Origin of the sequence: Granulicella cerasi, assembly GCF_025685575.1 — a bacterium.
Lineage (GTDB): Bacteria > Acidobacteriota > Terriglobia > Terriglobales > Acidobacteriaceae > Granulicella > Granulicella cerasi.
Genome location: NZ_JAGSYD010000002.1, coordinates 1 through 459,368, shown reverse-complemented (window position 1 = coordinate 459,368; position 459,368 = coordinate 1). Strand labels below are relative to the sequence as shown.

Genomic DNA, 459,368 nt, shown 5'->3' with positions numbered 1-459,368 from the left:
GAAGACTCGATGAGAAAACGAAGCTCTCCCGGAGTGCGCTTGTTCGTAGAGCAAGCGGTCATGGCGAGCAAGCAAAGCGATGCAAGTGTCACGCGCAACGAACTACGCATACGTCACCTTGCCCAGCACAACCTCTCGCGCTGCGCCGGTCGCTGTGCGCACGTTGCCCGGCATCTTGTGCCATGTCAGCCATCCCAGCAACGCAAACGCCGCGGCTTCCTTGGCTTCAATGGGCAAGCCCACATCTTCCGTTGTCTTCACGCGAACGCCGAAGAAAGCGAAGCGATCCGCGAGCATCTGCATCAGCGTCGCATTGCGTGCGCCGCCTCCTGCCACCAGCAGCTCAGTGCTCTTCGCGAGCGGTGCGCTCTGTCCAAGATGCGGCCACACGAACTTCACATAGGCATCGACGATCGTCTGTGCCGTAAACGCCGTCGCGGTCGCCACGCAGTCTGCATGGGATGCATCGGGCAACTCGCACGCCTTACGGAAACGCTCGACGAACTCGACACCAAACTGCTCGCGGCCGCAGGACTTTGGAGGTGCGGCGTCGAAGTACGGCATCGCGAGTAAGGGCTTCAACACCTGCTCCAGAACCTTGCCCCTGCGTGCCGTCGTGCCGTTCCGATCAAACGCCTTGCCTGTGAACTGCGCCATCAACGCATCGATCACCATGTTCGCCGGCCCCGTGTCGAACGCCATCACGTCGTCGAGTTGCGCCGCCGCAGGAATCGCCGTTACGTTCGCGATTCCCCCGAGATTCAACAACACGCGGTTGCGTGTGGCGTGGCGAAACATCACGTAATCCAGCATCGGTACGAGCGGCGCACCTTGTCCGCCTGCGGCAAGATCCGCCGGACGGAAATCTGAAAGCACCGGCAGGCGCAGCCGCTCCGCAACCACGCTTGGCTCGCCCATCTGCCAGGTCGAACGCGTCGGTGCTCCGAGAAATTTCGTCGCTGTAGATTGGTGATAGATCGTCTGACCATGAATCGCGACGAGGTCTGCGTTCAAAGCTGCATCCTGCAGCGTCGCTTCTACCGCATCGGCATACAGCGCGCCGAGTCGCCAGCTCAACTGCGACAACTCCGCTACCGAAACGCTCGCCGCATTCATTGCAGCGAGAACGCTCTTCCGCACCGCCGCCGAATAGGGAAACGCACGATGCGCGAGCAGCTTCAACTTCGGCAGCTGCGTCTTCGCGTCAAAGCTCACGCGGCAAACCGCCACGTCGATGCCGTCCGCGCTTGTGCCACTCATCACACCAGCGACGACCATGCTCTTCGGCTTCACTGCCTGCTTCATGCGCCGCCCTTCAGTTCGCTTTGCAACTCGGCGAGCAGCGTCAACGCTTCACGCGGCGTCAGGTTGTCAATGTCCGTCAGCTCGATGCGATCGACAATGCGCTGCGAGAGCGGCGTGAACATCGTCATCTGCATCTGCGGCGCCGCGTCCTTCGTCGGCAACGCATCGCGCACTTGTTGGGACTCTGCCTTCTCATGCAGCTTCAAGACCTCACGCGCGCGCTGCACCACCGCAGGCGGCAAGCCTGCGAGCCGAGCAACCTCGATACCGTAACTCTTGTTCGCAGCACCTGCTTCTACCGTGTGCAGGAAAACGATGCCGCCCGAAGATTCACGCACCGTCACGCGCACGTTGCGCAAATGATGCAGCCGATCGGCGAGCAGCGTGAGCTCGTGATAATGCGTCGCGAAGAGCGTGCGCGCTCCAATGCGATCATGCAGATGCTCGACTGCGGCCCACGCGAGCGAGAGGCCGTCGTATGTTGCGGTACCGCGTCCCATTTCATCGAGCAGCACGAGGGAGCGTGAGGTCGCAGTGTTGAGGATCGCGGCGGTCTCGGTCATCTCCACCATGAAGGTGGATCGGCCGCGCGCTACGTTATCGCTCGCGCCGATACGCGTGAAAACTCGGTCGGCGAGGCCAAGCTTCATGCTCTCCGCCGGCACAAACGAGCCGCAGTGCGCCAAGATCGTGAGCAGCGCAGCCGTGCGTAGATATGTTGACTTACCGCCCATGTTCGGGCCGGTGATGAGCAGCAGCGAAGGGTCTTTGCCTGCGTCATCCGAAGAGCAGAGGTGCAGGGAGTTCGGCACGAAGCGGCCGCTGCCGGTCTCTTCCATGCGGCGTTCGATCACTGGATGCCGCGCGTTCACCAACTCAAGGATGCCGCTATGGTTGACCTCTGGCTTGGCCCAGCCGCGCAGTGCGGCAACGTGCGCAAAGCAACCGAGCAGATCGATCTCTGCGACGTGGCGCGCCGCTTCACGAATGCGATGCGCGGACTCGAGTACCTGCCGACGAAGCTCGCCGAAGATGCGCCGTTCAATTTCAGTCGAGCGTTCCTGCGCGGTGAGGATCTTGGTCTCCAGCTCTTTCAGCTCAGGCGTCGTAAAGCGCTCGGCGTTCACAAGCGTCTGCTTGCGCTCGTAGTCCGCAGGCACTGCTTTTGCGTTCGCCTTTGTCACTTCGAGGTAGTAACCGAAGACCGAGTTGAAGCGAACCTTCAAGGAGCTGATACCCGTGCGCTCGCGCTCGCGCTCTTCGATGGCCGCGATGCGTTCACGGCCAGAGGTCGAAAGTCCGCGCAGCTCATCCAGCTCGGCATCAACGCCAATGCGGATGTAGTTGCCGTCGAAGAGCGCGACCGGCGGCTCGTCGACCAGCGTGCGTGTAATCATCTCGTATAGGTCGCTGAGCGGATCGAGCGCCGCTGTGAGCGCAGCCCAACGATTGCCGTTATCCCCGAGATCTGCCGCAGCCACACGCACACCGGGCAGTCGCGCGAGCGTTGCGCCGAGCGCTACAAGATCACGCGGCCCTGCAGAGTCTAATGCCACGCGCCCCAGCAGGCGTTCCATGTCGAGGACGCCATCGAGAGAGCGCCGCACCTCTTCGCGCCGACGAATATCCGCAGCGGCAAGGCCGACCGCATCAAGTCGCGCTTGAATCGCGTCGAGCGATTGCATTGGCCTCAGCAACTGCGCCCGCAGCAGGCGCTTGCCCATGGGTGTCATGCAGGCGTCGAGCGTGTAGAAGAGCGTCGTCTGCGGGCCTTCGGAGGAGAAGAGCGGTTCGACAAGCTCGAGGTTCCGCACGCTCACCGCGTCGAGTTCGAGGCAATCGCGCTGCTCGTAGTAGCGAATCGTGTCGAGGTGCTCGAGCGCGCCTTGCTTCGTCGCGCGCAGGTAATGCACGATAGCGCCTGCAGCCGTTGCCGCAGCCGCGTGGTTGCCTAACCCCATGCCATCCAGCGAGTGCACGCGAAGCTGCTGTTGCAACAACGGGATCGCGTACTCGTCGTGGAAGACCCACTCTTCGAGCTCCGATTTCGAACCCGCGATGAGCGTGGTTCCGGCGGAGCCTTCTTCCCTGCGTTCAGCCTCGAAGCTCGCCTGCGCCGCGTCCACCGCCAGCCCGCGTGCGGAGAGCACTTCAGCCGGGTTCATGCGCGAGAGTTCATCGAGCGCCATCGGCCACGCCTGCGCGCCGGTAAACTCCGTTGCGCGGAAGTCGCCGGTCGACAAATCCATCGATGCCACGCCGATGCAGACATTGGTGCCGGAGCCGATTGTCGCCAGCGAAGCCAACCACTGCGACTCGCTCGCTGCGAGCGTTGCGTCGAGCGCTGTGCCCGGCGTCATCACGCGCGTTACTTCGCGGCGCACCACGCCCTTCGCCTGCTTAGGGTCTTCCATCTGCTCGCAGATGGCGACGCGAAAGCCGAGCCGCAGCAATCGTTGCAGATACGTTCCGGCTGAGTGATACGGCACGCCGCACATCGGCACGGAGCGCGCCTTGTCGCGTGCGGTAAGGGTCAACTGCAGCTCGCGCGAGGCCACGACCGCGTCTTCGTAGAAGAGCTCATAGAAGTCGCCCATGCGGAAGAAGAGCAACGCATCAGGGTGCGCGTCCTTCGCCGCGCGGTACTGCCGCATGGCGGGCGAGAGCGTTTCCGGTGGTGGCGCGGCGATTGTGCTCATGCGCACTCAGGATATCGCCGCGCGCGGTGTGGATAGCTGGTCCGAAACTGCTCGACCGTGATCCACTACAGCTCAACCGCCAGGGTACGACGCTCGCGACTGGAGGCCAACGCCAGCTCCAACAGTCGTGCGACGCGGAAAGCGTCCTCTGCCGGGATCGCGAGCGGGGCCTCGCCTCGCACCGCATCACGCACGCTTGCGTAAAAGCGGCGGTAGTCGCCGGTCTCCGTGCGCAGCGGCGCGGTCTTCAGCGAGGCCGGATCGCCTGTCTCGTCGGAGACCGTCAGCCGCCCCCAGGCGGACTCCGGCTCATCCAGCCAAGGCTCTGCAGACTCGGTCGGCGGCACTTGCGCCCCTCCGACCAGCGCCGGTTCCTGCGGGTCAACCCCGTGCTTGACGTAGCTTCCGCGCGTACCCTGCACGACGAAGCGCGGCTGCGGCTCGGCAGAGAGCAGCGTGGCCTCGCAGGTATAGCGCAACGCGGGCTGGTCGTACTCGAGCACCACGGTAAAGGCGTCATCGATCGCAGTTTGGTCGCGCTCGCGGCGGACCGAAGCGGAGACGCGGGCGGGAGTGCCGAAGAGGGCGAGCGCCTGATCGACAACATGCGGCCCGAGATCAAAGAGCAGGCCGGTATCGTCGCCGCTCGCTTCTTTCCAGCTGCCTGCGCGGGGTTCAGGACGGAAACGCTCGAAACGCGAGAAGATTTGCGCCACGCGGCCCAGAGCTCCCTCCGCCAGCAGTTTCTTCACGGTAAGAAAATCACCGTCAAAGCGACGGTTGTGGAAGGGCGCGAGCACCTTGCCTTGCACCTTGGAGAGGTCGATGAGTTCGCGCACCTGCGCTGAGGTTCCGCACATCGGTTTGTCGACCACGACGTGCTTTCCCGCTTCCAGAGCGGCCTTCGCCAGCGGGAAGTGTGTCTCGTTCGGCGTAGTGACCGCGACGAGATCGATCGACGGATCGGCGAGCATCTCTTCAGAGGAGCGAAAAATCGTGGCCGAGGGGTACGCTTCTGCGGCGGAGTCGCCACGGCGCTGCACGATTCCGGCCAGCTCCAGCCCCGGAACTGCGCTGACAAAAGGGCAATGAAAGACCCGGCCACCAAGGCCAAATCCCACGACGGCGACGCGAATCGGCAGGGAATTGCTCATGTCGCCCAGTCTACCGCTCTGTCCTCCGGGAGCCCCGGCCGCAAGATCTGAGGAAATCTTCACTTACTTTTTGCATACCTTTGCCTCCTTTCAGCATCTTCTAAGGGACGGCCCTATTTCTCACGGTTCAACCTGCCCGTTCCGGGCGATTGGGCGAACCAGTGGGCAGGCCACCATTTACGATGAACGATATGTCTGAAAATATTCACCGAGTGACCGCGAGGCCCAACGCCCGTCTGTGCGCCGTGACGCTTGCCGTCATGGCTGCTCTGAGTGCGTCTGCCGCCGCGCAGACAGGCGGCCCGGGTTCTTCGCAGGGATCAGGTGCCAGCTCCGGCAGCGCCATCCAGCAGGTCCAGGGCATCCAGCAGCAGCTTTCGCAGCCCGGCCCGTCGGTCACGCCGACGCAGGGATCGAACGACCCGAGCTACAAAGGGTCGATCGTCCGCGATAAGGCGACGCAGGACGTCCTCGCCCTGACGATCGATGACGCGATCCAGCGCGGCCTGAAGAACAACCTCGGCCTGGTGCTGCAGAGCTCTTCGCAAAAGCAGGCCAGTGGCGAGCGCCTGCAGCAGCTCCAGCAGTTGCTGCCGACCGTGACCGCCGCCGCCACCTATACGGTGGAGCAGGTGAATCTCGCGGCTTACGGCCTGAAGTTCCCCGGCATCAACCCGATCATCGGACCCTTCCAGGTCTTCGACTTCCGCGCCTATCTGACGCAGAACCTCATCAATGTGCAGTCGATCAACAACTACGTTGCCGCCAAGCACAACTTTGAGGCTGCCAAGCTGACCGCGCAGGATGCTCGCGACCTCGTGGTGCTCTCCGTGGGCAACGCCTATCTGCTCTGCATCGCCGATCAGGCCCGCATCAACGCCGTTCAGGCTGAGTTGCAGACCGCTGAACTCTCGGCCAAGCAGGCACGCGACAACCACGCAGCCGGCACCGCGCCGCGCATCGATGTGCTTCGTACGCAGGTGGACGTGCAGACGCAGCAGCAGCAGTTGATCTCGACGACGAACTCGCTCGAGAAGGACAAGCTGGCTCTGGCGCGCGTGATTGGTCTGCCGCTTGACCAGAAGTTCACGCTATCGGACTCGGCTCCTTATAAGACATTGGAGACCCCTGACCCGAACGCGGCTTTCCAGTCTGCGCTCGCGGCTCGCAAGGATCTCGCTGCTTCAGCGGAAAAGCTGAAGGCTGCGGAGTCGGCCAAGAAGGCTGCGGTGACCGAACAGCTTCCGGCGCTCAGCTTCTCCGGCGACTACGGTGACCTCGGAACGACGCCGGCTCACTCGCACGGCACCTTCACCGCGCAGGGCACCCTCAGCACCCCGGTGCTGCAGATCGCCAAGATGCACGGTGACCAGGATGTTGCACAGGCCCAGTTGGACCAGGCGAAGGCCTCGTACTCGGACCAGGTGCAGCAGGTGAACGCGGATGTTCGCGACGCCATTCTGGATATTCAAAGCTCGGCCAAGCTGGTGGATGCAGCGCAGAGCAATGTGGAACTGGCTCGTGAAGCCCTCAGCGAAGCGCAGCAGCGCTTCCATGTGGGTGTCGCGGACTCGCTCCCCGTTTCGCAGGCGCAGACGCAGTTCCAGCAGGCCAACGATCAGTACATTAGCGCGCTCTACCAGCACAACATCGCGAAGCTTGCATTGGCTCGTGCGCTGGGTGTAGCGGCAACGAATTCGCAGGATTATCTCGGAGGAAAGTAAGCGTGGCGGATAATAACGATCAGCATCAACAACAGCCGGAAGGTGCGCAGACCGCGCAGATCTCAGGCACCGTCCAGATCCAGCCGCAGGGTGGAAACGCCCAGCAGGGCCAGCCGCAGGACGGCAAGAAGGATCAGCAGCCTGAGGAGACACCGGAGAAGAGCTCCAAGCGCAAGGCGATCATCTTGATCGTCGTCGTGCTGCTCGTGCTCGGCGCGGGCTTCTTCTACTGGCGCTCGACCTTCACCGAAGACACCGATGACGCACAGGTAGACGGCGACCTCTTCCAGGTCAGTGCCCGTGTGGCCGGACAGGTCATCCACGTGGACGTGACCGATCAGCAGATGGTGAAGGCTGGCGATCCGATCGCCGAGCTCGACCCCAAGGATCTGCAGGTTGCCCTCGAGCAGGCTGAAGCCAGCCTTGCAACGGCGCAGGCGCAGTACATACAGGAGTCGGTCAACGTGCCGATCACCGGCGTGAACGTCCGCACCGATGTGCAGACCTCGAACACCGGCGTGGCGAACAACGTGGCCACCGTGCAGCAGGCCCAGGCGAATGCCGAGGCCGCTCGCTCGCGCATCGCGCAGGCTAAGGCCAACGCGCTCAAGGCGAAGATCGACGTCGATCGTTACACGCCGCTCGTTGCCAAGGACGTGATCTCCAAGCAGCAGTTCGATCAGGCTGTGGCGACGGCGACCGCAACGCAGGCTCAGTTGGACGAGGCAGAACGCTCGGCAGCCGCTTCGCAGCAGCAGGTCACTGCAGCTGAGGCCCAGCTCGCTCGCGCTCAGGCGCAGGACGTACAGTCCCGTCAGAACGCTCCGCAGCAGGTGAAGGTGCAGCAGGCGAAGGCCAACGCAGCTCTCGCATCGGTGCAGCAGGCTCAGGCGAAGGTCGATCAGGCTAAGCTGAACCTCTCGTACGCGAAGATCGTGGCTCCCATCGACGGCATCGTTTCGAAGAAGAACGTAGATGTCGGCGAGAACCTTGGCGTGGGTCAGGACCTCCTGACGATCGTGCCGCTCAGGAACCTCTGGGTGACCGCGAACTTCAAGGAAACGCAGCTTGCCAAGATGCAGAAGGACCAGAAGGTCGACATCGAAGTGGATGCCCTCGGCGGCCGTCACTTTGAGGGCAAGATCACGCAGGTGGGCGGTGCTACGGGTTCGCGCCTCAGCCTCTTCCCGCCGGAGAACGCTACCGGCAACTATGTGAAGGTGGTGCAGCGTATCCCCGTTCGCATCGACTTCACGAACCTGGATAAGGAGAACGGCGACAACGCACTTCGCCCCGGCATGAGCGTGGTCCCCAGCGTTCACATCAAGTAAATCCAGCAGGAACACGGAAACGCGAGAGCTTCGGCTCTCGCGTTTTTCTTGTGCAAACTTCGCCGCAGGATTTCGCATCCTAGCTTGGAGAGGAGATTTAAACCATGGCAGTCGCACTTAAGAAGGTTGAAGGCAAGAAAGATTTTGTCACCGAGAACTGGCACCAGAAGGCCCGCGAAATTCAGAAGTGGGGCGACGTGGTGCAGGATCTCCCGCATCGTTTGGACGCGAAGGTTCGCGCCGACATGTGTAAGAAACTCAACCAGCTCCTCGCTGACTCCATCCAGCTTCGCGACATGTACAAGAAGCACCACTGGCAGGTCGCAGGGCCGACCTTCATGCAGCTCCATCTGCTCTTCGACAAGCATTTCGAGCAGCAGGTAGAGATGGTGGATACGATCGCAGAGCGCATCCAGCTGCTTGGCGGCGTCTCGATCGCGATGGGCGGCGACGTGGCTGAAGTCACGAAGATCCCCGCTCCGCCGCGCGGACGCGAAGAAGTGCCGGTGCAGATTGCTCGTCTGCTCGAGGCACACAAGACGATCATGCAGGACTGCCACGATATCGCAGAAGCTGCAGATGAAGCGGGCGACGACGGCACCAACGATATGGTCGTCTCTGACATTCTGCGCGGCAATGAGCTGCAGAGCTGGTTCATCGGTCAGCATCTCGTAGACATGCCGCTCACCTACGCGGAGTAGTCGAAAGCGACTGGAATTGGCAAAACGAGACACAACGCAACGGCCGCCGAGGATATTCCTCAGGCGGCCATTGCTTTTGCGTTGGCGTGAGCCGACAATTCCGATAGGTGTCGCATCCTGTTCACACGTGGTGCATCTACACCCATAGAGGGAATTGCAAATGAGTTGGGCCATGCGGCTGTTCTTGCATCATGCTTACTCGGTCATCTTTGGCTGGGTGCTGATCGAACAGGCCGGTGTGCCGATTCCGTCGTTCCCGATCATGATCGCCGCGGGCACCATGTCTGCCGCGCACAAACTGCATGTTTCGTATTCGATCCTGCTGATCCTCCTCGCCTGCCTCGTTTCAGACTCGCTTTGGTACATGCTCGGCAAACGTTTCGGGACGCGGTTTCTGCAGCTTCTTTGCAAGTTCTCGCTCGAAGCCGACAACTGCGTTACGAACGCGCAAACCCGCGTCACCAAGCGTGGACCGGTCGTCCTGCTCTTCAGCAAATGGGTGCCCGGCCTGAACACGATGGCCGCACCCATCGCTGGTCAGGCACGCATTCCTTACGGCGAATTCCTCACCTATGACTTGGCGGGCACTTTGCTGTGGGCCTCAGCGTGGCTCTTCGCGGGCCGCTTCATCGGCGACCTTGTGCGCCGTTCGCATGAGTTGCTCGGTATGGGCGTGCGCCATGGCGCACCCATTATTTTGTTGCTCGTCGTCGCCGTGTTCACCTATCGCTTTGTGCGGTGGCGCCTGTTCCTCAACGAACTCCGCGGTCTACGCCTTGAGCCCGGCCAGCTGATGGCGATGATTGGCGACGCCGATCGCATCGGCAAGCAGCGCCCCTTCATCGTCGATCTCCGCCATCCGATCGATGTTCGTGATGACCCGCAGACGCTTCCCGGCGCTCTGCACATCCCGCCAGAAGAACTCGTTAAGTCCCGTGCGCTCATCCCGCAGGAGCGTGACATCGTGCTCTTTTGCACCTGCCCCAGCGAAGAGACCAGCGCTCGCATCGCGCTGCAACTTCGCAAACTCGGTGTGCGTAAGGTGCGTCCTCTGCGCGGCGGGCTGCAGGGCTGGCGTGACGCCGGCTTCCCGGTCGACGCCATCACACGCCCTGCAGCACCCCCAGCGACGCAGATCGTGGCGCTTCCCATCACTCCCGCAAACGGAAATTGATCTCGAAGGTCGCCTCGACCTCGGTCGGCTTGCCATTCAGCATGTACGGCCGGTATCGCGCGGTCCGCACGCCATCTACGGCTGCGGCCTGAAGCATTACCGGCCCGCTGACTGCGCGCGCATTCTCAACGCGCCCTGCAGCCGAGATCGTCGCGACCACACGCACTGTTCCGCTCTGTCCTGCGGCTTTTGCGATCGCCGGGTACACCGGCTGAATCGGCGCAAGCAGCAGCCCCGCAGAGACTCCGCTTGAAATCGCCGCATGGCTCACGGCCGACCCACCTCCGCCCGACGCCGGAACGACTGAGACGCCTCGCGGCCCGGTACCCACAGCACCTCCACGCATCACCGCGTTCAGCGCGTCGGTCGAGCCGTCCGCGCTCCCGAACGCCAGCGTCGGACTCGTCTGCGGCGGCAGATCGGACAACGGCGCAGGCGTCACACGGCCGATGACCGCATGGTTCAGCGTCTCCACCACCGGCCCTGCAGGGCCGTCAGCCATCCCGGTCATCACACGCACCCTCGGCATCTCTGGCGGATGCGGTGCAGGCGGCTGCGGCAACGGTGGAAGCTCCAGCGTCATCAGCTTGGGCAGCGTATTCAGCGTGGCCGGATGCAGCAACGGCACCGTCACAAGCGCCACCGCAATCATGGCTTGCAAACCGACCGACACGACCGCGGGCCAACGATTTTTCGGCCCTGTGGCAACGGCAGACTCCATCAACGAACTCTCAAACATGGCGCACCTCCGCGAATGAATCATCGAGGCGCATCTAGCGAGTGATGCGGATCTGCACGCTTAGACACCGCACCGTGTAACGTTGTTCCACACCGCAAGATCGGAGAAGATCAAAGAGTGAGCCTTGCCGCACAACACGAAGCGACCGAGCAGGTCGAGCAGCACATCAAGGGCCCGCGTCGCGTGCTCTCCGTCGACATGCTGCGCGGTATCACCATCGCGCTGATGATCCTGGTCAACGATCCCGGCGACTGGGGGCACGTCTTCCGCCAACTCGACCACTCCAAGTGGAACGGCTGCACGCTCACCGATCTCGTCTTTCCGTGCTTCCTCTTTGTTGTCGGTATCTCATCGGTCTTCTCGCTCGCCTCGCGTGCGGAAAAAGCAGGGAACCGCGGCAAGCTCGCGCACCACGTCGTCAGCCGCGCTGCACGTCTCTGGCTGCTGGCCTTCGTGCTGTCGTTCTTCCCACGCATGAACTGGACGGGCTTCCGCTTCTTCGGCGTGCTGCCGCGCATCGCCATCTGTTATCTGCTCGCGAGCCTGTTGTTGCTCTTCACGCGGAACCTGCGTGTGCTCGGCGGCATCGTGATCGCGCTGCTGGTGGGCTACTGGGCGATGCTGCGCTTCATCCCTGTGCCACACGTCGGTGCACCGGGCGACTGGATCGGCTTCCTCGACCCCGTCGATAACATCGCGGCCTACGTCGATCGAGCAGTCGTCACCTTCACGCAGCACTGGTTCTACACCGGCACGCTGTACCTGCGCACCAGCGACCCCGAAGGCGTGCTGAGCACGCTGGGATCGCTTGCGACAACGCTGCTCGGTGCCATGTGCGGCCTTATGATGCGCCGCCTCTCTTTCGAGCGCATGCGGCTGATGCTTATCAGCTTCGGCGTGCCGCTCGTGCTCGCTGGCCTTGCCTGGTCGCACTGGTACCCGCTGAACAAGAACCTCTGGACCGGCAGCTACGTGCTCTTCACCGCGGGCCTGTTCATGCTGACGCTCGCGTTCTGTTCCGTCCTGGTGGACGGTCGCACCGAGCGCTGGCCCATGTGGCTGCGTGTGAGTACGTGGCCGTGGTTCGTCTTCGGTTCCAACGCCATCTTCGCCTTTGCGTTCTCGAACGCGATCGTGAAGATCCTGCTCGCCGTTCGCTACTACGACGCCAACGGCGAAGCGCATAGCCTCTGGTCGAGCATTTATACGCACGGCTTCTCGCACCATCACTCCAACGAGTGGACCTCGCTGGCCTTCGGCATCGCGTTCGTCTGCTTCTGCTTTCTCCCCAACTGGGCGCTGTGGCATAAGCGCATCTTCCTGAAGATCTGAGGTAACTGCATTGCCGTTTGAATCTCTTCGTGACTGGATCGACGCGCTGGACCGCGCGGGTGAACTGAAGCGCATCAAAGCCGAGGTTTCGCCTGTGCTTGAGATGGGCGAGATCGCCGACCGCGCCGCCAAATCGGGCAAGGGAACCGCTCGCCCCGGCGGGCCCGCGTTGTTGTTTGAAAACGTGAAGGGCTACAAAGGCGCGCGCGTACTCATGAACCAGTACGGTTCCGAACGCCGCATGAAACTGGCGCTCGAAACCAACGACTTCGACGCTATCGCCGATCGCATTGACACGCTCCTGCACCCCGTTCCGCCCACCTCGCTGGTGGACAAGCTGAAGCTCCTGCCGAAGCTCGCCGAGATCGGTTCGTTCTTCCCCAAGGTCGTCTCCGCGAAGAACGCTCCGTGCAAACAGGTGATCCTGCATGGCGAAGATGTCGACCTGTTGAAGTTCCCGATCCTCACCACGTGGCCGGGCGACGGCGGCCCGTTCATCACGCTGCCCTGCGTGCACACCAAGGACCCCAGGACCGGCAAGCGCAACGTTGGCATGTACCGCATGCATGTCTACGACGGCAAGACCACCGGCATGCACTGGCAGCGCCAGAAGGTCGCCGCGGAACACTTCCGCGATCATCTCCGCAACGCCACCGATGACGTTCTCGGCGCGATCGACCTCATGGCCCACACCGCTGGTGGTACTACAGCCGCGCTCGATCCTGCGGCGACGCCGCAGCATGTCGTCACGAAGATCCGCGGCTCACGCATGGAGGTCGCCGTAGCCATCGGCACCGACCCCACACTGACCTTTGCCGCCGTTGTTCCCGCGCCGCCCGAGGTGGAGGAGTACCTCATCGCAGGCTTCCTGCGCGGCAAGCCCGTCGAGCTCGTGAAGTGCGAAACCGTGGACCTCGAAGTCCCCGCGCACGCCGAGATCATCCTCGAAGGCTATGTCGAACTCGGCGAGCTCCGCACGGAAGGCCCCTTCGGCGACCATACCGGCTTCTACACCATGGAGGACGAGTATCCGGTCTTCCACATTACCTGCATCACGCACCGCAAGGACCCCATCTACGCCGCCACCATCGTCGGCAAGCCGCCTATGGAAGACGCTTGGATTGCGAAGGCGATTGAGCGCATTTTCCTTCCGCTCATGAAGCTCACACTGCCTGAAATCGTCGACGTGAACCTGCCGTTTGAAGGCGTCGCGCACAACCTCATGCTCGTCTCCATCAAGAAGAGCTACGCGGGCCAGGCGCGCAAGGTGATGAACGGCATCTGGGCGATGGGGCAGGCGATGTTTACCAAGTGCATCGTCGTGGTGGACGAAGACTGCGACGTGCAGGACGTCGCGGAAGTCGTACTCCGCGTGGCGAACAACATCGACCCCGAGCGCGACATTCAGTTCACGCTCGGCCCGGTCGACACACTCGACCATGCCTCACGCCTGCCGAACTTCGGCAGCAAAATGGGCATTGACGCCACGCGCAAGTGGCCCGCCGAAGGCTTCACCCGCCGCTGGCCCCAGATGGTCGCGATGCCCGAAGCCGTCAAGCAGCGCGTCGCGAAGATCTGCAACGATCTCGGACTCTAAACGTATACTTACAGAGGCGCATCAGCGCAGGAGATTTGCAGTTGGCACAGGCAGAAATCGGCATCATTGGCGGCAGCGGCCTCTACGGCATGGCAGGACTCACCGACGTTCACGAAGAGAAGATCAGCACCCCCTTCGGCGACCCTAGCGACCCGCTCGTCTTCGGCACGCTCGAAGGCCGCAAGGTTGTCTTCCTCGCGCGTCACGGCAAGGGCCATCGCATCCTGCCCAGCGAACTCAACTTCCGCGCCAACATCTACGCGATGAAGGCCGCAGGCGTGAAGTCGATCCTCTCGATCTCCGCCGTTGGCTCGCTCAAGGAAGAGCACAAGCCCACCGACTTCGTCGTTCCCGACCAGTTCATCGACCGCACCTTCGCGCGCAATGCTACCTTCTTCGGCGAAGGCGTCGTGGGCCACGTCGCGTTTGGCGACCCGGTCTGCCACATCGTCGTGGACACCTTCGTGAAGGCTTGCGAAGAAGTTGGCCTCGTTGTGAAGCGCGGCGGCACCTACGTTTGCATGGAAGGCCCGCAGTTCTCCACGCGCGCCGAGTCGAACCTCTATCGCTCGTGGGGCGCGGACATTATCGGCATGACCAACCTGCAGGAAGCCAAGCTCGCCCGCGAAGCTGAGATCAGCTACGCCACGCTCGCGATGGTTACCGACTATGACTGCTGGTACGAAGGTCACGATGACGTGACGGTCGAGCAGGTGATCGCTGTAGCTCATCAGAACGCCGCGAACGCGCAGAACGTCGTGAAGGCCGCAGTTCGCCTGATGCCGACCGACCTCAGCGCATCGCCCGCACAAAGCGCCGCGAAGTTCGCCATCATGACCGACAAGAGCACTATCCCCGCCGAGACGAAGAAGAAGCTCGACGTGCTGTTCGGAAAGTACTTCTAAGCAGCTCACGCTCCTTACCTCGCTGTGAACCGCGCACGAGGTAAGGAGCGAAAGGGCACGATTTCAGTCGTGCCGTAATGCATCGGCGACGCCTGGGCTTTCGCTCCTGAGGTACGTCTGGTCAATCTCATCTAAGGATTCGCATGTCCATTCTCGTTGTAGGTTCAGTCGCGTTCGACTCGCTCGAAACGCCCAGCGGCAAGCGCGAGCGCGTACTCGGCGGCGCCGCCACTCACTTCTCGCTCGCTGCCAGCTTCTTCACTGACGTCCGCGTCGTCGGCGTCGTCGGCGAAGACTTCTCCGAAGCCAACGAAAAGGTGATGCTCGACAAGGGCATCGACACGCGTGGCATCGAGCGCGCCGAAGGCAAGAGCTTCCATTGGACCGGCTCCTACCTGAAGGACCTCAACGCCGCCGACACCCTCGCGACCGATCTCAACGTCTTCGCCGAGTTCGCGCCGAAGATCCCCACGGAGTACAACGACTCCGAGTTCCTCTTCCTCGCCAACATTGACCCTGTTCTTCAACTCGACGTTCGCAAGAAGATGGCGGGTGTGAAGATGGTCGCCGGCGACACGATGAACTACTGGATCGGCGCGCATCGCGAGAAGCTGCTCCCCGTCCTCAAGGAACTCGACGTACTGCTCATCAACGACGGGGAAGCCCGCCTGCTCACGGGTGAGTCGAACACGCTCCGCGCTGCCGAGAAGGTGCTCGAGCTTGGCCCCAAGACGGTCATCATCAAGTTCGGCGAGTACGGCTCGGCCGCGTTCTTCTCTGAGCGCAGCTTCGGCGACGGCATCAAGCGTGCGCCCTTCCGCGTACACACGCTGCTGCTCGACGAAGTCGTCGACCCGACGGGCGCAGGCGATTCCTTCGCCGGAGGCTTCTACGGCTACATCGCGTCGCAGGGCAAGCTCACGCCGGAGGTCTTCAAGACCGCCATGTTCTACGGCTCAGTCATGGGTTCGTTCGCCGTCGAGAAGTTCGGCACCGAGCGCCTCGAGAACACCACGAAGGCCGACATCGAAGCCCGCTTCCAGCAGCTCCGCGACCTCTCACATCTCTCGTAATTCAGCCAGAAATCGGGTGCCCCATGTCTCGATTCTGAGGCATGGGGTTGCAGGATCATTAGGACGCCGAAACCGCTGCGCCGGTCACTTTGTTCGTCATCCCCGCAAGGGGATATGCGTTTGAGCCACCAGTAATCTCTCAGGAACGGACGACTCTCACCATGCCGAAACGCCAGCGCAGACTTCGCCCCGGACGTCCGCTCCCCACGACGATGGAGGAACGCTTCACCTGGGACCCCGAGGCCGTTACCCCCGCTGACAAGCGCGAGATCTATCCGTTCTTCGCGCTCGGCGTCATCCTTGCCTTCGTTGCGCTCATCGTCTGCTACCGCAAGCAGTACATGCTGCTCTATGGCGATGCCGTCGCTCACCTCGGCATTGCGCGCCGCATCGTGGACGCGCATTACCCTGGCCTCGCGCAGCTCGGCGGAGTGTGGCTCCCGCTGCCTCATCTGTTGATGTTGCCGTTCATCAAAAGCATGGCGATGTGGCAGACCGGCTTCGCAGCGCTGCCAATGTCCATCGCGTCCTACGCTCTGTCAGTCACGGGCGTGTGGCGGCTCGCTCGCAGCCTAGTGCGTCCGCGCTGGGCGTTCGTGGCCACGGCGTTCTATGCGCTCAATCCGAACCTCCTCTATCTCTCCACCACTGCGATGACCGAGACGCTCTTCCTCGCGCTCTTCATCTGGACCGTCGTGGTGACGATGGAAGCCATCGCCGCCATGCGCGCAGGGAAGCCCTCCACCGCAAACGCGCGCATGATCGTCGCAGGCCTGCTCATCGTTGGTCAGGTCTTCACGCGTTACGACGGCTGGATTATCGGTGCAGTCGTCTGGCTTGTGCTCGCCATCGCATGGTGGCGCTCACCGCAACGCGCGAAGATGCAGACGAGCTTCATCGTCTTCACGCTACTCTGCGTCGCGGGCCCGCTCGTGTGGTTCTGGTACAACGCGCACTTCGAGCATGATTGGCTCGACTTCATGCGTGGCCCGTACTCGGCCAAGGCGATCGAGCGCAAGACTGCGCCTCCGGGCCAACACTATCGCGGATGGCACAACCCCGCCTGGGCGCTCCTCTTCTACCTCCGCACCGCGCAGGTGGACGCCGCCGCCTGGGAGACCGGCTTCGGCCTGCTGATCGCCTCGCTCTACGGCCTGTATGTTTCTGCCAGGCGCCGCGCAGTGCAAGCCGTCAGCCTTCGCGGTGAAACCGCAGCCGCGCTGCTGTGGGTTCCGCTGCCGTTCTACATCTACTCGATAGCCTACGGCTCGGTGCCGATCTTCATCCCGCAGCTCTGGCCGCACTCGTACTACAACGCACGTTACGGCATGGAACTCCTTCCCGCGCTCGCGATCTACGCCGCACTCGCCGGGGAAAGCTTCGAGCTGTGGTTCCGTGCTCCCGGCACTACGGTGCGCATACTGGCGGCGCGCTTCATTCAGCCCATCGCGCTGGTGCTCTGCGCGGGCAACTGCCTCTGGATGATGTACAAGATCCCCTCCGTACTGAAGGAAGGCATCGTCAACGCCAGCACTCGCGTGCCCTTCGAGCGTTCGTTGGCATCCGTTCTTATCGGCTTCGGCCCGGACGTGCCGGTGATGATGTCCACCTCGGCACACATCGGCGCTGTGCAGACCGCAGGTCGCAACCTCACCTCGATGGTGAGCGAAAACGACGAAGTGAGCTGGGAGAAGGGCCTCGCGGACCCCGCACACAACGCACAGTTTGTGATCGCGATGAAGGGGGACCCGGTCGAAGCTGCAGTGAAGGCGCACCCTGAAGGCTTGAAGGAACTCGAGGTGATCTGCACCTCGGGCCAGCCCTGCGCCACGGTCTATCAGAGCGAGCTCTACGCCGCGCCCACGCGGTAGAAGACGCGCGCACATCCGCACCCGCCGGTAGTATCCTCAACCTTGATGCAAACCGGCGTCCATCTCACGCTCACGCAACACCTTGTCCTCTCGGAAGAGTCGATCAAGCGGCTGTTGCTCGCCTGCCTTCTCGGCGGAGCGGTAGGCGTGGAGCGCGAACTCCGCCACAAGATGAGCGGCCTCCGTACGAACCTGCTCGTTTGCATGGCGGCTGCGCTCTTCACGGTCCTCAGCCCCATCATCGCGGGTGACGGCTCTACGAATAAAGGCCAGATCGCCTCGAACATCGTGCAGGGTGTCGGCTTCCTCGGCGCAGGGTTGATCCTGCATTATCGTTCGCGCATCCACGGCCTCACCAGTGCCGCCACGGTCTTTGTCGTCGCGGCGATAGGCATGGCCTGCGGCGGCGGCATGTACATGGAAGCTTGCATTGCGACCGTCCTTGTACTCTGCGCGCTGCAACTGGTTGGCGCGTTTGAAGGCAAGCTCGGCTGGCAGCGATATTCGATGATCTACGAGGTCCGCGCGGACGTTGCAGGCGCGCTTGCGGCTAATACGAGCGAGCATCGCGAAGATGAGCTTACCGCCGCCAGCGAAGCCGCGCGTCGCCGCATGATCGCAGCGGTCATGCATGTGCTCGACAGCGAAGGTATCCACCTCATCATCGACCAGCACGAGAATATTCCCGGTCTGCCGCGCATCTCGTTTCCGGTCATCGCGACGCGCAGCGTCCACCAGCGCTTGATCAACGATCTTCGCGCCAGCAATGCCACAGACACGGTCGTGACCTTCCGCGACCTGGAGGATGAATAAGTTTTGCGTACCATTCCGTTTGTAAAAGCCCACGCTCGCGGCAACGATTTTCTCGTCATCGACGAGGTGCATGCGAAAGGTCAACACGTCGCACTCGCGCAGAAGCTCTGCTCGCGCAACACCGGTATTGGTGCCGACGGCATTGAGTTCTTCGAGCGCCGCGACGACGGCACCATCTTCCTGCGTCTCATCAACGCCGACGGTAGCGAAGCCGAACTCAGCGGCAATGGAACGCGCTGCGTCGCCGCGTGGCTTGCGCAAAGCGAAGGCCTCGGCCACATCACTTTCGGCACGCATGGCGGCGATCGCGTCTGCAAACTCATCGAGCGCAAGGGCGATGAGTGGTGGATCGAGTCCGCGATGGGCGTGCCGCGCGTGATGCCGCGCACCATCGAGATCGAAGGCGTCGATGGCCCGATCGAAGGCGCGATGATCAACGTCGGCAACCCGCACTTCGTGCTCTTTCCACAGAACGAAGACTTCAGCTCGCATGGCATGACGTGGCAGCAACTCGGCTCGAAAATTGCGGTCGATCCGCTCTTCCGCTTCGGCACGAACGTGGAGTTCGTGCGCGTTCTCGGTCCGGACACCATCGAGTTCCGCATCTTCGAGCGCGGCTGCGGCCCCACGACGAGCAGCGGCACCGGCACCTGCGCTTCCTCCACTGCAGCGATTTCGCTGAAGGGCGTCGAGCGTTCGCTAACGGCTATCGCGCAAGGCGGCCCACAAACCGTCGTCTGGCCCGACAACGCCGCGCAGATGATGCTCACCGGCCCCGCCGAAATCATCTGCCAGGGCACGGTGGAGTTCTAGCCGCGATTGTGTGCCGCGTATCTCGATTTTTGAGATGCGAGTTTGCAGGATCTATCAGGAAGCCAACACTACTCAGGACGCAAATCATGTCACTTCGACAAGGAAGCCGCATCGCCATCATCTCGCCTGCATCTGCGGCGAATGAAGAGCGCATCGATGCAGGCATCGCCGCGCTTGCTGCGTGGGGCTACGAGCCGGTGCTGATGCCTGCAGCGAAGGCTCGCGGGCCGCTGTATTACGCTGGCCCACTGCGCGCCCGCCTAGACGATCTGCACGCCGCCTTCGCCGACCCAAGCATCGACGCCATCCTCTGCACACGCGGCGGATGGGGTTCCGCAGAGCTGCTCGAGCATCTCGACCTCGCGCTCATCGCGGCCAATCGCAAACCCTTCATCGGCTACAGCGACCAGACCTCGCTGCAGGCGTACCTCTGGAGTGCGTTGAAGCTGCCCACCGTCTACGGCCCCATGTGCGCCGCAGACTGGTCGCTCAGCCGAGGCGCGGACGAGACCACGTGGCGCGCTGTGCTCGAACGCACATGCCCGTGGCAGGTCAACAAGCATGACGGCATTCGTATGTTGCGCAGCGGTAGCGCACAAGGTCGCTTGCTCGGCGGCTGCCTCAGCATCCTCGAAGCAGGGCTTGGCACGCGCTATGCGCTCAAGCTCGACGAGCCGACCATCCTCTTCCTCGAAGACATCGGCACCAAGCCCTATCAGTGGGACCGTATGCTCCTCCACCTGCGCTACGCAGGCATGTTCGAGCGCGTCACCGGCATCGTCTTTGGCGACATGAGCGCCAACGTCGAGCCGAACGAAATGCCGCTGCTCGAAAACGCTCTGCTGCATGCGCTCTCGTGGTTCGACGGCCCTATCACCATCGGCCTTCGCTGCGGCCACGTAACCGGCGGCAACCGCAGCCTGCTACTTGGCGACTACGTCGCACTCGAAAACGACACCCTCAGGAGCGTCCTGTAAATGCAATCGAAGCACGTTCATCTCATCGGCATCTGCGGTACGGCCATGGCCTCACTCGCCGGCATGTTGCGCGAGCAGGGCCACAAGGTCACCGGCTCGGACACCGCCGCGTATCCACCCATGAGCGACCAGCTCCGCGCGATGGGCATTCCCATCATGGAGCCGTACGCCGCCGCGAACCTTGAGCCGCGCCCGGACCTCGTCGTCGTCGGCAACGCCATCTCCCGCGGCAACGCCGAGCTCGAAGTCGTCCTCGACCAGCGCATCCCGATGACCTCGATGGCGCAGCTCATCCACGATGAGTTCCTCGTCAACCGCGATCGCTTCGTCGTGTGCGGCACGCACGGTAAGACCACGACAACCTCGATGCTCTCGTGGATCTTCGAGGTGGCCGCGCGCAAGGACGCGAACTTCGCGCCGTCGTTCCTCATCGGCGGCGTCGCTGAAAACTTCGGCACCAGCTTTCGTGTGCGTCAGGAGACCAAACCCTTCATCCTCGAGGGCGACGAATACGACACCGCCTTCTTCGACAAGGGGCCGAAGTTCCTGCACTACTTTCCGGATGCTGCGATTCTCACCCACGTCGAGTTCGATCACGCCGATATCTACGCCGACCTCAACGCTGTGAAGACCGCGTTCAAGCGCATGGTGAACCTTATCCCCAAGCGTGGTCGCCTTATCGCGTACGACGCCAGCGAGAATGTCACCGAGTGCGCCGCCAAGGCCTTTTGCAAGGTCGAGCGCTATGGCTTCGCTGCCGAATCCAAGTGGCGCCTCAAGGAACTCCGCCACATCAACGGTGGCAGCGAGTGGGCACTCCACTGCGACGGTGAACTCTTCGCGAACCTCACGCTGCCGATGGCCGGTGAACATAACGCGCTGAACGCTACGGCCGCCGCCGCGCTTGCCGCAGGGCAGGGCATCGCGGTGGAGAGCATCATCGAAGCGCTTGCCACCTTCAAGAGCGTCAAGCGTCGGCTTGAAGTGCGCGCCGAGATCGACGGCATCACCATCATCGACGACTTCGCGCACCACCCCACGGCGATCCGCGAAACGCTGCGAGCTCTGCGTGCAAGCTACGCTGGGCGTCGCCTCGTTGCCGTGCTCGAGCCGCGCTCGAACACGCTTCGCCGCAACGTCTTCGAGAAGGAACTCATCGAAAGCCTCGCTGCTGCCGACGAAGTCGTTGTCGCCGGAGTCTTCAATATCGGCGCGATCCCCGAGCACGAACGCCTCGAGCCCGGCCACGTCGTCGAAGCGCTGAACAAGCGCGGCACGAACGCTTCACTCCACGCGGACGCCGATGAAATCGTTGCGTCCATCACTCCCACGCTGCGCTCCGGTGATGTCGTCGCCATCCTCTCCAACGGTGGCTTCGGCGGCATCTACGAGAAGCTTCCCGCAGCCCTTCGCGCCCGGACGTCGGCGGTATCCTAATTCGGTCATGTTTCGTACGTTGCTCATGGTCTCTGTCTTCATCGTTCTCGGCGTTCCCGCCGCGATCGTTGGCATCCCTTATTCGCTGATTGTCGGCAACACCCACCGGATGTACATCTGGGGCACCGCGATTGTGCGCCTTGGCCTGCGCGCTGCGGGCGTTCGTGTGCGCATCGTCGGCCTCGAGCATGTACCGCAAGGCCGCGGTGTCATCTATCTCTCGAACCACGTCTCGAACCTCGATCCGCCGATCAACATCGCGAACGTTCCCGGCGAGACTTCGTTCTTCCTGAAGAAGTCGCTGATGAACATCCCGTTGCTCGGCACCGCGATGAAGATGGGCAAGTTCATTCCCGTCGCGCGCGCGAGATCCATCGAGGACGCGAAACGAGCCACCGAGCTTGCAGGGGAGGCGCTGCGCAGCGGACACCACATCAGCATCTATCCCGAAGGCACACGCTCGCGCGACGGCAAGTTGCTGCCCTTCAAGAAGGGCGCGTTTTATCTGTCGGAAGCCACCGGCGCGCCGCTCGTGCCGATCATCATGCGTGGCACGCAGGAGCTGTGGCCGAAGGGCCAAACGTGGCTGAAGCCCGGTAACGTCACGATGGAATTCCTGCCCGCGATCTACCCCGAGCAGTTCGCCACGCGTGATGAACTGATGTCCGCCGCGCGCAGCATCATGGAAGCCGCCCTCTAGCTTCAGCCGCTAACACGAGGATCACCAGGCAAAGCAAAAGGCACGGCCGAAGCCGCGCCTTTTGCTTTGGACCAAATTCTCTACTTCACAATCGCGTTATATCCATCGGCCAGCAGGCGCTGCCGCATCGCATCCGCATCGTGCTTGCTGCCGAAGGGCCCCACCTGCACGCGCGTCAGGTTGTCGGTCGGCTCCGTGCGAGCGTAGACAGAGTACCCACGGCCGCGCAGCGCATTGACGAGCATGTCCGCGTCACCGCGATGCGACACCGCTGCGACCTGCACGATAAAGCTTCCACCAGGCGTTGCTGCAGGCATCGCCGCAGCGGGAGCAGGGCGTGCCGGAGCATTCGCTGTTCCCAGGTGCACAGGCGTCGGCTTCGGCTCTGCCGGAGCAGCCTCGGCCACACGCGGCGTCTCCGCCACAGGAGCATCATTCTGCGCGACGGGCGCGGGCTTGGGTGCGGCTACAGGAGCAGGCGTGCTCGTGGCCAGCGGCGTGCTGTTCTTCGCGGCCACTGCCGAGGAGCCGGAAGGCGATCCCGCCGAGGGCTTGAAGTTGTTGAACTGCGCGCCCGATCCGCTGTTGTCATCCCCGCTCGCCGTAAACTGCGGAACGGTCGCCTTCTTGCCGAGGTTGTAGCCAAAAGCGAAGAAGAGGCCACACACCAGCACGAGGCCAAAGAAGATCGCAAGGATCGTGCCGGTCGAGAGCGTGAGTTCGCGCTCGCGACCGGGCATCAGGTCGTCATCGTCATCCAGCAGATGGTGATGGCTGTTCATGGTTAGAAGCGGACGTAGATGTTGAAGTTCGGCTCGATCGACGACGTGCGCTTGTTGATCGTCAGGTAGTTCAGCAGGAAGTCGGGGGCCTTGTAGAACGCCTGGCGGAAGGCCACACGCGCGCCAAAGTGGCTATCGCCGAACTCCTTCTGCACGCCGATGTTGTAGTAGTACGTCGCGCGCCACTGCGTCGGCGAACTGTTACCGCCGCCCTTGGTGGGCTTGAAGCGCGTCGAACCCGCACCGACGCTGATCACCGGCTGCAGGCCGTAGATCTGCTGGCGCGGCGTCACGACATAGCCGAAGGTCTGCTCTGTGACGCCCGTCTGAATCTGCAGCGGATTCACGTTGAAGGTCTCGGTGTAACGCGCGTACGTTGCGTTGTACTCGATGCCGAAGTACGGCTTCGCGGTATAGCGCAACGTTGCGAGCAGGCCGGCAGTGTTACCGGCGGACTCGCTCACGGTCGCAGCCGGAAGCTCCGGCGCCTGGCGTGGACCAGAGACTGTGCTGTTGAACAGCGCCATACCGCCCAAGCTGAAGTCCATGCGCTCAAGGTACTTGGAGTACTTCGACGGCTGGGTATTGTCCTGCGCAAAGGCAGCGGGGGCAAACGATCCGGCGAGTACACCGGCAGCGAGCATGATACGGGCAAGGCGGTTCAACGTAGTGTGGCTCCAGCGCCAAATGTGCGCTCGTTTCAGTCTATCGCGTCCGAGGCCGCTGCTCTAGCGCAAAGCTTTGTTTCGTCGCGCCCGGGCGGTGATCTCGGCCAGCAGGGACGTCGCCACGGCAAGCACCGCCGCGCACAGAATCGCTACCCAGCGTGGCCCGATGGCGAGGAAAGCCCCGACCCAGAGCGCCGCCGCTATGCCGAAGAGCCAGCGCTTTGGCCAGCGAAAGCTCGCCAGCATCGCCGCAAACGCGGCTATCAGGCCGCTTACGTGCTCGGCGGCATCCTGCGACCGCATCACCGACGCCAGCGCGATCAGCACCGCGATCAGGCCGATCCCGCCCGGCAGCATCGATCCGGGATGGTTCGCTTCCCACGCGAGCAGAAGTCCGCCCACGGTGATCAGCAGCAGCGTCAACGCAGGAGCGAAGGGGAGGGGCAGCATCGGTTTATTGTGCGGGCTTCTGCAGGCTCATGCGCAATGCAATCGCCTGGGGGTTGTGCGGCTCGAGAGCGGTGGCATGGTTCACTGCCTCCACGGCCGCGGGCACGTTCTTCGCGGCGATCTCCAGGCGGGCGAGCACGAGATACGCCGGCACGTTCGGCTTCAGGCGAATCGAAGCCTGCGCTTCGTTGCGCGCCTCATCCTTCTGTCCGCTACGTTCGCGAATCTCGGCCAAACCCGCATGGGCTGCCGCGTTGGAGCCATCCGCCTCAAGCGCAGCGTTGTACTGCTGTTCCGCCTGCGGCAGCAGTCCCTGCTGCATGTAGCCTTGCGCGATCGAGTTGTGTTCGTTCGCTCGCTGCGCAGGCGGCAGCATCGCGAGACGCATGTCCTGCAGCTGGCTCAACTGGAACGCCGCCTGGCGGAAGCTTGCTTCCGAGTACGAGCGACGTACGCGCTCCGCCGGAGCGAAGGTCGGATCATTCGCGGGCAGCTTTGTGCCAGCGGGCACTGCAGCGATGCGCGAGCGCAGCGTGACGATGTCGCCGTCGGTGTTCTTCAGTTTCAGCGCGGCGTCGGCTTCGCGCAGCGCATCGGCCGTATCGCCGCGGCGGAAGAGTGAAACCGCGAGGTTGTAGCGGAAGTCCACGTCATTCGGATCGGCCTTCACCGCGCGGTCGAAGTACGCAGAGCCATCCTTGCCCTGGCGGGCCAGCGCCACACCGTGGTTGTTGAGCACCTCCGGCAGCGGCAGGCGGCTCTCGACGAAATCAAACGCCGTCGCAGCGCCGGTGTAATTGTTGTTGTTGATGCGCGCAAGGCCGAGGTAGAAGCCAGCCTCCAGCGACAGCGGATCGTCCTGCGGAACCTTCGCGAGCGTCGTCGCGGCTGCGGCGAAATCCTTGGCCGCATACTGCTCCTTACCCAGAGCCAGCAGGGCTGCCGCATAGTTCGGGCTGATGCTGACGGCTTCCTTCAGGCGCGCCAGACGATCATTCGGCGTCGGCGCGTTCGTGCCGCGGATGTAGTTTTCAAAAGCGGGCAAGGGAACTGCGCCCGGAGCGGCGAGAAAGGTCTGCTCGGCCACGTTCATCTTCGGGTCCATCGCGCGCGCGATCTTCCAGGCCACCGCGTTTTCCGCGTCGAAAAGCCGGTTCAGCTCAGCGGAGTCTTCTACCGCGGCTGAAAGCTTCAACGCGTTCACGGTGAGCACCTGCGACTGAATGCGGATCTGCTGGCCGACGACGTTGAAGCTGCCGATCACCACGTAGTTTGCGTCGAGCTGCTGCGCGATCTTGATCGTCGTCGCGCGCGAAGGACGGAAGTCCTTGGGCAGGCCAAGGTGATCGAGCGCGTAGCGGCGATCATCCTGCGAAATCGTAAGGAAACCCGAGGAGTTGAGGCGCTTGTCCAGCGTGTCCGGGAAGCTGTCGCCTACCCAGTTCAGCGAAGCGTTGCCGGAGCGGTTCTCAAACGGCAGCACCAGCACCACACGGCCTTCGGGCGCAGCCTGCGCGTACGCAGCCATGCCTGAGGCTATCCCCACAGAAACCAAAACTACCGATGCAAGTCGACGAACCATCCCGGCTAGTGTAGCTCTTTGCGGCGAGGGTTTAGGGGGAGCGAATAGGGTTTCGCAAGACTGCACCCTCGAGGGGCATCGATGCTACCCCGTGACGTTGTACCTAAGGCTCCATCTTGACCTTGAAGCTCGTGGAAGCCTACACGCTATCTCTGAAACGTCAGCCCGTTTTATCCGCGCTGGCCGCGAGCAATCGCAGAGCGCGCTTCCTTGTCGGCCTCGCGCTTGCGCTCGGTTTCCCGCTTGTCCCAGTCCTGCTTGCCCTTGGCGAGTGCCATTTCGCACTTCACGCGGCCGTTCTTGAAGTAGAAACGCACCGGCACCAGCGTGTAGCCCTTGCCCTGCAGCGCCGCCTTCAGCTTTTCGATCTCTTTCTTATGCAGCAGCAGCTTACGGGTGCGGGTCTCTTCGTGGTTGTAGATATTGCCGTGCGAAAAGTGGCCGATATGCGCGTTCAGCAGGAAAGCTTCGCCATCCTTCACGAGGCCGTAGGCGTCCTTCAGGTTGGCCTTGCCCTCGCGGATGCTCTTTACCTCGGTGCCGCGCAGGGCAACGCCCGCCTCGAAACGGTCTTCGAGGAAGTAATTGAAGCTGGCCGAGCGGTTGAACGCGGCATCGCGCTTGCCCGCAGCAACGGGGTCGCGGTCCTTTTCCTTCACGGCAGGCTTGGCGTTCGACGACGGCTGAATCTGTACTGTGTTCTGGCGAGGCATAAGGGGTCCGAAAGCTGCCACTCTTTCAGGCGGCAGAAGCTTTTTGATGCTAGCACCTTCGCTTTGGCTTCACCTGCGGCAGGCGCCCGGGGCGGGTTGCAGAATTTCTCCCACGCTCCGCAAACCTCTTCCGTTTCCGTGCGTCCAACCGACACTAACCCCGATCGTGAACCTCGTGAAAATACGCGGGGAATCGTTAGGCAAATCAACCTTCGGAAGGCTTCGTACGTGCATCGGATGGTACTATCGACACAGCCCGGCACCCCGTCAGGAACTCAGCGGCAACCCGTTCGTCAGCGCGTTTTTCGAGCTGCCAGCCGGTGCCTCCACGTCCTTGGCGGCCCCAGTATCCAGGGCCATCTTGAGCGGACGGAACGCATGCAGCCTCTGCAGCAACCGGGTAACGGTCGTCAATACATGAATTTGTTCTCTACGCGCAGCGCCAGTGCCTTTGCGCTTGGTATCGCACTCCTCGCAGCCGTTCACCCGGCGCACGCTCAGTCCGCCCACACCTGGGACAAGCGCGGTCAGGCCGCAGAAGCCAAGGAAAATTATGACGAGGCTTACGAAGACTTTCGCCAGGCCTGGCTGAAGAAGCCCTCGGACCTCGCCTACAAGACTCGCTACGAGCGCCTGAAGTTCCAGGCCGCCAACCAGCATCTTGACCGTGGCCGCGTGCTTCGCCAGTCCGGCGATCTCGCCGCGGCGCTGCTGGAGTATCAGCGCGCCATCCAGATCGACCCCAGCAACGAAGCGGCCGCGCAGGAAATTCAGATCATCGCACGCCCCACGATGGGTCCGATCGGCGGCACGATGGCTGTACCCGCCGGCGGCCCCGGAGCCACGAACAATGGCGGCCCGCTCGGTACGCCCGGCACTCCCCTGCTGCCTGGCATGGCCGAGCAGACACCGCACCAACTTCAGGTGCAGCGCGACATCGCCTCCATGGCCGCGCCGATCGCGCTCCGGACCGTTTCCGATGATCCGATCACGCTGCACATGGTCGAGGACACCAAGATCATCTATCAGGCCATCGGCAAAGCCGCTGGCCTGAACGTTATCTTTGACCCCGAATACACCTCGAAGCGCATTCCCGTGGACCTGACCGGCGTCTCGCTCTTCGACGCGCTCCGCATCGTCGGCACGCTCGGCGGCACCTTCTGGAAGCCCGTCACATCGAACACGATCTTCGTGGCGCAGAACAACCGCGCCAAGCGCACGGATCTGGACGATATGGCCGTCCAGACCTTCTACCTCACCAACGTTTCGCAGCAGAACGACGCCAACGAAGTCCTCGTCGCCCTGCGTAACGTGCTTGACCCGAGCATCAAGATCTACCTCGTCGCCAGCCAGAACGCGATCGTCATGCGCGCGACGCCGGACCAACTCGTGCTGGCCGAAAAGCTCATCAACGATCTCGACCGCACCCGCGCAGAAGTCATTATCGACGTCGCCGTGCTGGAAGTGAATCGTTCGAAGGAACGCGATCTCGGCATCACGCTGCCGCAGAGCCTGACGATGACGCCGCAGTACTCCAACGCGAATACCAGCAGCTCCTCCTCGTCCAGCAGTTCGTCGTCGTCGACCACCACCTCGACCTCAGGCATTACGCTGAACACGCTGGGCAACCTGAACGCGACGAACTTCGCGGTCACGCTCGGCGGCGGCACGGTGAACGCACTGCTCACGGACTCCGACACGCGCATTCTGCAGAATCCGCGCATCCGCGCTACGGACGGTCAGCGTTCGACCATCAAGATCGGTTCCAAGATCCCCGTGGCGACCGGCAGCTACAGCTCGACGCTTTCCACCTCGAGCGCCTACGGTGTGCAGACGCAGTTCACTTACCTCGACGTCGGTGTCAACCTCGACATCACGCCGACCGTGCACTACGACCGCGAAATCTCGCTCAAGCTGAAGGTGGAAATCTCCTCGCAGAGCGGCTCGGTCACGATCTCGGACGTCACCGAACCGATCATCTCGCAGCGCGTCGCAGAGCAGGTGATTCAGCTCAAGGATGGCGAGCCCTCGCTGCTCGCTGGCCTCTTCGAACAGGAAGACCAGAAGGCTGTAAGCGGTACGCCGGGTCTCGGCGAAATCCCGCTGCTCAAGTACTTCTTCTCCTCTACGGATCGCACTCGTTCGTCTGACGAAATCGTCTTCCTGCTCATCCCGCACATTGTGCGTGAGAGCGTGCTGACGGAAGAGAACACCCGCGCGATCTACAGCGGCACCGGCCAGTCGGTCGAACTCATTCGCCGCGACCCGTCCGAAGTGCTCGCCGCGATGTCGGCCGCACAGGCTGCGCGTATCGCTGCTCTCACGCAGACCACGCCGCCGCCGACCAGCACGACCACCGCGCGTGCAGCTTCGGCCATGCTGGATCAGATCGCGCAGCAGGCGCAGCCGATGAAGCCGGGAACGATCGTTCCTTCGGCAGCAGCGAACGCTGCTGCGGCCACCGTGCAATCCGCGCCCGGTGCGGTCGGTGTACCGGTAACGGTCAGCGTCGTACCGCCGGTGGCGAACCAGGCTGTCGGCGCCACCTTCCAGGTAGCGCTGCTCGCAGCCAACGCCAACGATCTCTACAGCATGCCGCTGCAGGTGCAGTTTGATGCGAAGGTGCTGCAGCTGGTGAATGTCGATGCAGGCGATCTGCTCGGTCGTGACGGTCAGGCTGTCGCGATGGTGCATCGTGACGAAGGCAACGGCGCTGTCACCGTGACGGCCTCGCGTCCCCCGGGAACGCTCGGCATCAGCGGGCAGGGAACGCTGGCTACGTTGACCTTCCGCGCTATCGGCAAGGGCAACTCCAACGTCAGCCTCGTGCGACTCGCCGCGAAGAACTCGCAGGGTAAGGATGTCCCGGCAGTCAGCTCGCAGGGCGTGGTCCACGTCCAGTAAACAGGGAAGAGCCCGTAGGCAGGTAAGAGGTAGATGAGCGTAACCGCCCTCAATGCGATCGCACCCGCCCGGAAGCCGCAACTGCGGTCTTCCGAGGCGGGCGTCACACTCATCGAACTCATCATCGTTGTGGCGATGATCTCGATCCTTGCGTCAGCAGCCATCCCGCTGGTGCGCCTGCAGATCAAGCGCTCGAAGGAGCGCGAACTACGCCACGATCTGTGGGAGATGCGCGCTGCGATCGACGCCTACAAGGACGCCGCAGATAAAGGCGGCATCCAAACCAAAGCGGACAGCAATAACTATCCGCCCGATCTGCAGACGCTGGTGGATGGTGTGGACATCCAGGACCACAAGGTGCGCTTTCTGCGCCGCATCCCTGTCGATCCCATGACGAAATCGACCGACTGGGGCGAGCGCTCCAACCAGGACGACACGGACTCCTCCAGTTGGGGCGGCCAGAACGTTTTTGACGTCTACACCAAGAGCGACGGCACCGGCCTCGACGGAACGAAGTACAGCACATGGTAAGCAGCCTCCCAATTCGCTCTCTCCGCACGCGCCGTCGGCGCGAAGAAGGCTTCACGCTGGTGGAGTTGATGATCGTTATGGCGATCATCAGTCTGCTGGCGGCCATCGCCGTGCCTGCGTACCTGAACAACGTGCGTCGCGCCAAGGAAGCTGTGCTCCGCGAAGACCTGCACACCATGCGCCAGGCCATCGACAGCTACACCGTGGACAAGGAAAAGGCCCCGCAGTCGCTCGACGATCTGGTGCAGGGAGGCTACCTGAAGTCGATTCCCATCGACCCGATCACGAACCGCACCGATACCTGGATCACCTCGCAGTCGGACACGCTGATGAGCATCACCGAGACTCAGGGCGGCATCGACGACGTGAAATCCGGCGCGCAGTCCCTTGCCTCCGACGGCACCAGTTACAACACCTGGTAGCCGCATCCTGCAAGAACTTCCCGCAGTTTCTGCCATCCAGCATTTACAATGGAAACGATCGACGGCTTAGCTTGGGCTGATTTCTCCCCGACGAATTTTCGCCGTCTATTTGGAGCTCGTTTGTCTCAGATGTTTGTAGCCTCCGACCGCCGCGCCAGCTTCTCGAGCGCCAAGGCCTCTGCGTACGCCGCTGCGAGTTTCGCAGCCATCCTGCTTGCAGGTTGCGGTAACACCTATCGCCCCGTCGTTGCGGGTAGCGGCCCTACGGGCCCTGCAGGTCAGCCCACCAAGTATGCGGTCGTGCTCAGCAATACGGGCGCTTCTGCCAGCGGTCTGGCTACGTTCGTCGACTTCTCGGGCGACGAAGTGATCACCTCGCCTTCTGTGCAGACGGCGCCGAATTACCTCGCGCTGAACTCGGGTGGCAGCCAGGCGTATGTCATCAATGCCGCGGGCTCGCTGGATACTTTCGCGTCGTCCAGCCCGAATACGCTGCTGACCAGCGACGTGCAGCAGGTGACGCTCCCTTCGACAACGCTGCCGACCAACGTCTCGGTGATGACGATCAAGAACGCCTCGGCTTCGGTCTTCGTGCCAGAGACGGGCGCCAGCAAGGTGGCCGCGCTGAACTCCTCCGGCCAGCTGCTGCAGGAGATCACGACACCTGCCTTGCCGCAATACGTGGTCGGCGTAGACGCTGCTACCCGCCTGTACATTCTGAACGCGAACGGCACGGCTTCAGGTGTTGAAGCTTCGAGCACCGCCGGCCTCACCACGACCGCGACGCTCACGGTGGGCGCGAACCCCGTCTACGGCGTGATGACGAGCGATGGCTATCGCGCTTTCGTCCTGAACAAGGGCTCGCAGAGCATCAGCGTCATCAACGTGACGAACAATGCGCTCGACAGCACGACGCCGACGATCTCGATTCCTACCGTGAACGACTCGAACGGCAATAACATCGCGTCGAATCCGGTGTGGGCCGACATCAACCCGTATACCAATGAACTCGTTGTGCTTTCGCAGGGCGATGGCACGCACGGCGGCATGGTCAGCATCTACAACATTCCGCTCTGCTCGGCTGCTGCGCAGTCCGGCAACAGCACTTGCAACACGTCGAACCCCACCGACGCAGCCAACTTCGGTACGCTCATCGCCACGGTACCCGTGGGCGTGAACCCCACGCAGGTGCAGGTTCTCCGTGACACTCTCTCGCCGCGCGCGTATGTGACGAACTCGGGCAACAGCAGCACCAACGGTTCGGTGAGCGTGGTCAACCTGACCTCGGGTACGGTCACCGCGACCATTCCGGTCGCGGCAGATCCGACCATCGGTGACACGACGGCGCTCGGTCAGCCGTATATCTACGGTGTGCATCCTTCGACGCTCGCCGTCACCACCGGCACGCCCACGGGCAAGGTCTACATCACCTCCACGGACAGCAAGTACCTGACGATTCTCTACACAGAGACGGACGTCGTTACGTATCACGCTCCGCTCTACGGCACCGGTGTTCGCGTCGTCATCACCTCGCCCTAGTCCCTTGGAGGTTGAGGAATATTCAAAGCCCGGTCGCTCTGACCGGGCCTTGTCTTGCCCGTTACAATCACCTTGATGCTCCTCGATGACGAACTCCTGATGCGCCTCGCAATCGACGAAGCGCTCGCCGCTCAGGCCGAGGGCGAGGTGCCAGTAGGTGCGGTCGTGCTTTCAGCAGAAGGCGAAATCCTCGGTCGCGGCAATAATCAGGTCATCCGGCTCAGTGATCCTACCGCTCATGCGGAAATCGTGGCCATGCGCGCGGCCGCGGCTGCGCTGGGCAACTATCGCCTCACCGGCTGCACGTTGGTCTGCACGCTGGAGCCCTGCGCCATGTGCGCCGGGGCTATGGTGCACGCGCGCGTGGGCCGTCTTCTCTACGCCGCCGCCGACCCCAAGGCGGGCGCAGATGGCTCCGTCATGCAGGTGCTCAACCACGGATCCCTCAATCATCGCGTGGAAGTCACCGCAGGCGTGCTCGCTGAGGAGTGCAGCACTATGCTGACAAGTTTCTTTCGCGCGCGCCGTGCCACCACGAAATCCTCGTAAGCTGCATCTCACTTGCGTGAGGTGCCATGATGGCGACGAAGAAAGCAGCGAAGCGCGCGTCTGGGACGAAGACCACTGCGACGAAGACCACCGCGAAGAAGAGTACTGCGAAGAAGAGCACGACTCCGCCTTCCAAGCGTTGGTCCGCAAAGGTCACGACCGATTCCACCAAGCCCGGCCCCGGCCTCTTCAAGAAATCTGCCAAGGCGATTTCGGAGGGTTTAGCGAAGAAGTCTGTCTCGCCAAAGGGTCCTGGGCAGGCCATGCAGATGCTTTCCTTCTACGAGAACCGTGCAGGCAAGAACCTGCCCGCGGAGCGCAAGCAGACGCTCGAGCGAGCCAAGAAGCTTCTCGCCCGGAAGGAAGACAAGCCAGCTCTCAAGAAGGCTGCCAAGAAGACGGCAAAGAAAGCCGCCCGGAAGAGCGCGAAGAAGGCTGTGAAGCGAACGGCGAAGAAGGCCGCGAAGAAGGGAACTCGTTAGTATGCGTGGACGTCTCGAAGGAAAAGTGGCTATCGTCACAGGTTCAGGTTCTGGCATTGGTAAAGCGATCGCAGTGCGTCTCGCGGCAGAGGGCGCCAAGATCGTCGTGGACTACCGCGGACATAAGGACGAGGCCGAGGATACTGCCCAGCGCATCACAGCTGCGGGCAGCGAGTCGATCCTCGTTGCCGCGGACGTGTCCAAAACCGCAGACACAACGCGCCTCGTTGATGAAGCCTGGCAGCACTTCGGCAACTGCGACGTTCTCGTCAACAACGCGGGCATTGAGATTGGCGCAGACTTCTGGGACGTCACCGAAGAGGACTACGACAAGGTGCTCGACGTGAACCTCAAGGGAGCGTTCTTCCTCGCGCAGGCCTTTGTTCGTAAGCTGCGCACTGCAGGCAAGCCCGGCACGATCATCAATATCTCGTCGGTGCACGAAGACATGGTCTTCCCACATTTCGCCACGTACTGCGCCGCCAAAGGCGGTATGCGCATGCTCATGCGCGACCTCGCTGTGGAGCTCGGTCCACTTGGCATTACGGTGAACAACATCGCTCCCGGCGCTATCTCCACACCGATCAACCAGAAGATGATGAGCGACCCGGCGAAGCTTGATCCGCTTCTTCGCAATATCCCGCTTGGCCGCCTCGGCAAACCTGAGGAGGTTGCAGGCGTCGCGGCCTTCCTCGCCAGCGATGAAGCCGCTTACGTGACGGGCTCTACGTACTTCATCGACGGCGGCCTTATCCGCAACTACCACGAGCAGTGATGCTCTTCACCCCGCAAGCTGAGACAATAGCGCTATGGAACTTCTTGTTTACTCCGCAGACTGGTGCCGCGATTGCCGTGAAGCCAAACGCTTCCTCGCCATCCACGACATTCCGTACAAAGAGATCGACATCGAGCGCACGCCCGGCGCGGCTGACGAGGTCATCGCCGCCACAGGCAAACGCGCCATTCCGCAGTTCGTCATCGACGGCAAGTGGGTGCAACCATATCGCCCAGGGCAGGGCTTCCTGCATGAAGAGATGGCAGAGCTCTTCGGCGTTGCCGAAAAGTAAGCCTCCACAAACGCATCCGCAAGAAAGAACGGCGAGCCTTAGTGGCTCGCCGTTTCGTCTTCGTCCCGCGTGGGAGACATGTTCGGTGGAACCTCGGTGACCGCATCGGCTACCGTCTGTGGCGCGGCGCCGAACGGCCAGCGGAGTCGCAGCACACGCCGGCGCGAGTTTTCGCGCTGGTCCTGTTGAGTGCGGCCCTTCAGTAGGTCTTCGATCGTCAGCACGCCCAGCAGCTTGCCATCGCTCGCCACCACGGGGTAGCTGGTCAACTGATAGGTCGCCATGGACGCTGCCGCAGCCTTGAGAGTGTGGAACGGCGAGATCGTCCGCGCATCGGCCACCGCAAAGTCGGCCAGCGGACTTTCCGAGTCACCGTTCTGCGCGGCGGCCACCATGCGTCCGCGTGTCAGCATCCCGGTCAGCTTGCCCTCGGCATCCACCAGCGGGAAAATCCGCTGCCAGTGCGACCAGGAGATGGCGCCGCGTTCTTCCATCGAGCGCAGCCAGACCTTGGCTTCCTCCACGCGCGCATCGCTGTTCAGTGCGAAGACGCTCGTGTGCATCGCCTGCGAGACCAGCATCGTCTCCAGAGGATCGACGCTGAACTCGCGGCTGAGGTGGAGTCCCTTCGCGCTCAGCGCTTCGGTCAACATCGAGCGCCGCTGCACGAGCACGCTCACGCCGTAAGAGGCCATGCAGGCGAGCAACACGGGCAGCATGATGCCTGCGTTACGAGTCAGTTCCAGGGCCAGCATCGCCGATGTCAGCGGGCAGCCGATGGCACCCGTGAGCGTCGAGGTCATACCCACGACCACCCAGCTACCGGCGGTCATCTGCGGCATGGCGCGACCGAGCATCGCTCCCATCGCTCCGCCTAGCAGGAGCAACGGAGCGAGAATACCGCCCGCCGTCTCCGACCCTAGCGCGAAGACCCAAATCAGCGACTTCACCACCAGGATGCCCACCAGGATTTTCACCTCGGTGTGCCTGCCGTTCAGGATCATCAGCTGCAGCGTGCTGTAGCCCACGCCCAGCGCGCGCGGGAAGAAAAGTCCACCGATGCCGACGCCGAGGCCGCCAATCGCGGGCCACCACATCCAGTGGAAGGGGAGCTTGTGGAACATCTTCTCGCTGAGGCGGATCGCCTTGCTGAGAAGCAGAGAGAAGAACGCTGCCGCGACGCCGATGATCAGCGCGCCGAGCATCTGCTGGTGATAGACCGGCTGCGTCTGCGGCTTCATTACAAACAAGGCCGCCGGCCCCAGCAGCAGGCGGCGCACTGCACCTGCGGTTACGCAAGCCATCGCGACAGGGACCACCGAGCGCGGCTTCCACTCGAAAAGCAGGATCTCCACGGCCAGCAGAATGGCTGCCATAGGGCAGTTGAAGGTTGCCGCCATGCCTGCGGAGGCACCCGCCACCATCAGCACAGTGCGCTCGCTGTCAGACATCGTCAGCAACTGGCCGAGCACCGAGCCAATCGCGCCACCGGTGACGATCACCGGGCCTTCTGCGCCGAACGGTCCACCGGAACCGATCGCAATCGCTGTGGCAATCGGCTTCAGCACCGCTACGCGGGGCTGCACACGACCGCCGCCGAAGACGATCGTCTCCACGGCTTCGGGCATACCGTGCCCACGGACTCGCGGCGAAAGGAAGCGAGCGATCATGCCGACGATCAGACCGCCAACGACGGGAATGAAGACGCTCCACCAACGCAGGTTGGCTTCCCACGGATCGCGCTCAAGGAAGCTCCACTGATGAAAGTAGAAAAGGTTCGTCGCCAATGCGATGAGCATCAGCAGGCACCATGCCGCGACAGCGGCTACGGCTCCCAGTGCAGACGCCAGGCCGCTCACGTAAAGCAGCCGGCTGTCGGCGGTGTAATCCCGTAATCGAGAGACCCCTACCTGGCTCACTATTTCACTGCTTCCATCACGTGCTGCAGGGAGTTGAGAAGCTCGCTGCCGTAACGCTTCAGCTCTTCCGTGTGCTCCTTCACTAACGTGCGCAGGATCTGCGATCCCTTGGGCGTCAGCACAACGAGCGAGCGACGGAGGTCGCGCGCATCATTGCGGCGCTCCACCAGGCCGGCGCGCTCAGCACGATCGACAAGCTCCACCGTCGAGTTATGGCGCAGCACCATACGCTCCGACAGATAGCTGATCGACGTATGTTGTTCCGGCGGAATGGAGGCGATTACCTGCATCAACTGATACTGCTGTGCCTGAATGCCCGCACGCTCGGACGCTACCTCGCTGAACGCGAGAAATTTACGCAGCGTGTAACGAAAAGACGCAAGATCATTCAGGTATTCCGGAAACTGTTCCGAAGGAGTGGTCGTCGATGGATCGAGAGTCATGGTGTCCTCAAAATAATTATATCGCAACCCGACAGGATTGGGAGCGATACTGCCTAAACCTTTGCCACTCAGTGAATAAGCTCTGGAAGAGGGCTCTGGAAAAGTCTCGCAATTTACACTAGCAGCAAAGTGCATCGTTACGCGCTATAGATTTTGACGAAAACCCCGGAGTACACATGATTTCTCGCTACACCCGTCCTGCCATGGCCGACCTGTGGTCCGAGCAGGCCAAGTTCTCGCGCTGGCTTCAGGTTGAACTGGCCGCTACCGATGCGCTCGCCGCTGCGGGCATGGTTCCCGCCGAGGCTGCCAAGGAGCTCCGCCAGCACGCCGGGTTCACCGTCGATCGCATCAACGAAATCGAAAAGACCACGCGCCACGATGTGCTGGCGTTCACGACATCCGTGGCCGAGACCGTGCAGGCTGCAGGTTCGGACTCCGCGCGCTGGCTGCACTTTGGCCTTACCTCTACGGACGTCGTCGATACCGCGCAGGCGCTCGCTATCGTCGAGGCCTCCAAGCTCATCCGCGAAGGCATCCTTCGCCTGCGTGAGGCGCTGAAGACGCGCGCCATCGAGTTCCAGCACACGCCGACCATCGGCCGCACCCACGGTGTGCACGCCGAGCCGACTACCTTCGGCATGAAGATGCTGCTCTGGTACTCCGAGATGGGTCGCAACCTCAAGCGCTTCGACCTCGCCGCAGAAGATCTCCGCGTCGGCAAGCTTTCTGGCGCCGTTGGCAGCTTCGGCCATCTGAAGCCCGAGCACGAAGCCGCGATCCTCGAGAACCTCAACCTCGAGCCCGCGCTGGTTTCCACGCAGGTCCTCTCGCGCGATCGCCATGCACACTTCCTCGCCACGCTTGCGACCATCACCTCGACGCTCGACAAGATCGCGACGGAGATTCGCCATCTGCAGCGCACGGAAGTCCGCGAAGCCGAGGAGTTCTTCTCCAAGGGGCAGAAGGGCAGCTCGGCGATGCCGCATAAGCGCAACCCGATCACCTGTGAGCAGATCAGCGGGCTCGCTCGTACCGTGCGCGCTAACGCGCAGGTCGGCTTTGAGAACGTGGCTCTGTGGCACGAGCGCGACATCTCGCACTCTTCGGCAGAGCGCGTTGTGCTGCCCGACTCGACTACCGTCACCGACTACCTGCTGCAGAAGACCGCAACGCTGATCGAGAACCTGCTCGTCTACCCCGAGCGCATGATGAAGAACCTCGAACTCACCGGCGGCCTCGTCTTCAGCGGTCAACTGCTGCTCGAGCTTGCGCAGGCCGGCCTCAGCCGCGAGGACGCCTACAAGACCGTTCAGACGCATGCGATGGATGCCTGGGAGAATGGGAAGAACTTCCGCGAACTCATCACCGCCGACCCGGTGATCAACTCCAAGCTGAGCAAAGAAACGATCGATCACGCGTTCGATTACACCCGACAGCTCGGCAACATCGACAAGGTGTTTGCTCGCGTACTCGCTGCGGGCTGATCCTCCTCAAGCGCTCTCGATACCGGCCCCGCTGAGTCCCGTGACTCGCGGGGCCTTCGTGTCAGGGACGATGCGTATCGTCATTGGATCTCGGGGCTGGACAGTTCGCTCGCGATAGGCGTATGTTTCCGTCGCTCATTCAAGCGGTTGAATTGAATCAGCGAAAGTATTGCCAAAAGGGAGCATCACGTCTCATGAAGCCTTTCGTTGTCCTGCTCAGCACACTCGCCGTGGCGGCGGTTAGCGTTACCGGCCGCGCACAAACTACGGCCACCGTCAGCATTACGCCCACCGCGCCGACCACCACCGTCGCGCCGTCGTTCCTCGGCCTCTCGCTCGTGACCAGCGAGACCGACTACGTGGTCGGCACCAAGACTACGGCGAACCCATACTTTCTGAAGCTCACGAAGAACCTCACGAATTACTCGAACAACTACCTCGAGGTTCGCGAGCTCAGCGATAAGGCCACGAGTATTCAGCTTACGAACGCTCTCACCTCGCTGAAGAACTACTACAACACGATGGCATCGCAGAGCACGTACGGCGTGCGCTATTTCATCGGCGTGGACTTCGCCGACGACGTCGCTTCTGATGGCACAAGCAACGGCACAGCGGCGGCGCAGGCGACCACCATCTACAACGGCCTGCCTCCGGGATCCATCCTCGCGTGGGAGCTCGGCAACGAGCCCGACTACTACGAAAACGTCTCTCCAGCGCGCCGCACCGGCACCTGGAACTACGCCACCTACAAGCAGCAGTATGAGAACACTGTGCAGTCGATCCTGAATCTCGGCTATGGGATCACCATGGACGCGCCTGTGTTCTCCGGCTCCAGCGCAGGCTCCTCGCCGATCGGCACGACCGCCAACACGCAGGATTTCATCACCTCGGAAGCCTCGCACCTCGGTCTCTTCGACCTGCATTACTACGGCGGCAACGCCTGTAACGGCAACACCGAAGCAGCGGACTTCCTCATGACCGAGGCGGCGATCAATAAGTCCACGATGATCTCGCGTCCGAACAACATCGGCACGTTGCTCAGCACGCTTCACACCGCAGGCCGCAATAACGCGCGCATCGGCGAGATGAACTCCATCGCATGCCTCGGCCAGGCGGGTGTCTCGGATACCTTCCAGTCCGCGCTCTGGTTCCTCGACGAGGCGATGAGCTACGCGCAAGCTGGCGTCAGCGGCATCAACCTCTTCAGCGTTGCCACTACGAGCTACTACAGCCCCTTCACCTTCGGCCACAGCGGCACTACGCCGAGCTTCACCTACTCGCTCGGCAAGATCAACCCGATCTATTACGGCATGTTGGCCGAGTCGATGATGCTGCAGTCGAACGCCGCTCTGTTGCCTGTCACGCTGAGCACTTCGAAGAACATCAAGGCCTACGCGACCAAGGACTCGGCAAACAACGTGCGTCTGCTGCTCATCAACAAGGAAGAGACCGCGAGCGGTGACGGCAGTGTAACGCTGACGATGAGCGGCGGCGGCAACGCCTCGTTGTGGAAGCTGCTCGTTACGGGCAACAACTACGCTGCCAGCGACTACACCGCGCTCACCACCGGCGGCGACACCATCACGCTAGGTGGACAGACCTTCAAGGGCTCGACCGATGGCTCGATTCAAGGCACGCAGTCGTTGCCGACGGTCGTTCCTTCTGGCAGCAACTACACGATCCCGCTGCCGCATACCTCGGCGGTCATCGTGAAGATCCCACTGAGCTAGCAGCCCACCAACACAAAGAGGCCCATCGCGGAATCGATGGGCCTCTTTCCGTTGTGGGCGACTTACTCGTTTCCGGGCGTCTCAGGCACATTCGCCGCGGCCTGGGGCAGCGAGTGGAACTTCTCGAGCGATACCGCTTGGATACCCGCCGCAGTGCGAACGTAGACCTCGTTTGTCGTATGCGCGCGCAGGGTGCACGTCGCAAACTTGGAAGGATCATCGTAGTTGTGCAGCAGGATCGTCAACTCCTGATCAGGCACCGACCACTTGCCACGATAGAAGCGACCATCAGGGTTCTCGTGCACGCGTACTGGGCAGCGAACGGACATATCCGCTGCATGGGGCACACCGTTCGCGTCATAAACATTGCCTTGCGCGCTGCCGCTATAGAGATACGCAGAGCGTTCGCCGAGTTCCAGATGCAGCAGGCTCACCTTCACGGTGTAGTGAGCGTAGTCTGTATCGGCGGGTGTCATCGCTGCGGACGCCTCAGCGGCGCGCTGCTGACGGTTTGCCCACTGCTCCTGAGTCAGCGTCTCGATCGAGCCATCGTGCACACGATAGACGTACGGTTTCATCGCCACCTGCAACGTGCACTTGCTGACGTGTGAGCTGCCAATCTCTCCCATCAACATTTCGAGCTCAACACCCGGCTTCTTCCAACGCGCGGGGTAGAACTCATCGGCTTCATTGCTTGTCGGATGTCCCTCGCAGCGGAACTGATACTCCATCGCGTTCACGCGCGCACCGTCGAAGAGGTTCGCCTTCCCACGTCCGTGTGAGTAGAAGTACATGCCGTCGTAATAGTGGTTGCTGGCGTGGTCCTTCATCACGACGATCCGCAGCGGATAGTCCGCAGGATTGGGCGCCGCGAAAGCCGCGGGACAGGCAGGGAGAAGCAGGGTCAGGGATGCGAGAACGCGTGCCACGAAGCGCATAGGAGCCACCAGAAAGAAAGAGTTACAGAGTAGAGCCATCCTACGCCGGAGACCTCGAACGGGAAAGGAAATTTCACCCAAAGGCGAGCATTTCGCTAATCGCGCAGACCCGGCTGATATCGGCCAAACGTCATTCCTGCGGCGTATCATCATTGGCGGGGAGTCGACGGTCGCTCTGCGCCGCTGCTCAACGAAATAGACTCGGGAGATTTTCGAGAATGAGCCGTAAGAAAGTTACTGTTATCGGTGCTGGCAACGTAGGCGCCACCGCCGCCCACTGGATCGCCGCCAAGGAACTGGCCGACGTCGTGCTGATCGACGTCATCGAAGGCGTACCGCAGGGCAAGGCACTCGACCTGCTGCAGGCCATGCCCGTAGAGAAGCGCGACGTCGCGATCACCGGCACGAACGACTACGCCGACACAGCGAACTCCGACATCGTCGTCATCACGGCCGGCATCGCGCGCAAGCCCGGCATGAGCCGTGACGACCTGCTCAACACGAACTTCAAGATCATGTCCGACGTTGCGGAGAAGGCGCTCGCCGCTTCGCCCAACGCGATCTTCATCATCGTCTCGAACCCGCTCGACGCCATGGCGCAGACTGCGTTCAAGAAGCTCGGCCTGCCGCGTGAGCGCGTACTCGGCATGGCTGGCGTGCTCGACTCCGCCCGCTTCCGCACCTTCATCGCTGAGGAGCTGCAGGTCTCGGTGGAGAACGTCACGGCCTTCGTGCTCGGCGGCCACGGCGACACCATGGTGCCGCTCTCGCGTTACTCCACGATGGCTGGCATTCCCATTACCGAGCTGATTCCCGCTGATCGCTTGAAGGAGCTCGAGACCCGCACCGCCAACGGTGGCGCAGAGATCGTGAAGCACCTCAAGACCGGCTCGGCTTATTACGCTCCCTCGGCTTCGGCTGTGGAGATGGTGGAAGCGATCCTGAAGGACAAGAAGAAGATCCTTCCGTGCGCAGCGTACCTGCAGGGCGAGTACGGCATCAGCGGCCTGTATGTTGGCGTGCCGTGCAAGCTCGGCGCCGCTGGCCTCGAGAAGATCATCGAGATCAAGCTGACCGAAGAAGAGCAGGCTGCTCTGAACAAGTCCGCCGACGCGGTGAAGGAACTCTGCACCGTCATCGGCGTTGCATAAGCGATATCCAACGCAGGAGAAAGGCCGCCGACAGGGCGGCCTTTCTCTATTCGCTAGCGCTGTTCATCTGGTTAAGCGCTACCCGGTGCCGAACTCTGCCGCTACGATCGGTGTCGCCATCTTCGCCTTGCTGTTCCCTGGCAAATAGCGTCGAAGCTGTGGCTGTGTACGCAGTTCGCCATCAGCTTCTATGCGCTTCACCACGTCGCACAGACGCTGTACCGTGGCGACTCCCGCCTCAGCGTAGCGGGTTACCTCGCCACGTGTCACCGATCCGCCACCCGCAAAGCCTTCACCCACGGTGCTGCGGCACTTTGCCACCGCGCCGTATAAGAACCAGCTTTACTTCTACGACGCGCTCAACAGGGGAGACACCAGCTATGTTGCGTTCCCCACAGGCGTCCTGCTGCACGCACACTCGGCAACGCCAGCGCCCACGGATATCCTGCCGCCGTTCTGACGCGTGTACTGCGCTGAACACGTAGAAAGGCCCACTCCGTGAAGTGGGCCTTCTGCATGTTTCAGCGAAAACTAGTCGCGCTCGATCGTGACCGACTCCAGCACAACCGGCTTGAGCGGCTTGTCCATCGGGTTGCGCGGCACGCCCGAGATCGCCTCGACGATGTCGTAGCCTTCCACGACTTCGCCGAAGATGGTGTGGCGGCCGGTCAGCCAGCTCGTGTCCGTCACGGTGATGAAGAACTGCGAGCCGTTGGTGTTCGGACCAGCGTTCGCCATGGCCAGCTTGCCGGGCTTCTTGAAGTCGTGCGGCGAACCCTTGGTCTCATCGCCGAACTTGTAGCCGGGGCCGCCCATTCCCGAGCCTTCCGGGTCGCCGCCCTGGATCATGAACTGCGGGATCACGCGGTGGAAGATCGTGCCGTCATAGAGCTTGTCGCCCTTCTTCGAAGGCGACTTCCACTCCTTCGTGCCCTCTGCGAGGCCGATGAAGTTCGCCACGGTCTCCGGTGCTTCCGTCTCGAAAAGCTTTGCCTTGATCGTGCCCATCGACGTCTTGAATACAGCGTAAGTTGCCATTGTTTCTCTCTTTCTCTTTGCTACAAATCTCGACTACGAAATCATAAGTGATACGGAGGTTTGGATGCAGCCTCGCTGCGTTACGGGTGTGCCTGCGCCGGAGGATGAGTCTGCGGCGTCGCGCCCTCCGGGATGATGTTCTGCGGGCCGGGTTGCACCGGCGGAGGAGTCTGACCCTCCGGCACAATGTACACCTTGTTGATGATCACCGGGGTCGTAGGCTTGTCCTCCGCGTTGCGCTCCACGCGAGCGATCGTTGCCGCCAGCATTACCGTGTGGTCATCGCACTGCCCGAAGATCGTGTACGAGCCGTTGAGCTCGGGGTGGGCCGCTTCGGTGATGAAGAACTGCGTGCCATTCGTGTTGGGACCGGCGTTCGCCATGGCGAGACGTCCCGGGCGATCAAAACGCAGCGACGGCACGACTTCGTTGTCGATGAAGAAGCCCGCATCGCCGGCGCCAGTACCCAGGCGATCGCCGCCCTGGATCATGAAACCTGGAATCACGCGGTGAAACGTCACGCCGTCGTAGAACGGCTTGCCCGAAACCTTCTTCCCCGTTACGGGATCGGTCCAGTCCTTCCTCCCTGTAGCCAGGCCGATGAAGTTCTCGACGGTGACCGGCGTTTCCTTTTGGAAGAACTGGCAAGTCAGGCGACCCATCGTTGTGTCGAAGACCACCATCGGTCCGTTCGGCACAGCGGGTGGAAGCTCATGCACCGTTGCGCTGGGCGCATCGGGTAGCTGCGTCTGCGCTGCCGCTACGCCACCTACCGCAAAGGCCGAAGCCAGAGAGAGCTGAAAAATTACTCTACGAATCATCATTCCACCCACAAGGCTACTCTTTCGCGCGGTGTGGCTCAACCTTCGCGCTCGCTTTCTGCTTCTACGGCGCGCATCACGCGTAGCAGGTTTTCGCCGAGCACCTTGCGCACCTGTTCGACGGTGTAGCCCCGCTCCATCAGGCCGCGCGTAATCTCCGGCAACTGCGCGGCTGTTTCCATGCCTGCAGGCGTCAGCGCGAAACCATCGAAGTCTGAGCCGATGCCAACGTGGTCAATGCCCGCGACCTTGATCACATGATCGAAGTGATCGAGCAGAATCTCCACCGAGGGCCGCTCTTGCTGCTGCGAGAACACCTCGCGGAAGAATCTGCGATCCACCTCAAGATGCGCCGCGTAGGGAACCGGTGCGCCTTGCGCGCGATACAGCTTCTCGGCCTCGGCATAGAGCGCCTCTCGCGTGGCTGAAGTCGCAGCCCACGCCTCGCGCCACGCGTCGTCAATGAAGTTCGGATAGAAGTTCACCATCACGATGCCGTTGTTTGTAGCAATCGCGCCGAGCTGTTCATCGGTGAGGTTGCGCAGCGAGTTCGTCAACGCACGCGCGCTCGAATGCGACGCGATGATCGGCGAGCGTGTCGTCCGCAACACGTCCCAGAACGTCTCGTCCGACACATGGCTCACATCGACCATCATGCCGAGCTTGTTCATCTCGCGCACGACGTCTCGGCCAAACTCAGTGAGGCCTCCGTGATGCTTTACGGTAGCGTCATCGAGATCGCCAGATGAGTCTGCCCACTCATTCGTGTTCGACCACGTGAGCGTCATGTAGCGCACGCCGAGGTCGTAGTAAATGCGCAGCAACGCCAGCGAGTTCTCGATCGAATGGCCGCCCTCGATGCCCATCAGTGCGCAGAACTTGCCGTGCTCATAAGCCAGCTCTATATCGTGCGCTGTGGTGCCGAGCGCCATCGTATCGCTGTGTTTTTCGATCTGCCGCAGAAGGCCGTCGATGAGCTCTAACGTCCGGTGCGCGAATCGTCCGCGCCACTCTGTTGGCTCTGCCCAGATGGCGAAAAACTGCGCGCCCAATCCGCCTTCCCCGGCGGCCGCAAGATTCAACATGCCACCGTTGAGCGGATCAGAAAAACTCCATCCTTCGTCGACAAATCGTTGAGGCGTATCGACATGCCCGTCGATGACCAGGGAAGTGAAATGGACGTCGTGCCAGGAAGCTTGTTCGTTCAATCAAAACTCCTCACTACACCATTGAGCATAACGCTGGTGCGGACAACTCCGCACGGCGCGCTCTCGTCCTACGAAGTGCGAGGTGATTTGCAATGAGCTTTAACGAAGCGACCAACGACATTCACGTAGGCCAGAAGCCTGCGGCGCGTAAGAGCAACGAAGCCGGCGAGGACGTGCACGACAACGCCAAGGCGACGCTCAATAACGAGGCGATGGACTCCGCGCAGAAGGCGCAGGAGCGCATCCACCATAACGAGAACAGCAACTCGGGCAATTCGCTTTTCACGAAGTAATCGAGTCCGAGATAGAGGGCCCGTCAGCATTCGCTGGCGGGCCTTTCTTGTTCTCGTTGACCACAGTGACGCAGGACTAGAACGCCGTAGCCCCAGCTTCCGCAATCTCCACGTCCTGTGCGGTAGACTTCGCCCCGGCCACACCCATCGCGCCGATCGCGAGATTGTCCTGCAACAGCGGAACGCCACCCATCATCAACACCACGCGAGCATCGCTCTCCACGCCATAGAACTCTCCACCCGGCTGTGCAAGCTTAGCGAGATCTTTGGTTGCGAGGTTGAAGGCCTTCGCCGTCCAAGCTTTCTTCATCGCAAGATCAACGGACGCGAGCGGCGCACCCTCCATTCGCTCAAACGCCAGCAGATAGCCATCCGCACCCACGACCGCGATCGACACTGGCCGCTTCAACTCCTCAGCCTTCTTCACGGCCGCTTCCACAACGCGCTTGGCGTCTACTAATTGCACGGTCTTATACGCAACGCTCATAGATTTCTAGGATGCGTCCCTAAGAGGATTTGTCATCCTGAGCGGGTGATTGAGATTCTAAAAATTGCTCAATTTGCGTGGTTTAAGAAGGCTATTTTTCGCTGTGTAGAAGTTGTGCAGACGATTTGTGCATTTTTCGTCTGAATGACAGTTCTTAAGATACTGGCCACGGACGTTGAACGGGCAGTTTTCGCTTGCGGTGCGCCGCATAGTAAAGGGGCAGGTCCCGGAGGAGGAACTTGAGTCCGGGCGCGAAGCCGGCGAGCGAAGGCCGGAGTCCAGCGGATGAGGGGGCGGGGAGAAACCTGCAAGGGTTCTTCCCGCGCGCTCTTGAAAAGCAGGGCGGCAGAATTCGCCGCCCCAAGGAAGAGCGATCTAACCGAGAATGCACTTATCCGTGAAAACCTCCACAAAACTCTGCGCGGCAAGGTTCCTGTCCCACAGCTTGGCGAAGCTCTCGTGCTGTTCGTGCAGTTGAGGGTGGAAGTAGTAATTGCCGTCCCGAATGAAACGGCTCCATTGCTCGATGCCTACGCGGTCATTTCTCCAATAGAACGGATTCAGGTGTGCGCCTCCCGCCAAGCCAAGCTCGAAGCACATCTCCGGGTCGCGCATGGCATCGCCGTTCTGTTTGCCATAGTGAGCAACGGAGATGGCCGGAAGTCCGCAGGGGCCGGACTCATCCATCGCCTCGATGACAAGCTCCATATACGGCGGGTTGTCGATCTTGAGGTACAGGCCGGGATGCCATCCCCCGGCCTTCCTGATAAGCTCCAGAATGGTTTTCATGCGGCCACCTCCGCAAGTTCTGCGTCGATGGCGGGTTCGTCATCTTCATCCGCTAAGGGCGGCTCTAAGGCGGCAAGGATGACGGCTGCGGTCTGCTGAATCACCTCCAAGCTTTCGGCCAGCAACGATGCGTTGCCGTGGTAAAGCTGGATGTAATCGGCGGATGCGGAACCTGTCACCAGCCCAACAGCTTTGGCGACAACAAACGCGACGGCCTCGGCCTCGGTTTCACGTACCGTCTTCGTGGTTGCCGTGCGGCGTTCTGCCTTATGCAAGAGCTCGTGCGCCGTCTCGTGTACCAGCGTTGAAAACTCTTCGGCTTTCGATTGCCCCGGCAGTATAGCAATGCGTCCGCCGTAGCTCATACCAAGGGCTGGCGCGATGCTCGGGTTGTAGGCAAGCTGAATGCCTTTGCCTTTTACGAACGCCGCCAGACGCTCCAAGTTCTCACCGGGGTCGCCGGAGATTTCGCGCATCTCGGGCAGGTCTACGCCTTCCGTCTGCGACACATCGAAGACATAGGCATTTCGGAAGCCAAGCAACACCCGCTCGTTCTGCTTGGTGATGTCCTTCTGTGCTTCCTCGTCCTTCTTGCGGCGAACGCCGACGATGGGAGCAAGGATGCGAATGCCTTTCTGTCCGGCCTTCACATTGCGGCCTAAGTTCTTCCACGTCCAGAACCCGGCAACGCGGGTTGCGGTCGGCATCTGCCGCGCAATCTCCAGCACGTTTCCGAAGCTGTAGTTATGGAAGCGGCTCATGGCGGTCAGGTAGTTGGTGAGGTTTTCAGAATGCCCGGCTTCCAACTGCTCAATCAAAAGCTTGATGTTGGCGGCAATGAGTTCCTGTTTGGTGTTGGGCTTCTTGCTGTCGATGGTGGCGATGGTCTTCATGGTGTTTGCTCCCTTCGTTTTGGCTTTTGCACGTCCGCGTTGAACGCGGCATGTACATGCCGAACGCCACCTGGCGAAGGCGGGGGTAGCAAACGGAAAGGTCTTCGAGCGAAGTTTTTTGGGGGGACCGCTTGCGGGGGAGCCAAAACCCGCAGGGCGAACGGCCTTGCAGAGCGCGGGGGGCAGAGCGCCCCTAGGGAAGGCTTGGTTTCCTTATCCAGTGCGCATCAGCGCACAAGATTTGAAGGGAGGGCGTTGCGGGAAGGAACGGCCCGCAGAGGTGGAAGCGGAAAACGCGAAGCGGTTGCAGCGCGGAGGACACCTCCTCCGGAAAAGCACACAGGATCACGATGATGAAGCTGAAGCCCTGATCCCCTGTAAGATTTCAAGGTCGCCTTGCACAATAACTCTTGACTCTCAGCTTTATATCTGCAACACTCGCCGCATATATGGAGATGTTCTCCACACGGCAAGCAGCAAAGATGCTCGGAATCAACGCAAGCACGCTGTCTCGTTATGTGACCGCAGGCAAAATCCCCGGTCCGAAGTCGGCTCAACTCGGAGGGATGTCAATGCACCTCTGGACAGAGCGGGAGATCGAACGGGTACGCAAGCTGCTCCCGAACATCGAAGACGGAAGAACGACACGTCATCAGAAGCAAGCGAGGAAGAGTACGAAGTCGACCTCATAACCCAGAGCGGGACGCCCCGGTGCTACTAACACCGAAACGCCCCTAACCACTCGTCGCCCTTAGGAGGCAACGCATGGCTACTGAACACGTTACACCACGCCGCACGCAAGCACAGCCCTACCCCAAACCTGCGCTCTATGAAGCGATTGCCAACGTGAACCGAGATTTAGGTCTGCTCATCGCAGATTTTGATCGACTTCGGGAATTTCGTTTCAAGCGTCAGGACATCGACGCCTTTATTGCAAAGACGGAACATCTACGGTCTCGTGTCAATGGCGAACTACTCGAACATCAACTCGCCAGAGAGTTAAAGGACGAGCATCACTTCTGGTTGCTCGACAAGAAGTTCGAAGACCGGTATGAAGATCCCAACGATGTCCTGATCGGGGCAAAGCGTCGGCTGGAAGAGATGGCTTCTGAAGAGCGCCATGCGCTTCAGGAAGCCAATCGTATTCGCGAACGCCGCAAGCGCGAAGAACAAGAAATCCAGGAGATCATTGGAACGTCTGCTGCATCTGAGTCCGCTGTATCCGACGTATCGATGGACTTAGACAGCTAGTCCAAACGTTCCCGCCGGTGCCCCACTTGAATAGGCCGCGAGTTACTTGCGGCCTATTTCATACATCCCTGGCATTCTGCCGTTTGACCGGCCATAACAACATGAGGGCCCTTTTGAGACAGGACAAGGCTAGAGACCAAGTCCAAAGCCGTGGTGTGGTTCCTGCTTTTGCTCAATTCCTTGGTGAAGTTCGCTGGACAGTGCGACCTTTGGCTCATGGGCACTCTGCTGCGAGACATCGCGCCCGAGTGCTTGCCACAGCTTGCTACGGTCATTCGTGAAAAGCTGCGCATCTTCTGCTCCGCGCGAGACAGCTACATAGGCCATGCGGTTATTGAGCAGGTCTTTGGCGGCAAGCTCGGTATCGACATGCACCAGCACACGGTCTGCCGTCTGCCCTTGGCTGGAATGGCTCGTCACTGCGTAGCCATGATCGAGATGCGGGTGCTTCGGGGCATCAATCTGGACATTCCGCCCATCGTCCATGCGCAGACTCATCCGGCCATCCTCGATGTGCTCGACTACAGCCAGCTCACGGTTGGCGATCTTCAATTCATTCGCGGGAGCCGTGAACTGTACGCGGTCTCCCACGGAAAATGCACGCTCTTCTTCCCGATAGACAGAGACGCCCGATTGACGGCGCGGATCATAGCTTCGCTCAATTCCGTCCTTAGTCTCCACAGTCACACGGTTACTACGCGCGTCCACGTCGGTCACGCGAGCATACTCGCCTTTGCCGATGCCGGTTTCTTTCGACGTACGGCTGTAGCGGACGACATCACCGACTTCATAGTTCTCCGCCCAGGTGCGGGCCGCACCGGTCAGCTCCTGTCGTGGCACAAGCGTTCGGACGGTGTGCTCGTCGTGGCTCACAACACCGCGTACCTGCAACTCTGCATGAATGACCTGATTGATCTCCATGCGCGAGCGATTGTCCGGAGAAACCACCAAGGTGTTTTCAGGGCTCTTGGCGTACTCCTTCGCAATGGCTTCGATCCGCTCTTCCCGGCCTTTGAACTCATGGACGCGACCCTGTTGCTCTAATCTCTGAATCGCTCCGCCGACATCACCCTGGGCAAGCTGTTCGACCACCTTCTTCAACTCTGGGTCTCTCTGGCGCACGATCTGGTTGAGCGAAACCGTCTTCATGCCTGCCTGCTGCAACTGCGCAAACGGTCTACCTGCTTCGACAGCCTCGTGCTGTCGCTTGTCGCCCACCAGCAACACGCGGTCATTCGGGTGCAGGCGAGTCAGGAACTCATGCATCTGTTTGGTGGAAGCAAGGGAGGATTCATCCAAAACGTACAGGCGTCTCTCGCCGGTATCCGGCTTCTGGCCACGCGCAAGGTGCATCTGGAGCGTGGAGGTTTCGATCCCGGCTTCGCCCAGCTTCTGCGCCGCGCGGGATGTAGGAGCAAAGCCTTGTACTGTGTAACCCTCTCGCTCTGCGCCTTCGCGAACTACAGCCAATGTCGTTGTCTTACCAGCTCCGGCCACACCATCCATTCCGACAATCTTCTCCCGCGAAGCGAAGAGCTGCTGCACCGCTTGCCGTTGCGAGGCGTTCAGCTCAGCGTGCCGCTCCACAGTATCAAAGCGCTCCCGACCTTCGAGCAACATGGGATGGTGATAGCCGCGCTGATTGCCACTTTCGAGGATACCGACGATCTCGCGTTCCGTGCTGACCATCTCGGCGGTGGTGATCTGTGGGCCACGCACAGAGGACGGAGCCTGCTGGAACTCACCCGAATCAAAGCGTCGATTCACCTCCTGTCGCACCTGCCCATAGGTCACTTCCCCCATGCCGCGCTGCAAAGCGATGTCGTATAGAGCACGGCGGTCGTGTACGGCAGACTTCTCAAAGAGATGATCGCGCGCATAGGTGACGGCCTGCCGTGCAGCCACTTCTGGTTTTCGTTCCTGCTGATGTTGCTGGCTACGCTCTCGAGCCGCTGCTACAACATGGTCCGCCTGATGCCCGAACGTCGCCGCCAATTCGCAGTGCTGCCGCTGGACTTCCTCCGGCGGCAGCAATTCTTTCTTGTCGCGGGTGGAGCGGGCCGCGATCTGGGCGGCTCCGGCTCCATCCAATCCCTGCTCTCGAAGAAGGTCTTTGATCTGCTCCCGGCGAAGGCTGGAGGCTTCCAGGTACTCGCGCGAGTAGCCTTTGATCTCCGGCTGGCCGTACTTGCCGCGCTCGATCTCGTAGCCCAACTCCTGCAAGCGTGTTGCCAACTCCGCACGGTAAATGGCCGTAGCGAAATGCTGCGAAGCATACAGCTCGCGCGGTTGCAGAGAACGAGTCCGTCCATTGTCGCGTTCGGTCACGTTGAAGATTACCGAGTGCGTATGCAACTGGGGTGCGGCATAACCTTCGACGGGACGCGCAGTATCATGCTCGAACGTCGCTACGGCGAATTTGCCTGTTGTCTCGGGAGCGTGGACATTACCGATGCGGGCCTGTGTGTAATGTTCCAGTTCGCCCAAAGCCACACGCACACTCTCGCGGTGCGCCAGTCGCACGCGCTCGTCACCACCTACCAAGGCCGTCAGCGAAACCGACTTCGGCGCAGAGAACGTCGCATCCCATCCCGCACGGTGCTCCATGCTCGTGACTTCTTTACCGCCCTTGCCTTCATAGGTGCGTGCGACCTGGTGCTTCACCATCTGCGCTTGCGTGAAGGGATGCTGGCCTTCGGTCAGCCGCGCAAAGTGTTCGTCGCCCACTGAACCGGACAAGCCCCACTCTTTCGCAAGCTGACCCTGCCACTCGCTGTAGCCTTGCTGGTCGCGGCTCCAATAGTTCTGCCGCTCTGACGCAAACTCCCGCTCATGGTACATACGTACCTGACCCGCTGACAACGGCTTGGACAGCGTCAGCATACAGAGATTCTATGCCTGGAAGCTGGACATACGCGGACTTCGCGCTCCCAATCGGCTTCAACGAGTGCATTTCGCTCCAATCCGGTATTGGCCTTTGATTGCGGCGATTTGGGAAGATAATTCCTTAAATGTCACTCTCCACCGAAACTCGCCGCAAAGATGCTCTGGCACTCCTCAGTTTGCTTTATGTAAAACTTGGCGATTCTCCTATCGACTGCACAGCATTTGATTGCGCAGATGTGGCCTATGCAGCGATTCAAAAAACTTCTTGGGAAGAGCTGGTGTCAGAGGGGCTGCTCGCTAAACGCGGAAATTCCCTCTATTTCTTCACGGCAAAGGGATGGAGTGAGGCGCTCTTCCGCTGCGGAAATCCGAGCGGCCCAGAACTTAATGAGCGCCTCGGCAAGCTATCCAAAGTTCTCAAGGACAGCGTCAAAGGACGAGGCGATTCTGTCTTGGTTAGGCTCGACCAAGTGACAATTGATTCCGGACTCTCTCCCGGTTGGGTCTTTAATGCCATTGACGCCCGCCTGATATGCATTTTCGGAAGGAATGATGCAGGGTGGGTTGAGGGAGCGCGTGGTCGCTTGATTGAGGTTCCGAGAGACTTCGGTCTAATGGAGATTGATATCTTCGCCGACCTTCGAGCAGAAAACCTGAAGCTCGCTGAAACGGTCGAGCGGATGGAAGAACTGTATGCTGACTATCGTTGTAGCTTCTGTTCTTCTCCTCTTATATCTCGCACGCCGTGGGAACACGAGTACGGGACCGAGGAATTTTCGGAATACGCATGCGGCATGACAATTGGTGCGCCGCATGGTGATGCGCCATGCACTAAAGACCCGAAGTTCCCGAAGTTTGTTGACTATGTCCTGGATGCGGGGATAGATGGAGATGTATGGCGTTGCTATGCAACTGCTGCGAGAGCTCAATCGCCAGCAAGCCTTGTCCAACTCTATCCGACCTACGGTCAGACAGAGGATGAAGCGAGAGAATCAATGCGTAAACGATGTGCTGATCGAGCCAAGCACTGATCTCATTAGCTCGATGCAGACTCGTTGGCAACGAGGATATGCACTCATTGAGCACTCGCTTGGGAGGCGGAAACGCTCTCATCTTCAGTCAATATTGCTGATGAGAGCCGACTTCAGGTGACGAATCTTTTCAACGGTCAAATTGACGGGTTGGCATAGAACACGCGAAAGACCAGTTCAACCGCGAGCCGGGCATCTCCTTCGAGTCTCGTACGCTCGGACCATTGTTGATCGACTGTGATTGCTGGACTGGCAGAGTCCGAATGAATGAGGGCGTTGCGGCGTTTTCTCAGATCATGCAATAGGGGATCAGCACCGGCTTCGTCGATAACTCGTTTAGAACTCCCAGTGAAACCTTCCGCATCGTGCAGATGCGCGTCGATGGCTGCGGCAGCCAAGACGATAACCGCGATCCAAGCACCCGCACAAAAGGCGCACTGCAAATCAGCGACCATCGCGCAGGCATGTTCGCTCAACAGGTATCCGCCGTCGTCTGATGGTTCCGCTTTCTGCTCAAACCAGTTCCGGCGTTCTTCCCATATTTCGTTTGAAGGATGCTCCAGATGGATCATGCGGTAACTCGTCAGGTTTATCCCTGAGTCTATCTAAAACAGGTTTTGCTGAGTGATATGAGGAGGATGGAAGGTGCCGATGATGACGAAGGGATTTCGTGCCTTACGAACGTGCCATTCGTAGGTCGTTCCGAGGAACAGGTGCAGATCTTTGGTTTTGACAAAGTCGTCCATATACTTCTGTCGTACCTTTCGAACTGCTTCATCCTTGCTATAACGTTTCTCGCAGTTCCAGTACAACTGGCCAATTTCCCAATCCTCGATCATCAATTTGCTCTCGACCCCCGCGTCATCTTTGAATCGGTACGAGAATTTGTACGGAAGCTTCGGCATGATCCTAAAATCTTCGAGTCTCTGGTCCTCGAAAAGATGTCCTTGCTTCATGCTGTCAAGAATCCCGTTGATCTTGTTCTGAGGCCACACAGGCTCAGCAGCCTCGGCGACGAAGTCCAAGATTTCAGTTGGCTTGAACACAACAAGCGAGATCCTATTTTCGTGCGCCAGATCGATGATCTCTCTCAGGTTCGTATATATCTTTTGGTTTCCCAGGACAAACTTGCGGCGATCCGCCCATTCACGGTCGGTACTGACTTCTTCAAGTAGTTTGATCTCACTCGTGCCAAGGATACGATGGCTTTCGGGGCGTGAATCTTTCGTGTTTCGGACGACGTCTGCCTCGATCCATTGGTACTTCCTGTATTGCTGTTCCTCATCGAGCAACCGGAAAGGAATTGGGTAAAGGCGAATCCATGAGCCATCCTCACGAAACCCAGCGGTACAGGCCAGCTCCTTGTATTTCTCAGAGATGGTCGGGTAGGTTTTGACGGTGATCAGGACTTTCTCTCTTGCCATTCTCTTGAACGAGCTCAGATGTGACGGATGTCGTATTTCCAGTCTGGGAGTGCGGACATCGCTTTCGCGACCCGTCCCCGGTGGCACATGCAGACACTTGCTTCAAAACAGGTGATCGCAACACGCTTGTCTTTCAGAAAGAGATCGAACAGGTCTTGAAGCGCCTTACTGTTCTGCTTCAGTTCCTGTTTCTCGTACGAATTGAACAGACGGTCGTAATCGGCCTGAGTATTCAACTCTTGGCGTCTGTCCGACGCTATACCGAGTTCCGGGATATGTACGTAACCGATACCAAGCTTTCTGACAGTATCGGAGAGCGTCTTTTTGGAGAACCCATACTTGCGGCTAAGGGGGTTACGCCGCACGTCTACGAGAGTCTTCACGTTGTTCCTAATGAGGCGATTTAGGTAGCCTTCAAGAGACGACCCCTCATATCCGATGGTAAAAAAACATGCGGCAGAGACAGCAGGACGTGCAGCAGCAATCGCGCTAAGTTCCTGATCATTCATGATCTTCGCGGCGCGCTCGCTCTTAGTGGCGTAATAAGGATACCGGCGGTAGACATCCTGCAAAAGCTTCGTGCCGTGCAGGTGTGAGTATTTCTCATAGCAACGGCTGTACGCCGCTTCATCAAACAATCCAGCGGTGGCAAACCCTTCTTTCAACTGCCAATCCTCAGCATCGGCTAAAGCCCCGATATCAACGAGACGCTGCTTGTCGGCGTAGGACTGGAACGAGAAGCCGCCAAACCTATATGGCACGAATTCGAAAGATGGCTCTTGCTGGAACTCTTGGGTATACAAGAATAGATACTTCTGGAAATCCGTATTAGCCAAATGGCCGCCAAAGGCACTGAGCAGTCCAAGAAGCGTTTTTTGACGGTAATTCATCATTAGAGTTCGTCCTGCCACACGATTTCCATAGTACAGCTTAGCTGCAGAAGCATTCGCAAAGAGTGAATTACCTAGAAGCCGCACCTTCCTAATCACTCGATGTGGCCTGAGACTCCAAAACTCCAGTTTGTTGAGACCACGCGAGATGCAAGAGACATGCCGATAATCGCCTTCAGAGTCATTCGATGCCCTTACTCTCGTCCCACCTGAAGCCCTCACGCTTGGCGGCAGAAGTTTCCTCCAAAGGCAGAACGCCCTGAACAGGCTTTTTGGTTTCAGGAGCCTTCGTGGGCGTCAAGGTCTCCACCCTATCCGCTTTGCGCGGCGACGGCTCGTCTCTCATTCGCTCCAAGAACTCCGACTGCTTACTCTCTTTCTTTGCTAACCGGAACTTTGCGGGAAGAACGTGGTTCTCAAGCTTGATAAAGCCGGTAAGCGGGGCGAGCCCGGCGATCTCGGACGCCATGATGAGCGGTTTCGTGGCGATCTCCATCGCAAAGCTCTTCTTAGACCGCAGCAGCCCCATGCTGCGGGATTCTTTCAGGCGCTCAACCTCGATCTCGCCGATACTTTCGGAGATCCACTTGGCAGCTCGCGGCTCGGAGGTCTTCAGAAAGATCTTCGTCGCTGGCTGGGAGAGCATGGCCTCCGCATCCTGGCCGTAGCGCTTCTCCATCTGGCTACGCCCCTGAATCCCCATGACGACAGGATTACCGTACTTGCGATTTTCGGTAATGGCGGTATGAAGCTGGGGCAGTTTGTTCAGGCTCGCCAACTCATCCAGCACAAACCAGACCGGCTTTACCGCAGGGTCTTCGCAGTAGCCCATCATGCGCAGGATGAATAAATCGAGCCATGCCGAGTGCAGCGGCAGCACCTTCTCGCGGTAGGCAGCAGAAGAGGTCAAGAAGACCCAGCGATTGCGCTCGGTATACCACTCGGCAGTCGCAAACGTCTTGCGCGTATGCTCCCACTCGGGCAGCAACTCCAGGCTATCGGCGACCATGTTCAGGCTGGAGAGAACTCCCGCACGCTGCGCGGGAGCGCCGGGATCGAGTAGAGCAGCAAGTGGAGTTCCTCTGACCGCCGCCTCAATGTATGAAGGGTCGGCCATCATCCGCAGGATGTCTCTGGGCTGGGGCTTGTTCCTCAGCAGATGAGCCAGCACCCGGCGCGGCGCATCGGTGAAGAATGCTTTCTCGTACTCCTTCTCCGGCAACATCGCTGCGGCTATGGTGGTGGCTGTTTCCGGTCGGTCAATCTCGCCTCCAAGGCCCCAGTACGGACAGCGCTGATCGAGCGGGTTCAGGATCAGGTCGCCCCTTTTCGGATCGTAGAACTCGCCCAAGAAGTCCATCGCCGGGTCATAGACGATGGCACTTTCACCCCGGTCCTGAACCTGACGGAGAATCTGCCGGATGGCCGAAGACTTCCCCGATCCGGTGTCGCCCATCAGCAGAATATGACTGGATTCCAGCCGCTTCGGAATGGAAAAGCTCGGTCCCGGAATCACCCTGCCGAGCAGGCCGTCCCGCTCCATCCGGAACCGGATTCCGTCCTCACCGGAGCGACGGAAAACGTTGAAGGCGGGCACCAGTTCCGGCCCTTTGGTACGCCGCCCGTGCCGCTGCTCATGCTTTCGGCTGATGCGAACTTTATGACCAAACAACAGCCACAGGGTGTACGGGAAAAGCACTGCTGCCGTCAGGTAGAGGACGGGCCGCAGGAAGATCAACCACGCACTGTCACCGTCATAGATTGTGTCCTGGAGATATGCTTTCAGTTCTGCTGCGCGAACTTTGCCGGGTGGCAGGACCGTAATCCCGCGCCAGCCCTCCGCGATGGCCTTGGGGCTTAATGCGAATCGTTGTTTCGGGTCGGACCTCTTGACTGCATCCTCCGGCAAGAGCGGCTCCGGCTTCCGTCCCGGAGCCGTCTTCTCGACATACCGGACAGTGGTCAGAGCGGCGGGATAAGGACTCAGCGTTGAGCACGCGGCATAGGTTCCGAGGTAGAAGTTCTGGACCGGATTCATCGTCCAGCCGAGCCAGAGCGTCCCCGGAACGATGACCAGAAACGGCCCCAGCACGAAAAGCAAAATCAGCCACAGAAGCCATCGGCCTCGGCTAGGAAACCGCATCGGACCGGTGCTCATTTTTCGCCTCCGGTTCCACCCTCCCCGGCCTGAAAATCGGAGAGCAATTTCCGGGCGTCGGCCAGCTTCCGGGCATTCGACTGGTCACGGATTTTGAGCACTGACTCCGCCAGCAGATGTTTGCTTTCGGCATTCGCCTGGGCGGTCGCATGGAAGAGATTCAGGAGCATGTAACGGAGCGCCGCCACCTCGGAAAGCACCAGTTCGGTCGGGTCGGCAGGACGCTCCCGCGCCGCCTTCAACGACAGTTCACGGAGCCATTCTGCGAGTGTTTTGCCGCTCCGTTCGGCGGCTGCATCGACCTCTCGAAGCTCCTCCGGAGTAACCCTTGTCGCGATGGTTTTAGTGCGGAAGCCGGGCTTTTCCTGCGCGCTTTCGGAAACGCTGAATGCAGTCGGATTGGTCGTGCGGGATGTGCTCATGAGGAAGCCCGCCTTGTTCCAAGATGCTCCCACGGCGAAATCCGCGTCAAGTACGCTCTAAGGCTGATTCCAGCTAAGTGCATTCGAATTCAGCGCGTTTACGCATTTTGGCCGTTTCAGGGATTCTCTGGAATCCCTGCGTTTACATTGTGGAAGCCGCGCTTCACAAGATGCTGTTTCTAAACATGTTCACCCACGTAAACACAAGTGCACCTGTGCAGTTCCCAGTTGGGGGTGACGTGTCAACACTCAATCCGCTGCCGCAGGCAGCGCTCTCCTCGGGCCAGATAACGATGGGCGCCCGAGCAGCTGCTTTTGAGTTCAGAGCACGGCTATCAGTTCAATTCTCGACGTGGCATTATGACTTACCACCTTCAACATAGGCGAACACCCAACTTGCGAGAAGGTCAAGGAAGGTGTGCTCCGGACCGCTGGGTCGGAGCTGAACGCAGAACTTAGGAAAGTGTTCAAGCGGGCTAAAAAGTAGTGCCCGGGAAGTGCTTATAACGGATTTTGGAACCATCATGCTCGGATGGTTGGGGCCAAGCTCCAGTCGTACTAAAGGGACATTTGCATCCCCTGACTCGCTAGAGGTTACCCTAGTTCTGACTGGCAATCCGCCAGCCCGCAGTGCTGAGTCCTGTGGAGCCATCGCGAGGCCACTGGGCCCTCTCGACGTCGATCAACGATTGGGCGTACGATGTCTTCCTACTGGCGTGTCTTGGGACGCGCTATTTGTACTCGTCAAAGCTGTGGGTTGAGAAAAGCAGGTGCCTTGTGTCGGCCCCTCTCCGCGTTGCTCAATACGTACGTATGTCGACGGAGCATCAGCAGTATTCGACTGAGAACCAGTCTCAGGCGATCCTGGAATACGCCCGTGTGCACGGCATGGAGATCGTCACAACCTACGCCGATCATGGAAAGAGTGGATTGAACTTGGCAGGTCGCCCGGGCCTGCAAAGGCTTCTGCAAGATGTCCAGCGAGGCGAACAGGGCTTTGAGGCCTTGCTGGTCTATGACGTAAGCCGCTGGGGCAGGTTCCAGGATGCAGATGAGAGTGCGTATTACGAGTACGTACTGAAGCAGGCTGGCATAAAGATCCATTACTGCGCGGAGCAATTTCAGAACGACGGCACCATGCCATCGGCACTGATCAAGACACTCAAGAGAACAATGGCCGGCGAGTACAGCCGTGAGCTTTCTGTAAAGGTGTTCGCGGGCCAGTGCCGCCTTATTGAGCTGGGCTTTCGCCAAGGAGGCCCAGCTGGGTTCGGACTGCGGCGCCATCTCGTTGATCAGGAAAGAAACTTTAAACAGGTCCTTGAGGATGGGGAAAGAAAGAGCCTTCAAACGGATCGCGTAGTGCTCGCGGCTGGCCCGGCTTGGGAAGTAGAGATCGTCAAACATATGTTCCAGAGCTTCACCGAAGCCGGTGATTCGGAATGTGAGATCGCGACGAGGCTTAATCAAGAGGGCGTGCTAAGCGATCAAGGCCGTCCTTGGACCCGGGCTGCGGTTCACCAGATCCTGACGAATCCAAAGTACGTCGGCAGCAATGTTTATAACCGGCGTTCGTTCAAGCTGAAACGAAAGAGGGTCAGAAACCCGCCCGAGATGTGGGTCATGAAGCCCGATGCATTCGAGCCGATCGTCTCCAACGAGGTGTTCCAGCGAGCGCTTGCAATCATCGAGGAAAGGCACCGGCAGTATTCAGACGATGACATGCTCGCTCGTTTGCGAGACCTCTTATCGCGAGTGGGAAGGCTTTCCGGCTTCATCATTGACGAAGCGGATGACATGCCTTCGAGTTCCGCCTATGCGCACCGGTTCGGCAGTCTGCCAAGGGCTTATGCTCTAATCGGCTGGAGCCCGGGACGCGACTATAGTTACCTGGAAATCAATCGGAAGATTCGTGCGCAGCACACTCCTCTTGTGCACGAGATCGTGGAACAGCTTAGAGCCAGCCAAGCCGATGTCGTGCAAGATGTGCGAACAGACCTGCTGACGATCAACTCCGAATACACAGCATCTCTGATCTTGGCTCGTTGCCAGAAAACGCAGACAGGCCGTGAGCGCTGGATCGTTCGCTTCGACGCGGCTCTAAATCCCGACATCACCATCGCGGCCCGATTACAGCCGGGAAATGATGGGGTACTGGATTACTACTTGCTACCGAAAATTGCTGGCTTCGGAACCTTTGTGCGGTTCGCCGAGCATAACCCTCTATGTTTAGAGGTTTTTCGGTTTGAGAATCTCTCGTACTTAACGGCGATCGCCCGTCGTGTACCGGTTGAGGAGGCAGCATGAACATGGAAAGCGCCGAAGATATCCCGGTAGACCGGATCTTAGTCGTGAACCCAAGAACTCGCAATCGAGTGAAGTGGCTGGAGATCGTGGCCAGCATCAAAGCGGTGGGTTTAAAGAGGCCGATCACTGTCTGTCCAAGGAAGGAGCCGGATGACGCTGGTCATACCTATGACCTAGTGTGCGGACAGGGCAGATTGGAAGCGCATATCGAGCTGGGGCAGCCCACAATCAAAGCTGTTCTCATCGAGGCTTCAGAGGCTGATCGATATCTGATGAGCTTAGTAGAGAACATCGCCAGGCGCCCGTCTTCATACAAGGCAATCTATTTCGAAGTCCGGAATCTTCTGGAACGTGGCTATGACGGATCCACCATCGCTCAGAAACTGGGGATCGACCGCTCTTACGTGCACGGTCTCGTGCGTCTGGTCGAGCGGGGAGAGGCCAAGTTGATCGAGCAGGTTGAGCTTGGCAGAATACCCATTAGCGTCGCCGTGCAAATTGCGAGTGGTGACGATGATGAGCTGCAAAAGGCATTGGCGGAAGGGTACGAATCAGGCGAGCTGAGGGGTTCCAAGCTCCAAGCTGTACGCAAGCTCATCAAAGATCGGAGGGCACACCGGGAAGGAAAGGTTAAGCCCACGAAGAAACCTCTTACCGGGGCTGCACTAGCCAACCTCTATAAAGTGCGTGTGCGTGAGCAACAACGCCTTGTCGCAAAAGCAGATCAGGCACGAGAGAAGCTCCTGATCGTGGCCACCGTGATGCGAACACTCTTGGCCGATGAGGATTTGATCACAATGCTCCGCGCCGAAAATCTTTTCGACATGCCCGAGCAGCTCGCGCTCAGGGTCCGATAGGAGGGATCATGGCCGCCCTGCCGAAGGCCTTCCAGGAATACTTGGTCTCAATCCCGCTGATCCAGATTGAGCCGCAGATTGTCGTCACTAAGGAGATGAGAAGCAGCGATACGTTCCGTCAGATCAGCGCTTCTGTGAAAGAGATTGGACTCATTGAGCCGCTAGCCGTGTTTCCCAGACCCGGGAAGAGCTACCTTCTCTTGGATGGACATCTTCGGTATGAAGTTCTGAAACATAACGGCCGCAAAGAGGCTAAGTGCCTTCTGGCGACAGATGACGAGGCTTACACCTACAACCGGCGGGTCAATACCATTCCTCCGATCGCACAGCACCTCATGTTGCTGGAGGCTCTTCGCAACGGGGTCACCGAGGAACGGATCGCCAAGTCGCTGAACGTAGATGTTTCCGTGATCCGCCAAAAACGAAACATGCTGAATGGCGTTTGCAGCGAGGCGGTGGAGCTGCTGCGGAACTATAAGCTGAGCGCCAAAGTCTTTTCAGTGCTGCGCAAGATGAAGCCGTTGCGTCAGGTCGAAGTAGCCGAGCATATGATCGCAAACTCTTCTTTCAGCTACACCTTCGTGGCGGCACTGCTGTACGGCACGAAGGCGGATGCCTTGATAGAGGACAGGGTGAAGCACCGGGTTTCGAAGCCAGCGAATGATGGCGGGGCAGAACGTCTAGCAAAAGAGAGCGACGATCTTCTTTTGAATCTGAAGGGACTAGAAGACTCATTCGGAAAAGATGCTTTGGCTCTGACGGTGTGCCAAGGTTACGTAGAACGGCTGCTTAAGAACGCCAAGGTTCGGCGCTACCTGGAACGAAGACATGGCGATTCGCTTGGAGCCTTGCAGCTTTGGCTGGAAAAACGGCAGTTGATCAGCTAGCCTGCGCTGCCGTTCCACAACCTGAGAGCCACAACACGCGAGGGACAGGTTTGGCGAGCTGAGGCCCCTCGTACAGGTAATAATCTGCTCTACCTTTTGGGCCAGCATTTGCCCCTCAGTTGCTGTAGCTTCAACGGCAAGTAGGCTTATAGCCTCGACAACAAGTAAGCCGTCGTCGTAGGCGACTTCATGCATTTTATGTTCTGAGGAAATGATTGGATTGGAGTTTCCGCCATTCACTCTGACGCTTGCAGCAAGATTGAACATCAGAAACTCTTCTCCAATGCGTAGGAGTAAGGCATGAACCTTCTAGTTGGCAAGCTGGGTGTCCTGAGCGACGAGCTCGGCAAGTTTGGCCGCGACCTCCTCCATCGTGTTCTCTCCAGTATCCAGGCCACTCCGTGAAGCGAGCATAGGGCTCACGTCCCGAAGCGCTTCGTAGGTCGTGCCGTGGACAATTGGAATCAGTCGATTGCCTGCGAGCAGTGTGGATAGCTCTTTATCGGCGATACTTTCTTTCGGTAGACGCCGCAACAATGCGGGCGTTACCAATACAATGCCAATCCGTGACTTGGACAGGCCCTTATCTATTTCTCGGAGCAAGGGTGTACCAAGAGGAACGTCCTTCTCGCTGAACCAAACCGAAGCACCGCGCGCTTCAAGCAGATCATGAAGTTCTTTAGCGCTTTCCGCTCGGTCGTCCCATGCGTGGCACAGAAAATAATCTCGCCGTTCAGGAGCGACAGCTAGCTTCTCGACCGTCTCGCGAATCGGCGTGAGTGCGACCACTTCAGTCGGCGTGTAGAGGACAGATGATCCAACCCGCCCCCATTTCGGTCGGACACTGCCCCGGCTTCTACCACTGCGGCTGCTTCCATTGCTTCCCGGGGTCGAGTAAGAGGAAGACGGGTAAGATCCATAGTTGCTGCTGTAGCTACTGCCATAACCGCCGCCATAGCGACCATAACGGCTACCGCATGCAGGACAATCGGCTGCCGCGGCTGCGGTCCGATGACCTCTGACTGGTGCTGTGCATTGAGCCATTGCCATTAACCTCCTATCTGTTGTGATTGCGCCGGAAGTCTGACAGAGAGTTGCTTCCTGAGCGCTCCAGAAGGGTGCTCAAGTGCATGTCTCCCCTTACGCCTGGAGCAAAGTTCTCCCCGTATGTGTCGCGCAATGTGTCTACGCGCGTATTTCCATGCTTCTCGCTGATGCGGCCGTCTTGATCACGGTGACGGCCGTCGAGCCCGATAGACTTCGCCATTGGTTTCCTTTCTGCAGAATTGACGGGAGTGGCAAAGCCACTCCCGTCGGCCGCTACTGCGCCCTACTTGCGACCAGATTGCGGATACGAAGCTGCCAATCCCCGGAATGGATGACGCGGATGTAGTCTTCGCCTTCCGAACCATTTGTGAGCAGATCCGTTTTAGTCCGTTGGCTCTGGGTTTCCCAGTCCCCGAACAGGATGTACGTGCCGTTGCCCGGGTGGAGATTTTCAAACACCACCAACGCGTCGTTGATGAGTGCTCCGATGTACCCTCCCATGCCACCCGTTCCGCGAACAATGTTGCGAGGAGAGAGGCTTTCAAGGAAGTCGTAGCGTTCATTGGCCCTGCGCTCCAGGTCCTCCAGCGAGTCTTGCGAGGTGGGCCTCATGGAAGACAAAATCTTCCGAATGTTGCTCTCGCGTTCGCCAGCAGGAAGGATTTCCCATTTCACCTGGATGGTGTCGAGGTATTCCTCAACCGTGGCCTCAGGCGGGAAAACATTAATTCCACCAACGGCTTCTTGCAAGAGGTTGAGGGCGAGTAGGAGTTCACGGTCGATGTCCACGTTGAGCGCCGACAGAGCGGTGGTGATGTTGAAGCGAACGATGCAGGACTCGTCGCCAGCGAGCAAAACGACGGCCTCGATCAGGTGCCTGGGTCCATCGAAGTGCTCGCGTTGCCATACCATCCGGAACTGGGTCACGTCGCACGGAGGCGGGTTACCAAACGGGCGGGGATTGACGTAACAGATTTTCTTTTCGATCTTTGGGAGATCGCGCCGGACGACGGTTTGACCTTCGATGTTGCGCTTGGCGTAGCGTCCAAAGTCAACGCCAAGCAGCAACGGCCCAGCAGTTCCAATTGAGCCGTTCTGATGGGTAAGGCCAACGTGGGCGTAATCGCCTGCCTTAATCCGTTCAATATTGATTCGTTGAACGACGGCAACTCGAAAATCGTTACCTAGTGATCCAAGCCTCGTTTCAATGAAGAGAGGCACTTTGCGCATTCCGCGCTTTTTTGCAGCCATGACAGTTCCTTTCGTGATGCGTGAATACATGCAACCGATAAGGGACCTGTTGACTCCTAGATGATAGAGCGCTAGACTGAGCCAGTTGGCTAAGAAAAGCGTTCGGCCAGCAGATGTCACGTGGTCCGGTTTTGGGTTTGTGACGAGTAGGCCCTAGGCTCCTAATTCCAAGAAGCCCACTCATCCGATCTATTGAACGACAATCCCCTTTCCTAAAAATGTGACTCAAAACGGTTCTACGTTGGCGCGTAGGCCGTTTTTTGCCATCTTTACATCTAAAATCGCTCCACCTCGAAAAGTCAAGGTTTTTTGCTTATAACACTGGCATTCTTCGGCATTTGAAGGCTCAGGCGCTAAGCAGTTCATATCTCCTACGCTTGAAGGTGTCTATCCTGTACTGGGCAGCTTCCTGTGAAGTCCCGAAGGTCGTAGTTACGCAGCGAACCAGCGACAAAGCCTGACCGAAAACTTTGATCGGGTTCTCTTCAAGATGAGCGATACCGGCGGCTGGCATCAGTGCTGCCGCTGTAAACGAGTCGGTTTGCCATTCTGTGTCCAGGTAAAAGGGGTGAGGGACGGGAGTTCCCTTGTACAAAGCGGCCTTTCTGGCGAGTTCCATTTTTGCCAGCCGTTGAAGAAGGCGTCCGTGTAGAGCAACATGGGCATATTCATGCACCATGACCCAAGTTCCGTGAGGATTTCCACTCTCCAGCAAGTCGTACGTCTCAGGCGTAAGTAGCAACTGGTATCGTCCACGTTCTGCATTGAACGACGCCTCAGCCTCCACTCCGTTCAAGTGATCTACGCTGCACTCCACTTTGTATGGCACACCGTTGACAACGGTGTCCGGCAGGTTGTCATAAAGTTCGAGTCCGGCCAAACGTGTTGTCGGTTCGAGCCCCAAGTGCTTCCGAAATCCAGAAGCGAGTCGCTCAAGTTTGCTGTAGCTGAACGACTCGTCAGCTTTAATGCCTCTAGGTTCCCGTCCCATCTAGATCCTCTTTTTTTAGGATTTCGAGCATTTGTTGGTAGATTTCATCTCGTTGCCGACCCTTGGCTAGGCCGGAAAGCAGTTCAAGTGCGACAGGGGGATAGTCCCTTACATCAAGATCAAAGGTCCCTCTCGACTCGGCAGCTGCCCGGAGCAAAGAATCGGGTGATGCGTTCAGAAATTTGCTAGCTTGCAGGATTTTGGTCAGGCTGAGCGGGCTACGTCGATCTCTCTCGATGTCGCTCACGTAAACAACGGATAGATCGAGATGTCGAGCGAGTTCGCCAAGACTGCGTTTCGCCTGAGTACGCATGGACCTCAACACCTCTCCAAAAGTCACAATCACACCTCCCTTAGCATTACGCATTTAGCTTACAGCTAATTAGACGCAGGTGAAAGAAAAAAGTTTCGGGATCTGGGGAGCTCTGCAACAGCACATGACAGTGCGCTGCATCAGGAGCGAGGATGAGTTCAGTGAAACCTGCTAACGGAATCTTCCTGACTTAAGAGGCACACTTAAATCCTCTCCGACCCCTGGTCTCCATGATCGATGCTGTGAGGAGGCGAGGTCGAGCGTATTGAATATACAGCGAGGGGCCGAGTACTACTGTTCTCGATCTGAGAGCAGAGACAGCTCTAAGGGTGATCTTCTTTTTGATCCGACGCGAGGGCTGACGTGGTCTCTCTGAGGCCCGCGATTGCCGGGTCATATACAAAACGTGTGATGGACCCATCAGAAATTCTCTGCACAGCTTCATCAATGGCCGTCAGCGGAACCACGAACCACTCCTGTGGCTGAACGGTGCGGCCGGGTGTACCGGGTAGCGACACCTGCAGCTGCGCCGCCGCAAAGACCCGATGAATTGTTGCTTCTAAGCGAGTTCGGTTCACATTTGCTAGTTTCCACGTAGCGACCACTTCGACGGGAGCATACAGGTATGTGGCATCGGCTTTCGCGTTTGCAATGCGGTCTTCTACGCGCCCTCCTGTAACGCCAATTTTGTGCAGAGAGTCACCCAGCGCAGCCACCTCCGTCTGCTGCGATAGGCTGCGCAGAACATAGATGGTGCCCGTCTCCACATCGTCGGCTTCCAGGGTGCTGCCAAAAAGCGGCCCGAGTTCTGCAGTAGTGAGGCGGCGACCGTTCTCGTCTTTATAGAGAGCGCGTTGCAGGGACCAAAGCAGGAGATTGCTTTCTGTGCCATTGCCGTAAATCGTACGCAGGCGCGCATTCGTTCCGCCGTTCGGAGCCTTGAACGGATCGCCGACAGAGGCCACGTACACCATTTGCCCGTTCACGATGAAGAAGTCCCCAGCTTCGATACTGCCGTCCTTGGCGAAGGGTTTCGTCACACGCCTTCCTGCCGCTAGATCGGCCTGTGCCGCCTCGAACAGTGGCTTATATAAATCAAAATCTAGGCATTTCACGCGCTCCGCGACGTAATCGGGCGATTCTCTTTTAGCCTCGGGCGGTTGCACATGGATCAACGTTCCGATGTCGTCAGTCGCACCCTCGGACAACGCTGCTAGCAGTTCGTCATCGCTTAACGCCTCCACACGTTCACCAGTCTCTGCGGGTACAGCCAGCAGGCTAAAGCGATCATGTGGTCGTAACAACGCGAGGTCGTCTTCTGGCAGCTTGCGAATCTGGTCGAGCCGCACGGCATACATCCGCTCGAAGATGCCCAGATGCGGCCCATGTTGCGGCGCATGACCGTGCGTCTCGCGAAACCGCACAATGTCCTCAAAGCCAGCGAGGATGCGCTCCTGACGCGGCGTATACCCACCAGACTCTGGCTCTTCGACTTCTATACCGAGAGCATCGAGAAGGTCATCGCCTTCAAGTTCCTGTGCCTTCTTCATGCGGGCTCTCCTACGGCTGCAGCCTTCGCCTTCTTTCGAGCCGTGTAGTTCCGGTACGCTGCTACACCTTCAGCCAACCTGCGCTCCCAAGCGTCGGCAGAGGTGATCTGAACCGGGCGGCCCTTCTCGCGCTGCCACTCAAGTGCGCGACGGGCCAATGAAAGCGCCTCCTCTTCTGGTATGAAAACCTTCTTGGCCGCGATTTTCTCCTTCATCTGTTCCAGGACATTTGCGTTTAGAGTGCGGCCTAACACGGCGTACGCTTCGCCGAAGGGGTTAATCGCGTCGATCAGGTCCACGCTCAACTCCCGTACGTGTAGAACGAAGCGCCTAACTCCTTCCAGCAAACCGAGATTCGCGTTGATCTTCTCCTCAGTCTTCACACTGGTCTGTACCAGCGTCAGTGCGGCAACGGCGCGTTGACGAATCGCTTCCACGTCATCTTCTGGAAGTTCCGGATAGCGATCACGGATGATCTTGGGAATCCGCAGCTGTGTCGTCTCCTGCGGGACACTGTTCTCCGCGTTAAAGAGACCTTGGCTCAGCGTCTCCTTGTCTTGCACGACGGCGGCGATCACGTCGTTCAAGTCTTCGCGGCAGATGCGCGCGGCCTCCGGGCTCATCTCCTTCAGCCCTTTGATCTCAATGTGAACGCTTCCAGTCTCCTCGTTCACGCCGACATTCGTCTTGCCGTCCTGGTAGCCCTCCGCTCCGTAGTCGTATCCCGACCTCGGACCGGAGTCTTTTGGCGTGAAATCGAAGCGCGGTGCAATGACCTGCTCCATCAGGAGACTTGCGGCGATAGCTTTTAGGGTGTCGTTCACCGCTTCTACAACATCGCTCTGGTCGGCCAACGGCTCGGAGATGAGGTTGGTGAACTTGGCGCGCGTTTTGCCCGGAGCGTCGCGCGTTACGCGGCCAATGATCTGCACTATCTCTGTCAGACTGCTGCGATAGCCGACCGTCAGAGCATGCTCGCACCAAATCCAATCAAAGCCTTCCTTTGCCATGCCAAGCGCGATGATCACATCCACGTGGTCACGGTCGTTGCGGTGCGCGGGATCACGCAGCGCAGCCAGAACCTTACTGCGACGGTTGCTGTCAGAATCGTCCACCAAGTCGGCCACCTTGAGCACCCGGCCTGTGTCAGGTTCGCGAACAAGATGGAAATCCGTCGCCTCGTCGCGGCCCTGCCACTCGCCCAAAACGCCCATGATCTCGCTGACCTCGGCGTATTTATCCGTGGAGCTGGCGCTGGAATTCACGTTCGGAATATGCACGATCGTCTTCAGCTTCGGGTCTAGCACCTCACCGATCGCCTCCAGGTAGCTGCCTGAATAGAACCAGTAGCCTAGGTCCAGCGCTTTCAGGTACTCATAGCCGTTCAGCTGCTCGTAGTAGGTGTAGGTCACAGTGGCGAAGCGCGCCTCGTCCTCCGGACTTAGCACCGCCGCTGTGTCGCCTCGGAAGTAGCTGCCAGTCATGGCGAGGACATGCACCTTCGCACGGTTCAGGAGCTCTTTGAGCTGTCCGCCCAGCACGTTGGCCTCGTTCACGCTTACATGGTGGAACTCGTCAATGGCTATCAGGCAAGCGTCGAAGGCCTCGATGCCCATCGCATCCACGGCGAAGCGGAAGGTGGCATGCGTGCAGACCAGCGCCTTATCCTCGCTCGTCAGGAACTCGCCCACGGCCTTGACCTTGCCGGTGGCCGCAGAGCGGTTTTCTTCACCGCCAGGCATGGCGCAAAGATTCCACTTCGGGCGCACGGTCCAATCGGCCCAGAAGCCATGCGCTGCCAAAGGTTCGTCACTGAAGCTGGCGCCGATGGAGCGCTCCGGCACCACGATCAGCGCCTGTTTCAGGCCCTGATTCGCCAGCTTGTCGAGCGCGATGTACATCAGCGCGCGGCTCTTGCCGCTGGCCGGTGGAGACTTGATCAGCAGAAACTGCTCGCCCCGATACTTGTACGCCTCGGCCTGCATGGCGCGCATGCCCAGCTCATTGGTGCTTTTAGAGCGGCCGGTGTGGCCTACCGCGATGGAGACGGAAGGGATGCTGGCGGCGCTCATGGCTGTACCTCTTTCTTCTTGCGTCCGCGCGGCTTGCTGTCCGCACCCTTGGTTGCAGCACCTGCGCTTTCTGTCATCTTCGCGTACATAGCAAATAGCGTCTCCAGCCGTTCAGTGTCGTTCTTGAAGCGGCGACCGATATAGATGCGTTCCAGCGTCTCGTCATTGCGATCATGCGCCGCGCGCAGGTTATCGGGCATCGCCTCAGGGTCGTAGAGGTCGGCAATGGTCGCAGGAAAATGCGCCTCGCGCGCCAGAAGTATGTCTTCTGCGCAGTGTGTCAGGTCAGCCTTGTCCTGCTCGGTGAGGTCGGGTACGGGGAAGGTGTTCCAGCCGAGGGTATTGGAGTAGGAAAAATCCGTGCGCATGCGAACGCAGACTGTGCCAATCCAGACCCAATGCAGACGCGATGCAATCAGCGCCATATTCCAGAGCGGAGCATCGTAAAGGGCAAACATCTTATTGGTTACGACTGACACAGGATCGAGGAGACCACATGGCAGTACATCCCGATTTTCGGACGAGATGGCGGAGACGACGATTGTCTGACGCTTCGCGGTGTTCGTTTCCCGCATCCGATGCGGATAAGCCGCCATCTGTCTAGCACTCTTGTCCGGACTTGCGTAGCGCATGTTTGCTACTCCGAGCAAGCGGCTGCGTAGCTCGGGTGCGCGCAAACATTCGCCGATGTCACTATCTTCGATCCAGAGGCAATACTTATGAAGACTCTTTACAAATTCTGATGAACCAAAAATCCTGCGTACGATTCGTTTTTCGACGTCTGCGCGCAATTGCAGCCCCTCGATTTCCGAACGACGGAGCAGGAGATAACCTCCATCGTACGGCATGTTGCCTCGAACCATCGTTGGTCTTCCTGGTGGAGGAGAAATAGATTGCTCGATGAAAATTTCTGGGCCAGATAAGAGATATGAGTTAATACTCGTTACGTTTCGCTCAACGACACTTTCATCCCCCTCAGAGTCGAACAGTCGCCTAACCCCACTGGATCTGCGGTCTATTCCGACTATCACTACCGTCACACCGGCTTTGTGAGAAGCGAGATTTGACCACTTGAAGGACGTATTAGCAAAGCGTATCTGCGCGCCGCGTTTCTTGATTAGCGGCCAAAGAATCGGCACCTGCTGTCCTTGACAGATAGAGTTCGTTGAAACGAAAGCTGCAGCTCCTTGGGAAGCGGCGAGGTAGTCTGCCGCCTTCATAAACCAGCCGCTTACATAATCTAGTGAGCGCCACTTGCCGGTACGCTCATCGAACAAATCACTAAGATCTGCTTTTTGACTCTCATTTTGCCAAGTAGCTCCCTTATATGGCGGATTGCCGCAGAGGTAGGTTTCACCACCCTCATTCTCGAAATCCATCGCGGCCTGCTCCAGAGGGGTCTGAAAAAGATCGTCCTCAACCAGCTTCACACCCGTGCCTTCGGGCGAGCACACCCTCAACCAATTCAGCCGCAGTGCATTGCCGCAGGTGATCCAGTTCTTCTGCGCTAGTGGAAGGAAAACGATGTTCGCCTGTTCCTGGCCGAGGTAAAGAACGTTGCTCTGGTACTCCGCGATGACCAGAGCGAGCCGTGCGATCTCCACGGCGAAGTCGCGAATCTCGATACCGCGAAAGTTGCTGAGCGGAATAACGCTGCCCTTGGGCGTCTCGCCCAGGGCGTGATCGATGCCAGCCTCGATCTCACGCATCTGCTTGTAGGCGATCACCAGAAAGTTGCCGGAGCCGCAGGCGGGATCGAACACGCGGATACGCCGCAGCCGATCCTTGAGCTTGCGCAGGGCTCGGGTGTTTGTGCCTGCTGCTGCCAGTTGTGCGCGCAGGTCATCCAGCAACAGCGGGTTCAGCACCTTGAGGATGTTCGGCACGCTGGTGTAGTGCATACCCAGCGCCCCACGCTCACCTTCGTCAGCCACGGCCTGAATCATGGAGCCGAAGATGTCCGGGTTGATGTGCTGCCAGTCGAGCGAGCCCGCCTGCAGCAGATAACTACGCGCAATGCGGGTGAAGCGAGGCGTCTCTGCCGAGTCGCAGAACAGACCGCCGTTCACATAGGGAAAGCGCACGGCCCACCCCGGCAGGTGTTCGTGGTCCCGCTTGTCCGGGTGGATATCCATTACGCGGAACAGCGTCTCCAGCACCTGGTGCGTGTTGCTGCCGTCAGACTCGGTGAACTGCTCGATGGTTGAGGTAAAGAGACCGCGATCTCCAGGAAAGATATTGGTGTCTTCCGCGAAGAAGCAAAAGATGAGCCGCGCCATGAAGTGATTCATATCGTGGCGGCGCGCTTCGGTACCCCACTCCGGGTTCTGGCGCAGCAGTTCCACATAAAGTTTGTTGAGTCGCCCAGTGGCGCGAACATCGATCGGGTTGTCCTTGATTTCGCGAACGGTGGAGATGCCAGCGAGAGGCAGGAAGAAGCCGATGTGCTCTGCAAGCTTCGGGAACTCCGACGCAATGGCTTCGCCAGTGGAAAGCTCCTCGGCCTCCAGGGTCTGGCCGTCAGTGGCGAGGATGAATTTGGCTTTGGCCTTAGCCGTTTGCGGACTGGACTTCAGGCGCTCCAGCGTACCGTGTGTCTCACCCGCCGTGCACACGGCAAGGTGGATGTTCGATTGCAACAGCACGCCCCCCGGCACGTCCGAGCGATTTGTATCGCCCTTGCGCAGCCGCTTAAGCTGCGTCTCTTTCTTGTCGAAAGCCGCTAAAAATTGGAACGGGAACTCGGCAGCCTCAAACGGCTGCGCTGCAAGGTCGACAACGGCATCTGCGATTTCAACTGCGTTCATAAAGGAAGAGCCTGCTAATCAAGGGTAATTCAATGAAGGCGGTTGATTCTTCGTCGCATCCTTGCCGCAAGGCGATCGGGTACTCGGAACTATATACAGCCAGAGAGGCCTTAATAGCTGACAATCACCTTATTGACAGCCGCGCCTGCCTCGTCGCTCAGGCGTTCATAAACAACACCGGCAAGCGCGCTCGGGCCGTGCGAATTTGCTAGACATCATTTGCTTCCAGCACGTAGGTTTCCGACATGCCAACCTCCAAGAAAACTGCCTCTCAAGCGGGAAAGGACCTTCGGAATCCGAATACACCTAAGCAAGATAAGGGGCCAATCGCCTCTTCTCTGTCCCAAGCCAAAACGAAGAAGAAGTAACAGGCTGAGCGGCTCCTTGCGAGCCGCCAGCTTCCAAGGACTCATGAGAGTTTTTGTCAGTTCACTCATCACGGGTATGGAATCGTTCCGGGCCGCGGCGCGGGAAGCGATTATCACATTACGGCACGAGCCGATCATGGCTGAGGATTTTGGTGCTAGTCCTGAGTCACCGCAAGTAGCTTGCCTAACAGGTCTTCGTCAGTCTGACATGGTCGTGCTGATCATTGGAGAGCACTACGGTGCGATCCAGCCATCCGGCCGCTCTGCTACCCATGAGGAATATGACGAAGCCAGGGGTACCAAAACAATTCTGGCTTTTGTTCAGGAAGGGGTCGAGCGCGAACCCAGGGAAGAAGAATTCGCTCGCGAGGTGCAAGCTTGGGCCTCCGGCCTTTTCCGCAGTGGCTTCCGCACTGTATACGAACTGAGGCAGGCTATCACCCGGGCGCTCTATGACCACGCCCTGGCGAATGCCACTGGGCCTGTCGATCAGGAGGAGATGACGCAGCGTGCGGTCGCTCTTCTACCAGCTGAACGGCGCAACTACGCTTCATCAGGTGCCATGCTCAACCTGTCCATTGCTGGCGGACCACGTCAGTCGATCCTGCGGCCTGTAGAGATTGAGCGACCCGCCTTGGCTGAGGCGCTCATGCAGCAAGGCATGTTCGGCTCAAATCGTCTATTCGAGACGACACGAGGCGTACAACCAACGATGCAAGATGCCTCGCTGATGTTGACTCAGGAGGGAGGCGCGCAGGTCCTGCTGACTGAGGAGGGTTCGGTTGTCATCTCCCTGCCCGCCCGGAGAACGGGACAGATGGGCATGGAACTGGTCGAAGAAGCCGTGCAAACACAGTTTGCAGCGGCGTTGGCCTTTGCCTCTTGGACTTTCGATCATGTCGATCCAACACAACGCCTGACCCACGTTGCAATTGCCGCGAGCATTTCCGGCGGCGACTACATGGCATGGCGGACTCAGCGGGAGAGCGAGGCCAGCCCGAACCGCATCAGCTTGGGCACGGGAAACAACGCACATACTCCGGTATATGTCTGCCAAGCTCGCCCTGCCTTACGGCTAAATTCTGCGCATATCGTCGAAGACTTGCTCGTGCCGTTACGTCGTCAGAGACGCTAGCCAGTCTCTTGGCGTTACACACGGTGATCCGGTAGCACCATCTCGAATCGGCTTCGCTTCCGGGCCGCTATAGGAAAACTTCCTTGGACATGTCGCTAGCTTGATTGCGTTATTTGGCCCTTGTTAAAGATGGCTAAGAAGAACTTTATAGTTGAAACCTTCCAGACTACCCGTGCGCCGATGGAAGCGACAGGCGCTTCGACATCGGAATTGAGGTATTTGGGCGAGAAAGTCGGCGCGCACACAAACGTCGCCACCGGCGACACGTGTGCAAGATTTGCCGCGAAGAGCGCCCCGGCGGGGCGGCGGCAAATCTAAAACCCATATCCGTAGAGGTCATTGGTATCGAACTCCCTACGCCCGCCTCCGCCACGGCTCCGGCGAAAGACGGCTTCGGGAATTCACGGTCAGCCTGTCCTGCGGTGCTGACCGCGTTTGAGTTTATCGTGCGTCTCCGCCGCCTTCGATGCCTTAGCCTTAGTAACGTCCACTTCAGGATGCGGAGCCTCCCATCCTGTCATCCCCTGTAGCACGCGGTCCGCGTGCTTGATCGTATTCACATGTCCATAGTGCTGCTCGATCATCTGCACGGACGTTCCCATTTGCTCAGCAAGGAAGTAAACATCAACTCCCTCTTGAAGGCGAAGCGTGGCATAGGTGTGCCGGAAACAATAAGTTGATCTCGGTACGCCCTGCGTGCCTTCGCGCAGGTTGGCTTTGCCTAGGAGGTCAGCAATCAAAGAGACGTAGAGACTCTTGGCAGGCTTGCCGTTCACCGTCGTAAAGACCCGGTCTTCCAGCCCTGTTGCTTTGGAGATAGAGCGGATGCGTTCAAGATAATCCCCGACGCTCTTGGGCGCAACGAGCTTACGCGACTTGCCTTTACCCTGCACGAACAGCACAACAATCTCGCGTCCCTCGCGGTCTTTCGCGGGCATGATGTCACGCCAACGTAGGTTCTTCATCTCCGCTGGCCTCATGCCGGTATTGCAGGCGATCAAAATCATGTTGTACGTGACCGTGCGATACCAGGTACTCGAAGGCTTGTCTGCTTCCGCGATCCATTTTCTGCCAATCGTATGAAGTTTGCGGTACTCCTCCAGAGTGAACTCATCTCGCCGCATCGTCTTGAGTTTGGGACGTTCGTCGTAACGCTGGCTGGCAGGAACATACCGCTTCTTGATCGCGAAGTTCATCACAGCGCCAAAGATCGACATCTCAAAGCGAATCGTGGAATCGCTGATGAAGGGCACCGTCCGCTCCTCGGACGGTGCCAGCTTAATAGGTTTTAAGACTCGAATGCCAAGAGCATTCTGCACTTTGGTGCGGCGCTCAGCTTCCTTGTCCGCAAACTCCTGTGCCATTTCATCGCTGACCTCGCGGACGCCGTTCCGCCTCAAGCGTCCCGCGCCGTTCACTCTTCGCCACGCCGGATAACCACCCCATAGCTCATCGCCGATCAGATGCACTTGAGTGGAACCGACGTACCTCTCCAAGGCTCCATCAATGACGGCGCGGATCTTTTTGGGCCGCGCCGCACTGATTTCACCGCGCTGCGCACGCGCTTCCTGGGTCAGCAGATACTCTCGGCCAACCTCCCGGAAGGGATGGTTGAACACAGGGACGTCATGCTTCAGGCGGAACCGGATGTCCGCATCCTGGTCGAAGGCGCGTTCCCGAGCGAGTTCAACGTCGGTCGTCTTGAGGGAGATGGTCTTGTAGCGGTCTGCCTTGGGAATCTTCATGCGGCAGTACCACATGCGATGCTCAACATCGCCGCGTCGGAAGATTACCAATCCCGGTTTGAGTTCGGCTTTGTCGGTGACGAATGCCATACTCGTCTCCACTGATTCAGACGCGTTCTGTGCAGATTCTGTGCAGGTTTTTCCTGCAAGTCGTTGAATCCTAGTTTCTGTGTAGGACTCGTATAGAGAATAGCAAAATACTAAGATTTTTATTTACATTTCATTACGCTATATCTGTCATCCTGAGCAAAGCGAAAGGTCTACTTGTCGAGCACTGCGATGAGATTCTGTGCGAGCTACAGGAATAGTGCGGATCGCCGCAGAGCCAGTTCGCCGCGCTGCTAGGGCACCAGCAGGAGCGCATTCTCAGGGAACTTGATGTCGCCAGAAGTATAGAGCTGCTTGGACGTGTGTTTCCTGGTCAACTTCGGTGTTCCTTCGACGAAGACATACTCGTCAATCTCGTAGTGAGTCTCACACGCATTGCATCCCCCTTCATGCATGTTCGTCCACACACGAGCGCGACTCGCATTGGTACGTTTGAATTCAAAGACCCCGGCGCTAATCGTCGGAAGAGCTGAAATCACGTACCGTTCTCCTATCCGCGTCACTGTCATCAGCAGTTCAGGACTCGTTATGTCACCAGACCAATGAAACGAGACCGCTGCAAACTCGGATGAGTTTGTGCATGCCTTCAACGATGCCATTGCCCGGTAAGAGTCGGATAAGCTGTCGTCCGGGTCTGTCGAGTGCGTTTGAAATTCGGGAAGCTCTGCGATGTTCTTCTCGGCGAGCACCGTTGATCCGCGCACAATACGAATTCCGCGCTCCATGTGACCACCAAACGGCGAGCCATCATGGACGCCGAGAACTTCAAGCATTACACCGTTGTTCAGAGGAGTCTTGTACAGCACGAACTCGTGCTTGCTTAAGAGCGCTTGTGTCTTGACATCTTTGGTTCCTTCTAACGGAATGGGCTCAATGCGCGTGACGCATTGAGCCCATGTGGATACCGAAGCTGTCGTCAGCAGTGTAGCCAACACCCAGCGCTTCATCGTTGTTACCGGCGGAAGAAGTCCTTCACCTGCTGCACGAACACATCGCGGCCCATGTCCGAAATTGCTTCGGTGAGCGGCAGACCCTTCGGGCAGGCCTGAACGCAGTTCTGGGCGAAGCCGCACTCTTGCACGCCGCCGTCGCCGGCCAGAGCGCGCAGACGATCTTCCTTCAGCACCGAACCACCTGGATCCAGGTTGAACAACTTCGCCTGTGCGATCGACGCTGCACCAACGAAGCCCGTCGCGTCGTTGAACTGCGGGCAGACTTCCATGCAGATCGTGCAGGAGATGCAGTTCGACAGCGGATAGCGCTGCTCCTGAATCTGCGGAGCCTGCTTAGGGCCTGCGCCGAGGTCGTAGGAGCCATCGATCGGCACCCACGCCTTCACCTTTTTCAGGTTCTCGAAGAGCACAGAACGGTCGACCGCGAGATCGCGCACGACAGGGAACTTCGACAGCGGCGCGAGCGTGATCGTCTTGTTCTCATCGCCGCCCTGCAGCTTGTCCACCAGCGCCGAGCACGCCATCATCGCCTTGCCGTTGATCAGCATGGCGCACGAGCCGCAAATTTCTTCGAGGCAGTTCGAGTCATACGTGACCGGCGTCGAAGGCTTGCCTTCGCATGTCACCGGATTCATCGCGACCTCGCCCAGCAACGACGTAATGTTCATACCGGGGCGATAGGGAATCTCAAACTTCTCCGTCACCGGCGCCGCGTCGGGCGTATTCTGCCGCTTGATTTCGACTTTAATCGTCCGTGCCATCTCGTTACTCCCGTACATCTTTTGCGGCCTTCTCTTGCGCCGCCTTGCCGTCTACCCAACGGCTATAAATCTTGAAGATACCGATGCAAACCACCGCGCCTGCTACCAGCGCCAGCGATAACGCAGTCGAACTAAGGTGATGAGTCCCCATTAGTTCGACGTGTACACACGCGGACGCGGCACGATGTACTGCGTGTCCACATCCTGGTAAGTGATCTCTGGCTCGCCGTCCTTGAACATCGCCATCGTCGTCTTCAGGAAGTTCTCGTCGTCGCGCTTTTCAAAGTCCGGCTTGTAGTGAGCGCCGCGGCTTTCGTCGCGCATACGAGCGCCCTTCACGATCACGCGGGCAAGCTGCAGCATGTTCCACAGGTTGCGCGTGAACGCGAAGCTCGTGTTCGCCCACTGCGTCTTATCGCTGAGATTCACGTTCTTGTAGCGCTCGATCAGTTCGACCAGCTTCGTGTCTGCTTCATCGAGACCCTTGTTGTAGCGCACGATCGTCGCATGCTGCGTCATCGTGTTGCCCAGCTCGCGCCAGATCTTGAACGGGTTCTCGTTGCCCTGGTTGGTGAGCAGCAGGTTGTTGAAGTCCGTCTGGCGCTTCAGCTCGCTGGCCGCGCCGCCGTCGCCTTCAACTGCCTTCAGGCCCTTGGCATACTCCATCGCCTTCGGCCCTGCGACGAAGCCGCCGTAGATGCAGCTCAGCAGGGAATTCGCGCCGAGGCGGTTCGCGCCATGGATCGAGTAATCCGCTTCACCCGCAGCGAAGACGCCAGGGATGTTCGTCTGCTGCTCGAAGTCCACCCACAGGCCGCCCATCGTGTAGTGCATGCCGGGGAAGATCTTCATCGGCACCTTGCGCGGATCATCGCCAACGAACTTCTCGTAGATTTCGAGGATGCCTTCGAGCTTGTGCTTGCGCTCTTCCGGCAGGTGCGAGACATCGAGGTACACCATCGGCTGTCCGTCGATGCCCATGTCGTTCTCGTACACAACCTTGAAAATCTCGCGAGTCGCAATGTCACGCGGCACCAGGTTGCCGTACTTCGGATACTTCTCTTCGAGGAAGTACCAGCGGTCGCTGTCGGGAATCGACTGCGCTGCGCGCTTGTCATGCTTATCACGCGGCACCCAAACACGGCCACCTTCGCCACGAGCCGACTCCGACATCAGGCGCAGCTTGTCTTCGCCGGGGATCGCCGTCGGATGCACCTGAATGAACTCGCCGTTCGCGTAGGCCGCGCCCTGCTGATACAGCGCAGACTGCGCCGAACCCGTGCACACGACCGAGTTCGTCGACTTGCCAAAGATGGCGCCGTTGCCGCCGGTCGCGATGATCACGGCGTCGCAAGGGAAGGTCTTCACTTCCATCGTGCGCAGGTCCATCGCGCAGATGCCGCGTGCCACACCGTTGTTGTCGAGCACGGCGGAGAGGAACTCCCAGCCTTCGTACTTGGTGACGCGGTTCTCGCTCTCGAAGCGGCGAACCTGTTCATCCAAAGCGTACAAAAGCTGCTGGCCTGTAGTAGCGCCTGCAAACGCGGTGCGGTGATACAGCGTGCCACCAAAGCGGCGGAAGTCCAGCAGGCCCTCAGGCGTGCGGTTGAACGGTACACCCATGCGGTCGAGCAGATCGATGATCGCCGGGCCCATCGCGGTCATTGCCTTCACCGGCGTCTGATTGGCGAGGAAGTCGCCGCCATAGATCGTGTCGTCGAAGTGCTTGAGGACGTCGTCGCCTTCGCCCTTCAGGTTCTTCGCCGCATTGATGCCGCCCTGCGCGCAGACAGAGTGGGAACGCTTCACCGGCACGATCGAAAACAGGTCAACCTTGCCGCCCGCTTCGGCGATCTTGATGACGGCCGAGAGACCCGCAAGGCCTCCGCCGACGACGATGATTCTGGGTGTTGCTGCTGCCATCAGAAACTTCCTCGAAAATAATTTCCTAAAACACTAGCCCCAAGCATCATTGCGAATCCCGTTGCCATCAGTTGATAGCCGCGCCGTAAGCGTAATGAGGGAATAGCATCACTCCAAGCAGTCGCTCGATACTCGCTGATCACGTGTGTCGAACCTGCGCCGATGACATTCCACCACTGTCGCTTTCGCAACTTCTTATACTTTGCGTCGAGCCGCTTCGACATCTGAATCACAGCTCGATTAGCTACTACTGCACCTGCAATGACGATGAGGATTCCAACGACCATCAGCGCCACGGCAAGGCGAAACATTCTTACCGAACCTCACCCGGCTGATTAGGATTCGTCACTCCAGGCGCATTCACACTCGGCGCAGGCAACGCAATCCCCGCAGGCTGTTCCGGCATCACATCCGCCGGAGCATTCGCATACTTCGGGTTGATGAACGCATACATCCCCACCAGGCCAAGAATGCAAAGCCCGGTACCGAATGCCGCACATACATAGCCAAAGTTCTTGCGCGCCTTATTGCCCGGCGTGATGCCCCACTTCGCGGCGAAGAGCCAGATGCCATAAGCAAAGTGCCAGCAGGTGGCGATCATCGCGATCACATAAATCGCCAGCATCCACGGGTTGTGCAGCTCCACCTGAACCTTATGGAACGCCGCGCCCGGGTGCTCCGGCAACTGCACGCCAGCGAAGCGCTGACGCCACACGTGCTGCACGATGTAGAGCAGTGCAATGATGCCCGTTACGCGCTGCATCAGATAGCCGAAGTTGCCGGCCCACGGATAGACGTTGACGTTCGAGCGGCCGCGGAATGCGATGAACACGCCGTAGAGTGCGTGGAAGGCCAGCGGAATAAAGATGAACGCCCACTCGAGCACACGCACGAGCGGAAGCGAGTTCAGGAACTTCACCTGCTGCGCATAAGCCAGCGGGCCGTTGGTGGCCTCGAAGTTCGAGACAATGTGCTCGATCAGGAACGCGCCGATGGGCACGATGCCGGAGAGCGAGTGCAGCTTGCGCCAGAGAAAGCTATGGCCTTCGCCCGCGCGGAGCGGCTGAACGCCCTTCAGGGGCGGTGTGGCGGGCGGTGCAGGCGTTGCGGCAGCGGCCATGAATAAAACTCCTCGCCTCTCATCAGGACTCGCGGGCTTATGAGGCGGAGACACACACCGAAGCATTCGCGGAGAGGCACACCGATTCTCACACCCGCGAAAATGCGAGGTCAACCCATGGATTGGTGGAGGTCACGGTAATCGCACCTCTGTGCGATATCGGCCCTGAGTGGTCGCAGTTCTTATGCGGCCATCAACAGAGCAAATCGAGGTTTGTTATCCGATGGACTGCAGCAGTTCGCGGAACGCGCGGCCGCGATGGCTCACCGTCCACTTTTCCTGCTGCGACATCTCGGCCATCGTCTTGCCGGTTTCGGGCATGAAGAAGAGCGGGTTGTAGCCGAAGCCGCCTTCGCCGCGATACTCGCTGATGATCTGGCCCTCGCAGGTGCCGTAGGCGCTCCACAAGACTTCGCCGTCGCGCGCAATGACCAGCGCGGCGACGAAGCGTGCGGCACTCAGCACCTCGCCCCGCGTGCCAGCGGCGTGCAGGCGTTCGAGTAGATACGCGTTGTTGCGCTCGTCTTTGGTGCCGCTGCCAGTGAAGCCGCCGTCGTCGGCAAAGCGGGCGGAGCGAATGCCCGGGGCGCCCTCCAGCGCATCGACTTCCAGGCCGGAGTCATCAGCCATGACGAGCTTGCCCGGCGCGAGCAGCGAGTAGGCCACGGCCTTAATCTCGGCGTTCCCCATGTAGGTCGCGGCGTCTTCCACGGGCTCGGGCATCTGCTTGATGCCCGGCAGCGCGAGCACCTCCACGTCCGCACCCTGCGCCGAAGCTACGAACTCGGCGAGCTTTCCTGCGTTACCCGTCGCTGCGTAAATCGTCGTCATCGTTCTCTCTGCCATGTCTTCACTACTTTATGATCTGTTGTCCTGAGCACCGCGAAGAATCTGCTAGTCTTCGACCTTTCATCCCCACCACAACTACCGTGGCGTAACCTTCGCGTCCTTCGCGCTCTTCGCGTCGAAGCTCTTCCTCGCCTCGCCCACTGCCGCATCTCGCAGAATACCCACGCGCCCATCCGGCCCCACGACGAATGGCAAACTCAAAGCATTCCAATCGCGATCGGCTCCAGCCTGATCCATCGCTCCCGGCCGCAAAGCCTGCCAATTCCGCCCATCATCAAACGAAACATCCGTCCCATTAGGCCCGACGGTGATCCAAGTCTTGAGCTTCTCGTCATAGGCTACGGAGCTTCGGTAGCCATGCGGTGCCGAAGCAACAGCCAGCCAATGCAATCCATCATCCCTCGTGTATGCAGCGTTGTGTTCCGCATCCTCTGGCTGCTTGTAGTCTCCTCCGACCGCGATGAGATGAGTTGTGTGATCACTTGTTCTTTTCGCCAGAGAGAAAATCCCTGCAGAATCTCCGATGCCAAACATTGGCATCGGAGAGGATTTCCAAATAGGAGCGTTCCCTGAGGTGGATTTTTCCATTCGAAAAATGCGAGCGCCATCCTTCCCGCCTGTTGCGAAAAATGCAGTGGTTCGATGGCTCGACCAAATCACGGATGAATTGCTCGCTGCGAAGACGCCCTCGCCTTCCGCTGCGTTGGCAGGCGCTCCACTCATACATTCTTCAACGTGCGTGTCGTCATCTATCCGGCAGAAGACCTTGAATGCGCCATCAACAGGATCACCCAAGAGAAGTATGTCTTCCGTATCACCAGTTCTGGATGCAGTCATCGCATCAAAGAACCCATCCTTATCCGGATTCGTAAACACGAGCTTCCACGTCGCACAGCCATCCGTGGTCTTATACAGCCGCGATAGATCACCCTTGCCGCTCGACATGACGATCGCTGTGTTCGCATCGAACGCCTGCACGCCGCGGAAGTCGAGTTTCTCCGCACCCGGCGGCACGGCGCACTTCTGCCACAGGTAGCCCATGTCTTCGGTGCGAAGCACGGTGCCGTTCGTGCCCGAAGCCCACGCCACGCCGTTGCCCACGTAATGAATGCCGCGCAGCGACTCGTGCATGAGCGAGTCCTGCATCTCCCACTGCGCCTGCGCGGTGCAGCTTGCCATGAAGATCGCCGCGATGAAGAAGCTTCGCATACGCGAGAGTCTATCGCAGGAGAGGTCAGTTGCTCGTCGCGGCTTGAGTGGAGGTCGCCGCGACATGCGGCTTCGTAAGGAAGACGATATCGACGCGGCGGTTCGCAGCGCGGCCTTCGGGGGTGGCGTTCGATGCCACCGGGCGGTACTCCGCATAGCCCGCCACCGAAACGTGCGAGGCCTGCAGCGTCGAGTGCAGCAGCAGGAAGTGGGCGATCGCTGCTGCGCGCGCGCTTGAAAGCTCCCAGTTCGACGCATAGATCGCAGAGTGAATCGGCAGGTTGTCCGTATGTCCTTCGACGCGAATCTCCGCATCCGGTATCTGTTCCGCGATCCGTTGCAGGGCCGATGTAGCCTCGGGGCGCAACTCCGCGGAGCCGGAAGGGAAGAAGCCTCCCTCATGCAGACTCAACGCAACGCCTTCCTGCACCGAGCGCACGCTGAGTTCGCCGACCTTCACGCCTGCACCGTTTGCATCCTGCTCATGCACGATGCGCGTGATCTTCTTCTCTACCTCTTGGCCGCTCGTCGCCAGCGGTAACTCGATCGGCTTTGGCGTAGCCTGCGGGTTTGCTCCGCTTCCAGGATTCATCGCCGGCGAACTCGAGTGGGAGTCGAATAGCGCCATCTGTGCAAACGCCTGCTGGAAGGCGCTGGCGAATTTCTGCTGCTTCTTCTTATCCGCTTGTCCGCTCGCAAAGAGCACGACGAAGAACGCGAAGAGCAGCGTGATGAAGTCCGCATAGCTCACGAGCCAACGCTCATGGTTTACGTGCTCGGGATGCTTCTTCTTGCTCACGCTGTTGCCTCCGCAGGCTTGGAGTCCATCAGGAAGGTGCGGAGCTTCGTCTCCATCATGCGCGGGTTCATGCCCTCCATGATCGAGATCACGCCTTCGAGCATCATCTCTTTCACCATCATCTCTTCGCGATGACGAATCTTCAGCTTGCCCGCAGCAGGCAACGCAATCAGGTTGGCAACGGCCACACCGTAGATGGTTGCGACGAAGGCAGTGGCAATGCCTCGACCCACTTCGTCGATGTTGTCGAGGTTCTTCATCACCTGGATGAGACCGAGTACCGCGCCGATGATGCCGACGGTCGGAGCGTATCCACCGGCAGCTTCAAACACTGCAGGGATCTTCTCTTCGATCTCGCCTTTGTTCTCCATCTCAAGCGTCATGATCTTGCGCACGTCGCTTGGCTCGGTGCCATCGACGGCGAGCATCAACGCTTGTTTGAGAAAAGGGTCCTTCACCGCCGCAAGGTCCGCATCGAGCGAGACGATACCGCTCTTGCGAGCTTTGTTCGCGAATTCAACGAGCTGCTTGAGCGTGGCTTCGTTGTCATGCGATCCCGCGAAGAAGACCTTTGCTGCTTGCTTGATTGCCGCGAGGAAGATGCTCATCGGAAACTGCAGCATCACCGCTCCCGCAGTTCCACCACCGACAATCATGGCTGCCGTGGGTTGTGTGATCTGCGCGATATTGCCGCCTTCGATCATCATCCCTGCGAGGATGCCGATGACCGCCAAAAGTATTCCGCCAATGCTAGCGATATCCATGATGCGTTGACTCCGTAGTGTTGGCTTAGTGTTTTGTCGGTTCGTTGTGTTGAGCGTCGAAGTGTGTGCGCGCTGCAAGTGCTATATCCGCAGAGGGCCATGCGGTTTGCATGAGAGACACGCGGTAGTGAAAGGTGCGAGCTACGACGACGTCGATCGGTTCTCGCACGATCAGCTTTTCGCCGGTCACGAGTGTGAGCGTCGTATCGGGTGTGGCTTCCGCGTAGCGAATGAGGTCGCAGTTGATCGTGATGCTGTTGCCGTTGAGTCGAGTGAGTTCAATCATGCGTGAGGCTCCAGGCTCTTTATCGGAGCTGGAACGGATTGCATGAGCCGAAAGATTTTTCTCAAGCGATTGGCGTGTGCGCCGATGAAGTGAGGGAACCCGGCGAAGACTCAGCAGCACGGAGCCAGCGCCACACGGCTCACACACTTCAAGCAGCACACTTCACGCAACACACTTCAAGCAACACAGGAGATCCGCATGTCCCTCGGTGTCCTCAATAACATCGCAGCAATGTATGCGCAGAACAATTTGAACCAGACGCAGTCGAACCTGAGCAAGACCTTGAATCAGCTCTCGTCTGGATCGCGAATCAACTCGGGCTCGGACGATGCGGCGGGTCTTGCCGTCGCCAACGGCCTGCAGGCGAATACCGCTGCACTTACGCAGTCCTCGCAGAACGCAACTGACGGCGTTGGTATGCTGCAGACCGCGGACGGTGCTCTCGCACAGGTCACGAACCTGCTCAACCGCGCGGTGACGCTCGCAACCGAAGCAGCCAACGGCACGTTGAACTCGTCGCAGGTGAGCGCGGCCAACCAGGAGTACCAGAACATCCTCACGGAAATCGGCAACATCGGTTCCACGACGAACTTCAACGGCAACCAGGTCTTCACGTCGACGGGCACTTCCATCGTGGTTTCGGACGGCACCTCGAGCGGAACCACCACCTTCAGCGAGAAGACCGGCGTGCTCAGCACGGCTTCGGTTGGCACGACATCTGGCGGTGGCGGCGTCGATTTCGCCTCCACCGCGATCAGCACACTCACGGCCTCCACGGCGACGACGGTACTGACCTCGCTCACGTCAGCGATCCAGGATGTGGCGTATCAACGCGGCACGATTGGCGCGGAAGTAAACCAGCTCGACGCAGCAAGCAATGTCGCAAGCGCAGAGTCGGAGAACCTTACGTCAGCGGAGTCGGACATCATGTCGACCAACTACGGCCAGGCCACGAGCGACATGGCGAAGTATCAGGTGCTCTCGCAGACGGGTATCAGCGCGCTCTCGCAGGCCAACAGCGTGGCGCAGGAAGTGCTGAAGCTGCTGCAGTAGACCGCAGCGCAGTCGGGCCCAGAGACGCGAGCGCTCTTACATCGAGCGCTCGCGTCTTTGTTTAGCGAATCCTCATATTGGAACTAACGTTTTTCTCAGCATCTGCCGATGGAGATGGCAGAGCGAATGCATCTATCCGCCACACGCTCACTCTGCGGAGATTGTCTCTATGGCCACAATCGGACTGTCATTCGGATCTGCCACCAGCGGCGCAGGCTTTGATGTTGCGTCGACTGTGTCGCAAATTATTGCGATCCAGCAGGCGGTAGAGACGCCGTGGAAGACGCAGCTTACGAATCTGAAATCGCAGGACACGGAGTTGTCGACGCTCGGGACCGAACTTGCGACTGTCGCCACAGACCTGCAATCGCTCACGGACTTTGAAGGCGTGATGGCGCAGAAGAACGGCTCGAGCTCGGACACAAGCATCGTGTCCTTGAGTTCGGCGTCTTCCTCTGCTGTCGCGGGATCGCATGAGATTGTCGTGAGCCAGCTTGCACAGACCTCCTCGGTTTACACGCAGTCTTTGGCGAGCGGAACAACCATTGCAGGAAGTATCACGATTCAGGTGGGGAGCGGTACCGCGCAGACGATTGATGTCAGCGATTCGCAGAACACGTTGAGCGGTCTGGCCGCTGCGATCAACAGTGTTGGCATGGGCGTTACCGCGAGCGTGATCTCAGATACGAACGGCCAGCGCCTTTCGATCGTGAGCGCGACCAGTGGCAGTGCTGGTCAATTGACCATAGCGTCCAACCTGACGAACGCCACTTCTGGCAGCAGTATTGCGACGCAGGTGGGCCACAACGGGCAGGATGCGCAGCTCACGGTGGATGGCATTTCGATGACGAGCGCATCGAACACGGTCACGAGCGCGATCCCCGGGGTGACGTTCCAGATCCTGTCGACGTCGACGAGCGCCGTGCAGGTGGAGATCACGAACGACACCGCTTCCATCGCAACGGCGATCAATACTTTCGTGACGGATTACAACAAGCTGGCGACGGAGATCAACACGCAGAGCGGCAAAGACTCAAGCGGCAATGAAGAGCCTTTGGCGGGCAGTCGCACCTTGGCGCTGTTGCAGGAGCAGTTGACCGGCGCACTGGTTGCGGGTGGGGGACAGGGAGCGGTTACCTCGCTTTCGCAGCTCGGCATTGCTGTGAACCAGGACGGCACGTTGAGCTTCACGCAGAGCACAGCGCTTTCCGCGCTGAATGAGAATTTCGCGGATGCCGTTGCGTTCTTCCAGAACTCGGGCAGCTTCGGCGTGAACCTCACCTCGACGTTGACGGGACTGAGCTCGACCGCGACTACAGGTGCGATCTATCTGGCGTTGAAGGAAAACTCCTCGCAAGAAAGCACGCTGAACGACGACATTGACGACCAGGAAGACCGGATCGCGTCGCAGAAAACGCGGCTGACGACAGAGCTGAATAACGCCAACGAGATCCTGCAATCGATCCCGTCACAGCTCAGCGAAATCGATCAGATGTACGCAGCGATCACCGGATACAACGAGAAAGGGTAACGAGAATGATGGATGAGCAGCAGTTGATGGATAGTTATCGTGAGCAGACCTTGAGCGGTGCCACGGGCATTGAGCTTGTCATTGCGCTCTACGATGGAGCGATTCGTTTCCTTTACCGTGCCGTGATGGCGGTGGAGGAAGAGGATGCGCGGGGCCGTCGAATCGCGGTGAAGAAGGCCCTCGACATTCTGATGTACCTGCAAGCGCGACTGAGGCCGGATGTCGGCGGCAAAACTGCGCAGGCCCTGGGAGATTTCTATGCAGCGATGTTCCAGTTGACGCTGGAGGCTTCGCATCGCGCGTCGGCAGAGGAGCTGCAGGAGATCATTCTCTGCATCCGCAATGTGCGTGATGCATGGATGGTCGTCGCTCGTGATCCTGAGGCGAACAAGATTCTTCCGCGAGAGCTTCGCACGCGAGAAGAGAAGTTCACCGCTGTACCGACACACGCTGTAGCGCAGGAGTTCGCTGCGGAGAGCACTTCTCGTGGCTGGGCTGCGTAGCTTGGCTGCTTAGTTGTCTGGTTAGCTTTACACGGCCTCGAGCTCTTGCTCGAGGCTTTGCTTTTCCGCCAGTTCTGCGTAGTAACCGCCACGTGCGAGCAGCTCGTCATGCGTGCCAAGCTCTGCAACGCGACCGTCTACGAGCACCGCGATGCGGTCTGCGCTGCGAGCGGTCGAGACACGATGCGCGATCAGGATGGATGTGCGTCCCTGCATCACCGTGCGCAGGCCGTTGAGGATCTGCTCTTCGGTGTAGGTGTCAACCGAGGCGAGCGCATCGTCGAGAATGAGAATGCGCGGATCGCGGAGGATGGCGCGCGCGATCGCGGTGCGTTGCTTCTGTCCGCCGGAAAGAGTCACGCCTCGTTCGCCTACGATCGTGTCGAAGCCGTGAGGAAACTCGAGAATTTCATCCGCAATGTGAGCGACACGGGCCGCCTCGACGACCTCGTCACGCGTGGCACCGGGGACGCCGAAGCTCACGTTGTCATGGATCGTCGCGGAGAAGAGGAACGTCTCCTGCGGCACGGTGCCGATGGCTCCGCGAAGCGTCGCAAGCGGATAGCTCGCGATGGGGCGACCATCGATCAGCACCATGCCCGCGTCAGCATCCTGCAAACGCGGAATCAACGCGGTGAGCGTACTCTTGCCTGCACCTGTGGGTCCGACGATCGCCAAGCTTGAGCCTGCAGGGACGTGGAGCGAAATGTCGTGCAGCACCTCGGGTCCAGTGGCGTAAGTGAACCGCAGGTGATCGAAGGTGATGTCGCCCTGGATCGCAACATCCTTCAGCGAAGCATCTGCGTTAGAGTCGTCGATTGCGGGTTTCTCGATCATGAGTGCGTGGATGCGGGTAACGCTTGCCGTGCCGCGCTGCACGAGATTCACAACCCAGCCGATCGCGATCATCGGCCACGTGAGCTGCACCATGTAGACGTTGTAGCTGGTGAACTGTCCGACCGTGATGTGATGCAGTACGACTTCACGACCGCCGACCAGCAATGTGATCATGAGCGATAGGCCGAGCACGAGTTCGAGCGTCGGCCAAAGCATGGCCATCAGGCGCGCGAGCAGCAGTGAGCGACGGATGTACTCACGGTTCGATTCTTCAAAGGCCGCGATCTGCGCTTCTTCCTGCGCGAAGGCGCGGATGAGGCGTGCGCCGGTGAAATTCTCTTCGGCCTGCGCGGAAATGTCAGAGAACATCGCCTGAATGCGTTCGAAGCGCGTATGAATCTTCGCGCCGAAGTACTGCACCAGGATGGAAGCGAAGGGCAGCGGAAGGAAGGCAACCAGCGTAAGGTGCGGGCTGATGCGCATCATGAACGGCAGCGCGGCCGCGGTGAAGACGATGGTGTTCGCCGCGTACATGATCGCCGGGCCGAGCAGTTGGCGGACAGCGCTTAGATCATTCGTCGAGCGCGCCATGATGTCGCCGGTACGATGGCGCTGGAAGAACGATGGTGGCTGCAGTTCGAGGTTCGCAAAGAGATCGTTGCGGAGGTCGAATTCGATCTCGCGCGAAGCGCCGATGATGATCTGGCGCATGAGATAGAGGAAGGTTCCTGAGACTACCGCGAGGCCCAGCAGGAGCGACGCGTAGAGCGCGACATGTCGCGCGGAGAGATCGTGTCGAAGGCCGTCCACTGCGCGCCCGATGATGAGCGGCAGCACGGCCTTTGTACAGTTGTAGATGACAAGCGCCAAACAGCCCCAGGCGAAGCTGCGCCAGTAGCGACGGAGATACGGGAAGAGTGGGCGTAGGCGATTGAACATCTGTCTGCAGTGTATTGGATGAACGAGAAACGGCCGCGGCTCAAAAAGCCGCGACCGTTTTCAGTAGCGTGGATTTACTTGGTTTCGGGCTTTGCCGTGGGGGCAGCACCATTGGTCGCCGGAGTTGCGGGCTTCTCTTCCATCTTCGGTGCCGGAGCGGCCTTCGGCTTGGGCTGGTCGTCGCTCTGTGCCACGAGTTCCACGTCAAAGATCAGCTCTGCCTTTGCGGGGATGACGGGCGGGTGGCCCTGGTCGCCGTACGCCAGCGGGTAGGGCACGAAGAGGCGACGCTTGCCGCCGACGTGCATGCCTTCAAAGCCGGTGTCCCAGCCCTGGATGACGCGGTGCTGGCCGTAGGGGAACGAGATGGGCTCGCCGCGGTCCACAGAGGAGTCGAACTTGGTGCCGTCGGGAAGGTAGCCGGTGTAGTGCACGGTGTACCACTTGTTCGGTAGCGCGAGTTCGCCGGTACCGATCTTCGTGTCGATGTAAACGAGCGAGATCGTGATCGGCTTCACATCGAGAGCCTCGCGCAGCGCGGGGCTCAGCATTGGCGACGCGTAATCGAGCGAAATGTCGGAGCGCTTCGTGATGGTGTAGAGCGGCTTCGCGCAGGGGCTGCCTGCCGGGAGCGCTGGAATCTTTTCAGATAGCTTGGGCAGGGTGACGCAACCGCCAAGAGCGGATTCGCTGCTCACCGCCTTGTGCGCGGTCGCGGCGCGATGAGGCGCGGCAGCGGGCTTGGCGGTCTGCGCGGCGATGCTCAGGGCAGAGCCGGTGAGGACGAGGACGGAGAGGGAAGCGATCGAGGATTTCATCTCGCATCCAGTGTAAGCAAAAACGCGCTTACGTGGGCGTTCTCAGCAGCAGATAGCCGCCAGCGCAGGCGAAGAGGATATCCGGCGACCAGGCGGCTAATACCGCAGGCAGTGAGTTTACGTTGCCGAGATTTTCGGTAATGCCCGCGATGACCCAATAAGCGATCGCCAGTCCCACGGCCGCGCTCATGCCCGCGATGGAGCCGCGCTTGCCCGCCTGTAGTGAAAAAGGAATCGCGATCAACGCCATGACGAGGGTGACCAGCGGGTAGGCCAGTTTCCGATTGAGCTGCACGCGCAGACGCATCGTGTCGAAACCGCTCTGGCTCAGGTCGTGGATATACGTGCGCAGCTCCGTGAAACTCATCTGCTGCGACTGGCGATCTTCTTTCTTGAAGTACGAAGGGCGTTCGCGAATCTCAGGGAAGGTGGCGTGGGCGAAGGTCTGGTAGTCCGAGACGGAGTCGTCGCCGAAGGAACGCTGCCACCCATTCTCGAAGATCCAGGTGTGCTCGTTCTCATCCCAGCGCGTGCTCGTGGCGAAGATGCGGCGTGTCAGGCGGAAGGTTCCGGGCTCAAACTCGAAGACCGTCAGGTTTGCGAAGACGTTCGTGTCTGGACCGAAGAACTGGTAGTAGAAGATGCGCGTCGGCTGCGTCGACCCGCCGGATTGCCCGGACATCCACTTGCGATCAGGACGCAAAAACGTCTGAGCAGGCTTGCCCTTGATGGTGGAGAGTAGCGCTTCCTGCTTGCGGTTGGCATCGGGCAGATAGAACTCATCGAACGCGAACAGCGCGGCAGAGATCAAGGTCGCAATCAGCAGGACGGGCGTCACCATGCGGTAAAGGCTTGTTCCCGTGGCCTTCATCGCGGTCAGTTCGCTGGTGCGGTTGAGCGTGCCAAAGGTGATGAGCACGGCGACGAGCGAGCAGACAGGTGTGACGTTATAGAGGATGAACGGAATGAGGTTCATCAGGTACTCGCCCACGGTCACGAGCGGCGTGCGGTACTTGATGATGTCGCCGATCAGCTCGAAGAACGTGAAGATGAGAAACAGCACGGTAAGGCTGAGCAGAACGAGGATGAAGTTCCGCACGAAGTTGCCCATCACATACTCGTCGAGGATGAGGGGGAAGCGCACATGGAGCGCGCGACGGAGGCGTTGTGTCCATTGATTGCTGAGCGTATTCGTACGCAGCTCGCTGGCCGGAGTTTTCTGCTTCTTCGAGAAGATGCCGGCGATCGTCGATCCGAGCTGAGAGAGCAGGCCCAGCGAGAGCGCGCTGCGGGACATCTGCTGAATGAGCACTCCGCCAGCGAGCGCGAAGAGCACGTTGGCTCCCCATACGCCGACGCCTGCAGAGACCTTGCCCTGGCGCGCCATTGCAATGCCCATCGACGACGCGAAGTAGTAGAGGAAGACGAGCAGCAGCGTAACGACGAAGCCCGTGCCTTTACCGCCTCGTTTGGAAGAAAGTCCCAAGGGCACGCCGACCAGCATGAGCACCAGGCAGGCGGCCGGGAAAGAAAAGCGACGGTGCAGCTCGATGCGGTATGAGCGGCTATCGCCGGGGCGATGCATCAGCGTCCAAAGCTCGCTCGTCGGCGTTGCCTGCAGCGGCGTATCGCGGCGACTCAAGTGAGAGTCTTCGCCTTGCTGCCCGACCTGTACGGGCAGGTCCGCGGTGTTGAAGGTGGAGATATCGTACCGGTTGGGATCGTCGCGCGAAAGATCATGCCGCGAACCATCTTCCATCTGCAGATGAAGTGTCTGCGCGTCGCTGCTGAGGACGTACGTGCGCTCGGCGGAGATGATGCGCGGTTGTGAAGGCTTCGTCAGATCGGCGAGGAAGACGTGCTTCCAAAGGGCGGTCCCATTCGCGCCGGGCTGGACTTCCTGCACGTACAGCACGTAGTTCTTGAAGTCTTCGTAGAAAACGCGCGCCTGCACTTCGACTGTGGCCTGACTGGTCTTGGCCTGCTCCTCATACTGAAGCAACGCCCGGGCCGCGCGGGGTGCGAGCCATAGCGAGTTCGCCAGGCCGAGGCCCCACATGACCACGGCAAGCAGGCCGACGATGCGGATGAAAGACATCACCCCGAGTCCGCTGGCGCGCATAGCGGTGATCTCGCTGTCCGCGGCAAGACGGCTCAGGCCAAGCAGAATGCCGATCAGCACCGCCATCGGAATGGTGAGCGTGAGGAAGTTCGGCAGCAGATAGCCGATGAGCAGGAGAATGTCGCCCGGACCGGCCACGCCGCGCACGGCGAGTTCCAGCAACGGCAACAGATAGCGCATAAACAAGATGAACGTGAAGAGCACGCCGCCGAGTGCAGCATAGCCAATCACTTCGCGAAGGATGTAACGCGTGAAAATGCGCACTGAGAGTTGAACCGTCCTGTTGGGAGCAGTTTATCGCGCGGCGCGGAGGCGAAGCGAGTTCGCCAGCACGGAGAGCGAGCTGAGAGCCATCGCCAGGCTCGCAAAAACAGGGCTGAGCGTGAGTCCGAAGTGCGGATACAGCGCTCCGGCGGCCAACGGCAGCATGATGACGTTGTAGCCCAACGCCCAGAAAATGTTTTGCCGCATCACGCGCTGCGCCTGACGGCCGAGACGAAAGGCGGTTGGCACCAGGCGAAGGTCCGGGCGCAGCAGCAGAATGTCGCCAGCCTCGCGGGCAAGGTCCGTGCCACCTGCCATGGCGATACCGAGGTCCGATGTGGCAAGAGCAGCGGCGTCGTTGATGCCGTCACCCACCATCGCTACGCGATGGTGTCGCGACTGCAGCTCCGCGATAGCCTCGGTCTTTCCGGCGGGGGTGCAGCTTGCGCGAATCTCTTCGATGCCGACTTGCTGCCCAATGGCTTCAGCAGAGGCGCGGACGTCGCCAGTGAGCATGAGCGGCTGGATGCCGATCGTCTTCAACGCGCGAACGACGTCGATCGCTTCCGGCCGCGGTTGATCCTCCGCAAGCATGGTGGCCGCGTGCACGCCGTCCACGACGATGTACAGCGGGGTCGCCGAGCCATGTTCGGCGGTGGACGTCACTGGCAGCAGAGCGCTATTGCCCACAGCCACTACGTGCGCATCGACGGTCGCGACGACGCCTTCACCGGGGCGCACGATCGCCTCCGTGGCAGCGAGTCCCGCGAGCCCCAGCGTCTGCGCGTAGTCGAGCACAGCTTGCGCGAGCGGGTGCGTGCTGTTCTTCTCAACGGCTGCGGCCCAGGCTATCAAATCATGGGGAGAGAACGCATCATAGTGTTGCTCAAAGCCGACGATGGCGGGTGTGCCATGGGTCAGGGTGCCGGTCTTGTCCAGAGCGATGCGCTGGATGTCAGCAAGTCGCTCAAGCACATCGCCACCTTTGATCAGTAGCCCAAGCTGCGCAGCGCGACCGATCGCTACCGTCACCGCTGCAGGTACCGCGATGCCCATCGCGCAGGGGCACGCAACGATCAGCACAGCGATGGCCATGGACGACGCGCGCACCGGACCCACATGGCCCACCATCAGCCAGAGCGCAAAGGTCAGCAGCGCCAACACCAGCACGCAGGGCACGAAGATCGCGCTGATGCGATCTCCCCATCGCTGCAGCGGCGCGCGCTTTCCCTGCGCCTGTTCGAGCAGTTGAGCAACCTGTGCGACGGCGGCATCAGCTCCGACGGCCGTGGCTTGCAGCACCAGGACTCCGTCGAGGTTCAAGGTTCCGCTCGATACGCGATCGCCCGCATGACGCACGACCGGCAGCGGTTCGCCGGTCAGCATCGACTCGTTCACGGAGCTCTTGCCGTCGAGGATGATGCCGTCGACCGGAATGCGGTCGCCGGGAAGAACGCGGACGATGTCTCCTGCCACGAGCGCGTCGACCGGAAGAGATGTCTCCTGCAGCTCATTCCAACTCGCGGGGATTGCCTCTTCCGCTCCGAGCAGGAAGCGAGCTGAGGATGCCTGCATTTTGCCGAACGCCGCGAGCGCTTCGCCTGCACGGCGTCGCGCGCGCGACTCAAGCCAGCGGCCCACGAGCAGGAATGCGAGGATCAACGCTACGGCCTCGTAGTACAAATCCGCCGAGCCTGCGTGGGCGAGCATCCACTGCGGCGCAACCGTGGAGGCGAACGACGCCGCGAATGCTGCGAGGGTCCCGACAGCGATGAGCGTGTTCATGTTGCTCGCCGCGTGCCGTGCCGCGCTCCAGGCTGCACGATACACTTCGCCCGCCAGAACCATGCTCGTGCCCGCGATAGCGCAGAGCGTCCAACGCAAGATCGCGGGGGATATCTGCATGGACCACTGCGGCATCATTCGTGCGCAAAGCCCGCATGTGCCCGGGTGCATCATCAGCGGCATCGAGAGCAGCATCGCCACCGCACCCAGCAGCACCGATCCCAGCACGCGCGTACTCTGCGCGTCGGAGTCCTGCGCTTCCGTGGCTCCAGCAGCTTTGCTGCCGGGAAGGGACGCTCGATAGCCAGCTCGCTGCACGGCGGTGATGAGGCTATCGGCAGACACAGCCGTGCGTACTGCTACGGTGGCCGTGTTCGTCATCAGATTGACGTTGGCGGAGTCTACGCCAGAAACACCCGCAAGCGCGCGCTCCACATGGGCCTGGCACGCCGCACAGGTCATGCCTTCCACCTGAAGACGAACGCTGGCCTGCTCAGACAACTTAGGCCCCCGCGACAACGCGCGTGGGATAGCCGGCCGTCGTCAACGCGTCGATGACTTGCTGTGACGGCAAATTTGTCTCAGCTTCCGCACCGCCGATATGAACTTCGGTGGCGCGCGTGCCGTCGAGCGCGTTCAGCGTTTTCATCACGCTGCGAACGCATCCGCCACAGCTCATCTTTTCGATCTCGAGAGTTAGCTTTGCCATCTTTACTTCCAATGCTTCCGGTTACGAGAGTCGTCTAGGCAGAGAACTCCGGTGCGAAGCGATAGCCCACTCCGCGAACCGTGATCAGGAAGCGAGGATTCGCCGGATCGGGTTCGAGGTAGCGACGCAAGCGCACGATGAAGTTGTCGATGGCACGCGTGTCGGTATCTTCGTGCACGTGCCACACGTTTTCCAGCAGGTCTTTGCGGGCGATCACTTTATTGGGTCGCTCAAGCAGATAACGCAGCAGGTCGGCTTCCATTACAGTCATGTGCACAACCTGCTCGCCGCCCCGGATTTCCAGGCCTGCGAGGTCGATCTCACGCTCACCGAGACGTACTGGTTGTTCGTCGATGGCTGCGTCTGTCTGCGGATGTAGCGGTGTTCGTTGCCACTGCACGCGGCGCATCAGCGCGTGCAGTCGCGCGAGTAGAACATTCAGGTCGAAGGGCTTGGGCAGATAATCATCCGCACCTGCTGCGAAGCCTTGCACGATGTCCTCCGTGCGTCCGCGCGCAGTCAGCATGAGCACAGGCACATACCATCCTGCATCGCGTAGAGCGCGTGCGATGGAGAAGCCATCCATCCCCGGCAGCATCACGTCAAGCACCACAGCCGAAAGCTCGCTCGCGTGTTCCAGCAACCACGCGAGCGCAGCATCGCCGTCAGCTTCATGATGGACGCGGTAGCCTTCTGCTTCGAGGTTGAACAGGAGGCCCTGCGCGATATGTTCTTCGTCTTCAACGACGGCGATCAGCGGCGTCGTGTTGGAATCACTCATACGTTCTCCGACACAGCGGCTACGCCGTTCGCGATAGCCAGGGGAAGCCTCAACAACATGGTAGCTCCATGCCCAAGCCCTTCGCTCTGCGCGCGGATGCTGCCGCCATGCTGTTTCGCGATGGTCTTCACCAGAAAGAGTCCGAGACCCGTTCCCTTGATCTTCACGCGGTCCGTGGAGAACGACCGATAGAAGCGTTTGAAGATGCGCTTAAGCTCGCGCGGATCGATGCCGAGTCCCTGATCTTCAATGGTGATCAACGCCCAGGTGTATTGGTCGATCGAAACGCGGCAGCGCACATTTACACCGTTCGGCGAATACTTCACCGCGTTGTCCAGCAGATTGATGACCGCAGTGCGGAGGTCTTCAGGATTGCCCATCACGTAGAGGCGGACGCCGCCCGAAGGTTCAGCGAGCGTGATGGCGCTCGGTGAGAGTTGATGCCGCTGCAGGGCGACCGCTACGGAGTCAGCCATCAGCGCATGAAGATCGATGCGCTCGAAGCGGCCTTGATTGGCTCGTTGCCCGAGCTCGCCGGCTTTGAGCACTTGTTCCACGGTGGCGAGCAGGCGGTCGGTGTCAGATCGCATGACCGTGTAGAACTTGTGCCGCTGTGCCTCGTCGAGCGTTCTGCGCTCGAGCGTGTCGAGATAAAGGCGGATGCTCGCGATCGGCGTCTTTAACTCGTGAGTGACGGCGTTGAGGAAGGAGTCCTGGCGCTCGTTGCGGCGGATCTCGCGGACGAGGAAGACGGTGTTGATGACGACGCCTGCGATGAGGATCGCAAAGAGGATGATGCCCAGCAGATCGAGCGCGAGGCGGCGGCCGTTATTGTGAACCCAGGAGATGTTCAGCACCACGGCAAGCACCGTCAGGCAGACGCCGAGTGTGATGAAAAACGCGATCGCTCCTCGGCGCCGGGTGAGGTTCATAGATGAGGGAAGTATAGATGAGGGAAGCGGCGCCAAAAGCAGAAGGCCGCTCTCTTGTGAGAGCGGCCTTTCGCTTTTGCGGATCGACTAGACGCCAGCGGGCTTCGGGTTTTCCGGATCCCACTTCGCGATCTGGACCTTCTTCGCGAGGCCGAGCTTCTCCATGAGCCAGATGCCGTAGTAGTTGATGTCGAACTCATACCAGACCAGGCCGTGACGAGCGCTGACCGGATGCGCGTGATGGTTGTTGTGCCAGCCTTCGCCACCGGTGAAGATCGCAACCCACCAGCTGTTACGCGAGTCATCGCGCGTTTCGAAGCGGCGCTTGCCCCAGAGGTGAGCAGCCGAGTTCGTCAGCCAGGTAGCGTGCAGGCCGAGGCAGACGCGGAGGAAGGTCGCCCAGAACATCATGCCGAGGCCGCCAGCGAGGCGGTGGCCAGCAGGGGCGAGTGCAGCACCGATGCCGATCTGGAGGAAGCCTGCGATCGTCAGCGGGAGCCAGTGGTACTTCGACAGCCAGACGTGCACGCGATCGCGCGTAAGGTCGGGAGCGTAGCGGCCGAGAAGAGCGGTTTCCGAGTGCAGCGCGCGGCCGGTAAGAATCCAGCCAGCGTGCGCCCACCAGGTGCCGTCATGCGGCGAGTGCGGATCGCCTTCCTGGTCTGAATTCTGGTGATGCACGCGGTGCGTGGCCACCCAGAAAATCGGTCCGCCTTCAAGTGCGAGCGTGCCGCAGATGGTCAGCACGTACTCCCAGAACTTCGAGGTGCGATAGCCGCGGTGCGTCAGCAGGCGGTGATAGCACATGCCGATGCCCACGTTGATCGCGAGGAAGTACATGACAACAGCGGCAGCCACGTTCTTCCACGAGAAGAAGAAGAACGCACCGATCGCAAGCACGTGGAAGGCGGTCATCGCGATGGCGGTGACCCAGTTGATGCGGCCATCGTCAAACTTGCGGCCGAGGCGGATCTCTTCGCGCAGCTTGCGGCGCTTCTCCTCTGCCACTGTGACGGAGCCGTAAAGGTCTGTAACGGTTTCTTGCGAATCGATAGTCGGAGTCATGCGTTTGCTTCCTTGGTGGTGAATGAAACTTGAGTGATCGGGGACTCTACATTTCCAACCATAGTGCGAATGCTGACAGAGTGGTGTAACAGTTGTGTACTTGTTGCCGGACATTTCATACGCGCAAGGAAAGAGGCCCCGAACAGTGTCGGGGCCTTCTTTGAAATGCTGCTGGATCGCTATGCGAGAGCTACTTCGCGTTCCGGCTCGTGCTCGTAAGCGTGCTCTACTGTCGGCTCGTGCACACGTTCAAGACCTGTGCCGAAGAGCCCGATTGAAACCAGCAGAATGAGCAGCGGTTCGATCGGCTGACGATAGTCCATGGAGCTGTGCGTCAGGTAATACGGCAGGGGGAAGATCACGATCGCCACGATGTACGGCATCAGCGTGTTCATGCGTTGACGGCTCCAGCGCCTGACGCCGCGAGCAGTCGCCCAGAGAAGGAAGAGGCAGAAGGGAACGTTCGGCAGATCGAACGGCTCGTAGCGCAGATACTGCGGTGCAAACGACCAGTAGCCCGTCCAGAAGCGCACAACGCGTCGTGCCGTGGCGATCAGGAAGAAGTCCGGATGCTCCTTCACGAAGGTGATGGAAAGTTCGCGCTTATGCTTCAGGTAATCAAGCTCGCCCATTTGCACGTACTTCTGCAATTCGACGTTGCTGGAAGCCGGATGCGTGGAGGCGGAGTTCGACTCATGTGCATCGCCGCTGTTGCCGGCGTAGAACTCTTCCCAGAATCCATCGCGGACGAAGAACGTCGCGTGCATCACCTTCATGTTGCGGATCGTCCACGGGGTGCAGGCGGCCGCGAAGGCCAGCGAGGCGATGATGATGCGGCCGGAGGCGAGCCATGTGCGCTGACCACGCGTTCCGTGCGAACGGCGCCAGACCTTCGCCGCCGCGATCAGCAGCAGGAAAGGAAGCATCGTCGCAATCGACGGGTTCGTCATCACGGTAATGCCGTAGAGCAGGCCGAAGAGGCACCACATCCACGCGCCGCGGCGGTGGAGCGTCTGCGCTACCAGGATGCAGCTGGTGAAAAGCAAGGAAGTGAGTGCGTAGTCCCAAATTCGCGTTGCAGAGAAGTAGATTGCGAACGGATAGAGCGCCCAGGAGATGGCGGCGATGCGACCTGCGCGCTTCGAAAGCGCGTTGCGTGCCACGAAGTAGAGCACGACCGCAGTCAGCGAAGAGCACACGCTATTGAAGGTGAGAATCGCGACGGCGGAGTGGATCGTGTTCAGTCCAAAGAGGAAGAACGAACCGGCTACCAGATAGGTATAGACCGGTGGAACCAGCGCCGTGGGGCCGGTAAATGCCAGATAGGGCGAGCTGAAGCCCATGCCCATGAAGATCGAGCGGGCCGTCCAGCCCACTTCCCAGCTTTCCCAACCCAGATCGTTGTAGCTGATCGTGTGCGAAGGAAGCTGATGCACCAAAACGAACAGGACTATAAGACGGATAGCGAGCGCGAAGCAGAAAACAGAGCCCAGAAACACCGGAATCGAATGGAAACGATCAAGCCACGACTGCCGCGATGAACCTGCGTGCGACACAGTGGAGGTGCGGGTCTGTTTGTTGGTCTCAGTGAAAATAAGAACGCTTCCTTCGTTGGCTAATGTTCCAACTATTCTATGCGAACGGCGGGGGACCCGCTATCGATTTCGCCAGGGCTTGGGATTTGGTTCAGTGCTGTGAACCGTTATGGGTCACCTTGTTGGACGGAATGAACGTCCTAACGAGTGCACGATATCATGCAGCAAGGAGATCTTTTGTTGACAGAAAGTGGTACACAAGCGACGCGCATTGTGCCTCGGACGTTCTGGGTTTGTGCGGTCATCGCCATCGTGGTCTGGGCCCTCGTCCCCAATTATGTCGTTGGTTGGGACTTGAACGTTTACAAGGCCGCCCTGATTTCACTGCGGCACCACCACGATCCCTACGCTGACGCAATTGCCGTGCAGCGTGCGTTTCACGCAGAGGGGCCTCATCCTCCGGGCACTCCCGTCCCTTTCTGCTATGTTTACTCTCCGATTACTCTGCCGATCGTAGGGCTGGCCGCACGCCTCCCGCTGGTCTTCGATGCCATCGTCTACTGGACGATTTATGTCGCTGCCACCATTGCAGCCATCTGGTTCGGAACGAAGTTCTTCATCGATGAGCGCGAGCGTCGCGTCTTCCGGTTTGTGCTGCCCGCCATCGTGTTCTTTCCGGCCCTGCTGCAGAACGACGTCTTCTTCGCGGGCAATATCGCTTACATCCTCTATGCCGCGCTGCTGCTTTGCACCTGGTATGCGTTGCGCAAGGGAGCTTGGCTGCCGTTCTATCTCGTGCTCGTCGCGGTGAGCTGCGTCAAGGCGCCGTTGATGTATCTTGTGGTCATTCCGCTGATGCTGGCGAAGAAGCAGTGGCTTCCTGCTGCGATTGCGGTCGCTGCGGGTGTGGCGCTCTTCCTCATCCAGCCGCACATCTGGCCGGACCTCTACCGCAACTACATGACGGGCGTGGAGCTGCAGTTCTCGTTCAACCACGACTTCAGCTCGTCGCCCTCGGGTCTCACGGCGGATGCATTGTTCGACGTGTTGCCGTATAAGCCGGTCTGGGGCGGCTTCTGGCTCTTCTGCTCCTGCCTCTTCGGCGGCATTCTGCTATGGCTCCGCAAGCAATACTTCGCGGGCCGTATCTCGCTGCAGCAGTGGGTCCCCGTCATGCTGTTGGGCGTGGCTTTGCTGAACCCTCGCATCATGGAGTATGACCTCGCTCCGATCACGGTCTTCTTCGCTTTGATCCTGTGGCGTTTCTCGGGCAGCATCACGAACTCCTTCGGCGCTCAGATCGGTGTGGCGCTCGGGGCGTTCGGCCTGGCCAACGGTCTGGCCGCTCACACGTGGCGTCCTACCGCTTGCATGACGCTTGTGCTGCTCTTCTTCTTCGGTTCTTATGATCTGTTCCGTCGGGTAAAGCGCGGCGAGCCTGCACTGGGCTCAACGCTCTATCCGGCCCGCGCGTAACTGCACCGTTCAAAAGGAAAGAGGCATGGCTCTAAGCCATGCCTCTTTTTCCTGCTGTGGCGAATGTCTTAGTACGCTTCGTCCACCATGTTGATCTCGGTCATGCGCGCCGGCTTCTTCTGCCAGGTGAAGAGGTTCGAGATGGAGTAGTTCCACACCGAGCTCAGCACGATGCCGGCGAGGCTGGCGAAGTACCAGGACATCCCTTCGTTCAGCAGGGCGCGCGCGAAGATCACGTTGGCCCATGCACCGAACGAGCAGGCGATCCAGAACGAAAGCAGACCTGTAACGAGACGGAGTCCGCGCAACGAGCGATCACGCCAGGTGATCAGGTTGTTCAGGAAGAAGTTCTCCGTCATCGCAATGTAGGTCGCTGCGATCTGGGCCTTCACAAAGCTCACGTGGAAGAGATGAAGCATCACCCACACGCAGAGCAGATGCGTTGCCGCACCGGCCGCGCCCACCAGCGAGAACGCTGCGAAGCGGGCAGGGATCAGGCGGTGCGTCGCTTTATCGATGATCAGGAAGAAGTATTCGACTGCGGTATTCACGTCGAGCTTCGACTTGCCATGCCTGCGGGTGCGGAAGGTATAACCCACCTCCGCAAATCGCACCGGGCGCGAAGAAGACGCGAGCATATCGACGAGGATCTTGAAGCCGCCACCGTGCAGCGAGCGGACGACGCTGCGGAAGAAGCGGCGATCGACGAGGAAGAATCCGCTCATCGGGTCAGAGATGTCGCAACGGCAGATGCTGTTGGACACTCGCTGCCCCAGGCGCGAGATCCGCACGCGGCCCTTGGAGAACTCACCCATCGAGCCGCCCTCTGCGTTTCGCGTGCCGACGACGATATCGAAACCGCCATCGCGCATCTTGGTGAGCATCTGCGGCACGATCGCCTCATCATGCTGCATGTCGCCGTCCATGATGACGACGTAGCGGGAACTCGTGGCCAGAATGCCTTCAATGCAGGCTGAGGACAAGCCGCGGCGACCGATGCGGTGCACCAGACGTACACGCGGGTTGCGCGCCGATTGCTTGCGCACGATGTCTGCCGTGCCGTCAGGGGAGTCGTCATCGACGAAGATCACTTCCCAATGCAGGCCTGCGAGCACCTTTTCCAGGCGCTGGATAAGTTCCAGAACGTTCGCGCTCTCGTTGTACGTAGGAACAACGACCGCCAGATCAAGCGGGGTCGTCTCAGAAGGCGCTTCGTGAAGTGGTCCCCATGAAGATGAGGAAGGGCCGGTCATTGCGCTTGGAAGTCCTTCAGACAGAATGGGCATGCGTTAGTAAACCTCGCTCAAGAACGTAGACGACACCCATTCTTGGCGGGAGTACCGAGCAGGATGTCCAATTTTAGCCCACAAGCACAGCAGCGCGTCCCCGAAGACGGGAAACGCGCTGTGTACGCTGCTTTTGCGCCGGGACTAGCGCAGAAATGCACTGAGTTCCATGGCCGCAGCACGCAGCGGAGGAAGGAAGCGGGTCTGCATCTCCAGCATCGGCATGCGCGGTGCATGGCCGCTCAGGTTCACGCACGCCACGACGCGGCCGTTCGGTGCCTGCACCGGTACGGCGATCGAACGCAGACCAACCTCGAACTCCTGATCGCAGAGCGCATAACCGTTGCGGCGCACGTTGCGCAGCGCGAGGCGCAACTTCTCCGGCGAGTTGATCGTCTTCGGGGTGTACTGCTGCATGTGCACGCGTGCGAAGTAGGCTTCGAGCTGGTCCTGCGGAAGGTAGGCGAGCAACACGCGACCCATGCTGGTGCAGAACGCCGGAAGGCGTGAGCCGATGTGCAGATCGACGCTCATGACACGCGAAACGCTCGAGCGCGCGATGTAGACGATGTCGTCACCATCCAGCGTGGCCACGGAGAAGCTTTCACCGTGCGCGGCGGACATGCGCTCAAGAATCGGCTGTGCGGCGTTCGCCAGCGTGCTCGACGCGGTGTAGGTGTTGGCGAGCGTCAGCATCTTCGGTCGCAGCGAGTAACGCTGAGCTTCGTCGGCGCCGGCAAAGCCGAGCTTCACCAGCGTGTAAAGACATCGACGCACGGCAGCGCGCGAGAGGCCGGTGCGCAGGCTGAGCTGCGATATGGTCATCTGCGGCATCTGCGGCGTGAACGCCTGAATGACGACGAGGCCTCGCGCAAGGGAAGCCATGAAGTTGGGATCGCCGGTGTACACCTCAAGCGCGGCAGCGGGGAGAAGCTTCTGCTTGGCGAGCGCTACGGAGGCAGCGTCTTGCAGGGGAGAAGCGGAAAGCGGCGCAGAAACGGTGGGCATGGGCAGAGATCCTCTCTGGGCGCTACCAGGAATCGGCCACGCCATTGTCTTCACGATAAACGCACGGCGTGTCCGATTACAAGTATTTCGCACAGGCCATGCGATAAACGAACGAAGACGGTAGGCAAAGTAAAAGGGCGCGACTCTCGCCGCGCCCTACTTTGCTCCTCTTCATCGAGTGATGTCGAGAGTTACTTGGTTGCCTTGTACTTTTCGAGCAGGTTGTTGGTGGAGGAGTCGTGCTTGAGCTCGACCGGCTCCGCAATTTCCTTGATGATGCGCGATGCCAGCACCTTGCCGAGTTCCACACCCCACTGGTCAAAGCTGTCGATGTTCCAGACCACGCCCTGCGTGAACACGGCGTGTTCGTAGAGCGCGATCAGCGAGCCAAGCAGACGCGGCGTGAGCTTCTCTGCGAGGATCGTGTTCGACGGACGATTGCCCTCGAAGACCTTGTGCGGCACCAGTGCTTCAGCAACGCCTTCAGCCTTTACCTCTTCTGCGGTCTTGCCAAAGGCAAGCGCTTCGGTCTGTGCGAAGACGTTGGCCATCAGCAGATCGTGGTGGTTGCCGAGCGGGTTCAGCGTCTTGATGAAGCCGATGAAGTCGCAGGGGATCAGGCGCGTGCCCTGGTGGATCAACTGGTAGAACGAGTGCTGGCCATTGGTGCCGGGCTCGCCCCAGTAGATCGGGCCGGTCTGGTAGTCGACATGCTTGCCGTCGAGTGTGACGTGCTTGCCGTTCGACTCCATCGTGAGCTGCTGCAGGTAGGCAGGGAAGCGCTTCAGGTACTGGTCATACGGCAGGATCGCGACGGTCTGCGCGTCGAAGAACTCGGTGTACCAGACGCTCAGCAGGCCGAGCAGTGCAGGCAGGTTCTTCTCGATCGGTGTCGTGCGGAAGTGCACGTCCATATCGTGGAAGCCAGCGAGCATTTCGCGGAAGTTCTCCGGGCCGATCGCGATCATCGTCGAAAGGCCGATTGCGGAATCCATCGAGTAGCGACCGCCGACCCAGTCCCAGAAGCCGAACATGTTTTCGGTGTCGATACCGAACTTCGCGACTTCCTTCGCGTTCGTCGAGATGGCGACGAAGTGCTTCGCAATCGCGGCTTCGCCCGCGCCAGACTTGAGGAACCAATCACGTGCACTGTGCGCGTTGGTCATGGTCTCGAGCGTGGTGAAGGTCTTCGAGGCGATGAGGAAGAGCGTCTCTTCGGGGTCGAGATCGATCACGGCTTCTGCGAAGTCGGTGCCGTCCACGTTCGAAACGAAGCGGAAGACAAGGTTGCGCTGCGAGTAGAACTTCAGCGCTTCGTACGCCATCACGGGGCCGAGATCTGAGCCGCCGATACCGATGTTCACAACGTTCTTGATGCGCTTGCCGGTGTGGCCGAGCCATGAGCCCGAACGGATCTTTTCCGCAAAGCCGCTCATCTTGTCGAGCACCGCGTGCACTTCAGGAACCACGTTCTCGCCGTCCACGTTGATGACGGCATCCTTGGGCGCACGCAGTGCGGTGTGCAACACAGCGCGACCTTCAGTGATATTGATCTTTTCACCCTTGAACATCGCTTCGGCGCGCTCAGCCACGCCAGTTTCCTGGGCGAGCTTCACGAGCAGGTCGAGCGTTTCAGCGGTAATGCGGTTCTTCGAATAGTCGAGGAACAGACCAGCAGCTTCGACGGTGAAGGTCGTGCCGCGCTTGGGGTCTTCTGCAAAGAGCTCACGCAGATGCTTCGGCTTCAGCGTGGCGGCGTGGGCTGCAAGGGCCTTCCATGCGGGAAGGGAGGTAAGGTCTTGGCTCAAAACAATGCTCCTCGAATCGCTAGTCGCGTCGAGACCATTATTTCACCCATGCACGGAACGCACACGGGCCGCTGTTGAACGAGCTATGAATGTTGCGCGATCAGCGCATCCAGCGCGGCCAGCACATCGTGCGGTTCGGGGCGCACGCGGTGGTCGGCATGGACTTCGCTGTAGGCCACGCGACCGTTCTGCGCGATCACGAACGTCGACGCCAACGGCAGCCGCCAGGTGTTGTCGCCATTCATGAACGGCACATTCACCATGATCGAGCGGTAGTACTGCTGCATGTCGTCGGGCAAAGCGTATGCGATACCGTACTGCTCGGCGAGCTCGCAGCCTTTGTCGGTGAGCAGGGGAAACGTGATGCCGTGCTGGCTGGCGGTAAAGTCGTTCTGCCGAGGCAGCTGCGGCGAGACCGCCACGAGCAAAGCTCCGCGCGAGCGGACCTCCGCAAATGCCTGTTGCCAGACCTCGAGCTCGGTCATGTCGTAGGGATCCCACCGTCCGCGGAAGAACTTCAGCACCAGCGGCCCGAGAGCCAGCAGATCCGCCGCACGCACAGTTCGACCCGTGGTCGCATCCGGCAGGGCAAACATCGGAGCGGATGCGTCCACCGTCAGCGCACGATCTTCGATCCCGGTAGAGAAGAGTTCGGCGATCCAGCGGTCCGCGATCGCGAGCCGATCAGCCTGCACCAGCGCGCGTGTCTGCTCCGTGATTTCGTCCAGCCGGGCTTGCAGTGAGTACGTGGAAAGCATCGGGGAATCGCTCGAAAACGTCATCTGCTCCAGTGTAGTGCCCCGGCTGGCACGCGGGTGTGACGCAGGGCACCCTGAGTGCCGAATCGGGACAATTTCCGACGGAGAACGACACGTGTCACCGAAGATGGGGATACCCAGTCACCCCTTTGGGGGCGCAGAATGTATCTGACAGAAATTAGAGGGTGAACCCCTCCGTTGAGGCTGATCTGTGTGGACGTTATCCCATTATCTTGATGTGCCGGAACTGCTCGTGTTCCTGTTACTCGCTGGCGTCCTGCAGAGTCTGCGCCGTGGTGAGGATCAAAAATCACGTCTGTGGATGGTGGCGATCGGCCTGATCGCGCTCGAAGGCATCGCGCGTATCGTTTACCTGGTGCCGCTATCGAATCAGGCGCATCGTCTCTCACACGTTGTCGCGCTCGACGCCTACGTGATCGCGGCGTTCGTCTTCCTCTACGCAGCCATCTGTCCGGTCAAAGACCTGCGCCGCCCTGTCGCACTGCTCACGATCTGCGCACTTCCTCCGCTCGCGATGTTGGCGATGTATGCAGAGTGGGTGACTTCGCCGCTGGCATTCGTCTCCGTGGGGGTGAGCGGATTCGTACTGAGCCTTGCTGCGGTGGTGACGCTGCGCTACCCGTTCATCTGGTCGGCTGCGCTCACGCTCGCCTGGGCGCCGATCATCCTGATCTTTGGCATCGGCGAACTGCGAGCAGGCGCGTACACCACGCTGGCGATTCTCTTCGCGTTCGCGGGCATCGCCTTCGCGCGCGCGTTTGATCGCGGGCATCGCGGCAAGTATGTTGTTGTGGCTGGGTTCCTGCTGTGGGCGCTCTGCTTCGTGCTGCATCCGTTCGTGGCCGAGCATGCTCAGAACTGGGGCCCGATGCTCAACCAGGTCTGGGACCTTGAGAAGTTCGTTGTGATGTTCGGCCTGTTGATGGTGACGCTGGAAGAGCACAGCGCGCGCAGCGAGTACCAATCGTTACATGACGAACTCACCGGTCTTGCGAACCGCCGTCTCGTCAACGATCGTCTGCAGCAGGCGTTGGCGCGTGCGCAGCGCGACCATTCGCGGCTCGTCGTCTTCAACATGGACCTCAACCGCTTCAAGCAGGTGAACGATTCCTACGGGCACGGTGCGGGTGATGAGTTGCTGCGTGTTGTCGCGGAGCGTCTGTCGTCGATCACACGTGCTTGCGATACGCTGGCGCGTGTCGGTGGCGATGAGTTCCTGCTGGTCTCCTCAGACTTCAATATCTCTGAAGCAAATCGTCGCCTTGATCCGGATGTAGCGCTGCGCCAGCAAGGCGAAGCCTGGGCCAACGCGCTGCGTGCTGCGGTAGAAAAGCCTGCGGCCTTGAGCAACGGCGATATCTGCATCACGCCGTCGATCAGCATCGGCTTCGCGATCTATCCGAACAGCGCCGAGGATCTCGAATCGCTCTTCGCGCTCGCCGACAACGATATGTACTCCAACAAGCGCCGCTACTCTGCCGCAGAGCGGACGCGCTCCGCTGGTTCTGCGCTTGCGGGTGCAGCCGTCGCCGACGCGATGGTGCTCTAGCCGCGCCCTACGTTTTCCACGAAACATCTCACTCTGCTTCGGGTCAATTCCTCGCAGCACTTCACGTTGTGGTGCGAAGCTCTGAATTTTCATTGCTTCGCGCAGACAACGTTGATAGTGTGGGGCGATTCCTACAGCAGGTGCGAGGTATCGCAGGAGACGAGGTTCGATATGCGTGGACGAACAGTTACAGGATTAGCGTTGGCGCTCGTGCTGGCCAGCGGTGTTTCCGCAGTGAAGATGCAGGCCCAGGGCTACGGCCCTCCCCCGGGTGGGCAGTACGGTCCTCCGCAAGGCCCTCCGCCACCGCCGCCGGGACAGGGTGGCAACACGCTGCGCGTGAACCAGAGCCTCTACCGCGGGCAGTCGCTCGTCTCCACCAACGGCATGTATCGTCTGGACTTCCAGGGCGACGGCAACGTGGTGCTGAAGCACATGCGCAGCGGTCGTGTGATGTGGGACATGGGCACGGCTGGTTCGCCGGCGTTCCGCCTCACCATGCAGGATGACGGCAACGTCGTGCTTTACATGCGCAACGGTCGCCCGATCTGGAACACAGGCATCACCGGACCGCAGATGCGTCATGGGCAGGTGTTCATCCTGCAGGATGACGGCAACCTCGTCGTCTACTCGCGCGGACAGGTCTACTGGTCCAGCCAGACCGAGCGTCGTCACGGCCCGGTGAACTGGCGTTAGGCAATTTCGAAGTCGAGTTAGCCCCCCCCGTGCTTTTGAGTCCAAACGTCTCCTCCAAATGAGGAGATAAGTCTGGATCGACTCTGCACGGGGGGAACTCTCTTTTGGATGTCTTGCTTGACCCGCGCCTGTCCTACAGGTGTAATAGTGGGAACGTTTCCAAGCGATTCGATGACGGGCCCTGAACGATCTCTCGCAGTCAAGCTGCGGGTTTGAGGCTACGCCTGTCTGCGTACGCGGAAGACGCTCCTGCACCTCAGGGCAGGCATCCTGCAATTCAAGAAAGTACCTACAGAGTGAAGAGCTTCAAACTCATAGCAGTCGCAGCATCCTTGTTTGTTTTTTCTGGCCTCACGGCCTTTGCACAGGCTCGTACGGCGGAAGTCGCCGTCGGTGGCGGATACTCCTACCTCGATACCGGCCGTCAGGGCGAAGAGGGCTACAAGAACCACGGCACCTTCGACGTGTCGGCGTCGTACAACATCGTGCGCAAGATCTCCGTGGGTTTTGAATACACCCTGACCCCGCTGCACTCGCAGACGGAAAGCGGCGTCACGGCCAGCGTGGACCTGCACAACTACGGCGGCGTTGCACGTTTCGGCCTGTTCTCGGCGAAGGCGATGATGCCCTATGTTTCGGTGGTGGGCGGCGGCCTGAAGCTGAAGGGCAAGGCCACGGACGGCACCACGACGGTCTCGCAGACCTTGTCGGGCGGCTACCTGGGTGCGGGTCTCGGCGTGAACGCGTACCTGCCTGCAGGCTTCGGCATCCGCCCGGAGGTCCGCTACGAGCGCCAGCAGCTTTCGCACTCGGCGCAGCAGTACGACGTCTTCGCGGGCAACGGCCGCAACGAAATCACCCTGACCGGCACGCTCTTCTACACCTTCGGCGGCCGCCACAAGCGGTAACCCGACCCACGCAAGGGCCGCTGCCGGAATCGGTGGCGGCCTTTTGTGTTTCAGTCGATGCCGAGGTCGTGTGCCATGTGTGCGTCTGGAAGGATCTCATCCAGAGGCAGGTTCTGTTGATCGACGAAGATGGCGACGAGGCCGATCCAGACGGTTTGGGGCGTCCATGGCAGGAGTTCTGCGGGTGGTGGGAGCGGCTTGCGGGTGTGGAGGAAGAGGAAGCCCTTCCCGCGCTCGCTGATGGTGGGGAGATGCTTGGGCGGCACGAGGTTTTGCTCGGGCGTGAGCGAGAGCGTGCGGCAGATCAGTTCGTAAAGCTCCCGCACCGTGCTGGTTTGCGCGAGGTCTTCGTCGGCGAGGGTGACTCCGAAGAACCCTTCGCAGCGGAGTGCGATTTCGACACTGTCCAGACCCATGGGGAAGGGTATCGCAGGTGTAGGGCCTGTCGATTAAGAGTCGAATGTTCTGGTGGAGATTGGTGGCTGGGTGGAGGAAGGCAATTTGGTCGTTGCGCTTTGCTTCACGACGGCCTGCGGCAGCAAGGAAGGGTTTTGTGCGGTGGGTGGATGTCACGGCTGAAGCCGTGACCCTTCGTTTTTGTTTTGTGTGGGATTTGGGGAGGGATGAGGTGAGGTGTTGTCCTCCGGCTTCCAGCACCCGCCTCAGTTGTTCCTATTTCACTATTTGCAGGGACAGTGATGGAACGCGAGCTGAAATGACCAAACGGCCATGTAAAGCCAGCCAATAAAAAAGATTCGAGGAAGCATGCGGCCGTAGGTTCGGTAGCTACCGTCGTATCGCCTTTTGCCAAGACCATCCGCATCATGGATGCGATGGAATATTTGGTATTCGCGTGGGATTTTTAAATCATTCTCGACGTCTTTGAGGCGTTTCCAGTAATAGCTGATGTACTCGTTCAAGCGCTCATTGTTCAAAACCCAAAGGACGGTAAACAGAATTGCTCCGACTGAGAGAAATCCTGAAGTAAACCAATGCTTTTCGTCGAAGACCTTCCATATTCCTGCGGCCAAGGCGAGTTCGAATACGACGTAGTAGCTTGATCGCGTCCAGTATTGCTCAACCTGAAATTTCCAGGTGTCTACGGCGACTTGATAGGACGTGTTCACCAAAATAGTGTTTGGCGGCGAAGGCTCTGACATGCTCTGGTTGACTCCGATTTTGCCGTAGGATAGCAGCTTCGTGGCTGGCGAAAGAAAGCAATTCGGTCGTTGCGCGCTAGGGCGCTTCACGACGGCCTTCGGCAGAGCGGAGGCGCTCCAGCGCGGGTGGTTGGTGGCGCGGCTCAAGCCGTGCCCTACCGTTCTTGGCTCATGGGGCATTTGGTGGGATGAAGGTTCGTGGCGGGGCTGGCGGTTGTGGTCTCCCACGCGTCCGCAGCAGCGTGTACGGATGGGGCACCCAAATTCTTGCTTAGACGACAGGTGGGCTACCCGCCATGGAGCAACGCGTCACTGTGAGTCGGAGGAGTGCATATCGCCAACCTCTAAGATTACAATAATGGTATTCCACTCTTGAGGTCGCGGATTGAGTTTTCATGCGATTGCTGTTCTCTCTGGAAATCGTCAAAAGACGATCCCTAATAAGACGGAAAGTCAGATACTAACGGATGTTGTCATCCCATTCGTAAACAGCGGCGTTATCACCGCAAAGTGGGGATCCGAACGCCGAAGTTATCAAGTGCTCGAACTGCGTATCTACGAAACCAGTTCCGTTTGGGATAAGCGTCAATCGACTCTGGCCGAGCATATCAAAAGAAAAAGAAATATCTTCAGCCGCTTCGAGAATCGAGCAAATGACATTCTCGCGGTTAAGAAGCCCCGCGTCTTTGTTGTAACCCCAATTCAAGGGGACAAGATGGGGGATCAGGACCAACAGCGTGTGCATCGCGAGTATGATGAGCGCTTTGAAACCATCGAGCGCGTGATTTCCGATGCTGGCGGGGTTGCCATTCGTATTGATAAAGAGCATGCCATCGAAGACTTAGTTGGACGCATTAAGAAAGAAATTCGAGGGGCAATTTTTATCGTTGCCGATATGACCGATGAGCGCCCATCTTGCTATTTTGAAGTTGGTTATGCGGAAGGGATAGGAAAGCCTATCGTCTATATCGCCAGCAAGCAGAGTGTGCTGCATCCGGGGACGGCGACGAAAATCCATTTCGACATTCATCAGAATGTGCTTTTCTTCTCCAATCTCGCAGAATTGGACGAGAAGCTAGCGAACTCCATTGAGAAGAATAGGAGAAAACTTTTCGATACCGATGCGATCCAGCTCTCTGGAGAGTCTGATTAATTTCCTGTAGTTTGGGTAATCTTTGGCCAGATATCGGCAATAGTGTCACATGCCGCATCGATATCTGATTTGAGCCTCTTATTGAGCTTAGCGCCGGTGTAGTGGCGATTGCGTGCGATATCAAGATAAATAACATCACGTGGATGTACGTTGATGCCGCATGAGGTAACCGCCTCATGCATCACTTTGAGCACGATATTAATGTGATCTTGATCTGGCTCGGTTCGGCTGAAATGCAACTTGACGATCTTGGGTGTTCCCTGGTCGTCGACATAGAGATCCGGCGTCGCCGTCACGTCAACAGTCCCATGTGTATACACAGGTTTAGGGCTATCAATGATCTGAAATTTTGAATTGCCGAAGTGAGTAGCATATGACTCAATTGCGCGAATATTATCCCGTAGCCTTGAGCTATCCCTGTCCGGCTCTGCTGCTTCCTTCTTCTGGAGCTTTACTGCGGCGCTGATTAAAAGCCCCATATCGTTGCCTGATTCGTGAAATTTCTTTATGGCTGCACGAGCCTCACTATATCGGACGATCTGTGGCCGCTTATGGCCGTTCGCATCGAACTGGAACTTATAGTTCCTAAGCATCGCACGCTGACGCGACGCTCCAGCCTTCATGAATTCGGCAAGTCCATTAACGGAGATACGAATATTTGCCATGGATAACCCCAACGTGAATCCGTAAGATACGGGCAATTCTACATGGATATAGGAACTATTACCGCCCGAAGCCACCGCCGCCGCGCATGCCGCCCATTTGGGACATGAGACGTTGTTGCATCTTGCCGGCGCCGCCGGGGGTGCCCATCGTCTTGAACATCTTGCTCATCTGGGCGTGCTGCTTCAGGAGGTTGTTCACCTCGCTGACCTGAACGCCTGCGCCCAAGGCGATGCGCTTGCGGCGGCTGCCGTTGATGATCGAGCTGTTCTGGCGCTCCTTCTTCGTCATCGAGTTGATGATCGCCTCGACGCGGTCGAACTGCTTCTGGTCCACGTTTTGTGCGGCCTGCTGCATGCCCTGGAAGGGGCCGACCGAGGGGAGCATCTTCAGGATGCTTTGCATGGAGCCGAGCTTCTTGATCTGGCGGAGCTGGTCGCGGAAGTCTTCGAGCGAGAAGCCGTCGCCGGAGAGTGCCTTCTTGGCAAACGCCGTGGCCTTGTCCTTGTCGAGTTTTTCTTCAGCGCGCTCGAGCAGCGTGGCGATGTCGCCCATGCCGAGGATGCGCGAGACGATGCGGTCGGGGTGGAAGGGCTCGAAGGCGTCGGGCTTTTCGCCGGTGCCGAGGAACTTGATGGGCTGACCGGTGATCTTGCGGATGGAGAGCGCTGCGCCGCCGCGGGAGTCGCCGTCCATCTTGGTGAGCACGGCGCCGGTGATCTGCAACAGGTCGTTGAAGGCCTTGGCGGAGTTGACGGCGTCCTGGCCGGTCATGGCGTCGGCGACGAAGAGGATTTCGCTGGGGTTCAGCTCTTTCTTGAGCTGCGCCATCTCGTCCATGAGCGCCTGGTCGATGCCGAGGCGGCCTGCGGTGTCGACGATGAGGACGTCGTTGGCGAAGTTGCGGGCCTCGCGAAAGGCTTCCTTGGCGAGGCGGAGCACGTCGGCGGTGCCGGTGGTCTCCGAGAGCTTGCCTTCGTAGATCTGCACGCCGACGGTGCTCGCGACGACCTTGAGCTGCTCGCGCGCGGCGGGGCGGTAGACGTCCACGGAGACGAGCAGGGGACGGTGGCCACCCTTCTTCAGCCACGCGGCGAGCTTGCCGGTGGTGGTCGTCTTGCCGGAGCCCTGCAGACCGGCCATGAGGATGACGGTCGGGGGCTGCGAGGCGAATTTGAAGCGCGCGGTGTCTTTGCCGAGGACCTCCATGAGCTCGTCGCGGACGATCTTGACGATCTGTTCCGCCGGGCTCAGGGCTGTCGCGACTGTAGAACCGAGGGCCTTGGCGCGGATGTGCTCGATGATGTCGCGAGCGACGTCGAGGTTGACGTCGGACTCGAGCAGGGCGACGCGGATTTCGCGCAGGGCATCATTGATGTTCTCGTCGGTGAGAGTGCCTTGGCCGCGGAGGTTTTTGAACGAGCGTTGGAGCTTATCGGAAAGTGCTTCAAACATGGCGTTTTCAGTTTACAGGGATATGGATTCGATGCTGTGGAAGCGGAGTGTGCACGGAAGTTTGCAAAAAAGGGGTACGAGGCTGCTATGCTGTAGAGGATCGAACGATCGGTCTGGTCTTTTTGCGTGTTCCTGCTGTACCGACTCGCCATCTGTTCCAAATGTTCGTCGGTACATCTAGTTTCAAAAGGAAGAAATACTATGGAGCAGGGCACTGTAAAGTGGTTCAACGACGCTAAGGGTTTTGGTTTCATCAGCCGTGCAAACGGTGGTGGTGACGTATTCGTTCACCACACCGCGATTCAGACGCAGGGCTTCCGCTCGCTGGCCGAAGGCCAGGCAGTGGAGTTCAGCGTTGTGACGGGTCCGAAGGGCCTGCAGGCTGAGAACGTTCGCGGTCTCTAAATCGCGGAACGAGCAGTTTGACGAAAGGGCGGCGATCAAAGCCGCCCTTTTGCTTTATCCAGGTCTTTCCCTCTTACCAAGGAGCAACGGAATGAGCACACCCCAAGCCGTATCGGCAGCATTTCAACTGAAGTGGCTGCATGAGGAAATCGACCTATACGACCGTAAGCTGGCACACTTTGACAAGTACAGCGCTGCAGGCTCGGCCGCAGAGCGTAAGAAGATGGTGACCAAGCGCAGCACCTTGGAGAAGACCGCTCGTCAGATGGTTTCTGACGGAGTGGAGTTCCAGGCAAAGGACCTGCCGCGTTCTTTCCGCGCAGAGGATCCTACTGCAGAACCGCAGACCGCGGAGCAGTCAGCCGCTTAGCTGCCGCTAGCTCACACGATCCAGATGAACCCGCTACACCTGCAAAGCTCTAGGGCTTTGGGGTGTCAGCGGGTTTCGTTGTTTCCGGGGATGCGGGAGCCGACGCGTCCGCAGGTTTGTCGGCAGGTTTGTCCTCAGGCTTGGTTTCAGCCGGAGGCGGAGCCGGCTGCGTGCCTTTGGCCGGAATGGCGAAGGGGTCGAGCAGCGATGGGCTTTGCCATGTCATCAGCTCGGCGCCGTTTTCGGTGATGAGCATGTCATCTTCCAGGCGGATGCCGAACTGGTTGGGCAGGTAGATGCCCGGCTCGTTGGAGAAGAACATGCCTGGCATCAGCTTCTGCGCGTTGCCGCCGACCAGGTACGGCCACTCATGCATGGCGAGGCCAATGCCGTGACCGAGACGATGCTGGAAGTGCGAGTAGCCGCTACCGTACGGAGACTTGTCGATGACGGCGCGAGCCGCAGCGTCGATGGCGCGCATCTCCACGCCAGGACGCGCGGCAGCCAGCGCGGCGGACTGCGCGTTGTGCACAATCTCGAAGACCATGCGCTGGTCGTCGGTCGGCGTGCCGTAGACGAAACTGCGTGTGATGTCTGAGGTGTAGCCCTCGACGGTACAGCCGTCGTCAAGCACGACCATCTCATGCTCGTGGATGAGTTGCTCCTTGCTCGAGCCGTGCGGCGTAGCGGTTGCGACGCCGACGTTGCAGGAGGCCTCGCCACGCACGCCGCAGCGCTTGTACGCTTCGGCGATCAGGGCTTCGACCTTGTGATTCGTGTCGCCGGGACCGCAGGAGAGATAGACCGCCTTATAGACGTCGAAGGTGATCTGGTTGGCGAGGCGCAGGAGCGCGATCTCTGCGGGAGACTTGAGCGAGCGCTGGCCGGCGGTGACGGGCGTAGCGCTGGCGATGGTGAGCGCCGGTGCGGCCTTGGCGATCATGTTCGCCATGCCGAAGGGCACCATTTCCTCGATGCCGAGCGTGCCCGCGGTGACGTTGGCTTCGGCGAGCGCGCGACGCAGGATGATGAACGGGTCTTCATTCTCCTGCCAGAGGTAGGTGATGGTGGACTCGCGCTCGGGAAAGTTGAGGAGCACTTCGGCGAGACGGTCGCGCTCGAAGAACGGGCAGATGATGAAGGGCGCGGCTGCCTGCGGGATCACGTACGCGAAAAGGCGTTCGGACTGTCCCCAGTTCGTTCCGGTGTAGTAGCGCAGCGAGGGGCCGGTGGTGATGAGCACGGCGTCGAGCTTGTACTGCTTCATCAACTCGCGAGCGAGGTCGGTGCGTTGGTCGCGCTCAAAGCCTGTGATGGGGACGATGTCCTTGCGGCGATCGGTGAGGGCGAGGATCGCTTCGGGAAGCTTCGGGGCGTCGCAAACCGCAGGAGCGGGCGGGGCGGCGGCTTTCTCCTGCGCGTGCAGCGCGAAAGCGGGTGCGGTGGCGGCTGCGGATACGAGGAAGCGGCGGCGAGACAACATGAAGAGATTGTAGGGCGTCGGCTTGTGTGCCGACGCCCGGAGTTGCGGTTAGTGGCCTGCGGCGGTAGTCGATTGGCCCTGCGCAGAGGCGGAGACCTCTTCCCACGCATCCCACTCGGCGAGGCGCCTGGCATAGACCTGATGCGCATGAGGAACGCCTTCACTGCCGAGAATGAGGCGCAGCGGCGGCTGCTCTGCGTCCACAAGCTTGAGCACGGCGTCGGCGGTGGCTGCGGGTTCGGCGCGCTGCATGGTGCGCATCATCCCGAAGACGTGCTCGCGGACGGGCGCGTATTCGGGCATGGCTGTGCCATGCTTGCCGGACTGCGGGCCGCCGAAATCGGTGGCGTAGGCGCCGGGCTCGATGATCGAGACCTTCAGGCCGAAGGGAGCGACCTCGAGCGCAAGGCTTTCGTGGATGGCTTCGAACGCCCACTTGGAGGAGGCGTAGAAGCCGATGAGCGGCATGGACTGCAGCGCGAGCGTGCTGGATACGCCGATGATGTGGCCGTGTCCCTGCTTGCGGAGGATCGGAAGCACCGCGCGAATGACGCGCACGGTGCCGAGAATGTTCGTGTCGTACAGCGCGCGGATTTCATCATCCGAAGCTTCTTCGATCGTGGCAACGAGAGGGTATCCCGCGTTGTTGATGACGATATCGAGCTGGCCGAAGTGCTGGTGCGCCTGCGCAACGCCAGCGGCGACTTGCTCGGGGTGGCTGACGTCCATGGCGAGAGGGAGAATCTTATCGCCGAAGCGCGCGGAGAGTTCTTTGAAGTCGGTGGTGGTTCGAGCGATCGCGGCGACATTGTCTCCGCGCAGCAGGGCAGCTTCGGCCCACACGCGACCCATGCCGCGCGAGGCTCCGGTGATTAGCCAGGTTTTCATCTTCAACATCCCTATACTTGGAGTGTTGAGTGCACTCGAGTCTTAGAGTAGCGTTGCATTTGAACGCTGTCTAGATAAATCTGAACGGTGTGCAGATCTTCCTTTCACGATGGCAAAAAAGCGAGCGACGTATCATCACGGCGATCTGAAGACGGCGCTGATCCACGCGGCGGACGAGATCATTGCGGAGAGCGGGATAGAGGGCTTCTCCCTCCGCGCCGCGGCACAGCGAGCGGGTGTTTCGCCGGGTGCGCCGGCGCATCACTTCGGCTCGGCGAAGGGCCTGCTGACCGAGGTGGCACTGCTGGCGTTTGCGAAAGCGGACGAGATGATGAAGGCTGTCGAGCGCGCGGACAATGCTGCTGCGAACATGCGCGCGATCTCGTATGCGTTCGTGCAGTTCGCGTATGAGCATCCCGGGCATTTTCGGCTGATGTTTCGCCACGACCTTATCGATCGCAAAGACCCGCGCTACAAAGAGGCGACGGAGGTTCCGGGCAAGCGATTGGGTGCGGCGCTGGAGGCGTATCACGGCAAGGCGGAGAAGAAGATCTCCGCGTTCGAGCACGCGTCGGACGAGTTCGCGGGACTGGCGCTGCTGCATGGCATGGCAGACATGGTGATCGCGGAGAAGATCCAGCACATGTTTCCACGAGCGAACGCCGGCGAGTTCGTTGAAAAAGATCTGCCAAAGGTGTTGAAGCTGATCTATCCCGATCGATAGCGGCTGCGATGGCGACAGCAGCGGAATTGATTGACGCGAAGATTGCGGAGTCGGGTGACTGGCTTGGAGCAATGCTGGCGCGGGTGAGGGCGTCATCGTGGCTGTCGCTGGCATCATGATGAAGCGCAGTGGCGCCGCGTGCCGGTGTGTTCCTGCAACGGGATCCTTTGCCCGGGCAAGACGTACAAGGCCGCGGTGAAGCTCGCCTTTGCGAAGGGTGCGTCGTTAGCGGACCCGCACTGAAGGTCAAGCGCAAGAAGGCTTAGGCATTGTGGCGATCAGAAGTTCCGATGAATCGCCTGCGAGACGCCCTACATCCATAGAGATGCAGCGAGCGAAGCTCGCAGGAGAGGCGATCTTGAGGGAAATCATGAAGCGGGTTGTTGTGGGTGTGGTGGGTGTTCTCGCGCTCGCGAGTACCGGTTCGTCTGCGCAGACGAAGGCGGTGCCGGTGACGGTGGTGAGCCATGTGGACATCAAGCCGGATGCGTATTTGCCGCAGGCGGTGGAGACGGCCGAGAAGCTGCTGCAGGCGGAGACCGTTGCGACGCACAAGGATGCGGGGCTGGTGGCCTATGGCGTGTATCAGGAGGTTGGGTCGAGCAATCACTTCACGATCGTCGAGACCTGGAACGACCGCACGGCGTATGAGAGGCACGTAGGTTCCCCGCACACGGTGAGTTTCCGCGAGAAGGTTCAGCCGCTGCTGGGTGGGCCGTTTGATACGCGTTTGCATACGCCGCTTCAGTAGCGCGAAGGGATCCCTGAGATGCGAAAGTTGTGGGTAGTAGCGTTGCTGGCGGCGATGTGCGGTGGGGTAGCTGTAGCTCAAGATGAGCCCTCGTATGGGCCGGAGTTGCAGGGTTACGAGTATCCCTACCCGGTGCAGCGGTTTGAGTTTGCGTCGCAGAAGCAGTCGTTGCAGATGGCTTACATGGATGTGAAACCTGCAGTGGCGAATGGTCGCACGGTGGTGCTGTTGCATGGCAAGAACTTCTGCGCGGCGACGTGGAAGGGCTCGATCGATGTGCTGTCGCAGGCGGGGTATCGTGTGATTGCAGTGGATCAAATCGGGTTCTGCAAGTCGTCAAAGCCACAGAGTTATCAGTTCACGTTTCAGCAGTTGGCGCGAAATACTCATGCGTTGCTGGAGTCGCTGGGTGTGACGAAGGCGACGATCATGGGGCACTCCACTGGCGGGATGCTGGCGGTGCGCTATGCGCTGATGTATCCCGAGGCCACCGAGCAGTTGGTGCTCGTTGATCCGATCGGGCTGGAGGACTGGAAGGCGAAGGGCGTGCCTTCGATTTCGGTCGACCAGTGGTACGCGCGCGAGCTTGGCAATAGCGCGGAGAAGATTCGCAAGTATGAGCAGGCGACCTACTACGCGAGCACGTGGAGCCCGGCGTACGAGCCGTGGGTGCAGATGCTGGCGGGGATGTATCGCGGGCCGGGCAAGGACGCTGTGGCGTGGGATTCTGCGCTGCTGTACGACATGATCTACACGCAGCCAGTGGTGCATGAGCTGGAGAAGATTGCGGTGCCCACGTTGCTGATGGTGGGCGACAAGGACAATACGGCGATCGGCAAGGACCTGGCTGCGCCGGAGATACGTGCAAAGCTCGGTAATTATCCGGTGCTGGCCAAGGAGGCTGCGGCGCGCATTCCTCATGCGAAGCTCGTAGAGTTTCCAGCGCTTGGGCATTCGCCGCAGATTCAAGATCCGGCGGCGTTTCATCGCGAGTTGCTGAAGGGTTTGGCGCGATAGTTGGCTGCGGTATGTGGCGGTTGATAGCATCGGCCTGCGAAGATAGATAGAGGAGAGCTGATGAACGCGAAAGAGTTTGCTGCAGCGGCGGGTTTGGGTGAGGTGATCGGTGCGATCGCCGAGGCGAGTGCGGAGATTGCGACGAAGATTCGTTTGGCGGGGCTGAGCGACATCTACGGCGCGGCTGGCGCGGTGAATGTGCAGGGCGAAGCGCAGCAGAAGCTCGATGTGTTTGCGAACGATGTGATGATCGCCAAGCTGGGCGCGGTCGCGGAGTGTGCGGCGATTGTGAGCGAAGAGGATGATGAGCCGGTCGTGTTCGATCATCCGGGCGCGAAGTTTGTTGCGATCTTCGACCCGCTCGATGGCTCTTCAAACATTGACGTGAATGTGAATGTTGGCACGATTGTGTCGATTCAAGCGGTGAAGGGTGATGCGACTGCGACGGCGTTGCAGCCCGGAACAGCGCAGGTCGCAGCGTTGTATGTGGTCTACGGGCCTTCGACGGTGATGGTCGTTGCCCTTGCGGAGAAAGAGGGCGTGGCGTTCTTCACGCTCGATGACAAGGGCGAGTTTGTGTTGACGGCCGAGGGCGTGAAGATGCCCGAGCAAGGGCCTTACTACTCGACCAACGAAGCGAATGCGGCGAGCTGGCCGGCGGTGTATCGCGAGTACGTGGCGACGCTGGTGAAGGGCGAGTTGGGCGGCAAGGCCTATGGCGCGCGCTACATTGGCTCGTTGGTGGCGGACTTCCATCGCACGATTCTCAAGGGCGGCGTGTTCCTCTATCCGCCGACGGAGAAGGCCCCGAAGGGCAAGCTGCGACTGTTGTATGAGGCGAACCCGCTCGCGCTGATTGCGGAGAAGGCTGATGGCGCAGCGGTGAATGGCCGGACGCGGATTCTTGAGGTGGTGGCCGAGCAGGTGCATGAGCGCACGCCGCTGATTGTGGGCTCGAAGCGCGAGGTTGAGGCGCTGCAGCAGATGGTTCTGAAGGCGGGCAAGTAAGTGGCGGCTGAGCGACTTTATTACACCTCGGCGGTGTTGGACTTCGACACGACGATTGCGGACATTCGGCTGACGAAGACCGATGAGCTAGGGCAGCTTTGGCAGGTGGCGCTGGCCGAGACGGCGTTCTATCCGACGGGCGGTGGACAGCCTTCGGACCGCGGAATGCTGATCGCGTATGCGCCGAGCGGTGCTTCGCTGGAGGTGCCGATTGAAGCTGTCGAAGAAGACGAAGACGGCGAGGTTTGGCACTATGTGCGCAAGCCACTGATTGAAGGCACGGAGGTGCAGGGGCGTGTGCTGGCGTCGCGCCGCATGGACCACGAGCAGCAGCACTCGGGGCAGCATCTGTTGAGCGCGGTCTTTCTGCGTGAGCTGACGTTGACGACGGTGTCGTTTCATCTTGGCGCGGAGTCGTCGACGATCGACCTCGACACGAAGGAGCGTCCGACCGAAGAGCAGCTTCACCAGGTGGAGGAAGCTGCGAATCGTGTCGTGGCGGAGTCGCGCCCGATCTGGTCGCGCTTTGTGGAGCGCGAGTACGCCGAGGACATGCTGCGGCGCGGCGATCTGCGCAAGCTGCCCGAGCGCGAAGGGCCGATGCGCGTCGTGCAGATTCAGGGCATCGAGTTCAACGCCTGCGGCGGCACGCATGTGGAGAATACAGGCGCAATCGGCGCGATCTCGATCCGTCGGCTGGAGAAGGTGAAGCAGGGCTGGCGTGTAGAGTTCTGCTGCGGCCAGCGTGTGGTGCGCGCGGCGCGTAAGGACTACATCGCGCTGGATGCAGTGGCGCGCACGCTGAGTGTGGGCGCGGCCGACGTGCAGGCGCGTGTGGAGGCGCTACTGGAAGAGAAGAAAGCGCAGGCCAAGGAGCTGAAGAAGCTGAAGGCGCTGCTGCCTCCTTCGGCTTAGAGCTCTACGAGTGTAGAGATGTGATCAAGCGGCCCCTTGGGTGAGTACGTTTCACTCGGGGGCCGTTTTGGGTTTGTCGGGTTCGCCGACGAGGTGGTTGATCTCGAGCGTCTCGGCGCCGGTGCGTCGGCATGAACCTTCGCGTTGCCAGATGCAGGCGTCGTCATCGTTGTAGAGCGCGTGCGCGAAGCATTGTGTGCGATGGTATGCGGGAGGCAGTGGCGCATCGGGATGCTGGGTCGTGAGGATGACGTTGAAGGCGTCCTGATGCTGCCACAGAGATTGCGCGGGGTTGTCGGTGCGGTCCGTGGGATAGAGCGGCACATCGCGATGCAGATAGGTGTAGCCGCCGGCGTTGGTCCACCACTGTTTGAACATGGCGACGCCGCAGGTTCTCGGATCGTGGCTGATCGCGGCGAAGGCTTCGTTGCCGGCAACGGCGCGTCCCCAGTCTTCGGTCTGCGTGGGCATGGCGACGCTGGTGAACGCTGCAAGCAGCCAGCAGGCGATGACCCAGCGCGTGTAGCGAAGGTGCTCCTGCTGTTGCAGCCACTCCACGGTGCCGATAGCCGCGAGCAGCAGGATAGTGATCATCGCGAGGTGGATGTAGCGGAACTCCTTATGCGCGATGAAGCTGTGCATGGCAATCAGGACGACGATCATCGCGCGGAGTTCCGGGAAGCGGCGGGAGCCGATCCACGCGAGCCAGAAGAGCGGGATCGTCCAGATGACCCACGTAGCGAAGAACTGCACAAGGTAGAAGAGCGGCCCCTCGGACCCATAGGCCACTGCGTGGTGCGCGACGAGGTTCATGTGGATGTTCTTCGAGACCCAGACGAAGGGCGCGTCGGCGAGAAGGATGTCGGGAACGGTGCTGAGCGCGGTAGCGGCGAGGATACCGAGCCCGGTCCAGAGCCAGTCGCGCCAGCGGAAGGCAAGGCTGACGAGCAGCATGGCGGCAAGAGCGGGGAGATACTGCACGCGGATGGCGCACGCCAGTGCAAGCAACGCGCCTGCAGCGACAAGCTTCCAGCGTGCGGAGCTGCGCAGTAGAACGGCGGCGCCAAGCGCGAAGGGGACGGCGATCGAGTCGGTGAGCGCCTGGCCGGAGAAGAGGAGGAAGTCGGGCCAGAGTGCCGCGACGGTGGCCGCGGCGAGGGCGTGAGCTCGCGAGAGACGCAGACCGAGAGCATACGCGGCCAGGATGCTGCCGAGTGAAAGGATGCAGAGGCAGATGCGCGGCAGAAGAAGGTAGGCGGCGGTGCCTGGCAGCAGGACGCTGCCGAGCTTCATGGGGCCTGAGAGCGCGAAAGGCACAAGCCAGCTACGGATGCCGTAGCGATACTCCCATGGGACTACGCCGTAGCCGAAGACAAGACGGTGCGCTTGCTCGAGATACTGAAACGTTTCGTCGGCTTGAAAGCTGCGCGGCGTGTGGAGAAGAGCGAGTCGCAGCAGGAACCCGATGAGGAGAAGGAACAGTAAGACCTTGGTGGGACTCTGCTGTGTGACGGTCTGGCCCGATTTCAGGGAGCGCTCCATTCTGCCTTTAGCGGCGGTTGGTTTCAGCTCAGACATTACGCCATCATATCGAACCTGAGCGTCGACCTCGTGGCGTTGCATGCCGTACTTGAGGTGGGAGTTGCCTTCACATCGCGCGTAGATAGGATGGCGATCTTCTGAGCGTTGAGCGCTCTGTCGATGCAGGTGGCGCTGCCTCGACCCACAAGGGCGAAGACTAAACTGAGAGCGTGAGTCAGTTTTGCGATGTCGCGTTGCCGGTCCCGATGGACCAGAGCTTTACCTATGCGCTGCGAGGGGCGGAGGTGGAGGTGGGCGCGCGTGTGCTTGTGCCGTTTGGTGGGCAGAAGCTGATGGGCGTTGTCGTGGCGGTGCATGAGAACGCGCCGGGCGAGGGCATTGACGTCAAGCCGGTGGAGCGCGTGATGGATGAAGAGGCGCTGCTCTCGGATGAGTTGATGGACCTGGGCCGTTGGGTTGCGGGCTACTACTGCGCGCCGTTGGGCGAGGTGCTGCGCGGCATGATGCCGTTGATGGCCGAGGTGCGGCGACAGTTTACGTATCGCATCGGCGAGCAGGGGCGGAAGGTTTTGTACGAGGCCGCGCGTGGGTCGTCGCGTCGTTCGCGGCTCAGTGTTGAGGAGCAGAACCAGGAGTACGCGGTGCTGAACTACCTTGAGGCCGGCGATGCGGTGAAGCTGGCGACGGTGCGTTCAGCGACAGGCGCTCGCAAGGCGCTGCTTGATGCGATGGCGCGTAAGAAGTGGCTCGTGCGCGAGGCCGTTGCCGAGGTGCGTGATGCGCGACGGCTGGAGAAGATCGCGGTGCTGGTTGGTGATACGAGTGCTGAGTCGCGAGTTGTGGGTGATGAGTTGGACCCGGAACTGGCTGCGGGCGAGAGGGCCCATCCAGTGATTCAGCAAGACAGTGTGTCAGAGATTCAGGACGGCGAAAGTCAGCGTCCAGCAGCCGGTGCTTCAGCTTCGAGACGGTTGCCGAAGCTGAATGAAAATCAGCTTGCGGTGATGGCGGAGTTGGCTGGAGCGGGTGGGCGTGTGGTGTTGCGCGATCTGCGCGAACGGCTCGTGCGGAATGGGATTTCCGAGTCGTCGCTGCAGTCACTCGTGAAGCGTGGGCTGGTGGTGATCGAGGAGCAGGCTGAGGCTTTTCATCTTTCGGGGCTGGGTGCGTTTGGCAAGAAGTTTGCGCATGAACACTCGCTGAATGAAGCGCAGACCGAGGCTCTTGCGTCGATCATGGCGGCAATGGCGAAGGGCTTTCATCCGATGCTGTTGTACGGCGTTACGGGCTCGGGTAAGACCGCGGTGTATGTCGCCGCGATGCAGCGCGCGTTGGCGATGGGCAAGAGTGTGTTGCTGCTGGTGCCAGAGATTGGGCTGACGCCTGCGATGGCTTCGACGATGGTGGCGGCGTTCGGCAGCGAGGTTGCGCTGTTGCACTCGCAGCTGACGCCGGATGAGCGCGCGGAGCAGTGGCATCGCATTCGTCGCGGCGAGGCGCGTGTAGTGGTCGGTACCCGATCGGCGGTCTATGCGCCTATGCCGGAGCTGGGGTTGATCCTCGTGGATGAGGAGCATGACTCGAGCTACAAGCAGGAGGAGACGCCGCGGTATCACGGTCGCGATGTGGCAGTGATGCGTGCGAAGCTGCGCGGCATCCCTGTGGTGCTGGGTTCTGCGACGCCTTCGCTGGAGTCCTGGAACAACGCCGAGCGTGGGCGGTATGAGCGCGTGGAGATGCGTCAGCGCGTGGGCGGCAGGCCGTTGCCGACGGTCGAGATGATCGACATGCGCGAGGAGTTTCGCGAGACGGGCAAGGAGCAGATGTTTTCGCAGAAGCTCATCGCGGAGACGCAGAAGACGCTGGATCGCGGCGAGCAGGTGATCATCCTGCTGAACCGGCGCGGGTACTCGTTCGTCGTGATGTGTCGCAAGTGCGGCGAGAAGATCGAGTGCGAGAACTGCGCGATCTCGATGACGTATCACAAGCACGGCGACGAAGACTCCAACGGTGGCGAGGCGCGCGTGGGCGAGCGTTTGGAGTGTCACTACTGCGGCTTCAAGCGCGGTGTGCCGTCGCATTGCCCGAAGTGCGAAAGCGACCACCTGTACTACATGGGTGCAGGCTCGCAGCAAGGCGAAGAGAAGCTGCAGGAGCTGTTTCCGGGGGCGCGCATCGGGCGCATGGACCGCGATACGGTGCGGACGCGCGGCGACATGGAGCGGCTGCTGTCGCGGCTGCATTCGGGCGAAATCAACCTGCTCGTCGGCACGCAGATGATCGCCAAGGGGCATGACATCCACGGCGTCACACTGGTAGGCGTCGTCGGTGCGGACTTCGCTTTAGGCTTGCCGGATTTTCGTGCAGCGGAGCGGGTCTTTCAGTTGCTCGCGCAGGTGAGCGGGCGAGCGGGGCGTGGCGAACTGAAGGGGCGCGTGCTCGTGCAGACGTATCAGCCGGACCACTATGTGAACGAGTTTGCGCGCGAGCACGACTACACAGGCTTTGCGGCGCGGGAGATGTACTTCCGTCGGCAGATGAAGTATCCGCCGCTGGCTGCGTTGGCGAACGTGGTGATCCAGAGCGAGCAGTTGGAAGAGGCGTTGGACATTGCGGCGCGACTCGGCAAGTTTCTGCTGCCTGCAAAGCAGGAGGGCGTGCGTGTGCTCGGTCCTGCCGCGGCGCCGTTATCACGCGTGAAACGGATCTACCGCTTCCACCTGGTGCTGAAGTCGGAGCGACGCGACACGCTACAGCGTGTGCTGAAGCAGATGCTGGCGTGGATGGATCGTGAAGGCATTGCACGTCGTAGCGTCGTGGTCGACGTTGACGCGTTGCACTTGATGTAGCCGCTAGTGGCGCAGGCCGCGCAGGAGATCGAAGAGGGTTTCGTGCGCGATGGGCCGCGGCGTGATGCTGAGTGCGAGTACCAGAAAGCACAGCGGTGCGAGGAGCCGGAGCGGAGTCGAAATCTCAGAGTGATCACGGACGCGCGGGTGTCGCATGGCGGGTGTGAGCAGGAAGATTGCCCAGACGATCCAGCCGACCCAGCTGGCAGCGGCCAGCAGGAAGAGGGCGACCACCGACGCGGTACTGGCGACGCGGTGGATGCGCGGCGAGAGCGCGTAAAGGACGTGACCGCCGTCGAGGATGCCTGCGGGGATGAGGTTCAGCGAGGTGATGAGCAGTCCCATCCAGCTCGCGACGAGGATGGGGTGCCAGAGTACAGGGCCGTTGAAGCTGATTTTTCCGGCGGCGGTGAGCGCGCGTTGGACAGCGACGAAAAGCAGCGGCGAGTTGAGCTCGGCAAGGCGCTCCGGCTGGCCGATGGCGACGACCGAGTGCAGCAAGCCGAGCGTTACGGTGATGATGGCGACGCAGAATCCGGCGATGGGGCCAGCGGCCCCGATGCTGAGGAGCGCGGCGCGGGTTTTCACGCGCTGGCGCAGGCGAATGACAGCTCCGGCGGTTCCGCTGAGCGTAGGCGCTGGAAGTACGAAGGGCAGCGTGGCGCTGATGCCATTGCGGCGGCAGGCGAAGTAGTGGCCGAACTCATGTGCGAGCAGGATGCCGAGCAGGCTCAGCGAAAAGGGCAGGCCGGTGCGCCAGTCGGCGAGATGCGCCAGCACCCAGCGGAAGGGGAAGATGTCGGCTTCGGTCGCGAGCGGGAAGCGCCCGTGGCGGAAGTTGTCCATGTACCTCATGCCGATGGCGGTGGTGGTCAGCAGGGTACAAAGCATCAGCGCGGCCTGGGTCGCAAGCTGGCGTGGGGTCGAGCGTTCGATTGTCGGGGAAGTTGGGCGCGGGCCTGGCGCGGTCTCAGGTAGGGCCATGCAGGATGGTTTGCGTCCGTGGGATGGGGATAGAGGCGAGCACGAGTGCCCGCCTGCTGGGAGAGAAATTAGTCGAGCAGGTGCAGTTCCTTGCCGGGCTTGAAGCGCACGGCTTTGCCCGGAGCGATCGATACTTCTGCGCCGGTGCGAGGGTTGCGTCCTACGCCAGTCTTGCGAGGTTTCACGGTGAACACGCCGAAGCCACGTAGCTCGATGCGTTCGCCGCCGGTAAGGGCTTTCTTCATAGCCTCGAAGATGGCATCCACCGATGCTTCCGCCTTGATGCGCGGTAGCCCGGTGCGTTCCACGACGCGCTGTACAAGATCCTGCTTAATCAATGGGTCGTCTTCCTTTCCATAACAGACGCCGTAACTTGCATGGCGTTAGCTGTCGAGGGGGAGCGATACACGCCCGATGGGTTGATGGTAGGGTCGGTGTTTTCGATTGTCAATGTAAAGCCACAGCAGTTTGCGGTACTCTGCACAAAAGCCCTCTGAGGAAATTGCAAGCGGAATCGTCTGCGGCAAGATGCGGGCGACGCGAAGGAAGATTTATGGCGATCAAGAGCGATAAGTGGATTCGTACGCAGGCGTTGGAAAACGGGATGATCTCGCCCTTCAGCGAGAAGCAGGTACGCGAAGGCGTGATCAGCTACGGCCTTTCGAGCTACGGCTATGATCTGCGCGTTTCCGATGAGTTCAAGATTTTCACGAACGTGAACTCGGCGATCATCGATCCGAAGAACTTCGATGAGCGCTCCTTTGTGACCGTTCAGGCGGACAGCGTCATCGTTCCGCCGAATTCGTTTGCGCTCGCGAAGTCGATCGAATACTTCAAGATTCCGCGCGATGTGCTGACGGTTTGCGTGGGGAAGAGCACGTATGCGCGCTGCGGCATCATCGTGAACGTCACGCCATTTGAGCCTGAGTGGGAAGGCTATGTGACGCTCGAAATCTCCAACACCACGCCGCTTCCGGCGAAGGTGTATGCGAACGAAGGCCTGTGCCAGATCCTGTTCTTCCAGAGCGACGAACAGTGCGAAGTGAGCTATGGCGATCGCAACGGGAAGTACCAGAAGCAGCAGGGAATCGTGCTGCCGAAACTGTAATCGGGCCCAAGGCTGTACATGCGGCGTGAGAACGCTGCAAGGTTGAACGCTCAGGACGGATGTAGATCCTAAGAGGACGATGCAGGCAGACATGAATCAGCGGATCGGCATTCTTGCCTCTGATCCGCTCCGGTCAATTGGGCTGGAATCCATACTGAACGAGATCGATGGTCTCGAGGCGGTAATCCTTTCTCCTGCGCATCTGTGGAAGCAGCTCGCGACGCTGTCGGCGTTGGTGCTGGACACGCGCATGTCGAACGGCCAGTTGCCGGAGATGCTGAGCCGCATCCGTCGTGAAAGCCCCCAGTCGAAGGTCGTCGTCGTTGGCGCGTCCGTGGAGCCGCTGCATGTGCAAGCGGTGATCGGTGCCGGTGCGAAGGGGTATCTGGCCGAGACGGCAAGCGAGAGCGAGTTCCGCATGGCCATGGAGGTCGTGCTCGATGGCTCGGTCTGGGCGCCGCGCAAGGTGCTGGCGCGACTGTTGGAAGAAGGTGGCACGTCTTCTTCCAAGACCGCGACCGGATTATCTGTGGCTTCGAAGATGACGCCGCGCGAGCATGAGGTGCTTCGCCTGTTGAAGGACGGCAAATCGAACCGCGATATCGCGCAGGCTTTAGGCATTGACGAGACCACCGTGAAGGCGCACCTGGGCCGCATGTTGCGCAAGACCGGTACCGCAAACCGCGTAGAACTCACGCTGCGCGCCATGGAAGAAGAAGAGCGCGCTTAGGCGGCTGGCGCCCCCTTTTCGAGCGCACGTTACTGTTTCGGAACAATGGACGAGGTCTACAGCCCTTCGTACCGTTGTGGGAATTTGGTAACCGTCGCATGATTACTTCAGTACAGACCTGGGAGAAATGGGGTGGAGTGGCGACGCTGGCAAGAGCGTGGCTCCCACCCCTCTTTTTTGGTTTGGTGAGGTCAACTTGTGAACATTTTTGACGTTGACACAACCACAGCCCCTGGTATTCCATCTCACTCGAAATACGGCGCTGGTGCGCGCGTAAGGAGATTAGCGATGAAGAAGATGGTGAGTGCTGTACTGGGTCTGGCAATGGGTCTGGGTGCAGTAGCAGCCCATGCGCAGGATGACAAGAACGCGGAGCGTCTGAACAATTCAGCGAATGTGCTGCAGGAGATCATGGCGACGCCTGACAAGGGCATTCCGCAGTCGATCCTTTCGGGCGCGTACTGCGTCGTTGTGATCCCGGCTTACAAGAAGGGCGCTTTCATCGTGGGCGCACAGTACGGCAAGGGCGCAGCGACCTGCCGCACGCCGACGGGCTGGTCTGCTCCGGTGATGGTGAAGCTCGCTGGTGGCAGCTTCGGCTGGCAGATTGGCGGTCAGTCGACTGACCTCGTCCTGGTGGCTATGAACGAGCACGGCCTGCAGCACATGCTGGGCGCGAAGTTCAAGCTCGGTGCGGATGCAGCAGCTTCGGCAGGCCCGGTGGGTCGTAATGCGCAGGCTGGCACCGACTGGAAGCTCAACTCGGAGTTCCTGACCTACTCGCGTTCGAAGGGTCTCTTCGCCGGCATCAACCTTGACGGTACCGTGCTGGATGCGGATGACGACGATATGCGTGCGGAGTATGGCGCGAACCTGCCGTTCAAGCAGGTGCTTGCTGGCAAGACACCGGTTCCGGCCAATGCACAGCGCTTCGTTCGCACGACCGCGAAGTACTTCGTGATCTCGAAGATCAACCACTAAACACCAGCGTTTCGGGTGAGTGAGAGGCGGCCGGATCTCCGGCCGCCTTTTGCTGCTTCCAACGCGATGAATTGCGTACACTGAGAGCGTTTGAACGCGATGGATTCCAAGCAGACACAGCCTCCCCGCAAGAAGGGTGGCGGCGCCTTCCGGCAAGCGGCGGAGTATTGGGCGCTGCGTTCGCTGGTGGGTGCGGTGGGTGCGTTGCCAAGGCCCGCGGCTCGTGCGCTCGGAGCGGGCATTGGGGCTTTCGCATACGCGGCCGTTGGGCGTCTGCGACGCGTCGGTATGCGGAACCTCGAGATCGCGTTTCCGGAAAAGACAGAGGCAGAACGCGAGCAATTACTGCGCGGAGAGTTTCGCTCGCTCGGTTGGCAGATGGCCGAATTCTGCAAGATGAGCGGCTACACGCGTGAGTCGGCGTCGAAGTTTGTGCGCTACGACGAGGCTGGGCTGGAGCGGTTCCTCGCGGCTGAGGCTCGTGGCAAAGGGGTGCTGGTGTTGACGGCGCATCTTGGTGCCTGGGAACTTTCCAGCTTCTACCACTCGCTCATGGGGCATCCGATGTCGATGGTGATTCGTCGCCTGGACAATCCGCGCGTGGATGCGTTCGTCGACCGCGTGCGCTCGCTGCATGGCAACCGCGCGCTGCACAAGGATGACTTTGCGCGCGGGCTACTGGTTGCGATGAGGCAGGGCCAGACCGTCGGCATTCTGATGGACACGAACATGACGCCGCCGCAGGGGGTGTTTGTGCCGTTCTTTGGCGTTGAGGCCTGCACGGCCTCGGGGCTCGCGCGTGTGGCGATGCACTCAGGCGCCGCCGTGCTGCCGGGATACCTCGCTTGGCATGAAGATGAGCGCAAATACGTTCTGCACTTTGGCGAGGAGATCGTCGTGCGGAAAACTGGTGACGCCGAGGCGGACATCGTGGCGAACACAGCGCGGTTTACAGCAGCGCTGGAGGCTGCGATCCGAGAGTTCCCGGACCAGTGGTTGTGGTTGCATCGTCGCTGGAAGACGCGCCCCGCGGGCGAGCCGCCGGTGTACTAGAGGAGAGCGATGAAGCTGGAAGAGCTGCACGAAAAGATGACACATGTCGCCTCCGCAGAGAACGCGAAGGCGGATGCAGTGGTGTTTGCGGAGTCGGCGGAGTCGTTGGCCGCAGCACTCGCGTCCCGGGCCGGAGCCGTACTGACGACCTCGGAGTTGGCTGGGGAATCCGCTGACGAGCGCATTGTCGTCGTGACGAATCCGCGTCTTGAGTTCGCGAAGTTTGCCCAGAAGATTGCGCCGCAGCGTGAGGCGTTCGTGCATCCTTCGGCGTCAGTCGATGCAATGGCGAAGATCGGCGCGCGCGTGTACGTGGCTGCCGGAGCGGTCGTCGAAGCGAATGCTGTTCTAGGCGACGATGTGACGCTGGGCGCGGGAGCGAAGGTGCTGGCTGGCGTGGTGCTGGGGAACCGCGTGTTGGTGCAGGCGGGCGCGGTGCTGGGCGGGCTGGGATTCGGTTATGTGCGCGATGCCGCGACGGGCGAGTACACGCTGTTTCCGCAGCAGGGCGAGTTGGTGATCGAGGACGATGTAGAGATCGGCGCAAACTCGACGATTGACCGCGGCGCGCTGGGCGAAACGCGCATTGGCAAAGGAACGAAGATCGACAACCTCGTGCACATTGGCCACAATGTGCGCGTCGGCAGGAATGTGGTCATCGCCGCGCAGGTCGGAATTTCGGGTTCGTGTGTGATAGAGGACGGTGCCGTGCTGGCCGGGCAAGTGGGCATTTCCGACCACTGCCACATCGGCCCGGGCGTAATTCTCGGCGGGCAGGCAGGCGTATTCCGTGGAGCGACGGTAAAGGGACCTGGGCAGATGTTTGCAGGTACACCAGCTGAGCCCATCAAAGACATGCTGAAGTCGTTGGCGCGTTTGCGGCGTCTGAAGTAACAGGGGTGCAGCGATGCTGGTAGTCGTCGGCGGTCACACGCGAAATATCGGCAAGACGGGCGTGATGGCTGGTGTCATCGGCGCGTTTCGCGAGCGCGAGTGGGTGGCGGTGAAGATCACCCAGTACGGGCATGGCGTCTGCTCGGCGAACGGCGAGCCGTGCGACTGTGCAACGGCGGATCACACGATCGCGATCAGCGAGGAGCGCTCGGCGACGAGCGGCAAGGACACGTCGCGATATCTGGCCGCGGGAGCGCGGCGGTCGATCTGGGTGCGCACGCAACAGGGAGAACTGGCCTCCGCGATGCCGCGGGTGCGGAAGCTGATCGCGGAGAACGAGAATGTGATCGTGGAATCAAACAGTGTGCTGCGCTTTGTACGGCCGGACCTGGCGCTGTTCGTAACCGACGCCGCGGTGGAGGACTTCAAGCCCTCGGCGCTGCGCTATTTGGATCGTGTGGACGCGTTCATTGGCGAGCAGCGAGGTTCCTGGGCGGGCGTCGCGCCGTCGCTGCTGAAGAAACCGTGGTTCGCGGTGGAGGCGGATTTTTCTAGTGCGCCGCTGCGGGAGTTTGTGCAGGGGAAGCTTGCGAACGCGCCAGGCCGAACAGCATCTTGCGAACTTCGGTGACCTCCGCCGTGAGTAGCTCATGCGTCGCGGTAGTGAAGTAGCCAAGATCGCGTGACAGCAGAATCAGGTATTCGAGATCATTCGTGAGCGCAGCGGCCTTCTTGGTCTCCGCGCTCATCAGGGATATGTCATGTCCGGCAGCAAGTGCGATGCGTTGCGGGATGGCAGTGGCGGCGCGCCGCAGTTGGATCGTCATGCCAAAGGCTTCGTCCTGGGGGAGGCCTCGGGTGAGTTCATAGATGTTCAGCGCGATTGCGTGTGCCTTCTGCCAGGAGCTCAGCTTGCGGAAGTCGACCATAGTCACAACAGAATGCCAGAGTCCGGGAACCGAGAGTGCCAGTTTTTTACTGGATCACTGGATATCTGGATTCTGGAAGTCTGTTGTGATTCCGACAGCGAGTAAACTTACAGAGGACCGATGGCTTCTGAGACCCCTAGCAAGTACTACCTGACGACGCCGATCTACTACGTGAACGCGCGGCCGCATATTGGCCATGCGTACACGACGATCGTTGCGGATGTGATCGCGCGCGAGCATCGCTTGCGCGGCGAGGATACGTTTTTCCTGACCGGCACTGATGAGCATGGGCAAAAGATCGAGCGCTCGGCTGCGGCAGCGGGTGTGCCTCCGCAGCAGTTTACGGACGAGGTGTCGATCAAGTTCCGCTCGCTGTGGGACCGCATGGGCCTCACCTATGACCGCTACATCCGCACGACGGATGAGTGCCACAAACTCGGCGTGCAGAAGCTCTTTGCAGAGCTGTACGAGCGCGGCAAGATCTATCTGAGCACGTACACCGGCGCGTACTGCGTGAGCGATGAAGCGTTTGTGGACCTGCCCGTGGGCACGCCTTGCCCGGACTGCGGCAAGCTGCTCGAGCAGGTGACGGAGGAGAACTTTTTCTTCAAGCTGAGCGAGTATCAGCGGTCGTTGATTGATGCGATTGAGTCGGGCGAGTTGGTGATCGAACCCGCGACCGCAAGAAATGAGGTATTGAGCTTTTTGCGTGGCAACGTGAATGCGGACGGTGCCACGGCTGAAGCTGCTGCGAGTGGCATCACGTATGTCCCCGGAGCATTGAAGGATCTCAGCATCTCGCGCTCGAGTTTCACGTGGGGCGTGCCTGTGCCGGAGGCGATCCAGAAGGCCGCAGGCGCAACGCAGAAGCACATCGTCTACGTGTGGCTCGATGCGCTCTCGAACTACATGACCGCAATCGGTTATGGCTCGGACAAGCCTGAAGATGCCGCGTCGTTTGCGAAGTACTGGCCTGCGGATTTGCACCTTGTGGGCAAGGAGATTACGCGCTTCCACTGCGTGTACTGGCCGGCGTTTTTGATGGCGGCGGGCTTGCCGTTGCCGAAGAAGATTACGGCGAACGGTTGGCTGCTTTTCGACAACGCGAAGATGTCGAAGTCGCGCGGCAACGTGGTGCGCAGTGAGACGATTCTCGACGCGTTTGGTGAGAACGTCTTCGCCACGCAGTTTCCTGAGTCGACGAAACAGGAGCGCGATCTGTTCGGTGCAGACGTGCTGCGCTACTTCCTGCTGCGCGAGATTCCGTTCGGGCAGGATGGCAGCTTCTCGTTCGACGCCATGGTGACGCGCTATAACGCGGACCTCGCGAATGGCTACGGCAACCTCGTGAGCCGCACGCTGTCGATGATCGAGAAGTACTTCGAGGGTGCGATTCCAGCACCGAAGTTCGAAGACAGCGAAGACGGCGTCGCTCCCGATGGCTTTGACGCCGCGATATTGTCGCGCGCGGGCGAAGCGTTGAAGCACGAGCTTGCTGCGCTGGGTGAGACGGATTTCGCGACGCGCTTGAGTAAGATTGCTGGCTTCATCACCGTGGTCGATGGCTTCATCACGGCGAATGCGCCTTGGAAGCTTGCGAAGGATGAAGCGATGCGCGGGCGCCTTGCGACGGTGCTCTATGTCACGGCGGAGGCCGTGCGTTGGGCGACGGCGCATCTGCACACGGTGTGTCCGTTCATTACAACGCGCGTGTGGGAACAGCTTGGGCTGGGCTCGATAGAGCACTCGTGGCGGAACGGCGAACTCGCGAATATGCATTGGGGCGGCCTTGGCCCCGGAACGAAACTTAGCGTGCTGGGACCGTTGGTGCCGCGCGCAGATAAGAATTTAGCGGAAGTGATGATCGAGATGGAAAACACGAATACGACTGCAGCTCCGACGACGGGAGCTGCTGCTGAAACGACTCCTGTAGCTGCTGTTGAAACGCCTGCGGCGGAAGCTGCCGCAGAAGTGGCTGCGCCTGCGAAGCCTGCGGATTCCTCACCGGAGATCGGCATTGATGACTTCGTGAAGATTGAGCTTCGCGTTGCGCAGGTACTCGTTGCTGAACGCATTCCGAAGGCCGATAAGCTGCTGCGTTTGGAAGTCGACCTCGGCTTTGAGAAGCGTCAGATTCTATCGGGCATCGCGGAGTTCTACACGCCGGAAGAGTTGATCGGCCGCCGCATCATCGTGATCACGAACCTGGCTCCGCGCAAGATGCGTGGGCTTGAGTCGCATGGCATGTTGCTTGCCGCGAGCGAGGAAGGCGGCAAGCCTTTCCTCGCCACGGTGCCGGAAGGCGTGCCGGTGGGTACGCGTTTGAAGTAGGCCATGATGCTGATTGATTCTCACTGCCATCTCGACGACTACACGGACCTGCCAGCGATCCTCGCGAACGCGAAGGCTGCGGGCGTGGAGGAAGTGCTCGCCATTGGCATCGGCAACGGGCCGTCGGAGATGCACGTTGCCGTGGACATCGCGCATCACTACGCCAATGTGTGGGCGTCGGTGGGCGTGCATCCGCAGGAAGCGCATCAGGTGAATCCGGAATCGCTGGCGATGCTGGCCACGCTGGCTTCCGACTCGCGCGTGATCGCGGTGGGCGAAATCGGCCTCGACTACTATCACGCGGAGAACCCTGATGTGGAGGTGCAGCAGCGTGCGTTTGTCGACCAGATGGCGATCGCCGCGCGGGTGCGGAAGCCGATCACGATTCATGTGCGAACGAGCGAACTCGCTCAGCCAGCGGCGAAGGCGCGCTTTGAGCAGCATGGCAACCCTGATGCTGCGTGGGATGACCTGCTGCGCCTGCTGAATGAGCATTGGAAGCCGACAGGGTTGCCGGGCATCATGCATTGCTTCAGCGGCAACATGACGCAGGCGAAGGCAGCGGTGGAGCTTGGGTTTTACTTGAGCTTCGCGGGCAACGTTACGTACGCAAAGTCGGCGGTGATTCAAGAGGTCGCGAAGTGGGTGCCGGGGGATCGCATGTTGGTGGAGACCGATGCGCCATTTCTGACGCCGGTGCCATTGCGCGGCAAGGTTTCGCAGAACGAGCCGGCGAATACGCTGCATACGGCGAGGTTTCTGGCGGAGTTGCGGAGTGAGTCGTTTGAGGACATCGCCGCGCAGACTACGGTGAACTTCCGTGTGCTGTTTCCGACGACGGCGTGAGAGAGGCGTTGCACGTTTTACGTTGTAAGTTGTGAAGGGTCGCGGGCGCCTTTGAAGGCCTGGAACTTAGAACGTACAACGTAGAACTCTCCGGTTTTGCCTTTCCTCTGCTAAGGCGCGGATAATAGAAGGCGTAGAAGGACGAGGGTGGATATGGCCGCAGATCAGAGCTTTGACGTTGTCAGCAAGGTAGAAGTACAGGAAGTGAAGAACGCGATCGACCAGGCGCAGAAGGAGATCACGACGCGCTTCGATCTGAAGAACACGAAGTCGACGATCGCCTTTGAGGGCGAGGACATCGTGCAGCTTGCATCGCAGGATGAGTACACGCTGAAGGCTGTGATCGACATTCTGCAGGCAAAGTTTGTGAAGCGCGGCGTCAGTCTGAAGAACCTCGAGTACGAGAAGATCGAGCCCGCGTCGGGTGCATCGGTCCGCCAGAAGATCAAGCTGAAGCAGGGCATCGCTTCGGATGTGGCAAAGAAGATCGTGGCGCTGATCAAGGACTCCAAGAAGAAGGCGCAGGCGTCGATTCAGGGCGATACGGTGCGCGTTTCGTCGAAGGACCGCGACACGTTGCAGGAGATCATGGGCCTGCTGCGCGGCAAGGACATGGGCGTTGAACTGCAGTTCACCAACTTCCGCTCGAACTAAGCGAGTAGACTAGGCAAAGCGTGAGTTCCTTTTCCATTGCGACCTCGGGCGAAGTGCTCGAACTGCTGCGTGACGACCTTGCTGCTGTAGAGCAGGAGTTCACGGTGCAGTCGCAGTCGCCCGTGCGCGTGGTGACGGACATCGCCGAGTATCTGATTGCTGGTGGTGGCAAGCGGATTCGTCCGCTGCTCTTACTGTTGGCGGCGAAGGCGCTGGGTTGCAAGGACGAGGCGCGCATCCGCCTGGGTGCTGTCGTCGAGATGCTGCATACGGCGACGCTGGTGCATGACGACATCATCGATGAAGCGTCGACGCGCCGCGGTAAGCCGAGCTCGAACACAACATGGGGCAACTCGAAGTGCGTGCTCGCGGGCGATTGGCTTTATATGCAGAGCTTTCGCACGGCGCTCGAAGAGCGCAACTTCCGTATGCTCGATCTGCTGATCTCGCTGACGCAGGAGATGGTGGAAGGCGAGTTGCTGCAGATGGAGAAGCTTGGCCATCTGATCAACGAGGAAGAGTACTTCGACCTGATCTATCGCAAGACCGCATCGCTGTTCAAGGTATCGATGCAGTTGGGTGCGGTGGTGGCGTATCCGCCGTCTGAGGGGATGCTGCCGTACGAAGAGGCGCTGGGTGAGTACGGACGCAACCTGGGGCTTGCGTTCCAGATTGTGGACGATGTTCTCGACCTGACCGCGCAGGATGTGATTCTCGGCAAGCCTGCGGCTTCGGATCTTCGTGAAGGCAAGGCGACGCTGGCGGTGATTCATGCGCTGGAGCGTGGCACGGGAGCCGATCGCGAGGCGATTCGCACGGTGATGGAAGATCGTGGTTTCGATCGCATTCGACACTCGCACATCCTTGAGATTCTGCGTCGTCACGGGTCGCTCGCCTATGCGATGGACACGGCGCAGGCATATGCAGAGGCTGCGCGTCAGTCGATTGCAGAGTTGCCGGAGACGGAGTTCAAGCGCGCGTTGATGTGGGTTCCAGGGTTTGTGACCAGCCGCGATCGTTAGGCGTCACGCACGTTGCTTCGAGCAGCGCAGATGTCCTTCGAGGATGACCAAGAAAAAGTGATCGCTTATGCGCGTTGATACTGACGCGGTGGGAAGCCCATGACGCGTTTGAAAGCTTTGCCGAAGGCGCTGGCGGATTCGTAGCCGAGAGAGGCGGCGATCTCGGCGAGTGATTCGCGTGAGCGTTGAAGCTTGTCGGCGGCTAGTTGCATGCGCCACTCCGTCAGGTACTCCATGGGCGAAAGGCCGACGGTTTGCTTGAAGCGCTGCGCGAAGACTGAGCGCGACATGCCGATTTCAGATGCGAGTGATTCGAGCGTCCAGCAGTGGTGTGGGCGTTCGTGCATCGCTGCGATGGCCGCGCCCATCTGCGGGTCGGCGAGCGCGGCAAGCCAGCCTTTCACAGGGCGTGTGTCGTCGGCGAAGTGCAGGCGCAGCGCCTCAATGAGCATGATGAACGCAAGCTGCTGTGTGATGAGCGCGCTGCCGGGGTCTTGCTGCTGCGCTTCGTTCCGCATGCGCTCGAGCGACCAGCGCATTGCGGCTTTGCCGTCTTCGTTGCGAATGTGGATGACTGGTGGCAGCGAACCAAGCAGGAGTTCTGCGTGCTTGCCTTGCAGTGCGAAGTGGCCGCCGAGCATGTAGGTGCTGCAGTTCTGTGGGACGAGTGTTTCGGCGGCGCGGCATTGTTCGCGCAGCGTCATGAAGTCAACGCGCGGCAGCGAGAGGTCCGTGGCGATGCAGAAGGGCGGGCCGGGCGGAAGGATGAAGCAGTCGCCTGCGGCCATGGGGATCGGCTCGGGGTGGCCCTCAAGCTCGAGCCAGGCGCTGCCGCTGGCGATGGCGTAGCACTTGATGCCGCCGTGGTACGGCCACTGGATGGCCACGCCTTCCGCAATGCCGTAGGCGCCTGCGGCGAGGCTGTGGACCTTCAGCAAGGCGAGGACTTCAGAGAGCGGATCCACGGTAAAACTCCTTCGGGACGAACGGGCCAATCTTGCGGACGAACGGAACGGAACGCGGAGGCGGTTGCCGCCATCTTTCTCAGTACAGGGCGCGCGAGCGTCTTAGCTTACGAGAGATAGGGTACAGGCTATGCGAGTTTTTCTTACGGGTGCGACGGGATTCATCGGAACGTATCTCATTCCCGAGCTGTTGGGCGCGGGACATCAGGTGATTGGACTCTCGCGTTCGGACGAGGGTGCGGCGAAGTTGCAGGCAGCGGGTGTCGAGGTGCTGCGTGGCACGCTCGAAGAGCCGCAGTCGCTGGTGCCGGGCGTGGAGAAGGCGGATGCGGTGATCCATTGTGCGTTTGACCATAACTTTGCGACCTTCGCGGCGAATGGCGAGAAGGACAAGAAGGCGATTCTGACGATGGGCGAGGCGCTGCTGGGATCGGATCGTCCGATGCTGATCACGTCGGGCGTAGCGCTGGGCAATCGTGGCGACGGCAAGCCAGCGACGGAAGACTACACGGACACGATTCATCAGAGCCCGCGTCAGTCGGAGTACGCAGGCCTTGAGCTGCTGGAGAAGGGCGTGAACCTGGGCGTCGTTCGTCTGCCACAGGTGCATGACACGGAGAAGTCGGGCTTGATTCCTTACTTTGCGGCAATCGCGAAGGAGAAGGGCGTATCAGGCTATCTGACCTCGGGTGCTACGGCGTGGTCGGCGGCGCATGTGACGGACGTCGCGCGACTGTACAAGCTGGCGATCGAGCGCGGCGAGAAGGGCGCGATCTATAACGCAGTGGACGAGAGCGGTGTGTCGTTCAAAGAGATCGCAGAGGTCATCGGCGCGAACCTGAAGGTGCCGGTGAAGGCGATTGAAGGCGAGGAGATTGCGTCGTTCTTCGGCTGGATGGCGGTGTTTGCGAAGATGGACTTCCGCGCGACGAGCGAGATTACGCAGAAGAAGCTGGGCTGGACGCCGACCGGGCCGGATCTGCTGTCGGACCTGAAGCAGACGAAGTTCTAGTTTGCCACCGAGCATGACAAAGGCCACTGCGTTTCAGCAGTGGCCTTTGCTTTGCGTGTGACTATTCTTCGTCGTCGGCGTATTCGTCTTCTTCGTCGCCTTCGCCTTCTTCCACAGCCATGGCGATGTCTTCAGTGCGGACTTCGCTGCTGGTTTCAGGTTCGACGAGGCGTTGGAGGCGTGCCTCGGCGTTGGCGAGTACGCTCTTGCAGGAGCGCGAGAGTTCAATGCCGCGCTCGAAGAGGGCGACGGACTCTTCGAGCGGAAGGTCGCCACGCTCGAGTTGGTCGACCACCTTTTCGAGCTCGCCGAGATCGTTTTCAAATGATGCCATGGTGCGGCTCCTTTTGCGGGTTAGATGGCGTCGAGAACTTCGACGGCTGCGGGGTATTTGCCGAACGGCGCGGAGACCTGCACGCCCTGCACGTCGTTGCGGACGGCGGCGAGCATCTCCTGTGCGATCTTGATGCCTTCTGCGAGTCCTTCTTCCTTGCTGGTGGTGGCAGCCATGCGTTGGAAGATCTCTTCGGGCATGGCGACCTTCAGGTCGTTCTTCATGAACTCCGCGTTCTTATAGCTCGTGAGCGGCCAGATGCCGGCGATCACCGGGATGCGGAACTGCTCGATGCGGCGCAGGAAGTCTTCCAGCAGGCGGAGGTCAAACACCGGCTGCGTAATCGCATACTCCGCACCAGCTTCCACCTTGGCGGCAAAGCGGCGGACCTCGTGCTCCATGTCAGGCAGGCCGGGGTTCGCGGCGACGCAGATGCTGAAGCCGGCGGAGGCGAAGATCGGGTTGCCGCCGATGTCGATGCCGCGGTTCAGGTTGCCGACGATGCGCGTGAGGCCGATGGCATCCACGTCGAAGACGGCGGTGGCGTCGGGATAGGCGCCCATCTTTGGCGGATCGCCGGTGAGGCAGAGGATGTTCTTGAGACCGATCGCTGCAGCCCCGAGCAGGTCGCTCTGGATGGCGAGCACGTTGCGGTCGCGGCAGGTGTAGTGGATGACCGTTTCAATGCCGACCTGCTGCTGCACCTGAGTGCAGAGGCTCATGGCGCTCATGCGCGCCGACGCGCGCGGTGAGTCGGGGATGTTGATCGCGTCGACGCCGTGGTCCTTCAGCAGGCGCGCGCCAGCGATCTCTTTGCTGGCGTCGAATCCTTTGGGCGGCACGATCTCAACAAGCGTGGCGAATTTGCCTTCGGCAATCTTGCGGCTGAGCGTCGAACGCTCGGCGAAGGGGATTGCGGCCACCGCTTTGGACTCATCGATGATGGTGGCGATGGGTGTGTCGCCCGCTTCGCCTGCGGCCTGGGCGTCCATGGCGCGGATGGCGGAGCGCATAGCGCGGACGTGCGCGGGCGTGGTGCCGCAGCAGCCTCCCACCCACGAGGCCCCGGCGCGAATAGCCTTGCGCGCGAAGCTGCCCATGTACTCCGGCGAGGTGAGATAGATGTTGCGGCCCTCGATCTCGCGGGGCAGACCGGCGTTCGGCATCGCGGCGATAGGAATCTCGACGGCGGCACGCATCTGCTGCACGGCTTCGAGTACGACCTGCGGGCCGGAGGAGCAGTTGGCTCCGACGGCAGCGGCACCGGCCGCGGCGAAGGCGCGAGCAGCGTCGGCGACGGTGGTGCCGTCGAGCAGCTTCACCTGGTCGTTGACGGTGATGAGCACAATAACCGGCAGTTGCGGCGCGACTTCGCGCGCGGCTGCGAGCGCTTCCAGTGCTTCAGCCTGCGACATCATGGTTTCGACGATCAGCAGATCAACGCCGCCCTCCGCGAGCGCGGCGATCTGTTCGGCGAAAGCTGCGCGAGCGTCAGCCGGGGAGACGTCCCCCTCGGGCGCGAGTTTGATGCCCAGCGAACCGATGGCTCCGGCGACGAAGGCCTGAGTGTTGTGCTTCTCGCGCGCGGCTTCAATGCACTGGCGGGCGAGCTGCGCCCCGGCCAGGTTGAAGGCGCGGACTTTCTCCTGCAGGTCGAAGTGCTTGAGACGGAAGCGGTTAGCGCCGAAGGTGTTGGTCTCGATGACCTGTGCGCCGGCCTGCAGATACTGCTGGTGGACGGAGCGGACGGTCTCCGGCTGGGATACATTCAGCTCGTCATAGCAGCGGTTGATGAACACGCCGCAGCCGTAGAGCATGGTGCCCATCGCGCCGTCGCAAAGCACGGTCTGGCCGTTGAAAAGTTTTTGGCGGACGTCTGCCATGGTTCTTCGCTTCCTACAGCCGTTGTGGCTAAACAACCATGGTATATCGCTCCGCTGGGCGAGCGGGTGGTTTGCTATACTCAGCCTATAAAGTTCGCGGCTGGTGCGGTGTTCGCGTTCGGTTTGGAGTGGTTCACGTTGAAGAAGAAAAGCGTCTTTGCCCGCCTGTTTGCCGGGCTTCTTCTGGTCACAGCCGTGTTGTCGATGTCCGGTTGCTCGACCGTTTTGTACTATCACCCCGGTTACACGTATTCGGGCCGTCCTACTCCTCCGAGCGGTCTGTATCAGCGCGTGCTGGTGACGTACACGACGAACGGCTCCAGCGGTGGCGCTGTGATGCTCGACGGTCTTCGTGACCTGCGCGGCAACATTCAGAATACCGTCACAAGCTTCCCGATTGCGGGTTTCTCGTCGGCGTATCCGAGCAAGATTCTGAACTTCCCCGAACAGACGCGTGGCTATGTTTATGGTTTGACCGATGGTGCACTCACCACGATCAACTACTCGACGGAAGCGGGGACGGGAACAGCGGCGAGTTTCGGCGCGTACTCGCCTTCGGTGGCGATGGAGCCCAATGCGACACGCTTCATGGGCGCTGTGTACTCGCAGGGCGTGCTGGAAGTGGCGCTGAGCGGCGGATCGTATGTGTCGCTGAACCTGCCGGGTGTGAACAAGGTCGTGATGAACGCGGGCAACTCGATTCTGCTCGCGATGGTGAATAACTCGAACACGGTGTATCGCGTCATCAAGCTGCCGCAGACGACTTCGCCGGTGTTGCCTCCGGGCTACATCGATTGCGAGCCGCTGACGAACCCGGTTTACTGCGTGGTTCCGGTGAAGGGCACCTTCGACCACCCCGTGGATGCTGCGTTTTCGACGGACGGCAGCGCGGTGTACGTTGTGAACTGCGGTCCTGAGTGCAGTGGAACGACGGCCAGCATTTCGGTCCTGCAGCCCGGCACGATCCAGGTGGACCAGATCCCCACGGTGGATCCGGCTTCGTCCGCAGCGCCGACCTCCATGCAGACGTTGCCGGTGGCGAACCCGATCCCGACCCCTGGCGGCGCGACCGTCGCTCTGAGCAACGGCACAAACCTCTACGTGGCCGGCCAACAGAAGGCGACGACAGGAAGCTACGCCGGCCTGTGGGCGGGGAATCTCAGCACGATCAACCTTTCGACCTACACGGTGACCTCGAAGGTTTCGATCTCCGACGGCAACCATACAAAGCTGCTCTTTGCCGACAACAGCACGCTGTGGGTGGGCGCGAATACCTGCGCGACGGGCGTGCGTGCGGCGACGGCGACGGCGGAACTGGCTGCTACGGGAACAACCGATGCCGCGGGCAACTACAACTGCCTGACGAGTGTTTCGCTGGCCGGTACAACGCCGGTAGCGACCATCGTGCCGACGGTGGTGCAGTCGAGCACGAACCCCACGACCGTGCCGTATCCGAACACCGATAACAACCAGTACTACTACGGCAACCTGACCGGTCTGTGCTGGGTGCAGAACTACAACAAGGTCTACACCGCCTACGGTGGGCAGATCCATGCGTTCAAGACGAGTGACAACTCGGAGATCGACAACTACTACCTCACGATCCAGGGCACAGCTTTGGACGTGGCGTACATGGACGCTCTGACGAACTCTTCCAACTAAATGGCTGACCTGCTCAAGGCGACATCGATCGACCCCGCATCCGAAGCTCGGAGCGGGGTCGATGTGCTTGCGATCGCAGCGCATCGCGATGACGTGGAGCAGACCTGCGGTGGCACCTTGCTGGTGCAGCAGTCGGCGGGATGGCGTACGGGGATCCTCGACCTGACGCGTGGCGAAGGCGGCACGCGAGGCTCTGCTGCAGAGCGTGAAGCCGAGGCGAACGCGGCGGCAAAGATTTTGCGGGTGTCGCATCGTGAAGCGCTCGACCTTCCGGACTCCAACGTGCAGAACACGCTGGAGAATCGTCTGAAGGTTGCGGCCGTCATTCGGCGCCTGCGTCCTCGGGTGGTGATTCTGCCGTACTGGCAGGGAAGGCATCCGGACCACTACACTTCGGCGACGCTGGGCTACGAGGCTTGCTTCCTTGCGGGACTCTCGCGGTTGGAGCTGGATCCTTCGCATGGCAAGCCGCATCGCCCATACAAGATTCTCTACGCTTCGTTGTATGCGGATGTGCGTCCGACGTTTGTCGTGGACATCACGCCGCACATCGAGACGCGGCTGGAGTCGCTGCTGGCCTACCGTTCGCAGTATGGTGCGCAGCGTGATGGCACGGGTCTATTCGTACCGGAAGAAGATATTCGCGAGCGCATGTATGCGACGGCGCGACATTACGGTCTGCTGGCGGGCGTTCGCTACGCGGAGCCCTTCGTGCAGAAGGAAGTCGCTCTCGTCCATGACCTTGTGACGTTGACTGTTGCCAGCGTGTGAAAGTTCATCGCACTTCCCGTTCGTCCCGTAGCACGAAAAGAAAAATACCTCTCCTCCAATCCAACTGATTCGACACGCCGTATCTCTCACGTGGAGTACAGCAATTCTTTTCGCGCTCGCGAGAGCGTGAGTCCCGTCGACATGACGTCGCGGTGATGACACGTGTGTCTGCAGCACCGTGCTTTCGCCTCTTCGCCCTAATCCCGAAGTACTCAGGAGAAGCACCGTGGATCCCATGACAGGCACATTGCAACGCCTTGTCGAGAAAGCGCGCAGTCGGCGTTCCTTTCTCGCAGGAGCAGGATCGGTAGCGGCGGCAGCGGCACTCGCTGGTTGCAGCGATGACGGCACAATCATTGCACCGAAGATCGCCTCCTACAGCGATGCGGACATTCTTACGTTCGCGCTGAACCTGGAGTATCTGGAGGCAGAGTTCTATCTGCGCGCGGCGACGGGTGCAGGCCTGGCTTCGACGGACACCGGGTCCTCGGCAGGCGCCGTGACCGTCCCGACGACGACCAAGCTTAGCGGCCTGACGAACTTTCAGCAGAACCTGCTGAACGAGTTGGCTTACACCGAACAGCAGCATGTGAAGGCGCTGCGCGCGGCGCTGACCGCCGCAGGTGCCACACCGGTGAGCCGTCCGGCCATCGACTTTGTGACGCCGTTCAACACGCTTGCTTCGCTTGCAGGTATCGGTTCGTCGCTCAACGCGTTCACGAACTTCGATACGTTCATCACCGCAGCAGCGCTGTTTGAAGATGTCGGCGTAACGGCGTACGCAGGAGCTGCAACGGCGATCAGCGCGGCCGGTGTGAAGAGCGGCATTCTTGCTGCGGCTGCGGGCATCATGGCGACCGAGGCCTATCACGGCGCAACGCTGCGCGGCTATCTCACCTCGCAGGCGTACACGCTGGGCACCACCGCGTATCCGTACTACACCTACTTCAACCAGTTGCAGACGGTGATCTCGACGCTCTCGACCAACTACGGTACGGTAGCGCTTGCTGGTCCTACGGCGGCCCCGCAGACTACGGTTCCTTCGACGGTCATCGCTTCGACGATCGTTCCTGCGGACGCGAACGGCCTGGCTCTGCCGCGTTCGACGGATCAGGTACTGCACATCGTTTACGGCACGCTCTCCAACACCTCCGGCTCGACGACCTCGGCTGCAGGCGTGACCAAGGGCGGCTTCTTTCCGGCGGGACTCAACGGCAACATCTCTACGACGCAGTCGTAACAGAGGAGCGAACATGGCGAACCAGGAAACACAGCAACTCGACAACATTATTGCCAGCCGTCGCACTCTTCTGATGGGTGGCGGAGCAGCGGCGCTGGCAGCAGCGTTTCTGCCGAAGCAGGCGAACGCGCAGTTGACCCCGTCAATCATCGGCGACACGGACATCCTCAACTTTGCGTTGAACCTTGAGTACCTCGAGGCCAACTTCTACTACCTTGCGGCGTACGGTACGACGATCTACGGCGCAGCCAGCCCGATCGCCATCACCGGCACAGGCACGCAGGGCACCGTGACCACGGTGGCGTCGCCGAAGGTGACGTTCACTTCACCCGCGCTTGCAGCGTACGCGCTGGAAACGGCTATTGAAGAAGGTCGTCACGTCAACTTCCTACGCAGTGCTCTGAGCACGGCTGCGGTGGCGATGCCGGCGATCGATCTCAGCTCGAACTCCAGCGGTACGGGTGCGTTCGATAAGCTTGCGACCGCTGCAGGCATCGCGGCAACGTTCAATCCCTTTGCGAACCAGGCGAACTTCCTGATCGCTGCGTATGTATTCGAGGACGTAGGCGTCACGGCATACTCAGGCGCGGCGCCGTTGCTGAGCACAGCCACGCAGCCCAGCGGCAACCTGAAGGCTGCCGCGAGCATTCTGGCGGTGGAGGCTTATCACGCGGGCCTGATTCGCTCGACGCTGAACTCGCTCGATCCGACGGGTTCGCTGGGCTACATCGGTTTGACGCAGAAGGTGTCCACGCTGCGCCAGACGTTGTCGAAGGCAGCGAACTCCTCCGTGACTACGGACGATGTCCCGCTGACTACCGCCACGACGGTAACGCTCGCCGGCACGGCAGGCTATCCGGCGACGACGATTGCAGACGCTGACAGCACCAACGAGATCGCGTTCTCACGCACGACGAGCTCGGTGCTGAACATCGTGACCGGTGGTGGTTTGAACGCCTCGGGAACGAAGTCTACGGGAGTCTTTTATCCTGCGGGCATGAACGGCACGATCGCATAACTTTTCACCCTCAGGAAAGGCAAAGGGCGCGCTCGCAAGTGAGCGCGCCCTTTGTCGTGGATGGTACGGAAGCTACGGCGCGGTGATGGGCATTTCCGGGCTGCGCGGTGCGCCGAGGCGCGGCACGAGCAGTTGGAAGATGCCGAGCGCGATCAGGTAGCTGACCGACGCGATGCCGAATACAAGCAGCGGATGCAGCGAGAGAGTGTGCTTCACCATGTAGGTGAAGATCGCGCCGCCGATAGCGCCGGCCGCGCCACCGATGCCGACAACGGTGGAGACTGCGGTGGCAGGGAACATGTCGGACGGCGTGGAGAAGATGTTCGCCGACCAGCCTTGATGTGCTGCTGCGGCCACGGCGATCACAATCGTTGCGGGCCAGGAGTTTGCGGGGAAAAGCTCGCCGAGATGCGGCACGATCACCATCGGAACGACCAGCACTGCCATACAGAGCATCGCGATCTTACGACCGAAGTTGATGGTGTGGCCGCGCTTCATGATGGTGCCGGAAAGCGCTCCGCCGAAGATGGATCCGACCGAACTGACGACATACACCGTCACAATGTAGCGATATGCATGGTCGAGGTCGAGGCCGTACGTGCGGTTGAGGAACTGCGGCAGATAGAAGAGATAGAACCACCAGACGCCGTCGGTGAGGCCTTTGCCGATGGCGAAGGCGTAGGTGCCGGGGTTGGAGAAGATGCTTGCGAGCGGGTGCGACTGCTGTACGACGGGCTCAAGATTCGCCTGCGTCATGGTGCCTGTACGGCGCAGCTTGTTGTACGGGAAGGCGAGCCAGAGTACGAGCCACACGGCGCCCATGCTGCCGGTGGCGAGGAAGGCGTAGCGCCATCCCCAGCGCGTGGTGACGGCCGTGATGATGAGCGGCGCGAGGAAGAAGCTGACGTTTGAGCCAGAGTTGAAGAGGCCGATGGCCTTGCCGCGTTCTTCGGCGGGGAACCACTCGGTGATGGCCTTGATGGCGGCGGGGAAGTTGCCCGCTTCGCCGAGGCCGAGCACGATGCGCGCGATGCAGAAGCCCGCTACGCCGGTGACGAGCGAGTGCGACATCGATGCGATTCCCCAGATAGCGATCGCGACCGCGTAGCCCGCCTTGGCTCCCAGCTTGTCGATGACGCGGCCGGCGGTGAGCAGGCCAACACCGTAGGCGATCTGGAAGCAGATGACGACGTTGCCGAAGTTGTTGTCGAAGGCCGGTTGGTGCAGCTTGTCGGCGGCGTGGTCCCAACCCATGAAGGAGACGTTGTGCAGCAGCGGCTCGATGAACGAGAAGACGCTGCGGTCCATGTAGTTGATGGTCGTCGCAAGGAAGACGAGGAAACAGACGTACCAGCGTAGGTTGGAGCGCGAGGAGTCTTCGGCGGTGAATTCAGTCATGCGTTCGGGCAGCTTCCTTCGGTCTTGGCAACGAGTGTCTTGGATTGTAGACACGGGTGTCAACCTGTAAGGCAGCTATCTTTCGCCGCGCGGCTTAATGTCCTGTCACGCCCATGGCCAGGTAGGGGCAGATCAGGAAGAAAAGCACGAGGAAGAGCATCAGGACATCGGCGTAAATGCACATGAGCACGCCTGCGTGATACCAGTCCCAGCGGGCTTTCATATTGCGGGTGGTGTCGAGTGTGCCCAGAAGGATGATGCCCAGCGGCACGACGAGCACCGGCGCAGGCTGCAGATGCGGGAAGTGCGCCAGCGGGACGGAGACCAAGAATCCGCCGAAGGAGATCGTGTTCGCCCGGGCCAGCGATTTCCTGCGCCAATCTAGAAAGCGAAACGTCATCCCTACTGACAGGGTACGCCTTTGCGCGAGGGTGCGTAGGAAGGCGATGTCGCGATGTGCGACAACGCCCTAGACGATCAGGGTTTCGCAGCCGTGGGCGCTGTCGCGGGTGGGTCCCCGGAAGGGAGCTTGGGAGCGTCGGGCGGGGGCGCGAGTTTCGCCACCGAGGCGACCGGGATTTCGACCACGCCAAAGCGGGCGGCGGAGACGTCTTCCACGCCGATGCGGAGGAACATTTCGCCGCCGCCTTTGGCCGGGACGCTGATCGCAAAGCGGCCGCGCACGACCTTGCGGAAGGCCTCGTAGTTTTCCGGCGTCAGGTTCAGGTGGATCGTTTCGCCGCTGGTGTTCAGCAGACGCCCATCGCGGTCGTAGAGGAAGACCGAGAAGGCGATACCGCCCTGGAAGCGCCCTTGCGGGGACTTGGTGAGGCTGAAGGCGCTGCCGGGGATCGCGTAGTCCACAAGGAAGTCGCGGAACGGCGGCTTGATGGGATGGATGGGGTCGGGGGCGTTGTTGGGGGCAAACTTGTCGGAGGTGCTTGTGGAGGCGGGCAGCACGCGCACCTTGAAGAGGATGTCCTGCGGCGTGGGCGCGCCGTGCGCCATGGCGGTGCGCTCGTAGGCGGCGGCCTGCGTCGCGCTGGTGAGCTTGTCCTCGGTGGTGACGGGAGTGTTGGGCGTGGCTTCCGGTCGCTTCTTCGGCGTCGGCGCGTTGGGGTCAAACGCGTAGTAACCGTGGCGATAGGAGAGCTGGTAGCCCGAACCCGCGAGCGCAGGCGCGAGTTCGACGCGAATGTTGCGGTAGCTGCCGTCCCACTTCTTATTGCTCGGTGAGTACGCCAGCGTGTAGTAGTTCGAGCCGGAGTCGATGGCCTTTGAGACAGCGCTGGTAAGGTCGTTGGTGTTGTAGAAGGCGCGGCCGCCGGTGTCGTCGGCGAGCTGATTCATGGTGATGTGCTCATCGGCCTGCGACTGATTGAACTGGGCGATCTTGTTCCCGAAGGCCTGAGGGTTGCGCGAGAAGCTGCGGCCGCTTTGCGCAGCGGAGAAGGTCGGGTCGACCATGAGGCCGCGCGCGTCCACGGGATAAACCGCGACCTGCGACCGGGCGAGCAGATTGGTCGTTTCGCGGAACTCGTCTTCGTTCAGGTTCATCACGGAGAACGGGTTGTCGAGCGTGGCATCCGGCATGATGTTGATGGGGAACGAGCCCGAGAACCAGATGAGGTTTTTGCGGCCGGGGAAGTTCTGCAGATAGTGCGCGAGCGTGTTGAAGGCGTCGAGCGTGTATTGCACGCGGAACTGCGTCATCTGTGCGTTCATCTGCGTCTGGAACTGCTGCAGCGAGGAGGCTGCGAGCGAGCCGCTGATGTCGCTGGCGGGAGTGAGGTCGTCGAGGCTGTCGACGGCCTCGCTGGAGCCAGCGGCGCCGTCAAGCATGGTGGACTGGCGCGCTGTGAGCTTCTTCTGCAGGGAATCCTTGAGTGTCTGCGGGTCCGACGAGAATCCCTGCAGCATATACAGGCGATTGGAGAGGCCAAAGATAGCGATGCGCTGGCCGGCGGGCGCCTTCTTGATGAAGTCGAGCAGCTGCTGACGTACGAAGACCTGGTCCTGGATCGGCGTGTTGAGGCTATCGAGCAGAAGAATGTTGAGCGCGCCGCCTTCGGGGGTGGGCGTGTAGTTGGTAAAGGTGCCGGCAGGCATGGGCGGCAGCTCGGGCCCAGGCTTTGCGGTCGCGGCAGAGTGCTCTTCGAAGTGGCGCACGCCTTGCGGGTGCTTATCCTCCGAAAGAACGAAGCTGTCTTTGCTAAGGCCGTGGATGGGGTTGCCTTTTTTGTCCTGCACGGTGACGTCGACGAGCACGATCTGTGTGCTGGCGTGGATGGTCGGCATCGTGGGTTCCTGCTCCTGCTGCGCGGGCAGCGTGGCGGAAGCGAGGGCAAGCAGGGCGACTGCGAAAACTCGACGCATCAAAGGCCTCTGAAAGAGAATCGTTTGCAGTATAGACAGAAGCCGTGCGCAGATAGTTGCGCACGGCTTCGGGATTCGCGGTTTTGCCCTCGGAGATCGCGCGACTTGCCGAGATGGCGAGCGGCAGATTCTCTTCGGGAATGGGAAACAAAAACTACTTCGTCTGCTTGGACATTGCTGCGATGGACTCTTCAAACGGTGCGCGCAGCACGCCGCGCTCGGTGATGATCGCGGTGATGTACTTGGCGGGCGTGACGTCGAAGGCCGGGTTCGCGATGCCGACACCGTCGGGCGTTACCTGCACGCCGTTCACGTGGGTGACTTCCTTCGCGGCGCGCTCTTCGATGGGGATGTCCTTGCCGTTGAGCGTTTCGATGTCGATGGTGTTGAAGGGCGCGGCAACGTAGAACGGGATGCCGTGCTCTTTGCAGAGGATGGCGACAGAGTAGGTGCCGATCTTGTTAGCGGTGTCACCGTTGGCGGCGATGCGGTCTGCGCCGACGATGGCGGCCTTGATGCGGCCCTGGCCCATAAAGTAGCCGGCCATGTTGTCGCAGATGAGCGTGGTGGGGATGTTGTCCTTCGTGAGCTCCCACGCGGTGAGGCGTGTGCCCTGGTTGAAGGGGCGCGTCTCGTCGGCGAAGACGTCGATCTTATAGCCGCGCTCTACAGCGGCGCGGATGACGCCGAGCGCTGAGCCGTAGCCGCAGGCAGCAAGGGCTCCAGCATTGCAGTGGGTGAGGATCGTGCCTTCCTTCGGCAGCAGGTCTGCGCCGTACGCGCCGAGGACCTTGAGGTTGGCGATGTCTTCGTCGTAGAGCGTCTGCGCGAGTGCGACGACCTGCGATTTGATCTCGTCGATGGCGACGTTCTCAGCCGCGAGCTTGTTGTACAGGTCGCGGATCTGCGCGATGCCCCAGAAGAGATTGACGGCCGTGGGGCGCGTCTTTGCGAGCGTATCGCAGATGACCTCAACTTCGGCGTTCAGGTCCGGAAGGGTGACGGCGGTGGACTGCTGGATGCCGAGGGCCACGCCCATTGCGCCAGAGACGCCGATGGCCATCGCGCCGCGCACGACCATGTTGCGAATGACGTCGGCGACTTCGTTGTAGTTGCGGGCGAGAACGTAGGTCTCGACTTGCGGGAGCTTGGTCTGATCGAGGAAGCTGACGCCTTCAGACGTCCATTGCAGGGTGGGAATCATCGTGTATCCAGTTTATCGCTTGCGGGTTTAGTTGAGCTTGTCGAGGTGTTGGAAGCCGCCGGTGGCGAAGGCCATCTCGCAGAAGAGGAGCATGTCGTAGGCGGCATGAACGATGACGGCTGCGGCTACAGAGTGCGTGCGGATGCGCACAATGCTGAAGAGCACCGAGACGACGAAGAGCACTGAAACGACTCCCCAGGCGTGATGCAGTTGCGGTGCGTGCAGCAACGCGAAGACGAGGCTGGAGAGCAGCGTGGCAAAGGTCCAAGCCGTCATGGTGTGGTTCGCGGTGGTGTCCCATCGACGCAGGCCGGCGGGCGTGCGATCGAGTGTGAGCCAGTCATACGCGGTGGCCAGTGAGGGCAGCAGGAAACCGCGGAATGCGATCTCCTCCATGAGCGCAGGAAGCGTGCCGCCTATGATCAGGGTGAGCCAGGAGGAAAGCTGCGTCTTGAAGAGGCCGACGACGTCGGACTCACTCGTGGGCCCGGTGAGATGGTTGATGGCCAACTGCGCCAGCACGCTCAGCGTGATGCCCAGGAGGAGCAGCTTCCACCAGTGAAGCTTTGCCGGGCGCGTGTTCCAGTGGATGCCGTCGGGAAAGCTGCGTTCCCAGAGGAGCGGGAAGATGAAGAAGGAGATGGCGAGAGCGAGCAGATAGCTGATGGCTTGTGCTGCGCCGAGGATCAGCGGGTGCTTGATGGCTTCGCCCGGTGCGCCTGCATGAGCAACGCCGAGCGCGACCGCGCTGCAGAGCAGCATGCAGAAGCCCGTGAGCGAGAAGAAGACCGCAGTGTGTCCGAGGTGGGGGATGCGGCGTGCGGGGGGGACTTCTTTCGCCGGATCGGTGTCGTGCTGAATGTCGAGCGGCTCGGCGGCGTCGAAGGTGACCAACTCGGCGGGCGTGAGCGCGGGGTCAGGAAGCTCGGCGAGGTCTGCGTTCGGGTTCTTGCGTTCGTTCGGCATCTGCTTCGAGCTTCTTGCTTTCCGGCTGGTGCTCGCTGATCGTTTCGTCCGACCCGTCAGCGAGCGAGGATGTCAGTTTGTGAGAAGGGAGCGCTACTTCGCGCTCTTCTTCGCGGCCTTCTTGGCAGACTTTTTCGCTGCGGGTTTGGTAGCGCCTTCTTCTGGCTTTTTCTTGGAGGCTGTCGGCACACCGGTTTTGCGTTCGGGTGCGATGAACTTCGGTTTCGGCGCTTTCTTCTCGAGATCGGGCAGCTCGATCGGCGGCAGCGACGAGGGTGCGATGAGGCCGGAGGTCTCGTCGTAGTACCGGCGCAGAAAGTGGCCGGTGTGCGAGGCTTCGACATGTGCGACGAGCTCGGGTGGGCCTTGCGCGACGATCGTGCCGCCGCCTTCGCCGCCCTCGGGCCCCATGTCGATGAGGTAGTCGGCGTTGCGGATCATGTCGAAGTTGTGCTCGATGATAATGACCGTGTTGCCGAGGTCGGCGAGGCGATGCAGGACTTCGAGCAGCTTGCGCACGTCGTCGAAGTGCAGGCCGGTGGTGGGCTCGTCGAGCAGGTAGAGCGTCTTGCCAGTCTGGCGCTTGGAGAGCTCGCGCGCGAGCTTCATGCGCTGGGCTTCGCCGCCGGAGAGCGTCGTCGCGGACTGACCGAGATGGATGTAGCCGAGGCCGACGTCGACGAGCGTTTGAAGCTTATTGTGGATCGTCGGAATGTCCTTGAGGACGTTCACGGCTTCTTCGATGGGCAGGTCGAGGATGTCGGCGATGGAGTGATTGTTGAACTTTACCTGCAGCGTTTCGTGGTTGTAGCGTCGGCCGTTGCAGACCTCGCAGAGCACGTAGACGTCGGGCAGGAAGTTCATCTCGATGCGGCGCTGGCCTTCGCCGGTGCAGGCTTCGCAGCGTCCGCCTTGCACGTTGAAGCTGAAGCGGCCGGGCTTGTAGCCGCGCTCGCGCGACTCCGGCAGCATGGCGAAGAGATCGCGGATGGCGGTGAAGACGCCGGTGTAGGTCGCGGGGTTGGAGCGCGGGGTGCGGCCGATGGGCGACTGGTCGATCTGAATGACCTTGTCGAGTTCGCCAGCGCCGTGGATGGCTTTGTGCGCGCCGGGTTCTTCGCGCGAGCCGTAGAGTTCCTTCGCCAGCGAGCGGTAGAGGATGTCATTGACGAGCGTCGATTTACCCGAGCCGCTGACGCCGGTGACGACCGTCATGACGCCGAGCGGGAAGTGCGCGGTAACGTTGCGAAGGTTGTGCGAGGTGGCGTTCTGGATGGAGAGCCAACGGCCCGTGAGCGGGCGTGGAGCCTTGTCCGGAGTGGGGCGCGTGACGATATCGATCTTGCCCGAGAGGTACTGGCCGGTGACGGAGTTCGGGTCAGCCATCACCTGCGCGGGCGTGCCCTCGGCCATGATGAAGCCGCCGTTCTTGCCGGCGCCTGGGCCGAGGTCGATGAGGTAGTCGGCCTTGCGCATGGTGTCTTCGTCGTGCTCGACGACGAGGACGGTGTTGCCGATGTCGCGCAGGTTTTCGAGCGCGGAGATGAGGCGCTGGTTATCGCGCTGATGCAGGCCGATGCTCGGCTCATCGAGTACATAGAGCACGCCGCGGAGCTTGGAGCCGATCTGCGTGGCGAGGCGAATGCGCTGGCCTTCGCCGCCGCTGAGCGTGGCCGCCGAGCGCGAGAGCGAGAGGTAGCCGAGGCCGACGGCGTTGAGGAACTCGAGGCGTTCGATCACTTCGCGCTGCAGGCGGTCGGCGATGAGCGCTTCGCGGCCGGAGAACTTCATGCTGCGTGCGCCGACGAGAGCGCGCTCGAGCGAGAGGCCGGTGAAGTCGGCGATGGAGAAGTCTTTGGTGGCGCGCGGCGACTTGATCGCCTCGGCGTCGTAGCTCTCGGAATCGAGGCCGGGGGCACCTGAATCCTTCAGCGGAATGGTGACGGCGAGCGACTCCGGACGCAGGCGTGCGCCGTGGCAGCGCGGGCAGTCGTTCGCGCTCATGTACTGCATCATGTACTCGCGATAGCCGTCAGACTTGGTCTCTTCAAGCGAGTCGCGCAGGTAAGGGATGATGCCGTGGAAGCCGGTGCGTGCAGCTTCGGCGCGCGGCGGGCCGTAGAGGAAGAGGTCCTGCTGCTCCTTCGGCAACGCTTCGAAAGGCTGCTTGAGGTTGATCTTGTTCTTGTCGGCGAAGAGCTTGATCAGGCGCAGAAGATACTGCGCCGAGCCGCCTGGGCCCATGGCGCCGTCGAGCAGCGGCTTGGACCAGTCGCTGATGGTCTTGGCGGGGTCGAAGTCGAAGATGCTGCCGAGGCCGTTGCACTCGGGGCAGGCGCCGTAGGTGGAGTTGAACGAGAACGAACGCGGCTCGAGCTTGGGCACGTTGATGCCGCAGTCGGGGCAGGCCATCGAGGTGGAGTACAGCGTTTCGTGATACTCGCCACCCGGCGATTGCAGGCCGATGAGAACGAGCCCACCGGCGAGTGTAAGCGAGGTCGTGATGGCCGTCTGCAGCCGGCGGGTGTCGTAAGTCTCTTCGCCGGGTGCGAGCTTCAGAATGATGCGATCGACGATGGCTTCGACGGTGTGGTTCTTGCGCTTTTCAAGACGCATGCCTTCTTCGATCTCGGTGATCTCGCCGTCGATGCGAACGCGGTAGCCCTTCTTATCGAGCGCTTCGAGCTCTTCGCGGAACTCGCCCTTGCGGCCGCGCACGATGGGCGCGAGAACCGTGATGCGTTCGCCAATGGCGTCGGTGCGTTCGACGATCTGCGCGATGATCTGCTCCGCGCTCTGGCGCGAGATGGGGCGGTGGCAGTTGGGGCAGTGCGGCTGGCCGACAGAGGCCCATAGCAGACGCAGGTAGTCGTAGATCTCCGTGATCGTGCCGACGGTCGAACGCGGCGAGCGCGACGTCGTCTTCTGCTCGATGGAGATGGCGGGCGAAAGGCCTTCGATGGAGTCGACGTCAGGTCGCTCCATCTGGTCGAGGAACTGCCGCGCGTAGGCCGAGAGGGTCTCGACGTAGCGACGCTGGCCCTCGGCGTAGATGGTGTCAAAAGCGAGCGAAGATTTGCCCGAGCCAGAGAGACCGGTGACCACCGTCAGCGTGTTGCGAGGGATCGAAACGGAGACATCGCGCAGGTTGTGTTGCCGTGCGCCGCGAACGTTGATGTGCGTGATGCTCATAGTGTCAGACGGCCCACCTGCGACCAGTCTTCTAGTTTATCGCGAAGGCGAAGAGGAAGCGACAAGGCGAGGAACGGTGCCGGTCTGGGATGGGAGAAGAGAAATTCTCAGGATGTACACGACGAGGCAATAGGCAACCGCCTCTGCGTAGGCCAGACTTAAGAACGCATCAGGCATCTGTTGTAGTGCTGTTGTACTTTTTGGAGGGTTCTGTGGAGACGATCATGCTGGTTTGTGCGGTGGCGGCGTCGCTGACGCTGGGAGTGCTGGTTTCGTACGGCATCTGCCAGGCGATGTTCCGTGTGTTCCGTGTGCATTCGATCGCCGCGGCGAGCAAGCGCGCTACGACGGCGAACGTTGTGACTGCGTAAGCATCAGAAATTTTGCGGTAACGGAAAAGGCCCTCCTGTCGGGAGGGCCTTTCTGCGTCTGGAGGCTACTACTGCGGGGAGGCCGCTGCCTTGGCCTTTTGCATGTCGAGCAGCTTCTGATAGATCTGCTCCGGCGTCAGCGTGCTGGAGCCGCTGCTGTCGGTGGTTGTTCCTGGAGCGCTCGCGGCCCCTGTGGTGGGGTTCGTGGTCGTGTTGTCCGTCGTCGCGGTGCCGGGGTTGGTGTCGGTCGGCGTGGCGGGGTTCGAGGTCGTATTGCCGTTCGGGTTCGTCGTCGTTCCTGCAGGCGCAGGGTTCGGCGAATCGACGATGCCGGGGTCTGACGACGTGGTCGTTGTGGGAGTCGGCAGGGAGTCGATCGGCACAGAGTTCGTCGTAGGCATCGTGGAGGCTGTGGGGGAACTGTTCACGCTGGAGCCCAGGACGTTGTTCGCCGGCTGCGAGAGAGGCTGCGGCGAAGAGATGGGCGAAGCCTTCGGATCGGGCACGGGCGTTGTGCCGTTCGACGTCACCGGCGCGGGGACCGGGGTGGTGCCATCGTTGTTACGCGGCGCACGGTTCGCGTTGAAGCCGACTGCGCCCGTGCGTGGCATCGGCGCGGCCACCGGGGCTGCGACAGGCTCTGCGGTGGCTTCGTTGTCGTACTGAGGCGCGGTGGGACTGGGCGGCGTCGGGCCACCGGTCCGTGGTGTCAGGACGAGTTCGCGCGGGGCGTTCGTTTCGTCACCCAGCACGAGGACATTGACGCCGGTGCCGCCGAGGAGCGTGGCGAGCACGGTTCCGGGGTCGGCCGGGCCGTAGTTGCCGAAGACGCGCTCGTCGTTCACGCCGCCGGTGATTTTCATGCCGGTAACGCGGGCGACGTCGCGCAGGATGACGTTCAGCGAAGAGTTATCGGCGCGCACGTTCAACATGCCGTCGTCAAAGGTGACGAAGGCGCGTCGGCCAGGCGTGATGGTCGGCTGTGCGGCGATGGGGGCCGGCTGCGCGGTGGGCGCAGTCGCGGGTAGAGTGGAGACCTGGGCGAAGCCCGTCGCGACGGCGACCGGTGCGGCAAGAGCGACGAGAGTGAGCTTCACGGTGAGCATGGGTCTTCTTTAGTAGGACGTGCGAGCGCGCGGGAAGGTAGTCTCCGCGAGCCGTGGGCGACACAGATATTTGTGGTTGCCGTTCTCAGCATACCGTTCTGCGGCTGTGGTCGGGTAGGATGACGTGGAGATGGTGAGTGGATTGAGGAAGGGAAAACGACTTTCCCTGATGGCGACGATGGCGTTCTGGAGCGCATCGCATTCGGCCACGGCGCAGAACTGCACGACGCAGAGCAAGTTGCTCTCCGGTACGCGAGAGACGCTGGCGCAGGTGGCGCTGAGCGCAGCGACCGGTGTACGTAACGGCGATCTGGGCGCGGTGGCGTCTACACTCGCGCCTGAGCTTCGCAACAATCCCAACCTGCTCTATCTGCTGCGGATGACGGGCGAGAAGATCGCGAACGACTCGCTTGCGGTAACGCAACTGTATGAGCTGGACGCGAACGCGGTCGTGCCGGGCAGCGACTCCACCACGGAGTTCAACTGCAAGCTGGTGGGCGTGAACGCTGCGACGATCTTTACCGTGAACGGCCTGCAACGCGGCCTGTACGCGTTTGCGATGGTGGAGGCCTCGGGCGATCGGCCCTACGTGATTTCGATGTTGCTGCGTCAGCAGGCGGGTGCGTGGAAGCTGGCGGGGTTCTATCCCCATGACCGGGCGGCGCGTGGGCATGACGGACTTTGGCACTGGAAGGATGCTCGCGAACGCGTGGTCGCGGCGCGGCCGAACGCAAGCTGGCTGGGGTGGGTGGAGTATGGGCTGGCGGAGACGTTGCTGCGGCCTGCGGCGTTTGTAACGACGACCCACCTTGAGAAGCTGCGCGGCGAGCGTGCCGAAGTGCAGCCTGCGGAGCTGCGCGACAGCTTGTCCAACGATGTGCTCTTTCTGCTGCGCGGACGCGATAACGCCGGATACGCGATCACGCAGATGGATGCGGTGGGGACAGAGGACGGCAAGCGGCTTTACCTGAGCGTGCACTATCGCGTGGGGCCGATTGGCGACCCGGACAAGGCGCGGCAGCGCAACGTGGCTCTGGTCAAGGCATTGATGGACGCTCATGCGGATCTGAAGGGCGCCTTCGATGGGGTGATGGTTTTCGCAGACCCGCCGGATGGCGCTGACCCGTTTGCGACCGAGGTCACCGGCGAAGATGCTTCCGCGAGAACGCTTGCGCCGTAAGCTGCATCGCATACACTGAGAACCTGACGATGAATGCACCGCAATCCGGCGAAGGATTGCAGCGCGTATTGCCTGCCTGCAAGGGCTGGCTGAAGACTTTCGCGGAGTAGACACGGACAACGATGGCAACGACGCAAAAAACGCTGGCGCAGGCGATTCGCGAACGACGCGCAACGCCGAGCTTTGACGGCGAGCCGATAGAGGCCTCGGACCTACGGCAGATTCTGGATGCGGGATTGATGTCTCCCAGTAGCTATAACCTGCAGCCCTGGCGCTTTGTGGTGGTGCAGAATCCCGAACAGCTGCGGAAGCTGCGCGGGGCCTGCTACAACCAGGCGAAGGTGGAAGAAGCTTCGGCGGTGATCGTCGCGTGTGGTGACCGCGATGGCTGGCGCAAAGACATTGATGAGGTGATTCGCGTAGGCCGCGAGGCCGGGATGCCGGAGAGTTACGCCGCGCAGATGGCAGGCAATGTGCCGCCGTATCTGGCGAACTTCAACGAGTGGCAGATGGCAGGCTGGCTGAACAAGCAGGTGATGATCGCCGTAACCTCGATGATGTGGATGGCCGAGACGTTGGGCTATGACACTGCGCCGATGGAAGGCTTTGAGCAGCAGGGGATCTGCGAAACGCTGAAGCTGCCGATGAGCTACTGGGTTGTGTCGCTGCTGGCGATCGGCCACCTGCGTGGACCGCAGAAGTTCGACGGCGGACGCTTTGACATTTCGCATACAGTGTTTGGCGAGGAATACGGCAAGCCGCTGAAGTAAGCAGTGAGAAGAGGACGGAGAAGCGCATGAAGATGTTGGGTCGTCTGGTGGCGTTGGTGGTGTTGTTGCTCGCGGTGGCAGGGTTGCTGCTGTGGCGAGCGCCGCTGTGGACGAGCCGACAGGTGACGCACTTCGGGCTGTTCCTTTCTCGCGTGCAGAGCAACTACGTGATGACGCCTGAGGGCCGCGTGCACTACTACGAGGCCGAGGCGAGTACACCTGGCGGCGGCATTCCGCTGGTGCTGGTGCATGGCCTTGCAGACCGTAGCGAGAGCTGGGCTCCAATGCTGCGCAAACTGAAGCGCGCGGGCTTCCATGTATATGCTCCGGATCTGCTGGGTGCGGGACGTTCGCCGATGCCGGAAGGCGCGGATTATTCGATCGCCGCTGAAGAGAAGTTTGTCGGCGACTTCATCGATTCGCTGGGTCTGCAGCATACGTCGCTCGGCGGTTGGTCAATGGGCGGCTTCATCGCGATGAAGCTGGCGAACGAACACCCGGAGAAGATCGATCGCGTGGTGATCTACGACGCTGCGGGGCTGGCCGAGGGAATGCCTGAGCCTCCTGCGAATGTCTTTGAGCCGAAGTCCGCTGACGATGTGTATCAGCTGTTTGCGCTGATGGAGCCCCATGCAAAGCGCCTGCCGGAGCGTGTGGCTGACGGTGTCGTGGATGCCATGCAGGAGCACCAGGCGGTGATCCATGCGCAACTGGCCGACATGAAGACCCGCAAGGATGCGCTGGACGACAAGCTCGGCAATTTCTCCAAGCCGCTGCTGATTGTGTGGGGCAAGGATGACCGCTTGGTCCCGCTGGCAGTGGGGCAAAAGTTCCACACGCTGGTGCCGAACTCGGAGCTGGATATCGTTGAGGGCTGTGGGCATCTTGCGCCGTTGTATTGCGCGGGACGCGTGGCAGCGGCGACGGCCGACTATCTCAAGGCGAATCCTGCGCCGGCAGGGCAAGTACGCACCCTGACCGCGATGGGCCGCTAACCCTTCCAGATATAAGCGCCAGACTGCGGCAGGGCGATGTGCGCGAGCACGCGGTCGACGTAGTTCTGCGCCATGTCCTCAAGCGTTTGCGGGTGGTTGTAGAAGGTGGGTGCGACGGGGAAGATGGTCGCGCCCGCTTCTGTCGCCGCCGTCATGTTGCGCAGGTGAATGAGGCTCAACGGGGTCTCGCGTACGCAGAGAACGAGGCGTCGACGTTCCTTGAGGCAGACATCGGCGGCGCGCTCGATGAGGTTGCCGGCAGAGCCGTTCGCAATGCCCGCGAGCGTTCCCATGGAGCAGGGCAGCACGACCATCGCATGGAGCGGATAGCTGCCTGAAGCGATGGGTGCGCCGACGTCCTGGTGCGTGTAGGCGACGGTCTTCTTCGCCGGCGAGTCAAGTAGCTTCTCAGCGAGATCGTTGCGGCCAGAGAGGCTCATCTCTTCTGCGATCACGCGCAGCGCGGCATCAGAGGCTGTGAGATGAACGCGTGCAACGCGCGTGTCCGCTTCGAGCGCACGGAGCATTCGTTGCGCGAGCATTGCACCGCTGGCGCCGGTCAGCGCAAGGGCGATCTCCACGGGGGCGTTTGAAGACATCATCATTTTCATTATCTCTTGAAGGTGAGCATTGCAGGCATGGGCAACACATTCGCGCGCATTTGCGCTCTAATGGTACTGTGCCCTCGCCTAAAGGATTTTCATCAACGCCGTTCTCCGAAAAGGAGAAGCGCGGCGTAGAGGCATTGGTTAAGCCGCGCGCGACGCGCTTGGCCACCGCTCTCAAGCGTGCTGCAACAGCAGCGGCTTTCGCGGCGTTGAGCTTGCTTCCAACGCGCGCATCGGCGTCAGTTTCGCTTCTCCTGGAGATGCCCTACGGCGACATGGGGTTTATCAATCCCACGGGGCACATGGCGGTTTATCTCGACCACATTTGCGCTGAAGGCCCGCTTCGGCTGCGGCCTTGTCGCCCCGGTGAGATGGGCGTGGTGATTTCGCGCTATGACGGTATCGAGCATTACGACTGGGTCGCGGTGCCTTTGGTGCCGTATCTGTACTCGGTAGATGCGGTGGCCGAGATCCCGACGTGGGCGGACCGTTCGCTGGAGCATGAGTTGCGCGATCGCTATCGCCGCGAACATCTGGAGGCAATTGCGCCGGATGGTCCCGATGGCAAGGTTCCGGGTGGCAACTGGTATGAGGTGGTTGGCTCGGCGTATGACCGCACGATCTATGGCTTTCAGGTGAACTCCACGCCGGAGCAGGATGCGGACCTGATCGCGGTCTTCAATGGCTTGCCGAACACGGAGCATTACAACGGAGCGTTTCGCAACTGCGCCGACTTTGCGCGCACGCTGGTGAACCGGCTTTATCCGCACGCGGTGCGTCGCAACTTCATCTCAGATCTCGGCATGACGACGCCGAAGTCTGTTGCGCGTGCGATGGTGCATTACTCGAAGAAACATCCGGAAACCGGGCTCACGATCTTTCGCATTCCGCAGGTGCCGGGGACGATCCCGCGCTCGCATGATGTGAAGGGCGTCGCCGAGAGCCTCGTAAAGCTTTACGGCATTCCGCTGACGCTGCTTTCGCCACCGACGGCGATCATCACGCTGGTCGCGTACATCGGCGGAGGGCGTTTCCACCTGCCGAAGGACGCTCCGCTGCTGGAGGTACACGACGAGTGGATGAACGGCGTGCCGACGCCGCAGGAAGCGATCGCAGCACAGGTCGTGCCGGGGGCGAAGGAGACAGGGGTGCCCTTGAAGGACGGAACGGAGCCGCGCGAGGGAACTCCGAGTACTCCGGTGGATACGGCCGCTCCGAAAGAGCCTCAGCTCGAGTTCTAAGCGTGACGAAAACCAAAAGGAAAGGCCGGGCTGCATGCCCGGCCTTCTTGTTTCCACGAGACGACTACCAGACGCGGCAGGCGTCGGCCGGAGCCATGGGCGTGCCGGCCTTGCAGCCGAAGGCCTTGCGGAACTCCTGCTGGTTCACGACGACGCCGTTGGCGCGGAAGTGGCTGGGAGAATGCGGATCGGTCTGCACCTGCTGGCGGATCGTCTCGGGGCGTGAGTTCTCGCACCAGTTCTGGGCGAAGGCGATCCAGTAACGCTGCGGGCCGTTGAAGCCGTCGACCTTAGCGTTCACGTCCACGCCCGCCGCCTTGGCGGCGTCGAGGTAAGCCATGAAAGCGAGCGTCGCACCGCCATTGTCCGCGGTGTTTTCGCCAAGCGTCAGCTTGCCGTTGACCTTCACATCGTCCACGGCGGTGAAGCCGCCATATTCGGTGGCGAGGCAGCCGGTGCGCTCCTCAAACTTCTTCTTGTCATCGGCGCTCCACCAGTCCTTGAGGTTGCCCTGGCCGTCGAACTGCGCGCCCTGATCATCGAAGCCATGCGTGAGTTCGTGGCCGATGACCGCGCCCATGTGGCCGTAGTTTGCGGCGAGATCATTCGAGCTTGCGTCGTAGAACGCAGGCTGCAGGATGCCGGCGGGGAAGTTGATGTTGTTCATCGACGGATCGTAGTAAGCGTTGACGGTCGGCGGCGTCATGCTCCACTCGCCGCGATCGACGGGCTGGCCGATCTTGTCCAGCACGCGATCGTTCTCAAACGCCTTGGCGCGGCGATCGTTGCCGAACGCGTCCGACGGCGAGATCTCGAGCTTCGAGTAGTCGCGCCACTTGTCGGGGTAGCCGATCTTGTTGGTGATGAGGTTGAGCTTGGCCTTGGCTTTGACCTTCGTCTCCGGGCTCATCCAGTCGAGGGTGTTGATGTCGCGGTCCATCGAGGTCTCGATGTCATGCACCATCGCGAGCACCTTGGCCTTGGAGTCGCCAGCGAAGTAGCGGTCCACGTAGGCTTCACCGAGAGCTTCGCCGAGCGAGCCGTCGACCATGTTCGAGCAGCGCTTCCAGCGCGCGCGCTGCACAGGCTGACCGTTCAGCACCGTACCGTAGAAGCGGAAGTTTTCGGCATCAATGCGTTGCGGAAGATCATGCGCGTAGGTGGTGACGAGCTGATAGCGCAGATAAGCCCGCAGGGTATCGATAGGCGTGGAGTGAATAGCTGCGACGAGCTTCGGGAAGTAATCGGGGTTCGCGTTGTTGAGCGTGTCGAACTTCGGAGCATGGATGGCCTCGAAGAACGGCGCGAAGGGCACCCGTACCAGCTCGTTGAACTGCGCGAGCGTCTCCGGGTGATAGATCTTCATCGGGTCACGGCGTTCGGTGACGGTCATCTGTGCTTCGGCAAGCTTGGTCTCGAAAGCCAGAATGTTCTTCGCCTCGAAGAGAGCGCGCTGCGGCGGGTAGCCGATGAAGGAGAGCATCTTGGTGATGTGCTCGACGTACTGATCGCGGAGCTTCTTGTCGGCGTCGCCGGTGCGCGTGTAGTAGTCGCGCTCGGGCAGGCCAAGCCCACCCTGATCGATGAACGCGATCTGCTTGGTCGAGTCCTTGAAATCTTGCAACTCGCCGAAGCTGAAGAAGGCGTTGACACCGATGCGCTGCAACTCGCCGGCGAGATAGGTGAGGCCCGAAAGCGAGACGCGGTCGATCTCGCCGAGCAGCGGTTCGATCGGCTTCAGGTCAAGCTGTTCGATGCGCGTGGTGTCCATACATGCGGCGTAATCATCGCCGACCTTCTGCTCCATGGCGGTGCGCCTGGTGCCGGGCTTGCTGAGGTCGCTGAGGATGGCGTTCAGGCGCGCGGTGTTCACGTTGAAGAGCAGATAGAACTGATCGACCGAGGCCTGGTCGTTAGGGATCGGATGAAGCTTGGCGAAGTTGCCGCAGGAGAACTTGTAGAAGTCGGTGCAGGGATCGGCGGTGCGGTCCATCGCGGCGGCGTCGAAAAGCGGAGAGGGCTTGGGGATCTCGGTGGGTGCGGCGGTGCTGGGAGCCTGCGCCTGGAGCGCGAGAGGTGAAAGCAGCAGGGCCGCGGTACTGGCGAGAACACTAAATTTGAGGCGCAAGGATGGGGCTCGCTTTCCGGGGTGTTAAGTTTCGTGGAACGAACGGAAACGGCTGTGCTCGTTTGAGCATGTCGCCCCGTCTGTGCCAGAGTAAAAGATATCTGAGGTTCAAGATGCGGCGAGCGTGGCAAAAGGCGTGCGCAATGTTTTCGGCTGCGGGCCTGGCTGGCTCGCTGGTCTGTGGTGCCAGTGCGCCGAAAAAGAGCAAGGCTCCGGAGCCGGTAGCGCGCATCAAGCTGTCGGATTTCGGCGCTCCGGCCGTGGGCGGACGCCTGCTTGATGTGGGCGCGTCGATGTTCACGGTGGACTTCGTCGACAGCGAGCATCTGCTGGTGACGTACTCCTCGCGCACGCTGGTCAAGCGGTCGGACCTGCAGGAGCGCGACAGCGATGCACGCAATGTGACCGCGGCGATTCTGACTTTGCCGAGCGGCAGCGTGGTCGCCACTACCGAGTGGCTACTGCACGACCATGCGCGTTATCTCTGGGCGCTGGGGGATGGCCGCTTCGTCGTGCGCATGGGCAAGCTCTTCAGCATCATGGACGTGCGCGCGCAGATGGGCGGCAAGGATCCCTTCCTGCGCAAGGCGTTTGAGCATTGGCCGGGAGAGCCGATCAGCATCATTCCTTCGCCGGACAGCCAGATCTTCGCCGCGATTCGCCAGCTTCCACCGAAGGAGCAGCATGGGCCTGTGGTGAAGCTCGGGGAAACCTCCGACAACCAGCCGAAGGCCGAATACCTGATGAGCTATTTCCGCGTCCGCGAAGACGGCGAGACGCATCCGGCGGGAGCGGTGAAGGCTGCGATTCCGATTGCGCTGCCGATGAACGCGGATGGATATCTGTGGACTGAAGAAAAGAACCGCAATGTGTGGGCCTTCAGCTTCAACCCCTTTGGCGGGGCGAAGCCGGTGGCTATGGGGGAGATGCCGTCGGCTTGTCCGCCGCGAGCGCGTCTTCTGTCGCACTCGCAGTTCGCGGTGATTTCCTGCCAGGGCATCAGTCAGGACCCTCGCGTGCAGGTGCTGGGCTTCGACGGGCATGAAGTTTGGGAAGAGGATTTCCCCGCATTTCCGGAGACTCCGAGCTTCATCACCGCACCTGCGGCGGGCCGCTTTGCGATGAGCTTTCGCCGCGCCGCGGTCGGCTCTCCGGCGCCGGGAACGATGCAGCCCGATCCCAGCGCGCGCCCTGCGTTCGACCAGGAAGTGCGTGTGTATCAGTCGGAGAGCGGTGACCTGTTGCTGAAGCTCGCGCTCTCGCCGGTGATGGAGACGGCCGAGAACTTTGACCTCACCGCCGATGGCCGCGAGCTTGTGGTGCTGGAGGGCGATGAGTTGCAGTTGTACGACCTGCCAGCGCCGTCGAAGAAGGACCTCGCGGAGCTTGCCGAGGTGAACAAATTCGCTCCGCCGACCGTGGGTGATGCGAAGGTGTCGTTGTCGCGCCTGGCGGAGGCCCCGCCGGAGGTGGCTGCGAGCTTGCAGACGCCGATCGCCTCAAGCACCGAGGCAGGGCAGGGCGCAGTCGCTGCAGCATCCGGCGCAGAGCCGGGAACGCTGGGAGACGCGACCGGTCCCCGCAAGCGCCCGACGCTGCTGAACCCCGGCGAGAAGGCGGAATATCAGGACAAGTTGCCGCCGCGGAATTAGCTACTTACAGGTGATGGGGATAGGGATCGACTGAGTAAAGCCGGAGTCGGTGATGGTGGCGGTTACGGTGGCATTAGCCTGCGTGGTTCCCTTGCAGGTCGCCAGACCATAAGACGTTCCGTTGCTATCGGTCGTGTTGGTGATGCTGACGTTGGTTGGGTCCGATGTCGTCCATTGGGCTGGCACGACATGAAGAAGCATCGATGTGACGCAATTCGGGCCGTACGTCGCGCCTTTCGCCGCCTCGAATTCGATCTGATTGCCGGGGGCCGGAAGAGTGTGGTCCGGCATCTGTTCCGGAAGAACGACGGGCTTCGCATCCATAAGGAAGCCCTGCGGCACGCATGAGGTGGAGTTCGGTGAGGCACCACAGCCTGTAAGGAAAGCGCAGCAAAAGGAAAGCACAAGGGCGCGGTTCAATGAATGTCTCCTGATGCGATACATTTTGCCGGAGCCGGAACGTGACGCACAAGTGAAAACGGCCAGCCCGAAGGCTGACCGTTTCGAAATGCTTTGGAACTGAGCTTATGCCTTGACGACAGCAGCCTTGACGCGTGCGTTCAGGCGGCTCTTGTAGCGGCTTGCGGTGTTCTTGTGCAGGACACCCTTCTGCACGCTCTTGTCGAGGATCGACACGGTAACGCGGTACTGAGCCACGATGGCTTCCTTGTTGCCAGCGGTGATTGCTTCGCGGATGAGGCGGAGCGTGCCACGGAGCTTGGACTTGTTGGCGCGGTTAACGGCGGTCTTCTTCTCGGTTTGACGAGCGCGCTTCAGGGACGATACGTGATTTGCCATGGGTAGGGTTTCCTACACTTTCTTTTTGCCCGGTTGTCGGGAAAATGGGATGCAGACTGGTGGCCGATGACGGACTCCGCGAGAGCGGAATCAACGACAGTGCAAGCCGCGCCTCTGCAGGTTTGATTCTATGGGGTTTTGCGGGAAATGTCACGCTCTTGGGCTCTGGCGGCACGTATGCCGTATACGATCAGCGCGATGATGAGCCAAACGATGCTAATGGCTGCGCAAAGCAGCGTCGCGAAGAAGAGAACCACTCCACTGATCCCTACAAAATCGCTCGTGGGGAAGAGCTTCGCCATGATGCCGCCAGTGAGCCCGCAAATTCCGGGCGTGCCGAAGAAGGGCGTCAACAGAACGAGCGCGCCAACGCAGGTGGCCAAGCTCTTGAGTGCCATCTTCGGGTCGAAATTAACTCGAGGCACGGAGACCTCTCTTTTGAACGCGGACGCCGAGAACCAGAACTAGCCAAAATGCGCTGAGGAAGATGAGTGGAAGTGGCAGTATCGCAACGATGAATGTTGCGCCAAACCCAATGACACTCGCCACCGCATCGCCGAACCTTCCGGTGAATCCGCAAGAGCCAGGGAGTCCGATCAGAAGCCATGCAGCAGGGAGAGAAACCGACCACGCTATGAGCGAGATCAATGGAGGTCGCAAACTTGATATCCAACGAGGCATGGTTGTGGCCAAGTATGTCACAAGATTTCGAGGCTTATTTGTAAGAGTTTTGCGTGACTTAGCGCCTTTTCATCGCCGCTGCCATCGATTAGCAGTATTCAGCTCGGTTGACGGGTTGATCTCTGGCTTCTTCAGGTTTCTGCCGGTATTTACACAGCTTTCTCTTGACGAGTTAGGTACTGGGGGTTATTGTTTCGGCAAGATCGCTCCTCCATTGGCAACCTACGCCAACTCGGTGACGGTACTGCAGAACGCGAAACTCTTCGCGTGGCCGGTCTGCGGTGCGGGCATCCGATCTCATTCACGCACATCCAATATTGAGCAGTCCTCTGACGGAGGTCAGGTACGCCTTTGGTGAAAAAGTCACTTCCCCTTACGCCCGGTATTGAGCCGCTGTATGGCACGCGCGACGAGAACCTTCGCCTGATGGAAGATGGTTTGCATGTGCAGATCGACCTGCGTTCTGAGTCGATTCAGATCATGGGCGCTGCGGAAGATGTGGCGCGTGTGGAAGGCATCTTCAACGACTTTGAGACGCTCCGAAAGTCGGGCGTTCACCCGCACAACGGCGAGCTGCATGGCTTGCTGAAGATGGTTGTGGCCGATCCTACGGCGACGCTGCGTGGACTGATCGATAGCGGCAAGCAGCGCTCGGCGGGAACGAAGAAGCTCGTGAGCCCGCGCACGGCGAACCAGGGCAAGTATGTCGAAGCCATTGAGGCGAACGACATGGTCTTTGGCCTTGGGCCGGCGGGTACGGGCAAGACGTATCTTGCGGTGGCGATGGCGGTGAGCGCGCTGCTGGCGAAGAAGGTTTCGCGCATCATCCTGGTGCGTCCGGCGGTGGAAGCGGGCGAGCGTCTCGGCTTCCTGCCGGGTTCGCTGCAGGAGAAGGTCGACCCATACATGCGTCCGCTGTATGACGCGCTCTATGATCTGCTCGACCCGGTGAAGGTCGACAAGATGCTGGAGACGAATGTCATCGAGATAGCGCCGCTGGCGTTCATGCGTGGTCGTACGTTGAACGATGCGTTCATCATCATGGACGAAGCGCAGAACACGACCAATGAGCAGATGAAAATGTTCCTCACGCGTCTCGGCAATGGCTCGAAGACAGTGATCACAGGCGATCTTTCGCAGATCGATCTGCCTGTTGCGTCGAAGAGCGGACTGTATGAAGCGCTGCATGTGCTCGACGGCGTGGAAGGCATTCGCTTCTGTCACTTCGAAGCGGTGGATGTGGTGCGTCATGCGCTGGTGCAGCGGATTGTCCGCGCTTACGACACCTACAAGGCTGCCGAACAGTTGCCGCTGGGTATCGAAGCCGCGGGGCCGGTGTCGAAGCGTGAACCGACGAAGCCGGGCGCATTTACCAAGCACTAGAATCCACTGCGGACGCCCCATTCGTGACAGCTTCATCGTCGCGAGTGGGGCGTTTGCGTTTGGCACAGTTCAACGTGCCGGAGTAGAGATGGCGAGTTTAGATCGACCGCCTGCGAGTGATCGTCGAAGCGGTCCTGATGCTCCTTACAGACTGTCAGCGAGTCGCTGACTCAGAATGTCAGTAGGGCGGCGGCTCGATGCGATAGCATCGAAGGCAACCATGATTACGTTGGAACCCCCACGCAGCGTTGCTGAAGCAAGCGATCCGTGGCGGGAGCTCGGGCTGTCGAAGGCCGGACTCTCGCGATTTGTTCGCGCAGCGCAAACGCAGGTCGGCTTGCGCGGTGAGATCGCTGTGCTGCTTGCCGACGACCGCATGTTGCGGCGGTTGAACCGCGAGTATCGCGGCAAAAACAAAGCCACCGATGTGTTGAGCTTTCCTGCGATGGAAGAGCTCGCCGAGGTTACTGCGGGCGATCTTGCGGTTTCGCTCGAGACTGCGCAGAAGCAGGCCGACGAACATGGGCATGATCTGGCGACGGAGCTGCGCGTGCTGCTGTTGCATGGCATGTTGCATCTCAACGGTATGGACCACGAGGTGGACAGCGGCGAGATGGCAGCGCGCGAAGCGGAACTTCGCAAGAAGCTGCGTCTACCCAACGGTTTGATCGCGCGCGTGGAAGCGCCGAAGACGCAGGCTATGAAAGACGCTGCGAAGAAGGCGGCACGCCGATGAATGCGACCTTCGGCATCGTCTTTCTCGTGCTGTTGTGCCTGCTGGCGCTGACCGCCTACATCGATCGCATTTACTTCGAGATGGGTAAATTCCTCTCGCGCGAGTACACGGAGAACATCGACGTGTGGGAGCGGCGCGTGGAGCCGAAGCTGAAGCTGGCGCCGGAGTCTGCGGCGTTGTCGGCGTCGGTGTTGCGTCAGTTGCTGTTGCTGGCGATCGCGTTCCTGCTGGCGATTCGTTTACGTGTCGTGGAGGCGCGTTCCACGAGCACGATCGCGACGGCTGTTTTCGAACTGCTGCTGGTGCTGGTGATCTTCGATCGTCTGATCCCGCAGATCTTCTTCACGCGCACGCGTGGCGAATGGGTTATCCGTATTCGCTGGGTCGTGCAGGCGCTCTTCTATCTGGCGTTGCCGATCACGCTGACGCTGAGCCTCGTGCTCTCGATCGCGGCACTCGCAGAGGAAGAGGAAGAAGAGGACGAGCATCCGAGCGAAGCGGTGGATGCGTTACTCGAGGCGGGCGAAGAAGAGGGTGTGCTGGACGAAGAGGACCGCGAGTTGGTGCGCCTCGTCGTGGAGTTTGGCGACAAGATCGTGCGCGAAGTGATGACGCCGCGGCCGGAGATCTTCGCGGTGCCGAGCCGCATGTCGCTTGAGGAATTTACAACGGCGGTGAATGAGCACGGCTTCTCGCGCGTGCCGGTATATGTCGAGTCGCTGGACAAGATTTCGGGCGTGGCTTTTGCGCGCGATCTGCTGAAGGTGCAGGACGAAGATGCGAAGCGTCGTACGGTGGCGAGCCTGCAGAAGCCTGTGGCGTTTGTGCCGGAGACGAAGAAGGTCAATGAGCTGCTGCGCGAGATGCAGAGTAAGAAGCAGCACCTTGGCATCGTGATCGATGAGTATGGCGGCGTGGCCGGTCTGGTGACGATTGAGGACTTGCTGGAGGCGATCGTCGGCAACATTGAGGACGAGCACGACACGGCCGAAGATGATGCTCCGGTGAAGGAAGAGGACGGAAGCTGGGTGCTGCCGGGGTCCTTTGATGTGAGCCGCCTGCGCGAGCTCTTCATGGAAGAGAAGGAAACGGAAGATGATGGCGAGTACGGCGACGACGAGGACGGTGCGGATATGGCGCCCGAGGCGGAGATTGCCGAGCAGAGCCTGACGCCGCTGCTGGCAGAGTATGATGCGACGACGGTGGGCGGCCTGGTGAGTGAGATGGCTGGGCATATTCCGCTGCCGGGCGAGGTGGTGGAGGACGGTCCGCTGCGCATCGAGGTGATGGAGTCGACTGATCGCCTGATCGAGAAAGTGCGCGTGAAGCTCACTCGCGGTGAAGTTGAGTAAGATCGCGGCAACGTATCGCCATACAATAGACCTCTATGGCTCTTCGCTCCGGATTTGTTTCTATTGTGGGTCGCCCGAACGCGGGCAAATCGACGCTGCTGAACGCGCTGCTTGGGCAGAAGCTGGCGATCGTCACGCATAAACCGCAGACGACGCGTACGCGCATCCAAGGCGTGCTGGAACTGCCGCTGCGCAAGAAGACCAGCTCCGACGCTGGACGCTCGATGGCGCAGGTCGTGATGGTCGACACGCCGGGCGTGCACAAGCCGGACACGCAGCTCGACAAGCGCATGATGCAGGAAGTTCACGACGCGCTGGAGTCGCGCGATGTCGTGCTGTTCATCGTGGACGCGACGCATCGCATCCACGGCGATGAGGTCTTCGAGCAGGATGAGAAGAAACCCGGCGTGCAGCGACGCCGCAAGTCGAAGGCAGAGGACGACTTCGCACTGCAGCTCGTGCAGAAGCTAGATTGTCCGGTGATCCTCGTGCTGAACAAGATTGATTCTGTGCCGCGCGCTGACCTGCTGCCGATCATTCAACATTGGTCGACGCTGCACAAGTTTGCGGACGTGATTCCGATTTCGGCGCGCAAGAAAGACGGTCTGGAGCTGCTGCTGGACAAGGTGGTGGAGAAGCTGCCCGAGGGCCAGCGCTACTTCCCGAAGGACCAGTTGACCGATCAGCCAGAGCGCTTCCTGGTGGCGGAGTTGATCCGCGAGAAGATTCTGATGCTGACGGGCGAAGAGGTGCCGTACGCGGCGGCGGTGGTGATCGAGAAGTACGAAGAGCCGGCGTCGATGCGCAAAGGCAAGGATGGCAAGCTGCCGGTGACGAAGATCGCCGCGGCGATCTACTGCGAGCGTGCGGGACAGAAGGCGATCCTGATCGGCAAGCAGGGCACGATGCTGAAACAGATTGGCTCGGCGGCGCGTAAGGACATCGAGTCGCTGCTGGGAACGCGTGTCTTCCTCGAACTGTTTGTGAAGGTCGAAGAGGATTGGCGCACGAAGCGTGTGTTCGTCGACGATCTGGATTGGCGTCGACAGCTCGAGCAGCTCGCGGAGAAGCAGGGTCGCTCGATGTCGCTGGCCGAAAGTGCGGAAGCGGTGGACTTCCCGGACTTCGGTGAAGAGGACGGGGCTGAAGAAAAATAGGCGGCTCAGGATCGCCATCCACCGGGCAGCAATGATGCAAGCGAAGGAGAACTCCGCAATGAAGCATGTGCGTTTCTGGGCAATGGGGTTGGCGATGACGGTGGGCGCGGCTGCGTTCGCGCAGACGCCGGTGCCGCCGAAGCAGAAGGTCGGCTTCGACTCGATCACCGTGGACGAGTTGAAGAAGGACCTCTACTACGTCGCGTCGGATGAGATGGAAGGGCGTCTCTCGTTGCAGCCTGGTGACGAAAAGGCGATCCACTGGGTGGAAGAGCAGTTTCGCGCGGCTGGGTTGAAGCCGGCAGCCACGGACGCTGCGGGGAAGCCAAGTTATCTGCAGGCGGTGCCGCTGATCGAGTTTGCGCCGGACCGCGCATCCGTTCGCGTGAGTCTGCAGCGTGGCGGCAAGGAAACGGCTTGGGCGCTGCCGAAGGCTGGTGTGGGTTTCAAACATGCGGTAGACATTACCGCGCCGGTGGTCTTCGCGGGCTTCGGCATCACCGCTCCGGAGTTCGGCTATGACGATTACGCGGGGCTCGATGTGAAGGGCAAGATCGTGCTGATCTTCGACCACGAGCCGCAGGAAGATGACGCTCACTCGCGCTTCAACGGCACGGGCAATACGCGCTATGCGACCTCACGCGTGAAGGTGTTGAACGCGCAGCGGCATGGCGCGTTGGCGGTGTTGATTGTGGCCGAGCCGAACCGCAAGCATCTGACGAACGCGGAGCGCTATGCGCGCATCGGCGGATCGGCTGCCCGCGTAAAGCCGCTGCCAGTCCAGATGATCGCCGACGATGAAGTGAAGATCCCTTTGGGCATGGTTCTGGACGATGTGGCGAAGACATTGTTTGAAGGCTCCGGCACAACGCCAGGCGAAGCGCAGACTGCAATCGATCGCGACCTGAAGCCGCAGTCGCGCGCGCTGGTGGATGCAGTGCTGACGCTGCACTCGAAGAACCTCTACGAGCACGAAGGCACAACGTATAACGTGGTGGCGCTGCTGCCGGGCAGCGATGCGAAGCTGGCGCAGGAGACGGTCATCATCTCCGCGCACCATGACCATGACGGCATTTCGCCGTGTGCGGATGAGAAGCATCCTCCAGTGCAGGTGCCTGCGGACCCGCATCCTTGCCCGCAGATCTGGCACGGTGCCGACGACAACGGTTCTGGCACGGTGGGCGTGGTGGCTCTGGCGCGTGCCTTCGCGGCGAACCCTGCGAAGCCGAAGCGTTCGATCCTGTTCAGCGTGTTTGCGAGCGAAGAGCGCGGGCTGCTGGGTGCGTACTGGATGGCTGCACATCCGCTGCGTCCTCTGGCCGGAACGAAGGCGCAGATCAACTTCGACATGATCGGTCGCGATGAGACGGCGAGCCCGCAGACGGATGGTCTGATCGAGATCCCGAAGGATACGACGAACCGCTTGAACCTTGTGGGAGCGCTGTACTCTCCGGAGTACGACCGCGAAGTGAAGGAAGCGAACAAGTCTGTGGGCCTGGTGTTGGACGATCGCTTCGATCACGAGTCGGCGCTGAATGTGCTCTTCCGCTCCGACCAATTTCCGTTCCTCCTGCATGATATTCCCGCGCTGTGGTGGTTCACGGGCTTCCATCCCGACTACCACCACACTACGGACACCGCCGACAAGATCGACTACGTGAAGATGCGGAAGATTCTGGAACTCGCGTATCTGAGCACGTGGAAGTTCGGCACGGAAGCGAAGACGCCGGAGTTCAAGGCGACCTTGATGCCGGTGAGGTAAACCGCAACGACAGACGCACAAAGGCCTCGCAATCCATGCGAGGCCTTTGTGCTTGGGGTCGCTTACTTGGGGTTGCTGCGGCGCACGAGGTTCGTGACCGCGCTGGACCATGTGGGGTAGACGAAGTCGTAGCCCTCGTTGAGCAGCAGCGTAGGTACGGCACGGCGGCTCTTCAGCACAAGCTCGCTCTCGGTGCGCATGAGGAAGGTGCCGATCTCAACCATCCACTTCGTTGCGGGAAGGCCGATGCGCGCGCCCCAACCCTGGCGAAGAATCTGCATGAACTCGCGGTTGGGCAGCGGATTAGGTGCGGTCATATTGACGATGCCGTTGGTGGCGTCGGCGAGCTCGGGATGCTCCAGCAGGAGGTCGGTGATGCGGCAGAAGTCGATGTCGTGGATCCACGAAACGTATTGCTTCCCTGAGCCGACACTGCCACCGAGTCCGAGCCGCACGAGGCGCGAGAGCACTGAGAAAACGCCACCGGCATCGGGGCTCATCACCATCGAAGACCGCAGGCGAATCTTGCGCGTCTGCGGCGTGGGGATGGCCGCGAAGGCTGCCTCCCACTGGTGCGCGACGTCGATGGAGAAGCTCCAGGTTTCAGGCTGGTCCGCAGGCTCGCGTGTGCCGCGCTCGGAGGGCAGATCGCCGAGTTCGCCGGTGAACTCATCCTGCGGGCGGTCGTATGCGTTGCGGTAGAAGGTGCTGGTGCTGGCGTTCATCCAGATGCGCGGCGGTGTCGGCGAGGCGGCGATGAGTTCGCCGAGCAGCAGCGTTGGCTTGATGCGCGAGTCAAAGATCTCGCGGCGGTTCTCTGCGTTGTAGCGGCAGTTTACGGAGCGCCCGGAGAGGTTGATCACTGCATCGCTGCGGTGCAGCTCCTCGACCCACGGGCCGGGCGTGAGGCCGTCCCAGGCGAGTGTTTTCCAAGGCTGTGAGGAGGGCGTACGCGAGAGCACGGTGACGGTGTGGCCGACGTGCGTAAGGTGTCGCGCGAGGATGGTGCCGACCTGGCCGGAGCCGCCGGGGATGAGGATGCGCATGAGTTATTCGCCTACGTTGATGCTGAGAGTTTTCATCTTGCGGTAGAGGTGCGAGCGTTCGAGGCCGAGTGATTCGGCGGCGCGGGTGACGTTGCCATTGTGGCGGTCGAGCTCTTTGAGGATGTAGTCGCGCTCGTAGGCTTCGCGCGCGGCCGAGAGCGAGGAAAACTCCTCGCGCGGCGCGTTGGCGGAGCGGCCATCGGTGCGCTGCACGAGCATCGGCAGATGCTTGGCGTCGATGCGTTGCGCTTTGGGATTGAGGATGAGGACGCGCTCGATGATGTTACGCAGCTCGCGCACGTTGCCGGGCCAGTTGTACTGCTTCAGCGAGGTGAGCGCGCTGTCCGAGATGTCGACGCGCGGGCGGCCGTACTGCTGCCCGAACTCGGCGAGGAATTCACGCGTGAGGGCTGGGATGTCTTCTTTGCGATCACGCAGCGGCGGGACGAAGAACGGGATGACATTGAGGCGATAGAAGAGGTCTTCGCGGAAGTTGCCGCGGGCGATCTCTTCCTCGAGGTCCTTGTTCGTAGCAGCGATGACGCGCGTGTCGATGTAGACGGGCGTCGAGGAGCCGACAGGGTAGAAGCGCTGTTCGTCGAGCGCGCGAAGAACCTTGGCTTGCGTCTTCAGACTCATGTCGCCGACTTCGTCGAGGAAGAGCGTGCCACCATCGGCGCGCTCGAAGGTGCCGCGCTGCTCGTGGGGATGGTTCGGTCCGCGCGTGCCGTAGTTGGGGCCTGCACCGTGGCGGAAGCCGAAGAGTTCGGCCTCGATGAAGTCTTCGGGGATGGCCGCGCAGTTGAGCTCGACGAAGGGGCGATCGGCGCGCTGAGACTCCGAGTGAATCGTGCGCGCGATGAGTTCTTTCCCTGCGCCGGACTCGCCGAAGATGAGCACGCGGCCATTGGTCGGGGCCATCAGCTTGATCTGCTGGCGCAGCGCTTTCATTGGCACGGAGTCGCCCGTGAGCGACTGTTGCGTGGTGAGCTGGCGTGCGAACTCCTGGTTGTCCTCGCGGAGGCGATGTGCGTCGACGGCGTTGCGCAGCACGAGCAGTGTGCGGTCGAGCGAGAGCGGCTTCTCGAGGAAGTCGTAGGCGCCAAGCTTGGTGGCGCGCACGGCGGCTTCGATCGTGCCGTGGCCGGAGATCATGATGACTTCGGGCGGATTGCTGCGATTCGAGGTCACCTCGCGCATGCGCTCGAGCACGTCGAGGCCGTCGCCGTCGGGCAGCCAGATGTCGAGCAGCACGGCCTGAAAATCAACGTCGCGCACGAGCTCGATGGCCTCGGCGGCGGTGCCAGCGGTGGTGATCGAGTACTCCTCTTCACGCAGGATGGCTTCGAGGGACTCGCGGATGTCGGCTTCGTCGTCAACGATGAGAACGTGGGTCATAAAAAGCGTCCGAGATATAAGGTTCGAGATGCGAGGACTAAAAATCTGAGATGAGCGGCCGTTGTTCCGGGAGTTCCTGTGTCTCGTTGGCGGGGCGCAGCTCGATGATGAAGCGTGCGCCGGAGGGCACATTCTTTTCGGCCCGGATGTTGCCTTGATGTTCCTGGATGATCTTCGCTGCGATGGAGAGGCCCAGGCCGGTGCCACGCTGCTTGGTGGAGAAATAAGGCAGGAAGAGGCGCGAGCGGAGTTCGTCGGTGAGCCCCGAGCCAGTGTCGGCAACGCAGAGTTCAACCATGCCGCTTTCGAGCGGGCGAGTGGAAAGCGTGAGCTCGCGAAGCAGAGAATTCTGCATGGCTTCGGCGGCGTTGTCGATGAGGTTCGAGAGCGCACGCTGCAGGGCGTTGGGGTCGGCGAGGACGAGCGGAAGCTCACGCGCAAGCTGCTTGTGGACGCGGATGTTGCCAAGGCGTCCGGCGAAGAGCGCAAGCGAATTTTCGACGATGGAGTTGATGTCCGCAGGACGCGGGCGCGCGGTGGGAAACTCAGCGAGCGCGGAGAACTGGTCGACGAGCTGACGCATCGTTTCGACCGAGGAGGAGATGACCTCGGTGGAGCGCTGGATGACCGCGGGCGAGCGCGTGTCGATGCTGGCCTCGGTGATGAGCGGCTCGAGGCGATCGATGTGGCGGCGAATCAGTTCAGCGTTGAGCGCGATGGGCGTCAGCGGGTTCTTGATCTCGTGTGCGACGCGACGGGCGACCTCTTTCCACGCGGATTGCTTCTGCGCGCGGAGGAGTTCAGTCGCATCTTCAAGCACGAGCACGTAGCCGCGCACGTCGTGTTGCGGGCCGTCGTCGATGACGGCGATGGTGGCAGAGAGTTGCTTGGTGCCAGCGGTGGTGGCGACTTCAAGCTCGGCTGCGGCCGAGCCCATGCGATGTGATCGGCGCAAGAGGCGATCGAGCGTTTCGACGACTTCGGCAGGGAAGATGGCGTCGAGTGTGAGCGCGACGAAGCTGCGCTGGCCGCCGGGGTCGAGCAGTTCATAGAAGGCGCGGTTCGCGAGCACGACGTTACGTTCTGCAGAGAGCGTGACGAGGCCGCTGGGAATGGTTTCGATGATGGTTTCGAGTTCGCGACGACGCGCAAGCAGCGCGATGTTCAACTCCGAAAGCTGCTGCGTCGATTGCTCTGCGATGAGTCGCGCATTGTCGAGGTCGGATGCCATCGCGTTGAAGCTGGCGGAGAGTTCACCGAGTTCTTCGGTGGCGGTCTGGTCAACGCGATGCGCGTAATCTCCGCTGGCGATGGCTTCCATCGCGTCAGCGAGTGTTTCGATGGGTTTGGTCACCTGCTTGGCCAAGGTGAGCGCGAGCCAGCAGCAGGCAAAGAGCGCAAGCACCGTGATGAGCAGCAGGAGAAACATGTAGAGGTTACGCACGACGCGGCGCTCGCGGAAGAGCGTCCAGTAGGCGTCGGCGGCGGAGCGCAGGCGAAGGCTCGTCGCGGAAATGCCGTTCGGGATGGGCAGTCCGACGACGAGGATATTGCCGTTCTTCAGGCCCGCAGTGGCGAGCGTGTAGTCGGTGCCCGCCACGTTGTAGAACGGCTCATCGTTGCGGCGCGCGGCGATGAGGATCGCTTCGGGCGCGGGCGCGTTCAGCGTGGTGGAGATGACCGGCGGAAGGTGCGTGGGGTCTTCGTCGGTGGCTTCGTCGGGCGGCTGTAGCGCATGGATCTGCGCGGAGCTTCCGGTCGGCAGATGCAGTGACGCGATGGGATGATTGTCGTGATAAATGACGGCGAATCCGCCCTGCAGCGTGAGGTCATGGTGCGCGAAGACGTCGTTGATGGCCGCAGTGTTGTCCGTGCGCGCGGCGGAAATCTCGACGCCGATGGAGTCTGCTTCCGAGCGGGCATTGGCCGCGGCGTAGCGGAAAAGTTCAACGGCGAGGCGATTGGCGTCGTCGCGCATCTGGGTGACGGGCTGCGAGAACCAGCGGTCGAGCGCGCGGTTCATCAGCAGGTAGCTGAACGCGAACATGAAGACGAGCGGGATGACCGAAACAAGCACGGCTCCCCACAACATGCGGGTGCGTAGGCGTGTGCCAAGCACGCGACTGCGCTGGTCTGCGTAGAGCTTGAGGATATTGCGAACGAGCGCGAAGAGGACCGCGAGGAAGAGGATGAACGCGACGGTCGAAAGCGCGATGAAGACGAGGGTCTGGCTCGCCGACGCGGGGTTCAGGAAGTTGAGGTTGAAGGCGTTGAGCGTCGCGAGGCCGAGGAAGAGGAGGAGCAAACAGACGCCAAGCGTGATGATGGCGATGCGTCGGCGAGTCGCGTTCGTGCCCATGCGGATGAGTGTATCCGTTTTGCCACAGTATTGTGGTGAATAAGCGAAGGTTTGGACGCGGCTTCACGGATTCGCTCGAATGGCTTCGGGAAAAGAGAAACGCCCCCTCATGGCGAGGGGGCGTTCGTATGGCGAGCGTGGTTAGCCGAGCAGCGACGCGACCGGCGTGTACTCCACGCCCTGCGCGTCGGCGACGGCCTTGTAGGTGAGCTTGCCGTTGTAGGTGTTCACGCCTTCGGCGAATCCCGCGTCGGAGTTCAACGCCGCGATCGCTCCCTGGTTGGCGAGCTTCAGTACGTAAGGGAAGGTGGCGTTCGTCAGCGCGAGGGTCGAGGTGTTCGGCACGGCTGCGGGCATGTTGGTGACGCAGTAGTGGACGACGCCGTCGACGGTGTAGCTGGGGTCGGAGTGCGTGGTGGGGCGAGCGGTTTCGATGCAGCCGCCCTGGTCGATCGCCACGTCGACGATGACCGCGCCCTTCTTCATCTTGCTCACCATCGCGGCAGTGACGATCTTCGGTGCGGCCGCGCCCGGGATCAGCACGCCGCCGATCAGGAGATCGGCTTCGGCCGCTGCCTTCTCGATGTTGTAGCTGTTGGAGGCGAGCGTCTTCATACGGCCGTTGAAGATGTCGTCGATTTCGCGCAGGCGGTTCAGGCTGAGGTCCACGATGGTGACGCTGGCGCCCAGGCCGAGTGCCATCTTCGCGGCGTTGGTGCCGACGATGCCGCCGCCGATGATGGTGACGTTGCCAGGCAGCGTGCCGGGGACGCCGCCGAGCAGCAGGCCGCGCCCGCCGTGCTCCTTCTGCAAATACGTTGCGCCGACCTGGACGCTGAGGCGGCCAGCGACTTCGCTCATGGGGGTGAGCAGCGGCAGCGTGTTCGCGCGGTCCTTCACGGTCTCATAGGCGATGCCGAGCACCTTCTTGGAGAGCAGCTTTTCGGTAAGGTCCTTGAGCGGCGCGAGGTGCAGGTAGGTGAAAAGCGTGAGGCCTTCGCGGAAGTGCCAGTACTCCTGCTCGACCGGTTCCTTCACCTTGACGACCATGTCGGCGTTGCCCCAGACATTGGCGGCTGCGCCGACGATCTCGGCTCCGACGGCCTGGTATTCGTCGTCGGGGAAGGAGGAGAGCGCGCCAGCGTTCTGCTCGATGAGCACCTTGTGGCCGGCTTCGACGAGCGCCTTGGCGCCTGCGGGGGTAATGCCTACGCGGCTTTCGTGGTCTTTTACTTCCTTCGGGACGCCGATGATCATGCTGGAGAGCTCCTGTGGTTCGATAACTGCGGTGGGGTCTTGTATAGACCTCTTCGCATCAGAGTACCAAGTCTCGAAGGAAGGAGTACTGTTTGTTCATTAGGCAATGGCGAAGCGGGTGACCGTATTCGCCTTGGTTCCCTTTGACCTTTACAATCGAGTATGACTCCCCGGGGGAAGAACGACCGGGACTCCAGGAAAAGCTAGTCCATGTCTTCGAATTTCTCATCGCGCAGTGGGCGCGGCAACATGCGGTCGATTTTTTCCCTGTTTTCGAGCGATCTGGCGATCGATCTCGGAACGGCGAACACGCTGGTCTACGCACACGGCAAGGGCATCATCGTGAATGAGCCCTCGATCATCGCTGTGAACCGTGTGACGAACGAGGTGGAAGCTGTTGGTAAGGAAGCGAAGGAGATGCTGGGCCGTACGCCGGGCAATATCATCGCGATCAAGCCGATGAAGGATGGCGTGATCGCCGACTTCAAGCAAACCGAGAAGATGCTGAACTACTTCATCCAGAAGGCACATAACCGCAAGATGATGGTGCATCCGCGCATCGTGATCGGCGTGCCTTCGGAGATTACGCAGGTAGAAAAGCGCGCTGTGATGGACTCGGCTTATCGCGCCAAGGCGAGCGAAGTGCATCTCGTCGAGCAGGCGATGGTGGCCGCAATTGGCGCGGGTTTGCCGATCACCGAGCCGGGCGGCAACATGGTCGTCGACATCGGTGGTGGAACGACGGACATCGCTGTGATTTCGCTGGCGGGCATCGTGTACTCGCGCTCGGTCCGCATGGCCGGCAATCAGATGGACGAGGCGATCATCACGTACATCAAGCGCAAGTACAACCTGCTGATCGGCGAGCGCACGGCGGAGCAGATCAAAATTGAGCTGGGTTCGGCGTATCCGCTGGACAAGCCCGAGCAGCGCACGTACACGGGCCGCAACCTGATCGAAGGCGTGCCGAAGACGATCACCATCGATGACTCCGAGATTCGTGAAGCGCTCGGTGAGTGCATTGCGACGATCATGAACGCGATTCGTGTCGCACTGGAACGCACCCCGCCGGAGCTTTCGGCGGACATCTCCGACCGCGGCATCGTGCTGACGGGCGGTGGCGCGCTGATCAAGAACCTCGACAAGCGCATTCGCGAAGAAACGGGCCTGCCCGTTGCCGTGGCGGATGATCCGCTGGCCTCGGTGGTGCTGGGCACGGGCAAGATGCTCAGCGATTTCCGCCTGCTGCGTAAGATTTCGATCGACTAAGCACTTAATAACCATGAGGGCCGCTTCGAGAGAGGCGGCCTTTGTCGTTGGTGCCTGGCTGGGGTAAGCTGGAGGTAATCCAGAAGGCGATGGGGTTCCGCCTCTAACCGCTCCGAGTGTTTGCGAAGAAGACTCGGACGCTGATGACTCCTACGAATTTCTACTCGTAGGAGGAAGTGTGTCTCAAGATCAAACAACTCAGGTGAAGCCTTCGCAGTTTGCACTGGCGTGGGAGCTTTTTCGTTGGACGCCCGTAGCGATCGCCGTGGGCTTGATGGCTGGCGCGGCCTCTGCGCTGTTGCTGTGGTCGCTGAACGTGGCGACAGCGATCCGCGAAGCGCATCGCTGGATGATCTGGCTGCTGGCACCGGTGGGGCTGTGCGTGGGGTTGCTGTACAAGCACTTCGGCAAAGACGTTGAAGCTGGGAACAACCTCATCATCGACGAGGTGCATGATCCGAAGCGCACGATCAAGCTGCGCATGACGCCGTTCATTTTGATCGGCACGTTCCTGACGCATCTCTTTGGCGGCTCTGCCGGTCGCGAAGGCACGGCGATCCAGACCGGCGCGTCGTTGGCTGATCAGCTTGCACGACCGCTGGGCTTGAATGCAGCGGGGCGTCGCGTGTTGCTGATGGCGGGCATTTCCGCGGGTTTTGCGTCAGTGTTTGGAACGCCGCTAGCGGGCGCGATCTTCGGTCTGGAAGTGCTGGCGGTTGGCGCGGTGTCCTATGACGCGATTGCTCCATGTTTCCTCGCGGCCTTCGTCGGCGACCTTACAACGCATCACTTGCTGCAGCTCGTGCACATGGGTCACACGATCTACAAAGTGGACGAGGTACCTGCGCTGGCGGCGAGCAATCTGCTGATGGCGATGGCTGCAGGCGCTGTGTTCGGGTTGATGGCAATGTTCTTCGCGCGCACGACACACGCGATCTCGGCGTTTGCGAAGAAGCACATCACGCGTCCCGAGCTGCGACCGTTCCTCGGCGGAGCCATTGTGAGCTGCGCCGTGTTCGCGTTGGGAACGACGCGCTACATCGGCCTCGGCGTGCCGGTCATTCAGGAGTCTTTCTTGCACCAGGTGCATCCGTGGGACTTCATGGCGAAGTCGCTGTTCACCTCGCTGACGCTCGGTACGGGCTTCAAAGGCGGAGAAGTGACACCGCTGTTTTACATTGGCGCGACGTTGGGCAACGCGCTCTCGCATGTGCTGCCGCTTCCTGTATCTCTGCTGGCAGGCATGGGCTTTGTCGCCGTATTTGCGGGCGCGGCGAACACGCCGATCGCCTCGGCGTTGATGGCTGTGGAGTTGTTCGGTGCTGACGCTGGAGCGTTCGCGGCGATCGCTTGCGTGGGCGCGTATCTCTTCTCCGGACGTGCAGGCATCTACCACGCGCAGCGTGCTGGCGTGGGCAAGCAGTTGCCGGAGGCGCTTGCTGCGAAGGCCGAAGAATAAAGCCGGTAGACTAGAGATGTATGCCTCCCATTCTCAGCGCCCAGAGTGTAAGTAAGAAGTTCGGGGCCACGCCCCTGTTTTCCGATGTTTCGTTCACCGTTTCGGATGGCGATCGCATTGGCCTGATCGGCCCGAACGGTGCCGGAAAGTCGACGCTGCTGGCTGTGCTCGGCGGTGAGATGGAGCCGGACAGCGGTGATGTGTCGCGCCGCAAGCGTGCGCGTGTCGCGTACGTTCGCCAGATCTCGGAGTATGCCGCAGGCAAGAGTGTTCGCCAGGTGGTTGAGCGCGCGCTGGCCGAAGCCGATGTGCCCAGCGAAGAGCGCGAGCAGCGTTTGCGCGAGACGCTGGGCCGTGCGGGTTTTGACGAGTTCACCGCAGAGGCGGCGACGCTGAGCGGTGGCTGGCGCAAGCGTCTTGCGATCGTAGAAGCGATGGCTGTTGCGCCTGACGTGATGCTGCTCGACGAGCCGACGAACCATCTTGACCTTGAAGGCATCGAGTGGCTTGAAGGCGTGTTGAAGACGAGCAACATGGCCGTCGTCGTGATTTCGCACGATCGCTACTTTCTCGAGAACGTGGCAAAGGACATCATCGAGTTGAGCCGCGTGTACGCCGAGGGGCTGCTGCGCGTGCGTGGCGGATACTCGAAGTTTCTCGAAGGCCGCGAGCAGTACATGGAAGCGCAGTCGAAGATGCAGGAAGGCTTGCGCAACCGCGTCAAGACGGAGATCGAGTGGCTCCGTCGCGGACCGAAGGCGCGTGCGACAAAAGCCAAGGCGCGCATCGACAACGCACATGAGTTGATCGGCAAACTCGCAGAGGTGGACTCGCGCACGCGCACATCGAGCGCAGGCATTGCGTTCGATGCCACGGATCGCCAGACGAAGCGACTCGTTGAGTTCGAGGGCGTGAACATCACGCTGGGTGACAAGAAGATTGTCGAAGGACTGACGTTTGGCTTGTCCAACGGCATGAAGCTTGGGCTGGTCGGGCCGAATGGCTCGGGGAAGACGACGATCTTGCGCGCGATGACCGGCGAGCTTGCCGTAAACGCTGGCACGGTGAAGCGTGCGGCGAATCTGCGCGTAGTGTACTTCTCGCAGCGCCGCGAGATTGACGAGTCGTTGACGTTGCGTCGTGCGCTCGCACCGGATTCCGATGGTGTGGTGTATCAGGGCGCGGTGGTGCATGTTGCGAGCTATGCGGCGAAGTTTTTGTTCACCGGCGAGCAGTTGAACCAGCCTGTGGCGCGCTTGAGCGGTGGCGAGCGTGCGCGCGTGTTGCTGGCGAAGTTGATGCTCGAGCTTGCGGATGTGCTGGTGCTTGATGAACCGACGAACGACCTTGATATCCCGACGCTCGAGATTCTCGAAGAGGCGTTGCTGGAGTTTAAGGGCGCGCTCGTATTGGTGACGCATGATCGCTATCTGCTCGATCGCGTCTCGAACACGGTGCTGGGTCTGGATGGTAAGGGCAAGGCGCAGGTCTTTGCGGACTACATGCAGTGGGAAGAGTGGAAGGAACGCAGCGGCGAGTTGACCGGCACGCAGAGCGGCGATCTGCCGAAGGAAGCCTCGGCAAAGCCTGCGGCAAGCAGCTCGAAGAAGAAGCTCTCGTACATGGAGCAACGCGAGTTCGATGGCATTGAAGCGAAGGTGGAAGCGGCCGATGAGCGCCTGGACAAGGCGCGCGGCGCGGTGGAAGATCCCGCGGTGGCGACCGACGCGGCGAAGCTGACGACTGCGTTGGCGGAGCTGGAAGCCGCGCAGGCCGAGCACGATGCGATCTACGAACGTTGGGCAGAGCTGAGCGAAAAGGCTGGCGTTTAGGCTCAACCCTTTCTTTGCGGCACGCTGACGTTGTGTGATCCATTCAGGCTGTCAGCGTGCCTGTAAGTCAGAATGTCAGTTATTTATCGCGGATGACGTCGCCGTTCTTCATTACGAAGGTGGGTGTGGTGAGGACGTGGATGTTCGTGAGCGGATCGCCGGGGACGGCGATGATGTCGGCGTAGAAGCCCGGCTTGAGTTGGCCGATGCTGTCGGCCCAGCCGAGGAGCTTGGCGCCATTGATGAGGCCCGCGTGCAGCACCTGCGCGTTTGTCATGCCGTACTCGGCCATCAGTTCGTACTCGCGCGCCTGCGTGCCGTGCGGGAAGGGGCCAACATCGGAGCCGACCGCAAAGGGAACACCTGCGGCGAGTTGCTTCTTGAACTGCTCGCGGTGATAGGCGTCCATCGCCTTGAGACGCGCGGCGGAGGCGGGCTTCTCGGCGTGCGCGGCGAAGTATTCGACAACCGCGAAGGTGGGCACGGCGAAGATGTTCTTCTCACGCATAAGCTTCATGGTCTCGGGCGAAAGCTGGTCGGCGTGGTCGATGGACGCGACGCCTGCTCTGGCGGCGTAGAGCGCGCCGGGGTCGCTGGTGCAGTGCACGCCGACGGTCGTGCCCATGCGATGCGCTTCGGCAACAGCGGCGGCGAGCTCTGCTTCGGTGTACTGATACGGCGAGTGGAACTCATCGCCGACGAGAGAGTCCTTGCCGGTCTCGTAGAGCTTGAAGAAGTCGGAGCCTTCTTTGTGCTGCTCGCGCATAAGCGGGATGAGCTCGGCTTCGTTGTTGGCGAAGTCGGCGTTCGAGAGCACATGCTGTTCGGGGTTGAAGCCGATGGCGTCTTCGTGGCCGCCGAGGATGTCGATGGCGTTGCACGAGACTCGCATGCGTGGGCCGGGGATCTCGCCGTGATTGATGGCATTGCGCACGGCCACGTCGGCGCACTTCGCGCCTTCGGTGCCCATGTCGCGCTCCGCGGTGAAGCCCGCGAGGAGGTCAGCTTTCGCAGCAGCGGCCGCAGTGAGTGTGCGCTGCGGGATCGACTCTTCGACTGTCTGTAGGCCTTCGTTACCGGGATGCAGGAAGAGGTGCGTATGTGCGTCGATGAGGCCGGGCATCAGCGTGCTGTTGCCGAGGTCGATCGTCCTGGCATTCGCAGGATGCGTGACGTGCGCGCCTGCTTCCTTGATGCGTTCGCCTTCGACGAGCACTTCGCCGGGAGTGAGGAGTTTGCCGTCGGCGACGTCGAGCAGATGCGCAGCGTGCAGCACGATGGGCTGTTGCGCGAAGGCTGAAGAGGAGGCAACGACGAGTGCGAGCGTGAGGGCGCGGCGAAGAGTCATCTTGTTTGCAGCATATCGCAGGTAAAGAACAAGGCCGTCGCTCCGAAGAGGACGGCCTTGGTGGTGCGCTGAGATGTGTGGAGCTAGATGCCGGTGACGTTGAAGCCGCAATCGACGAAGGTGATTTCGCCGGTGATGCCGCTGGCGAGATCGCTTGAGAGGAAGAGCGCCGTGTTGGCGACCTCTGCCTGCTCGACGTTGCGGTGCAGCGGTGCGCGCTTGGTGACTTCATCGAGGATCGTGGTGAAGTCGCCGATGCCGCGTGCGGCGAGCGTCTTGATGGGGCCAGCGGAGATGCCGTTGACGCGGATGTTCTTGGTGCCAAGCGATGCCGCGAGGTAACGCACTGAAGCTTCGAGGCCAGCCTTCGCGACGCCCATCACGTTGTAGTTTGGGAAGACCTTGTCTGCACCGTAGTAGGTGAGCGTGAGCAGCGAGCCGCCTTCGGTCATCAGCGGAGCCACAGCGCGTGCGAGCGCGATGAAGGAGTAGACGCTGATGTCGTGGGCGATCTTGAAGTCTTCGCGCTTGGTCAGCAGGAAGTCGTTCTTGATGGCGTCAGCCGGAGCGAAACCAATGGAGTGCACGAGCGTGTGGACGACGGGGAAGCGCGCTGCGATTTGTTCGAAGGCTGCGTCAATCTGCGCGTCGTCGGCGACATCGCACTGCACGAGCAGGCCCTTCTCCGCCTGGCCGAGCGAGGCGAGGAGCTCTTCGGAGTCCTTACGTAGGCGCTCGGACTGATAGCTGATGACGAGCGTCGCGCCTGCGGTAGCGAGCTTCTCGCAAATGGAGTAAGCGATGGAGCGCTTGTTGGCGACGCCGAACACAACGGCGACTTTGCCTTCGAGATTGATCATGGTGCGGTAAAACTCCTCGGGACTTGCTGTCGTTAGAGAGGATATCAAGTTCGGCTAGTAAATTGCCGCGCCGTTCCAGTCGGTAGTCATGGTGTTGTACAGAATCGTGACGCTGGCTTGATCGGAGATGTTCATGCCAAGCTCGCGGTTCGCGGTCATGGAGGCGTTCGAGTAGTTGATCGAACCGAGGTAGACGGTCTGCGTGGGCAGCCCGTAGTCGGCTACGACAGCCTTAGCGTGGACGTAGAAGCCTGAGCTGGAGGTGTACTGACGCGGGGCACACCCGCCGCTCTTGAGCGCGGTCATCTGCGTGTCGTAAGCGTGGCTCACGTTCTCGACGATGATCTTGACGGTGACTCCGCGCGAGCACGCCGAGGTTACGGCGCTGGTGATGTAACTGGCGGAGTTCGTGAGCTCTTCCGCTTCAATGACCAGCGTCGTGGTGGCGTTGTTGATGATGTCGAGCATCTTCTGCTTCGCGGTGGTCGGGCTCCAGATGAGGTCGGTGCCCGCACCGGGGGAGTAGCTGAAGTCGCTGGCTCCCGCGACGCCAGAAGACGGCGTTCCTGCGGCGTAGTCCATGTTGAAGGTGGCCTCTACGGCGGCGATATCGGCGGGGTCGTTGTAGACCATCGCGAAGTCACGCGTCGTGCTGTAGTAGGCCGACTGCAGGTTGAGGCTCATGAGCGCCATCTTGGAGTTGTCGACGACCAGGCTCTTCTCATGGGTCACACTGAAGGCCTTGTTTGCCCAGACGGCAGCGCAGTTGGTCGTTGAGTTCAGCGTGCTGTAGGAGGTTGCGTTTTGCGACTTTTCGCTGTTCTGGTCAAGCACCGCGCGCACCTTCACACCACGACCGCAGGCGGAGACGAGCTTTGAAAGCGTGGTCGCGTCGTTCAGGGCGTACATCGTCATGTCGAGCGTTGACTGCGCGTTGTCGATGAGGCCGTAAACAGCGGTGAGCAGGCCAGCGCCAGGCTGGCCGGTGCCGGGATCTGGCAGCTCATAGAGGTTGTACGTCACCGCCGCGTTGGTGCCAGAGCCGGTGATGGAGACCGTGAGTGGCGAGTTCGTGGCGTTGGAGCTCGTGATGGTGATCGTACCCGTGTCCGTCGAGGTGGACGTGGGAGTGTAGGCGACGGAGAGGGTGCAGGATGCGCCGCCTGCGAGCGTGGTGCCGCAGGTGGTGGACTTCACGTAGTTCGAACTGCCTGCAAGCGTGATGCTGGAGAGATTCGCCGTGGCCGCACCGGTGTTGGAGAGCGTGGTGCTCAGCGTGGCCGTCGTGCCGATCTTCGTGGAGGTGAAGTTCAGGGCGTTTGACGACAGTGCGAGCGTTGCAGCGGCGCCGGTTGCATTCAGCGTAGCGGTCTGCGGCGAGTTCGTCGCGGTGTCGGTGACGGTGACGTAGGCGAGGAAGGTGCCTGCGATCGTCGGGCTGAAGGTAACGCTGATGGTGCAGGACGCATTGGCCGCAAGCGTGGTGCCGCAGGTATTGGTCTGCGAGAAGGAGCTTGCTGTAGCGCCACCGGTGACGGCAATGCTGCTGATGTTGACCGATGCTGTCGAGCTGGTGTTCGTCAGCGTCAGCGTTTGTGGCGTCGAGCTGGAGCCGACGTTGGTCGCCGGGAAGGTGAGCGAAGAGGGCGTCAATGTGAGGACCGCGCCCGTAGCCGTTGTGCCCTTGCCGCCGAGAGAAAGCGTCTGCGTTGCCCCGGTGACGTTGCCTGCGTTGTCGGTGATGACGACGCTGCCCGTGTAGCTCGTGCCTGAGGTAGTCGGCGTAAAGGTGATGGAGAGCGTGCAGCTTGCTCCGGCTGCGAGCGTAGCGCCGCAGGTGTTGGTCACCGTGAAGTTCGCCGTGTTGGTGCTCGCAATGTTCGAGATGGTGAGCGGGCCGTTGCCGCTGTTGGTGAGCGTGGCGGTGAGCGGCGAGGAGGTCACGCCAGCGTCGGTATCGGGGAAGGTAAGTGCGGTGGGACTCAGAGTGGCCTGTGGAACGATTGCGGCAGTGCCCGCGCCGTTGAGCGCCACCGTCTGCGTTGAGCCGGTGATGTTGTAGCTGTTGTCGGTGATCGTGATGGTCGCGGTGTAGGTGCCGGTGGAGGACGGCTTGAAGTTCGCCGTGATCTGACAGTTTGCGCCGGCCGCGAGTGTAGCGCCGCAAGCGTTGGTCCATGTGAAGTTCGTCGTATCGCTGAGGACGATGCTTGCGATGTTCAGCGTGGCGTTTCCGGTGTTGGAGAGCGTGAACGACTGCGCTGTGCCGGTGGACCCCGCAGAGACGGAACCGAAGTCGAGCGGTGTGGTCGCGCTCAGTTCGGCGACCGGGGCGGTGGATGTGGTGCTGCCACCGATGCCGGTAAGCGTGATGGTCTGCGTCGAGCCGGACACGTTGTTGCTGTTGTCGGTGATGACGATGGTCGAGGAGAACGTGGCTGCGGTTGACGGCTTGAAGTTAGCTGCTATCTGGCAGCTCGCGCCAGCGGCGAGCGAGGCTCCGCAGCTGTTGGCCATGCTGAAGTTTGTCGTGTCGTTGAGCACCACGCCGGAGATGACCAGCGTCGCCTTGCCGGAGTTCGTCAGCGTGATCGACTGGGCGGTTCCCGTTTGCCCCACGGCAACCGTGCCGAAAGAGATCTGCGACGAGGTGTTCAACGTCGCGATGGGCACGTCAGTGGCCGTGCCGCTGGAGGGGACCACTCCACTACCGCATCCTGCGAGGAGAGTAGAGGTGATGAACGCGAAGAGGGCTACGGCAAAACGGCTGTGACGAAACATCGTGTTTGAAGCCTGCTTTATCAGGAGAGATGGAAGCTGATGAGAAACGCACCTGGAGCGGCTTTCTGCCGCTTACTGCTCTGCTCGTCTGGCCTAGTTTTTCAGGGTGATTTCAGCGTTCAGAATATCACGCACAGGCCCGATCCTCGGCGCGGAATAGCCAGCGAGTATGCAGGGTTTTAGCGCACAATAGAGGACGTCCTATGAACTCCAGCGCACGCAAAATCCTGTGGCTCTATCCTCTGTTTTTCGTGACAGGGATTGCGACTGTGTTGCAGGGCGTGTTGCTGCCGGCGCTGGCGCGGGGACATGAGCTGCATCTGGCAAACACCGCGACGGGGCTGGCCGTGCAGTTTGGCGGGCAGCTCGTAGGGCCGATGATTCCGTGGCGGCGTCCGATGCGCGGACTGGCCTGGGGTGGCTTGATTACGGCGATTGCCGCCGCGCTGCTGAGTTTCGGCGGTGCGTGGATGCTCGCATGGCTGGCGGTCTATGGCCTCGGGCTCGGCATCGCGATGACGATGGCGAATGTGCTCGTGGGGCAAGGGTGCGAGGAGCATGAGCGCGCTTCGCGGCTGGAGCTGCTGAACATCTTCTGGCCGATCGGCGCAGCGTGCACCGGATGGTGGACCGCGCACATCTCGCAGGCCCGGTTGGCGATCCTGCCTTGGCAATGTCTGGCCGCCGCGCTTGCGATCGCGGCGATGTACGCCTTTGCGCAAGGCGGAGGAGCGGAGCAGGCGGCGAGTGAAGACGTGCGGGAGGCCGTGGCGAGGCCGCGTCTGCTCGCGGGGCTGGCGTTCCTCGCGCTGCTGGCCGTAGGCATCGAGACGGGGCTGGCCAACTGGCTGCCCAGCTACGCGGCGCGGTATCAGAGCTCGTGGTGGCTTGGCGTGCTTCCGCTTGGAAGCGTCTTTTGGACGGGCATTTTGCTCGGGCGCGTAGTCGCTGCGAAGGTCCTGCATGATCGCAAGCCGCATTGGCTGCTACTGCCGTTGACGATGGCGATGTGTGCGCTGAGCACATGGGCGCTGGTCGTGGTGCAGAGCGGTATGTTGATGGTGCTTGCGGCAGGCGTCGCGGCGATGGGCGTGTCGGCGATCTATCCGGCTGTGCTGGCGGAGGCGATGACGCTGCGCGGACGCGGCGTGGTTTTTGTCTCAGCAGGAATCGGGAGCGCGCTGTTGCCGTGGATCATCGGGCGCATCGCGTTGCGTACGGAGTCGCTGCGGACGGCGTTTGGATCGATGGCCGTGGCGGGCGTCGTGCTGGCGCTGGGGCTGGTGGCCGCGCAGCGCCGTGAGGATGTGCGCTAGTCCGACGCGCTTTGTGCGAGCGAGTCTTTCGCAATGCGGCGGAGTTCCGGCAGCACTTCGCCGAGCGCGACGGCGGGCGCATCGGCTGAGCCGAGACCGAAGTACACCTTGCGATAGAGCTGATACAAGCGCTCGTAGATCGCAACCGCCTCAGGCTGCGGCATGTACGTACGGAAGGGCAGGCAGAGCTTTTCCTGCGCAGCTTCGATCGACGGATAAACACCCGCCGCAGTGAGCGCGACGATGCCCGATCCGAGGCTGGTGGGGATGCCGTCGGGAACGAGTACGGGCTTGTTCAGCACGTTGGCGTAGATGTGGTTGAGTGTGAGGTTGTTCTGCGGGATGCCGCCACCGTTGATGACGCGCTCGACGGGCACGCCGTACTCGGCCATGCGTTCAAGGATGATGCGTGTGTGGAAGGCGGTGCCTTCGATCGCTGCGTGAAGCTCGTCCTGCGCCGTGTGGATCATGTTCCAGCCGAGCGTGACGCCGCCGAGCTCCGGGTTCACGAGCACGGTGCGGTCGCCGTTGTCCCAGCTCAGGCGGAGGAGGCCTGTTTGTCCGGCGCGGTAATCTTCCAGCCCCTTGGCGAGGTCTTTCACCGTCGTATTGGCGCGCTTGGCGATGGCTTCAAAGATGTCGCCAACGGCCGAGAGCCCAGCTTCGATACCCGTGAGTTGCGGGTGCACGCTGCCGGGCACGACACCGCAGACTCCGGGGACGAGTTCGGTCTTCTGCGCCATTGCGATGATGCAGGTGGAGGTGCCGACGACGTTGACGACATCGCCTTCCTTGCAGCCTGCACCGAGCGCATCCCAATGTGCGTCGAAGGCGCCGACGGGGACGATGGTTCCGGGCTTGAGGCCCATCTTTGTGGCCCATTCTTCGCTGATGCCGCCATAGAGGTGATCGGAGGTGAGGTATTCGCCGCCGATCTTTTCGCGAACGCCCGCGAGCAGGGGATCGAGCTGCGTGAGGAACTCTTCGCTGGGCAGTCCGTCCCACTTCGGATTCCACATCCATTTGTGGCCCATCGCGCAGACGGAGCGCTTCAGGTCTGCGGGCCTCTGCACTCCGGTGAGCGTGGCCGCGACCATGTCGCAGTGCTCGAGCGCAGTGCCGAAGTTTGCGCGCTCTTCAGGTGCAGCGTTGCGCAGCCAATGCAACAGCTTCGCCCAGCCCCACTCATGCGAATAGACGCCGCCGCACCACTCGATGGCTTCGAGGTTGGTCTCGTGCGCGAGCCTGGTGATCTGGCGCGCTTCCTTGTGTGCCCGATGGTCGCACCACAGGTAGTACTCGCCGAGCGGCTGCATGGCTTCGTCGACGATGAGCACGCTGGAGCCGGTGGTATCGAGCGCGAAGGCGACAATCTCCTGGCCGTTGACGCCGGTGTCTGCGATGACTTGCCTGGTTGCCGCGACGAGCGCATTCATCTGGTCATCGTGAGACTGCGTAGCGTAGTCAGGGTCTTCGCGGCGGCGATGCAGCGGATACGGCGCGGTGGCGGTGCCGAGGCGGCCGCGTTCTGAGTCAAGCAGCGTTACTCGAACGCTGAGGGTGCCGAAATCTGCTCCTGCTGCAATGGCCATGGTGCGTGTGTTCCTTAGAGAGCGGTGGTGATACGAAACGCAGGTCTTCTGCGCGGATCGATAAGGGGGGGCTACTTCTGCCCGTAGGTGGCGTTGGCGCCGTGCTTGCGGAAGTAATGGCGATCGAGCAGGGCCTGCGAAACGCCTGCCTTTTCGTTGAGCATCACGGTCATGAAAGCCATCTTGGCGACGGCTTCGAGCACGACCGCGTTATGCGCTGCGTCCATGGCGTTCTTGCCCCAGGCAAAGGGCGCATGACCTGCGACGATGACGCCGGGAACAGCGAGTGGGTCGATCTCTTGAAAGCGCTCGATGATGGCGAGACCGGTATTCAGGACGTACTCGCCGTTGATCTCATCATCGGTGAGCTCGCGCGTGCAGGGAATGGGGCCGTGGAAGTAGTCCGCATGCGTGGTGCCGAGTGCGGGGATGTCGCGGCCGGACTGCGCCCATGCGGTAGCATTTTCGGAGTGCGTGTGCACGACTCCACCGATACCTTCGAAGGCCTTGTAGAGCGCAACGTGGGTCATCAGATCGCTCGAAGGGCGGTGCGTGCCTTCGACGACCTTACCCTCGAGGTCGGTGACGACCATCTGCTCAGGGCGAAGCGAGTCATAGTCAACGCCGCTCGGCTTGATGACGACCAGACCCTGCTCGCGATCGATGCCGCTGGCGTTGCCCCATGTGTAGAGCACGAGTCCGCGGCGGACGAGGTCAAGGTTGGCTTCGAGCGTTTCTTCTTTCAGCTTTTCAAGCATGTGCAGAGATAATCCTTCGCGCAAACATACTGGTTCCGCAGGACGGTTGGCAAATATCTTTCGCGCCGGAAAATATGGTGGCACGTCCTTGCTCGGGGCATGTAATCTCGTGAGCGTTATGACTACCGCCGTTGCCTCGTCCCGCTCTCGTGAAGTTTGGTTTGTAACCGGAAGCCAGCACCTGTATGGTCCCGGTCCTTTGGCAACTGTGGCCGAGCACGCGCAGGAAATTGCCGCGGCGCTCGACAAGAGTTCGCACATTCCGGTGAAAGTTGTGGCAAAGCCGGTGATGGTCTCTGCGGAGAGCATCACGAAGCTCTGCATCGAGGCCAACAGCAATGAGAATTGCATCGGCCTGGTGCTGTGGATGCACACGTTTTCGCCAGCGAAGATGTGGATCAGCGGGCTTTCACAGTTGCGCAAGCCGTTCCTGCATCTGCACACGCAGTACAACCGCGAGCTGCCTTACTCCACCATCGACATGGACTTCATGAACCTGAACCAGGCCGCGCACGGCGACCGCGAGTTCGGTTTCATCACGGCGCGTCTGCGCCTGGCGCGCAAGGTGGTGGTGGGCTTCTATCAGGACGACGAAACGCTTGCCGAGATCGGTGCATGGACGCGTGCGGCTGCGGGCTGGCATGAGTCGCAGCACTTGAAGGTGGCGCGATTCGGCGACAACATGCGCAACGTCGCCGTGACCGACGGCGACAAGGTCGAAGCGCAGCGGGTCTTCGGCTATGAGGTGCATGGCTACGGCATTGGCGATCTCACTGACCGCATGGCGGAGTTCACCGATGCGGACGTGGCGAAGCTTGTTGAGGAGTATCGCGACAGCTACACGATCAAGCCCGAGCATGATCGTCCGGACTCGCTCGCTGTCGCGGCGCGCATCGAACTTGGTCTGCGAGCGTTTCTTGTCGATGGCGGCTTCGGTGCTTTCAGCGATACGTTTGAAGACCTGCACGGCATGGGACAGTTGCCGGGCATCGCGTCACAGCGTTTGATGGCCGATGGGTTCGGCTTTGCCGGTGAAGGCGACTGGAAGACGGCCGCGCTGGTGCGCGTGATGAAGGTGATGGCCGAGGGCATGGATGGCGGCACGTCGTTCATGGAGGATTACACCTATGACTTCGGTGGCACGCCGAAGATTCTTGGCTCGCACATGCTGGAGATTTGTCCGACGATCGGTGTCGGCAAGCCGACGCTGGAAGTGCATCCGCTGGGCATCGGCGGCAAGGCTGATCCGGTGCGTCTGGTGTTCACCTCGGGTCCGGGCGCAGGTGTGGTCGCGACGGTGGTGGACATGGGCAATCGCTTCCGGATGATCGCCAACGACATCGACGTGGTGGCTGTGGAGCAGGACTTGCCGAAGCTGCCTGTGGCGCGTACCTTGTGGGTGCCGAAGCCGAACCTGAAAATTGCGGCCTCTGCGTGGATTTACGCAGGCGGCGCGCACCATACGGGCTTCAGCCAGGCGCTGCGCATGGAGCATCTGGCGGACTTCGCCGAGATTGCGGGCATCGAGTTTGTGCGCATCGACAGCGAGACGCAGATTCATCGTCTGCGGCAGGAGCTTCACTGGAGCGATGCGGCCTACAAGCTGCGCTAAGTCCGGCACGGGAACGAGGAGATGCAGAGAATGAAGCAGGCAGTATCGATGGCGATGGCAGCGGGTCTTGTGCTGACGAGTGCGATGGCGCAGGGCGAGGTCAAGAAGGACAGCTGGGGCAAGTCCGCCGACGGGCAGCCGCTGTTTCTCTACACGCTGCACGACGCGCAGCTCACCGTGAAGCTGACGAACTTCGGCGCACATGTGGTGAGCATCGACGCGCCGGACAAGAACGGCAACGTTGCGGATGTGGTGCTCGGCTTCAAGGATGTTGCCGGGTACGAGAACCCGAAGAACACCTCTTACATGGGCGCGATCGTGGGCCGTTATGGCAACCGTATCGCGAACGGCAGGTTCTCGCTCGACGGCAAGTCGTATGAGATTCCGACGAACAACAATGGCAACGCGCTGCACGGTGGCAAGGTGGGATTCGACCAGAAGGTTTGGCAGGGTAAGGAACTGCCGAACGGTGTGGAGTTCACGCTGGTCAGCCCGGACGGCGATATGGGCTTCCCGGGTAAGCTGACCGCGCACGTGAAGTACACGCTGGTCGGGTCGAGCCTGCACATTGACTACACCGCCACGACCGACAAGGACACCGTGGTCAACCTGACCAACCACTCCTACTTCAACCTCGCCGGCGAGGGAAGTGGAACAGTGCTCGATGAACAGATGATGATCGCTGCCGACGCCACCACGCCGGTGAACGCGACGCTGATTCCGACCGGCAAGCTGGCACCGGTTGCCGGAACGCCGTTTGACTTCAACAAGCCGCACACAATCGGCGAGCGCATCCATGCAGCTGATCAGCAGTTGAAGACCGCTGGTGGGTACGATCACAACTTTGTCCTGAGCGCGAAGACGAACACGCTGCACCTGGTGGCGAAGGCGGTCGATCCAAAGTCGGGCCGCACGCTGACCGTGACCAGCACGGAGCCGGGTGTGCAGTTCTACTCCGGCAACTTCCTCGACGGCACGCTCACCGGCATCAGCGGCAAGGCCTACGTGAAGAACGGTGGCTTCTGCCTGGAGACGCAGCACTTCCCGGATTCGCCGAACCAGCCGTCGTTCCCTTCGACGGAGCTGAAGCCGGGCGAGACAATGCACTCGAGCACGGTTTTCACGTTCAGCGTTACGAAGTAGCAGCCAACACGGCAACGGATGCGCCTCATCGAACCTCGGTGAGGCGCATCTGTTTTCCGCGGCGGTTTCTGCACCGGAACTTTTTCGGTGAATGAGCGTCTGAAGTAGCAGATGGCGCAGCGGCAAACGCGCGCCTGAAAGTTGGAGGCTTACGTCCATGACTCGTTTACGGTCCGGAGTATTGGTGGGGACCCTGATGGTTGCCGCAGTGGCAGGTGCGCAGAGCAAGACTGCCGTGCCCGATGCGCAGGTGGAAGCCAATGTATTGAAGGCGCTGGCGGATGCGCCGGAGTTGGCCTCGCAGAACATCCAGAGCTCGACGACTTATGGTGTCGTCACGCTTTCGGGCAATGTGCATGATGAAGCGCTGCGCTCGAAGGCAGAGAACATTGTGGCCCGCGTGTCGGGCGTGAAGAAGGTCGTCGATCAGCTCGCGCTGGGCGACACCCCGCCGCCGACCGACGGAACCCAGACCGCAGACGCTGCGGCTCCGGGGCAGCCCGCTCCAGATGGCCCTCCGGTAGACGCACAAGGACAGCCGCTCGTGCCGCAGCAGGATGGCAGCTACGCTCCGGGAGCACCTTCGACCTCCTCGGAGACCGGCATGGCTGAAAACATGCCTGCGGACGGTTCGGCTCCTCCGCCTCCGCCGCCCTCGGGTCGTCGCCCGCTTTACAACGGCAACGGTGGCAACGGTTACTACGCTAACGCGCCCCAAGGTGGTCAGGTTGGCGGCCAGCCGGTGACGGTTCCGGCAGGGCAGTTGATTTCGGTGCGCATCAACCGCGGGATCGATTCGAACCACATCGCTCCGGGCACGCCGTTTACCGGCATCCTGATGAATGATGTGCTCGGTCCGAATGTGGTCGCGATTCCTCGCGGTGCACAAGTGAACGGCGTGGTCGTCGATGCGGAGAAGGCGAAGGCGCTTTCGGGCAAGGGGCAGCTCGCACTACAAATCAACAGCGTGATTCTCGGCGGGCAGGTGTATCCGATCCAGTCAAGCATCTGGATGCGTCAGGGACGGGATAAGACCGGCCACACGGTGGGGAACGCGGTCGGCCTTGGAGCATTCGGCGCGCTTCTCGGTGCAGCGGTTGGCGGCGGGGCAGGTGCCGTCGTCGGTGGAGCGGTGGGCGCCGGCGCAGGCGTTGCGGCTTCGGCGGGCGGCCCTGGCGGACGCGTGCTGGTCGCACCGGAAGCCGTGCTGAGCTTTACGCTGGCCGCTCCGGCGGAGGTTCGGACCGTATCGCAGGCGGAGATGCAGCGTTTGGCGTATGGCGCGGGCCCGGGACCGCAGCAGCCGCCTCCGCCGGCGTACTATCGTCGCGGATACTACTCGCCGTACCCGTACTAAGCTTCGGCGAAAAGAAAATGCAGGCCGCACCCGGGAAATGGGTGCGGCCTTCGTATTTTGGCGTGACGCTCGGCAACATTCCCGCAAACGCCTGATTTATACTCTGGTGTGAGCCTCTTGCGGACATAGCGACCGGTCGTTTGTACTTGATCGCGTTCGTTTGTTCGCTCCCAAAATCCCATGAGGCCGGCGTACCCGCTCGCGACGCGGCGTATGTGCGCCCTACTGAAGGTTGTTAGCCCAGCATGATTCGCACTCTGCAGAAGGACAACGGTGTCACCAAAGCAATTTGGTGGCTCATTATCGGCGCTGCCATCGTCACGATGGTCATTACGCTCGTTCCCGGCATCTTTGATAACAACGCAGCGAACGACGCCACGGTGTTTGCGACGGTTCGTGCTCCGGGACTGTGGGGCCGCCTGACCGGCGAAGCCGTGCCGATCCGCATGGCGGACGTCGACCGCGAAGTGCAGCAGCAGATGCGCCGCCAGAACCTGCCGAGCTTCTACGCGTCGTTCCTGATGTCGCGTGTGGGCCAGCAGCAGGTGGAGCGTGCTGTGCTGCTCCGCGAAGCTGACCGCCTCGGCCTGCAAGTTTCCGACGACGATCTTCGTCGCGAGCTGCAGAAGGGCGTTTTCGCGCAGTACCTCTTCCCGAGCGGACAGTTCATCGGCGACCAGAAGTACATGGACTTCGTCCAGACGTACTTCGGTATCTCGGTGGCCGACTTCGAGAAGGAAGTGAAGTCGGACCTCGAGATTCAGCGCCTGCAGGCCCTCGTCAGCGGCGGTGTTTCGGTAGCGGACGCTGCCGTGCGTACGGAGTACCTGAAGACCGGTACGAAGATCAAGTTTGACTACGCGACGATCTCGGCTGACGACATCAAGAAGACCATCAACCCGAGCGACTCGGAGCTCGAAGCGTTCTTCAAGCAGAGCGCATCGCGTTACGCGACGGCGATCCCCGAGCAGCGCAAGATCAAGCTCTTTGCGTTCTCGAACTCGGATGTACCGAATGCTGCTGCAAAGCCGACGGACGCAGAGATTGCGGCGTACTACAACGGCCACCTGGACCAGTACAAGGTTCCGGAGCAGGTGCAGACGCGCCACATCCTCATCACTGCGCCCAAGGGTGCTGATGCCAAGACCGACGCTGACGCGAAGGCAAAGGCTGCGGATGTGCTGAAGCAGCTCAAGGCCGGCGGCAACTTCGCGGAGCTCGCCAAGAAGTACTCGGCTGACCCCGGCTCGAAGGACAAGGGCGGCGAACTGCCGATGATCCCGACGAGCTCGCTGGATCCGGCGTACGCAAAGGCTGCGATGGCGTTGAACCCCGGTCAGACCTCTGATCTGGTTCGCTCGCAGTTCGGTTACCACATCATCCAGACGATCGCGAAGGACAACGCTCATGCAAAGCCGCTAAGCGAAGTGCATGACACGATCGCCGCACAGCTTGCCGCGCAGAAGTCCGCGACCGCAGCTCAGGCTTACGCTACGCAGCTCGCTGCCGAAGCGAAGTCCAAGGGCCTCGACGCCACCGCTGCTGCGCACAATCTGCACGTTGAAACCACCGACTACATCGGTGCGGACGGCGTGATCGGTGTGCTCGCCGATTCGACGAGCGTGTTGAAGGCCGCGTTTGCCGCGACCAAGGGTGCAGCTCCGCAGGCCGCTTCCACCGGTGAAGGTTTCGCAATCTTCCAGGTGGAAGATGTGAAGGCAGCCCACGCACCGGCGTTCGCTGACTGGAAGTCGCATGTTCTGGACGACTACAAGGAGCAGAAGGCTCCTGAGTTGCTGAACCAGCAGGTGAAGAAGCTGGCGGACGCAGCGAAGGCTTCGGGCGACTTGAAGAAGGCCGCTGCTGAAATGCACCTCGACGTGAAGAGCTCCGACCTTGTTGGCCGCGATGGCCAGGTACAGGGCATTGGCGCGATGAACGGCGCAGCTGCTGTCGCATTCGACCTGAACAAGGGCCAGGTTTCCGGTCCGATCAATTCGGGTGCAAGCGCGGCAGTGCTGCAGATCACCGACAAGCAGCAGCCCACCGATGATGACATCGCGAAGAACTTCGCGGCGACCAAGGACAAGCTGTTGCAGCAGAAGCAGCAGGAAGTCTTCGGCATCTTCGCGGGCGACCTGATGCAGAAGTACGAAAAGGGTGGCGCTATCGTCTACTCGAAGAAGCAAATGCCGGGTGGACCGTTCGGCAACTAACCTCTTCGCAAGAAGACAACGAACGCGACGCTTCGGCGTCGCGTTTTTGCGTCTGGGTGCGCATGATGCCGGCCAACCCCTGTCTCAGAATCGAGACAGGGAGCACCCGTTCGTTTCGGTGCGGTGAAAAGCTCCATTGCTGCGAAAGATACGTCAGAGAATTCATCCATCCTGTGAGGTATGTCTTACGTCCTATGCTGAGAGCAGCGCGCCCGGAGCGCGCGGGAGCAGACGTTGACGAGCGAACGAATTTCAGGTGTCCTGTGCCACATTACGAGCCTTCCGTCCTATGGTGGCGTGGGCGACTTCGGCCCTGCGGCATATGACTTCGCCGACTTCCTCGTCTCAGCGAAACAGCGACTCTGGCAGGTGCTTCCGCTCTCGCCCACGGGCTACGGTTCTTCGCCGTACTCCGCGCTCTCAGCGTTCGCGGGCAACTATCAGCTGATTTCGCTCGAGTTCCTGGTGCGCGACGGCTTTCTCACGCAGGAGCGCATCGCCGGCCTTGCTGGGCATGACGGCAACTGCGACTTCGGCCGCGTCTTCAACGAGAAGCTGCCGCTGGTCGAAGAAGCTGCGGCGAACTTTCTCGACAACGCGAGTCCCGAGCAGAAGCAGCGCTTTCAGCGGTTCAAGCAGGACAACATTGCCTGGCTGACGGACTACGCGCTCTTCAACGTGCTGCGTCGCAAGTTCGAATATAAGAGCTGGAATGAGTGGCCCGAGGAGTTCTGTCTTCGCAAGGCCGATGCGATGACGCAGTTCATGAATGAGGCTTCGCGCGAGATCGCGACCGAAGAGGTGGTGCAGTTCTTCTTCGACCAGCAGTGGGGTGACCTGCGTCGCTACTGCGAGGCGAAGGACATCAAGATTCTCGGCGATGTTGCGATCTTTGTGTCGTACGATTCCGCCGATGTGTGGACGCATCCTGAGATCTTTGAACTCGACGAGAAGCGCATGCCCATCCGGGTTTCAGGCGTGCCGCCGGATTACTTCTCGGTGACCGGCCAGCGTTGGGGCAATCCGCTTTACAAGTGGTCGCTTCTCGAAGAGCGTGGCTTCGACTGGTGGGTTGCGCGTATTCGTCGTGCTTTGGCGCTTTACGACGCGATTCGCCTCGATCACTTCCGTGGCTTCGAGGCGTACTGGTCGATCCCCGCGGAGGAAGAGACCGCGCTGAACGGCCAATGGATCAAGGCCCCCGGTCATGCGTTGTTCAATCGCCTGCGAGAGATCTTCGGCGAGCTTCCGTTCCTTGCGGAAGACCTCGGTCTCATCACACCGGAGGTTGACGAGCTGCGCGAGTTCTTCAACATGCCGGGCATGCGCATCCTGCAGTTTGGATTCGGCGATCGCGGCGGTCATCTCTACCTGCCGCACCGCATGGTGCCGAACACCGTCGTTTACACCGGCACGCATGACAACAATACGACGCTGGGCTGGTGGCGCGATGACGTGAACGAGATCGAGCGCGCGAATGTGCAGACGTATCTGCATCCCATCGAGCACGACGGGCAGATCGTGTGGGCGATGATCAAGTGCGCGGCTTCATCGGTCGCCAATACCTGCATCTTCCCGTTGCAGGACATCCTGCACCTCGGCTCGGATGGCCGCATGAACACGCCGTCGCTGCCGGAGGGGAACTGGTCATGGCGTTATCATCGTGACGCGCTGCACCCGGATTTCGCGGCGCAGATGGCGGCGATCATGGAGATGACGGACCGCGATGGCTACCAGAAGCCGATCGAGGGCGACACGGCAGGGCAGCCCACGGACCAGGCCGCACTGCGGGTGGAAGAGGGCGCGACGAAGTAGCTTTCATTGCGCGTCCTGTGCAGAACTCCGCGCGGATGAAGGAGTAGACTGGCGGTATCTTGTTCCAGGAGAACCAACCGCGTGCCTCTTTCCGGTGAAGCAATCCGCACCATGAATTACGTTGACGATATGGCTGTCACTCTGCGTCGCATTCTGACGACGATCCAGGTGCTGACTCCTGAAGAGAAGGCGCGCGTGAGCGAGTACATCAAGAACTCGGACCCGAGCGTGAACTCGGTACTCGAAGCGCTGAAGTAGCTCCATGCCCGTACAGAAGGTTGCGGTGATCGGCGCCGGCGTGGCCGGACGCGCGTTCGCTTTGCGTTGCGCGCAGTCGGGCTTCGACGTTGTGCTCGAAGACGTGATGCCCTCCAAGCTTCGCCGCGCGGAAGACGAGTACGCCGAAGCTGGCGTGAGCGGTGTGCGTTTCGCATTGACGGTGGAAGAAGCTGTCGCCGATGCGGACGTGGCGATCGACTTTGTGCCGGATGATCTTGAGTCCAAGCTGGAGATCTTCTCGCTGCTCGACCGCATGGCCCCTCCGCGTACAGTGCTCGTAACTCCCACACAGACGCTGAGCATTACGGACCTCGCAAGCTGCACCTATCGCCAAGGGAAATGCGTTGGCTTGCGTGCGGAGAGCGGCGACCTGCTGCAGGGGGAAGTGCTCGTGATGCGCTCGCGCTTTGTGGAGCAGGCTGTGCTGGAGGACGTGATCGTTCTCGCGCAGCAGATGAGGCTCACGGCGACTCTTTCCCCCGATGTGGAACAGCCGCAGTTGATGAAGAACGTGCTGCGGCCGGAACTTTAGTCGAGAGCGGACTTCATGCTATGTTGGATCATTCTTCCAGCTGAGAGAGGTTCCATCGATGAAGCCTGCTGTGGCTCTCGCATTCCTGTTTTCTGCCGTTGCTACTGCGCAGTTCAGTGCCACTCCCGGGATCCCGCCTGAAGCGCAGGCTTCTATGGCCATGATGGCCGCGCAGCAACAGGCGATGACGATTCAAAACTCTGCGCAGTTGATGGCCATGGCGATGAACCAGATGATTGGTATGAACATGCAGGCGTCGATGGTGTTCATGTCGCAGATGTCCTCGCTGCATTTGGCCAATCAGCAGAACATGATTTTCATCACGCAGATGAGCAACATCCAGCATGAGCGTGCGATGCTCAACGCGCTGGTGCGCGCGAGGAACCTCTCGATCACGGATGCGTCGAAGGTGCAGGGTGTGATGCAGATGGCTTCGCTCTCATCGAGCCCTGCGGCGCTGAAGCGGATGAACGGACTCTACCGCACAGCGGCGCTCGCCTCAGGAGGTCAGGAAGCTGCGCAGAAGAACTCGACGTCCTCCGCGGAGGTCTCAGCGGCGACTGTAGCGAGTGAGCCGCCTCCGATGATGATTCGGCCAACCTTCGGTAATGCGCTCGGCGTGGAAAAGCCGACGTTCTCCGCAGAGCCGGGAACGGTAAACAAGGGTACGAAGATCAAGTTGAAGAGCGATACGCACTACGCGACGCTGTATTACACGACGAACGGCTGGACCCCTACGACGCACTCTGCAAGGTATCGCGGGCCGATCACGATCAATAACACGACGCATCTGCAAGTCATGGCGATTGGTCCGAACTACATGCGGAGCTCGGTCGAGATCGCAGACTACGAGGTGAACGGCACGAAGTCTGAGCCGATGGAGACGACGACGCAGGTGCCGACGGACGGCATTTTGCGAGCGGGAACGCCGTTACGTGTGTCCTTCAGCAAGGAGCTCAGCAGCAAAGAAGCGGCCGTGGGAGATGACCCTGCGATTGTGCTGGATGATGACTTGAAGTTCGGCGGTAAGGTGATCGCGCCGAAGGGCTCAAAGGTTGTCGCAGAATTGACGAACGCCGATCAGGGGCACGGACTGAGCACGCCCGGAGACCTCGTTTTCGAGGTGCATGGTGTGCAGGTTGGCGAGAAAGTCGTGCCGCTCTTTGGCGGAGAAACGATGGAAGCGAAGGGCGGAAAGAACGCCATCATCAAGCAGGGGATGACAGCGCTGGCGTTTGTAGCGGCGGATACGGATGTGAAGTGACTACTCGTCGTTGGCGATCTTGTAAGGCTTCTGCGAGTAGGCGCGGGCCTCGTTGATGGCGCCTTGTGTGTTGTCGTTCGTCTGGATGGCCTGACGATACTCGTTCACAGCGCGCTCGCGCTGGCCGGTAATGTCGAAGATCTTGCCGAGGTTGACGTGGCTCCAGACCTCGACCCAGCGCGGATCTCCGTCACCGCGTAGAGCGTCGCGGAAGCTGTTCGCGGCTGTCTGGTAGTTGTGCTGCTGCATGAAGACTTCAGCGAGGCGATAGTTTGCGAGCGAAGAGCCGCGGTTATTCTGCAGAGCTTTTTGATACTCCGCGATCGCGCCCGCCTGATCGCCTTGTGCGAGGTCCTGCTGGCCGCGCAGGATGGCGATCTTCACCGCGAGATCAGGCGAGCTCTTGAGCAGCCAATTCTCCGGGTCGAGGATGATGCGGCGCGGTCTGCCAAAGGTTTCGATGGAGTACTTTGCATCGGTGCCGGAGAGGTCCACGCGGCGGTCTTCGCTCTTACCCTCGGTTTCGACGCGCAGTTGCACGGGCATGGAGAAGAGATCAAGGTCCTGCGTGACAGAGCCGACGGTGCGGAAGCCCTTGCCTTTGCCAAGACGGAAGACCGAGTAGTTATTGGTGAACTCCGGCGCACCTGTGCCGTCCAGCCACTGCGAGAAGAAGGCCGTGAGCGGCAACTCGGTGAAATCTTCGGCGACGCGCTGCACCTGCGAGGTACGGATGGGCTTGTCGGTGAACTGTGTGAGCATGCCCCGCACGAACTTCAGGAACGCGTCATCGCCGAGTTCCCGGCGGAGCATGTGGAAGACCATCGCTCCCTTGTCGTAGGTGGCGTCCTGGAACTGCGGCGAGAAGGGATCAACGCGCGCGAGTGTGGTCAGCGGGTCGGTATCGTACGCCAGCGCAGCGGCGGAGGTGTCGGTGATTGCTGCCTGCAGCGCGGACTTGCCGTTCTGATCTTCAAGGAAGAGTAGCTCCGAGTAGCGGCAGAGGCCGTTGGTGATCCACGCGTCGTTCAGCGTTTGGGGCGAGATCATGGAGCCGAACCACTGGTGCGCGACGATGTTGGTGGTGAGGCGCTGACTGGCGGTGGGGCGCAGCGCGACGACCTCAGGACCCCAGTTCGCGCTGACGGAGTCAGTCGGCAGCTCGACCACTTCGAGTTTGCCGGACTCAGCGGGGCCGAAGGCGTTCGAGAGGAACTCGAAGGCCTTCACGGTGTTCATGCCGAGGTCCTGCGCGCGATCTTTGCTGGCCTCGGTGGTGTAGACGCGGACATTCGGAATGCCCGTAGGCGTGACAGGCGCGAGGAATTTACCAGCGACAATCGTTCCGGGCATTCCGGGCTTGGTCCAGTTGAAGGTGTACTCGGTGCGACCGTTGCCTGCGTCTTTGCGATCGACGAAGCCGGAGCCAACGACGCGCTCGTCCTTGGGGACGGTAATGTGCGTCTCTGCGGTGAAGCGGTCGGTATAGAGGCCGGGCATAGCGATGGGGAACCAGCGGCCAGGGTAAAGCAGCACGCTGATCGGGTCTTTGACCGAGACGAAGTTGATGCCGGTGATAGGGCTGGTGTCGGCGTTGGGCGCGCCCGCGTAGGTGAAGGTCCACGTGGTCGAGGAACCTTTCGCCATGGGCGTCGTGAGTGCGATGGCGACGGTGGAGTCGGCGGCGTTGCGCTGCGGCGTGAGTGCGGCGTTCGTGGCGTCGGTGACTGAGGCGACCTGCAGGCCGTTGTTCAGGCCGAAGAGGACGGAGTTCAGATCATCGAGCGCGGTAAAGGTGACGGCGACGGTGGCCTTCAGTTGGCCGCTGGCGGGGTCGAGGTCGGCGTGAATGACGTATCCGGTAACGTCGACCTGCGCGCGCGTCGGCACGGCCGCGTGCAGGCTTGTGAACGAACCAAGGGTGAGCGTGCAAAGGAGGGTGAGTCGCTTGATCATGAATCCTCGGAGCAAGTTCCTGAGCCTGGACTGCCGACTTCTAGGTTAGACGCTACTTTGTCGCACACGGCTTACTTGGTGCGCAAGCGGGGCCGAAAGATAGGGCTTAGGCACTCAGCAGACGCGCAACAGCGTCTGCGACGCGTTCGGTGGCCGTCGGGCCGGTGGTGGTGAGGCTTTCCCGCACGGCGGTAAGTCCCTCGATCTGGCGATCGCGTGCCGGGCCGTCCGGAAGGATCTGCGAAAGCTCGAGCGCTACGTTTTGCGCCGTGAAGCGCCCCTGCAACAACTCGGGTACGAGACGGCGCTCGGCGATGAGGTTCGCCATCGCCACAGGCAGGTTGCCTGCGGCGTCGAGCGGCGTGCGCATCTCCTGCGGGTACTCCACGAGCTTCTTCGCGAGCGCGAAGGTGAGCGACGAGACTCGGTAGACAACCACGAATGGGTTGCCGACGAGCGCGGCAAGCACTGTGGCGGTGCCGCTGGCGACCACGGAGGCGCGCGCATGCGTCATCGCCTCGCGGGCGTCCGGCACGAGCGTCAGACGCATCGTTGCGGCTTCGGGGCCGAAGTACTTCAGGTGCTCGCGGTTGAGTTCCGCGATGTAGGCGCGCAGATCGTCAGGCTTGATGGTCGTGGCGTAGGGCAGCAGGAACTCGAAGCTCGTGTAGGCGGCGGGGTTTTCGGGCGTTTCAACGCCGTTCCAGCCGAGCGTGGTGTGCGCGGCGGTGCTGGCGATGAGGTCGCTCATGGCGAGCTCATGCAACGCAGGCAGGTTCGCCCGAATCTCCTTCCAGCGCGAACCGGGGAGCAGCGCAATCCACGTCTTTGCGGGGTCCAGGCCGAAGCGCTCGGCGTACTCCTCGCGCGTGCTGGTGATCGGCGGCAACTCCGTCAGCGGGTGGCCGACGAACTCAGCCTGCACGCCGCGCTTGGCGTAGAAGGTCTGCTCGAAGGGGAAGATCACCATCATCTTCGCGACGCGCTGCTGCACCCAGCGCAGGCGACTGCGCTTCCATGCCCAGAGCTGAGGGCTGACGAACCAGATGACCGGCACGCCCGCCCGCTTCAGGTGCTTGGCGAGCCGGAAGTTCACGTCGGGGAAGTCGATGAGGATCGCGACATCGGGCCGCTGGCGCTTGATCGATGCGACGAGGCGGCGGTAGCTCGCGTAGATGCGCGGGATGTGGCGCAGGATTTCGGTGACGCCCATGACGGCGACGTCTTCGGCGCGCACGACGCGCTGCTGGCCGGCGGACTCCATCTGCACGCCGCCGAGGCCGGTGAAGCTGGCGCCGGGCAGGCGGCTGGCGAGTTCGCGGATGATCGCCGCGCCGTAGGCGTCGCCAGAGGCTTCTCCGGCGGAGAGAAAGATGCGCGGTTGTTGGGGCGAGGACATTCCTTGTCGAGGGTAGCAGGAAGCCGTTTATCCTAGAAGAGATGGACACACGCGCGCTTTTCGGATTGAACCTGGCTGAACTCACGGAACTCTTCTCCACGATGGGGGAGAAGCCGTATCGCGCGCGCCAGATGTTCGAGGCGCTCTACAAGCAGCGCGTGGCGTCGGTGGAAGACATCACCACGCTTTCGCAGTCGCTGCGAGATCGGCTGATCCACGACGAGCAGACGATTGGCCTGCCGGAGATCGTGCAGACGGCGAAGTCCGTGGATGGCACCGAGCGCTACCTGATGCGCATGGCAGATGGCGAGACCGTAGAGACCGTGTGGATGCCCGACGGTGATGGCGGCGAACGCGGCGATGGCTCCGAGGCTGCTGAAGAAGAGCAGGGCGAAGATGTATCTGCCGAAGAGGCTGTCACTGCGGAGGAGTCGAAGGGTTTCTGGGATCGCCGTATGACTGCGGGACGGCCGCGGTCGAGCTTCGGCACGCTGGCGGCGAATGGATTCCGCCGTGCAACGATCTGCATTTCGTCGCAGGTAGGCTGCGCGGTGAACTGCCAGTTCTGCCTGACGGCGAAGCTCGGCATCAAGCGCAACTTGACCGCTGGCGAGATCGCCGGGCAGGTGGCGGCGGTGCTGAATCGTCACGGCATTCAGATGGGCAAGGACCGCATCAACCTCGTGTTCATGGGCATGGGCGAGCCGTTCCTCAACTACGACCACTTCATCAAGAGCGTGCGTTTGCTGGTCGAGGGCATCGGTATTCCGGAGTCGCGCATGACGGTGTCGACCTCGGGCATTCTGCCGGGCATCGAACGTTTCGCCGCTGAGGAAGTGCGCCCGAAGCTGGCGCTTTCGTTGAACGCGTCGAACGATATGGTGCGTGAAGAGGTCATGCCGATCACGCGCAAGTGGAACATCGCGCAGTTGCTCGAAGCGGTGCTGAAGATTCCGCTGAAGACGCGCGAGTGGGTGACGTTTGAGTACGTGCTGCTCGGCGGCGTGAACGATCAGCCGGTACACGCGCGTGAGGTACTGGCGCTGCTCGCGGGCATACGCGCGAAGGTGAACCTGATCGTGTGGAACCCGGGCCCGGGCATCGCATACACGCAGCCCAAGCCTGAGGATGTCGCGGTCTTCCAGAAGATGCTGATCGACGGCGGCATCGCGACGTACATTCGCCGTCCGCGTGGACGCGACATCTACGCGGCGTGCGGACAGTTGAAGCGCACGGTGGCGGAAGAGCAGCCGCAGCTGGTGTCGATTAGCTAGAGCATCATTTACGCTGGACGCATGAATTCCTTGCTTGTACGTTGTGGCCTGGCGTTAGCCGTTGTGTGTCTGCCTGCGTTTGCGCAGAAGGAAGCTCCCTCTGTCATCACGGTGGATGAAGCGCAGCCCACGGCGCGCATCACGGATGTTGTGTACTCGAAGAAGCATCCGGAGCACATGCTGCTGGGTCCTGCACAGATGCGGGCGTTCTATCACTTCAACGGCGTGCGCAATATGGGCGAAGGGCAGACGATTGCGATCATCGGCGCGCATCACAATCCTGTGATCGAGCATGACCTGATGGTCTTTTCGTCGCGATTCGGTTTGCCGCAGTGCAGCTTCAAGAACAAGTGCCTTACGCAGGTGGCGGTGCAGAGCGGCGATCCAAGCCACTGGAAGCCGACGCTCGGTGCGACGCCGAATGACGACGGCAAGCCGCATAGCTACGGCGAAGAAGAGATGGACATGGAGTGGGCCCATGCGATGGCTCCTGCGGCGCACCTGATGCTTGTAGAAGGCATGACGGGCTCGTGGTCCGATTACAACCTGTGCGTGAAAGCAGCGCTCGAGCATGGAGCGACGGTGGTGTCGTTGTCGCTCGCCGAACCCGAACGTGCCGACCACAAGCAGCTTTATCTCGACAACGAGAAATTCTACAGCGACAACCGCGCAGTGTACGTAGCTGCAGGTGGCGACCACGCGCATACGGCGCGCTGGCCTGCGTCGCTGCCGGAGGTCGTTGGTGTCGGCGGAACCACGATCACCACGAATGAAATGGGCGAGCGTCTCGGCGAAGTGGCGTGGACGAAGAAGTCCGACAAGGAGCATGCAACCGGCACGGGGGGCGGCACGTCGCTTGCGGTGAAGGAGCCACAGGCGCAGTTGGCATACGGCTTACCCGGCGATGAGCTGCATATGCGCGGCACGCCGGATGTGGCCCTCTATGCGACCGGCAAGATCGGCATCGCGGTCTACAACTCCAACGTGAACCCTGAGGGCGGAGAGGCTCCGCTGTGGCACCAGAGCGGTGGCACGAGCGCTGGCGCGCCCATGTGGGCGGGCATTCTCGCGACGGCAAACTCCATGCGCGTGCAGCAGGGCAAGAAGCCGCTCTCGCAGTTTGAGAGCAAGGAGTTTGGCTCGGGCACACTGGCCGCGTTGTACAGCGTAGGGAAGTCGACGCCAAGTGCGTTCATGGACATCACCGAAGGCACGAACGGCGACTGCGGAGATGAGTGCAAGGCCGGACCGGGGTATGACTACCTGACGGGCCTGGGTGTGCCGAACGGCAAGGTGATGCTGGAAGCGTTGGCGGCTCTGCCGTAACCGAAGGAGACTCGTTGTGTCGCAGCCGACTGCGTGGTTTGAGAGGAAGTTTGCGTTCCCGTTGTCGATTGAGGTGTATCCCTCGGTCGTCGAGAGATTGTCCAGCGCCGCGGATCGACTGGCGGAAGAGGTGAGCTCCGTAGGCACATCGCTGATGAAGAAGCCTCAAGGGCGATGGTCGATCAAGGAGCATGTCGGGCATCTGGGTGACATCGAGCCCCTTTGGCTCGCACGCGTTGAAGACTATGTGCAGGGGCGTCAGCAGTTGACGCCCACCGATCTGCAGAACAAGCAGACGGATGAAGCGAACCACAACGCGAGCGAGATCACCGATCTTCTCGAGCGGTTCCGCGCACGTCGTATGCTGCTCCTGCATCGATTGGAAACGTTGCATCCAAGGCAGATCACCGCGATGGTGGAGCATCCACGGATGAAGCTGCCGATGGGCATCGTGGATCATCTGTACTTCGTCGCGGAGCATGAAGATCATCACCTCGCGGTGATTCGTGCGATGCGGGCCTCCCCAAAGTAAAACGCGGAGCCAGGATGAACTGTCTCCGCGTTTATCGTGAGGCGAATTGCGCTACGGGAGCGGCGCTGCGAGGCGGCGTTCGAGGCCGCTTTTCACTTCAGGCCACTCGCTCTTCAGAATCGAGAACCACGCCGTATCGCGGAAGCTGCCGTCGGGCATGAGCATGTGGTCGCGGAAGGTGCCTTCATACTTTGCGCCGAGCGCTTTGATGGCGGCGTGGGAGCGGAGATTGCTGCCGTGGGCTTTGAATGCCACGCGGCGGCAACCGAAGGTTTCGAAGGCGAACTTCAACTGCAGGTACTTTGCCTCCGCGTTGACCTTTGTGCCACGCAGCGGAGGCGTGATCCAGCTATTGCCGATCTCGACGCTGGAGTCCTTGAGGTTGATGTCGAGGAAGCGCGTGCCGCCTGCGATGATCTCGCTGCCATCGGGAAACTTTGCGAAGGTTACCCAGGGCATCATCGTGTGGGCTTCCTGTTGCTCCCATCCTTGCTTGGCCCAGGTTTCCAGGTCTTTGCGATCGAGGATCGGGTTCGCCATGTACTTCCACGTCTGCTCCTCGAGCGCGATGGTTTCTACGAGCGTGAGATGACGCGGGCTCAGCGGTTCGAGGCGAACGTACTGGCCATCAAGAACTGGGGTATCGATCCATTCCATAGCAGTCTCAGGGTACCGCAGAGCGAATGTGCTAGGCGATGCGGCCGCGTTGGCCGATAGCGAGTACGACTTCGGCGACGTTGTCGTAGTTGTGGCGCAGCACATTGCCCTCATGCACGAAGTTGCCGACGATCGGCTCCACGCCGAGCGCGCGGATGCGTTCGAGGTCTGCTTCAATCGGCGTCTGGCCTTCACGCGCGTACTGCTCCAGCGTTGCCGGCAGGATCGGCGCAGTGTTGATCAGCGCGTAGTCGAAGATGCGTCCATGCGCGTGGTTGAAGATCTTCTCGATGTGCTGCGAAGCCGAGAGGCCGAGCGACTCGTTGGCCTGCGTCATCAGGTTGCAGGCGTAGACGCGTGTCGCGTTCGTCGATGCCATCGCTTCGGGGATGCCGCGCACGAGTAGATTGGTGATGAGCGAGGTGTAGAGCGAGCCCGGGCCTATGGTGATCAGGTCGGCTTGCTCGATCGCTTCAAGTGCTTCGGGCATCGGCGCGGCATTGGACGGCTCAAGCAGAAGTTCCGAGATACTGCGCTTCGATTGGGTGATGTTCGTCTCGCCGCGAACGATCGAGCCGTCGTCCATGATCGCGGAGAGGCGCGCGTTGACGGTCGTTGAGGGGTAAATGCGTCCGCGGGTCGCGAGAATCTGGGAGGAGGTCTGCACGGCCTGCGCGAAGTCGCCGGAGATTTCTGTCAGTGCGGCGAGGAAGAGGTTGCCGAAGCTGTGGCCCCCGAGATCGCCATGCTGGAAGCGATGCTGGAAGAGCCGCGAGAGCAGGTGTTCGTCTTCGCTGAGGGCGACGAGGCAGTTGCGAACGTCGCCGGGGGGCAGCATGTTCAACTCGTCACGCAGGCGTCCCGAGGAGCCGCCGTCGTCGGTGACGGTGACGATGGCCGAGAGGTCGTGGATGACACACGGAGCATCCTTGCAGCGCGAATCCTGCGGCGTGGGCGCGCCGGGCGGCGGCGACACAAACCGCTTCAGTCCGCGGAGCAGCGTGGAGAGGCCGGTGCCTCCGCCGATAGCGACAACGCGAAGCGCCTGAGAATGTGCGGTCTGCGACATTGTCGATCAGTGTAGAGCAGGTGGCTGTGGGGAGTTGTGTCGCATGAAAAACCCGTCCACCGCGCGAGCGATGGACGGGTTCGCATTTGGGTGAAGTCTTACGCTTCGGGGTAGAGAAGTTCCGTGAAGCGAGGGTCGTCAGCCACAGGCTCGAAGTCCGAGTCCGAGCGGGCCTGGAAGCGGTTCTGCGCATTGAGGCGGATCGCTTCGGTGAGGTGCTCGATGCAGTGCGAGGTTTCGCCCGTGAGCGAAGCCAGCAGCGCGAGGCCGTAGAAAGCGTAGTCGGCTTCCTTGTCCTTCAGGATGATCTCGTTGAAGTGCTCGCGTGCGTCCTCGTAGTGGCCCTGGTTCAGCAGCGAGATCGCGTAATCGTAGCGCTCCTCGTGCGTGGAGAACTCGGTCGAGCCTTTGCTGATCTGTGCGACGCATGCGGCGATGTACATGCGGATGCGGTCGCCAAGATCCTGCGGCGCTTCGGCGAGCATCTCGTCGAATGCGGCGTGGGCCTTGTCGTACTTGCCGGCCTGCATCAGCTTCAGCGCGCTCTCGTAGAGAGCGAGGATGCTCTTGCGAGCGGCATCGTCGTTGACCACGTCACCGGCGATCGTCTTGCTGGCGCGCTTCGGCTTGACTTCGGCTTTAGGGGTGGTCGACTTCGTAGTTGCGGACTTTGTGGCCATGCTTGAAGGGAACTCGAGGGTTAGAGATAAGGTGCTGTGATCGTCTACAGCGTAATGTAGGGCTGCATCGGTGTTATACGAGGCCAGCAGCCTCGGGGTCAACTCGCGGCGGGTGTCGCGTCGTCGGAGGAAGATTCGTGGCGACCGTAGAGCACCGGATTCAGCGTGGGATCGTTATACATCTTCATCTGACGATACAGCTTGAAGCGGCGCTGGCCCTGCTGCACGGCGGCCCATAGTTCGTCGAGACAACCTGTGAGGTCGTCGCGCTGTTCACGCAGTACGTTCAGGCGGCGGAGATTGCGCTCGCGGTGGCTCGGTTCAGCATCGGCGCGCTCGGCTTCTTCTTCCGTGTGGAAGATCTTCAGCGACAGAATCGAAAGGCGATCGATCATCATGCCAGGCGTTTCGGAGTGCAGCGCGGCGTCGGCGGGTTGAGAGCCTGCTTCGCGCAGAAGCTGCTCATCGATGCGCTCGGCGAGATCGTTACGACGTTGATTGAGGCGGTCGATGTCGTGCTTCACCTCGGCGATAGCGGCGTCGGTCGCATGCGTGTCGCGCGCTGCATCTTCGCGATGCCAGAGGTCGAAATTAGCGCGATGTTGTTGGAGCACGAGTGCGGCGAAGGTGTCGGGCTGCGGAGCCGCGAACGATTGCGCAGCATCATGCCAATGCGCGTTCGTTTGCTGGTGCAGGCGGACGATCTCGGTGGCTGGAAGCATGTCTCGCTTCACAGCATAACGCGACCGCGCACGTTACACTCGGGGAACGAATGCCGGACTCGAAGACAAAGCGTGTGCTGCTCTATCGCCTCGGTTCGCTGGGCGATCATCTCATTGCGATTCCTTGCTACAGGCAGGCGCGTCGCGCGTTTCCCAACGCAGAGATGCGTCTGTTGACGAACATCCCTGTCGCGGCGAAGGCCGCTGCCGCAGAAGCTGTGCTGGGCAACTCCGGTCTTGTCGATGGCTTCGAGACCTACGTGGTGGGCGAGCGCAGCCCGTTGGCGCTGCTGAAGCTGATGTGGCGCATCCGTCGCTATGGCGCGGACACGATGGTGTATCTCGCAGGACCACGCGGCATGAAGGCCGCAGAGCGCGATCGCGCCTTCTTTCGGCTATGCGGCATCAAGCGCATCATCGGGCTTCCGCTGACCGAGGACGAGCAGAAGAACCGCTTGCTGCGCACCGAGGCGGACGGCAAGCCGCTCTATGAAGCCGAGGCAGATCGTCTTGCGCGGTGTGTGGCAGCGGAGTTGGGCGATCCTGTGACGAGCGATCCGGCGAACTTTGCTCCTGGGCTGACGGCGGCGGAACGCGCCGAGGCCGACGCGCTGCTTGCGCCGCTGGCAGGGCGCTCCTTCTTTGCGTTCAGCATCGGAACGAAATCCCAGGCGAACCACTGGGGGCTTGACCGCTGGACGAGCTTCTTTCGCCAGTGGGCGAGCGAGCACCCTGAGAGCGGTCTCGTCGTACTCGGCGCGCCGAATGAAGCGGCCGAGAGCGAAGAGGTCGCTGCCGCGTGGCGCGAAGGCGCTGGCGGTAAGGCATTGAATCTATGCGGCGCATCCTCTCCGCGGGTGTCTGCGGCGGTGATGGAGCGGGCGCGGATGTTCTTCGGGCACGACAGCGGGCCGGGGCACCTGGCGGCCTCGGTGGCGACGCCGGTCATGAGTATCTTCTCCTCACGGAACGTGCCCGGGCAGTGGTATCCGTTCGGTCGCCATGTGCGGGTGTTGCAGCATTGGGTGTCGTGCGGAGCGTGCGGGCTGGAGGTCTGCACTGTTGAGGGCAAGCGCTGCATTCTGTCGATCTCGGTGGACGAGGCTCTGGCGGCAGCGCGCACGCATCTCATGGATACAGCTATCCTAGAAAGACGGCCATGATCGAAGACGTTCACAAGATTCTGCAGTTGCTTGAAGGCGGGTTCTCTGACCTGCACGTGTTGGTGGTGGGCGACCTGATGCTCGACCGCTACATCCTCGGCGAAGTCGATCGCATCTCGCCGGAGGCCCCTGTGCCGGTACTGCGCCACGCGCAGCGGTATGAGCGCCCGGGCGGCGCGGCGAACGTTGCGATGAACCTCGCGGGCCTCGGCTGCAAGGTCGTCCTCGGCGGGTTCTGGGGGCGCGATGCGGAGTGCAATGAGCTGCGCGCGACGCTGGAGAAGGCAGGCATCGACACGGTCGGCGTGGTATCGACGACGCTGCCGACGGTCTCCAAGACACGCATTATCGGCCGCAACCAGCAGTTGCTGCGCCTCGACATCGAAAGCCGCGAGAAACCGTCGGCGGAAGAAGCCGCTGAACTCGAGAAGACCGCGGTTGCGTTGGTCGAGAAGGTGAACGTCGTTGTTCTTTCGGATTATGCCAAGGGCGCGCTGACCACTTCGCTCTGCGAAGCCGTGATTCGCGCAGCCCGCAGGCGCGGCGTGCCGGTGCTGGCGGACCCGAAGACCCCAGACTTTTCCAAGTACAGCGGCGCGACCTGCGTCTGCCCGAACCTGAACGAGCTTTCCGTGGCGACCGGCGTGCCGCAGCATGAACTCCCGGCCCTGATTGACGCCGGTGGCGAGCAGCGCCGCGAGCATGACATCGAGTACCTCGTGGTCACGATGAGCGAGAAGGGCATTCGCGTGCTGCGCGACGGCCCGAGCTTCCACTCGCCGGCACGAGCGCGCGAAGTCTTCGATGTCTCCGGCGCAGGCGACACCGTGATCGCGATGCTGGCCGCCGGATTCGCGGGCGGTCTGAACATCGAGCGTTCGGTGGAACTGGCCAACCTGGCCGCGGGCATCGTCGTGGGCAAGGTCGGCACGGTGCCGATCGCGGGCCACGAGCTGGTGAGCCTGCTGACCCCGTCGATGGGGCTTTCCGGCGCGGACAAGGTGCTGGACCGCCATCGCATGGCGCAGCGCGTGGCGGAGTGGCGCGCTGGCGGAGAGTCGATCGTCTTCACGAACGGCTGTTTTGATCTGCTGCACGTCGGCCACGTCACGCTACTGGAAGATTGCCGCCGCTTCGGCACGAAACTGGTGCTGGGGTTGAACACCGATGCGTCGATCTCGCGCCTGAAGGGGCCGAGCCGCCCGGTGGTCGGGCAGAATGAGCGCGCTCGCGTGATGGCCGCGCTCGCCGCGGTGGACGCAGTCGTGCTGTTCGACGAAGACACCCCGCTCGAAGTGATTCAGGAGCTGCAGCCGGATGTGCTGGTAAAGGGCGGCGACTACTCCGTGGAAACCGTTGTAGGCCATGAGGTTGTGGCTGCTCGCGGGGGCCGCGTGGAGATCGTACCGACGGTCGAGGGCTTCTCGACGACGAACATCGTACGCAAGCTCTCGGCGCAGGGGCCGACCTGCTAGTCGCTTTCGCGACAGCGGTCAGCCTTCGCGGCCGATTGCATGGATTTGTAGAAGGGTAGGTCGGTGGTGAGCGGGCTGGGGCTCGAACCCAGGACCAGCGCCTTAAAAGGGCGATGCTCTACCAACTGAGCTACCCGCCCGACCTGTCTACTAAGGTAACAGGTTCGCGGGAGTGGAAAAGGGGGAACCCTCCTTGCCAATGTATGCCTAGTGACTAGTGCACACGTTGCATTGACTGGGCTTGTCTCTCTCGATAGCCTCTGGGTACGGCTCTGTACTTTTGTGTTAACACCAGAAACAAGCGGCGCGCAGTTGAATCTCGCGGCTCGAGGCTGAAATGGAAAAGGAACCATCCGAACTCGTAGAGGGTGCGCTGCCCGGTGATACGCCGGAAGACGTCGCCGTTCTCTACGCCTGGGCGAATCTCCAGGGGGCCAAATATCGCGATTTCTCCGCATCACGCCGCGAGTACCGCGCGCAGATGCGCCTTCGTGCCGCCGAAGAACAGCGTCAGGCCGAGTCTCTAGCGCAACGTGAAGCAGAAGTGGCTGCGTCCGAAGCTGAGAAGGCGGCTCGAGAAGCCGAAGAAGCCGCACGCCTGCACGAAGAAGCCGCCCGCAAGGCCGCCGAAGCGCAGCAGAAGAAAGATACCGAACAGCAGCACGAAGCCAAGAATCGCGCCCAGCGTCAGGCCGAAGAGATGAGCCGCATTGCGGCCTCCGAGCGTATCGAAGCCGCTCGACGCGCCGAAGCTGTAGCTGCAGCGGAAGCCGCGGCTCGGCGTGAAGCACGCGAGATGGAAGATGCGCGCGTCTCCGCCGAGCGGCAGGCGCAGCGTTATGCCGCGTCGGACGTGCGTCGCCGTGCGGTTTCCGGCTCGAACGTGGTCGGCGGACGCATCTCTGACCCCTATATCGATAAGGCGCACCAGTTGCCTGGCCGCGTTTATCACCAGCCTTCCGTGCCCGACGAAGACATGATGCCGGTGCGTCACTCGCAGTCGCGTGTGATCGTGCCGCAGCTTCGCAGCACCACGGGAATCGACCCTGTCGCCGCCGAAGTGAAGGCCCCGACCAGCTTGTCAGAGGCGGCGATCGTCGCCGCGCGCGGAACCCGCGCCATCGAGCGGGAGCCGAAGGAGAATCCGCAGGCGGCGCCCGATACGTTCTTCGAAAAGCCCCGCCCGGCGCGCCAGGCTGTTTCTGAAGGCTCGACGACGGTGATTCCAATCGCTCCGCGCTCACAACAGTTTCCTCCGGCGCTCTCTTCGCTTTCCTCTCCTGATGCGCCGATCGCGCGCCCGGCAGCTTCGCAGGCTTCGCGTTCCTTGATCGTCACGCCGTCCGTGTCGAAGGCGGAGTACGGCACATCCGGTTTCGTGCCCGTCGCTCCTGCGCCGATTCAGGCCGCGGATGACACGCTGAACACTTCGCGCACCAGCTCGATTCTCGGTCTGGATATGTCGCCGGTAGAGCATGATCCGTCGGAGATCGTGCCGGTAGCGCAGCCGCGCCCGAGCACGCGCACACGCACGGCCTCACGCAACGACCTTTTCGCTGCGGAAATGGAGCAGGCTCCGTCGAAGCTGAGTTCGGGCAAGGTTCCGGTGGCGCAGCCCGTCGTTACCGCAGAAGAGAACGATTCTCCCGGCCAGCGTGCGTACCTGCAGGCGAAGGCCGAGGCGCAGGCGAAGGCGGATGCCGCCCTGGCGCAGGCGCGCCGTGTTCGCGGCTATCAGCCGGATGAGGCAAGCGGCTTCTTCGCAGCTTATGGCAGCGCTCGTGAGCGCGTAGCCAATGCGCCTTCGTCGGGTGCGATCGACATTACGCCGGTGCCGGCATGGATCGAGCGTTCGGACCTGCCGCGCGAGGACGCTCCCAAGGGCGCTCGCGTCGGTTCGGCCATCCCTTCTTCGGACAGCCTGCAGCGCTCCCGCGAACGCGTGGCGTCGCGCTGGTACGCGCTGAAGGGCGTCTTCGATTATGGCGTGCAGGAGCAGATGGCCGAGAAGGCTGCCGAAGAGGAAGCCCGCTCGCGCGAGGTTCCGCTGGTAGCCGTGTTCTCGCTCGCAGGCGGGGTAGGGAAGACCAGCCTCGTCGCTTCACTCGCGCGTGCGCTTTCCGCGACCGGTGAGACGATTCTGCTGGCGGACACGACCTCGCATGGCTTGCTGCCGTTCTACTTTGGCGCAAGCGAGCTGCTTCCGGAAAAGATGCGCCGCTTCTCGCCGCCGTCGGGTTCCAACGATGCGCCGATCTGCATGATCAGCTATGACGTCATGCACAAGTCCGGCGACCCGGCCTCGCAGGAGTGGTTTTCCAAGGAGATCGCACAGCGCACGGCAGACACTTCGCGTGCGATCTTTGACCTGACTGCGGTCACGCCCTGGGTCGCTCGTCGCCTGGCGCAGATGAATGCGACGGTGCTCGTTCCGTTGGCGCCGGACATGAATTCGGTCATCTCGCTTGGTGCCATCGAAAAGTTCTTTGCGGAGATCAAAGACGGCCAAGGTAAAAAGGTGGAGCCGGTGTACTTGCTGAACCGGTTCGACGCAACGCAACGACTGCACCTGGACGTGCGCGAGGTGATGCGGCAGCAGTTGGGCGACCGCCTGCTCCCATTTGTGATTCGCCGCGCCGCTTCGGTTCCCGAGGCGTTGGCAGAAGGAATGACCGTGATGGATTACGCGACGGATTCTTCGGTGGCAGAAGATTACCGCAACCTGGCGGCATGGTTGAAGGCGCAGAAGGCGCCTGCGGTCCATGCGCAAAAGACCGCACGATGGAGTGAGCAATGACGAGATCTCCCCTGTGGAGAGAGTTTGAGTCCGGCGAAGGATTCTTGCTCAAGGCGCTCAGGTTTCTGATCCTGGGCGGCGGTGTTTTGTTTCTGATGTTTACCGGCGGACTGCCGCTGACGTGGCCGCAACAGGCCGTGCTCGGTTTGCTGCTCGTGCTGGTCGCGATCTGGATTGATCGCAGTTCGAACTCGTACTTGATCACGCTGACACTGATGCTGCTCAGCGTGTTTTCTACGTTCCGCTACGGCTTCTGGCGTATTTTCACGGTCTACAAGTTCTTCTTCGATCCTGACACCGCGCAGACGTGGACATGGCTGGATGCGTTTTTCATCCTGCTGCTGGTGGGCGCGGAAGCCTATGCCTTTTTGATCCTTGCGCTGGGCTACATTCAGACGATCTGGCCACTGCGTCGCACGCCGGTGCCGCTGCCGGAAGATCCTGAACTCTGGCCCGCAGTTGACCTGCTGATTCCGACCTACAACGAGCCGCTGAACGTGGTGCGTTACACCGCGCTGGCTGCGATGAACATCGATTGGCCGGCCGAAAAGCTGAACGTCTACATCCTCGACGACGGCAAGCGCGAAGAGTTCCGTGCGTTCGCGGAAGAGGCTGGCATCGGGTACATGACGCGTGACGATAACAAGCACGCGAAGGCTGGCAATATCAACCGCGCGCTGAAGCGTCTCGATGCACCGTTTGTCGCGATCTTCGACTCGGACCACATCCCTACGCGCTCGTTCCTGCAGCTGACGATGGGCTGGTTTGGCCGCGACAAGAAGCTAGGCATGTTGCAGACGCCGCATCACTTCTACTCGCCGGATCCCTTCGAGCGTAACCTCGACCAGTTCCGCGTGATCCCGAACGAAGGCGAACTCTTCTACGGTGTCGTGCAGGACGGTAACGACTTCTGGAACGCCACCTTCTTCTGCGGCTCGTGCGCTGTGATGCGTCGCGAGGCGCTGGACGAGGTTGGCGGCATCGCCGTGGAGACCGTCACCGAAGATGCGCACACCTCGCTGCGTATGCAGTCGAACGGCTGGAACACGGCGTACATCAACATTCCGCAGGCAGCCGGTCTTGCGACGGAGCGTCTGAGTGGCCATGTGAAGCAGCGTATTCGCTGGGCGCGCGGCATGATCCAGATTCTGCGCACGGACAATCCGCTGCTCTTGCCGGGGCTCTCGGCCGCGCAGCGTCTCTGCTACTTCAACGCGATGACGCACTTCCTGTACGCGTTGCCGCGCCTGATCTTCCTGACCGCACCGCTGATCTACCTGATCCTTGGTCATACGAACGTTCCGGGCTACTGGGCGGCGATCTTCGCGTATGCGTTCCCGCATCTTGTGCTTTCGAACATGACGAACTCGCGCATTCAAGGCCAGCATCGTCACTCGTTCTGGAACGAAATTTACGAAACGGTTCTTGCGCCTTACATCTTCCTCCCGACGATGCTCGCGCTGGTGAATCCGAAGCTCGGCAGCTTCAACGTGACGGCAAAGGGTGGCGTGGTCAATCGCTCGTACTTTGACACGCGGATCGCGCAGCCGTTCCTCGTCATGCTGTTTCTGAACTGCGTGGGCTTGCTCTGTGCCATCCCCCGCTACATCAAGTTCCCGTTCGTCACGGCGCCTCATCCGATCGACTGGATCGTGAACATCCCCGCAAACATGTGGGATGGCACCCATCCCGGAACGATTGTGATGAACGTACTGTGGACGTTCTTCAACATCATGATTCTTGGCGTGGCCACGGCTGTTGCGTGGGAAAGCCAGCAGCGCCGCACGACAGTACGTGTCTCGATGGCCGTGCCGGCTGGCGTGGTGCTTGCTGACGGCAGCGCAATCCAGGGCGTTACTGCTGATCTCTCAAGCGGCGGCTGCATGATGGAATGCGATGGTCCGGTGAACGTGGCCATCGGTGACGCTGTACGCGTGGTGTTCCCGGTGTTGGATGGTGACGCTGTGCTGCCGGCAACGATTGTGGGCCTTGAAGATGGGCGCGTGTTGCGCGCTCAGTTTGATCCATTGACGATCCAGGAAGAGGAAGCGCTGACTATGGTGCTGTATTCGCGAGCCGATACTTGGCTGGGATGGGGTGAAGCCCGTGAAGCCGATCGCCCGCTGCATAGCCTTTGGCGAATTTTGTTGCTCTCCGTGCATGGCCTGCGCCGTACCGCGCGCGGCATGATGCAGAAGCGTTCCAACTCGCCGAAGGGCAAGCTGGCCACGAGCATCACGCCGATGCTACTGCTCGCACTGCTGCTGCCGGGTCTGCATGTGGCTCACGCGCAGGTGCTCGCACCGCGCTCTGTCGCTGCTGACGGCGGTGTCGCCGGACCGAACATGGTCACGGCTCTGAACCCTGCCGCGGCGCTGGTTCCTACCGATGGCGCGCCTGCCCGCGCTGTTCCTGCGGGTCAGTTCGATAACGTCTTCACGCTCGGCGACATCGGCGTGCCGGACACGATCGTGCTGCGCGGCGTGGACGCGTATCACTCGGTTTACTTCTCAGTGCCGCAGACGCAGGTCGTCAAGACGGCGACGCTGAAGCTGAACTATCACTTCTCGCCGGGCTTGCTGCCGATGATCTCTCATCTGAAGGTGAGCCTCAACGGCACGTTGTTTGCGACGATCCCTGTCACGCAGCAGGCCCAGGCGCCTGCTGGCGATCTCACCTCTTCGCAGAAGCTCAACTCCGTTCGCGTTGAAAACAACGCGATGCTCTCAGTGAATCTTGCGATGCCGTCGGAGATGCTTGTCCATAACAACGAACTCACCTTCGAGTTCGTCGGCCACTACACGATGGACTGCGAGGACCCTTCGCACTCGACGCTGTGGTCGCATGTGGATACGACGTCGACTCTGGAACTCGCAGGTTCGCTGCTGCCACTGCAGAACGATCTGAAGATGCTGCCGTTGCCGTTCTATGACTCGTCGGTGAACCTGCATCCTTCGATTCCCATCGTCTTCATGTCTCAGCCTTCGCCGCGCGCCCTGGAAGCGGCTGGCATCATGGCTTCGTGGTTCGGTGTGCTTACGGATTATCGCCCCGCGCGTTTCCCCGTAAGCTTTGGCACGATCCCACAGGGCAACGTCATCGTGATCTGCGATGATCCGTCCAAGTTGCCGACCAGTTTGAGCATCGGCGGAAGCGCTGGCCCGACGGTGGCGATGCGCACGAACCCGAACGACCCCTACTCGAAGGTGCTGGTGCTGACAGGCGACAATGCCGACGATCTTGTGACGGCGGCGCGTGTGCTTACGCTCAGCCCGGAAGGCGCTCTGGCAGGAGACATTCAACGCCTCACACTGACCGAAGCTCCGAAGAAGAGTGAGCCGGATTCTGCTCCGCGCTGGTTGCGTACGGACAAGCTCGTCCGCCTCGAAGACATCACCAAGGGCAACGACCTGCAGGGCGATGGCAGCGTGCCGGTGAACATCTTCATGCGCGTTCCGCCGGACCTCTACTACAGCAACAAGGGCGCGCTCGCGTTCCAGATGGACTACCGATACAACGGTGTTCCGCTGGCCGACGAATCCACGCTGCAGATGTTCATGAACGGCGCGTACGTTTCTTCACCGCCGCTGCCGCACACCGATACGGCTTCGAAGGACCTGCATACAGTGATCCCGATTCCCGTGGTGGACATGCGTCCGTTCTCGAACTCGCTCACTGCAAAGTTTGTCTTCCAACTCGCGGTGAAGGGCAAGTGCCAGGACACCGCGCCGATGAACCTGCAGGGTGCGATCCTCAAGAGCTCGTACCTCGATCTCCGCGGCATCCCGCACTGGGCACGTCTGCCGGATCTGGAACTCTTCTCGAACGCGGGCTTCCCGTTCACGCGTCGTGCTGATCTTTCGGACACCGCCGTCGTGATGCCCAGCGCTCCAGGACTGGAAGAGATCGAACTCTACCTGACGATGATGGGCCACTTCGGCGCGCAGACCGGCTACCCGGTGCTGAACGTCACGGTGACCGACGCCGACGGCATGAAGGACGGTCGCGACTACCTCGTCATGGGTACGATGGATGATCAGCCTGCGATCGGCAAGCTGAACGACACGCTACCTGTACGTATCGACAATGGCGGTCTTCGCGTGCAGGACACGCAGGGCTACTTCGATCCGCTGCAGCACGCCTGGTGGAAGGTGAAGAGCTCGGACCACATTGAGAGCGGCAAGCTCTCCACGCAGGGCGGCATGCCGGACGCGATCATCGAGGGCATCGAATGGCCGCGCGGTTCGGGGCACTCGACGGTGCTCGTGGCTCTGCGCGACAAGTCGATCGCGGCGAACTTCATGTCGGTATTCCTGAAGACCTCGCAGTCGTCCGATATCTCGCAGACGGTGAGCGTGCTGGCAGGGAACCGCTTCGCCAGCTACCGTATCGGCAACCAGAACTACCATGTGGGCTACCTGAACCCGTTCGTGCGCCTCTGGCTGCTCTTCTCGGAGTTCCCGTGGCTGGTCGTTCTGGCTGCGGCTGTGCTCTGCTTCCTGATGGCGGCTCTGCTGCGCGCTATGCTGCGCCGCAACGCACGCCGTCGCCTGCAAGCAAACTCGTAATGCAACCGAGAGCGCCTGGAGATTTTCCGGGCGCTCTCTTTTTTCTGACATCGGCTAAGGCGTAGGTTCTCATCGGATGATGCAGCTTCGATTTGGTTCCCCTAGAGCGAGCGCTCTTCGGCGTGGAGTATCGCTGGTGGCGACGTTGTCGCTTTCGCTGACCTCCGGTTGCCGCGCGCAGAAGCCCTGGCCGCTGTGGAACAGCTACGCGAATCAGTTCATCGATCAGCAAGGGCGTGTGATCGACCACGGCGCCGTAGACCGCACCACCTCGGAAGGACAAGCCTACGCATTGTTCTTCGCGCTCGTTTCCAACGACCGCGCGCGCTTCGACAAACTCGCCGAGTGGACGGAGAATAACCTCGCCGGAGGAGACCTGACGCAGCGCTTGCCCGCATGGAGCTGGGGCAAGGCAAGCGATGGCTCCTGGCATGTGCTCGACGCCAACTCGGCCTCGGACGCTGATCTGTGGATGGCCTACACCTTCTGCGAAGCCGGTCGTCTGTGGCACGTGGACCGCTACAGAACGCTCGGCAAGACGCTGGCCAACCGCATCGCGCAGCAGGAGATCGTGCTGCTGCCTTCGGGCACGACGGTCATGCTTCCCGGATCGCAGGGTTTTCACCCCTCAGCGACCACGTGGTTCCTGAATCCGAGCTACACCCCGCCTTCGCTGCTTGAGTACTTCGCCCGGCAGAATCCGCAAGGACCCTGGGCACAGGTGTTGGCGGCTTTGCCTGAGATCGTACGCACCTCGGGTGGTTTCGCAATGGACTGGATGGCCGCAACGCAGGACGCGGGCATCGGGCCTTCCGCGCCTCCGATGACCGTGGCTACCCTTACTGCAGATCAAAAAGCTCCAACGCCCGTGGGGAGCTACGACGCGATCCGCGTCTACCTCTGGGCAGGCATCGCCGATCCGCACACGCCGCAGGTCTCGCAGGAGCTCGCGAGCTTGAGTGGCATGGCGAATTTCTTGAGCGCAGGTGCTGTAACTCCGCCGCTGAAGGTCGGACCTGAAGGACAGGTTATTGATTCTGCTGCACCTCCGGGGTTTTCTGCCGCCGTGCTTCCGTTCCTGCTCGCTTCGAATCGCAAAGACGCGGAGAAGGTTCAACACGATCGCCTGACCGCGACGCTCGATGAGAAGTCCGGGCTCTACGGTCGTTCCGGTCTTTACTACGACCAGAACCTCGCGCTCTTCGCGTTGGGATATGAAGAGTCCAGGTATCGCTTTGAGGCCAACGGACAGCTCCGTCTAAAGTGGAAATAGTCTCGCTTGTGTGGAAAAATTGGGTGGAAACTTTGGATTTCTGGATTGAACCTCTGATTGCACCAGAATGTGTGAAAAAAACCGGAGCCAAACCACACAAAACAGGGTAATCTCACAGAAACTAACTGAGTAGGAATCCAAACCGGCACTACGGTTTGCACCACAGGTTCGACAGACTTTAGCGGTGAACGAGAGGCAATGACGACAGTTTCGCGCATGCATTTCAGAGCGAAGGGGCTACTGCTCTGTGCGTTGACGATGTCCACCGTCGGCGCATGGGCGCACGCGCAGGATGGCGTGACCACGCAGCTTCTCGGGAAGGCGCACGCGCTGGAAACTCGCGGTCGTATGGACCTGGCCAAGCAGCAGTGGCAGCAGGTGCTTCTCTCAGATCCGAACAACACGGAAGCTCTCGCAGGCATGGCCCGCGCTGCAAAGTCGCAGGGGCACATCGACGAGGCAAATCAGTATCTTGCGCGTCTGCGCCAGATCAATCCGAGTGATCCGAACATTTCTCGCGTCGAGAATATGGGGACAGCGCAGGATTCGAATGTGTTGTTGCGCCAGGCAGGCCAGCTATCGCAGCAGGGGCAGTACGCTCGCTCGATGGCACTGCTGAAGCAGGTTTACGGCAATACTCCTCCGGACGGCGAGCCTGCGCTGAGCTATTACCAGACCGAAGCAGCTACGGAAGAGACGCGCCCTCAGGCGATCGCAGGACTTCGCGCGCTGATGGACAAGTACCCGAATGATCCGCGCTACGCGGTCGCTCTGGGCAAGATTCTTACCTACAATCCGCGCACCCGTGCGGAAGGCCGCAAGCTTCTCGCTCGCTACCCGAATGACAGCGACGCTGTGAGCTCGTTGCAGCAGGCGACCTCGTGGGACCAGGCTGCGGGCGACGCGCGTCGCACGGCCGTGCATCATCAGGCTGCTCCCGCGCAGACCCCGGAAGAGAAGGCCGCGATTGCTGAGCGCTCCGAGATGGGACGCGAGTTGCAGGCCGCCTACGCAGCACTGAACAACAAGCGTTATTCGGAAGCAGAGCAGCGCTTCCAGGTACTGCTCGATAAGAATCCGAACGATGTGAAGGCGCTCGCGGGTCTCGGCTATATCCGCATGAACCAGGCGAACTTCGGCGGGGCGATCTCGTACTTCTCGCAGGCCGAGCAGGCGGGCGATCACTCCGCGGGCCTGGAGAAGGCGCTGGCGGATTCGCGCTTCTACTACACGATGCGCGAGGCTTCTGGCGCTCTGGCAGAAGACGACCTCCAAACGGCGCTCACGCAGTTTCAGGCCGCACTGGCGATGCGCCCCGATGATGACGGTGCGCTCCAAGGCCTCGGCGGCACGTTGCTCAAGGCAGAGCAGGCTGAACCAGCGATCTCGGTTTACACGACGTACACACGCCTGCATCCGCAGGATCTGCAAGCGTGGAAGGGGCTCTTCATGGCCTACTCCTCGGCAAACCAGTTCGATCTGGCGCTGGGGGTGGACCGTCGTATCCCGAGCGGCATTCACTCGCGCTTGATGCGGGATCCGGACTATCTGCGAACGCTGGCCTCGGTGTACTCGGCCACGAACCGCGATATCGAAGCGCAGCGCATCCTGCAGGCTGCTCTATCGCTGCCGTTCCCGGCGGACGCTCGCGGCCTTCGCGCAGATGTGCAGATGCAGTACGCGGCGCTACTCTCAGCAGCTGGTCGCCAGGAGCAGGCTTCGGCTCTTTATCGCGAAGTGCTCGCGGCTGATTCGACCAATACCAGTGCCTGGGTCGGCCTCGTGCAGGCTGATCACGGCATGGGGAATGATGTAGATGCTTTCGCGCAACTGCAGCAGATGCCGGCGGCGAACTATCAGGCTGCAATGCAGGAGCCGGGCTTTGCGACGACCGTGGCTTCGATCTACATCAGCCAGGGGCATGACGATCTCGCGCAGAACGTGCTCGAGCAGTTCCTGAACGCGCAGCAGCAGGCAGGGCAGAAGCCCTTTGTCGCAGCGCAGGTGACGCTGGCGAACCTTTATCTGAAGCATGGCAACACGGAGAAAGCATTCCCGCTCTTCGAGAACATCCTGACGAATAATCCCGATCGCCCGGATGCCTGGAAGGGGCTTCTGAACTCGTTGCACGCGACCGGACATGATCAGGAAGCGTTGGCGGAGATTCAGCAGATGTCGCCGGAGATGCGTCGTCAGCTTGAGGCTGATCCGGATTACCTGCAGACCGTCGGCAATATCTACGCCGCTCTCGGTCATCCGCAGGATGCGATGCGCTTCCTGAACCGTGCACAGGCCCATTACAAAATGATGGGTATGGTCCCGCCGTCAGGAGTAGACATCCAGGCGGCATGGCTGCTCTTCAATACAGGAAACGATAATGCGCTGTTCAAACAGTTGATGATGCTTGGCGGTCGTCGCGACCTGACCGATGAGCAGCGCAGGCAGGTGCAAACGATCTGGGCCAGTTGGGCGGTGCGGAGGTCGCAGCAAGCCCTGGCCGCAGGGAATCCAAGACGAGCCATCGCTCTACTGAACGCAGCAGCCCAAGCATTTCCAAACAATCCAGGGGTACTAAAAGCACTGGGAAATGGGTACGCAGCCGCTGGCCTCCCCAAGGAGGCCATTCAGATATTTAGGGCTCAGGATATGTCGGCCGGATCGGCGGCAGATTATCGTGGCGCTGTTGGCGCTGCGCTGTCGGCGAATGATTTGAAGGACGCTGAAATCTGGCTGCGCTTCGGGCTCAACCAGTATCCGCGTGACTCGCAGCTTCTCGGTTTGGCGGCAAAGTTTGAAACGGCCCGCGGCAACGCGGGCCGCGCTGCGGATTATTATCGCGCGAGCCTGCAGTCGATGCCGGGACCGGATCCCGGCGAAGAGTTGGCTGAAGCGCTGGCCCACGCGCCTGCTCCTCGCACCTTGCCGGATACGGCTGCCCCGCAGGACCTCGCTACGTTGCTCTCGCAGCCGGACGTGCCGCTCGATAGCATGGGCTCTCCCGCGGTTGCGGTGCAGCGCCCTTATCTGCCGAGCTACAACGGAACAGCCGTTCAGCCGCCTGTGATCGTGAACACGCCGACTCGCTCTGCTGCGGTTGCGCCTTATGCCGCTCAGTCGGGCCGTTACGTAAGCCGTCCGACAACACGTTCAAAGAAGACCGCGGTCGTGCCCAGCTATCAGGCGCCTGCGCCGGCTGATTCCTACAGCTATCCCTCCACGACGACGGTTATCAATCCCGCCACCACGGATCAGCAGAACTACATCGTCAACCCGGGCTATCAGGACCCGGCCGCCCGTCGCGGTCAGACGCAGTCCAGCCCGACGATCGGTGATTACTTGCCGCAGTCGGCTGTGACGCCAACTCCGCGCCCTGGTTCTTCGGCTCCGACGCAAGACACCGCCGTCCTGAAGCTCCATGCCGCACCGGGCGGGCCGGTTTACCAGCACTTTGTGCCCGGGGAACCTCTGCCGGATTCGCGTGGTGAAGCTATGCTCGCGCAGGTCGTGTTAGGTGGCGCTCCTCGAAAGTTCGTCGACGTTAAGACCGCCGATTCGGTGCGTTTTGTCGATGGAATGTCGGCTCCCAGCACTGCGGAGATGCGCACGGTTTCCTATGTGCCGCAATCCAGCCAGGAATCGCAGAATGCTTTCGCCAACTTCGGCGTTCCAAAGGCATCGGCATCGCACAAGAAAGCCTCGCGCCCTGCGGTTGGTTCCATGAAGCGCCCGATTGTGAGCCGTCGTGCCGTCACGTTGAAGCCGGCCCCCGTTGAACTCACGCATTCCTATCCGGTGCGCCAGCAGGCAAGCGAGCAGCCGCACTATGTTCCACCGCCTGTGTATGTTCCGGAAGATCAAAATGCGGCTCCCGTAGCTTCGCACTCTGCAGACCGCACGATCACGTTCGCTTCTCCCATCCCCGCGAGCGCTCCGGTCAGCACTCCTCGCACGTTGCGGGGAACTGCAGCGGCTCGCCAGCGCGCTGCTGCGATTCATGCGAACCAGATGCAGGCGCCGGTGGTGCTTGAGGGGGTGAGCCATCCGCCTGTTGAGAACTACACGACCGACAATGATGCCTCGACCGCATTGCTGACGAACGCGCAGTTCAGCGCGGCGTCCGCACAGGGCGCGCAGATCACGCAGCCGAAGCCTTCTGCGGGCACCTCAAGGGCGAACGCGTTCAGCCAGTTTGGCGGAAATGGGCAGCAGAGTGCTGCTTCGCAGGAAGCGACTCCGGGACAGCAGTATCCGCAGCCGCGCACGCGTGGAACGAGCACGCCGCACGCGCGCCGTAGGACTTCAACCCGGACGACGACAGTGCCAGCGCTGCCATCACAGAGCGCGCCCGTGCAGCAGTCGAATCCGATGTCGTATCCGGTTTACCCGCAGCCTCTTCAGAACGAAGGGGAACCGCAGGTGCAATCGACTTATCCGCTGCCTACGCCGCCCAACGACTATCAGCTTCGCCAGCAGAACGTTCCGCCGCTTCGCGGCTACTTTGATCCGCGCGCTTCTCAGGACCCGAAGATGCCGTTGAACGAACGTCAGCAGGCGCAGTTGGATCTCGCGCTGATCGAAGCGGGTTACTCAAGCTGGATGGGTGGCAGCGCCTATGCCTGGTATCGCTCCGGCACCGCGGGTATCGATCGCCTGACAGGGCTTGCAGTTCCGTTCGAAGCATCGATGGCTCTCGGTAAGTCAGCGCGTCTGACATTTGTGCCGAAGGCTGTCTTCCTGAACTCGGGGCAGCTGGTTTTGCCGGATACGCCGGTGGGTAAACCTCTGCTCGGTTCGCTGTATGACAGTGCAAGCACCGCTCCGACGCAGCAGTTCGCAACAGGCTTTGGCGGTGAATTGCAGTTCCGTACGAATACGTTCTCGATTGCCGCAGGATACTCGCCTTACGGCTTCCCGGTATCGAATGCCATTGGCCGTGCGCAGTGGCGTCCGGGCAACTGGCACTTCACGTTGTTCGGTGGGCGCGATTCGGTAAAGGAGACAATGCTCTCCTACGCAGGTATGCGCGATCCGGGCAGCACGACGGGGCAGATCTGGGGTGGCGTTGTCACCACCGGTGGCGGTATCCGCTTCGATTCGGGTGACGAGAAGGCCGGCCTGTACGTGCAGGGCGAAGGCTACGACGTTACGGGTTATCACGTGCTGGCCAACCGCAAGTATGCCGGAACGATGGGCGCTTATTTCCGCGTCGGCAACTGGGAAGACTACGGTTCCTTGAACATCGGCGGAACGATGTTCGGTGAGCACTTCGATTACAACGAGCGCGGATACACTTACGGTCTCGGCGGCTACTTCAGCCCGAACGCTTACTTCCTCGCGGCGGTTCCGGTGACCTGGAAGGGACACTGGAAGGAGAACCTGCACTACGTGATCAATGGCGCGATCGGCATCCAGACTTTCCAGGAAGACAAGCAGTTGTACTTCCCGCTGGATCAGACGTATCAGAATGGCGTACCGAGTCAGGCTTGCACACCGTATTGCGGTCTGCAGGTGAACTCAAATACGGGCGCGAACTACGCGTTTGATACGCAGGTTTCTTACCATGTGAACGAGCACTGGTATGTCGGCGGCTTCATGGCTGCGAACAATACCAACAACTACAACTATGTGCAGGGTGGAGCGTTTGCGCGTTACACCTTCAAGCCGCAGGTGCAGACGGTTGAAGCTCCCACGGGCCTGTTCCCGATCGAAGGCTTCCGCCCGATGCGGGTTCCGTAGCACTTCCTGACCTTTGTGCGACCCATGAGCCCACCCGTTTCGGGTGGGCTTCTTGCATGGGGACGGCCCTCGGTGGCACCGCTGCGGCGGGAGCATCGTGGGAGTCCTATGAGTGCGCTTTCAGGCCGGATTGCGACACAGAACACCGGGCTGTTACCTCACTGCGCAGACTTTGACGACGGCGTTGCGGTAGAAGCAGGGGTGGCTGGTTGACGCGTCGGAGTGCAAGATGAGCCATGTCGGATGATACGGGGCGAGACGCAGGTCGCGGTCTACGTCGTTCTTCAAGCTGAGATCTTTCTGGGCCGAGGACTCCGCAAGCCAGCGATCTGCGAGGGCTGGAGTGATCGAGGCTTCGCCCCCATCTTTTGAGAAGTCGGCAAGCGTACTGCGTTCAGCCCATGCCCGGAAGGTTTGGGCATCTTCGCCGTCGGTGTTGACGTACTTTGCGTCGAGAGCGAAGAGCGCATCATTTGGTGTGTTGTGGCGTGCCCAGAGGAACGCTTGCACCCAGGAATTCGTGTGCGCAGTCTCGGCCCACGGCCACTCTACCTGCGGCGAGGCGGGGAAGGTCGTGCGCGCGATCGCAAAGCTGCCGGCGAAGCAAAGGGCGAGTCCTGTGGCGAGGATCCTGGTGCCGCGGTTTTTGGGGCGGAGATCTCGTCTTTGTGCTCTTGGCTGAGAGTCTTCTACGGAGAGTGTTGAGTCGTGAGTAGGGAGTGGTGGGTCTAGGGCTTCATTCCGTAGGCGCTGGTCTGTGAGCTTCCAGTCCGCGAGCTTCGCGCCGAGGAGCAGCAGCATGACCGCGTAAGTGAAGGCAAAGACGCGGAGCGGCTGCATGCGCGCGACGAGGTGTGTGGCATAGTGCTCCTGCGCGAAGAGCAGGGCGATGAGCGTGGCGATGAGGCTGAGACCGAGGGTTGCGTTGCGAAGGATGCGAACCTGCGATTCGTCCCGGCGTGTGAGGAAGTAGAGGACAACGAGCGGGCCGATGAGGCCGAGGAGCTCATACCACTGCCATTGCGAGAGAAACCAGTAGTAGCGTGAGTAGGATGCGAGGACTTCGGCATGTGGCTCGGGCTGGGCGTGGCGCTCGAGTTCTCTCGCGAGCAGATGTGCGCCGATGAAGAGAGCTGCCCAGCTTGGGAGAGGGCGCGGGCTCCGTGCGGCGAAGACGGCCAGTACCGCGGCTGCGGAGTAGCCCGCCATGAGCGGGTGGAAGATGCCGGCCATCAGCAGGCACATGGCGATCAACCAGCCGTTGGGTTTGCGGCGAAGCGCATAGGCGACGGCAAGCAGGCCAAAGGGCGTGGAGAAGCTGCGACCTGTGACGTAAGGGTCCATCAGCATGAGCGAGGTGCCCGCGATGGGAATGCTCCACCAGGCCGCAAGCAGGGCTGTGCCGGCGAACTGCGCGCGTTCGCCAAATTCGCAGGAGCGGAGGAGTTCCTTTGCGGCGAAGAGCGTGAGAGCTGTGGTGATGAGGTACGCCGCGAAGAGCACGCTGAGCAGTGACAGGTGCGTGAAACGCACGACGCCTGCAAGCGCAGGAGCAAAGAGCGAGAAGCGAAGGTGTTCCGTGACGAAGGCGGAGTCATGCGGGAACAGCGCAGGGTTCAGCAACCACTTGATACCTGCGACGTAGAGTCCGCCGTCTTCGGCGAGCGGATGAAAGCCGTGGGTGAAGAGCACAAGCAGCGTCAGCGTGAAGAGGATGGTGGTTTGCTGGAGGCGGCTCATCGATATGACTTTATCGGGTTTGGGTGTGGTTCGGGGATTTGTGGGCCTACGTCGAATTTGTAGCCTTGGGGACGCAGAAACCGCGAGGGGATGACAAACGAGGCGTGGGTGCGGATCTGGATGAGGCTGACGATACAATGGAAAAGCCGATGAATCGATTTTTGTCTCCCCACCTAAGTGTTGAAGCCGCCTGGAGTTGTGCATGACGCGCGATCGCGTGAAGAGCCTACTGAAGGTCGTTCCCGGGTTCGCGGTGAGCGCGTTCTTTATTTGGTGGACGTATATCCGCAAGCATCCTGATGGGACGCGCGGCTTCGATCCGCATGTGTTCAAGAGCATCCACGTAACGTCGTGGGTGTGGGTTGTGGCGGTGATCGGGTTCACGATCCTGGGCTACGGCACGCGCTGCTTCCGCTGGTGGATGATGCTGCGTCCGATGGGTTCGAAGTTTTCAACCTGCTCACGGGTGCTGATGACGTCGCTTGCGGCGAATAATATCCTGCCACTGCGTATCGGCGACATCATGCGTGTGTTCACGTACGCGCCTGATCTCGGCGTTTCGCCTACGTCGGTGCTGTCAACGGTGATCATTGAGAAGCTGCTCGATGTGTTCACGCTGGCGGTGCTGGTCATGTTTACGATGCACTTCGGGCAGGGTGTTTCGCCGCATGCGAAGCTGGTGGCCGAGTTGTGCGTGGCGATCTCTGCGGGCGGGCTGTTGGTGCTGATCTTCGGAGCCAGGCATCTTCACGCACCGGTGCAGAAGCTGGCCACCAAGACGCAGAACGGCATCGTGGGCAAGATCGAGCATTATCTTGGCCTGGCCATCGATTGCATTGAGAAGATCGGTATCTTCGGCTCGCTGATGCTGATTGTGTACAGCTTCATCGCGTGGGGCTTTGAAGGCGTGATGTACGTGTCGGCCGCGAAGATGATTGGTCTTGCGACGGACTGGGTCGGGCCCTGGCAGGCTGTGGCGGAAGCGAATTTGTCGTTCCTCATCCCGAGCTCGCCCGGCGGCATCGGGCCGTTCGAGTTGGCGTGCCAGGACGCGTTGGTGCGTCATGGGGCGAATGTGAAGTGGGCTGCGACGTACGGTTTGCTGATGCATGTTTGGCTGCTGGCGTCGTTGACGTCGGTGGGTGGTGCGATGTTCTTCATCCATCGCGCGCGTCGTGCGCTGCGCAAGCCGTTGATGGAAGAAGTAGAAGCGTTGCCGACGGCGACAGAGCTGTAAGGCAGAGCGTAGAAAGCGCTGGCGAGAGAACGCGCTGTTTGCGCGGAGTCGTTTGCGCTTCGTTGTGATCGAGACGAGAGAGAAATTATGTACAAGATTTTGCAGCAGGGAATTCAGGCGAAGATTCAGGCGCTGTTGGCGCAGCAGTATGACGTTGAGCTGAAGACGTTGGTGGTGGAGTTGCCGCCGAAGCTTGAGTTTGGCGAGATGGCGTTGCCGGTCGCGTTCGAGCTGGCGAAGCGTTTGAAGAAGGCTCCGCGCGCGATTGCGCAGGAGTTGCAGCCGCTGCTGAGCGAGATCCCCGGCGTAGCTTCGGTGGAGATCGCCGGCGCGGGCTATCTGAACGTGAAGCTCGACCGTGCAGCGACGGCGCAGCGCATGGCTGCGGGTGAGCACGCGAATGTGGGCGGCGATGGATTCCGCCTGATCGAGCACACGAGCATCAATCCGAACAAAGCCGCGCACGTAGGGCATCTGCGGAATGCGATTCTAGGCGATACGTTTGCGCGCATGTTGCGACCAGATGCTTGGAAGCCGGGCTATGCGACCGGCGTGCAGAACTACATCGACAATACGGGCGTGCAGGTCGCGGACATCGTCGTTGCGGTGACGCATCTCGAGGGCATGAATCTCGACCGTGTGCGTGAGTGGATGACCGAGTTGCTGGAGACGAATACGAGGCTCGACTACGCATGCTGGGATATGTATGCGCGCGTGTCGCAGTGGTATGAGGAAGATCCGGAGCAGAAGGTCGAGCGCAAAAAATTGCGGCTCGATACGCTCCATGCGATTGAGGCGGGCAACAACGAGACCGCTGAGATCGCGGAGTTGATTGCGACAGGTGTGTTGCGTCGTCATCTGACGACGATGGAGCGCCTCGGCATCGAGTACGATTTCCTGCCACGCGAGAGCGAGATTCTGCACCTGCACTTCTGGGAGCATGCGCGCAAGCTGATGGTGGAGAAGGGCGTGCTCTACAAAGAGACCGCGGGCAAGAATGCGAATGCCTGGGTGATGCGCCGTGCGGGCGCGCCGCCGCTGGCTGAGGGCGAGGTGGATGAGGACGCGAAGATCCTCATTCGCTCGAACGGTACGGTGACGTATGTCGGCAAGGACATTGCGTATCACCTCTGGAAGTTTGGGCTGCTGGGCCTCGACTTTGGCTACGCGAAGTTCCGCGAGTATGCGAAGCATACGTGTTGGGTTTCAACGACCGAAGGCGAGGACCCGCATCCGAGCTTTGGCCATGCGGATGCGATCTACAACGTGATTGATTCGCGTCAGGATGATCCGCAGGCGCAGGTGAAGGAAGCGTTGCGCGCGCTAGGTTACACGGCCGAAGCGGAGAAGTACACGCATCTGAACTATGCTTTTGTAGCGCTGACGCCGCGCACGGCCGAGGAGCTTGGCTACACGCTGAGCGATGAGGACAAGGCCAAGCAGTACCTCGAGGTGAGCGGACGCAAGGGCTTTGGCGTTAAGGCCGATGACCTGATCGATCGCATGATCGCTGCAGCGCTGGCTGAGGTGGAGAAGCGTCACCCGGAGTTGAGTGCGGATGAGCGTGCCGACATTGCTGAGGCAATTGGCGTGGGCGCGTTGCGCTACTTCATGCTGCGATTCACGCGGAATACATTGATCGCGTTTGATTTCCGTGATGCTTTGAGCTTTGAAGGCGAGACCGGACCGTACGCGCAGTATGCTGCGGTGCGTGCGGCGAATATCTTCCGCAAAGCTGGCCTCGATGAGGACGTGGTGCTCGCGGAGTTTGCGAAGCTGGATGCGTCGGCGGTGCTTGCCGAAGACAGCGTCTGGGAGGTGTGGCTGATGTGCTCGCGCCTCTCGCAGGTGCTGGAGCAGGGCATCGCGCAGGCGGAGCCCGCGGTGCTGGCGAAGTACGCGTTTGTGCTGGCGCAGGGCTTCAACAACTTCTATCACCGCCACCACATTCTGAACGAGACGGACCCCGCGAAGAAGACGGTATTGCTGGCAACGGCAGCGGTGGCGCGGCGCTCTCTGGTGCAGTTGCTGGCGTGGCTGGGCATTCGCGTGCCGGCCGCGATGTAAGGAGTTGTAAGCTGTACGTTCTACGTCGCAAGTCTGACGGTGACTAAGCCTCAGAACGTACAACGTACAACCGCTCCTGACGAACCACGGTTGTTACGAATCTAGCTGGTTCTATGCAAGGCGTGGCGGGGCTTCTAGGCTCAGGGTGTAGCTTCAGGAGCCCTCTGCCATGCGTCTTGCCACGCCCTTCGTTACGCCAATGCTGTTTGCGTTGATGTGCACGGGAACGTGCTCGTGGGCGCAGTCGCAGGCGTATACGCCGGTGGCGAATGGCTCCAAGCAGCTGGCAAACGTGCGTGAGGCGAACGGGCCGGTGAACATGCCGGGTTGGCCGCAGACGGGCGCGCTACGCGATCTTGATCATGCCAAGCAGGGCACATGTACGAGCGTTCGCTATGGCGACATCGTGCACTTCACGCTACGCGTGGAAAACGTGCAGGACGCGCGCAGTGTCTTCACGAATCTGCGTATGGGGCTTGGGGCGCATCCGCATTACAGCTATGCTTCATTGCCGATGCCGGATGCGGTGAGCTTCGGCGGTGGTGGTGTGGGTGTTCGCGATGCGGCGGATTATCAGCTCTATCACTTCAGATTTGAGGTGCCGGATGTGCGGTCGGGGATCTATCGCGTGGCGGGCATTGATGTTCGAGCGAACTACGATCGCGACGCCAACATCGGTGTGGGCATCGACAAGCCGACGCGCGTGAAGCTGAAGAATTATTGCCTTGCGGTGTTTGGTGGCGAGGGTGGAGATCATCGCCCGATGGTCACGGACTTCCGTCCGGACCCGGTGGAGCATCCTGCGCAGCCGCCGGATAGGGTTGTGTTTCCTTAGGCGGTAGAACTTCGGTGGAGCGAACGCAGATTCCTCTGGATGCCGCTGAGATACGAGAGAGCCATGCATGATGCGTGGCTCTTTGTCTTAGCTTGCGTAGGTGCGGACCCACTCGAGGATGGAGCGGACTCCGACGCCGCTCGGGCCTTTGGAGATCCACGGCTTGTTGTCGTCGATCCAGGCCATGTTGGCGATGTCGAGATGAAGCCACGGAGTGTCGCCGACGAACTCCTTCAGGAACATCGCCGCCGAGATCGCGCCGCCGTAGCGGGAGCCGCCGGTGTTCATGATGTCGCCGATGGAGCTCTTGATGGTGTCGCGATACTCGTCGGTGCAGGGCATACGCCAGAAGCCTTCGCCGGAGGTTTCAAGGCCTCTCTGGAAGTGGATGACCGCCTCGTCGTCGTTGGAGAACAGTCCAGCGTTCAACTGGCCGAGCGCGACGCCGATGGCGCCGGTGAGTGTCGCCGCGTTGATGAGATGCGTGGCGCCGAGCGTCTTGGCGTAGTGCAGGCCATCGGCGAGGACGAGGCGGCCTTCGGCGTCGGTGTTCAGCACTTCGATCGTGGTGCCACTCATGGCCTTGAGCACGTCGCCGGGGCGATAGGCGCGGCCAGAGGGCATGTTTTCGCAAGAGCAGATGACGGAGACGACGCGCACGTTCGGCTTGAGCAGAGCGATGGCGCGCATCGCACCGAGCATCGCAGCCGCGCCGCCCATGTCGTACTTCATCTTGTCCATGCCGTCGGCGGGCTTCAACGAGATGCCGCCGGTGTCGAAGGTGATGCCTTTGCCGACGAGTCCGAGAACGGGCGCATTCGCGGGCGCCGGCGTGGGCGGCTCGTAGCGCAGGACGATGAGCGCCGGTGGCTCGTAGGAGCCTTTGGCAACAGCGAGGAACGCGCCCATGCCGAGGTGCTCGAGCATTTGCGTGGAGGAAACATCGCAGTGGAGGCCGACTTCTTCGGCCATTGCCGCAGCGCGCTTGCCAAGCTCGGTCGGGGTGAGGACGTTCCCGGGTTCGTTGACAAGGGCGCGTGCGAAGTTTTGCGATTCGCCGACGATGCGGCCGGCCTCGAACCCGCGCTGGACCTCGGCACGATGCGTGCGGCCGCGCTCGCTGGAAACGAAGGTCAGCGACTCGATGCTGGTGTCCTTGCGGTCTGAGCGGTAGGTGTCGATTTCGAAGTCGGCGATGTAAGCGCCTTCGACGAGTGCGCGTGCGGATAGCTCCACGGGGAGCGGATTTTCCGGCTCATCGGCGAGTGCGCGCTCATTGGGGAATTTGATGGCCAGGTTCCGAATGCCGCGCGGCTTGGCGAAACGAACGGCAGCACCTGCGGCCTTGCGCAGGGCGTGCGGTGATAACGATTTCACTTTACCCAAGCCGACGACGAGGACGCGCTCCGCATCCACGCCCGCGGGCGAGTGCAGCAGAAGGCTCTCGCCAAGAGCGGCCTTGAACTCCCCCGAGCCGAGCCAGTGGGCGGCGCTGCGAGAGAGGGGGTCGCTGGTGGTCATCAGCGCGGGGGATGGCGTGGCGTCTTTACCGGGGGCGATGTCTACGGCGAAAACCGTGAGGAGAGGCGTTTTGACGTCGTGCGATTCCGAGAAAAGAAGCTCAGCGTTCATAGTTCACCATCGTACTCCGAGGTGATGAGGAACGGGCGAACGCGGATCTGAACTTTATGCGGCACTCGAACAGGCTCATGCCGGAGGAGCATAAGGTCCTGGGACTTCAGTGGGAGAAGACCGTAGTTGTGGCCCGCGTCTTCGACTGTCGCTTCGAGCGATGCGTAGAAGACGCGGGCTTTATGTTTGCCACGCGGATGTGTGGTGCTCAGGCAGTAGTCGCTGAGCTTGGAGAGTTCAACAATGGCATTCTGCCCGTGGGTAGTTTCATCCGTTACTTCTTGCCGAAGATCTCACCCATGCGCCGGATCTGCGCGCCCACGCCGCGGAGCTTTTCTTCCAGACGCTCGTAGCCGCGATCCATGTGATACACGCGGTCGAGGATGCTTTCGCCGTCCGCCACCAGCGCGCCGAGGACGAGCGCTGCCGAGGCGCGAAGGTCCGAGCACATGACCGCTGCGGACTGCAGCTTAGAGCCGCCGCGGATGGTGGCCGTGCGGCCGCTGACCGAAATGTTCGCGCCCATGCGGTTGAGTTCGCTGACGTGCATGAAGCGGTTCTCGAAGATGTTCTCCGTGACAACCGAGGTGCCTTCGCACTGTGTCAACAGCGCCATGAATTGCGCCTGCATGTCGGTGGGGAAGCCGGGGTACTCTTCGGTGGTGATGTCGGTGGCGGTAAGCTTGCCGCCCGAGTGCACGCGGATGTTGTCCTTACCCACCTCGAGCTTCACCCCGCACTGCTCGAGCTTGGAGAGCAGCGAGGCGAGGTGTTCGGGGTTGCAGCAGTCAACGTTGAGGTCGCCGCCGGTGATGGCGCCCGCGATCAGGAAGGTGCCTGCCTCGATGCGGTCCGGGTTGATGCGGTGGCGCACACCGTGAAGCTTGGAGACGCCCTTGATGCGGATGGTCGAGGTGCCTGCGCCTTCGATCTGCGCGCCCATGCCGTTGAGCATGGCGGCGAGGTCGGTGACCTCGGGTTCGCGGGCGCAGTTCTCGAAGAGGGACTCGCCGTCGGCGAGAGCCGCGGCCATGAGCAGATCTTCCGTACCGGTGACGGTGATTTTGTCGAATACGATGTGCGCGCCCTTGAGGCGGTCTGCGCGTGCTTCGAGGTAGCCGTGCTCCTGGGTGATCTTCGCACCCATGGCTTCAAGGCCCTTGATGTGAAGATCGATAGGGCGGCCACCGATGGCGCAACCGCCGGGCATGGCGACGCGGGCCATGCCCGTGCGCGCTACAAGAGGCCCGAGGACCAATGAAGAGGCGCGCATGGTCTTGACGATTTCGTACTTGGCAACGGGATCGGAAAGCACGCCGCACTTGACGGTGGTGCGGTGCTGCGCGCGGCCGTAGCCGAGTTCGACCTCAGCGCCCATCGACTCGAGGAGCTTGCGCTCGGTCTCGATGTCGCGGACCTGCGGGATGTTTTCGAGGACGACTTCGTCTTCAGTGAGGATGGCCGCGGCCATGCAGGGGAGCGCGGAGTTCTTCGCGCCGGAAACTTTGATGGTGCCGAGCAGCGGATTGCCGCCGCGGATGACGAATTTGTCCATAGCTAGGACAGTTTACGAAAGAGTAACGAGGAAAGGATTGGCGATGTTGGTGCGGGGAGAAATGGCGATTTGCTTTTGGCATCCTGCGAACCCATGTCTCAGAAATCGAGACATGGGGCACCCGGTTATTGCTGCTCCAAGGCGTCGATGTGGCGTCGCACGAGCAGGAGCGGGACGGCTCCGAAGACGCCGAAGGAGGAGTCGATGAGTCGCCAGTACAGCGGGATGTGGCGTACCGGGCCGGCGATGAATGCCAGGAGAAGAACTGCAGCGCAGGCGATCAGGCTGGCATCCACGAGCCATCGGTTGCGAACGGGGTCGCGGTAAAGTCCGCAGATGAAGATGGCGATGACGAGATGGCCGAAGGCCAGCCAGTCGGTGCCGTAGGCGAGAAAGGGGTAGCGCGGAGGTGTCAGCGAGGGCATCGGCGACGCGCTGCAGCCAGAGGAAGAGAGCGGGGGCGGCGGTGTTCAGGTGCAGTGCCGAGGCGATGCGGACCAGCCACTCGGTTTCATGCACGAGCGGGAAGGCCGTGACGCCGCTGAGCACAAGACCCACGATGAAGATCGTGGACCAGAGGCGGATGGCGCGGAGATGTCGTTTTGCTGCGTTCATGCAGACACGAATTAGCTCGCCTGCTCTTTGGACTTGGGATCAATAAAAACGCTTGGTGGGAATGGCGTAACGTTGAAGCCCCGGTCATGACGCTTATGGCGAAGGAAACGAGGCACCATGTGCAAACTTCCAAGATCTCGCGCGTATAACTCTTCTAGATCGACTCGAAGAACAGCGAATTTTTGATAGTTTGCTACCCCAAACTCATGCCAGCTTGTAAAGGTGTCTCTTTCTAAAAGTGCGAGATCAATCTCACGCGATTTTGCAAACATCTCATCACTCAACCAGAATGACTGCGTGGAAAGATCGAGGATTAGCCGATGGATTCCGCATGGGTCATCTGACTCTTCACCAGAAAAAACGATGTGAATGAGATTATTTGGCGCGACAGGGACAGCAGTCTTGAAGTTCAAGATGAGCTTTTCGATGTATGAGTATGCCTCTATACGTCGCTGCAAGACCTGCTTGTAGTAGTCGTTCTCGTAGTCCTTGTTTTTAGAACGCAAGGCGATGAACGCAGCGCCAGTAGCTGCCACTAACGAGAGCGTCCCTGAAACAGCCGACACAACAATAGCTGTATCGATCATCTCTATCTAGAGCTCCAGTCGAGAGTCTTCAATCGCGAGGCGGACATTGCCGTCGGACTTTTGCAGACGGCGGACGGCTTCCATCTTGTCGACGTTGGCCTTGAGCATCACGACGGCGATGGGGATCGACTTACCTGCGCTCTTGATGGTGCGAATCGCCGTTTCGCGGTCGATTTCGCAGAGGCGCATGAGCACGCCGATGCCGCGTTCGACCAGCTTGGCGTTCTTCATGTGCACGTTCACCATGAGGTTGTCGTAGGTGTAGCCGAGGCGGGTCATGGCGCCGGTGGTGATCATGTTGCAGATCATCTTCTGCGCGGTGGAGGCCTTCATGCGCGTGGAGCCGGAGATGACCTCGGGGCCAACCTCGGCCACGATCGTGATGTCTGCCACCTGCGACAGAGCGGTGTTCAGATTGCAGGTGATCGCTGCGGTCTTTGCGCCGCGTGCGCGGGCGTATTCGGTGGCTCCGACAACGTAGGGCGTGCGGCCCGAGGCGGATACGCCGATGACGATGTCCTTGCGCGTGGGGCGGCGCTTGGCGACGTCACGCTGACCGAGTTCAGGGGAATCCTCGTTGACGTCCGAGGCGGAGGCAAGGGCTTTGGGGCCGCCGGCCATGATGTATTGCACCTGCTGCGGCAGGGTGGAGAAGGTCGGCGGACACTCGGAGGCGTCGAGCGCCGAGATGCGGCCCGAGGAGCCTGCGCCGACGTAGATGAGTCGGCCACCATCGCGGAGCGAACGCGCGACGGTGTCGATGACCATGGCGATTTCAGGCAAAGCTTTCTTCACGGCAGCAGCGATCTTCGCGTCTTCGGCGTTGATGATGCGTGCGATGTCGATCGCCGACTTCATGTCGAGCCCTACCGAGGCGTCATTGGCCTTTTCGGTGGTGAGGCTCTCAAGAGAAGTGGCGCCGGAGACAGGCTGCAGTGGCTTTCCGTTTGCGGAATCTTGGGTCATATATCTGATGCCGTTATGCTTGACGGCCATTCTACTGCATTGGCTGCATGGCTGGCAGGGAGTTGCGCGAAAGAGCGGTAAGATGCGGAATATCCTCGGTTTTCAGGAGATGCGAGATGGCGGTTTGGCGTGGCGGAGTGATGGCAGCGGCTCTGGCGATGGCGGCGATGGGACGAGCGCAGGACACCGGATTGCAGTCACAGGTGGAGGCGATTGCAAAGGCCCATCACGGCAAGGTGGCGCTGTTTGCCGAGCAGGTAGGCGGCGGGAAGTCTGTGGCGATTGACGCGGACAAGCCGGTGCAGACGGCGAGCATCATCAAGCTGGCGATTCTGTATCACGCGATGGTGGAGGTCCGCGAAGGGCGGGCGCACTGGGACGAAAAGATTCTGCTGAAGCAGGGCGAGGCCGTTGGCGGTAGTGGGATGCTGCATTTCTTTGACGCGCCGATGAACCTGACGCTGAAGGACGTGCTGACGATGATGGTGATCGTGAGCGATAACACGGCAACGAACCTGGCGATTGAACGGTTTGGCGTGGGGCCGGTGAATGCTCGCGTAGAGGCGCTGGGGCTGAAGAACACGCACTTGTACAAGCGTATCGGCAAGCCGGCGCTGGAGCCGATGCCGGAGGATCAGCCGAAGTTCGGGCTTGGGAAGTCGACGCCGCGCGAGATGGCGCAGTTGATGGAGACGATTGGCGAGTGCAAGCTACGGCGCGATGTTCAGGGCAAGCTCTTGCCGATGGATGAGGCGGACAAGGCTGTCTGCGCGGTGGGTTTGGAGATGCTGAAGGCGCAGTTTTATCGCGAGACGGTGCCGAGGTATCTGCCCGGCGGCGGCGATCAGAGCGTGGCCAGCAAGACGGGTTCGCTGAACCATGTGCGCGGTGATGAAGCGCTGGTGGAGGGTAAGAGTGGCCCGATGGTGCTTTCGATCTTCACCTACGACAACGACGATGCGAGTTGGACGGTGGATAACGAAGGCGAGATGACGATTGCGAAGCTGGCGAAGGCGATTGTGACGGCGTGGTCGCCGGAGGGCCTGGACGAGAAAAAAATGGTGCCGGGGCTGGGGCTGAAGCCGTAGACGGAGATGGGTGCGAGGCCGTCTAATAGATTGGGCACGTGTGATGGAAGAGCAGACGAAAACTGACGCGAACGCAGAACAGGCAGCACCGCCGAAGCCGGTGGAAGTGCGTGCGAATGGGCTGAGCGCGTGGGTGCGAGATCTCATTTTGATCGTGTTCGTGTTTTCGGCATTCCTGTACTTCTACAGGCCGGTACGCGTGGAAGGCACGAGCATGTTGCCGCAGCTCGAGGATGAGGACCGCTTGCTGATCAATCGGCATGTGGGACTGATTCATCGCGGCGAAGTGGTGGTGTTTCTCTATCCGCACGATACCTCGAAGAGCTACATCAAGCGCGTGATCGCGTTGCCGGGCGACCATCTGAGCATCGACCATGGGCAGGTGTGGGTGAACGGCGACAAGCTGAAGGAAACCTACGTGCCTCAGCGCTTTGAGGACGACCGCTCGCAACCTGAGATGACGATTCCTGAAGGCGAGTACTTCGTGATGGGCGATCATCGCTCGATTTCGAGCGACAGCCGTGACTTCGGGCCGGTGCCCGCACAGCTCATCTATGGGCGTGCGGCGTTTGTGTATTGGCCGATGGATCAGGCCGGGATGGTGCGGTAGCCTTCGCGGGTGTTCAGAGGCGGAGAACCGGCGGGGATAACAAACAAAGATTGCTTGCAATGCAAGGAGCCTCGCCGGGAGCGAGGCTTTGCTGTTGCTGCTTGTGTTGAAGCTAGTAGTGCACGATGTTGGCGAAGGTGGTGGGGACGAGCGATGCGCCGCCGACTAACGCGCCGTCGATGCCGTCCTGCGCCATGAGTTCGCTGATGTTTTCGGGCTTCACTGAGCCGCCGTAGAGGATGCGCGTGTTTTGCGCGGTCTGTTCACCGCAGCAGGAGGCCAACTCGTTACGGATGATGGCGTGAGCGTGTGCGGCGACCTCGGGCGATGCCGTGGAGCCGGTACCGATGGCCCAGATCGGCTCGTAGGCGATGACAAGGCGGCGTGCCTCTGAGGAAGAGATGTTGCGGAGTGCGGCGCGCACCTGGGTGCGGAGCGTCTCTTCGGTCTTGCCGTCTTCGCGCTCGGCGAGTAGCTCGCCAACGCAAACGATCGGTGTGATGCCGTGATTGATGGCGGCCTTCAACTTGAGATTGACGCGCTCGTAGGTCTCGTTGAAGTAAAGGCGCTGCTCGGAGTGGCCGAGGATAACGTGGCGGCAGCCGATGGAGACAAGCATGGTGGGCGAGGTCTGGCCGGTGTAGGGGCCTTCATTCAGCCAGTGCATGTTCTGCGCGCCTGCGCGGACGTTGGTGCCTTCGGAGGCTTCGACGACAAAAGCGAGCGAACTCATGGTCGGGCAGATGATGATTTCGTCGCGCGTGTGCCCTTCGACGAGCGGAAGAAAGGCGTCGAGGAAGGCGAGCGATTCCTTCGGCGTTTTGTACATCTTCCAGTTGCCGGCAATCATGGGCTTGCGCATGTACGAAGAGGTCTCCTGGTTTGCTGCTTTTGTTAGGGGAGATTACGGGGAATGGCGGGGCGATGGCAAGAGGGGAGTGCGTTATTCGGTTGGGTTCGTGGCTCTCAGGTTTGATTCGAGTTGCGAGTCGCGGGTTTCGAGTTGTGGGTTAGACTCGAGACTCGCCACCCGAAACTCATCACTCGAATCAATTAGCAATGCTTGTTGAGAGGTAGAAGCTTGCAGGATTTCCGAAAGCTAGAGGTCTGGTGCCAAGCGCATCAGTTGGTTTTACGTGCGTATCGCGAGACGCAACAACTTCCAAGAGAAGAAATGTTTGGCCTCACGATGCAACTTCGCCGGAACGCTACGAGTGTTGCGAGCCGGATTGCGGAAGGCTGCGGGCGGAATTCGAGTGTAGAGTTTGCCGCGGATTTGAAGCGATCCATTGCTGCGGCAACGGAGCTGGAATACAGCGTGCTTCTAGCGAAAGACCTTGGGCTGTTTGCAGAACATATCGCGGAGGCGCTTTCGCAAGAGGTGATTGCTGTCAGAAAGATGACACTCGGCCTCTTGCGAAAGCTGCAGACTACTTCTCCGTAAGCGCGGCCACACCGGGCAGTGTCTTGCCTTCGAGGAACTCGAGGCTGGCTCCGCCGCCGGTGGAGATGTGCGAGATCTTGTCCGACACGCCAGAGTTGTGGATGGCTGCGACCGAGTCACCGCCGCCTACGATGGTGATCGCATCTTCGTTCTTTGCGAGCGCCTTGGCGATGGAGTTTGTGCCCTTGGCGAAAGCGGGCATTTCGGCCACGCCCATCGGTCCGTTCCAGACGACGGTGGCCGCGTCGGCGACTTCGGCTGCGAAGAGCTTGATCGTCTCCGGCCCGATGTCGAGCGCCATCATCTCGGCGGGGAAGGCCTCGTCGCCGGAGAAAATTTGAGTCTTGGCGTCTGCGGCGAACTTGTCGGCGAGAACGTGATCGACGGGGAGCAGGAACTTCACGCCGCGCTCTTCGGCCTTCTTGATCGCAGCGAGCGCCACGTCAAACTTGTCAGCTTCGACGAGCGACTTGCCGGTGGTCTGGCCCTTCGCGTTGAGGAAGGTGTAGGCCATGGCGCCGCCGATCAACAGCGAGTCCACCTTGTCGAGCATGGAGTTGATGACTTCGATCTTGTCGGAGACCTTGGCGCCGCCGATGATGGCGGCGAAGGGGCGGTTGGGTTCGCCAACAGCCTTGCCGAGGTAGTTGAGCTCCTTCTCCATCAGCAGGCCCGCAGCGGACTGCGCGACGAAGTGCGTGATGCCTTCGGTCGAGGCGTGCGCACGGTGAGCCGCGCCGAAAGCGTCGTTGACGTAGATGTCGCAGAGGCTCGCAAGCTGCTTGGCAAAGGCAGGATCGTTGGCTTCTTCCTCAGCGTGGAAGCGGAGGTTTTCAAGCAGCAGCGTCTGGCCGGGCTCGAGGTTGTTGGCGAGTTCGGTGGCAACTTCGCCGACGCAGTCAGGAGCGAAGGCGACGTTCTCGTCTTCGTCGAGCACGTGGTCGAGCAGCGAGCGCAGGCGATCGACCACGGGACGCAGGCTCATCGAATCGACGTGCTTGCCCTTGGGGCGGCCAAGGTGCGCGGCCAGGATGACCTTGGCTTTGCGACGCAAAGCGTACTCGATCGTCGGCACGGTCTCGCGGATGCGAGTGTCGTCGGTGATCTGTCCTTCTTTGTTCAGGGGAACGTTGAAGTCGACGCGAATGAAGACGCGCTTGCCGGAGAGGTCGAGGTCACGAATCGAGAGCTTTGACATACGAGGAAAGGATAAATGAGTTGGCGGAGGAGAACCCTCCGCCGGTGATTACGGGATGATCGCTTCGGCTTCGATTTCGATGCGCCACTTCGGGTTGAGCAGGGCTGCGACGACCATGGTGGACGCCGGGCGGATGGTGCCGAAGACCTCGCCGTGGGCGCGGCCGATCTCTTCCCAGTCTTCGGCGCGGGCGAGGAACATCCGCGTGCGGTAGACGTTCTCGAAGGTCGCTCCGGCCTGCGTGAGCGCGGTCTCGATGAGCTTGAGCACGGTGCGGGTCTGCTCGGCGGGCGAGAGGTCTTCTGCGCCGACGGGGCCTGTGCCGGAGACGTGCACGGTGTTGCCGATGCGGACGGCGCGCGAGAAACCGATGATCGGTTCAAAGGGAGAGGTGCCGGGGATGTTCGTACGTTCCATGGGAGCGATTGTAGAAGCTCCACAACGCGAACGGGACAGGCGAGTGGCCTGTCCCGTTTCGTCGGTGCTGCGTGTGGCCTAGAGGCCCTTTTCCGCGAGGAAGAGGACGAGGTCCTTGACGCGGTTCGAATAGCCCCACTCGTTGTCGTACCAGGAGATGATCTTGGCGGTCTGGCCGAGCACCTTGGTGAGCTTCGAGTCGAAGATGGACGAGAGCGGGTTACCGCGGAAGTCGCTCGAGACGAGCTCTTCTTCGGTGTAGCCAAGGATGCCCTTCATCGGGCCTTCGGCGGCCTTCTTGATCGCAGCGTTGATGGCTTCAACCGAGATCGGCTTCTCCGCGGTGAAGGTCAGGTCGACGACCGAGACGGTCGGGGTCGGGACGCGGATGGAGAAGCCGTCGAGCTTGCCGGCCATCTCGGGGATGACGAGCTTGAGCGCCTTGGCTGCACCGGTCGAGGTGGGGATCATGCTGAGCGCGGCGGCGCGAGCGCGGCGCAGGTCCTTGTGCGGAGCGTCGAGCACAACCTGATCGTTGGTGTACGAGTGAATCGTGTTCATGAGGCCGCTGACGATGCCGAACTCGTCGTTGAGCACCTTAACGACGGGCGCGAGGCAGTTTGTAGTGCAGCTCGCGTTGGAGATGATGGTGTGCTTGGCCGCTTCGTACTTTTCGTGGTTCACGCCGAGCACGACGGTGATGTCTTCGTTGGACGCGGGCGCCGAGATGATGACCTTCTTGACGGTGGCGCCGAGGTGAGCCTTGGCCTTGGCCGCATCGGTGAAGAAGCCGGTGGATTCGATGACGATGTCTGCGCCGACAGAAGCCCAGTCGAGGTTGGCGGGGTCGCGCTGCGCGAAGACCTTGATGGTCTTGCCGTCGACGATGATGGAGTCTTCGGTAGCCGAGATCTCGTTCTTCAGGTTGCCGAGGATGGAGTCGTACTTGAGCAGGTGCGCGAGGGTCGCGGGCGTGGTGAGGTCGTTGACGGCGACAAACTCGATCTCCGGGTTGCCGATCGCTGAGCGGAAAACGTTACGGCCGATGCGGCCGAAGCCGTTGATGCCAACCTTGACTGCCATGTTCGTTGTGACTCCAGTGAGAATTTGCTGCGAGAACGTACGTCTCGCGACACTCTCAAGGCTAGCAGAGGCCGGTGTGCAGGAGGCCTGGCTAAAGCAAATACGAATAGGAACATTCGGAGAATTTACCGACTCTTCCACTGCACCTCTTTTGCGGCAGTCGGGAGCCGTGTGTTACAAACCACCTATGCGCGAATGGATGCGCGACAAGCTCATGAGACGACGTAGCAAGCGTGGCCCGAACGAATCGGAGTCCACTGGAAAAATCGGGCAAGAGTTGCCTACTAACCAGCCTGCGCCGCTGCGGCCCAGCTATTTGGATACGCCTTCGGCGGCTCCAGTAGAGGATTTTGAGACCGCTGCGGAAGAGCAGGGACTGCAGCCAGTTGAACCGGCTGTGGAAGCTGTTGCTGCGGCCGAAACGCCTGCAGAGACTCCCCAGATCGTTCACGAAACGCAGCCGGAGTCGCTGGCTACGCCGCCTGCGGAGCCTGTGGCTGTGCCGGCACGTTCGCCGCGAGGCTACGTGGTGCTGACGATCGGCCTGCCGGGTTCCGGCAAGACGACGTGGTACAAGCGCCGCGGTGTGCAGCCGCTTTCGAGCGACATGCTGCGCTCGATTCTGTTCGACGACATCACGGAACAGCGTTATCAGGGTCTTGTGTTCTCGACGTTGCGCAGCTTGCTGCGTGCGCGCTTGATCGCCAAGATGCCCTGGAACTACGTGGATGCTACCAACCTCAGCCCGCACGAGCGTCGCCAGTGGATCAAGATGGCGAAGAGCTTTGGCTATGAGGTCCAGGCGGTGTTCTTCGACGTGCCGCTGTCGGTGTGCCTCGAGCGCAACTCGAAGCGAGACCGCCAGGTGACAGACGAAGTGATGCACAAGATGGCAGAACGTCTGCGTCCGCCGGCCTTCAAGGAAGGCTTCGACAAAATCACCGTGGTGCGTGTGAAGGGCGCGGCTGCTGCCGCTCCTGTCGCGGAAACGCCTGCTGTGATGGATGATGGCGCCGAGCATGGCTCTGAAGGCGATGCTGGAGCTTCGGTCGAAGACTAAGGTTTAGAGGAGTGAAATGACGATGGCCGCACGGAGTGTGGAGTTCGCGAATGTGAGCTTCGACACGCCGGGCGGCCAACGCATTTTGCGCGATGTTTCGTTGACGGTGGATGCGGGCGAGACGGTTGCGCTGCTGGGGCGCAGCGGCTCCGGCAAGACGACGTTGCTGCGCATGGTGAATGCGCTGGTGAAACCGACGAGCGGACGTGTGCTCGTGGGTGGCCGCGAGGTGAGCGGTGATGACGTGGTCGCGCTGCGGCGCGGTATTGGTTACGTGATCCAGGAGACGGGACTGTTTCCGCACATGACCGTGGAGCGGAATGTTTCGCTACCGCTGGAACTTGCGCAGAAGGCAGATGCGTCCGCAGTGGAGCGGGCGTTGCAGGATGTGGGGTTGCCACCTGCGGAATTTGCGAAGAAGTATCCGTGGCAGATGAGTGGCGGCCAGCGACAGCGCGCGGGTGTGGCTCGGGCGTTGGTGGCGGGGCAGGATGTGCTGCTGATGGATGAGCCGTTTGGTGCGCTTGATCCGTTGACGCGCGCAGAGATGCAAACGATGCTGCACGCGGTGCTACGCAAGGACGCAAAGACGACGCTGATCGTGACGCACGACCTGGACGAGGCGTTGTTTCTGGCGGACCGTGTGGCGTTGGTCGAGCAGGGGCGTGTGGTGGCTGATGAGCGCGCGGAAGATGTGTTGGCCTCGCAAAACGAGGCGATGCAGGCGTATGTTCGTGCCGCGCGGCGAGCGGAGTTGAGCGCGTGAACGGCTTTCTGCATCGCTACGGAGCGCAGATCGCGCGGCTCACCTTTGAGCATGTGTGGCTGACGGGGTCGGCGATGTTGTTCGCCGTGTTGATCGGTGTGCCGCTGGGGATTTTGCTGACGCGACGTGAGCGGCTGGCGCGGCCTGTGCTGGTCGTGGCGAATATATTGCAGACGATTCCTTCGCTGGCGTTGTTTGGGCTGCTGTTGCCGGTGCCGTTCCTGGGCGATCGCGCGGCGCGGTTAGCGATTGTGGCGTTGGTGGGATATGCGCTGCTGCCGATTTTGCGCAATACCTATGCGGGGATTCGCGGGATCGACCCGGCGTTGGTGGACGTGGCAAACGCGCTTGGCATGACGAGCGCGCAGCGACTCTTTCGCGTGGAGTTGCCGCTGGCGGCCAGCTTCATTCTTGCCGGCGTGCGGACTGCGACGGCGACGTGCGTCGGCGTGGCGACGATTGCGGCGGCAATCGGCGCGGGTGGCCTGGGCGAGTTGATCTTTCGCGGCGTGGCGAGTGTAGATAATGGCCTGGTGCTGGCGGGCGCTGTGCCTGCGGCGTTGCTGGCGCTGGGTGCGGATGCGGTGTTGGGTGCTGTAGAAAAGAAGTTGGTCATTCGGCGCTCATAGAGCGCATCGCGGAGGAGTAGAGAATGAATCGTTGGGCGTATCGAATCGTCGGCGTTTGTGCATTGCAAGCAGGGTTGCTGCATGCAGCGGATAAGTTGGATCCAGCGAAGTACACGGTCCACGTGCATGTTTCCGCAGCTCAGTACTCCGTCCATGATGCGATGAGCCAAGTGCTGAGTGTGGTGATTGACGGAAAGCACTATGAGCTCGCAGGTGGAACATCGAGCGCGAAGCTTTACTCCGGCTCCGGGAATGGGCTGCTCAATCCCGGTGACTATGTGGCGCGTCTCACGCGAGATGAACACAAGACTCCGTATGAGTCACTTCAGATGTACGAGCTTTTGTTTCCTGATGGAAAGGTGCGAACCTTCACCGTCATTTTGCAGGGTGAGTAATTCATGCGTTGCGCGACAGTGTGGCGTTGGTTCAAGTCGCGGGTTGTGGGTGATGGATTCCGAGTGAACGCGGCTTGTTTGAACCAGCGTTCAGCCTCGAGCTTCCTGCCATCAATGTGTGTGCTGGTGATGTGCATCGGATGTGCACCACCACGGTCGTCGCACGTCGTGGTGGGGGCGAAGAACTTTACCGAGCAGGTGGTGCTGGGTGAGTTGCTCGCGCAGGAGATTGAGGCCGAGGGTGGCGGGCCGGTAGAGCGGCGGTTCTGGCTGGCGGGGAGTTACCTCTGCGAGCAGGCGCTGGTGAGTGGACGCATCGATGCGTATGTGGAGTACTCGGGTACGGCGTTGACGGCTGTGTTGAAGCAACCGATGGACCGCGATCGCGCACGGGTTCTGTCCACGATCGGTCGCGTGTATGAGCAGCGTGACAGGGTGAATGTGGGGCCGTCGCTGGGTTTCGAAGATACTTTTGCGATGGTGGTGCGTGGCGACGATGCGCAGCGGTTGGGGTTGCGGAAGATCTCGGATTTGGCGAAGGTGCAGGCGCCGTTGCGACTCGGTGTGGGGTATGAGTTTGCGGAGCGGCCGGATGGTTTGCCGGGGCTGAACGCAGCGTATGGGCTGCACTTTGCGGGGGCGCCGCGCACGATGGAGTTGGGGTTGCTCTATCGCGCGCTGGCGGCGAAGCAGGTGGATGTCGTGGCGGGGAACTCGACGGATGGGGCGATTCGCGCGATGGGGTTTGTGGCGCTGGAGGATGACCGTCGCTACTTCCCGCCGTACGATGCGGTGCCGCTGGTGCGTGATGATGCGCTTACGCGTTGGCCCGCGATGGGACGAGCGGAGGCGAAGCTTGCAGGAAAGGTGAACGCCGACGAGATGCGGGCGATGAACCTTGCGGTGGAAGCGCAACATCGCGATGTCGGAGATGTGGTCCGTGCGTTTCGCGCGGCGCATGGATTGTAGGTGGAGGTGCGCGTTGAGTGGTGAGTCGGAAGTCGTGAGTACTCAGTCGGAGCCGTGGATGCGGGGAACGCATGAGGAGCTTGATCCGCTGCGGCGTGCGGTGATCCATGCGTTGGAGCAGGCGGAAGAAGATGTTGCACGTTGGGCAGCTGAGTTGAGCGAGGAGCAGATGTTTGCCCGGCCGCATGGGCTGCCGCATGTGGCGTTTCAGTTGCGACACATGGCTCGCTCGTTGGATCGTCTGCTGACGTATGCGGAGGACCGTGCGCTGGATGAGGCACAGCTTGCGGCATTGCGAACGGAGATGGATGCAGGCGCAGCGGCCGAGGTTTTGGCGGAGACTTATGCGGGGTTGCAGCGGGCGATGGAGCGTGTGGCGGCGTGTGATCCTGCGAGCTATGAGGCATCGCGATGGATTGGGCGCAAGCGCTTGCCGACAACGCTGGCGGGGTTGTTGATTCATTGCGCAGAGCATACGCAGCGGCATGTAGGGCAGATGGTGACGACGGTGAAGGTGGTTCTCAGCTAGTGGCCCATTTGTTCGGGCGAAGGTTTCGCTGCCTTCGTGGGCAGGCGCATGATGAACGGCAGTGGCATGAGGCAGGCGATCGATACCGACAGAATGAAAAACGCGTTCTTGTAGCTGAGCATCGTGGCTTGGCGGATCATGTTCTGGTACGCGTAGCCGACTGCGATCTGTGTGGCTTGCATGGCGCTTTGACCGTGACTGCGAGCGATGGCCGCGACCGTGGCGATGTAGTGCGTATAGCCGTAGCTGCCTGCTCCGGTGTTCTCGGCGAGTTGCAACTGGTGCGTCTGCGCGGTGCGTGCGAGGAAGGTGGTAAGTAGCGCCGTGCCTGCCGAGCCGCCGAGATTACGCGCGAAGTTCGACAGCGACGAGATCTGGTTCATCTTGTTGGTCGGCACACCAACGTAGTTGAGCGTGGAGATCGGAATGAAGACCAGAGGCAGGCCGATGACCTGCAACATGCGCCATGTCGTCACCGTGGCAAAGCTGGTGTCGAGCGAAAGACGCGTGAGGTTGTAGAGGCCAGCAGCGGTGGCCGCGTAGCCGATGCAGACGAGTATGCGCGGGTCGAATTTGCCCACGAGGCGGCCAGCGACCAACATCATAAACATCATGACGAAGCCTGCGGGCGAGAGGGCCATACCTGCGCGTTCGGCGGTATAGCCGAGTAGTGTTTGCAGATACTGCGGGATGAGCACGGTGGAGCCGAAGAGCACCATGCCGAGGATGAGTTGCAGGAAAACTGCGGTGCCAAAGTTGCGGTTCTTGAGGAGCTTAAGATCGACGATCGGGTCTTCGTGGTTCCACTCCCAGAAGATGAAGACGACGAGCAGCACGGCCGCAGCGATCGCAAAGCCGACGATGAGTTGTGAGCTGAACCAGTCCTTCTCCTGGCCCTTGTCGAGCATGAACTCGAGGCAGCCGACGCCGGAGGCCACGAGCGCGAGGCCGGCGAAGTCGACGCGGGCACCGCGTGCGGCTTCGCGGCGAGCGACGAGCGCGGGCGGGTCTTCTACCATGCGCGAGCTGAGCCAGAGGGACAGCAGGCCGACCGGCAGGTTGATGAAGAAGATCCAATGCCAGTTGTAGTTGTCGGTGATCCAGCCGCCGAGCGTGGGACCGATGGCAGGGGCGACGACGACGGCCATGCCATAGAGTGCGAAGGCCTGACCGCGTTTCTCTACGGGGAAGGTGTCGGCGAGGATGGCCTGTTCGCTGGGTGCAAGGCCTCCGCCGCCAGCGCCTTGCAGAATGCGCGCGACGATGAGGAACGGCAGCGTGGGCGCGATGCCGCAGAGCAGCGAGCAAAGTGTGAAAAGCGCGACGCAGGTCAGATAGAAGCGCTTGCGGCCAAAGCGGTCGGAAAGCCAGCCGGAGATGGGCAGCACGACGGCGGAGGAGACAAGGTAGCTGGTGAGGACCCATGTGGCTTCGTCCTGCGAGGCGCCGAGCGAGCCTGCGATGTGCGGCAGGGCGACGTTGGCGATGGAGGTGTCGAGGACCTCCATAAAGGTCGCGAGCGTGACCGTGAGCGCGATGGCCCAGGGATTGAACTTGGGTTTCCAGTTTGGATCGTACGCCATGAATATCAGTTTCCTGATATAAGGATATCAGGAAACTGATATGGCGAAGAAATCGGACAAGCTCGAAAAGCCGCGGCTGGTGAGGATTGGGTTAGCGCGCGACCTGATGTTGGGGTTTAAGGCCCGGTTGGATGAAGACTTACAGCCGCTGGGTATTACGACGGCGCAGTTGCGCGTGCTGTGGATGGTGGAGTTGCATCCTGAGGCAAGCGGCGCGGAGATCTCGCGGCACTGTACGATTACGCCGCAGTCCGGGCAGGCTTTGCTGGTGAAGATGGAGGCCGATGGTTGGCTGCGGCGCGTGACGAGTGCTCGGAGTGAGCGCGTGATGGTGGCCGAGGTGACGGCGAAGGGGCGGCGATTGCTCGAGAAGTCGCGTGCGCTGGCCGAGGAACTTGATGCCATCCTGTGGGAAGGCGTAAGCGCGCAGAAGATGAAGGCGATGGAAGAGGTTTTGCGACAGGCGGTGGCGAAGTTGAACGTGAAGGAGTCCTAGGGCCATCCGCAACCCATGTCTCAGAAGCGAGATTTAGGGCTCCCCGTTTGTGGCGGGTTGCGAGCATCAGAAACGGCTGACGAGCGTCAGCCGTTTTCTTTTTGCAATTTGCGGGACTTTAGAGCTTGGCGGGTTCGTTCCAGTGCTTGAAGACGTACTGATCGAGCGGCTTCCGCTCGCGCGGCGTGGTTTCCATCTTCTTGTAGTTATCAGGCAGCGCGTCGGGCGAGCCGAGGTAGCCGATGGCCCAGACGGCTACGGGTTCGAAGTCTTCAGGGATGTTGAAGTTTGCGCGGATGAGCTCGCGGTCGAAGCCTGCCATGCCGTGCGTGTGGATGCCGAGCGCAATAGCCTGCAGGCACATGGTCGCCGAGGCGGCGCCGACATCGTGCTTGGCCCATTCGTGCGGGCGGGGAGCTTCACCGTCTTTGGCGGGCATGAATTTAGCGGCGACGGACGCGACGAGAACGGGCACGGTCTTCACCCAGGACTGATTGCCGGAGGCGAGGGCGTCGAAGATCTTGTCGTAGGTCTCTTCGCCGCGACGGCCGACGATGAAGCGCCATGGCTGGATGTTCGAGGAGGAAGCGGCCCAGCCCGCAGCGGTGAAGATCGTCTTCAGATCAGCGTCGGAGACGGGCTGCTCGGTGTAGGAGCGCGGGCTCCAGCGTTTGCCGATGAGTTCGTGGATGCCGAGTTCTTTCGGAGCGTGCTTGAGGTTTTCGAGGTCGATAGCCATGGGGAGTTGGATGCGGGGTCGGGCGGTAGAGGATGCGGAGAAGCTGAGTGTTGAGCTTTGATTTTGAGCTTCCAACTACTAGCTACTAGCTACTAGCTACTAGCTACTAGCTACTAGCTTCGAGCTGAGAGTCCGGATTCGAGTCGTGAGTGTTGAGCATAAAAGAAGGCCTCCCGTGGGAGGCCTTCTTGGTGGAGCGGTAGGTCAGCCGACGAGGTGGCCCATCTTTTCACGCTTGGTTTCGATGTAACGCTCGAAGGTGGGTTCTGTAGGGATCGTCGCGGAGAGGCGTTCGACGACGCGGATGCCGGTCGTTTCGAGTGCGGAGACCTTCTCGGGATTGTTTGTGATGAGGCGGACGGCGGGGACGCCGAGAGCTTTCAGCATCTCGGTTGGCAGCTCGAAGTTGCGCTGATCCGCTTCGAAGCCAAGCTGCTCGTTGGCTTCGATGGTGTCGAGGCCCTGGTCCTGCAGCTCGTAGGCGCGGAGCTTTGCCATGAGCCCGATGCCGCGGCCCTCCTGGTTTTCGTAGAGGAGGATGCCGGCACCCTCAGCAGCGATCATGCCCAGTGCTTTGTGAAGCTGGTCGTGGCAGTCGCAGCGCAGCGAGTGGAAGACGTCGCCGGTCAGGCATTGCGAGTGAATGCGAACGATAGGCGGCTTCGAGTGGATGTCGCCCATGACGAGAGCGACGCCGGACTCTACGGCTTTGCGCGTCGGATTTCCGGGCGTAACGAGACCTTCGAAACCAAGGATGCGAAACTGGCCCCAGCGAGTGGGGAATTGCGCGTCGGCGACTTTGTTGACGCTTACAAACGACATAACAAAATTATAGATTCGCGAGGATGGCATAGGATTCATCGGCGTGCGCAAGAACAGGGTAGAGTAGAGGCGTGCACGAGATGGACCCCAAGCTGATTTTGATCTCGCTGCTGGTCGAGCTGGGCGTTGCGGCCGCGGTGGCGAGCTCGCTGGCGAGGTCGTGGCGCTTCAAACGGCTGCTGTTGCGGGAGAACCGCTCGGGCGCCGACACGCTGCGGCTGATGGCGTGGATGATCGTGCCGCTCATGCTGGGCGTGCTGGTGCGCGTGCGTGTGCCAAACTTTCTGGCCGCCGATCTATCGTTTCAGGCTACGGTGATCGTTTCGCTGATCCTGGGGCCGGGCGCTGGAGCGCTGGGTGGGCTGCTGCTGGCGTTGCCGGCGCTGGGACATCACGAATGGCTGGCGCCGTTTGTGAACGTCGCCGTTGCTGCATTGTTCGGCGCTTATGGGCGGCTGGTGGACCGTGAAGCGATCTGGGATTTCACCCCGCTGATTGATTTGAGCCTCTATCGCTGGGTGCGACGGACGATGTCGCGGCCGCATCTCGACCGGCAGATTACGTTGCTGGGTTTGATCACGGCCGTGCAGTTCGGCCTGACGGTGATTGCGCACTTTTATCCGCGGCAGTACTTCACTCTGCACTCGAAGCAGTGGGGCATCGACATCCTGGTGTGCGTGTGTGCGCCGGTCGTCGTGGGGATTCCGCTGAAGATCTGGAGCGCGGTGCGGATCGAGCAGAAGCTCGAGGAGCAGTCACGGCTGTTGCTGGAAGCCAGACTCGATGCGCTGCAGCGACAGATCAATCCGCATTTCCTGTTCAACACGCTGAACTCGATCTCCTCGCTGATTCGCTCGAAGCCAGAGCTGGCGCGCCAGATGATCGTGAAGCTGGGCAACATCCTGCGGGCGTTGCTGCGGGAGCGTGAAGCGTTCGTGCCGCTCTCGGAGGAGCTGGCGTTTACGGACGACTATCTCGGCATCGAGGTGGTGCGTTTCGGCGAGAAGCTTCGTGTGGTGAAGGAAATCGCGCCGGAGACGCTGGAAATTGTCGTGCCGACGATGCTGCTGCAACCGCTGATCGAGAACTCGATCAAACATGGGCTCGAGCCGCGCATCAACGGTGGAACGGTGACGCTGCGCTCGAGGCTGGTGGGCGAGAAGTTGCTGCTTGAAGTGGAGGATGATGGTGTCGGCGTCGAGCCGGGGCGCGACATCACGGCGCCGACGAGCGGTCTGGTGCGCGAGGGCTTCGGTATCGGCATGAGTAACGTGCGCGAGCGGATGCAGGTGCTCTATGGCGATGACGCGGTGGTGGATATGGTGAGCCGTCCAGGGCGAGGAACGAAGGTCTCGCTGCTGATGCCGGTGGCCGATGCCATGTCGCAGACCGCACAAGCGAGTCGATAATCGTTATTGACCCTTTGCTAAACTGAACACTCGCGGTGAGGAAAATTTGGCAGAGATAATCAGCATGATTTCGGGTTCAACAGGAGCACCGATTGCCGTAGACCGGCGACCGGCTCTGAATGACCGTCTGCAGCATCGCATTGCACGTCCCCGCGCGGGACGTTCTGAGGGGAATAAGGAAGCTATGACTGAGATTGTGTCGATTGTTGCTCGCGAAATTCTGGACAGCCGTGGAAACCCGACGGTGGAAGCAGATGTGGTTCTGGAAGGCAACGTACGCGGCCGTGCAGCGGTGCCCTCGGGCGCATCGACGGGCGAGCACGAGGCTGTGGAACTGCGTGACGGCGACAAGGAGCACTATCTCGGCAAGGGCGTACTGCAGGCCGTAGAGAACGTCGAGAGCATTCTGGCGCCTGAACTGAAGGGCATGGACGCGTCCAACCAGAAGCTCATCGACGCGACGATGCTGGCGCTCGATGGCACGGAGAACAAGGCCCGCCTCGGCGCGAATGCGATCCTCGCCGTTTCAATGGCGACGGCGCGGGCTGCGGCTGAGGCCTTCGGTCTGCCGCTTTATCGCTACCTCGGTGGTGTGAACGCATCGCTGCTGCCGACGCCGATGATGAACATTCTGAACGGCGGCGCACATGCTGACAATAACGTGGACTTCCAGGAGTTCATGGTGATGCCGGTGGGCGCGGAGTCGTTCTCGGACGCGCTGCGCTGGGGTACTGAGGTGTTCCACACGCTGAAGGGCGTGCTGAAGAAGAAGGGCTACAACACCGCTGTGGGTGACGAAGGCGGCTTTGCGCCGAGCCTGAAGTCCAACGTGGAAGCGCTAGAAGTGATCCTCGAAGCGATTACGCTGGCAGGTTTCAAGCCGGGCGATGACATTGCGATCGCGCTGGATCCTGCATCGAGCGAGTTCTACGACAAGGCCTCGGGCATGTACGTCTTCAAGAAGTCGGACAAGAGCGAGAAGAACTCCGAGCAGATGGCGAGCTACTGGGAGAGCTGGTGCCGCCAGTATCCGATCATCTCGATCGAAGACGGCTTGGCGGAGAATGACTGGAAGGGCTGGAAGATCCTCACCGACAAGATTGGCCGCACCGTGCAGCTCGTGGGCGATGACTTGTTCGTGACGAACTCAAAGCGCCTGCAGCAGGGCATCGATGAAAAGGTGGGCAACTCGATCCTGGTGAAGGTGAACCAGATCGGCACGATCTCCGAGACGCTGGAAGCGATCGAACTGGCGCGCCGCAACGGCTACACGTCGATCATTTCGCACCGCTCGGGCGAAACCGAAGACACGTTTATCGCAGACCTTGCGGTGGGTACGGGCGCAGGTCAGATCAAGACCGGTTCGGCTTCGCGTACGGACCGCATCGCAAAGTACAACCAGCTTTTGCGCATTGAGGAAGAGCTCGGCCAGACCGCGCAGTTCCTCGGCCGCAAGTCGATCAACTGCCAGCAGTAGTTGCTGGAATGCAGTCTTGAGAAACGCCGCCACATGGATGGCGGCGTTTCAAGTTTCAGCGGAAGTAAGAGCACGGAGAGAGTATGCGCAAGGGCGGCCCGGTACTACTGACGATTCTGGATGGCTGGGGACATCGCGTGGAGACGCATGGCAATGCCATCGCGTTGGCGCGCAAGCCGACGTACGACAAGCTGATGCGCGAGTATCCGAGCACGCTGGTGCGCGCGAGCGAGCACTTCGTCGGTTTGCCGGATGGGCAGATGGGCAACTCCGAAGTCGGCCACTTGAACCTTGGCGCAGGCCGCGTGGTACGCATGGACATCGTGCGTATCGACGTGGCGATCGAGTCGGGTGCGTTCTTTGAAGACCCCACGCTGATGCTGCTGATGAACCATGCCAAGCAGAACGGTCGTGCGCTGCACTTGATCGGTCTGGTGAGCGATGGCGGCGTGCACTCGCATCAGCGTCACCTTCATGCGTTGCTGAAGATGGCCGCGAAGGAAGGCCTCGAGCGCGTGTACGTTCACGCGTTCATGGATGGCCGCGATACGTTGCCGACTTCGGGTGTCGGGTATCTCGAAGAGCTTGAGCAGAAGATGCGCGAATATGGCGTGGGCAAGATCGCCAGCGTCAGCGGACGCTACTTCGCGATGGACCGCGACCTGCGTTGGGAGAAGGAAGCCAAGGCTTTCCGCGCGATGTGCACGAAGACCGCGGATGGCGGTGCGTACGCTGATCCGATCGCGCGCGTGAAGGAGTGCTACAACAACGGCGTGACAGATGAGTTCGTCGAGCCGTTCCTCTGTATCGACGAGCAGGGCGAGCCGATTGGCCGCATTGAAGACGAAGATGCGGTGCTGTGCTTCAACTACCGCGCGGACCGTGTGCGACAGATTTCGCGTGTGCTGGCGCGGCGTTCGGGTATCACGAAGAACGCGGGCATTGAACTACCGAAGGCCGATGAGCTGGAGATGGAGATTCCGGCGACGGATACGCCGCAGAACCTGCTCTACGTGTCGATGACGCGCTACGATCCGCAGTACACGATCGCCCGCGTGATCGAGCCGGAGAGCATGGACAACCTGCTCGCGAATGTGATGTCGAAGTATGAGTTGCGCAACCTGCGCGTGGCTGAGACGGAGAAGTATGCGCATGTGACGTACTTCTTCAACGGCGGCATTGAGAAGCCGTTCATCGGCGAAGAGCGCGAGTTGGTGGCTTCGAAGAAGGTCGCTACCTATGATCTCGCGCCGGAGATGTCGGCGGAGGGCATCGGCGACATCGTGACGCGTTCGCTGAATGATTCGGCGTTTGATGTGGTGATCGTGAACTTCGCGAACGCCGACATGGTCGGCCACTCGGGCAAGATTGAGCCGACAGTGAAGGCTGTGGAAGCCGTCGACGCGCAGTTGGAGCGCATCTATAAGGCCGTGCGCCAGGCAAATGCGAAGTGGGTCATCACGGCGGATCACGGCAACGCCGAGATGCTGATTGATCCGGTGAGCGGAGGACCGCACACGGCGCATACGACGAACCCGGTGCCGTTCCTCTATGTGGGCGAGGACGCGAGCCGCTACAAGCTGCGTGAGGATGGATCGCTGCGAGATATCTCGCCGACGATCCTGAGCTTGCTCGACCTGGAGCTGCCGAAGGAAATGACCGGCGGCGATATGCGCGTCGCGTTGTAGGCAACGGCAAGGAACGCAGGAAGGCCCGGAGATGCTCCGGGCCTTCCTGCGTTTGCGCTACATGTGGATCGTGGAGTTCTGCGCGAAGTCAGGGCTGGTCGTCCATCCACTCCAGTCGGTGGATATGGTGGCGGAGGAGTCGCTGCCGATGTTGGGCGTGGTGGGGCGTGTGCTGGTGGGGCAGTACCATCCCCAGAGGCAATACGTTGGCGTGGTGTTCGCTTTATACGCCCACGCAGTGCGGCTCAGGCCCGCGTTCGCCATCGCTGTCTGCACGGACTGCCATTCGCTATAGCCGGTGTTGTAGGCCGTGTATTCGCCGATATAGCCGGGCACGTTGAAGCTGGTTTTGATGGAGTTGTAGTGCGTGATTGCGTTGTTGATTGCGGTCGTCACCTGACTTGCGGTGCAGGTCGTTGGCGTACTCGAGCAGGCGTACACGTGCGTGGAGTAGACAACGTTGCTCCAGCTCTGGCTCGAAGGGGAGACGAAGTCGGCCATGCTCCAGCTTGCGGAGTCGATGGTTTCGAGGAAAAGCATGCGGTTGGCATCGGCGTTGCGCACGGCGGTGTAGAGCGTGTTGTACTGCGCGACGACCTGCGCTTGCGTCCCGCCGACCGGTTCGTTCAGCAGATCGAAGCCTGCGATCGTCGCGGCGTTGCCGAAGTTGGAAGAAGAGTAATGCGTGGCGATCTGTCCCCAGAGCCATGCGGTGAGGGCCTGGTCGGTGGAGCTGGAGAAGTACTGCCCGGTGGAGCTACCGCCCGCGCTGGCCTGGCCTGTGTCTTCGGAGCCGCTTTGCGAGCCGACCGCGCCGTGCATCGAGAGGATGACGTAGATGCCGCGGCTGGCGCAGGCGTTGATGATGTTGTCGAGCACGGTGAAGCCGTCGGTGCGATAGGTGCTCTGCGACGGGCTGGAGAGTGAGAAGAACATGCCCCACCAGATGGGGATGCGCACGACGTTGAGCCCTGCGTTCTGGATGTTGTCGAGATCAGCGGTCGTGATGAAGTTTGTCTGATAGGTGTTGATGAGGGAGCGCTCGGTGGTGACGCCGAAGCGGTTGGAAAGCTCCATCATCATCGTGTACTGATCGGTCGCATAGGTGCCGCCGGAGTCGATCGGCGTCATGTAGTTTTCCATGATGAACCAACCGCCGAGGTTGGTTCCTTTCAACTGCACGGTCGTTCCCGAGGCGTTGACGATGTTTGTGCCGCTGGTGTGCAGCGCGCTCATTTGCGCGTGGACGGTGGTGGCGGTGACGAGCAGGCTTGCAGCGAGCGCGCAGGCCTTGAGGCGTTTCAGCATGATGAGCTCCGGTCTTGCGAAGATGCCCGATCTTCAGGCAGCCGGAACGATATGCCTCGTGTATCGCGAAGGTCTAACTGGATGAACTGATGCTGGTGATTCGTTGCGCCAATCGAGTTTCAGGCGGCCTTTAGCCGATCATCTTCACGCTGTGGTCGACGCCTTTGATAAAGGCGTGGAGCACCTGGCCGTTGGAGCCGACGTGGCGCACGATGGCCTGCTGCGGCGTGAACTCCATGTGGGTGAAGCCGTAGATGCGGTGCGCGTAAGGGCCGCGCTGCGTGTCGGGGATGACGATGTCGTAGAGGTCGGCGCCGCCGGCGCCCGAGCAGACAAAGCTGGTCGGGTGATCTTTGAACTCGAGGTGCTGCAGGTCATGGTCGTGGCCGGCGAGGTAGAAGTGCTGACGATACTTGCGCAGCAGCGGCTCCCACTCGCGGCCCAGGATCGGGTGGTCGCCGTGTCTGCTGTTGGAGAAGATCGGGTGGTGCGCCATCACGGCGGTAAACGGGGCGTTGGTGGGCTTGGCGATCTCGGCCTCGAACCACTGCAGTTGAGCGGCGTGATCCTCATGCGAGAGCGTGAAGTTTGGCGGGATGTTGAAGGCGTGCAGACGCACGTTGGAGTCCAGCGCGATGATGCGAATGATGGGATTCTTCGCCGGATACTCAAAGCTGTACCAGAGGTTGGGCTGTGTCCAGCGCGTCTTGCGCGTCTTCGGGTAGGCAAGCTCGGCGTCGCGCTTGTTGACCGGGTCGACCTGGTAGTCGTGATTGCCCATCACGGAGAAGATGGGCCCGGGGAAAGCTGCGGCAGGATAGGTGTCCTCGAACTGCCACTGCCAGCGCGGGTCGTTCGCTCCGCCGGGGAGCTTGCCGTAGAAGCTGTCGCCGAGGTTGAGCAGGGCGACGGGCGTGAACTTGTTGTCGGCAGCGTACTTTTGCATCTGCTGCGCGACTTGCTTTTGCGGCGCGGTGTCGCCGTTCCATCCCCAGTCGCCCCACATAAGGAAGTGCTGCGCAGAAGGGTCGGGCGCGGGCTGCGCGATCAACTCGTGCGGCGCGAGAGACGCGAGCGCGGAGAAGGCGAGCGTCTGCTTGAGAAAGCGGCGGCGTGAGAGCGGGGCTTCGAGGAGATCCGACATGCTTTCCATTGGATGCTTTGTCAGCTTAAGCTTTGCTGAAGATCAGAGGCTGCGGCGATTTTCGAGCGCTCGAGTCATCGTGACTTCGTCGGCGTATTCAATGTCTGAGCCTGCGGGGACGCCGGTGGCGATGCGGCTGATGCGGAGATTGCTGCGCTGCTTGCGGAGTTCGTCGGCGAGATAGCGCGCGGTGGCTTCGCCTTCGACGGTGGGCGAGTTGGCGAGGATGACCTCCTCGGCTTCTGCGATGCGCGGCCAGAGATTGCTGAGGCGAAGCTGCTCGGGGCCGACGCCGTTCACCGGCGACAGCGTGCCGTGCAGCACGTGATACGCGCCGTTGTAAGAGCGCGTCTTCTCAACGGACGCGATATTGGTCGGCTCTTCAACGATGCAGATCTCGCGCTGGTTGCGCGTGGGGGCGGTACAGTAGCTGCAGGGATCGACATCGGTGATGTTGTTGCAGATGGAGCAGAGGCGCAATGCCTGTTTGAGCGCGCGGATGGCTGTGGCGAGCGCGTCGGCGTCATCGTTGGACGAGCGCAGGATGTGGAACGCGTAGCGCTGCGCGGTCTTGGTGCCGACGCCGGGCAGCTTGCGGAGCTCGTCGATGAGTTGCGCCATGGGCGCGGCGAAGCGGGTGGTCATAGCTAGAAGCCGGGCAGGTTCATGCCGCCGAGCGCGCCTTGTGCGGCGGATTGTTCTGCGGCTTCGGCCTTGCGTGCTGCAGAGTTCACCGCTGCGACGATGAGGTCTTCGAGCATGGTGATGTCGCCGGATGCAGCCTGCGCGGCGGCGGGAGCGATGGTCAGCTTCAGCAGTTCCTTTTTGCCGTTCATGCGAACGGAGATGGCGCCGCCGCCGGAGTCGGCTTCGACAATCGTGTCGGCGAGGCGCGCGTCCATCTGGGCCTTCATGTCCTGTGCGGCGGAGAGCATTTCGCCGAGCTTCGAGAAATCCATGGTGCTCCTTACTTGCGCAAGTCGATGATGTTGGAGACTTCGGCGGAGAAGAGGCGCTTGGCCTCCTGCACCAGCGGATGTTTCTCGGCGAGCTCCGCAGCGGAGCCAGCCTTGGCCGCGCGCGTGGTCTTCTTCGCGGACTTCGACGCGGGTGTACCCGGGAGCAGGTTGAGCTTGAGCGTCGGGGCGTGCTCGCGCAGGATGTTGGTAAGAGTGCGCGTCGCCTCGGTGTTGATGAGGTGCGGCAGCATGGCCTTGGAGAAGGTCGTCTGCACCTCGAGCGAGTCGTCCTTCACGCTGAAGGCGGCGTCTTCGATGGCTTGCGAGGCCGAGTCCTGGCCGGGCATGTCGGCGAGCTTGCCGACCATGGCGGACTGAATGGCGTCGAGGTCGAAGCCGCCGGTGTTGCGGACAGGCTCGTCGTCTTCCGGCTCTACTGCCGGAGGCTCAGGCGTTGCAACGGCGGCTACCGACGCGATGACGGCTGGCGAGGGTGCTTCTACCCGAGCTGGTGTCGCCGCGACAGGCTCCGGAGTAAACGACACGGGTACGGGCGGTGCGGCGACGGCTGCCAGAGGATCGAAGTTCGGGACGAACTCGGGGACAGTTGCTTGCGGCACGAGCTGCGGGCGTTCTGCTTCTGCCGTGACCGGCGGAGCGCTGGGCTGCGGCGTGGGAGCCATGGCGAGCGCGCCGTTGGTCATGGGGCTGCTGATCGGTGTGGGCTCGGGGCGAGCGATCGTGATCGGCGACGGAGCCGCGGAGGCCTGTGGCGTTTTGCGCGAAGCATCTGCTTCGAAGGGAGACTTCGCGGGCGTACCGAAGGCGTTGCCGATGCTGGCAGATGGCGCCGCCGGGGCTGCCGGGCGCGGCGCGGGAGACGGCGTTGCGGGCCGCGCTGGAGCGGCAGTTGCTGCTGCACGTGTCGGCGTTGTGTTCGTCGTCGTAGCAGGGGCCTTGGTGACGCCGAGTTGCGTCAGGATTTCTTCGACAGGGACGAGGCGCTGCACGTGGACCAACTTCAGCAGGCCGAGTTCGAGATGGAAGCGCTGCTCCTGGCGGTAGCCCAGCTCGTCGAAGGTGCGGAGCATGATGGCGAGGAAGCGCGAGAGATCTTCTTCGGTGAAGAGCGCGGCCGAGCGTGCGGCGCGCGAGCGTTCTTCCGGAGAAATTTGCAAGAGGTCCGCGGCGATGCCGGTGGCTTCGGCGTTCGGATCGAGCGTGGTGATCTTGGCGACGACGCAGTTGCGCAGGAAGCGCACGAACTGGCGCGCGATCTGCGTGGGGCCGTTACCGGCGTCGAGCAGGCGAGCGATGATTCCGAGCACGTCGGCGGAGTTGTTCGCGTGGACGGCCTCGAGGGTCTGCTCGTAGATGACGTTCGAGACCGAGCCCATGAGCTCGCGGACTTGCTCGAGTTCGAGGTGCGGCTTGCCGTCGACCACAGGCGCAGACGCGATGGCCTGGTCCATGATCGAGAGCGCGTCGCGCATGGAGCCGTCGCCGGCTTCGGCGAGCAGCGCAAGCGTGGCGCCGTCGATCAGGATGTTCTCGTCGATGGAGATCTTCGTCAGCTGACCGACGATGTCTTCGATCTTGACGGCGTGGAAACTGAAGTGCTGGCAACGCGAGCGAATCGTCTGCGGAATGTTCTCGGGCTCGGTCGTCGCGAACATGAAGACGATGTGGTCGGGTGGCTCCTCGAGCGTCTTGAGCAAAGCGTTGAAGGCGGCATCGGTGATCTGATGGGCTTCGTCGAGGATGATGATCTTGAACTTGTCGCGCGCGGGGCGATAGCGCGCAGCGTCGCGTAGTTCGCGGACTTCGTCGATACCGCGATTCGTAGCGGCATCGATCTCGATGACGTCGACCGAAGCGCTCTGACGGATTTCAAGGCAGCTTTCGCAGGCGTTGCAGGGCTCTGGCGTAGGGCGTTGCGGCGTGCCCACTTCCGTGCGGCAGTTGAGCGCGGAAGCCAGGATGCGCGCGATGGTCGTCTTACCGATGCCGCGGTGGCCGGAGAATATGTAGCCGTGCGCGATGCGGCCCTGCGATAGCGCGTTCAGCAGCGTGCGCGTGACGTGGTCTTGCCCGACGACGTCGGAGAAGCTGAGCGGACGGTACTTGCGAGCTAGGACTTGATAGGCCATCGACGAGGTTGATTGTATCGCCGCGAGGAGTGGAAACGGGAGGTGGCGCCGAAGTCGTTTTAACGGAAAAAGGTGCCGACGTAGGCGGCGATAGCGGCCTTGAACTCGCGGACGACGGCGGGTTTCGTAACGGCGGTCGCGTCGGGGTAAAGCTGCATCATGCCGCTAACAATCTGCAGCAAAACGAGCACGTGCAGTTCAGCGGCATCATGGCCCAGCGAGGGGACGCGACGTTGCAGGGCATCGATGAGCGAGGCGCGGAAGGCCTTCTTGGCCGAGGCACTACGGCGGAGCTTTACCGGAGCATTCTGCAGTTGCAGATAGGCCGGATGGGCGGTGAGGAAGTCCAGGAAGCGGTCGATGAAGCGCGTGGAGAAGGCCTTGGCGTCGAGCGTTTCGATCTCAGCGAAGAGCGGCTGCCAATGCGACTCGATCTGCGCGCCGTAGATGTCGAGGAGCGCCAGGGCGAGCGCCTTCTTGTCAGGGAAGTAGCTGTAAAGCGAGCCGATAGAAGAGCCGGCGGCTTCGGCGACCTCGGTCATCGTAGTGGCTTCAAATCCGCGCGCGGCGAAGAGGTCTTCGGCCACTTGAAGGATGGCCTGCACGCGCAGCGTAGAGCGCTCCTGCTGGGGCGCGCGGCGTGACGGATTTGACGAACGTGAGGCCATCCTCGTATTTTAGCGATAGAAATATGAGGGTGTACTCATGTTCAGAAAGCGAGTGTGGCGATGAGCGAGCAGTTGGTGTTGGACATGAAGAAAACGGCGCTGGTGTTGATCGATCTGCAGGGTGGGATCGTGGGGCGCGATGTGAAGCCTTACCCGGCGATGGAGATCGTGGCGCGTTGCCGTGAGATGGCGGATGCGTTTCGCGCGAAGGGCGCGCCGGTGGTGTATGTTCGCGTGCTGATGACGGATTTTCTGAAGCTTGCCACGGACGAAGTGATGCAGCTTCCTCCGGAGATTCCGGCAGCGGCCAGCGAGATCGTCGAAGCCGCAGGCAAGCAGGAAGGCGATCTGCTGATCACCAAGCGGCATTGGGGCGCGTTTGCGGGAACGGAGCTGGAGCAGGAGCTACGCGGCCGCGGTGTGGAGAAGATCGTAATCGCCGGCATCGCAACGAACCTCGGCGTGGAGAGCGCTGTACGTCAGGGAACCGGTCTGGGCTTCAACTTTGTCACGGTGAGCGACGCGTGCAGCACGTTCTCGGCGGAGATGCAGGAATTTGCGTTGAAGTACATCTTCCCGCGTTTGTCGCGTGTGCGAACGACGTCGCAGGTGCTGGAAGCGATCGGTAACTGAGCGGGAGTGACTCCTTGCAGGGCTTTAGCGGAGGGCGATGACAACCTGCGGCGTGCTTCGGGCGTCGGAGTTAAGCATGAAGAAGATTCTGCTGTGTCTCGCCCTGATGTTCGCGTTCCTGGCGCCTGTGGCGCAGAAGGCTGATGCGCAGTACTACCATCGGCGCTACTATCGCCACCACTACTATCACCGATATCACCACCGGTACTACCGGCACCACTACTACCATCACCGCTGCTATCGCTGCCGTTAGCCGATAGTTTTTGACTTAGCCGCTTGCCTCGCGAAGAGGCGATTGCGGCGCTTGACCTCGGCCTCGGAGTACATGGTTCCTCGGCACTGCGGCGCACCGCAGTAGCAGTCGGCCACGTCTTCGAGGTCGCTGTCGTACAGGTTGTATTCGTAGAGCAGCTCTTCGCCCGCGGCGATATCGCGGATGGCGCTGACGTAGATGCGGCCTTCGAGCTCTTCGGTTTCGCAGTTCGGATTGCACGAATGATTGATGAACATCGCGGTGCTGAAGCCGTCGATGACATCTCCGTCTTTGCCGAAGCCAAAGAGGTACGTGACGACGCGATTCTCATAGCGCAGGTCCGCTACGCCCTTGGCGATCCGTTCGCCGTCGTACTCCAGTACGCGCTGTCCGCGACGAATGGGGTCGAGCGTGATGCAGCCCGCCGCGTGGATGTCGGACGAACGAATGAGCAGGCGAGGCGAGGCGGTAAGCTTGGGTTTTTGCGGCATCTTGCTGAGGAGTGTAGCAGGCGTTGTGCTGAGGAACGAAGTTTCGCGTCTAATAGAGTTGAGGTGCGAGGACAAAGTTGATGCGCGTGCGGAAGGCCATGCTGGCGGTGATGTTGGGTGCGGGAGCGGCCGCGATGAAGGCACAGGAAAAGACGCCCGCAACAGACCCGAACTCTGTTCCCGCGTCGCAGCGTTTTCCGTTTCAGGGTGACAGCGCGCCCGCGAACGATGGGCCGCAACAAAAGAAGGACGTAACGCAACAGCCCGCGAAGCCTGACGCACCAACGGCTGATCCGAATGCAGTGCCGGCATCGCAGCGATTCCCGTATCAGGGCGACAGCTCGCCTGACACGTCGGCGAAGGACGGTGCTGCGAGTTCGTCTTCGTCAAGTTCGTCTTCGTCGTCGAGCTCTTCGTCTGGTTCGTCCTCGTCAGGATCATCTTCATCGCCGCTGTCCGACCTCCCTCCGAACCCGGATGATGTGAATTCGGACACGCCGCCTGCGCCGAAGCGGAACATGCATCGCAAGCCGGAGCCACCTCCGAAGGAGACGGGCGAGGTCGAGGCAGAGGACCTTCAGGTGGCGCACTTTTATCAGCAGGACGGCAACTTCCGCGGCGCGTATCTGCGCGCGCAACATGCGGTATCGCTCGTGCCTGAGGACGCGGACGCGCATCTGGCCGTGGGGCTGGCTGCGCGGAGAATCGGCAAACTGGATGAGGCGCTGAAGGAGTTCAAGAAGACGCTGGAGTTGGACCCGGTGCCGAAGACTCGCAAGGAAGCGCAGGAAGCGTTGCGCGAGATGACGGGAAACTAGGCTTCCTGAGAGGTTCTGCGGGGACTCATGCCTTAGAAGAGAAGCGTGGGGAACGCGTTCCTGAGCCGTCTGCTGCGCGAAGGCAGTTATCCGCCGTAAGGACGTTCGAGGAACTTCGGTTTTCCGGTGGGTAGCGGGCGGGCGAGAGGCTTCTTGCGTCGGTCGGCTGACGCGGACTTCTTGGCTGCGGGCTTCACGTGAGCGGCGGTGGCGGCTTCGAGCTCGTCTTCGAGTTCATCTTCGATGGCGAGGAAGCGTCGCAGATAGCGCAGGGGTTCTTCCTGCAAGGCCATCTGCTTCAGGTGGTACTCCCAGGCATCGGGGCGCATGGTGCGCTTCGTGTAGGGCTTGCGTGTGACGGTAATGATGGTGCCATTCGGGCCTTTGCGTTGGAACGAGCCGGAAGGTATCTCCAGCGTCAGTTCGGAGCCGGACTTCCAGAACGCCTGCGCGAACTCATGCGAGAAGAGCATGGCGTAGTAGCGACGCTGTGTGTCGAGTAGAGCCAGCGAGGCCTCGGCCGAGATCCACGGGACGCCGAGGCGTTGCGAATACCATCGACGAAATTCAAAGCCATTGATGCGCGCGCGGCCGACCGCGATCTTGAGCAGCTCCAGACGAGTCATTTGGTGTCGAGTCTAGGATGCGAGGCCGCAGCGCGTAAAGATGACGGAAGAGTAACCGGCTACTCGCCGTACTCGGTTTCGCGACGAATGCGCTCGCGAAGGGCTGCCTGCTCGTCGTTGAGCGGGGGAGCGTGCGCAGCGCCTGCCTCGGCGAGCGGCTGCTGGCGTTGCTTCCAGAGACGCACGACGAAGAAGACCGCGATGAGGCCAGCGAGCAGCACGGCGAAGGGTACGATCCAGGCGACGACGTCGAAGCCACCGCGGATGGGAGCCGCGAGTACGGTCGGTCCGTACTTGGCAGCGAACCAGTTGAGCACACCTGTTTCGCCGATGCCGGTGGAGAGCTGCTGGCGCAGTTCGCCGATCATGCGATCGGAGTCCGGGCAGCCCACGTGGTTGCACTCAAGCAGGATCTCACCGCAGCCGCAGGGGCACATCAGCTTGTGGCCGATGGTATTGAAAGTGGACGGCGAGGGGGCGCCCGCGCCGAGCATCGTGATGCCGGTGAAGAGGACCAGCACAAGTTGCAGGAGGCGCGTTGCGGTGAAGAGGCGTTTTGAGGAGCGAGCTTTCGGCTTTGAGCTTTGGGGTGCGAGGTTTGATTCGCGTTCTGAGTCGCGAGTGATGAGTTGCGAGTTACGCATGGACACCGCCTTCGATCGCTGCGGGTTCAGTCGCGCGCTTGGGCTTGAGGGGCGGCATGAGCGCGAAGCCGGTGCCGACGATCACGATGAGGACACCGACCCAGATCCAGTTCACGAGCGGGTTCAGGAAGACCTTGATGATCGGGCGGTCGGTCTGCGGATTGCGGCCCTCGAATACGACGTAGAGATCACGGGCGAGCGTCGAGTGAATGGCAACCACGGTCGAGGTCTGCTGCGAGGCGGTGTAAAAGCGGCGCTCGGGCGCAAGCTGCGTGATCTTCTTGCCGTTGTGGAAGACGTCGATGAGTGCGTAGTCGGTGTCGAAGTTTGGGTTCGAGTCCTGCGAGAAGCTCTGGCAGACAAGGTTCCAGGAGCCGATGCGGAGCTGATCGCCGAAGCCCATCTCGAGTTCTTTGGACTGGTTGAACGCCGCGCCTGCGAGGCCGATGAACATGACGACGATGCCGAAGTGGATCGCGTATCCGCCGTAGCGACGCGTGTTGCGGCGCGTGAGCAGCCACATGGACGCAAGCAGATTTTTGCCGGTCTGCGTGCGGACGACGCCCGCGCCGCGCAGGAACTCGGTGAGGATCGCCGTGATGACGCCTGCTGAAAGCGAGAAGCAGACCAGCGAGTAGATACTGGCGGTCTTATCGTCGTCGAGCCACGGACGCACGCCTGCGATCATGAGCGCGATGGCGCTGATGATGATCATCACGCAGGGCAGCACAAAGTTGCGGCGGATGGTGCGCAGCGTGGTGGAGCGCCAGGCGAGCAGCGGGCCGACGCCGGTGAGGAAGAGCAGGAAGAGGCCGATCGGTACGGCGACCTTGTTGTAGAAGGGCGCGCCCATCGTGACCTTCGAGCCTTGCACGTACTCACTCAGCACAGGGAAGAGCGTTCCCCATAGCACCGTGAAGCAGGCGGCGAGCAGCACGAGGTTGTTGAAGAGGAAGCTGGACTCGCGCGAGACGAGCGACTCGAGCTTGTTCTCCGCGCGCAGGTGGTCGCGGTTGCGGAAGAAGACGAAGAGGCAGACGATCGCGGTGAGCAGCAGGAACGCGACGAACCAGTTGCCGATGGAGCTCTGCGCAAAGGCGTGCACCGAGCTAACGAGGCCCGCGCGCGTAAGCAGCGTGCCTAGAATCGAGAGCATGAAGGTGATGAAGATGAGCCAGACGTTCCAGCCCTTCATCATGCCGCGCTTCTCCTGCATCATCACGGAGTGCAGGAAGGCGGTGGCGGCGAGCCACGGCATCAGCGAAGCATTTTCAACGGGGTCCCAACCCCAGTAGCCGCCCCAACCGAGCACGGCGTATGCCCAGTGCATGCCGAGGCAGATGCCGCAGGTGAGGAACAGCCAGGTGACCATCGTCCAGCGGCGGGTGATGTGGATCCACTTCTCGCCGGGGTAGCGCATGATGAGCGCGCCGAGAGCGAAGGCAAACGGCACCGAGAAGCCCACGTAGCCGAGGTAGAGCATCGGCGGATGGATCACCATCTCGGGGTACTGGAGGAGCGGATTCAGGCCAAAGCCGTCCTTGGGAGCAACGCCGCCGGGGACGATGGCGAAGGGCGGGGCCGCGAAGACGAGAATCGAGAGGAAGAAGACCTGGATTGCCGCAAGGATCGTCGAGGCGTGCGCGGTGAGCTCGATGTCCACCTTGTGGCGCAGGCGCATGACGAAGCCGTAGGTAGCCAGCAGCCACGCCCAGAGCAGCAACGAGCCTTCCTGGCCGGACCAGAGTGCGGAGAACTTATACGCCGTGACGAGGTCGCGGTTGGTATGGTGCAGCACGTAGTCGACGGAGTAGTCGTTGGTGAACGCAGCCCAGACGAGCGCGAAGGCCGCGAGCGAGACGCACCAGAAACAGGCGATGCCGGCGCGACGAGCGGTTTCCCCCAGTGCGAGCGGCGAGACCGCAAGCTGACGGCCGGAGCTTTGCGCCCAGAGCGCGAGCGAGCCGGCGAACAACGTATAGAAAGCAAGCGCCAGCGCCAGCATAAGGCTGAAGCTGCCGAGACTCGGCATGGGATGAGGCATTCTGTTTCGTTCCCTCTTCGCTGTCTATTTTCGCAGATGCAGAGAGGGTGGCGCCGGGCACGGGTGCGCAATCCTGCGCAGGATCGCGCGCGGGTGTCGAATATCGGTGGGATTCGGGAGCCGGGGTATCGAGAGTTGGCCCGCGACGCGTCCTGCAAACCCACGTCTCCAAGTCGAGACGTGGGCATTCGTTCGGTGCGCGGACGCGGAGGGCTAGGCGGGCGAGTTTAGGCGTTGGTGGGTAGCAGACGATGCACGCTGGCTAGAAGGTTATCGGGCAGCAGCGGCTTCAGGCGGAAGTTAATGTTCAGGCCTTCGTACTCATCCTCGGCTTCGGGCAGGCCGCTGATCACCAGCACCGGAACCTCGGGCGCGAAGGAGCGCAGCTTGGCGACGAACTCGTTTCCATTCATGTCGGGCATGATGTGGTCGGTGATGATGAGTTCGATGGGCGAAGGGTATTCGTTCTGGCGGAACTGCTCCAGGGCGCGAACGGGGGAGAGGGCAGCGATGACGTTGTAACCCGCACGCTTGAGGATGGTCTGCCGGGTAGCGGCCTGTACGGGGTTATCGTCGATCAGCAAAATAGTGGCGGGCATCTGTACCTGACTTCGTTCGTGCAAATATCGCGGGCCAGCATCGGCCGTTGTGCGAAACGTGCGGAATCGTGCGCGCGCTTTCGTTTCGCAAGGATTAGGTTACTCGGATGCAGGGGGTGTCGGAAAGGTTTGCCTGTTACAGATCGGATACAACCTCTGTGGCAAATCGTGCATACGGCTTTCGTTTGTTGCGGTCGCCAAAAGAACCCAGATCACACTTGTTTGCACAAGATACGGAGGGGTTGAGGCTGCGATAATAGCTGCATGGCTCGTCGCGTCATCCGTCAGTACGAATTTGTCCGCAAGATTGGATCGGGTGGCTCAGGCGTCGTGTTTCTGGCGCATGACACGTTGTTGCAGCGTCCGGTAGTGATGAAGCTGCTGAAGCGCGCGCCCTCGCAGACGGTGGAAGAGGTGCGTACGACACAGCTCCGCGAGGCTCGATTGGCATCCGCAATCGACCACCCGAATGTCTGCTCGATCTACGAGGTCGGCGAGTCGGACGGCGAAGCCTACATCGTCATGCAGTACATCCCCGGCAAGAGCCTGGACAAGGTGATCGGCGAGGGGCCGGCGAACATCCAGCTTGTGCTGTCGAGCGGAATGCAGATCGCCGACGGTCTGGCCGCGGCGCACTCGCTGGGCATCTTCCATCGCGACCTGAAGCCCGCGAACGTCATGCTGACGGACGGTGGACTGATCAAGATTCTGGACTTTGGCCTCGCGCGGCAGTTGAAGCGCGAGCGCGCGGACTTCGATCCGGGCGAGCCGGGACAGCCGATCGAGGCCCCGCCGGTGGGCGCAACCTACACCGCGCGCGGCGGCACGATCGCCTACATGGCGCCGGAGCAGTTTGTGACCGGGCAGTCGAGTGTGCAGTCGGACATCTTCGCGCTGGGCTTGATTTTGTACGAAATGGTGAGCGGACGACATCCGTTCCACCGGCCGGATGCGCAGGATGTTCAGTCGATCCGCGCGATTCAGTACGCCGAACCACCGAATCTGCGCGAGATCGTCCCGAACGTTCCGCAGGAGCTCGAAAGCGTGATTCTGCGCTGCCTGGAGAAGAACCCTTCGGAGCGCTATCAGTCGGCCGCAGAGGTCCGTGAGGGCCTGAAGACGATTCTGAAGACGCTGCAGCTTGACGCGATGGTGATGCAGGGCGAAGGCGCTGTCGGCATGAGCGCGCGGCAGCGGCTCGATCTGGAAACGCCCGAGGAAGAGAAGCGCACGACAGGCATTCTCTCCATGCTCGCTGAGCGCTTCCGCGAGAGCACCCCGAAGGAGCAGCAGGACACCACGATGAGCATCGTGGTGCTGCCATTCGTGAACCTTGGTGCGGCAGACGCGTCGCCGTTCTACGGCTCTGCGCTGGCGGACGCGATTGGCGCGCGTCTGGCGAAGGTAGCCTCGCTGGTGGTGCGGCCTGCTAGCGCGCTGATGAATGTACCGACGTGGCAGCTCGATCCGCTGAGCGTGGGACGCAAGCTGCTGGTGGACTTCGTGCTGGCGGGCAACTTTGTGCGCTCGGACAAGGGCTTCGACCTCAACTGGCAGCTGCTCGACGTGAAGCGTCAAAGTGTGCGCACGGGCGGCGCGGTGAGCGTGCAGTCGTTCGATCTGATCGCGGTCCAGAACGAAGTTTGCAACGAGGTGTTTGCGGAGCTTCAGGGCGGTGGCGGACTGCAGAAGCAGAACCGCCATCATGCCGACGACGAAGAGTCCGCGCTGGGACACAATCTCAGCGAAGAGTATCTGCAGGCTCGTGCACTGCTGAGCTCGTTCATGCAGCGTACGGGCAATCGCGAAGACCTTGACCACGCGCGCGGACTCTTTGAAGGAGTCGTGCAGCGCGACCCGAACTATGCTCCTGGCTGGACAGGACTCGGCATTACGCATCTGCAATATGTGCGTCATGGACTCGGCGGACAGATGCATGTGCTCGAAGCGCGACGCTCGTTTGATCGTGCGTTGGAACGCGATCCAAGCTCGGTGGAAGCGAACCTGTATCGCGTGTACATGCTGCTGAGCCGCGGTGAAAAGGAGAGCGCCCGCCACGGCATCGGGCATCTGCTGCAGACGGCAGGCAATGACTGGAACGTGCATCTCGTCGCGGGCATGACGCTGCGCATCGACGGCATGTACGAGGAAGCGTTGGAGCAGTTCAACACATCGCTGCGCCTGAACCCCGCCAACGCCGCGATGATTTATAACCATCGCGCGCGTGTGTACCAGTATCAGAACCAACTCGAGCTTGCAGGCGATGAGATCGAGAAAGGCCTCACGCTGGAGCCGCGCCAGCCGCTGCTGCGTATCTCGAAGGGCTATCAGCAGATGCGTCTGGGGCAGCTCTCAAGCGCAGTACAGACGCTTGAAAGCGTGACGCGCGACGACATCTCGCTGCGTATTATCTTCCCCACGATTGCGATGTGCTACGTGCAGTTGGGCGATCGTGCACGTGCGGAGGAGTTCATCACCGAAGACACGCTGTCCGCGGCCGAGGCTGACTCCGAGATGGCGTATCGCCTGGCAACGTACTTCGCCGTGGAAGGCGATGTGGCGGAAGCGCTGCACTGGCTGCGTCGCGCGATCTATCTCGGCAACGAAAACTATCCGTGGTTCTCGATCAATCCGGCCTGGCGCGGGATGTCGGGCAACGCTGATTTCCAGCGCACGCTCGATGACCTGAAGAAGGTGTTCAAGAAGAACCAGAAGAACTGGAAGCGCCTGCTCGCGAGCTAGTCGCAGAGAACGCAAAAGGAAACGGCCGATGCGAGCATCGACCGTTTCCTTTTGGAGTGATGACTTACTGAACCTGTGCGTGCAGGGTGTTCTCGTTGAGGAAGAGCGAGCGCCCCAGGTTGAGCACGAGCACCGTGCCTTCGGGCAGGACCTCTTCGTGGTCCTGCTTGGAGAGAACGATGAGGCTCGCGCCTGCACCGATGCCTGCGCCAACGATTGCGCCAACGCCACCGAAGAGCGCGCCCGCCGCCGCAGCGCCGCCGGTCGAAAGGCCAACTGCTGCGGCCTTCGCCTTCGCGTGCTGATTGCCGACGATCTGGCCTTCGCTGCCAACGTGTGCGTCAGCGGCAGAGGCTTCGTTGTCGGACGGAGCGAGGTCAATGATCTGTGCTTCGAGCGGGTAGGGGATGCCATCCGGCAGCGTCACTGTGTCGGGCAGCAGGCGGATCATCGCCGAGGAGCGGAAGCCGTGTCCAGCGCGAACTTCGGTGATGCGTCCACGCACTACGGAGCCAGCGGGGATGAGTACAACGCCGTTGCGCTCCACGTTTCGCGTGAGGCGCGCGGAGAAGTGATCGCCAGCGCGTGACTTGCCGGTGGAGAGCGTCTCGTCGAGCGCAGCGCGTAGCAGCGTGCCCTCGGGCAACTCGTTGGGCTTGGAAGAAATAGCAACGACCATACCCTTGTCGGCGTTGGCGACGCCTTCATTCGCGTCATCGACGGGGGCTGCGGTCTTGGCATGATGAAGCTCGGAGTACGAGGCTGCCGTCTCCGGAGTCGCAGGCGCGCTGTGCGTGTAAAGGGCGCTGCCAGTGGACTGCGCGGGTGCAGAGGTTGCCGCGGCGGCGGTTGCTGCAGGCGAGGTGGTGACGGGAATGGCCGGCGACGGCTTCGCGGGCTTGGGCGCGGTGGCGGTCGTCGTGGTGATGTTGTCGTTGAGCTCTTCCGGGTGCGAAACGCCGGTGGTTTGCGCGTGCGCGGCGGCTGCTACGGTAAACAGCGACGCTGCGGCAAGGCTGGTGATCTTCAGCTTCATCGGTCGAAACCCCGGGCGCAGATGCGCCGTATTTTCGAGCATACGGCGGGGGCAAGCCGTTATGGCTGGCGATCTGCGCGGGGTTATCTGTGGGGTAACGTGCGATGAGCGCATCTCACGAGCCCATCTCTCAGCAGCCAAACATGGACACCCAGTGCTGCTAGTCGCTGGCGAGTCCGTCGGCAATGAGCTCGTAGAAAGCTTCATAGCGGGGAATGATGCGCGTAGAGCAGAAGCGGTCCTGCGCGGTGCGGCGCGCGGCGAGCGCCATCATGTCGAGCTTCAGCGGGTTGGCGAGCAGGTCGAGTGCACCCGCAGCCATGCCGTCTACATCGCCGACGTTATAGAGCAGGCCGTTCTCCTCGTGGTCAATCAGCTCGGGGACACCGCCGACGCTGGTAGCGATGGTCGGCACGCGGCAGGCCATTGCCTCCAGTGCGGCGAGGCCAAAGCTCTCCATTTCGGAGGGCATGAGCATGAGGTCGGCAAGCGGAAGGAGCTCGCTGACGTTGTCCTGCTTTCCGAGGAAGTGGATCTGGCGGAAGACACCCAGCTGCATGGCGAGCGACTCGGCGCTGGAGCGGTCGGGGCCGTCGCCGATCATCATCAGGCGCGCAGGCGTCTTCGCCGCGATGCGCGCGAAGGTCTCGATGACGTCGTTGACGCGCTTCACGGGGCGGAAGTTCGAGAGATGCACGAGCAGCTTCTCGTCTTCGTTGGCGAAGCGCGGACGCATGGCCTTGTACTTATCAGGATCGCGGCGATAGAGATCGCAGTTCACGAAGTTGTGGATGATCTCGATGGGCTTCTCGGTGTTGAAAGCCTTGTGCGTGCGGTCGGCGAGATGCTGCGAGATCGCCGTGACGCCGTCCGACTGCTCGATGCCGAAGCGGGTGATCGGCAGGTAAGAGCGGTCGAGGCCCACGAGCGTGATGTCGGTGCCGTGCAACGTCGTGATGAAGGGGAGGTTGATGCCGCGGGTGCGCAGCATCTCTTTCGCCAGATGCGCTGAGACCGAGTGCGGGATGGCGTAGTGCACGTGCAGCAGATCGAGCTGGTAGAACTCCGCGACCTCGGCCATGCGGCTTGCAAGCGCCAGATCGTACGGCGGGTATTCGAAGAGCGGATAATTCGTCACCGAAACTTCGTGGAAGTGGATGTTGGCTTCGCGGCCGGTCAGGCGAAAGGGCTGCGAGTAGGTGATGAAGTGCACCTCATGCCCACGCGCGGCGAGCTCAATACCGAGTTCGGTGGCGACGACGCCGGAGCCGCCGTAGGTGGGATAGCAGGTGATGCCGATGCGCATGGGCGTCGTGTCCTTTTAGACGAAGGTTTCGTGGCCGTTGTTCGGCTCAAACTGGTTGACCTCGCGCAAGCGCGCGAAAGGCCCGATCGCTCCGTAATGGATGAGATGCGCGTGCGGAGGATTCTTCTCGTCGGCAAATGTGGCGAGCAGGGCGTTCCGCTCCACTTCGCGCGAGGCCCGCAGACGCGTAGTGACGGCGTCGAGGTCGCGGTCGTTGTAGCCAGGGTGGCAGACCAGTTCCCAGGTGCCGTCGGGCATCGTCTCCATCAGGCGCGCCAGCGTTTCGTGGTTGAGCCTGCCTGTGGCGGAGATGCCGAGCGTTCCGTCGCTGGTCGCGACAATGCCTTGGCGAACCTGTGGCAGGGCCTCGAAGCGCTTGCGCAGATGCTGCAACAGGCGTACCTGCAGGCGACGAACGGGGTCGGCATGAGCGACCGCAAGCGACCACGACTGCTCAAAGGGGCTGCGGATCGCGCCGATGCGGCAGCGTTCGGCCACAAAGAGCAGGGGACGCGCGACGCCGGGCAGGGTATGCGTGTGCTTGTGGGTGTCGACATGCGTGAGGTCGAGTCCAGCGCGTTGCAACTTGGTGATCTGCGCATGGGCTTCACGGGCGATGTCCCGCTCAGAGACGCGGCCGCGCAGCACGGCAAGCAGGAAGTCGACCAACGAGGAGCGGAAGGTCTTGCCGTCGGGGCCGAGCAGGGTAGGGATGTCCGCAGGGTGCGAGACGGGAATGCCGTCGGTAAGGACGACGTGGCAGCCGATGCCGAGACCCGGGTTACGCTGGGCGATCTCAACCGCGTCCTCGAACGCCGGGCCGTTGGCCATAAGCGTTGCGGAGGTCAACGCGCCTGCCTGGTGCAGCTCTTCCACGGCGCGATTGATCCCGTGAGTCAGGCCGAAGTCATCGGCATTGAGAATGAGGCGCTTCGACATAGAGGGTCATGACGTGCGACGACGCAACGCCTTCGTGATCGTATCGTACCGTTGAGTGCGGGCATAAGCGCAGGCAAACAAGAGAGGATCATGCGCTTGAATGAGCCATGTAATGGATTGCATAAAAACGCTTCGATGCGCGTTGCAGAAGCCGTCTTCTTGGAGCATCTCATGGTGGAAAAAATCTTTGCATTATTTGCTTGACGACCGCATTTCGAGCCGATTATGTTCTGTCGCGGTTCCAAAGGTGTGGTTTCGCCGTCGCTCTATCGAAACGTTTTGATAAAGTGACCGCAGAAGCCCGATGAGGCTGGCAGCGAAATGAAGATGTTTAGAAAAATGACCCAGGCGAGCGTTCTGGGTGTGTGTTTAGTGGCGGTTCCGATGATGCATGCTCAGGGCGACCGTGGTGCGCTGCTGGGACGCGTGACGGACAAGAATGGAGCGGTCGTCAGCGGTGCAACCGTGACGATCACGAACGAAGAGACCGGCGTGGTGACTTCCACGACGAGTAACGATGCGGGCGACTATAACGTTCCTCCTATGATCGCCGGGCGTTACACGGTGCAGGTGAGCGCGCCGGGTTTCGAAGGCTTCAAGGCACAGCACGTTGTCGTGGACGTAGGCACGCGCATTCAGGTGGATGCGTCGCTGCTCGTTGGTAGCGCGAAGAGCGAGGTCACTGTCGAGGCGGACGCGCAGACGTTGAACACGACGAATGCTGAGCTAGGCATGACGATCGAGCAGAAGTCGATCACGGACCTGCCATTGATCTACGGCAACCCGTTCGCGCTGGAATTCCTCACGCCGGGCATCACGATCTCGGGCGTGAACCCGAACATCCACGTGTATGACAGCGGCACGGCAACGGTGTCGGTCAACGGCTCTTCGTTGAACTCGCTAGACTACAAACTCGATGGCGCGCCGGACAATCGCGTTCGCTACTCGGCCTTTACGCCCTCCACGGAGTTCGTGTCGCAGTATCGCGTGAGCACGGCGACGTACGACGCGACGCAGGGCCACTCCTCGGGCGGCTTTGTGAACACGCAGACGAAGGCCGGAACCAACCGTCTGCATGGTTCGCTCTTTGCGTACTATCAGAACCCGAAGATCAACGCGAACAGCTGGCAACCCGTCACGGATGCGAACAAGACCAACTCCAAGCCGACGTTTGTGCGTGAAGGCTTTGGCGTAGGTGGTCCACTGTTGCGCGACAAGCTTTTCTTCTTCGGTGGCTACGAGCATAGCCGTCAGGGCACGCCGAATCCGACTCAGCTTTCAGTACCGACGCTGGCCGAGCGCGGTGGTGATTTCTCCGCGCTGCTGGGGCAGGACACCACCGCAGGCGCAACGCAATGCGGTACGACTTCGACCACGCTGACGGGCACGGTGAACAAGTATCAGTTGTTCGATCCGTTCTCGACGGCGGGTACGACGGGCGTGCGCAAGTGCCTCGTAGGCAACAAGGTGGCGAGCGTGAGCCCGATCGCCACGGCGCTCTTCAAGTACTACCCGAATCCGAACGCGGGATCGGCGAACTCGGACGTCAACAACTACTACTACGCCGGGGTAGAGCCGGACAATTACTACGCGGTGCTTGGGCGATTCGACTACACGATCGACCAGCGGCAGAACATGTACCTGCGCCTCTTGACCAGCCATCGTCAGCAGAAGAAGAACATGTGGTTCGGCAGCGTGAGCGGCACGAGTTTGGACTATGAGAATCGCGGTGTTGCGTTCGGCTATACCATCGCGCTCACACCCGCGACTGCCATCAGCGCCATCCTTTCGTACACGCGCTTCACGACAAACTCGGCACCGCTCGATCAGGGCCAGGTTTCGCCGACGACGATCGGCATGCCTTCGTACCTCGTAGACGGCCTGCCGACCTCGGCGCAGTCGCTTCCTCGCATCGACCTCACGGGATACACCTCGGCATCCACTGCTACAGGCGCGGCCTCGGAGGACGACATCTGGATGGGCAACGTATCGGTGTCGACGCAGAAGGGTAAGCACCTGTTACGTTACGGCGGAGAGTATCGCCGCTATCTGACCAACGGTGTTTCGAGTTCGGGCGAACAGGGCGCTTACAAGGTCGACGGTAACTGGATGACGCAGACCTACAGCACAAAGAACTCTGTCGGCAGCCTTGGTTACTCGGTCGCGATGCTCGAGGAGGGTCTGCTTACGAGCGGTTCGCAGACGCAGAACTCGGACTTCGCCGTGAGGTCGGATTACTATGCAGGCTTCCTCCAGGATGACTGGCGCCTGACCTCGAAGCTCACCGTGAACGTCGGTCTGCGCTGGGAGTATGAAACGCCGATGGCAGAACGTAACGGCAAGGAAGCGGTGTACTTCAATACCACCGCGACGAACTCCGCTACCTCGGCAGCATCGATCTACGCCACGAAGACCGCCGGCACGAATGCTCTGCTGCCCGCGTCGATCAATCCGCTTGGTGGATTCGTCTTCGCGAATACGAACGGCTACGGTAAGAATCCATATAACTCACCGATCAACCAGTACAGCCCGCGCGTAGGGTTTGCTTACGCGGCAGACTCGAAGACGGTGTTGCGCGGCGGTTACGGCATCTTCTTCGACTCGCTGAACAGCTACTACATGTCGGGCGGTAATACGGGTTCGACGACAACCTTCCTGGTGCCGCAGCAAGGCTACTCGCAGGTGACGAACGTGACTGCGCCGAGCTACAACACGAAGACGGCAACGCAGACGATTACGTCAACGCTTGCCAACCCGTTCCCCGGCGGCCTGACCGCGGTGACGGGAAACACGCTGGGCACTTCGACGGCGCTCGGGCAGAACGTTCAATTCCTGCAGTCGAACCCGCACACGCCGTACAACCAGCGTTGGAGCTTCGGTGTGCAGCGTCAGTTCGGCCAGTTCATTGCGTCGATTGATTACGTAGGAAACCACGGTGTTCACCTGCCGGTGGGACAGTCGTCCTCAGGCACGAACAGCGGTGGTCGCGAGTACAACGCTGTCTACCGCCAGAACCTCTCGACCGTGCAGAACGCGTATGACTATGGCAATAACACGGCGCTCACACAGACGGTGACGAATCCGTTCTACGGGATCCTGCCGTCGGGCGCGGTGAACAACCTCGGCAGCTCGACGACTTACGTCTACAACTTCCTTCGCCCCTTTGCGGAGTACGGGAGCGTGAACGCGTACACGACCGACGGCATGTCGATGTATCACTCGCTGCAGGCCATGGTGCAGAAGCGCTTCAGCTCGGGGCTTTCAATGACCGCTGCGTTCACGTGGTCGCGCACGACAGACGCTACGACGTTCCTGAATACGTCGGATACGAAGCCCTGGTACGGCGTTTCGGCGAACGACCGTCCCCTGCGCCTGGCGACGAGCGCCATCTACATGCTGCCGTGGGGCCACGGACGCAAGTGGCTGGGTGACAGCCGCGGCATCGTCGCGCAGATCGTTGGTGGATGGCAGGTGCAGGGCGTCTACCAGATCCAGAGCGGCGCTCCGCTGACCTTCACGGGCAACGATCCGTACTATGGTGGCGACAACCCCGGCAACAGCCACTGGTCGCGTTCGGACTACAAGAACAGCATCGGCAAGAACGCTTCGTATGCCGCGCAGGGCTACTGGTTCAACACCTCGAACTGGCTGCAGTCTGCTTCGAACACATCTGCCAAGAACCAGGCTGTTACGTGCAGTACTACGTCAGTGACCTACAACGCTGCGACGGGTATCTGTTCGCTGGCCTTCCCGGGCAGCTACCAGATCCGTACCTCGGCGCTGCGCTACAACACGCTGCGTGCAGACAACCTCAACCAGATGGACGTGGGTCTTCAGCGCCAGTTTGGTGTCTACAAGTTCGGCACCCTGCAGTTCCGCGCTGAAGCCATCAACGTACTCAACCACCCGGTGTACACGGCTCCGAGCACTGATCCGACGGCAACCACGTTCGGTTTGATCAGCTCGCAGGCCAACCAGCCACGCGTCTACCAGTTCTCGGGATTCTTCCGGTTCTAGACGATCGGGGCCTGTCGCCGTGTGCCGTATGGCACGGCGACAGGCGCTCTTTGTAACCCTTGTTTCTCTTCAACAAGTAGCTCTTGTGAAAGGTATGTTTTGATGAAGCTCCCTAAGTTCTCTGTTGGTGTTGGTGATCGTTTTGCGCATCAGGCAAAGGCGCAACTACAGGCGTGCATTCTCGCGGAGAGAGCTGGCGCAGAGGTTGTTCCCGTATGGAACAAGTCGAACCGCGAGCACATGATCATCGGCTCTGAGCCATCGACAACGCGTACGAAGGCTGATGAAGCTGTGCGAGAGCTCGGATGGACGAAGCCATATTTCGTGGACGCGGACCACATCAACCTCGCGACCTTCGAGCGCTTTGTGCAGCCGTGCGACTTCTTCACCATCGATGTTGCGGACAACATCGGAAAGAAATTCGACGAAGCAGAGATCGCGAAGTTCGTCGAGCGTCACCCGGAGTTGATCGGCGAAATCGCAATCCCTCATGTGGATCAGCCGTTCCAAACGGACCGTGCTTTCGTGGAGAAGGTCGCCAAGCAGTTCCTCGCTGCTGTGCAGGAGGCGGGCCGCATCTACCGCGCGGTGGCAGAGAAGAAGGGGCACGAAGATTTCGTCGCAGAGGTGTCGATGGACGAGACCGACGATCCGCAGACGCCCGTGGAGTTGCTCATCATCCTCGCCGCGATCGCGGACGAGAAGGTTCCCATCCAGACCATCGCGCCGAAGTTCACGGGACGCTTCAATAAGGGCGTGGATTACGTTGGCGATGTAGACCAGTTCCGCAAAGAATTCCGCGAAGATCTCGCGACGATCGCGTACGCGGTGGATCGCTACGATCTGCCGAAGGCCTTGAAGCTCAGCGTTCACTCGGGGTCAGACAAGTATTCGATCTATGCGCCGATCCGCGAGGCGTTGGCTGAGTTCAACGCTGGCGTACATCTGAAGACCGCCGGCACCACATGGCTTGAAGAGTTGATCGGCCTCGCCGAAGCCGGCGGCGAGGCTCTCGTGTTGGCGAAGGAGGTCTATGCGCAAGCGTATGACCATGCGGAAGAGCTTTGTGCTCCCTATGCCACGGTGATCGACATTCAGCCTGCGCGCCTGCCGAAGCCTGAGGAGGTCAACGCGTGGACGAGTGAGCAGTTCGTGAACGCGCTTCGTCACGAAGGTGATTTGCCCGAGTACAACCCGGACTTCCGTCAATTGCTGCACGTTGGTTTCAAGATTGCCGCGAAGATGGGCAAGCGCTACACCGATGCTCTCGAGCAGAATGAAGAGGTTGTAGGTCGCAATGTGACGCGCAACTTGTACGAGCGCCACATCCGTCCGATCTTCGTTCCGTAATTGGTGTGTGCGCCTCTGTCTTGGCAGAGGCGCATCGCTGCTCAAGGAGTTTCGTATGTTGTGGCGCCACATGTTTTCCGCTTTGTGTCTCGCATCGACCGCAGTGTTCGCGCAGGATGTGCATGTTCACGTTGCACAGAATGCGAAGGTCGATGCCACGCATTTTCCAACGATCCAGATGGCGCTGGATCACGCCGCTGATGTGGGGCCGCAGGGAAAGCTGTTTCTTCACATCGCCCCTGGCGTCTATAAGGAGCGCGTGTGGGTTTCTCCGCGACGAGCGCGCACGGTTCTTCTTGGCGAAGGGAAGTCCGCTTCTGATGTGGTCATCAGCGCGGGGATGAACGCAGCTCATAGCGGCGGAACTTTCTTCACGGAAACCGTTGAGGTCAACGCCGATGATTTCGCCGCGGATAACATCACCTTCGAGAACACCGCTGGGCCTACCGGGCAGGCGCTTGCGATTGCCGTAAGCGCCGATCGCGCGATCTTCAAGCGCTGCCGTTTCCTCGGAGACCAGGACACGCTTTTTGCCGACTACGGTCGGCAGTATTACGTGGACTCTTACATCGAGGGCGGAGTTGATTTCATCTTCGGCAATGCGACAGCGGTCTTTGATCGCGACGAGATTCACATCCTGCGTCCTGGCTATCTCACAGCGCAGTCGCGGACCAACGCAGAGCAGCCCACCGGATATGTGATCAAGGATTCGCGGGTGACTGCGGGCGACCTTCAAGGCAAGCGCTTCTTCCTCGGCCGACCTTGGCGCGCTTACGCTCGTGTCGTCGTGATGAGGACGGAACTTCCCGTTTCGCTCGATCCGCGTGGATGGTCAGAATGGAAGCAAAACGCCGCTGAGCTGGCGAAGGTATCGTTCGCGGAGTTTGAAAACAAGGGGCCGGGCGCAGCCACGCAAGGCCGTGCTTCCTGGACGCGCTCTTTATCGCCGAAAGAAGCGGCCGGCTATGAGCCGAAGGTGTTTCTTGCGGGCGCGGACCATTGGGATGCACCGGTTGAAGCTGCGAAGCTGCCTTAGCTTGCTGGAGAATTGAGGACCTATGAAGACTGCAACCATCGCGAGTTTGCCGCTCTGCATCGCACTGATGTGCATGGCATCGCACGCGCAAGACACGCGCAAAGTTAGCGAACCTGTAATTCCGCCAGCATGTGTTGTGCTGAACGCCACGCTCCACGCGATGAACGGTGAACTCCGCGAGGAAGATGAGTCGAAGCTGGACACTCAACGCATTCAGCAGGCGCTGGATCACTGCGAGGCGGGCAAGAGTGTCGTGCTGCGCGGTGATGCGAGCCACGAAGCGTTTCTGAGTGGACCATTGGAACTGCGCGAGAACGTCGCGTTGGTGGTCGAGCGAGGGGTAACGCTCTACGCCTCGCGCGACCCGAAGCTCTATGACATTGAGCCAGGAGGCTGCGGTGTGTCGGGGCCGGAAGTGCGTGGATGCAAGCCGCTGCTGAGCGTGAAGAATGCGAAGAATGTTGCGGTGATGGGCGATGGTGCGATCGACGGTCGCGGCGGATCGCAGGTGATGGGCAAGCCCTACACGTGGTGGCAGCAGTCGCGTGCGGCACAGCCGAAGGACCTCCGGTACTCCGCGCCGCGTCTGATCGTGGCAAGCCATGCGGATGGGCTCGTGTTGTATCGCATTCATCTTCACAACTCCCCGAACTTCCATGTAACGGTGGCGCAGACAGACGGATTCACCGCGTGGGGCGTGCATATTCTGACGCCTACGGTGCGTGGCACCGACGCGCGCAATACGGATGGCATCGATCCGAGCACGTCGCAGAACATCCTGGTGACGAAGAGCTGGATCAACGATGGCGATGACAACATCGCGATCAAGGCAAGTGTTCACCGCATGAGCGTGATCGACAATCACTTCTACAGCGGCCACGGAATGTCGATCGGCTCGGAGGCACGTGACGAGGCGGACATCCTCGTGGACACGCTGACGATGGACCACACGACCACTGGCATTCGCATCAAGAGCAACGTGCAGAAGGGCGGTGATGTGCGCGGCGTGACGTATCGCAACATCTGTATGCGCGACGTTCCTGCACCCATATCGATCTCGCCGTTTTACACGGGCAAGAGCCGCGATGACCTCAACGGTAATGGTATGAAGGGCACAATGTATCCGGATTACAAGGGCATCCTCTTGCAGAATGTCGTGAGCACAACTCCCGGCGACGTGCAGATCGCAGGCATCAATGCCGATCATGTGACAGAGTTGACCTTGGATGGTGTGGTGGTGCGCGGTGTGAAGCCTGAGCAGATCAAAGCGCGCTACACGAAGGTGAGCGTTGGGCCGATGGGAACGAATCTTTCGTTCAGCGGCGAAGGTGTGGAGATGCTTGGCAAGCCCGTTGCGTATAAGTCGACGGCATCATGCGAGAACGTGTTTCTGCCGTATCGCGAATAGGAGCTTACATGCGTCTGATGAACAGATGGAGCATTGGGGTGTGTCTCGCGTTCGCCGTTCTCGGCGTAAGGGCGCAGAGCGTCGACGCACATCGCAAGCCTGGCACGACAGTGAGAGTTGAACTCATCGGTGACTCCACGCAGACCGATCAGGCCGGGTATGGCCGCGGCTTTTGTGCGAACCTCACGCAGCAAGTCGACTGCGTGAACATGGCGCGCGGCGGTGCCAGCACGAAGACCTTTCGCGAGATGGGGTTGTGGGAGAAAAGTCTGGCGACGCAGCCGGACTACATGCTGATTCAGTTCGGGCACAATGACGAGCCATCTGCGGAGAAGCTTCCACGGCAGACGACTCTTGAAGAGTTCGAGGCGAACCTCCGGCGTTTCGTGGACGAGGCGCGTGCACGTCATATTCAGCCGGTGTTGGTGACTCCGCTCACGCGTCGGTACTTCGATAAAGACGGCAAGGTCCGCAGCGATCTCGGCACGCATAGTGCCATTACGAAGCGCGTTGCGGAGTCGATGCATGTGCCTTTGATCGATCTTCAGACCGACAGCATCGCTTATCTCAATGGCCTTGGAGAAGCAAGCGGGAGCGCGCTCGGCATCACGAAGAAAGATCGCGATGGAAAGGTCGCGCCTGACAAGACGCACCTTAACTGGGAGGGCAGTTACGTCTTCGGGCGCATCGTAGCTGTCGACTTGGCAAAGGCCGTTCCGCCGCTGGCGACGTATGTGCTGCCGAAGCCGGCGACGTTGCCACCGGAGGGTCTGTTGGCGATGCGTGTTTTGCGCGGAGAGCCGTTCAAGATTGTGCTGGTGGGTGATTCGACCGTTGCAACTGCAGGTGGATGGGGGCCAGCGTTCTGTGCCGCGCTTACTCCGAATGTGACATGCGTAGACGTTGCCGCAAATGGTCGCAGCTCGAAGAGCTACATGGACGAGGGCCTGTGGGCAAAGGCGCTGGCGCTACATGGTCAGTATTACTTCATCCAGTTCGGACATAACGATCAGAAGACCGATGCATCGCGACACACTGACCCGCAAACCGGGTACGCCGAGAACTTGCAGCGCATCATTCGTGAAGTTCGCGCAGCGGGTGCGATTCCTGTGGTGTTGAGTCCGCTGTCGCGGCGGAACTATACCGACGGCAAGCTTGTGGAGGATGGTCTTGCAGCCTATGCGGACGCGGCGCGAGATGTTGCAGCGCAAGAACGCGTGACGTTTGTGGACCTCTTTGCTCTATCGCGAAAGTATCTGAGTGGACTGACACAAGAGCAGGCCGACGAACTCGATGCAACGACGCATCCGGATGCGAAGGCAGAGAACGCGACCGCAGGGAAGCCGGATCGCACGCATCTGAACGATAAGGGCAAATCCATCTTCGGTCGCATGGTGGCCGACAACGTGATTCGAGTACAAGTGGAGTTGGGGCCGAACGTCGTGGGCGTTCCCGAGGCCACAACGACGCAGGCCGCACCGACCGATGGTCACTAAGGAATGCTGATGCGCTGGATGCAGTGGAAGGGATGGCTTGCGGCGGTAGCGTTCGCAGGCTGTATGGACGCGCAAAAGCCCGCGGTGTTGCGCGTGGACGCGAATGACAAGGCTGCGTACTCGTCCGTGCAGGCTGCGATCGACCACTCTCCTGCGGAGGGAGCGGTCGTGTTGATCGCTCCGGGCATCTATCGCGAGAAACTGCACGCCGCTGTGGCGAATCTGCGCCTGGTGGGTACAGGGGTTCGCGCGCAGGATGTGCTGCTGACCTGGGATGACTCTGCCGGAACCGCTGGGGGAACGAGTAAGAGCGCCACACTTACCGCGACCGGCGACGGATTTGCCGCCGAGAATCTCACCATTGAAAACTCATGGGAGCTTACACATGAGCGTGCGGAGCAGGGCGCGCAGGCGGTGGCTTTGCTGGTGACGGGCGATCGCGATGTGCTCGACCGTGTGCGACTGCTTGGTGCGCAGGACACGCTTTATGCCAACAGTGCACGCTGTCGTGATCACGCAGACGCTGATGGACATCGCGCCTGCGAAGCTTCACGACAGTACTTTCGCGACTGCTATATCGAAGGCCATGTGGACTTCATCTTTGGCGACGCGAAGGCCGTGTTCGATCATTGCGAGCTGCATCCTCGCGAACACGCGCAGGTGATGTTGACCGCGCAGAGCAAGTGGTACCCCGAGGAAGACTCTGGCTACTACTTCCTCGGTTGCCGTGTGACAGGTGCCACTCATGGCCGCAAGATTGCCTTGGGACGACCGTGGCGTGACTATTCCACGGTTTTATTTGTGGATACATACTTCGAGCCGACGATCACCGCAGATGGATGGTCAGAGTGGAGCGGACGGCTGAAGATGAGCACCTATCGTGAGTATGGATCGACAGGGCCGGGAGCAAATGCGGGGCATCGAATCGTTTCATCGCCCGAGCTGACTCCGAGTGAAAAGGCACGGTTGACCCCTCGTGGACTATTGGCAGGTACAGACCGCTGGGATCCTGAAGCTGAGGCTGCGGCTTTACGCTCGCTTGTTCCTTCGCTGCGGAGTCGCTGAAGCGTTTGCGCTGAATCGTTTACAGTGAAGGTGTTCCTTCAGGAGAGAACGGGTGGCGAGCAAGCGCGAGGCGAAATCGGCGAGCACGAGACGCGGTGGGCGCATCAAGATTCAGGATGTAGCGCGCGTGGCTCAGGTTTCGCTGAGTACGGTTTCCGGCGTCCTGAACGAGAAGAGCAATGTGAGCCCGGAGACACGCCTGCGCGTGCTGGACGTGATTGCGCAGCTTGGGTACACGCCGAATCTCTTCGCCAGCAACCTTGCCCGACGCCGCACGAAGCTCATCGGCATCATCGTTTCCGACTTGCTGAATCCGTTCTTTGCAGAAGCTGCGAAGGCGCTCGATGCGCAGGCCCGCGAGCACGGTTACGAAACGTTTTTGACCTCGACGGACTTCATCCCGGAGAAGCAGACGGCTGCGGTGCGACAGATGCTTTCACTGCGCGTCGCGGGCATCGCGATGATGACCTCCGAGAACGATCCTGAGGCGTTTTTTCTGCTGAAATCGAGCGGAACGCCTGCGGTCTACCTCGATAACAACCACGCCTCGGACAACATCGGCACGGTGCATGTGGACAAGCGCCACGGCATGTTTGTCGCCGTGCAGCATCTGTTGAAGCTGGGGCATCGACGCATCCTGCTCATCAAGAATTCGCTGCCGGACGTGATGGCTCCGCCGATGCTTTCGCACATGGAGCGCCAGCTCGGCTTTGAGGAGGCTCTGCACGGCTACAGCGCGAAGCAGATCGACGTTCACATCATCGACGAGCCAGGGGAGCCTGCATCGGCCGGGTGTACGGCGATCGAGAAAGCACTGCAGCAGTACAAGTTCACAGCGGTCGTTGCAATCAACGATCTTGTGGCGCTGGGCGTTTTTCGCGGGTTGCAGGCCGCAGGGCTCTCGATTCCACAGGACGTTTCTGTCGTAGGGTTTGACAACACCTATCTCTGTCAGTTTTTGCATCCGCCGCTGACGACGGTGGCGACCCCTCGCGAAGACCTCGCCAGGCAGGTTTTGCGGATGTTGTTCGGCTACATCGATGGCGACAACGTCGTCGAAGAGCAGGCACTTCCTGCCGATATCGTGATCCGTGAATCCACCGCAAAACCCCGAACGAAATAGGTTAGTAAAACGTTTCGATTTCCATTGACGATCTTCGGACGGGCTCCGTATATTGGCGAAGCTTTGATACCCGAACGAGGTGTAGTCATGAATGATGTGAAGCGTGGTCGTTTCATCGCTGTCGCTGTAATGCTGGCGGGACTTGCAGCTCCTGTGGCGATCGCCCAGAAGAGCTGCGATGTACGCACGTACGGTGCGAAGCCGGATGGCACGACGAAGAACACCTTGGCGATTCAGAAGGCGATCGACGAGTGCGCGAAAGCGGGCGGTGGAACCGTGCTGCTGGCTGGCGGCAACTACGTCAGCGGTCCGATCGATCTTCGCAGCCATGTGACGCTGAACATCGCGAAGGACTCTGCGATCCTGGGGTCTGAGGACTTCGACGACTACCCAAACATTACGGAGTTGGGCGAGCCTGGTCGCAAGCCGCTGATCGGCGCGAACCATGCTGAAGATATCGCCATTACTGGCGGCGGCACGGTGGACGGTCGCGGCGAAAAGTGGTGGGTTGAAGCCCGCAAGGTGAAGAACAGCGGCATCGTGGGACAGGGGTTTTTGCGACCGCGATTGATTGTGATCAGTTACAGCAAAGACTTCCGCATGGACCACGTCACGGTGAAGGACTCACCGATGTGGCAGATCGTGCCGTACTACACGGACGGCATCAAGATTCAGGACGTGAAGGTGCTGGCCGACCCTCATTCGCCGAACACTGATGGCATCGATCCCTTCTCGTCATCGAACATTTTGATCGAGCGCGTGACGGCTGATGTCGGGGACGATAACATCGCGATAAAGTCGGGCAACATCAACTCGCCCGGGCCTGACGCGCCGTCGAAGAACATCGTGATTCGCGACTGCACGTTTCTGCACGGGCACGGGCTGTCGATCGGAAGCGAGATCGCCGGTGGCGCTCAAAACGTTTCGATTGAGAATGTGAAATTCGATGGAACCGACCAGGGGATTCGTATCAAGGCCAATCGTGATCGCGGTCACGACGTCTCGGGTATCCGCGTGAAGAACATCGAGATGAAGAACGTGAAGAACGCGATCCTCATCAGCGAGTACTACCCGAAGGTTTTCCCGCCGGCGGGGGACGGCCCGGCGCCGATCACGCGGCTCACTCCGTTCTTCCACGACATCCAGATTGAGCATGTGAAGGTGACGAACAGCAAGGCTGCTGGTGTGATCCTCGGCTTGCCTGAGTCGCCGGTAAAGGACGTGCTGCTGAAGGATGTGAGCATTGATGCCGAGGTGGGCATGACCGTTGGCAATGCCGAGGTGAAGATGGAAGGCGTTCACATCACGGCGCAGAAGGGGCCAGCCATCGTCGAAGCGACAGGCGCGAAGATTCAGCAGACGAAGTAGTCTGTGTCGCGATAAGGGTGTGGGGAATGGTGGGCAGAGAGGGACTCGAACCCCCGACATCCTGCTTGTAAGGCAGGCGCTCTAACCAACTGAGCTATCCGCCCCAACGTGAGTTGGAACTTGCTTAGTATACGTCATGAGAACGTTGCATGGGGCAGGTGACTTTTCCGCAGCCGGTTGCATCTTATGTTCGCAGGCTCAAAGAGTTTCTATTGGAGGGAAGAACGATGAAGCACTTGAAGATGACTGGCGTGGCTCTGGCTGCGGTGCTGGCGATGGGTTCGATGGCTGTGACCGCGCAGGTAAAGCAGGACGCGAAGGAAGCCGGCGACAAGACCGCCGATGCAACCAAGACCGCGGCCCACAAGACCAAGACCGGAACGAAGAAGGCTTACCACACGACCAAGGCCAAGACCGAGGAAGGCGCGGACAAGACCAAGGCTGGTACGGAGAAGGCTGCCGACAAGACGAAGTCCGGCACCGAGAAGACCTGGGACAAGACGAAGGACGGCACGAAGACCGCCGCCGACAAGACGAAGGAAGGCACCGAAAAGGCTTGGGATAAGACCAAGACCGGCACGGTGAAGGCCGCCGACAAGACCGCTGACGTGACCAAGGAAGCCGCGAAGAAGACGGCAACCGGGACGCGCAACGTGGGGCGTCGCGTGGAAGGCAAGCCGACCGTTCCCAACAACTAGTCTCCGGCTGAGAGCTCTCAGCTAAGAAGCGGTGAGAGGCCCTGTGGAAACGACCTGAGCGCGTGATGCGCTGGAGGTCGATCGCAGGGCCTCACTGCATGCGATGACCATGGCGATCCAGTAGAGATCGGCACCGAGCAAATGCAGCACCTGCATGGTGATGGGCGCGAGCAGCAGGATGTCGACGACGCCGAAAGCGATCTGCAGCGCCGCAAGTGCCATGAGCCAACGGCTGGCGGTGTGGCGAAAGCGTGCGGCAAAGAACGCAACGCAGGCGACGCTGAGGATCGCGGCCACCGGATGCATCCAGCGCATGTGGATGAGCAGCGGCGAGTTCGGATCGAAGTCTGCGGCAAACCCGGCACGCAGGCTGGGTGCGGGGAAGAGCGTATCCGCGAGCGCGGCGACGGAACCCGTTGCGCCAGTAGCCATCGTGGCGATCAGTGCAAGCCATGCGATAGGGCGAGCTGATGCTGGAGCCTCGAGCGAGGTGTTCACGTCTCCGTAGGCCGCTTTATGCACGCGCCACCAGGTGAGTGTCAGCGCAGCGACCAGAAGCATCGTGTTCGTAAAGTGGATGCACTGCACGAACACACGCATGTTGGAGGCGTTGCTCTCGACATAGCCGCCCTTCACGAGGACCGCGCCAAGAGCGCCTTCCGTGATGAGCAGAATGCCGGACCATGCGGCTGCGCGGCGCTGTTCGCTACCGCTGGCGAAGACTCGGTAGACCCAGGCGATCATGCCGAAGGTGAGCATGGTGCAGATGCCGGTCATGGAGCGGTGCGTGTACTCGATAATGGTGGCGAGACGCGGATGATGCGGCACGAAGTCGCCGTTGCAAAGCGGCCAGTGGTTACCGCAGCCAGCGCCAGAGCTGGTCGCGCGCACGACCGCGCCTTCGAGGATGACGAGCACCATCCACGCAAGCGTTGCGGCGGAGAAGAAGGAGAGGGCTCGGCCGGTGCGTGGGGCGTTTGTGCTCATGGAGTTGATTCTAGTGGGGCGGCGTGGGTGGTGGTGTGATGTGCGTCACGCTGCGGGCGAAAAGCGGACACGCCGGAGTGCGTATGGTTCTTCCAGTGTGTCTGCGTTTCCGATTGTCAGCATGTGAGGACGACAACACAGTCCAGCGTTGAGAGTCCAGAGTGCCAGTTAGTTGCCGGCGAGTTCCTTGGCGCGCTCGGCGGCGCGCTTCACGGTCTTGATGAGCGTGTGGCGAACGCCTCCGGCTTCGAGCTCCATGATGCCGTCGACGGTGCAGCCTGCGGGAGTGGTCACTTCGTCCTTCAGCACTGCGGGGTGCGCGCCCGTTTCAAGGACCATCTTGGCGGCGCCGAAGGTCGTCTGCGCAGCGAGCATCGTGGCGATGTCGCGCGGCAGGCCAACATTCACGCCGGCTTCGGCGAGCGCCTCCAGGATGATGTAGATAAACGCAGGGCCGGAGCCTGAAAGGCCGGTGACGGCGTCCATGTGCTTCTCATCGACGACGACGGTACGGCCGACGGTCTGGAAGATCTTCTCGGCGAGCGCGAGTTGCTCGTCGGAGATCCAGTGTCCGCGGCAAAGCGCGGTGATGCCTGCGCCGACCTTCGCGGGAGTGTTTGGCATCGCGCGCACGACGGCGGGCTTCTCCGTGCCGAGCGCCTTCTCGATAGGCGCGAGCTTGGTGGACGCGGCGATGGAGAGCACGAGCGCGTGCGGCGGAAGCACCGGTGCGATCTCGCGCGCGAGATCTTCGATCTGTGTCGGCTTTACGCCGAGCAGCACGACATCCGCGCCGCGAGCGGCCTCGACGTTGTTCGTGCTGACATTGATGCCGAGCTGCGCCGCAAGCGTGGTGGCGCGCTCTTCATGCGCGACGGTGGCGGCGATTTGTGCGGGCTGGAAGAGGCCTTGCTTGAGGAACGCCTGCAGCAGGATGCCGCTCATTTTTCCCAAGCCGAGCACGGCGATGCGCTGGTTCGATGACATGCATCGAGTGTAGCGAACCGCCGTGCGGTTGTGCGGCTTATCCGGCAAGCGGAAGCGATGTGGTGTAGCTGTCCAACATGCGGTAAAGCGTTGAGCGGCTGATGCCGAGCGTCTCCGCGGCGCGGAGCTTGTTGCCGTTGCAGACCAGCAGCACGGTGCGAATATGCTCACGGACAACATCGTCGAGCTTCAGCACACGTGGACCCGTCGCATGGTGCGGCGCTTCGGAAGCGTTGGCTTGTCGCAGCGTTTCGAGCGCAGTCACGGGCGGATCGCCGTCTGGAAAATGCTCCAGGATGATGCGCAGCGTGCTGCGGAGTTGATCGAGGTTGCCGGGCCACGCAGCGGCGGTGAGCGCGTCGTAGAACTCGGCGGAGAACGTGATCGCCGGGCGTGGCGCGCCGCGAGTTTCGAACTCCAGCAAATGCGCCGCCAGGGAGGGAATGTCGTCCTTGCGCTCAGCGAGCGACGGAACGTTCAACTGCAGCGCAGAGAATGCCTGCGCGAGCCCGGCCTGCAGCGCTCCGGTAGAGACGAGGGGACGTAAGTCGCGCGAGACAGAAGCAATGATGGCGAGTTGTTGCGGACGGCGTGTGCGTTGGAGGCGCGTTACGGCGGACTGCACCCCGGGGGCGAAGGTTTCCAGGTGCGGAAAGAAGACTGTGCCCTGTAGCGTGCGTGACGGGCTGGTGGTGGCGAGTTGTGCGGCTGCAGCCGTCGCGTCGAGCACCTGAAAGGGCAGATCGCGAAAGGGCGAGAGCGAGTGCAGAGCGTGCGCCACGGCTTCGGCGCCGCTGCCGGGCTCGCCCCGCAACAGGGCGGTGCGAAAGTACGGCGCAACGTGGCGAATCTGTGTCCAGAGGCGCGCGATGGCTTCGCTGGGGCCGATGAGGAGGTCGGGCGTGGCCGGCGGCTGCGGCGCCGAGGGACGGAAGGTGAGAACGTTGGCGTTCCTGAGCATGAAGCTCATATCGGCGGACGGGGCGAAGACTTGATGTGCAAAAGAAACCGCGAGCAGCGCAGAGGCTGCTCGCGGTTTGCGGGTGCGTAGAGCTTACGCTGCCGGGGTTGCGCAGTAGGCCTCAAACGCGCGAGTGAGTTCCTGCGCGATCGCCGGTGCGGTCGAGCTCTCGATGGCCGAGCGCTGCATGAGGTACACGAGCTGGCCGTCGCGGAAGATCGCGATAGAGGGCGAGGTGGGCGGGTGGCCGCCAAAGTTCGAGCGAGCGCGCTCAGTGGCTTCGCGGTCCTGGCCAGCGAATACGGTGACCGACTGGTCGGGCTTGGTGGTGTGCTGCAAGGCGAGACGGACGCCAGGACGCATCTTGCCAGCTGCGCAACCGCAGATGGAGTTGACGACCACCATGGTCGTGCCGGACTTGGCGAGTGCGCTATCTACGTCTTCCGCCGTGCGGGCTTCCGTGATGCCTGCGCGGGTGAGCTCTTCGCGCATGGGGATGATCATCAGCTCTGGGTACATAATTCGGGTTCTCCTCGGGGGTACTACACCTGCATAAGATTGTACGGCTTTGCGGAAGTTGCAGGAAATTCGCGCCCGGGCGCGGTAGGCTCAGGGAGATGACTTTTCAGGTAGAAGAAAACGTTCCGCTGGCCCCGTTGACGACGTTCGGCGTGGGCGGTCGTGCGCGCTGGTTTGCTCGCGCGACGAGCGAAGCCGATGTCGCCGAGGCTGTGAACTGGGCGGCCGCGCGTGGGGTGCCGCTCTTTGTGCTCGGCGGCGGCAGCAACCTGCTGGTGGCCGACGAGGGCTTCAAGGGGTTGGTGCTGCGGATGGAGATCGGCGGTATCGAGGCCGTGGGCGGAGGTCGTTTCGTCGTCGGCGCGGGCGTCGAGTGGGACGAGTTCGTGACGCGTGTCGTTAGCGCAGGGTTCGCGGGCGTCGAATGCATGGCGGGAATCCCCGGCAGCGTCGGGGGCACGCCGGTGCAGAACGTCGGGGCATACGGGCAGGAGGTCGCCGAGGTGATCGACGCGGTGCGCGTCTTCGACCGCGAGAAGCTGATCTTCGTGTGGCTCGACAACAAGGATTGTGGGTTCCGCTATCGCGAGAGCCGCTTCAATATCGACGAGCCGGGGCGGTTCGTGGTGACCTCCGTGCGGTTTCAGCTCAAGCAAGGTGGCGCGCCGAACCTGAAGTACGCCGACCTGCGCAAACGCTTCGGGTTGGATGTGAATCCTGAGGCCGCGAAGCCTTCGCTGCAGGAAGTCGCCGTGGCAGTGCGAGAGATTCGCGCGAGCAAGGGCATGTTGCATTCGCCGAATGACGCGGATTCGCGCTCGGCGGGATCCTTCTTCAAGAACCCGATTGTGAGCGATTCGCTCGTAGGTTCTATCGCTCAGGCAGCGAGTGTGGCGACAGAGAATGTGCCGCGCTGGCCTGCGGGTGCCGGGCTGGTGAAGCTGCCAGCTGCGTGGCTGCTGGAGCGCGCGGGGTTTGTGAAGGGCTTCGGCAGCGGGCGGGTTGGGGTGTCGACGAAACACACGCTGGCGCTGGTGAATCGCGGCGAGGCGAGTTTTGCGGATGTGGAGCAGATGCAGGCAGAGATCGTCGCGAAGGTGGAGGCGCTCTTCGGCGTGCGGCTTGTGCGTGAGCCTGTGAAGCTCGGCTGATTCAAGCGCAAGTAGAAAGACGAGCGATCGAACGCTCAACGAACGGGTGCCCCACATCTCGAGTTTGAGATTTTGGTTCGCGCGGTTTTCGTGACCCTCGAAGTCAGCCCCCCAAAAAGATGGGTTCGGGTTTCCTCGTGCATCCTGCAAACCCATGTCTCAGCACCGAGACATGGGTTTGCAGGATTCTGGCGTTGCTCACTTTTGGAGATTGGCGAGCAGGCGTTCGCGTTCGTCGGCGAGGACTTCGAGAGCTGGGCCGTGTGCCGTGACGCAGCCTCCGTGAAGACGGATCACCTCGGCGTTGAGCAGCAACGCTTCATCCACATCGTGCGTTACGGAAAGCACGGGCAGATTGCGCTCGCGCGTCCACTGCTGCAGGGCAGGAATCAGATCATCACGTAGCTTGCGGTCGAAGCCCGTGAAGGGTTCGTCGAGCATCAACAGCTTCGCGTGAGGAACGGTAAGTGCGCGGGCGAGAGCTACGCGACGCTGTTCTCCGCCGGAGAGTTCCTGCGGCCTTGCGTCGAGCAGTGACCGCAGGCGGAAGAGGTCGATCGCTTGTGCGGCGAGTGTCTCGTGCTGTTTACGATCGTCGCGGATCGTGAGCGGGAAGGTAATGTTGTCGCGCACACTGAGGTGCGGGAAGAGCGCTGCCTGCTGCGGCGCGTAAGCAAGTTGGCGTAGATGAGTGGGCCGTGCGTGCAAGGCTTCGTTGCTGCGCGTGAACGTGACATCCAGCGCAGGTAAAACGCCTGCCGCGGCGCGCAGGAGCGAGCTCTTACCGCTGCCTGAGGGGCCGAAGAGGATGGTCCATGGCGCCGTAAGCGCGAGCGACACGTCGAGGTCAACGCTGCCTGCTCGGCCTTTCACCGTGAGTTGATGATGGACGCGATCAGGCATGTGCGGATCTCCGCGAGCGGCGTGCGTAGACAGCAAGCAGCGCCACGAACGACAGCACCAGCAAAGCGAGCGACATCGTATTTGCCGCAGCGTAATTGCCTTCCTGCACCTGATCGAAGATGGCGATGGAGAGCGTGCGCGTGGAGCCGGGGATGTCGCCGCCGAGCATCAGCACGACGCCGAACTCGCCGACGGTGTGGGCGAACGCAAGCACCGCGGCCGCGAGGAAACCTTGCTTGGCGAGTGGCAGCGTAATGCGACGGAAGACTTGCAGCGGCGACGCGCCGAGGATGCTTGCAGCTTCTCGCTGCAATGCAGGCACCGCGCGGAAGGCTACGATCAGCGGCTGCATCGCAAAGGGAAGCGAATAGAGCATCGACCCGACGACGAGCCCGGCGAACGAGAATGCGAGCGAATGCCCGAGTAGCGTGGCAATCGCGCGGCCGGCGGCGGTGCGTGGGCCAAGGCCGACGAGCAGGTAGAAGCCGAGGACGGTAGGTGGTAGCACCAGCGGCAAGGCGATAGCGGCTTCGACCGCGCGTGCGTACCAGCGCGTGGAGCCTGCGACCCAGGCGGCGAGAGGCACGCTGACGCAGAGAAGCAGCGCCGTCGTGAGGGCGGCAAGCTCGAGCGTGAGGCGAAGCGCGGCGAAGTCCATGCGTGCGGCTAGTGTAGTGGGTCGCGTGGGCTAACATCATCTGCATGAACCTGTTTTTGCGTGCGTCGTTGGCGGCTGTGGCCGTCGTGTGCCTGCCGGTGTGGTCGCAGGCGCCTGCAGTGAGCAACTACAAGCCGCTGGAGACGTTTGCTCCGTTGACGTTGCCGGAGTCGGTGAACGCGTATCGTTCGGCATCGGGCGCGCCCGGGCCACAGCATTGGCAGAACCGCGCGGACTATGCGATTGACGCGAAGATCGACACGGCGACGAAGACGCTGAGCGCGAGCGAGGTCATCACCTATACAAACCACTCGCCCGATGCGCTTGATGTGTTGTGGCTGAACATGGAGCAGAACACCTATCGCGCAGACTCGCGTTCGTTGGCGTTTGCGGGCGGCAAGCGTGCGCGCTCGGAAGGCCGTTCCACGGACGGCGACTTGCTCGATGTGGTTGAGCTGCTGGGTGAAGGCAAGGGCGCGAAGCCTGCTGCGGCGAAGTTTGTAGTGAGCGACACGCGCATGCGTGTGGAGCTGCCGACGCCCTTGAAGACGGGCGGGAAGATTCGTCTGCGAGTGACCTACCACTACACGGTTCCCGGCGAGTGGGGCGGACGTACGTCCTGGGGGAAATACAAAGACGGCGAGGTCTATGACATCGCGCAGTGGTACCCGCGGCTCTGTGTGTACGACGACCTGAAAGGCTGGAACACCGAGCCGTATCTCGCGAATGAGTTCTTCTTGGAGTACGGCGATTTCACCTACTCGGTGACGGTTCCGGCGAACTTCATCGTGGCCGGCTCGGGTGAGTTGGTGAACTCCGCCGAGGTGTTGACGAAGGGGGAGCTCGCTCGGTTGGCAGAAGCTCGCAAGAGCGACAAGACCGTGATGATTCGCACGGCGGAGGAGGCTGCAGCGGCTTCTGCGCAGCCGACGACATCCACGAAGACCTGGCGCTTCGTGATGCACAACACGCGCGATGTGGCGTTCTCGGCGTCGCCAGTGTTTGTGTGGGACGCGGCGCGGATCAACTTGCCGGCGGGCAAAACGGCGCTGGCGCAAAGCGTGTATCCGGTCGAAGCCGTCGGACAGGACGCGTGGTCGCGCTCGACCGAGTACATGAAGGATTCGGTGGAGCGCTTCTCGGCGCGCTGGTTCCCGTATCCGTATCCGAACGCGATCAACGTAGCCGGGCCAACGGAGGGCATGGAGTATCCGGGCATCGTCTTCGACGGGCCGCAGGAGCGCAAAGATGTGACCTTCTTCATCGCCGCGCATGAGATCGGGCATACGTGGTTCCCGATGATCGTCGGCTCGAACGAGCGCACACATGCGTGGATGGACGAGGGCTTCAACACCTTCATCGACATCTTCGAGAGCGACGACTTCAATCATGGCGAGTACGGCCCGAAGCGTGACGGCGAGTACGCTCCGTTGAAGGACCAGACGCCTGCCGACCAGATTCAGAAGGTGCTTGCTGACCCGAACGCTCCGGCATTGATGATGCGTTCGGACGTCGTGCGCAACGAGTATCGCCATCCGGTGACGTACTTCAAGGGAGCGTTCGGCCTGGTGTTGCTGCGCGAGCAGATTCTTGGCCCCGAGCGCTTCGATCGTGCGTTCCGCAAGTACATCGCGGACTGGGCGTACAAGCACCCGTCGCCGTCGGACTTCTTCCGCACGATGGAGAGCGAGGGCGGAGAAGACCTCAGCTACTTCTGGCGTGGATGGTACTTCGAAAACTGGCAGCGGGATGTGGCGGTGACGGCGGTCGCGTATGTCGATCCGGCAGCCCCCGCTAAGGGCGTGAAGGTGACGGTGGAGAACCGGGACAAGCTGGTGTTGCCATGCATACTGCGCGTGGAACTCGAGGGCGGCGCGCACGTCGATGTGCAAGTGCCTGCGGAGACGTGGATGCAGAACGCTTCGCACACGTTTACGGTAGTGACGCCTGCGAAAGCGGTGCGGGTGGTGTTGGACCCCGAGCACAAGGTCCCGGACAGCCATCGCGAGAACGATGCGATGGATGTGAAGTGAGGCGAGTCATTAGTGGTTCGTGTGAGGCATGAAGACGTCTCGCCCGCACGAACGGGTGCCCACATCTCGATTTTGAGATGTGGGTTTGCTGGATGGTGGCTGTAGTGAGGGTGGTGGCCGCCCACCCGTCCGCATAAGGCCGCGTACGGAGGGCACCCGGCAACGGATGTGAAGTAACTACACGAACGGGTGCCCCACATCTCGATTTTGAGATGTGGGTTTGCAGGATGTTTCTGGATGGTTCTAGATTCTCGCTCTCCCACATCTGCAACAGCGCAGATGTGGGGCAACCGACGCGCGTGGCCGTTGTGAGGAGTGTCTAGCGAACAGGTTCCAGCCCGAGTGGCTTGAGCTGCGCTTGCGTCTTCGTGCAGGTGAGCCACTTGAGAAACGCATGTGCGGCGGTGCGGTCTTTGGCGTCGTGCATTACGACCGCTGCCTGCACGAGCGGCGCGTAGTCTGCCTGCGGGATGAGGACGTAGCTGCCGATCTCGCGGAAGTGCGGCGTGTTCGCGGTGGTCAGCGAAATCAGCCCGGCTTGCGCGTTGCCGCTCTCGGCGAACTGTGCGGTCTGCGCGATGTTCTCGGCGGTGACGAGCTTCGTCGCGAGCGCGGCGATCAGATGTTCGTGCGTGAGGTACTGCTTGGCCGCGAGGCCGTAGGGCGCGTGCGTCGGGTTCGCCATCGCGATCCGCGTGACCTCGGGCTTTTGCAGCGAGGCGAGCGTAAGCGGCTGGGCGACGGAGTCCTTCCGCGCCCAGAGCACCAGCGTGCCGTGCGCGTAGGGCATGAGGGCGCCATCGGAGAGGTGGGCGTCGGCGAGTTGCTGCGGATGCGCGGTGTCGGCCGAGAGAAACACGTCGAAAGGCGCGCCGTTCTGCAGTTGCGTGGTGAGTGCGGCGGAGGAGCCGAAGCTTGCGATGACCTTCACGCCGGTCTGTTTTTCGTACTGCGCGGCGAGGATGGGCAGCACGGGCGCGAGGTCGGCGGCGGCGGCCACGTGCAGTTCCTTGGCCTGTGCGATCAGCTTATGCGCTGATAACAATGTGAGAAGAACGGCCAAACACGCGGAAATGCGCGCGATCCTGCGATACCCTAGAAAAGATTCCCATGAATGTTTCAACACATAGTCTTCGATGCACGGGTTGTGGCGAAAGAATCGCCGGTAGTGAAATCGCGAGCAATTTTCGTTGTCGGTCGTGCGGTGATTTGTTTGAGGTCGAGTATCCGTGGAGCGCATCGGCGCCCAATGCGGATGAAGCCTTCGGCCCGAACCCTTCGGCGCTGCGCCACCTCTGGGCCGAGCGTCGCACCTCGACGATGGCGATTGACCAGTCGGGCGTGTGGCGTTTCCGCGACCTGCTGCCGATCGTAGCCGACGACCAGATTGTGACGCTGCGCGAAGGCAACACTCCGCTTTATGAGCTGCCGAAGTGCGCCGCGAAGCTCGGACTGAGCTTCCTGCTGGCCAAGCACCAGGGCATGAATCCGACGGGCAGCTTCAAGGACACGGGGATGACCTCCGCGCTGTCGGTAGCGGCTTCGCGCGGCTTCGAGTGGGTGGCTGTGGCTTCGACGGGCAACACCTCCGCCGCGATGGCCGGCTACGCCGCGCGCGCCGGGCTGAAGTCGATGGTGCTCATCCCCGAAGGCAAGATTGCCTGGGGCAAGCTGTCGCAGTCGATGGATTACGGCTCGGTGACGGTGCAGCTGAAGACGGACTTTGACGGCTGCGTGCGCGTGTTGAACGAGCTCGTACAGCGCGCGCCGGTGTACATGCTGAACTCGGTGAACCCGTATCGCCTGGAGGGCCAGAAGACCCCGGCGTTCGAGATCCTCGAGCAGCTCGATTGGCGTATTCCGGACCACCTGATCGTGCCGGGTGGCAACCTGGCCAATTGCTCGGCGCTGGGCAAGGGCTTTGCAGAGTTGAAGCACCTTGGCTTCATCCACCGCGTGCCGAAGATCAGCGTGATTCAGGCGCACGGCGCGAACCCGCTCTTCCGTGCGATGCAGAAGGATGCAGGCGCGACGCTTGAGCCGGTGGTCGCGGAGACGCGCGCGAGCGCGATTCGCATCGGCAATCCGGCTAGCTGGAGGAAGGCTGTTCGCATCCTCGCCGAGACCGGCGGTTGGGTGGAAGAGGTTTCAGAGGCCGAGATCGCGCTGGCGAAGGCGGAGATCGGTGCCGAGGGTATCGGTTGTGAACCGGCGTCGGCGGTAACGTACGCGGGCCTGAAGAAGCTGGTGGCCGATGGCCGCGTAGCTCCGGAAGAGCGCGTCGTGCTGCTGCTCACCGGCCACACGTTGAAGGACCCGGAGTACACGATCAACTATCACCGCGGCGAGCTGCTGACGGAATCCGAGTTGGCGACCGCTCCGGCAGAGGAGCGCGCAGCGATGAAGTCGCTCGAGAAGAAGCCGGTCGTGCTTGAAGCCAACACCGACGAAGTGCTGCGGACGCTCGAAGCGCTGCAACGGGGAGCGTAGGGCGGATGCAGACGAAGCGCGTTCGCATCAAGCTGCCTGCAACCTCGGCGAACCTCGGACCGGGGTTCGACGCGGCTGCGCTGGCGATGTCCATGCATCTGACGGTGGAAGCGGAGCCTGCACCGACATGGCAGATTCACGCCACGGGCCGCGATCCTGAACTGGTGGGCTCGCTCGAAAAGAATCTCATCATCGACACCTTCACCAGCGTGCTGCAGGACGCGGGCAAGAAGGCTTCGCCGCTGCGGTTGACGATCCACAACGAGATTCCGCTGGGTATGGGTTGCGGCTCGTCGGCGGCTGCGCTCTGCGCGGGGGTGGCGCTCGCTGACTTCTTCGGTGAACTGAAGATGGGCGATGCGGGCATCGTGACGGAGGCATCGCGTCGCGAAGGCCACCCCGACAATGTGGCCGCTTGCTGGCTCGGTGGATTTACGGTGTCGGCCGACACCGAGCGCGGCGTGGAGACGGCGACCTTCGGTACAGAACTGCCGTGGCAGTTGCTGCTGGCGGTGCAGGCGACTTCACTTGCCACGAAGAAAGCGCGCGCGCTGCTGCCCGAGACTTACTCCAAGGCCGATGCGGTGTTCAATGTGCAGCGCATGGCTCTGCTGACCGCGGCATTCGCTGGCGGACGCCGCGACCTGCTGCGCGCAGGTACGGAGGACCGCATTCACCAGCCGTACCGGCAGGACGCGTGTCCGCTGCTGAAGGCGTTGCTGCCGCTGGCGCAGGACCAGAAGTTTGCGGGGGTGGCGCTGAGCGGCGCTGGGCCTTCGGTGCTCATGGTGCTGGAGCCGGAGACGACCTTGCTGGAAGCCCAGACGGTGGTGACGGCGTTGGCCGGAGCCGATGTCGAGCTAATTCCGGTGTCGATCGCTGGTGGCGCGGAAGTGCAAGAGCTGGCGTAACTTCGACGGCGATCGAAGATTCCGTGCACGGTGAGATGAACCGTTTTCCACGGAAGCGGCATCTATCCTGATGTGGTTTTGATTTAGAGCCCGCGGCAAAGGCCGCCGGCGAGGAGATGAAGGGCAATGGCAAACGAGTTTGTTCACGATGTAACCGACGCGGAGTTTGAGTCGCAGGTACTGCAGTCGTCGACTCCGGTTCTGGTGGACTTCTGGGCTGCATGGTGCGGTCCTTGCCGTGCACTGGCTCCGGTGGTGGACCAGGTTGCTGCTGAGAACCAGGGCAAGCTGAAGGTGATGAAGATGGACGTCGACAAGAACAACCAGACGCCCGGCCGTTATGGCATCCGCGGCATTCCCGCGCTGCTGATCTTCAAAGACGGCAAGGTAGCGGAGCAGGTTGTGGGCTACGTTCCCAAGGACACCATCGACCAGGCCCTCGGACGCGTGATCGCGTAAGTCGGTTTGACGTTGCAAGAGGCCTCGCTGCGGCGGGGCCTTTTTGCTTGAAGTGCGGGAGACCAGAGATAAGAGATTGGCGGGTGATGATCTCTAATCTCTGATTTCTGATCTCTATCTTTGCTAGGCTTAGATACCGATGCTGGAGTGGATGCTTGTTCACGGGAGCCTGATCGCCTTCTTCATTTTGGCGAACAGCTTCTTTGTGGCTGCGGAGTTTGCGTTGATCAGCGTGCGCGAGACGCGCATTGAGCAGATGATTGCGCAAAACCGGCCCGGCGCGCGCACCGTTCTTGCGCTCAAACACAACATCGACGAGTTTCTGCCCGCCGTGCAGTTCGGCGTTACGCTGGCGAGCCTGGCGCTGGGTGGCCTGGGCGAGCCTGCGATCGCCGACGCGCTCGTCGCGGTGATGCATCGCTGGGGCTTTGCAAGCCATCACACCTTGCTTTATGCGCATTCGCTGGCCGCCGTCGTCGCGTTTGCGATCATCACGTACTTCGAAGTGCTGCTGGGCGAACTGGTGCCGAAGTCGCTGGCGCTGCAGCGTGCAGAGCGCATCGCGCTCGCCGTGGCCGGGCCGATGGAGGTCTTCATCCGCATGACGCGCCCGGCGGTGAAGGTGATGAACGCCTCGGCTGCGGGTGTGCTGAAGATCTTCCGTGCGCCGCTGCAAGGTGAGTCCGCCGCGCATTCGCCGGAGGAGCTGAAGCTGATGGCTTCGGCGAGCCGCCGCAGCGGTCAGTTGCCCGAGGTGCAGGAGGCGATGATTCATCGCGCGATCGAGCTGAATCATGTGGCCGTGAGCGAGATCATGACGCCGCGCGGCAAGATCTTCTCGCTGCCCGCGGATATGCCGCTCGAAGCGGCGAGCAGCCGTATGGTGGACGAGCAGCACTCGCGCGTGCCGGTCTATGACCCCACCGAGGGCCGCGACCACATCATTGGCATCGTGCATGAGAAGGATGTGGCGCGACTGATGCACTTCCGCGCGCTCGCCGGAACGCGCAGCGCGAGCGGCATGACGCTCCGCCAGGTGATGCGCGAGGCGCTGGTGGTGCCGGAGACGAAGCTCGCTGTGGAGATGCTCGAGGAGTTCCGCGAACGCCGTCGGCAGATGGCGATCGTGGTGGATGAGTTTGGCTCCACGCTCGGACTGGTGACAGCCGAAGATGTGCTTGAGCAGATCGTCGGGGAGCTCGAGGACGAGTTCGATGTGGGGCGTCAGCTTTCTCCGCTGCCGGAGGGTGCGACGATCGATCTGGAAGGCTCGGTGAGCCTGCGGGATCTCGTGACGCAGCTCCGCTGGAAGCTGCCGCGTGCGGCGGGTGTGGAGACGGTCGCCGGCTTGATCCTGATGCAGCTCGGACACATTCCCGAGGTAGGCGAGAGTGCCGTGGCCGAAGGGCGGCGCTTCATTGTGACGGAGATGGATGGCAACCGCATTGCGCATGTGCGAGTGGTGCCGGTGGCGCAGCCTGTGGACGAGGCCAACGCGACGGAAGAGGTTGTTGCTGAGTGAAGCGTAGTGCTGGTTGGTTGGCGTTGAAGCGTGTAGTGGTGACGTTGCCTGTGTTGTGGGTGGTGGTGTCGGTGGTGTTTCTGCTGATCCACCTCGTGCCGGGTGATCCCATCGCGCAGATGCTGGGCGACGGTGCGACGGCGAGTGATATCGATCATCTGCGTCATCAGTATGGCTTTGATCAGCCGTTGTGGCTGCAGTACACGCATTACTGGCGCGGAGTGGCGCGCGCAGACTTCGGGCAATCGCTCCGCTTGCATGACTCGGTGTTACACCTGATCCTGCAACGCTATCCGTATACGCTCGCGCTGACGGTGGCGGCGATGATTCTTGGCGCATTGGTGGCGATTCCTGCGGGTGTGGCAGCGGCACGGCGCAAGAATACGTGGACGGATCGCTCGCTCGGTGTAGCGAGTTTGTTTGGCTTGAGCTTTCCGAACTTTGCGCTGGGGCCGGTGCTGATCCTGGTGTTTTCGATCGGGCTGGGATGGTTGCCGGTGTCGGGCGCGGGCGTAGGTGTAGGAAGTTTCCTCGCGCACCTGGTGCTGCCCGCGGTGACGCTCGGGCTGGGGTTGGCGGCGATCCTCATGCGTATGGTGCGGACGTCGATGCTCGAGGAACTGAGCCAGGACTACATCCGCACAGCGCGCGCGAAGGGGTTGAGCGAAAGCGCGGTGGTGTATCGCCACGCGCTGCGCAATGCGCTGAACCCGGTGCTGACGGTGATGGGCCTGCAGTTCGGCTCGCTGCTCGCGGGCGCGATTGTCACGGAGACGATCTTTGGCTGGCCGGGACTGGGGCGCCTGACGCTGTCGGCGATCTCGAACCGCGATTACGCGCTGGTGCAGGGTTGCATACTGGCGATCGGGCTAACGTATGTGCTCGTGAATCTGCTGACGGATGCTGTGTACGCGCTGGCCGATCCGCGGATGCGGAAGTAGAGCGCTCCACCCGCGCCGTCTGTCCCACCGCGCTGCTCTCATGCGCAGATGTGTGCGGGAGGACAACGGCTCCAACTACCTGGGCGCATGAAAGCGGACCCACGCCTCAGCAGCGAGACATGGGGCAACCGGTTCCTGCTATTTCAGAAGGTCTACGATCTCGGCGTGTGGGGATTGCCCGGGTTCGAGGACGAGCCACGCGAAGGTGACCGGCAGTGAGAAACGGCGCGGGCCGCAGGAGCCGGGATTCAGGTACATCACGCCGTTGCGCGTTTCGACGCCGGGTTTGTGCGAGTGGCCGCTGAGCACGACAGAGAAGCCTGCTGCCTCCGGCTTCAGGTCGAGGTCATGCACCGAGTGCAGCATGTAGATGAAGTGACCGCCAAGCTCAAGGGCTTCGGTCGCGGGCAGCAGTGCCATATCGCCGTAGAGGTCTACGTTGCCGCGGATCGCTGTGACCGGCGCGATCTTCCGCAGCGCGTCAAGGATACGGTTGTCGCCGACGTCGCCCGCGTGCAGGATGTACTCGGCGCCAGCAAGGGCCGGCAGGAGCTCTTCGCGCTGTAGACCATGGGTGTCGGAGACGACCGCGATGCGCATAAGCTAGAGCCCTTCGCGAAGGCGCGAGCGCGGGTCAAGCGCATCGCGGAGTCCATCGCCGATGAGGTTGAAGCTGAGAACGCAGAGCGCGACCGCCGCCGCAGGGAAGGCGACCAGATACGGCGACTCAAAGAGGTGCGAGCGGGCGTCGTTGAGCATTGCGCCCCAGGTAGCCGTGGGTGGCTGCACACCGAGGCCAAGGAAGCTGAGCGTCGCTTCCGCGAGGATGGCTCCGGCCATGCCAACTGCGGCCTGCACGATGAGCGGTTGGGCGATGTTGGGCAGGATGTGGCGCAGCAGAAGACGCGCGTCCGACGCGCCCAGCGAGCGCGCGGCCTGCACGAACTCGCGGTCTTTCATGTGCAGCACCTGCGCGCGGACGAGGCGCGCGTAGTTCACCCATCCCGACAGCGCGAGCGCGAGGACAACGTTCACGAGCGACGGCCCGAGGAAAGCCACAAACGCCACGGCGAGCAAGATACCCGGCAATGCGAGAAAGGCGTTCGACAGGTAGAGGTTGATCGCGGTGTCAGCGATGCCACCGTAAAAGCCTGCGATGGAACCCATGACGATCCCGACGGCCAGCGAGAGCAGCACGACGGCCGTTGCCACGCAGAGCGAGATTCGCGCGCCCCACAGGGTTCGGGAGAGCACATCACGACCGAGCTCGTCGGTGCCGAACCAGTGGAGGGCGGAGGGCGTCTGCAGCCGCGCGACGAGGTCAATCTGCGCAGGATCATGGTGTACGAGGAGAGGGCCGACCAGCGCAGCCAGCGAGATGATCGCCAGTAACAGGCAACCTATTAACGCTAATGGATATCTCAAAAGCCAGCTTACGAGTTTGTTGTTCGAATCGTGTTGCATGAATGCCTTGGCTTCATCATAGCGAGCGATGATGCCGGGTCTACAACCTTTCGTGTGTTGACGCACCCAAATGCCGCCTCTACGCTGCAGTTATTAGTAAAAAGATCAACCGGGCCTGAAACTGAACAGTGTGGAGCATGAATGGGGCAGGCGCGTGAGCAGATTGGGATTGGCAGTGAGCCGTCGCTTGGTGTTAGATGGTATAGACATCCGGCGCGGCGTCAGCAACTCACGAGGCTCTCAGCAGGCTCGCGTCCGTACCATGTCACTCTCGATTGCCTGAGTTCCACTCCGTCCCTTACGAACGGACTCGAGACTACCAACTTCCGCGTGAAACACGAGATGGCCTTTGGCGCTCGCAGCGGAAATTAGGAGCGTCGAGTCGTGGTCAAATGGCAGCGTGAATCGGATAAGGCGAAGTTCACCACGATCTTAGGCGTGGACTTCTTTCATGGCACAGCGAATGAAGCGGTGAATTACATCAGCAGCCGTGGCGGCTTGCTGGTCGTTCCTGCAGCTCCGGCCCTCAAAGACATTCAGTCGAATCCCGGCTATCGCGAAGCACTGCTCGGTGCGGACCTCGCGATCACCGACTCGGCATTCATGGTGCTCGTTTGGAACCTCGTCGGCCGCGGGCGTAAGATCCACCGGGTCTCGGGGCTTGAATATCTGGTGCAGTTGCTGGATCGTCGCGAAGCCTCACGCCCTGGCAACATGATGTGGATCATGCCCGGTCGTGAAAGCGCCGACCGCAACCTTGCTTACCTGCGCGAGCGTGGCATTCATATTCCGGACGAGCACGTTGTCCTCGCGCCGATGTACGGCAAAGAGATCGAAGACAAGCCCCTGCTGGAGCTGATCGAACGCACGAAGCCGAAGCACATCGTGATCGCCGTGGGCGGCGGAACGCAGGAGCGGCTCGGACTGTACCTGAAGCAGAACCTCAGCTATCTGCCGAGCATCCACTGCATCGGTGCAGCGATCGCGTTCCTCAGCGGCGATCAGGTCCACATTCCCATGTGGGCGGATAAGTTCTACATGGGCTGGCTTTTCCGCTCGCTCGACAACCCGAAGCGCTTCGTTCCGCGCTACTGGGCCGCGCGGAAGCTCTTCGGCCTGATGCTGCGCTACCGCGACCGGCTCCCCGAGCCGCAGTAGTCTCGCCGGACGCCGCTTGCTCGAACACAAACGCATCTACATTGCAGGACACCAGGGGCTGGTTGGCTCGGCGCTCCTGCGAATCCTTGCGTCTGCCGGCTGCCGATGTCTGATCACGCGGACTCATGCGGAGCTGGACCTCTGCGATGCCGAAGCTACGAGACGGTTCTTCGCGACTGAACGGCCTGAGATTGTTCTGCTGGCGGCGGCCAGGGTTGGCGGCATCGGAGCGATGCTGGCCTCGCCTGCAGAGTTCTACGAAACCAATGTGGCGATACAGCGTTCGGTCCTTTCTGCGGCTGAGGCCGTGGGCATTGAGCGGCTGATCTTTCTGGCGTCCGCGGCGATCTATCCGCGCGATGCGGAGAACCCCATCGCCGAGGCCGCGCTCGGTTCCGGACCTTTAGAGCCCTCCGTCGAGCCGTATGCGCTGGCGAAGATCGCCGGGATCGAAGAGTGTCGGCGGCTCGGACCGCGGTTCCTCGCCGTGGCGCCGTGCAATCTCTACGGCGAGCAGGACCACTTCGAGCCCGGCCGCGCGCAGGTGCTCGCCAGCCTGCTGCGCAAGGCGCATGAAGCCCGTCTCGCGGGGCAAGGGCACATCGAAGTTTGGGGAACAGGGAACGCGCGGCGCGAACTGCTCTTTGCCGATGATTTGGCGGAGGCCTGCCTGCATTTGCTCTGCCTGCCCGAGGAGGAGTTCGCGGGGCTGACGCCTCTGGTGAACGTCGGGGCGGGGCACGATCACTCGATTCGCGAGCTGGCTATCGCCGCTTGTCGCGCGGCAGGATTCGCGGGCGAACTGCGGTTCGATGCTTCCAAGCCTGAAGGCGCGTTGCGCAAGTTGCTGGACTCCAGCCGCCTCAATGCGACAGGCTGGCATCCGCGAACGACGTTGGAGGATGGATTGGCTCGAACCTATCGCGCCATGAAAACGCGTCTCACGGCGTGAGCAGCTTTTTGCGAGGGGCCGGGTCTTTACGGATATGAAGCGATGCGGTGCGTGGGGTCTGGTTGTACTTGCGGCAGTCATGAGCTGGGCGTCGGTCTGTGCGGCGCAGGGAACGGTCTCTGAGCGCTACCTCTTCGCCGCGGTGAACGCTGAGCGCATCCAGCGTGGGCTGCCCGAACTGCGGTGGGACGACCAGCTGTATCGCGCTGCCGAGATGCATGCGCGCCAGATGGCCGAGCATCGTGCGATCTCGCATCAATTTACCGGCGAGTCCGACCTGGCCGCTCGCGGGCAGCTTGTCGGAGCGCACTTTTCGACCATCGCCGAGAACGTCGCGATGGCACCGACCGCCGTCCGCATCCATGACGCCTGGATGAATTCGCCGCATCATCGCGACAACATCCTCGACCGCACGGTGGACTCGGTGGCGATCCGCGTGCTCGCGCGCGACGGCGAGCTGTACGCAGTGGAAGACTTCGACCGTTCCGTCGCGGGCTTGTCGCTGGACGAGCAGGAACAGCAGGTAGGCGCGCTTGTACATCACTGGGCGCCGGGGATGCTCATGGCGGATGACGCGACCGACGCGCGTGCGACCTGCGCCCGGGAGAGCGGCTACGTCGGCGACCGGATGCCGTGGTTCGTGATGCGCTTTACGTCCTCAAACCTCACGCAGCTGCCGGAGCAGCTCACCAGCAAGCTGAAGACCGGCAAGTATAAGCAGGCAGCAATCGGTGCGTGCGCAGCGAGGGGAAATGGCGCATTTACGGCGTTTCAAGTGGCCGTGCTCCTGTACCCTTAGCGCCGGTGAAGAATCTCCACCGGAAAATGCGCCGCAGGCCTCACTGTGGAAAGCAGTTTGTGTTATAAAAATGAAGGAGCAACCGACCGGTTGCAGCGTTCCAAGCGCGATCCTCAGTAGCTCAATGGCAGAGCATTCGACTGTTAATCGAAGGGTTGTAGGTTCGAGTCCTACCTGAGGAGCCATCCTCTCCAAATACAAATCTGGCAGTCTCTGGTCGTGATTTCCGCTCATTGTGGAAGCATGATCCACTTGCTGTTGTGGTTGAGGTTTCAGGCGTATAAACTTCATTCGTTGACATTTACCGTCGATAGCTCTGCTTCTCTTTCCTCGCAGTGGTAGGTTTTTCCACAGAGCGAGATTGAAGCGGACCTTGGTGAACGGACCTGCCTTACAGGAAGCTCGCGCGGAAAGTGCGGAACGCTGTAGGATAGGCTGCACAGGAGCCGAGCACGGAAGTGAAGACCCAGCGTAGATATCAGGAAATCGCCGCGCGCATTTCGCGCTATATCGCGGAAAACGGGCTTCAGCCGGGGGACCGACTGCCCGGCGAGATCGACTTGGCGAAGGTGTGTGGCGTGAGCCGGCCGACGATCCGCGAAGCGATGGTCGCGCTCGAAATTGCAGGCGAACTGGAGATTCGATCGGGGTCGGGAGCTTACGTTCGCAAGAACGTAAATCCGATGTCCCTGGTGCTGGACTCCGGCCCCGGGCCGTTTGAACTCCTGCGGGCGCGGATCCTGATCGAAGGAGAGATTGCCGCCGATGCGGCGCTGTACGCCTCTGCTGCGGATCTGGAGCGGGTCGAGTTGGCGCTGCGCGAGATGCGGGAGCTGGTGGCAGGCAAGATCAACGCACAAGCAAATGACCGTGCATTTCATGTCGCGATCGGGGAAGCCGCGAAGAACTCGGTGTTGGCGTCGATCGTCGACGGCCTATGGGCGGGGATGTTCTCGCCGATGTATCACCGGCTGAGTCAGAGGGCGCGTATGGAGGGCTACCAGGCGGAGGCCCTGCGCGACCACGAAGACATCTTTGCCGCGATCCAGGCACGCAATCCTAACGACGCACGCAAGGCGATGCGTCGGCATCTACAGAACGTCGAGCAGCACTTGGCGGAGAGCGATGTCCCGCTGTCCGAAGAGCTGGACGCAGTGGATGCTTCGGTTTAGCTTTGCCGCTTAAATCGCTCCATTCAATGAGCTTTCGGTCCTATGCCCCGGGCGATTTCGAGGCAATGTTTGCTTTGGATGAGGTCTGCTTTACGCCGGAGTTCCGCTTTTCGCGGTCGTCGATGCGTCGTTTCGCCGAGGCCCGCCGTGCCCGGGTCGTGATCGCGGAGGCGGAAGGCGTCCTGGCTGGGTTCGTTATCGTGCATCTCGAAAAGATGGGCGGGACGAACGTCAGCTATGTCGTAACGCTCGATGTCGCGCCGGACTGGCGTCGGCTAGGGCTGGCAGCACGGCTCATGCACGAGGCGGAGCTCGCCTCGACAGGCTGCGCCGCGATGCTGCTCCATGTCTTCACGGGAAACGAGGACGCGATCCGGTTTTATGAGCGGCTTGGATTCGAGCGCTCCCATACGGAAGAGGCGTTTTACGGCGAGGGGCTCGATGCCTTCGTCTACCGCAAGCGGCTCGATCCGGCTCAGGCGTCGTAGCGGCGCGCGAAGCGCAGAACCACGGCCCACTCGCCGTCCATCTCTTCCTGCCACACAATCTCGCCGCCCAGCATACGAGCAATTTCCTGTGGGGTCAGGTCGCGGTCCTGGTCGAACTCACGTCCACGAGAGCTGCCGGGATGTTCTGCCAGATATCGTTGCAGGGCGGGCGACATGAAGTGCGTGGTGAAGACGACGGCGGTATCGAAATCGCCCGGACGTTGTGCGGCCTTCTGGATCTCCGGCCGCGAGAAGTTCTCGACCGAGGTCACCTTGATGCGTTGGGAAACGTAGCCGAGGTCGGGGCGGAAGAGATCTGCGGCCACCGGCCAGGCGGTCAGCACAGTGGCGTTGGGGTAATGCTGCTCGACGAAATGTGCCGCATCTTCGTGAACGCGAATCATGTCCCGATACGTGAGGTTATCCTCGGGAGCGAATGATACTGCAGGGTTTATCCAAAGCGCAGAAGCAAAGGCTGCGAAGACCAGCCCGGCCAGCAGGGGCCACCATTCCGTACGGCGGCGCCAGCAGTCGATGCAGACCAGCAGGATAAGCGGATAGACGGGCAGGAGGTAGCGCGTAAGCAGCGCTCCGCCAAGGATGGAGAATGCGAGCCAGTTTGCGATGTACAGGACGCCGATCGTGACGAAGATCGGTTGGGTGAGCGTGCGCTTTGGGGCGACGGCGCGCGTGAGCAGGAAGGCTGCCACGGCGAAGACGAGCGGGATCCACAGATTGCGCTGCCAGGTCAGGTGGACGAAGCGGTAGCGGAGCGCCTCGGAGACGTGCTGCAGAGTGAAGTTCGCGGTGGCGTTGTAGCGCAGGTATTCGGGGTTGCCGAAGGTGAAGCCTGTCTTGTGGTGGTGGTAGGCGTACCAGCCGAGCAGAGGGATGACCGGAAAACTGAGGGCGCCGAAGCGGCGGGGGCAACCGCGGTTGGTCCGGGCGAGCAGGTAGAGTTCCAGCGCGGCGAGGGCAGCGGGTTCGACGATCGCGGTTTCCTTGCTGAGCGCGGCGAGCGAGAAAAGCGCGGCGATGGCGAGGAGCTTCGGGAGCGGCTGGCACCCGATGGTCTCGAAGTAGAAGGCGAAAGCCCAGAGGGTGAACGCGGCGGCGAAGATGTCGGCGTGCGCGAGCGTCGATTGCGCGAACCAGATGGGGTAGACCGCGACAAGGGCTGTAAGGGCGACTCCTGCAGAGGGACTGAGGAGGCGTTGGCCGATGCGAAAGACGGCGGTGAGTCCGGCGGCGGCGAAGGCCGCGGCGCAGAGCCGGGTTGCGAGGATGTGATAGCCGGTGAGGTGCCAGAGCAGGCCGAGGACGACGTTCGGCAGCGGCGGGTGCGCGTTGGTGAACTCGGGGATGAGCGTCCAGCGGTGGAAGAAGTCCAGCGCGGCGGGGACGTAGTAGCCGCCCTCGTCCCAGTAGTACGGCAGGTGGAGCAGCGTCAGATGACTGACGGCGACGATCGCCCAGAGGAAGAGCCAGATTGCCCAGCTTGGAAGCTGCGCGAGCCGGTCACAAGCCCGGCGGACTGGGGTGAAGGCGCGGAAAGGGGCTTGGCTGGGGGCGAGGTCGGTGGTCAAGGTTTTGATTTCGGGCGGGTGTTTGGAGGATCAGCTTACAGCTATCAGCTTCAAGTTTGGATCGAGCTTCGAGCTGTCAGCTGTGAGTTTGATTCGAGTTGTGGGTTTCGAGTTTTGAGTTGCGGGTAGAGCGAAGCCCGGGCTGCTGGACGCAGACCCGGGCTCGGCTGGGTGGGGTTTAGTTGAAGTTCGAGGTGTTCGGGCGCGGAGCCTGCGGGGCGTCCAGCGAGATTTCGCCGAAGCTCTGCTCGTACTGCTGGATGTTCTGGCCGAGGATCGAGTGCAGGGCCTTGGCCTGCTGCGGGCTGAGGTAGATGCCCTGGAAGTTCTCGATGTTGACTTCGTCGGCGGCGGTCTGGTCGAGCGTGCCGAAGATCAAACGGAAGTCCCAGATGGAGAGGCGCACCTGCACGCTGTTGGCGTAGGAGTCGCGGTAGTCGGGGGTCTTGTCGAGAACGATGCGGGTGTTGTCCGGCTGCGTGATGGTCTGGCTCATGAGACTTCTTTCTGCTGATCTGCTGAGGAAACTCTTGGTGCGGGAGGAGGGACTCGAACCCTCACGCCTAGGGCACAGGCTTCTAAGACCTGCGTGTCTGCCATTTCACCACTCCCGCAGATTGTGGAACAAGGGTAACAAGGGTTGGGGCGGAAAAGCGAACGCCGCGAAGCAAGATGCTCCGCGGCGATCCTCCTGAGTGGGGTGAAGTTTTTACTGCTGGGTCATGACGCCGGTGCCGGAGTCGGTGCCGCAGGTGCCATTGAGCACCCAGTTGGTGATGGTGAGCGTCTTGCCGTCGGTGGAGAAGGTACCGCTGGCCGTGACAGAGTTACCGATGATGAGGTCTGTGTAGGTCATGGTGAAGCTGCCGCCGGTGACGATGGCGCTCGAGACAGCGGTCGGTGAGGTGAAGCAGGGGTTCTGACCGAGGTTTGCCGAGCCGGTGAGCGTGAAGTTGCCGTTGGTGTCGGAGGCTGGCGACTGCGTGAGCGTCGCGGTCATCTGCAGGACGGGGAGCGTGGCCGAGTCCTTGTCGTAGAACTTACCGGTGTAGGTGCCGGTGACCGAGGCGTAGCTCTGCGCTGTTGCGCTGACGGAGGCCAGCGAGCAGCTTCCGCCAGAGACGCTGTAGGCGGCGTTGGTGATCGACTTGCCATCGGCGGCGAGCGCGCCGGTGATGGTCAGGGTGCCGCCAGCGACAGCGCCGGTCAGCGTGACCTTGTTGTCGGCGTCGGCCGAGCCGCTGACCGTGAAGGCGTCCTTCGGCGATACGCAGGCCGAGGCGGCGTTCGAGTGGAAGATGCCGGTCATCGAGGTCGAGGTGCCGGTGAGCTCGCCCGAGAGTGCGGGGAGCGTGGCGTTCGATGTTGCGGCGGTGATCTGCCAGTTGCCGGTGACCGTGATCGCCTTGGCGTTGGTCGCGGTGGAGGTCATGGCGCCGTTGCAACCGGCGAACAGGATGGCGGTGGATGCAAGGAGGGTAGCGCAGGCTTTCGCGCAGGACGAGAGGTTGCTGAGACGCATGGAAGCTCCGGGGCCCGAGGGACCTTGTCAGGTCCGAGATGTTTGGTGGAACGAGGTCATCATGGCAGTTACGGATAGGGGATGGCATCCCCCGCGCGGGGTCATCCATGCCCCCGGCTGGAGTCTTCTTCGGCAGGATCGAAAGAAAACTTCAGAGCTGTTTCTCGGATGGAGGTCAGGTCGCTACTGCTTCACAAGCTGTGCTGGCGGGGAGCCGCTAAAGGTGCCGCACGAAGACGAGCTGTAGCTCCAATCGATGTCGTCGATGATCTTTCCATCCTGACTGTCATCAGCGAGAAGGAGCGCCTGATGGATGTAGTCGCTACTGAAGATGCCTTGGATCGTGCTGAGATAGCCAGCCAATTCGCCATCGAGTGGGCCGGTGGATTGGCAACCGGCGACTTTGAAGGTAAGGGTGCCGGACAACGGGATGAAGCCGCCGTGGATGTAGTAGTTGGCCTGTGCTATCTGAGCAGAGACCTCGTGCGTGGCTCCGTTGGCGTCGATAAAGCTTCCCGCGTAAGTGCCGGTGAGAGGAGCATTCCACTGGCCCCATAGCCCGGGCGAGGTGGTCGCGCATTTGCCGGTGACGACGAAGGAGCCGTTGGTGATGGATTGCCGGTCTGCCGAGAGCGTGCCGACGATGTGGACGTGGCTGGAGGCGAAGTCGCCGTCGAGCGTGAGGGTTCCGTTGGAGGAGGTGCCGGTCATGTCGACGAGCGCACCGCCGAGGTTACCGGGAACGTTATTCAGGCAGGCTGCGGTTCCATAAGGATTTGTCAGATCACTGCTGGCGATGTCGAAGCTGCCGCGAACGGTGGTGCCGTTGGCGCTGAGCGCGCCGTAGAAGCCGCCGATGGGCGCGACGTTGTAGCCGCCATTGGCGTCGCGGCCTTCGATCGACCAGGCCCCGCCGGGCAGGTTTGGAGATGACTCATAGGTCACCGGGCCGCCGTCAGGCGGGACGCGGCCCTGGCCGCACCCTACAGATATTGCGATCCATAGGCAAGCTGAAGCTTGGAGCAAAGCTCGGGCAACTCTCATGGGTGGCCGAAGTATACCGTAGCCCTCGGAGTCTTCTGTCAAGGCCAGTTTCATGGGTGCTTCTCGGGGGCGGGCAGGTCTGTGGTGTCCACGATCTTCGCGCTGGAGCGGAAGCGGCGGTAGTTGGAGTAGGTGTCCGTGCCGATGAGGTGGACGACGAAGGTGCGAAACGTCGTGTGCGCGGTCACGGTTGTGTCAAAGGTGGATTCGACGGGGAGGAGCGTTCCTTCTATCGGCGCGAATCGCATTGCGGAGATCGTGTCTTTGCTGAAGGGTCCGATGTCGGCGAGGAACTGTGTCCAGTTACGAAGAATGTGGTGGTTGGCGTCGACTGAGAGCCGGATGTGACGTTGGAGATTGGCCGGAGCCGTCGCCGAGGAGCGGGGTGAGGTCGAGGACTGTGCACTCCGTGCCGCTGACTTGCTCATGGCCGGCGATCTCGATCTTGAAGTTTGTGAGTTCTTCCTCAAGGCTAAGCGACTGAACGCTCGCGCTGTGTTTGGGTGGATTGCGACGACTACGTTCTGCCTCGTTCAGGCCGGTGCGCTCCTTTACGGCCTGATCGTAGAGAGCGTTTTCGCGTTCGAGCGCTTTGCCGATGAGCGGCTGGCCGTCGATTTCCAGTCGTCGGATGTAGGGCAGGCCGCCGATGAAAATCTGCTCGCTCGTATAGGTGTGGTCGGCGGTGAGCTTGCCTTTGATATAGTTCAGGTCGCGATGCAGGATCGTGTAGGTGAATGATTGCTCCGGCGCGGTGGAGTCTGCGGCGTGGACGCTGGCCTGCTTGAGTAGTTCGCGGGCGTCAGGCGTTTGTGCGTGGGCTGCGGAAAGCGCGGCGCAGAGAAACGATGCCACTGAAAACCTGAGAAATAGGCGCATGGAGGTGGGCTTCAGGTTGCCACAGGAGTCATCGAAAGACAATAAGGACCGGGCCTGCAACCTTTAGTGATCTAGTACATCAAAAGAGTTGACAGTAACTCACTCACATGTGAGACTGGAGAGGTCATATAGCTGGCTTCGGGAAGCGGCCAGCAGGGGATAACGACAAATGGCAAAGATTATTGGTATCGATCTGGGAACCACGAACAGCTGCGTCGCCGTGATGGAAGGCGGCGAGCCGAAGGTGATCGCGAACGAAGAAGGCGGTCGTACTACGCCGTCGATCGTGGCATTCACCAAGGGCGGCGAGCGTCTGGTGGGCCAGGTGGCAAAGCGTCAGGCGATCACGAACCCGGAGAACACGATTTACTCCGTGAAGCGCTTCATGGGCCGTCGCCAGAACGAAGTGAACGATGAAATGAAGATGGTGCCCTACAAGGTGGTGCCGTCGGGCGACAACGTCGCGATCGTCGCGCAGGGTAAGGAGTACACCGCGCCCGAAGTTTCGGCGATGATTCTGCAGAAGTTGAAGAAGGCCGCTGAGGACTACCTTGGCCAGTCGGTGACGGAAGCTGTCATCACGGTTCCGGCGTACTTCAACGACGCGCAGCGTCAGGCGACCAAGGATGCGGGCAAGATCGCTGGTCTCGATGTGAAGCGCATCGTGAACGAGCCGACGGCTGCTGCTCTGGCTTACGGTCTTGACAAGGGTAAGGACGAAACCATCGTGGTGTATGACTTCGGTGGCGGTACGTTCGACGTCTCGGTGCTCGAAGTGGGCGAAGGCGTGATCGAAGTGAAAGCGACCAACGGTGACACGCACCTGGGCGGCGACAACCTCGACCAGCGCATCGTGGAGTGGCTGATTTCGGAGTTCAAGAACGAGTCGGGTCTCGACCTCGGTTCGAAGGGCAACGAGATGGCACTGCAGCGCCTGAAGGATGCTGCGGAGCGCGCCAAGATCGAGCTTTCGACCGCGCAGGAGACCGAGATCAACCTGCCGTTCATTACGGCAGACGCTTCGGGTCCGAAGCACCTGGTTCGCACGCTGAGCCGCGCGAAGCTGGAGCAGCTCGTAGCTGATCTGCTCGAGAAGTCGGTTGGACCGTGCAAGCAGGCGCTGAAGGATGCAGGCGTGGACGCTTCGAAGATTGACGAAGTCGTTCTCGTGGGCGGCCAGACGCGTATGCCGGCGATCCAGAAGCTTGTGAAGGACCTGTTCGGCAAGGAACCGCATAAGGGTGTGAACCCGGATGAGGTGGTGGCGATCGGTGCAGCGGTTCAGGCTGGCGTACTTGCTGGCGATGTGAAGGACCTGCTGCTGCTCGACGTGACCCCGCTGACGCTGTCGATTGAAACGATGGGCGGCGTGGCTACGGCGATGATCCCGCGCAACACGACGATCCCGACGAAGAAGTCGGAGACGTTCTCGACGGCGGCTGATAGCCAGACCGAAGTTGAGGTTCACGTGATGCAGGGCGAGCGCCCGATGGCAAACGGCAACCGTACGCTGGGCAAGTTCAAGCTGGGCGGCATCATGCCGGCTCCGCGTGGCGTGCCGCAGATCGAGGTGACGTTTGACATCGACGCGAACGGCATCCTGAACGTAAGCGCGAAGGACAACGCTACGGGTAAGGACGCTAAGATCACGATCACGAGCTCTTCGGGCTTGTCGAAGGAAGAGGTCGAGCGCATGGCGAAGGAAGCCGAAGCTCACGCTGCCGAGGACAAGGAAGCGAAGGACAAGATCGAGGCGAAGAACCAGCTCGATTCGATGGTCTACAACGTCGAGAAGATGCTGAACGAGTCTGGCGACAAGGTAGCGGCAGCGGACAAGAGCGAGGTAGAAACTGCCCTCGCGGACGCGAAGTCCACGCTCGCAAACGAGAGCGCAAGCGCGACCGAAATGGACGCTGCCCGCGAACGCCTGACGACCGCAAGCCACAAGCTGGCCGAGGCCGTGTATAAGGCCGGAGCTGCGGCGAACGAAGCTGGAGCGGCTGCTCCGGCGGAAGAGCCGAAGAAGGACGAAGGCGTCATCGACGCAGAGTATGTGGACAACGACCAGAAGTAAGGGAACTGTCTACAGCAGGACTGCGTATAGGTGAGAGGAGAGCTTCGTACGGTGAAGCTCTCCTCTTGTCGTCAGCGGTGACGCATCGTTTACGCAGGAAGTGGGTCTGAAGAAAGTAGTACCGGAACGGGTCCGCTTGTGGAGAGCGGACGAGGTGCAGAAAGGCTGGGTCGCGATGAACACGCAGGAGAACAACAACGGTAGGGACGAGGTTCTGGAGAGCACTTTGCGCTGGGAGTTCGGTAACGCTCACTCGCATTTCAGCGAATTGCTGTGGCGCTGCGACGCAACGCGCGCGGGTCTGCTCTACAACCGCACGCTTTTCGGCACGCAGCAGGAGGCTGAGGCGTTCGCCGAAAAGATGAAGCAGGCAGAGCCGGACCAGATGTTCAGTGTGGAAGCCATCAAGGCGAGCGCCGTCTGGAATTAGACGACGCTCGTCCCTCTAGTTGAGGGCGGGCTCCCTCGGATGAGGCGCCGAGGGGAACCGTCGGTCCTTCCAACGCAGGACCGGCTTTTCCACGAAGTGCCAGGAGGCGCGCGCGAGCGCGACGGCCAGCACGAAGGATGCGATGACTTCCAGCCAGCCATAGTGGTGAATGTGCAGGGAGCGGGAGAGTCCTTCGTAGATGAACCAGGCCGCGATGATGTGCACGAGATACAGCGTGTAGCTGATGGTACCGAGGTACTGGAATGGATACGAGTTGAGCACACGGCTCAACCACCACGGCGACTCGGCTTTCACGACGAGCACCCCCACGAGCGCGGCGCAGGCGATATCCAGAGCGGTGAGTCCGAAGACGAGAAAGAGTGGTGATTCGCGGACTTCCATACCTGCGATGGGATGGATGAGGTAAAGCACGACGGCAAGCACTGCAACTGCCGCAACGCCGATGAGACTGAGTGCGACCTGCTTCTTTTGCAGCAGGTCCTGCTTACGCCAGTGCTCCAGCAGAAGCGCGAGAAACGAGCCGTAGATGAGTCCATCGAAGTGTGTGAACATGCCGAAGTACGAGCTTACGGCGGGGTGTTGCCAGCGGAAGAAGATGGAGAGCAGGCAGATGCAGATGCCTGCGATCACGATGCCGCTGCGACGGAAGCGTAGTGCGATGGGCGCCCATACGACGTAGAAATACTCTTCGATGGAGAGCGACCAGAAGATGCCTGGCACCGCTCCCATTGCAGGCGGTAGTCCGGGGATGGCTGCGTGCAGATGATGAGCCCCCGTCATGAGCGGCGGCAGTTGCTGAATGGTACGGACGGGATGTAGCAGCGATGCGAGCAGAGGCAGGTCACGCGAGGGCGAGAAGGCTTCGAGGAAGAAGACTTGCTTGAATACTTCTCGCAGGTTCAGCACGTCAAGGTGACGCCCGACGGAAAGGGCTGTGATGAACGCGATGACGGCGAAGTACGGTGGGAAGATGCGCGCGAAACGTCGCGCATAGAACGTACGGTAGGGCTGCGGCTTGTGGCGCATACCGAGGAGGATGGTGGTGATGAGGTATCCCGAAAGCGCGAAGAAGAGGTCGACGCCGACCCAACCGAATGCTGGCCACCGTCCTAGCGAGTTGGCGATAGGAGCGTAGTGGCAGCCGATCACGAGAAGGATCGCAATGGCGCGAAGGCCATCTAACTCTGGGATTCTGCGCATAATGAGAAACCAGACTAGCATGATGTCCAACGCGCAGTGTTTCAGAAGACAAGTGAAGGATCACGATGCCTGAAGGAAATGGAATACACCGCTGGGCCGCAAGGCACGAGGCGGCGTTTGCGGGTAAGCCTGTACGGATGGACGGCCCGCAGGGTCGGTTCACAGACTCGGACGTCTTTGATGGACGCAAGCTGGAGCGAGTGCTCGCGGTAGGCAAGCACCTCGGCTATGACTTCGGCAAGGACCGCATTCTGCATGTGCATCTTGGGTTGCAGGGAGACTTCACCGAAGGCTCGGGGCCATTGCCGGCGGTGCGCGGCGCGTTGCGCATGAGGATGTGGAGTGCGGCGAAGGTGAAGCAGCCTGCCGTGCCGGGCGCGAGCAAGCGGCATGGTTGGTATTCGTCCGATGATGGGACCGGGCATCTCGATCCGGAGCAGGTGGCGTGGGTGGAGCTGCGTGGGCCTACGGATTGCTCGGTCTACACGAACGAGAAGTGGCAGCAGTTGACCGAGCGGCTGGGGCCGGATCCGTTGAACCAGGATGATCCCGAGCGCGGCTTTGCGAAGGTGAGGAAGAGCAAGAAGGCGATCGGGCAGTTGCTGATGGAGCAGGACGTGTTTGCGGGCATCGGCAACATCTATCGCGCGGAGTTGCTGTTTCGCGCGCGGCAGAGTCCTTTCACTGCGGGCAAGGATGTTTCCGACGCGGTGCTGAGGAAGATGTGGAAGGACGCCGGTCCGCTGATGCAGGCGGGCATGGTGGATCGCCGCATCGTGACGACGCTGGCGAAGGACAGGCCGAGGCGCGGAGGTGGCGTGATCGCCGCCGAGGACGCGCACTATGTGTATCGGCGCAACGGGCTGCCGTGCCGGATCTGTGGCACGAAGGTCATGAAGATGGAGGGCTTTGCGGGGCGAAATCTCTTCTGGTGTCCTGTATGTCAGGCGGAAGAGAACAAAGCGTAGCGCAAGCCGATAGATTTGTAGAGTAAGTTGGACAGAGACCATGGCAACGACACAACAGAAGGACTATTACGGCGCGCTGGGCGTAAAGAAGACGGCAAGCGCGGATGAGATTCGCAAAGCGTTCAAGAAGCTGGCGCGCAAATATCACCCGGACGTGAATCCTGGCGACAAGGTCTCCGAGGAGAAGTTCAAGGAGATCGCTGAGGCGAACGACGTTCTGAGCGATGACAAGAAGCGCAAGATCTACGATCAGCTTGGCTTTTACTCGGACAACATCGACCCGGCTGCTGCGGAAGCGTATGCGCGCGGTGGCGGTGCTCCGGGCGCGAGCGGTTTTGGTGGCGGAGCGCAGGGGCAGGGCGTGCCGTTTGATTTCGGCGGCTTTGATTTCTCGGGCTTTGGCGGCGGCGGAGCGCAGCAGCAGCGCGGTGGTGAGGGGTTCGGCGGGAGCTTCCGCGATATCTTCAGCGGCATGTTCAACGGCGGTGGCGGCGGACGTTCTCCGCGTGGCCCGCAGCCCGGAACGGACCTCGAGTATCAGGTCGAGGTCGACTTTTGGACGGCGATTCGCGGCGGCGTGACGAAGCTGGAGATTCAGCGACAGGAGCAGTGCCCGACGTGCAAGGGTCGCGCCGTGACAGGCGGTGCGCGTGAGTGCGGTGAGTGCCACGGCTCCGGTCAGGTGACGCAGATGGGCGGACGGATGAAGTTCAACATCCAGTGCCCGCGTTGCGGCGGATCGGGCAAGGTGCAGCACCAGTGCTCGACGTGCTCGGGCGCGGGGGTGGTGACGCGCAAGCAGCCGCTGGAGTTCCGCATCAAGGCGGGCACGCGCGATGGTCAGCGCATTCGTCTGGCAGGCAAGGGCAACGCAGGCACGGAGGGAGCGCCAGCGGGCGATCTGTATCTGATCATCCGCGTAGGCGCGCACAAGCTGTTCCAGCGCGCAGGCGATGACCTGCACATTGTGGTTCCGGTGACGGTGACGGAAGCGGCTCTTGGCGCGAAGATTGATGTGCCGACGATTGATGGCGAAGGCCATCAGCCGGGACGGTCGACGCTGAAGATTCCACAGGGAACGCAGACCGGACAGAAGCTCCGGATGCGCGAAAAAGGTGTGCCGAGCGCCACGCGCGAAGGTCAACGCGGAGACCAGATCGTGGAGATCAAGGTCGTCGTGCCGAAGGTGCAGGACGAGCGCTCGAAGGAGATTCTGCGGGAGCTGGAGAAGCTGAACCCGCAGGACCCGCGCGAGGAGATCTTCGCGGGAGCATGAGGGATGATGAACTCTACGAGTGGCTAGGGCAGACGTTCGAATGGGACCGGCTGAAAGCTTTACGGAACGCGATCAAACACGGCGTGCGCTTTACGGAAGCTGCGACGGTCTTCTTCGATCATGAGGCTCTGTTCTCTGCGGATGGAGACCACTCCATCGACGAGGAGCGGTACACTGTCGTTGGTTATTCGCTGCAGCAGCGGACGCTGTTCGTCGTCCATGTTGTCCGCGGCGATAAAATTCGGATCGTGAGTGCGCGTCGCGCGGAACCGGACGAAAGGAGAGCCTATGAACGGCAGTTGGGAAGATGATTATGAAGTTCCAGATCATATCGATCTTTCGGAACGGAAGTGGGTCAAGAACCCTTTCGTGCAGGAGTTCTCCGAGATGAACCTTGTATCGCTAGATGACGACGTGAAGAAGGTTTTCTCGGACTCGAAGGCGGTCAACGATGCGCTGCGGAAGATCATCGCAGAGAAAAAGGTCGATCTTCCGAAAGCGAGTTAAAAGTACTGCAAACAAAGAGGGGCGGCCACCGTGGCCTCCCCTCTTTGTCGCCGTCCACTAATACTGCGGTAGAGCGTACTCATTCGCAAGCGCGTTCATCCATTGCAGGGTCTCGGGGAAGACGCCGGCGAAGCGGGCCCCAAGCCAGGCTTGCGGAGTGATGGTGATCTCAGCGCGTCCGCTGACTACGGCCGAGTAGATCCTGCGTGCGGCGTGCTCTGCGGTGGTAGCGACGCCGGGTGTTTTCGCGGCAAAGTCAAACCACTTCTTCTCTGCGTCCACATTGCCAACGAACTTGGCATGAGCTTCGCCGCCCGTGCGCATGAGGCCGGGGCAGACGGTGGTGACGCGGACGCCTTTCGCGCGGAGCTCTGCGTGCAGACCCTCTGAGAAACCGACGAGCGCAAACTTCGCCGCCGAGTAAGGCAGCATGTGCGGCACAGCGAATTTGCCGCCGATCGAGGCAATGTTCACGATCGCGGCGCGGCGTTTGCCGGAAATGGGCTGCTGGCGCATCATGTGTGGAAGCGCCGCCCAGGTGGTGTAAAGCGCGGCGAAAAAGTTGACGCTCATGGCTTGCTCGAAGCTCTCGAGCGTGAGCGCCTCGACGGGACCGACCTCGATGATGCCGGCGTTGTTCACGAGCACGTCGATACGCCCAAAGCGAGCAATGGTTTCGTCGACTAGCCGCTCGCATCCCGCGCGCTCAGACAGATCGACGTCGACCAGGTAGAAGTCTGCGGGTTGCAGGTGAGGGTGCGCGGCGAGCAGTTTGTTCTGCGCCTCTTCAAGCTCATCACGTTTGCGCGAAGCCAGCACGAGCCGGACGGGCTTCTGTGCGAAGCGCGAAGCGATGGCGTAGCCCAGGCCGCGTGAGCCTCCGGTGACGACGACTACGGCGTTGTCTGGCACGGGCTCTTCGGTGAGTTTGCCGACGGCAAAGCACGTGGCTGCGAGTGCGGCTGCGGCTCCGACGACGAAGCCGGTGGTCTGGCAAAGACTGCTGCAGGCGTTCTTCGGGAATCCGGACATGTTCCTTTGGATGCACGTTTGGCGCGGGACGCGGTATCCTTGCGTCGATGGCAACACGTCGCAAAGCCAAAGGCGCGTATATGATCTCGGCGGTTAGCGAGATGTACGACATTCACCCGCAGACCCTGCGCCTGTATGAGCGCGAGGGGCTGTTGCGGCCTTCGCGTTCGGACGGTAACACGCGCCTCTACACCGACGAAGATCTTGTGCGGCTGGAGTTCATCCTGAACCTGGCGCGCGATTTAGGCGTGAACATCGCGGGTATCGGCGTGGTGTTGCAGATGCGCGAGCGCATGGAAGAAATGAACCGGCAGATGCAGGAGTTCGTCGGCTTTGTGCGCACGGAAATGATGACTCGCATGCAGCAGAGCGCGAATGCACAGGCGGGGTTGGTGCCGGTGCGTCGTGTGGTGGCGGTGCCGCAGCCGCCGAAGGTGGTGGCTGTGAAGTCGGCGAAGAAGAAGTCCGTTTAGAGCGTCGCTTCCCATCCGTCCGCTAAGGCGCAAGATGGAGTTTCTGAGATCCCGATACTTCCCGTTGAGCACCTGCTGCCCCACGTCTCAGCGAGACATGGGGCACCCGCTGGGTGGACGCTAGTCGTTCGCGCGTGGGTATGGAGCGGGAAGCTTGGTCCGGTCGAAGTTAGCGCTGAGGTAGGGTTTGAGTTCCTGCCAGGTGAAGTGCACTTCGGGCATTCCCGCGGCGTAAGCGGCGACTTCATACTGACCAAAGGTGATCGTCAAGCCGTGCGAGTCGAGCGTCCACTCGTGCGTATTCGCGAGGCCGGAGACGATGCCCTTGGCGAGCCACTCTTTATCGGAGAGGTAGGGACCGCGGTCGGAGTCGGCGTGGAGCTTCGCGTTGATCGCTGCGGGGAGTTTCGTCTTCCAGCCTTTGGCGTCGTCGAAGACATCGCTCGATTGCAACTGGCGTCCTGCTTCGTTGTTCCAGATGAAACTGGTGTCGAAGGTCTCGGGGTGTGCGCCGCCGTAAGCCATGAAGAAACGTTCGAAGTAAATGGTCGTCCAGTGATCGTTCGTGGGGCCAAGCGCCCAGGTCACTTGCTGCGACACGTGTAGGTCGGTGCCTTCGCGGAGCGTCTTCGGATGAGGATGATCGCTGGTGTCGTTGCCCGCGATGACGTAGGTGGTGGCAGCACTGTTGAAGGCTGCTTGCGAGGTGTCGGGTTTATCGATCTGTGGCCACGCATAGTTGCCGATGCCCACTCCGGGGTCGACATGGAAGGGATCGTCGGCGTCCTTGCTGGGCAGTGCGAGATTGGTGGCGCGCGTGTAGATCAATTGGCCACTCGAGAGTTTTATAGCGCCGAGGTCGTCGTTGCGGGTGTTGTACTCGCCGACGAGACAGTCGGTGGTGTTCCTGCGCTCGGCGCGCAGCGTGGGGGAGCAGGCTTTGTCGAGGTAGGCGAGCCATGCGCGCTGGTCGGACTGCACCCCCATGGCGGCGGCCGGGCTGAGCTCGGCTCGCAGCGCTTTGTACTTGGCTGCGAGGTCGGAGTCGGCTTTCGAAAGCTCGGAAGAAGCGCAGATGGTCTTCTCGCGGGGCGTTTTGGCGAGCTTGCAGTCGAAGCTGGCGGCGAAGGCTGGAAGTGTGAGGGCGGCGAGGCTGAGGGCGAGGAGCGGCGAACGCATGGTGTTTGGACCCCGACTGAAGTCGATCCAGAGATTACACTGGAGAGACGCTGTTGCAACGGATTTGTTGTGAGCTGCGACCTTTATTTACATGCACATTCTTCTGCGAATTCTGTTTTGGGTGGCGATGCTGGGCACGGTCACCTCGTCCATCTATTGCGTGATGGTCCTCATCGCTGCGGGGTTGTTTGGCGCGCGTCGCCGCAAGGACTCCGCAGAGCCGCCGACGTTCACGCCGCCGGTGAGCGTGCTGAAGCCGCTACATGGCACCGAAGAGGGCATGGAGCGGAACCTCGAGACGTTCTTCGAGCAGGAGTATCCCGGAGAGTGGGAGCTTTTGTTCTGCGCGCGGCAGGAGACGGACGAAGGCCTGATGCTGGCGCGCGAGGTCGGCAAGCGCTACCCGCAGGTAAATGCGCGCTTCGTTACGTGCGGTGAGCCGCAGCCGAAGTTTCACAACGCGAAGGTGTACTCGCTGGCGAAGCTGGACTCGGTGGCGCGGTACGACAACTACATCACGGCCGACGCCGATGTGCGCGTGAAGAAGGACTACCTGCTGCGTCTCGTGCAGAACCTGAAGGACCCGAAGCTGGCGCTGGCAAGCTGCGTGTACCTCGGCACACCGCATGAGGATGCCGGGCTCTCGTCGCGGCTGGATGCGGTGGGCAAGAGCGTAGAGATGACGAGCGGCGTCATGGTCGCGATCATGCTCGAGGGCACGAAGTTTGCGCTGGGCGCGACGATGGTGACGCGTCGGCAGAGCTTTCAGGACGTGGGCGGCTTCGATGAGCTGGGGCAGTTCTACGCGGATGACTTCGTGATCGGCAACCGTCTGGCGGAGCAGGGCAAGGGCGTGAAGATGGCCACACACGTGATCCGGCTGATGGTGCAGGACTCGCCGTTCTGGTTGAGCTTCCGCAACCAGCTGCGTTGGATGCAGAGCACGCGCCGCTCGCGTCCGTGGGGACATCTTGGCACGGGGCTCACGTTTGCGATGCCGTTCGGCGTGCTCGGGCTGCTGTGGGGCCTTTGCAGCGGACATGCTGCGGTCGGCCTGCTGTGGCTGCTGGGCATGGTGTTGAATCGCTGGCTACAGGCGGGAATGGTGCTCGGTGTGATGGGCGATGAGGATTGGCTACCGAACACGCTGATGTATCCGCTGCGAGATTTGCTGGGCAGCATTCTTTGGCTGGGCAGCTATGGTGGAGAGAATTTCTACTATCGCGGGAAGATCTACAAGCTCAAGGATGGTGGCAAGGTGGAAGCGCCGGAGGACGAAGGGTCGTTGTAAGTTGTACGTTCTTCGTTGTAAGGGAAAGGCCGCGCGGGTGCGCGGCCTTTGTTTCGACGGGATGTGGTTCTGGCGTCCCTGGTTGTGTTGGCTGCATGAGGGAACGCAGAGTCCCTTCGGGAACGACCAATCAAAATGCACTCACCACGTACTACTTACAACCTAGAACGTACAACTTATAACGGCCTCCATCAGCGATTGCTCAGCACGGTCTTTCCACCCGCCTCGGCGATGACTTTGACAGGGCCGAAGTGGGAGAGGTCGGCGATGCGCTCCTTCGGGTGATAGGTCATCAGGAAAAGGCGACCGGAGCTTGCCCAGTGGGCGCGCAGGGCATCGTCGTCGAGGAAGACGTGAGGGGCGTCGGGCCAGAAGCTGCCGAACCAGGGGCCGTTCACGTGGCCGTTGACGAGCAGCACGGGTTGGTCGCAGTAGAAGAGCAGCGTAGAGCCCGAGGTGAGTTCGCCGTCGAGCACGATCTGGTCGCCGGGCTGCTTGGCGGTGTTGATGGCGTCGGCGAGTCCCTTGGAGCCGAGGATCGGGTTGAAGCGCACGAGGCCGCCGTGTGCAGCGAGCAGCACGAGCGTCATGCCGCCAGCGACGGTGAGGTTCGCCGCGAACGTAGCGCCGCGTTTCCGCACGAAGTAAGCGACGGGGCCGAGCACCAACATGCCGAGCACGACGAGCACTAACGGGCCGCGGAAGAAGCCCATCGCTGTGCCGGTGAGGTCGAAGATGTGGCCCAGCGAAAGCGTGTACATGTCCGGGTTTTGCGAGAGTGCATCGCTGAGCGTGACGCCAGGCCTCGGCGTGGGCGCGGTGATCGCGAAGTAGCCGCAGAGGACGGCGATCAGCGTGCCAAGCGGAAGCAGGAACCAGCGCGCGCCGCGCAGGGCCTGCAGGCGGGCGCGAGCGGGGTTGTCGAAGCCGAGGAGCGGAGCTTCTTCGTGGCTGGTGACGCGTCGATCGGCGACGGCGAGCAGGCCGCCGACGAGGATGGCGAGCGCGGGCAGCGCGGGCAGGTGGTAATACTCCTGGCGCGCGGAGATGCTGAAGAAGCCGAGCACAATACCGGCCCATAGCAGCAGCGCGAGCATGGCTTCGCGGGTGCGGTCGGGCGCCGCGTTGATCGCGAGCGGGTTCAGGTGCGGATCGGAATCAAGGCGCAGGTTCGCGGCGTCATCGCGGCGCAGGGTGCGCACGGCATCGATGATTGCCGACGGCAGAAACGCCGCCCACGGCACGAGCCAGATGAAAAGCAGCAGCCAGAAGAGCGGCACCGGGACATTGCCGTAGTCGTGCGGAATGCGCTTGGAGAGGAAGCGCGCGATGTGTTCGTTGTAGAGGTAGAACCACGCCCAGCCTGCGCGTGGCGGCAGGCCTGTGCCGGCGGGCATGGCGATCGCCGGGTTACGCAGCGCCGCGAGCACATGCCACGGCAGCGCAACGACGATGAACGCGAGCAGCGAAGGCAGCAGCTTGAGGCGGGCGAGCAGGCGCAGCTCACGCGTGAAGACGAGGTAGAGCAGCGCAAAGCCCACGGGGAAGACGATGCCGATGAGGCCCTTGGTGAGCAGCGAAAGCGCCAGCACGACGCCGAAGCCGACCATCGGCAGAAGCGCTGAGGGGGCGCGGCGAAGTTCGCGAGCGCGCTCGACGGCGAAGAGAAAAAGGTGCACCGACAGCACCATGAAGAGCATGACGAGGATGTCGGGGATGAAGAAACGCGTGTAGAGATACGGCCCGATGGAGGTCGCGAGTGCGAGCGCGGCGTAGAGTCCGGCGCGGTCGGGGGCTTCGACGGGCGAGAGAGCACGGAAGAAGCGGTTGCCGAGTGCGTAGGCTGCGAAGAAGAGCGCCAGGACACCGAGGGTGAGCGGCAGGCGAGCGGCCCAGTCGTGGATACCGAAGAGGCGCATGGAGCCGGCGGCAAGCCAGTACATCAGCGGCGGCTTGTCGAAGAAGCGGATGCCGTCGATGGTGGGCGTGACGAAATCGTGGCGCGAAAGCATTTCGCGCGCGATACGAATGTAGACGGAGTCGACATCGTCGAGCAGGCCGGGCGAGAACATGCCGCCGAGTTGCAGCACGAGCCAGAAGAGCGTAATGAGCGCGAGAGAGCGCTTGCGGATTGGGTAAGGGCGTTGGGTCACGTTGGGTTTATTCAGGATATCGTTTCGAGGTTACGGGAGGGGCCGGTCGGTGAGCAGGGCCTTGCCGGATTGCGTCATGACGAGGATGCTGCGTGTGCCGAGAAGCTGGTCGACGACCTGGCGTTTCTCGTCGGGAACGAAGAGGAGTTTGCGCGGGCCGATGCCCCATTGTGCGGCGTATTGCGAGGGCGTGAGGAAGATCGGCGGGGCGTCGGGGAAGGTGCTGCCGAAGAGCATGGAGGTGGAGCGGCCATCAACGAGCGCGACTTCCTGGCCGAGATAGAAGGGGATGGAGGAGCCGTAAGCCTGATCGCCGTAAAGTGCGGTTTGTGCCGTGGGGTCGCGCTGCTCGAGGGTGCGGATGCATGTGGCGAAGGCTTCGGAGGAGAGCATCGGCGCGAAGCGCACGAGCGCGATGTGGGCGGCGACGAAGAAGACGGTCGTCGTGATCGCGACGGTGGTTGCGGCGGGAATCAGGCGGCGTTGCTTCGTCCACTGCGTGAGCGCGATGGCCGGGCCGATGGCGAAAGTGATCATCGCAATGATCGCGGGCAAACGCAGAGCCGCGAAGGATGGCCCGGTGAGGTCAAAGAAGTGCGACATCGAGAGCGTGTAGTTACCGACGGCACGACGGGCGAGCGCCGAGCCGATGTCGGGGTTGAAAGGCAGCGCGCGCGACTGCCAGAGGCCGACGAAGAGCGTGATGGCGATGGCAGCGCCGAGCACCGTAAAACTCGCAAGGGCGAGCGTGATGCGCTTGCTGCTGTCGCTCTGTGTGAGCCGCGAGGCGAGCAGCATCAGCAGCGGCAGGTAGGCGGGGAGCGTGTAGTACTCCTGGTTCGTCGAGAGCGAAAAGAACAGAAGAACGAAAGCGGAGTAGAGCGCGAGCAGCGTTAGAGTGTCGCGGCCGAACGTTGAGCGCGGCTCGGCTTGCCTGCGCGAGAAGGCTGCGGGAAGGAAGAGGCTCCACGGAAACAGCCAGACGAGATGCGCGAGCCAGTAAGCGGCTGCGGGCATCTTGTTGTAGTCGCGCGGCAGGCGTCGGCCGAGGAACCGCAGGATGTGCTCGTTGACGAAGTAAAACCAGAAGAAGCCGTGGCCATTGGCTCCGCCGGTGTTGCGCAGGCCTGCGAGGATGTGCCATGGCGCGGCGATGGCGAGCATGAGCAACGTGCCGGTGACGGGGCGCAGTTTGCTGAGTTCGCGCAGGCGACGCGTGAAGAGCAGGAAGAGACCAATCGCTGCGAATGCGAAGACAAGCGCGACGAGGCCTTTGGTGAGCACGGCGAGCGCGAGTGCGATCCAGAAGAGATAGGCGTGGCGTGGGGAGTCGCCTTCGAGCGCACGCAAAGCTGCATAGAGCGAAAGGCAGAGCAGCAGCGCGAGCAGGACGTCGGGGATGAAGACGCGCGTGAAGAGGAAGACGCCGGTGGAGGTGAGCGTCATGAGCGCGGCGAGGAAGGCTGTGTCCTCGTCAAAGGCGCGTGCGGCCCAGCGCCATGCGAGCAGCGCGAGGCCAAGCACCGTCAGCGCGAGCGGAAGATGCGCGGCGAAGGCGTTCTCGCCGAAGAGCTTCATGCTGACGGCGACGATCCAGTACGGCAGCGGCGCTTTCTCAAGATAGCGAATGCCATCGACGTGGAGCGTGACCCAGTCGCCGTGGTGGAGCATGTATTGCGCGGCCTGGCTGTGTGTGGCGTCGGCGTCGTCGAGCAGCGGAGGGCTGATGGACGAGGCAAGAAAGGCGGCGGCCCAGAGGCTGAGGAGCAGAAGCAGGCGTACTGAGCGTGAAACTGGGCGCGGCATCGGTCTATGGTTAGCTTACGCGGATCGGCGGCTGCTTGCTGCATGCGGCGATTAGCACAGCGTCGCCGTGTATCTTGCTTGTGTCGAAACTTTTGCGGAGGACGTGCGTTTGCCTACATTTGCAGCGATAGATATCGGATCGAACTCCTGTCGTCTTGCGATCGCAGAAGTGGTGGGGCATCATCTGCGGACGCTGCATGAAGACCGCGAGGTTACGCGCCTGGGCGAGAGCGTCTTCGAGGCGGGCGTGATCTCGCCGGAAGCGATGGCCGTTACGGTGAAGGCGCTGAAGCGCTTTCACAAGGCTGTGCAGGCCCATGCGGTGGACCGTGTGCGCGTGGTGGCGACGAGCGCGACGCGTGACGCGCGCAATGCGGCGGCGTTCCAGGAGTGGGTACGATCGGCGACCGGCTGGAACCTTGAGGTGATCTCGGGGCTGGAAGAGGGGCGGCTGATCCATCTCGGCGTGGTGACGCACGAGGTCGGCGCGCGAGGACGCTGCCTGATGATCGACCTCGGCGGCGGAAGCTGCGAGATCACGGTGAGCGAAGGCGGACGCATCCGCGAGATGGTGAGCTTGCCGCTCGGAGCGGTGCGCTTGCAGCAGGAATTTCTGCGCAACGATCCGCCAGCGAAGGAAGACATCGGTCGTCTGCGCAAGTTCGTCGAACGCGAACTGACGCGCGGTGGCCGCAAGCTGGGAACGCCGAAGATCGACCTGGTGATCGCGACGTCGGGGACGGCGAGCGCGCTGGCCGAGGCCAGCAATGCGTTCGCGGCGCAGCATGGCGTAGCCGCGAAGGGTAAGCGTGTGGCGGCGACAGCTTCCAAAACGCTGGGCAAGCTCATGCAGGCGGAGACCCCGAGCGTTCGTCGGCTTGCCGACAAGCTGCTGAAGATGAATAACGAGGAGCGAGCGGCTCTGCCGGGCATCGGCGTTCGTCGCGCGGACATTATTGCGGGCGGCGCGCTCGTGTATGCGTCGCTGCTGGAGCGGATGGGGCTTCCGGGCTTCCGGTACTCTCCGCTGGGGCTGCGTGACGGCATCCTCGCCGCGATGTTGGCGGACGTGGACGTGAAGACCTCCGCGCACCAGACGATCGAGGCCGAGCGTTGGGAAGGTGTGCTGGCCGTGTGCGAGCGCTACGGCGTGGACATGCGTCGTGCGGAGCCGGAGCGCGTGTATGCCGAGCAGCTTTTCGATGGGCTGTTGCGCGTGCATGAGTTGCCGCAGGATTACCGCCTATGGCTGCAGGCCGCGGCGATGATGCAGGATGTCGGCAAGTTCCTCAACCATCAGGGGCACCACCGGCACACGCAGTACATCATTGCGAACTCTGAAATCTTTGGCGTTTCGCCGGAACAGCGCGCAATCGTCGCGGCGATCGCGCGGTATCTCGGCAAGAGCCGACCCGACGCGATGGACCGCACGATGCGGTCGGTGCCGGTAGAAGAGCACGGGCACGTGACGCGCGCGGTCGTGTTGCTGCGACTGGCTCAGGCACTCAGGCAGGACCGCGCCGCCGCGGCGATCAAGCTGCGGATCAAGGTCTTGCCGAAACGAGTCCTGATCGAACTGATGCCGACGCGCGGCGGGGCGGAGCTGGAGTTGTGGGCGTTGAAGAAGGAAGCGGTTTACTTCCGCGAGATCTTCCGGCGCGAACTCTTCATCGAAGTCGTATAGAGACTGCGCACGACGCGAGGATCAAGCAGCCACTGTAGGGTGGCCGGCCCTCTCTGATAGCTGAGGCGAGCGAGGGATCCCTTGCGCAGGCGAACGCGCGCGTTGTCGGGGCTGTCGCTGGGCGTCGCTGCGGGCGCGATCAGGTAGCCGAGAAACGCGGTGATGTTCGGATTGTGTCCGACGACGAGCACGTTTTCGTGGCCTTCGCACTCGCGGAGAAGGCGCTGAAACTGCGCGAAGGTTGCGGTGGGCGAAAGCGCGTGCGAGATGAGCACGTTTTGCTCGTAACCGGTCTCGGTGGCGACCAGTTGCGCGGTCTGCAGCGAACGCTTGAGCGGGCTGGAGATAACGAGATCGAAGTTCAACTGCATGGCGTTGAGCACATGCGCGAGGTAGAGCGAGTGTTTCTTGCCGTCTTTATCGAGCGGGCGACGCGTGTCGAGCAGCGGATTGACGCGGCGTGTTCCGGCAGAGGCATGGCGAAGAATGTACAGGTTCATACGACGGTCGATCCTTGAGACGCGTGAAGCGTCTGCCTCTCCATTCTAAGGGCGGCGCCATAGCTCGGTGTAGAGCAGGCCGTTGAATCTTTGATGACGCTCGAGGCGCTCGAAGCCGGCTCGCGTCAGTGCGGTCTGCGGATCAGGCAGATGCTGCACACGAAGTCCGGTAAGCATGCGGAATGCGAGGTAGAGCGCGCGGATGTACACGCGCGAGAGTGGACGCAGCATAGCGTTTTGCATGGGCGCGAAGTCGGAGACGACCCAGATCGTGCCGGGAGCGGTGGTGCGAAAGCAGGTATCGGCGAATGCTTCGACCTGCTGTTGCGTGAGGCAATCGAGGACGAAGTGCGTGACGAGCAGCTCGCTCGATGGGTCGGGGAACGCAGGCAGAAGTGCGCGCGCGGTAATGAGACGATCGGCCGCGAAGGCGCAACGCTCGCGTTGCAGCGCGAGCATACGTTCACTGCCATCGAGCGAGAGTGCGTGGAGTTGCGGCTGCGAACGCAACAGTGCGGCGAGGAAGCGGCCGTCACCGTCGCCGAAAAGCGTGGCTTGTCGGAGCGGCGGCAGCTGCGGCAGCCAATGGTTGCGGATGCGCTCCAGCTGTCGGCCGAGGGCCAGGAATTCAGCCCATCGATAGAGGCGAGCGACGCGGTCGAAGCCGGGCATTAGCGCAGGAACGGAAGGAAGAGCAGTGGTGTGAGCAGGGCGGCGTCCGCCAGCGCGCGTTGCACCGTGGGACGCTGCGTGGCGCGGAGGCGATCAAGCAGGAGCAGGAACCCTGCGCCGAGGCCGATGCAGACCGGCAGCACGCGCAAGTCTTCGCGATAGACGAGCGTGAAGACAGCAGCCAGCGCCATCAGTGCGAACGAAAGCGCGTCGAGATGCTCAAGCGCCCAGCGCGTGGTGGCATGCGCCTGTGTGCGGTCGTGCGGATGCTCCCACGCATAGACGAAGAGGCAGTTCAGGGTGCAGAGCATCGCGAAGAGGATCGCTGGGGCGATGAGCTCGAGGCGCAGGTCCGGGCGCAACGCGACCGTGGGCAGGAAGACGGCGGCGGGGAAGAAGATGCCCACGGCGAGTTCTTTGGGGAGGCGTCGCGAAGCAGCGCTGGCGTGAATGATGACAAACCACGCCACGAGCAGGCTGGCGAGCAGCAGGTTCAGGCGCAAGGTGCGTTCGTCGAAGTGGAAGACGAGGGCTGCGAGCACTGGGACGGCCCAGGCGGTCGCGATCACGAAGCGTGCGCGATGGCGCTGGTGAAAGCGGTGACGCTCTTCGAGGTCGTGGCGGTCGAGCAGGCGGTCCGCCACGTAGACGAGCCAGACGGCGACGAACATCGCTGCAGGGACAGGCCACGCGAGATGCACCCCGGTGGCGCGCGCGACGAGCACCGTCCACACCGCGGCGACGCTGGGAGCGTCGAGCGAGAGCAGGTGCCAGAGCGTCAGCGAGTTCTGTCGCTGGGGTGGCGCTGGAACGAGGCGAAGCCCGCGCCGGACATCGAGTTCCTGCTTTTTCGCGGTGTTCTGCATATTTCCAGCTTACTCTTTCGCGGTTACGGTCGGCTTGCCGGTGCGGTTGGCGTGTGCGCCGGTCGCCCACAGGGTGGGGTCGATGTTGGCGAAGATCGAGTCGCGCGTTTCGATCTGCGAGAGGCGTTGGAGCTGTGGCTCGGTGAGCGAGCCTGCGAGCGCTGCGTCGTAAAAGCCGCGAAGCTCTGCGAAGGTGTCGGCGTGTGTGCGGAAGCGGGCGGAGGCGTAGTCCTGCGCGGCTTCGGTGGTGATGTTGAACTGCCAGTCGGAGCTTTCGAGCAGCAGAAGCTCGCGGCAGAGTTGGCGTAATACGCGCGTGGCGGCTTCGTTCTTCTGCCAGTCCTTCGCGGAGGCGAATTCGCGCACGGCGAGCTCGGCCGCATATAGCTCCGAGTAGGTCCAGGTGGTCTTGTCGTTCAGCCACATGTCGTTGTTGCCATGCGCGCCCCAGGACCCTTCGGGCAGCGAGATGAAGCCGGCGCGCGGAGCCTGGTCGAGGTATTGCGATGCGGTGCAGAGCGCGAGCTCGCCGCTGCGCTGGTGGACAAGGCGCGCGACCGCTTCCAGCCACTGCGGACCCTCGTACCACCAGTGGCCGAAGAGCTCCGCGTCGAACGGTGCGGAGACAATGGGCGGCGGTGCACCGTCAACACCGGCTTGCTGCAGGGTCTCGAGGACGAGCCCGACGAAATGCTCGGCGTGCGAGCGAACGCGCTCGGCGGCATGCTCGGGCACGTAGGGCTGCTTGTTGTCCATCGGCACGTTCCAGCCCGTTACGCTCCAGTAGCGATGGCCGCCGGGCCAGCGCTTCTTGTGGAAGTCGAGGTAGTTCGGGTCGCCGGGGTAGCCTTTTTCGCCGGACCAGACCTGTGCGCCGGTGTGAGGATCGCGCGGGAAGACCGTGGCTGCGTACTTCTTCGCGGGATCGGTTGTGTAGGGGCCTTCGACGAAGTACGGCTGATACGCGCGGCGAGCGTCATTGGGCTCGACGGTAGTGGCGCCTTCGACCATGTGGGTGTCGACGAAGAAGTAGTCGATGCCCGCTTCAGAGATGGCCTGCTCGATGCCGATGCGGTTGAAAGCCGGCGCAAGTTCGCTGCCGTCAGCACGGCGGACGGGGTAGCTCCACTCACCGGCGGGGCGGTAGCCGCACTCGGGGATCCAGATGCCGCGCGGCTTGCGACCAAGGTGTCGCTCATGGGTGTCGAGCGCGAGGCGCACCTGCGCGCGAACGCTTTCGTCAGTGCCGAGCAGCGGCAGGTAGCCGTGGCTTGCTCCGGTGGTCAGAATCTCGATTTGGCCGCGCTCCTCGAAGCCGCGAAACGCTGCAACGATGTCCCCGTTGAGCCGCTGGAAGTCTTCGAGGGCCTGGGTGAAACTCTGCTGCCAGAGACGCGCGAGGTAGGCGTAGTGCTGCTCGTTGGTGGAGAGGAAATAGCCTTCATCCTCGCGCGCAGCGGTGATCTTGCGCTCGATGTAGCGAGGGAGTTCGGCCTTGAAGGCAGGGTGCGAGAGCTGCTCAAGCAGTACCGGGGAGAGGTTCAGATTGCAGTGGAGCGGAACGCTGTCCGTCTCAAGGCGCGTGAGGACGCGAAGCAGCGGGAGATAGGTTTCTGCGGCGGCTTCGAGCAGCCACTCAAGACCGTGCGGCCACGTGCCGTGATTCACCACGAAAGGGAGATGCGCGTGCAGGGTGAAGCTCAGGAAGCCTTTGGATGTGTTCGCGGCGTTCTTATCTTTGTTCAAGGCGACTCAACGTCCTTCTTGTTAGCGTACAGAGGGAAGAGGGAGCAAGGCCGCGAAAGAAGCGGCAGCAGATATTCATGAGACGGTGACCACGTTGAATGGACGCAAAAAAGCGTCGGCTGGTTGCCGACGCTTTCCTGAGCTGCGGTTAGAGCGGTGATTAACGCGTCTGCAGACCGGAGGTCGGCTCTTCGTCAGAGGCGGCTTCGGTGGTCTGCACGGTGATGGGAGCGGTGGTGCGGAAGCGGATGAGGGTTTCGGAAGAGATGGTCACCTGCTGTCCACGTGTCATGCCCTGGTAAGCGGTGCCTGCGCCGCCGCCAGCGAGTGCGCCGATGCCTGCGCCCTTGCCGCCGCCGAAGAGGCCGCCGAGAAGTGCACCTGCCGCCGCGCCGCCACCGATCTTGAGTGCGGTATTCTTGCCGCGGCCCTTGCCCTCAACCGAGTAGGTGTCCGTGGCGATCTGGATCAACTGACCGTGCCGACGCACTGCCGTGAGCTGGATCGCGAGCAGCGAGTTGCCTTTGAAGTGGCCAGCGTCCTTCGCCTCCACCACGCGGCCGGAGACGGCCGAACCTGCGGGGATGATGACGTAGCCGTTCGAGGTGACGGAGTGCGTGACGGTGCCGTTGAACGGCGTGCCGGTCTCGGTGTGTCCGCTCTCGAGCGTTTCGGTGATGCGAACGGGGATCGCCGAGCCTGCGGGAAGAGTGATGTTACGCACAACGGGCTTGGGCGGCGGGGGAGGCGTGTTCGCTGCAGGCGGCGGCAGGGTCTTCTGTGTCGCGATGATCTGGCGCTCGGTCTGCGTGGCCGGGCGCGGGTTCTCCGGCGCGGCGGGCGAGGTCACGGTCGGCGTGACCTGGATGCCCGCGACCTGGATGCTGTTGATGACTTCCTTGACGCCTGCGACCTTCGCGGCATCTTGTGCGGCGACGGCGCTTGCAGTGTCGTCGGTGACATTGCCTGTGAGCGTGACAACACCGTTGGTCACGGATGTTTGCAGCGTCTGCTTGGAGATGGTGGGGTCGGCCGCGAGGGCCTTCTGGACATTCTGTGTAAGCGTGGCGTCGTCGATTGTTTTCTTGCAACCTGCGGCCAGCAGCATGGCTGCTGAAAGGGCAACAGCAGCCGAAGTGCGCTGCAACGTGGTGGTACTGAACATAATTCGCCTCCTGAAACGTCTGACGCGGTTAGGATGCGCTATGTCGATGTTCGGCTGCAAGAAGATTCGATGAGTATGCGCGCACAACCCCGGTTGCCCAGGTGGCATCCACACAGGAGACGCCGCAATAGTCTGCCGCAAGGCTAGAATGTGCAGACGTGGTGAACACACAGTACGGAGGTACGCGCAATGGCGGACAACGAGAGCAGCGTAGGTAGCTTTGGATGGTTTCTTGCAGGCCTTGGTATTGGCGCGCTGGTGGGTGTGCTCTATGCACCCAAGAGTGGCAAGGAAACCCGCGATGATTTGAAGGCTACGGCGCTCGATGCGCGTGAGAAGGCCAACGAACTCTACACGCAGGGCGTGGATAAGGGTAAGCAGTACGTCGAGCAGGGCAAGCAGAAGGCCGCCGAGTATACCGAACTGGGCAAGGTTGCCGTCAGCGAGTATGCCGACAAGGGCCGCGAGTACTTCGACAAGGGCCGCACGCAGTGGACCCAGTATGTCGATAAGGGTAAGGAAGTGATCCAGAACCAGCAGGAGGCCGTGACGGCCGCTGTTGAGGCTGGCAAGTCGGCTTATGTAGAGAAGACTTCGGAGATTTCGACCTCGTAGTCGAATCCCGTTGTGAGATGACGAAGGGCCGTTCCAAGGAGCGGCCCTTTCGCTTGCGGTGCGACGAGTGCGCCCGTAGAGTGGAACTGATTTCTTTTTGAGGTGAGTGATGATCGCGTTGAATTCTGTCGCGGTAATGATGTTTCAAGATGGCGGCGTTGATCAGCACAAGATCTCGATCTGGTCTGCGGTGATTGGCCTTGCTCTCGTAGCGCAGGCTGCAGGTGTGTGCATCGCCGCAGCGTTCGCGATCAAGATGTTCTGGAAGGTCGAAAGGCTGACCGATTCGTTTGAGCACAAGACGGCTCCGCTGATCGAAAAGGCGACCGCTCTTGTGGACGAGCTTGGCCCGAAAATTCACACGGTCGCGACGAACGTGGAACAGACGAGCTATGTGGTGCGCGCAAAGGTCGATGAGCTTGCGATGACCGTCGATCAGTTGAACCGCACGGTGCAAGATGTGAACGAGCGCTCGCGCGTGCAGATTTCACGGGTGGATGGCATTGTGAGCGATGCGTTGGCGACGACTTACGAGGTTTCGCGCACGGTGCAGGAAAGCATCAAGGGGCCGGTGAAGCAGGTCGCCGGTGTGATCGCTGGTCTGCGCGCTGGGCTTGAAACGCTGATCGCGCGTTCGCCCTTTGGCGGCGGGCGTCCGAGTCCCTACGACGTCGAGTAACGATCTATGCAGTACGAACGGCGAGCCTTCATGGCTCGCCGTTTTTGTTTGCTTCGTCTAGCTCGCGCGATGGCTGGAGAGCGTCATCGAGATGCGATAGTGTGGAGGCATGCCTGATCAGAGCCAAAGCAAGCGTAGTGCGTGGGGCACCCCGGAGTTTCGTGAAGATCTAGCGTTTGAGAAGCTCACCGCCGAGATGCTTGAGCGCATGCTCGCTTATGGCGAGCAAGGAACGTACCCGGCTGATACGGTGCTGTACACGCACGGTGACCGTGAAGCGGATATGTTCGTGGTGATCGAAGGAAAGCTTTGCGTGTCGCTCCCAGGAGATGGTGGCGAAGCGAAGATTCTCGCGTGTCACGAGCGCCTCGATTTCTCCGGGGAGTTCAATCTGCTGAACTCGCAGGCTTCGCTGGTCGAGGTGCGAACGGCGATGGAGAGCCGCCTGCTGAGAATCTCCCGCGCCGGGTTACAACGCCTGATGCGAGCGGAAGGCGATATCGCGAACCTGATCACTTCCGCCCTGGTGTGGCGGCGCATTGGCATCATCGGAGAAGATACCGGCGGAGTCGTCCTGGTCGGGTATGACAAGGACCCAGAGACCACGGTGCTGCAGCGGTTTCTGATTCGGAATAACTATCCGCACAGAATCGCGGAGGCTCCGGAGACGGCTTCTCGCAACGCAGCGGAGTCGACGCAGAAGCAATACCCCGCAGTGGTGCTTTCTCGGGGGCGTACGCTTTATCGTCCGACAATCACGCAGCTTGCCGACGAGCTGGGCATCACGGAGTTACCCGATTCTTCGATGATCTACGACGTCGCCGTCGTCGGTGGCGGACCAGCGGGTTTGGCCGCGGCGGTCTACGCGGCGTCCGAGGGGCTGTGCACGATCGTGATCGAAGAGACCGCGCCTGGAGGACAGGCGAGCACGAGCTCGAAGATCGAAAACTACCTTGGGTTTCCGACCGGGATATCAGGCCAGCGACTCGCGAGTCGTGCGCAATTGCAGGCTTTGAAGTTCGGCGTTCGCTTTGCGATCTCCCGTCCGGTCGTTACAGCGAAGCAGGTCGACGGCATTCATCAGTTGACGCTTGCAGGGGATATTCCTCTTTGTGCTCGCTCCGTCGTTGTGGCGTCCGGGGCGCAGTATCGCAAGCTATCCGTGAGCAACTATGAAGAGTACGAGAACCGCGGCATCTACTACGCGGCCACGGCGATGGAAGGCGTGCTGTGCCGTGAGAACGAGGTGATCGTGGTGGGCGGAGGGAACTCCGCTGGTCAGGCTGCGGTCTTTCTTTCGGGCATCGCCAAGCACGTGCATCACATCGTGCGTGGCAAATCGCTCGCGGCTACGATGTCGCAGTACCTCATCTCTCGGATCGAGAGCTCCTCGCGGATCACGCTTTACACGGAGTCTGAGATTGTGGAGTTGGCGGGCGAAAAGAGCCTGGACTTCGTCACCTGGGCCAATCGCGTGACCGGCGAGCGGATATGCCAACCAATCAGCAATGTCTTTGTGATGATCGGCGCTGAGCCAAACTCCGGCTGGCTCTACGGTTCGGTGCAGTTGGACAGCAAGGGCTTCATCTTGACCGGCGGTGCGCATGGTTTCAATGGAACGCCCTACTCGACGAGCGTTCCGGGCATGTTTGCCGTTGGAGACGTGCGTTCAGCCTCGCTGAAGCGAGTGGCCAGCGCCGTGGGCGAAGGGTCTGTCGTCATTTCGGACGTACACCGCTATCTTGCGGATCATCGGAATCATTTTCCCGCGGAACCGAACTCGGCCTTGGAGGCTCTGCGGCTGGCAGACGCCGCTGCGGCAGGGTGAAGACGTTAGAAAATCCAGCCGCCACCGGTGACTTCGTCACCTTGATAGAAGACCGCCGATTGGCCTGGCGTGATGGCGCGCTGCGGCTCGTCGAAGGTGGCCTCGACGGTGTCGGGGCCGGTGACGCGGAGCGTCGCGGCGGCGGGTTCATGGCGGTGGCGGATCTTGATCGTGACGCGGATCGGCTCCGTCGGCTCGGCGAGCGAGACCCAGTTGAGACGGTTTGCGTGCAGCGTGCGTGAGTAAAGCTGCTCGTCTTCGCCGACCTCGACGCGGTGCGAGTCTGGGTGAATCTTCAGCACGTAGAGCGGGTTTGGCGCGCTGATGCCGAGACCCTTGCGCTGGCCGACGGTGAAGGCGTGGATGCCTTCATGCTGGCCGAGCACCTCGCCGCTCGTCGAAACGAGTTCGCCTGCGGAGGCGGGCATCTCGCGGCCTTGCTCGTCGAGGTACGCACTGAGGAACTGCGAGTAGCTGCCGCCGGGGATGAAGCAGATCTCCTGAGAGTCGGGCTTCTGCGCGAGCTCGAGGCCCTGGTCGGCGGCCATCGCGCGCACGGCTGGCTTCTCCATCTCACCGAGCGGGAAGAGCGTGTGGGCGAGTTGGTCCTGCGTGAGGCCGAAGAGGAAGTACGTCTGGTCCTTCGACTTGTCGGCGGGGCGGGACATCACCCAGCGGCCGCGCTCGGCGTCGAAGCGGTTGCGCGCGTAGTGGCCGGTGGCGATCTTGTCGGCACCGATGCCGCGCGCGGTGATCAGAAGCTGATCAAACTTGAGGTGGTTGTTGCAGAGCGTGCAGGGGATGGGCGTGCGGCCTGCGAGATACTCATCGACGAACGGGCGCACGACCTCGTCCTCGAAGCGCTCCTGCGCGTTGACGAGGTAGTAGGGGATTCCGATCTGCTCGGCGACGCGGCGTGCGTCGTAGACGTCATCAATGGAGCAGCAACGGCCCTGTACGCTCTCGGGCATGCCTTCGCGGCCCGCGAGGCGGCGCTGGTTCCAGAGCTGTAGCGTCAGGCCGACGATGCGGTGGCCCTGCGCTGCGAGCATCGCTGCGACGGCGGAAGAGTCCACGCCGCCGGACATCGCGACGGCGATCGTCTCGGCGGGGGCTGCGGTCGTGTTGGGCGTGTCCATCGTCACCACTACCCATGATAGAAGCTTTTGCCGATGCGTGATGCGCAGTCCGCCTGGGGGCGATAAACTTATATTTTGGAGCGCATTAGCATGACAACAGAGGGTGGAAGCGGAATCAGTCAACGGTGGGTGCTGCCGTTTCTAGGGTTGGCCTGCGCCGTGGGCGTCGGATCGATCTACTACAACCAGCCGTTGCTGTTGGTGATGGGCAAGAGCCTTGGCCTGACGCCGCATGTCATGGGGTTTGTGGCAACGGCCACGCAGGTGGGATACGCTGCGGGGTTGCTGTGCATCGTGCCGCTGGGCGACATCGCCGAGCGCCGCGGGCTGATGATGAAGCTTTACGCCGCGGTGTCGGTGGCGCTACTGTTCACAGCGTTTGCGAAGAGCCTCGCGTGGATCGTCACTGCCAGCATCCTCGTTGGATTGTTCGCTTCGGTGACACACATCGCGCTGCCGATTGCTCCGGACCTCGTACCGAAAGAGAAGCGTGGTGCCGCGATCGGCACTGTGATGACGGGGTTGCTACTGGGGGTGCTGCTGGCGCGTACATTCGCGGGATGGCTGAGCGACTGGCGTGGCTGGCGTCTGGTTTTCGTCGTTGCCGCGGTGATGAATCTCGCGTTTGTGCCGCTGCTGGCGAAGATGATGCCGAAGCTGCCGCCGAAACAGAGCCTCAGCTACGGCGAGACGCTGCGCTCGCTCGGAACGATCTTCCGTCAGCAGCCGCTATTGCGTGAAGCCGGTCTGCTCGGCATGTTGAGCTTCGCGTCGTTCAGCTGTTTCTGGACGACGATGGCGTTCATGCTCGACAAGCACTTTCACCTGGGCGCAGGGGTGGCTGGCTCGTTCGGCATCGTCGGCGCAGCGGGCGCGACGGTCGCGCCGTTTGCGGGCAAGCTTTCTGACAAGAAGGGCACGCGCTATGTGGTGACGGTCGCGATCTCGATCTTCATCGCCGCGTTGCTGATGCTGTGGGGAAGTGACTACGTACACACGAGCGTTGCGCTCCATCTGGTGATGCTGGTCGTTGGCGTGTTGATCCTCGACATGGGTCAGCAGATGCTCCAGGTAGGCAACCAGACTCGCATCTTTGGCTTGGGCGCGGAGGCACGCTCGCGCGTGAATACCGTCTACATGACGATGTACTTTATCGGCGGCGCGGCGGGTTCGCTGCTCTCGACGATCGCGTGGGGCAAGTGGGAGTGGGATGGTGTGTGTGTGTTGCAGCTTGGGCTGATCGGCCTGGGGCTGCTGGCGCATCTGACCGGCTATAGCCGCAAGCACCCGCATCAGGATCCGCACCTGTCGGCGGAAGACCGGGAAATGCTGGAGATGTAAAGGAATGGTGGGCCCGACAGGGATCGAACCTGTAACCCCCGACTTAGAAGGTCGGTGCTCTATCCAATTGAGCTACGGGCCCACATGTTTGCGCTGCGGCTAATCGATTGTAGCGGAGCCGCGCGCGACTTCGAACTCTCTTGTGCGCAGCATAGCGATCACGTCTTCGAGCGCTAACTCCCACTCGCGCAGCGCAGAGTCGACGTCGGCTCCGGCGGCGGTGACGTAGAGCGTGACCGCGTAGCCTTCGAGCGCGCCTTCCACGTGATACAGCGCGGGGCGCAGGATCAGTTCCAGCTTGGACTGTGGATGCTCGAGTCGCTGCGCGCGGCGCACGATGCGATCAAGACGGTCCTGCTGCTGATGTGCCGAAGCAAAGAGCGGGCGCTCGCGCCAGAGGATGTCGATGTAGCCCTGCACGCCCTCGGTGGAGGCGGTCTCGTCGAGGTCCAGCTCGATTCGCAGCGCGTCGAGGTCTTCCGCGTCGAGCATCCAGGCGTCGCACTTGGAAGTGAGCAGCGGTGAGCGTGTGGCGTTCAACGAGCGGAGTGCGCGACCGAGCGCGGGGAAGTGTTCGGCCTCGGTGATCTCCGCGATGTCATACGGCTCATCGCGCAGGTTCACCCAGTGAAGGCCGGTCTCCGCGTCGGACCAGGGAACCATGACGGTCGGCGCATCGTCTCCGCATTCTGCATTCCACTCAGCGAGCATTTACTCAGAGTATCAAGAAGTTGCCGCTGCGACAGCGACGTGTGCCTGCACGAAGCGTAGCGCGAGATGCTCGGCCCAGTAGCCGTCGAAGTTCCGGGCATGATCCGGCTCGGCGAGGAAGGCGCAGTGGCCGCCGTGTGCGGGCTCGATGAGAGCGATGTGAGGATTGTGTTCGATCTTGACGCGCGTCGTGGGGAGCACGCGGATGAAGGGATCGTCTTGCGCGTGGATGATGAGCGTCGGGATGCTGATGTCCTGCATGACGCGTGCGGCGGCGGCACGCTGGTAGTAGTCATCGGCGGAGCGGAAACCCGCGTAGAGCGCGGTGATGCGGTCATCGAACTGGCGCAGTGAACCGAGGCCGTAGGAGAGTCGAACGTCGTAGGCACGCGGGAAGAGAGCAGCCTTGTGGCGGAAGCGACGCACGAGATCGCGCATGAACTTCCACTCGTAAACGCGGTTGATGCCTTGGTGCAGCGCGTCGGCGGAAGGGCCGAGGTCCATCGCGGGAGAGACGCCGACGACGGCCTGTAGTTGTGGCGGCGCGTTCCGGCCAAGGTCGCCCGCGAGCTTCAGCACAAGGTTGCCGCCCATGCTGTAGCCGATGAGCGCGATCGATTGCAGGCCTTCGCTCGCGATGAAGTGATGCATCACGGCTTCGACGTCGATAGAAAGGCCGGAGTGATAAAGCGTCGGCGAGAGGCGCGCCATCTCGTAGTTCTTGCCGCCGCAATTCCGCATGTTCATGCGGATGATGTTGAAGCCCGCGTCCCACAGCTTCTGCGCGTTACCGCCAACGTACTGCGAGCGCGAGGAGCCTTCGAGCCCGTGCACGATGATCGCGGTGGGGCGTTCGCTGCGGACCTTCGCAGGCTGCCAGTGGCACTCGCAGAGCACCTGCGTGGCGATCTGCGAACCGCGCGCGGGCGTGGTTTCGACGAGATGGCGCGTGGCTTCGGGCAGCGTCGAAGCTGCCCGCGGCAAGAAGTTGCCGAAGATGGTTTGCAGGTGACCGTTCGCGAGCCAACGGCGCGGCTTGAAGTCGGGTAGATCGCTGCGGAAGTCAGATGCGCTCATGCGCTGACCTCCCCGCGAAGCGTGGCCAGCAGTGCGCGAGCGTTCAGCGCGCCGGTCGGCTCGTCCTCGTGGCGCAGGTAGATGAAAAGCTCTTTGTCGCTGGCGAGGAGCTTGTCGGCGTGCGCTTTGAGCTCGCTGGCGGAGTAGCCGCCGAGTTGGCGCAGGCGAATGTAGCGATGCGGCGCGCTGTCGATCTCAGGCGCGGTGAAGCGCTCGTTCTCAGACTCGCAGAGAGCGATTCGGTGCTTGCGCAGAAGCGCGAAGGTCTCTTCCGAGAACCACTCTTCATTGAGGGACTCGAAGGCGATGCGATGGTGCTTCAGCTCCGGCAGGGCAAGGAACTCGGCGAGGAGATCGTGGTTCGGTTTGAAGTTCTGCGGGAGCTGGAAGAGCACGCAGCCGAGCTTCTTCGCCGTAGCAAAAGGCTCGAGCATCGCGAAGAACTCCGCGACGAGCTGGCCGCAGTCACGCAGGCGGCTCCAGTTCGTGATGCGCTGATGGGCTTTGAAGCTGAAGACGAAATCGTCGGAGGCCGCGGCGAGCCACTCGGCCGTTTGCTTTTCGCTGAGCGCGCTCTTGAAGGTGTAGTTCACTTCAACGGAGGTGAGCTGCGTCGCGTAGTAGCTGAGAAATTTCCTGGCGGAGGTGCCAACGGGGTAGAACCCGGGCTTCCACGTGGGATAGGCCCAGCCAGAGGTGCCGCAATGGAAGTGGTATGCCCCCTTGGGGGCTTGCGATACGGTCTTGCTGCGCGACAAGCTTTGACTCCCGTGTGAGCGAAAGTCAGGTGACGCTTCGCGCTGAGTTGGGTCTTGCTTGAGGAAGGGGTGATGGGGCGGCTAGTGGGGTTCGAACCCACGACATCCGCTGCCACAGAGCGGCGTTCTGCCACTGAACTATAGCCGCCGTATCGAGTTCAATTGTAGCATCCAACTCTGGGTGAGGGGAAGCCGATGAAAGATACATTTGCACAGCCCGAGATTCTGCCGCCGGGAAAAGAGTCGCGTGAAGTTCCGAAGCAGCGACTGCGTGGCGCGGGCGGCGCTTTCCGCGATGAGAACCTCGACCTGCTCTCACGCGTGTTGGATACGTGGTTCCGTGTGCCGGGCACGCAGATACGATTTGGCCTCGATGGCATCATCGGCTTCGTACCGGGCATCGGTGATTTGCTGACCGGCCTGGCGAGCACGATCATCGTGCTTGCGGCGTATGTGCGTGGCGTGCCGATGGTGACGATCGCGCGTATGGTCGTGAACCTCGGCATCGAGGTTGTGGTGGGGCTTGTGCCCGTGCTCGGTAATCTCTTCGACATCGGCTGGCGTGCCAACCGACGCAACTACCACTTGCTGGAGCGCGCGATGGCGACGCATCGCCGCGATACGTGGCGTGACTGGATCTTTCTCGCGCTGCTGGCGCTCGGCTTGATCGCGCTGGCGATGGTGCCGTTTGTGTTTGCGGTGTGGGTGAGCGCGAAGATACTCGGGATGCTGGGTTTGCACGTTCGCTTGTAGAGCAAGGTGCGGTAAACTATCTCAAGTCGGGGCGTAGCGCAGCCTGGTAGCGCATCTGCTTTGGGAGCAGAGGGTCGGGAGTTCGAATCTCTCCGCCCCGACCATTCCTTCCTCATCCATCCCTAATAAATCATCAGAAAAGCCAGCGCCGCGACGAGCAGCGCGAACACCAGTGCGTCGAACAGGTGCGTAGCTTTTCGGCGCAGCCAGCGCTGGAGCGTGCGGCGTGGATAGAGACGCGGGCGCGTGAGGAGATGCAGGCGTGCGCCGCTTGCCGGTGGGATCGGCGCGGCGTTCGGCTGCCAAAGGGGCGAAGAGTTTGTAGCGGGCATAGGCCACTCCGTCAGTTGCTTAGGACAGAGTGGTTATCGGCGCCCGTGCGCCTTGAGCGAGTCTGTGTCGCGGCTTAGTACAACTCGTAGGCCTTGCGTTCGGCGTTGAATTTCGCAAGCTGAGGGTTCCACGATGAGGTGATCGTGGTCGGATCGACATCGTGTTCGATGGCCGCAAGCGTTGCGTCGTTCGCAACGATGGTGATCGCCTTGGCCACCTTGAAGTCGTTTGGATAAAGACGATGCAGGGCGCAGAGAATCTCGACGCCGAGGCGCGGCGAATCGAGCGCGTCGCGGTCAGTGGCGAAGAAGTGCACAGCCGGGATCGTTTGGCCGTGGAACGGATACTTGTTCGCGTCCTCTGCGATGGTGATCTGCGTCGGTTCGATGCGTACGCCGGGGATGTTGCGAGCGATGAGCGCGTCGGCGAGCTGTCTGGCATTGATCCACGGCGCACCGATCTGTTCGAAGGGGGTATCGGAGCCGCGGCCTACGGAAATGTTGGTCTGCTCGGTAAGTCCGATGCCCGGGTAGACCATGACGGCGGCGACGGAGCGCAGGTTCGGGCTGGGGTTGTGCCAGGGAAGACCGGTTTCGTCAAAGTACTGCGTGCGCGTCCAGTGGTTCATCTTCACGACTTCGAGCGGAGCGTGAAGGTTGCGGTTGAAGTACTGCGCGAGTTCGCCGAGTGTGAGGCCATGGCGCGAGGGCATGTCGGCTGCGTACGCCACATAGCTCGTGTGTTTGGCGTCGACGAACGGGCCTTGCGCGGGGCCGCCGCCCACGGGGTTCGGGCGGTCGAGCACGACGATCGTGAGCTTGTGGTTGAAGTCTTTTTGTTCGGCCGCCGAGGCTTCGAGGAAGTAGCCGAGCACGGACTCGTAGGTGTAGAAGTGCACGCCAACGTCCTGGATGTCGAGCACGACGGCGTCGAGGTCCTTGAGCTGTTCGTGAGAAGGATGGCGGCTCGCAGCGCCCGCGCCGTAGAGCGAGATGACAGGCAGGCCGGAGGCTGTGTCCTTCTCGGCGACGAGATGCGTGGTGTCCTGCACCCCAAGCAGGCCGTGTTCCGGCGTGAATATCTTCACGAGTTTGCCCGTGCCGTTCAGCACGTCGACGGTGCGCTTGCCTTGCGAGTCGAGGCCAGTCTGGTTGGTGAGGAGGCCGATATGGGTGAAGCTCTTGAGGGCGTCGAAGTGCGTGGATTGCAGGACGTCGATGCCGAGTTGTGTCTTCTGCGTAACGGAAGATGACGTGTCCGCTGCTAGTGCGAGAGCCGCCGCCGTTGCAACGTCGCCTCGCAGCGTGGAGAGCGGATGCGAGACGTGCGGATGGATGCCGTTCGAGAGCAGGATGACGTAGCTGTCCGTATTGGGATCGATCCAGAGCGAGGTGCCGGTGAAGCCAGTGTGGCCGAAGCTTGGCGTTGGCGACGAGGGCTGGCTCGGCGCGGTGGTCGCGAAGACCGCGCCGCGATTGCGCGAGAAGGCGGTGTTGATGTCCCAGCCGAGGCCGTGCACGGGCAGTCCCTGCACTGGCTTTAGCGAAGGGAGCGGGCGCGCGAGATCGCTGGTGAGGATCGTGGCGTGCTCCAGCGTGTCGGGCTGCTGCGGCGAGGTCGCGAGGCGCAGCGTGGCTTGCGAGACCGGGAAAGGGCCTGTGTTGCGGAGCAGCTTGTCGAGTAGAGCTTGTGCGAAGAGCGCGGTGTCGTGCGCGGTGGAGAAGACTCCTGCGTGGCCTGCGACTCCGCCCATGCGACGCGTGGTGGGGTCGTGCACGGTGCCGCGCAGGAGCTTGTCGAAGTCGGGATTGGTGGCGTTGCTGCCTTCGTCATCGTGCGCGGTGGGCGCGATGCGCGCGAGCAGCGAGGTGCTCCACATGTCCTTCGGGCAGGCCATGCGGATGTGGCCCTTAGGCGCGGGTGCGGAGGCGATGGCGACGCCGTTCATCTTATGCGGGCCGCAGGCTTTGAAGGCAGGCAGGTAGCGCGTTTCGGTCATGCCGAGCGGCTTGAAGATGTTCTCCTGCACGTAGACATCTTCGGGCTCGTGCGTGATGGTTTCGATGATGTCGCCGAGCAGGATGAAGTTGATGTCCGAATAGCGGAAGACGGTGTTCGGCTTCGACATCAGCGGCGTGGTGAGCGCACGGCGCAGGCCCTCTTCCTTGTCGGCAACCGTGAGGCCCCAGCCGTCCTTCAACGCGATGTCCGGCGCCTCGCCGGAGACGTGAAGGAGAAGCATTTTCACCGTGACGGTGGCGCGCACAGCATCGTGCGTGGCGTTGAAGGCGGGCAGATAGCGCTCGACCGGTGCGTTGATGTCAACCTTGCCTTCGTCGACAAGGTGCAGGATGCCGCTGGTGGTCGCGAGCACTTTGGTGAGCGAGGCCATGTCGAAGATGGTGTCTTCGGTCATCGCCTCGGCGGGGGCGGGCATGCCGTCGAGGCCGGGTTCACCGTCGAGCTTGCGCAGGCCATAGGTGTGTTCGTAGGCGATCTGTCCGCGATGGCCGACGACCACGACAGCGCCGGGCAGCTTGTGCTCTGCGATGGCGTCGTTGACGAGCTTGTCGACGGCGGAGAAGTTCGCAGGCGCTTGTGCGCGCGCAACGGATGACAGACCGAGGGCGAGGAGTAGAAGTGCTGCGACGGCTGTTCGGTTTGGCTTGATCATGCTGGCGAGGGCTCCGACGATGAAGGTGGCGATGGCGCCGATGAGGACGTACCAAGTGAAGGCGATGTGCGGAATGGTGAGCGGGCCAAGATGCATAGGGAAGTGTCCTTGCCAGAGCCAGAGGTTGAGCGCGAAGCCGAAGACCATGCCGATGCTCGTGCCGATCTGCGTGGCAAAGCGCGTGAGGGTGCCGAGCAGGAAGACGCCGAGCAGGCAACCGTACGCGACGGACGCGATGCTGAGGCCGATTTCAACGACGTGGCCTTTGCCACCGACCGCGGCTGTAGCGATGGCGATCGCAAAAAGCACGAGCGCCCAGAAGAGGGTCGAGGTCTTCGCGAGCAACGTGCGCTGCTCGGGAGTGGAGTCGGGCTTGAGCGTGACGAAGAAGTCGACGACCGTGGTGGAGGCGAGGGAATTCAGCGCGGCCGAGAGGTTCGACATCGCTGCGGCTAGGATCGCAGCGATGAGCAGGCCCGCGATGCCGAGCGGCATCTCGCGCACGATGAACGCAGGGAAGAGTCGGTCGGAGGTGAGCCCTGCGAAGATGCCGACGTTCTGCAGCTGGAAGACGTAAAGTCCCGCGCCGATGAGAAGGAACATCACGAACTGCGCGAAGATGACGAGGCCCGAGCCGAGCAGCGCGGCCTGGCCCTGGCGGAGGTTACGCGCAGCGAGCAGGCGCTGCACCATGAGTTGATCGGTGCCGTGCGAGGCCATGGTGAGGAACGTGCCGCCGAGCACGCCGGCCCAGAAGGTGTAGCTGCTCGTCAGGTTCAGCGAGAAGTCGAGCCAATGGAACTTGCCTGCGCTGCCCGCGACGGTGAGTATCTCGTGCCAGCCGCCGTGGATGTGCGAGCCGAGCGTGAGCAGCGCGATCGCGGTGCCGATGACGTAGATCGCCATCTGCACGACGTCGGTCCAGATGACGGCCGCGAGACCGCCTTCAAAGGTGTAAAGCAGCGTAAGCGCGCAGATGATCGCAATGGACCACACATCGCGTGTGCCGATGGCGAGGCCGACAACGATGGAGACGGCGAAGACTCGCACGCCTTCAGCAGCGGCGCGCGTGAGCAGGAAGAGTCCTGCCGTGACCTTGTGCAGCACCTTGCCGAAGCGCTGGTCTATCAGTTGGTAGGCGGTGAGCATCTCGCCTTTGAAGTAGCGAGGAAGGAAGAGCAGCGCCACGATGACGCGGCCGACCATGTAGCCAAGCGCGACCTGCAGGAAGCCGAAGTTGCCGCCGTAGGCGAGGCCGGGGATCGAGATAATCGTAAGCGTCGAGGTCTCGGCCGAGACGACGGAGAGCGCAATGGCCCACCACGGGATCGTGTTGTCGGCGAGGAAGTAGCTCTTCAGCGATTTATCAGCGGGCTTGTTGCTGCTGCCCTTGCGAAAGCGCAGGCCGAAGATCGTGATGCCGAGCAGATAAACCGCGACGATGGCGAGGTCTATGGCGCTGAGGCGATGCTGCGTGGCGTCGATAAGGGCGAGAGCGTTCAGCAAGCGGCGGTTCCTCGAGAGAAAGTGCTGATGGTTCTTCCAGCATGTCAGCGAATCAGGATGTCAGTTCGTGCCCGTGCAGATAGGTTGCGATCCGTCTGCCTTCTGCGTTGTAGCGATTCAGGTGCGCGGGGGCCCCGATGCTCACAGAAACGACGTTGTTGCGACCGAGCATGGCGGCGGGATTCGTCGAGGCCGCGCGCACGGCTTCAGCGAGCGGGACGCCGATGAAGTGCTGCAGATTCTCGACGGCCCTGTCGAGCGTGAGCAGCGAACCCGCGAGCGTGGAGCGGCTGTCGGTGAGCGTGGCCGTTTGATTTTCGACGGTCACGGCGAGCCCGCCGAGCGTGTAATCTCCATCGGCCATGCCGGTTGCGGACATCGAGTCGGTGACGAGCAGAGCGCGCTTGGCACCCTTTGAACGCCACCACAGCTTCATCATTTCGGGATGTACGTGGATGCCGTCGGCGATGAGTTCGGCAAAGAGCTCGGGGCTATTGAGCACAGCGGCGACGACACCGGGTTCGCGATGATCGAGCGGGCGCATGGCGTTGAAGGTGTGCGTGGCAGAGGCTGCGCCTGCGTCGATCGCGGCTTGAGCTTCAGCAAGCGTGGCGTTGGTGTGGCCGAGCGAGACGCGTATGCCGCTTGCCCTGGTGTACTCGATGAACTCGACGGCACCGGGAAGTTCGGGCGCGACGGTGACGAGCGCGATGTGCCCGCGGGCGGCTTGTTGGAAGCGGTCGAAGAGCTTGATGGTCGGCGGCAGAAGATCGTGCGCCGGATGCACGCCGCGCTTGGCGTGCGAGAGGAACGGTCCTTCAAGGTGAATCGCTACGGGCTTCGACTCGTTTGCAGGAGTAGGGCGCTCGATGTTGTCGGCGATGCGTTCGAGCGCATGCAGCGTGGTGTCGATGGAGTCAGTGACGGTGGTCGGCAGGTAGTGCGCAACGCCGTGGCTCGCATAGAAGCGCTGCAGTTCGCTGAAGTCGGCAGGCGTGGCGGTCATCACGTCTTTGCCGACGCCGCCGTGGGTGTGGACGTCGAAAAGCGAAGGCGTGAGCGTATCGTCGCTTGAGGACTGGGCGCGGTCGACGTCGATCGCGGCGATGAGGCCGTTGTCGTCCACGGTGATGACGGGATAGTCGACGAAACCTGCGTCGGTGAGGAGTCGTCGTGCTGTGATGATTTGCGGCATGGCTTGCTTCTAGACCTATGGCGAAGGGAGGAAACTCACGCTCCCTTCGGGAGTGACGAACAGAAAATGTTTACGGCTTGGGAGCGGTGTCGATGGGCGAAGCGGCGACTGGAGTGAGCGGTGCGGGGATGCCAAGTTTGGCGGCTTCTGCCGGGTTGATGACGTGATTGTCGCTCCAGTCGCGTTGCATCACGCGCATCTGATCGATGCGCGAAAGCCAGAGCTGGATGGTGTAGTCGTAGCGCTCGAGTACGGGACGCAGGTTCGCGGGGCGATAGCTGGAGAGCCACTGCTTCTCGTACTGATCGCGCAGGTAGGAGTAGCCGTAGGTGAGGTCCTGCATGCGGCCGTTCACACTGTTGATCTCAGAGAAGAGCCAGTTGACGCCTGGCTTGGCCTTCTTCCAGTGATCAGAGGAGGCCGTGGCCTGCGCCTGTGCGAAGTCGTTGATCATCTCGTCGGAGAGCTGATAGACGAGGCCGAGGAAGTCGATACGGCGCGCGGCAAAGTCGATCGCGTTCAGCGCATCCTGTTCGCGCAGGTTCGGGTTGGCGGTGCGTGCCTGTACGAGCAGCGCGATGGCGCGCTCGGCATGAAGGCGCAGCGGCGCGGCGATGGGGCGCATGGCCACAGCGTATTTCTGTCCGTGGCGCGACCAGGGATCGACCCAGAAGAGGCCGTCGGTGCCATCGGATCCGCTGAAGCCCTTGGTGTCGTGCAGCAACTGCATGGCGGCGTTCAGCTCGTTCTGCGCCTGATCGACGAGGTCCGTTGAATCGCCGTGGAAGACCGCGCCGTAGCTCTGCTGGAATTGCGGAATCGAACTTTCCCCCTGCTGCCATGCGGCGGCGGCGCCGAAGAGGATGCCGTACCAGTTCGCGTTCGCGAGCGACTCGCCGGTGTCGTTCCACAGCGTATTGAGCTGGCCCTGAGCGCCCATTTTCTGGCCGTCGCGGGTGAAGCCCTGGATATCGAGCAGCGCTTCGTTCTGGTTCGGCCACATCTGGCGATAGTTGTTGACGGACGGCGCTACCCAGAAGGGGATGCCGCTGTCAGCGAAGGGCTTCAGGTAGCTGCTGAAGTCAGGCTTCGGCGAGTAACCCCACGCCACGGCGGTCACGCTGTTCTTGAAGCTCTGCGGCAGCGCCTTCAGCAGCGGTGCCGAGCGCTCGTTGCCGACGATGTCTCCCCAGAAAAGGATCTTGCGGTTGAGTGGCTGCAGGTCGGCGACGATCTTCTGCATGAAGTCGAGGTAGACCGGCGCGAGGCCGCGAGTGTCGACGTCCGGGCGCGTGCGGCCGTAGCCGAGTTCGAAGGTTTCATCGCCACCGATGTGCAGGAACGGGCCGGGGTACATCTTGGCGAGGTCCTTGAACATGCCATCGATCATCTGCATGGATTGCGGCTGGCCGGGCGCGAGCACACCGCCGTGCGGTGTTTCCGCTGCGTTGGCGTACTGCTCCCAGGTAAGCATGTGCCGGACGTGGCCGAAGGCTTCCTGCTCGGGGATCACGGTGATGTGGAACTGCGCGGCATAGGCGACGAGCGCGGTGGCTTCCGCTGGCGTCAGGCTCGCACCGGGGATCGCCGAGAGCGGCATTGACGGATAGGCCTGTGTGGACTCGAAGTACGGCGAGTAGACGTTGGCTTTATAAGCGGCGAGCGTGCGGATGAGCTTCTTCTGGAACTCGAGGGTGTCGACGGGACCGCGCGAAAGGTCGTCGTGCAGGCCGCGGTACTTCATTGCGGGCCAATCGCGAATGTCGGCGGCCTGCAGCATGGGCGTCGCGCCGGGGGCCGCGGTGATGAGCTGCTTGGCGGTTTGCGCCGCGTAGAACACGCCCGGGGCGGTGGCGCCGGTGAGGGTGAGGGTGCCGGGTGTGTAGGCGATGGTGTAGCCCTCGGGCTTCATCGCGTCGGTGAACTGGGAGTCAGGGTGCTGCGCGAGTCGCTGCAGCACGATGCGGAGGCCGGCGCCGGTGGGGACGTGGCGCTCCGTGAGGGTTTGCTGCAGGTCGCTCGCGGCAAAGCGGTCGTCGGCATCGCAGCCGTCGCAAACGATGGTGACGCCGCCGGTCAGCGAGACATTACCCTTTGCGGCGACGCTGCGTGGCTCTGGCACCAGATGCATCTGGGCCGATGCGCTAAGCGTGATCGCGGCGAGGAAGGCGCTGGTGTAACCGAGGCGACGTGAGTTCAACATGCCACTACGGTACACGAGCCAGCCTGTGCGTTGTGAGCCTGGATTGCGGCTTCGCGCAGAGTGTTCGAGCGGTTGAAAAGGAATGTGCGAAGTGTGATCGTTTTGTGCGAGCGAAACGATCAGAGAAGCGATTTAGATGGGAGATGCGCCGTCAACGATGCTGACTCCGGCGGGTGGATCGAAGGTGAAGTCTTCGGGTTTGGTCGGGACGTTTTCGCGCAGGTTCGTGAAGGCGAACTCGGTGATCGCGCCGTCGAGCTCCTCGATGCGCATCGCGTGGATCGTACCGTCAGCCGTAACGGTGAGAATGATGGCGCGAACCTTGTTCTCCATACCGCGTGGCGCGCCGGAGAGCGTGAACTGCCCACCGCCGAGGGGAGCAAGCGTCAGGCTGGCGAACTCCTTCTCGAGCTCGGTGTGGCCGAGCAGGAAACGGAGAGGGGTGTGCAGATCATCGAGCTTCTTGACCGGGATGCGGTCGGCCTGCGAGTCGCCGGGCGTCCACGAGATGGCGTACTTGCCGTCCACGACGAAGAGCTTGCCCTTCGGTGAGTCGTAGCTCCAGCGCATGCGGCCTGGTTTGCGCAGAAGGAGTGTGCCGGTCTCAGTGCGGTCGATGCCCATGCCGCGATAGCGCTCGGTGTAGCGGGTTTCAAGCGACTGCAAGTGGTTGTAATGCGCGTTCACCCTGCTGGCCAGGTCTTTGGTGGAGGGCGTTTGCGCGGCTAGAGCAAGCGGGGCGGCGATGAGCAGAGCTGAGAGCAGCGAGCGAAACTTCATGAAACCTCTGATGCTGGAAAGACAAAGGCCGCCTTTCGGCGGCCTTGCTGATGCAGGATGGGATTACTGCAGGAGGTCGGTGCAGTTCGTGCCGCCCTTGGCGTCAAAGTGGATCTGCGCGTTTTCGTCGGTGCAGAAGCCACGGTCGCCGGTGTGACCGACGGAGTTCGGCACGGCGGTGATCTGGTAAGAGTTGAACTGGTCCTGATTGTTCACAGTGGTCTTCGTGCAGTTGGAGATCACGAAGGTGTAACCGGACTTGGAGCCGGAGGCCAAATCTTCGGGGATCAGCTGCGAAGCCTCTGCCGTCGGTGTGCCGGAGCCGGGCTTACCGCCGAGCGCCGAAAGCGAGCAGGCGAAGCCGTGCGTCGGGTAGGTCGAGTTGTACTGGCCTTCCATCTGGTTCAGCGTGCGGAGGCTGTTGATCGCCGAGGTCTCGTTGGCTCGCTTGATCGTCTTCTGCATAGCCGGAACGGCCAGCGTCATGAGGATCAGGATGACCGACATAACGATCAGCAGTTCGATGAGCGTGAAGCCCGCTTCAGCGGCGGAGGCGATGCGCGCGGGGCGCTTTGTTGCGTTCGTCATAACGTCCTTCGGGAGCGGGAAGCTCTGGAATTGCACCGATACGAGTATAGACGCTGCGGGCGCGGGAGTGTCAGCGGGCCGGGGTGGAGAAATTTTTATGAATCCTCAGCACATTTCGCATCCCGAAGACGTTCATGGCACTCTAAAGAGACGTGATCTATTCGACTTCCAAGTTCTTCCTCGCTGGGGCGGTGTGCGTTGCGACCGCTGCGCCGGCGATGCTGCGCGCGCAGCAGACGGCTGATCCGTTGCCGGCTGCGCCGTCCTCGGTCCTGCAGCAGCAGGTCGTCAAAGAGAAGGAACTCAGCAAAAACGCGGGTTCGGGCGCCAAGTTCACGCCAGCGGCCACGGTAAAGACGCCGCAGGGCGAGATGCGCGATACCGCCACGGCTGATCCGCGTCCGCTTTCCCTGGACGATGCTATTTCTTACGCGCTGGTGGGCAACCACCGCGTGAAGTACGACCTGGCGAATCTGCACGAGGTGCAGGGCCTGCAGTCGACGGTGCTTTCGGCGATCATCCCGAACCTCACGCTCCAAGCTTCGAGCAGCGCGCAGCAGATCAACCTGGCGGCAATGGGCTTCAAGCCCGCGTTGCTCGGCGAAGTCGGTTCGCTGTTGAATGTGGACTTGTCGAACTTCTCGACGATCGTCCGCATCAACGTGACACAGGCGCAGATCGGGGCCAGCCAGCAGCTGTTCAACCTGCCGGACCTTGAGCTGTACAGGGCCGCGAAGAGCGAGCGTCAGGTAGTGGACTTCAACTATTTGAACAGCCGCGGCAATGTGGTGACGGCCGTAGGCACCGCTTATCTGCAGGTGATTGCGGACCGCGCCAACCTGGAGAACGCGAAGACGCAGGAAGTCGCTTCCAAGCGCACGTTCGATGATGCGTTCGCGCGCAGGAATGCGGGCGTCGGCACGAACCTTGACGCGCTGCGCGCGCAGGTGGATTACCAGCAGCGCCAGCAGACGACCGTAGCGCAGGCCGCACAGGTCGAGAAAGACATCATCCAACTCAATCGCATTATGGGTGTGCCTGCCGAACAACAGTGGGAGTTCACCGACGCCGCTCCGTTTGCGGAGTTCGTTGATCTGACGATGGCCGATGCGATGTCAACGGCCTTGCTGCATCGCAAGGATTTCCTGAGCCTCGAAGCGCAGATCGACGTACAGCAGCGTGAGTACAAGGCGGTGAAGTATCAGCGACTGCCGACGCTCGCGTTCAAGGGGTTCTACGGCGTGATCGGTGAGACGACGGGGTTATATCACGGCGTGTTCAATGCGCAGGGAAGCCTGCAGGTTCCGGTCTTCCGCGAGGCCGCGCAGCGTGGAGAGCAGCAGCAGATTTCTGCGGCGCTTATGGGCTTGCGTGATCGGGAAGCCAGCCTTCGCACCGACATGGAAGCGCAGATTCGTATGGCGATGCTCGACGAGCAGGCAGCGAATGAGCTGGTGAAGGTCACGCGCAGCAAGGTGGAGCTCTCCAATCAGGAGCTCGCGGATGAGCGCGATCGTTTTGCCGCTGGTGTGGATGACAATCTGCCGGTGATCGATGCACAGGCGAGCGTGACCAGCGCGCAGGCTGAGCTCGTGCAGGCGCTCTACAAGTACAACGTAGCCAAGCTGAATCTCGCACAGGCAACGGGTGTCGTGGAGTCTCGTTACCGCACGTATCTGGGCACGGAGTTGGCGACGACCGCGAAGCCGTAAACGTAGCTCGTTGGAGGATCTGAGTCCCGTCGGCCTTTGTGCCTGCGGGACTCTTTTGCTTGGCGTAGCATCGAAAGAACGCTCGCGGCACGAGCGTCTTTGGTCGCGTATGAGAATGGGTCTTCGCAGTGGCTTGTTGATGGGAGTGCTGGCGGTCGGTGTGGCCGCAAGCGCGCAGGTTCTTGCACGCCCGGGATGGGCTGGCTCAGGCGTTGAAGCCGAGGTCTGGTGGCGGCGTGGCGTGTTCTACCGGATTACGCCGAGGTTCTTCCAGGACTCGAACGGCGATGGCGTGGGCGACCTCGCGGGTGTGGAGCAGCGGCTCGATTACCTGCAGCGGCTGGGCGTGGATGCGATCATTCTGGTGCCGCCGTTCAACGAAGATGACTTTGGTTTGCTCGCTCGCAAAGCTGCTGATGCGCACGTGCGCATCCTGGTGGAGCTTCCAGCCGCGGATGAAGGACTTGCTCGCAAATGGCTGAACCAGGGTGCGGCTGGCGTTGTCCTCCGTCCGCAGGTGGGCACGACCGTAGATGGTGCCAGCCTGCAACGGCTCCGCAAGCAGGTCGCGTCGTTCCCGGGAGACCGCGTGCTGATCGCCGACGGACGCGGGGTGGTCCCGGTGTCAGGTGGCGCACAGCTTCGCGAGATGGCGGTGCTGGGTGTAGGCACGGAGGACGCGCGCGCGTTGCGCTCCAAGCTCGACTCTGCGTTGCTCGGTTCGAGCGACGGAGTGGAGAACGTTCCGCTGCTGCATATTGAGGGCGAAGCTCAGGTCGCGAAGAATGCGCAGGCACAGGCTCTGCAGGATCGCGTCATTGCGGCTGCCGCGTTGGGGTCGCGTGCCGCGGTGATTTTCGATGCGGGGCGCGAGCTTGGGCTGATCTCCACCGACGGTTCCGTGGTAGCAATGCAGTGGACGCCGGCCAACGTGACGAGCGAGACGCCACAGCCTGTCGTAGCAACGAAGCCGAAGGTCGAGGTCTACGGCGCGTTCACGCCGTACATTCCACCGCCGAAGTTGGCGCTACCCGCGCCGACGAGGCCGGTAGTCGTGCAGAGCGAAACCGCGCAGCCATCGGACCTGAACACGCTACCGGGTTTCAGCACGGCAGAGTTCAAGGTGAGTGAGGCGGTGAATGGAGCGGCGTCGAACGCAGCGAGTGAAGAGACGGACGAGTCTTCGCTGTTGAACTTTTATCGCCACCTGATCGCGTTGCATCATGGCAACTGGTCGATCCGCAACGGCTCGCAGACGCTGTTGAATCGCGATGCGCAGAACGTGTTGGTGTGGGTGCGACGTGCGCCTGCTGGGACGCGGACGACAGCGTCGGTGTTGATCGCAGCGAACCTCAGCGAGCAGCCTGCGTCGCTTGATCTGCAGAGCGACTTGCAGGCGATGCGCGTGCGAGCGGGGGTGCTGCGCCCGTTGCTCACGGCATCGGTGAGCGAGATGCTCGCCTCTGCGGGGAATCTGCTGCCGACGGAGACGGCGGACCACCTGGTACTGCCCGGCCGCACCTTCTTCATGGGCGAGTTGTATCACGAAGGCGCGGCAGCTCCGTCGAGCACCTCACCGCGTCGCCATCGACGTCGTCGCTAGCAGGCAAGGTCTTTGCGATCGAACTTCATCTTGCCGAGGTTGCCGAGTAGCGTGAGCGCGAATCCTTCGGAAACGAAGAGCTCTTGCGCGAGACGCTGCACCTCTTCCGGCGTTACTCGCTCGACTTCGGCGATGATCTCTTCGGCGGTGAAGAAGCGTCCGTAGTACATCTGCTGACGCGCAAGGTTCGACATGCGCGACGATGACGACTCCAAGCCGAGCACCATGTTTGATTTGATCTGGTCTTTGGCGCGCTTGAGTTCGTCCTCGCCGACGAGTTCTTCCTTGAGGCGGGTGAACTCGACGAGCGTCAGCTTAAGCACTTCGCGAGTTTTGTCTGCGGCGCAACCTGCATAGACAGAGAGCGAACCGGTGTCGCGGAACGGGCTGAGCTCGGAGTAAATCGAATACGCCAGGCCGCGGTCTTCGCGGATCGACTGGAAGAGACGCGAACTCATGCCGCCGCCGAGAATCGAGTTCAGCAGGAAGGCGGCGTAGCGGTCTTTGTGCGCGACAGGCAGCGAGGGCATGGCGAGGCAAAACTGCACCTGCTCGAGCGACTTCTTGTTGCGCAGCGTGATGTGCGGCTGCGTCTTCGGCGCGGTGTGTTGCGCGAGCTTCGTCTGCGCGCTGGCGTTCAGCGAAGAGAAAGCCTGCTCGACCTGCGCGACGAAGGTGTCGTGGTCGATGTTGCCCGCAGCGGTGAAGAGCATGTTGGCGGGCGAGAAGCGGCGCGCATACTCTTCGAGCACGATGCGCTGATCGAAGGAGGAGACCGTCTCGACTGTGCCGAGGATCGGGCGGCCGAGTGCGTCGCCGGGCCAGAAGTTCTGCGAGAAGAGCTCGTGCACGAGGTAGTCGGGATTGTCCTCGTCCATCTTGATCTCTTCAAGAATCACGCCGCGTTCCTTGGCGATATCTTCAGGCGCGAAGGTCGGGTGCAGCACGAGGTCGGTCAACAGATCGAGCGCTGCGGGTACGTTCTCGTCGAGCGTCTTGATGTTGAAGCAGACGGTTTCCTTACCGGTGAAGGCATCGAGGTTACCGCCGATGGCGTCGACCTCGCGCGCGAACTGCTGCGCGCTGCGGGTGGTCGTGCCTTTGAAGACCATGTGCTCCAGGAAGTGCGAGATGCCGTTGGTGATTTCATCTTCGTCGCGCGATCCGGTGTCGAGCCACACGCCCATCGAAACCGAGCGCAGATGGGACATCCGTTCGGTGAGTACGAGCAGGCCGTTGGGCAAGGTGGTAGAACGGATGTCGCGAAGCTGTTCTGCAGAAGGCTGAAGGGATGTGGCGTTCTCGGCCACAGGAACGGAAACCGGCATAAACACTATTGTTTCATGGAGTGACGCGTGAAAAAAGCCGCAGGAAAAGAGAAAAAGGCTATCGTGCAACGATTCACCGCGCGGCTGGAGAAGGGCGATCTGTCACTTGGCTGGACGGTGGTGCGTGTGCCGTTTGATCCGGCGGAGGTGTGGCCGAAACGCTTGCGGCAGCGTGTGCGCGGCACGATCAACGGCTTTGCGTTTCGCAGCTCACTGCTGCCGGATACGTCACTCGGTGGACTCATCGTGCTGGTGAATAAGGCGATGCAGAGCGGTGGGCAGGTGGCGCTAGGGGCGGAAGCAGAGTTCGTGCTCGAGCCGGACCTTGAGGCGCGGCCGATCTCTCTGCCGGATGAGCTGGACGTGCTGCTGGATGATGCCGAGGGGCTGCGCGCGTTCTATGAGGCGCTGAGCGAAACCGCGCGGCGACAACTAGGGCAGTGGATTGAAGACGTGAAGAGCGAGGCTTCTCGAATCAAACGCGCCGAGCAGACTGCGGAGCGGCTGCTGAACACGATGGAGGCGGAGATGGAACTCCCGCCGGCGATCCTCAATGCGTTTCGCGCGCGACCCAAAGCGAAGGCTGGTTGGCCAAGGCTGACGGAGACGCAGCGGCGCGGAGAGTTGATGGGCGTCTTCTATTACCAGTCGCCGGAGTCGCGCGCGAAGCGCATCCAGAAGCTCTGTGATCTTGCGGAGAAGAAGGCTTAGCGGTCGGCGAGGAAATGCTGGAATGGCCGAGGCGACTTCGGTCGCTTGCTCGGCGGGTAGAGATTGTCGGCGCCCCAGTTCCACAGGCCGTCGATCACAGGCTTCAACCCTGCACCGCGATCTGTGAGCCGGTATTGCTTATAGGCGCTGCCATCCGCGGCCGGTTCGATCACGAAGATCCCTTCTTCGACGAGCTTGAGCAGGCGCTGCGTGAGGATGTTGCGAGCAATGCCGAGTGAGCGCTCGAACTCGCAGAAGCGGCTGGCACCGCGCAATGCATCACGAACGATGAGCAGGGACCACCAGTCGCCGATCGCGTCCAGCGAGCGGGCAATGGGGCACTGCGCATCGGCAAGACATTTTCTTTGCATCGTCACGGCCTCCGCAGGCGTCTAGTTGCATTATAGAACTAGATGCCTCAGCGCATTGAGTAGTTGCATGATGCAACAAGAAGGAGTGGCAATGAAACGGCAAGTAAATCCATGGGTGGTGGCCCTTACGGTGACGATTGCGACCTTCATGGAGCTGCTGGACACGTCGATTGCGAACGTTTCGTTGCCGTATATCGGCGGCGGCCTGGGGCGTTCGTTCGATGAAGTGACGTGGATTCTGACCACGTATCTCGTGGCGAATGCCGTGGTGTTGCCGATGTCGGCGTGGTTGTCGCGCGTCTTCGGTCGCAAGAATTACTACATGGCCTGTGTCGCCCTGTTCACCGTGACGTCGCTGATGTGCGGCCTCGCACCGACGCTGGGATTCATGCTGATGGCGCGCGTGCTACAGGGCGTCGGTGGTGGTGGTCTCGCACCGGTGGAGCAGGCGATTCTGGTCGACACCTTCCCGCCCGCGAAGCGCGCGTCGGCGTTTGCGCTTTACACGGTCGCCATCGTGACGGCCCCTGCGATCGGGCCGGTACTGGGCGGATGGATCACCGATAACTTCAACTGGCGTTGGGTCTTCCTGATCAACATTCCCATCGGCATTCTTTCGATCTTTCTGACGAACCGCTTTGTCGAGGACCCGCCGGAGTTCGCAGAAGAACGCAAAACAGTGCGTGACGAGAACGGTAAGCTGCGCGTCGATGGCATCGGCATTGCGTTGATCGGTCTAGGCTCGGCTGCGTTGGAAGTGCTGCTGGATCGCGGCCAGATTGATGACTGGTTCGGCTCGACGTTCATCCGCTGGATGTTTGTGATCGGCGTTGCCAGTCTCGTGGCGGCAGTTTTCTGGGAGCTGCGGCAGAAAGATCCGGTGATCGACTTCCGGCTGTTGAAGATTCGCAACTTCGCGATTTCGAACCTCTTCTACTTCATCTTTGGCGTGGGTTTGTTCGCGTCGACGACGATGATTCCGCAGATCCTGCAATCGCTCTATGGCTATCGCGCGATCGATGCGGGGTTGGTGCTTGGGCCGGGCGCGTTTGTGATCACGCTGCTGGCTCCGGTGGGCGCGCAGTTGGTGCAGCGAGGCATCGTGCATCCGCGCATCCTGTTGTTTGGTGCACTGATTGTGGTGGGTATCTCGTTCCTGCATTATGCGTCGTTCAATCTGCAGACGGACTACAACCACTATGCGTTGGCGCGTGCGCTGCAGGGCTTTGGCTATGCATTCTTCTTCGTGCCGCTAACGGTGGTGACGTACTCGCAGTTGAAGCCGCACCAGAACAACAAGGCGTCGTCGCTGACGAACTTCTTCCGCAACTGGGGAGGAAGCTTCGGCATCGCGTTGGTGACGACGATGAGCGAGCGCCGGCAGAACTTTCACCAGTCGCGGGTAGGGGAGCAACTCTCTCCGTCCTTCGGTGGGCTGCAGCAAAACATAACGCGCACGGCGGCGTATCTTCACGTGCATGGGTTCTCGGCGATCGACGCGACGGCTGCGGCCACTGCGCGAGTGTACGCGCAGCTTGAGGCCCAGACTCGGCTGCTGGCTTTTATGGACTGCTTCCACATTCTGGGCGTGGTCACGCTTGGCGTGGCTCCGCTGGTGTGGCTGACGAAGAACTTCCGCGCTGGCGGCAAGGCGCCTGAGGCGCATTGATCCTTAGCTGTGCGCTGACTCACGCTCCGCGTTCGCCTTCACGTGTTCCAGCACGCGAAGGTGGATGCGGTGGATGATCATGTCGGACCATGCTCGCCAATAGGTCTGCGGCCAGAAGTAATCCTGATACCAGGTGGTGCCTTCGAGCAGCGTGTGGTTGGCGTCGAGGGCCACGAGCCTGAACTGGCCGTGGCGCGAACGTAGATAGTTGAGCTCAAGATGCGGGGTGCGTATGGGGCCGGTGCCGAGTGTGATCTCGTCGAGCGCGGGCGGTTGAGCGGCGACGCTGAAAGCCAGTAGGTGGTTTTCGTCCCACGTCGTGATGGGTTCTACGAAGTCTCCGGTGGAGAATCTGCAGCGACGGATCGCTCCCGGGCCTCGGCCCGTGATCGTTGCACCGATTGGATAGGCGATGCCGGTGTGAAAGAGCAACTCTTTGGGCGGCGCAAGCGGCGGGAAGGCGATGACATTGCGCCAGACTGCGTCGACCGGCGCGTTGACGATGATGCTCGACACGACCGGACGAGTAGGTGGCTCGAGATTCGAGTGGTGCTCCAACAGCATGAGGAACGGCAGCAACGCGACGCATGCGGTGAGGTTCGTCCGCGAGCGGAGCAAGCGGGCGCGGTTTGCCAGGCACGTCCTCGCGGTGAGAGCACCGGCAATGGAGAGTGGAATCGCGAGCGGGATCGCCATAGCAAGGCAGATCATTCCTTCAAACCGGAAGCCTAGCAGGCAGAGTCCAACGATCAGAGGAGCGATCACGGAGACGCCAACGGTGTCGGCTTTCGAGCGGACGATGCGCGCGTTCATGAACCAGCTGGCGATGAATCCGATGACGTAAGGCACGCCGAGAAATAAGCCCCACGCATACTGCATGAGGAAGTTGGCGCTGAAGTAGACGAGTCCGAGGCCAACGACGACGGCGATCACCACTCCAAGGATCGGCGCATCTGGGCGAAGCACGTCGTCGTCCTTATCGCCTTCCTCTCGCCAGCGAATTTCCTCGTCGCTCGCGGTGGGTGCGAGCGAGAGGACGAGGAACATGAGGAAGTTGAACACAGGCAGAAAGAAGAATGCTGCCCAAGCCAATCGGTAGCCTGCGTCGCGGAGACGGCGTATGGTGAGTCCAACGCCGCTGAAGAAGAAGGGGATCGTCAGCAGCCAGAGCAGCAGATACGTGTGAGGGTGCTGCTGGCCAAAGCCGAAGGCCGTGAACGAGCGCACAGGCAGCACATACACGTAAGGTGGCCAAGGGATCGTTGCGTGCGAGGCGATCGTGAAATCGATCGCGTACTTGACGACCGCGAGAACGATCGCCGTGCAGAAGTACTGGATTCGCGAGACGCGGCCTTCAAACTGAAAGAGATAGCCCAACAAGCTCTTCATAGCTCTCCTGAGTGGTTGGAGGATTTCACAGAAGCGGCTTTGCAAAAAGTTCAAATCATTTTCTGCAATATTTTTCAGTTTGCTCCGTTTTCACTCGTAGAAGCTCGAATCAAGCGCGGAAGGGAGGGCGATGACGGCAGATCGGCAATGGACGATGTCCGAACAGGACGATGTACTCACCGCCGCCCTTGAGCGCGATGGGGCGCGGCTTCGTAACTTCATTCGCAAGCAGGTTTCAGACACTGCTGAGGCAGAGGACATCCTTCAGGATGTGTTCTACGAGTTGGTGCAGACGTATCGGTTGCTGAAGCCGGTGGAGCAGGTGACTGCCTGGATGTTTCGCGTGGCGCGCAATCGCATCATCGATGTCTTCCGTAAGAAGAAGACGGAGTCGTTGAGCGAGCCGGTAGGTGGCGAAGACGGGCTGTCGCTCGAAGAGCTGCTGCCTTCTCCGCAGGACGGGCCGGATGCGCTGTATGCGCGAAGCGTGCTGACGGATGCGATCGAGGAAGCGTTGGGTGAGTTGCCGCCAGAGCAGCGCGAGGTCTTTGTGGCGCATGAGCTTGAGGGCGAAAGCTTTAAGGAGATGGCGGCGAGAACAGGAATCAACCAGAACACGTTGCTGGCGCGCAAGCGTTACGCCGTGTTGCACCTGCGCAAACGCTTGCGGCAGATGCGGGAAAGTTTTAGCGGAGAAGGGGTAGAGGCATGAAGAAGCTGTTAAAGGTCGTGAAGGTGCTGGTGATGGTCGCCGTTGCGGTGACTGTGTTCGGCTACGTCACCATGCGGCTGTGGAACTGGCTGGTGCCGTCGATCTTCGGCTGGAAGGCGATCACGTTTGGGCAGGCGATCGGTCTGCTGCTGCTGTGCAAGATTCTCTTCGGCGGTTTCCATAAGCATGGGCCGAAGCCGGGGGGCGGGAACTTCCGCGAGCGTCGTGAGTGGAAGCGTCGCATGAAGGCCCGTTTTGCGGAGATGACGCCGGAAGAGCGTGCACGTTTTCGTGAAGTGATGAAGGAGAAGTGGGGAGATGGTTGCGGTCCGTCGTGGCTCAACCGTGGTGGTTTCTGCGGCGAACCCACGCAGAAGGAAGAGGCGGAGGTGCCTCGATGACGGGAGAGTGGACGATGAATCTGGCGATGGAATCGACGGTCGACGCACGCTCGAAGGATGTCTCGTGGTGGAGCGAGATGGCTTTGGAGCCGAAGCGTGAAGAGCCGATGGAAGAAATGACGCTGAATGAACTGTTGTTTGCGGTACTGGCCACGCCTGAGCGGGCGTAGCCAGTACCTGCGGGCCTAGACAGGCTCTGCGGGAAGCGTGAGATCGTCCTTGCTGGTCTCGCGCGTGAAAAGAATTCCAACAAGCGTTACGACAGCAGAGAGGGTGAGGTAGTAGCCCACCCAGGAGAGGCCGTGCGACTTCGCGAGCCACGTGGCGATGTTTGGCGTCGCTGACGCGCCGAGAACGCCGCCAAGGCTGAAGGCGAGCGAGCTGCCGGTGTAGCGAACGGCGGTCGGGAAGACCTCCGAAACGATCGTGCCGAGCGGACCGTAGGTGGCTCCCATCAGTGCGAGGCCGAGCGCGAGCGTGATGAACGCACCGGCGGCGCCGGACTGGAAGAGCGAGCCGAAAACGAGACCGTAGATGCCGATCAGGATCGTGATGCCGATCATGACGGGGCGGCGTCCGCGCTCGGCGAGCAGCGCGGAAAGCGGGATCGTCAGCGCGAAGAAGAACATGCTGCCGAGCTGCATGTAGAGGAAGCTCTGGCGCGAGTAATGCAGCGCGCTGGTGCCCCAGCCGAGCGCGAAGACGGTCATCAGGTAGAACAGCACGAATGTCGAGATGCAGGCGAGCGTGCCGGCGATGAGCGGGCGCGTGTAGTGCGTGAAGACACGGCCGATCGGCAGCTTGACCGGCTCGGAGTGCTTGACCGCGTTGGCGAAGACGGGCGTTTCGGTGATGGTGAGACGCACGTAGAGGCCCAGCAGAACGAGCACCGCAGACATGAGGAACGGAGCGCGCCAGCCATACTCGAAGAACTGATCGTTCGTCAGGTACTTCGACAGCAGCAGGAAGATTCCACCGGAGAAGACGAAGCCGATGGGCGCGCCGAGTTGCGGGAACGAGCCATAGAGCGCGCGGCGATTTGGGGGTGCATTCTCCACCGCGAGCAGCACAGCGCCGCCCCACTCACCCCCGAGACCGATGCCCTGACCGAAGCGGCAGAGCGCGAGCAGCAGTGGCGCGAGAATGCCGATGGTGTGATAACTCGGCAGGATTCCGATGATGAACGTCGAGAGGCCCATCGTGGAGAGCGCCACCACGAGGGTGCGCTTGCGTCCGATGCGGTCGCCGAAATGGCCGAAGAGCGCCGAACCTACGGGACGTGCCACGAAGGCCACGCCAAAGGTAGCGTAGGACAGCAGCACCGCGGCGCTCGGTGAGGTCGAAGGGAAGAAGAGCTTCGGGAAAACGAGTGCGGCAGCGATGGCGTAGATGTAGAAGTCGAAGAACTCGACCGTGGTGCCTACGAGGGAGGCAAACAACACCTGCGCGGGTGTGTTGATCTTTTTGGCTTGGGCAGACATATCGCTATAGATGTTATCGCTTATCTATAGGCATCAAGCTATAAGACGTTTCTATGGGCCGGTTAGTCGGCGGCGGCCAGTTCCTGGTCTTTGTACTGCAGTTGATACAGCTTGTAGTACAGCCCGCGGTGCACGAGAAGCTGCTGATGCGAGCCCTGCTCGCGGAGTTCGCCCTTATGCATGACGAGGATGGTGTCGGCACGCTGTACCGTCGAGAGACGGTGCGCGATCATCACGCTGGTGCGGCCTTCGATCATGCGCTCGATGGCGAGGCGCACGCGAAGCTCGGTTTCGGTGTCCACCGAGCTGGTTGCTTCGTCGAGGATGAGGATGCCGGGCTTGTGCGCGAGCGCCCTGGCGAAGCTGATGAGCTGCTTCTGGCCGGTGGAGAGCGTGGAGCCGCGCTCGAGCACAGGTTCGTCGAACTGCGCAGGCAGCGTGCGGATGAAGTCGGCTACGTTGACCTGATCGGCCGCATTCGCGACTTCATCGTTGGTGATCCATGCCGAGCCTAGGCGGATGTTCTGCGCGACGGTGCCGGAGAAAAGGAACGGGTCCTGCAGTACGACGCCGAAACGACGGCGCAGCGCGACGATCTCCTGCTCACGCACATCGACGTCGTCGATCAGCACCGCACCAGATTGCACATCGTAGAAGCGCATCATAAGCGCGGTGATGGTGGTCTTGCCTGCGCCGGTGTGGCCGACGATCGCGGCGGTCTGGTCGGGTTCGATGGTGAAGCTGACGCCGCGCAGAATCCACTCGATCTCGGCGAGTTCCGCTGGCGGCGTATGCATCGTACCGCTGAGTTGCGCGCAAGCTGCGAGCTGCTCTTCGGTGAGCGGCTGATACGTAAACCAGACGTTGCGGAACTCGATGCGACCGGTCTTTGCGGACGTGATGGGCTGCTGCGGCTCGGCGATTTCGGTGTCTGTATCGAGCAGCTTGAAGATGCGTTCGGCTGCAGCCATCGCGGCCTGCAGAATGTTGTATTTGTCCGAAAGATCCTGGATGGGGCGGAAGAAGCGCTGCGCGTACTGGATGAACGCGATAAGTACGCCGACGGAGACGGTGCTGAAGATGCCCGTCGGGATCGCATGTGCGGCGAGCAGATGCGTGTTGCGCATGACGGCTGATCCGCCTTGCCAGAGCACGAGTGCGATGGCGATGGAACTGAGCAGCTCAACGACTGGATAGTAGAGCGAGTACGCGAAGATCGCGTCAGTCCACGCGGCTTTGTTTTCGGCGTTGACCTCGACAAAGTCGTTGTAGGCGCGCTTCTCGCGGTTGAAGAGCTGCACGATGCTCATGCCGGAGACGTACTCCTGCGTGAACGTATTGATCTTTGCAGTGGCCGCGCGCTGGCGACGATAGCTGTCGCGTACATGGTCGCGGAAGAGCTTGGTCGCGTAGAGAATGCCGGGGATGACGGCGAGTGTGAGCAGCGCGAGCGGCCAGCTCATGCGCAGCATGATGACGACGATGAACGTCAGCGCGAAGACGTCTTCAAAGATGGCAAGCACGCCCGACGTAAACATTTCGTTCAGCGAATCGACGTCCGAGGTGACGCGCGTCACGAGTCGGCCGACGGGGTTGCGGTCGAAGAAGCCTACGTGCAGGCGTTGAATGTGGCGGAAGATCTGTTTGCGCAGATCGAACATGATCTGCTGGCCCGTCCACTGCATCAGGTAGGTCTGAACGAACTCCAGCCCGAAGCTCAGCAGCAGCGCGCCGAGGTAGAGCAGGCCAATCTGCGTGACGCCGGTGCTGGCGTTCTGCGAAAGATGGCGCGCGAGCCAGCCGCGAGTGCCCGTCGGCGCGAGGTAGGTGTCGACCGCGACTTTGACGAGGTAGGGTCCAAAGACGTCGGAGAGCGCTTTGATGAAGATGGCAACGGCGGAAACGATCGCTTGCAGCGTGTAGGGGCGCAGGTAGGCGAAGAGTCGGCGCGTGAGCACGCTGTCGTAGGCTTTGCCGGCGACGTCGTCGTCGATACCTGCGCGCTTCGCCTTCGGTTTTTCCTGAGTTTTCGCAGTCTGTTCGGGCATCGTCTCATTTGATTGTAGCCGCCGTGTCTTCGGTGCATGAAAGAATGGAGAAGTGAGCGCAGCGGCGAAAAACGGGAGTCTGGGCGTGTACGTGAGCGTGCCGTTCTGTCGTGCCAAGTGCTCGTTCTGCAACTTTGCCAGTGGGGTGGGCAATGATGCCGCCGTGGCCGCCTATGTGGAGAAGCTGACCGCGGAGATTCGCTCTGCGCGCGCCGACGCTGAGCGCATGGGCGTGGTACTGCCGGATGCCGTGGACACTGTGTACTTCGGCGGAGGCACGCCGAGCTTGCTGCTTCCAGAGCAGATGCGAGCGATCTTCGCAGCGCTGCGCGAAAGTTTTTCGTTGGCTTCAGGTGCGGAAATGACCTTGGAAGCCGCGCCAGGGCAAATCGACGATGCGCTGCTCGAATCCGTGATGCGCGATGGTGTGCAGCGTGTCAGTCTGGGCGTGCAGTCGTTTGTCGATCGCGAAAGTTCGGCTGTGGGGCGTACGCACACCGCGGCGGAGTGCTTTGCGGAGTTCGAGCATCTCCGCAATGCGGGAATCGCGAATGTGGGCGTCGATCTGATCGCCGGGCTGCCGCATCAGACGGCTGCGAGTTGGCGCCAGACGCTCGATGCGCTTGCAGCTTCGCGAGTGCAACATGCGAGCGTCTACATGCTGGAGATCGACGAGGACTCGCGGCTGGGGCAGGAGGTTTTGCGCGGTGGCGAGCGATTCCATGCGCCACACGTGACCTCTGACGAGTTGGCGACGGAGCTCTATGAGCAGGCGTGTGAAGCGCTGCCCGCGATGGGCTATACGCAGTACGAGATTTCGAACTTTGCGCAAGCCGGGTTTGAGTCGCGACACAATCGCAAATACTGGCAGCGTGCGCCGTACTTCGGTTTCGGACTGGATGCGCACTCGATGTTGTTGCGTGGCGATGGCGCTGCGCTGCGTTTTGCAAATACCGACGAGTTGGCAAGCTACGGCTTCGGCAGCCGCACGCGACCGGAGATCGTGGATGAAGACGCAGCCTTTGAGGAGAGCATCTTCCTTGGGCTTCGGCTGCGCGAAGGCGTGAATGTGGCGGCGTTGCGTGAGGCGTTCGGCGCGCGCGCTGATGCGCTGAGGCTTGCGGTGCAAGAGATGTGCGAAGCCGGATGGATGGTTGAGCGTGATGGGTGTTGGACGCTCACGCTGCAAGGGCGTGTCATCTCCAATGAAGTATTTGGCCGACTGCTGGAGCCGGTGGAAGTCTAGATTTTGAGTGATGTTTGAGGGTGAAGATGATTGATCTGCGAAGCGACACAGTGACGAAGCCCACAGCGGCGATGCGCGCAGCGATGGCTGCAGCGGAGGTTGGCGACGACGTTTATTGCGAAGACCCGACGGTGAATGCGCTCGAAGCGCGCGCGGCCGAGATCTTCGGTCGCGAAGCTGCGCTTTTCCTGCCGACGGGCTCGATGGGCAATACGATCGCGGCGCGGATGCACACGCAGCCGGGGCAGGAGGTCGTGTGCGAGTCGCGCGCGCATCTGCTCGACTGGGAGATGGCGATGGTGGCGGCGTTTGCAGGATGTGTGCCGCGCACGGTTGTCGGCGAAGGCGGCGTATTCCGCTGGGCGGATGTCGAAAAGGCGATCGCTCCGAAGATCTACTTCAAGGCGCAGACGGCGTTGGTGTGGGTAGAGAACACGCACAACATGGCGGGCGGTATCGTGACGCCGGTCGATGTGCTCGAAGAGATTTGGGCCGGAGCGAAAGCGGCGGGACTGAAGACGCATTGCGATGGCGCACGCGTATTCAACGCTGCTGCGGCGCTCGGTGTGGATGTGAAGGTGCTGACGCATGGTTTCGACACGGTGATGTTCTGTTTGTCGAAGGGGCTTGGCGCGCCGGTCGGTTCGATGCTCGTTGGCTCGCGCGCGGCTATGGATCGTGCTCGTGAGCTGCGTAAGGCTCTCGGTGGGGGCATGAGGCAGGCCGGCATTCTGGCGGCTGCGGGCTTGATTGCGCTCGAGGAGATGCCGTCAAAGCTGGCGGACGATCACGCGAACGCGAAGTTGCTCGCGCAGGCCGTGGCCTCATGCCCCGGTGTGAAGGTGGACCTTGACCGCGTGCAGACGAACATCGTGATCTTCGAGGTCGGCGCAGGGAAGTCAGGCGAGCTGGTGCAGGCTCTGAAGGCTGCTGGCGTGTTGGCGAGCGCGATCGGCCCAGGCGCGGTTCGGCTGGTGACGCATCGCGATGTAAGCCGCGAGGATTGCCAGCGCGCCGCGCAGATTCTGACGAGCGAATTGACGAAGCTCGCGAGCTAGTTGCGCTCAGCTGCGATGAACGGGGCGTTGCCGCGAGGCAGCGTGACCGTAAGCGTCGTGCCGTGGGTGGACGCCTCGGTGCTGCTCTCTACGGAGATGGAGCCACCGTGTTTCTGCACGATGCCCTGGCTCACCCACAGCCCGAGGCCCGTTCCTTTTTCGCCCTTCGTGGTGAAGAAGGGCTGGAAGAGATGCGGCAACGTCTCGGCATCGATGCCGACGCCGTGATCGTGCACCACCACCGTGATGCCTGTAGGGTGAACCGAGCGATGCATCGAAACGGTGAGCGTCGAACCACTGCTTGAGGCATCGAGCGCGTTGGTCAGCAGGTTGGTGAAGACCTGGCGCAGCTCCGCGGGATAGCCGGTGATGATCGCGTCCGGCAGCAACTCCTTCTGCACGGTGATCGATGCCTGCATGAAGTGGCGATCGAGCAGGAGTAGCAGGCTTTCGAGCAGATCGGTCAGGTTCACCGCGACCGGCGTCTTTGACTCGCGATACATGCCGAGCATTGCGCGTGAGATCTGCGCTACGCGGTCGAGCTCGCCCGAGGCCAGGTCGAGCAGTGAGTTCTGATCGTCGGCGTCCGGATGATTGCGCAGCAAATAGAGGATGTTGATGACTGCGTCGAGCGGATTGTGGATCTCGTGCGCGATCGTTGCGGCAAGGCGTCCTGCGACGGCGAGTTTCTCGCTGGCGAGCAGCGCGTGACGCGTCTGCAACTGCTCGGTGATGTCACGGAAGACGATCACAGAGCCAGTGCGTTTGCGGTCCGTATCGAAGATAGGCGACGCACTCAGGTCGACCACAACTTCCTGTGGAGTCGCGCGGTCTTGTGGCTCGAGCAGCGCATGGAGCTGATTGCCGGTGTGGATGGCACGATCGAAGAGTCGGCTCGGATCGAGGGATTCGCGCGTGGTCTCGTCCACGAGTGGCAGCACCTCTGCGATCGGACGATGCAGCGCATTCTGCTGCGAGTATCCGGTGAGGATCTGCGCGACGGTGTTGAGCATTTCGACGCGCCCTTCGTTGTCGCAGACGATGACCGCATCGCCGATGGACGTGAGGATGGCTCGCAGACGTTGCTCGGCTTCGCTGGCAAGATGCGCCTTGTCGTTCACCTCGCGGAAGGTTTGCTGAAACGCGTAGGAGATGGCCTGTAGTTTGCCGAAGGAGAAGACTCCGACCATGATTCCGAGGACGGCGGCCAGCGCGATTCCGGCCTCAATCGCATGGCGAACGTTGCTGTGAAATTCGGCAACGGCGGCATCGCGGATGCCTCGCTGCGAGGTCAGGATGCCGCGAGTTTCTGCGCGCAGGGCGTCGATGTGGCCCTTCTCGCGAAGGTTCACGCCGGGGTCGGAGGTGTACTCGCCGCGGCGAACGGCGGCGACGATCGGCTCGGCTACGCCAGTGCGCCACGCGGCGTTGGCGGCTTCGAGGTCGTCGATGGGGCGCGGGTCAAGATCGAGCCCACGAAAGCCGTCGCGCATAGCTTCGAAATCACGCGCCAGGGGTGCAGAGGCAAAGGTATAAGGCTGCAGGAAGATCTCGTTGCCGGTGATCTGAAAGCCACGCAACGCAGTCTCTTCTTCCGTCATGTGCAGCATAACGGCGGAACTGTAGGAGATATTCCGGTCGGCGCGTTGAATGTGCTCGACGGACCGGACGCCCGCGACCGTTTGCCAGATGAAGACGGACGCTAACAGGAGCAGGGCGACGATCGGCAGCAGGAAGACCTGCAAAAGAGCGCGCCGAAGCTGCGATGGATTCACGCGGGCTCCCGTTGCTGTACGGCGTTCGCCTCGAGCGGCAGGATGTCTCCCAGGCGTTGCAGTAACGCGGGCGCGCCTTCGCCCTTGGTCATATAAACGGTGAACAGCGCTGTGACTTCGGGCGGCAGGCCGAGATACGCTGAGAGCAGAAGGATCGGAACTTCGGGCTTGGTCGCACGCATCATGGCGGCAACCTCTCCACCGTTCATGCCGGGCATGGCGAAATCTAGCACAACAGCCTCTACAGGATGGGCGGAGAAAGCGTCGAGGCCGGAGGGCCCGTCAGGAGCGGTCAGCACGCGATAACCTGCACGTTCCAGCAAGAGCTTGCGCACTTGCAGGCCGACCTTTTCGTCGTCTACGCACAGCACGAGTGGACCCGGGGTGGAAACCACGGAGACCGTCCTTTCCTTTGCCTGCGGAGCCTCCACCATCGGACGCAACCCGGCGTGTTCGCAGCATACCACCTGGGTTACCGGTAACGGATTACCCCTGGGGTGTTATGCCGGGCTTGAAGTGGTATCACCGGCGATGTCATATCTCCATTCGACGAGCGTCGAGCTCAAGGGATAGTAAAGAGCGAGCCGAATCTGAGCAGGTGTGCGCGCGTCGAGGCGAAGTTGCGCGGCATAGCTCTCGAGCTGCGGGCGATATTTATCGAGTTCCTGCGCGCGGAACTGCTCGTCGCTGCGAGCACCCTGCTCGGTGGTCTTGAAATCAACGATCCACAACGTGGAGTTGCCGGAGGAGCCGACGGCGTCGCCGGCGAGGAAGCTGCGGTCGGCGCGTGAGGTTCGCTGCAGCGTGGTGAAGCCAGCCTCGCTCTGCGCTCCTTCATGCGGTTGCAGGAGCCAGAGACCGACCGGGTCTGTCAGGGTCTTCTCGAGCGCGCGCGCGACACGGTGCGCTTCATGCGCGGCGAGTCGCATGGCCAGGCCCTCGCCACGCAGGCTCGCGACGAAGCGGGGCTCCCAGTTGGAGATGTCGCGCTGTAATGTCTCGGCGGAGAAGCCGCTGGCGAGGCGCTCGGCAAGATGCTCGAGAAAGCGATGCACCACATTGCCGAAGGCACGCGCGGCGAAGGACCCTTCGGGGCGATCAAAGGCTGGCCGCACTTCAAGCTTCATCTCGGCGTCTTCTGGCATTGTGAACCGGGCGCGGGGATTGAAGCTGAGCGGCAGCCGTTCGATGACAGCGGGCTGACGCTGTTCTGGCAGCGGCTCAGGCGTTGCTGTCGCGGCAATCTCTATCGTTTCAGTGGCCGGCTCGGACTCGGACTGCGTCGTCGCCTCGCGTGCTCTTGCGTCCACGGCGTTGGCAAACTGCGGAGCCACCGCCTCGAGTGCGGCTTCGAGTAATGATCCTGCGGCCGGCTGATTGAGTTCGCCGCTTTTCAGTTGCTTCCGCATCGCGAAGAGGTGAAGCTCGTGGCGCGCCCGGGTGCAGGCCACATAGAAGACGCGGCGGTTTTCGGCGCGCTGGCGCTGTTGGCGTACACGCCTCAGCCATTGGTTCAGCGTTCGTGTCGACTCGCCCGCACGTTCGACGGGGGAGAGGATGAAGGTTCCGGCTCCGTCAGGGTTGTCGTCCAACTGCAGCCAGTCGAGCAACTCGGCCTTCTCGCGCGGTGGCTGACGCTCGAGGCCCGGCACGATCACGACGTCCCACTCCAGTCCCTTGGCCTTGTGGATCGTCATGAGCTCAACCTTTGTCGGTGTCGAGTCTGGCTCGGCATAGAGACGGTCGAGTGCGTTCGTGATCGCTTGGAGATCGAGCGCGCCTTGCGCTGCTGCTTCCAGTTGTCGCAGCAGCAGGAAGAAGCGATCCACGTTGCGGCGTGGTTCCACGGCAAGCGCCACATCACCGCCGAGCGTAAGCCAGGTGCGCTCTACGAGCGTGGCGAGTGGAAGCTTCCCGCGTTGCACTAATGCTCCCGCGAGTGCGGTCCATGCGCGCTCGAGCAGGCGTTGTCCTTCGTCGCTTAGCAGGTGGCTGCGGGATTCGACGAGCGCAGCGATGGAGATTTCGCGGTCTTCGCGCGCCTCGCCGGTGAGGGCGAGCAGATCTGCGAGCGAGAGCCCGCACCATGGCGCACGCAGCACCGCCAGCCATGCAATGCGGTCCGCCGGATGCAGCAATGCACGTGTCAACGCCAGCGCATCGAGCACCTCCTGCCGCTCGTTCAGCAGGTCGATCTCGACCGCCCTGCTTGCGATGCCGTGCGTTGTAAGCTCGGCTGAAACTTTGCGCAGAATGCTGCGCGAGCGTGCGAGAATAGCGATCTTTTTGACGTCCTCGCGCTCAAGACTCTGCTCCACGATGGCGCGCACCTCTGCGGCTTCGTTGCGCTGATACTCGGCTGCGCGGATGCTGTCCGGCCCCTTGCTGTTGCTGAGGATCGTGGTGTGCCATACGATAGCTTCGGGCACGCTGGCGGGCAGCACCGCATCCGCGGCGACGAACGGCACCTCCGTTGAGTCTTGACGCAGCAGAGGATCGTTCGGATCGAGGAATACGTGGCGGAAGATCTCGTTGAAGCCTTCGACCATATGGCTCTGCGAACGGAAGTTCGCGGTGAGTTGAAGCGCGTCCATCGTGATGTTGCCGAGTTGGCGTTCGCGCGTGGTCTGCAGGAAGCGCGCCACGTCCGCCTGGCGGAAGGCGTAGATTGACTGCTTCGGATCGCCGACGACGAAGAGCGTGCGTTGCGTGTCCCAGGAGCGGGTGAGGAGCTCGAGCAGATCGTACTGCGCGGCCGAGGTGTCCTGCATTTCATCCACGAGAATATGGCGCAGCTCGCCGCCGCCTGCGAGAGCGATGTCGGCGATCATGGGCTCGGCCCGCAGGGCCTGTCGCGCGTCCAGTGAAAGCTCGGCGAAGTCCGACTCGCCACGCTCGGCGAAGAGTACTTTCAGCTCGGCGAGCGCGTGACGCAGTACGCGGAAGAGCGCTTTAACGATCTTCCATTCGTCGTCGCTGTACCGAGGCGAGGGAAGCGTCTGCACGCCGCGCAGCGCAGCCGCCAACGCATCGTTCTGCATCTCGTCGATCAGCAGCTTGAGTTGCTTGCACGAACTTGTGGGGAGCTCGATCTTGAGGTCTTTTGCGGTGATGCGTTTGCGCCAGTCGCCGCTCTTGGAGGCGGTGAGCAGAAGGTGTGTCAGCGAACTCCACAGCGGCAGATCGTCCGCTGCAAAGGTGGGTGCGTTCGCGCGTTCTCGCCAGCCGGCGAAGCGATTGGCGGGCGGTGCCTCCAGCTCACTGCAGTGTCTGGCGAGGATCGTCAGCTCCTCGAGCACACTCGCGGGGGTGAGCGCATGGACGCGGCGCAGTCCATCCACCACGATCGCCGAGAGCGCAGCTTCCAGCCTCGGACGAAGCTCGTTGTCCAGGTGCTCATCGGTGAGGTGCTCGGCATCGAGCGGCACCAGCGTGATCCATTGCTCGCGCCGTGCGAGCATCTGCGCGATGAGTTTCTCCACCTGGTCGAGCCGAGCATCGCGATGCAGGAAGATGGTGTGCAGCGCGTCGTGCAGGGTCGCGTCCGGTCCTCCGAGTTGGAAGGAGACGCGCCGTGCAGCCTGCAGGAAGAGGCTCTCCGCGTCTTCAACCGGTGTGCGCTTGCCGCCAGAGAGCACCGGCACTGCGCTTGCGATGGCCGCGGAGACCGAGTCGATGGAGCGGATATTCAGCGAGCGACCACCCTCGAGCAGGCGCCACTGCAGCTGCGCATCACGCGCGAGAGCCGCTTCGGCGAGCCTGCGGGTTTCGCGTTCGAAGTACGGGGCCGTCTCGGCAAGCGGTTGCCCGGAGCGGGCGTCGCGTAGCTGGTGAAGAACGCGCTCGCCGAACTCCGCCGTCGCCTTGCGGGTGAACGTGATGGCGAGCACTTCTTCGGGGAGTTGCACAAGCGGGTCGAGCAGGAGGCCGAGGAAGCGCTGGACCATCAGGCCCGTTTTGCCGGAGCCTGCGGGCGCTTCGACGATGAAGCTGCGCGTCGTGTCCAGCGCCTCGAGGCGCGCCGGAGCGTCCAACGTCATCGCTGAAGGGGGAGGTGGATCGCTGGCGAAGCTGAGGAGCTTACCCATGCGATGCCTCCTCCGACTCTTCAACATGCTGAAGCAGTGCGTCGATGTTCACGCGGCAGAGCAGACGCTGTGCACAGTGCTTGCAGTTTACCGTGGGATCCTTCGGCGCGACCTCGGCCCGGCCGTCGGCGAATTGATGCGCGAGGTTCGTCAACGCATCCTTCCAGGCCGCAACGTGGTCTTCGAAATCCACGGTCGTAGAGCCTTTTTCAGGCAGAATTCCGTCTTCGATCGCCCAACCCTGATACTGCATCTGCTCCCCGGCGCGGAGGCGTGCAAAGGCAAGGCCGCTGAGCTGCGCCACTTCACCCTGCAACGCATAAAGCGGAAGCTGTGGTTCTTCGGGGCGGTCTCCTGCCCACGACGAAGGTGTTGCCGACGCGCCGGTTTTGTAGTCGATGTAGACCATGCCGTTGTCGCGCACACGGTCGATGCGATCCATGCGGAGCGTCAACTCCAACGGTCCGATAGAGGCGGTGGTCTTCTCCTCGAAGGCGATAACGGTGAACGGGCCTCGCTCGAGTTCGAAGGGCATCCACGCGTGAAGCAGCGAGATCATGCGCTCACGATAGAGCGCGAGGTAGGCCACGTCCCAGCGGTCCTGCGTGCGGTAGCGTTGCAACGCTTTGTCGACGGCGTCGACGATGGCCTGGTGGCGCTGCTGCTGATCCATCGCCAGTAGCTCGGCCTGCGATTTCGTCTCGCGCCAGAACTCTTCCAGCGCTTCATGCAGCACATTGCCGCTGTCGATGGCATTGAAACCAGCATCGCCGGACTCGATGTCATGACCGCCCAGACGCAGTTCAGCAAAGGCGAGGAAGCCACATGCTGCCTGTTGCTTCAATACGCGAGCGCCGCCGCGCACTTGCGGAGACGGCAGCAGGGGTAGTGGCTCGATGTCTGCGAAACTCTCCAGCTGCACGGTTTCGTCACGCTGTTCCGGAGGCAACAACGTGCAGGCAGCCACCTCAGGAATCGTGCTGAGAAACGGCGAGGGGCGCAGCTTCGCTTGCGGCGACTCAGCCGCCGTGGTGAACAGCGCCGTGGGGGCGGCCTGAAGGAGCTTCGCAAAGAGTCTCTGGGCGCGCTGAAGATCGAGCGACCCGTCTGTGCCGGGCATGCCGTGTGCGCGCTGCAGGTTGCGATCGATCAGCGGGTGCGCGCGCAGCGGGGATGGCAGCTTATCGTCCGTGGCACGCAGAAAGAGCAGCGCGTCGAAGACCTGCGAAGCGGCGGCCTCGGGCGTCATGATGTGGATGTTTGCGGCAGTGTGCGTCGGCGTGGCGGTCGCACCGAGTTGGCGCTCGAACTCTCTGGCGAACTCGGTCAACGTAACGCGCTGCGGCTGAAAGTCCAGCGTGGCCATCTGATCGACGACGGAGGCGAATGCTTCGCGGACCTCGGTCTCCTGCGCGTCAAGCGGGCGCGCGTCGGCCCACGAAGCGGTCTTCAGCAGCAGCCAGAGCGTGTCGGTCCACTGCGCGAAGCTGCGCCGTGGCGGAAGCGCCGCAGTCTCCATCGCAAACTGATGCAGCTTGTACAGCCACTCTGCGATGGCCGCATGTTGTGGCTTCTCTCGCGCAAGCTGCTGCGCGAAGAAGAGCGTCATCTCCGGACGCAGCAGCATGCACGGCTGAATGACAAAGGCATCGAAGCGCGCGGCGGCATCCGGATCGGGAGCCAGACCTGTGTACGGCGAGGTGAGCAAAGCGCTCAGACGCTGCAGGCTCAGAGGCCCAAGCACCCAGGCCAGCAGGTCGATCGCGGAACGCACCATCAGGTTGTTTCGCAAGGGGCTGGCAATGTCGTTTTGCCACGGCACGATGGTGTTTTCTGCGGCCACGTCCTGTATCCAGGGCGCGAAGATTTCGCCGAGAAGCGGCTCAAGCGTGGGCGCGATCTCCTGAAGGTCCGGCACCACGATCGCCGCGTGATGGCCGGGGTGCGCGTCAAGATAATGACGCAGCCACCGAAGTCCGAAGCGCAACTCCTTCGTTTCGTCCGGCAGAACGGTAGCGGAATGAGCGACAGGCCGGGCGTGGTCATACGCCAGTTCGACGACACGTGTGCCTGCGCTCGCGAAGGCGTCGAGCAGATGCACTTGTGCAGGCAGCACTTCGTCAAAGCCGAGAAGAAGGATGCGCTTGAGTAGCGGGACGTGATGCTGTCTCAACCGCTCGACGAGCGCACGCTCGAGCTGCGCACCGGGCAGCAGATGATCGCGCGACGTCATGCGCTGGAAGTGTTCCACCCAGGCGGCGAAGCGTCGGGCATCGTGCGTCACTGCGGTGTGGCGCAGGTTCGTCTCTACCTGCCAGGCCGAAGCTGTGCGGAAGCCATCAAACGCGAGTTCGGCGAGCGAGTCCGCTGGGGCGAGCAGTGAATGCTCGGGGTCCGCGAGGACGACCTCGCGCCACAGGCTATGCTCCTGCGCGGCGTTCAGCAGAATGCGCTCTTCATGCCCGGCAACGACGAGTTCTGTGTGCAGTCGGCGAAGCCACTCGTTCCAGCAGAGAATGTTTGCGGGCTGCCAGAGTTGTTTGCCGGCCTGTCGCTGCGCGTCGTCGTGCAGACGTCTCCAGCTCGCCGCCGCCGCTGCATCGGGTGTCAGCAGCAACGTGCCTTCTTCAAGAGATCGAAGCAGCTCGGGAAGCTTGGTGGAACGCGCGGGCATCGTGCTTATGAGGATACGACGTTCGCCTCAGCTTCGCCTGTGGGTTTCTGTGTCGGCAGCCAGAGTGCGCCGATCACGAGCATGACCAGTGCAACCCCGGCGGGCACGAGCATCCCCTTGCGTAGCGAGTGCGTCGCGGTCGAAACGACGCCCATCAGCCAGGGAAATCCTGCGGCTCCCAGCCCCGAAGACGCGAGAACGATACCGGCGACGCGCGGTGGCGGACTCTTTTGTAGCAGCATTCCGAAGATCGCCGGAAAGTATGCCGCGAGCGTGAGACCAAGGGCGATGCAGAGCGCGGAGAGCATCCATGCGTGCTGCGTAAGGCTGAGGGTGACGATCATGAAGAACGCGAGGAAAACGCTCGCCAGCTGCATGAAGCGCTCCGATACGAAGCGTAACAGCGCACCTGCGCAGAGGCGACCGACCGTCAGCGAAGCCCAGAAGAGCACGACAGCGGATTGCCCGCCGAGTACATGCGCGTCTGAGAAACGCAGTGCGAACGTGGTCAACCAGCTTGTGAGGCAGGTTTCGAGGCCGCCGTACAGCAGCAGCAGCGAAGCGAAGACGATGAACTCTCGCGTCGGGAGAGCGATGCTTGCAGCCGGTGCTTCTTCGCTCGTGGTGCCGGAGGTGGTGCTGCTGATCCAGCCGCCGACGGCGTTGACGGCGAAGAGCGCAGCAAAGAGCAGCACTGGAGCGCGCAAGCCGTAACGCGGAAGCAGTGCTGCTGCGAGCAGACCGGTGGCCACTGCGCCGAGCGCCCAGAAGAAGTTCAGTGTGGCGAGAGCCGATCCGGTGTGGCGCGTATATCGCTGGCCTGCGACGATATTCGTGGCCGCGATGATCTGACCGAGGCCGAAGCCGCCGACGAGCAGAGCGATGGCTCCGAGCCAGGCGTGCGGCGCGACCGCAAAGCCGCCAAAACCTACGCAGCAGAGCAGTGAGCCGAGCGTGATGCTACGGCGAAGATGACTCGCAACGGCGACTCCGCCGAGGAAAGCGCCGACAAACTTGAAGAAGAAGAGCGATCCGCTGTTGGCGTCGGAGAGGTGCCACATCTTCGCGACATACGGCAGCACCGGGCCGAGGATTGCGGTGCCGAGACCGGCGAGCAGAAACCCGGCTGCAAGCCAGGGTGTTGATGGAGCAGAAGATCGCGAAGAAGGCACGCGGCGCGTTCCTTTGATGGAGAGGCGCGTCCATGCGGGGCTGCGTAGCGCAGCGGGGAAGACAGCGGAGCGCTCACCCGCAGTGGCCGCCGCACCGGGTCGGCCCTGTCTGAGTCGCTTCGCCTGTAGCCTAGCACGCGGCCATGCGCCGATGGTGCGAAACTATAGTCTGGACACGAGGTGCAAGATGTTGTGGAGTAAGCGTTCAGCCGCAGTGCTGCTGTTGTCGTTGGGGATGCTGGGTGGTTGCCGCAAGCCGACCGCCCCGATGAAGACAGAGTCGCATGCGGTGCATGGCAAAGTGGTGAGCCTGGACAAGAGCTCGAGCGAAATCATGCTCGATCATGAGACGATTCCCGGCTTCATGGAAGCCATGACGATGCCGTATCGCGTGGACGACCCCGCGGTGCTGGGGGAAGTGCATCCCGGCGACCGCATCAGCGCGACGATCCTGAGCGAGCGCGACGACGCGGGGCCGAAGAATCTGCGACTGCATGATGTCGTGATCGTGGGCCAGGCAAAGCCCGACTACCTGCCGCCCGTGGTGTATCACACGCCAAAGGTCGGCGACACGGTGCCTGATTTCAAGCTGTTGAACCAGTCGGGGAAGACGATTTCGCTCGCGCAGTTCAGAGGCAAGGTGGTGGCGTTGACGTTCATCTACACGCGCTGCCAGCTTGCGGATTATTGCCCGCGCATGAGCCGCAATTTTGCCGAGATCGACGCTGCGCTGGCAAAGAACCCGTCGGTGTATGCGAAGACGCATCTGCTGAGTGTGAGCTTTGATCCGAAGTACGACACGCCCGCGGTGCTGCGGAGCTACGGCGGCGGCGTCACGGGCAAATACACGAAAGAAGACTTTGCTCACTGGGATTTCGCGGCTCCTCCACAGAGTGAATTGCTCGATGTAGAGAAGTGGTTCGGCGTCGGCGTGACCCCCGGAAACAATAATTCGCTCGCTCATTCGTTATCAACGGTGATCGTTGGTGCAGACGGCAAGGTGCTGGCTTTTTACCCGAGTAATGACTGGCAAGTGAAAGATGCGCTCGCCGTCATCGAGTCGGCTGCAAAGTAAGAAAGGGAAGAGATTCGCATGGCGAAGATAACGATCGTATTTGGGGTTTTGTTGGCAGCGCTTGGCGTTGTGTTTTTTGTGATGACGGGCAGCGCGCATAAGACTGCGCTGATTCCGACATGGTTCGGTCTGGTGCTGATTCTCAGCGGTGTGCTCGCGAACACGGAAAACGCCAAGCAGCGCATGTTGTGGATGCACATTGCGGTCACGGCAGGCTTGTTGGGTTTCCTTTTCCCGGGTATCCGCGCGCTGATCATGATCGCGAAGGTGAACAAGGCCGGCCTTGTGCTCGGTTCTGGTGCCGCGACGGCAGTGCAGGAAGAGATTTTCATGTCCGTGATCTGTCTGGTTTTCACGGCGATGTGCGTGCGCAGCTTCATTCAGGCGCGCGTTTTGAGAAAGGCTTAACGTGGGTGGTTTTTCGCACGGTGGTGGTATGAGCGGCGGCGGCGGTCGCGGTATGGGCGCAGAGAAGCCCGCACGCGGTGGCAACATTCAGCGCGCAGCAGCGGCGGAGTTGTCGTTGAAGAGGCCGAAGCCGAAGTTCCGGGATGTGTGGCCGGAGATCAAAGAACTGGTGAAGCCACGCAAGTGGCTGCTGGTCGGCTCTTTCTGCCTGATGCTTGTCAACCGCGCCTGCTCGCTGGTTCTGCCGGCGAGCTTCAAGCCGTTGACGGATGAGGTCTTCATCAAGCACCACATGGCGATTCTGCCGGAGGTCGTCGGCGCGGTGCTGCTCGCGACGATCCTGCAGGGCATCACCTCGTACTCACTGACGCAACTGCTTTCGACGGCAGGTCAGCGCCTGATCGCCGAGCTGCGCACAAAGGTACAGGCCCATGTGGGCCGTTTGCCCGTCAGCTACTACGACGAGAACCGAACCGGCGCGCTGGTGGCTCGCATCATGAGCGATGTCGAAGGCGTGCGCAACATCATCGGCACGGGCATCGTGGACTTCGTCGGTGGTGTGCTGACGGCGATTCTTGCTTTTGCGTATCTGCTCATGCAGAGCGTGCCGATGACGATCGTCACCGGCGTGATCATGACGATTTTTGCGTTGCTCGTGCAGCGTGCGTTCAAGACCATCCGACCGATCTTCCGCGAGCGCGCGAAGTTGAACGCCGAAGTCACCGGAAGACTCACGGAGTCACTCGGTGGTGTTCGCGTGGTGAAGGGCTATCACGCTGAAGAGAGCGAGTCGCGGGTCTTCGCGGGAGGCGTCGAGAAGCTGCTGAATAACGTGATCAGCTCGTTGACGGCACAGAGCCTGATGACGCTGTCCTCGACCGTGATCATGGGCGTCGTCGGCGCGGTGGTCATGTGGATGGGCGCACATGCGAACGCGGCGGGCAAGCTCACGCCCGGCGGCTATTTCTCGTATGTCATGTTCCTCGCGTTCATGACCGCACCGCTGATCCAGTTGGTGAATATCGGTACGCAGTTGACTGAAGCGATGGCGGGCCTGGACCGCACGCGCGAGGTACTGAGCGAAATCGAAGAGGACGCCAACGCGGCGCAGCATCATGCGCTCGGCCCGATCGTCGGCGAAGTGAAGTTCAACCACGTGAACTTCTCGTACGTCGACGACAAGCCCGTACTGCACGACATCAACTTCGAGTCGAAGCCCGGTACGGTGACGGCGCTGGTCGGCTCGAGCGGTTCCGGCAAATCGACCATCATCAGCCTCGTTTGCGGCTTCCACTTTGCGAACGAAGGCTCGGTAACAGTCGATGGACACGACCTCGCCACGGTGAAGCTGAGCAGCTATCGCGGGCAACTCGGTGTGGTGCTGCAGGAGACCTTCCTCTTCGACGGAACGATTCGTGAGAACGTTGTGTTCTCACGCCCTGATGCGACGGAAGAGCAGTTCCTTGAAGCCTGTCGCATTGCGCGTGTCGATGAGTTTGCGGAGCGCTTTGAAGATGGCTATCAGACGATCGTAGGTGAGCGTGGCGTGAAGCTTTCGGGCGGACAGCGGCAACGTCTATCCATCGCACGCGCAATTCTCGCGGACCCGCGCATCCTGATCCTCGACGAAGCGACCAGCTCGCTCGACTCGGAATCGGAAGCGATGATTCAGCAGGGACTCAACTACCTGATGCGCGGAAGAACCACCTTCGTCATCGCGCATCGTCTCTCGACGATCCGCAAGGCTGATCAGATTCTGGTGGTCGAACAGGGACGCATCGTGGAGCGCGGAACGCATGACGAGCTGTTCGCGATGCAGGGTCGCTACTATGACCTTTACACGCGTCAACATGGGCTGGAGACGAACCTGTTCCTCGCTCCGGGCGAAGGCGACACGGTAACGGCGTAACGGCAACGCAAAGGAAAGGCCCTCATTGCGAGGGCCTTTCCTTTTGTCTACTTGTCTACTCGACGCCGAGTTCCTTCAGCAGGAACGCATCATCGAAGGCGATCTCCTTCAGGTAGTCGTAGCGGCCGGAGGCTCCGCCGTGGCCTGCGTCCATGTTGATGTGAAGCAGCAGCGGTGCCGCATCGGTCTTCAATGTGCGCAGCTTGGCGACGTACTTCGCGGGTTCCCAGTACATCACCTGTGAGTCGTTCAGTGAGGTCTTCACGAGGATGGCTGGAAGCTTCTTGCCTGAGAGCGCATCGAGGTTGTCGTAGGGCGAGTACGAGCGCATGTAGGCAAACGCCTCAGGCTCGTTGGGATTGCCCCATTCTTCGTATTCAGCCACCGTGAGCGGCAATGTCGCGTCGAGCATCGTGTTCATCACGTCCACGAACGGCACGTGGGAGAGCACGACGCGGAAGAGGTCAGGCCGCAGGTTCGTGACCGCGCCCATCAGCAATCCGCCAGCGGAGCCGCCTTCGATCGCCACTCGTGCGGGATCACCGTAGCCCTCGCGCACAAGGAACTCCGTGGCTTCGATAAAGTCCGTGAAGGTGTTCCGCTTCTGCATCATCTTGCCTGCGTCGTGCCACGGATCGCCCAACTCGCCGCCTCCGCGAATGTGTGCGTACACGACGACGACGCCACGATCGAGCAGCGCCAGACGCGATGCCGAGAAGCCCAATGGCAGCGGATAGCCATACGAGCCATAGCCGTATACATAGAGCGGCGACTTGCCGTGCGTGAATTTGTCCGTGCGGAAGACGAGCGACACGGGCACCTCGGTGCCATCTGCGGCCTTGAACCAGAGACGCCGCGACTCATACTTCGACGCGTCGAATCCGCCTGGAACCTCATTCTGCTTGAGCAGCGTCGATTCCTTCGTGGTGATGTCGTAGCTGTATACCGAGGCTGGACGCACGAGCGACTGATAGCTGTAGCGATAGGTCGTCGCATTGAAGTCGCGGTTGACTTCGCCATAGGCCGTGTATGCAGGGTCAGGGAAGCGAATGTCGTCCGTCTCCGGCTTCAGCGCGTTGCTCGCGTCGAAGTGGTGGATGCGCAGCACCGGCAGACCGCGTTCGCTGTACTGCGTGACGAGGAAGCGCGCGTAGAGATCGACGTCTTCAAGCGGTGCGTCGGACTTTTCGGCGATCACCTCCTGCCAATGCTCTCGATCGGTATGCTCAACCGGAGTCCGCACAAGCTTGAATCGCTCCGCGTTGAGGTTCGTGCGGATGTAGAAGAATCCGTCGCGGTGGTCTACGTCGTACTCTTCGTCATCGACACGCGGAGCGATAAGGTTGAAGTCGCCATCTGGCGTATCGGTCTTGAGGAACCACGTCTCGCTGGTGGTGTGCGACCCAGCACCGAGCATGATGTATTTACGATCGCGCGTGCGTCCAAGGCCCACGTTGAAGCGCTCATCCGGCTCGTGGAAGACTTCGACATCCTGGCTCTGCGGCTGCTCGAGCACGTGGCGGAAGACTCGGTCCTGGCGCTTGGTCTGCTCATCTTCGGTCGAGTAAAAGATCGTGCGGGAATCGGCTGCCCACACGATTGAGCCGACGCGTTCTGCGCGATCCGCGAGCACCTTGTTGGTGCGGAGGTCTTTGACCGCGAGCGTGTACTGGCGGAAGCCGGTGTTGTCGGTCGAGTACGCCAGCAGATTGCCGTCCGGCGAAAGCGCCAGCCCACCAATCGACATGAACGGTTGGCCCTCCGCGAGTTCGTTCACATCGAGGATCGTGACTTCGTCGGCTTCGCTGGTCTCGCCGCCGATGCCTACAGGGCGGCGGCAAAAGCGCGGGTACTGCTTGCCCTTCTCGGTGCGCGAGATGTATTCCCACGCTCCATCACGATAGGGCACAGAGACGTCGTCCTCCTTGATGTGGGAGAGGATCTCGTCGTAGAGCTTCTTCTGCAGCGCTTCGGTGTCGGCCATCATCGCGGCCGTGTATGCGTTCTCGGCTTCGAGATACTCAGTGACGCGGGGTGCGCCCTTCTCGCGCAGCCAACCGTAGTCGTCCACGAGATCGGCGTTGTGGATCGGCGTGCGCTGCGGGTCCTTGAAGGCGACAGGAGGGAGGGGTGTTATTGGTGTCATCAAAAGCTCCGTGACTAGCTTACCGTTTCGATGCACACCCAGAGCAACGCGTGCGGGAGGAACCCGCTCTTATGACGTGGAGTAGTTCGAGAGGAGTTTCACATGCACAAACGAATTTCTATGGCTTGTACGCTTGCATTGGGTGTCGTATCCGTCTGTGGTGTCGCGAAGATGAACGCGCAGACGCCTGAGGACGATAAGAAATTTCTCGCTACCGTTCAGCAGTCGGACATCAACGAAATCAAGCTCAGCGAACTGGCTGAGACGAAGGCCACCAACCCCGCGGTGAAGAAGTTCGCGATGAAGATGGTGACCGAGCACAAGATGATGGAGATGAAGATGAAGCCCTTCGCCGACGAATGGGGCTTGCAGGCACCTCCTGATCTGGACCAGGACCACAAGGATGAGTACGCCAAGCTCAGCGGTCTCTCCGGCGCTGACTTCGACAAGGAATATGTAGACGCGATGAAGAAGGACCACACCAAGGCGCTGGATCTCTTCACCGATGAGGCGAAGGAAACGAAGAACATGAAGTTCCAGGCCGCCGTGATCCAGGGCAAGACGCACGTCGCAGCCCACAAGAACATGGCCTATGACCTTGGCAAGAAGCTCTAAGTTGGTATCGACCATCAAGCGCCCTGCGCCCTGTGGCTTCGGCTGCGGGGCGTTTTGTTTTAAGGGAACCATTTGGCGCGCGTCAGCGTATGCTCTCTCTGTGAAGCAAAAGCTTAAGCTTCGTTCTGTCTGCTGGTTGTTGCTGGTCGTGGCGTTCGTGTTTACGGGCGTGTTGCGCGCCGAGCAGATCGACAAGCTCCCCGCTCCCTCAGGCTACGTCAACGATTTTGCGAGTGTGCTGGACGCGAGTACGCGCGAGCGCATGGAGGAGCTCTGCACGGAAGTGGACCAGAAGGCCCACGCGCAGATTGCGGTTGTGACAATCCATACCCTCGACGGCGAACCGATTGAAGACTACGCGGTGAAGCTCGAGGAGAAGTGGAAGGTCGGCAACAAGCAGGACCGTGGCGTGCTGATGCTCTTCGTCATGGACGACCACAAACAGCGCATGGAGGTCGGCTACGGTCTTGAGGGCATCCTCAACGATGCGAAGTCGGGCGATATCCTGCGCTCGCTGCGTCCGCAGTTGCGGAGTGGTGATTACAGCGCGGCGCTTGATAACGGCGTGCAGCAGGTGGCGGGCATCATCGCGCAGGACGCACATGTGACGCTTGCCGAGCCGGTCGTTGCGCCGGAGACTCAGCCGCATCGATCCTCGTCACATTCGGGCGGCAACACCATCGGCCATCTCATCTTTTTCGTCGTTTTGTTGATCTTCATCTTCGGCTTCGGAAGCGGCGGCCGCGGCGGTAGAGGAGGCGGTGGCGGCGGACTGGGCTGGTTCCTGCTCGGCAACGTTCTCGGCTCGATGGGATCGCGCGACCGCGGGGGCTGGGGCGGTGGCGGCGGAAGCTGGGGCGGCGGTGGCGGCTCATCCGGCGGCGGCTTCGGTGGTTTTGGCGGTGGAAGCTCCGGCGGTGGTGGAGCGAGCAGTGATTGGTAGAGGTTGAGATGAATACGATAGAGGCATCGAAAGGAAACGGTATGAAGGGTTGGTTGGTAGGAGTCGTTGTACTGGTGTTGGTCGTGTTGCTGGTGGGCGGCAGTGCCGTTTCGTCGCGCAACCACATGGTGCAGTTGAACGAGCAGGTCAACCAGTCGTACTCGGAAGTCGACGTGCAACAGCAGCGTCGCCTGGATCTGATTCCGAACCTCGTAGCCAGCGTGAAGGGCTACGTGAAGGAAGAAGAGACCGTGCTGACGAACATCGCGAACGCTCGCGCAGCGGTGATCGCGGCTTCGAGCGATCGCGCTTCGAGCATCGGCGCAAACCAGCGTCTCGACGTCGCTTTGAGTCCGCTGATGCGTTTGCAGGAGACGTACCCGAACCTGAAGGGAAACGACCAGTTCGTGCGCCTGGAAGACGAGTTGGCGGGCACGGAGAACCGCATCGCCGTAGCGCGTCGCCGTTACAACATGGACCTGCAGACGTACAACACCTACGTGCAGCAGTTCCCGAACAACCTGTGGGCGGGCAGCAAGTTCCCGGTGAAGGACCAGTACTTCAAGGGCAATCCGCAGAACAACGTGGCGCCGTCGGTGGACTTCAGCAAGTAAGTCGCGATGATTCGGACAAGGCCGCCGCTCTTATAGAGCGGCGGTTTCTTTTGCAGCTGACGATGGGGTAGGGTAGAGGAGGCCATGAGCGATCTGCACACCATCCCGACCAGCGTCTCCACTCTCGTGGGCATGCGCGTTCTCGACGCCGATGGGAAGAACTGCGGTCGCGTGCATGAGTTTGCTGTGAGCATCGACCATGATGGTGCGCATGTCGCCGGGTTGATCCTCGACCAACACCGCAGCGGCACGAAGCATCGCGTGATGCTGCCGATCGGCGAGGTGATCATCCCACGGCTCTCGGATCGCACTCTGCGCACGGATGTCTGCCCGACCGACCACGCGAACATGAACGACTATCTGCTGCTCGAGCGCGACCTGCTCGACCAGCAGATCATCGACGTCGATGGCCGCAAGGTTGTGCGTGTGAACGATGTGAACCTCGCGTGGGAGAAGCGCGGTCGCGGTAAGGGCAAAGCTGTTGGACTGCGTATCGAAGAAGTAGAGGTCGGCCTGCGTGGAGCACTGCGTCGTCTGTTGAAGGGCCTGCCGCCGGAGAGCGTCGAAAAGCTGGCAGAGAAGCTGCCGGCTCGTGTGATCCCCTGGACCTGCGTGGACCTGATCGAGCGCGATCCCGCGCGCCGCGTGCGTTTGAAGATTGGGCAGGAGCGCCTGTCGGCGCTGCATCCGTCGGACATCGCAGCGATCCTTGAGGAGCTTGCGCCCGCTGAGCGTGAGGCTGTCTTTACGGCGCTTCCAGAAGAGACCGCTGCAGAGGCGCTTGAAGAGATCGATCCGAAGCTGCAGAAGGAGCTGCTCTCGGGCATGGACTCCGAACACGCGGCGGAGATCATCGAAGAGATGGATCCCGGCGCTGCGGCCGACGTGCTCAGCGAGCTGAGCGACGAAGAGACGGAAGCGATCCTCGAAGAGCTGGAGCCGGAAGAGCGCCAGGACATCGAAGAGCTGTTGGAGTACGAGCCGGATTCCGCTGCAGGTCAGATGACGACCGATTTTGTGAGCGCGGCGAAGCACGCAACCGTTGCCGATGCGGTGCAGGCTTTGCGTGAATTCGAGGGCGACCCCGACACCATCACCGAGATTTACCTTACGGGTGAGGATGACAAGTTCGATGGCGTCGTGACCTTGCCGCGCCTGCTCCTGGCGAAGCCCGAGACCTCGCTGCATCTGCTGACGGAGATCCATCGCGTGAGCTGCGACCAGAAGACGAACCACTGGGAAGTGGCTGCGCTCTTCGACAAATACAACCTCCGCTCCTTGCCTGTGCTGGACCACCGCGGCCGCGTCGCCGGTGCGATCCACGCCGAGCAGGTGATCGCGCAGTTGCGCGAAGACTAGGGCGGTTCATGCGTCCCCTTCGGATCCTCTACATCGCCAGCATCTCCCCGAACGACTCATCGCTGTATCGCGCATGGGCGCTGGAGCGACTGGGGCATCACGTCACGCAGATCAACACCTATGAGTACGAGCCGAAGTCTTCGCTGCTGCGTAAGGTCCTGTTTCGTCTGCAGGCAGGGCCGTGGGTGGCGAAGCTGAATCGCGACATCCTCGCGGCGGCCGAGCGCGAGCGTCCGGATGTGGTGTGGGCGGATAAGGTGTTGTCGATGCAGCCTCGCACGCTGAAGAAGCTGCGCGCGATGGGCATCCCCACTGTTTCGTACATGATCGACAACGCGTTCGGTCCGCGTCAGGACCCGGGCTGGCGGCTCTACATGAAGTCGATCCCGCTCTACGATCTGCACGCGACGCAACGCGACAAGAACGTGCTGGACTATAAGGCGCGCGGCGCGCGTGATGTCCTCAAGATTCAGACGGCGTTCGAGCCGTCCATCCACTTCGCTTCGCCGGAACCGATCGAGGACGCGCAACGCACGCGCGGCGTTTCGTTCGTCGGTACGCCGTACGATCAACGCGCTGAGTTTCTGACGCGGCTATGGCGTGAGCGCGGTTTCCCGATAACGGTCTCCGGCGATAGCACCTGGAAGCAGAAACTCGATGCCGATGCGTTGGCTGCGATCTATACCGGTGGCGAGCTCTATCAGCAGGGTTACCGCGAGGCCATGTGGCACTCGAAAATCAACCTCAGCTTCCTCACGCATTCCAACCAGGACGAGTTCGTGCACAAGAGCTTCGAGATCGCCGGCTGCGGCGGCTTCCTGCTTGCGGAGCGTTCGCCAGGCCACCTGGCTCGCTTTATCGAAGACGAGGAGGCTGTGTTCTTCTCGGACTTCGAAGAGTGCGCAGAGAAGATTGCACGGTATCTGCCGGATGAGGCGGCTCGCAACCGCATCGCTGCTGCAGGGCATGCGCGCGCGTTACGAGACGGTTACAGCAATGACGCGCAGGTAGCAAAGATTCTAGCGAGAATCGAGCCGCTGTTACCGCATCCGACGCATTAGCGTTTACTCTAGGGACAGCCTCGTAAAGGCCACCCACACAAGACCATAGAAGGAGCGAGCAATGAACATCAGAATCTGGATGGATGCCCTCCCGTGGTCATTCGCAGTCGTGGCGGTGCGCGGATGATGGACCGTCTGCGTCGCTGGCGCATGTCCATTCTTCTTGTGCTGGCGGTGCTTGGACCCGGCTTCATCACGGCCAACGTAGATAACGACGCGGGTGGCATCTACACCTACGCGCAGGCGGGTGCGAAGTTCGGCTACGGCCTGCTGTGGACGATGATCCCGATGGCGATTCTGTTGACCTTTGCGCAGGAAATCGCCGCGCGCATGGGCGTCACCACAGGTAAGGGCCTCAGCGAGTTGATCCGCGAGCAGTTCGGTCTGCGCATGACGGCCACGCTGATGTGCGGCCTCGTGATCTGCAACCTCGGCGATGTCATGAGCGAGTTCGCGGGCGTGGCTTCGAGCGGCGAGCTCTTCCATGTCAGCAAGTACATCTCTGTACCGGCGGTCGGTCTGTTGGTGTGGGCGCTGGTGGTCTTCTGGGATTACAAGACGCTCGAGAAGATCTTCGTCGGCCTGTCGTTCCTTTACATCGCGTACATCATCACGGCGGCTCTGGCGCACCCGAACTGGAGCTTCGCGATGAAGGAGACGTTGCGCCTGCCGCGTCTGCACGACCTCAAGGGCAGCTCGTACATGTACCTCTCCGTCGGCATGATCGGCGCGACAATCGCACCGTGGCAGCAGTTTTACCTGCAGGCGTCGGTGGTGGACAAGGGAACCGGCAAGTCGAAGCTGCGTTTTGCGCAGATCGATGCGGTCGTTGGCTCCATCTTCTCCGTGGTCGTCGCGGCGTTCATCGTCATCGCGTGCGCGGCAACGCTCTTTGCAGCAGGGCACCATGACATCGCTGACGCAGCGGATGCGGCGCAGGCACTGCGTCCGCTGGGTGGGCAGTATGCGTTCGCGCTCTTCGCGTTCGGCCTGTTGAATGCGTCGATCTTCGCGGCGTCGATCCTGCCGCTCTCCACCGCGTACACGGTGTGTGAGGCGATGGGTTTTGAGTCAGGCTTGAGCAAGAAGTTCCGCGAGGCTCCAGCGTTCTACTGGCTCTACACGGCTCTGCTGATCGTCGGCGGCGCGTTGATCCTCATCCCGGGCATTCCGCTGGTGAAGATCGCTGTGCTGTCGCAGGTGCTCAACGGTGTGCTGCTGCCGTTCGTGCTGGTCTTCATGCTGGTGTTGGTCAACAAGCGTTCGCTGATGGGCGAGAAGCGCAATCCACGTTGGTACAACGTGATTGCGTGGTCGCTGACCGTGTTGGTGATCAGCCTGACCGTCGCGATGCTGGGAATGCAGCTCTTCGGAACCGGCGGCTAGAGCAGCTTGCCGTCCGCCAGATCGCGAATGAGTTCGAGATCGGCGGTGAGGAAGTCGTATTCAGGCAGCTTGCTGAAGGGACTCCAGAGCATGTTCTGGAAGATGCGGTTCTCCAGCTCGCCACGGAACTCTGTAACCGTAAAGAACTGGATCTCGATCGACGCGCCATTGCGATAGTTGTGCCGCACGGTGGTGAGCTTTTCGCCGATCACGGCGTCGATGCCGAGCTCTTCGTTCAACTCGCGCGCAAGAGCGATTTCGGCGGTCTCGCCCGGCTCGATCTTTCCGCCGGGAAACTCCCACTTGTGGCCCATGGGCTGGTCGGCGCGACGCTGGCAGATGAATACCTCGCGCGCGCTGCCTTCACCGCGCAAAATCAGCGCTGCTACGACGTGGCGAACGGGCTTTGCCTGGAGCGCAGAAGGCCGTCGGCCGTTCAATTTGCGAATCGGTCGTTTCACCTGAGCCTTAGTGTAACGTTTGCAGCGGTTATTGTGCGGGCGCGACGGTAGCTGGGTAGTAAATCCGCCACGCTTCTTTGGCGCTACGCTCGATCAAGGCAGGCGAAGGGTTCACGGGGAACGCCTCGCGCGAGATCGCGAGCATCGCTGCATCATGCACTGAGTTGCCAAAGACCGCGTCCGGCGAAACGATGCCGACCCGCTTCAGGGACGCGACCTTGCCTTCGTCGGTCGGCACGTCTAGCAGCTTATTCGTGGCGACTCCATCCTGCGCAGCGACGCACGCTGCGAGCACGCGGTTCGCGGGAATGTTGAAGCGCTTCACGCCTTCTTCGATGACCCAGTCATTCGTCGAGGAGACGCACCAGATATCGGTGCCACGGTCCTGAAGCTGTTCGATCAGTTCGCGCATCTCGGCAAAGATGTTGCGCTCGACGTACTCCGAGAAGAATGCCGCCGCAGCGTTGCGCAGCGTATGAACCGTGAGGCCCTCGTAGACCTGCACCATCTCGCCGCAGATCTGCAGCTCATTCACCTGGCCCTGCCGGTAGAGCTCGTACCGCTCGTTCAGCCAGTCGATGCGCTCGCGAGAGATCAGGCCGGTCTGCATGGTCCAGCGCATGAAGGTCGAGCCGGCATCGCCGGACCAGAGCGTTCCATCGCAGTCAAAGACAGCAACTTTGGGGTCGAGCGCCAGAACGCGGCGGTGGAAGTCGGCGGTAGAGAGGCGCAGCGGAAGTTCAACAGTAGACGTGCTCACAAGGATCAGTAGAACAAACTCGCGGCAGCTCTGCCAAACCGCGAATGCTGTAAGACAGGTGTGGGTGGAATCTGTTACGCTGCACGGGACGACGCCATGCGAGCCGGGCCCGCGGCGCTTCAGGAGAGATTTACGATGCTGGACAAGAACAGGCTGTTTCCCGCCGACCCTGCTACCCGCTCCATTGCTGCAAAGCTGTACGACAGCGTGCGTGACCTGCCGATTATCAGTCCGCACGGGCATACCGATCCACAGTGGTTCGCCGACAATCAGCCGTTCCCGAACCCAACGGCGCTCTTCATTCAGCCGGACCACTACATCTTCCGAATGCTGTATTCGCAGGGTGTTTCGCTGGAATCGCTCGGCATCCCGCAGACGGATGGCAAGCAGCAGGCGGATCCGCGCGAGGTCTGGCGCATCTTCGCCAAGCACTACTATCTCTTCCGCGGAACGCCGACGCGCCTGTGGCTCGACTACGCGTTTCAGGAGCTATTCGGTATCAACGAGCGTCTGAGCGAAGCCAACGCTGACGCCTGCTACGAACTGATCGACCGCGCTCTGCAGACGCCGGATTTCTTGCCGCGTGCGCTGTTTGACCGCTTCAAGCTCGAGGTGCTCGCCACCACCGACGCGGCTGTGGATACTCTCGAGCACCATCAGAAGATCAAGGCCAGCGGATGGAAAGGGCGCGTTCTGCCGACCTTCCGCCCGGATGCTGTGATCGATGTCGAGTTTGCGGGCTTCCGCGAGAACCTGCAGAAGCTCGGCGAGGTTTCCGGCGAAGATGTGTCGAGCTGGAAGGGCTATCTCGATGCGCTGCGGAAGCGCCGCGCGTTCTTCAAGCAGAACGGTGCTACGGCCACTGATCACGGTCACGCCAGCGCGCTGACGGCCGACCTTTCGCTCTCTGAGGCGACCGCGCTGTATGAGCGCATTTACACCGGCAAGCTGAAGGCAGGCGACGCCGAGCTCTTCCAGGCGCAGATGTTGACCGAACTCGCGGGCATGAGCGTGGACGACGGCCTCACGATGCAACTTCATCCGGGTTCGTTCCGCAACCACAACACCAAACTCTACGAGAAGTTCGGTCGCGATAAGGGCGCAGATATTCCGACGCCTACCGAGTATGTGCGCGCGCTGCGACCGCTGCTTTCGAAGTACGGCAACGAAGCGAACTTCACCTTCATCCTGTTCACTCTGGATGAGTCGACCTACTCGCGCGAGCTTGCGCCGTTGGCGGGGCATTATCCTTGCCTGCGCCTTGGGCCGTCATGGTGGTTCCATGATTCACCGGAGGGCATGACGCGCTTCCGCGAGCAGGCGACCGAGACAGCAGGCTTCTACAACACCGTCGGCTTCAACGATGACACGCGTGCGTTCCTGTCGATTCCGGCGCGCCATGATGTCGCCCGCCGCGTGGACTCGGCGTTCCTTGCGCGCCTCGTCGCGGAGCATCGCCTGGATGAAGACGAAGCCTTTGCGCTCGCGCAGGACCTCACCGTAAACCTCGTGCGCAAAGCGTATCGCCTCTAGGAGCTTGTCGATGATTGTGGTGCTGATGGGCGTGAGCGGCGCGGGGAAGACGACGATTGGAACGCGTCTGGCCGCGCGAGAGGGCGTCGTGTTTGCCGATGCGGATGATTATCATCCGCTGGCGAACAAGCAGAAAATGGCCGCTGGCAATCCGTTGAATGATGACGATCGCCAGCCCTGGCTGGAGGAGCTGAACCGGCTGATGCGCGGCTGGTACGACGCTGGGAAAGGCGGTGTGCTCGCGTGTTCGGCGCTGAAGGAAAAGTACCGCGTGACGCTCGCGCAAAACCTGCCTGCCGATGCTTTGAGCTTCGTCCTGCTTGACCTGCCGCGTGCCACGCTCGAAGAGCGTCTACAGCAGCGCAACCATGAGTACATGAACCCGAAACTGCTCGACAGCCAGCTCGCAACGCTGGAGAAGCCGACAGATGCGTTGCGTGTCGAGAACGACAAAGCGCCGGATGAAGTAGTGAATGAGATTCTCGCTGGGTTGCAGCGATAAGTTTTGAAAAGGGGATTGTGATGGCATTCAGTGGATTTGATTTGACCGGTAAGGTCGCGGTGGTGGTGGGCGGAACGTCGGGCATCGGGCTCGCAATCGCCAAGGGATTGGCGGAAGCCGGCGCCGATGTAGTCGCAAGCTCGCGCCGCATGGAGCAGGTGGACGAAGCCGCGAAGGAGATCGAAGCGCTCGGTCGTCGCACGCTGCGCCTGACCTCGGACGTGAGCGACCGCGCAAGCCTGCAGACGCTGGCCGATGAGACCATCAAGTTTTTTGGCAAGGTCGATATCCTGATCAACTCGGCGGGCAAGATCAAGCGTGCGCCGACGGTCGACTTCCCCGAAGATCTCTGGGACGACATCATGGACACGAACGTGACCGGCACGCTGCGCGCCTGCCAGATCTTCGGCAAGCACATGCTCGAACGCGGTTACGGCCGCATCGTGAACATCGCTTCGCTGAATACCTTCGTTTCGCTGAAGGAAGTGACCGCTTACGCTGCATCGAAGGCTGCCGTGGGCGCATTGACAAAGTCGCTGGCCGTGGAGTGGTCGTCGCAGGGCGTGACCGTGAATGCGATCGCTCCGGGCGTCTTCCGCACGGCGCTCAACGCGGAACTCCTCGACAAGAGCGAGCGCGGCAAGGAACTTCGCCTGCGCACGCCGATGAATCGCTTCGGCAAGACGGAAGAGACCGTTGGCGGTGCCGTGTATCTCGCGTCCGACGCGGCTTCGTTCGTGACTGGCGAGATCCTTGTCATCGACGGCGGCTTCCTGGCGAGCGGCGTCAACCAGTAAATTCGCTCATGGCAAAGGGAAAAGGCGCGCTCATTGAGCGCGCCTTTTCGTTTTCTGTGGGAGGCTACTTACGCAATCGACGTGAGTTGCTGCTTACGGTGGTTCTGGAAAAGCCCGAAGCCGATCATCGCTGCAAGGACAACGCAGATGCCGTAGAGGATCGACGACCAGTGGCCGTAGATCATCGAGACGACCGTGTCGTTGTGCGCCTGCGTGGCGTCGATGATGCCGTTCATCCAGAGATCGAGTTGCGGGATGTTGCCGGTCGCGTAAAGCGTGAAGACCACGAGCAGAGCGATCAGGAAGGCGAGGCGCGGCGTCATCAGCGGGCGCTTTACGCGCTTCGCTGGCACGTGCAGGCCAGCTTCGTGTGCGACAGGATCGAGCATCGCACCCATCTCGCGTGCCGGCACCGTGCGACGTATTTCGGTGCGCTGGCGGTCGCGTTCGGTGCGCTGCGAACGAAGGTTCGAGGCGACGCGGATGACGCCCGAGGGCATACCGGCAAACTCTTCGGCGCGCTTGCCGACGGAGTTGCGCTTGATGTCCGCGATGCGGTTCTTGCGGATGGGAAGGGTTGGCAGCACCTCACGTGGGGCGTCGGCTGCATCGGCAGCGAGGCCAGCGGGGAGGATGGGGCCTTGCGCGATGGCCTTCGCCACCGGGCCCGAGCCGAGAGCTTCGGCCAGCGGTTTGGCCACCGGAACGGCGCCCGAGGACTTTTCGCGCATCGCGGCGACGCGGCGGGCCGCTTCTTCCGCTTTGCTACGCGCTTCGGCAGCGCGCGCCGCAGCCAGACGCGCCTTGCGCGCGGTGGCTTCGGCCATAGCAATAGCCTGCGTTACTTCGCTCACACCTGTCGGTCGGAATGCGATTGTTTCGGCCATCTGATAAATAGTCCTCTGCTTTTCAGTTCGATGCCATCTGAACCACTGGTATGTACCTAATTTCACAACAAGAAAGTGGGATCGGAAATCACCCTTTTGGGGTGGCGCGGCGAACTTGCTGAAACGTTTTTCCTGCGGCTGTCCTGACCTGACGCAGACGATAGTTTCAGGAACTGAGAAAACCGCTGAACTGGGCGGCATTCACGCACGTATTCAGCAACAGATTTTGTTGCTCAGGATGCCTGCGCGGCTGCCGATGACGTCATAAGAGAGAAGCCCGCTTGCCGGGCTGGTCAAGCCGGATGGTTTTTCTTGCGTCTTTCGGATGGCTTCAGGCATCCTATGCAGGAAAGTTGATAGAGGAGCACTCACAATTATGGCAGGTGAATTTGTAAGCATCATTCGTCCTCAGGCCGAGAAGGCTGCTAACGAGGGATCCCATGGGAAGTCGTATCCCGTTCTTCCTGTGCGAGATACGGTGCTTTTCCCCCACGCAGTGCTGCCTTTGACGGTGGGTCGCGAGAGCTCCATTCAGCTCATCCAGTCATTGGGTGAGGACAAGACGATCCTGGTCGTCGCGCAGAAGGATGCGCGCCAGGACATCCCGACCAACGGCGATCTGTATGAGGTAGGCACCCGCGCGACCGTGCACAAGGTCGTGAAGATGCCGAACCAGAGCCTTTTCGTCTTCACGGAAGGCACGGAGCGTGTCAAAATCGGCCCCTACACGCAATCGACGCCGTTCATGATGGCGGAATACGAAGCGGTGGGCGAGCTTGAGGCACAGGAGTCGCCGGAGCTGGAAGCGCTGCAGCGTAATGTGCTGGCGCAGTTTCAGGAAGTTGTCGGGTCGTCTTCGACGCTGTCGGATGATCTTCAGACGATCGCGATCAACATCGAAGAGCCGAGCCGTCTGGCTGACTTCATCGTCTCGAGCCTGCCGTTCATCACCACGGCGGAGAAGCAGGAGCTGCTCGAGACCGCTGAGGTGAAGGCGCGGTTGGAGAAGCTGAACGCTCATCTGGCGAAGGAGATTGAAGTCCAGCAGCTTCGCAATAAGATTCAGAGCGAAGTGCAGGACTCCGTGCAGCAGTCGCAGCGGGACTTTTATCTGCGCGAGCAGATGAAGGCGATCCAGAAGGAACTCGGCGATCAGGACGACACGCAGAAGGACATCGCCGAGCTGAAGGAAAAGATCGAAAACGCGGGCATGCCCGAGGAGACGAAGAAGGACGCGTTGAAGGAGCTCGGCCGCCTGAGCCGCATGAACCCTGCGGCCGCCGACTACTCGCTCACGCGTAACTACGTGGAATGGCTGGCCGTGCTGCCGTGGGCGAAATCGACCTCGGAAGCCGTGGACATCAAGAAGGCGCAGGAAGTGCTCGACGCCGACCACTATGGCTTGAAGAAGGTGAAGGACCGCATCCTCGACTACCTCTCGGTGCGTCGTTTGAAGCCGGACATGAAGGGACCGATCCTGTGCTTCGTCGGACCTCCGGGCGTGGGTAAGACCTCGCTGGGCCGTTCGATCGCGAAGGCGCTTGGCCGCAAGTTCTCGCGTATTTCGCTGGGCGGTATGCATGACGAAGCCGAGATCCGCGGACATCGTCGCACGTACATCGGCGCGCTGCCGGGCCAGATCATTCAGCACCTGAAGCGCGTGGAGGTGAACGACCCTGTGTTCATGCTCGACGAAATCGACAAGCTGGGCCGCGACTTCCGTGGCGACCCCGCAAGCGCGCTGCTGGAGACGTTGGACCCGGAGCAGAACTCGACCTTCCGCGACAACTACCTCGATCAGCCGTTCGATCTGTCGAAGGTGCTCTTCATCTGCACGGCGAACCAGCTCGACACGATCCCCGGACCGCTGCTTGATCGTATGGAGATCATCGACCTCACGGGCTACACCGAGGAGGAGAAGGTCAACATCGCCGAGACGTATCTGATCCCGCGTCAGGTGAAGGAGAACGGCCTGAAGCCGGAGCAAATCGAGGTTCCGCGTGAGAGCGTCGCGATGATTGCGCGGCACTACACCCGTGAAGCAGGCGTGCGCCGACTCGAGCAACTGGTTGGCACCATTGCGAGAAAAACAGCTCGCAAGGTGGCCGAAGGCACGCTTGGCGAAGGGGACAAGTTCATCGTGACTCCGGAGGTGGTGACGGAGTTTCTGGGCGGCATCAAGGTGCGTGTCGATACCGAGATTGCCGAACGCACGAAGCGCCCTGGCGTAGCGGTTGGCCTGGCGTGGACGCCGGTGGGCGGCGACGTGCTCTTCATCGAAGCCAACAAGATGAAGGGCAAGGGGCACTTCAGCATGACGGGCCAGCTGGGCGATGTGATGAAGGAGTCAGTGCAGGCTGCGCATACGTGGATTCGTTCCAATGCGGCGTCGCTTGGGCTGGATGACGAGGTTCTCAAGGAGCTCGACATTCACGTCCATGTGCCGGCGGGCGCGATCCCGAAGGATGGTCCTTCGGCGGGTGTGACGATGGCGACGGCGCTGGTGTCGTTGCTCACAGATCGTCCGGTACGTCCGCTGCTGGCGATGACGGGCGAGATCACGTTGAGCGGCAATGTGCTGCCGGTGGGTGGCATCAAGGAGAAGTTCCTTGCGGCCAAGCGTGCCGGTGTGCGCGACGTGATCCTGCCGATCGATGTGAAGTCGAACGTCGAGGAAGACCTCACGGCTGACCAGGTGGAAGGCGTGACGATCCACTACGCTTCGCGCATCGAGGATGTGCTCGAGGTCGCGCTACCGAAGACGCTGCGCGAAGCAACGGAAGCCGAGCAGGTTCGCCAGGAAGTGCTTGCCGTAAACGAGTAGTTGCAGAGCAAAAGGAAGGCCGCCACGAAACTGTGGCGGCCTTTTCTTATGGCTTCAGATGGCGACTCAGGAAGTCGGCGAGCCGCAGGAAGAGCGGGATTTGCGCCGCGTCGGAGAACCAGTGGCCTTCGCCGGGGAGCAACAGCGCCTCGTGCGGAACATCTAGTTCGGTGAGTCGATCGATGAGCGCATGCGCGTCCTTCACGTGGACGACATCGTCGGCTTCGCCGTGCACCACGAGCGTGGGCGGGAAGTCATGCGTGGCCTGCGAGCGGAACGGCTCGATGAGTCCGCCGGAGAGATCTACGATGGCGCGGATGCGCTTGCGGTCCTCCTGCAGCGGCGATGCGGAGAGCATGGCGCCGAGCCCGAGTGACAGAAACGCCCCGAGTGAAACGCCGACGAGCGCGATGCGAGAGGCATCGATCTCCGGGCGATCGGCAACGTAGGCGAGCGTGGCTTCCACGGCTTCGATCCACTGCGGCACGTGCACGCCGTCCATGATGGTTTCGTAGTCAGGGCGCGTGGAGCCGGTGCGGTCGAAGTAGTGAGGCGCAAAGAGCGCGATGCCGGCTGCCGTTACCTGCGGTGCTATGCGTTCAAGCCACCAGCCAACGTTGCCGCCGGAGCCATGCAGCAGGATGATCGCAGGCACAGGCGTGGAGGTGTTCTGCGGCAGATGCGCTTCGATGCGAAGGTCGCGTCGCTCGACCTGAATGATCTCTGTCATGTGGGCTTAGACGCGCCGTGACGCAGAAACGCCACCTGCGTTGCGACCGCAGGTGGCGTTTGCGGGATGCGTTGACCTACTCGAGTTCAGCGTCGAACTGGCAGACGTGCGGCAGCTTGCCGTCAGCGGGAATCGGCTCCATGATGATGGTGTTCGCGCCTTCGTTGAACTTCACTTCGCCGAGTTCGCGCCAGGCTGCCTTCTCGCAGTCCATGTCCGGGTTGTCCTTGGGCTTCGCGTTCAGGCCCTTGGTCGAAATCTCCTGACCGTTGATCGTGACCTTCATAGCGCGACCGGCGATAGGCGTGTACTTGAGCTTCAGCATGTACTTCCCCGCGGTGGGGAACTGACGAACCCACACAGCCTTTGCGGGAGTGCCGGTGGAGTCGAGCCCGCGCTTGTCGTCAATGGTGACGTTGGTGCTATTGACCTTGTCGCGCGAGTGCTCGGCGCGCCAGTTGTTGTGCGTGGCCTGGGCGTTCGCTGCAAACGATGCAGCGGAGAGGATAGCGATGGAGGCAATGCGAATGGTATTTTTCATAAAACGATTTAGTCCTCGGAAAAATGAAACATCTTACTGCGGGGAGAAGATGTATCAGGCCACGAATACACCCGTCAACCAGCAGAGCTGGGTATGCTGAAGAGAGAGGATTTATGACGGACGCGAACGCCCAGAACGTACTTTGGCTCGACACCTGCGGAGCTCCCTCCCGCGCGGCGTTATTCGTGCGCGGAGAGCTTTCGGGCGAGAACGTTTTGCCGGACCGGACGGCCTCCGCCGATCTGGTTTCAGCGATGCGGGAGCTGCTCGGCGTGGAGCGTGTGACGGCGGTGGTCGTGGTGAGCGGGCCGGGATCTTTCACAGGAGTGCGCGTGGGACTCTCCGCGGCGAAGGCTCTGTGCGAAGTGTGGGATGTGCCGCTTTATGCTGTGTCGCGACTCGCGGTGTTGGCGGCAGGTGCAGAGTTGGGGTTCGCTGCGATGGATGCTGGTCGCGGTCAGCTATACGTGCGTGACCTTGCGACAACGCGCGAGTCGCTGGAGGATTTCGCGAGCTTCGTGGAGAAGATCGTGGAGAGTTCTTCGGTGGTGATTGCTGAATCGCCTCTCGCGAATAAGCTGCCGAACGCGGTGGCGCGCGAGGTGTCTGTAGCGGATGCGTGGCCGCTGATTCAGGACGCGGTGTTGAGTGAAGCCGCGAATGTCGCCCTGCTGGATGCCAACTATGTGCGGAGCGAATCAGAGATCTACGCGAAGAAGCCTGCGATCGCATGACTCTCTATCGGGTGCGTGAAGCCGTCGCGGAAGACGCGGTACCTCTGTATGAACTGAGCGCCAACGTGGAAGAGGCTCCGCACTGGCCGCTCGCAGCATGGGAGGCGATCTTTCGCGGCGAAGGCGCCGAGCGGATCGTGCTGGTGGCCGTGGCTGAAAACGAAGTGAATTCGAGCGAAGAGATACTTGGCCTCGCCGTGCTCACGTTGGTATCGGACTTTGCCGAACTGGAAAGCATCGCAGTTGCGCCGAAGCGGCAGCGACAGGGAATCGGTGGATCGCTGCTCGTGGCGGGCATCGTGAGCGCCAGCGCGCGGGGTGCGCAGTCGTTGGAACTGGAAGTGCGCGCAAGCAACGAGCGGGCGCGAAAGTTCTATCAGACACGCGGCTTTCGGGAGCAAGGAAGACGAGCTGCGTATTACAGCGATCCGGTGGAAGATGCGGTCCTGATGGAGTTACGTCCACTCAAAGTTTGACCGCATAACCCTCGTTGCTGCAACGCTTCACAGCTATAATCAGGGGATGGTTCGCGACGGTTTGTTGTACGGAATTTCGCTGCTGATTGTTGCAGTGATTGTTGGCGTTTCGACGCACTTCGTAGTGCTCACGGCAATTCCCGTGCTGCTTGCGGCGTTTTTCCTGTGGTTCTTCCGTGATCCGAATCGCACGATTCCTACCGGCCCCGGCATCGTTGTCTCGCCGGCTGACGGCAAGGTAGAAGAAGCGGAGTGGGTCTCGACGACCGCGGGCGATCGCATCCGCATCACTGTCTTCCTGAACGTATTCAACGTGCACGTGAACCGCGTACCTGTCGGTGGAAAGGTCACCCTTGTGGAGTATCGCGAGGGCCTGTTTCTGAACGCGATGAAGTCCGAGTCCGCGGTGCTCAACGAGCAGACCATGATCACAATTGACAACGGCGAATACGAAGTGAGTTTCAAGCAGATCGCTGGCTTGCTCGCACGCCGCATTGTTTGCAACCTCAAGGTAGGGGATGTGGTCGAGCGCGGACAGCGTATGGGGCTGATCAAGTTCGGCTCGCGCACGGACATTCTGCTGCCGGCCAACGCAGAGCTTCGCGTGAAGCCTGGCCAGCATGTGAAGGGTGGCAGCTCGATTCTTGCCGTCATTCCGCAGGAGTCCTCCCACTAATGGCGGACGTCGAGATGACGCCGACAGGGAAGCGCCCGTCGCGCGGCATGTACATCCTGCCGTCGCTGTTCACGGCAGGCAACATCGCTGCGGGCTACTTCGCGCTGATGCAGGCGATTCGCGGCTCCGCGATGCACGACCCCGCGGCCTTCGATCGCTCGGCGCTCGCGATTGCCTTCGCCATCGTCTTCGATGGACTCGATGGTCGCATCGCTCGCATGACGAACACGCAGAGCGACTTCGGCAAAGAGCTGGACTCGCTGGCCGATGTCATCGCATTCGGTGTGGCGCCAAGTGTGTTGGCGTATCTCTGGGGTGTGCATCAGGTGCTTCCGCTGGGCAATCCGTCCAGCGAAGCTCATTTATCGCACTTCGGTATCGTGGTCTGCTTCCTCTTCCTCATCTGTGGCGCATGCCGTCTGGCGCGCTTCAACGTGAGCGTGAATCCGCAACCTCGCAACCCCGGCCGACCTGGGCGAAAGTACTTTGTGGGGATGCCCATCCCTGCGGGAGCAGGATGCGTCGCTGCAGTCGTTCACTTCGAGAACGGCTCGCCGATCTACAGCTTCTGGTGGTCGCTCGTCTGGCTCGTTCTGGTGGCCTGCGTAGGCTTCCTCATGGTCAGCAGCTGGCGATTCTGGAGCGGCAAAGAGATCGATGTCAGCTCCCGCCGTCCGGCACGGTTGCTAATCCTGCTGATGGTCGTACTGGCCGTTTTGTATGAGTGGTCAGAGATCGGCTTGCTTGCGCTGGCGATGACGTATCTGGTGTCCGGAGTCGTTGCGCGTGTGGCCTATTCCTTCGGCAGCAAACCGCAGCCCACAGCGTAAAGAACGAGACAAGAGGAGATTCAATGGCAGCTAAGTTTGCGCGCGCCGTCATCGTGGGGGCAACCACGCCGCTAGGAAAAGAGCTCGCTGAGCAGTTGAACGCGGCGACGCATATGGCCTGGGACCTGGTGTTGCTCGATGGCGATGCCGCCGGTCAGGTGACTGCGGCAGGAGACGAAGCGCTGGTCGTGCAGCCGATCACCGCTGATGGTTTCGACGGCGCAGACATCATCTTCTTCGCCACTGAAAGCTCATTGACGCGCGAGCATTGGAAGGCTGCAGTGGGGAAGGGCGCCGGCATCGTCGACTTGAGCGGTGCGCTGACCGCCGAGGACGGCGCATTACTGCTGACACCGCTCCTCTATAACTCGCTGGATCTCGCGGCGAACGTCACTACGACTGCTCACCCCGCAGCATGGATGCTGGCGCGTACGCTCAGCGGCTTGCCCACGAACGCAGCTGTAACCGCGACAGTTCTGCTGCCAGCGTCGATCCACGGCGCTGCGGCGATGGACGAACTTCACGCGCAAACTGTTGCGCTACTTTCTTTCCAGAGCATGCCCTCAGAGATCTTCGGCGGACAGAGCGCCTTCACCTTACGCGATGCTTTCGGAGAAGGCGCCAAGGCGAACTTCGCTGCGCAGGAACAGCAGGTCAACCTTGACCTTCAACGACTCGGGAAGGCCTTGTCGATTGAACTGCAGGCGGTTCAGGCTCCGGTATTCCACGGCGTTACGGCGTCGCTCTTCATCGACGCGCCGGTGGGCTTCGACCTCGACGCCTGGTTGAAATCGTTGCCGAGTGACGAGATCCAAGTCCTCACGGGTGACGAAGAGGTCTCGAACCAGTCCGCAAACGGCCAGTCCACGATTCTCGTACGCACCAAGCTCGCGACCGGAAGCCGGAAGGGCGTGTGGCTGTGGCTGGCGGCCGATAACCTGCAAGCGGCGGCCAGAAACGCACTCTTCAACGCGGAGAAGCTATTGCAACTCCGTCCGTCGAGTACGGTCCAGTAGCATTGCGCGAACGCAGCCGCTAAGTTCGATTGGCATCAAGCAAATTGGCCGACCTCATCGAGGTCGGCCAATTTCATGGATCTAAATTCTTGGTGCCGGGAGAGGGGGTCGAACCCTCACGAGGTTGCCCTCGGCGGATTTTGAGTCCGCTGCGTCTGCCAGTTCCACCATCCCGGCTTGGGTCGGTACGCTCTTCATTGTATCGCGATTTTTGCGATGAGGCGATCACCATCAGCTCTGCTGGCGATCTCAGAGAGGGGATTCGCCTTCACAAAAGTGATCTGATCCGACAAGAGATCATCGTTGGTTCTCTCTACGCTTGGTTTCAAGCGGCGGTTTCCAGTGTTTACGAACATCATGGAAACGAGTGCTGTACCGCGTTGCCGCTACCACCCATCTATTCAACCGCGTGGAGGTAAGATCGTGTCACACCCAACACCCATCAAGAATGTAGTGCTCGTTCATGGGGCTTTTGCCGATGGATCGAGCTGGTCCAAGGTCATTCCATACCTGCAGGGAAAGGGACTGCGCGTTGTCTCCGTGCAGATTCCGCTAACGTCGTTTGAAGACGACACGGCCGCAACCAAGCGAGCTGTAGAGGCGCAGGACGGCCCCGTGATTCTCGTCGGCCACTCTTACGGTGGTGTAGTGATCACTGAGGTGGGTTGCAGCGATAAGGTTGCCGGTCTCGTGTATATCGCCGCGTTTGCTCCGGACAGCGGGCAGAACATCGTTGAGATCAGCAAGCCCTTTCCTGTGCCGCCGGGCATGAGCACGCTCGCACCGCAGGCTGACGGATTCGTTCTGCTCACTGACGAAGGCGTGAAAGAAAACTTTGCGCAGGACCTGACTGACGCTGAGAAGGAGATCTTGATCGCTGTTCAGCCAATGACGGCGGGCGCGATCTTTGGCGCGAAGGTGATGAAGGCTGCGTGGCATGACAAGCCTACCTGGTACTCCGTTTCGAGCAAAGATCACATGATCGCGCCGGAGCACGAAGAAAGCATGGCGAAGCAGATGAACGCGACGACGATCGTTCTTCCGTCGAGCCACGTTCCTATGCTCTCGCACCCGAAGGAAGTTGCTGAGTTGATCGAGAAGGCAACGACTCTGTCGAAGTAGGCATTCGATCACTTGATGAAACAGGTCACGCCATCATCAGTCGATGATAGCGTGACCTGTTTTGTACTTGCGCTCTTACTTCGAGGGCATAGGCGAGATGCCTTCACAGGTGGAGCAGCCGCCGCGCGCTGGCTTGCCGTCGACGGAAGTGCGGACCCACGCTTCACATGGAATCCCGATGGCGCTCCAAACTTCAGCGTTCCACGCAAGGGTGGCCCGATCAAATAGGAGAGTCTCGCACGCAAAAAGAACGCTCTATCTCTGAGGGATGACTCAGGATAGAGCGTTCTTGTGTTGCGATGATTATGCGAGGTCGAAGCGGTCGAGGTTCATCACCTTCGTCCATACGGAGATGAAGTCATGTACGAACTTCTCCTGCGCGTCCGACGAGGCGTAGACCTCGGCGATTGCACGCAGTTGTGAGTTCGAGCCGAAGATCAAATCGGCACGCATGCCGGTCCACTTCGCCGAGCCTGTAGAGCGATCACGCACCTCGAAGAGGTCGCCGGTTGGCTTCCACTCGTAGTTCATGTCGAGCAGATTGACGAAGAAGTCATTCGAGAGCGACTCCTTGCGATCCGTGAAGACACCATGTTGTGTGCCACCGAAGTTCGTGCCGAGCATGCGCATACCGCCGACAAGAACCGTCATCTCTGGCGCGGTCAACGTCAGCAACTGAGCCTTGTCCACGAGCAGCGCTTCCGGCGCGACGGTGTACGTTCCCTTGAGGTAATTGCGGAAGCCGTCAGCGATCGGCTCCATCACCGCAAAGGACTCCACGTCTGTCTTCTCCTGAGTCGCGTCCGTGCGGCCAGCGGTGAAGGGGACGGTTACTTCGAAGCCAGCATTCTTCGCGGCCTTCTCCACGCCCACGTTGCCTGCAAGGACGATGAGATCGGCAATGGAAATCTTCTTGCCGTCACTCTGCTTCGCGTTGAACTCGCTCTGCACCTTCTCAAGCGCAGAGAGCACCTTGGCAAGCTGCTCGGGCTGGTTGACGGCCCAGCTCTTCTGCGGCTCCAGGCGAATGCGCGCGCCGTTTGCGCCACCGCGCTTATCCGATCCACGGAAGCTGGAAGCGGATGCCCACGCCGTCGTCACGAGTTCCGCAATCGACAGGCCTGATGCGATCACAGCACTTTTCAACGCATCGATGTCTGCATCATCCACAAGCTTGTGATCGAGAGCAGGGATAGGGTCTTGCCAGAGCAGTTCTTCTGCCGGGACCTCTGCGCCGAGATAGAGAACGCGAGGGCCCATGTCGCGGTGGGTCAGCTTGAACCAGGCGCGAGCAAACGCGTCCGCAAACTCTGCGGGATTCTCGTAGTAGCGACGCGAAATCTTTTCGTAGATCGGATCGACGCGCAGCGCGAGATCAGAAGTGAGCATGTGCGGCGTGATCTTCTTCGATGCATCATGCGCATGCGGCACGGTGCCTTCACCGGCTCCGTCCTTCGGCTTCCACTGGTGTGCGCCAGCAGGGCTCTTCGTCAGCTCCCACTCGTACTCGAAGAGGTGCGTGAAGAAGTCATTGCTCCATTGCGTGGGCTTGGTGGTCCAAGTCACCTCGAGACCGCTGGTGATGGTGTCTGCGCCCTTGCCCGTGCCAAACTTGTTGGCCCAACCCATGCCTTGCATTTCGATCGGAGCAGCTTCCGGCTCAGGGCCCACATTATCCGCAGGGCCCGCGCCGTGGGTCTTGCCGAAGGTATGTCCGCCAGCGATAAGCGCTACCGTCTCTTCGTCATTCATAGCCATGCGACCAAAGGTCTCGCGGATGTCACGCGCCGAAGCTGCGGGATCAGGTACACCGTCGGGGCCTTCCGGGTTCACGTAGATAAGGCCCATCTGCACAGCGGCGAGCGGCGTTTCGAGCAAGCGCTCAGCAGTGCCGCCAGCGGTGCGGTCCGTTTCCGTTTGATGGATCTGAGTGTCGGCGGGGAGCGTTGCATGGCCACCCTTGCCGTAGCGATGATCGCCGCCAAGCCACGTTGTTTCGGTGCCCCAATACACATCCTGCGAAGGCTCCCACGTGTCTTTGCGTCCGCCAGCAAAACCGAAGGTCTTGAAGCCCATCGACTCCAGCGCGACGTTACCCGCGAGGACGAGCAGGTCCGCCCACGAGATCTTTTTGCCGTACTTCTGCTTCACCGGCCAGAGGAGGCGGCGACCCTTGTCGACGCTTACGTTGTCGGGCCAGCTGTTGAGAGGAGCAAAACGCTGCTGTCCCTGGCCTGCGCCTCCGCGACCGTCGGCCGTGCGATAGGTGCCTGCGCTATGCCACGCGGTACGAATCATGAGCGGACCATAGTGGCCAAAATCAGCGGGCCACCACTCCTGCGAGGTCGTCAGCGCGGCTTCGATGTCCTTCTTTACCGCAGCAAGGTCAAGGCTCTTGAACGCCTCGGCGTAGTCGAAGTCTTCTCCCATCGGGTCAGAGAGTGAGGAGTGCTGATGCAGAATCTCGAGGTGAAGTCGATTGGGCCACCAATCCTTATTTTGCGTACCTTCTCCGGCGGTGTGATGAAAGGGGCACTTCGCTTGGCTAGACATGCTTTGATCTCCTTGATGCGTTGCGAGAGCGGTTGAGCGTAGCAGGGGAATTCGCTGCGTGAACGCCATCTATACTCCAGCGCCTCTGACTGTAGCACCGGTTTCTGCGATAGCGCCAATATATAATCACCATGTTAGGTATAGATAAAAGCTATGGAGATTCAGCAGCTCAAATACGTTTGTGCCGTCGCGGAAACGGGAAGTTTCAGCAGGGCGGCGGAGCGCTGTAAGGTGGCGCAGCCTTCGCTGTCACAGCAGATTCTAAAGCTGGAAGAAGAGCTGGGCGCGCGGCTGTTTGACCGGCTCGGAAGACGTATTCAGCTCACGGAATCGGGACAGGCTTTTTTGCCGCATGCACGCTCCGTGCTGGCGCAGTTGGAGCAGGCGCGCGCGAGCGTGGAGAGCCAGACCGCGGACCTGCGCGGAAGTGTGACGGTCGGTGTGATCCCCACGATCGCGCCGTATCTGATGCCGGTGTACGCCACGGAGTTTATGCGGCAGTTGCCGGAGGCTCGCCTGCGCATCGTGGAAGAGATGACGCCGCAGCTTGTCGAAGGGCTCCGCGATCTGTCGATCGACGTGGCGATTCTTGCATTGCCGCTGCGACACAAAGACCTCGAGACGTTTTCCCTGCAAACAGAGGCGCTGTATGTGGCCGTGCCCCAGGCGCATACGCTTGCGGCGAAGAAGACGGCGAGCCTGAAGGATCTGCGAGGAGAATCTTTCGTGATGCTGCGCGATGGCCACTGCTTCCGCGACCTCAGCATCGCCGCCTGCACACATGCGCGCATTACTCCGCAGATCGCGTTTGAGAGTGGACAGTTGAGCAGCCTGTTGGCGATGGTGGCGGCGGGCATCGGCATCTCGTTTGTGCCAGCGATGGCCGTCGGCTCGCATCCTGACTGCAGCTACGTCCGCGTGAGTGATCCTCGGGTGTCGCGCACGGTGGTAGCGGCGGTGCTGCGCGGGCGCAGCCTCAATCATGTGCAGAGCGCGTTCCTGGACCAGCTGACGAAGCGGCCGGCGCGCAGGCGCTGATCGAGCATCAGCGCGGCGTCGGCTTTCGGCGAGGCACGGCTACCGCGCGCTCGGGCAAGACCGTAAGTGGACGCCACTTTACGGGTGATGCCAGGACAAGCGACGTCGTCGTCGCGACGTAGGGGACAAGCGAGTCGATGACCTGCTCGAGGTGTTGCGTATCGCGCACGGCAACACGCAGGATGAACGACTCGCCGCCCGTAACGCGGTGGCACTCCATCACTTCCTTGATCTTCTGCACCTGTTGCGCAAAGCGTACGAGCCTTTCGCCAGCGATGGTCACGCGAATGATGGCGGACATCGTGAGGCCAAGCGCTGCGGGATCGATGTGCGCCTTGTAGCCGGTGATCACGCCGGCATCTTCGAGACGACGGACGCGCTCGATCGTGGATGGAGTACTGAGTCCAACCTTCCGCCCGAGTTCTGCGTAGCTCGTGCGTGCGTCTTCTTGAAGCAGCGTGAGAATCTTGCGGTCAATGAGGTCGAGTTCCATACCTCCTTAGGATGTAAGGAAGAAGTCTCGCTGACAAGAAGAAAATGAGGCAAAGCGGGCGTAATAGGAAATGACACGCCTGTATGGGCGAGTTCGTTCTGCTTATCGTTGAAGTATGTTCACCGAGTTGGAAATGCCCGTCACGCCGACCTCCGCGCAAGATATCGAGTTGCCGCAGCGCTTCGAAGCGCTTGAAGGCATGATCGGCCACACACCTCTGCTGCATCTCGAGGTCGGAGTCGATGACGCGACATACAACGTCTTCGTGAAGTGCGAGTGGAAGAACCTGACGGGCAGCATTAAGGACCGCATGGCGCTGCATATCCTGCGCGAAGGCTACCGCAGCGGTGCGTTGAAGCCGGGATTCCGCATCGTCGAGGCGACGAGCGGTAACACAGGGATTTCGTTTTCAGCGCTCGGGCGTGCACTCGGCCACCCGGTCACGATCTTCATGCCCGACTGGATGAGCCAGGAGCGCATCATGCTCATGAAGAGTTTTGGAGCGGATGTTCGCCTGGTGTCGAAGGCGGAAGGTGGCTTCCTCGGCTCGATCGCGATGGCCGAGGCGATGGCAGCCAATGATCCAGAGATCTTTCTGCCGCGTCAGTTTTCGAACGAGGCCAACATTGCCGCGCACCTTTGCGGCACGGGCAAGGAACTCTGCGAGCAGATGGCACGCGTAGGCGGATCGCTGGATGCTTTCGTGGCAGGTGTGGGGACTGGCGGTACGGTGATGGGTGTCGGTGCGGCGCTACGCCGGTGTTTCCCGGAGATTCGCCTGCATCCGCTGGAGCCAGCTGAGTCGCCGACACTGACGACGGGCTGCAAGGTGGGGCAGCATCGCATCCAGGGCATTTCGGATGAGTTCATTCCGTCAATCGTGAAACTCGAGACGCTCGATGCCCCGATCGCGATCAGCGACGCGGAGGCGATCCACATGGCGCAGCGACTCGCGTGCGAAACGGGCATGGGAGTGGGGATCTCGTCGGGCGCGAACCTGTTGGGCGCGGTGCGCGTCGCTATGGGGCTTGGTGCGGGCACGGGCGTTGGTACCGTCTTCGCCGACGACAGCAAGAAGTACCTGAGCACCGACCTGACGCGCGCACAGACGCTTGCCGACGACTGTCTGGCGAAGCGAGTGGAGATCCGCGCCATGCGGGTCTTCGCCTAGGCGGCGATGGATTGGAAGAAGGGAAGTTGGTGGAGGCGGTGGGAGTCGAACCCACGTCCGAAACTACAGTCGATAAAGAGCATTCATGCTTTTCCCAGTTCGCTTTTGTCTCGTAACCAGTGTTTGGAATGGGCAAAGATACACCGGTCACCAGCCTGATCGATCTCATCCTTGGCGCCCAGGCGGAGCACCGCAGACCAGCCTACTGTGCGACGACCAGTACGGGCCCATAGGCGAAGCCCGAGTGATCGGCTACTTATTTAATTAAGCAGCGAGTGCGAATTGAGGTTCGGCACTTGTGTTTTTGTGAGCGATTACGGGTGTCCACACCCCGGCATGCCTCTTTACCGCAAGCAATCCCGTCGAAGCCGTGACGCCCCCACATGGTGGAGCTGGCCCAACATTGCGTTGTGGCTCTCAAAGAACTGAATTCATTATACGCCGGTTCTTCGCCTTGACGTGGAAGCTACAGGGCGATGTGCTCCAGGTCGATCGATTCGAACTCGCCGCGCTCAATGCCTGCACGAATCTGCGCGGCGGAGCGGCCCCTCTTCGTCTCGCGATAGGTGTACGCCGCTTCCTTCATGCAGGTGGAACATTCCGCACCGTGGAGCCCTTCAAAGCAGCTATGCAGACTGTTGTGTCCCATGCCGCGATCGCAGCGGCAGTAGCAAGGCTGTTGGAAGAGAACACCCGGAACCTGCGCCGCCATTTTGTACGCGGTCACCTGGTAGGGATGAGAGAAATAGACACCCGTGAGCTGCTTGCCGCTCAGCACGGGCGGCAGAGGTGCATGAGGCGCCTGGGAGTTGTACGCGGGGATGTCCTTCGCAGGGTCTGAAAACTGGGCCGAAGCCACCAGGCTCGCCGCCATTACCGCCATCAATCCAAGAAACTTCCTCATACGCTGAGTGTAGCTGCGGGGGAGGAGAAACGAAAGTTGCAAGGGGGAGAGAGGTCAAAGTCTGGCCGTAGAAAAAAAGGACGGCATGGACGGTGCTTTGTCCATGCCGGGAGGCCAGTGACGCAACTTGTGTCGAGCGGTAGTGCTCGAAAAGTCTCTCGCTGTAGCAGCGATAATCAAAAGATACCACAAATGGGATTTATGTCCAGCAGAATATTCCGCATTTCATACAAATATTTCATTCGCTCCCAAATTTCTGAAGGAGAGTTCGCGCAATCTGGATGTCGAGGTCGGTGATTCCACCAGCGTCGTGCGTCGAAAGTGACGTGATTACAACGTTATAGCGGATATCGATGTCAGGATGGTGGTTGGCCGTCTCTGCGATCTCTGCTACCTGGTTTACGAATTTGATCGCCGCAGAAAAATCCGGAAATTTCCATTTCCGGGTGAGCTGGCCGTTCTCAAGGCTCCAGCCGGGGAGATTTGCGACGGTCTCGTCGAGGATTTTACCGGTGAGTAGAGTGGGCATGGCTCGTCTCCTGCCGCTTTGGATGCGTAGTCAGAGGCTGACGGAGAAAGCTTTCTTCAGGCGGCGACGGCGCGGCGTACGAGTTCGGCGGCGTGGGTCTGGCGGCCGACTTCCGCGCGAATCGCGGGCCAGGTAGGTCCGGGAAGGGTGAGGAAGGCGTCGATCACGTCGGGGTCGAATTGCGATCCACGGCAGCGCTCGATCTCGCGGTAAGCCTCGTCGAAGCTGCGTCCACGTCGATAGGGACGATCGGAAGTGATGGCGTCGAGCGTGTCGGCGACCGCGAAGATGCGCGCGCCCAGCGGAATTTCGTCGGCGACAAGCGCGCGGGGATATCCGCTGCCGTCGTAACGCTCCTGGTGGGAGAGCACGATTTCGGCTGCTTCGGTGAGGAACGGTATCTTCCGGACGATGCGATAGCCCTGCTCGCAGTGACTGCGCATCACCACCATCTCTTCGTCGCTCAGGCGTCCAGGCTTGAGCAGGATGGAGTCGGGGATCGCGATCTTGCCGATGTCGTGGAGAAAGGCCCCGCGGGCGATCGTCTTGAGCTGCCCGCGATCGAGGTTCATGTGCCGTGCAAGAGCCACGGTGTACGCCGTGACTCGTTTGGAGTGGCCTTCGGTCTCTTCGTCGCGCATGTCGAGCGCATCGCCCATCGCTTCGATGGTGATGTCGTAGGAGCGCTCGAGGTCTTCCATGATCTCTTCAAGCTTGCTGGTCCGGTGGTGGACAAGGCTTTCGAGCTGACGCACGTAGCTGAAGGTCTGCCGGCGGGTGTGCTCCTGCAGGCGAAGGCTCTCGAGCACGTTGCTGGTGAGCGAGTGCGTGAGTGGCTTGAAGAGGATGTCCGCTGCGCCGCGGCGGAAGGCCTGGATTGCAAGATGCGGATGGCGATTCGCCGTCATGATGACGACGGCCACGCCGAAGTGTGCGCGGCGAATGTCATCCAGCAGGCGGAAGCCGCTGCGGTCGGGCAGCGCGGCCTCGGTCAGGACGATGCGGCAGTTCGGGTGGCGGTAAAGATAGCTGAGCGCGGAGGCGGCCGTGTCTGCGACGGCGGTCTCATGGCCGCTGGTGCGGAGCAGCGCGAGCATTTCCAGGCGCGCCTGACCGTCTGGCTCGACGAGCAGGATGTGTTCTCGACTGGGGAAAAGTGCGCTCATGTGCCTGCGTAGACCTCGTAAGAATCGGCGCCAGAGAAGCGCCAACACGGTCTATATCGGCAAAGCCGCGATTCGTTGCGGAGTGTCGCGAAACGGCACAGCCGGCTGAGAATTACTTCGGCTCGAGCTCTTCACGCTTCTTGCGGCGAGCGCTCACCCAGCCTTCTTTGGTCGTTTGGCGTGAGCGCCCCAGTGCGAGCGCATCGGCGGGCACGTCATCTGTAATGCACGAGCCTGCCGCTACGTAAGAGCCGTCACCAAGGGTGACCGGAGCCACGAGCGTGGAGTCGGAGCCGACGAAAACGCCGTTGCCGATGGTGGTCTGGTGCTTGTGCACGCCATCGTAGTTGCAGGTGATCGCGCCCGCGCCGATGTTGACGCCTTCGCCGATGACGGCATCGCCGAGGTAGTTCAGATGGTTAGCCTTCGAGCCCTTGCCGAGCTTCACCTTCTTCGTTTCCACGAAGTTGCCGACGTGCGCCGCGGGGCCGATGTCGCTGCCGGGGCGAAGGTGCGCATAGGGCCCGAGCAGAGCGCCATCGCCGATGATTGAGTCTTCGAGAATGCAGCCGTTGCGCAGCAGGACGTTGTCGCCGATCGTCGAATCTTTCACAACGGAGTATGAGCGGATACGGCTCTCGGTGCCAATGGTCGTTTTGCCGAGGAGCTGCACATACGGCTCGAGGACCGTGTCAGGGCCTACGGTGACGGTGGAGTCGATGACGCAGGTTTCGGGGCGGAAAATCGTGACGCCCTGCGCCATTAGTTTGCGAGCTGTGTCGAGGCGCATCGCTGCGTCCAGATGCATCATCTCGGCGATGGTGTTCGCGCCGAGCACTTCGTCGATGCTGTCGGCGACGGTCGCAACGACCTTCTCTCCATCCGCGACGAGCAGACCTGCAACGTCGGTGAGATAGAGTTCTCCGCTCGCGTTCTTGTCGTTGAGCTGATCGAGCTTTGCGAAGAGCTTCTCGGTTTGGAAGCAGTAGATGCCCGAGTTGATTTCGGCAGAACCTGCATCGCCCTTGGGAAGATCCTTCTGCTCGACGATGCCGAGAACATCCGCTTCGCCAGCGCCTTTGCGGTTTACGCGTCCATAGCCGAAAGGATTGCTGGGGATCGCGGTGAGGATCGTCATCGCGGCGTGATGTTCGCGATGGAATGCGGCGAAGCGCGCCAGGGTTTCGGCTTTGATCAGCGGTACGTCGCCGGAGAGCACCATGATGTTTTCAGGCAATGTTGCGCCGCTGGTGGTGAACCACGCCTTCACCATTTGCAGCGCGTGGCCGGTGCCGCGCTGCTCGGTCTGGTGTACGAACTGGACGCCGGTCGATTCCACGGCGGAGCGAACACGCTCGGCTTCGTGGCCGACGATGCAGAGGATTTCGCTGGCAGGCGCGATCGTTTCCGCAACGGCAATGACGTGCAGCAGCAGGGCGCGGCCGCCAATTTCGTGCAGCACCTTGGGGCGGCGCGACTTCAGTCGCGTTCCTTTTCCTGCGGCCATGATTGCGATGCCGAATCCTGCTTCTGCCATGGTGATCCCTTTCATGCGCGGCTGATCGCCACAATGTCAGCGCCGAAGCGCTCGATCTTTTCCCGGTCGATGCCGTGCAGAGAACGAAGTTCGTCCATGCTGCTCGGCTTAGCTTCTACGATGCTGCGGAGCGCGGTATCGCTCACAATGAAAAATGTCGGGAGCCCTGCTTCGCGGGCGCGCTCCATGCGCCATTCTCGCAGGCTCGTCTCGAGCTTTTTCTGCTCTGGCGTGAGGTCGGCGACCTTCGGGGTGAGCGAGTTCCGGATCTCCTGACGAACTGTGGCGACGGGCTTGGCTGTGGGGAAGGTTCTCGCCTGAGGCGCGTTCGTCGGGCGCGGTGCTGCCGGCTCTGCGCGAGTGACCACGACAGGCTTGCTGGGCAATGGCTTTGACGGCCTGGCGGCTTTGGACGCGGGCGCTTCAGCGTGCTCGCCGCGAATCGCCGCGAGGATGCCCGCACCGAAGCGATCGATCTTGGCCTGGCCCATGCCGTGGATGTTGAGCAGGTCTGCGAGCGACTTCGGACGTGCCTTTGCGAGGCCGCGCAACACGCTGTCGGTGACGATCATGAATGCGGGCGTGTTCGTCGGCTTCGCTGTCGCGGTGCGCCAGGAGCGGAGACGTTCGAAGGTTTCTGCGCTCTCCCCGGTGAGCTCTTCCTGATCATCAACAGGAGCGCGTTTCGCGGAACCGCTGCGGGACGAGGATGACTTGGATCGCGAGGATGATTTCGAGCCGCTGACAGAAGTGCCGCGAATCCAAACGGTGTTCAGTGCGCGGTCATCCGGCTCGCGGCCTTCGAGGGTGATCTCGGCCTTGCGGTAGGTGATCTCTTTGCCTTCGCCGTTGGTGAAGGTGTCGTTCTTGAGGCGAATGAGGCCAGCCCGTGCGAGACCGTCGAGCAGTGCGTCGAACTCTTTGCGATCGCTGGTGAGACGGAGTTCGGTGAAGAGTTTGCCGGTCGAGGTGGCGCGGTCGCTCAGCGCATCGAGGATGCGGAGCAGTGAGCGCTTCTCGTCATCGGTGGCAACGTGTTGCGCGCTGGCCTGCCCGGCGGAGGGATTGCAGATGTCGCAGATGCCGCAGCTTTGCTGGCGATCGCTCTGATCGCCGAAGTGCTCGACGAGCATCCTCATGCGACAGTCCGTGGACTCGGCGAAGCGGATCATGCGGTCTATCTGCGTACGACGGCTGGCGACCTGCAACTCGTAGTTCTTCTGCCATGCACCGCCGTCGGCCGATTCGCCCGCATCTCGCACGTTGCCTTCGATGTCCATGAGCGCGAGTCCGCTGGCGAGCAGCTTTTCGATGGAGCGATCAAGCGTCTCGCGGTCCATCATGTCCTTCTGCTTGCGCAACAGGTTGTGCAGCGCGTCGATTGGCGTGAACTCCGGCGGCAGAATGCGGGCTACGCGTTCGAGGTCGTTGGTCGGCGGGTAGTTGCGCTCGAGGAAGAACTCCTGCAGTTTGCGGTCGGCGAAATTGTGCAGAAGCACGGTGCGCGAAGGCTGCCCATCGCGTCCGGCGCGGCCGATCTCCTGGTAGTACGCTTCGACGGAGCCGGGCAGCGCGACGTGGACGACCGTACGAACGTCGGCTTTATCGACGCCCATGCCGAATGCGACGGTCGCAACGACGACTTCGAGCTTGCCAGTGAGGAAAGCTCGTTGCACGCGCTCGCGCGTAGAGGCGTCGAGACCTGCGTGATAGGCGGCGACAGGGAAGTGTCGGCCGAGTTTGTCCGCGAGTTCCTCAGCCTGCTTGCGCGAACCTGCGTATACGATGGCGGGGCGTGCGGCGTCGTCCTTCAGCAGCTTTGCGGCGAAGTCAGCGCGTTGCGGCTTGGACATCTCGATGACTTCAACGGCGAGATTGTCACGACGGAAGCCCGTGATGAAGATGGCCGGGTTCTGCAGGTCGAGTTGCGCGGCGATGTCGCGCTGAACGCTCGGCGTCGCGGTCGCGGTAAGCGCCATGATCGGCGACGGACGCAGGGCCGGAAGCCACTGCCCGAGGGTGCGATAGTCGGGGCGGAAGTCATGGCCCCATTGCGAGATGCAATGCGCTTCATCGATGGCGACGAGTGCGGGCTTGCGCTTGGCCAGCATCTCCGGGAAGCCGGGGACGCGCATGCGTTCAGGGGCGATGAAGAGGAAGTCGAGCTCGCCGGTGAGGTAGTCGCGGCAGGCCTGGCGCGACTCTTCGCGCGGGCGGCCTGAATGGATGCGCGCCACGCGGAGGCCGAGCGACTCGAGCTTCGTGGCCTGGTCGTCCATCAGCGCGATGAGCGGGGAGATGACGAGCGCTGTGCCGCCGCGCGCGAGGGCCGGAAGCTGATAGCAGAGACTCTTGCCAGCGCCCGTGGGCATCACGACGAGCACATCGCGGCCCTCCGCGCCCGCTTCGCAGACCTTCTGCTGATGCGGACGGAACTCGCGATGTCCGAAGACCTCGTGCAGCAGTTGAGGGAGATCGCGTTGAGTACTGTTTTGAGCCATGTCTGCCTTCGATATCTTCGCATAATGTTCACCGCTGCGAAGCGTAGGCAGCGGAAGGGAATCGATGCAGATACAAGCGTGCGCACAAGTGCTGGAAAGCCGCGCAGGAGTTGAGTTTGAAGGGCGAATCGGGGTATCATAAACTGTTGCGTCCGATGTGCAATTTCCGGAGCGCAACCAGCAGAAAGGATCTTCATGGCAAAACGTCGCGGTAACCCAAACTGGGGTAAGCCGGAGCCGATCGGCCCCGTCATCCCGACCATCACGTCCTTTGAGCAGGTCGTCAAGGAATACAAGCTGACGCCGGACCAGTACATCCGCTCCACGCGTCTTCGCGAGTGGGCTCGTCGCAACAAGAACTCGAAGTACATCCCCGAGGCGCTGCTGGAGGCGTGGGGCTTTGAGATTGAGTCGACGCTGTAGGCTGGAGCATCCAAACAAGTGAATGAGAAATCGGCGCGGCGATCTTATGCCGTGCCGTTTCGTTTGAGCGGAGAGAGTGGGTATGAGCGAAGTGGAAGTAGGCTTTTCGAGCGTCGAAGAAGCGATCGCCGATATGCGCGCGGGCAAGATGGTCGTCGTGATCGACGATGAAGACCGCGAGAATGAGGGCGACCTCACGCTGGCCGCTGAGTTTGCGACGCAGGAGACGATCAACTTCATGGCGAAGTACGGCCGCGGCCTGATCTGCCTGACGCTTACCGAGGAGCGCGCCGACGCACTGCGTCTCGACCCCATGGTTCCTGAAAACTCTTCGCGCTTTGGTACAGCGTTCACGGTTTCGATCGAAGCGCGCGAAGGCGTGACGACGGGTATCTCCGCCGCCGACCGCGCACACACCATCCAGGTGGCGATTGCACCGGGATCGACGCCGCAGGATCTATCGCGTCCGGGTCATGTCTTTCCGCTGCGCGCGAAGAAGGGCGGCGTGCTTGTTCGCGCTGGCCAAACCGAAGCCTCGGTTGATCTGGCGCGCATGGCAGGACTGATTCCTGCGGGCGTGATCTGCGAAATCATCAATGATGACGGCGAGATGGCGCGTCTGCCGGACCTCAAGCTCTTCTGTGCCGAGCACGATCTGAAGCTGGTGACGGTGGCGGAGTTGATTCGCTATCGCATGCAGCATGAGCGCTACGTGCATCGCGTTGGTGAGTCGCAACTGCCGACCGAGCATGGCGAGTTCCGCACGATTGCGTTCGAGTCTGAGGCGGGCATTGGCGGCTCGTCCGAGCGTGAATCTCATCTGGCATTGGTGTACGGCGACATCGACGCGCACTCCGATGAGCCTGTGCTGGTGCGCGTGCATACGCACTGCGTTATGGGATCGGTCTTCGGTTCGACGCTATGCGATTGCCGCGACAGCGTGGACGCCAGCCTGAAGGCGATCGTAGAAGCTGGGCGTGGTGCGTTGGTGTATCTGCACAACGGACAACGTGGCTACACCGTGGACTCTGCCGCACATCGCCTCGGCTTCCATCGCCGCGAGCAGGGACGTCCTTCTGTGGCGGCTGCTGGCAATGCGGCGACCTCGCAGCGCATTCTGCGCGAGACCGGCCTTGGCGGACAGATCCTCTCTGACCTCGGCGTGCGTCGCATCCGACTGCTGACGAACCACCCGACCCACGCGCCTGCGCTGCACGGGTTTGGAATCGAAATCGTCGAGCAGGTTCCGCTCCACGCGACTACTGCACGGTAAGACTCAGCGTTACGGTGCTCGAGACATTGCTGCCGTTCGTAGAACTTGCCGTGATCTGATACTGGTACGTTCCGGCTGGGGTGTAGCGGAGATTCGGATTGCCCGAGGCTCCGCCGCCGCAGCCGTTTGTCACGGTCAGCGCCGTCAGCAGAACACAGCACACGAGCCACGGTACTCGCCGTCGGCGAACTGCGAAAGTGCTCGCAATCAGCAAAGTGAAGAACGACGTCAACGCCAGCTTGCGTGTCGCCATCGATGTGACGGTGGTGATGTTTGCGGTGATGCTCTGCGCGGTAGGTCCGTTGAGCGTGACACGCGATGGCACTAGCGAGCAGCCTGCATAAGGCACAGCCACGAGCGCCGTGCAGGTGAGCGTCACTTCGCCCGCGTAGCCTCCGCTTGGCGTAAGCGTGAGCCCATACGCGGCTGGGAAGCCCGTCTTCACCGTCGCTGCAGCGGTGCTGAGGCCACCGGTGGCTGTGAGCGTAAAGCTTCCACTGCCGGCGAAGCCCGTGCCCGTCAGCGGAATCGTCAGCGGTGTGTTGGGATCGCTGCTCGCGAGACTCAGGGTTGCGGACTCAGCGATCGCAGCGGAGGGGGTGAACGCCACGACCAACGTGCAGCCCTGGTTCGGTGCCAGCGCGGTGACACTACACGGCGAGACCACGGTAAAGTCTGCTGCGTTGCTTCCAATCATGGCAGATCGAATACCCGTGACAGACGCCTGCCCGGAGTTCGTCAGCGTGAGCGTGAGCTGTGAGGTGACACCGACGAGGATGTTGCCAAAGCTGAGTGCGCTGGGCGATGCAAGCAGTTGGCCGCTTACTCCGATGCCCGTGAGCGAGACCGTGAGCGCTTGCTGTGTCGCATTCGTCGCAAGCTGCAAGGCACCGGTGTGGGTTCCGACGGCTGTGGGCTTGAAGGTGACGGTGAGCGCGCAATTCGATCCGGCGGCGAGGGAATCTCCATTGAGCGGGCAGGTGCCGCGCGCTGTGGTGTAGTCCCCGCTGACAGTGACATTGTTGAAGACGACAGGCGTGGCGGCGGTGTTGGTAGCGATGACGTTGAGCGTACTGGCGCCGTTGACGTTCACGGCGCCGAAGTCCAGTACGGTTGGCGAGAGCGTAAGCGGCGCGGCGGACGAGGTGCCGACCAGCGTTACGTACTGTAGCGAGTTCGTCGAGTCAGAGGCGATTTGTAACGCCCCCGAGCGGATGGTCGATGTCGACGCGGTTGTGGGAGCAAAGCTCACGTTGATGTTGCAGCTTGCGCCCGCGAGCACCGTCGAACAGGTTGAAGTACTTTGGAAGTCCGCAGGAGTGAGTATCTGCGAGAGGTGCAACGTCATGTTGCCGGTGTTCGTGAGCGTAATCGTTTGTACCGGCGAGATGTTCCCGACCGTTGTGTTGCTGAAGGTCAGTGCTCCCTGGCTCAGGCTGTAAGTGGAGAGCACTGCAGTGCTTCCAGCGGAGGTCGTTGGAAGCACTGTGCCGGTCATGTTTAACGTGTTCGGTGAAGATGCAGCGTCGCTGTCGACGGTCAGTGTCGCTGTCTGCGGGAGTGCGGCCGTACCACTGCTTGATGAGTACGTCGGCGCATAGTTGATGCTCACGTTGCAGCTGGCATTGGTAGCAAGTGTCGCACCGCAGGTCGTTGTGCTGAAGAACGGCGGTTCGCTGCTGATGTGATGAATGGCGACGGAAGCGCTGCCGACGTTGGTGAGCGTGATCGCTTGCTGTGCGCTTTGCCCGGAGCTCAGTTGCCCAAAGGAGAGTCCGACTGTGGGGATGAGCGTACTGCCGGAAATCTGCAGAGAGCCGCTGCCGTTGCCGTAGCCGATCAGGTAGCTGAGCGCCTCGAGCGTGGCGGTTCCGTCGGTGGGTACGCCGTCCACGTAGATACTGCCTGTCGCTTCGCCGGTCACGTTCGGCAGAAAACTCGCTGAGAAAACGCAGGAGCTGGAGGGGGCGAGAGTCGCGCAGTTGGAGGCTGTGCTGAGAGGGAACTGCTGCGGCATCGTGAGATGGAGCGCCAGCGCCTTTGGCGAGAAGTTCATTACAGTGAACTGGCGCGTCAGGCCGAGAGTACTGGTGGCTTGGGCGCCGAAATTTGAGACGTCCGGCAGGATGCGAAGGCCCGCTGTGACGGCCGCGTAATCCCCATTCAGCGCGACATAAAGATTGCTGGTCAGCGTTTGGCCGTTCGCCGTGGTGGTGACGGGGATCGTAAGCGTCCCACTAGTAGGCCCTGCTTGTGGTGTGAACGTGACGCTCATCGTGCAGAGGGATCCCGCCGCGAGTGAATTGCAAAGGGTGCTGATGGCAAACGCGCTGCTTGAGGAGCTTGGTGTGCCGATGAGAACGCTCGTCTGTCCTGTGTTGGAAAGCGTGAGCGTCTGCTGCGTGGCTGCACTCCCCGGAATGTTGTCGAAGTTGAGGGAAGATGGCGTAACGGAGACACCGGCGCTTGCAGACGCGTAGCCCGCGAGCGCGGCGGTGACCGCGCCCTGATCCGTCGTGACCGTGAGCGTGCCTGTACGCTGGCCGAGAGCTGTCGGCGCGAAGATGACGTTGATGTAGCAAGCGGCTGTGGACGCGAGTGCGCCTGAGCAGGATGGGCCACCGGTCGTGTTTGTCGCGACGATGAAGTCGCCGGTCGTCGTGACGCTCTGGATATTGGCGAGAGCCGCGCTCCCCACAAGGTTAGCGAGCGTGAAGGTGACAGGGGGCGTGGATGATCCGACGTTGATCGTGCCGAAGTCTTGCGTGAGCGGCGTGAGCAGCAGGCCCTGAACAGGGAGCGCCGTCGCCGTAAGGCCAACGACGTACGCGTTGCCTCCGCTGCTCGAGGTGAAGGAGAGAGTTCCGGCTTGTGCCCCTGCCGCTCCGGGCAGCATCTGGATGCCGATCCAGCAGTTGGAGCAGTTGATGCTGGCGCTCGTCGCAAAGCTGGATGCGGAGAGCGATCCGTGTCCGCTGCCCGCGTCATTCACGAAGGCGATTCCGTATCCTGTACCGGAGACGGTCGCGCTGAGCGTGCTGTAAGCCTGCTGCACTTTGTACCAGGCCACGAGCGGCTCGCCGACGTAGGTCTGGCCGAGGTCGAGTGTGCCATTGTTCGCTGCGAGCAACGCAGTCCCTGTGCCGCTCAAGCTCACATAGACGGGAGCAAAACCACTTCCGCCGGCGATCGCGAGCAGCCCTTGTCGCGTGCCTGCGTTCGCTGGCGCAAAGCTGACGCTCAACGTGCATGACGCGCTTCCGGCAAGGCTGGCTGGGCAACCGTTCACGATCGGGAACTCGCTGCTGGAGGCAATGCTTAGTGCCATGGCAGCGCTGCCGGAGTTCTTGACCGTAACCGTTTGGCTCGCGGTCGAAACACTCGTCACTGCAACGTCTGTTGCGAAGTTCAGAGTTGTCGGCGTAACGCTCAGGTTCGGGTTGGCGGTGCTCCCGTTCACGCTTGCAGGCTGCAGCGTGGTTCCAGTCAGCAGGACTGCAATGCCGTCGACGCTCACCGTCAGTGTGTCGCGCGAGGGGGCCGTGCCCGCGTTGTAGCCGAACGTGATGCGGCAGACGCTGTGTGGAGCAAGCGACGCGGGGCACGCGTCTGTTGCGGTGAACGCTGTCGTGGACGGAAGCGTCAACGACGTGTGGGGCAGCGCAGCATCGGTGCTGTTGGAGAGAAAGAGATAGCGCGGCAACCGCAGAGCGTTCGCGCCGCTATACTGCGTGCCGAAGTCGAGCTCTGTGGCGGAGAGCGATAACGCGGCGGCCTGTGTGAAGCCGGTGAGCGCGACGTCGCGAGTGCCGACGAGCCACGTTGCGGAGACGATGCCATCGTTGCTTGCACTGCTCGAGGCTGTCAGCGTTAGCGTGAGGTGACAGACTGCGTTGGCGGCGAGGCTGTGCTTGCCAGCCGATCCGCCGGATGCGCAGTCGGAGCTGCTTTCCGCGAGGCTGTACTTTGTAGAGCTGCCACCATCCGCTCCTGACGAGAAGGTCACCGTGGACGCTGTGAGGTTGGTGATCGTCAGTGTGCGTGCCGTGGGAACGCTTGCGGTGGATACGCCGAAGTCGAGCTCGTTGCTGGAGAGCGCAATCGGATCTGCGCTCAGCGTTGTCGTTCCCAGGCTCGCGCTTGCAGCGGTCGCGTTCGACGCTGAGACGGTCAGCGTTCCTGGACCGCTTCCGGAGAGCGCGATGCTGCATTGCGCCGCTACGTCGAGCGTTGCGCCGCAGTTGTTCCATTGCGTGTAGCCGCTCACGGCGATCGCGATCCCCGTCGCCGCTGTAGAACCTTGATTGCGCAGCGTGACGTTCGGCAAGTCGTCAGTAGAGAGCGTGAGCGACGGCGCGTTGGCTGCGAAGTTCCATTCGGCCAGCAGTCCTGAGGTGGCAGTGCAGCGTCCGCTGGTGCAACTGCTGACGGCGTCTCTCGCGGTCGATGGCAGCGCGTTACTCGGGGCGTTCAAAAATGGCAGGTCAAAGCGTTCGCTTGCGACCAGTGAGGGGTCAAGCGAAGTCGTGAGCTGCAGAGGAAGGGCGACGAGACTGCCGGAGATCGCAGGTGCGAACGCTTGCGTGCTCGCGCCTGCGTAGGCCGCGTTGTCGGCTTGCATCGCGCCGGTACGAGCGGTCTTGTCGAGAGTGCCGTCTGCGGTGAGGTGTGCGAGGAAGCTGTCACCAAAGGGCGCAAGCGGTGTCGCATTCGCGCCGAAGAACGGCAGGGAAAGCGCGCCAGCCACCCACGCTGTGCCGTTGCTTCCCGGAGTGATGAGCGATGCATTTCCGGGAGCAACGACGCCCGACGATACGATGCTTTGCCCGTCGAGCGAGAGCCTTGCGAAGGATTGGTAACTCGTCGCTACTAGAGGGCCGCTGACGTTGCCAATGGGGAATTGCCCCAGCGCGAAGCTGCCGCTGGCGAGCAGCGTACTACTGCTCGCGTCATACGCGAGGCTCGTGAGACCACCGCCAGCCACGAATGTGGAGAAGAGGAAGCCGTCGCCTGCTGGCGTGAGTTTGGAGAGGAAGCCCGAGGTTGCGCCAAAGATCGCTGGCGCCAGCGCGTTCAGCGTGGGATAACCGCTCGAGGTGGTGGTGCCAGCGACATAAGCGTTGTCGCTGCTGTCGGCCGCGAGGGCCGCAGGGGACGTGCTGCCGCCGACGCCTGTGAGGTACGTCGCATACACGAGCGTTGAGCCGTTTGTCGTGAAACGCTCCACGAAGCCGTTACCACTGCTTCCGCTCGCGGGCGTTTGCTGAATGCCAGCGGCCGTTACGGGAAATGCGGTGTTGTAGGTGACGCCTGTGACGAAGAGAGCATCATTCGTCACGGCGATGGCTGTGGCGGCGGTCCTGCCAGATCCCAGGAAGCTGAGGAACAACAGATTGAGATTGCTATCGAACTTCGCGAGGAAGGAGTTCGTCGAAGTGTCGGCGCGAGAGGGAAAGGCAACGCCCGCTGTACCGTTCAACTGACCCGAGGTGCTCGTGCCGGTGACGTAGATATTGCCTGTGGCGTCGGTCGCCATCGCGATGCCCGCATCGCCTGCAGCACCTTGTTGCGCACTGGCGAGGAGAGTTGTGGCGCTCGCATCCGTCTTGCGCAGGCGAAGGCCATCGCCTTGATCGACGAGCAGCACAAGGCTGCCATCGGGGAGGAAGGCTGCAGCCTTGAAGCCGCCCTTGCCGTTGGCCGCGAGCAAGCCTTGCGTGGCGAGGCTCTGAGAATTATTGGTGGCCTGTGCTGCGGCCAGAATTGCGCAACCAAAGAGCACGGCAAACGCGAACGTACGTCGAATGATGTTCTTCATCGTGGCAAGTGGCTGCGGCGAAGCGCAAGGTGCAGCCTGTCCTTCTATACCAATGGAAGATGGAGTTTAGATTGTGTCTGATCTTCGTACAGTGTACGGATTTTTTGTGGAATGTCCCGATCTGGGAGCGCTTCGCGAGAAAGATTTCAGCGAAGCCTCAAGCGATCGGGCCTTAAGGCTTGAGCAACTCCGCAAGCCCAGGTGCGGACATCTCGCGCACGAACGCTTCGTGGTCGGTGTAGCGGATCGCCACCATCCCAGCCTCTCGTGCTGCAGCGATATTCTCTTCACGATCGTCGATGAAGAGAATGGAAGAGGGTGGTGCGCCGAGACCTTCAGCCGCATGGCGATAGATCTCGCGTTCGGGCTTCGCGATGCGTAGACGATGCGAGAAGGTGTGATGGTCGAAGCGATGGAGCCACGGCAGATGCGACAGCAGACCATCTTCCATTGCGTCGCCGATGTTGGAGAGAATGCCGGTGCGGATTCCCGCCAGTTGTAGCGATTGAGCCCAGGTGATCATTGGCTCGTTGGGTTGCATCCACAGCTCGACGTCGGCCTCGATGACGGCTCCAAGCTGTGCTTGAGTAAGCTCCACGCGCAGCTCTCGAGCGACTGCCGGCCAATACTCCGCAGCATTCAGGGTGCCGCGATCATAGTCGTGGCGGAACTTCCAGTACGCCGCGTGAAACGCCTCTTCATCGTCAGTGTGCAGCGCGTCTTTCATGCGTTGCCACGCGGTAGGGCTGGGCGGACCGGACAGAACGAGACCGTAATCGAAGAGCACTGCTTCTATGGGGTTCATGGATAGAGCGATTCTATCGAGAGCCTGCGATTTACGATGGAAGAGATGCTGCATTTTTCGGATCGAACGGCCTGGGAGCTGGAAGAGAACGAGTTCACGCGTCGTGTGCGCGCGCGCCGCGATGCGGGCTTGCCGTTGATCGATCTGACGCGCTCGAACCCTACGCAATGTGGCTTCAACTACAGCGATGATCTGCTGGCACCGCTGAGTGCAGCGGGTGCCGCGGTCTACGAGCCTGCGGCGTTTGGCATGGTCCATGCGCGGCAAGCGGTGGCGAAGTATTACGGTGAGCTTGGGGCCAATGTGCGCGAAGGTGCCGTTTGCCTGACGACGAGCACCAGCGAGGCATACAGCTATCTCTTCCGTCTGCTGTGCGATCCGGGCGATGAAGTCCTGATCGCGCGGCCAAGCTATCCGTTGTTCGACTACATCGCCAGGTTGGATGGCGTGGTCCTGCGGGAGTATCCGCTGCACTACGACCCGATCGCCGAGCAATGGTGGATTGATTTTGTGGCGCTGCGCGAGTGCATGACGCCCCGCACGCGCGCCATCATTCTCGTGCATCCGAACAATCCCACAGGAAGCTATGTGCATGGCGAAGAGCGGCGACAGCTCGAAGAACTTTGCGTCGCGGCGGGCATCGCTCTCATCGTGGATGAAGTATTTCTGGAGTATGCGATCGATGCGTCAGAGCCTAGCTTCGCAGTCGGCGAAGCCAAGGCGCTGACCTTCGTCCTGAGTGGGTTGAGTAAGGTGGCTGGACTGCCGCAAATGAAGGCCTCCTGGATCGTTACACGAGGACCAGTAGATCATGTGCAGCAAGCGCTCGCGCGGCTGGCGATTATCGCGGACACCTTCTTATCCATGAACGCGCCGGTGCAGTTTGCGCTGGGGGCGTGGCTCGCGAATCGTGCGCAGGTTCAGAACCAGCTACGAGCGCGGGTTCATGCGAATCTCACATACCTGCGTCACTGCCTCCGTGGAACGCATTGCAACGTGCTCGCGGTAGAAGGCGGCTGGACGGCTGTGCTGCAGGTGCCTGTATCCAGCGAGCCATCGTTCGCGGATATGGCTTTGGATGCGGGAGTTCTGGTACAGCCGGGTGATTTCTACGGCATGGGAACGGCGCGAGTCGTGCTCAGCCTGCTGACACCCGAGGCGGAGTGGCAACGGGGCCTCGCGCAATTACCGCTTCACTCGTTTCCGCGCTAAGGAAGGATGCCGAACCGGTTCGTCGGGTCCGTCACGAGGAAGGGATTCGTGCGGCCTTCCTGTTCGATCGTCGTCTCCGCACCGTGGCCGGGCACTACGACCGTCTCGCCGGGCAAGGGGAGTAGCTGCTCGCGGATGCTTTCGAGCAGGACCGGAGCGCTGCCACCGGGGAGGTCTGTGCGTCCGATGCTTCCCGCAAAAAGCGTATCGCCCGCGATGAGCAGATTTTCCGCCGGGATGAGCAGGCAGAGGCTTCCTTCTGTATGGCCGGGGGTGTGAAGCACGGTCGCGTCGATGCCGTTGATCGAGATCGTCTCCTGGTGCAGAGGGGAGTGATCGGGTGGCAGCACCGTCGGCTCCGCGATGCCCAGCCACTTCGCTTGCGCGGACATCAAGGCGACCAGCGGAAGGTCCTGCTTGTTGTAGAAGATCGGTGCGCCGGTGATCTGCTTGAGCGACTGCGCGCTGGCGATATGGTCGATGTGCGCATGAGTGATGACGATGCGCTTCACGGTGAGTTCGTGCTTCTTCAGCAGGGCGACGATGCGCGGCACTTCGGAGCCGGGATCAATCACGATCGCCTCGCGCGAGGTCTCATCGCCGAGGATGGTGCAGTTGCAGCCGAGCAGCCCTACAGGAAATGTTTCGCGAATCATCCATCATCTCCAACGCTTGAAGAAACAACGCGCGAGCCGAAGCCCGCGCGCGATGAAACGAAATGTGGCGGCTTACTTCTTGGCCGGCGAGCTCTGCGACGAGGGCGTTCCACCCAGCACAGAGTGGTTGCTCGAGCGCGACAGCATGATGGTCAGGCCGATGGAGGTCAGCATGAAAATGATCGCCGACCAGGTCGTCAGGCGCGTGAGAGCATTGGCGGCACCGCGCGGGCCAAATGCCGTCTGCGATCCCTGTCCGCCGAAGGCAGCAGCGGCATCAGCATTCTTGCCCTGCTGGAGCAGGACGACGCCGATGAGGAACAGGCAAACCAGAACGTGAACGACAACAAGAAGTGTGAGCATGGAGTGCGACGCTGCCTTTACAGAACCGCCTGACGATATCAGGCGTATGGATTCAGGGTGCGCGCGTCCAATGTCTGGACGCAACCTTTTCATTGTAGCCGAATGTCGGCGAATCCGCGCATCTCGCGAGGTTCGCTCGAACGTAGAGAAGGCCAACCCTAAGGTTGGCCTTCTCTGAATCTTGGTGCGGAAGAGGGGACTTGAACCCCTATGGTTTTACCCGCTAGCACCTCAAGCTAGTGCGTCTGCCAATTTCGCCACCTCCGCAGGAGACCCCTGACAACACGCTTACAGCGCAGAGCAGGAGTGACGAACAACTCCCTCAGTATAGCAGAGGTTTTCCGTGGAAAAATAACCGACATGAAATCCTTTCTTCTCGCTGCAGCAATCCTCTCGTTTTCGGCCGCGCTCCCTGCACAAATCGTGCCGGGTTCCGCGATTCAGGCGCCCGCTGGTAAGTGGGCCATCGTGATGCACGGCGGGGCCGGCGTGATTGAGCGCAAGTCCATGACGCCGGAGCGCGAGAAGCAGTATCGTGCCGGGTTGGAGGCCGCGATGACCGCTGCCTCCAAGGTGCTCGACGCGAATGGCACGGCCATCGATGCGGTGCAGGCTGGGCTGCAGGTGCTCGAAGATGATCCGCATTTCAACGCGGGCAAGGGAGCAGTTTTCACAGCGACCGGACGCAACGAACTCGACGCGTCAATCATGGATGGCGCCACGCTCAAGGCGGGAGCGGTTGCGGAGATCACGCGGACGCGTCATCCGATTGCCGCAGCGAAGGCCGTGATGTTGCAGTCGCCGCACGTGATGCTTGTGGGCGATGGAGCGGACCAGTTCGCCGCCTCCGTGGGTCTGGAGCAAGTGCCGCCTTCGTACTTCTTTACGGAAGAGCGTTGGCAGGGGCTGGTTCGTCAGCTGAAGCGCGAAGGCCGACCAGTCCCGCCGCGTCCAGAGGGCGCGCCTGCTGAGCCGAACAAACCACTGGCGCAGATGGAAACGCCGGATGCCCATAAGTGGGGAACGACGGGCATGGTGGTGCGCGACAAGAAGGGCAACATCGCTGCGGGCACTACGACCGGCGGCACACAGGGCAAGCGCTTCGGGCGCATCGGGGACTCGCCGATCATCGGAGCGGGAACGTATGCGTCGAATGATTCGTGCGCTGTGTCCGCTACGGGAACCGGCGAATACTTCATCCGCCTGACGGTCGCGCGCACCATCTGCGCGCTCGTGCAATACAAGGGCATGAAGCTGGCCGATGCTGCAGACGAAGTGATTCATCACCAGCTGAATGACCTGAAGGGCGACGGCGGCATTATCGCGCTTACGCCGGACGGACAGATGGTATGGAGCTTCAACACGCCGGGCATGTTCCGCGCGCGCATGGTGGAAGGCGGCAGCGTCACCACCGCCATCTATCGTGACGAGCCCTAGTTCTTCGGCACAGGAATGCCGCTTCGCGAAGACATCGGCGAAGCCTTTCCTGTGGCGATATCGAGCATTCTCTGGCGAGTCGCATCGTAGCCGGGATCGCCATCCAGCAACGCAAAGGTGTAGTGCGTCTGCGTGAGCGATCCATCGGCTGCGGGGGCGTTGTTCTTGTAGGCGTCCAGGGAGTATGCGCGAATGCCCTTGCTGGCAAGCTCGGGATGTTGCCTGGCAAAGAGTGGCTGGTCTCCGTCGGCGCTTTCGAGCGTGATCTGCAGCGCCAAAGCGTTGCGTGCGTCTGCGAGCCGGCCGAGCACATGGATCTTGTATGGGCTGAAGGGCACAAGCGCATAGAAGAGGTCGAGGTGTAGCTCGTTCGTGACCTTGATGCGCTCCAGCAGGAAGCGGTCCGCCCGCTGGAATCGCGGGTCCGTGGTCTTCGCATGAAGCGCGAGTACCGCAGCGACGGTCTGATCGCGTTCCGCCTTCTGGCCGCTCTCCGCATAGGCACGCGCGAGCAGCTCCAACGCGGCATAGTCCTCGCTATGAGCTGCGGTCCACGGCTTGAGGAGCGTGATCGCGTAGCTGGTATCGCCTGCGGTGACGGCAGTTTCTGCTGTGCCTTTCACCACGGTCGCATCCTCGGGCCGTAGCGCGACAAGCTGCTTCATCTTCACCAAGGCCGCGTCGGGATGATGCTCGCCGAAGTCCTTCTTCGCTGCATCGAACAGGGCCTGCTGCTCGCTGGTAAGCGGTGTTGTCGGCTGTTGTGCTGGGCTGAGCAGCGATCCACTGAGAAGAAGCGCAAGGCAAAGATTTCGCACAGAAAGACCTCGAGGCAGGATGTGTGCCTAGAAGTATCGCACCAGTTCCGCAAACCTCGGGAGTTCCATCATCTGGCTGGGTGCCTGTGCCTGATTGAGCACTTCGTGTTCCAGCACCCAGGTGAAGTCGTGCGGGATGAAGACCGCATTCAGTCCGGCAGCGAGCGCGGGATTGATGTCCGACTTCGGCGAGTTGCCGATCATCCAGGTCGTGTTTGGATCACACGCGTACTTCGCGGCGACCCGGCGGTAAGCCGCTTCATCCTTTTCGCCGAGGACTTCGATTGCTTCAAAGTGCGCGCCGAGGCCGGAGCGTTCGAGCTTGTCCGTCTGCTCGTCGGTCGCGCCCTTGGTCACCACGATGAGTCGATGGCGTGTGGCAAGTTCTCTGAGCGTGACGTCGACATCGGGCAAAAGCTCGATCTCCTGCTCGGCGATCGAGTTCGCAAACGCGAGAATACGTTCCTGCTTCTCGGGCGTCAGCGGGCCATCACTCAGCTGCTCGAAACACTGCGTTAGCGAGCGGCGAAAGCTTCTCAGCCCGTAGCCATGTTCGCGGATGGTCGCGCGCTCACAGAGGTTCAAATGCTCGCGGACTTCCTCGGCGGTGTGCACGCGGTGATCCAGATAGGAGATGAACGCCGCAATCGCTTGCTCGAAGTAAATGCTGTTCTGCCAGAGCGTGTCGTCGGCGTCGAAAAGGAGAGTCAGTCGTTCCGCGCGCTGCGTTGAAGGCTCCTGCATGAATCCATTGTAGAGAGCTGTGCGTTGTGGAGAGTAGGCCTACGCTCCACAGTGAAAATTCGTTGCGGTATCAAACGCGGTAACCTGAGCGCATCGGACGCGGAAGTCGTTCACGATAAAGCTTGCAGCGGTCTATCATAAGGCGACCCCAGCGCAGAGCACGGGAGGAGACGAATCGGTCGATGGTTCCTCAAGTAGGGCAGAAGATTGGGCCATACGAAATTCTGGGACGTCTAGGGACCGGTGGTATGGGTCTCGTATTCTCTGCCTGGGACGCTCGCCTGCAGCGTGACGTCGCCATCAAGATTCTGCGCGAGGAGTATGCGTCCACCGAGATGCGCTCGCGCTTTCTGCAGGAAGCCCGCGCGGCCTCCGGCCTGAATCACCCCAACATTTGCACCATCTTCGACATCGGCGAGCAGGAAGGCGACCCCTTCCTCGTGATGGAGCTGCTCAAGGGAGAGACGCTTCGGACGCGCATCAACGCTGGCGATATCCAGCTGCGCGAAATGATCCGCGTCGGTACGGAAGCCTCGGACGCACTCTCGTTGGCACATGCACGCGGCATCGTTCATCGCGACATCAAGCCTGCCAATCTGATTCTTGTGGACCGCCCGGGTGGCGGGTTTCAGACGAAGGTTCTGGACTTTGGACTGGCCAAGGTGGAAGCGTACGGTGAGTCGATCTTTGACCTGACCCACACCGGCACCACCGTCGGCACCGTCGCCTATATGTCGCCCGAGCAGGCTCGTGGTGAAGCGCTCGATGCGCGCTCGGATCTCTTCTCGCTCGGCGTGATCCTTTACGAGATGGCCACGGGTACGGTGCCGTTTCGTGGCGCGACCAGCGCGCTCGTTTTCGTGGAGCTGCTCTCGAACCCGCCGCAGCCCATTCGCGAGCTGGTGCCGAACTTCCCGCAGGACCTCGAAGCGATCATCCTGAAGATGCTCGAGAAAGAGCGCGCGGACCGCTACCAGAATGCAGAGGAAGTGATCGAAGCGTTGACGTCGGTGCCCTATGCCGGCTCTGCTGCGGCTCGTCGTCCGCAGGCGGACGGACCGACGCCTATGCTCGAGCGTCCTCCACTGCCGCTGGATGCGCCGCTGCCGGTGAGCAGTCGTCAGGTGCCGATCGCGGGCTCCCCCGAAGCAGCGACATCGAGCGAGCCGCCCGCCGCCCGCAGTCTGCGCCCCATTCCACGCACTTCGCAGAGCTCCAGCGTGCATCGCGTTGCCGCAGCTCCCTCGGAGTCGTCCACAAAGGTGCCGTTGTCGGCTGATGAGCAATTTCTGCGGCCCGTGAAACGGATCGCCACTGACGAAAGCTCGCGTTGGCTGACGGCCGCCGCGCCCGAGGCGCGTCCAGCTGAACCCGAGGCTCCGAAGAGCGAACCTGAGTCTGCACCTGCGAAGGAGACGCCCGCGAAGAACTGGCTCGTGCCGGAGCCTGCCGAGCCGTCGTATGAAGGCCGCGATGAACGCTTTCCGTCCGAGTCGCGTCCCATCGTTCCGCAGTCGTCGCGTAAGCCGTCGCATCATTCGATTCCGTCGATCAGTTTCCCGCGTGGGGCATCCGCGCATCCGCGGCCGGCGCCGCGCTTCTCGCGGCTCGAAGAGGTGTTGCCGGAAGAGAAGAACGATCCGCCTTCTGCCCCGATCGTCGCAGTCGCTGCGGAGGACTCCGGCTCGAAGTATGTGTGGATGTGGGGCGTCGCCGCGGTGCTTGTTATCGTTGCCGGTATCACTGCCTGGAAGGTGCTGATCGCAGGCAAGGCCGCGACGGTGAATCAACGCGTGATCCCCATCGCGTTGGTCGCGACGAACAACTCCACCGGAGATGCGGTGCTCGACGGCGCGGTAAGCGCTGGAGTGACGTTCAACCTGCAGCAGTCTCCGCAGTTCATCGTAGAAGAGGAATCGAAGCTGCTGCAAGGCTTGCTGAAGTCCGGCATCTCGACCTTCGCCGCAGCATCGCTCGATGATCTGCGGCGAGGTGCTCGCGAGATCCAGGCTACAGAACTGCTGATCCCCGAGGTGCGCCGCAACGGTAACGCATACACGCTGGTTCTGAGCGTCGTCTCGGTGGAGAACGGCTCGGAACTGCTGCATGTGGAAGAGACGGCACAGAGCCGCGAGCAGATCGTGGATGCGATCGACCGCGCCGTTATCGATCTTCGCACCGCTTCCGGAGAGGCGAGCGACGCGGTGACACAGTCGTCCACGCCTCTGGCACGTGAGGGCAGCAGCAACCTCGACGCGTTGAATGCCTACACGCAGGGAACCATGACGGCTGCACGCGGAGCGTTGACGACGGCGATCACTTCGCTCGACCACGCGACGACCTCGGATCCGCACTTCGTTCGCGCGTGGCTTCAACTAGCGCAGATCTATCGCGACCAGCGATCGCCAGCGGCCGCAGCGTCGGCGGCCACGGCTGCGCAAGCTTCCAGTGCACAGTCTTCTCCGCGCTTGCAGCAGGCGGCGGCAGCTTCGGTCGCACTCAACGCGAGCGGAAACCTCGGCGCGGCGATCAGCGCAGCGCAACAGATGTTGACGGCGTTCCCCAACGGTGTGCGCGCTCGCACGTATATGGGAGCTGCTCAGCTTGAGCAGGGACGTTTCCCCGAAGCTTTTGACACGGCCAGCGCAGCGTTGACGCGTGAGCCTACGAACGTGGAGGCGCTGCGCATCGCGGCACTCGCCATGATCGCGCAACAGCGGTTTGAGGCTGCGGCCCCGCTGATCAATCAAGCAGGGAACCACGGTGATGCTTTGCCGGAGTGGAAGCTTTTGCTGCAGTGGTTGCAGAACAACATGAAGTTGCCCGACGGCTCCATTCAGCCGGCCAACGAGCGCATTGCGCTCTCTGCAATGCAGGCGGCGCTGGAAGATGCCTCCGGGAACTCACGCGCGGCCCGCGAGATGTGGCAGAGCCTCGCACTGGAGATCGGCACGCACCCACAGCTCTTCTCCGCCGCGGGTGAGGTGCTCGCACAGGAAGCGCTTGAGGCTGCGCTGGTTGAGGATTGTGGCGTTGTCCCAGCGATCGCTGGCAGCGCAGAGAACTACCCGCTGGGCGCTTCGGCTCGCTTCAGGGTCGGTCTAGCCAGCGCACTCTGCGGTCAGCTTGATCGCGCAGACAAGTCCTTGAGCGAGCTGACGAGCAGCTTTCCTCAAAGCAGCGCGGTGCAGGACCAGTACAGCCCTGAGTTGAAGGCAGTGATTCAGTGGAAGCGCGGCAACGCTCAGGCCGGACTGCAAACGCTGCTCAACACGCGTCAGGCCGACATGAGTTCGTTCACGCCGTATCTGCGCGGACTGATCCACTTGCGTTCCGGCCAGTCACGCGACGCGGTCACGGACTTTGAGCTGTTGCTGCAACATAGCGGCAGCACCGTGCTCGTGTTGCCCATGATGTATCCGCTCGCACAGCTTGGACTAGCGCGTGCGTACGCCGCGAGCGGTGATCATGGAAATAGCGCATCCGCGTATGCAGCGTTTCTGACGATCTACTCCCAGGCCGCGCCGAACTCCGCCCTTGCGACCGAAGCGCGCAACAGCGCCGTGCAGTAGTTCAGCGCAGTAGTTCAGCGTTCGGACTTCCACTGCAGCAGGCGCACACAGGCATCTTCCAACTCAGTCTGCTTCTTCGCGAAGCAGAATCGCAGCAACGCTTCGCCGCGGTTCCTGCCGTCGCCGTCCTGCCCGAAGAACGCCGATCCGGCAACGGTGGCGACTCCTGTCTCTGCGAGCAGTGTGCGCGCTTTCGCGCGGGCATCTTCGCCCGCGAGTTGTGACGCGTCGGCGAGGATGTAATAGGCTCCCGCTGGCGTGATGGGCGTGAGCCCCACCTGACGCAGCACGGAGCAAACGCGATCGCGCTTCTCCTGATACTCGGCCGCGAGACCTTGGTAGAAGCTCTGCGGAAGTGACAGCAGACCTGCCGCGGCTCCATGCTGGAGCGGCGAGGGCGCACACACATAGGTGAGGTCGTGGAAGTAGCCGATAGCTCCGAGCCAGCGTGCATCGGCGGTGAGGTATCCGAGACGCCAGCCCGTCACCGAGAACGTTTTTGAGAAGCCGGAGATGGTGATGGTGCGTTCGGCCATCCCTGGCAGAGCCGCGAGAGACTGATGCTGCGCGCCGTCGTAGATGAAGTACTCGTACATCTCATCGGTGAAGACGAAGAGGTCGTGACGTTGCGCGAAATCGGCCATCCACTCGAGTTCTGCGAGCGTGAAGACCTTGCCGCTGGGGTTCGACGGCGTGTTCAGGATGATTGCGCGCGTGCGCGGCGTGATGGCAGCTTCCAGGCGCTCGTGATCGAGCTCAAAGAGCGGTGCGTCCAACGGAACGATGACCGGGACAACGCGCTGCGAGCGAAGCGTCGCCACGTGATAGCCATAGAACGGCTCAAGTACAAGACACTCATCGCCGGGGTTGAGCAAGGCCAGCAGCGCAGCGTGAAGAGCGCCGGTGGCGCCACTTGTTACGAGCACCTCGCGGTCCGGATCCACGGTCATCCGGTTCCACTGCAGCATCTTCGCCGCAATCGCTTCTCGCAGTGGCGCGATGCCATCGAGGCGCGTGTAGATATTCTGGCCCTCGCGGATGGCTTGAATTGCCGCTTCCACCACCGGGTGTGGAGGATCGGTGTCGCAGACGCCCTGCGCCATGTTGATGCCATTCACCGCGGTACAAGCCACGGACATGGCACGGATTTCAGACTGCACGGTATGCGGAGCGAGGTCGCTGAGGAAGAGCTTGGAGTTAGTGGACATACGAAAGGGCAAGCGGTTTCGCTTGCCCTTCAGCATAACGCTTCACCGTAGGGTGCGCTAAGAGACGCGCTAAAAGACGTTCTGCGCCAACCACACAAGAACCACGATCAACACCACGGTACCCAACACCCCGCTGCCGCGATAGCCCCAGTTGCGCGAGTAAGGGAACACAGGGAAGGAACCGAACAGCAGTAGAACCAGCACAATCAGAAGAATCAACATGGTGATCAGAACCTCCGCGAAATGTCGCTCGCAATGGGTAGATGCGCAGGGCCGGTGGGCAAGTTATCTGGTGCAAAAACTTCATGAGTTTTTTGCCTGACGTGCAACTAAACGTCTGCAAACGCGCTCTCACGATGCGTACCTGTGATCTTCTGGCTGGCGATCACGGACCAATTTCTTTCGGAGGCAACACATGTTTCTTCTACTCGCACTGATCCTCGTCATCCTCTGGGCAGGCGGCTTTTTCGTCATGCACGTCAGCAGCTTGTTCATCCATCTGCTGATCATCTTCGCGGTGATTTCGCTCATCTTCCACCTGCTTGGTGGACGCAAGAGCTAACGCTCATCAAACTTAAAAGGCCGGACTCGATTGAGTCCGGCCTTTTAAGTTTCTGGCGCTACTGACGCGCGCTGGAAGGAACCCCATCACGCTGTTGCGGCGGAAGCATCTGCTCCAACGCTTGAGGCGTTTCTTCCTCCAGCTTTGGCAGTTTTCCCGCAAGCGCGATCTCGAGGACCTCATCCATGCTCTCGACAAAGTGGAGCTTCATCGAGGTGCGGATCAGCTCCGGCAGATCGTTGAAGTCGCGCTTATTGTCCGCAGGCATGATCGCTTCGAAGATGCCTGCGCGATGTGCTGCGAGGAGCTTCTCCTTCAGGCCACCGATCGGCAACACCTTGCCGCGCAGCGTAATCTCTCCGGTCATCGCAATGTCGCGACGCACGGGGATCTTCGTCAACGCAGAAGCAAGCGCTGTGGCCATCGTGATGCCCGCCGAGGGGCCGTCCTTGGGGATTGCACCCTCGGGAACGTGCAGGTGAATGTCGATGTTGCGGTAGAAGTCCTCGGGCAGGCCGAGGTGATGCGCGCGTGAGCGAATCCACGTGAGCGCAGCCTGCGCAGATTCCTGCATGACGTCACCAAGCTGACCGGTGGGCGTCATCTTGCCCTTGCCGTCGAGAACCTGTACTTCCGTCTGCAGAATCGAGCCGCCGAGTTCCGTCCAGGCAAGACCTGTGACGAGGCCGACCTCGTTCTTCTCATGCACCTGGGAATCGCGATACTTCGCCGTGCCGAGCAGATCGGCAAGCTTCTCTGGCGTGACTTCAACGAAGGCCTTCGCATCGTTCACGACCTGACGCGCCACCTTGCGGCAGACGTTGCCAATCTCGCGTTCGAGATTACGCACGCCGGCTTCGCGCGTGTAGTAGCGGATCGTGTCGCGCAACGCATCGTCGGTGAAGACGATCTGCTTGTCGCTGAGACCGTTGCCCTCGATGGACTTCTTCACCAGATACTGCTTGGCGATCTCGAGCTTCTCCACCTCGGTGTAGCCGGTGAGGCGCAGGATCTCCATGCGGTCCTGCAGGGGGCCGGGGATCGTGTGCAGGACATTGGCCGTTGCGACGAAGAGCACCTGCGAAAGGTCGTACTCGACATCGAGGTAGTGGTCCTGGAAGGTCGAATTCTGCTCGGGATCGAGCACTTCGAGCAACGCGCTGGCGGGGTCGCCGCGGAAGTCCGAAGCGAGCTTGTCGATCTCGTCCAGCATGATGACCGGGTTCTTCGTGCCGGCCTTCTTCATGCTCTGGATGATCTGGCCGGGCAGGGCTCCAATGTACGTCCGGCGGTGGCCGCGAATCTCAGCTTCATCACGCACACCGCCCAGCGACATACGCACGAACTTGCGGCCGGTGGCCTTTGCAATGCTCATGCCGAGCGAGGTTTTACCCACGCCCGGAGGTCCGACGAAGCAGAGGATCGAACCCTTCGGGTTCTTCACAAGCTGACGCACGGCGAGGAACTCAAGGATGCGGTCCTTGATCTTCTCCAGGCCATAGTGGTCTTCGTTGAGCACCGTTTCGGCGTTCTCGATCGAACGAATTTCCTTGGACTTCTTCTTCCACGGCACGGCGAGCAGCCAGTCGAGGTAGTTGCGGCTGACCGTGGATTCAGCGGACATCGGCGGCATCGCTTCGAGCTTCTTCAGCTCCTGCGTAGCCTTCTCGTGCACGTCCTTCGGCATGCCCGCTTCGTCGATCTTCTTCTTCAGCTCGTCGAACTCCGAGCGCTCCCCGCGACCAAGCTCCTTCTGGATGGCCTTGATCTTTTCGTTGAGGTAATACTCCTTCTGTGCGCGCTCCATCTGGCGCTTCACGCGGCCCTGGATGGTGCGGTCCATGTTCAGCTTCTCGATGGCGATGTCGAGCGTGTCGGCGATGCGCGAGAGACGCTGTTCGGGGTCGAAGACCTCGAGCAGCTGCTGCTTCTCTTCGATCGACATCGGCAGGTTTGCCGCGATCGTGTCAGCGAGCTTCGCAGGCTCATCGTTGCGCAGGGCAGCGGTGGCTTCCTGGTTCAACGACTGCTGCAGCTTGCCGTACTGCTCATAGAGCTGATGCACGCGCGCCACGAGCTGTTCGGTCGCGGGCGTTGCAGGCAGTTCTGCCTTCGAGGTGCGAACCGTCGCGACAAAGAAACCGTCCTCGTCATTGACGTTCGTAGCTTCAGCGCGCTCGACGCCTTCGACGAGCACCTTGATGTTGCCATCGGGCATGCGGACCGACTGCACGATGTTGCCGATGACGCCAACGCGATAGATGTCGTCTGCGGTCGGCTCGTCCACGGACGCGTCATGCTGCGTCGCGAGGAAGATGCGGCGGTCGCCGTTCAAAGCTTCTTCGAGTGCACGCACACTGGACTCGCGTCCGACCACAAAAGGCGTCATCATGTGCGGGAAGATCACCATCTCGCGGATGGGCATCATCGGGAGTTTGCGCTGCGCGCCGGTAAGGATGTCGCGTTCTTCGTTTGCCATAAGCCTCCCGATTGGACGCACACTGCTCGCGAAAGATGCAGCATGGTCTTAGCTGGAGATTGTAACTGTTCCATTGCAGCCAGAAAGTGCCACCTTGGTTCCACCTCGTGGAAATCTGTGTCACTACAAAACTCTTGTCGGCCATGCAAAGAAAAACGCGAGCGACATGCGCTCGCGTTTCAAGGTTCGTCTTCCTGCGACCTTAGCCGGCCTTTTCCAACATTGTCGGCAAAGTGATATCGCGGTTCTTCACCATCTCGTCGGTGATCACGATGTCGCGCACCTTCTTGTTGCCAGGGACGTGGTACATCAGGTCGAGCATCAGCTCTTCGAGGATCATGCGGAGGCCGCGTGCGCCTACCTTGCGCTGCAGAGCTTCGCGAGCGATCTCGTGCGCAGCCTCTTCGGTCCACGTCACCTTCACACCTTCGTAGTCGAACAGCTTCGCATACTGCTTCAGGATCGCGTTACGCGGCTTGGTGAGGATTTCAACCAGTGCGGCTTCGTCGAGTTCATCGAGCACGCCAAGCACCGGCAGACGGCCCACGAACTCGGGGATCAGACCATACTTGAGCAGGTCCTGCGGTTCCGCCTGACGGAGGAGCTCCGCGTCGCGCTGCGCGCGAATCGGGGTAACGATGTCCTTCTCGTGCTCAGCGCCGATGGCCTTGAAGCCGAGAGCCTTCTTGCCGATACGGCGGCCAATGACTTTCTCGAGACCGACGAATGCACCACCGCAGATGAACAGGATGTTCGTCGTGTCGACGATGGTGAACTCCTGATGCGGGTGCTTACGGCCACCTTGCGGTGGAACGTTCGCGACGGTGCCTTCGAGGAGCTTCAGCAGGGCCTGCTGCACGCCTTCGCCGCTGACATCGCGGGTGATCGACGGGTTCTCGTCCTTGCGACCGATCTTGTCGATTTCGTCGATGTAGATGATGCCCGACTGCGCACGCGCGACATCGCCGTCAGCGGCTTGCAACAGCTTCAGGATGATGTTCTCCACGTCCTCGCCCACGTAACCAGCTTCGGTCAGGGTCGTTGCGTCGACGATCGCAAAGGGAACGTCGAGCATCTTGGCGAGCGTCTGCGCCATCAGGGTCTTACCCGAGCCCGTGGGCCCGACGAGCAGGATGTTCGACTTAGCGAGTTCAACGTCGTTGCCACGCACGCGATTCATCTGCACGCGCTTGTAGTGGTTGTAAACGGCGACCGCAAGCTTCTTCTTCGTGACGTCCTGACCGATGATGTACTCGTCGAGGAAGGTCTTTACTTCGTGCGGCTTAGGCAGGTGAGCCGGAGCTGCCCCGGGCTGCTGCTCGGTCTTGTCGTCTTCCAGAATCGAGTTGCAAACCGCAACGCACTCATCGCAGATGTACGCGCGCGGATAATCCGAGGGCGATGAGATCAGCTTGGCCACGGCGTCCTGCGACTTGTGGCAGAACGAGCAACGCAGCGATTCTTCTGTGCCCCGAGTGCTTTTCATGAGGGGTGCGACTCCTTACTTCAACCAGTCAAGTTTACACCTCTGTAAGCGTTAGCTATGTCCCACATCAGCACATGGATGTGCATTTCGCGGTACGAGTGTCAAAGCTGGTTCGCTCAATTTTTGGTGCAGCAAAAAGCCGCGCTCAAAGCCCAAAGAAACTGGCAGAGAACGCGGCTGTATTGCGACGAAGGACGGGGTTTAGCTGAGCGAAACGGGGTTCGCCGCCAGGTACTCTTCCTGCGTCTGCTGGCCCATCAGGACAGCTGAGGTCTTGTCGTAGAGCTTCACGGTCACGTCGGTGATGCCGATGAAGCCGAAGATGAACTTCAGGTAGCCGGAAACGAAGTCCACGCCTGCGGTCGGCGAACCTTCACCATAGTTGCCGCCGGCTGCGATGAACACGGTGACCTTGCGGCCCTTGGCAAGGCCTTCATAGCTGGCGCTGAAGGTCTTGTTGATGCGGACGATGTGGTCGATCCACTGCTTGAAAGCTGCCGGGATGTTGAAGTCGTAGAGCGGCGACGTGATGATCACTTCGTCGGCAGCCAGCAGTTCCCCAATGACTTCGTCGCTGGGCTTCAGCGAAGCCTTGTGCTCCGGCAGGTGCTGGTCAGGAGCCGAGTAGGCGCCCACAATCCAGGGAAGGTCCACGTTCGGCAGGGGATTGACCGCGAGGTCGCGCTCGATGACGGTGCCGCCAGCGTTTGCTGCCAGCCACTGGGCCTTGTACGACTCGCCAAGCTTGCGGGAAATCGACCAGTCGCCGCGGGTGCTGACGTCTACTTTCAGAAGTGTAGCCATGATTCAAAACTCCTTAGGAGGGTTGCGAGATGAGGATAGTGAGGACGTGGCATACGCCTCTGCAGATAGGACTCCGACAAGATCTACCGGATGCAGATTATTTTGACATAAATATATGTGATATCCGTCGAAGGGGAACCTCATTCGGCCGCAAAGGAAAACGCGAGAGCCGAAGCCCTCGCGTTTCTCGAGTTTGAGGCCGCTTATGCCTTGGGGCGCTGCGTGATCTCGTCGATGATGCCGTACTCGAGCGCCTGCGGGGCGGTCATGATGAAGTCGCGGTCCGTGTCGCGCTCGATCTGCTCGAGCGTCTGGCCGGTGTGCTGGGCCTGGATGCGGTTCATGTTTTCACGGATACGCAGGATTTCGCGGGCCTGGATGTCGATCTCGGTCGCCTGACCGGAGATGCCACCGCCCATGATGAGCGGCTGGTGGATCAGGATGCGCGAGTTCGGCAGAGCGAAGCGCTTGCCCTTGGTGCCAGCCATCAGCAGGAACGCGCCCATCGACGCAGCCTGACCGATGCAGAGCGTCGCGACATCGTTCTTGATGTACTGCATGGTGTCGTAGATCGCCATGCCTGCGGTGATCGAGCCGCCGGGCGAGTTGATGTAGAGCTGGATGTCCTTCTCGGGGTCTTCACCCGAGAGGAAGAGGAGCTGCGCGATGATCAGGTTAGCTACGTTGTCATCGATCGGCGTACCGAGAAAGATGATGTTGTCGCGCAGCAGGCGGCTGTATATGTCGTAAGAGCGTTCACCCCGGCTCGTCTGCTCGAGCACCATCGGAATCAGTCCCATTGGTTCCTCTTTCTGCGGCAGGTTGTGTAACTGCAACTGTCTCTGCCTGCTGGTAATGCTAAGGCCTCGCGTGCATTCACGCGAGGCCTTGGCTGTGGAGAACTAGGGTCGCGAGGACCCTGTTCGTTACTTGGCGAGCTTCGCGTAAAGCTGCTCGACCGTGCGCTCGCGGAGGATGCTCTCGCGAATGCGCTGTATCGTGCCGTCCTTCTCGAGGCGGGCGCGCAGCGTTTCAAGCGGCTCACGGTACTGGATGGAGAGCATGAGAAGCTCGCGCTCCATGTCCTCATCGCTGATCGTGACGCCTTCTGCGGCGGCAACCTTGTCCAGAATCAGCGAAGCCTTAACCTCGGCGATAGCCTGGTCGCGGTTCGCTTCACGCAGACGAGCGAAGTCGAGCTGGCGCATCGCGTCCTGCGTCATGCCCTGCTGGGCAAGTGCACGCAGGCCGCGCTCGAGACGAGCATCGATCTGCTGCTGCACGAAGAACTCAGGAACGGGGAACGCGAACTTCTCAACGAGCTGTTCGACCATCTCGTCCTTAGCGCCCGACTCCACCGACTGCTTCTTGCGGTTCGCAGCGCGCTCGCGCAGCTTGGTTTCGAAGTCAGCCCAGTCTTCGTACGGTCCGAGCTGCTTGGCAAGCTCAGCGTCGCGCTCCGGGTAGGTCTTCTTCTTGATCGCCTTCACGGTGACGTCGTACTTCACGGTCTTGCCTGCGAGGCGCGGATCGCCGAAATCCTCGGGATACACGACTTCAGTTTCGATCTCCTGACCAACCTTGGTGCCACGGATCGAGTCAGAGAACGCCGCGAGAGTGTTCTTGCCACCGATCTCGATGAGCACGTCTTCGCCGGTGATCGGCTGCTCGTTCGCCACGGAGTCGAGGCCGTCCTCGGTCACAGTCTGTGCCACGGACTGCACGTTGCCGGTGAAGCCGATCTCTGCCCAGTCGCCGTCAACGATGGCGCGCTCTTCTTCCACGGGCTCAACGGTCGCGTGGTGCTCGAGAACGCTGGTGATCTCGAGTTCGAACTCGTCGTCGGAGAGAACCGACTCGGGGCGCGTTGCGGTGACAGCTTCGTAGCCGGTCACGTCGATCTCAGGCAGCACTTCGAAGGTCGCCGTGAACTTCAGGGGCGCGCCTTCTGCGAGCAGGAGCTCGGAAACCTGAGGCTGCGAGATGGGCTGCAGCTTCTCCGCTTCGAGCGCCGTGCGGAACTTCTCGGCGATCAGCGACTCGAGGACTTCCTGGCGGATTTCCTTCGCGAAGCGGCCCTTGATGAGGCTTGCGGGAACCTTACCGGCGCGGAAGCCGGGGATGCGCGCGAGCTTCTTATAGCGCTCGGAGACCGAAGCAAAGGCCTTGTTCACGTCTTCGGTCGGAGCCTCGACATGGATGGTCTTCGTCAGCTCAGGGTTCAGAGCAGGTCCGTGGTGATGATCGTGACCCTCGTGCGAGTGGTCGTGGTTATGCTCTTCGTGCGCAGGGGTGTTGTTCGCCGCAGCGTCTTGGGTCTCAGTCGGGGTCAATGTCTTGGATGCCTTCCAGAAAGATTCTCGGTCAGGCCGCTTCGCCTCGTTGAAGCAGAAGGGAAGCCGCGCCGCAGGCAAGGTGCGCGTCCGGGAAGGAGCGCACCGATGCACCAGTTTCAAGGATACGAGCGTGTGCGTTCGCGGTCAAACGCGAGCCGCGCAGATCGCAGGATTAGAGAGAAGAGTGCGGTGCCGTGGAGAAGATTTCCAGTCGCACACGTAGCGTGTAGGTCTGTCCTGCGTCGAGCACCTTGCTCGGTAGGCCCTTCGCCGTCATCTCGGGTGCGATCTCGACCCACTCCATGTGCGGGCCGGTGGCGATGTGTACGGCCTGGAACGCATTATCGAGCATCACGAGCCGGATGCCGCTGTTGTTCTCAGCGAGACGGAGTTCGACAGCGGTACCATCGCCCATCAGCTGTCCGCGTAACTGGACAAACTGCGCATCGATGTTGGACTGCGTGATCGCGGAGCCACCCTCTTTCGAGAAGTCCAACGCTGCATGCGTGGCGTCGACGGGCCGCTTGCTTTCAGCCAATTGCGTCGTGGACGGAATGGCGAGCGTGACCTTGCCGCGCTGTGCTCCGGGAATCGCAAACCGAGGACGCCAGGCGAAGTTGAAGGGCACCGGCGTGTTGCCGTTGTTGTGCACGCGCCATGTGATTTCGATCGACTGACCTTCGAGCCTCATCGAGCCGTCGAGCTGCAACTGTGACGGCCACGCACGGGATTGGCTATGTTCCTTATCAGCATCCTTGCCGATGACAAAAGTCGATGCGGCGGTCTGCCCGTCGTCAAGTAGAGCCGTCTCCGTGTGCGTCGAAGCTGTCCGCTGCAGCAGACCCTCATCCGACTCGTTGGGGTTCGCTGTGGAGGCCGGGACGCGCACGGTGGCGCCGTTCACATTGGCTTCGATCCACGCGCTGCCGTCAGCGTCGCGAACAGCGTGACCGGACAGTGTGCCGATCCACGGCACGATGAACTCACCGGCGAAGTTGGACTCCTTGTCGTTCAGCGTTTCGTCGGCCACCGAGGAGGTGCCGTCGTAGGGGGTGTCGCCGAGCAATGCGACGTCGCCCGCACCGGGGAGGATGGCGCGAATCTGGCTGATCTGCATTCCGCGGCCGGGCAGGAAGGTGAGAGCGGTAAATTCAGGTCGCGAACCCATCGAGGTCGAGGTGCGCGAAAGCGTGACAGGCGCCTGTCCGCCGGGGCCAACGTACGTTGGCGCTTCCGGAGCCCCGCGGAGCTGCTCCTTGAAGCGGTGAATATTCGCGCGGCGGTGTGCGACGCACAGCAACAGCAAGACAATGATGAGTAGTACAACCCCTATCGGGGTGAAGTATCCGGTCCACCGTCTGGCCCAGGATCCGTGCTTTGTAGCTTCTGAATTCAACTCTTACTCAATCCCGGGATCCGTGGTGCGAATCGCCCAATCTCTTGTACATACTACGGTCAGTGACCGCAACTGGTTTTCGTTCCTGTGTGTTATTGACGTGTGTTGTCCCGTTCTGGTTTTGTGCAGAAAGAGGTATCGGCGACCAACCTAATCGCGGAAAACTCCGTCGTAATTTGGGAGAGGCTGTGGTGGCCTTATGGTCGCCGCGCTCACATCCTGGTGGAGGTAACGCGAATGCGTCACAAAGAGTTTTGGGTAGCCCTTGGAATTGGAGCGATTGCGGGTGGCGTCGCCGCGTTGTTGTACGCTCCGCAGTCCGGTGTGCAGACGCGCAAGAAGCTGAAGCGCGGCATTGAAGATCTCGGCGACACCCTGCAGGATTCGGCCGATTACCTGAAGAAGCAGGCAGATTCGCTCAGCAAGGAAGCGCAGAAACTGATCGATTACACCAAGGATCAGTTCGAAGACGCTGTGGACAAGGGGCAGGGCTACATCAAGACCGCCAATAAGACGATCTCCAAGCTTGTGTAGGCGATAGCGTTTGAAAGGCCACGCTCCCGAGCGTGGCCTTTTCCTTGCGACATTACGGCAAAGGCGAAAGGCGCCCGGTTTCCCAGGCGCCTTTGCTGTTTGTAGTCGTGCTAGACCGTGGAAAGTGAGACGCCATCCCTGCGCTCTTCGCCTTCGGCCCCGAGAGGTCGATAGAAGAGCTTGTTCTCATCCAGGTAGACCTCGAGGAACGCGGGGCGTTCGGTGATCTGACCAGCAATAAGAGCTTCGGAGAGCGGGTCTTCGATGTGACGCTGCAGCGCGCGGCGCAACGGACGTGCACCGTAGCTGCGGTCTGTCAGCGTTTTGTCGAGAATCCACTTCTTCGCCTCGTCGGTGACCGAGATCGTGATCGCCTTATGCACGAGATTCGTGTTGAGCTGCTGTACGAGCAGTTCGAGAATCTGCATGAGTTCGGAATCACCAAGGGCCGTGAACACGATCGTCTCGTCGATGCGGTTCAGGAACTCCGGCGTGAAGACCTTCTTCACTTCCGACAGCACCATCTCCTGCATCTTCTCGAGCGCCACTTCGTCACGCTGCGACTGGAAGCCGAGCGACTCACGCTTCATCAGGTGCTTGGCGCCGATGTTCGACGTCATGATGATGATCGTGTTCTTGAAGTCGACCTGATTGCCGAGTCCGTCGGTGAGCTGTCCGTCGTCAAAGACCTGCAGCAGCAGGTTGAAGACGTCCGGATGAGCCTTTTCGACTTCGTCGAGCAGCACCACCGAGTACGGTGAACGCTTGACGCGCTCGGTGAGCTGGCCGCCCTCCTCGTAACCGACGTAACCCGGGGGCGAGCCGATGAGCTTCGAAACCGAATGCTTCTCCATGTACTCCGACATGTCGAAGCGGATCAGCGACTTCTCCGAGCCAAAGAGGAATTGCGCCAGCGTGCGCGCTACCTCCGTCTTACCCACGCCCGTGGGGCCAAGGAAGAGGAACGAGCCAATCGGCCGAGAAGGACTCTTCAGGCCTGCTCGAGACCGGCGCACAGCGCGGGCCAGGGCACTGATCGCCTTGTCCTGCGCGATGACGCGCTTGTGGAGCTCTTCTTCGACGCGCAGCAGCTTCTGCGTCTCTTCTTCCTTGATCGCCGTGATCGGCACACCGGTCCAGCGCGAGACGACGTCCTCGATGTCTTCGCGCGTGACGATGCCCGCGGTCGACTCGTCGAGGTGATACTTCTCGCGGAGTTCGCGAAGGTTCTCGCGCTCCTTGCGTTCTTCGTCCGAGTAGAAGCGCGCCTTCTCGAACTCGTGGTTCGCAATGGCCGACTCCATCCGGTGGACGATGAACTTGATGCGCTTCTGCACTTCGGTCAACTCTTCGGGAAGCGTGGTCTGGCGCAGCTTTACGCGTGCGCCGGCTTCGTCGATGAGATCGATCGCCTTATCAGGGAGGAAGCGGTCCGGGATGTAGCGGTGCGAGTGCGTCACTGAGTAGGTGATCGCCTCATCCGTATAGCTGACCGCATGGAACTTCTCGTACTTCTCGCGGATGCCCATGATGATCTTGATGGCATCCTCTTCGTTCGGCGGCGGCACCTTCACGGCCTGGAAGCGACGTTCCAGCGAGCGATCTTTTTCGATCGACTTGCGGAACTCCGCAGGGGTCGTTGCGCCGATGCACTGGATCTCACCGCGGCTGAGAGCCGGCTTGAGAATGTTCGCTGCATCGAGCGATCCCTCAGCCGAACCCGCACCCACGAGCGTGTGAATTTCGTCGATGAAGACGATGGCGTTTCCGGCTTCCTGAAGCTCCTTCATGATCGTCTTCAGGCGCTCTTCAAACTGGCCGCGATACTTCGTGCCAGCCACGACGAGCGAGAGATCCAGCGAGAGCACCTTCTTGTCCGCAAGGAAAGAGGGAACTTCGCCGTCAGCGATCTTCTGCGCAAGGCCTTCAACGATCGCGGTCTTGCCGACACCCGGCTCGCCGATCAGCACGGGGTTGTTCTTCGTGCGTCGGCAAAGAATCTGGATGACACGCTCGACCTCGAAGTCGCGGCCGACGAGCGGATCCAGCGACTGCTCGCTTGCCGCCAGTGTGAGGTCACGCGAGAACTCGGCGAGCATCGACTGTTCCTGCTGCTGACCGCGCTGCTTCGAGCTGCCGCTGCCGGACGCTGCTGCAGCAGGCTTGTCCTGCGTCGTGCGCTGCAGCTCTTCGCGAATCGTCTGCAGACGCAGACCGCGTTCGGTCAGAATTTCAGCGGCGAAGCACTTTTCTTCACGCAGAAGACCGAGCAGCAGATGCTCGGTGCCGATGTGTTTGTGCGAGAGGCGCTCAGCCTCTTCTGCCGCATAGGCGAGCACGCGCTTGCACTCGTTCGAGAGCGGCAGATCGACCGAGGTCGATACCTTTTCCCGCACGGTGGTGTGCTGTTCAATTTGTTTGCGAATGGACTCTACAGAGGTGTGCGAGCGCAAGAAGCGATTGGTAAGCGCCTTATCTTCGCGCAGCAGACCTAGTAGGAGATGTTCGGTTTCAATGTAGGGCGAGCCAAATTGGCTGGCCTCGTAGCGCGCGAAGAATATGACGCGCCGCGCCTTTTCTGTATAGCGTTCGAACATGCTCCCCCTCAGCTCCAGACCGTCACCCCGCGCGTTGGAACCTGATGAAGCTTAGGGCGCGGTCTGCGTTGACGTCGTTGCCGTGGCCGCTCCGGCGATGCTCTGCCGATGCGGGATCTGGAATGCCCGAACTGCGGGCCTTTCAGAAGGTTGGCCCTAGTGTATCCGCGCCTGACGTTTCCGGCGAGTGCGCGGCGACACCAAAGCGCCTGTTTCTTTAGATGCAGTGTGGAAATCCTGGTCGCAAACCGACGCGCCGACGATGCTGCAGGGGAGCGCGAAGAGTGCTACCCTAGCCGTGCCCATGATTTTCTCGAAAGACTATGTTGGTTACCTGGCTCGTCAGACCGTGAAGCACCTGGTCGAGGCGAAGATGATCAAGACGGACAAAACGGCCGTCGTAGACGAGCGCGTCGCCAATGCGCTGGTGGATGAGTTGTCGCTCGAAGACCGCATCAACGATGAAGTCCGCGTCATTCTGGAAGCTTTTCAGGACGACATGCTCAAGACCGGCGCGAGCTATCCGGAGATGTTCAAGAAGGTGAAGAACGAACTGGCGCGCAAGTATAAGGCGGTGCTCTAGTGCGCATTTCACGCGATAAGCTCAACAAACTCGCACACACGGTGGCGGACACGCTGGCAGAGATCGACGAACTCGACTTCCTCGAGGACCGCAACACGATCCGCCAGGAGGCGCGCAAGGCGCTCGAGAAGCTGCTGATGGAAGAGACCAAGCTGGACCAGGCCGCACGCCTGAAGATCAGCTCACAGCGGAAGATTATCCTCGAAGGCTCGCAGGAGTGGGAGATCCTTTACCGCAAGTACTACAACGACGAAGTGAAGAAGCTCGGCCTGTAGTGGCGAACCGAAGAATTGCACAGAAGAAACGGCCTGCTCCCCCGAGCAGGCCGTTTCTTTGCTATACTGAACAAGTCGCACCGCGCAGCCCTGCGCTGGTCTGTGGCGTTATGGTGTAACTGGTTAACACGTCGCCCTCTCAAGGCGAAGAGTCCGGGTTCGAGCCCCGGTAACGCTACCAAAATACTCAATAAAATCAATGGTTTAAGCGGATGGCCGAGAGGTCACTGTATTGCTGTTTGTGGTTTCTGCCAGATTTCTGCCAAATCACCTGCCGTAATTCGTGCATCCCTGTGCAAAAGTTCCTTATCGTAGGGGCGGCTCAAGATTTTGGGGTGGATGAACTGTTGCGAGCGAGAATCGCAAAGCCGGAATAGAGCATGATCTATCTAGCATACGTTCTGCTCTCGTCTGGCTCAAGCAGGAGTGAATCTGAAGGTGATCCATGAAGCAGCAGGGCATAAGACGATTCAGATGAGTGCTCGATATGCACACATGGATCATTCATCGCTGCATAGTGCGATGTCAGTGTTGAATAGAACAAAATCGGTTTGAAATTCTTCACACGCGGTTTTCGGCTCGTGACGAACGAATCCAATCATCACATCTGGTTGGGAAAATGGTTACTTTCTCTCGAAAGAACGTAGACCATCATACCGAGAGGTGGTGATGATTCCGCTTGCATCGCTGGGCGACGGTCAGGTAGTCTCCGAAGACCTTACAAATCCTAACCAGTTCGGAGAGCCTTTCTTGCGCTTCCCCTCTCGATCCCTATGTGCGTTGTCTTGCGCTTATTTCTTTCTTATTGTTGGAGCGCACGCTCAGACGGAAGTCTCAACTCCGACGGTGAATGTTGCAAATGATGGTGAGGCGAGGATTCGTCTGACTCACATTTTTTCCTCGTATAGTCCTCTAACAAAGAGCCCTCTCAGGATTGATCTGCTGGTTCATGAGACAGGCAAAGATGATGCCTCAGTTTGTTTGCAAATGCATGGAAGCCGGAAGATGCGTCGAACTCATCAGCGCATGTCTGAGAGCACAGCTTCTGATTTGTCTATCAATGATTCTGGCGCGGTTGCCCTAAAGCGGTCGAAAGATCAAGGTAGTGCATCGATAGCGCTCAATGCGAAAGTTCCCGAGTTTCCGTACCTCGGTATTTTGCGTCGCTTAGATGATCCATCCGTTGCAGTCACAGACTTGGGAGCGGAGCAAGGAACTGAGCATTTTCATCTCGAAGGTGCTGTCGATACCAATCTCTCAGCCACTCTTACAACGATTGCAAAGCGTCAATCATCTCTAGACCTTTATGTTGATCTAGATAGTAAGCGATTGATGCAATTGAAATATTGGATATTTTCACCGACGAACCTATCGAATAGCGGTCAGGTTACGGTGAGCTATCAAGCGTATCAGCAGATTGAAGGCGTAGCTATTCCTTTTCATGTTGTTAAGACGATTGGAGGGGTGACGCTAAGCGATGCCAGTGTCAACAAGGTCAATCTACATTCAGAACCGTTTGTTGTTGAGGAGGTTCAGTAGTGAAAACCTGTAGAACCTTTCCTGCTCTATTTTTCGCATTTGTCCTCTTAGCGAGCCTCTGCGCCTCTTCTCAAACGATGGTTCCAACAGGAATCACCGATAGCAATCGCATGGGTGATCTGCCATTTTCCAGTTCGATTGGCACTTCAATTGAGCATGTCGATATGGCGTCTGGAGAACTTCAAGTAACCATCCCATTATTCAATAAAGCAGGCCGTCATCTTGATTCTGGAGTCACGCTGTATTATTCGAGCAATCTCTACGCGGTGAATACCCTCTATGACACGGAGGGAGATGTCGAATACCAAATGTGGAGTACTCAGGATCGTGCGGGCTGGGTCGATAATTTTCCGTATGTTTCTGCGACCGAACTGCAGGTTCCCTGCAAAGTCGCAGTCCATCAGACACCCACATATGCGTATTACGAAGCCAATATTTTGTACATTGATTCTTCTCATAATCAGCATGTACTTGCTTCTCAACTTGGAAACGGAGCCGGAACTTGTCAGAACCCGAGTGATAGCGGGCCAGATACTGCCGCGCAAGGGTTGTGGAGCCCTGATACAACGCATGTGCTCGATTCAAGCGGAGCGATGTTTAACCTTACGACGCGTAAGCTAGAAGATAGCAACGGCAACTATATTACGCTGCACACGCCATCTAGTGGTGCGGTAGATACTTCTGCGCTGGTTCCATATACGCTCACAACAACATCGCAGACGGTTAACCAAACAGTTGACCCGTTGACTTGGACATATCAGTCTACCGATAGTAATGGCGTACCGCAGCAGTACATTGTGAGGTGGACGTCCATCCCAATCAATACATCTTTTAACGTGGGGCCGCAAGAGGATAACGCCACTACCTATGCTATTGCCCCAACGTATCCGGTCATTTCGGAAATAGACCTTCCTAATAATCAGAAGTACACCTTTTCTTATGAGCCGAACTATGCGCTTCTATCGCAGATCACCCTTCCTAATGGGGGTGTAATCAAGTATGAATATGCCAATTACACCGATACCTCGGATCTCTACAATAACGGCACTCGACGTTATGTGACGAAGCGTACCGAGATTGTGAATGGTGTCACATCCGAATGGGATATCGTCATTCCGAACTCCCAAGGGAATTCGGTCAGTTCCAAAACCACAACGGTGACGCTGCCTGGACCGCCGAGCCATCAAACTATGCTGACTGCTGTTGATGGTTCAATTACAGATGTGAAAATGTACGCGGGTATGGCGACTGGTACACCTTTGAAAGAGTACACGCTTACCTATACAACCGATGGCGACCCTCTTTACGACAGTTGCTACAGCACCTATGCGCTAGGGCAACGACCACTAATGCAGGCTGCGGGACGTCGACTGGCCCAACTGACGACAACTCTGGATAACGGACAATCGTCGTTGAAGACTTACAGTTACGATAGCTTCACATATTCTCGTCACTCTCGGCATTGCAACACAGCACAGGCCGCAACTTCCTACACATCTAGCCGTGGCAATGTAGTTGAGGAAGATGATTATGATTGGGCTCCGACCGGATCGACAGGCGCGCTCCTCAAGCGAATCACCCACACCTACCTGCACGATACGAGTTCTAATGCTTCAGCATATGTCGCTGCAAACATTGTGAACCGTGTCGCTTCCACTACGGTCTATGACGGCGGCGGAAACGTCGTATCTAATACAAACTATTCTTACGATGATTATTCATCGGGAGATGGAAGTTTACTGTCTGGGACTTCATCCGTACCGGCTCACGATTACACCGCGTACTCAACCGCGAATACACTACGGGGTAATATTACCCAGGTAAACCGTTGGCTCAACACTTCATCTTCGTGGTTGCGAACGAGCTACGGTTATGACGATCTCGGGAACATTATCAGTTCGTTTGATCCTCAGTTACATCAAACGACATGGAACTACACCGACAACTGGTCGACGGCCAATTGCCTCCCAACGACCGGAGGCGCGACAGTTGATAGTCGTACGTATCCCACCACCAGCACGGTAGCGGCCGGAACCTCTATCGCCGAGACAACGACGGTTTCATACTATCCCTGCACAGGACTAAAGTCTTATGTACGCGACCCAAATGATTTAGCAAATGGCCGCGTTGGAACTCACTGGGCCTATGACGCGATTGGCCGTGCGACAAACGTCACCTACGATGTAGGCGGTGGTCAAGAGTCGACGGTGTACACCGATCACATCGACGGGATCAATGCGGGCGCATCTTATTCCACTGCCACCAGGAGCATCGCATCGGACGGCTCACTGTCGCTCACTACTGTGGTCGAAGTCGATGGACTAGGACGATCGCGTAAAACGACCGTATCGACCCAGGGAAGTGCTCCAGTCTATAGTGTTGTCGGTTATGACGCCGAAGGACGCAAGGCGCAAGAATGGAATCCGAGTTTCTGTGATCCTGATACTTCCACATCGTGTTCCGCAGATCACGGCACATTCGGGGTGACGACTCATCTGTTCGATGCTTTAGGTAGAGAAACCCTTCTGATCCCTGCGGATGGTACGAGTACCACAAACAACGCAAGTACCAGCTATAGCGGTAATGCCGTTACGACTACAGACGAAGCGGGCACTGTGCGTGAAAGCTGGATGGACGCTCTGGGCAGATTGACTCAGGTAAGCGAAGGAACCACAGCATACATTACGAAGTATTCTTATGATGCGCTCGGCAATCTGCTATGCGTAGAGCAGCACGGCAATACGACCACCGGAACCGGTTGCTCTGCCGCGATTTCGAGCGATGCATCGAGTTCGTGGCGTGTACGTCGATTCCAATACGATTCGCTCTCTCGCCTTATATCCGCGAAGAACCCTGAGAATGGACAGACTCCTGTTACGTATACGTATGACAATGATGGCAACGTGTTGGCGAAGACTGACAGCCGAGGCATCGCGACATATTACAGTTCTTCAAGTCATCCCATCGATGCGTTACATAGAGTCACTGGAGTTAGCTACTCCGATAGCACTCCTGCCAGCGTTTACAGCTTCGACGCTGGTGTGAATGGTATCGGGCATCGGACGGGGATGAACGATGGAGCCGGATCTTCCACCTTTACTTACGATGCGATGGGGCGTCTCTTAGGCGAGCAGCGAACAATGGGCGCAGCACCTGGTGTCACGAAGTCGATGGGGTGGGAGTACAACCTCGACGGTTCACAGAAGACGATTACCTATCCGTCAGGCAATGTCGTGACCGTGTCTACGGGGGACCGTGGTCATGTCGTCTCTGTGACCGATAGCTCGAACAACTACGCACAGCAAATCGTCTATAACGGTATGGGGCAAGTCACTGCTGCTGATTATGGCGTTGCGAGCAGCTTCACGGGCATTCATGAAAGCAATGTGTACAACCAGCGCTCTCAACCTGTGACTTTGGCGGCTTCCACCGCTTCTGCTACGCTCATGAGTTTGAGCTATGACTTCCATGTTGGTTCAGGCAATAACGGAAACCTTTACCAATCGCGCAATGATATCGATGGCTCCCGCACCGCCAACTATACGTATGACGGCCTGAACCGCATCCTTACCGCTTCATCGGATACATGGGGAATGCAATACGCCATTGATCCTTGGGGGAATCTGACGGGGACAACAGCTCTTTCCGGCAAAACAAACGCCATGCCTATGCCAGCAGATCTGACGGCGGGAACAGATAACCGATTGCAGTCGACATTGGCCGGGTATTCATATGGCTCCGCTGGTGGGAACCTCACCTACGCTAATGGGAGCGCTTACACTTGGGACGGTGAGAGCCGGATCACGGCGGTAGCAGGAAGCACCTACTCTTACGATGGAGATGGGGTGCGTGTAGAGAAGGCGTCGAGTACTGGTGGGACGTACTACTGGGGACAACTTGCAGAGAGTGATCTTGCTGGCAACATCACGCACGAGTACATCTTTGCCAGCGGCAAGCGAATTGCCCGTCGCGACATCGCAACCGGTGCGGTGTACTACTACCTGTCAGATAATCTCGGTAGCAGCAACGTTGTCGTGAATTCTTCTGGTTCGAAGGTGAACGAGTCAGATTACCTTCCCTACGGCGGCGAGCAGGCGGTTACGCTTGGACTAGCCGACCAGCACTTCAAGTACACCGGCAAAGAACGAGACGCAGAATCAGGGCTGGACTACTTCGGGGCAAGGTATTTGACGAGCGGTCTGGGACGGTGGATGAGCCCAGATTGGAGTGCCAAAGCCGATCCTGTGCCCTATGCAAAGCTGAATGATCCACAAACGCTCAATCTCTACGCGTATGTTGGAAACTCGCCAGTAGCGAGAGTCGATGCTGATGGGCATGCTATGCCCAGAGCTCTAAAGCCTTTTATGAACGGTGATCAGCTTTCCGCTTTCACTGATGGGGCCATGGCGTCACCGAGCGCAGAAGAGCAATCAGCTACGGCTACGATTATTGTGTACTTCGAGGGGGAAACTACAGGCGCGAATGCTCCGGCCCAACAACAGGTGAGCCAGGCTGGAATCGACTTCATCAAAGGGCAGGAGGGTTGGAATGGAGTGCTGGACAAGAAGACCGGCCTTTGGCTTCCGAAGGATGACGGCTTCGGCAATGGAACTATTGGCTGGGGGCACAATTGCGGGAAATGTGCTGGGTTCGCCGGAGGGATAACCAAAGCACAAGGGGACGCTCTTCTCACAAGCGATCTAGCATCATACGAGAGCTCGGTAAGCAGGATTACCGGTGGCAACGCCAGTCAACAGCAATTTGATGCTCTAGTCTCGTTTGCATTCAATGTGAAGAGTTACCAGGGGTCTACGCTAATGCACAACGCTGCGGCAGGATTGCCTGTCACTGAGGCCAACTTTACGGCGTATGGCAACGCGCGTAATGCTCAGCACGTTCTTGTTCCCGTTCCGGGTCTTATGAGACGAAGAGAACAGGAGTGGGATGTTTACGCAAACGGCGATTATAGCGGCCACCCGTAATGGAGAAGAATTATGAAGACAGTCGGTAGTGTAAAGCTCGTCTTGTTAGGAATCATGATGCTCCTTCTCCCTTCAGGATCGCTTCCATCAGGACTCCTTGGAAAGTGGAGAGTCGGAACTCCATATGACACTCCAAATCCGGTCGGGATAACCGCGGAACAAGAGAAGCACATAAGGAGCTTGGAAATTGTTTATTCACCGGCAAACCTCCATGTATGTGGTAAAGATGTGCCTATTCGCACGATTGAACAGAAATCTCTAACAGACGATCAGTTTTTACAGGCATATGGATTTTTCCCGCACATAATCGGCATGAAGCAATCGCCGGTTCTGGATTTGACGATCAATCCGTCTGACGGCATGAATGCATGTGGAGATTTCGAGGATCCGGGCGTCCATGTTTTAGTGGGTAGGGATGGCCATGTCGTGATCGAAGTTGCGAACGACTATTTGGCGTTGAAAAAGGAGGGAATCAACAGATAAAACGGAAGTTAATTGACCTAACGAATGAACTCAGCCGGGAATGAATTTCAACACACGCTGGAAAGCCTTGGAATGAAATATAGACAAAGCAACTGGATTGATCGATGACTGGGCCTCTTTGCCGAATGTTAATGGTACTCTTCCTTGTCCTCTTCAGCGGGTCAGTGTTTGCTCAGAGCAATGTGGGGCACAACGGTTTGAACGACCTCTTGGTGACCTGGAAAACCGACTGTGTTCCACGCGGATGTCTAATGCAGGCGGAAGTGTTACGGGGGGATTCGGGGAGTCCAGCAGACCCGAAGGATGCCCGGGAGTACGTCGGTCTGAATGTCGCTCTAGCGCGGAAGACTCGGCAGACGGAATACATCGCATTTTACGTAGACCCACGAGCGGCCCAGGGGCAAGGAATCTTCGTTGCGTTTGCCAAAACAACGAGGGATGGAAGTTCGTGGAAGATGGCGCTCGACGATGACGGCGCGATCAAAGTCCCTTTTACGAGTTGCGGGAAGCTGGGTTGCATGGCCCGTGTCCCGGCAGGTGTGGAAGTGGACTCGTCCACAAAGAAGCGGGTCGATCTGCTGAACAAGTTCTTAAACTCTGACGCGGTTCTGGTTCTGTACGTGAGGGGTAAGAAGCCATATAGAACGATGATCCCGTTGTCGTCGTTCCAAAAAGACTACCAACACGTGATGGCCGTAGACTTGGCACCGACTGCGACCCTACATGCTCCCTGATCGGCCTAAATGGCCCGCTCCAGCTGTGAAACAAGCCCACGCTGCATACGGCATCGGGTGGAGGGTGACACGTCACCCCCAAATGGGAGCTGTAGAGCAACCTGAAGTTGCTGTTCGGGAACCTGCTGAAAGCAAAAATCCCCGCAGTCACGATGACTGCGGGGATTCTATTTGTTGTGATCTAGCTTTTGCGACGTTCTTCGGTTCGTCTCTCTTCGAACGCTTCCCGTTTGTCTTCCAGTGACCTGATACGCTCTTCGGTGTTCTTGAGCCTCGCTTCAACTTCTAAACGAGGCACCATGTGCTCGATGCTGTTGCTGTAGCTCTCCAGCAAAGCGATGCAGCGTGGTAGCTGTTCCAGCTTCTGCATGATGAGTGCAAATTGGCTGTTGTTTCTCTCTGAGAGCTTCTCAAGATTGATGACGGCCTCTTCGACTTTGGTGAGGCGAGTGCCACTGAGTTCCTGCGTGGTGAGGAGTTTGTCTACGTCTTTGAGGTTGTCACGGAACTTGAGTTCCAGCAGGTCGGTCTTCTTAATGAGGCCGAGGATTGTTGTTGCGAGCCAGCCAACGACAGGAACGATGATGACTTCAGTGAGATGGGTGATGAGTTCAAGTGATGGCATGGATTAGTTGTGAGGTTCCTTGAATAGTGTTGCTTCTGCTTGACGACGCCGGATAAGACCATCGATGATCTTTCCTCCTGCGCGGACCCATTGCATGATCTCGGCAGGAACAGCATCGTATTCGCCTTTGTTGAGCGTGATGAGCAGGCTTGAATGATGGAAGTTGCCGATGCCAACGTTGAACACGAAGTCGCATAGGGCATCGAACTGATTTTGATTGAGCGGGACTGTGACGGCTTCTGAGACGTACTGCTCAGTTGCTGCCATATCGGAGCGCAATAGAGCTTCGGCTTGAGGCTCGGTGATGACCTGGCATTCATGTACGTCTGGCCCTGTATGGCCGTAGCCGATAGTCCATACGCCTGCAGAGTCTTGATAGGCTCTGAGGCGCAGTCCTTCGAAGGACTTGGTCAATGCCAAGCCCTTGTCACTGATTTGCATATCGATTTACCCCTGAACGTAGATTTCGTAGAGGCTCAGGAATGAAGTCGCTGGTTCGTACGTTGTGCCGCCTGAAGCGATACCTGAGCCACCGGAACCGGGGCTGGGTGTCACAGGTTCAGGACCAGAACTCGAGTCAAGGTTCACAGCGGAGTAAGCCCAGACGTACACGCTGATGGTGTTGAGCGGGGTGTTGGCTGGGATCGTCACCGTGAAGGCTTGCTGCGCGAACGTTGCTGTCTCATCGATGACCGTGGCGGTGGTGCTACCGTAGGTGATCGTCGCACCGATGGTTCCACCATCACCAACAATCCTTCCGGAGGCGTTGATGGTGAGCGTTGAAGTAGATGACAAAGCGATGTTCGGGAACCCTTGGAAGGTTCCTTCGCCGGTCGTCCACGTCGTTGAAGTGGTGGCACCAGAGACATACGCATACGTCGAGAGGTCACCGTCGTATGCTTGGCCCGGATTGGTGGTTGAACGTGTGCCGGTGTCACTGAAGGAAGACGGGTAATACAAAGCGGAGCCGCTTGTTCCTGTGCTCGACACGTAGGGAGTGATGATGGAGTCAACGCGAAAATATCCAATTTTCCCTTGGAAATCGGCCTTGTTGGTTGTGGCTATCGGTGTGACATTACCGCCGACATAACTCTGATCGACGTAGTAGACGTAATAGAGGGTCTGTTGCTTGAGCGCGGAACCTGAACCACCAACCGTTCCATCGGTTGTGATCGTGACCTCGCCAGCGGGAAAGATGCTTAGGGATAGCTGACCGACATTCGCGGTGAAAGGCATACAGACAATCGCCGCTGTGTTGTTCGGATAGGCCTCGCCGACGAGCGAGCCGATGCCAAAGCCGTCCTGCGTCTGAGTTGCTAATACCAATCCAGCCGTGAAGCCATCCAATTCGACCCATACGGACTGAGCACCCGAACGAACAGAGCGAATACGCACGTCATAGGTCTGACCAGACACCGCAGGGATGTAGGCGACGTTCGATGCAACGGATACCGTACCGCCATCGTTCCACGTGGTTGCACCCTTCAGTTGCCATTGCACTTCGATACCGGTGACGCGAACGTCAGCAGGTGTGTCCCATGTCAACTCGATCCTAGGGATCACGGTGCCATCAGGTTGAACCAAAGCAGTCGCTGAAGATGAGGTCAGAACGAGGTTCGTTGGTGGTGAGGTGACACCGCTGCCAGCAATTGGTGAGACTTCGACGTTGTGGAGGTTCAGCTCGTCGGTTGCGTTCCACACGTAGACGCTCGGGTCGGTCTCTTGCACGGACAATGCAACCTGAATTTGCGGAGCACCGCCGTCGCCGTTCACGATACTGACATCCATCTTCGTTACTTCGAGCAGCTTGTCGTACCAGCCACGTTGAGGGTAGGTCATGGTGAACGTATCGTTCGGTTGAAGGATCAATGCCTCTGCACCGAAGACGAGTGTTCCGCTTCCTTGCTGACGATTGCGCAGCAGCGAGATCTTCGCGACACGTTGGGCTTGAGCCACGCTGAGAACGCTCGAAAGGTCGAGCGTCTGAACCAACTCGACGTTGTTGTCTTCGGCTAAATACTGGTCGGCTGCGTAGCCGTGATTCGTGTCACATGCAAACGTCGGGTACGAGCAGGGTTGGAACCCAAGGTTGAAGTTGTCCTGCGTGAGCGTCGTGTCGTCGTAACCATTGCCGCTGACGTTGTAGGGATAGGACGCGGCAATATACGTACCTTGAACGCGGTTGCACTTGTCCCTGAATTTGCGTTGTGAAGACCAGTCCGGCGCGGCTATGAGCTGAGAAGAATCGAACGAAGCGGATGACCCAACGAAGGTTCCGGGAAATAAGAACCATTCGCCATCGATGAAGGACATTCGACCGGCAGCACCGTTGAGGATGTCGCTGAGAACTTCACCGATACTCTTGTCGAGCGTCCATGTGTAGTTGCACGAGTATCGCGACTCATAGACCGTCGTATATGTTCCGTTGGTCGCTACGAGTTCATCGCAAATGTTTGCGGCGGCGATGAGTTGATCTTGATTGACCACAGAACCGAGACCGTAGTCGGTATTGGTGATGATGTCCGCGAGGATGAGAGCCCAATTCTCGCTGTAGGCAGTTTCACCGGTGCGAGGATCGTAAACGGCCTTCCCCTTGATGGTGCACTTGATGTCAGGCTTGTTGGAGAAGTCGTCGGTGTTGTACTCGACCTTGATGTAACAGTAGGCACAACCCATCACAGATGGGTAATCGCGAGTCCCGTTCGGAGACACGTAGGTGTTCCATGTAGGGTCGTTGTTGGTGAGACCTTGAATGTAGTCACCGAAGG

The 459,368-nt window shown here is 61.0% G+C and carries 395 protein-coding genes, 10 tRNA genes, 1 other RNA gene, 1 pseudogene and 1 riboswitch (1 of these 408 running past the window's edge); of the genes and pseudogenes, 198 read left to right on the top strand and 209 right to left on the bottom strand.

Translation table 11 applies throughout. The features are described from left to right. The 4 genes from OHL11_RS07465 to OHL11_RS07450 form a co-directional block, all read right to left on the bottom strand. Window positions 1-110: the beginning of an ABC transporter substrate-binding protein gene (locus tag OHL11_RS07465; RefSeq protein ID WP_263370872.1), read on the bottom strand. Its footprint begins 1,432 nt before the window's first position; only the first 110 of its 1,542 coding nucleotides appear in the window; the start codon lies at window positions 108-110; the stop codon falls past the left edge of the window. After that, window positions 103-1,305, bottom strand: coding sequence for an anhydro-N-acetylmuramic acid kinase (locus OHL11_RS07460; protein ID WP_263370871.1), 1,203 nt, complete (start codon window positions 1,303-1,305; stop codon window positions 103-105). The genes OHL11_RS07465 and OHL11_RS07460 overlap by 8 nt, the downstream gene beginning before the upstream one ends. Then, a complete protein-coding gene (gene mutS / locus OHL11_RS07455; RefSeq protein ID WP_263370870.1) occupies window positions 1,302-4,004 on the bottom strand; it encodes a DNA mismatch repair protein MutS in 2,703 nt (900 codons plus the stop codon). The genes OHL11_RS07460 and mutS overlap by 4 nt, the downstream gene beginning before the upstream one ends. 65 nt (window positions 4,005-4,069) lie before the next feature. Continuing rightward, window positions 4,070-5,158 carry a Gfo/Idh/MocA family oxidoreductase gene (locus OHL11_RS07450; protein WP_263370869.1) on the bottom strand — a complete coding sequence of 363 codons (1,089 nt, stop codon included), beginning with the start codon at window positions 5,156-5,158 and terminating at the stop codon, window positions 4,070-4,072. Between the two features lie 191 nt (window positions 5,159-5,349). On the opposite strand from OHL11_RS07450, the gene OHL11_RS07445 reads away from it, so the two are divergent. The 4 genes from OHL11_RS07445 (at window position 5,350) to OHL11_RS07430 (ending at window position 10,088) form a co-directional block, all read left to right on the top strand. Then, the gene (locus OHL11_RS07445; protein WP_263370868.1) at window positions 5,350-6,882 is read left to right on the top strand and encodes a TolC family protein; all 1,533 of its coding nucleotides are present in this window, start codon (window positions 5,350-5,352) and stop codon (window positions 6,880-6,882) included. A gap of 2 nt (window positions 6,883-6,884) precedes the next feature. After that, window positions 6,885-8,213 (top strand): HlyD family secretion protein, encoded by a 1,329-nt coding sequence (locus OHL11_RS07440; RefSeq protein ID WP_263370867.1) that lies wholly within the window; start codon window positions 6,885-6,887, stop codon window positions 8,211-8,213. 104 nt (window positions 8,214-8,317) lie between these two features. Beyond that, window positions 8,318-8,914 carry a Dps family protein gene (locus OHL11_RS07435; protein ID WP_263370866.1) on the top strand — a complete coding sequence of 199 codons (597 nt, stop codon included), beginning with the start codon at window positions 8,318-8,320 and terminating at the stop codon, window positions 8,912-8,914. 172 nt (window positions 8,915-9,086) lie between these two features. Further along, a complete protein-coding gene (locus OHL11_RS07430; protein ID WP_263370865.1) occupies window positions 9,087-10,088 on the top strand; it encodes a VTT domain-containing protein in 1,002 nt (333 codons plus the stop codon). On the opposite strand, the gene OHL11_RS07425 is transcribed toward OHL11_RS07430, so the two are convergent. Next, window positions 10,066-10,827, bottom strand: a complete 762-nt coding sequence (locus tag OHL11_RS07425) for an energy transducer TonB (protein ID WP_263370864.1) — start codon at window positions 10,825-10,827, stop codon at window positions 10,066-10,068. The two genes, OHL11_RS07430 and OHL11_RS07425, sit on opposite strands and share 23 nt — an antisense overlap. A gap of 117 nt (window positions 10,828-10,944) precedes the next feature. Here OHL11_RS07425 and OHL11_RS07420 point away from each other — a divergent pair, with 117 nt between their 5' ends. From OHL11_RS07420 to OHL11_RS07375, 10 genes are all read left to right on the top strand, one after another. Continuing rightward, window positions 10,945-12,159: an acyltransferase family protein gene (locus OHL11_RS07420; RefSeq protein ID WP_263370863.1), complete on the top strand. Its 1,215-nt coding sequence runs from the start codon at window positions 10,945-10,947 to the stop codon at window positions 12,157-12,159. 10 nt (window positions 12,160-12,169) lie between these two features. Then, window positions 12,170-13,756 carry a UbiD family decarboxylase gene (locus OHL11_RS07415; RefSeq protein WP_263370862.1) on the top strand — a complete coding sequence of 529 codons (1,587 nt, stop codon included), beginning with the start codon at window positions 12,170-12,172 and terminating at the stop codon, window positions 13,754-13,756. Window positions 13,757-13,797: 41 nt separating this feature from the next. After that, on the top strand, window positions 13,798-14,661 hold the full coding sequence (gene mtnP / locus OHL11_RS07410) for an S-methyl-5'-thioadenosine phosphorylase (protein ID WP_263370861.1): 864 nt from the start codon (window positions 13,798-13,800) through the stop codon (window positions 14,659-14,661). 143 nt (window positions 14,662-14,804) lie between these two features. Further along, window positions 14,805-15,734 carry a PfkB family carbohydrate kinase gene (locus OHL11_RS07405; protein ID WP_263370860.1) on the top strand — a complete coding sequence of 310 codons (930 nt, stop codon included), beginning with the start codon at window positions 14,805-14,807 and terminating at the stop codon, window positions 15,732-15,734. Between the two features lie 161 nt (window positions 15,735-15,895). Continuing rightward, complete coding sequence (locus OHL11_RS07400) at window positions 15,896-17,605, top strand: hypothetical protein (protein WP_263370859.1); 1,710 nt, start codon at window positions 15,896-15,898, stop codon at window positions 17,603-17,605. Between the two features lie 45 nt (window positions 17,606-17,650). Continuing rightward, entirely contained in the window at window positions 17,651-18,418 is a 768-nt protein-coding gene (locus OHL11_RS07395) for an MgtC/SapB family protein (protein ID WP_263370858.1), read from the top strand. A gap of 3 nt (window positions 18,419-18,421) precedes the next feature. After that, a complete protein-coding gene (gene dapF / locus OHL11_RS07390) occupies window positions 18,422-19,231 on the top strand; it encodes a diaminopimelate epimerase (protein WP_263370857.1) in 810 nt (269 codons plus the stop codon). 86 nt (window positions 19,232-19,317) lie between these two features. Further along, window positions 19,318-20,208 (top strand): S66 peptidase family protein, encoded by an 891-nt coding sequence (locus tag OHL11_RS07385; protein WP_263370856.1) that lies wholly within the window; start codon window positions 19,318-19,320, stop codon window positions 20,206-20,208. Then, window positions 20,209-21,645: a UDP-N-acetylmuramate:L-alanyl-gamma-D-glutamyl-meso-diaminopimelate ligase gene (gene mpl / locus OHL11_RS07380; protein WP_263370855.1), complete on the top strand. Its 1,437-nt coding sequence runs from the start codon at window positions 20,209-20,211 to the stop codon at window positions 21,643-21,645. A gap of 7 nt (window positions 21,646-21,652) precedes the next feature. Further along, a complete protein-coding gene (locus tag OHL11_RS07375) occupies window positions 21,653-22,345 on the top strand; it encodes a lysophospholipid acyltransferase family protein (RefSeq protein WP_263370854.1) in 693 nt (230 codons plus the stop codon). An 80-nt stretch (window positions 22,346-22,425) separates the two neighbouring features. On the opposite strand, the gene OHL11_RS07370 is transcribed toward OHL11_RS07375, so the two are convergent. From OHL11_RS07370 to smpB, 5 genes are all read right to left on the bottom strand, one after another. Beyond that, on the bottom strand, window positions 22,426-23,127 hold the full coding sequence (locus OHL11_RS07370) for an SPOR domain-containing protein (protein WP_263370853.1): 702 nt from the start codon (window positions 23,125-23,127) through the stop codon (window positions 22,426-22,428). Window positions 23,128-23,129: 2 nt separating this feature from the next. Beyond that, the gene (locus tag OHL11_RS07365; RefSeq protein ID WP_263370852.1) at window positions 23,130-23,792 is read right to left on the bottom strand and encodes a hypothetical protein; all 663 of its coding nucleotides are present in this window, start codon (window positions 23,790-23,792) and stop codon (window positions 23,130-23,132) included. Window positions 23,793-23,855: 63 nt separating this feature from the next. Beyond that, window positions 23,856-24,245, bottom strand: a complete 390-nt coding sequence (locus OHL11_RS07360) for an NfeD family protein (protein WP_263370851.1) — start codon at window positions 24,243-24,245, stop codon at window positions 23,856-23,858. A 4-nt stretch (window positions 24,246-24,249) separates the two neighbouring features. Beyond that, complete coding sequence (locus OHL11_RS07355; protein WP_263370850.1) at window positions 24,250-25,773, bottom strand: tetratricopeptide repeat protein; 1,524 nt, start codon at window positions 25,771-25,773, stop codon at window positions 24,250-24,252. Window positions 25,774-25,997: 224 nt separating this feature from the next. After that, entirely contained in the window at window positions 25,998-26,540 is a 543-nt protein-coding gene (smpB, locus tag OHL11_RS07350) for an SsrA-binding protein SmpB (protein WP_263370849.1), read from the bottom strand. A gap of 378 nt (window positions 26,541-26,918) precedes the next feature. Between smpB and OHL11_RS07345 the strand changes: the two genes are divergently transcribed. From OHL11_RS07345 to OHL11_RS07310, 8 genes are all read left to right on the top strand, one after another. Continuing rightward, entirely contained in the window at window positions 26,919-29,444 is a 2,526-nt protein-coding gene (locus OHL11_RS07345) for a cohesin domain-containing protein (RefSeq protein WP_317890633.1), read from the top strand. A gap of 33 nt (window positions 29,445-29,477) precedes the next feature. Further along, window positions 29,478-29,975, top strand: coding sequence for a type II secretion system protein (locus tag OHL11_RS07340; protein WP_263370848.1), 498 nt, complete (start codon window positions 29,478-29,480; stop codon window positions 29,973-29,975). After that, the gene (locus tag OHL11_RS07335) at window positions 29,969-30,397 is read left to right on the top strand and encodes a type II secretion system protein (protein WP_263370847.1); all 429 of its coding nucleotides are present in this window, start codon (window positions 29,969-29,971) and stop codon (window positions 30,395-30,397) included. The genes OHL11_RS07340 and OHL11_RS07335 overlap by 7 nt, the downstream gene beginning before the upstream one ends. A 129-nt stretch (window positions 30,398-30,526) precedes the next feature. Beyond that, window positions 30,527-31,936 carry a YncE family protein gene (locus OHL11_RS07330; RefSeq protein WP_263370846.1) on the top strand — a complete coding sequence of 470 codons (1,410 nt, stop codon included), beginning with the start codon at window positions 30,527-30,529 and terminating at the stop codon, window positions 31,934-31,936. A 99-nt stretch (window positions 31,937-32,035) separates the two neighbouring features. Then, window positions 32,036-32,485 (top strand): tRNA adenosine(34) deaminase TadA, encoded by a 450-nt coding sequence (tadA, locus tag OHL11_RS07325; RefSeq protein WP_263370845.1) that lies wholly within the window; start codon window positions 32,036-32,038, stop codon window positions 32,483-32,485. A gap of 29 nt (window positions 32,486-32,514) precedes the next feature. Then, window positions 32,515-32,967 (top strand): DUF3175 domain-containing protein, encoded by a 453-nt coding sequence (locus OHL11_RS07320; protein ID WP_263370844.1) that lies wholly within the window; start codon window positions 32,515-32,517, stop codon window positions 32,965-32,967. A gap of 1 nt (window position 32,968) precedes the next feature. Then, the gene (locus tag OHL11_RS07315; RefSeq protein ID WP_263370843.1) at window positions 32,969-33,742 is read left to right on the top strand and encodes a glucose 1-dehydrogenase; all 774 of its coding nucleotides are present in this window, start codon (window positions 32,969-32,971) and stop codon (window positions 33,740-33,742) included. A 34-nt stretch (window positions 33,743-33,776) separates the two neighbouring features. Next, window positions 33,777-34,034 carry a glutaredoxin family protein gene (locus tag OHL11_RS07310; protein WP_263370842.1) on the top strand — a complete coding sequence of 86 codons (258 nt, stop codon included), beginning with the start codon at window positions 33,777-33,779 and terminating at the stop codon, window positions 34,032-34,034. A gap of 38 nt (window positions 34,035-34,072) precedes the next feature. Here OHL11_RS07310 and OHL11_RS07305 read toward each other — a convergent pair whose 3' ends face one another. Then, window positions 34,073-35,953, bottom strand: a complete 1,881-nt coding sequence (locus tag OHL11_RS07305; protein WP_263370841.1) for a chloride channel protein — start codon at window positions 35,951-35,953, stop codon at window positions 34,073-34,075. Then, window positions 35,953-36,396, bottom strand: coding sequence for a MarR family winged helix-turn-helix transcriptional regulator (locus OHL11_RS07300; RefSeq protein ID WP_263370840.1), 444 nt, complete (start codon window positions 36,394-36,396; stop codon window positions 35,953-35,955). Before OHL11_RS07300 ends, OHL11_RS07305 begins: the two co-directional genes overlap by 1 nt. A gap of 176 nt (window positions 36,397-36,572) precedes the next feature. Between OHL11_RS07300 and purB the strand changes: the two genes are divergently transcribed. Further along, complete coding sequence (purB, locus tag OHL11_RS07295; RefSeq protein WP_263370839.1) at window positions 36,573-37,883, top strand: adenylosuccinate lyase; 1,311 nt, start codon at window positions 36,573-36,575, stop codon at window positions 37,881-37,883. Between the two features lie 194 nt (window positions 37,884-38,077). Further along, entirely contained in the window at window positions 38,078-39,613 is a 1,536-nt protein-coding gene (locus OHL11_RS07290) for a glycosyl hydrolase family 79 C-terminal domain-containing protein (protein WP_263370838.1), read from the top strand. Between the two features lie 62 nt (window positions 39,614-39,675). Here the strand turns inward: OHL11_RS07290 and OHL11_RS07285 are convergent, their stop codons facing one another. Next, entirely contained in the window at window positions 39,676-40,551 is an 876-nt protein-coding gene (locus OHL11_RS07285; RefSeq protein ID WP_263370837.1) for a hypothetical protein, read from the bottom strand. A 218-nt stretch (window positions 40,552-40,769) separates the two neighbouring features. Here OHL11_RS07285 and mdh point away from each other — a divergent pair, with 218 nt between their 5' ends. Next, window positions 40,770-41,702, top strand: a complete 933-nt coding sequence (gene mdh / locus OHL11_RS07280) for a malate dehydrogenase (RefSeq protein WP_263370836.1) — start codon at window positions 40,770-40,772, stop codon at window positions 41,700-41,702. A gap of 78 nt (window positions 41,703-41,780) precedes the next feature. On the opposite strand, the gene OHL11_RS07275 is transcribed toward mdh, so the two are convergent. Continuing rightward, window positions 41,781-42,002, bottom strand: coding sequence for a hypothetical protein (locus OHL11_RS07275; RefSeq protein ID WP_263370835.1), 222 nt, complete (start codon window positions 42,000-42,002; stop codon window positions 41,781-41,783). Window position 42,003: 1 nt separating this feature from the next. On the opposite strand from OHL11_RS07275, the gene OHL11_RS07270 reads away from it, so the two are divergent. Next, window positions 42,004-42,162 (top strand): hypothetical protein, encoded by a 159-nt coding sequence (locus OHL11_RS07270; protein ID WP_263370834.1) that lies wholly within the window; start codon window positions 42,004-42,006, stop codon window positions 42,160-42,162. 71 nt (window positions 42,163-42,233) lie between these two features. On the opposite strand, the gene OHL11_RS07265 is transcribed toward OHL11_RS07270, so the two are convergent. From OHL11_RS07265 to OHL11_RS07255, 3 genes are all read right to left on the bottom strand, one after another. Continuing rightward, on the bottom strand, window positions 42,234-42,740 hold the full coding sequence (locus tag OHL11_RS07265; protein ID WP_263370833.1) for a peptidylprolyl isomerase: 507 nt from the start codon (window positions 42,738-42,740) through the stop codon (window positions 42,234-42,236). 80 nt (window positions 42,741-42,820) lie between these two features. Further along, complete coding sequence (locus OHL11_RS07260; protein ID WP_263370832.1) at window positions 42,821-43,561, bottom strand: peptidylprolyl isomerase; 741 nt, start codon at window positions 43,559-43,561, stop codon at window positions 42,821-42,823. Between the two features lie 38 nt (window positions 43,562-43,599). Next, on the bottom strand, window positions 43,600-44,769 hold the full coding sequence (locus tag OHL11_RS07255) for a dipeptidase (protein WP_263370831.1): 1,170 nt from the start codon (window positions 44,767-44,769) through the stop codon (window positions 43,600-43,602). Between the two features lie 92 nt (window positions 44,770-44,861). Between OHL11_RS07255 and OHL11_RS07250 the strand changes: the two genes are divergently transcribed. Then, window positions 44,862-45,062 carry a hypothetical protein gene (locus tag OHL11_RS07250; RefSeq protein ID WP_263370830.1) on the top strand — a complete coding sequence of 67 codons (201 nt, stop codon included), beginning with the start codon at window positions 44,862-44,864 and terminating at the stop codon, window positions 45,060-45,062. 76 nt (window positions 45,063-45,138) lie between these two features. Here OHL11_RS07250 and OHL11_RS07245 read toward each other — a convergent pair whose 3' ends face one another. The 3 genes from OHL11_RS07245 to OHL11_RS07235 all read right to left on the bottom strand — a co-directional run bounded on the left by OHL11_RS07245 (window position 45,139) and on the right by OHL11_RS07235 (window position 47,231). Next, entirely contained in the window at window positions 45,139-45,549 is a 411-nt protein-coding gene (locus tag OHL11_RS07245) for a GlcG/HbpS family heme-binding protein (RefSeq protein WP_263370829.1), read from the bottom strand. A gap of 375 nt (window positions 45,550-45,924) precedes the next feature. After that, window positions 45,925-46,338, bottom strand: a complete 414-nt coding sequence (locus tag OHL11_RS07240) for a DUF6908 domain-containing protein (RefSeq protein ID WP_263370828.1) — start codon at window positions 46,336-46,338, stop codon at window positions 45,925-45,927. Continuing rightward, a complete protein-coding gene (locus tag OHL11_RS07235; protein WP_263370827.1) occupies window positions 46,335-47,231 on the bottom strand; it encodes an ArdC family protein in 897 nt (298 codons plus the stop codon). The genes OHL11_RS07240 and OHL11_RS07235 overlap by 4 nt, the downstream gene beginning before the upstream one ends. A gap of 449 nt (window positions 47,232-47,680) precedes the next feature. Here OHL11_RS07235 and OHL11_RS17270 point away from each other — a divergent pair, with 449 nt between their 5' ends. Then, a complete protein-coding gene (locus tag OHL11_RS17270; protein WP_162402462.1) occupies window positions 47,681-47,923 on the top strand; it encodes a helix-turn-helix domain-containing protein in 243 nt (80 codons plus the stop codon). Window positions 47,924-47,996: 73 nt separating this feature from the next. Further along, on the top strand, window positions 47,997-48,482 hold the full coding sequence (locus tag OHL11_RS07230) for a hypothetical protein (protein WP_263370826.1): 486 nt from the start codon (window positions 47,997-47,999) through the stop codon (window positions 48,480-48,482). A 129-nt stretch (window positions 48,483-48,611) separates the two neighbouring features. Here OHL11_RS07230 and mobF read toward each other — a convergent pair whose 3' ends face one another. Continuing rightward, window positions 48,612-51,365, bottom strand: coding sequence for a MobF family relaxase (gene mobF / locus OHL11_RS07225; protein ID WP_263370825.1), 2,754 nt, complete (start codon window positions 51,363-51,365; stop codon window positions 48,612-48,614). Window positions 51,366-51,493: 128 nt separating this feature from the next. On the opposite strand from mobF, the gene OHL11_RS07220 reads away from it, so the two are divergent. After that, window positions 51,494-52,399: a hypothetical protein gene (locus OHL11_RS07220; protein ID WP_263370824.1), complete on the top strand. Its 906-nt coding sequence runs from the start codon at window positions 51,494-51,496 to the stop codon at window positions 52,397-52,399. A gap of 137 nt (window positions 52,400-52,536) precedes the next feature. On the opposite strand, the gene OHL11_RS07215 is transcribed toward OHL11_RS07220, so the two are convergent. The 5 genes from OHL11_RS07215 to OHL11_RS07195 all read right to left on the bottom strand — a co-directional run bounded on the left by OHL11_RS07215 (window position 52,537) and on the right by OHL11_RS07195 (window position 57,293). Continuing rightward, the gene (locus OHL11_RS07215; RefSeq protein WP_263370823.1) at window positions 52,537-52,971 is read right to left on the bottom strand and encodes a hypothetical protein; all 435 of its coding nucleotides are present in this window, start codon (window positions 52,969-52,971) and stop codon (window positions 52,537-52,539) included. A gap of 33 nt (window positions 52,972-53,004) precedes the next feature. Next, the gene (locus tag OHL11_RS07210; RefSeq protein WP_263370822.1) at window positions 53,005-53,823 is read right to left on the bottom strand and encodes a hypothetical protein; all 819 of its coding nucleotides are present in this window, start codon (window positions 53,821-53,823) and stop codon (window positions 53,005-53,007) included. A 14-nt stretch (window positions 53,824-53,837) separates the two neighbouring features. Then, on the bottom strand, window positions 53,838-54,716 hold the full coding sequence (locus OHL11_RS07205) for a DUF488 domain-containing protein (protein ID WP_263370821.1): 879 nt from the start codon (window positions 54,714-54,716) through the stop codon (window positions 53,838-53,840). A 178-nt stretch (window positions 54,717-54,894) separates the two neighbouring features. Beyond that, window positions 54,895-56,871, bottom strand: a complete 1,977-nt coding sequence (locus OHL11_RS07200) for a type IV secretion system DNA-binding domain-containing protein (RefSeq protein WP_263370820.1) — start codon at window positions 56,869-56,871, stop codon at window positions 54,895-54,897. Next, window positions 56,868-57,293: a plasmid mobilization protein gene (locus tag OHL11_RS07195; RefSeq protein ID WP_263370819.1), complete on the bottom strand. Its 426-nt coding sequence runs from the start codon at window positions 57,291-57,293 to the stop codon at window positions 56,868-56,870. Before OHL11_RS07195 ends, OHL11_RS07200 begins: the two co-directional genes overlap by 4 nt. Before the next feature lie 777 nt (window positions 57,294-58,070). Here OHL11_RS07195 and OHL11_RS07190 point away from each other — a divergent pair. Genes OHL11_RS07190 through OHL11_RS07180 form a run of 3 tightly spaced genes read left to right on the top strand, consistent with a single transcriptional unit; the run spans window position 58,071 to window position 61,344 of the window. Continuing rightward, window positions 58,071-59,600, top strand: coding sequence for a recombinase family protein (locus OHL11_RS07190; RefSeq protein ID WP_263370818.1), 1,530 nt, complete (start codon window positions 58,071-58,073; stop codon window positions 59,598-59,600). Continuing rightward, window positions 59,597-60,457, top strand: a complete 861-nt coding sequence (locus tag OHL11_RS07185; RefSeq protein ID WP_263370817.1) for a ParB/RepB/Spo0J family partition protein — start codon at window positions 59,597-59,599, stop codon at window positions 60,455-60,457. The genes OHL11_RS07190 and OHL11_RS07185 overlap by 4 nt, the downstream gene beginning before the upstream one ends. An 8-nt stretch (window positions 60,458-60,465) precedes the next feature. Beyond that, window positions 60,466-61,344: a ParB/RepB/Spo0J family partition protein gene (locus tag OHL11_RS07180; RefSeq protein WP_263370816.1), complete on the top strand. Its 879-nt coding sequence runs from the start codon at window positions 60,466-60,468 to the stop codon at window positions 61,342-61,344. 309 nt (window positions 61,345-61,653) lie between these two features. Here the strand turns inward: OHL11_RS07180 and OHL11_RS07175 are convergent, their stop codons facing one another. From OHL11_RS07175 to OHL11_RS07145, 7 genes are all read right to left on the bottom strand, one after another. After that, window positions 61,654-62,133 (bottom strand): toll/interleukin-1 receptor domain-containing protein, encoded by a 480-nt coding sequence (locus OHL11_RS07175; RefSeq protein WP_263370815.1) that lies wholly within the window; start codon window positions 62,131-62,133, stop codon window positions 61,654-61,656. Window positions 62,134-62,664: 531 nt separating this feature from the next. Then, on the bottom strand, window positions 62,665-63,642 hold the full coding sequence (locus OHL11_RS07170; RefSeq protein WP_263370814.1) for a hypothetical protein: 978 nt from the start codon (window positions 63,640-63,642) through the stop codon (window positions 62,665-62,667). 346 nt (window positions 63,643-63,988) lie between these two features. Next, on the bottom strand, window positions 63,989-64,633 hold the full coding sequence (locus OHL11_RS07165; protein WP_263370813.1) for a hypothetical protein: 645 nt from the start codon (window positions 64,631-64,633) through the stop codon (window positions 63,989-63,991). Further along, window positions 64,617-65,000: a helix-turn-helix domain-containing protein gene (locus OHL11_RS07160; protein ID WP_263370812.1), complete on the bottom strand. Its 384-nt coding sequence runs from the start codon at window positions 64,998-65,000 to the stop codon at window positions 64,617-64,619. Before OHL11_RS07160 ends, OHL11_RS07165 begins: the two co-directional genes overlap by 17 nt. Before the next feature lie 269 nt (window positions 65,001-65,269). Then, window positions 65,270-66,496 carry a GIY-YIG nuclease family protein gene (locus OHL11_RS07155; RefSeq protein WP_263370811.1) on the bottom strand — a complete coding sequence of 409 codons (1,227 nt, stop codon included), beginning with the start codon at window positions 66,494-66,496 and terminating at the stop codon, window positions 65,270-65,272. After that, window positions 66,493-68,568, bottom strand: coding sequence for a DEAD/DEAH box helicase (locus tag OHL11_RS07150; protein WP_263370810.1), 2,076 nt, complete (start codon window positions 68,566-68,568; stop codon window positions 66,493-66,495). The genes OHL11_RS07155 and OHL11_RS07150 overlap by 4 nt, the downstream gene beginning before the upstream one ends. Next, window positions 68,565-71,375 (bottom strand): class I SAM-dependent DNA methyltransferase, encoded by a 2,811-nt coding sequence (locus tag OHL11_RS07145; protein ID WP_263370809.1) that lies wholly within the window; start codon window positions 71,373-71,375, stop codon window positions 68,565-68,567. Before OHL11_RS07145 ends, OHL11_RS07150 begins: the two co-directional genes overlap by 4 nt. Before the next feature lie 411 nt (window positions 71,376-71,786). Between OHL11_RS07145 and OHL11_RS07140 the strand changes: the two genes are divergently transcribed. Next, window positions 71,787-72,878 (top strand): DUF4062 domain-containing protein, encoded by a 1,092-nt coding sequence (locus OHL11_RS07140; protein WP_263370808.1) that lies wholly within the window; start codon window positions 71,787-71,789, stop codon window positions 72,876-72,878. Window positions 72,879-73,285: 407 nt separating this feature from the next. Here OHL11_RS07140 and OHL11_RS07135 read toward each other — a convergent pair whose 3' ends face one another. The 11 genes from OHL11_RS07135 to OHL11_RS07085 all read right to left on the bottom strand — a co-directional run bounded on the left by OHL11_RS07135 (window position 73,286) and on the right by OHL11_RS07085 (window position 83,395). Beyond that, the gene (locus tag OHL11_RS07135) at window positions 73,286-74,713 is read right to left on the bottom strand and encodes a tyrosine-type recombinase/integrase (RefSeq protein ID WP_263370807.1); all 1,428 of its coding nucleotides are present in this window, start codon (window positions 74,711-74,713) and stop codon (window positions 73,286-73,288) included. Window positions 74,714-74,964: 251 nt separating this feature from the next. Beyond that, window positions 74,965-75,678 (bottom strand): hypothetical protein, encoded by a 714-nt coding sequence (locus OHL11_RS07130; RefSeq protein ID WP_263370806.1) that lies wholly within the window; start codon window positions 75,676-75,678, stop codon window positions 74,965-74,967. 5 nt (window positions 75,679-75,683) lie between these two features. Next, entirely contained in the window at window positions 75,684-76,445 is a 762-nt protein-coding gene (gene sdhB, locus OHL11_RS07125) for a succinate dehydrogenase iron-sulfur subunit (protein ID WP_263370805.1), read from the bottom strand. Window positions 76,446-76,595: 150 nt separating this feature from the next. Then, window positions 76,596-78,368 carry a succinate dehydrogenase flavoprotein subunit gene (sdhA, locus tag OHL11_RS07120; protein ID WP_263370804.1) on the bottom strand — a complete coding sequence of 591 codons (1,773 nt, stop codon included), beginning with the start codon at window positions 78,366-78,368 and terminating at the stop codon, window positions 76,596-76,598. Further along, window positions 78,368-78,679: a hypothetical protein gene (locus OHL11_RS07115; RefSeq protein WP_263370803.1), complete on the bottom strand. Its 312-nt coding sequence runs from the start codon at window positions 78,677-78,679 to the stop codon at window positions 78,368-78,370. The genes sdhA and OHL11_RS07115 overlap by 1 nt, the downstream gene beginning before the upstream one ends. 2 nt (window positions 78,680-78,681) lie before the next feature. Beyond that, entirely contained in the window at window positions 78,682-79,488 is an 807-nt protein-coding gene (locus OHL11_RS07110; RefSeq protein ID WP_263370802.1) for a succinate dehydrogenase, read from the bottom strand. Window positions 79,489-79,704: 216 nt separating this feature from the next. Further along, window positions 79,705-80,334 (bottom strand): non-canonical purine NTP pyrophosphatase, encoded by a 630-nt coding sequence (locus OHL11_RS07105; protein WP_263370801.1) that lies wholly within the window; start codon window positions 80,332-80,334, stop codon window positions 79,705-79,707. A gap of 78 nt (window positions 80,335-80,412) precedes the next feature. Further along, the gene (locus tag OHL11_RS07100; RefSeq protein WP_263370800.1) at window positions 80,413-81,468 is read right to left on the bottom strand and encodes a WD40/YVTN/BNR-like repeat-containing protein; all 1,056 of its coding nucleotides are present in this window, start codon (window positions 81,466-81,468) and stop codon (window positions 80,413-80,415) included. 103 nt (window positions 81,469-81,571) lie between these two features. After that, window positions 81,572-82,345: an OmpA/MotB family protein gene (locus OHL11_RS07095; RefSeq protein WP_263370799.1), complete on the bottom strand. Its 774-nt coding sequence runs from the start codon at window positions 82,343-82,345 to the stop codon at window positions 81,572-81,574. After that, window positions 82,342-83,109, bottom strand: coding sequence for a flagellar motor protein (locus tag OHL11_RS07090; protein WP_263370798.1), 768 nt, complete (start codon window positions 83,107-83,109; stop codon window positions 82,342-82,344). Before OHL11_RS07090 ends, OHL11_RS07095 begins: the two co-directional genes overlap by 4 nt. A 25-nt stretch (window positions 83,110-83,134) precedes the next feature. After that, window positions 83,135-83,395 (bottom strand): flagellar FlbD family protein, encoded by a 261-nt coding sequence (locus OHL11_RS07085; RefSeq protein WP_263370797.1) that lies wholly within the window; start codon window positions 83,393-83,395, stop codon window positions 83,135-83,137. A gap of 198 nt (window positions 83,396-83,593) precedes the next feature. Here OHL11_RS07085 and OHL11_RS07080 point away from each other — a divergent pair, with 198 nt between their 5' ends. The 3 genes from OHL11_RS07080 (at window position 83,594) to fliS (ending at window position 86,482) form a co-directional block, all read left to right on the top strand. Further along, window positions 83,594-84,448 carry a flagellin gene (locus OHL11_RS07080; RefSeq protein WP_263370796.1) on the top strand — a complete coding sequence of 285 codons (855 nt, stop codon included), beginning with the start codon at window positions 83,594-83,596 and terminating at the stop codon, window positions 84,446-84,448. Between the two features lie 169 nt (window positions 84,449-84,617). Beyond that, window positions 84,618-85,979, top strand: a complete 1,362-nt coding sequence (gene fliD / locus OHL11_RS07075; protein ID WP_263370795.1) for a flagellar filament capping protein FliD — start codon at window positions 84,618-84,620, stop codon at window positions 85,977-85,979. Window positions 85,980-85,984: 5 nt separating this feature from the next. After that, on the top strand, window positions 85,985-86,482 hold the full coding sequence (gene fliS, locus OHL11_RS07070) for a flagellar export chaperone FliS (RefSeq protein ID WP_263370794.1): 498 nt from the start codon (window positions 85,985-85,987) through the stop codon (window positions 86,480-86,482). A gap of 27 nt (window positions 86,483-86,509) precedes the next feature. Here the strand turns inward: fliS and OHL11_RS07065 are convergent, their stop codons facing one another. The 9 genes from OHL11_RS07065 to OHL11_RS07025 all read right to left on the bottom strand — a co-directional run bounded on the left by OHL11_RS07065 (window position 86,510) and on the right by OHL11_RS07025 (window position 98,170). Continuing rightward, a complete protein-coding gene (locus OHL11_RS07065) occupies window positions 86,510-88,258 on the bottom strand; it encodes an ABC transporter ATP-binding protein (protein ID WP_263370793.1) in 1,749 nt (582 codons plus the stop codon). 74 nt (window positions 88,259-88,332) lie between these two features. Continuing rightward, a complete protein-coding gene (locus tag OHL11_RS07060) occupies window positions 88,333-89,076 on the bottom strand; it encodes an FKBP-type peptidyl-prolyl cis-trans isomerase (RefSeq protein ID WP_263370792.1) in 744 nt (247 codons plus the stop codon). Window positions 89,077-89,104: 28 nt separating this feature from the next. After that, on the bottom strand, window positions 89,105-91,462 hold the full coding sequence (gene lptF / locus OHL11_RS07055) for an LPS export ABC transporter permease LptF (RefSeq protein ID WP_263370791.1): 2,358 nt from the start codon (window positions 91,460-91,462) through the stop codon (window positions 89,105-89,107). Between the two features lie 30 nt (window positions 91,463-91,492). Continuing rightward, complete coding sequence (locus OHL11_RS07050; RefSeq protein WP_263370790.1) at window positions 91,493-93,748, bottom strand: heavy metal translocating P-type ATPase; 2,256 nt, start codon at window positions 93,746-93,748, stop codon at window positions 91,493-91,495. Between the two features lies 1 nt (window position 93,749). Next, complete coding sequence (locus OHL11_RS07045; protein WP_263370789.1) at window positions 93,750-93,956, bottom strand: heavy-metal-associated domain-containing protein; 207 nt, start codon at window positions 93,954-93,956, stop codon at window positions 93,750-93,752. Window positions 93,957-93,990: 34 nt separating this feature from the next. Beyond that, window positions 93,991-94,737, bottom strand: coding sequence for a response regulator transcription factor (locus OHL11_RS07040; RefSeq protein WP_263370788.1), 747 nt, complete (start codon window positions 94,735-94,737; stop codon window positions 93,991-93,993). Next, a complete protein-coding gene (locus OHL11_RS07035; RefSeq protein WP_263370787.1) occupies window positions 94,734-95,669 on the bottom strand; it encodes a sensor histidine kinase in 936 nt (311 codons plus the stop codon). The genes OHL11_RS07040 and OHL11_RS07035 overlap by 4 nt, the downstream gene beginning before the upstream one ends. Before the next feature lie 87 nt (window positions 95,670-95,756). After that, window positions 95,757-96,734, bottom strand: coding sequence for an acyl-CoA desaturase (locus tag OHL11_RS07030; protein ID WP_263370786.1), 978 nt, complete (start codon window positions 96,732-96,734; stop codon window positions 95,757-95,759). 179 nt (window positions 96,735-96,913) lie between these two features. Next, window positions 96,914-98,170 carry an ArnT family glycosyltransferase gene (locus OHL11_RS07025; protein WP_263370785.1) on the bottom strand — a complete coding sequence of 419 codons (1,257 nt, stop codon included), beginning with the start codon at window positions 98,168-98,170 and terminating at the stop codon, window positions 96,914-96,916. Between the two features lie 336 nt (window positions 98,171-98,506). On the opposite strand from OHL11_RS07025, the gene OHL11_RS07020 reads away from it, so the two are divergent. Then, complete coding sequence (locus tag OHL11_RS07020; protein ID WP_263370784.1) at window positions 98,507-99,745, top strand: hypothetical protein; 1,239 nt, start codon at window positions 98,507-98,509, stop codon at window positions 99,743-99,745. 68 nt (window positions 99,746-99,813) lie between these two features. On the opposite strand, the gene OHL11_RS07015 is transcribed toward OHL11_RS07020, so the two are convergent. The 4 genes from OHL11_RS07015 to OHL11_RS07000 form a co-directional block, all read right to left on the bottom strand. Next, a complete protein-coding gene (locus OHL11_RS07015; protein WP_263370783.1) occupies window positions 99,814-100,998 on the bottom strand; it encodes a glycosyltransferase in 1,185 nt (394 codons plus the stop codon). Between the two features lie 177 nt (window positions 100,999-101,175). Next, a complete protein-coding gene (locus OHL11_RS07010; protein ID WP_263370782.1) occupies window positions 101,176-102,039 on the bottom strand; it encodes an IclR family transcriptional regulator domain-containing protein in 864 nt (287 codons plus the stop codon). A gap of 191 nt (window positions 102,040-102,230) precedes the next feature. Continuing rightward, window positions 102,231-103,847 carry a glucose-6-phosphate isomerase gene (gene pgi / locus OHL11_RS07005; RefSeq protein WP_263370781.1) on the bottom strand — a complete coding sequence of 539 codons (1,617 nt, stop codon included), beginning with the start codon at window positions 103,845-103,847 and terminating at the stop codon, window positions 102,231-102,233. A gap of 83 nt (window positions 103,848-103,930) precedes the next feature. Further along, window positions 103,931-104,629, bottom strand: coding sequence for a peroxiredoxin-like family protein (locus OHL11_RS07000; RefSeq protein ID WP_263370780.1), 699 nt, complete (start codon window positions 104,627-104,629; stop codon window positions 103,931-103,933). 187 nt (window positions 104,630-104,816) lie between these two features. On the opposite strand from OHL11_RS07000, the gene OHL11_RS06995 reads away from it, so the two are divergent. From OHL11_RS06995 to OHL11_RS06985, 3 genes are all read left to right on the top strand, one after another. Beyond that, complete coding sequence (locus tag OHL11_RS06995) at window positions 104,817-106,175, top strand: GGDEF domain-containing protein (RefSeq protein WP_263370779.1); 1,359 nt, start codon at window positions 104,817-104,819, stop codon at window positions 106,173-106,175. A gap of 171 nt (window positions 106,176-106,346) precedes the next feature. Then, window positions 106,347-106,871 (top strand): hypothetical protein, encoded by a 525-nt coding sequence (locus OHL11_RS06990; RefSeq protein WP_263370778.1) that lies wholly within the window; start codon window positions 106,347-106,349, stop codon window positions 106,869-106,871. 332 nt (window positions 106,872-107,203) lie between these two features. Beyond that, window positions 107,204-107,779 (top strand): porin family protein, encoded by a 576-nt coding sequence (locus tag OHL11_RS06985; RefSeq protein ID WP_263370777.1) that lies wholly within the window; start codon window positions 107,204-107,206, stop codon window positions 107,777-107,779. 50 nt (window positions 107,780-107,829) lie between these two features. On the opposite strand, the gene OHL11_RS06980 is transcribed toward OHL11_RS06985, so the two are convergent. Next, window positions 107,830-108,195 carry an acyl carrier protein gene (locus OHL11_RS06980; RefSeq protein ID WP_263370776.1) on the bottom strand — a complete coding sequence of 122 codons (366 nt, stop codon included), beginning with the start codon at window positions 108,193-108,195 and terminating at the stop codon, window positions 107,830-107,832. 264 nt (window positions 108,196-108,459) lie between these two features. Next, entirely contained in the window at window positions 108,460-109,086 is a 627-nt protein-coding gene (locus OHL11_RS06975) for a RipA family octameric membrane protein (protein WP_263370775.1), read from the bottom strand. 238 nt (window positions 109,087-109,324) lie between these two features. Between OHL11_RS06975 and OHL11_RS06970 the strand changes: the two genes are divergently transcribed. Beyond that, window positions 109,325-110,092, top strand: coding sequence for a nucleoside 2-deoxyribosyltransferase (locus OHL11_RS06970; RefSeq protein ID WP_263370774.1), 768 nt, complete (start codon window positions 109,325-109,327; stop codon window positions 110,090-110,092). On the opposite strand, the gene OHL11_RS06965 is transcribed toward OHL11_RS06970, so the two are convergent. Then, a complete protein-coding gene (locus OHL11_RS06965) occupies window positions 110,089-110,757 on the bottom strand; it encodes a hypothetical protein (RefSeq protein ID WP_263370773.1) in 669 nt (222 codons plus the stop codon). The two genes, OHL11_RS06970 and OHL11_RS06965, sit on opposite strands and share 4 nt — an antisense overlap. Before the next feature lie 58 nt (window positions 110,758-110,815). Then, window positions 110,816-112,210 (bottom strand): signal recognition particle protein, encoded by a 1,395-nt coding sequence (ffh, locus tag OHL11_RS06960; RefSeq protein ID WP_263370772.1) that lies wholly within the window; start codon window positions 112,208-112,210, stop codon window positions 110,816-110,818. Window positions 112,211-112,411: 201 nt separating this feature from the next. Between ffh and OHL11_RS06955 the strand changes: the two genes are divergently transcribed. Next, on the top strand, window positions 112,412-112,615 hold the full coding sequence (locus tag OHL11_RS06955) for a cold-shock protein (protein ID WP_263370771.1): 204 nt from the start codon (window positions 112,412-112,414) through the stop codon (window positions 112,613-112,615). A 91-nt stretch (window positions 112,616-112,706) separates the two neighbouring features. After that, on the top strand, window positions 112,707-112,985 hold the full coding sequence (locus tag OHL11_RS06950; protein WP_263370770.1) for a hypothetical protein: 279 nt from the start codon (window positions 112,707-112,709) through the stop codon (window positions 112,983-112,985). 49 nt (window positions 112,986-113,034) lie between these two features. On the opposite strand, the gene OHL11_RS06945 is transcribed toward OHL11_RS06950, so the two are convergent. Together OHL11_RS06945 and OHL11_RS06940 are read right to left on the bottom strand one after the other, a co-directional pair. Further along, a complete protein-coding gene (locus OHL11_RS06945) occupies window positions 113,035-114,468 on the bottom strand; it encodes a Xaa-Pro peptidase family protein (protein ID WP_263370769.1) in 1,434 nt (477 codons plus the stop codon). A 48-nt stretch (window positions 114,469-114,516) separates the two neighbouring features. Beyond that, a complete protein-coding gene (locus OHL11_RS06940; RefSeq protein WP_263370768.1) occupies window positions 114,517-115,356 on the bottom strand; it encodes an SDR family NAD(P)-dependent oxidoreductase in 840 nt (279 codons plus the stop codon). Window positions 115,357-115,465: 109 nt separating this feature from the next. On the opposite strand from OHL11_RS06940, the gene OHL11_RS06935 reads away from it, so the two are divergent. The 5 genes from OHL11_RS06935 to OHL11_RS06915 all read left to right on the top strand — a co-directional run bounded on the left by OHL11_RS06935 (window position 115,466) and on the right by OHL11_RS06915 (window position 119,771). Next, entirely contained in the window at window positions 115,466-116,080 is a 615-nt protein-coding gene (locus OHL11_RS06935) for a TetR/AcrR family transcriptional regulator (RefSeq protein ID WP_263370767.1), read from the top strand. Window positions 116,081-116,450: 370 nt separating this feature from the next. Continuing rightward, a complete protein-coding gene (locus OHL11_RS06930) occupies window positions 116,451-116,831 on the top strand; it encodes a putative quinol monooxygenase (protein ID WP_263370766.1) in 381 nt (126 codons plus the stop codon). 18 nt (window positions 116,832-116,849) lie between these two features. Continuing rightward, entirely contained in the window at window positions 116,850-117,848 is a 999-nt protein-coding gene (locus tag OHL11_RS06925) for an alpha/beta fold hydrolase (protein ID WP_263370765.1), read from the top strand. A 60-nt stretch (window positions 117,849-117,908) separates the two neighbouring features. Continuing rightward, the gene (locus tag OHL11_RS06920) at window positions 117,909-118,856 is read left to right on the top strand and encodes a class 1 fructose-bisphosphatase (RefSeq protein ID WP_263370764.1); all 948 of its coding nucleotides are present in this window, start codon (window positions 117,909-117,911) and stop codon (window positions 118,854-118,856) included. Continuing rightward, the gene (locus OHL11_RS06915; RefSeq protein ID WP_263370763.1) at window positions 118,857-119,771 is read left to right on the top strand and encodes an alanyl-tRNA editing protein; all 915 of its coding nucleotides are present in this window, start codon (window positions 118,857-118,859) and stop codon (window positions 119,769-119,771) included. A 51-nt stretch (window positions 119,772-119,822) separates the two neighbouring features. Here the strand turns inward: OHL11_RS06915 and OHL11_RS06910 are convergent, their stop codons facing one another. Then, complete coding sequence (locus tag OHL11_RS06910; protein ID WP_263370762.1) at window positions 119,823-121,313, bottom strand: glycosyltransferase family protein; 1,491 nt, start codon at window positions 121,311-121,313, stop codon at window positions 119,823-119,825. Between the two features lie 209 nt (window positions 121,314-121,522). Between OHL11_RS06910 and priA the strand changes: the two genes are divergently transcribed. Then, a complete protein-coding gene (gene priA, locus OHL11_RS06905; RefSeq protein WP_263370761.1) occupies window positions 121,523-124,162 on the top strand; it encodes a replication restart helicase PriA in 2,640 nt (879 codons plus the stop codon). Between the two features lie 3 nt (window positions 124,163-124,165). Here the strand turns inward: priA and OHL11_RS06900 are convergent, their stop codons facing one another. After that, window positions 124,166-125,053: a site-2 protease family protein gene (locus OHL11_RS06900; protein WP_263370760.1), complete on the bottom strand. Its 888-nt coding sequence runs from the start codon at window positions 125,051-125,053 to the stop codon at window positions 124,166-124,168. Between the two features lie 161 nt (window positions 125,054-125,214). Then, complete coding sequence (locus OHL11_RS06895) at window positions 125,215-125,484, bottom strand: HU family DNA-binding protein (RefSeq protein WP_263370759.1); 270 nt, start codon at window positions 125,482-125,484, stop codon at window positions 125,215-125,217. 215 nt (window positions 125,485-125,699) lie between these two features. Here OHL11_RS06895 and dcd point away from each other — a divergent pair, with 215 nt between their 5' ends. The 6 genes from dcd to OHL11_RS06865 all read left to right on the top strand — a co-directional run bounded on the left by dcd (window position 125,700) and on the right by OHL11_RS06865 (window position 130,543). Further along, on the top strand, window positions 125,700-126,254 hold the full coding sequence (dcd, locus tag OHL11_RS06890) for a dCTP deaminase (RefSeq protein ID WP_263370758.1): 555 nt from the start codon (window positions 125,700-125,702) through the stop codon (window positions 126,252-126,254). A 91-nt stretch (window positions 126,255-126,345) separates the two neighbouring features. Next, window positions 126,346-126,984, top strand: coding sequence for a response regulator transcription factor (locus OHL11_RS06885; protein ID WP_263370757.1), 639 nt, complete (start codon window positions 126,346-126,348; stop codon window positions 126,982-126,984). Window positions 126,985-127,272: 288 nt separating this feature from the next. Further along, window positions 127,273-127,965, top strand: coding sequence for a lipid-binding SYLF domain-containing protein (locus OHL11_RS06880; protein WP_263370756.1), 693 nt, complete (start codon window positions 127,273-127,275; stop codon window positions 127,963-127,965). A gap of 99 nt (window positions 127,966-128,064) precedes the next feature. After that, on the top strand, window positions 128,065-129,018 hold the full coding sequence (locus tag OHL11_RS06875) for a lysophospholipid acyltransferase family protein (RefSeq protein WP_263371262.1): 954 nt from the start codon (window positions 128,065-128,067) through the stop codon (window positions 129,016-129,018). A 9-nt stretch (window positions 129,019-129,027) separates the two neighbouring features. Continuing rightward, window positions 129,028-129,912: a UDP-3-O-(3-hydroxymyristoyl)glucosamine N-acyltransferase gene (locus OHL11_RS06870; protein ID WP_263370755.1), complete on the top strand. Its 885-nt coding sequence runs from the start codon at window positions 129,028-129,030 to the stop codon at window positions 129,910-129,912. Window positions 129,913-129,925: 13 nt separating this feature from the next. Beyond that, window positions 129,926-130,543 carry a hypothetical protein gene (locus OHL11_RS06865; protein WP_263370754.1) on the top strand — a complete coding sequence of 206 codons (618 nt, stop codon included), beginning with the start codon at window positions 129,926-129,928 and terminating at the stop codon, window positions 130,541-130,543. Here the strand turns inward: OHL11_RS06865 and OHL11_RS06860 are convergent. Then, a complete protein-coding gene (locus OHL11_RS06860) occupies window positions 130,464-130,841 on the bottom strand; it encodes a four helix bundle protein (protein ID WP_263371261.1) in 378 nt (125 codons plus the stop codon). The genes OHL11_RS06865 and OHL11_RS06860 overlap by 80 nt on opposite strands. 120 nt (window positions 130,842-130,961) lie before the next feature. On the opposite strand from OHL11_RS06860, the gene metG reads away from it, so the two are divergent. The 4 genes from metG (at window position 130,962) to OHL11_RS06840 (ending at window position 135,694) form a co-directional block, all read left to right on the top strand. After that, the gene (gene metG / locus OHL11_RS06855) at window positions 130,962-133,172 is read left to right on the top strand and encodes a methionine--tRNA ligase subunit beta (RefSeq protein ID WP_263370753.1); all 2,211 of its coding nucleotides are present in this window, start codon (window positions 130,962-130,964) and stop codon (window positions 133,170-133,172) included. A 6-nt stretch (window positions 133,173-133,178) separates the two neighbouring features. Next, window positions 133,179-134,018, top strand: a complete 840-nt coding sequence (locus OHL11_RS06850) for a TatD family hydrolase (protein ID WP_317890632.1) — start codon at window positions 133,179-133,181, stop codon at window positions 134,016-134,018. 153 nt (window positions 134,019-134,171) lie between these two features. Continuing rightward, the gene (locus OHL11_RS06845; protein WP_263370751.1) at window positions 134,172-134,672 is read left to right on the top strand and encodes a YajQ family cyclic di-GMP-binding protein; all 501 of its coding nucleotides are present in this window, start codon (window positions 134,172-134,174) and stop codon (window positions 134,670-134,672) included. A 20-nt stretch (window positions 134,673-134,692) separates the two neighbouring features. Then, the gene (locus tag OHL11_RS06840; protein WP_263370750.1) at window positions 134,693-135,694 is read left to right on the top strand and encodes a polyprenyl synthetase family protein; all 1,002 of its coding nucleotides are present in this window, start codon (window positions 134,693-134,695) and stop codon (window positions 135,692-135,694) included. 65 nt (window positions 135,695-135,759) lie between these two features. Here the strand turns inward: OHL11_RS06840 and OHL11_RS06835 are convergent, their stop codons facing one another. Then, window positions 135,760-136,659 carry an AraC family transcriptional regulator gene (locus tag OHL11_RS06835; RefSeq protein ID WP_263370749.1) on the bottom strand — a complete coding sequence of 300 codons (900 nt, stop codon included), beginning with the start codon at window positions 136,657-136,659 and terminating at the stop codon, window positions 135,760-135,762. Window positions 136,660-136,789: 130 nt separating this feature from the next. On the opposite strand from OHL11_RS06835, the gene OHL11_RS06830 reads away from it, so the two are divergent. Continuing rightward, window positions 136,790-137,671 carry an SDR family oxidoreductase gene (locus OHL11_RS06830; protein WP_263370748.1) on the top strand — a complete coding sequence of 294 codons (882 nt, stop codon included), beginning with the start codon at window positions 136,790-136,792 and terminating at the stop codon, window positions 137,669-137,671. 61 nt (window positions 137,672-137,732) lie between these two features. On the opposite strand, the gene xseB is transcribed toward OHL11_RS06830, so the two are convergent. Next, window positions 137,733-138,005: an exodeoxyribonuclease VII small subunit gene (gene xseB, locus OHL11_RS06825; RefSeq protein ID WP_263370747.1), complete on the bottom strand. Its 273-nt coding sequence runs from the start codon at window positions 138,003-138,005 to the stop codon at window positions 137,733-137,735. A gap of 20 nt (window positions 138,006-138,025) precedes the next feature. Beyond that, a complete protein-coding gene (locus tag OHL11_RS06820) occupies window positions 138,026-139,888 on the bottom strand; it encodes a bifunctional homocysteine S-methyltransferase/methylenetetrahydrofolate reductase (protein WP_263370746.1) in 1,863 nt (620 codons plus the stop codon). A 138-nt stretch (window positions 139,889-140,026) separates the two neighbouring features. Between OHL11_RS06820 and OHL11_RS06815 the strand changes: the two genes are divergently transcribed. The 4 genes from OHL11_RS06815 (at window position 140,027) to OHL11_RS06800 (ending at window position 144,579) form a co-directional block, all read left to right on the top strand. Next, complete coding sequence (locus OHL11_RS06815; protein ID WP_263370745.1) at window positions 140,027-141,550, top strand: hypothetical protein; 1,524 nt, start codon at window positions 140,027-140,029, stop codon at window positions 141,548-141,550. Further along, the gene (bshB1, locus tag OHL11_RS06810; RefSeq protein ID WP_263370744.1) at window positions 141,551-142,321 is read left to right on the top strand and encodes a bacillithiol biosynthesis deacetylase BshB1; all 771 of its coding nucleotides are present in this window, start codon (window positions 141,551-141,553) and stop codon (window positions 142,319-142,321) included. Window positions 142,322-142,556: 235 nt separating this feature from the next. Then, window positions 142,557-143,561, top strand: a complete 1,005-nt coding sequence (locus tag OHL11_RS06805) for a ferritin-like domain-containing protein (RefSeq protein ID WP_263371260.1) — start codon at window positions 142,557-142,559, stop codon at window positions 143,559-143,561. Between the two features lie 13 nt (window positions 143,562-143,574). Next, window positions 143,575-144,579: a ferritin-like domain-containing protein gene (locus OHL11_RS06800; protein ID WP_263370743.1), complete on the top strand. Its 1,005-nt coding sequence runs from the start codon at window positions 143,575-143,577 to the stop codon at window positions 144,577-144,579. Window positions 144,580-144,651: 72 nt separating this feature from the next. Here the strand turns inward: OHL11_RS06800 and OHL11_RS06795 are convergent, their stop codons facing one another. The 6 genes from OHL11_RS06795 to uvrA form a co-directional block, all read right to left on the bottom strand. Then, a complete protein-coding gene (locus OHL11_RS06795; protein ID WP_263370742.1) occupies window positions 144,652-145,977 on the bottom strand; it encodes an MFS transporter in 1,326 nt (441 codons plus the stop codon). Window positions 145,978-146,071: 94 nt separating this feature from the next. Next, window positions 146,072-146,377 carry a permease gene (locus OHL11_RS06790; protein ID WP_263370741.1) on the bottom strand — a complete coding sequence of 102 codons (306 nt, stop codon included), beginning with the start codon at window positions 146,375-146,377 and terminating at the stop codon, window positions 146,072-146,074. A 77-nt stretch (window positions 146,378-146,454) separates the two neighbouring features. Next, the gene (locus tag OHL11_RS06785; RefSeq protein WP_263370740.1) at window positions 146,455-148,353 is read right to left on the bottom strand and encodes a VWA domain-containing protein; all 1,899 of its coding nucleotides are present in this window, start codon (window positions 148,351-148,353) and stop codon (window positions 146,455-146,457) included. Window positions 148,354-148,507: 154 nt separating this feature from the next. Then, the gene (gene mtnA / locus OHL11_RS06780) at window positions 148,508-149,557 is read right to left on the bottom strand and encodes an S-methyl-5-thioribose-1-phosphate isomerase (RefSeq protein WP_263370739.1); all 1,050 of its coding nucleotides are present in this window, start codon (window positions 149,555-149,557) and stop codon (window positions 148,508-148,510) included. A 27-nt stretch (window positions 149,558-149,584) separates the two neighbouring features. Beyond that, on the bottom strand, window positions 149,585-150,523 hold the full coding sequence (locus OHL11_RS06775) for a CPBP family intramembrane glutamic endopeptidase (protein ID WP_263370738.1): 939 nt from the start codon (window positions 150,521-150,523) through the stop codon (window positions 149,585-149,587). 93 nt (window positions 150,524-150,616) lie between these two features. Continuing rightward, window positions 150,617-153,715: an excinuclease ABC subunit UvrA gene (gene uvrA, locus OHL11_RS06770; protein WP_263370737.1), complete on the bottom strand. Its 3,099-nt coding sequence runs from the start codon at window positions 153,713-153,715 to the stop codon at window positions 150,617-150,619. A 212-nt stretch (window positions 153,716-153,927) separates the two neighbouring features. On the opposite strand from uvrA, the gene OHL11_RS06765 reads away from it, so the two are divergent. Beyond that, a complete protein-coding gene (locus OHL11_RS06765; RefSeq protein WP_263370736.1) occupies window positions 153,928-154,086 on the top strand; it encodes a hypothetical protein in 159 nt (52 codons plus the stop codon). A 68-nt stretch (window positions 154,087-154,154) separates the two neighbouring features. Here OHL11_RS06765 and OHL11_RS06760 read toward each other — a convergent pair whose 3' ends face one another. Next, a complete protein-coding gene (locus OHL11_RS06760; RefSeq protein WP_263370735.1) occupies window positions 154,155-155,192 on the bottom strand; it encodes a hypothetical protein in 1,038 nt (345 codons plus the stop codon). Between the two features lie 169 nt (window positions 155,193-155,361). Here OHL11_RS06760 and OHL11_RS06755 point away from each other — a divergent pair, with 169 nt between their 5' ends. The 3 genes from OHL11_RS06755 (at window position 155,362) to OHL11_RS06745 (ending at window position 158,137) form a co-directional block, all read left to right on the top strand. After that, complete coding sequence (locus tag OHL11_RS06755; RefSeq protein ID WP_263370734.1) at window positions 155,362-156,372, top strand: hypothetical protein; 1,011 nt, start codon at window positions 155,362-155,364, stop codon at window positions 156,370-156,372. Window positions 156,373-156,494: 122 nt separating this feature from the next. After that, window positions 156,495-157,142 carry a nitroreductase family protein gene (locus OHL11_RS06750; protein ID WP_263370733.1) on the top strand — a complete coding sequence of 216 codons (648 nt, stop codon included), beginning with the start codon at window positions 156,495-156,497 and terminating at the stop codon, window positions 157,140-157,142. A 26-nt stretch (window positions 157,143-157,168) separates the two neighbouring features. Next, entirely contained in the window at window positions 157,169-158,137 is a 969-nt protein-coding gene (locus tag OHL11_RS06745; RefSeq protein WP_263370732.1) for an alpha/beta fold hydrolase, read from the top strand. Here the strand turns inward: OHL11_RS06745 and OHL11_RS06740 are convergent. Continuing rightward, window positions 158,134-158,742, bottom strand: a complete 609-nt coding sequence (locus OHL11_RS06740; RefSeq protein WP_263370731.1) for a UbiX family flavin prenyltransferase — start codon at window positions 158,740-158,742, stop codon at window positions 158,134-158,136. The genes OHL11_RS06745 and OHL11_RS06740 overlap by 4 nt on opposite strands. A 263-nt stretch (window positions 158,743-159,005) precedes the next feature. Between OHL11_RS06740 and OHL11_RS06735 the strand changes: the two genes are divergently transcribed. Then, complete coding sequence (locus tag OHL11_RS06735) at window positions 159,006-159,986, top strand: hypothetical protein (protein WP_263370730.1); 981 nt, start codon at window positions 159,006-159,008, stop codon at window positions 159,984-159,986. Window positions 159,987-160,050: 64 nt separating this feature from the next. Here the strand turns inward: OHL11_RS06735 and OHL11_RS06730 are convergent, their stop codons facing one another. Then, the gene (locus OHL11_RS06730) at window positions 160,051-162,114 is read right to left on the bottom strand and encodes a M13 family metallopeptidase (protein WP_263370729.1); all 2,064 of its coding nucleotides are present in this window, start codon (window positions 162,112-162,114) and stop codon (window positions 160,051-160,053) included. Window positions 162,115-162,257: 143 nt separating this feature from the next. Between OHL11_RS06730 and OHL11_RS06725 the strand changes: the two genes are divergently transcribed. After that, window positions 162,258-163,766, top strand: coding sequence for a hypothetical protein (locus tag OHL11_RS06725; protein ID WP_263370728.1), 1,509 nt, complete (start codon window positions 162,258-162,260; stop codon window positions 163,764-163,766). Here OHL11_RS06725 and OHL11_RS06720 read toward each other — a convergent pair whose 3' ends face one another. From OHL11_RS06720 to OHL11_RS06710, 3 genes are all read right to left on the bottom strand, one after another. Beyond that, a complete protein-coding gene (locus OHL11_RS06720) occupies window positions 163,767-164,186 on the bottom strand; it encodes a hypothetical protein (RefSeq protein ID WP_263370727.1) in 420 nt (139 codons plus the stop codon). It abuts the gene before it with no gap. A 105-nt stretch (window positions 164,187-164,291) separates the two neighbouring features. Next, complete coding sequence (gene rpsT, locus OHL11_RS06715; RefSeq protein ID WP_263370726.1) at window positions 164,292-164,564, bottom strand: 30S ribosomal protein S20; 273 nt, start codon at window positions 164,562-164,564, stop codon at window positions 164,292-164,294. A gap of 128 nt (window positions 164,565-164,692) precedes the next feature. After that, window positions 164,693-164,989, bottom strand: coding sequence for a hypothetical protein (locus OHL11_RS06710; RefSeq protein ID WP_263370725.1), 297 nt, complete (start codon window positions 164,987-164,989; stop codon window positions 164,693-164,695). A 209-nt stretch (window positions 164,990-165,198) separates the two neighbouring features. Between OHL11_RS06710 and OHL11_RS06705 the strand changes: the two genes are divergently transcribed. The 6 genes from OHL11_RS06705 to OHL11_RS06680 all read left to right on the top strand — a co-directional run bounded on the left by OHL11_RS06705 (window position 165,199) and on the right by OHL11_RS06680 (window position 171,635). Next, window positions 165,199-165,603, top strand: a complete 405-nt coding sequence (locus OHL11_RS06705; RefSeq protein WP_263370724.1) for a hypothetical protein — start codon at window positions 165,199-165,201, stop codon at window positions 165,601-165,603. Further along, window positions 165,597-166,628 (top strand): PhoH family protein, encoded by a 1,032-nt coding sequence (locus OHL11_RS06700; protein WP_263370723.1) that lies wholly within the window; start codon window positions 165,597-165,599, stop codon window positions 166,626-166,628. The genes OHL11_RS06705 and OHL11_RS06700 overlap by 7 nt, the downstream gene beginning before the upstream one ends. Before the next feature lie 220 nt (window positions 166,629-166,848). After that, complete coding sequence (gene ybeY / locus OHL11_RS06695) at window positions 166,849-167,364, top strand: rRNA maturation RNase YbeY (RefSeq protein ID WP_263370722.1); 516 nt, start codon at window positions 166,849-166,851, stop codon at window positions 167,362-167,364. After that, window positions 167,361-168,716, top strand: coding sequence for a hemolysin family protein (locus tag OHL11_RS06690; RefSeq protein ID WP_263370721.1), 1,356 nt, complete (start codon window positions 167,361-167,363; stop codon window positions 168,714-168,716). The genes ybeY and OHL11_RS06690 overlap by 4 nt, the downstream gene beginning before the upstream one ends. Before the next feature lie 35 nt (window positions 168,717-168,751). Beyond that, on the top strand, window positions 168,752-169,873 hold the full coding sequence (gene era / locus OHL11_RS06685; RefSeq protein WP_263370720.1) for a GTPase Era: 1,122 nt from the start codon (window positions 168,752-168,754) through the stop codon (window positions 169,871-169,873). A gap of 58 nt (window positions 169,874-169,931) precedes the next feature. After that, entirely contained in the window at window positions 169,932-171,635 is a 1,704-nt protein-coding gene (locus OHL11_RS06680) for a M28 family peptidase (protein WP_263370719.1), read from the top strand. 62 nt (window positions 171,636-171,697) lie between these two features. Here OHL11_RS06680 and OHL11_RS06675 read toward each other — a convergent pair whose 3' ends face one another. The 4 genes from OHL11_RS06675 to ald form a co-directional block, all read right to left on the bottom strand. After that, window positions 171,698-172,681 carry an epimerase gene (locus OHL11_RS06675; RefSeq protein ID WP_263370718.1) on the bottom strand — a complete coding sequence of 328 codons (984 nt, stop codon included), beginning with the start codon at window positions 172,679-172,681 and terminating at the stop codon, window positions 171,698-171,700. 3 nt (window positions 172,682-172,684) lie between these two features. After that, on the bottom strand, window positions 172,685-174,079 hold the full coding sequence (locus tag OHL11_RS06670; protein WP_263370717.1) for a sigma-54-dependent transcriptional regulator: 1,395 nt from the start codon (window positions 174,077-174,079) through the stop codon (window positions 172,685-172,687). A 37-nt stretch (window positions 174,080-174,116) separates the two neighbouring features. Beyond that, window positions 174,117-176,438, bottom strand: a complete 2,322-nt coding sequence (locus tag OHL11_RS06665; RefSeq protein ID WP_263370716.1) for a sensor histidine kinase — start codon at window positions 176,436-176,438, stop codon at window positions 174,117-174,119. Window positions 176,439-176,579: 141 nt separating this feature from the next. Then, window positions 176,580-177,695: an alanine dehydrogenase gene (ald, locus tag OHL11_RS06660; protein WP_263370715.1), complete on the bottom strand. Its 1,116-nt coding sequence runs from the start codon at window positions 177,693-177,695 to the stop codon at window positions 176,580-176,582. A gap of 210 nt (window positions 177,696-177,905) precedes the next feature. Here ald and OHL11_RS06655 point away from each other — a divergent pair, with 210 nt between their 5' ends. The 3 genes from OHL11_RS06655 to OHL11_RS06645 all read left to right on the top strand — a co-directional run bounded on the left by OHL11_RS06655 (window position 177,906) and on the right by OHL11_RS06645 (window position 182,255). Further along, window positions 177,906-178,964, top strand: coding sequence for a rod shape-determining protein (locus tag OHL11_RS06655; RefSeq protein WP_317890630.1), 1,059 nt, complete (start codon window positions 177,906-177,908; stop codon window positions 178,962-178,964). 76 nt (window positions 178,965-179,040) lie between these two features. Further along, window positions 179,041-179,124, top strand: a riboswitch (Fluoride riboswitch). Window positions 179,125-179,142: 18 nt separating this feature from the next. Beyond that, window positions 179,143-180,423, top strand: coding sequence for a voltage-gated chloride channel family protein (locus tag OHL11_RS06650; RefSeq protein ID WP_263370714.1), 1,281 nt, complete (start codon window positions 179,143-179,145; stop codon window positions 180,421-180,423). Between the two features lie 20 nt (window positions 180,424-180,443). Then, window positions 180,444-182,255, top strand: coding sequence for an ABC-F family ATP-binding cassette domain-containing protein (locus OHL11_RS06645; RefSeq protein ID WP_263370713.1), 1,812 nt, complete (start codon window positions 180,444-180,446; stop codon window positions 182,253-182,255). A 79-nt stretch (window positions 182,256-182,334) separates the two neighbouring features. On the opposite strand, the gene OHL11_RS06640 is transcribed toward OHL11_RS06645, so the two are convergent. From OHL11_RS06640 to OHL11_RS06630, 3 genes are all read right to left on the bottom strand, one after another. After that, window positions 182,335-183,603, bottom strand: a complete 1,269-nt coding sequence (locus OHL11_RS06640; protein ID WP_263370712.1) for a metal-dependent hydrolase family protein — start codon at window positions 183,601-183,603, stop codon at window positions 182,335-182,337. An 83-nt stretch (window positions 183,604-183,686) separates the two neighbouring features. Continuing rightward, the gene (locus OHL11_RS06635; protein WP_263370711.1) at window positions 183,687-184,463 is read right to left on the bottom strand and encodes an enoyl-ACP reductase FabI; all 777 of its coding nucleotides are present in this window, start codon (window positions 184,461-184,463) and stop codon (window positions 183,687-183,689) included. A gap of 54 nt (window positions 184,464-184,517) precedes the next feature. Next, window positions 184,518-187,244: a choice-of-anchor D domain-containing protein gene (locus OHL11_RS06630; protein ID WP_263370710.1), complete on the bottom strand. Its 2,727-nt coding sequence runs from the start codon at window positions 187,242-187,244 to the stop codon at window positions 184,518-184,520. A gap of 203 nt (window positions 187,245-187,447) precedes the next feature. Between OHL11_RS06630 and OHL11_RS06625 the strand changes: the two genes are divergently transcribed. Beyond that, a complete protein-coding gene (locus OHL11_RS06625) occupies window positions 187,448-188,560 on the top strand; it encodes an MFS transporter (RefSeq protein WP_263370709.1) in 1,113 nt (370 codons plus the stop codon). On the opposite strand, the gene OHL11_RS06620 is transcribed toward OHL11_RS06625, so the two are convergent. Both OHL11_RS06620 and OHL11_RS06615 read right to left on the bottom strand, forming a co-directional pair. Then, window positions 188,557-190,152 carry a ribulokinase gene (locus tag OHL11_RS06620; RefSeq protein ID WP_263370708.1) on the bottom strand — a complete coding sequence of 532 codons (1,596 nt, stop codon included), beginning with the start codon at window positions 190,150-190,152 and terminating at the stop codon, window positions 188,557-188,559. The genes OHL11_RS06625 and OHL11_RS06620 overlap by 4 nt on opposite strands. 71 nt (window positions 190,153-190,223) lie before the next feature. After that, on the bottom strand, window positions 190,224-190,910 hold the full coding sequence (locus OHL11_RS06615; RefSeq protein ID WP_263370707.1) for an L-ribulose-5-phosphate 4-epimerase: 687 nt from the start codon (window positions 190,908-190,910) through the stop codon (window positions 190,224-190,226). A 118-nt stretch (window positions 190,911-191,028) separates the two neighbouring features. On the opposite strand from OHL11_RS06615, the gene araA reads away from it, so the two are divergent. From araA to OHL11_RS06575, 8 genes are all read left to right on the top strand, one after another. After that, the gene (gene araA, locus OHL11_RS06610; protein WP_263370706.1) at window positions 191,029-192,522 is read left to right on the top strand and encodes an L-arabinose isomerase; all 1,494 of its coding nucleotides are present in this window, start codon (window positions 191,029-191,031) and stop codon (window positions 192,520-192,522) included. Between the two features lie 30 nt (window positions 192,523-192,552). Then, a complete protein-coding gene (locus OHL11_RS06605) occupies window positions 192,553-193,665 on the top strand; it encodes an aldose epimerase family protein (protein ID WP_263370705.1) in 1,113 nt (370 codons plus the stop codon). Window positions 193,666-193,822: 157 nt separating this feature from the next. Continuing rightward, window positions 193,823-195,022: a BON domain-containing protein gene (locus OHL11_RS06600; RefSeq protein ID WP_263370704.1), complete on the top strand. Its 1,200-nt coding sequence runs from the start codon at window positions 193,823-193,825 to the stop codon at window positions 195,020-195,022. A gap of 245 nt (window positions 195,023-195,267) precedes the next feature. Next, entirely contained in the window at window positions 195,268-197,238 is a 1,971-nt protein-coding gene (locus tag OHL11_RS06595; protein ID WP_263370703.1) for a peptidylprolyl isomerase, read from the top strand. A gap of 234 nt (window positions 197,239-197,472) precedes the next feature. Beyond that, window positions 197,473-199,053 carry a 4-alpha-glucanotransferase gene (gene malQ, locus OHL11_RS06590; protein ID WP_263370702.1) on the top strand — a complete coding sequence of 527 codons (1,581 nt, stop codon included), beginning with the start codon at window positions 197,473-197,475 and terminating at the stop codon, window positions 199,051-199,053. 111 nt (window positions 199,054-199,164) lie between these two features. Beyond that, window positions 199,165-199,311 carry a hypothetical protein gene (locus tag OHL11_RS06585; protein WP_263371277.1) on the top strand — a complete coding sequence of 49 codons (147 nt, stop codon included), beginning with the start codon at window positions 199,165-199,167 and terminating at the stop codon, window positions 199,309-199,311. Between the two features lie 4 nt (window positions 199,312-199,315). Then, entirely contained in the window at window positions 199,316-199,864 is a 549-nt protein-coding gene (locus tag OHL11_RS06580; RefSeq protein WP_263370701.1) for a 3-hydroxyacyl-CoA dehydrogenase NAD-binding domain-containing protein, read from the top strand. Between the two features lie 58 nt (window positions 199,865-199,922). Next, window positions 199,923-201,128, top strand: coding sequence for a chitobiase/beta-hexosaminidase C-terminal domain-containing protein (locus OHL11_RS06575; RefSeq protein WP_263370700.1), 1,206 nt, complete (start codon window positions 199,923-199,925; stop codon window positions 201,126-201,128). Here the strand turns inward: OHL11_RS06575 and OHL11_RS06570 are convergent, their stop codons facing one another. Both OHL11_RS06570 and OHL11_RS06565 read right to left on the bottom strand, forming a co-directional pair. Beyond that, the gene (locus OHL11_RS06570; RefSeq protein WP_263370699.1) at window positions 201,129-203,084 is read right to left on the bottom strand and encodes a M1 family aminopeptidase; all 1,956 of its coding nucleotides are present in this window, start codon (window positions 203,082-203,084) and stop codon (window positions 201,129-201,131) included. 106 nt (window positions 203,085-203,190) lie between these two features. Further along, window positions 203,191-204,483 carry a lipid-A-disaccharide synthase gene (locus OHL11_RS06565; RefSeq protein WP_263370698.1) on the bottom strand — a complete coding sequence of 431 codons (1,293 nt, stop codon included), beginning with the start codon at window positions 204,481-204,483 and terminating at the stop codon, window positions 203,191-203,193. Between the two features lie 41 nt (window positions 204,484-204,524). On the opposite strand from OHL11_RS06565, the gene rlmN reads away from it, so the two are divergent. The 3 genes from rlmN to OHL11_RS06550 are packed head-to-tail and all read left to right on the top strand — an operon-like array spanning window position 204,525 to window position 207,615. Next, on the top strand, window positions 204,525-205,757 hold the full coding sequence (gene rlmN / locus OHL11_RS06560) for a 23S rRNA (adenine(2503)-C(2))-methyltransferase RlmN (RefSeq protein WP_263370697.1): 1,233 nt from the start codon (window positions 204,525-204,527) through the stop codon (window positions 205,755-205,757). A 21-nt stretch (window positions 205,758-205,778) separates the two neighbouring features. Continuing rightward, window positions 205,779-207,083, top strand: coding sequence for a S53 family peptidase (locus tag OHL11_RS06555; protein WP_263370696.1), 1,305 nt, complete (start codon window positions 205,779-205,781; stop codon window positions 207,081-207,083). 16 nt (window positions 207,084-207,099) lie between these two features. Then, a complete protein-coding gene (locus OHL11_RS06550) occupies window positions 207,100-207,615 on the top strand; it encodes a DinB family protein (protein WP_263370695.1) in 516 nt (171 codons plus the stop codon). A 51-nt stretch (window positions 207,616-207,666) separates the two neighbouring features. Here OHL11_RS06550 and OHL11_RS06545 read toward each other — a convergent pair whose 3' ends face one another. The 4 genes from OHL11_RS06545 to OHL11_RS06530 form a co-directional block, all read right to left on the bottom strand. Beyond that, window positions 207,667-208,272, bottom strand: a complete 606-nt coding sequence (locus OHL11_RS06545) for a GNAT family N-acetyltransferase (RefSeq protein WP_263370694.1) — start codon at window positions 208,270-208,272, stop codon at window positions 207,667-207,669. A 31-nt stretch (window positions 208,273-208,303) separates the two neighbouring features. Continuing rightward, entirely contained in the window at window positions 208,304-209,341 is a 1,038-nt protein-coding gene (locus OHL11_RS06540) for a gluconeogenesis factor YvcK family protein (RefSeq protein ID WP_263370693.1), read from the bottom strand. A 98-nt stretch (window positions 209,342-209,439) separates the two neighbouring features. After that, window positions 209,440-210,021, bottom strand: a complete 582-nt coding sequence (locus tag OHL11_RS06535) for a tetratricopeptide repeat protein (RefSeq protein WP_263370692.1) — start codon at window positions 210,019-210,021, stop codon at window positions 209,440-209,442. 98 nt (window positions 210,022-210,119) lie between these two features. Beyond that, complete coding sequence (locus OHL11_RS06530) at window positions 210,120-210,743, bottom strand: DUF4254 domain-containing protein (RefSeq protein ID WP_263370691.1); 624 nt, start codon at window positions 210,741-210,743, stop codon at window positions 210,120-210,122. 50 nt (window positions 210,744-210,793) lie between these two features. Between OHL11_RS06530 and OHL11_RS06525 the strand changes: the two genes are divergently transcribed. Then, on the top strand, window positions 210,794-211,906 hold the full coding sequence (locus tag OHL11_RS06525) for a glycosyltransferase family 9 protein (RefSeq protein ID WP_263370690.1): 1,113 nt from the start codon (window positions 210,794-210,796) through the stop codon (window positions 211,904-211,906). Further along, window positions 211,903-213,381: a bifunctional D-glycero-beta-D-manno-heptose-7-phosphate kinase/D-glycero-beta-D-manno-heptose 1-phosphate adenylyltransferase HldE gene (gene hldE / locus OHL11_RS06520; protein ID WP_263370689.1), complete on the top strand. Its 1,479-nt coding sequence runs from the start codon at window positions 211,903-211,905 to the stop codon at window positions 213,379-213,381. Before OHL11_RS06525 ends, hldE begins: the two co-directional genes overlap by 4 nt. Window positions 213,382-213,445: 64 nt before the next feature. On the opposite strand, the gene OHL11_RS06515 is transcribed toward hldE, so the two are convergent. Then, window positions 213,446-213,521: transfer RNA gene (locus tag OHL11_RS06515), tRNA-Lys, on the bottom strand. A gap of 197 nt (window positions 213,522-213,718) precedes the next feature. Here OHL11_RS06515 and OHL11_RS06510 point away from each other — a divergent pair. The 4 genes from OHL11_RS06510 (at window position 213,719) to OHL11_RS06495 (ending at window position 227,755) form a co-directional block, all read left to right on the top strand. Beyond that, window positions 213,719-216,178 (top strand): cellulose synthase operon protein YhjQ/BcsQ, encoded by a 2,460-nt coding sequence (locus OHL11_RS06510; RefSeq protein WP_263370688.1) that lies wholly within the window; start codon window positions 213,719-213,721, stop codon window positions 216,176-216,178. After that, complete coding sequence (gene bcsA / locus OHL11_RS06505) at window positions 216,175-220,746, top strand: UDP-forming cellulose synthase catalytic subunit (protein WP_263370687.1); 4,572 nt, start codon at window positions 216,175-216,177, stop codon at window positions 220,744-220,746. Before OHL11_RS06510 ends, bcsA begins: the two co-directional genes overlap by 4 nt. Before the next feature lie 136 nt (window positions 220,747-220,882). Next, window positions 220,883-222,019, top strand: a complete 1,137-nt coding sequence (gene bcsZ, locus OHL11_RS06500) for a cellulose synthase complex periplasmic endoglucanase BcsZ (RefSeq protein WP_263370686.1) — start codon at window positions 220,883-220,885, stop codon at window positions 222,017-222,019. A gap of 198 nt (window positions 222,020-222,217) precedes the next feature. After that, on the top strand, window positions 222,218-227,755 hold the full coding sequence (locus tag OHL11_RS06495; RefSeq protein ID WP_263370685.1) for a cellulose synthase subunit BcsC-related outer membrane protein: 5,538 nt from the start codon (window positions 222,218-222,220) through the stop codon (window positions 227,753-227,755). Between the two features lie 153 nt (window positions 227,756-227,908). Here OHL11_RS06495 and OHL11_RS06490 read toward each other — a convergent pair whose 3' ends face one another. Further along, a complete protein-coding gene (locus OHL11_RS06490; RefSeq protein ID WP_263370684.1) occupies window positions 227,909-229,495 on the bottom strand; it encodes a DUF6798 domain-containing protein in 1,587 nt (528 codons plus the stop codon). 202 nt (window positions 229,496-229,697) lie between these two features. On the opposite strand from OHL11_RS06490, the gene OHL11_RS06485 reads away from it, so the two are divergent. The 3 genes from OHL11_RS06485 (at window position 229,698) to OHL11_RS06475 (ending at window position 233,634) form a co-directional block, all read left to right on the top strand. Then, the gene (locus OHL11_RS06485) at window positions 229,698-230,732 is read left to right on the top strand and encodes a lysylphosphatidylglycerol synthase transmembrane domain-containing protein (protein ID WP_263370683.1); all 1,035 of its coding nucleotides are present in this window, start codon (window positions 229,698-229,700) and stop codon (window positions 230,730-230,732) included. Between the two features lie 87 nt (window positions 230,733-230,819). Then, window positions 230,820-232,799 (top strand): arginine--tRNA ligase, encoded by a 1,980-nt coding sequence (locus OHL11_RS06480; protein WP_263370682.1) that lies wholly within the window; start codon window positions 230,820-230,822, stop codon window positions 232,797-232,799. Between the two features lie 169 nt (window positions 232,800-232,968). Next, a complete protein-coding gene (locus tag OHL11_RS06475; protein ID WP_263370681.1) occupies window positions 232,969-233,634 on the top strand; it encodes a hypothetical protein in 666 nt (221 codons plus the stop codon). 87 nt (window positions 233,635-233,721) lie between these two features. Here OHL11_RS06475 and OHL11_RS06470 read toward each other — a convergent pair whose 3' ends face one another. The 6 genes from OHL11_RS06470 to murQ form a co-directional block, all read right to left on the bottom strand. Beyond that, a complete protein-coding gene (locus tag OHL11_RS06470) occupies window positions 233,722-235,266 on the bottom strand; it encodes a leucyl aminopeptidase (protein ID WP_263370680.1) in 1,545 nt (514 codons plus the stop codon). Continuing rightward, entirely contained in the window at window positions 235,263-235,511 is a 249-nt protein-coding gene (locus tag OHL11_RS17265) for a hypothetical protein (RefSeq protein ID WP_390236534.1), read from the bottom strand. The genes OHL11_RS06470 and OHL11_RS17265 overlap by 4 nt, the downstream gene beginning before the upstream one ends. Window positions 235,512-235,540: 29 nt before the next feature. After that, window positions 235,541-236,821 (bottom strand): UDP-N-acetylglucosamine 1-carboxyvinyltransferase, encoded by a 1,281-nt coding sequence (gene murA / locus OHL11_RS06465; RefSeq protein WP_263370679.1) that lies wholly within the window; start codon window positions 236,819-236,821, stop codon window positions 235,541-235,543. 125 nt (window positions 236,822-236,946) lie between these two features. Continuing rightward, complete coding sequence (locus OHL11_RS06460) at window positions 236,947-237,246, bottom strand: hypothetical protein (RefSeq protein ID WP_263370678.1); 300 nt, start codon at window positions 237,244-237,246, stop codon at window positions 236,947-236,949. A gap of 201 nt (window positions 237,247-237,447) precedes the next feature. After that, the gene (locus OHL11_RS06455; RefSeq protein ID WP_263370677.1) at window positions 237,448-238,023 is read right to left on the bottom strand and encodes a hypothetical protein; all 576 of its coding nucleotides are present in this window, start codon (window positions 238,021-238,023) and stop codon (window positions 237,448-237,450) included. A 6-nt stretch (window positions 238,024-238,029) separates the two neighbouring features. After that, the gene (murQ, locus tag OHL11_RS06450) at window positions 238,030-238,989 is read right to left on the bottom strand and encodes an N-acetylmuramic acid 6-phosphate etherase (protein WP_263370676.1); all 960 of its coding nucleotides are present in this window, start codon (window positions 238,987-238,989) and stop codon (window positions 238,030-238,032) included. 116 nt (window positions 238,990-239,105) lie between these two features. On the opposite strand from murQ, the gene OHL11_RS06445 reads away from it, so the two are divergent. Together OHL11_RS06445 and lepB are read left to right on the top strand one after the other, a co-directional pair. Beyond that, a complete protein-coding gene (locus tag OHL11_RS06445) occupies window positions 239,106-240,077 on the top strand; it encodes a serine hydrolase (RefSeq protein WP_263370675.1) in 972 nt (323 codons plus the stop codon). Window positions 240,078-240,120: 43 nt separating this feature from the next. Beyond that, complete coding sequence (gene lepB / locus OHL11_RS06440) at window positions 240,121-240,687, top strand: signal peptidase I (RefSeq protein WP_263370674.1); 567 nt, start codon at window positions 240,121-240,123, stop codon at window positions 240,685-240,687. A 112-nt stretch (window positions 240,688-240,799) separates the two neighbouring features. Here lepB and tpiA read toward each other — a convergent pair whose 3' ends face one another. Next, window positions 240,800-241,549, bottom strand: a complete 750-nt coding sequence (tpiA, locus tag OHL11_RS06435; RefSeq protein WP_263370673.1) for a triose-phosphate isomerase — start codon at window positions 241,547-241,549, stop codon at window positions 240,800-240,802. 219 nt (window positions 241,550-241,768) lie between these two features. On the opposite strand from tpiA, the gene OHL11_RS06430 reads away from it, so the two are divergent. After that, a complete protein-coding gene (locus OHL11_RS06430) occupies window positions 241,769-242,131 on the top strand; it encodes a four helix bundle protein (RefSeq protein WP_263370672.1) in 363 nt (120 codons plus the stop codon). On the opposite strand, the gene OHL11_RS06425 is transcribed toward OHL11_RS06430, so the two are convergent. From OHL11_RS06425 to gap, 3 genes are all read right to left on the bottom strand, one after another. Continuing rightward, complete coding sequence (locus OHL11_RS06425; RefSeq protein ID WP_263370671.1) at window positions 242,118-243,329, bottom strand: phosphoglycerate kinase; 1,212 nt, start codon at window positions 243,327-243,329, stop codon at window positions 242,118-242,120. The two genes, OHL11_RS06430 and OHL11_RS06425, sit on opposite strands and share 14 nt — an antisense overlap. A 48-nt stretch (window positions 243,330-243,377) precedes the next feature. Continuing rightward, on the bottom strand, window positions 243,378-243,746 hold the full coding sequence (locus OHL11_RS06420; RefSeq protein WP_263370670.1) for a RidA family protein: 369 nt from the start codon (window positions 243,744-243,746) through the stop codon (window positions 243,378-243,380). A gap of 78 nt (window positions 243,747-243,824) precedes the next feature. Next, on the bottom strand, window positions 243,825-244,829 hold the full coding sequence (gene gap / locus OHL11_RS06415; RefSeq protein WP_263370669.1) for a type I glyceraldehyde-3-phosphate dehydrogenase: 1,005 nt from the start codon (window positions 244,827-244,829) through the stop codon (window positions 243,825-243,827). Window positions 244,830-245,043: 214 nt separating this feature from the next. On the opposite strand from gap, the gene OHL11_RS06410 reads away from it, so the two are divergent. From OHL11_RS06410 to OHL11_RS06385, 6 genes are all read left to right on the top strand, one after another. After that, window positions 245,044-245,889 (top strand): ATP-binding protein, encoded by an 846-nt coding sequence (locus OHL11_RS06410; protein WP_263370668.1) that lies wholly within the window; start codon window positions 245,044-245,046, stop codon window positions 245,887-245,889. A gap of 22 nt (window positions 245,890-245,911) precedes the next feature. Beyond that, a complete protein-coding gene (locus OHL11_RS06405) occupies window positions 245,912-246,655 on the top strand; it encodes an ATP-binding cassette domain-containing protein (RefSeq protein ID WP_263370667.1) in 744 nt (247 codons plus the stop codon). Beyond that, on the top strand, window positions 246,652-247,284 hold the full coding sequence (locus tag OHL11_RS06400) for an ABC transporter permease (RefSeq protein ID WP_263370666.1): 633 nt from the start codon (window positions 246,652-246,654) through the stop codon (window positions 247,282-247,284). The genes OHL11_RS06405 and OHL11_RS06400 overlap by 4 nt, the downstream gene beginning before the upstream one ends. 23 nt (window positions 247,285-247,307) lie before the next feature. Continuing rightward, entirely contained in the window at window positions 247,308-247,679 is a 372-nt protein-coding gene (locus OHL11_RS06395; protein WP_263370665.1) for a hypothetical protein, read from the top strand. 78 nt (window positions 247,680-247,757) lie between these two features. Further along, on the top strand, window positions 247,758-248,648 hold the full coding sequence (locus OHL11_RS06390; RefSeq protein ID WP_317890629.1) for a glycine betaine ABC transporter substrate-binding protein: 891 nt from the start codon (window positions 247,758-247,760) through the stop codon (window positions 248,646-248,648). A gap of 13 nt (window positions 248,649-248,661) precedes the next feature. After that, entirely contained in the window at window positions 248,662-249,177 is a 516-nt protein-coding gene (locus tag OHL11_RS06385) for a DinB family protein (RefSeq protein ID WP_263370664.1), read from the top strand. Here the strand turns inward: OHL11_RS06385 and OHL11_RS06380 are convergent. Further along, window positions 249,174-250,760, bottom strand: a complete 1,587-nt coding sequence (locus OHL11_RS06380) for a DHA2 family efflux MFS transporter permease subunit (protein WP_263370663.1) — start codon at window positions 250,758-250,760, stop codon at window positions 249,174-249,176. The two genes, OHL11_RS06385 and OHL11_RS06380, sit on opposite strands and share 4 nt — an antisense overlap. A gap of 40 nt (window positions 250,761-250,800) precedes the next feature. Here OHL11_RS06380 and OHL11_RS06375 point away from each other — a divergent pair, with 40 nt between their 5' ends. Continuing rightward, window positions 250,801-251,256 (top strand): MarR family winged helix-turn-helix transcriptional regulator, encoded by a 456-nt coding sequence (locus OHL11_RS06375; RefSeq protein WP_263370662.1) that lies wholly within the window; start codon window positions 250,801-250,803, stop codon window positions 251,254-251,256. Window positions 251,257-251,374: 118 nt separating this feature from the next. On the opposite strand, the gene OHL11_RS06370 is transcribed toward OHL11_RS06375, so the two are convergent. Both OHL11_RS06370 and ribA read right to left on the bottom strand, forming a co-directional pair. After that, window positions 251,375-251,995 (bottom strand): nitroreductase family protein, encoded by a 621-nt coding sequence (locus tag OHL11_RS06370; RefSeq protein ID WP_263370661.1) that lies wholly within the window; start codon window positions 251,993-251,995, stop codon window positions 251,375-251,377. Window positions 251,996-252,199: 204 nt separating this feature from the next. Further along, window positions 252,200-252,817, bottom strand: coding sequence for a GTP cyclohydrolase II (gene ribA / locus OHL11_RS06365; protein WP_263370660.1), 618 nt, complete (start codon window positions 252,815-252,817; stop codon window positions 252,200-252,202). Window positions 252,818-252,897: 80 nt separating this feature from the next. On the opposite strand from ribA, the gene OHL11_RS06360 reads away from it, so the two are divergent. The 3 genes from OHL11_RS06360 to gpmI all read left to right on the top strand — a co-directional run bounded on the left by OHL11_RS06360 (window position 252,898) and on the right by gpmI (window position 257,391). Then, window positions 252,898-254,226 carry a sensor histidine kinase gene (locus OHL11_RS06360; RefSeq protein WP_263370659.1) on the top strand — a complete coding sequence of 443 codons (1,329 nt, stop codon included), beginning with the start codon at window positions 252,898-252,900 and terminating at the stop codon, window positions 254,224-254,226. Between the two features lie 184 nt (window positions 254,227-254,410). After that, the gene (gene eno / locus OHL11_RS06355; RefSeq protein ID WP_263370658.1) at window positions 254,411-255,703 is read left to right on the top strand and encodes a phosphopyruvate hydratase; all 1,293 of its coding nucleotides are present in this window, start codon (window positions 254,411-254,413) and stop codon (window positions 255,701-255,703) included. An 83-nt stretch (window positions 255,704-255,786) separates the two neighbouring features. Next, a complete protein-coding gene (gene gpmI / locus OHL11_RS06350) occupies window positions 255,787-257,391 on the top strand; it encodes a 2,3-bisphosphoglycerate-independent phosphoglycerate mutase (RefSeq protein ID WP_263370657.1) in 1,605 nt (534 codons plus the stop codon). 57 nt (window positions 257,392-257,448) lie between these two features. Here gpmI and OHL11_RS06345 read toward each other — a convergent pair whose 3' ends face one another. From OHL11_RS06345 to OHL11_RS06320, 6 genes are all read right to left on the bottom strand, one after another. Then, window positions 257,449-258,699, bottom strand: a complete 1,251-nt coding sequence (locus OHL11_RS06345; protein WP_263370656.1) for a glycoside hydrolase family 5 protein — start codon at window positions 258,697-258,699, stop codon at window positions 257,449-257,451. A 130-nt stretch (window positions 258,700-258,829) separates the two neighbouring features. Then, window positions 258,830-259,843, bottom strand: a complete 1,014-nt coding sequence (locus OHL11_RS06340; protein WP_263370655.1) for a metallophosphoesterase — start codon at window positions 259,841-259,843, stop codon at window positions 258,830-258,832. A gap of 42 nt (window positions 259,844-259,885) precedes the next feature. Next, window positions 259,886-260,488, bottom strand: coding sequence for a recombination mediator RecR (gene recR / locus OHL11_RS06335; RefSeq protein WP_263370654.1), 603 nt, complete (start codon window positions 260,486-260,488; stop codon window positions 259,886-259,888). Window positions 260,489-260,490: 2 nt separating this feature from the next. After that, window positions 260,491-260,802 carry a YbaB/EbfC family nucleoid-associated protein gene (locus OHL11_RS06330; protein WP_263370653.1) on the bottom strand — a complete coding sequence of 104 codons (312 nt, stop codon included), beginning with the start codon at window positions 260,800-260,802 and terminating at the stop codon, window positions 260,491-260,493. 8 nt (window positions 260,803-260,810) lie between these two features. After that, the gene (dnaX, locus tag OHL11_RS06325; protein ID WP_263370652.1) at window positions 260,811-262,952 is read right to left on the bottom strand and encodes a DNA polymerase III subunit gamma/tau; all 2,142 of its coding nucleotides are present in this window, start codon (window positions 262,950-262,952) and stop codon (window positions 260,811-260,813) included. Window positions 262,953-263,011: 59 nt separating this feature from the next. Continuing rightward, the gene (locus OHL11_RS06320; protein WP_263370651.1) at window positions 263,012-263,620 is read right to left on the bottom strand and encodes a TetR/AcrR family transcriptional regulator; all 609 of its coding nucleotides are present in this window, start codon (window positions 263,618-263,620) and stop codon (window positions 263,012-263,014) included. Window positions 263,621-263,680: 60 nt separating this feature from the next. On the opposite strand from OHL11_RS06320, the gene OHL11_RS06315 reads away from it, so the two are divergent. Further along, the gene (locus OHL11_RS06315) at window positions 263,681-264,253 is read left to right on the top strand and encodes an isochorismatase family protein (protein WP_263370650.1); all 573 of its coding nucleotides are present in this window, start codon (window positions 263,681-263,683) and stop codon (window positions 264,251-264,253) included. Between the two features lie 76 nt (window positions 264,254-264,329). Beyond that, a complete protein-coding gene (locus OHL11_RS06310; protein WP_263370649.1) occupies window positions 264,330-264,506 on the top strand; it encodes a hypothetical protein in 177 nt (58 codons plus the stop codon). Here the strand turns inward: OHL11_RS06310 and OHL11_RS06305 are convergent. Continuing rightward, window positions 264,503-264,997 carry an SET domain-containing protein gene (locus OHL11_RS06305; RefSeq protein WP_263370648.1) on the bottom strand — a complete coding sequence of 165 codons (495 nt, stop codon included), beginning with the start codon at window positions 264,995-264,997 and terminating at the stop codon, window positions 264,503-264,505. The two genes, OHL11_RS06310 and OHL11_RS06305, sit on opposite strands and share 4 nt — an antisense overlap. Before the next feature lie 80 nt (window positions 264,998-265,077). Here OHL11_RS06305 and OHL11_RS06300 point away from each other — a divergent pair, with 80 nt between their 5' ends. Beyond that, a complete protein-coding gene (locus tag OHL11_RS06300; protein ID WP_263370647.1) occupies window positions 265,078-265,815 on the top strand; it encodes a tetratricopeptide repeat protein in 738 nt (245 codons plus the stop codon). A gap of 86 nt (window positions 265,816-265,901) precedes the next feature. On the opposite strand, the gene OHL11_RS06295 is transcribed toward OHL11_RS06300, so the two are convergent. The 4 genes from OHL11_RS06295 to OHL11_RS06280 form a co-directional block, all read right to left on the bottom strand. Further along, window positions 265,902-266,441, bottom strand: coding sequence for a hypothetical protein (locus tag OHL11_RS06295; protein WP_263370646.1), 540 nt, complete (start codon window positions 266,439-266,441; stop codon window positions 265,902-265,904). Between the two features lie 59 nt (window positions 266,442-266,500). After that, on the bottom strand, window positions 266,501-267,085 hold the full coding sequence (locus OHL11_RS06290; RefSeq protein WP_263370645.1) for a cytochrome c-type biogenesis protein CcmH: 585 nt from the start codon (window positions 267,083-267,085) through the stop codon (window positions 266,501-266,503). Beyond that, window positions 267,078-269,129, bottom strand: a complete 2,052-nt coding sequence (locus tag OHL11_RS06285) for a heme lyase CcmF/NrfE family subunit (protein WP_263370644.1) — start codon at window positions 269,127-269,129, stop codon at window positions 267,078-267,080. The genes OHL11_RS06290 and OHL11_RS06285 overlap by 8 nt, the downstream gene beginning before the upstream one ends. Before the next feature lie 227 nt (window positions 269,130-269,356). After that, a complete protein-coding gene (locus OHL11_RS06280; protein WP_263370643.1) occupies window positions 269,357-269,728 on the bottom strand; it encodes a response regulator in 372 nt (123 codons plus the stop codon). Between the two features lie 264 nt (window positions 269,729-269,992). Between OHL11_RS06280 and OHL11_RS06275 the strand changes: the two genes are divergently transcribed. After that, the gene (locus OHL11_RS06275; protein WP_263370642.1) at window positions 269,993-272,470 is read left to right on the top strand and encodes a serine/threonine-protein kinase; all 2,478 of its coding nucleotides are present in this window, start codon (window positions 269,993-269,995) and stop codon (window positions 272,468-272,470) included. 64 nt (window positions 272,471-272,534) lie between these two features. On the opposite strand, the gene OHL11_RS06270 is transcribed toward OHL11_RS06275, so the two are convergent. From OHL11_RS06270 to OHL11_RS06260, 3 genes are all read right to left on the bottom strand, one after another. Then, on the bottom strand, window positions 272,535-273,548 hold the full coding sequence (locus OHL11_RS06270) for a hypothetical protein (RefSeq protein ID WP_263370641.1): 1,014 nt from the start codon (window positions 273,546-273,548) through the stop codon (window positions 272,535-272,537). A 118-nt stretch (window positions 273,549-273,666) separates the two neighbouring features. After that, window positions 273,667-274,812 carry an N-acetyl-alpha-D-glucosaminyl L-malate synthase BshA gene (gene bshA / locus OHL11_RS06265; RefSeq protein WP_263370640.1) on the bottom strand — a complete coding sequence of 382 codons (1,146 nt, stop codon included), beginning with the start codon at window positions 274,810-274,812 and terminating at the stop codon, window positions 273,667-273,669. Window positions 274,813-274,827: 15 nt separating this feature from the next. Beyond that, window positions 274,828-275,751 (bottom strand): ChbG/HpnK family deacetylase, encoded by a 924-nt coding sequence (locus tag OHL11_RS06260; protein WP_263370639.1) that lies wholly within the window; start codon window positions 275,749-275,751, stop codon window positions 274,828-274,830. A 384-nt stretch (window positions 275,752-276,135) separates the two neighbouring features. Here OHL11_RS06260 and OHL11_RS06255 point away from each other — a divergent pair, with 384 nt between their 5' ends. The 8 genes from OHL11_RS06255 (at window position 276,136) to OHL11_RS06220 (ending at window position 288,614) form a co-directional block, all read left to right on the top strand. Beyond that, window positions 276,136-279,768 (top strand): TonB-dependent receptor, encoded by a 3,633-nt coding sequence (locus OHL11_RS06255; protein WP_263370638.1) that lies wholly within the window; start codon window positions 276,136-276,138, stop codon window positions 279,766-279,768. Window positions 279,769-279,870: 102 nt separating this feature from the next. Then, window positions 279,871-281,118 (top strand): tagaturonate epimerase family protein, encoded by a 1,248-nt coding sequence (locus OHL11_RS06250; RefSeq protein ID WP_263370637.1) that lies wholly within the window; start codon window positions 279,871-279,873, stop codon window positions 281,116-281,118. 55 nt (window positions 281,119-281,173) lie between these two features. After that, window positions 281,174-282,154, top strand: coding sequence for a pectinesterase family protein (locus OHL11_RS06245; RefSeq protein ID WP_263370636.1), 981 nt, complete (start codon window positions 281,174-281,176; stop codon window positions 282,152-282,154). Window positions 282,155-282,176: 22 nt separating this feature from the next. Further along, a complete protein-coding gene (locus OHL11_RS06240) occupies window positions 282,177-283,562 on the top strand; it encodes a glycoside hydrolase family 28 protein (protein ID WP_263370635.1) in 1,386 nt (461 codons plus the stop codon). Between the two features lie 8 nt (window positions 283,563-283,570). After that, entirely contained in the window at window positions 283,571-285,058 is a 1,488-nt protein-coding gene (locus tag OHL11_RS06235) for a GDSL-type esterase/lipase family protein (RefSeq protein ID WP_263370634.1), read from the top strand. A gap of 9 nt (window positions 285,059-285,067) precedes the next feature. Further along, window positions 285,068-286,123: a pectinesterase family protein gene (locus OHL11_RS06230; RefSeq protein ID WP_263370633.1), complete on the top strand. Its 1,056-nt coding sequence runs from the start codon at window positions 285,068-285,070 to the stop codon at window positions 286,121-286,123. A gap of 52 nt (window positions 286,124-286,175) precedes the next feature. Further along, on the top strand, window positions 286,176-287,246 hold the full coding sequence (locus tag OHL11_RS06225) for a LacI family DNA-binding transcriptional regulator (protein WP_263370632.1): 1,071 nt from the start codon (window positions 286,176-286,178) through the stop codon (window positions 287,244-287,246). Window positions 287,247-287,333: 87 nt separating this feature from the next. Beyond that, window positions 287,334-288,614, top strand: coding sequence for a glycoside hydrolase family 28 protein (locus tag OHL11_RS06220; protein ID WP_263370631.1), 1,281 nt, complete (start codon window positions 287,334-287,336; stop codon window positions 288,612-288,614). 27 nt (window positions 288,615-288,641) lie between these two features. Here the strand turns inward: OHL11_RS06220 and OHL11_RS06215 are convergent. Then, window positions 288,642-288,718: transfer RNA gene (locus OHL11_RS06215), tRNA-Val, on the bottom strand. Between the two features lie 123 nt (window positions 288,719-288,841). Here OHL11_RS06215 and OHL11_RS06210 point away from each other — a divergent pair. Next, complete coding sequence (locus OHL11_RS06210; protein WP_263370630.1) at window positions 288,842-289,312, top strand: hypothetical protein; 471 nt, start codon at window positions 288,842-288,844, stop codon at window positions 289,310-289,312. A 21-nt stretch (window positions 289,313-289,333) separates the two neighbouring features. On the opposite strand, the gene OHL11_RS06205 is transcribed toward OHL11_RS06210, so the two are convergent. From OHL11_RS06205 to OHL11_RS06190, 4 genes are all read right to left on the bottom strand, one after another. Continuing rightward, the gene (locus OHL11_RS06205) at window positions 289,334-290,299 is read right to left on the bottom strand and encodes a COX15/CtaA family protein (RefSeq protein ID WP_263370629.1); all 966 of its coding nucleotides are present in this window, start codon (window positions 290,297-290,299) and stop codon (window positions 289,334-289,336) included. A gap of 168 nt (window positions 290,300-290,467) precedes the next feature. Further along, the gene (gene proC / locus OHL11_RS06200; RefSeq protein WP_263370628.1) at window positions 290,468-291,286 is read right to left on the bottom strand and encodes a pyrroline-5-carboxylate reductase; all 819 of its coding nucleotides are present in this window, start codon (window positions 291,284-291,286) and stop codon (window positions 290,468-290,470) included. Window positions 291,287-291,323: 37 nt separating this feature from the next. Continuing rightward, the gene (locus OHL11_RS06195) at window positions 291,324-292,247 is read right to left on the bottom strand and encodes a helix-turn-helix domain-containing protein (protein WP_263370627.1); all 924 of its coding nucleotides are present in this window, start codon (window positions 292,245-292,247) and stop codon (window positions 291,324-291,326) included. A 93-nt stretch (window positions 292,248-292,340) separates the two neighbouring features. After that, window positions 292,341-292,766, bottom strand: a complete 426-nt coding sequence (locus tag OHL11_RS06190; RefSeq protein WP_263370626.1) for a BrxA/BrxB family bacilliredoxin — start codon at window positions 292,764-292,766, stop codon at window positions 292,341-292,343. 98 nt (window positions 292,767-292,864) lie between these two features. On the opposite strand from OHL11_RS06190, the gene OHL11_RS06185 reads away from it, so the two are divergent. Beyond that, window positions 292,865-293,917, top strand: coding sequence for a UDP-N-acetylmuramate dehydrogenase (locus OHL11_RS06185; RefSeq protein WP_263370625.1), 1,053 nt, complete (start codon window positions 292,865-292,867; stop codon window positions 293,915-293,917). Window positions 293,918-294,115: 198 nt separating this feature from the next. Here OHL11_RS06185 and OHL11_RS06180 read toward each other — a convergent pair whose 3' ends face one another. Together OHL11_RS06180 and modB are read right to left on the bottom strand one after the other, a co-directional pair. Then, a complete protein-coding gene (locus OHL11_RS06180) occupies window positions 294,116-294,820 on the bottom strand; it encodes an ATP-binding cassette domain-containing protein (RefSeq protein WP_263370624.1) in 705 nt (234 codons plus the stop codon). Beyond that, window positions 294,813-295,478, bottom strand: coding sequence for a molybdate ABC transporter permease subunit (gene modB / locus OHL11_RS06175; RefSeq protein ID WP_263370623.1), 666 nt, complete (start codon window positions 295,476-295,478; stop codon window positions 294,813-294,815). Before modB ends, OHL11_RS06180 begins: the two co-directional genes overlap by 8 nt. A 44-nt stretch (window positions 295,479-295,522) precedes the next feature. On the opposite strand from modB, the gene OHL11_RS06170 reads away from it, so the two are divergent. Continuing rightward, window positions 295,523-297,511, top strand: a complete 1,989-nt coding sequence (locus tag OHL11_RS06170) for a M1 family metallopeptidase (protein ID WP_263370622.1) — start codon at window positions 295,523-295,525, stop codon at window positions 297,509-297,511. Between the two features lie 319 nt (window positions 297,512-297,830). Here the strand turns inward: OHL11_RS06170 and modA are convergent, their stop codons facing one another. Beyond that, window positions 297,831-298,574, bottom strand: a complete 744-nt coding sequence (gene modA, locus OHL11_RS06165; RefSeq protein WP_263370621.1) for a molybdate ABC transporter substrate-binding protein — start codon at window positions 298,572-298,574, stop codon at window positions 297,831-297,833. A 146-nt stretch (window positions 298,575-298,720) separates the two neighbouring features. Between modA and thrC the strand changes: the two genes are divergently transcribed. From thrC to OHL11_RS06140, 5 genes are all read left to right on the top strand, one after another. Further along, window positions 298,721-300,001, top strand: coding sequence for a threonine synthase (thrC, locus tag OHL11_RS06160; protein WP_317890628.1), 1,281 nt, complete (start codon window positions 298,721-298,723; stop codon window positions 299,999-300,001). A 5-nt stretch (window positions 300,002-300,006) separates the two neighbouring features. Then, the gene (gene thrB / locus OHL11_RS06155) at window positions 300,007-300,912 is read left to right on the top strand and encodes a homoserine kinase (RefSeq protein WP_263370619.1); all 906 of its coding nucleotides are present in this window, start codon (window positions 300,007-300,009) and stop codon (window positions 300,910-300,912) included. A 126-nt stretch (window positions 300,913-301,038) separates the two neighbouring features. Further along, window positions 301,039-301,371, top strand: a complete 333-nt coding sequence (trxA, locus tag OHL11_RS06150; protein WP_263370618.1) for a thioredoxin — start codon at window positions 301,039-301,041, stop codon at window positions 301,369-301,371. A 151-nt stretch (window positions 301,372-301,522) separates the two neighbouring features. After that, on the top strand, window positions 301,523-302,893 hold the full coding sequence (locus OHL11_RS06145; RefSeq protein ID WP_317890627.1) for a hemolysin family protein: 1,371 nt from the start codon (window positions 301,523-301,525) through the stop codon (window positions 302,891-302,893). Then, the gene (locus OHL11_RS06140) at window positions 302,890-303,834 is read left to right on the top strand and encodes an ABC transporter permease (protein WP_263370616.1); all 945 of its coding nucleotides are present in this window, start codon (window positions 302,890-302,892) and stop codon (window positions 303,832-303,834) included. The genes OHL11_RS06145 and OHL11_RS06140 overlap by 4 nt, the downstream gene beginning before the upstream one ends. 138 nt (window positions 303,835-303,972) lie before the next feature. Here OHL11_RS06140 and OHL11_RS06135 read toward each other — a convergent pair whose 3' ends face one another. Further along, window positions 303,973-304,434: a metallophosphoesterase family protein gene (locus OHL11_RS06135; protein ID WP_263370615.1), complete on the bottom strand. Its 462-nt coding sequence runs from the start codon at window positions 304,432-304,434 to the stop codon at window positions 303,973-303,975. Window positions 304,435-304,437: 3 nt separating this feature from the next. Then, the gene (locus OHL11_RS06130; protein ID WP_263370614.1) at window positions 304,438-305,298 is read right to left on the bottom strand and encodes an ABC transporter permease; all 861 of its coding nucleotides are present in this window, start codon (window positions 305,296-305,298) and stop codon (window positions 304,438-304,440) included. Between the two features lie 384 nt (window positions 305,299-305,682). On the opposite strand from OHL11_RS06130, the gene OHL11_RS06125 reads away from it, so the two are divergent. From OHL11_RS06125 to OHL11_RS06100, 6 genes are all read left to right on the top strand, one after another. After that, window positions 305,683-306,456: a WecB/TagA/CpsF family glycosyltransferase gene (locus OHL11_RS06125; protein WP_263370613.1), complete on the top strand. Its 774-nt coding sequence runs from the start codon at window positions 305,683-305,685 to the stop codon at window positions 306,454-306,456. Window positions 306,457-306,472: 16 nt separating this feature from the next. Then, window positions 306,473-307,408, top strand: a complete 936-nt coding sequence (locus OHL11_RS06120) for a GDP-L-fucose synthase family protein (RefSeq protein ID WP_263370612.1) — start codon at window positions 306,473-306,475, stop codon at window positions 307,406-307,408. 79 nt (window positions 307,409-307,487) lie between these two features. After that, window positions 307,488-308,207: a CAP domain-containing protein gene (locus OHL11_RS06115; RefSeq protein WP_263370611.1), complete on the top strand. Its 720-nt coding sequence runs from the start codon at window positions 307,488-307,490 to the stop codon at window positions 308,205-308,207. Window positions 308,208-308,317: 110 nt separating this feature from the next. Next, window positions 308,318-308,392, top strand: a tRNA-Asn gene (locus tag OHL11_RS06110). Window positions 308,393-308,665: 273 nt separating this feature from the next. Further along, window positions 308,666-309,379: a FadR/GntR family transcriptional regulator gene (locus OHL11_RS06105; protein WP_263370610.1), complete on the top strand. Its 714-nt coding sequence runs from the start codon at window positions 308,666-308,668 to the stop codon at window positions 309,377-309,379. Between the two features lie 65 nt (window positions 309,380-309,444). Beyond that, window positions 309,445-309,867, top strand: a complete 423-nt coding sequence (locus OHL11_RS06100) for a GNAT family N-acetyltransferase (RefSeq protein WP_263370609.1) — start codon at window positions 309,445-309,447, stop codon at window positions 309,865-309,867. Here OHL11_RS06100 and OHL11_RS06095 read toward each other — a convergent pair. The 7 genes from OHL11_RS06095 to OHL11_RS06065 all read right to left on the bottom strand — a co-directional run bounded on the left by OHL11_RS06095 (window position 309,855) and on the right by OHL11_RS06065 (window position 314,874). After that, entirely contained in the window at window positions 309,855-311,453 is a 1,599-nt protein-coding gene (locus OHL11_RS06095; protein ID WP_263370608.1) for an ArnT family glycosyltransferase, read from the bottom strand. The genes OHL11_RS06100 and OHL11_RS06095 overlap by 13 nt on opposite strands. A gap of 178 nt (window positions 311,454-311,631) precedes the next feature. Continuing rightward, window positions 311,632-311,949, bottom strand: coding sequence for a DUF3467 domain-containing protein (locus OHL11_RS06090; protein ID WP_263370607.1), 318 nt, complete (start codon window positions 311,947-311,949; stop codon window positions 311,632-311,634). Between the two features lie 35 nt (window positions 311,950-311,984). Beyond that, a tRNA-Leu gene (locus OHL11_RS06085) sits at window positions 311,985-312,067 on the bottom strand. Between the two features lie 95 nt (window positions 312,068-312,162). Then, the gene (locus tag OHL11_RS06080; protein WP_263370606.1) at window positions 312,163-312,975 is read right to left on the bottom strand and encodes a hypothetical protein; all 813 of its coding nucleotides are present in this window, start codon (window positions 312,973-312,975) and stop codon (window positions 312,163-312,165) included. A gap of 183 nt (window positions 312,976-313,158) precedes the next feature. Further along, window positions 313,159-313,920, bottom strand: a complete 762-nt coding sequence (locus tag OHL11_RS06075; protein ID WP_263370605.1) for a hypothetical protein — start codon at window positions 313,918-313,920, stop codon at window positions 313,159-313,161. Between the two features lie 149 nt (window positions 313,921-314,069). After that, complete coding sequence (locus OHL11_RS06070; RefSeq protein WP_263370604.1) at window positions 314,070-314,267, bottom strand: hypothetical protein; 198 nt, start codon at window positions 314,265-314,267, stop codon at window positions 314,070-314,072. 55 nt (window positions 314,268-314,322) lie between these two features. After that, window positions 314,323-314,874, bottom strand: coding sequence for a hypothetical protein (locus tag OHL11_RS06065; protein WP_263370603.1), 552 nt, complete (start codon window positions 314,872-314,874; stop codon window positions 314,323-314,325). 193 nt (window positions 314,875-315,067) lie between these two features. Here OHL11_RS06065 and dnaK point away from each other — a divergent pair, with 193 nt between their 5' ends. Next, a complete protein-coding gene (dnaK, locus tag OHL11_RS06060; RefSeq protein ID WP_263370602.1) occupies window positions 315,068-316,972 on the top strand; it encodes a molecular chaperone DnaK in 1,905 nt (634 codons plus the stop codon). A 154-nt stretch (window positions 316,973-317,126) separates the two neighbouring features. Further along, complete coding sequence (locus tag OHL11_RS06055; protein ID WP_263370601.1) at window positions 317,127-317,402, top strand: hypothetical protein; 276 nt, start codon at window positions 317,127-317,129, stop codon at window positions 317,400-317,402. Between the two features lie 15 nt (window positions 317,403-317,417). Here OHL11_RS06055 and OHL11_RS06050 read toward each other — a convergent pair whose 3' ends face one another. After that, window positions 317,418-318,623 carry an acyltransferase family protein gene (locus OHL11_RS06050; protein ID WP_263370600.1) on the bottom strand — a complete coding sequence of 402 codons (1,206 nt, stop codon included), beginning with the start codon at window positions 318,621-318,623 and terminating at the stop codon, window positions 317,418-317,420. A 65-nt stretch (window positions 318,624-318,688) separates the two neighbouring features. On the opposite strand from OHL11_RS06050, the gene OHL11_RS06045 reads away from it, so the two are divergent. From OHL11_RS06045 to OHL11_RS06035, 3 genes are read left to right on the top strand one after another with little or no spacing between them, the layout of a single operon-like run. Next, a complete protein-coding gene (locus OHL11_RS06045) occupies window positions 318,689-319,591 on the top strand; it encodes an Fpg/Nei family DNA glycosylase (protein ID WP_263370599.1) in 903 nt (300 codons plus the stop codon). A gap of 40 nt (window positions 319,592-319,631) precedes the next feature. After that, entirely contained in the window at window positions 319,632-320,867 is a 1,236-nt protein-coding gene (locus OHL11_RS06040; RefSeq protein ID WP_263370598.1) for a J domain-containing protein, read from the top strand. After that, window positions 320,864-321,178 carry a BrnT family toxin gene (locus OHL11_RS06035; RefSeq protein WP_263370597.1) on the top strand — a complete coding sequence of 105 codons (315 nt, stop codon included), beginning with the start codon at window positions 320,864-320,866 and terminating at the stop codon, window positions 321,176-321,178. The genes OHL11_RS06040 and OHL11_RS06035 overlap by 4 nt, the downstream gene beginning before the upstream one ends. A 253-nt stretch (window positions 321,179-321,431) precedes the next feature. Here the strand turns inward: OHL11_RS06035 and OHL11_RS06030 are convergent, their stop codons facing one another. After that, window positions 321,432-322,406 (bottom strand): SDR family NAD(P)-dependent oxidoreductase, encoded by a 975-nt coding sequence (locus OHL11_RS06030; protein WP_263370596.1) that lies wholly within the window; start codon window positions 322,404-322,406, stop codon window positions 321,432-321,434. A gap of 47 nt (window positions 322,407-322,453) precedes the next feature. Between OHL11_RS06030 and OHL11_RS06025 the strand changes: the two genes are divergently transcribed. Then, window positions 322,454-322,879: a MerR family transcriptional regulator gene (locus tag OHL11_RS06025; protein WP_263370595.1), complete on the top strand. Its 426-nt coding sequence runs from the start codon at window positions 322,454-322,456 to the stop codon at window positions 322,877-322,879. A 120-nt stretch (window positions 322,880-322,999) separates the two neighbouring features. Here OHL11_RS06025 and OHL11_RS06020 read toward each other — a convergent pair whose 3' ends face one another. After that, a complete protein-coding gene (locus OHL11_RS06020; RefSeq protein WP_263370594.1) occupies window positions 323,000-324,058 on the bottom strand; it encodes a DUF3298 domain-containing protein in 1,059 nt (352 codons plus the stop codon). A gap of 91 nt (window positions 324,059-324,149) precedes the next feature. On the opposite strand from OHL11_RS06020, the gene OHL11_RS06015 reads away from it, so the two are divergent. Next, on the top strand, window positions 324,150-325,349 hold the full coding sequence (locus OHL11_RS06015; protein WP_263370593.1) for a glycosyltransferase: 1,200 nt from the start codon (window positions 324,150-324,152) through the stop codon (window positions 325,347-325,349). Between the two features lie 191 nt (window positions 325,350-325,540). Here the strand turns inward: OHL11_RS06015 and OHL11_RS06010 are convergent, their stop codons facing one another. Together OHL11_RS06010 and OHL11_RS06005 are read right to left on the bottom strand one after the other, a co-directional pair. Further along, on the bottom strand, window positions 325,541-327,502 hold the full coding sequence (locus OHL11_RS06010; RefSeq protein ID WP_263370592.1) for an ArnT family glycosyltransferase: 1,962 nt from the start codon (window positions 327,500-327,502) through the stop codon (window positions 325,541-325,543). 30 nt (window positions 327,503-327,532) lie between these two features. Continuing rightward, the gene (locus OHL11_RS06005; protein WP_263370591.1) at window positions 327,533-329,308 is read right to left on the bottom strand and encodes an ArnT family glycosyltransferase; all 1,776 of its coding nucleotides are present in this window, start codon (window positions 329,306-329,308) and stop codon (window positions 327,533-327,535) included. A gap of 109 nt (window positions 329,309-329,417) precedes the next feature. Here OHL11_RS06005 and OHL11_RS06000 point away from each other — a divergent pair, with 109 nt between their 5' ends. Further along, a complete protein-coding gene (locus OHL11_RS06000) occupies window positions 329,418-330,992 on the top strand; it encodes a Ppx/GppA phosphatase family protein (protein ID WP_263370590.1) in 1,575 nt (524 codons plus the stop codon). Here the strand turns inward: OHL11_RS06000 and OHL11_RS05995 are convergent. From OHL11_RS05995 to OHL11_RS05975, 5 genes are all read right to left on the bottom strand, one after another. After that, a complete protein-coding gene (locus OHL11_RS05995; RefSeq protein WP_263370589.1) occupies window positions 330,944-331,492 on the bottom strand; it encodes a SixA phosphatase family protein in 549 nt (182 codons plus the stop codon). The genes OHL11_RS06000 and OHL11_RS05995 overlap by 49 nt on opposite strands. Window positions 331,493-331,537: 45 nt before the next feature. Beyond that, window positions 331,538-332,164 carry a class I SAM-dependent methyltransferase gene (locus tag OHL11_RS05990; RefSeq protein ID WP_263370588.1) on the bottom strand — a complete coding sequence of 209 codons (627 nt, stop codon included), beginning with the start codon at window positions 332,162-332,164 and terminating at the stop codon, window positions 331,538-331,540. Then, window positions 332,164-333,030, bottom strand: a complete 867-nt coding sequence (locus OHL11_RS05985) for a hypothetical protein (RefSeq protein WP_263370587.1) — start codon at window positions 333,028-333,030, stop codon at window positions 332,164-332,166. Before OHL11_RS05985 ends, OHL11_RS05990 begins: the two co-directional genes overlap by 1 nt. A 9-nt stretch (window positions 333,031-333,039) precedes the next feature. Further along, entirely contained in the window at window positions 333,040-334,776 is a 1,737-nt protein-coding gene (locus OHL11_RS05980) for a glycoside hydrolase family 57 protein (RefSeq protein ID WP_263370586.1), read from the bottom strand. A 160-nt stretch (window positions 334,777-334,936) separates the two neighbouring features. Next, entirely contained in the window at window positions 334,937-335,941 is a 1,005-nt protein-coding gene (locus OHL11_RS05975; protein ID WP_263370585.1) for a BON domain-containing protein, read from the bottom strand. Window positions 335,942-336,130: 189 nt separating this feature from the next. Here OHL11_RS05975 and OHL11_RS05970 point away from each other — a divergent pair, with 189 nt between their 5' ends. From OHL11_RS05970 to OHL11_RS05960, 3 genes are all read left to right on the top strand, one after another. Further along, window positions 336,131-336,556: a YtxH domain-containing protein gene (locus OHL11_RS05970; protein WP_263370584.1), complete on the top strand. Its 426-nt coding sequence runs from the start codon at window positions 336,131-336,133 to the stop codon at window positions 336,554-336,556. Window positions 336,557-336,665: 109 nt separating this feature from the next. Next, window positions 336,666-337,235 (top strand): hypothetical protein, encoded by a 570-nt coding sequence (locus OHL11_RS05965; protein ID WP_263370583.1) that lies wholly within the window; start codon window positions 336,666-336,668, stop codon window positions 337,233-337,235. 109 nt (window positions 337,236-337,344) lie between these two features. After that, the gene (locus tag OHL11_RS05960; protein ID WP_263370582.1) at window positions 337,345-339,063 is read left to right on the top strand and encodes an FAD-dependent oxidoreductase; all 1,719 of its coding nucleotides are present in this window, start codon (window positions 337,345-337,347) and stop codon (window positions 339,061-339,063) included. 5 nt (window positions 339,064-339,068) lie between these two features. On the opposite strand, the gene mnmA is transcribed toward OHL11_RS05960, so the two are convergent. Continuing rightward, entirely contained in the window at window positions 339,069-340,202 is a 1,134-nt protein-coding gene (mnmA, locus tag OHL11_RS05955; protein ID WP_263370581.1) for a tRNA 2-thiouridine(34) synthase MnmA, read from the bottom strand. A 90-nt stretch (window positions 340,203-340,292) separates the two neighbouring features. Between mnmA and OHL11_RS05950 the strand changes: the two genes are divergently transcribed. After that, on the top strand, window positions 340,293-341,543 hold the full coding sequence (locus OHL11_RS05950; RefSeq protein ID WP_263370580.1) for an MFS transporter: 1,251 nt from the start codon (window positions 340,293-340,295) through the stop codon (window positions 341,541-341,543). Window positions 341,544-341,548: 5 nt separating this feature from the next. Here OHL11_RS05950 and OHL11_RS05945 read toward each other — a convergent pair. The 5 genes from OHL11_RS05945 to OHL11_RS05925 form a co-directional block, all read right to left on the bottom strand. Beyond that, window positions 341,549-341,625 (bottom strand) — tRNA-Arg (locus OHL11_RS05945). A gap of 17 nt (window positions 341,626-341,642) precedes the next feature. Further along, a complete protein-coding gene (locus tag OHL11_RS05940) occupies window positions 341,643-342,254 on the bottom strand; it encodes a hypothetical protein (RefSeq protein WP_263370579.1) in 612 nt (203 codons plus the stop codon). Window positions 342,255-342,266: 12 nt separating this feature from the next. Further along, entirely contained in the window at window positions 342,267-343,331 is a 1,065-nt protein-coding gene (locus OHL11_RS05935; RefSeq protein ID WP_263370578.1) for a YheT family hydrolase, read from the bottom strand. Then, window positions 343,328-344,089 (bottom strand): DUF72 domain-containing protein, encoded by a 762-nt coding sequence (locus OHL11_RS05930; RefSeq protein ID WP_263370577.1) that lies wholly within the window; start codon window positions 344,087-344,089, stop codon window positions 343,328-343,330. Before OHL11_RS05930 ends, OHL11_RS05935 begins: the two co-directional genes overlap by 4 nt. 73 nt (window positions 344,090-344,162) lie before the next feature. Continuing rightward, window positions 344,163-344,237: transfer RNA gene (locus OHL11_RS05925), tRNA-His, on the bottom strand. 47 nt (window positions 344,238-344,284) lie between these two features. On the opposite strand from OHL11_RS05925, the gene OHL11_RS05920 reads away from it, so the two are divergent. Together OHL11_RS05920 and OHL11_RS05915 are read left to right on the top strand one after the other, a co-directional pair. Then, window positions 344,285-344,842, top strand: coding sequence for a DUF4112 domain-containing protein (locus OHL11_RS05920; RefSeq protein ID WP_263370576.1), 558 nt, complete (start codon window positions 344,285-344,287; stop codon window positions 344,840-344,842). Window positions 344,843-344,869: 27 nt separating this feature from the next. After that, window positions 344,870-344,946: transfer RNA gene (locus tag OHL11_RS05915), tRNA-Pro, on the top strand. 18 nt (window positions 344,947-344,964) lie between these two features. On the opposite strand, the gene OHL11_RS05910 is transcribed toward OHL11_RS05915, so the two are convergent. The 6 genes from OHL11_RS05910 to OHL11_RS05885 all read right to left on the bottom strand — a co-directional run bounded on the left by OHL11_RS05910 (window position 344,965) and on the right by OHL11_RS05885 (window position 354,121). Beyond that, window positions 344,965-345,174 (bottom strand): hypothetical protein, encoded by a 210-nt coding sequence (locus tag OHL11_RS05910; protein ID WP_263370575.1) that lies wholly within the window; start codon window positions 345,172-345,174, stop codon window positions 344,965-344,967. 74 nt (window positions 345,175-345,248) lie between these two features. Beyond that, the gene (locus tag OHL11_RS05905) at window positions 345,249-349,355 is read right to left on the bottom strand and encodes a sodium:solute symporter family transporter (protein ID WP_263370574.1); all 4,107 of its coding nucleotides are present in this window, start codon (window positions 349,353-349,355) and stop codon (window positions 345,249-345,251) included. 52 nt (window positions 349,356-349,407) lie between these two features. Further along, on the bottom strand, window positions 349,408-350,550 hold the full coding sequence (gene nagA, locus OHL11_RS05900; protein WP_263370573.1) for an N-acetylglucosamine-6-phosphate deacetylase: 1,143 nt from the start codon (window positions 350,548-350,550) through the stop codon (window positions 349,408-349,410). Between the two features lie 70 nt (window positions 350,551-350,620). Further along, window positions 350,621-352,753, bottom strand: a complete 2,133-nt coding sequence (locus tag OHL11_RS05895; protein ID WP_263370572.1) for a beta-N-acetylhexosaminidase — start codon at window positions 352,751-352,753, stop codon at window positions 350,621-350,623. A gap of 132 nt (window positions 352,754-352,885) precedes the next feature. Next, window positions 352,886-353,533 carry a LolA family protein gene (locus tag OHL11_RS05890; protein ID WP_263370571.1) on the bottom strand — a complete coding sequence of 216 codons (648 nt, stop codon included), beginning with the start codon at window positions 353,531-353,533 and terminating at the stop codon, window positions 352,886-352,888. A 63-nt stretch (window positions 353,534-353,596) separates the two neighbouring features. Then, window positions 353,597-354,121 carry a type IV pilin protein gene (locus OHL11_RS05885; RefSeq protein WP_263370570.1) on the bottom strand — a complete coding sequence of 175 codons (525 nt, stop codon included), beginning with the start codon at window positions 354,119-354,121 and terminating at the stop codon, window positions 353,597-353,599. Window positions 354,122-354,273: 152 nt separating this feature from the next. Between OHL11_RS05885 and OHL11_RS05880 the strand changes: the two genes are divergently transcribed. Both OHL11_RS05880 and OHL11_RS05875 read left to right on the top strand, forming a co-directional pair. Next, on the top strand, window positions 354,274-355,833 hold the full coding sequence (locus OHL11_RS05880; RefSeq protein WP_263370569.1) for a TolC family protein: 1,560 nt from the start codon (window positions 354,274-354,276) through the stop codon (window positions 355,831-355,833). Between the two features lie 115 nt (window positions 355,834-355,948). Next, a complete protein-coding gene (locus OHL11_RS05875; protein ID WP_263370568.1) occupies window positions 355,949-357,436 on the top strand; it encodes an alpha-amylase family glycosyl hydrolase in 1,488 nt (495 codons plus the stop codon). On the opposite strand, the gene OHL11_RS05870 is transcribed toward OHL11_RS05875, so the two are convergent. Further along, window positions 357,433-358,764, bottom strand: a complete 1,332-nt coding sequence (locus tag OHL11_RS05870) for a M16 family metallopeptidase (RefSeq protein ID WP_263370567.1) — start codon at window positions 358,762-358,764, stop codon at window positions 357,433-357,435. The two genes, OHL11_RS05875 and OHL11_RS05870, sit on opposite strands and share 4 nt — an antisense overlap. Window positions 358,765-358,827: 63 nt before the next feature. Here OHL11_RS05870 and OHL11_RS05865 point away from each other — a divergent pair, with 63 nt between their 5' ends. Beyond that, window positions 358,828-359,475: a YdeI/OmpD-associated family protein gene (locus OHL11_RS05865; RefSeq protein WP_263370566.1), complete on the top strand. Its 648-nt coding sequence runs from the start codon at window positions 358,828-358,830 to the stop codon at window positions 359,473-359,475. Here the strand turns inward: OHL11_RS05865 and OHL11_RS05860 are convergent. After that, entirely contained in the window at window positions 359,472-359,846 is a 375-nt protein-coding gene (locus tag OHL11_RS05860) for a winged helix-turn-helix transcriptional regulator (RefSeq protein ID WP_263370565.1), read from the bottom strand. The genes OHL11_RS05865 and OHL11_RS05860 overlap by 4 nt on opposite strands. A gap of 91 nt (window positions 359,847-359,937) precedes the next feature. Here OHL11_RS05860 and OHL11_RS05855 point away from each other — a divergent pair, with 91 nt between their 5' ends. Further along, window positions 359,938-361,515 (top strand): DHA2 family efflux MFS transporter permease subunit, encoded by a 1,578-nt coding sequence (locus OHL11_RS05855; protein WP_263370564.1) that lies wholly within the window; start codon window positions 359,938-359,940, stop codon window positions 361,513-361,515. A 3-nt stretch (window positions 361,516-361,518) separates the two neighbouring features. On the opposite strand, the gene OHL11_RS05850 is transcribed toward OHL11_RS05855, so the two are convergent. Beyond that, complete coding sequence (locus OHL11_RS05850) at window positions 361,519-362,904, bottom strand: DUF805 domain-containing protein (RefSeq protein WP_263370563.1); 1,386 nt, start codon at window positions 362,902-362,904, stop codon at window positions 361,519-361,521. Between the two features lie 130 nt (window positions 362,905-363,034). Here OHL11_RS05850 and OHL11_RS05845 point away from each other — a divergent pair, with 130 nt between their 5' ends. Genes OHL11_RS05845 through OHL11_RS05835 form a run of 3 tightly spaced genes read left to right on the top strand, consistent with a single transcriptional unit; the run spans window position 363,035 to window position 364,187 of the window. Then, window positions 363,035-363,616 carry an RNA polymerase sigma factor gene (locus OHL11_RS05845; protein ID WP_263370562.1) on the top strand — a complete coding sequence of 194 codons (582 nt, stop codon included), beginning with the start codon at window positions 363,035-363,037 and terminating at the stop codon, window positions 363,614-363,616. Next, window positions 363,613-364,017, top strand: a complete 405-nt coding sequence (locus OHL11_RS05840) for a DUF3106 domain-containing protein (protein WP_263370561.1) — start codon at window positions 363,613-363,615, stop codon at window positions 364,015-364,017. Before OHL11_RS05845 ends, OHL11_RS05840 begins: the two co-directional genes overlap by 4 nt. Further along, entirely contained in the window at window positions 364,014-364,187 is a 174-nt protein-coding gene (locus OHL11_RS05835) for a hypothetical protein (RefSeq protein WP_263370560.1), read from the top strand. Before OHL11_RS05840 ends, OHL11_RS05835 begins: the two co-directional genes overlap by 4 nt. Before the next feature lie 15 nt (window positions 364,188-364,202). Here OHL11_RS05835 and OHL11_RS05830 read toward each other — a convergent pair whose 3' ends face one another. Together OHL11_RS05830 and OHL11_RS05825 are read right to left on the bottom strand one after the other, a co-directional pair. Continuing rightward, on the bottom strand, window positions 364,203-365,498 hold the full coding sequence (locus OHL11_RS05830) for an MFS transporter (protein ID WP_263370559.1): 1,296 nt from the start codon (window positions 365,496-365,498) through the stop codon (window positions 364,203-364,205). A gap of 62 nt (window positions 365,499-365,560) precedes the next feature. After that, on the bottom strand, window positions 365,561-367,546 hold the full coding sequence (locus OHL11_RS05825; protein ID WP_263370558.1) for an ABC transporter ATP-binding protein: 1,986 nt from the start codon (window positions 367,544-367,546) through the stop codon (window positions 365,561-365,563). A gap of 52 nt (window positions 367,547-367,598) precedes the next feature. Between OHL11_RS05825 and hemW the strand changes: the two genes are divergently transcribed. Together hemW and OHL11_RS05815 are read left to right on the top strand one after the other, a co-directional pair. Then, on the top strand, window positions 367,599-368,792 hold the full coding sequence (gene hemW / locus OHL11_RS05820; RefSeq protein WP_263370557.1) for a radical SAM family heme chaperone HemW: 1,194 nt from the start codon (window positions 367,599-367,601) through the stop codon (window positions 368,790-368,792). A 26-nt stretch (window positions 368,793-368,818) separates the two neighbouring features. After that, window positions 368,819-369,850: a threonine aldolase family protein gene (locus tag OHL11_RS05815; RefSeq protein ID WP_263370556.1), complete on the top strand. Its 1,032-nt coding sequence runs from the start codon at window positions 368,819-368,821 to the stop codon at window positions 369,848-369,850. On the opposite strand, the gene OHL11_RS05810 is transcribed toward OHL11_RS05815, so the two are convergent. The 5 genes from OHL11_RS05810 to OHL11_RS05790 all read right to left on the bottom strand — a co-directional run bounded on the left by OHL11_RS05810 (window position 369,847) and on the right by OHL11_RS05790 (window position 379,559). Beyond that, a complete protein-coding gene (locus OHL11_RS05810; protein ID WP_263370555.1) occupies window positions 369,847-371,625 on the bottom strand; it encodes an ATP-binding protein in 1,779 nt (592 codons plus the stop codon). The two genes, OHL11_RS05815 and OHL11_RS05810, sit on opposite strands and share 4 nt — an antisense overlap. After that, window positions 371,622-372,020 carry a response regulator gene (locus OHL11_RS05805; RefSeq protein WP_263370554.1) on the bottom strand — a complete coding sequence of 133 codons (399 nt, stop codon included), beginning with the start codon at window positions 372,018-372,020 and terminating at the stop codon, window positions 371,622-371,624. Before OHL11_RS05805 ends, OHL11_RS05810 begins: the two co-directional genes overlap by 4 nt. 105 nt (window positions 372,021-372,125) lie before the next feature. After that, entirely contained in the window at window positions 372,126-375,713 is a 3,588-nt protein-coding gene (locus tag OHL11_RS05800; RefSeq protein WP_263370553.1) for a UvrD-helicase domain-containing protein, read from the bottom strand. After that, the gene (locus OHL11_RS05795) at window positions 375,706-378,387 is read right to left on the bottom strand and encodes a PD-(D/E)XK nuclease family protein (protein WP_263370552.1); all 2,682 of its coding nucleotides are present in this window, start codon (window positions 378,385-378,387) and stop codon (window positions 375,706-375,708) included. Before OHL11_RS05795 ends, OHL11_RS05800 begins: the two co-directional genes overlap by 8 nt. Before the next feature lie 5 nt (window positions 378,388-378,392). Then, window positions 378,393-379,559: an MFS transporter gene (locus tag OHL11_RS05790; protein ID WP_263370551.1), complete on the bottom strand. Its 1,167-nt coding sequence runs from the start codon at window positions 379,557-379,559 to the stop codon at window positions 378,393-378,395. A 187-nt stretch (window positions 379,560-379,746) separates the two neighbouring features. Between OHL11_RS05790 and OHL11_RS05785 the strand changes: the two genes are divergently transcribed. From OHL11_RS05785 to OHL11_RS05775, 3 genes are read left to right on the top strand one after another with little or no spacing between them, the layout of a single operon-like run. After that, window positions 379,747-380,634 carry an SCO family protein gene (locus OHL11_RS05785; protein ID WP_263370550.1) on the top strand — a complete coding sequence of 296 codons (888 nt, stop codon included), beginning with the start codon at window positions 379,747-379,749 and terminating at the stop codon, window positions 380,632-380,634. An 18-nt stretch (window positions 380,635-380,652) separates the two neighbouring features. Further along, window positions 380,653-381,042 (top strand): CD20-like domain-containing protein, encoded by a 390-nt coding sequence (locus OHL11_RS05780; protein WP_263370549.1) that lies wholly within the window; start codon window positions 380,653-380,655, stop codon window positions 381,040-381,042. A 52-nt stretch (window positions 381,043-381,094) separates the two neighbouring features. Beyond that, window positions 381,095-382,951, top strand: a complete 1,857-nt coding sequence (locus OHL11_RS05775; RefSeq protein WP_390236351.1) for an ABC transporter ATP-binding protein — start codon at window positions 381,095-381,097, stop codon at window positions 382,949-382,951. 55 nt (window positions 382,952-383,006) lie between these two features. Here the strand turns inward: OHL11_RS05775 and OHL11_RS05770 are convergent, their stop codons facing one another. Beyond that, entirely contained in the window at window positions 383,007-385,097 is a 2,091-nt protein-coding gene (locus OHL11_RS05770; protein WP_263370548.1) for a S9 family peptidase, read from the bottom strand. A 120-nt stretch (window positions 385,098-385,217) separates the two neighbouring features. Between OHL11_RS05770 and OHL11_RS05765 the strand changes: the two genes are divergently transcribed. The 6 genes from OHL11_RS05765 to OHL11_RS05740 all read left to right on the top strand — a co-directional run bounded on the left by OHL11_RS05765 (window position 385,218) and on the right by OHL11_RS05740 (window position 391,075). Beyond that, window positions 385,218-385,712 carry a DUF4142 domain-containing protein gene (locus OHL11_RS05765; protein ID WP_263370547.1) on the top strand — a complete coding sequence of 165 codons (495 nt, stop codon included), beginning with the start codon at window positions 385,218-385,220 and terminating at the stop codon, window positions 385,710-385,712. Between the two features lie 100 nt (window positions 385,713-385,812). Continuing rightward, on the top strand, window positions 385,813-386,655 hold the full coding sequence (locus tag OHL11_RS05760; RefSeq protein WP_263370546.1) for a TPM domain-containing protein: 843 nt from the start codon (window positions 385,813-385,815) through the stop codon (window positions 386,653-386,655). A gap of 41 nt (window positions 386,656-386,696) precedes the next feature. Further along, window positions 386,697-387,269 carry a LemA family protein gene (locus OHL11_RS05755; protein WP_263370545.1) on the top strand — a complete coding sequence of 191 codons (573 nt, stop codon included), beginning with the start codon at window positions 386,697-386,699 and terminating at the stop codon, window positions 387,267-387,269. Between the two features lie 84 nt (window positions 387,270-387,353). After that, window positions 387,354-388,628, top strand: coding sequence for a magnesium transporter MgtE N-terminal domain-containing protein (locus OHL11_RS05750; protein ID WP_263370544.1), 1,275 nt, complete (start codon window positions 387,354-387,356; stop codon window positions 388,626-388,628). Between the two features lie 8 nt (window positions 388,629-388,636). Beyond that, window positions 388,637-389,689 (top strand): CgeB family protein, encoded by a 1,053-nt coding sequence (locus OHL11_RS05745; protein ID WP_263370543.1) that lies wholly within the window; start codon window positions 388,637-388,639, stop codon window positions 389,687-389,689. Between the two features lie 93 nt (window positions 389,690-389,782). Next, on the top strand, window positions 389,783-391,075 hold the full coding sequence (locus tag OHL11_RS05740; RefSeq protein WP_317890626.1) for an Nramp family divalent metal transporter: 1,293 nt from the start codon (window positions 389,783-389,785) through the stop codon (window positions 391,073-391,075). On the opposite strand, the gene OHL11_RS05735 is transcribed toward OHL11_RS05740, so the two are convergent. Further along, entirely contained in the window at window positions 391,072-391,536 is a 465-nt protein-coding gene (locus OHL11_RS05735; RefSeq protein ID WP_263370542.1) for a (deoxy)nucleoside triphosphate pyrophosphohydrolase, read from the bottom strand. The genes OHL11_RS05740 and OHL11_RS05735 overlap by 4 nt on opposite strands. 28 nt (window positions 391,537-391,564) lie before the next feature. Beyond that, window positions 391,565-392,296, bottom strand: a complete 732-nt coding sequence (locus OHL11_RS05730) for an HAD family hydrolase (protein WP_263370541.1) — start codon at window positions 392,294-392,296, stop codon at window positions 391,565-391,567. Window positions 392,297-392,431: 135 nt separating this feature from the next. Here OHL11_RS05730 and uxaC point away from each other — a divergent pair, with 135 nt between their 5' ends. Genes uxaC through OHL11_RS05715 form a run of 3 tightly spaced genes read left to right on the top strand, consistent with a single transcriptional unit; the run spans window position 392,432 to window position 395,128 of the window. Further along, entirely contained in the window at window positions 392,432-393,829 is a 1,398-nt protein-coding gene (uxaC, locus tag OHL11_RS05725) for a glucuronate isomerase (RefSeq protein ID WP_263370540.1), read from the top strand. A gap of 10 nt (window positions 393,830-393,839) precedes the next feature. Beyond that, window positions 393,840-394,331 carry a gluconokinase gene (locus tag OHL11_RS05720; RefSeq protein WP_263371255.1) on the top strand — a complete coding sequence of 164 codons (492 nt, stop codon included), beginning with the start codon at window positions 393,840-393,842 and terminating at the stop codon, window positions 394,329-394,331. A gap of 20 nt (window positions 394,332-394,351) precedes the next feature. After that, window positions 394,352-395,128: an SDR family NAD(P)-dependent oxidoreductase gene (locus OHL11_RS05715; protein WP_263370539.1), complete on the top strand. Its 777-nt coding sequence runs from the start codon at window positions 394,352-394,354 to the stop codon at window positions 395,126-395,128. A gap of 68 nt (window positions 395,129-395,196) precedes the next feature. On the opposite strand, the gene OHL11_RS05710 is transcribed toward OHL11_RS05715, so the two are convergent. Then, on the bottom strand, window positions 395,197-396,015 hold the full coding sequence (locus OHL11_RS05710; protein WP_263370538.1) for a hypothetical protein: 819 nt from the start codon (window positions 396,013-396,015) through the stop codon (window positions 395,197-395,199). Between the two features lie 376 nt (window positions 396,016-396,391). On the opposite strand from OHL11_RS05710, the gene lon (OHL11_RS05705) reads away from it, so the two are divergent. Beyond that, complete coding sequence (gene lon / locus OHL11_RS05705) at window positions 396,392-398,839, top strand: endopeptidase La (protein WP_263370537.1); 2,448 nt, start codon at window positions 396,392-396,394, stop codon at window positions 398,837-398,839. A gap of 46 nt (window positions 398,840-398,885) precedes the next feature. Here lon (OHL11_RS05705) and OHL11_RS05700 read toward each other — a convergent pair whose 3' ends face one another. Then, the gene (locus OHL11_RS05700; protein WP_263370536.1) at window positions 398,886-399,569 is read right to left on the bottom strand and encodes an alpha/beta hydrolase family protein; all 684 of its coding nucleotides are present in this window, start codon (window positions 399,567-399,569) and stop codon (window positions 398,886-398,888) included. Window positions 399,570-399,645: 76 nt separating this feature from the next. Beyond that, window positions 399,646-400,110 carry a hypothetical protein gene (locus tag OHL11_RS05695; protein WP_263370535.1) on the bottom strand — a complete coding sequence of 155 codons (465 nt, stop codon included), beginning with the start codon at window positions 400,108-400,110 and terminating at the stop codon, window positions 399,646-399,648. 113 nt (window positions 400,111-400,223) lie between these two features. Here OHL11_RS05695 and tsaB point away from each other — a divergent pair, with 113 nt between their 5' ends. The 5 genes from tsaB (at window position 400,224) to OHL11_RS05670 (ending at window position 403,842) form a co-directional block, all read left to right on the top strand. Further along, window positions 400,224-400,844: a tRNA (adenosine(37)-N6)-threonylcarbamoyltransferase complex dimerization subunit type 1 TsaB gene (tsaB, locus tag OHL11_RS05690; protein WP_263370534.1), complete on the top strand. Its 621-nt coding sequence runs from the start codon at window positions 400,224-400,226 to the stop codon at window positions 400,842-400,844. 11 nt (window positions 400,845-400,855) lie between these two features. After that, on the top strand, window positions 400,856-401,320 hold the full coding sequence (locus tag OHL11_RS05685) for a GNAT family N-acetyltransferase (protein WP_263370533.1): 465 nt from the start codon (window positions 400,856-400,858) through the stop codon (window positions 401,318-401,320). A 61-nt stretch (window positions 401,321-401,381) separates the two neighbouring features. Then, a complete protein-coding gene (locus OHL11_RS05680; protein ID WP_317890625.1) occupies window positions 401,382-401,996 on the top strand; it encodes a phosphatidylserine decarboxylase family protein in 615 nt (204 codons plus the stop codon). Then, window positions 401,996-402,826, top strand: coding sequence for a CDP-diacylglycerol--serine O-phosphatidyltransferase (pssA, locus tag OHL11_RS05675; RefSeq protein WP_263370531.1), 831 nt, complete (start codon window positions 401,996-401,998; stop codon window positions 402,824-402,826). Before OHL11_RS05680 ends, pssA begins: the two co-directional genes overlap by 1 nt. A 23-nt stretch (window positions 402,827-402,849) precedes the next feature. Beyond that, window positions 402,850-403,842, top strand: a complete 993-nt coding sequence (locus OHL11_RS05670) for an aspartate-semialdehyde dehydrogenase (protein WP_263370530.1) — start codon at window positions 402,850-402,852, stop codon at window positions 403,840-403,842. 90 nt (window positions 403,843-403,932) lie between these two features. Here OHL11_RS05670 and OHL11_RS05665 read toward each other — a convergent pair. After that, window positions 403,933-404,019: transfer RNA gene (locus OHL11_RS05665), tRNA-Leu, on the bottom strand. A 246-nt stretch (window positions 404,020-404,265) separates the two neighbouring features. Between OHL11_RS05665 and OHL11_RS05660 the strand changes: the two genes are divergently transcribed. Further along, window positions 404,266-404,964 (top strand): alpha/beta hydrolase, encoded by a 699-nt coding sequence (locus OHL11_RS05660; RefSeq protein WP_263370529.1) that lies wholly within the window; start codon window positions 404,266-404,268, stop codon window positions 404,962-404,964. A gap of 303 nt (window positions 404,965-405,267) precedes the next feature. Here OHL11_RS05660 and katG read toward each other — a convergent pair whose 3' ends face one another. After that, window positions 405,268-407,517 carry a catalase/peroxidase HPI gene (katG, locus tag OHL11_RS05655; RefSeq protein WP_263370528.1) on the bottom strand — a complete coding sequence of 750 codons (2,250 nt, stop codon included), beginning with the start codon at window positions 407,515-407,517 and terminating at the stop codon, window positions 405,268-405,270. Window positions 407,518-407,670: 153 nt separating this feature from the next. On the opposite strand from katG, the gene OHL11_RS05650 reads away from it, so the two are divergent. Further along, window positions 407,671-408,555, top strand: coding sequence for a LysR family transcriptional regulator (locus OHL11_RS05650; RefSeq protein WP_263370527.1), 885 nt, complete (start codon window positions 407,671-407,673; stop codon window positions 408,553-408,555). A 7-nt stretch (window positions 408,556-408,562) separates the two neighbouring features. Here the strand turns inward: OHL11_RS05650 and OHL11_RS05645 are convergent, their stop codons facing one another. Further along, the gene (locus OHL11_RS05645) at window positions 408,563-409,048 is read right to left on the bottom strand and encodes an Lrp/AsnC family transcriptional regulator (protein ID WP_263370526.1); all 486 of its coding nucleotides are present in this window, start codon (window positions 409,046-409,048) and stop codon (window positions 408,563-408,565) included. A 115-nt stretch (window positions 409,049-409,163) separates the two neighbouring features. Here OHL11_RS05645 and OHL11_RS05640 point away from each other — a divergent pair, with 115 nt between their 5' ends. Further along, window positions 409,164-410,219, top strand: a complete 1,056-nt coding sequence (locus tag OHL11_RS05640; RefSeq protein ID WP_263370525.1) for a PLP-dependent cysteine synthase family protein — start codon at window positions 409,164-409,166, stop codon at window positions 410,217-410,219. A gap of 27 nt (window positions 410,220-410,246) precedes the next feature. On the opposite strand, the gene ssrA is transcribed toward OHL11_RS05640, so the two are convergent. The 6 genes from ssrA to OHL11_RS05610 form a co-directional block, all read right to left on the bottom strand. Beyond that, window positions 410,247-410,600, bottom strand: a transfer-messenger RNA (tmRNA) gene (gene ssrA, locus OHL11_RS05635). Window positions 410,601-410,685: 85 nt separating this feature from the next. Beyond that, on the bottom strand, window positions 410,686-411,123 hold the full coding sequence (locus OHL11_RS05630; RefSeq protein WP_263370524.1) for a CYCXC family (seleno)protein: 438 nt from the start codon (window positions 411,121-411,123) through the stop codon (window positions 410,686-410,688). 238 nt (window positions 411,124-411,361) lie between these two features. Further along, window positions 411,362-411,652 (bottom strand): 4a-hydroxytetrahydrobiopterin dehydratase, encoded by a 291-nt coding sequence (locus tag OHL11_RS05625; RefSeq protein ID WP_263370523.1) that lies wholly within the window; start codon window positions 411,650-411,652, stop codon window positions 411,362-411,364. A 56-nt stretch (window positions 411,653-411,708) separates the two neighbouring features. Next, window positions 411,709-412,818 carry an HD-GYP domain-containing protein gene (locus tag OHL11_RS05620; RefSeq protein WP_263370522.1) on the bottom strand — a complete coding sequence of 370 codons (1,110 nt, stop codon included), beginning with the start codon at window positions 412,816-412,818 and terminating at the stop codon, window positions 411,709-411,711. A gap of 112 nt (window positions 412,819-412,930) precedes the next feature. After that, entirely contained in the window at window positions 412,931-414,355 is a 1,425-nt protein-coding gene (gene glmU / locus OHL11_RS05615) for a bifunctional UDP-N-acetylglucosamine diphosphorylase/glucosamine-1-phosphate N-acetyltransferase GlmU (RefSeq protein WP_263370521.1), read from the bottom strand. Between the two features lie 11 nt (window positions 414,356-414,366). Then, entirely contained in the window at window positions 414,367-416,856 is a 2,490-nt protein-coding gene (locus tag OHL11_RS05610) for a RecQ family ATP-dependent DNA helicase (RefSeq protein ID WP_263370520.1), read from the bottom strand. A 195-nt stretch (window positions 416,857-417,051) separates the two neighbouring features. On the opposite strand from OHL11_RS05610, the gene OHL11_RS05605 reads away from it, so the two are divergent. Next, entirely contained in the window at window positions 417,052-417,279 is a 228-nt protein-coding gene (locus OHL11_RS05605) for a hypothetical protein (RefSeq protein WP_263370519.1), read from the top strand. An 82-nt stretch (window positions 417,280-417,361) separates the two neighbouring features. Beyond that, the gene (gene ribB, locus OHL11_RS05600) at window positions 417,362-418,552 is read left to right on the top strand and encodes a 3,4-dihydroxy-2-butanone-4-phosphate synthase (RefSeq protein ID WP_263370518.1); all 1,191 of its coding nucleotides are present in this window, start codon (window positions 417,362-417,364) and stop codon (window positions 418,550-418,552) included. On the opposite strand, the gene OHL11_RS05595 is transcribed toward ribB, so the two are convergent. Then, the gene (locus OHL11_RS05595) at window positions 418,539-424,370 is read right to left on the bottom strand and encodes a choice-of-anchor D domain-containing protein (RefSeq protein WP_263370517.1); all 5,832 of its coding nucleotides are present in this window, start codon (window positions 424,368-424,370) and stop codon (window positions 418,539-418,541) included. The genes ribB and OHL11_RS05595 overlap by 14 nt on opposite strands. A gap of 172 nt (window positions 424,371-424,542) precedes the next feature. Further along, window positions 424,543-425,175, bottom strand: a complete 633-nt coding sequence (locus tag OHL11_RS05590; RefSeq protein WP_263370516.1) for an HAD family hydrolase — start codon at window positions 425,173-425,175, stop codon at window positions 424,543-424,545. A 45-nt stretch (window positions 425,176-425,220) separates the two neighbouring features. Here OHL11_RS05590 and OHL11_RS05585 point away from each other — a divergent pair, with 45 nt between their 5' ends. Then, a complete protein-coding gene (locus tag OHL11_RS05585) occupies window positions 425,221-426,387 on the top strand; it encodes a pyridoxal phosphate-dependent aminotransferase (RefSeq protein WP_263370515.1) in 1,167 nt (388 codons plus the stop codon). On the opposite strand, the gene OHL11_RS05580 is transcribed toward OHL11_RS05585, so the two are convergent. The 3 genes from OHL11_RS05580 to OHL11_RS05570 form a co-directional block, all read right to left on the bottom strand. Further along, window positions 426,384-427,043, bottom strand: coding sequence for an MBL fold metallo-hydrolase (locus OHL11_RS05580; protein ID WP_263370514.1), 660 nt, complete (start codon window positions 427,041-427,043; stop codon window positions 426,384-426,386). The genes OHL11_RS05585 and OHL11_RS05580 overlap by 4 nt on opposite strands. Window positions 427,044-427,115: 72 nt before the next feature. Further along, window positions 427,116-427,406, bottom strand: a complete 291-nt coding sequence (gene secG / locus OHL11_RS05575) for a preprotein translocase subunit SecG (RefSeq protein WP_263370513.1) — start codon at window positions 427,404-427,406, stop codon at window positions 427,116-427,118. Between the two features lie 182 nt (window positions 427,407-427,588). Then, window positions 427,589-427,673 (bottom strand) — tRNA-Leu (locus tag OHL11_RS05570). 93 nt (window positions 427,674-427,766) lie between these two features. On the opposite strand from OHL11_RS05570, the gene OHL11_RS05565 reads away from it, so the two are divergent. Further along, window positions 427,767-428,843 carry an isoaspartyl peptidase/L-asparaginase family protein gene (locus OHL11_RS05565; protein WP_263370512.1) on the top strand — a complete coding sequence of 359 codons (1,077 nt, stop codon included), beginning with the start codon at window positions 427,767-427,769 and terminating at the stop codon, window positions 428,841-428,843. Here the strand turns inward: OHL11_RS05565 and OHL11_RS05560 are convergent. Further along, window positions 428,840-429,661 carry a tetratricopeptide repeat protein gene (locus tag OHL11_RS05560; RefSeq protein ID WP_263370511.1) on the bottom strand — a complete coding sequence of 274 codons (822 nt, stop codon included), beginning with the start codon at window positions 429,659-429,661 and terminating at the stop codon, window positions 428,840-428,842. The two genes, OHL11_RS05565 and OHL11_RS05560, sit on opposite strands and share 4 nt — an antisense overlap. A gap of 27 nt (window positions 429,662-429,688) precedes the next feature. Next, window positions 429,689-430,405 carry an HAD family hydrolase gene (locus OHL11_RS05555; RefSeq protein WP_263370510.1) on the bottom strand — a complete coding sequence of 239 codons (717 nt, stop codon included), beginning with the start codon at window positions 430,403-430,405 and terminating at the stop codon, window positions 429,689-429,691. Between the two features lie 182 nt (window positions 430,406-430,587). Between OHL11_RS05555 and OHL11_RS05550 the strand changes: the two genes are divergently transcribed. Continuing rightward, window positions 430,588-433,977 carry a serine/threonine-protein kinase gene (locus tag OHL11_RS05550; protein WP_263370509.1) on the top strand — a complete coding sequence of 1,130 codons (3,390 nt, stop codon included), beginning with the start codon at window positions 430,588-430,590 and terminating at the stop codon, window positions 433,975-433,977. Between the two features lie 14 nt (window positions 433,978-433,991). Here the strand turns inward: OHL11_RS05550 and OHL11_RS05545 are convergent, their stop codons facing one another. Together OHL11_RS05545 and OHL11_RS05540 are read right to left on the bottom strand one after the other, a co-directional pair. Beyond that, on the bottom strand, window positions 433,992-435,185 hold the full coding sequence (locus OHL11_RS05545; RefSeq protein ID WP_263370508.1) for a pyridoxal phosphate-dependent aminotransferase: 1,194 nt from the start codon (window positions 435,183-435,185) through the stop codon (window positions 433,992-433,994). Between the two features lie 69 nt (window positions 435,186-435,254). After that, a complete protein-coding gene (locus OHL11_RS05540; protein ID WP_263370507.1) occupies window positions 435,255-435,407 on the bottom strand; it encodes a DUF3309 domain-containing protein in 153 nt (50 codons plus the stop codon). A 193-nt stretch (window positions 435,408-435,600) separates the two neighbouring features. Between OHL11_RS05540 and OHL11_RS05535 the strand changes: the two genes are divergently transcribed. Continuing rightward, entirely contained in the window at window positions 435,601-435,747 is a 147-nt protein-coding gene (locus tag OHL11_RS05535; protein ID WP_263370506.1) for a lmo0937 family membrane protein, read from the top strand. Window positions 435,748-435,805: 58 nt separating this feature from the next. Here the strand turns inward: OHL11_RS05535 and lon (OHL11_RS05530) are convergent, their stop codons facing one another. The 6 genes from lon (OHL11_RS05530) to OHL11_RS05505 form a co-directional block, all read right to left on the bottom strand. Then, complete coding sequence (gene lon, locus OHL11_RS05530) at window positions 435,806-438,226, bottom strand: endopeptidase La (RefSeq protein WP_263370505.1); 2,421 nt, start codon at window positions 438,224-438,226, stop codon at window positions 435,806-435,808. A gap of 202 nt (window positions 438,227-438,428) precedes the next feature. Then, window positions 438,429-439,712, bottom strand: coding sequence for an ATP-dependent Clp protease ATP-binding subunit ClpX (gene clpX, locus OHL11_RS05525; protein ID WP_263370504.1), 1,284 nt, complete (start codon window positions 439,710-439,712; stop codon window positions 438,429-438,431). A gap of 201 nt (window positions 439,713-439,913) precedes the next feature. Beyond that, window positions 439,914-440,516 (bottom strand): FMN-dependent NADH-azoreductase, encoded by a 603-nt coding sequence (locus tag OHL11_RS05520; protein ID WP_263370503.1) that lies wholly within the window; start codon window positions 440,514-440,516, stop codon window positions 439,914-439,916. A gap of 203 nt (window positions 440,517-440,719) precedes the next feature. Continuing rightward, the gene (clpP, locus tag OHL11_RS05515) at window positions 440,720-441,316 is read right to left on the bottom strand and encodes an ATP-dependent Clp endopeptidase proteolytic subunit ClpP (RefSeq protein WP_263370502.1); all 597 of its coding nucleotides are present in this window, start codon (window positions 441,314-441,316) and stop codon (window positions 440,720-440,722) included. Between the two features lie 126 nt (window positions 441,317-441,442). Continuing rightward, window positions 441,443-442,849 carry a trigger factor gene (gene tig / locus OHL11_RS05510; protein WP_263370501.1) on the bottom strand — a complete coding sequence of 469 codons (1,407 nt, stop codon included), beginning with the start codon at window positions 442,847-442,849 and terminating at the stop codon, window positions 441,443-441,445. 175 nt (window positions 442,850-443,024) lie between these two features. Further along, complete coding sequence (locus tag OHL11_RS05505; protein WP_263370500.1) at window positions 443,025-444,158, bottom strand: aldose epimerase family protein; 1,134 nt, start codon at window positions 444,156-444,158, stop codon at window positions 443,025-443,027. A 327-nt stretch (window positions 444,159-444,485) separates the two neighbouring features. Here OHL11_RS05505 and OHL11_RS05500 point away from each other — a divergent pair, with 327 nt between their 5' ends. Continuing rightward, window positions 444,486-444,782 carry a YtxH domain-containing protein gene (locus OHL11_RS05500; RefSeq protein ID WP_263370499.1) on the top strand — a complete coding sequence of 99 codons (297 nt, stop codon included), beginning with the start codon at window positions 444,486-444,488 and terminating at the stop codon, window positions 444,780-444,782. A gap of 110 nt (window positions 444,783-444,892) precedes the next feature. Here OHL11_RS05500 and OHL11_RS05495 read toward each other — a convergent pair whose 3' ends face one another. Then, complete coding sequence (locus OHL11_RS05495; protein WP_263370498.1) at window positions 444,893-447,379, bottom strand: ATP-dependent Clp protease ATP-binding subunit; 2,487 nt, start codon at window positions 447,377-447,379, stop codon at window positions 444,893-444,895. A 304-nt stretch (window positions 447,380-447,683) separates the two neighbouring features. Here OHL11_RS05495 and OHL11_RS05490 point away from each other — a divergent pair, with 304 nt between their 5' ends. The 7 genes and pseudogenes from OHL11_RS05490 (at window position 447,684) to OHL11_RS05465 (ending at window position 455,241) form a co-directional block, all read left to right on the top strand. Beyond that, the gene (locus OHL11_RS05490; protein WP_263370497.1) at window positions 447,684-447,962 is read left to right on the top strand and encodes a DUF507 family protein; all 279 of its coding nucleotides are present in this window, start codon (window positions 447,684-447,686) and stop codon (window positions 447,960-447,962) included. After that, window positions 447,962-448,237 (top strand): DUF507 family protein, encoded by a 276-nt coding sequence (locus tag OHL11_RS05485; RefSeq protein WP_263370496.1) that lies wholly within the window; start codon window positions 447,962-447,964, stop codon window positions 448,235-448,237. Before OHL11_RS05490 ends, OHL11_RS05485 begins: the two co-directional genes overlap by 1 nt. A gap of 104 nt (window positions 448,238-448,341) precedes the next feature. Continuing rightward, window positions 448,342-448,418: transfer RNA gene (locus OHL11_RS05480), tRNA-Glu, on the top strand. A 224-nt stretch (window positions 448,419-448,642) separates the two neighbouring features. Beyond that, a pseudogene (locus OHL11_RS17260) lies at window positions 448,643-448,792 on the top strand (hypothetical protein); the annotation flags it as partial. A 114-nt stretch (window positions 448,793-448,906) separates the two neighbouring features. Further along, window positions 448,907-449,776 (top strand): hypothetical protein, encoded by an 870-nt coding sequence (locus tag OHL11_RS05475; protein ID WP_263370495.1) that lies wholly within the window; start codon window positions 448,907-448,909, stop codon window positions 449,774-449,776. A gap of 110 nt (window positions 449,777-449,886) precedes the next feature. Further along, window positions 449,887-454,758 (top strand): glycoside hydrolase family protein, encoded by a 4,872-nt coding sequence (locus OHL11_RS05470; RefSeq protein ID WP_263370494.1) that lies wholly within the window; start codon window positions 449,887-449,889, stop codon window positions 454,756-454,758. 12 nt (window positions 454,759-454,770) lie between these two features. Further along, window positions 454,771-455,241, top strand: a complete 471-nt coding sequence (locus OHL11_RS05465; protein WP_263370493.1) for a hypothetical protein — start codon at window positions 454,771-454,773, stop codon at window positions 455,239-455,241. Between the two features lie 915 nt (window positions 455,242-456,156). Here the strand turns inward: OHL11_RS05465 and OHL11_RS05460 are convergent. From OHL11_RS05460 to OHL11_RS05450, 3 genes are all read right to left on the bottom strand, one after another. Further along, the gene (locus OHL11_RS05460) at window positions 456,157-456,600 is read right to left on the bottom strand and encodes a hypothetical protein (protein ID WP_263370492.1); all 444 of its coding nucleotides are present in this window, start codon (window positions 456,598-456,600) and stop codon (window positions 456,157-456,159) included. Window positions 456,601-456,603: 3 nt separating this feature from the next. Further along, window positions 456,604-457,041 (bottom strand): lysozyme, encoded by a 438-nt coding sequence (locus OHL11_RS05455; protein ID WP_263370491.1) that lies wholly within the window; start codon window positions 457,039-457,041, stop codon window positions 456,604-456,606. A 6-nt stretch (window positions 457,042-457,047) separates the two neighbouring features. Beyond that, the coding region (locus tag OHL11_RS05450; RefSeq protein WP_263370490.1) for a phage tail protein at window positions 457,048-459,368 on the bottom strand (2,321 nt) is incomplete at its 5' end.

What these genes read in the sequence shown, in the direction of transcription:
- OHL11_RS06910 (WP_263370762.1), bottom strand. Translation starts at nt 121,313, where the DNA reads ATGGAGCGCTCCCTGAAATCGGGCCAGACCGTCACACAGCAGAGTCCC.
- OHL11_RS07335 (WP_263370847.1), top strand. Translation starts at nt 29,969, where the DNA reads ATGGTAAGCAGCCTCCCAATTCGCTCTCTCCGCACGCGCCGTCGGCGC.
- OHL11_RS06615 (WP_263370707.1), bottom strand. Translation starts at nt 190,910, where the DNA reads ATGCTTGAAAAGCTGAAAGAAGAAACGCTCGAAGCCAACCTTGACCTC.
- OHL11_RS07450 (WP_263370869.1), bottom strand. Translation starts at nt 5,158, where the DNA reads ATGAGCAATTCCCTGCCGATTCGCGTCGCCGTCGTGGGATTTGGCCTT.
- OHL11_RS06625 (WP_263370709.1), top strand. Translation starts at nt 187,448, where the DNA reads ATGAACTCCAGCGCACGCAAAATCCTGTGGCTCTATCCTCTGTTTTTC.
- OHL11_RS06015 (WP_263370593.1), top strand. Translation starts at nt 324,150, where the DNA reads ATGCACATTCTTCTGCGAATTCTGTTTTGGGTGGCGATGCTGGGCACG.
- OHL11_RS05500 (WP_263370499.1), top strand. Translation starts at nt 444,486, where the DNA reads ATGCGTCACAAAGAGTTTTGGGTAGCCCTTGGAATTGGAGCGATTGCG.
- OHL11_RS05700 (WP_263370536.1), bottom strand. Translation starts at nt 399,569, where the DNA reads ATGACAGAGATCATTCAGGTCGAGCGACGCGACCTTCGCATCGAAGCG.
- smpB (WP_263370849.1), bottom strand. Translation starts at nt 26,540, where the DNA reads ATGCCTCGCCAGAACACAGTACAGATTCAGCCGTCGTCGAACGCCAAG.
- OHL11_RS06900 (WP_263370760.1), bottom strand. Translation starts at nt 125,053, where the DNA reads ATGCTTTGTACCCTGCTGACCACCACCGCCATCGGCATGAGGTACATG.
- OHL11_RS07250 (WP_263370830.1), top strand. Translation starts at nt 44,862, where the DNA reads ATGAGCTTTAACGAAGCGACCAACGACATTCACGTAGGCCAGAAGCCT.
- OHL11_RS05840 (WP_263370561.1), top strand. Translation starts at nt 363,613, where the DNA reads ATGAAGAAGCTGTTAAAGGTCGTGAAGGTGCTGGTGATGGTCGCCGTT.
- OHL11_RS05920 (WP_263370576.1), top strand. Translation starts at nt 344,285, where the DNA reads ATGAAAGATACATTTGCACAGCCCGAGATTCTGCCGCCGGGAAAAGAG.
- OHL11_RS07205 (WP_263370821.1), bottom strand. Translation starts at nt 54,716, where the DNA reads ATGATGAATTACCGTCAAAAAACGCTTCTTGGACTGCTCAGTGCCTTT.
- OHL11_RS05850 (WP_263370563.1), bottom strand. Translation starts at nt 362,904, where the DNA reads ATGAAGAGCTTGTTGGGCTATCTCTTTCAGTTTGAAGGCCGCGTCTCG.
- OHL11_RS07245 (WP_263370829.1), bottom strand. Translation starts at nt 45,549, where the DNA reads ATGAGCGTTGCGTATAAGACCGTGCAATTAGTAGACGCCAAGCGCGTT.
- OHL11_RS05455 (WP_263370491.1), bottom strand. Translation starts at nt 457,041, where the DNA reads ATGCAAATCAGTGACAAGGGCTTGGCATTGACCAAGTCCTTCGAAGGA.
- OHL11_RS06255 (WP_263370638.1), top strand. Translation starts at nt 276,136, where the DNA reads ATGATGCATGCTCAGGGCGACCGTGGTGCGCTGCTGGGACGCGTGACG.
- OHL11_RS06545 (WP_263370694.1), bottom strand. Translation starts at nt 208,272, where the DNA reads ATGGAATGGATCGATACCCCAGTTCTTGATGGCCAGTACGTTCGCCTC.
- OHL11_RS06445 (WP_263370675.1), top strand. Translation starts at nt 239,106, where the DNA reads ATGGCGGTTTGGCGTGGCGGAGTGATGGCAGCGGCTCTGGCGATGGCG.
- OHL11_RS05985 (WP_263370587.1), bottom strand. Translation starts at nt 333,030, where the DNA reads ATGCAGAACACCGCGAAAAAGCAGGAACTCGATGTCCGGCGCGGGCTT.
- OHL11_RS05565 (WP_263370512.1), top strand. Translation starts at nt 427,767, where the DNA reads ATGAAATCCTTTCTTCTCGCTGCAGCAATCCTCTCGTTTTCGGCCGCG.
- OHL11_RS06795 (WP_263370742.1), bottom strand. Translation starts at nt 145,977, where the DNA reads ATGACTGAATTCACCGCCGAAGACTCCTCGCGCTCCAACCTACGCTGG.
- OHL11_RS07345 (WP_317890633.1), top strand. Translation starts at nt 26,919, where the DNA reads ATGCAGCCTCTGCAGCAACCGGGTAACGGTCGTCAATACATGAATTTG.
- OHL11_RS07445 (WP_263370868.1), top strand. Translation starts at nt 5,350, where the DNA reads ATGTCTGAAAATATTCACCGAGTGACCGCGAGGCCCAACGCCCGTCTG.
- OHL11_RS05555 (WP_263370510.1), bottom strand. Translation starts at nt 430,405, where the DNA reads ATGCAGGAGCCTTCAACGCAGCGCGCGGAACGACTGACTCTCCTTTTC.
- OHL11_RS05580 (WP_263370514.1), bottom strand. Translation starts at nt 427,043, where the DNA reads ATGATTCGCGAAACATTTCCTGTAGGGCTGCTCGGCTGCAACTGCACC.
- OHL11_RS07165 (WP_263370813.1), bottom strand. Translation starts at nt 64,633, where the DNA reads ATGGGACGGGAACCTAGAGGCATTAAAGCTGACGAGTCGTTCAGCTAC.
- OHL11_RS06525 (WP_263370690.1), top strand. Translation starts at nt 210,794, where the DNA reads ATGCCGGACTCGAAGACAAAGCGTGTGCTGCTCTATCGCCTCGGTTCG.
- OHL11_RS07330 (WP_263370846.1), top strand. Translation starts at nt 30,527, where the DNA reads ATGTTTGTAGCCTCCGACCGCCGCGCCAGCTTCTCGAGCGCCAAGGCC.
- OHL11_RS06020 (WP_263370594.1), bottom strand. Translation starts at nt 324,058, where the DNA reads ATGCGTTCGCCGCTCCTCGCCCTCAGCCTCGCCGCCCTCACACTTCCA.
- OHL11_RS06705 (WP_263370724.1), top strand. Translation starts at nt 165,199, where the DNA reads ATGAGCGAGATCAATGGAGGTCGCAAACTTGATATCCAACGAGGCATG.
- OHL11_RS05650 (WP_263370527.1), top strand. Translation starts at nt 407,671, where the DNA reads ATGGAGATTCAGCAGCTCAAATACGTTTGTGCCGTCGCGGAAACGGGA.
- eno (WP_263370658.1), top strand. Translation starts at nt 254,411, where the DNA reads ATGACTGAGATTGTGTCGATTGTTGCTCGCGAAATTCTGGACAGCCGT.
- OHL11_RS06530 (WP_263370691.1), bottom strand. Translation starts at nt 210,743, where the DNA reads ATGCTTCCAGCCACCGAGATCGTCCGCCTGCACCAGCAAACGAACGCG.
- OHL11_RS06455 (WP_263370677.1), bottom strand. Translation starts at nt 238,023, where the DNA reads ATGATCGATACAGCTATTGTTGTGTCGGCTGTTTCAGGGACGCTCTCG.
- OHL11_RS06635 (WP_263370711.1), bottom strand. Translation starts at nt 184,463, where the DNA reads ATGATCAATCTCGAAGGCAAAGTCGCCGTTGTGTTCGGCGTCGCCAAC.
- lon (WP_263370505.1), bottom strand. Translation starts at nt 438,226, where the DNA reads ATGGCAAACGAAGAACGCGACATCCTTACCGGCGCGCAGCGCAAACTC.
- OHL11_RS05885 (WP_263370570.1), bottom strand. Translation starts at nt 354,121, where the DNA reads ATGACGAACGCAACAAAGCGCCCCGCGCGCATCGCCTCCGCCGCTGAA.
- OHL11_RS05710 (WP_263370538.1), bottom strand. Translation starts at nt 396,015, where the DNA reads ATGGCCGAAACAATCGCATTCCGACCGACAGGTGTGAGCGAAGTAACG.
- OHL11_RS05750 (WP_263370544.1), top strand. Translation starts at nt 387,354, where the DNA reads ATGAGCGATCTGCACACCATCCCGACCAGCGTCTCCACTCTCGTGGGC.
- OHL11_RS06170 (WP_263370622.1), top strand. Translation starts at nt 295,523, where the DNA reads ATGAACCTGTTTTTGCGTGCGTCGTTGGCGGCTGTGGCCGTCGTGTGC.
- thrB (WP_263370619.1), top strand. Translation starts at nt 300,007, where the DNA reads ATGCAGACGAAGCGCGTTCGCATCAAGCTGCCTGCAACCTCGGCGAAC.
- OHL11_RS06930 (WP_263370766.1), top strand. Translation starts at nt 116,451, where the DNA reads ATGAAGCGGGTTGTTGTGGGTGTGGTGGGTGTTCTCGCGCTCGCGAGT.
- OHL11_RS07220 (WP_263370824.1), top strand. Translation starts at nt 51,494, where the DNA reads ATGTCACTCTCCACCGAAACTCGCCGCAAAGATGCTCTGGCACTCCTC.
- OHL11_RS05895 (WP_263370572.1), bottom strand. Translation starts at nt 352,753, where the DNA reads ATGTTGAACTCACGTCGCCTCGGTTACACCAGCGCCTTCCTCGCCGCG.
- dnaX (WP_263370652.1), bottom strand. Translation starts at nt 262,952, where the DNA reads ATGGCCTATCAAGTCCTAGCTCGCAAGTACCGTCCGCTCAGCTTCTCC.
- OHL11_RS05535 (WP_263370506.1), top strand. Translation starts at nt 435,601, where the DNA reads ATGTTTCTTCTACTCGCACTGATCCTCGTCATCCTCTGGGCAGGCGGC.
- bshA (WP_263370640.1), bottom strand. Translation starts at nt 274,812, where the DNA reads ATGCGCATCGGCATCACCTGCTATCCCACCTACGGCGGCTCCGGCGTC.
- OHL11_RS06585 (WP_263371277.1), top strand. Translation starts at nt 199,165, where the DNA reads ATGAATTACGTTGACGATATGGCTGTCACTCTGCGTCGCATTCTGACG.
- OHL11_RS06405 (WP_263370667.1), top strand. Translation starts at nt 245,912, where the DNA reads ATGGCCGCACGGAGTGTGGAGTTCGCGAATGTGAGCTTCGACACGCCG.
- OHL11_RS06965 (WP_263370773.1), bottom strand. Translation starts at nt 110,757, where the DNA reads ATGGCAAATATTCGTATCTCCGTTAATGGACTTGCCGAATTCATGAAG.
- OHL11_RS05670 (WP_263370530.1), top strand. Translation starts at nt 402,850, where the DNA reads ATGGCAGCTAAGTTTGCGCGCGCCGTCATCGTGGGGGCAACCACGCCG.
- tpiA (WP_263370673.1), bottom strand. Translation starts at nt 241,549, where the DNA reads ATGCGCAAGCCCATGATTGCCGGCAACTGGAAGATGTACAAAACGCCG.
- OHL11_RS06750 (WP_263370733.1), top strand. Translation starts at nt 156,495, where the DNA reads ATGGCAACGACGCAAAAAACGCTGGCGCAGGCGATTCGCGAACGACGC.
- OHL11_RS06630 (WP_263370710.1), bottom strand. Translation starts at nt 187,244, where the DNA reads ATGTTTCGTCACAGCCGTTTTGCCGTAGCCCTCTTCGCGTTCATCACC.
- OHL11_RS06100 (WP_263370609.1), top strand. Translation starts at nt 309,445, where the DNA reads ATGTTTGCTTTGGATGAGGTCTGCTTTACGCCGGAGTTCCGCTTTTCG.
- OHL11_RS06845 (WP_263370751.1), top strand. Translation starts at nt 134,172, where the DNA reads ATGGCCGCAGATCAGAGCTTTGACGTTGTCAGCAAGGTAGAAGTACAG.
- OHL11_RS06755 (WP_263370734.1), top strand. Translation starts at nt 155,362, where the DNA reads ATGGCGACGATGGCGTTCTGGAGCGCATCGCATTCGGCCACGGCGCAG.
- OHL11_RS06690 (WP_263370721.1), top strand. Translation starts at nt 167,361, where the DNA reads ATGAATGCGACCTTCGGCATCGTCTTTCTCGTGCTGTTGTGCCTGCTG.
- ribB (WP_263370518.1), top strand. Translation starts at nt 417,362, where the DNA reads ATGAGCGAAGTGGAAGTAGGCTTTTCGAGCGTCGAAGAAGCGATCGCC.
- OHL11_RS07035 (WP_263370787.1), bottom strand. Translation starts at nt 95,669, where the DNA reads ATGAACCTCACCCGGCGCCGAGGAGCGATCGCGTTTTTCATCACACTC.
- murA (WP_263370679.1), bottom strand. Translation starts at nt 236,821, where the DNA reads ATGGACAAATTCGTCATCCGCGGCGGCAATCCGCTGCTCGGCACCATC.
- OHL11_RS07385 (WP_263370856.1), top strand. Translation starts at nt 19,318, where the DNA reads ATGTCACTTCGACAAGGAAGCCGCATCGCCATCATCTCGCCTGCATCT.
- nagA (WP_263370573.1), bottom strand. Translation starts at nt 350,550, where the DNA reads ATGCCGCAAATCATCACAGCACGACGACTCCTCACCGACGCAGGTTTC.
- OHL11_RS06860 (WP_263371261.1), bottom strand. Translation starts at nt 130,841, where the DNA reads ATGGTCGACTTCCGCAAGCTGAGCTCCTGGCAGAAGGCACACGCAATC.
- murQ (WP_263370676.1), bottom strand. Translation starts at nt 238,989, where the DNA reads ATGACCCAAGATTCCGCAAACGGAAAGCCACTGCAGCCTGTCTCCGGC.
- lon (WP_263370537.1), top strand. Translation starts at nt 396,392, where the DNA reads ATGGCAGGTGAATTTGTAAGCATCATTCGTCCTCAGGCCGAGAAGGCT.
- OHL11_RS05800 (WP_263370553.1), bottom strand. Translation starts at nt 375,713, where the DNA reads ATGGGTAAGCTCCTCAGCTTCGCCAGCGATCCACCTCCCCCTTCAGCG.
- OHL11_RS07460 (WP_263370871.1), bottom strand. Translation starts at nt 1,305, where the DNA reads ATGAAGCAGGCAGTGAAGCCGAAGAGCATGGTCGTCGCTGGTGTGATG.
- OHL11_RS06475 (WP_263370681.1), top strand. Translation starts at nt 232,969, where the DNA reads ATGCGTCTTGCCACGCCCTTCGTTACGCCAATGCTGTTTGCGTTGATG.
- clpP (WP_263370502.1), bottom strand. Translation starts at nt 441,316, where the DNA reads ATGGGACTGATTCCGATGGTGCTCGAGCAGACGAGCCGGGGTGAACGC.
- OHL11_RS06130 (WP_263370614.1), bottom strand. Translation starts at nt 305,298, where the DNA reads ATGCAACACGATTCGAACAACAAACTCGTAAGCTGGCTTTTGAGATAT.
- OHL11_RS06420 (WP_263370670.1), bottom strand. Translation starts at nt 243,746, where the DNA reads ATGGAACGTACGAACATCCCCGGCACCTCTCCCTTTGAACCGATCATC.
- OHL11_RS06935 (WP_263370767.1), top strand. Translation starts at nt 115,466, where the DNA reads ATGGCAAAAAAGCGAGCGACGTATCATCACGGCGATCTGAAGACGGCG.
- OHL11_RS05630 (WP_263370524.1), bottom strand. Translation starts at nt 411,123, where the DNA reads ATGAGGAAGTTTCTTGGATTGATGGCGGTAATGGCGGCGAGCCTGGTG.
- OHL11_RS05470 (WP_263370494.1), top strand. Translation starts at nt 449,887, where the DNA reads ATGGGTGATCTGCCATTTTCCAGTTCGATTGGCACTTCAATTGAGCAT.
- fliS (WP_263370794.1), top strand. Translation starts at nt 85,985, where the DNA reads ATGATGGATGAGCAGCAGTTGATGGATAGTTATCGTGAGCAGACCTTG.
- OHL11_RS06940 (WP_263370768.1), bottom strand. Translation starts at nt 115,356, where the DNA reads ATGAAAACCTGGCTAATCACCGGAGCCTCGCGCGGCATGGGTCGCGTG.
- OHL11_RS05720 (WP_263371255.1), top strand. Translation starts at nt 393,840, where the DNA reads ATGATTGTGGTGCTGATGGGCGTGAGCGGCGCGGGGAAGACGACGATT.
- OHL11_RS05595 (WP_263370517.1), bottom strand. Translation starts at nt 424,370, where the DNA reads ATGAAGAACATCATTCGACGTACGTTCGCGTTTGCCGTGCTCTTTGGT.
- ybeY (WP_263370722.1), top strand. Translation starts at nt 166,849, where the DNA reads ATGATTACGTTGGAACCCCCACGCAGCGTTGCTGAAGCAAGCGATCCG.
- mnmA (WP_263370581.1), bottom strand. Translation starts at nt 340,202, where the DNA reads ATGGACACGCCCAACACGACCGCAGCCCCCGCCGAGACGATCGCCGTC.
- OHL11_RS06945 (WP_263370769.1), bottom strand. Translation starts at nt 114,468, where the DNA reads ATGTTGTCTCGCCGCCGCTTCCTCGTATCCGCAGCCGCCACCGCACCC.
- OHL11_RS06460 (WP_263370678.1), bottom strand. Translation starts at nt 237,246, where the DNA reads ATGCCCTCGCTGACACCTCCGCGCTACCCCTTTCTCGCCTACGGCACC.
- OHL11_RS06035 (WP_263370597.1), top strand. Translation starts at nt 320,864, where the DNA reads ATGAGGGATGATGAACTCTACGAGTGGCTAGGGCAGACGTTCGAATGG.
- OHL11_RS06050 (WP_263370600.1), bottom strand. Translation starts at nt 318,623, where the DNA reads ATGCGCAGAATCCCAGAGTTAGATGGCCTTCGCGCCATTGCGATCCTT.
- OHL11_RS06190 (WP_263370626.1), bottom strand. Translation starts at nt 292,766, where the DNA reads ATGTACCCAGAGCTGATGATCATCCCCATGCGCGAAGAGCTCACCCGC.
- OHL11_RS06670 (WP_263370717.1), bottom strand. Translation starts at nt 174,079, where the DNA reads ATGACCCACGTTCTCATCGTTGACGACGAAGCCGACATCCGCGAGTCC.
- OHL11_RS07115 (WP_263370803.1), bottom strand. Translation starts at nt 78,679, where the DNA reads ATGTTTCGCCTTGCCGTGGCGCTGATGGTCGTTGGAATCCTCATCGTC.
- OHL11_RS05585 (WP_263370515.1), top strand. Translation starts at nt 425,221, where the DNA reads ATGCTGCATTTTTCGGATCGAACGGCCTGGGAGCTGGAAGAGAACGAG.
- OHL11_RS05780 (WP_263370549.1), top strand. Translation starts at nt 380,653, where the DNA reads ATGGCGAAGATAACGATCGTATTTGGGGTTTTGTTGGCAGCGCTTGGC.
- OHL11_RS06195 (WP_263370627.1), bottom strand. Translation starts at nt 292,247, where the DNA reads ATGCTCAGGAACGCCAACGTTCTCACCTTCCGTCCCTCGGCGCCGCAG.
- mpl (WP_263370855.1), top strand. Translation starts at nt 20,209, where the DNA reads ATGCAATCGAAGCACGTTCATCTCATCGGCATCTGCGGTACGGCCATG.
- rpsT (WP_263370726.1), bottom strand. Translation starts at nt 164,564, where the DNA reads ATGGCAAATCACGTATCGTCCCTGAAGCGCGCTCGTCAAACCGAGAAG.
- OHL11_RS07030 (WP_263370786.1), bottom strand. Translation starts at nt 96,734, where the DNA reads ATGACTCCGACTATCGATTCGCAAGAAACCGTTACAGACCTTTACGGC.
- OHL11_RS05845 (WP_263370562.1), top strand. Translation starts at nt 363,035, where the DNA reads ATGACGGCAGATCGGCAATGGACGATGTCCGAACAGGACGATGTACTC.
- OHL11_RS07170 (WP_263370814.1), bottom strand. Translation starts at nt 63,642, where the DNA reads ATGGCTGCAAAAAAGCGCGGAATGCGCAAAGTGCCTCTCTTCATTGAA.
- OHL11_RS05770 (WP_263370548.1), bottom strand. Translation starts at nt 385,097, where the DNA reads ATGACACCAATAACACCCCTCCCTCCTGTCGCCTTCAAGGACCCGCAG.
- metG (WP_263370753.1), top strand. Translation starts at nt 130,962, where the DNA reads ATGGCTTCTGAGACCCCTAGCAAGTACTACCTGACGACGCCGATCTAC.
- OHL11_RS06800 (WP_263370743.1), top strand. Translation starts at nt 143,575, where the DNA reads ATGGCGAACCAGGAAACACAGCAACTCGACAACATTATTGCCAGCCGT.
- OHL11_RS06680 (WP_263370719.1), top strand. Translation starts at nt 169,932, where the DNA reads ATGAAGCATGTGCGTTTCTGGGCAATGGGGTTGGCGATGACGGTGGGC.
- OHL11_RS06280 (WP_263370643.1), bottom strand. Translation starts at nt 269,728, where the DNA reads ATGCCCGCCACTATTTTGCTGATCGACGATAACCCCGTACAGGCCGCT.
- katG (WP_263370528.1), bottom strand. Translation starts at nt 407,517, where the DNA reads ATGTCTAGCCAAGCGAAGTGCCCCTTTCATCACACCGCCGGAGAAGGT.
- sdhA (WP_263370804.1), bottom strand. Translation starts at nt 78,368, where the DNA reads ATGGCAGCAGCAACACCCAGAATCATCGTCGTCGGCGGAGGCCTTGCG.
- OHL11_RS07000 (WP_263370780.1), bottom strand. Translation starts at nt 104,629, where the DNA reads ATGACGTTTTCGAGCGATTCCCCGATGCTTTCCACGTACTCACTGCAA.
- OHL11_RS06885 (WP_263370757.1), top strand. Translation starts at nt 126,346, where the DNA reads ATGAATCAGCGGATCGGCATTCTTGCCTCTGATCCGCTCCGGTCAATT.
- OHL11_RS07265 (WP_263370833.1), bottom strand. Translation starts at nt 42,740, where the DNA reads ATGGCAACTTACGCTGTATTCAAGACGTCGATGGGCACGATCAAGGCA.
- OHL11_RS06045 (WP_263370599.1), top strand. Translation starts at nt 318,689, where the DNA reads ATGCCTGAAGGAAATGGAATACACCGCTGGGCCGCAAGGCACGAGGCG.
- sdhB (WP_263370805.1), bottom strand. Translation starts at nt 76,445, where the DNA reads ATGGCACGGACGATTAAAGTCGAAATCAAGCGGCAGAATACGCCCGAC.
- OHL11_RS06555 (WP_263370696.1), top strand. Translation starts at nt 205,779, where the DNA reads ATGAATTCCTTGCTTGTACGTTGTGGCCTGGCGTTAGCCGTTGTGTGT.
- OHL11_RS05815 (WP_263370556.1), top strand. Translation starts at nt 368,819, where the DNA reads ATGATTGATCTGCGAAGCGACACAGTGACGAAGCCCACAGCGGCGATG.
- OHL11_RS07375 (WP_263370854.1), top strand. Translation starts at nt 21,653, where the DNA reads ATGTTTCGTACGTTGCTCATGGTCTCTGTCTTCATCGTTCTCGGCGTT.
- OHL11_RS07040 (WP_263370788.1), bottom strand. Translation starts at nt 94,737, where the DNA reads ATGAGTGATTCCAACACGACGCCGCTGATCGCCGTCGTTGAAGACGAA.
- OHL11_RS06955 (WP_263370771.1), top strand. Translation starts at nt 112,412, where the DNA reads ATGGAGCAGGGCACTGTAAAGTGGTTCAACGACGCTAAGGGTTTTGGT.
- purB (WP_263370839.1), top strand. Translation starts at nt 36,573, where the DNA reads ATGATTTCTCGCTACACCCGTCCTGCCATGGCCGACCTGTGGTCCGAG.
- OHL11_RS05610 (WP_263370520.1), bottom strand. Translation starts at nt 416,856, where the DNA reads ATGGCTCAAAACAGTACTCAACGCGATCTCCCTCAACTGCTGCACGAG.
- OHL11_RS06275 (WP_263370642.1), top strand. Translation starts at nt 269,993, where the DNA reads ATGGCTCGTCGCGTCATCCGTCAGTACGAATTTGTCCGCAAGATTGGA.
- gap (WP_263370669.1), bottom strand. Translation starts at nt 244,829, where the DNA reads ATGGCAGTCAAGGTTGGCATCAACGGCTTCGGCCGCATCGGCCGTAAC.
- fliD (WP_263370795.1), top strand. Translation starts at nt 84,618, where the DNA reads ATGGCCACAATCGGACTGTCATTCGGATCTGCCACCAGCGGCGCAGGC.
- OHL11_RS06570 (WP_263370699.1), bottom strand. Translation starts at nt 203,084, where the DNA reads ATGATCAAGCGACTCACCCTCCTTTGCACGCTCACCCTTGGTTCGTTC.
- OHL11_RS07180 (WP_263370816.1), top strand. Translation starts at nt 60,466, where the DNA reads ATGGCCGCCCTGCCGAAGGCCTTCCAGGAATACTTGGTCTCAATCCCG.
- trxA (WP_263370618.1), top strand. Translation starts at nt 301,039, where the DNA reads ATGGCAAACGAGTTTGTTCACGATGTAACCGACGCGGAGTTTGAGTCG.
- OHL11_RS05545 (WP_263370508.1), bottom strand. Translation starts at nt 435,185, where the DNA reads ATGTCCACTAACTCCAAGCTCTTCCTCAGCGACCTCGCTCCGCATACC.
- OHL11_RS06870 (WP_263370755.1), top strand. Translation starts at nt 129,028, where the DNA reads ATGAAGCTGGAAGAGCTGCACGAAAAGATGACACATGTCGCCTCCGCA.
- OHL11_RS06865 (WP_263370754.1), top strand. Translation starts at nt 129,926, where the DNA reads ATGCTGGTAGTCGTCGGCGGTCACACGCGAAATATCGGCAAGACGGGC.
- OHL11_RS06740 (WP_263370731.1), bottom strand. Translation starts at nt 158,742, where the DNA reads ATGATGATGTCTTCAAACGCCCCCGTGGAGATCGCCCTTGCGCTGACC.
- OHL11_RS06620 (WP_263370708.1), bottom strand. Translation starts at nt 190,152, where the DNA reads ATGGCCATTGCAGCAGGAGCAGATTTCGGCACCCTCAGCGTTCGAGTA.
- araA (WP_263370706.1), top strand. Translation starts at nt 191,029, where the DNA reads ATGACTACCGCCGTTGCCTCGTCCCGCTCTCGTGAAGTTTGGTTTGTA.
- OHL11_RS06480 (WP_263370682.1), top strand. Translation starts at nt 230,820, where the DNA reads ATGTACAAGATTTTGCAGCAGGGAATTCAGGCGAAGATTCAGGCGCTG.
- OHL11_RS05855 (WP_263370564.1), top strand. Translation starts at nt 359,938, where the DNA reads ATGAAACGGCAAGTAAATCCATGGGTGGTGGCCCTTACGGTGACGATT.
- OHL11_RS05830 (WP_263370559.1), bottom strand. Translation starts at nt 365,498, where the DNA reads ATGTCTGCCCAAGCCAAAAAGATCAACACACCCGCGCAGGTGTTGTTT.
- OHL11_RS06785 (WP_263370740.1), bottom strand. Translation starts at nt 148,353, where the DNA reads ATGCGTCGAGTTTTCGCAGTCGCCCTGCTTGCCCTCGCTTCCGCCACG.
- OHL11_RS07045 (WP_263370789.1), bottom strand. Translation starts at nt 93,956, where the DNA reads ATGGCAAAGCTAACTCTCGAGATCGAAAAGATGAGCTGTGGCGGATGC.
- ffh (WP_263370772.1), bottom strand. Translation starts at nt 112,210, where the DNA reads ATGTTTGAAGCACTTTCCGATAAGCTCCAACGCTCGTTCAAAAACCTC.
- era (WP_263370720.1), top strand. Translation starts at nt 168,752, where the DNA reads ATGGCTCTTCGCTCCGGATTTGTTTCTATTGTGGGTCGCCCGAACGCG.
- OHL11_RS06360 (WP_263370659.1), top strand. Translation starts at nt 252,898, where the DNA reads ATGGACCCCAAGCTGATTTTGATCTCGCTGCTGGTCGAGCTGGGCGTT.
- tsaB (WP_263370534.1), top strand. Translation starts at nt 400,224, where the DNA reads ATGACGGACGCGAACGCCCAGAACGTACTTTGGCTCGACACCTGCGGA.
- OHL11_RS07100 (WP_263370800.1), bottom strand. Translation starts at nt 81,468, where the DNA reads ATGCACGAGTCGCTGCGCGGCATTCATTACGTGGGCAACGGCGTGGCG.
- mutS (WP_263370870.1), bottom strand. Translation starts at nt 4,004, where the DNA reads ATGAGCACAATCGCCGCGCCACCACCGGAAACGCTCTCGCCCGCCATG.
- OHL11_RS17270 (WP_162402462.1), top strand. Translation starts at nt 47,681, where the DNA reads ATGGAGATGTTCTCCACACGGCAAGCAGCAAAGATGCTCGGAATCAAC.
- OHL11_RS07200 (WP_263370820.1), bottom strand. Translation starts at nt 56,871, where the DNA reads ATGAGCACCGGTCCGATGCGGTTTCCTAGCCGAGGCCGATGGCTTCTG.
- OHL11_RS06725 (WP_263370728.1), top strand. Translation starts at nt 162,258, where the DNA reads ATGTTTTCGGCTGCGGGCCTGGCTGGCTCGCTGGTCTGTGGTGCCAGT.
- OHL11_RS06830 (WP_263370748.1), top strand. Translation starts at nt 136,790, where the DNA reads ATGCGAGTTTTTCTTACGGGTGCGACGGGATTCATCGGAACGTATCTC.
- OHL11_RS05550 (WP_263370509.1), top strand. Translation starts at nt 430,588, where the DNA reads ATGGTTCCTCAAGTAGGGCAGAAGATTGGGCCATACGAAATTCTGGGA.
- OHL11_RS07260 (WP_263370832.1), bottom strand. Translation starts at nt 43,561, where the DNA reads ATGATTCGTAGAGTAATTTTTCAGCTCTCTCTGGCTTCGGCCTTTGCG.
- OHL11_RS06185 (WP_263370625.1), top strand. Translation starts at nt 292,865, where the DNA reads ATGACTTTTCAGGTAGAAGAAAACGTTCCGCTGGCCCCGTTGACGACG.
- ald (WP_263370715.1), bottom strand. Translation starts at nt 177,695, where the DNA reads ATGATCATCGGCGTCCCGAAGGAAGTAAAAGACCACGAAAGCCGCGTA.
- OHL11_RS07430 (WP_263370865.1), top strand. Translation starts at nt 9,087, where the DNA reads ATGCGGCTGTTCTTGCATCATGCTTACTCGGTCATCTTTGGCTGGGTG.
- OHL11_RS05875 (WP_263370568.1), top strand. Translation starts at nt 355,949, where the DNA reads ATGGGTCTTCGCAGTGGCTTGTTGATGGGAGTGCTGGCGGTCGGTGTG.
- OHL11_RS05785 (WP_263370550.1), top strand. Translation starts at nt 379,747, where the DNA reads ATGTTGTGGAGTAAGCGTTCAGCCGCAGTGCTGCTGTTGTCGTTGGGG.
- OHL11_RS07215 (WP_263370823.1), bottom strand. Translation starts at nt 52,971, where the DNA reads ATGATCCATCTGGAGCATCCTTCAAACGAAATATGGGAAGAACGCCGG.
- OHL11_RS07425 (WP_263370864.1), bottom strand. Translation starts at nt 10,827, where the DNA reads ATGTTTGAGAGTTCGTTGATGGAGTCTGCCGTTGCCACAGGGCCGAAA.
- uxaC (WP_263370540.1), top strand. Translation starts at nt 392,432, where the DNA reads ATGCTGGACAAGAACAGGCTGTTTCCCGCCGACCCTGCTACCCGCTCC.
- OHL11_RS06240 (WP_263370635.1), top strand. Translation starts at nt 282,177, where the DNA reads ATGAAGACTGCAACCATCGCGAGTTTGCCGCTCTGCATCGCACTGATG.
- OHL11_RS06925 (WP_263370765.1), top strand. Translation starts at nt 116,850, where the DNA reads ATGCGAAAGTTGTGGGTAGTAGCGTTGCTGGCGGCGATGTGCGGTGGG.
- OHL11_RS06375 (WP_263370662.1), top strand. Translation starts at nt 250,801, where the DNA reads ATGGCGAAGAAATCGGACAAGCTCGAAAAGCCGCGGCTGGTGAGGATT.
- bcsA (WP_263370687.1), top strand. Translation starts at nt 216,175, where the DNA reads ATGACGAGATCTCCCCTGTGGAGAGAGTTTGAGTCCGGCGAAGGATTC.
- OHL11_RS06025 (WP_263370595.1), top strand. Translation starts at nt 322,454, where the DNA reads ATGGCAACACGTCGCAAAGCCAAAGGCGCGTATATGATCTCGGCGGTT.
- recR (WP_263370654.1), bottom strand. Translation starts at nt 260,488, where the DNA reads ATGACCACCCGCTTCGCCGCGCCCATGGCGCAACTCATCGACGAGCTC.
- OHL11_RS06850 (WP_317890632.1), top strand. Translation starts at nt 133,179, where the DNA reads ATGCTGATTGATTCTCACTGCCATCTCGACGACTACACGGACCTGCCA.
- OHL11_RS07090 (WP_263370798.1), bottom strand. Translation starts at nt 83,109, where the DNA reads ATGGATATCGCTAGCATTGGCGGAATACTTTTGGCGGTCATCGGCATC.
- OHL11_RS05475 (WP_263370495.1), top strand. Translation starts at nt 448,907, where the DNA reads ATGATTCCGCTTGCATCGCTGGGCGACGGTCAGGTAGTCTCCGAAGAC.
- OHL11_RS06210 (WP_263370630.1), top strand. Translation starts at nt 288,842, where the DNA reads ATGAAGCACTTGAAGATGACTGGCGTGGCTCTGGCTGCGGTGCTGGCG.
- OHL11_RS07145 (WP_263370809.1), bottom strand. Translation starts at nt 71,375, where the DNA reads ATGAACGCAGTTGAAATCGCAGATGCCGTTGTCGACCTTGCAGCGCAG.
- OHL11_RS05775 (WP_390236351.1), top strand. Translation starts at nt 381,095, where the DNA reads ATGGGCGCAGAGAAGCCCGCACGCGGTGGCAACATTCAGCGCGCAGCA.
- dnaK (WP_263370602.1), top strand. Translation starts at nt 315,068, where the DNA reads ATGGCAAAGATTATTGGTATCGATCTGGGAACCACGAACAGCTGCGTC.
- OHL11_RS07395 (WP_263370858.1), top strand. Translation starts at nt 17,651, where the DNA reads ATGCAAACCGGCGTCCATCTCACGCTCACGCAACACCTTGTCCTCTCG.
- secG (WP_263370513.1), bottom strand. Translation starts at nt 427,406, where the DNA reads ATGCTCACACTTCTTGTTGTCGTTCACGTTCTGGTTTGCCTGTTCCTC.
- mobF (WP_263370825.1), bottom strand. Translation starts at nt 51,365, where the DNA reads ATGCTGACGCTGTCCAAGCCGTTGTCAGCGGGTCAGGTACGTATGTAC.
- OHL11_RS05870 (WP_263370567.1), bottom strand. Translation starts at nt 358,764, where the DNA reads ATGCCGGTTTCCGTTCCTGTGGCCGAGAACGCCACATCCCTTCAGCCT.
- OHL11_RS05755 (WP_263370545.1), top strand. Translation starts at nt 386,697, where the DNA reads ATGAAGGGTTGGTTGGTAGGAGTCGTTGTACTGGTGTTGGTCGTGTTG.
- OHL11_RS07060 (WP_263370792.1), bottom strand. Translation starts at nt 89,076, where the DNA reads ATGAAATCCTCGATCGCTTCCCTCTCCGTCCTCGTCCTCACCGGCTCT.
- OHL11_RS06230 (WP_263370633.1), top strand. Translation starts at nt 285,068, where the DNA reads ATGCGCTGGATGCAGTGGAAGGGATGGCTTGCGGCGGTAGCGTTCGCA.
- OHL11_RS06380 (WP_263370663.1), bottom strand. Translation starts at nt 250,760, where the DNA reads ATGGCGTACGATCCAAACTGGAAACCCAAGTTCAATCCCTGGGCCATC.
- OHL11_RS06745 (WP_263370732.1), top strand. Translation starts at nt 157,169, where the DNA reads ATGAAGATGTTGGGTCGTCTGGTGGCGTTGGTGGTGTTGTTGCTCGCG.
- OHL11_RS06950 (WP_263370770.1), top strand. Translation starts at nt 112,707, where the DNA reads ATGAGCACACCCCAAGCCGTATCGGCAGCATTTCAACTGAAGTGGCTG.
- OHL11_RS06920 (WP_263370764.1), top strand. Translation starts at nt 117,909, where the DNA reads ATGAACGCGAAAGAGTTTGCTGCAGCGGCGGGTTTGGGTGAGGTGATC.
- OHL11_RS06340 (WP_263370655.1), bottom strand. Translation starts at nt 259,843, where the DNA reads ATGTCGGATCTCCTCGAAGCCCCGCTCTCACGCCGCCGCTTTCTCAAG.
- OHL11_RS05765 (WP_263370547.1), top strand. Translation starts at nt 385,218, where the DNA reads ATGGCTTGTACGCTTGCATTGGGTGTCGTATCCGTCTGTGGTGTCGCG.
- OHL11_RS06470 (WP_263370680.1), bottom strand. Translation starts at nt 235,266, where the DNA reads ATGAACGCTGAGCTTCTTTTCTCGGAATCGCACGACGTCAAAACGCCT.
- OHL11_RS06005 (WP_263370591.1), bottom strand. Translation starts at nt 329,308, where the DNA reads ATGCCGCGCCCAGTTTCACGCTCAGTACGCCTGCTTCTGCTCCTCAGC.
- OHL11_RS05620 (WP_263370522.1), bottom strand. Translation starts at nt 412,818, where the DNA reads ATGAGCGCACTTTTCCCCAGTCGAGAACACATCCTGCTCGTCGAGCCA.
- OHL11_RS05950 (WP_263370580.1), top strand. Translation starts at nt 340,293, where the DNA reads ATGACAACAGAGGGTGGAAGCGGAATCAGTCAACGGTGGGTGCTGCCG.
- OHL11_RS06235 (WP_263370634.1), top strand. Translation starts at nt 283,571, where the DNA reads ATGCGTCTGATGAACAGATGGAGCATTGGGGTGTGTCTCGCGTTCGCC.
- OHL11_RS05460 (WP_263370492.1), bottom strand. Translation starts at nt 456,600, where the DNA reads ATGCCATCACTTGAACTCATCACCCATCTCACTGAAGTCATCATCGTT.
- OHL11_RS07140 (WP_263370808.1), top strand. Translation starts at nt 71,787, where the DNA reads ATGAGAGTTTTTGTCAGTTCACTCATCACGGGTATGGAATCGTTCCGG.
- OHL11_RS06600 (WP_263370704.1), top strand. Translation starts at nt 193,823, where the DNA reads ATGACTCGTTTACGGTCCGGAGTATTGGTGGGGACCCTGATGGTTGCC.
- clpX (WP_263370504.1), bottom strand. Translation starts at nt 439,712, where the DNA reads ATGAAAAGCACTCGGGGCACAGAAGAATCGCTGCGTTGCTCGTTCTGC.
- OHL11_RS07135 (WP_263370807.1), bottom strand. Translation starts at nt 74,713, where the DNA reads ATGGCATTCGTCACCGACAAAGCCGAACTCAAACCGGGATTGGTAATC.
- OHL11_RS05975 (WP_263370585.1), bottom strand. Translation starts at nt 335,941, where the DNA reads ATGTTCAGTACCACCACGTTGCAGCGCACTTCGGCTGCTGTTGCCCTT.
- OHL11_RS06135 (WP_263370615.1), bottom strand. Translation starts at nt 304,434, where the DNA reads ATGCGCATCGCGGTCGTCTCCGACACCCATGGTCTACAGCGCGAAGAG.
- OHL11_RS06640 (WP_263370712.1), bottom strand. Translation starts at nt 183,603, where the DNA reads ATGACTCTTCGCCGCGCCCTCACGCTCGCACTCGTCGTTGCCTCCTCT.
- OHL11_RS06305 (WP_263370648.1), bottom strand. Translation starts at nt 264,997, where the DNA reads ATGCCGCAAAAACCCAAGCTTACCGCCTCGCCTCGCCTGCTCATTCGT.
- pssA (WP_263370531.1), top strand. Translation starts at nt 401,996, where the DNA reads ATGGCGGACGTCGAGATGACGCCGACAGGGAAGCGCCCGTCGCGCGGC.
- OHL11_RS07150 (WP_263370810.1), bottom strand. Translation starts at nt 68,568, where the DNA reads ATGAGCGCCGCCAGCATCCCTTCCGTCTCCATCGCGGTAGGCCACACC.
- OHL11_RS06250 (WP_263370637.1), top strand. Translation starts at nt 279,871, where the DNA reads ATGAAGCTCCCTAAGTTCTCTGTTGGTGTTGGTGATCGTTTTGCGCAT.
- OHL11_RS05860 (WP_263370565.1), bottom strand. Translation starts at nt 359,846, where the DNA reads ATGCAAAGAAAATGTCTTGCCGATGCGCAGTGCCCCATTGCCCGCTCG.
- OHL11_RS06220 (WP_263370631.1), top strand. Translation starts at nt 287,334, where the DNA reads ATGAATGATGTGAAGCGTGGTCGTTTCATCGCTGTCGCTGTAATGCTG.
- OHL11_RS06290 (WP_263370645.1), bottom strand. Translation starts at nt 267,085, where the DNA reads ATGCGTAACTCGCAACTCATCACTCGCGACTCAGAACGCGAATCAAAC.
- OHL11_RS05695 (WP_263370535.1), bottom strand. Translation starts at nt 400,110, where the DNA reads ATGAAAAATACCATTCGCATTGCCTCCATCGCTATCCTCTCCGCTGCA.
- OHL11_RS05520 (WP_263370503.1), bottom strand. Translation starts at nt 440,516, where the DNA reads ATGGCTACACTTCTGAAAGTAGACGTCAGCACCCGCGGCGACTGGTCG.
- OHL11_RS06880 (WP_263370756.1), top strand. Translation starts at nt 127,273, where the DNA reads ATGAAGAAGATGGTGAGTGCTGTACTGGGTCTGGCAATGGGTCTGGGT.
- dcd (WP_263370758.1), top strand. Translation starts at nt 125,700, where the DNA reads ATGGCGATCAAGAGCGATAAGTGGATTCGTACGCAGGCGTTGGAAAAC.
- OHL11_RS07195 (WP_263370819.1), bottom strand. Translation starts at nt 57,293, where the DNA reads ATGAGCACATCCCGCACGACCAATCCGACTGCATTCAGCGTTTCCGAA.
- OHL11_RS05990 (WP_263370588.1), bottom strand. Translation starts at nt 332,164, where the DNA reads ATGCCCGGCTTCGACCGCGTCGCTCGCCTCTATCGATGGGCTGAATTC.
- OHL11_RS06300 (WP_263370647.1), top strand. Translation starts at nt 265,078, where the DNA reads ATGCGCGTGCGGAAGGCCATGCTGGCGGTGATGTTGGGTGCGGGAGCG.
- OHL11_RS05825 (WP_263370558.1), bottom strand. Translation starts at nt 367,546, where the DNA reads ATGCCCGAACAGACTGCGAAAACTCAGGAAAAACCGAAGGCGAAGCGC.
- hldE (WP_263370689.1), top strand. Translation starts at nt 211,903, where the DNA reads ATGATCGAAGACGTTCACAAGATTCTGCAGTTGCTTGAAGGCGGGTTC.
- OHL11_RS05910 (WP_263370575.1), bottom strand. Translation starts at nt 345,174, where the DNA reads ATGCCCGCTACAAACTCTTCGCCCCTTTGGCAGCCGAACGCCGCGCCG.
- OHL11_RS05605 (WP_263370519.1), top strand. Translation starts at nt 417,052, where the DNA reads ATGGCAAAACGTCGCGGTAACCCAAACTGGGGTAAGCCGGAGCCGATC.
- OHL11_RS06260 (WP_263370639.1), bottom strand. Translation starts at nt 275,751, where the DNA reads ATGTCGAAGCGCCTCATTCTCAATGCCGATGACTTCGGCCTGACTCAC.
- modB (WP_263370623.1), bottom strand. Translation starts at nt 295,478, where the DNA reads ATGGACTTCGCCGCGCTTCGCCTCACGCTCGAGCTTGCCGCCCTCACG.
- OHL11_RS05625 (WP_263370523.1), bottom strand. Translation starts at nt 411,652, where the DNA reads ATGCCCACTCTACTCACCGGTAAAATCCTCGACGAGACCGTCGCAAAT.
- OHL11_RS06580 (WP_263370701.1), top strand. Translation starts at nt 199,316, where the DNA reads ATGCCCGTACAGAAGGTTGCGGTGATCGGCGCCGGCGTGGCCGGACGC.
- OHL11_RS07185 (WP_263370817.1), top strand. Translation starts at nt 59,597, where the DNA reads ATGAACATGGAAAGCGCCGAAGATATCCCGGTAGACCGGATCTTAGTC.
- OHL11_RS07210 (WP_263370822.1), bottom strand. Translation starts at nt 53,823, where the DNA reads ATGGCAAGAGAGAAAGTCCTGATCACCGTCAAAACCTACCCGACCATC.
- OHL11_RS06490 (WP_263370684.1), bottom strand. Translation starts at nt 229,495, where the DNA reads ATGAGCCGCCTCCAGCAAACCACCATCCTCTTCACGCTGACGCTGCTT.
- OHL11_RS07340 (WP_263370848.1), top strand. Translation starts at nt 29,478, where the DNA reads ATGAGCGTAACCGCCCTCAATGCGATCGCACCCGCCCGGAAGCCGCAA.
- OHL11_RS06980 (WP_263370776.1), bottom strand. Translation starts at nt 108,195, where the DNA reads ATGGGTCTGGACAGTGTCGAAATCGCACTCCGCTGCGAAGGGTTCTTC.
- OHL11_RS06485 (WP_263370683.1), top strand. Translation starts at nt 229,698, where the DNA reads ATGACGCGCGATCGCGTGAAGAGCCTACTGAAGGTCGTTCCCGGGTTC.
- OHL11_RS07370 (WP_263370853.1), bottom strand. Translation starts at nt 23,127, where the DNA reads ATGAACAGCCATCACCATCTGCTGGATGACGATGACGACCTGATGCCC.
- OHL11_RS07405 (WP_263370860.1), top strand. Translation starts at nt 14,805, where the DNA reads ATGTCCATTCTCGTTGTAGGTTCAGTCGCGTTCGACTCGCTCGAAACG.
- OHL11_RS07080 (WP_263370796.1), top strand. Translation starts at nt 83,594, where the DNA reads ATGTCCCTCGGTGTCCTCAATAACATCGCAGCAATGTATGCGCAGAAC.
- OHL11_RS05960 (WP_263370582.1), top strand. Translation starts at nt 337,345, where the DNA reads ATGCCTGATCAGAGCCAAAGCAAGCGTAGTGCGTGGGGCACCCCGGAG.
- OHL11_RS05640 (WP_263370525.1), top strand. Translation starts at nt 409,164, where the DNA reads ATGTTCACCGAGTTGGAAATGCCCGTCACGCCGACCTCCGCGCAAGAT.
- OHL11_RS06575 (WP_263370700.1), top strand. Translation starts at nt 199,923, where the DNA reads ATGAAGCCTGCTGTGGCTCTCGCATTCCTGTTTTCTGCCGTTGCTACT.
- OHL11_RS05965 (WP_263370583.1), top strand. Translation starts at nt 336,666, where the DNA reads ATGATCGCGTTGAATTCTGTCGCGGTAATGATGTTTCAAGATGGCGGC.
- OHL11_RS06410 (WP_263370668.1), top strand. Translation starts at nt 245,044, where the DNA reads ATGAGACGACGTAGCAAGCGTGGCCCGAACGAATCGGAGTCCACTGGA.
- uvrA (WP_263370737.1), bottom strand. Translation starts at nt 153,715, where the DNA reads ATGAGCATCACGCACATCAACGTTCGCGGCGCACGGCAACACAACCTG.
- OHL11_RS05540 (WP_263370507.1), bottom strand. Translation starts at nt 435,407, where the DNA reads ATGTTGATTCTTCTGATTGTGCTGGTTCTACTGCTGTTCGGTTCCTTC.
- OHL11_RS06605 (WP_263370705.1), top strand. Translation starts at nt 192,553, where the DNA reads ATGAAGCAGGCAGTATCGATGGCGATGGCAGCGGGTCTTGTGCTGACG.
- OHL11_RS06205 (WP_263370629.1), bottom strand. Translation starts at nt 290,299, where the DNA reads ATGAGCACAAACGCCCCACGCACCGGCCGAGCCCTCTCCTTCTTCTCC.
- OHL11_RS06565 (WP_263370698.1), bottom strand. Translation starts at nt 204,483, where the DNA reads ATGTCCTCGCCCCAACAACCGCGCATCTTTCTCTCCGCCGGAGAAGCC.
- OHL11_RS06675 (WP_263370718.1), bottom strand. Translation starts at nt 172,681, where the DNA reads ATGCGCATCCTCATCCCCGGCGGCTCCGGCCAGGTCGGCACCATCCTC.
- OHL11_RS07235 (WP_263370827.1), bottom strand. Translation starts at nt 47,231, where the DNA reads ATGAAGACCATCGCCACCATCGACAGCAAGAAGCCCAACACCAAACAG.
- OHL11_RS06735 (WP_263370730.1), top strand. Translation starts at nt 159,006, where the DNA reads ATGCCCTACGGCGACATGGGGTTTATCAATCCCACGGGGCACATGGCG.
- OHL11_RS07285 (WP_263370837.1), bottom strand. Translation starts at nt 40,551, where the DNA reads ATGCGCTTCGTGGCACGCGTTCTCGCATCCCTGACCCTGCTTCTCCCT.
- proC (WP_263370628.1), bottom strand. Translation starts at nt 291,286, where the DNA reads ATGTCATCGAACCAGCGCATCGCCGTGCTCGGCTTGGGAAAAATGAGC.
- OHL11_RS05795 (WP_263370552.1), bottom strand. Translation starts at nt 378,387, where the DNA reads ATGCCCGCGCGTTCCACCAAGCTTCCCGAGCTGCTTCGATCTCTTGAA.
- OHL11_RS07015 (WP_263370783.1), bottom strand. Translation starts at nt 100,998, where the DNA reads ATGACCGGCCCTTCCTCATCTTCATGGGGACCACTTCACGAAGCGCCT.
- OHL11_RS07155 (WP_263370811.1), bottom strand. Translation starts at nt 66,496, where the DNA reads ATGAAGAAGGCACAGGAACTTGAAGGCGATGACCTTCTCGATGCTCTC.
- OHL11_RS05645 (WP_263370526.1), bottom strand. Translation starts at nt 409,048, where the DNA reads ATGGAACTCGACCTCATTGACCGCAAGATTCTCACGCTGCTTCAAGAA.
- OHL11_RS06320 (WP_263370651.1), bottom strand. Translation starts at nt 263,620, where the DNA reads ATGGCCTCACGTTCGTCAAATCCGTCACGCCGCGCGCCCCAGCAGGAG.
- OHL11_RS06270 (WP_263370641.1), bottom strand. Translation starts at nt 273,548, where the DNA reads ATGCTCGAAAATACGGCGCATCTGCGCCCGGGGTTTCGACCGATGAAG.
- OHL11_RS06760 (WP_263370735.1), bottom strand. Translation starts at nt 155,192, where the DNA reads ATGCTCACCGTGAAGCTCACTCTCGTCGCTCTTGCCGCACCGGTCGCC.
- OHL11_RS06245 (WP_263370636.1), top strand. Translation starts at nt 281,174, where the DNA reads ATGTTGTGGCGCCACATGTTTTCCGCTTTGTGTCTCGCATCGACCGCA.
- mtnA (WP_263370739.1), bottom strand. Translation starts at nt 149,557, where the DNA reads ATGATTCCCACCCTGCAATGGACGTCTGAAGGCGTCAGCTTCCTCGAT.
- OHL11_RS05465 (WP_263370493.1), top strand. Translation starts at nt 454,771, where the DNA reads ATGAAGACAGTCGGTAGTGTAAAGCTCGTCTTGTTAGGAATCATGATG.
- OHL11_RS05495 (WP_263370498.1), bottom strand. Translation starts at nt 447,379, where the DNA reads ATGTTCGAACGCTATACAGAAAAGGCGCGGCGCGTCATATTCTTCGCG.
- OHL11_RS07360 (WP_263370851.1), bottom strand. Translation starts at nt 24,245, where the DNA reads ATGCTGCCCCTCCCCTTCGCTCCTGCGTTGACGCTGCTGCTGATCACC.
- OHL11_RS06495 (WP_263370685.1), top strand. Translation starts at nt 222,218, where the DNA reads ATGACGACAGTTTCGCGCATGCATTTCAGAGCGAAGGGGCTACTGCTC.
- OHL11_RS06395 (WP_263370665.1), top strand. Translation starts at nt 247,308, where the DNA reads ATGAATCGTTGGGCGTATCGAATCGTCGGCGTTTGTGCATTGCAAGCA.
- OHL11_RS07435 (WP_263370866.1), top strand. Translation starts at nt 8,318, where the DNA reads ATGGCAGTCGCACTTAAGAAGGTTGAAGGCAAGAAAGATTTTGTCACC.
- OHL11_RS07010 (WP_263370782.1), bottom strand. Translation starts at nt 102,039, where the DNA reads ATGCCCACCGTTTCTGCGCCGCTTTCCGCTTCTCCCCTGCAAGACGCT.
- OHL11_RS06775 (WP_263370738.1), bottom strand. Translation starts at nt 150,523, where the DNA reads ATGCCGAACGAACGCAAGAACCCGAACGCAGACCTCGCCGAGCTTCCT.
- OHL11_RS07110 (WP_263370802.1), bottom strand. Translation starts at nt 79,488, where the DNA reads ATGGCCGCTGCCGCAACGCCTGCACCGCCCGCCACACCGCCCCTGAAG.
- OHL11_RS05935 (WP_263370578.1), bottom strand. Translation starts at nt 343,331, where the DNA reads ATGAGCGCATCTGACTTCCGCAGCGATCTACCCGACTTCAAGCCGCGC.
- OHL11_RS06315 (WP_263370650.1), top strand. Translation starts at nt 263,681, where the DNA reads ATGAGCGAGCAGTTGGTGTTGGACATGAAGAAAACGGCGCTGGTGTTG.
- OHL11_RS06080 (WP_263370606.1), bottom strand. Translation starts at nt 312,975, where the DNA reads ATGCGTCTCAGCAACCTCTCGTCCTGCGCGAAAGCCTGCGCTACCCTC.
- OHL11_RS06330 (WP_263370653.1), bottom strand. Translation starts at nt 260,802, where the DNA reads ATGGATTTCTCGAAGCTCGGCGAAATGCTCTCCGCCGCACAGGACATG.
- lepB (WP_263370674.1), top strand. Translation starts at nt 240,121, where the DNA reads ATGGAAGAGCAGACGAAAACTGACGCGAACGCAGAACAGGCAGCACCG.
- OHL11_RS06285 (WP_263370644.1), bottom strand. Translation starts at nt 269,129, where the DNA reads ATGCCTCATCCCATGCCGAGTCTCGGCAGCTTCAGCCTTATGCTGGCG.
- OHL11_RS07230 (WP_263370826.1), top strand. Translation starts at nt 47,997, where the DNA reads ATGGCTACTGAACACGTTACACCACGCCGCACGCAAGCACAGCCCTAC.
- OHL11_RS06295 (WP_263370646.1), bottom strand. Translation starts at nt 266,441, where the DNA reads ATGACTCGTCTGGAGCTGCTCAAGATCGCGGTCGGCCGCGCGCGCATC.
- OHL11_RS06990 (WP_263370778.1), top strand. Translation starts at nt 106,347, where the DNA reads ATGCGTGGACGAACAGTTACAGGATTAGCGTTGGCGCTCGTGCTGGCC.
- OHL11_RS05590 (WP_263370516.1), bottom strand. Translation starts at nt 425,175, where the DNA reads ATGAACCCCATAGAAGCAGTGCTCTTCGATTACGGTCTCGTTCTGTCC.
- rlmN (WP_263370697.1), top strand. Translation starts at nt 204,525, where the DNA reads ATGGACACACGCGCGCTTTTCGGATTGAACCTGGCTGAACTCACGGAA.
- OHL11_RS06070 (WP_263370604.1), bottom strand. Translation starts at nt 314,267, where the DNA reads ATGCGATTCGCGCCGATAGAAGGAACGCTCCTCCCCGTCGAATCCACC.
- OHL11_RS07240 (WP_263370828.1), bottom strand. Translation starts at nt 46,338, where the DNA reads ATGAAAACCATTCTGGAGCTTATCAGGAAGGCCGGGGGATGGCATCCC.
- OHL11_RS06790 (WP_263370741.1), bottom strand. Translation starts at nt 146,377, where the DNA reads ATGACGTTTCGCTTTCTAGATTGGCGCAGGAAATCGCTGGCCCGGGCG.
- OHL11_RS07300 (WP_263370840.1), bottom strand. Translation starts at nt 36,396, where the DNA reads ATGACTCTCGATCCATCGACGACCACTCCTTCGGAACAGTTTCCGGAA.
- glmU (WP_263370521.1), bottom strand. Translation starts at nt 414,355, where the DNA reads ATGGCAGAAGCAGGATTCGGCATCGCAATCATGGCCGCAGGAAAAGGA.
- gpmI (WP_263370657.1), top strand. Translation starts at nt 255,787, where the DNA reads ATGCGCAAGGGCGGCCCGGTACTACTGACGATTCTGGATGGCTGGGGA.
- xseB (WP_263370747.1), bottom strand. Translation starts at nt 138,005, where the DNA reads ATGGCATCATTTGAAAACGATCTCGGCGAGCTCGAAAAGGTGGTCGAC.
- OHL11_RS06665 (WP_263370716.1), bottom strand. Translation starts at nt 176,438, where the DNA reads ATGGGCACGAACGCGACTCGCCGACGCATCGCCATCATCACGCTTGGC.
- OHL11_RS07290 (WP_263370838.1), top strand. Translation starts at nt 38,078, where the DNA reads ATGAAGCCTTTCGTTGTCCTGCTCAGCACACTCGCCGTGGCGGCGGTT.
- OHL11_RS06655 (WP_317890630.1), top strand. Translation starts at nt 177,906, where the DNA reads ATGTCTTCGAATTTCTCATCGCGCAGTGGGCGCGGCAACATGCGGTCG.
- OHL11_RS07105 (WP_263370801.1), bottom strand. Translation starts at nt 80,334, where the DNA reads ATGGCAGAGAGAACGATGACGACGATTTACGCAGCGACGGGTAACGCA.
- OHL11_RS07400 (WP_263370859.1), top strand. Translation starts at nt 15,896, where the DNA reads ATGCCGAAACGCCAGCGCAGACTTCGCCCCGGACGTCCGCTCCCCACG.
- OHL11_RS06510 (WP_263370688.1), top strand. Translation starts at nt 213,719, where the DNA reads ATGGAAAAGGAACCATCCGAACTCGTAGAGGGTGCGCTGCCCGGTGAT.
- OHL11_RS05835 (WP_263370560.1), top strand. Translation starts at nt 364,014, where the DNA reads ATGACGGGAGAGTGGACGATGAATCTGGCGATGGAATCGACGGTCGAC.
- OHL11_RS06645 (WP_263370713.1), top strand. Translation starts at nt 180,444, where the DNA reads ATGCCTCCCATTCTCAGCGCCCAGAGTGTAAGTAAGAAGTTCGGGGCC.
- bshB1 (WP_263370744.1), top strand. Translation starts at nt 141,551, where the DNA reads ATGGCTGACCTGCTCAAGGCGACATCGATCGACCCCGCATCCGAAGCT.
- OHL11_RS06370 (WP_263370661.1), bottom strand. Translation starts at nt 251,995, where the DNA reads ATGGCTATCGACCTCGAAAACCTCAAGCACGCTCCGAAAGAACTCGGC.
- OHL11_RS06030 (WP_263370596.1), bottom strand. Translation starts at nt 322,406, where the DNA reads ATGTCCGGATTCCCGAAGAACGCCTGCAGCAGTCTTTGCCAGACCACC.
- OHL11_RS05890 (WP_263370571.1), bottom strand. Translation starts at nt 353,533, where the DNA reads ATGAAGTTTCGCTCGCTGCTCTCAGCTCTGCTCATCGCCGCCCCGCTT.
- OHL11_RS07160 (WP_263370812.1), bottom strand. Translation starts at nt 65,000, where the DNA reads ATGCGTAATGCTAAGGGAGGTGTGATTGTGACTTTTGGAGAGGTGTTG.
- OHL11_RS07065 (WP_263370793.1), bottom strand. Translation starts at nt 88,258, where the DNA reads ATGTTCAATCGCCTACGCCCACTCTTCCCGTATCTCCGTCGCTACTGG.
- OHL11_RS05490 (WP_263370497.1), top strand. Translation starts at nt 447,684, where the DNA reads ATGATTTTCTCGAAAGACTATGTTGGTTACCTGGCTCGTCAGACCGTG.
- OHL11_RS07320 (WP_263370844.1), top strand. Translation starts at nt 32,515, where the DNA reads ATGGCGACGAAGAAAGCAGCGAAGCGCGCGTCTGGGACGAAGACCACT.
- OHL11_RS06310 (WP_263370649.1), top strand. Translation starts at nt 264,330, where the DNA reads ATGAAGAAGATTCTGCTGTGTCTCGCCCTGATGTTCGCGTTCCTGGCG.
- OHL11_RS05995 (WP_263370589.1), bottom strand. Translation starts at nt 331,492, where the DNA reads ATGAACCTGTACATTCTTCGCCATGCCTCTGCCGGAACACGCCGCGTC.
- OHL11_RS07355 (WP_263370850.1), bottom strand. Translation starts at nt 25,773, where the DNA reads ATGGCTGCGTACGCGCAGGCTGCGCCCGAAGGCCGTGTGGTGCTGGTG.
- ribA (WP_263370660.1), bottom strand. Translation starts at nt 252,817, where the DNA reads ATGTCGTTTGTAAGCGTCAACAAAGTCGCCGACGCGCAATTCCCCACT.
- OHL11_RS06820 (WP_263370746.1), bottom strand. Translation starts at nt 139,888, where the DNA reads ATGGCAGACGTCCGCCAAAAACTTTTCAACGGCCAGACCGTGCTTTGC.
- OHL11_RS05715 (WP_263370539.1), top strand. Translation starts at nt 394,352, where the DNA reads ATGGCATTCAGTGGATTTGATTTGACCGGTAAGGTCGCGGTGGTGGTG.
- OHL11_RS06805 (WP_263371260.1), top strand. Translation starts at nt 142,557, where the DNA reads ATGACAGGCACATTGCAACGCCTTGTCGAGAAAGCGCGCAGTCGGCGT.
- OHL11_RS07315 (WP_263370843.1), top strand. Translation starts at nt 32,969, where the DNA reads ATGCGTGGACGTCTCGAAGGAAAAGTGGCTATCGTCACAGGTTCAGGT.
- OHL11_RS06090 (WP_263370607.1), bottom strand. Translation starts at nt 311,949, where the DNA reads ATGAGCCAGACCATCACGCAGCCGGACAACACCCGCATCGTTCTCGAC.
- tadA (WP_263370845.1), top strand. Translation starts at nt 32,036, where the DNA reads ATGCGCCTCGCAATCGACGAAGCGCTCGCCGCTCAGGCCGAGGGCGAG.
- OHL11_RS06180 (WP_263370624.1), bottom strand. Translation starts at nt 294,820, where the DNA reads ATGCCTGATCGCGTCCATCATCAACTCACGGTGAAAGGCCGAGCAGGC.
- OHL11_RS07085 (WP_263370797.1), bottom strand. Translation starts at nt 83,395, where the DNA reads ATGATTGAACTCACTCGACTCAACGGCAACAGCATCACGATCAACTGC.
- OHL11_RS06115 (WP_263370611.1), top strand. Translation starts at nt 307,488, where the DNA reads ATGAGCTGGGCGTCGGTCTGTGCGGCGCAGGGAACGGTCTCTGAGCGC.
- OHL11_RS06040 (WP_263370598.1), top strand. Translation starts at nt 319,632, where the DNA reads ATGGCAACGACACAACAGAAGGACTATTACGGCGCGCTGGGCGTAAAG.
- OHL11_RS06540 (WP_263370693.1), bottom strand. Translation starts at nt 209,341, where the DNA reads ATGTCGCAGACCGCACATTCTCAGGCGCTTCGCGTTGTCGCTATCGGC.
- OHL11_RS06595 (WP_263370703.1), top strand. Translation starts at nt 195,268, where the DNA reads ATGATTCGCACTCTGCAGAAGGACAACGGTGTCACCAAAGCAATTTGG.
- OHL11_RS06535 (WP_263370692.1), bottom strand. Translation starts at nt 210,021, where the DNA reads ATGGCCACAAAGTCCGCAACTACGAAGTCGACCACCCCTAAAGCCGAA.
- mdh (WP_263370836.1), top strand. Translation starts at nt 40,770, where the DNA reads ATGAGCCGTAAGAAAGTTACTGTTATCGGTGCTGGCAACGTAGGCGCC.
- OHL11_RS07130 (WP_263370806.1), bottom strand. Translation starts at nt 75,678, where the DNA reads ATGAAGCGCTGGGTGTTGGCTACACTGCTGACGACAGCTTCGGTATCC.
- OHL11_RS07310 (WP_263370842.1), top strand. Translation starts at nt 33,777, where the DNA reads ATGGAACTTCTTGTTTACTCCGCAGACTGGTGCCGCGATTGCCGTGAA.
- OHL11_RS06875 (WP_263371262.1), top strand. Translation starts at nt 128,065, where the DNA reads ATGGATTCCAAGCAGACACAGCCTCCCCGCAAGAAGGGTGGCGGCGCC.
- OHL11_RS05745 (WP_263370543.1), top strand. Translation starts at nt 388,637, where the DNA reads ATGCGTCCCCTTCGGATCCTCTACATCGCCAGCATCTCCCCGAACGAC.
- OHL11_RS06345 (WP_263370656.1), bottom strand. Translation starts at nt 258,699, where the DNA reads ATGCTGAAACGCCTCAAGGCCTGCGCGCTCGCTGCAAGCCTGCTCGTC.
- OHL11_RS05940 (WP_263370579.1), bottom strand. Translation starts at nt 342,254, where the DNA reads ATGCTCGCTGAGTGGAATGCAGAATGCGGAGACGATGCGCCGACCGTC.
- OHL11_RS05970 (WP_263370584.1), top strand. Translation starts at nt 336,131, where the DNA reads ATGGCGGACAACGAGAGCAGCGTAGGTAGCTTTGGATGGTTTCTTGCA.
- OHL11_RS06425 (WP_263370671.1), bottom strand. Translation starts at nt 243,329, where the DNA reads ATGTCAAAGCTCTCGATTCGTGACCTCGACCTCTCCGGCAAGCGCGTC.
- OHL11_RS06145 (WP_317890627.1), top strand. Translation starts at nt 301,523, where the DNA reads ATGCTTGTTCACGGGAGCCTGATCGCCTTCTTCATTTTGGCGAACAGC.